The sequence below is a fragment of the Treponema sp. OMZ 805 genome (assembly GCF_050937395.1).
GTDB lineage: Bacteria > Spirochaetota > Spirochaetia > Treponematales > Treponemataceae > Treponema.
The window spans coordinates 1-398181 of sequence record NZ_JACCLP010000001.1; the positions used below are offsets into that span (position 1 = coordinate 1).

General features: G+C 44.7%; 346 protein-coding genes and 7 pseudogenes. 227 read left to right on the plus strand and 126 right to left on the minus strand.

Translation table 11 applies throughout. From position 1 onward, the window contains the following. Window positions 1–364 precede the first annotated feature (364 nt). From HGH47_RS00005 to HGH47_RS00015, 3 genes are all read left to right on the plus strand, one after another. Window positions 365–2068 (plus strand): DUF5312 domain-containing protein, encoded by a 1704-nt coding sequence (locus HGH47_RS00005; RefSeq protein WP_212565297.1) that lies wholly within the window; start codon window positions 365–367, stop codon window positions 2066–2068. Window positions 2069–2197: 129 nt separating this feature from the next. Then, entirely contained in the window at window positions 2198–3016 is an 819-nt protein-coding gene (locus tag HGH47_RS00010) for a CheR family methyltransferase (protein WP_253675520.1), read from the plus strand. Window positions 3017–3093: 77 nt separating this feature from the next. Next, window positions 3094–4257: a protein-glutamate methylesterase/protein-glutamine glutaminase gene (locus HGH47_RS00015; RefSeq protein ID WP_212565296.1), complete on the plus strand. Its 1164-nt coding sequence runs from the start codon at window positions 3094–3096 to the stop codon at window positions 4255–4257. 73 nt (window positions 4258–4330) lie between these two features. Here the strand turns inward: HGH47_RS00015 and HGH47_RS00020 are convergent, their stop codons facing one another. The 4 genes from HGH47_RS00020 to murB form a co-directional block, all read right to left on the minus strand. Beyond that, window positions 4331–4843 (minus strand): DUF192 domain-containing protein, encoded by a 513-nt coding sequence (locus HGH47_RS00020; protein ID WP_212565295.1) that lies wholly within the window; start codon window positions 4841–4843, stop codon window positions 4331–4333. A gap of 60 nt (window positions 4844–4903) precedes the next feature. Continuing rightward, on the minus strand, window positions 4904–5539 hold the full coding sequence (locus HGH47_RS00025; RefSeq protein ID WP_212565294.1) for a hypothetical protein: 636 nt from the start codon (window positions 5537–5539) through the stop codon (window positions 4904–4906). Window positions 5540–5564: 25 nt separating this feature from the next. Further along, a complete protein-coding gene (locus HGH47_RS00030; protein WP_212565293.1) occupies window positions 5565–6827 on the minus strand; it encodes a cyclic nucleotide-binding domain-containing protein in 1263 nt (420 codons plus the stop codon). A 67-nt stretch (window positions 6828–6894) separates the two neighbouring features. Continuing rightward, window positions 6895–7863 carry a UDP-N-acetylmuramate dehydrogenase gene (gene murB, locus HGH47_RS00035; protein ID WP_212565292.1) on the minus strand — a complete coding sequence of 323 codons (969 nt, stop codon included), beginning with the start codon at window positions 7861–7863 and terminating at the stop codon, window positions 6895–6897. 67 nt (window positions 7864–7930) lie between these two features. Here murB and HGH47_RS00040 point away from each other — a divergent pair, with 67 nt between their 5' ends. From HGH47_RS00040 to HGH47_RS00065, 6 genes are all read left to right on the plus strand, one after another. Next, the gene (locus HGH47_RS00040; protein ID WP_212565291.1) at window positions 7931–9394 is read left to right on the plus strand and encodes a cysteine--tRNA ligase; all 1464 of its coding nucleotides are present in this window, start codon (window positions 7931–7933) and stop codon (window positions 9392–9394) included. Between the two features lie 17 nt (window positions 9395–9411). After that, a complete protein-coding gene (locus tag HGH47_RS00045; RefSeq protein WP_040859137.1) occupies window positions 9412–9954 on the plus strand; it encodes an RNA polymerase sigma factor in 543 nt (180 codons plus the stop codon). Beyond that, on the plus strand, window positions 9938–10651 hold the full coding sequence (locus HGH47_RS00050) for an anti-sigma factor family protein (RefSeq protein WP_253675514.1): 714 nt from the start codon (window positions 9938–9940) through the stop codon (window positions 10649–10651). Before HGH47_RS00045 ends, HGH47_RS00050 begins: the two co-directional genes overlap by 17 nt. Continuing rightward, the gene (locus tag HGH47_RS00055; RefSeq protein WP_212565290.1) at window positions 10648–12324 is read left to right on the plus strand and encodes a transglutaminase domain-containing protein; all 1677 of its coding nucleotides are present in this window, start codon (window positions 10648–10650) and stop codon (window positions 12322–12324) included. Before HGH47_RS00050 ends, HGH47_RS00055 begins: the two co-directional genes overlap by 4 nt. Window positions 12325–12459: 135 nt before the next feature. Beyond that, window positions 12460–13146 (plus strand): UMP kinase, encoded by a 687-nt coding sequence (gene pyrH / locus HGH47_RS00060; protein WP_212565289.1) that lies wholly within the window; start codon window positions 12460–12462, stop codon window positions 13144–13146. Window positions 13147–13150: 4 nt separating this feature from the next. Continuing rightward, complete coding sequence (locus tag HGH47_RS00065) at window positions 13151–13690, plus strand: DnaJ domain-containing protein (protein WP_212565288.1); 540 nt, start codon at window positions 13151–13153, stop codon at window positions 13688–13690. Here the strand turns inward: HGH47_RS00065 and infA are convergent. Beyond that, a complete protein-coding gene (infA, locus tag HGH47_RS00070) occupies window positions 13687–13905 on the minus strand; it encodes a translation initiation factor IF-1 (RefSeq protein WP_016523428.1) in 219 nt (72 codons plus the stop codon). The genes HGH47_RS00065 and infA overlap by 4 nt on opposite strands. A 171-nt stretch (window positions 13906–14076) precedes the next feature. Here infA and HGH47_RS00075 point away from each other — a divergent pair, with 171 nt between their 5' ends. The 12 genes from HGH47_RS00075 to HGH47_RS00130 all read left to right on the plus strand — a co-directional run bounded on the left by HGH47_RS00075 (window position 14077) and on the right by HGH47_RS00130 (window position 26970). After that, window positions 14077–14433, plus strand: coding sequence for a TraR/DksA family transcriptional regulator (locus HGH47_RS00075; protein ID WP_212565287.1), 357 nt, complete (start codon window positions 14077–14079; stop codon window positions 14431–14433). Between the two features lie 83 nt (window positions 14434–14516). After that, the gene (locus HGH47_RS00080; RefSeq protein ID WP_432909527.1) at window positions 14517–15104 is read left to right on the plus strand and encodes a DJ-1/PfpI family protein; all 588 of its coding nucleotides are present in this window, start codon (window positions 14517–14519) and stop codon (window positions 15102–15104) included. Window positions 15105–15126: 22 nt separating this feature from the next. Further along, window positions 15127–17154, plus strand: a complete 2028-nt coding sequence (locus HGH47_RS00085) for a hypothetical protein (protein ID WP_432909530.1) — start codon at window positions 15127–15129, stop codon at window positions 17152–17154. 156 nt (window positions 17155–17310) lie between these two features. Further along, complete coding sequence (rpe, locus tag HGH47_RS00090) at window positions 17311–17940, plus strand: ribulose-phosphate 3-epimerase (protein ID WP_212565284.1); 630 nt, start codon at window positions 17311–17313, stop codon at window positions 17938–17940. Beyond that, window positions 17937–18908: a tetratricopeptide repeat protein gene (locus HGH47_RS00095; RefSeq protein ID WP_253675510.1), complete on the plus strand. Its 972-nt coding sequence runs from the start codon at window positions 17937–17939 to the stop codon at window positions 18906–18908. Before rpe ends, HGH47_RS00095 begins: the two co-directional genes overlap by 4 nt. Further along, window positions 18908–20131 (plus strand): hypothetical protein, encoded by a 1224-nt coding sequence (locus HGH47_RS00100; protein ID WP_432909535.1) that lies wholly within the window; start codon window positions 18908–18910, stop codon window positions 20129–20131. The genes HGH47_RS00095 and HGH47_RS00100 overlap by 1 nt, the downstream gene beginning before the upstream one ends. Continuing rightward, window positions 20131–21285, plus strand: a complete 1155-nt coding sequence (locus HGH47_RS00105; RefSeq protein ID WP_432909538.1) for a tetratricopeptide repeat protein — start codon at window positions 20131–20133, stop codon at window positions 21283–21285. The genes HGH47_RS00100 and HGH47_RS00105 overlap by 1 nt, the downstream gene beginning before the upstream one ends. A gap of 11 nt (window positions 21286–21296) precedes the next feature. Continuing rightward, a complete protein-coding gene (gene ispG / locus HGH47_RS00110) occupies window positions 21297–22421 on the plus strand; it encodes a (E)-4-hydroxy-3-methylbut-2-enyl-diphosphate synthase (protein ID WP_212565283.1) in 1125 nt (374 codons plus the stop codon). Further along, window positions 22418–23521 (plus strand): hypothetical protein, encoded by a 1104-nt coding sequence (locus tag HGH47_RS00115; RefSeq protein WP_212565282.1) that lies wholly within the window; start codon window positions 22418–22420, stop codon window positions 23519–23521. Before ispG ends, HGH47_RS00115 begins: the two co-directional genes overlap by 4 nt. A 48-nt stretch (window positions 23522–23569) precedes the next feature. Further along, window positions 23570–25591: an NAD(+) synthase gene (locus tag HGH47_RS00120; RefSeq protein ID WP_212565281.1), complete on the plus strand. Its 2022-nt coding sequence runs from the start codon at window positions 23570–23572 to the stop codon at window positions 25589–25591. 12 nt (window positions 25592–25603) lie between these two features. Further along, complete coding sequence (locus HGH47_RS00125) at window positions 25604–26221, plus strand: DedA family protein (RefSeq protein ID WP_212565280.1); 618 nt, start codon at window positions 25604–25606, stop codon at window positions 26219–26221. A gap of 32 nt (window positions 26222–26253) precedes the next feature. After that, window positions 26254–26970, plus strand: a complete 717-nt coding sequence (locus HGH47_RS00130) for a potassium channel family protein (protein WP_432909545.1) — start codon at window positions 26254–26256, stop codon at window positions 26968–26970. 12 nt (window positions 26971–26982) lie between these two features. On the opposite strand, the gene HGH47_RS00135 is transcribed toward HGH47_RS00130, so the two are convergent. The 12 genes from HGH47_RS00135 to HGH47_RS00190 all read right to left on the minus strand — a co-directional run bounded on the left by HGH47_RS00135 (window position 26983) and on the right by HGH47_RS00190 (window position 40118). Next, window positions 26983–28806 (minus strand): putative ABC transporter permease subunit, encoded by a 1824-nt coding sequence (locus tag HGH47_RS00135; RefSeq protein WP_432909548.1) that lies wholly within the window; start codon window positions 28804–28806, stop codon window positions 26983–26985. Window positions 28807–28883: 77 nt separating this feature from the next. Next, a complete protein-coding gene (locus HGH47_RS00140) occupies window positions 28884–29810 on the minus strand; it encodes an SAM hydrolase/SAM-dependent halogenase family protein (protein ID WP_432909551.1) in 927 nt (308 codons plus the stop codon). Between the two features lie 86 nt (window positions 29811–29896). Further along, window positions 29897–30640 (minus strand): hypothetical protein, encoded by a 744-nt coding sequence (locus HGH47_RS00145; protein ID WP_212565278.1) that lies wholly within the window; start codon window positions 30638–30640, stop codon window positions 29897–29899. A 189-nt stretch (window positions 30641–30829) separates the two neighbouring features. Next, the gene (locus HGH47_RS00150) at window positions 30830–31219 is read right to left on the minus strand and encodes a thioesterase family protein (protein ID WP_212565277.1); all 390 of its coding nucleotides are present in this window, start codon (window positions 31217–31219) and stop codon (window positions 30830–30832) included. A gap of 18 nt (window positions 31220–31237) precedes the next feature. Further along, window positions 31238–32092, minus strand: a complete 855-nt coding sequence (locus HGH47_RS00155; RefSeq protein WP_253675501.1) for a carbohydrate ABC transporter permease — start codon at window positions 32090–32092, stop codon at window positions 31238–31240. Then, complete coding sequence (locus HGH47_RS00160; RefSeq protein WP_253675500.1) at window positions 32089–33003, minus strand: carbohydrate ABC transporter permease; 915 nt, start codon at window positions 33001–33003, stop codon at window positions 32089–32091. Before HGH47_RS00160 ends, HGH47_RS00155 begins: the two co-directional genes overlap by 4 nt. Window positions 33004–33171: 168 nt before the next feature. Further along, entirely contained in the window at window positions 33172–34449 is a 1278-nt protein-coding gene (locus tag HGH47_RS00165) for an ABC transporter substrate-binding protein (protein ID WP_253675499.1), read from the minus strand. Window positions 34450–34509: 60 nt separating this feature from the next. Next, window positions 34510–35304, minus strand: coding sequence for an alpha/beta hydrolase (locus HGH47_RS00170; protein WP_212565274.1), 795 nt, complete (start codon window positions 35302–35304; stop codon window positions 34510–34512). A 93-nt stretch (window positions 35305–35397) separates the two neighbouring features. Continuing rightward, window positions 35398–36573, minus strand: a complete 1176-nt coding sequence (locus HGH47_RS00175) for an iron-containing alcohol dehydrogenase (protein ID WP_212565273.1) — start codon at window positions 36571–36573, stop codon at window positions 35398–35400. A gap of 113 nt (window positions 36574–36686) precedes the next feature. Beyond that, window positions 36687–37049, minus strand: coding sequence for a hypothetical protein (locus tag HGH47_RS00180; protein WP_230974402.1), 363 nt, complete (start codon window positions 37047–37049; stop codon window positions 36687–36689). A gap of 60 nt (window positions 37050–37109) precedes the next feature. Next, a complete protein-coding gene (locus tag HGH47_RS00185; RefSeq protein WP_212565272.1) occupies window positions 37110–38825 on the minus strand; it encodes an ATP-binding protein in 1716 nt (571 codons plus the stop codon). Between the two features lie 405 nt (window positions 38826–39230). Then, window positions 39231–40118 carry a fructose bisphosphate aldolase gene (locus HGH47_RS00190; protein WP_212566599.1) on the minus strand — a complete coding sequence of 296 codons (888 nt, stop codon included), beginning with the start codon at window positions 40116–40118 and terminating at the stop codon, window positions 39231–39233. Window positions 40119–40278: 160 nt separating this feature from the next. On the opposite strand from HGH47_RS00190, the gene HGH47_RS00195 reads away from it, so the two are divergent. The 3 genes from HGH47_RS00195 to HGH47_RS00205 are packed head-to-tail and all read left to right on the plus strand — an operon-like array spanning window position 40279 to window position 45771. Next, window positions 40279–43878 (plus strand): alpha-amylase family glycosyl hydrolase, encoded by a 3600-nt coding sequence (locus tag HGH47_RS00195; protein WP_212565271.1) that lies wholly within the window; start codon window positions 40279–40281, stop codon window positions 43876–43878. Between the two features lie 34 nt (window positions 43879–43912). Continuing rightward, window positions 43913–44947 carry an FAD:protein FMN transferase gene (locus HGH47_RS00200; protein ID WP_432909560.1) on the plus strand — a complete coding sequence of 345 codons (1035 nt, stop codon included), beginning with the start codon at window positions 43913–43915 and terminating at the stop codon, window positions 44945–44947. Next, a complete protein-coding gene (locus HGH47_RS00205; RefSeq protein ID WP_212565270.1) occupies window positions 44944–45771 on the plus strand; it encodes a TIGR03943 family putative permease subunit in 828 nt (275 codons plus the stop codon). The genes HGH47_RS00200 and HGH47_RS00205 overlap by 4 nt, the downstream gene beginning before the upstream one ends. A 10-nt stretch (window positions 45772–45781) precedes the next feature. On the opposite strand, the gene HGH47_RS00210 is transcribed toward HGH47_RS00205, so the two are convergent. Together HGH47_RS00210 and HGH47_RS00215 are read right to left on the minus strand one after the other, a co-directional pair. Beyond that, window positions 45782–46444 (minus strand): tetratricopeptide repeat protein, encoded by a 663-nt coding sequence (locus HGH47_RS00210; RefSeq protein ID WP_371922046.1) that lies wholly within the window; start codon window positions 46442–46444, stop codon window positions 45782–45784. A gap of 92 nt (window positions 46445–46536) precedes the next feature. Continuing rightward, the gene (locus HGH47_RS00215; protein ID WP_253675493.1) at window positions 46537–47340 is read right to left on the minus strand and encodes a MetQ/NlpA family ABC transporter substrate-binding protein; all 804 of its coding nucleotides are present in this window, start codon (window positions 47338–47340) and stop codon (window positions 46537–46539) included. Window positions 47341–47556: 216 nt separating this feature from the next. Here HGH47_RS00215 and HGH47_RS00220 point away from each other — a divergent pair, with 216 nt between their 5' ends. The 7 genes from HGH47_RS00220 (at window position 47557) to HGH47_RS00250 (ending at window position 55590) form a co-directional block, all read left to right on the plus strand. Next, entirely contained in the window at window positions 47557–49377 is a 1821-nt protein-coding gene (locus HGH47_RS00220) for a phosphoenolpyruvate carboxykinase (GTP) (RefSeq protein WP_212566598.1), read from the plus strand. A 43-nt stretch (window positions 49378–49420) separates the two neighbouring features. After that, window positions 49421–50194, plus strand: a complete 774-nt coding sequence (locus tag HGH47_RS00225; RefSeq protein WP_212565268.1) for a TatD family hydrolase — start codon at window positions 49421–49423, stop codon at window positions 50192–50194. Beyond that, entirely contained in the window at window positions 50191–51258 is a 1068-nt protein-coding gene (gene dusB, locus HGH47_RS00230) for a tRNA dihydrouridine synthase DusB (protein WP_432909565.1), read from the plus strand. The genes HGH47_RS00225 and dusB overlap by 4 nt, the downstream gene beginning before the upstream one ends. Before the next feature lie 17 nt (window positions 51259–51275). Continuing rightward, entirely contained in the window at window positions 51276–52955 is a 1680-nt protein-coding gene (locus HGH47_RS00235; protein ID WP_212565267.1) for a DUF5312 family protein, read from the plus strand. A gap of 39 nt (window positions 52956–52994) precedes the next feature. After that, window positions 52995–53705: a hypothetical protein gene (locus HGH47_RS00240; RefSeq protein ID WP_212565266.1), complete on the plus strand. Its 711-nt coding sequence runs from the start codon at window positions 52995–52997 to the stop codon at window positions 53703–53705. A 114-nt stretch (window positions 53706–53819) separates the two neighbouring features. Then, window positions 53820–54467, plus strand: coding sequence for a redox-sensing transcriptional repressor Rex (locus HGH47_RS00245; RefSeq protein WP_212565265.1), 648 nt, complete (start codon window positions 53820–53822; stop codon window positions 54465–54467). A gap of 67 nt (window positions 54468–54534) precedes the next feature. After that, window positions 54535–55590 carry a class I SAM-dependent methyltransferase gene (locus HGH47_RS00250; protein ID WP_212565264.1) on the plus strand — a complete coding sequence of 352 codons (1056 nt, stop codon included), beginning with the start codon at window positions 54535–54537 and terminating at the stop codon, window positions 55588–55590. Between the two features lie 172 nt (window positions 55591–55762). On the opposite strand, the gene HGH47_RS00255 is transcribed toward HGH47_RS00250, so the two are convergent. Next, window positions 55763–57958, minus strand: a complete 2196-nt coding sequence (locus HGH47_RS00255; protein ID WP_212565263.1) for an immunoglobulin-like domain-containing protein — start codon at window positions 57956–57958, stop codon at window positions 55763–55765. 595 nt (window positions 57959–58553) lie between these two features. On the opposite strand from HGH47_RS00255, the gene hisS reads away from it, so the two are divergent. Genes hisS through HGH47_RS00280 form a run of 5 tightly spaced genes read left to right on the plus strand, consistent with a single transcriptional unit; the run spans window position 58554 to window position 65274 of the window. After that, window positions 58554–59954, plus strand: a complete 1401-nt coding sequence (gene hisS, locus HGH47_RS00260) for a histidine--tRNA ligase (RefSeq protein WP_212565262.1) — start codon at window positions 58554–58556, stop codon at window positions 59952–59954. Beyond that, window positions 59951–62356 carry a 30S ribosomal protein S1 gene (gene rpsA, locus HGH47_RS00265; RefSeq protein ID WP_212565261.1) on the plus strand — a complete coding sequence of 802 codons (2406 nt, stop codon included), beginning with the start codon at window positions 59951–59953 and terminating at the stop codon, window positions 62354–62356. The genes hisS and rpsA overlap by 4 nt, the downstream gene beginning before the upstream one ends. 20 nt (window positions 62357–62376) lie before the next feature. Then, complete coding sequence (locus HGH47_RS00270; protein WP_432909572.1) at window positions 62377–63855, plus strand: sigma 54-interacting transcriptional regulator; 1479 nt, start codon at window positions 62377–62379, stop codon at window positions 63853–63855. Between the two features lie 12 nt (window positions 63856–63867). Next, window positions 63868–64539, plus strand: a complete 672-nt coding sequence (locus tag HGH47_RS00275; RefSeq protein ID WP_212565259.1) for a tetratricopeptide repeat protein — start codon at window positions 63868–63870, stop codon at window positions 64537–64539. Window positions 64540–64557: 18 nt separating this feature from the next. Continuing rightward, on the plus strand, window positions 64558–65274 hold the full coding sequence (locus HGH47_RS00280; RefSeq protein ID WP_432909574.1) for a hypothetical protein: 717 nt from the start codon (window positions 64558–64560) through the stop codon (window positions 65272–65274). Window positions 65275–65436: 162 nt separating this feature from the next. Here HGH47_RS00280 and HGH47_RS00285 read toward each other — a convergent pair whose 3' ends face one another. The 5 genes from HGH47_RS00285 to HGH47_RS00305 all read right to left on the minus strand — a co-directional run bounded on the left by HGH47_RS00285 (window position 65437) and on the right by HGH47_RS00305 (window position 74729). Further along, the gene (locus HGH47_RS00285) at window positions 65437–66294 is read right to left on the minus strand and encodes a methyl-accepting chemotaxis protein (protein ID WP_212565258.1); all 858 of its coding nucleotides are present in this window, start codon (window positions 66292–66294) and stop codon (window positions 65437–65439) included. 11 nt (window positions 66295–66305) lie between these two features. Further along, window positions 66306–67085, minus strand: a complete 780-nt coding sequence (locus HGH47_RS00290) for an MBL fold metallo-hydrolase (protein WP_253675485.1) — start codon at window positions 67083–67085, stop codon at window positions 66306–66308. 472 nt (window positions 67086–67557) lie between these two features. Next, window positions 67558–69000 (minus strand): TrkH family potassium uptake protein, encoded by a 1443-nt coding sequence (locus HGH47_RS00295; RefSeq protein ID WP_432909579.1) that lies wholly within the window; start codon window positions 68998–69000, stop codon window positions 67558–67560. After that, the gene (gene trkA / locus HGH47_RS00300; RefSeq protein ID WP_432909911.1) at window positions 68997–70400 is read right to left on the minus strand and encodes a Trk system potassium transporter TrkA; all 1404 of its coding nucleotides are present in this window, start codon (window positions 70398–70400) and stop codon (window positions 68997–68999) included. Before trkA ends, HGH47_RS00295 begins: the two co-directional genes overlap by 4 nt. Before the next feature lie 213 nt (window positions 70401–70613). Next, entirely contained in the window at window positions 70614–74729 is a 4116-nt protein-coding gene (locus tag HGH47_RS00305; protein ID WP_432909582.1) for a hypothetical protein, read from the minus strand. Window positions 74730–75010: 281 nt separating this feature from the next. Between HGH47_RS00305 and HGH47_RS00310 the strand changes: the two genes are divergently transcribed. After that, complete coding sequence (locus HGH47_RS00310) at window positions 75011–75223, plus strand: hypothetical protein (protein ID WP_432909585.1); 213 nt, start codon at window positions 75011–75013, stop codon at window positions 75221–75223. On the opposite strand, the gene pepT is transcribed toward HGH47_RS00310, so the two are convergent. Both pepT and HGH47_RS00320 read right to left on the minus strand, forming a co-directional pair. Then, entirely contained in the window at window positions 75201–76409 is a 1209-nt protein-coding gene (gene pepT / locus HGH47_RS00315) for a peptidase T (RefSeq protein WP_432909588.1), read from the minus strand. The two genes, HGH47_RS00310 and pepT, sit on opposite strands and share 23 nt — an antisense overlap. 14 nt (window positions 76410–76423) lie before the next feature. Continuing rightward, window positions 76424–78211, minus strand: a complete 1788-nt coding sequence (locus tag HGH47_RS00320) for a DEAD/DEAH box helicase (RefSeq protein WP_432909590.1) — start codon at window positions 78209–78211, stop codon at window positions 76424–76426. 223 nt (window positions 78212–78434) lie between these two features. Here HGH47_RS00320 and nifJ point away from each other — a divergent pair. From nifJ to HGH47_RS00345, 5 genes and pseudogenes are all read left to right on the plus strand, one after another. Beyond that, a pseudogene (gene nifJ / locus HGH47_RS00325) lies at window positions 78435–81990 on the plus strand (pyruvate:ferredoxin (flavodoxin) oxidoreductase). A 450-nt stretch (window positions 81991–82440) separates the two neighbouring features. After that, entirely contained in the window at window positions 82441–83556 is a 1116-nt protein-coding gene (locus HGH47_RS00330) for a hypothetical protein (protein WP_432909593.1), read from the plus strand. 23 nt (window positions 83557–83579) lie between these two features. Beyond that, entirely contained in the window at window positions 83580–85409 is a 1830-nt protein-coding gene (locus HGH47_RS00335; RefSeq protein WP_432909596.1) for an ABC transporter permease, read from the plus strand. A gap of 1 nt (window position 85410) precedes the next feature. Then, complete coding sequence (locus tag HGH47_RS00340) at window positions 85411–86520, plus strand: ABC transporter ATP-binding protein (RefSeq protein ID WP_432909599.1); 1110 nt, start codon at window positions 85411–85413, stop codon at window positions 86518–86520. 39 nt (window positions 86521–86559) lie between these two features. Continuing rightward, complete coding sequence (locus HGH47_RS00345) at window positions 86560–87351, plus strand: inositol monophosphatase family protein (protein ID WP_432909602.1); 792 nt, start codon at window positions 86560–86562, stop codon at window positions 87349–87351. A 77-nt stretch (window positions 87352–87428) separates the two neighbouring features. Here HGH47_RS00345 and HGH47_RS00350 read toward each other — a convergent pair whose 3' ends face one another. The 3 genes from HGH47_RS00350 to HGH47_RS00360 are packed head-to-tail and all read right to left on the minus strand — an operon-like array spanning window position 87429 to window position 89807. Next, the gene (locus HGH47_RS00350) at window positions 87429–88037 is read right to left on the minus strand and encodes a hypothetical protein (RefSeq protein ID WP_432909605.1); all 609 of its coding nucleotides are present in this window, start codon (window positions 88035–88037) and stop codon (window positions 87429–87431) included. Next, window positions 88037–88714, minus strand: coding sequence for a response regulator (locus HGH47_RS00355; protein ID WP_432909608.1), 678 nt, complete (start codon window positions 88712–88714; stop codon window positions 88037–88039). The genes HGH47_RS00350 and HGH47_RS00355 overlap by 1 nt, the downstream gene beginning before the upstream one ends. Continuing rightward, complete coding sequence (locus HGH47_RS00360) at window positions 88683–89807, minus strand: sensor histidine kinase (RefSeq protein ID WP_212565247.1); 1125 nt, start codon at window positions 89805–89807, stop codon at window positions 88683–88685. The genes HGH47_RS00355 and HGH47_RS00360 overlap by 32 nt, the downstream gene beginning before the upstream one ends. Window positions 89808–89986: 179 nt before the next feature. On the opposite strand from HGH47_RS00360, the gene HGH47_RS00365 reads away from it, so the two are divergent. The 3 genes from HGH47_RS00365 to HGH47_RS00375 all read left to right on the plus strand — a co-directional run bounded on the left by HGH47_RS00365 (window position 89987) and on the right by HGH47_RS00375 (window position 92724). Continuing rightward, window positions 89987–90616 carry a hypothetical protein gene (locus tag HGH47_RS00365; protein WP_212565246.1) on the plus strand — a complete coding sequence of 210 codons (630 nt, stop codon included), beginning with the start codon at window positions 89987–89989 and terminating at the stop codon, window positions 90614–90616. Between the two features lie 182 nt (window positions 90617–90798). Further along, window positions 90799–91692, plus strand: a complete 894-nt coding sequence (locus HGH47_RS00370) for a leucine-rich repeat domain-containing protein (protein WP_212565245.1) — start codon at window positions 90799–90801, stop codon at window positions 91690–91692. A gap of 741 nt (window positions 91693–92433) precedes the next feature. Further along, window positions 92434–92724, plus strand: a complete 291-nt coding sequence (locus tag HGH47_RS00375) for a hypothetical protein (protein WP_432909613.1) — start codon at window positions 92434–92436, stop codon at window positions 92722–92724. Between the two features lie 270 nt (window positions 92725–92994). Here the strand turns inward: HGH47_RS00375 and HGH47_RS00380 are convergent, their stop codons facing one another. Then, window positions 92995–94161 carry a leucine-rich repeat domain-containing protein gene (locus HGH47_RS00380; RefSeq protein WP_253675458.1) on the minus strand — a complete coding sequence of 389 codons (1167 nt, stop codon included), beginning with the start codon at window positions 94159–94161 and terminating at the stop codon, window positions 92995–92997. Between the two features lie 76 nt (window positions 94162–94237). Here HGH47_RS00380 and HGH47_RS00385 point away from each other — a divergent pair. Then, window positions 94238–94336 (plus strand): annotated as a pseudogene (locus HGH47_RS00385) (NAD(P)H-dependent oxidoreductase); the annotation flags it as partial. A 37-nt stretch (window positions 94337–94373) separates the two neighbouring features. Beyond that, on the plus strand, window positions 94374–95291 hold the full coding sequence (locus tag HGH47_RS00390) for a restriction endonuclease (protein ID WP_212566596.1): 918 nt from the start codon (window positions 94374–94376) through the stop codon (window positions 95289–95291). Between the two features lie 74 nt (window positions 95292–95365). On the opposite strand, the gene HGH47_RS00395 is transcribed toward HGH47_RS00390, so the two are convergent. The 6 genes from HGH47_RS00395 to HGH47_RS00420 form a co-directional block, all read right to left on the minus strand. Beyond that, window positions 95366–95575, minus strand: a complete 210-nt coding sequence (locus tag HGH47_RS00395) for a DUF4261 domain-containing protein (protein WP_230974396.1) — start codon at window positions 95573–95575, stop codon at window positions 95366–95368. Beyond that, a complete protein-coding gene (locus HGH47_RS00400; RefSeq protein ID WP_230974395.1) occupies window positions 95575–95769 on the minus strand; it encodes a hypothetical protein in 195 nt (64 codons plus the stop codon). The genes HGH47_RS00395 and HGH47_RS00400 overlap by 1 nt, the downstream gene beginning before the upstream one ends. A 177-nt stretch (window positions 95770–95946) precedes the next feature. Continuing rightward, window positions 95947–96405 carry a flavodoxin family protein gene (locus tag HGH47_RS00405; protein WP_212565242.1) on the minus strand — a complete coding sequence of 153 codons (459 nt, stop codon included), beginning with the start codon at window positions 96403–96405 and terminating at the stop codon, window positions 95947–95949. After that, entirely contained in the window at window positions 96398–97315 is a 918-nt protein-coding gene (locus HGH47_RS00410) for a 4Fe-4S binding protein (RefSeq protein ID WP_212565241.1), read from the minus strand. The genes HGH47_RS00405 and HGH47_RS00410 overlap by 8 nt, the downstream gene beginning before the upstream one ends. Before the next feature lie 137 nt (window positions 97316–97452). Continuing rightward, window positions 97453–97635 (minus strand): hypothetical protein, encoded by a 183-nt coding sequence (locus HGH47_RS00415; RefSeq protein WP_212565240.1) that lies wholly within the window; start codon window positions 97633–97635, stop codon window positions 97453–97455. Window positions 97636–97638: 3 nt separating this feature from the next. After that, complete coding sequence (locus tag HGH47_RS00420; protein ID WP_212565239.1) at window positions 97639–98103, minus strand: MarR family transcriptional regulator; 465 nt, start codon at window positions 98101–98103, stop codon at window positions 97639–97641. 331 nt (window positions 98104–98434) lie between these two features. On the opposite strand from HGH47_RS00420, the gene HGH47_RS00425 reads away from it, so the two are divergent. Continuing rightward, the gene (locus HGH47_RS00425; protein ID WP_212565238.1) at window positions 98435–99640 is read left to right on the plus strand and encodes a hemin-binding protein B; all 1206 of its coding nucleotides are present in this window, start codon (window positions 98435–98437) and stop codon (window positions 99638–99640) included. A gap of 577 nt (window positions 99641–100217) precedes the next feature. Here HGH47_RS00425 and HGH47_RS00430 read toward each other — a convergent pair. The 10 genes from HGH47_RS00430 to ggt all read right to left on the minus strand — a co-directional run bounded on the left by HGH47_RS00430 (window position 100218) and on the right by ggt (window position 109772). Further along, window positions 100218–101096, minus strand: coding sequence for a DUF4261 domain-containing protein (locus tag HGH47_RS00430; RefSeq protein ID WP_432909622.1), 879 nt, complete (start codon window positions 101094–101096; stop codon window positions 100218–100220). A 123-nt stretch (window positions 101097–101219) separates the two neighbouring features. Further along, window positions 101220–101693 carry a flavodoxin gene (locus HGH47_RS00435; RefSeq protein WP_432909625.1) on the minus strand — a complete coding sequence of 158 codons (474 nt, stop codon included), beginning with the start codon at window positions 101691–101693 and terminating at the stop codon, window positions 101220–101222. Between the two features lie 129 nt (window positions 101694–101822). Next, window positions 101823–102956: a poly-gamma-glutamate system protein gene (gene pgsW / locus HGH47_RS00440; RefSeq protein ID WP_432909628.1), complete on the minus strand. Its 1134-nt coding sequence runs from the start codon at window positions 102954–102956 to the stop codon at window positions 101823–101825. Continuing rightward, a complete protein-coding gene (pgsC, locus tag HGH47_RS00445) occupies window positions 102953–103411 on the minus strand; it encodes a poly-gamma-glutamate biosynthesis protein PgsC (protein ID WP_432909631.1) in 459 nt (152 codons plus the stop codon). The genes pgsW and pgsC overlap by 4 nt, the downstream gene beginning before the upstream one ends. After that, a complete protein-coding gene (gene pgsB, locus HGH47_RS00450) occupies window positions 103401–104543 on the minus strand; it encodes a poly-gamma-glutamate synthase PgsB (RefSeq protein WP_432909634.1) in 1143 nt (380 codons plus the stop codon). The genes pgsC and pgsB overlap by 11 nt, the downstream gene beginning before the upstream one ends. A 34-nt stretch (window positions 104544–104577) precedes the next feature. Beyond that, complete coding sequence (locus HGH47_RS00455; protein ID WP_212565232.1) at window positions 104578–105708, minus strand: succinylglutamate desuccinylase/aspartoacylase family protein; 1131 nt, start codon at window positions 105706–105708, stop codon at window positions 104578–104580. A gap of 12 nt (window positions 105709–105720) precedes the next feature. After that, on the minus strand, window positions 105721–105867 hold the full coding sequence (locus HGH47_RS00460) for a hypothetical protein (RefSeq protein ID WP_253675448.1): 147 nt from the start codon (window positions 105865–105867) through the stop codon (window positions 105721–105723). 12 nt (window positions 105868–105879) lie between these two features. After that, window positions 105880–107151 carry a TRAP transporter large permease subunit gene (locus HGH47_RS00465; protein ID WP_432909638.1) on the minus strand — a complete coding sequence of 424 codons (1272 nt, stop codon included), beginning with the start codon at window positions 107149–107151 and terminating at the stop codon, window positions 105880–105882. A gap of 250 nt (window positions 107152–107401) precedes the next feature. Further along, entirely contained in the window at window positions 107402–107935 is a 534-nt protein-coding gene (locus HGH47_RS00470) for a DUF6305 family protein (RefSeq protein WP_432909641.1), read from the minus strand. An 88-nt stretch (window positions 107936–108023) separates the two neighbouring features. Further along, window positions 108024–109772: a gamma-glutamyltransferase gene (ggt, locus tag HGH47_RS00475; protein WP_432909644.1), complete on the minus strand. Its 1749-nt coding sequence runs from the start codon at window positions 109770–109772 to the stop codon at window positions 108024–108026. 156 nt (window positions 109773–109928) lie between these two features. On the opposite strand from ggt, the gene HGH47_RS00480 reads away from it, so the two are divergent. The 6 genes from HGH47_RS00480 (at window position 109929) to mazF (ending at window position 117801) form a co-directional block, all read left to right on the plus strand. Next, complete coding sequence (locus HGH47_RS00480; RefSeq protein WP_432909647.1) at window positions 109929–111755, plus strand: TerB N-terminal domain-containing protein; 1827 nt, start codon at window positions 109929–109931, stop codon at window positions 111753–111755. A gap of 39 nt (window positions 111756–111794) precedes the next feature. Then, complete coding sequence (locus HGH47_RS00485) at window positions 111795–112877, plus strand: DNA methyltransferase (protein WP_212565226.1); 1083 nt, start codon at window positions 111795–111797, stop codon at window positions 112875–112877. Window position 112878: 1 nt separating this feature from the next. Beyond that, complete coding sequence (locus tag HGH47_RS00490) at window positions 112879–115791, plus strand: N-6 DNA methylase (protein ID WP_432909651.1); 2913 nt, start codon at window positions 112879–112881, stop codon at window positions 115789–115791. Between the two features lie 24 nt (window positions 115792–115815). Continuing rightward, entirely contained in the window at window positions 115816–117147 is a 1332-nt protein-coding gene (locus tag HGH47_RS00495) for an ATP-binding protein (protein WP_432909654.1), read from the plus strand. An 88-nt stretch (window positions 117148–117235) separates the two neighbouring features. Continuing rightward, window positions 117236–117469: an AbrB/MazE/SpoVT family DNA-binding domain-containing protein gene (locus tag HGH47_RS00500; RefSeq protein ID WP_212565223.1), complete on the plus strand. Its 234-nt coding sequence runs from the start codon at window positions 117236–117238 to the stop codon at window positions 117467–117469. After that, window positions 117463–117801, plus strand: a complete 339-nt coding sequence (gene mazF / locus HGH47_RS00505) for an endoribonuclease MazF (protein ID WP_212565222.1) — start codon at window positions 117463–117465, stop codon at window positions 117799–117801. The genes HGH47_RS00500 and mazF overlap by 7 nt, the downstream gene beginning before the upstream one ends. Before the next feature lie 97 nt (window positions 117802–117898). Here the strand turns inward: mazF and HGH47_RS00510 are convergent, their stop codons facing one another. Then, window positions 117899–118177, minus strand: a complete 279-nt coding sequence (locus HGH47_RS00510) for a helix-turn-helix domain-containing protein (RefSeq protein ID WP_212565221.1) — start codon at window positions 118175–118177, stop codon at window positions 117899–117901. Between the two features lie 110 nt (window positions 118178–118287). Between HGH47_RS00510 and HGH47_RS00515 the strand changes: the two genes are divergently transcribed. Further along, window positions 118288–118767, plus strand: a complete 480-nt coding sequence (locus HGH47_RS00515; RefSeq protein WP_212565220.1) for a hypothetical protein — start codon at window positions 118288–118290, stop codon at window positions 118765–118767. A gap of 373 nt (window positions 118768–119140) precedes the next feature. Here HGH47_RS00515 and HGH47_RS00520 read toward each other — a convergent pair whose 3' ends face one another. After that, entirely contained in the window at window positions 119141–119404 is a 264-nt protein-coding gene (locus HGH47_RS00520; RefSeq protein WP_432909660.1) for a hypothetical protein, read from the minus strand. A 90-nt stretch (window positions 119405–119494) separates the two neighbouring features. On the opposite strand from HGH47_RS00520, the gene HGH47_RS00525 reads away from it, so the two are divergent. From HGH47_RS00525 to HGH47_RS00535, 3 genes are read left to right on the plus strand one after another with little or no spacing between them, the layout of a single operon-like run. Further along, complete coding sequence (locus HGH47_RS00525; RefSeq protein WP_432909663.1) at window positions 119495–119755, plus strand: type II toxin-antitoxin system RelB/DinJ family antitoxin; 261 nt, start codon at window positions 119495–119497, stop codon at window positions 119753–119755. Then, complete coding sequence (locus HGH47_RS00530; RefSeq protein ID WP_432909666.1) at window positions 119752–120012, plus strand: Txe/YoeB family addiction module toxin; 261 nt, start codon at window positions 119752–119754, stop codon at window positions 120010–120012. The genes HGH47_RS00525 and HGH47_RS00530 overlap by 4 nt, the downstream gene beginning before the upstream one ends. A gap of 58 nt (window positions 120013–120070) precedes the next feature. After that, window positions 120071–122314 (plus strand): DEAD/DEAH box helicase, encoded by a 2244-nt coding sequence (locus HGH47_RS00535; RefSeq protein WP_432909669.1) that lies wholly within the window; start codon window positions 120071–120073, stop codon window positions 122312–122314. A gap of 9 nt (window positions 122315–122323) precedes the next feature. Here the strand turns inward: HGH47_RS00535 and HGH47_RS00540 are convergent, their stop codons facing one another. Both HGH47_RS00540 and HGH47_RS00545 read right to left on the minus strand, forming a co-directional pair. After that, on the minus strand, window positions 122324–122665 hold the full coding sequence (locus tag HGH47_RS00540) for a type II toxin-antitoxin system HicB family antitoxin (RefSeq protein WP_212565215.1): 342 nt from the start codon (window positions 122663–122665) through the stop codon (window positions 122324–122326). A gap of 1 nt (window position 122666) precedes the next feature. Next, entirely contained in the window at window positions 122667–122867 is a 201-nt protein-coding gene (locus HGH47_RS00545) for a type II toxin-antitoxin system HicA family toxin (protein WP_230974394.1), read from the minus strand. A 182-nt stretch (window positions 122868–123049) separates the two neighbouring features. On the opposite strand from HGH47_RS00545, the gene glgA reads away from it, so the two are divergent. From glgA to HGH47_RS00570, 5 genes are all read left to right on the plus strand, one after another. Beyond that, window positions 123050–124528 carry a glycogen synthase GlgA gene (gene glgA / locus HGH47_RS00550; protein WP_212565213.1) on the plus strand — a complete coding sequence of 493 codons (1479 nt, stop codon included), beginning with the start codon at window positions 123050–123052 and terminating at the stop codon, window positions 124526–124528. Window positions 124529–124642: 114 nt separating this feature from the next. Then, window positions 124643–125113 (plus strand): Cys-tRNA(Pro) deacylase, encoded by a 471-nt coding sequence (ybaK, locus tag HGH47_RS00555; protein WP_212565212.1) that lies wholly within the window; start codon window positions 124643–124645, stop codon window positions 125111–125113. 119 nt (window positions 125114–125232) lie between these two features. Next, entirely contained in the window at window positions 125233–125811 is a 579-nt protein-coding gene (locus tag HGH47_RS00560; RefSeq protein WP_432909675.1) for a hypothetical protein, read from the plus strand. Window positions 125812–126667: 856 nt separating this feature from the next. Further along, window positions 126668–126913 (plus strand): PD-(D/E)XK nuclease domain-containing protein, encoded by a 246-nt coding sequence (locus HGH47_RS00565; protein WP_212565210.1) that lies wholly within the window; start codon window positions 126668–126670, stop codon window positions 126911–126913. A 97-nt stretch (window positions 126914–127010) separates the two neighbouring features. Continuing rightward, a complete protein-coding gene (locus tag HGH47_RS00570) occupies window positions 127011–127163 on the plus strand; it encodes a hypothetical protein (RefSeq protein ID WP_212565209.1) in 153 nt (50 codons plus the stop codon). 45 nt (window positions 127164–127208) lie between these two features. On the opposite strand, the gene msrB is transcribed toward HGH47_RS00570, so the two are convergent. From msrB to HGH47_RS00585, 3 genes are all read right to left on the minus strand, one after another. Further along, window positions 127209–128291 carry a peptide-methionine (R)-S-oxide reductase MsrB gene (gene msrB, locus HGH47_RS00575; RefSeq protein WP_414162772.1) on the minus strand — a complete coding sequence of 361 codons (1083 nt, stop codon included), beginning with the start codon at window positions 128289–128291 and terminating at the stop codon, window positions 127209–127211. A 124-nt stretch (window positions 128292–128415) separates the two neighbouring features. After that, window positions 128416–129282, minus strand: a complete 867-nt coding sequence (locus tag HGH47_RS00580; protein WP_212565207.1) for an SPFH domain-containing protein — start codon at window positions 129280–129282, stop codon at window positions 128416–128418. 21 nt (window positions 129283–129303) lie between these two features. Further along, entirely contained in the window at window positions 129304–131403 is a 2100-nt protein-coding gene (locus HGH47_RS00585) for a methyl-accepting chemotaxis protein (RefSeq protein ID WP_212565206.1), read from the minus strand. 232 nt (window positions 131404–131635) lie between these two features. On the opposite strand from HGH47_RS00585, the gene HGH47_RS00590 reads away from it, so the two are divergent. The 16 genes from HGH47_RS00590 to HGH47_RS00665 all read left to right on the plus strand — a co-directional run bounded on the left by HGH47_RS00590 (window position 131636) and on the right by HGH47_RS00665 (window position 147786). Beyond that, a complete protein-coding gene (locus HGH47_RS00590) occupies window positions 131636–132631 on the plus strand; it encodes a 2-hydroxyacid dehydrogenase (protein ID WP_212565205.1) in 996 nt (331 codons plus the stop codon). Between the two features lie 54 nt (window positions 132632–132685). Further along, window positions 132686–133897 (plus strand): sodium/glutamate symporter, encoded by a 1212-nt coding sequence (gene gltS / locus HGH47_RS00595; protein ID WP_212565204.1) that lies wholly within the window; start codon window positions 132686–132688, stop codon window positions 133895–133897. A 180-nt stretch (window positions 133898–134077) separates the two neighbouring features. Continuing rightward, window positions 134078–134392 carry an OadG family transporter subunit gene (locus HGH47_RS00600; protein WP_432909682.1) on the plus strand — a complete coding sequence of 105 codons (315 nt, stop codon included), beginning with the start codon at window positions 134078–134080 and terminating at the stop codon, window positions 134390–134392. 23 nt (window positions 134393–134415) lie between these two features. Then, window positions 134416–134823 carry a biotin/lipoyl-containing protein gene (locus HGH47_RS00605; RefSeq protein WP_212565202.1) on the plus strand — a complete coding sequence of 136 codons (408 nt, stop codon included), beginning with the start codon at window positions 134416–134418 and terminating at the stop codon, window positions 134821–134823. 10 nt (window positions 134824–134833) lie between these two features. Further along, window positions 134834–135976, plus strand: a complete 1143-nt coding sequence (locus HGH47_RS00610) for a sodium ion-translocating decarboxylase subunit beta (protein ID WP_253675429.1) — start codon at window positions 134834–134836, stop codon at window positions 135974–135976. Between the two features lie 72 nt (window positions 135977–136048). Further along, on the plus strand, window positions 136049–137014 hold the full coding sequence (gene gctA / locus HGH47_RS00615) for a glutaconate CoA-transferase subunit A (protein WP_212565200.1): 966 nt from the start codon (window positions 136049–136051) through the stop codon (window positions 137012–137014). A gap of 1 nt (window position 137015) precedes the next feature. After that, window positions 137016–137813 (plus strand): glutaconate CoA-transferase subunit B, encoded by a 798-nt coding sequence (gene gctB / locus HGH47_RS00620; RefSeq protein WP_206181501.1) that lies wholly within the window; start codon window positions 137016–137018, stop codon window positions 137811–137813. A gap of 339 nt (window positions 137814–138152) precedes the next feature. Further along, window positions 138153–139955, plus strand: a complete 1803-nt coding sequence (locus HGH47_RS00625; RefSeq protein WP_253675427.1) for an acyl-CoA carboxylase subunit beta — start codon at window positions 138153–138155, stop codon at window positions 139953–139955. Between the two features lie 75 nt (window positions 139956–140030). Then, window positions 140031–141281: a sodium/glutamate symporter gene (locus tag HGH47_RS00630; RefSeq protein ID WP_212565198.1), complete on the plus strand. Its 1251-nt coding sequence runs from the start codon at window positions 140031–140033 to the stop codon at window positions 141279–141281. A 91-nt stretch (window positions 141282–141372) separates the two neighbouring features. Next, window positions 141373–142170 (plus strand): acyl-CoA dehydratase activase, encoded by a 798-nt coding sequence (locus HGH47_RS00635; RefSeq protein WP_230974392.1) that lies wholly within the window; start codon window positions 141373–141375, stop codon window positions 142168–142170. Between the two features lie 103 nt (window positions 142171–142273). Next, complete coding sequence (locus HGH47_RS00640) at window positions 142274–143599, plus strand: 2-hydroxyacyl-CoA dehydratase subunit D (RefSeq protein ID WP_212565197.1); 1326 nt, start codon at window positions 142274–142276, stop codon at window positions 143597–143599. A gap of 11 nt (window positions 143600–143610) precedes the next feature. Beyond that, a complete protein-coding gene (locus HGH47_RS00645) occupies window positions 143611–144759 on the plus strand; it encodes a 2-hydroxyacyl-CoA dehydratase subunit D (RefSeq protein WP_212565196.1) in 1149 nt (382 codons plus the stop codon). 12 nt (window positions 144760–144771) lie between these two features. Then, window positions 144772–145365 carry a leucine-rich repeat domain-containing protein gene (locus HGH47_RS00650; RefSeq protein WP_253675424.1) on the plus strand — a complete coding sequence of 198 codons (594 nt, stop codon included), beginning with the start codon at window positions 144772–144774 and terminating at the stop codon, window positions 145363–145365. 215 nt (window positions 145366–145580) lie between these two features. After that, window positions 145581–145985 carry a Fur family transcriptional regulator gene (locus HGH47_RS00655; protein WP_212565195.1) on the plus strand — a complete coding sequence of 135 codons (405 nt, stop codon included), beginning with the start codon at window positions 145581–145583 and terminating at the stop codon, window positions 145983–145985. A 112-nt stretch (window positions 145986–146097) separates the two neighbouring features. Continuing rightward, window positions 146098–147060 (plus strand): hypothetical protein, encoded by a 963-nt coding sequence (locus tag HGH47_RS00660; protein ID WP_212565194.1) that lies wholly within the window; start codon window positions 146098–146100, stop codon window positions 147058–147060. Window positions 147061–147063: 3 nt separating this feature from the next. Continuing rightward, complete coding sequence (locus tag HGH47_RS00665) at window positions 147064–147786, plus strand: DUF4398 domain-containing protein (RefSeq protein WP_212565193.1); 723 nt, start codon at window positions 147064–147066, stop codon at window positions 147784–147786. Between the two features lie 57 nt (window positions 147787–147843). Here HGH47_RS00665 and HGH47_RS00670 read toward each other — a convergent pair whose 3' ends face one another. Beyond that, the gene (locus HGH47_RS00670) at window positions 147844–148410 is read right to left on the minus strand and encodes an NUDIX hydrolase (RefSeq protein WP_212565192.1); all 567 of its coding nucleotides are present in this window, start codon (window positions 148408–148410) and stop codon (window positions 147844–147846) included. Window positions 148411–148473: 63 nt separating this feature from the next. On the opposite strand from HGH47_RS00670, the gene HGH47_RS00675 reads away from it, so the two are divergent. From HGH47_RS00675 to HGH47_RS00700, 6 genes are all read left to right on the plus strand, one after another. Beyond that, window positions 148474–149295, plus strand: coding sequence for an AAA family ATPase (locus tag HGH47_RS00675; protein WP_212565191.1), 822 nt, complete (start codon window positions 148474–148476; stop codon window positions 149293–149295). 142 nt (window positions 149296–149437) lie between these two features. Beyond that, window positions 149438–150376: a PhoH family protein gene (locus tag HGH47_RS00680; RefSeq protein WP_212565190.1), complete on the plus strand. Its 939-nt coding sequence runs from the start codon at window positions 149438–149440 to the stop codon at window positions 150374–150376. 54 nt (window positions 150377–150430) lie between these two features. Continuing rightward, on the plus strand, window positions 150431–152917 hold the full coding sequence (locus tag HGH47_RS00685) for an HD family phosphohydrolase (protein WP_212565189.1): 2487 nt from the start codon (window positions 150431–150433) through the stop codon (window positions 152915–152917). A gap of 1 nt (window position 152918) precedes the next feature. Next, entirely contained in the window at window positions 152919–153380 is a 462-nt protein-coding gene (gene ybeY / locus HGH47_RS00690; RefSeq protein ID WP_212565188.1) for an rRNA maturation RNase YbeY, read from the plus strand. A gap of 2 nt (window positions 153381–153382) precedes the next feature. Further along, window positions 153383–154153: a hemolysin family protein gene (locus HGH47_RS00695; RefSeq protein WP_212565187.1), complete on the plus strand. Its 771-nt coding sequence runs from the start codon at window positions 153383–153385 to the stop codon at window positions 154151–154153. 48 nt (window positions 154154–154201) lie between these two features. Continuing rightward, on the plus strand, window positions 154202–156196 hold the full coding sequence (locus tag HGH47_RS00700) for a tetratricopeptide repeat protein (RefSeq protein WP_253675422.1): 1995 nt from the start codon (window positions 154202–154204) through the stop codon (window positions 156194–156196). A 648-nt stretch (window positions 156197–156844) separates the two neighbouring features. On the opposite strand, the gene HGH47_RS00705 is transcribed toward HGH47_RS00700, so the two are convergent. Then, the gene (locus tag HGH47_RS00705) at window positions 156845–157510 is read right to left on the minus strand and encodes an epoxyqueuosine reductase QueH (RefSeq protein WP_212565186.1); all 666 of its coding nucleotides are present in this window, start codon (window positions 157508–157510) and stop codon (window positions 156845–156847) included. After that, the gene (locus HGH47_RS00710; RefSeq protein WP_212565185.1) at window positions 157507–158712 is read right to left on the minus strand and encodes a DHH family phosphoesterase; all 1206 of its coding nucleotides are present in this window, start codon (window positions 158710–158712) and stop codon (window positions 157507–157509) included. Before HGH47_RS00710 ends, HGH47_RS00705 begins: the two co-directional genes overlap by 4 nt. A 169-nt stretch (window positions 158713–158881) precedes the next feature. On the opposite strand from HGH47_RS00710, the gene nagA reads away from it, so the two are divergent. The 10 genes from nagA to HGH47_RS00760 all read left to right on the plus strand — a co-directional run bounded on the left by nagA (window position 158882) and on the right by HGH47_RS00760 (window position 169871). Continuing rightward, window positions 158882–160054 carry an N-acetylglucosamine-6-phosphate deacetylase gene (gene nagA, locus HGH47_RS00715; protein ID WP_212565184.1) on the plus strand — a complete coding sequence of 391 codons (1173 nt, stop codon included), beginning with the start codon at window positions 158882–158884 and terminating at the stop codon, window positions 160052–160054. A gap of 28 nt (window positions 160055–160082) precedes the next feature. After that, entirely contained in the window at window positions 160083–160889 is an 807-nt protein-coding gene (gene nagB, locus HGH47_RS00720) for a glucosamine-6-phosphate deaminase (protein WP_212565183.1), read from the plus strand. A 2-nt stretch (window positions 160890–160891) separates the two neighbouring features. Further along, window positions 160892–161992, plus strand: a complete 1101-nt coding sequence (locus tag HGH47_RS00725; protein WP_212565182.1) for an AI-2E family transporter — start codon at window positions 160892–160894, stop codon at window positions 161990–161992. A gap of 9 nt (window positions 161993–162001) precedes the next feature. Beyond that, a complete protein-coding gene (locus HGH47_RS00730) occupies window positions 162002–163072 on the plus strand; it encodes a 3-deoxy-7-phosphoheptulonate synthase (protein ID WP_212565181.1) in 1071 nt (356 codons plus the stop codon). A 232-nt stretch (window positions 163073–163304) separates the two neighbouring features. Further along, a complete protein-coding gene (rnhA, locus tag HGH47_RS00735) occupies window positions 163305–163784 on the plus strand; it encodes a ribonuclease HI (protein WP_253675419.1) in 480 nt (159 codons plus the stop codon). 91 nt (window positions 163785–163875) lie between these two features. Next, a complete protein-coding gene (locus HGH47_RS00740) occupies window positions 163876–164625 on the plus strand; it encodes a Sir2 family NAD-dependent protein deacetylase (RefSeq protein ID WP_212565180.1) in 750 nt (249 codons plus the stop codon). Window positions 164626–165047: 422 nt separating this feature from the next. Beyond that, on the plus strand, window positions 165048–166358 hold the full coding sequence (locus HGH47_RS00745) for an ABC transporter substrate-binding protein (RefSeq protein ID WP_212565179.1): 1311 nt from the start codon (window positions 165048–165050) through the stop codon (window positions 166356–166358). Window positions 166359–166608: 250 nt separating this feature from the next. Then, entirely contained in the window at window positions 166609–167487 is an 879-nt protein-coding gene (locus HGH47_RS00750; RefSeq protein WP_212565178.1) for a carbohydrate ABC transporter permease, read from the plus strand. Between the two features lie 9 nt (window positions 167488–167496). After that, on the plus strand, window positions 167497–168348 hold the full coding sequence (locus tag HGH47_RS00755; RefSeq protein WP_212565177.1) for a carbohydrate ABC transporter permease: 852 nt from the start codon (window positions 167497–167499) through the stop codon (window positions 168346–168348). A 47-nt stretch (window positions 168349–168395) separates the two neighbouring features. Further along, window positions 168396–169871, plus strand: coding sequence for a M81 family metallopeptidase (locus tag HGH47_RS00760; RefSeq protein ID WP_212565176.1), 1476 nt, complete (start codon window positions 168396–168398; stop codon window positions 169869–169871). Between the two features lie 323 nt (window positions 169872–170194). Here the strand turns inward: HGH47_RS00760 and HGH47_RS00765 are convergent, their stop codons facing one another. From HGH47_RS00765 to HGH47_RS00775, 3 genes are all read right to left on the minus strand, one after another. Next, window positions 170195–171499: an FprA family A-type flavoprotein gene (locus HGH47_RS00765; RefSeq protein ID WP_212565175.1), complete on the minus strand. Its 1305-nt coding sequence runs from the start codon at window positions 171497–171499 to the stop codon at window positions 170195–170197. 306 nt (window positions 171500–171805) lie between these two features. Then, window positions 171806–172585 carry an FAD-binding protein gene (locus HGH47_RS00770; RefSeq protein WP_212565174.1) on the minus strand — a complete coding sequence of 260 codons (780 nt, stop codon included), beginning with the start codon at window positions 172583–172585 and terminating at the stop codon, window positions 171806–171808. A 149-nt stretch (window positions 172586–172734) separates the two neighbouring features. Continuing rightward, window positions 172735–173904 (minus strand): acyl-CoA dehydrogenase family protein, encoded by a 1170-nt coding sequence (locus HGH47_RS00775; protein WP_212565173.1) that lies wholly within the window; start codon window positions 173902–173904, stop codon window positions 172735–172737. 375 nt (window positions 173905–174279) lie between these two features. Between HGH47_RS00775 and HGH47_RS00780 the strand changes: the two genes are divergently transcribed. The 25 genes from HGH47_RS00780 (at window position 174280) to HGH47_RS00900 (ending at window position 205817) form a co-directional block, all read left to right on the plus strand. Further along, window positions 174280–175614, plus strand: a complete 1335-nt coding sequence (locus HGH47_RS00780; RefSeq protein WP_212565172.1) for a flagellar hook-length control protein FliK — start codon at window positions 174280–174282, stop codon at window positions 175612–175614. Between the two features lie 18 nt (window positions 175615–175632). Beyond that, window positions 175633–176112, plus strand: coding sequence for a flagellar hook assembly protein FlgD (gene flgD, locus HGH47_RS00785; RefSeq protein WP_212565171.1), 480 nt, complete (start codon window positions 175633–175635; stop codon window positions 176110–176112). 30 nt (window positions 176113–176142) lie between these two features. After that, complete coding sequence (gene flgE, locus HGH47_RS00790; protein WP_016523500.1) at window positions 176143–177534, plus strand: flagellar hook protein FlgE; 1392 nt, start codon at window positions 176143–176145, stop codon at window positions 177532–177534. 23 nt (window positions 177535–177557) lie between these two features. Then, complete coding sequence (locus HGH47_RS00795) at window positions 177558–177755, plus strand: flagellar FlbD family protein (RefSeq protein WP_016523501.1); 198 nt, start codon at window positions 177558–177560, stop codon at window positions 177753–177755. Between the two features lie 17 nt (window positions 177756–177772). Next, window positions 177773–178552, plus strand: coding sequence for a motility protein A (locus HGH47_RS00800; protein ID WP_212565170.1), 780 nt, complete (start codon window positions 177773–177775; stop codon window positions 178550–178552). Between the two features lie 3 nt (window positions 178553–178555). Further along, window positions 178556–179272: a flagellar motor protein MotB gene (gene motB / locus HGH47_RS00805; RefSeq protein ID WP_253675412.1), complete on the plus strand. Its 717-nt coding sequence runs from the start codon at window positions 178556–178558 to the stop codon at window positions 179270–179272. 42 nt (window positions 179273–179314) lie between these two features. After that, window positions 179315–179866 (plus strand): flagellar basal body-associated FliL family protein, encoded by a 552-nt coding sequence (locus HGH47_RS00810; protein ID WP_212565169.1) that lies wholly within the window; start codon window positions 179315–179317, stop codon window positions 179864–179866. A 7-nt stretch (window positions 179867–179873) separates the two neighbouring features. Next, window positions 179874–180908, plus strand: coding sequence for a flagellar motor switch protein FliM (gene fliM, locus HGH47_RS00815; RefSeq protein ID WP_016523505.1), 1035 nt, complete (start codon window positions 179874–179876; stop codon window positions 180906–180908). Then, on the plus strand, window positions 180901–182046 hold the full coding sequence (gene fliN / locus HGH47_RS00820; RefSeq protein ID WP_432909716.1) for a flagellar motor switch protein FliN: 1146 nt from the start codon (window positions 180901–180903) through the stop codon (window positions 182044–182046). The genes fliM and fliN overlap by 8 nt, the downstream gene beginning before the upstream one ends. A gap of 110 nt (window positions 182047–182156) precedes the next feature. Next, window positions 182157–182915, plus strand: a complete 759-nt coding sequence (locus tag HGH47_RS00825; protein ID WP_432909719.1) for a FliO/MopB family protein — start codon at window positions 182157–182159, stop codon at window positions 182913–182915. Beyond that, window positions 182912–183721, plus strand: a complete 810-nt coding sequence (gene fliP, locus HGH47_RS00830; RefSeq protein WP_432909722.1) for a flagellar type III secretion system pore protein FliP — start codon at window positions 182912–182914, stop codon at window positions 183719–183721. Before HGH47_RS00825 ends, fliP begins: the two co-directional genes overlap by 4 nt. 229 nt (window positions 183722–183950) lie before the next feature. Further along, entirely contained in the window at window positions 183951–184223 is a 273-nt protein-coding gene (fliQ, locus tag HGH47_RS00835; protein WP_162662842.1) for a flagellar biosynthesis protein FliQ, read from the plus strand. A 23-nt stretch (window positions 184224–184246) separates the two neighbouring features. Then, a complete protein-coding gene (fliR, locus tag HGH47_RS00840) occupies window positions 184247–185047 on the plus strand; it encodes a flagellar biosynthetic protein FliR (protein WP_432909725.1) in 801 nt (266 codons plus the stop codon). Window position 185048: 1 nt separating this feature from the next. Continuing rightward, window positions 185049–186200, plus strand: a complete 1152-nt coding sequence (gene flhB, locus HGH47_RS00845) for a flagellar biosynthesis protein FlhB (RefSeq protein WP_432909728.1) — start codon at window positions 185049–185051, stop codon at window positions 186198–186200. Window positions 186201–186202: 2 nt separating this feature from the next. Then, window positions 186203–188308: a flagellar biosynthesis protein FlhA gene (flhA, locus tag HGH47_RS00850; protein WP_432909731.1), complete on the plus strand. Its 2106-nt coding sequence runs from the start codon at window positions 186203–186205 to the stop codon at window positions 188306–188308. Then, entirely contained in the window at window positions 188308–189672 is a 1365-nt protein-coding gene (flhF, locus tag HGH47_RS00855) for a flagellar biosynthesis protein FlhF (RefSeq protein ID WP_212565163.1), read from the plus strand. The genes flhA and flhF overlap by 1 nt, the downstream gene beginning before the upstream one ends. A gap of 26 nt (window positions 189673–189698) precedes the next feature. Then, the gene (locus HGH47_RS00860) at window positions 189699–190598 is read left to right on the plus strand and encodes a MinD/ParA family protein (protein WP_212565162.1); all 900 of its coding nucleotides are present in this window, start codon (window positions 189699–189701) and stop codon (window positions 190596–190598) included. A 186-nt stretch (window positions 190599–190784) separates the two neighbouring features. Continuing rightward, the gene (locus HGH47_RS00865) at window positions 190785–192155 is read left to right on the plus strand and encodes an MATE family efflux transporter (protein WP_212565161.1); all 1371 of its coding nucleotides are present in this window, start codon (window positions 190785–190787) and stop codon (window positions 192153–192155) included. A 530-nt stretch (window positions 192156–192685) separates the two neighbouring features. Next, window positions 192686–194530 carry a hypothetical protein gene (locus HGH47_RS00870; RefSeq protein ID WP_212565160.1) on the plus strand — a complete coding sequence of 615 codons (1845 nt, stop codon included), beginning with the start codon at window positions 192686–192688 and terminating at the stop codon, window positions 194528–194530. Then, the gene (locus HGH47_RS00875; protein WP_432909738.1) at window positions 194517–196373 is read left to right on the plus strand and encodes a ribonuclease catalytic domain-containing protein; all 1857 of its coding nucleotides are present in this window, start codon (window positions 194517–194519) and stop codon (window positions 196371–196373) included. The genes HGH47_RS00870 and HGH47_RS00875 overlap by 14 nt, the downstream gene beginning before the upstream one ends. Window positions 196374–196524: 151 nt before the next feature. Further along, entirely contained in the window at window positions 196525–197838 is a 1314-nt protein-coding gene (locus HGH47_RS00880) for a M18 family aminopeptidase (RefSeq protein WP_230974388.1), read from the plus strand. Between the two features lie 165 nt (window positions 197839–198003). Further along, window positions 198004–201459: a periplasmic flagellar collar protein FlcA gene (gene flcA, locus HGH47_RS00885; RefSeq protein WP_212565158.1), complete on the plus strand. Its 3456-nt coding sequence runs from the start codon at window positions 198004–198006 to the stop codon at window positions 201457–201459. 3 nt (window positions 201460–201462) lie between these two features. After that, entirely contained in the window at window positions 201463–202296 is an 834-nt protein-coding gene (locus HGH47_RS00890) for an XdhC family protein (RefSeq protein ID WP_212565157.1), read from the plus strand. 210 nt (window positions 202297–202506) lie between these two features. Further along, complete coding sequence (locus HGH47_RS00895; RefSeq protein ID WP_212565156.1) at window positions 202507–205209, plus strand: valine--tRNA ligase; 2703 nt, start codon at window positions 202507–202509, stop codon at window positions 205207–205209. Between the two features lie 23 nt (window positions 205210–205232). Beyond that, the gene (locus HGH47_RS00900; protein WP_212565155.1) at window positions 205233–205817 is read left to right on the plus strand and encodes a hypothetical protein; all 585 of its coding nucleotides are present in this window, start codon (window positions 205233–205235) and stop codon (window positions 205815–205817) included. 106 nt (window positions 205818–205923) lie between these two features. Here the strand turns inward: HGH47_RS00900 and HGH47_RS00905 are convergent, their stop codons facing one another. From HGH47_RS00905 to HGH47_RS00925, 5 genes are all read right to left on the minus strand, one after another. Beyond that, on the minus strand, window positions 205924–206178 hold the full coding sequence (locus HGH47_RS00905) for a hypothetical protein (protein ID WP_253675396.1): 255 nt from the start codon (window positions 206176–206178) through the stop codon (window positions 205924–205926). A 181-nt stretch (window positions 206179–206359) separates the two neighbouring features. After that, entirely contained in the window at window positions 206360–208003 is a 1644-nt protein-coding gene (locus HGH47_RS00910) for a diguanylate cyclase (RefSeq protein WP_212565153.1), read from the minus strand. Continuing rightward, entirely contained in the window at window positions 208000–209505 is a 1506-nt protein-coding gene (locus HGH47_RS00915; protein ID WP_212565152.1) for a motility associated factor glycosyltransferase family protein, read from the minus strand. Before HGH47_RS00915 ends, HGH47_RS00910 begins: the two co-directional genes overlap by 4 nt. Next, window positions 209502–210956 carry a 6-hydroxymethylpterin diphosphokinase MptE-like protein gene (locus HGH47_RS00920; protein ID WP_212565151.1) on the minus strand — a complete coding sequence of 485 codons (1455 nt, stop codon included), beginning with the start codon at window positions 210954–210956 and terminating at the stop codon, window positions 209502–209504. Before HGH47_RS00920 ends, HGH47_RS00915 begins: the two co-directional genes overlap by 4 nt. A gap of 57 nt (window positions 210957–211013) precedes the next feature. Further along, complete coding sequence (locus HGH47_RS00925) at window positions 211014–213260, minus strand: hypothetical protein (RefSeq protein ID WP_212565150.1); 2247 nt, start codon at window positions 213258–213260, stop codon at window positions 211014–211016. Window positions 213261–213473: 213 nt separating this feature from the next. Here HGH47_RS00925 and HGH47_RS00930 point away from each other — a divergent pair, with 213 nt between their 5' ends. Further along, window positions 213474–213923 carry an FtsB family cell division protein gene (locus HGH47_RS00930; protein ID WP_212565149.1) on the plus strand — a complete coding sequence of 150 codons (450 nt, stop codon included), beginning with the start codon at window positions 213474–213476 and terminating at the stop codon, window positions 213921–213923. Continuing rightward, window positions 213898–214446, plus strand: coding sequence for an L-threonylcarbamoyladenylate synthase (locus HGH47_RS00935; RefSeq protein WP_212565148.1), 549 nt, complete (start codon window positions 213898–213900; stop codon window positions 214444–214446). Before HGH47_RS00930 ends, HGH47_RS00935 begins: the two co-directional genes overlap by 26 nt. A 248-nt stretch (window positions 214447–214694) precedes the next feature. Here HGH47_RS00935 and HGH47_RS00940 read toward each other — a convergent pair whose 3' ends face one another. The 4 genes from HGH47_RS00940 to HGH47_RS00955 are packed head-to-tail and all read right to left on the minus strand — an operon-like array spanning window position 214695 to window position 219477. Then, window positions 214695–215609: a tyrosine-type recombinase/integrase gene (locus HGH47_RS00940; protein ID WP_212565147.1), complete on the minus strand. Its 915-nt coding sequence runs from the start codon at window positions 215607–215609 to the stop codon at window positions 214695–214697. A gap of 3 nt (window positions 215610–215612) precedes the next feature. Next, the gene (gene topA / locus HGH47_RS00945) at window positions 215613–217742 is read right to left on the minus strand and encodes a type I DNA topoisomerase (RefSeq protein WP_432909750.1); all 2130 of its coding nucleotides are present in this window, start codon (window positions 217740–217742) and stop codon (window positions 215613–215615) included. Window positions 217743–217758: 16 nt separating this feature from the next. After that, window positions 217759–218697 (minus strand): DNA-processing protein DprA, encoded by a 939-nt coding sequence (gene dprA / locus HGH47_RS00950; RefSeq protein WP_212565146.1) that lies wholly within the window; start codon window positions 218695–218697, stop codon window positions 217759–217761. Between the two features lie 60 nt (window positions 218698–218757). Continuing rightward, entirely contained in the window at window positions 218758–219477 is a 720-nt protein-coding gene (locus HGH47_RS00955) for a tetratricopeptide repeat protein (RefSeq protein ID WP_212565145.1), read from the minus strand. A 316-nt stretch (window positions 219478–219793) separates the two neighbouring features. Here HGH47_RS00955 and HGH47_RS00960 point away from each other — a divergent pair, with 316 nt between their 5' ends. Further along, window positions 219794–221050: a cation:proton antiporter gene (locus tag HGH47_RS00960; RefSeq protein WP_212565144.1), complete on the plus strand. Its 1257-nt coding sequence runs from the start codon at window positions 219794–219796 to the stop codon at window positions 221048–221050. A gap of 117 nt (window positions 221051–221167) precedes the next feature. Then, window positions 221168–222502 (plus strand): aminopeptidase C, encoded by a 1335-nt coding sequence (locus HGH47_RS00965; protein WP_212565143.1) that lies wholly within the window; start codon window positions 221168–221170, stop codon window positions 222500–222502. Between the two features lie 144 nt (window positions 222503–222646). On the opposite strand, the gene HGH47_RS00970 is transcribed toward HGH47_RS00965, so the two are convergent. Further along, window positions 222647–223660, minus strand: a complete 1014-nt coding sequence (locus HGH47_RS00970; protein ID WP_212565142.1) for a polyprenyl synthetase family protein — start codon at window positions 223658–223660, stop codon at window positions 222647–222649. A gap of 219 nt (window positions 223661–223879) precedes the next feature. Here HGH47_RS00970 and HGH47_RS00975 point away from each other — a divergent pair, with 219 nt between their 5' ends. The 5 genes from HGH47_RS00975 to HGH47_RS00995 all read left to right on the plus strand — a co-directional run bounded on the left by HGH47_RS00975 (window position 223880) and on the right by HGH47_RS00995 (window position 229349). Next, window positions 223880–224476 (plus strand): SAM-dependent methyltransferase, encoded by a 597-nt coding sequence (locus tag HGH47_RS00975; RefSeq protein ID WP_212565141.1) that lies wholly within the window; start codon window positions 223880–223882, stop codon window positions 224474–224476. Between the two features lie 99 nt (window positions 224477–224575). Then, a complete protein-coding gene (locus tag HGH47_RS00980; protein WP_212565140.1) occupies window positions 224576–224848 on the plus strand; it encodes a hypothetical protein in 273 nt (90 codons plus the stop codon). Beyond that, complete coding sequence (locus tag HGH47_RS00985) at window positions 224848–225186, plus strand: type II toxin-antitoxin system RelE family toxin (RefSeq protein ID WP_212565139.1); 339 nt, start codon at window positions 224848–224850, stop codon at window positions 225184–225186. The genes HGH47_RS00980 and HGH47_RS00985 overlap by 1 nt, the downstream gene beginning before the upstream one ends. 87 nt (window positions 225187–225273) lie before the next feature. After that, a complete protein-coding gene (fusA, locus tag HGH47_RS00990) occupies window positions 225274–227352 on the plus strand; it encodes an elongation factor G (protein WP_212565138.1) in 2079 nt (692 codons plus the stop codon). 152 nt (window positions 227353–227504) lie between these two features. Then, window positions 227505–229349, plus strand: coding sequence for a methyl-accepting chemotaxis protein (locus HGH47_RS00995; protein ID WP_212565137.1), 1845 nt, complete (start codon window positions 227505–227507; stop codon window positions 229347–229349). A 340-nt stretch (window positions 229350–229689) separates the two neighbouring features. Here the strand turns inward: HGH47_RS00995 and HGH47_RS01000 are convergent, their stop codons facing one another. The 3 genes from HGH47_RS01000 to HGH47_RS01010 form a co-directional block, all read right to left on the minus strand. Next, window positions 229690–230340 (minus strand): DUF4304 domain-containing protein, encoded by a 651-nt coding sequence (locus HGH47_RS01000; protein ID WP_432909914.1) that lies wholly within the window; start codon window positions 230338–230340, stop codon window positions 229690–229692. Window positions 230341–230695: 355 nt separating this feature from the next. Beyond that, on the minus strand, window positions 230696–231271 hold the full coding sequence (locus HGH47_RS01005) for a hypothetical protein (protein WP_212565136.1): 576 nt from the start codon (window positions 231269–231271) through the stop codon (window positions 230696–230698). A gap of 10 nt (window positions 231272–231281) precedes the next feature. After that, the gene (locus tag HGH47_RS01010; protein ID WP_212565135.1) at window positions 231282–231914 is read right to left on the minus strand and encodes a hypothetical protein; all 633 of its coding nucleotides are present in this window, start codon (window positions 231912–231914) and stop codon (window positions 231282–231284) included. A 187-nt stretch (window positions 231915–232101) separates the two neighbouring features. On the opposite strand from HGH47_RS01010, the pseudogene HGH47_RS01015 reads away from it, so the two are divergent. The 8 genes and pseudogenes from HGH47_RS01015 to HGH47_RS01050 all read left to right on the plus strand — a co-directional run bounded on the left by HGH47_RS01015 (window position 232102) and on the right by HGH47_RS01050 (window position 242909). After that, window positions 232102–233069 (plus strand): annotated as a pseudogene (locus HGH47_RS01015) (hypothetical protein). A 601-nt stretch (window positions 233070–233670) separates the two neighbouring features. After that, window positions 233671–236163: a leucine-rich repeat protein gene (locus HGH47_RS01020; RefSeq protein ID WP_230974386.1), complete on the plus strand. Its 2493-nt coding sequence runs from the start codon at window positions 233671–233673 to the stop codon at window positions 236161–236163. Window positions 236164–236435: 272 nt separating this feature from the next. Beyond that, window positions 236436–236987: a hypothetical protein gene (locus HGH47_RS01025; protein ID WP_432909917.1), complete on the plus strand. Its 552-nt coding sequence runs from the start codon at window positions 236436–236438 to the stop codon at window positions 236985–236987. Window positions 236988–237005: 18 nt separating this feature from the next. After that, complete coding sequence (locus HGH47_RS01030; RefSeq protein ID WP_330997225.1) at window positions 237006–237659, plus strand: hypothetical protein; 654 nt, start codon at window positions 237006–237008, stop codon at window positions 237657–237659. A 200-nt stretch (window positions 237660–237859) separates the two neighbouring features. Further along, window positions 237860–239191, plus strand: coding sequence for an RNA-binding domain-containing protein (locus HGH47_RS01035; protein ID WP_432909767.1), 1332 nt, complete (start codon window positions 237860–237862; stop codon window positions 239189–239191). A 193-nt stretch (window positions 239192–239384) separates the two neighbouring features. After that, window positions 239385–240626, plus strand: a complete 1242-nt coding sequence (locus HGH47_RS01040; RefSeq protein WP_230974384.1) for an ATP-binding protein — start codon at window positions 239385–239387, stop codon at window positions 240624–240626. A 111-nt stretch (window positions 240627–240737) separates the two neighbouring features. Next, window positions 240738–241802 carry an ankyrin repeat domain-containing protein gene (locus HGH47_RS01045; protein ID WP_432909770.1) on the plus strand — a complete coding sequence of 355 codons (1065 nt, stop codon included), beginning with the start codon at window positions 240738–240740 and terminating at the stop codon, window positions 241800–241802. A gap of 81 nt (window positions 241803–241883) precedes the next feature. Beyond that, the gene (locus HGH47_RS01050) at window positions 241884–242909 is read left to right on the plus strand and encodes a hypothetical protein (RefSeq protein ID WP_212565132.1); all 1026 of its coding nucleotides are present in this window, start codon (window positions 241884–241886) and stop codon (window positions 242907–242909) included. An 89-nt stretch (window positions 242910–242998) separates the two neighbouring features. On the opposite strand, the gene HGH47_RS01055 is transcribed toward HGH47_RS01050, so the two are convergent. Continuing rightward, window positions 242999–243970: a formylglycine-generating enzyme family protein gene (locus HGH47_RS01055; protein WP_212565131.1), complete on the minus strand. Its 972-nt coding sequence runs from the start codon at window positions 243968–243970 to the stop codon at window positions 242999–243001. Between the two features lie 688 nt (window positions 243971–244658). On the opposite strand from HGH47_RS01055, the gene HGH47_RS01060 reads away from it, so the two are divergent. From HGH47_RS01060 to HGH47_RS01075, 4 genes are read left to right on the plus strand one after another with little or no spacing between them, the layout of a single operon-like run. Further along, the gene (locus tag HGH47_RS01060; protein ID WP_014263033.1) at window positions 244659–245348 is read left to right on the plus strand and encodes a TetR/AcrR family transcriptional regulator; all 690 of its coding nucleotides are present in this window, start codon (window positions 244659–244661) and stop codon (window positions 245346–245348) included. Next, window positions 245317–246060: an ATP-binding cassette domain-containing protein gene (locus HGH47_RS01065; protein WP_162663491.1), complete on the plus strand. Its 744-nt coding sequence runs from the start codon at window positions 245317–245319 to the stop codon at window positions 246058–246060. The genes HGH47_RS01060 and HGH47_RS01065 overlap by 32 nt, the downstream gene beginning before the upstream one ends. Continuing rightward, window positions 246044–246754, plus strand: coding sequence for an ABC transporter permease (locus tag HGH47_RS01070; protein ID WP_162663492.1), 711 nt, complete (start codon window positions 246044–246046; stop codon window positions 246752–246754). Before HGH47_RS01065 ends, HGH47_RS01070 begins: the two co-directional genes overlap by 17 nt. After that, window positions 246754–246966, plus strand: a complete 213-nt coding sequence (locus HGH47_RS01075) for an LPXTG cell wall anchor domain-containing protein (protein WP_162663493.1) — start codon at window positions 246754–246756, stop codon at window positions 246964–246966. The genes HGH47_RS01070 and HGH47_RS01075 overlap by 1 nt, the downstream gene beginning before the upstream one ends. Before the next feature lie 227 nt (window positions 246967–247193). Here the strand turns inward: HGH47_RS01075 and HGH47_RS01080 are convergent, their stop codons facing one another. From HGH47_RS01080 to HGH47_RS01100, 5 genes are all read right to left on the minus strand, one after another. Beyond that, window positions 247194–247676 carry a GNAT family N-acetyltransferase gene (locus HGH47_RS01080; RefSeq protein ID WP_212565130.1) on the minus strand — a complete coding sequence of 161 codons (483 nt, stop codon included), beginning with the start codon at window positions 247674–247676 and terminating at the stop codon, window positions 247194–247196. A gap of 23 nt (window positions 247677–247699) precedes the next feature. Continuing rightward, window positions 247700–248791 (minus strand): DUF6892 domain-containing protein, encoded by a 1092-nt coding sequence (locus HGH47_RS01085; protein WP_212565129.1) that lies wholly within the window; start codon window positions 248789–248791, stop codon window positions 247700–247702. 1 nt (window position 248792) lies between these two features. Next, complete coding sequence (locus HGH47_RS01090) at window positions 248793–249119, minus strand: hypothetical protein (protein WP_230974381.1); 327 nt, start codon at window positions 249117–249119, stop codon at window positions 248793–248795. Between the two features lie 87 nt (window positions 249120–249206). Further along, entirely contained in the window at window positions 249207–250190 is a 984-nt protein-coding gene (locus HGH47_RS01095; protein WP_212565127.1) for a DUF6630 family protein, read from the minus strand. 153 nt (window positions 250191–250343) lie between these two features. Then, window positions 250344–251318, minus strand: a complete 975-nt coding sequence (locus tag HGH47_RS01100; RefSeq protein WP_212565126.1) for a hypothetical protein — start codon at window positions 251316–251318, stop codon at window positions 250344–250346. Window positions 251319–251516: 198 nt separating this feature from the next. On the opposite strand from HGH47_RS01100, the gene HGH47_RS01105 reads away from it, so the two are divergent. The 14 genes and pseudogenes from HGH47_RS01105 to HGH47_RS01170 all read left to right on the plus strand — a co-directional run bounded on the left by HGH47_RS01105 (window position 251517) and on the right by HGH47_RS01170 (window position 260614). Continuing rightward, complete coding sequence (locus HGH47_RS01105; RefSeq protein ID WP_230974379.1) at window positions 251517–252200, plus strand: hypothetical protein; 684 nt, start codon at window positions 251517–251519, stop codon at window positions 252198–252200. Window positions 252201–252374: 174 nt separating this feature from the next. Then, complete coding sequence (locus tag HGH47_RS01110; protein ID WP_212565125.1) at window positions 252375–252836, plus strand: hypothetical protein; 462 nt, start codon at window positions 252375–252377, stop codon at window positions 252834–252836. A gap of 137 nt (window positions 252837–252973) precedes the next feature. Continuing rightward, window positions 252974–253543, plus strand: a complete 570-nt coding sequence (locus HGH47_RS01115) for a hypothetical protein (RefSeq protein ID WP_212565124.1) — start codon at window positions 252974–252976, stop codon at window positions 253541–253543. 44 nt (window positions 253544–253587) lie between these two features. Continuing rightward, on the plus strand, window positions 253588–254304 hold the full coding sequence (locus HGH47_RS01120) for a hypothetical protein (protein ID WP_212565123.1): 717 nt from the start codon (window positions 253588–253590) through the stop codon (window positions 254302–254304). A 28-nt stretch (window positions 254305–254332) separates the two neighbouring features. Next, on the plus strand, window positions 254333–254716 hold the full coding sequence (locus tag HGH47_RS01125) for a hypothetical protein (RefSeq protein WP_212565122.1): 384 nt from the start codon (window positions 254333–254335) through the stop codon (window positions 254714–254716). A 135-nt stretch (window positions 254717–254851) separates the two neighbouring features. Further along, entirely contained in the window at window positions 254852–255046 is a 195-nt protein-coding gene (locus HGH47_RS01130; protein WP_212565121.1) for a hypothetical protein, read from the plus strand. 35 nt (window positions 255047–255081) lie between these two features. Next, entirely contained in the window at window positions 255082–255423 is a 342-nt protein-coding gene (locus HGH47_RS01135) for a hypothetical protein (protein WP_212565120.1), read from the plus strand. Continuing rightward, window positions 255423–256275, plus strand: a pseudogene (locus HGH47_RS01140) (DUF2262 domain-containing protein). Before HGH47_RS01135 ends, HGH47_RS01140 begins: the two are co-directional and overlap by 1 nt. A 19-nt stretch (window positions 256276–256294) precedes the next feature. After that, a complete protein-coding gene (locus HGH47_RS01145) occupies window positions 256295–256702 on the plus strand; it encodes a hypothetical protein (RefSeq protein WP_212565119.1) in 408 nt (135 codons plus the stop codon). 92 nt (window positions 256703–256794) lie between these two features. Beyond that, window positions 256795–257859 carry an ankyrin repeat domain-containing protein gene (locus tag HGH47_RS01150; protein ID WP_212565118.1) on the plus strand — a complete coding sequence of 355 codons (1065 nt, stop codon included), beginning with the start codon at window positions 256795–256797 and terminating at the stop codon, window positions 257857–257859. 422 nt (window positions 257860–258281) lie between these two features. Then, on the plus strand, window positions 258282–258986 hold the full coding sequence (locus HGH47_RS01155; protein WP_200877757.1) for a transglutaminase-like domain-containing protein: 705 nt from the start codon (window positions 258282–258284) through the stop codon (window positions 258984–258986). Window positions 258987–259003: 17 nt separating this feature from the next. Further along, window positions 259004–259252, plus strand: coding sequence for an AzlD domain-containing protein (locus HGH47_RS01160; RefSeq protein ID WP_432909785.1), 249 nt, complete (start codon window positions 259004–259006; stop codon window positions 259250–259252). A gap of 19 nt (window positions 259253–259271) precedes the next feature. Then, window positions 259272–260078: a hypothetical protein gene (locus HGH47_RS01165; RefSeq protein WP_212565116.1), complete on the plus strand. Its 807-nt coding sequence runs from the start codon at window positions 259272–259274 to the stop codon at window positions 260076–260078. 11 nt (window positions 260079–260089) lie between these two features. Next, window positions 260090–260614, plus strand: coding sequence for a hypothetical protein (locus tag HGH47_RS01170; protein WP_212565115.1), 525 nt, complete (start codon window positions 260090–260092; stop codon window positions 260612–260614). A 39-nt stretch (window positions 260615–260653) separates the two neighbouring features. Here the strand turns inward: HGH47_RS01170 and HGH47_RS01175 are convergent, their stop codons facing one another. From HGH47_RS01175 to HGH47_RS01215, 9 genes are all read right to left on the minus strand, one after another. Beyond that, a complete protein-coding gene (locus HGH47_RS01175) occupies window positions 260654–261637 on the minus strand; it encodes a hypothetical protein (protein ID WP_212565114.1) in 984 nt (327 codons plus the stop codon). Then, on the minus strand, window positions 261615–261824 hold the full coding sequence (locus HGH47_RS01180) for a DUF1963 domain-containing protein (RefSeq protein ID WP_230974375.1): 210 nt from the start codon (window positions 261822–261824) through the stop codon (window positions 261615–261617). The genes HGH47_RS01175 and HGH47_RS01180 overlap by 23 nt, the downstream gene beginning before the upstream one ends. Before the next feature lie 17 nt (window positions 261825–261841). Then, complete coding sequence (locus HGH47_RS01185) at window positions 261842–262609, minus strand: HEAT repeat domain-containing protein (protein WP_212565113.1); 768 nt, start codon at window positions 262607–262609, stop codon at window positions 261842–261844. 129 nt (window positions 262610–262738) lie between these two features. Continuing rightward, a complete protein-coding gene (locus tag HGH47_RS01190; RefSeq protein ID WP_044016649.1) occupies window positions 262739–263041 on the minus strand; it encodes a hypothetical protein in 303 nt (100 codons plus the stop codon). 219 nt (window positions 263042–263260) lie between these two features. After that, window positions 263261–263761 carry a hypothetical protein gene (locus HGH47_RS01195; RefSeq protein ID WP_432909791.1) on the minus strand — a complete coding sequence of 167 codons (501 nt, stop codon included), beginning with the start codon at window positions 263759–263761 and terminating at the stop codon, window positions 263261–263263. 74 nt (window positions 263762–263835) lie between these two features. After that, window positions 263836–264072: a hypothetical protein gene (locus tag HGH47_RS01200; protein WP_016523694.1), complete on the minus strand. Its 237-nt coding sequence runs from the start codon at window positions 264070–264072 to the stop codon at window positions 263836–263838. A 9-nt stretch (window positions 264073–264081) separates the two neighbouring features. Continuing rightward, window positions 264082–265575 carry a gliding motility protein gene (locus HGH47_RS01205; protein WP_212565112.1) on the minus strand — a complete coding sequence of 498 codons (1494 nt, stop codon included), beginning with the start codon at window positions 265573–265575 and terminating at the stop codon, window positions 264082–264084. A 24-nt stretch (window positions 265576–265599) separates the two neighbouring features. Further along, complete coding sequence (locus HGH47_RS01210; RefSeq protein ID WP_212565111.1) at window positions 265600–266394, minus strand: hypothetical protein; 795 nt, start codon at window positions 266392–266394, stop codon at window positions 265600–265602. Between the two features lie 140 nt (window positions 266395–266534). After that, a complete protein-coding gene (locus HGH47_RS01215) occupies window positions 266535–266990 on the minus strand; it encodes a DUF2004 domain-containing protein (protein ID WP_212565110.1) in 456 nt (151 codons plus the stop codon). Between the two features lie 252 nt (window positions 266991–267242). On the opposite strand from HGH47_RS01215, the gene HGH47_RS01220 reads away from it, so the two are divergent. Beyond that, the gene (locus HGH47_RS01220) at window positions 267243–267689 is read left to right on the plus strand and encodes a hypothetical protein (RefSeq protein WP_212565109.1); all 447 of its coding nucleotides are present in this window, start codon (window positions 267243–267245) and stop codon (window positions 267687–267689) included. Window positions 267690–267793: 104 nt separating this feature from the next. Here HGH47_RS01220 and HGH47_RS01225 read toward each other — a convergent pair whose 3' ends face one another. Beyond that, entirely contained in the window at window positions 267794–268459 is a 666-nt protein-coding gene (locus tag HGH47_RS01225) for a DUF4272 domain-containing protein (protein ID WP_212565108.1), read from the minus strand. 132 nt (window positions 268460–268591) lie between these two features. On the opposite strand from HGH47_RS01225, the gene HGH47_RS01230 reads away from it, so the two are divergent. Both HGH47_RS01230 and HGH47_RS01235 read left to right on the plus strand, forming a co-directional pair. Next, on the plus strand, window positions 268592–269011 hold the full coding sequence (locus tag HGH47_RS01230) for a hypothetical protein (RefSeq protein WP_212565107.1): 420 nt from the start codon (window positions 268592–268594) through the stop codon (window positions 269009–269011). Window positions 269012–269257: 246 nt separating this feature from the next. Next, window positions 269258–269590, plus strand: a complete 333-nt coding sequence (locus tag HGH47_RS01235; protein ID WP_212565106.1) for a hypothetical protein — start codon at window positions 269258–269260, stop codon at window positions 269588–269590. On the opposite strand, the gene HGH47_RS01240 is transcribed toward HGH47_RS01235, so the two are convergent. The 6 genes from HGH47_RS01240 to HGH47_RS01265 form a co-directional block, all read right to left on the minus strand. After that, complete coding sequence (locus tag HGH47_RS01240) at window positions 269570–271297, minus strand: YifB family Mg chelatase-like AAA ATPase (RefSeq protein WP_212565105.1); 1728 nt, start codon at window positions 271295–271297, stop codon at window positions 269570–269572. The genes HGH47_RS01235 and HGH47_RS01240 overlap by 21 nt on opposite strands. 209 nt (window positions 271298–271506) lie before the next feature. Further along, window positions 271507–272064, minus strand: a complete 558-nt coding sequence (gene lptC, locus HGH47_RS01245; protein WP_212565104.1) for an LPS export ABC transporter periplasmic protein LptC — start codon at window positions 272062–272064, stop codon at window positions 271507–271509. After that, entirely contained in the window at window positions 272065–272664 is a 600-nt protein-coding gene (locus HGH47_RS01250) for a DbpA RNA binding domain-containing protein (protein ID WP_212565103.1), read from the minus strand. Window positions 272665–272860: 196 nt separating this feature from the next. Continuing rightward, window positions 272861–274693 (minus strand): hypothetical protein, encoded by a 1833-nt coding sequence (locus tag HGH47_RS01255; RefSeq protein ID WP_432909799.1) that lies wholly within the window; start codon window positions 274691–274693, stop codon window positions 272861–272863. Continuing rightward, a complete protein-coding gene (locus HGH47_RS01260) occupies window positions 274690–275034 on the minus strand; it encodes a hypothetical protein (RefSeq protein ID WP_162663533.1) in 345 nt (114 codons plus the stop codon). The genes HGH47_RS01255 and HGH47_RS01260 overlap by 4 nt, the downstream gene beginning before the upstream one ends. Then, complete coding sequence (locus HGH47_RS01265) at window positions 275003–277951, minus strand: chromosome segregation SMC family protein (protein ID WP_432909803.1); 2949 nt, start codon at window positions 277949–277951, stop codon at window positions 275003–275005. Before HGH47_RS01265 ends, HGH47_RS01260 begins: the two co-directional genes overlap by 32 nt. A 331-nt stretch (window positions 277952–278282) precedes the next feature. Here HGH47_RS01265 and HGH47_RS01270 point away from each other — a divergent pair, with 331 nt between their 5' ends. The 6 genes from HGH47_RS01270 (at window position 278283) to mnmA (ending at window position 284243) form a co-directional block, all read left to right on the plus strand. Further along, window positions 278283–279881 carry a CTP synthase gene (locus tag HGH47_RS01270; RefSeq protein ID WP_432909921.1) on the plus strand — a complete coding sequence of 533 codons (1599 nt, stop codon included), beginning with the start codon at window positions 278283–278285 and terminating at the stop codon, window positions 279879–279881. Window positions 279882–279893: 12 nt separating this feature from the next. Then, window positions 279894–280373, plus strand: a complete 480-nt coding sequence (locus HGH47_RS01275; protein WP_432909806.1) for an NfeD family protein — start codon at window positions 279894–279896, stop codon at window positions 280371–280373. Window positions 280374–280415: 42 nt separating this feature from the next. Then, a complete protein-coding gene (locus HGH47_RS01280) occupies window positions 280416–281294 on the plus strand; it encodes an SPFH domain-containing protein (protein ID WP_432909809.1) in 879 nt (292 codons plus the stop codon). 26 nt (window positions 281295–281320) lie between these two features. Next, window positions 281321–282553 carry an LIC_12708 family protein gene (locus tag HGH47_RS01285; RefSeq protein ID WP_432909812.1) on the plus strand — a complete coding sequence of 411 codons (1233 nt, stop codon included), beginning with the start codon at window positions 281321–281323 and terminating at the stop codon, window positions 282551–282553. Continuing rightward, a complete protein-coding gene (locus HGH47_RS01290; RefSeq protein WP_432909814.1) occupies window positions 282546–283085 on the plus strand; it encodes a hypothetical protein in 540 nt (179 codons plus the stop codon). The genes HGH47_RS01285 and HGH47_RS01290 overlap by 8 nt, the downstream gene beginning before the upstream one ends. Before the next feature lie 90 nt (window positions 283086–283175). Then, window positions 283176–284243: a tRNA 2-thiouridine(34) synthase MnmA gene (gene mnmA / locus HGH47_RS01295; protein ID WP_432909816.1), complete on the plus strand. Its 1068-nt coding sequence runs from the start codon at window positions 283176–283178 to the stop codon at window positions 284241–284243. A gap of 99 nt (window positions 284244–284342) precedes the next feature. On the opposite strand, the gene HGH47_RS01300 is transcribed toward mnmA, so the two are convergent. Continuing rightward, window positions 284343–285893: an AbgT family transporter gene (locus HGH47_RS01300; RefSeq protein WP_212565096.1), complete on the minus strand. Its 1551-nt coding sequence runs from the start codon at window positions 285891–285893 to the stop codon at window positions 284343–284345. A gap of 266 nt (window positions 285894–286159) precedes the next feature. Between HGH47_RS01300 and HGH47_RS01305 the strand changes: the two genes are divergently transcribed. After that, window positions 286160–287497 carry an MATE family efflux transporter gene (locus tag HGH47_RS01305; protein WP_212565095.1) on the plus strand — a complete coding sequence of 446 codons (1338 nt, stop codon included), beginning with the start codon at window positions 286160–286162 and terminating at the stop codon, window positions 287495–287497. 283 nt (window positions 287498–287780) lie between these two features. On the opposite strand, the gene HGH47_RS01310 is transcribed toward HGH47_RS01305, so the two are convergent. The 4 genes from HGH47_RS01310 to HGH47_RS01325 form a co-directional block, all read right to left on the minus strand. Then, window positions 287781–288824, minus strand: a complete 1044-nt coding sequence (locus HGH47_RS01310; protein ID WP_212565094.1) for a glycosyltransferase family 2 protein — start codon at window positions 288822–288824, stop codon at window positions 287781–287783. Continuing rightward, window positions 288824–291397 carry a hypothetical protein gene (locus HGH47_RS01315; protein ID WP_212565093.1) on the minus strand — a complete coding sequence of 858 codons (2574 nt, stop codon included), beginning with the start codon at window positions 291395–291397 and terminating at the stop codon, window positions 288824–288826. Before HGH47_RS01315 ends, HGH47_RS01310 begins: the two co-directional genes overlap by 1 nt. Before the next feature lie 617 nt (window positions 291398–292014). Next, entirely contained in the window at window positions 292015–292506 is a 492-nt protein-coding gene (locus HGH47_RS01320; protein ID WP_212565092.1) for a deoxycytidylate deaminase, read from the minus strand. Window positions 292507–292530: 24 nt separating this feature from the next. Continuing rightward, on the minus strand, window positions 292531–295380 hold the full coding sequence (locus HGH47_RS01325; RefSeq protein ID WP_212566590.1) for a penicillin-binding protein 1A: 2850 nt from the start codon (window positions 295378–295380) through the stop codon (window positions 292531–292533). Between the two features lie 185 nt (window positions 295381–295565). On the opposite strand from HGH47_RS01325, the gene HGH47_RS01330 reads away from it, so the two are divergent. The 8 genes from HGH47_RS01330 to HGH47_RS01365 all read left to right on the plus strand — a co-directional run bounded on the left by HGH47_RS01330 (window position 295566) and on the right by HGH47_RS01365 (window position 304498). After that, window positions 295566–297332: a phospho-sugar mutase gene (locus HGH47_RS01330; RefSeq protein WP_253675342.1), complete on the plus strand. Its 1767-nt coding sequence runs from the start codon at window positions 295566–295568 to the stop codon at window positions 297330–297332. Further along, window positions 297329–297979 carry a 3'-5' exonuclease gene (locus tag HGH47_RS01335; RefSeq protein ID WP_212565091.1) on the plus strand — a complete coding sequence of 217 codons (651 nt, stop codon included), beginning with the start codon at window positions 297329–297331 and terminating at the stop codon, window positions 297977–297979. Before HGH47_RS01330 ends, HGH47_RS01335 begins: the two co-directional genes overlap by 4 nt. Continuing rightward, the gene (locus tag HGH47_RS01340) at window positions 297976–298725 is read left to right on the plus strand and encodes a biotin--[acetyl-CoA-carboxylase] ligase (protein WP_212565090.1); all 750 of its coding nucleotides are present in this window, start codon (window positions 297976–297978) and stop codon (window positions 298723–298725) included. Before HGH47_RS01335 ends, HGH47_RS01340 begins: the two co-directional genes overlap by 4 nt. Window positions 298726–299007: 282 nt before the next feature. Continuing rightward, window positions 299008–299592: a TetR/AcrR family transcriptional regulator gene (locus HGH47_RS01345; RefSeq protein ID WP_230974374.1), complete on the plus strand. Its 585-nt coding sequence runs from the start codon at window positions 299008–299010 to the stop codon at window positions 299590–299592. Window positions 299593–299689: 97 nt separating this feature from the next. Further along, a complete protein-coding gene (locus HGH47_RS01350; RefSeq protein ID WP_212565089.1) occupies window positions 299690–301447 on the plus strand; it encodes an ABC transporter ATP-binding protein in 1758 nt (585 codons plus the stop codon). A 44-nt stretch (window positions 301448–301491) separates the two neighbouring features. After that, window positions 301492–301923 carry a GNAT family N-acetyltransferase gene (locus HGH47_RS01355; protein WP_212565088.1) on the plus strand — a complete coding sequence of 144 codons (432 nt, stop codon included), beginning with the start codon at window positions 301492–301494 and terminating at the stop codon, window positions 301921–301923. 4 nt (window positions 301924–301927) lie between these two features. After that, window positions 301928–303685: an ABC transporter ATP-binding protein gene (locus HGH47_RS01360; RefSeq protein WP_212565087.1), complete on the plus strand. Its 1758-nt coding sequence runs from the start codon at window positions 301928–301930 to the stop codon at window positions 303683–303685. A gap of 126 nt (window positions 303686–303811) precedes the next feature. Continuing rightward, on the plus strand, window positions 303812–304498 hold the full coding sequence (locus HGH47_RS01365) for a GTP pyrophosphokinase (protein WP_212565086.1): 687 nt from the start codon (window positions 303812–303814) through the stop codon (window positions 304496–304498). A gap of 38 nt (window positions 304499–304536) precedes the next feature. On the opposite strand, the gene HGH47_RS01370 is transcribed toward HGH47_RS01365, so the two are convergent. From HGH47_RS01370 to HGH47_RS01390, 5 genes and pseudogenes are all read right to left on the minus strand, one after another. Further along, window positions 304537–304971: a CC/Se motif family (seleno)protein gene (locus HGH47_RS01370; protein WP_269140260.1), complete on the minus strand. Its 435-nt coding sequence runs from the start codon at window positions 304969–304971 to the stop codon at window positions 304537–304539. A gap of 116 nt (window positions 304972–305087) precedes the next feature. Next, window positions 305088–305525 (minus strand): annotated as a pseudogene (locus HGH47_RS01375) (hypothetical protein); the annotation flags it as partial. A gap of 58 nt (window positions 305526–305583) precedes the next feature. Beyond that, window positions 305584–306954 (minus strand): tRNA uridine-5-carboxymethylaminomethyl(34) synthesis GTPase MnmE, encoded by a 1371-nt coding sequence (mnmE, locus tag HGH47_RS01380; RefSeq protein ID WP_253675337.1) that lies wholly within the window; start codon window positions 306952–306954, stop codon window positions 305584–305586. A gap of 33 nt (window positions 306955–306987) precedes the next feature. Beyond that, complete coding sequence (locus HGH47_RS01385) at window positions 306988–307623, minus strand: adenylate kinase (RefSeq protein WP_212565084.1); 636 nt, start codon at window positions 307621–307623, stop codon at window positions 306988–306990. 22 nt (window positions 307624–307645) lie between these two features. Beyond that, window positions 307646–308335 carry a late competence development ComFB family protein gene (locus HGH47_RS01390; protein ID WP_212565083.1) on the minus strand — a complete coding sequence of 230 codons (690 nt, stop codon included), beginning with the start codon at window positions 308333–308335 and terminating at the stop codon, window positions 307646–307648. A gap of 150 nt (window positions 308336–308485) precedes the next feature. Between HGH47_RS01390 and HGH47_RS01395 the strand changes: the two genes are divergently transcribed. From HGH47_RS01395 to HGH47_RS01410, 4 genes are read left to right on the plus strand one after another with little or no spacing between them, the layout of a single operon-like run. Beyond that, window positions 308486–308740 carry a hypothetical protein gene (locus tag HGH47_RS01395; protein ID WP_212565082.1) on the plus strand — a complete coding sequence of 85 codons (255 nt, stop codon included), beginning with the start codon at window positions 308486–308488 and terminating at the stop codon, window positions 308738–308740. Window positions 308741–308766: 26 nt separating this feature from the next. Further along, window positions 308767–309738 carry a TRAP transporter TatT component family protein gene (locus tag HGH47_RS01400; RefSeq protein ID WP_212565081.1) on the plus strand — a complete coding sequence of 324 codons (972 nt, stop codon included), beginning with the start codon at window positions 308767–308769 and terminating at the stop codon, window positions 309736–309738. A gap of 51 nt (window positions 309739–309789) precedes the next feature. Next, window positions 309790–310821 (plus strand): TRAP transporter substrate-binding protein DctP, encoded by a 1032-nt coding sequence (gene dctP / locus HGH47_RS01405; protein ID WP_253675335.1) that lies wholly within the window; start codon window positions 309790–309792, stop codon window positions 310819–310821. A gap of 15 nt (window positions 310822–310836) precedes the next feature. Continuing rightward, a complete protein-coding gene (locus tag HGH47_RS01410; RefSeq protein ID WP_212565080.1) occupies window positions 310837–312663 on the plus strand; it encodes a TRAP transporter large permease subunit in 1827 nt (608 codons plus the stop codon). 143 nt (window positions 312664–312806) lie between these two features. On the opposite strand, the gene pcnB is transcribed toward HGH47_RS01410, so the two are convergent. Then, the gene (gene pcnB / locus HGH47_RS01415) at window positions 312807–313976 is read right to left on the minus strand and encodes a polynucleotide adenylyltransferase PcnB (RefSeq protein ID WP_432909832.1); all 1170 of its coding nucleotides are present in this window, start codon (window positions 313974–313976) and stop codon (window positions 312807–312809) included. Between the two features lie 140 nt (window positions 313977–314116). On the opposite strand from pcnB, the gene trxB reads away from it, so the two are divergent. The 7 genes from trxB to HGH47_RS01450 all read left to right on the plus strand — a co-directional run bounded on the left by trxB (window position 314117) and on the right by HGH47_RS01450 (window position 321032). Continuing rightward, window positions 314117–315070, plus strand: coding sequence for a thioredoxin-disulfide reductase (trxB, locus tag HGH47_RS01420; RefSeq protein ID WP_253675332.1), 954 nt, complete (start codon window positions 314117–314119; stop codon window positions 315068–315070). A gap of 59 nt (window positions 315071–315129) precedes the next feature. Continuing rightward, the gene (trxA, locus tag HGH47_RS01425) at window positions 315130–315447 is read left to right on the plus strand and encodes a thioredoxin TrxA (RefSeq protein ID WP_016524044.1); all 318 of its coding nucleotides are present in this window, start codon (window positions 315130–315132) and stop codon (window positions 315445–315447) included. A gap of 119 nt (window positions 315448–315566) precedes the next feature. Next, window positions 315567–316040 carry a glycine/sarcosine/betaine reductase complex selenoprotein A gene (gene grdA, locus HGH47_RS01430; protein WP_162663353.1) on the plus strand — a complete coding sequence of 158 codons (474 nt, stop codon included), beginning with the start codon at window positions 315567–315569 and terminating at the stop codon, window positions 316038–316040. A gap of 133 nt (window positions 316041–316173) precedes the next feature. After that, a complete protein-coding gene (locus tag HGH47_RS01435) occupies window positions 316174–318594 on the plus strand; it encodes a chemotaxis protein CheW (RefSeq protein ID WP_253675330.1) in 2421 nt (806 codons plus the stop codon). Window positions 318595–318611: 17 nt separating this feature from the next. Next, entirely contained in the window at window positions 318612–319949 is a 1338-nt protein-coding gene (locus HGH47_RS01440) for a CheR family methyltransferase (RefSeq protein ID WP_253675329.1), read from the plus strand. A 168-nt stretch (window positions 319950–320117) separates the two neighbouring features. Then, window positions 320118–320582, plus strand: a complete 465-nt coding sequence (locus tag HGH47_RS01445) for a chemotaxis protein CheX (RefSeq protein WP_432909839.1) — start codon at window positions 320118–320120, stop codon at window positions 320580–320582. A 12-nt stretch (window positions 320583–320594) separates the two neighbouring features. Then, window positions 320595–321032, plus strand: a complete 438-nt coding sequence (locus tag HGH47_RS01450; protein WP_212565075.1) for a response regulator — start codon at window positions 320595–320597, stop codon at window positions 321030–321032. Window positions 321033–321171: 139 nt separating this feature from the next. Here HGH47_RS01450 and HGH47_RS01455 read toward each other — a convergent pair whose 3' ends face one another. Next, on the minus strand, window positions 321172–321852 hold the full coding sequence (locus HGH47_RS01455) for a helix-turn-helix domain-containing protein (RefSeq protein ID WP_212565074.1): 681 nt from the start codon (window positions 321850–321852) through the stop codon (window positions 321172–321174). A gap of 130 nt (window positions 321853–321982) precedes the next feature. On the opposite strand from HGH47_RS01455, the gene HGH47_RS01460 reads away from it, so the two are divergent. The 17 genes from HGH47_RS01460 (at window position 321983) to trhA (ending at window position 340823) form a co-directional block, all read left to right on the plus strand. Further along, window positions 321983–323002 carry a GerMN domain-containing protein gene (locus HGH47_RS01460; protein WP_212565073.1) on the plus strand — a complete coding sequence of 340 codons (1020 nt, stop codon included), beginning with the start codon at window positions 321983–321985 and terminating at the stop codon, window positions 323000–323002. Between the two features lie 87 nt (window positions 323003–323089). Continuing rightward, the gene (locus HGH47_RS01465; RefSeq protein ID WP_432909844.1) at window positions 323090–324667 is read left to right on the plus strand and encodes a spiro-SPASM protein; all 1578 of its coding nucleotides are present in this window, start codon (window positions 323090–323092) and stop codon (window positions 324665–324667) included. Then, window positions 324639–325604, plus strand: coding sequence for a hypothetical protein (locus tag HGH47_RS01470; RefSeq protein WP_432909847.1), 966 nt, complete (start codon window positions 324639–324641; stop codon window positions 325602–325604). Before HGH47_RS01465 ends, HGH47_RS01470 begins: the two co-directional genes overlap by 29 nt. Continuing rightward, a complete protein-coding gene (locus tag HGH47_RS01475) occupies window positions 325601–328336 on the plus strand; it encodes a cytidylyltransferase domain-containing protein (RefSeq protein ID WP_432909850.1) in 2736 nt (911 codons plus the stop codon). The genes HGH47_RS01470 and HGH47_RS01475 overlap by 4 nt, the downstream gene beginning before the upstream one ends. Next, window positions 328329–330257 carry an ATP-grasp domain-containing protein gene (locus HGH47_RS01480; protein WP_432909853.1) on the plus strand — a complete coding sequence of 643 codons (1929 nt, stop codon included), beginning with the start codon at window positions 328329–328331 and terminating at the stop codon, window positions 330255–330257. Before HGH47_RS01475 ends, HGH47_RS01480 begins: the two co-directional genes overlap by 8 nt. Further along, on the plus strand, window positions 330238–331269 hold the full coding sequence (locus HGH47_RS01485) for an N-acetylmuramoyl-L-alanine amidase (protein WP_432909856.1): 1032 nt from the start codon (window positions 330238–330240) through the stop codon (window positions 331267–331269). The genes HGH47_RS01480 and HGH47_RS01485 overlap by 20 nt, the downstream gene beginning before the upstream one ends. 256 nt (window positions 331270–331525) lie before the next feature. Then, on the plus strand, window positions 331526–332008 hold the full coding sequence (locus tag HGH47_RS01490) for a GerMN domain-containing protein (RefSeq protein ID WP_432909858.1): 483 nt from the start codon (window positions 331526–331528) through the stop codon (window positions 332006–332008). A gap of 67 nt (window positions 332009–332075) precedes the next feature. Continuing rightward, window positions 332076–333143: a flagellar filament outer layer protein FlaA gene (locus HGH47_RS01495; RefSeq protein WP_212565067.1), complete on the plus strand. Its 1068-nt coding sequence runs from the start codon at window positions 332076–332078 to the stop codon at window positions 333141–333143. Window positions 333144–333210: 67 nt separating this feature from the next. Then, window positions 333211–334443: a RelA/SpoT domain-containing protein gene (locus tag HGH47_RS01500; RefSeq protein WP_212566587.1), complete on the plus strand. Its 1233-nt coding sequence runs from the start codon at window positions 333211–333213 to the stop codon at window positions 334441–334443. A 48-nt stretch (window positions 334444–334491) separates the two neighbouring features. Further along, entirely contained in the window at window positions 334492–334764 is a 273-nt protein-coding gene (gene rpsT / locus HGH47_RS01505) for a 30S ribosomal protein S20 (RefSeq protein ID WP_212565066.1), read from the plus strand. A 255-nt stretch (window positions 334765–335019) separates the two neighbouring features. Continuing rightward, window positions 335020–335358 (plus strand): HU family DNA-binding protein, encoded by a 339-nt coding sequence (locus HGH47_RS01510; protein WP_432909862.1) that lies wholly within the window; start codon window positions 335020–335022, stop codon window positions 335356–335358. Further along, entirely contained in the window at window positions 335345–336982 is a 1638-nt protein-coding gene (gene lnt / locus HGH47_RS01515) for an apolipoprotein N-acyltransferase (protein WP_212565064.1), read from the plus strand. Before HGH47_RS01510 ends, lnt begins: the two co-directional genes overlap by 14 nt. After that, window positions 336979–337386 (plus strand): bactofilin family protein, encoded by a 408-nt coding sequence (locus tag HGH47_RS01520; RefSeq protein ID WP_212565063.1) that lies wholly within the window; start codon window positions 336979–336981, stop codon window positions 337384–337386. Before lnt ends, HGH47_RS01520 begins: the two co-directional genes overlap by 4 nt. Further along, on the plus strand, window positions 337386–337898 hold the full coding sequence (locus HGH47_RS01525) for a CinA family protein (RefSeq protein WP_212565062.1): 513 nt from the start codon (window positions 337386–337388) through the stop codon (window positions 337896–337898). Before HGH47_RS01520 ends, HGH47_RS01525 begins: the two co-directional genes overlap by 1 nt. A gap of 293 nt (window positions 337899–338191) precedes the next feature. Further along, a complete protein-coding gene (gene rho, locus HGH47_RS01530) occupies window positions 338192–339823 on the plus strand; it encodes a transcription termination factor Rho (RefSeq protein ID WP_212565061.1) in 1632 nt (543 codons plus the stop codon). A gap of 72 nt (window positions 339824–339895) precedes the next feature. Beyond that, on the plus strand, window positions 339896–340099 hold the full coding sequence (gene rpmE / locus HGH47_RS01535) for a 50S ribosomal protein L31 (protein ID WP_016524023.1): 204 nt from the start codon (window positions 339896–339898) through the stop codon (window positions 340097–340099). A 73-nt stretch (window positions 340100–340172) separates the two neighbouring features. Beyond that, window positions 340173–340823, plus strand: a complete 651-nt coding sequence (trhA, locus tag HGH47_RS01540; protein ID WP_212565060.1) for a PAQR family membrane homeostasis protein TrhA — start codon at window positions 340173–340175, stop codon at window positions 340821–340823. A 253-nt stretch (window positions 340824–341076) separates the two neighbouring features. On the opposite strand, the gene HGH47_RS01545 is transcribed toward trhA, so the two are convergent. The 3 genes from HGH47_RS01545 to HGH47_RS01555 form a co-directional block, all read right to left on the minus strand. Next, window positions 341077–342150, minus strand: coding sequence for an NAD(P)H-dependent glycerol-3-phosphate dehydrogenase (locus tag HGH47_RS01545; RefSeq protein ID WP_212565059.1), 1074 nt, complete (start codon window positions 342148–342150; stop codon window positions 341077–341079). A gap of 92 nt (window positions 342151–342242) precedes the next feature. Then, complete coding sequence (locus HGH47_RS01550) at window positions 342243–342758, minus strand: nitroreductase family protein (RefSeq protein ID WP_212565058.1); 516 nt, start codon at window positions 342756–342758, stop codon at window positions 342243–342245. A gap of 76 nt (window positions 342759–342834) precedes the next feature. Then, a complete protein-coding gene (locus tag HGH47_RS01555) occupies window positions 342835–343773 on the minus strand; it encodes a phosphodiester glycosidase family protein (protein WP_212565057.1) in 939 nt (312 codons plus the stop codon). Between the two features lie 131 nt (window positions 343774–343904). Here HGH47_RS01555 and HGH47_RS01560 point away from each other — a divergent pair, with 131 nt between their 5' ends. The 8 genes from HGH47_RS01560 (at window position 343905) to HGH47_RS01595 (ending at window position 349804) form a co-directional block, all read left to right on the plus strand. Next, window positions 343905–344075: a hypothetical protein gene (locus HGH47_RS01560; RefSeq protein WP_006188141.1), complete on the plus strand. Its 171-nt coding sequence runs from the start codon at window positions 343905–343907 to the stop codon at window positions 344073–344075. Window positions 344076–344365: 290 nt separating this feature from the next. Then, window positions 344366–344968, plus strand: a complete 603-nt coding sequence (locus tag HGH47_RS01565; RefSeq protein WP_212565056.1) for a phosphoribosyltransferase — start codon at window positions 344366–344368, stop codon at window positions 344966–344968. 7 nt (window positions 344969–344975) lie between these two features. Then, window positions 344976–345866, plus strand: coding sequence for a hypothetical protein (locus tag HGH47_RS01570; protein WP_212565055.1), 891 nt, complete (start codon window positions 344976–344978; stop codon window positions 345864–345866). 68 nt (window positions 345867–345934) lie between these two features. Next, a complete protein-coding gene (locus tag HGH47_RS01575; protein ID WP_212566586.1) occupies window positions 345935–346561 on the plus strand; it encodes a ribonuclease HII in 627 nt (208 codons plus the stop codon). A gap of 465 nt (window positions 346562–347026) precedes the next feature. Continuing rightward, window positions 347027–347503 carry a pyridoxamine 5'-phosphate oxidase family protein gene (locus HGH47_RS01580; RefSeq protein ID WP_016524014.1) on the plus strand — a complete coding sequence of 159 codons (477 nt, stop codon included), beginning with the start codon at window positions 347027–347029 and terminating at the stop codon, window positions 347501–347503. 13 nt (window positions 347504–347516) lie between these two features. Continuing rightward, the gene (locus tag HGH47_RS01585; RefSeq protein ID WP_016524013.1) at window positions 347517–347984 is read left to right on the plus strand and encodes a hypothetical protein; all 468 of its coding nucleotides are present in this window, start codon (window positions 347517–347519) and stop codon (window positions 347982–347984) included. A gap of 19 nt (window positions 347985–348003) precedes the next feature. Further along, entirely contained in the window at window positions 348004–348831 is an 828-nt protein-coding gene (locus HGH47_RS01590; protein ID WP_016524012.1) for a CPBP family intramembrane glutamic endopeptidase, read from the plus strand. 382 nt (window positions 348832–349213) lie between these two features. Continuing rightward, on the plus strand, window positions 349214–349804 hold the full coding sequence (locus tag HGH47_RS01595; RefSeq protein WP_212565054.1) for a histidine phosphatase family protein: 591 nt from the start codon (window positions 349214–349216) through the stop codon (window positions 349802–349804). Window positions 349805–350478: 674 nt separating this feature from the next. Here the strand turns inward: HGH47_RS01595 and HGH47_RS01600 are convergent. From HGH47_RS01600 to HGH47_RS01620, 5 genes are all read right to left on the minus strand, one after another. Then, window positions 350479–351258: an outer membrane lipoprotein-sorting protein gene (locus tag HGH47_RS01600; RefSeq protein WP_016524010.1), complete on the minus strand. Its 780-nt coding sequence runs from the start codon at window positions 351256–351258 to the stop codon at window positions 350479–350481. A 72-nt stretch (window positions 351259–351330) separates the two neighbouring features. Continuing rightward, entirely contained in the window at window positions 351331–352665 is a 1335-nt protein-coding gene (locus HGH47_RS01605) for an ABC transporter permease (RefSeq protein ID WP_212565053.1), read from the minus strand. A gap of 20 nt (window positions 352666–352685) precedes the next feature. Then, window positions 352686–354218, minus strand: coding sequence for an ABC transporter permease (locus HGH47_RS01610; protein WP_432909874.1), 1533 nt, complete (start codon window positions 354216–354218; stop codon window positions 352686–352688). Between the two features lie 40 nt (window positions 354219–354258). Beyond that, on the minus strand, window positions 354259–355011 hold the full coding sequence (locus tag HGH47_RS01615) for an ABC transporter ATP-binding protein (RefSeq protein ID WP_016524007.1): 753 nt from the start codon (window positions 355009–355011) through the stop codon (window positions 354259–354261). Window positions 355012–355061: 50 nt separating this feature from the next. Next, entirely contained in the window at window positions 355062–355556 is a 495-nt protein-coding gene (locus HGH47_RS01620) for a hypothetical protein (protein WP_212565052.1), read from the minus strand. 441 nt (window positions 355557–355997) lie between these two features. On the opposite strand from HGH47_RS01620, the gene HGH47_RS01625 reads away from it, so the two are divergent. From HGH47_RS01625 to HGH47_RS01645, 5 genes are all read left to right on the plus strand, one after another. Then, the gene (locus HGH47_RS01625) at window positions 355998–357059 is read left to right on the plus strand and encodes a flagellar motor switch protein FliG (protein WP_432909878.1); all 1062 of its coding nucleotides are present in this window, start codon (window positions 355998–356000) and stop codon (window positions 357057–357059) included. Continuing rightward, window positions 357047–360136, plus strand: coding sequence for an insulinase family protein (locus HGH47_RS01630; protein WP_212565051.1), 3090 nt, complete (start codon window positions 357047–357049; stop codon window positions 360134–360136). The genes HGH47_RS01625 and HGH47_RS01630 overlap by 13 nt, the downstream gene beginning before the upstream one ends. 103 nt (window positions 360137–360239) lie before the next feature. After that, on the plus strand, window positions 360240–362054 hold the full coding sequence (locus tag HGH47_RS01635) for a DNA topoisomerase IV subunit B (protein ID WP_212565050.1): 1815 nt from the start codon (window positions 360240–360242) through the stop codon (window positions 362052–362054). Window positions 362055–362170: 116 nt separating this feature from the next. Continuing rightward, window positions 362171–363406, plus strand: a complete 1236-nt coding sequence (locus HGH47_RS01640) for a M20 family metallo-hydrolase (protein ID WP_212565049.1) — start codon at window positions 362171–362173, stop codon at window positions 363404–363406. Between the two features lie 15 nt (window positions 363407–363421). Beyond that, window positions 363422–364474 (plus strand): KamA family radical SAM protein, encoded by a 1053-nt coding sequence (locus HGH47_RS01645; protein ID WP_212565048.1) that lies wholly within the window; start codon window positions 363422–363424, stop codon window positions 364472–364474. A gap of 174 nt (window positions 364475–364648) precedes the next feature. On the opposite strand, the gene HGH47_RS01650 is transcribed toward HGH47_RS01645, so the two are convergent. Then, window positions 364649–365233 (minus strand): hypothetical protein, encoded by a 585-nt coding sequence (locus HGH47_RS01650; RefSeq protein ID WP_212565047.1) that lies wholly within the window; start codon window positions 365231–365233, stop codon window positions 364649–364651. Window positions 365234–365502: 269 nt separating this feature from the next. Here HGH47_RS01650 and HGH47_RS01655 point away from each other — a divergent pair, with 269 nt between their 5' ends. From HGH47_RS01655 to HGH47_RS01695, 9 genes and pseudogenes are all read left to right on the plus strand, one after another. Further along, on the plus strand, window positions 365503–366522 hold the full coding sequence (locus HGH47_RS01655) for a thiamine ABC transporter substrate-binding protein (RefSeq protein ID WP_212565046.1): 1020 nt from the start codon (window positions 365503–365505) through the stop codon (window positions 366520–366522). Window positions 366523–366553: 31 nt separating this feature from the next. Continuing rightward, window positions 366554–368179, plus strand: a complete 1626-nt coding sequence (locus HGH47_RS01660; RefSeq protein ID WP_432909884.1) for an ABC transporter permease — start codon at window positions 366554–366556, stop codon at window positions 368177–368179. A 424-nt stretch (window positions 368180–368603) separates the two neighbouring features. Further along, complete coding sequence (locus tag HGH47_RS01665; protein WP_432909887.1) at window positions 368604–369281, plus strand: ABC transporter ATP-binding protein; 678 nt, start codon at window positions 368604–368606, stop codon at window positions 369279–369281. Between the two features lie 258 nt (window positions 369282–369539). Beyond that, the gene (locus HGH47_RS01670; protein WP_212565045.1) at window positions 369540–371129 is read left to right on the plus strand and encodes an NFACT RNA binding domain-containing protein; all 1590 of its coding nucleotides are present in this window, start codon (window positions 369540–369542) and stop codon (window positions 371127–371129) included. A gap of 939 nt (window positions 371130–372068) precedes the next feature. After that, window positions 372069–374165 (plus strand): SUMF1/EgtB/PvdO family nonheme iron enzyme, encoded by a 2097-nt coding sequence (locus tag HGH47_RS01675; protein WP_230974358.1) that lies wholly within the window; start codon window positions 372069–372071, stop codon window positions 374163–374165. Next, window positions 374165–374329 (plus strand): hypothetical protein, encoded by a 165-nt coding sequence (locus HGH47_RS01680; protein WP_212565044.1) that lies wholly within the window; start codon window positions 374165–374167, stop codon window positions 374327–374329. The genes HGH47_RS01675 and HGH47_RS01680 overlap by 1 nt, the downstream gene beginning before the upstream one ends. 370 nt (window positions 374330–374699) lie before the next feature. Continuing rightward, window positions 374700–374837 (plus strand): annotated as a pseudogene (locus tag HGH47_RS01685) (SUMF1/EgtB/PvdO family nonheme iron enzyme); the annotation flags it as partial. Window positions 374838–375061: 224 nt separating this feature from the next. Continuing rightward, window positions 375062–375232, plus strand: coding sequence for a hypothetical protein (locus HGH47_RS01690; protein WP_212565043.1), 171 nt, complete (start codon window positions 375062–375064; stop codon window positions 375230–375232). Between the two features lie 506 nt (window positions 375233–375738). Further along, window positions 375739–376576, plus strand: a pseudogene (locus HGH47_RS01695) (hypothetical protein). 50 nt (window positions 376577–376626) lie between these two features. Here HGH47_RS01695 and polA read toward each other — a convergent pair. The 4 genes from polA to HGH47_RS01715 all read right to left on the minus strand — a co-directional run bounded on the left by polA (window position 376627) and on the right by HGH47_RS01715 (window position 385216). Beyond that, the gene (polA, locus tag HGH47_RS01700; protein WP_432909893.1) at window positions 376627–379497 is read right to left on the minus strand and encodes a DNA polymerase I; all 2871 of its coding nucleotides are present in this window, start codon (window positions 379495–379497) and stop codon (window positions 376627–376629) included. Between the two features lie 168 nt (window positions 379498–379665). Continuing rightward, window positions 379666–380979: a sodium-dependent transporter gene (locus HGH47_RS01705; protein ID WP_212565042.1), complete on the minus strand. Its 1314-nt coding sequence runs from the start codon at window positions 380977–380979 to the stop codon at window positions 379666–379668. A 27-nt stretch (window positions 380980–381006) separates the two neighbouring features. Beyond that, entirely contained in the window at window positions 381007–382434 is a 1428-nt protein-coding gene (gene aroA / locus HGH47_RS01710; RefSeq protein ID WP_212565041.1) for a 3-phosphoshikimate 1-carboxyvinyltransferase, read from the minus strand. 19 nt (window positions 382435–382453) lie between these two features. Continuing rightward, a complete protein-coding gene (locus tag HGH47_RS01715; RefSeq protein ID WP_230974356.1) occupies window positions 382454–385216 on the minus strand; it encodes a tetratricopeptide repeat protein in 2763 nt (920 codons plus the stop codon). A 338-nt stretch (window positions 385217–385554) separates the two neighbouring features. Here HGH47_RS01715 and HGH47_RS01720 point away from each other — a divergent pair, with 338 nt between their 5' ends. Then, entirely contained in the window at window positions 385555–386925 is a 1371-nt protein-coding gene (locus tag HGH47_RS01720) for a threonine synthase (RefSeq protein WP_212565039.1), read from the plus strand. 247 nt (window positions 386926–387172) lie between these two features. Here the strand turns inward: HGH47_RS01720 and HGH47_RS01725 are convergent, their stop codons facing one another. Then, window positions 387173–387337 (minus strand): hypothetical protein, encoded by a 165-nt coding sequence (locus tag HGH47_RS01725; protein WP_432909899.1) that lies wholly within the window; start codon window positions 387335–387337, stop codon window positions 387173–387175. A gap of 201 nt (window positions 387338–387538) precedes the next feature. On the opposite strand from HGH47_RS01725, the gene HGH47_RS01730 reads away from it, so the two are divergent. Then, window positions 387539–389434, plus strand: a complete 1896-nt coding sequence (locus HGH47_RS01730; RefSeq protein WP_212565038.1) for an InlB B-repeat-containing protein — start codon at window positions 387539–387541, stop codon at window positions 389432–389434. Window positions 389435–389558: 124 nt separating this feature from the next. Here HGH47_RS01730 and HGH47_RS01735 read toward each other — a convergent pair whose 3' ends face one another. The 3 genes from HGH47_RS01735 to HGH47_RS01745 all read right to left on the minus strand — a co-directional run bounded on the left by HGH47_RS01735 (window position 389559) and on the right by HGH47_RS01745 (window position 393129). Then, window positions 389559–390458 carry a TPM domain-containing protein gene (locus HGH47_RS01735; protein WP_230974355.1) on the minus strand — a complete coding sequence of 300 codons (900 nt, stop codon included), beginning with the start codon at window positions 390456–390458 and terminating at the stop codon, window positions 389559–389561. After that, a complete protein-coding gene (locus tag HGH47_RS01740) occupies window positions 390452–391567 on the minus strand; it encodes a hypothetical protein (RefSeq protein ID WP_212565037.1) in 1116 nt (371 codons plus the stop codon). Before HGH47_RS01740 ends, HGH47_RS01735 begins: the two co-directional genes overlap by 7 nt. Window positions 391568–391905: 338 nt before the next feature. Next, the gene (locus tag HGH47_RS01745; RefSeq protein WP_212565036.1) at window positions 391906–393129 is read right to left on the minus strand and encodes an SPFH domain-containing protein; all 1224 of its coding nucleotides are present in this window, start codon (window positions 393127–393129) and stop codon (window positions 391906–391908) included. Between the two features lie 307 nt (window positions 393130–393436). On the opposite strand from HGH47_RS01745, the gene glsA reads away from it, so the two are divergent. Continuing rightward, entirely contained in the window at window positions 393437–394366 is a 930-nt protein-coding gene (gene glsA / locus HGH47_RS01750; RefSeq protein WP_253675284.1) for a glutaminase A, read from the plus strand. A 49-nt stretch (window positions 394367–394415) separates the two neighbouring features. Further along, entirely contained in the window at window positions 394416–395828 is a 1413-nt protein-coding gene (locus HGH47_RS01755; RefSeq protein ID WP_212565035.1) for an alanine/glycine:cation symporter family protein, read from the plus strand. A 188-nt stretch (window positions 395829–396016) separates the two neighbouring features. On the opposite strand, the gene HGH47_RS01760 is transcribed toward HGH47_RS01755, so the two are convergent. Both HGH47_RS01760 and HGH47_RS01765 read right to left on the minus strand, forming a co-directional pair. Continuing rightward, entirely contained in the window at window positions 396017–396499 is a 483-nt protein-coding gene (locus tag HGH47_RS01760) for a hypothetical protein (protein ID WP_212565034.1), read from the minus strand. 157 nt (window positions 396500–396656) lie between these two features. Continuing rightward, the coding region (locus tag HGH47_RS01765) for a leucine-rich repeat domain-containing protein (RefSeq protein ID WP_432909906.1) at window positions 396657–398181 on the minus strand (1525 nt) is incomplete at its 5' end.

Here is a 398181-nt window from a genome sequence, read left to right on the forward strand (position 1 = left end):
ATATAACCGGCATCTCCGATTATATAAAAAACCGTCCAAAGGTTCCTTAAAATGCAGCATCTGAACAAAGTGTCAACTTTGGAAGGTGGTGCATTCGTGCGCGGAACGCGCACATGTCAATCTCGACGTTTGCCGTAGGGCAAACTCGCGGTTAACGAGGCAGCCTTATTTGGTTGCCGAAGTTATACCTTCGTATCAGTTTGCCGAATGCTTATTTCAAAGCTAGTGCTATTGTTAGGGCAAACTACCGTGTGAAACGCTTTATGCGTTTCACACGGTAGTTTGTCGAGTTCTTTGTCTAGCCACAAAAAATTTTAGAACTAGCCTATAGTTTTTTTTATCTGTTTTGTATATAATTTTCCTTATGAATCCTCAAGTTTCTACATTTGATAAATTGGTTGAGTCTCTTTCCACAGAAGAAGCGCAGATAATGCTCGCACATATTGCTGAGAGTATGAAGATGTCTGAAGATATACAGACGGATTCTAAAAAAGAGCCGTTGCTGAGCGATACTGAACTAAAAAAAAGCATTCAAATAAATGATGAACCTTTTTTTATTCGTTTATGGTTGCGCCTTAAGTCTTTTTTTAAGTCATCATCTATTGAGACAGTGTATGAAGAGGAATTGATTCGACGTCTTGGAAAGGACTTGCAGCATGAGTATAAGCAATACATCAATATAAAAGGAAATCTCTTTACAAAGGATTTTTATGAATTGTTGAGAGAATTACGAAAAACGCAACTATTTTTTACGTCTCTTTTATCCGCTTATGATACTGACAAAGGAAATTTTTACTTATTGGTAAGTTCTTTTGTCGCACCGGATGTGTATTTAAAATTAATGTATAATACTGATCCTTTTAGCTGTGTTCCCAGTTCTCAGGCAAACGCCAATCTCCGGTCTGAACTATTAAAAAAAATTGATGAATCATTTTCTCTGATGACGACGGATAATAAGGCTGGAATGTATCAAGCAGCTAATGCAATTGAATGGATGCGATATTTTTGTGAATTGCCGATTGATAAAGCTGTTTTACGCTTTACCGTAAATCCGGCAGTTGACCCTTCCTGTTCCGTTTATTTGCTTTCCGCAGAGATTAGTATGCTTGCATCGGTACTCAGTACAACAAAACCAATTCCTGATGTTGTACTTCAAGCTTTATTTTTGTTATCAAAGCAAGATAAGTTAAACGATAAAACGGTTAATATGGATGAAGAATCGGTTGAGTTTATCGCACAGGCTTCTCATGCGTTGGAAGCAATTAAGGAATTTTCCGTGAAAATTCCAATTTTGGACTTAGCCCGTTATACATTAAAATCGATACATTGGGAACCGCAACGTCTTGAAGGAGGGGAAGATTGGTTTCAACTCTTTAAAGTAGCATGGAAAAAACGATTTAGTGAACGGTGGCAACTATGGGCATCAGAGCAAAGACGCGCTCAATTAAGCCGTCAGATGCTGGATTTGTTGAAAACTGATCGGCTTGAACCTTTGATGTACCGTCCATGGGAGGATTCATGGCTTGTGCTTCGGTTTAAGCGTGAATTCTCATTTAGCTTTCTTGCTGCTTTTTTTTCAAGATTATATCCCTCTTTTGTGCAACCGGTATTAAAAACTTTATTAATGGAAGGAAATTTTTATCGTCGTGAGAATCTTGCGGAATATACGAATGCCTTTACAGCATTGGAAAAACAGCAAAGCTGTATTAGTACTTTTGAAACACGGTTATCTCCTGAGGGTGAAATTGGAGCGGCCTTTATCCAATTAAAGGAAAAAACTGTAGCAAGTTTGAAGAGTAAGAATAGTCTTGAAGCATTAATGAAAAATATTGAAACCGAAGCGAAGCAAATTATTAGTTCTTCTCAGAGTGCATTTAAAATATTGATTGCTTTGCTCAACGGCTTTATTGAGGGTAATAAAAACAGTGTATATGCACCGCTTTTAAATTGGATGATTATCCAAGGAAATGATAATGCAGATTTTAGAAAGCGAGTAGAGGGTGTAAAAAAATTGTTGCAGGAAGTAACAAGTATTCTGTCGGAAGCGGATAAGATTGAAACAGATTGATAATATGGAATAGAAAACAATAAACCTGTTCGGAAACTTCCGTTTCTGAACAGGTTACCTTGAAATGCGATGTTCTAATTTGCTTGACAAAAAAACAGAGCGACTTATACTCTATAAGGAGGAAAATATATGGCAGAATTTCTAAGTGACCGCAACTTTGAACTCTTTAAAGATTTAATATACAACGAAAGCGGTATCACTTTTTCTGTAACAAACCGATCCATTTTGGAAAGCCGTTTGAAAGATCGTTTACGCGAGAACAAAATGGACGATCTTGATGCGTACTATAAAATTTTGACTTCAAATAAAGAAGAACTGAAAATTATGTTAGATTCGGTTACCACCAATCTGACCCGTTTTTTCAGAAATCAACCTCATTTCGATGCTTTAGTTCATTATGTTATTCCTGAAATTGTCAAGATAAAACAAGCCGCAGGGCAAAACCAAATTCATATTTGGAGTGCGGGGTGTTCTACGGGTGAAGAGCCGTATACGATTGCTATGGTTATGAAGCGGCATTTACCGCAGGGATTTACAGCTGATATTCTTGCTTCCGATCTGTCGTTCAAGTCGTTGGTTGTTGGAAAACAAGGCTTTTATCCGGAAGGCCGTGTGGTTGGAATTCCTGATGATTATCTTGCACAGTACTTAACTAAACAAGGAACTGGCTATCAAATAAATCCTGAGATTATGAAAATGGTTAAGTTTGATTATCATAATTTAAAACATGATGCCAATAGAAATAACATCGATATTCTTTTTTGTCGTAATGTAATTATCTATTTTGACGAACCTGCACAACAGGCGGTTATTAATCGTTTCTGGGATGCGATGGCTCCTCACTCATTTCTTTTTATTGGACATTCGGAATCTTTGTTCGGTATGGATACGAAGTTTGAGTTTCTTAAAACCGAATGGGCATGTTTGTATCAAAAAAATGTTAAGTAGCGTTTTTATAGTTATGTACAAAAAAGGATATATGAATTTTTAATATATTTGCAAAAAATATAGGAGGTCGTTTTAGTATGGAAGATATAAAAGTTTTAATAGTTGATGACTCGGCTTTGATGCGGAGCTTGATTGGAAAAATAGTGGATGGGACACCCGGATTGACTGTCGCTGATAAAGCAATGAACGGACGGTTTGCCTTACAAAAGTTAGAGCGAGTTCAGCCTGATATTATTGTGCTTGATCTCGAAATGCCGGAAATGAATGGAATAGAATTTTTGCGTGAACGAAAAAGGCTTAATATTGATATTCCGGTAATCATTCTGTCCAGTATTGCAAAAGAGGGCGCTCGTATCACAATGGATTGTCTGGAACTTGGCGCTAGTGATTTTGTTACTAAGCCTTCCGGCTCGGAATCGGCAAACTTAGCTACAGTCGCCAGTCAGCTTGTGGAATTTTTACAAGCGTATGGTAGACAGTATCAACTGAAGAAACAAGCTACTAGCGGTATTAAAACATCTCCAGCTACTCTTGCACCGCATTATATTCATACGCCCCATCTGCAGACAGCACCACAAACGCATACAGCTGTAAGCGGTACTTCTGTCTTTGCGGTATCTCCAGAAGAAGCTGAAAAACCGATGCAAGTTCGTCAGCCGGGAAAACTTGAAATTATTGCAATTGGGATTTCAACCGGAGGACCGAATGCCTTGCGCGAAGTGTTTGCGGAATTAGATCCGAATCTTCCGCAGCCGATTGTCGTTGTACAACATATGCCTCCGGGATTTACTTATGAATTTGCGAATAGCCTAAATAAGATATGCCCATTGGAAGTAAAAGAAGCTCAAGAAGGAGATCTTGTAAAACCGGGGCGTATTCTTATTGCACAGGGTGGTAAACACCTTATGGTTGAAAAGAAGCCTCTTGGCGTTATTGCGCATATTTCCGATGCTCCTCCTCAGAGCGGGCATCGTCCGAGTGCGGATGTGTTGTTTGCTTCTGTAGCGGAGCAATTCCAAAATCGTGCACTTGGAATTATCATGACGGGTATGGGCAAAGACGGAGCTGCAAGCCTCACACGGTTGTATCAAGAAGGTTCCCGCACTATCGGACAAGATGAAGCTTCTGCTATTGTATACGGTATGCCCCGTGTTGCTTACGAAATGGGCGGCGTAATGGAACAAGTTTCGTTAAGCAATATGGCCTCCGTTATAAATCGCTATGGAAGAGAATTTGCCTAAATATTAGGAAAGATTTTGACGGATGATGTGTGTGCATCAGTTCGGGGAGTATTTTCGGCCTAAATGGAAAGTGCTATTGCTGTGCTTCTGCTTTCAGGTGTTCGAGGCTTTCCGGACTGAGCATATCCCCTGCACTAATGCCTGCCCGCTCAAAGTAGCCTTGTGCTACTTCAAGGGCGTAGCGCACCGAATACGTGCTGGCAGTAATATCTAAGCTGAACGGCTGCATATCATAGATTTCTCGAACACAGCCCGTAGAATCAATAAAGGCAATGGAAAGCGGGTGGGGAGTATCTTTCATCCAAAAGCGTAATTTTTGATCTCGTTTAAAGACAAAGATCATACCGGTACCGCCCGGTATCTCTTTCCGGTGCATAAAACCACGCTGCTGCTCTTGGGCGGTTACCGCAAGTTCCACATCAATGGAAATACCGGTTCCTGTTTTTTTCGATTCGATGGTGATGGTAATAGGAGACGCTTTCGGTCTTTCCGTACCCGTACAAGATACGGTAGCCGCTGCAAAGATAAGAATGTATACAGCCGCAGACAAGTGTCTAAAATCCTTCTTGATGGAATATAAATACATGATAACTTTTCCTATGAAAGACCTTCTCAAAAATTCAGTTCCAGAGGATTCTCTTAAATTCTAAAATCCGTCGATAAAGTTTTGGCGGTTCGTTTCGGCAGCGGCTTTCTCGGTAGTGCTTTGAGAAAGCAATTCATTGAATACCGTCAAATCGATATATTTTACGATAAGCGGCCGCTCGATAACAACACGGGTGTGTTCGTCTTCCCACACAGCACGCTGCGGGTTGATAGAGGTCGGTTCACCGTATTTTTCACAAAACTTGGAATAAACCGAATAGTAATCGATTGTATCGGTGTTTAGCTTAAAGATCATCGTATAAAGGTTATCCTGATAAAACTGGAACCATGACCTGCTGATAAAGTAAGAGCCTGCCGATTCGATAAGACTTCTGTTTTCCGTCGGCAGCAATGAAACATCCCGTTCGCCGCGGTACCCGAATACAGGATCCTGTTTGAGCGTCTCTTTTACTGCATCGATGTTCATGGCAAGCCGGATGCTGCGGTATTCGGTCGGTAATGCGATTTTTTCTTGTTTTTCGCTTTTTCCCGTAGGCTGCTTTAGTTCATTTCCAGTGGGTGCTTGAGCTGTGTGTACGGATTGTGCAGCTGTCGATGGTGCAGAAGATTCTCCTGCTGCTAAAGGTACTACAGTAACCGTAAAAAACAGAAAAGCCGTATATAAAAGATATTTCATCTTATACCCTCGGTGTCCTTGCATATCACCGGACCGGTTTTCCGCGATAGGTCGGTTCGTTTGCACGGGATTGCTTGCGGGCTTGTTCAATTTCCTGCATCTTTTTAAAGTATGCAGTCTGTTTTGACAGCTCAAGTGTATCGGTGATGATGATGCTGTCATCGGTACTGCGTACAATCGGGGTCATTAGAAACTCTGCAATCGCTTGCGAGACTTGTTCTTTGGGAATACTACACATCTTGGCAAGCTCCGCAGGGCCGAATAAGAAGGTATGCTGCTTGCCTGCACCGGGCTGTATCCGTAGCTTTTCAAGTTGAATACTCAGCATATCGTACATCTTTTCAAGCGGAACAGGGATAAGCGTGTTTGCGAGCTGCTTGTACATCGCCCAAATGCGGTCGGCGAGGGTTGTAGTCAAGCGAGCAATCAGTTGGGGCTGAGTTGTAACCATTTGGTTGAAGTTTTGCCGGTTTACTGCTAAAAGCTGACACTCTTCCGCTGCGGTAATAGCTGTGGCCGAACGCGGCTTATTCTCAAGCAGCGCCATTTCTCCGAACATGTCTCCTTCTCTAAGAACGGCAAGTAATACTTCGCTATTGTCCACAATTTTAGAAATTTTTACTCGACCTTTTTGAATGATATATAGTTCCGTCCCTGATTGGCATTCGCAGAAAATCATTGATTCACGGTTATACACCCGAACCATTTGTTTGGTATCCGGTTCGAGCATCTCAATCGGCGCTTTTACACCGGTTGATTTTATTGCCATAAAGCGTTTCCGCGCCGTTTCGGCATATTGTCCGTCCGGTTTTTCTTTTAGGTAGTGATAATACGCATACAATGCAAGCTCAAACTTTGACATTCTCAGGTAATATTCGCCGATAGTAAAAAGATGGGAAATATCGGTCTCGATATTACGCTTCAGGGTAATTCGGGTAAGGGCTTCGTCCAAATACCGCATCTTTTTACTAAAAGAGTAGATAATCTTCATTGCAATAGGAGTGTTTTTTTCTATTAATTCCGGAAACTGTGTATAGTGTACGGCAATCAGCACTACATCGGAAACTGCAACAGCCGTTTCAATTTGACTATGGTGAGCCATACAGGCAATAACGCCTAAAAAGTCGCCCGGCCCGAGGAGATTTCCTTCTTCTTCCGCTACGACCTCGTTTTGCTTTGCAATTTGTACTTGCCCGCTTTGGATAATATAAAAACGATCGGTATCGGATTTCCCTTCAATGAGGATATAAGACCCACGTTTAAAATTTACAAAAGATAATTGAAGCACTTTATTACCCTCTTATTTTTTTGCTTGTCATCATAATACCAGTCTGTCGCAATGTGCGTAAGCCCCTCTATCCGGCAAAAATAACTTCCGGTTCAAGTTCAAACCCTGTTTTATCCTTCACCCGCTCTTGAATTGTCTCAATTAGTTCCACAATCTCCTGTGCAGTTGCAGAACCGGCATTCACGATAAAATTTCCATGCCACGGTGCCACTTGAGCGTCTCCTATTCGCAGACCACGTAAGCCGGCTTCATCTATCAGCTGACCGGATGGTTTTCCGAATGCATGATTATTTTTAAAGACGCTGCCCGCCGAAGGGAGTTTAAAATGCCCCTTCGCTGTCCTATCCGCAATGCGGCTCTCCATTATTTTACGGATGCGCATTATATCTCCTTGCTCAACTCGGAACGTTGCGGAAAGTATCACCGTCCGGCTTTCATTCAGTTCTGCATACCGTTTATTTTGAGGCTGAAACGGTGAGCGTTTATAACCCCAGTCTTCTTGGCGGTATTTGAACTCTTTTATTGTGCAGCCTTTTTCAGAAAAACACAACACTGATACGGAAACCAATACGTCGGAAATCGATTTTTCGTAACAGCGGGCATTCATAAAGACAGCTCCTCCCACTGTTCCGGGAAGCCCTGCAAAATCTTCCAAGCCTGTAAGACCGTGATCTGCGCAGAATTCCGTTAGATCCTGCATCAGCGCTCCGGCTTCCGCTTGAACAAACCGTTTTCCCGCAGATTCCACCGGCATGATTTTATTTAATCTGCGGGTATGGATAACAGCTCCCCGTATTCCTTCATCCGGAATCAGTAGGTTTGTTCCTCCGCCAAGCAGTATCGCCGGTATCTGCTCTTCTTTAATAAATGCAAGCGCTGTCTCCAACTCCTCCGGCGATGAAGGCGTAATATATATATCGGCATTTCCACCGATTTTGAAACTCGTAAATGGACTTAATTTGACATTTTTTTGTATTATATCACGGATTTTAACCGGGAAGCTGGTTTTTTTCTCTTTTTCTTCTAGATTAAACATACTAAAACACTATATACTATCAGCGGCATTTATAAAAGCGGCAATCGTTTATTATAGGGAGATTTTTATGAGTTTACGCATATATAATACATTAGGACATAGGATGGAAGAGTTTGTACCCGTCGATCCGAAAAAAGTAGGTTTTTACGGCTGCGGGCCGACCGTATATAACTATGCGCATATCGGTAACTTACGAGCATATATATTTCAAGATACGCTGTCTCGCCTGCTGCGGTTTTTAGGCTATGCGGTAACCCATGTGATGAACATAACCGATATTGGACACCTTTCGGGCGACGCCGATGACGGCGAAGATAAGATGGTTAAAACGGCAAAGGAACGCGGACAGAGCGTGTTGGAGATTGCCGATTTCTATACTCAAGCGTTCTTTAAGGATACCGAGCGGCTTAACATCCGCCGCCCCGATGTTGTGTGCAAGGCTACCGACCACGTATCCGATATGATAGAGCTGATCAAACGGATTGAAGCAAACGGGCATACGTATTCGGCAGGCGGAAACCTCTACTATGATATTATGACCTTTCCTAAATACGGGGAACTCGCCTCGATTAATCTCGAAGATCTCAAAGCCGGTGCACGTATCGAAGTTGATGAAAATAAGCGGAATCCTCATGATTTTGTGCTCTGGTTTACCAAGAGTAAGTTCGAAAATCAGGCCTTAGTGTGGGATTCTCCGTGGGGCAGGGGATACCCCGGGTGGCATATTGAGTGTTCCGCTATGAGTATGAAGTATTTAGGCGAGCAGTTCGATATTCATACGGGTGGCATCGATCACATCCGTATACACCATACGAACGAGATAGCTCAGTCGGAGGGAGCAACCGGCAAAAAATGGGTAAAATATTGGCTCCATAACGAGTTTTTGGTGATGAACAAAGGGAAGATGTCCAAGTCTACCGGCGATTTTATCACGTTAGATAAGGTTATTGATGCAGGCTATGCGCCGCTCGATTACCGGTTCCTGCTGTTGGGAGGACATTATCGCAGCCAGCTTACCTTCTCGTGGGAAGCGATGGATACTGCAAAAAATGCACGCAAAAACCTTGAACAGCGGATTGCCAATCTGCTTGCCGAAGCCAAACCGCTTCCCGATTTTCCCTCCGACAATCTGACAGCCGAACAGTCGGTTTCGCTGCTCCGTACTGAAAAAGCACGCTGCTATCTGGCGGACTTTATACAGGCGCTTGAAGAAGATATTTCAACGCCGCGCGCCCTTTCCGTACTGCAACAGGTAGTGAAAGATAAGGGGCTTGAAGCAAGCGAAGCTATCACGTTAATTCGCATTTTCGATACGGTTCTTGCATTACATTTAATAGAAGAAGCAGCGGCGCTTCATACCGGTATGGAATCGGTCGATAATGCAGAAGAAATCGAACGCTTGGTCGCTGAACGGACGGAAGCGAAAAAGAATAAGGACTTTAAACGGGCGGATGAAATCCGTAACGTGCTGAAAGACCGCGGAATTGCTTTGGAAGATACGGCAAACGGAACGCTGTGGCGCAAGATGTAACTTTTGGGGAGACTAAGTTGTTTGATGAATTAGCGCCGTTAGATGCGCTTTCCGATAAGGATTTTAAAACCATTTATGATGCGGCAGTTCCTGCACTGTACAAGGTTGCTTATAATATTGTACGAGAAGAGGATGCTGCCGAGGATCTGTGCCATGATGCATTGATTAAGATGACGGAAAAAGAAATGAAGTTTCCGTCATTAAACGATGCAAAGTATTGGCTCATTAGAGTGGTAAAAAATGCAGCGCTTAACTATGCAAAGCGGAGAGTGTTGGAGCGGAAAGTATATACGCGTGCCTTTAAAGAAGATCAGCGCAAAATGGACTCCGGTGAAACTGCGCTCTTGAAAGATGAAACAATTCAAGATGTACAGCATGCATTGGAGCAGTTGCCTGAAAAGCTGCGGATTGTATTACAGCTTCGCGAATATACCGAGTTGAATTATAAGGAGATTGGACGTATCCTTGGTATTAGCGAAGGAAATGTGAAAGTCCGTATTTTCCGTGCACGGGAATATTTAGCAAAAGTTATAGGAGAAGATAATGTCTACATGCCCTAATAAAGATCTTTTGTCTGCTTATATCGACGGTGAAATTCCTTTTCCTTGGAAGGGAACAATAGAACAGCATTTACAGCAATGCGTTGCTTGTAAAAAGATATACGGTCAATATGAGCTGATACACCATTATATGCAAAAACCTACGACCGGAGCGGAGTTTGATGCGGGTGCTTCTTTTGCTAAATTGCTTGAAAAGCGAAATGCCGTATTACAGAATAAACTGCAAGCCCAAGAGCGACGATGGGGATTAAACTCAGGTGAGCGTTGGTTTTCTTCTTCTATTCGTATTCCTGTTCCTGCAGCAGCTGCGGCTGTTCTGATTTTTGTCTTGCTGCCGCTCGTATTGTTCTTCAGAGTAGAATATACCGTTAATTCGGTTACTGCTGCGCAATCTTCTTTCACGCCGATTATTCCCGTTTCGCTTGAAAAACAAAAGCCTATTACCGAAATAGATTACGGTATTACGCAAACAAACGGCACTCAAAATTATGCCGTATCGACCAAATCGGTGAATACCAATGCTAAGTTCTTTACGGTCGGTGAATTTACTCGCTTATATTCAAAAGATGAAAATTTATTTCAGCCGGTTGAATCTACAGTCGATCTTAAAATTTCTTCTTCGTCGTTTCCGCTTTCATTGGAGCATCAACCGCTCTATATCATTGCCGATCCCAATATAAGAATCAGCAATCGATGAAACTTTTTTATCTCATAAGAAAGTATCCCTTTTTTCGCTTTCTTGTTTTTTCATTTGTTATCGGTGGTATAATAGCCGGTATTATTTTCCTTTCTCGATCTACCATTCGTTCCAATGTTATTATCGCTGTGTCTCCTCAAGTTACCGTACCGGGTGAACGAGTCACCGTAGCTGGTAAGAATTTTGGACAGCCTTCAATCCATTCGTGGCTGATGATCGGCAATAACAAAATTAAATCCGACCGGTGTATTGAATGGACGGATACGAAGATCGTTTTTGAAGCGCCCGATACGCTTTATGAAGATATGCTGTACGTGGTGACTAAGAATAAGCAAGGAAATGCTGTTATGCTGGTAAATCAGACAGTTTTTCCGGTTAGCTCAAAACGTACCGCAGACGAAAATCTTCCGTTTATCGATTCTTTGGAAGCCGATTCCGGCAATGTGGGAGATCTGATTTCCATTCACGGTAAAAACTTTGGTCACGCGCGGAATGATTCGGTTGTCCTATTTACAGGAACGCAGAATGCCGTTTATGCGCAAAATACTGCAAAAGAAGCGGTGTTGACTGGCGCTGAATGCAGCGAATCGGACTTCGATTACGAATTTTGGAGCGATCGTGAATTGCGGATACGGGTACCTGATGCCGCAGATACGGGAAATGTCGTGATTATTACCGAAGCGGGAATAAGTAATCCTGTGCCGTTCCGGTTAAAAAACAAATACGGTACTAAAACCTATACGGATACAAGGACATATCGTCTTGTTTCCGAAGTTGAAATTTCCGATTTTCTTGCTGAGATACCGAATACGTTCTTTTTGCAGATACCGTTGCCGCAAAAAACGGAAACACAGCGCACCGTTACCATTAATTCCGTTCAACCGGAGCCGTTTGTACCGTCATATCAGGGTGCGAGTATTTACCGTTTTCATAATGTTGAATCCGGCAGTAAAATACAGATCCGGCAAGAATACAGCGTATCCCGCAGTAGAGTTGAAACGAATGTCAACGTCGCTTCTCTCAGGAAAACGGGACAAAATAATCCGCTTTTATATGCCGCATATACCGAAGCTGATGAATTTCTCCCTGCCGATCATGCCGTCATTAAAAAGATGTGTCGGCAGATTGTTGGGGCTGAAACGAATCCATATAATAAAGCGCGGCGTATCTACACCTTTTTAACCTCAGAGCTAAAAGCGCGGGGAAGCAGTGCGGCAGATGCAGGTCGGTCTATTCTCACTGCTTTGGAAGAAAAGAACGGCAGCTCGTATGACCTTGCGCTGCTGTTTTGTACGCTTTCCCGCGCAGCCGGTGTACCGGCTGTTCCTGCCGCCGGACTATTGGTTGACGCGGAACAAAAAGCGGTATTGCATTGGTGGGCAGAGTTCTATATAAATGGTTTCGGCTGGGTTCCCGTTGATCCGGCGCTTGCGTCCGGTATTCCCTTTGATACCGGCGTTGCCGATAAGGGGCGATGGTATTTCGGCAATTTGGATGCCTATCATATTGCGTTTTCACGCGGGTATCAAACTCAAGCGCCTATGTTACCGAACGGTAAAACGACGGAAAAAGTGCGAAGCTATGCCTTTCGGTCTATTTGGGAAGAAGCCACGCCGAATATCAGCGGCTACAGTGCACTCTGGCGTATTCCAAAGATCACGGGAGTGTATTAAAAGAATTGCATTTTTTTAAATTAATTATTACATTATAAAGTGTAAAACAGCCTGTAAATGGACGGTAACCGGCATCGTTTTTAATTGTTTCGCTATCTAAAGGGGAAACTATCAATACGGATGAAGAGGAGCTTTATGGTACGTGTTTTATCGGTGGGCGGCTCAATCGTAGTGCCTCAACAGCCCAATGAAGTTTTTTTACGGGATTTTTCCTCCCATATACGCAGATGGCTCAGCGTATCGGCTGATAGAAAGCTGATTTTAGTTGTCGGCGGCGGCGGCCCAGCTCGAATGTATCAACAAGCATATAAAAATATTACCGATAACACGCCCTCAAATGATGAAGCCGATTGGATTGGGATTATGGCGACGCGGCTTAATGCGCAGCTTTTAAAAGCAATTTTTTCGGATATGTGCCCTAATCCTGTTGTGTATGACCCTACGGCAGTGGAGCTTTTTTCAGGACAGGTATTGATAGCCGCCGGTTGGAAGCCGGGTTTTTCCACCGATAACGATGCGGTTTTGCTGGCAGAGCGCTTTTCGGCAAAGCAGGTGATCAACCTGTCAAATATTGAAAAAGTATATACCGACGATCCTAAGAAAAATCCCGATGCAAAACCGATTGATACGATTTCATGGGAGCAATTTATTCGGTTGGTCGGTACGGAATGGATACCCGGAAAAAATGTTCCTTTTGATCCGGTTGCAAGCCTGCGCGCGCAGAAAGCGGGGATACAGGTCATCTGTGCCGGAGGTACCGATTTGGATAATCTCGATAACATCTTAAACGATTGCCCCTTTAAAGGCACGACGATAGGCTAGGCGTATGGATTATTATGAGGTTCTGGGAGTTTCTAAAACTGCTTCCGATGAAGAGATAAAAAAAGCATACCGTGCAAAGGCGCTGCAATATCATCCCGATAAAAATCAGGGAAATGCGTCCGCCGAAGAAATGTTCAAAAAGATAAACGAAGCGTATTCCGTATTGTCGGATTCCAAGAAACGCGCCGATTATGACCTCGGCGGCACCGCATCGCAGCAATATGGAGCCTACACACAACAGTATGCACGGCAGAATCCCTTTACCTATAACCCGTTTGCAGAAGAAGATGATGATACGATGTTCGGCACATCGTATCACTGGACGTTCTACCATTCGCCGGAGCAGGAAAACGAGCCTGTTTCGCATCGCAGAGGATTGGGAGCTTTACTCGCCGGTATCTTATATCTGTGGCTCGGATTGCTCAGTTTCCGTGTTATATATGCTTTTGGTTTTTTAAGTCTTTTTATCGGTGTGCCGTTGCTTGTGAAAGGCATTAAAAACCTGAAAATAGCGTTTGTATCGTTTTTTAAAAGCAGTCGTTAGCGTTCGCGGAAAATAATTCTCCCTCTGTTTAGGTCGTAGGGAGAGAGCGCAACTTTTACGCTGTCGCCGGGAACAATACGAATAAAATGTTTGCGCATCTTTCCCGATAAATGCGCCAAAATGACATGACCGTTTTTTAATTCAACACGAAACATCGTGTTGGGAAGGGATTCTTTGACAATCCCTTCAACTTCAATTGCTTCTTCTTTAGCCACAATTCCTCCAAAATAAAACATCGCAAAAGAATCTAATAGAAATCTCTAAAAACTTCAGTTTTTAGAAGTTTTCAGTTGCTTTTTTACTGAAATAACGCTTATAATTGTAAAATCTATTCATTAGTTTGTCAACTAATGGCAAAAGGTACAAAAAAGGAGTTTCAAAAATAGATGGAGAAACAGTTTTATCAAGAGATGAAGCAATCTCTGCATGAGCGCCGCGCCGAAATTATCAAAACATTTGTAGCAAACCATGAAAGTTTTAAGCAGATTATTGAATCGGTTGATCCTAAGGATTTCGGCGATATTGCTTCGGAAGATACCGACCGGAAGATGCTGGAGAGTATGAATGAAAAAGACGCCAAACGGATGCAGCTCATTGAATCCGCTCTTGCGCGTATCGAGCAGGGAAAGTATGGTAAGTGCATCAAGTGTGCAAAAAAAATACCGGAAGACCGGCTTCGGGCTATTCCTTATGCATTGATGTGCATCGAATGTCAATCCGAAACCGAACGAAAAAAACGTTAGTCTGAGGGGAGAAACAGCAGAGAACCGCACTGGAAATATTTTAAGCGGTTCTTTTCTTTTTGCACGAAATTTCGGAGGTATAAATGGAGAAAATATTTTTATTCATCGCAGACGGATTTGAAGAAGTTGAAGCGATTACGCCGCTCGATTATTTACGTCGCTGCGGAGCCGATTTGACATTAGTCGGAGTCGGTGCAAAAGTTATTCGCTCATCTCGCGGACTTGCTGTTACCTGTGACATTACCTTATCCGAGCTAATCGGCGAGGGGGCAAATGCGAAAAAAAATGTCGAGCAGTTGGCGGCAGGTACTGCACTGGCAATCCTGCCGGGAGGGCTCCCGAACAGCCGTACACTCAGTAAAAATGCCGAACTTCGCTCTTTTATAACCGAGACGGCAAAACACGGCGGATTAGTTGCGGCAATTTGCGCAGCTCCGGCGTTAGCGCTTGGCGGATGGGGTTTGCTTGAAGGGAAACGATTTACCTGCTATCCGGGTATGGGAGAGGATTTGCCGACACAGCCCATAAAAGGAGCGCGTGTCATCCGAGACGGCCAATTTATTACCGCCTGCGGAGCCGGAGCTGCTGAAGAGTTTGCTTTTGCCTTGGTTGATGCCTTGTACGGCGAAAAAAAACTCATCGAGCTAAAAAGCTCAATCGCTGCCCTGTAGTGCGGTACCTATCGTTAGTATAATGAAGATAAACGGCTATCAAGATTGGAAGGAGGCGATGCTGCAGCTTCCTGAACGGACGTTTTTTCTCTTAATGCGTCTGTATCTGGGGGAAATTAAAACGCCTTTTAATAAGCAACGCCTCGTAGAGAGCCTCGGTGGATTTTTGTCGAAGCCCGAAACACAGCGGACGATGATAGAAAGCCTTGATCGCCTCGACCTGCTGATTTTAACAGCCGTTCATACACTGCCGGTGACCAACCGCGGTTCATTATTGATATTTTTATCTTCTGAAACCGCCTTACAGACTCGGCTGACCAATTTGGAAGAGCGGCTTGTTCTCTATCGGGACTGTTATACCGATGATTACGATAGACTAATCAACAACTACCGCATTAATCCGTTTTTGTATAAATCCGTCGAACCTTTATTGGATGCACACTCGCTTTTTTTACCGCAGCGAGAACAGGAACTTCAGAGTGAGGCAACGCTTTGCGATGATATCGTATTGGCCGGACTCTATACCTTCTTCCTCAAAGAAACCGATGTGCTGAAGATGAACGGCGCTTTTAAAGTAAAAGCCGAAAAGCAGCTTAAAGCGGTTTTTCAGGATGCAGCAACTGATATCGGCTGTTTTAAAACGCTCTGTACCGGCTTACAAAATCTCGGTTTGCTGATAGTGGAGTCAGCAAGCCTTACTCCCCAGCAAGGGCGATGGGAGGAGTTTTTTAAGCAAAAGCCGTTTGACCGAAAGATGTATACTATCGCCGCAGTGTACGGTCATGCACGTCGTGAGAGTATGCAAAAACGGGCGCAATTCTTTTCGGATTTTTTAACCTCGCTTGATCCTCATGGGCTGTATGATGATATCGCATTGAAGCGCTTTTTTGATTTTTTATTCCTGCGTTTACATGCCGAAACAAACGGAGATGTCTCGATTTTCCCTGATATGATGATAGAGGATGAACTGCGTATGATCGATACGCTCAAAGCGCTTAAGTTTTTGCTGCCGGTCGGGGAATATTGGCAGTTGAATACGGCCTCCTTTAATCAAGAATCGGTAGAGCAGCCGTTGATTGCCGCTCCTTCATTTGAAATAACTATGTTACCCTTTACCGCTCTTGGGCGGATATTTCCGGTGCTCAGTTGCATGGAACCGGTATCTATTTTGACAACCGGCAGGTTTACCATCACACGAGCCGCTTGTTTGCGCTGTTTTGAGCGGTGCTGTACCGATAAAGCTTTGATCGCCTTACTTGAGGAAGCTTCCGGCGGGATAATCCCTCAAAATATAAAGGTGAGCATTTCCGAATGGTACTTACAGTGTACCGCCGTCGGTCTGTACTACGGGTTTGTTATAACCGTTGCAGAGGAAAAACGGAAGCTTTTTAAACAAAATGCAGGGCTTCAGGATATCATCTATAAGGAATTAGCCGACGGTGTGTATCTGATAAAGCAGATGGATTTGGATTCGGTTCGTATGATGATCAAGTCCGCCGGTCTGGATGTAACTTTTTATACTACGGGCGGTACGGGACAATATACTGCTGCCGGATTTGCCTCTATTGAATACCGACATTCCGCGCTTGACCGCTTTGATAAAAAAGCGAAAAAACGGCGCACAATTCAATGCAAACAGAAAAACGACTATTCCGAACATATTCGGGAACTGCAAGCTGTTGTAGATACGATGCCGATCGATCAGTATAATAAGCAAGGCTTGAAGGAAAAAATTGCAAAAAAGCTTATCATCACTAAAGAACAGCTGAATGGAGCGCCGACAGATAACGGTGTTCGAGAAGTGTCGGGGCTTGATTTTTTAGGGAAAATTCACCTTGCGGAAACTGCAATTGCCGACAACAGCCGTTTGGAAGTGTCGATTGATGGGGTTTCCGGCCGTCGGATAATTGTGGGTGTTCCTATTGCAATTGAAAAAACGGAACATGATGCACTCTTGGTGATTCAAGAAGATAACACGCAATGCAAAGAAAAAATTTCGATTGCCGGTATCATAAAGATGCGATCATTCCGTAGTTCATTTTTTTCTTAATGCTGATGGCCGGTTCAAACTTTTGAAAAAAATTCCGATATTGTAATCGGTATCTTGTATATTATATGTATGTTTGCACTTTGTTGCGAACGTGCGTAAAAAGTCAATTGAAAGTTGGTACTTTCTTCTTGACTTTTATGGGAGGGTTTAAAGACGATGGGGGCATCGTTTATATTAGCGCCGTCTTTATTGAGTGCAGACTTTTCACGGCTTGCTGAAGAACTACACTTTATTGAAGCAAACGGGGGACAATGGGTTCATCTTGATGTGATGGACGGAGCTTTTGTACCGAATTTAACGTTCGGCGCTCCCGTTGTACGCAGCTTGCGAAGTAAAAGCACCCTTCCTTTTGACGTGCATTTAATGGTTGCTCGTCCTCAAGATTTTGTGAAAGATTTTGCGGCGGCGGGCGTCGATTATTTTACGTTTCATATTGAAGCGGCAATACATGCCCATCGGCTTATTACGGAAATCCGTGCCGCAGGTATGAAACCCGGTATCAGCATCGTACCGTCAACCCCTGTACATCTTTTAGATGAGGTGTTACCCTTCGTCGATCTTGTGTTGGTAATGACGGTTAATCCGGGCTTTGGCGGACAAACGATGATTCCCCAATGTCTCGGCAAGGTTGAGAAACTGTGTGAATACCGTGAAAAATACGGTTATCGCTATTTGATTTCGGTTGACGGCGGCGTTAATGCGGAAACACTTCCGGTTGTATGCAATGCCGGCGCCGATGTTGTTGTTTCGGGGTCATCTTTTTTTTCCGGAGAGATAAAGAAATGAAAAAAAAATTAGTATTTGCTTATCTTGTGTGCTTTGGTATCTGCAGTATTTTTGCCGAAAGCGCCGATTTACTGAGCGGTTTGGATGCATACAGCCGCGGCGATTGGACTGTTGCGGAGGGATCATTTGAGCGGGTACTTATTACAGCAGAACCGAATGATCGTACAGAGGCGCTCTACTGGCTGGTAATGTCCGAAGCTTCTGCACAAAATTATGAACGTGCATTGAAGTATGCCGATGCGTTTTTGGAAGCAGCCCCTGAAGATGAACGCGCCGCCGAAGTGAGTTATCAAAAGGGGCGGCTTTTACATTTATCAGGTGAGTATGAAGCATCGTCGGATATCCTCTATCGGTTTATTGAAAAGTATCCCGATCATCCAAAGATTCCATCAGCTTATTATTGGATAGGTGAAAATCTTTACGCAACGGGGAATCACACCGAAGCCCGTCAAATTTTTAGCAAAGTTGTCGTGAATTATCCTCAGTCGGGAAAGGTGAACGAGGCTCGATATAAAATCGTGCTTATCGATCAACAATCGGTCCGGGAGGAACTCTTGCAGATGGCGAATGAAACACAACCTGCATCGGCACAGACTGAAAAAGCATTCGAATCCGCCGAACCGAAATCCGATGACACAGATGCTCCAATTGCGTCAGATAGCACGGGCAGCAGTACCGAAGCTGCACCGGTTGGGGAGACAGCTCCGTTAGCGGACGAAAAACAGACCGAATACTTTGCCGACCGTTTAAGAGCGTTGGAGAAAAAAATCAATGAAATTTCTGCAACGCTGTCTCTGATAAGCGAAGAACAGGAAAATCTGCGTATACGGGAACAGCAGCAACAAAAAGAACAAGAAGAAGCCGAGCGGCAAAAACTTGAAAGGCGCCGTCTGGAACTGGCGGAATTGAAAGCTCGTACCCAAACCTTGGAAAAACTCTATGAACAGCATATCAAAGGAGTAAAATAATGTGGCTACCCAATAAAAAGATGATTCTATTATGCCTCTCGGCATGGGTGCTGAGCGGATTATTTGCAGCGGAAAATACAGTCGAAATGATCAGTGATCCGTTAAAGTTGGTTATTTATCCTAATACGGGTAATTTTTGTTTATATCACTCAAAGGTCGAAGATGCCCGTGTGTATGAGCCGCTGTATGATGATCGCTCTCAATCTTCCGTGAATATTTATTCGGTGCTCTTTAATGGTAAGATATTCCATCTTAATAATAAAAGCGGAAAGAAAATTATCATTAGCCAGTCAAAAAACGAGATAACGGTTATGTTCCAGATCAGCATGGATTTTCTGGCGACTCAGACATTTTCATTTGTACCTTCAAAACAGCGCTCAACGGGAAAGATCTTAAAAGTTGTAACTGAAATTCAAAATATTTCGGGGGATATTGCCGATATCGGTTTAAAGGCTCTATTTGACACTTCGTTAGGTGAAAAAAATCTTGTTCCGCTGTATACGGACTTGCGCAGTGAAATCGGAGCGGAACTGATGCTGCAGCCGGTGTTGGAAAAAGATTCCGTTATCTTTTCTGCAGATAGAGGATATGCTTGCCTCTTCTTCTTACGAAATGAATATGTAACGGTACCGACATCTGTGTATATTGCAAATTGGGAGCGGCTGGTAACAAAGAAGTGGCTACCTTCTTACGTAAGCGGCAGATCATTCCGTAAGTATGCATTTTCCGATCCGGGGCTTTTATACGTGTGGTCTGAGAAGAAGGTACTCTATAAAGAAACGTTCAGTGTTACAAACTGTATCGGCTTTTACGATTACCGAAATGCAGCTGATACGGTAACAGCATATTCAGCATATACTCAACAGACTCAAGCAGCGCCGGAGAAAACCAGCCGATCTGCTACCGGTCCGGTGGGAAACTTGACTGTTACGACGATCTATCGTCCTGTTTCGGCAAATCAACCCGCTGCCACCACTAAAACACAGCCTGACGATAATACTCCCGCATCGGCAGTATCTGCAGAGCAATCCTCGGTCGCTCAATCTGCTCAACAGGATGCCTTGGGAAAACCGGAAGAACCGAAAAAAGATTACCGGTATGTACAGGAGCTGTTGGATAAAATTGCGGTGCTTGAAAAGTCTCCCGACGAATTATCTATGGAAGAGATTGCGAAATTACGCACGGAAGTAGATAATGCTATAGAGGCCATGCAGGAAGAATAATGCCGTCATCGATTCTTGAACAAGCAAAAAAACAATTTGCAAAGGGGAATTATCAACAGGTCATCAATTTATTGGAACCCCATGTTACGCAATACGTTGTGTCGGGTGATGCGAAAGATGTCGTGTATAATGCTTCGTTTAACAAATCGTTTCCTTTTTATCTATATTTAGGACTTGCTTGTTTGCATGCCGGGGATATCGGCGGAGCCGTTGATTATTTGACCTGCGCACGGCGTATTAAAATGACCGACCCTGATTTACTGTGTGCGCAGGCTGTGTTGTTTTTACGGCGTGGTGATACCGCACGTGCGATCGACTATTATCTGGAAGCAATTGAGTATAATCCTAATCATGTATTGGCACGTAGCGGATTGGATTTTATCCGGACACATAATACACCGGAAGCAATAGGGGACGCCGTTCAATCGGGCGAAATAAAAAAGTTTTACCCCCGTCCCGGAGTGCAGTCCTATATTAAAAAAAGAATAGCTTTGTTTAGCTGTCTTGTAGGCGCCGTGTGTGTCGTGGTAATTACACTAACGGTATTGGTGAAAAAACCTCTGCCGACATGGACGCGGAATAATAATAGGGCAGATCTTTCGGCATTCACATTGCTGTCGGACGAAAAAGCGCGCCCGATTGATACGAGCGGAACGTATCGATATACACTTTCGGAAAAAGAGGTACTTGCGGCATATCGGAATGCGCAGAAATATTTTCAGGATTCGAGGGATAATCTTGCGCAGATTGAAGTTAATCGTATTTTATCGTCGAACGCTGCTCATTCGATTAAACAAAAAGCGCGATTGTTGATGGATTATTTTGCAACGCCGGGATTCGATACCGTTCGGGATATTCCCGCCTATAGCGATGTGCGCGCCGATATTCCGCTCTATCTTGATTGCTGGACCATTTGGTCGGGGCGTGCAACAAATGTACAATCCGATGGGGACAATACGAGCTTCGATCTTTTGGTGGGGTATAGTGAGCGTATTCAGCTGGAAGGTGTTGTTCCTATCTTTTGTAATTTTTCGGTCAGAATAGATGCTGAGCGTCCGATAGAAGTATTGGGAAAAATTCAGCAACGGGGCGGCATCCTCTTTTTAAAAGCTGCCGGTATTCATCAAAGTCAAGTGCCGGAAAATAAACGCTGATTGGAGAAGATATGTATACGGCGGAAAAACTACGGATAGGAGGCAAGGGCAGCGTTCGGAGCATTGAACTCGGCGGCGATGCCCCCATCGCTATCCAGACTATGTGGAAGCAGCCGTTGCGTGAGGATACATTACAGGAGACGGTACGACAGATAGCCGCACTGGAGCAGCTCGGTTGCGACATTCTCCGGTTTGCCGTACCGGATGTCGGAAGCGCTGAAGCGTTTGTGAAGCTTACCGGAATGACGCCGATGCCGCTTGTTGCCGATATTCACTTTGACTATCGGCTTGCGTTGCGCTGTATGGATGGTTGCGCCGCAAAGATACGTATCAATCCGGGGAATATCGGAACGGAAGAGCGGGTGAGCGCGGTTATTAAAAAAGCACAGGATACCGGAACGGCGCTCCGCATCGGGGTTAACAGCGGCTCTCTCCCCGTCGATATACGAAACCGTATGGAGCAGGAAATTCGCGAAGGACGCAATGCGGAGGATGCGAGGGCAGCCGCGTTGGTAGCGGGGGCGCAGCGAGAAGCGGCGCTTTTCGATAAACACGGCTTTACGCAGTATCTTGTGTCGATGAAAGCATCGTCGGTGAAAGAGACTATCATTGCCAATGAGCTGTTTGCCGCCCGGTCCACTGCGCCGCTTCATTTAGGTGTTACGGAAGCGGGTCCTTTGGTTTCGGGGATTGTCAAAAGCGCCCTCGCATTTTCAAAACTGCTTGAACGGAATATCGGCGCTACCGTGCGGGTGAGCCTTTCCGATACTATGGAAAATGAGGTTATTGCAGCGCGGGAAATTTTGACTGAATGCGGTAAACGGAAAGGCGGTATCAGACTTGTGTCGTGCCCCCGCTGCGGTCGCAATGGGTTTGATGTTCACGGTTTTGTTGCACGATGGCAGCATCGGCTGTTTGCCGAAAAGAAAGATTTGACGGTTGCAGTGATGGGATGTGTTGTCAACGGGCCAGGCGAGGGAAAATTTGCCGACATCGGGATTACCGGCGCGGAAAGCGTTATCCTATTGTTTAAGAGGGGCGTTATCGTTCGGCGTATCGATATACAAGGCTTGACGGAAACGGAAAAAAATACGGTTATCGATGCGGTCTTTGAGGAGGAGCTGAGGAGTTTATGAAAAAGTTTGTAATAGTATGTTTTACAATCCTTATCAGTGTGTTTCTGTATGCACAAAAAGTATCGACCGACTCGCTTGAATACCCTTGGCATCTGCTTGAGCAAGGAAAGGTTGCGTATGAAGCACGTGAATTCGGTAAAGCGCTCCTTTTGTTCAGGCAAGCGCGTGAAATGCATAAAACGCAGGTAACCGCTCAGTATGACTATCTTTTTGCCGCGCTTAAACCGCATCAGGTAAGGGCTGCCGGTGATCTTATTTCGGACGTATACCGCGTGTTGGAAAAGCGGCAGGATTATGAAGCGTGTGCAATCCTCGATAGGATTTTTCTTATTCATCCTCCTGCTTATTTTGATAAGTCGATTTCTGCAGTACTTGCGTGGTTAAAGAAGAGCGATGTTTATCCCGAATGCGATTATCTAATCGGAAAGGTCTATGAGCTGGAAGGAGAACTGACACAGTCGCGCCGGTTTTATCAGGCAGCATGGGAAGCGAGAGACTTCTTATACATCCCCGATATGCGGTTTGAAATTATTTATTCGCTTGCTCAAATTTCCGGCTTATTAAAGCAGTATGACGATCAAGAAAAATATCTTCTTCTCATTTTAACGGAAGATCCTGTGTATGGAACTACCAATGTTGAAAGTGCAACCTTGAGGGCGATGATCCATACGATTAAAAATGAACAGACGGTTGAAAAGTTTTTTTCATTATACCGGCATCATAATGATATAGCGCTTCGTGCTTATATTGAACTGACCGATATTTATCTCCGTGTCGAAGAATACGACCGCGCATTCAGGACTGCGCTGCTCGGAGCCGATATCGCAGTTACCTATTTGAGCGATACGTTGAAAAAGACGGATTTTATGTATAGGTACAGCGACTTTTCCGATCTATTGCTGAGAATCGGTGCAAATAATGAAATCCTGCACTGGACGGAAACCAAGCAAATTTGGAATGTCTTTTTGCAGTTTGCCGATTTGTTGTACCGACAGGGATTTGTCGTACAAGCAAATGATCTCTATTACAAATTGGCTAAAAGTTGTCCTTCTTTTACGTACGCAAAGGAAGCAACATACAGGCTTTCGCAAACTTTTTAAACGAAAAGAACTGCCGCATCTGAAGCGACAAAAACGGGGAGGTGAAAAATGAATATACACGACTACGGATTTTATCGGGTTGCTGCGGTAGTTTCTCCCTGTGCGGTTGGAGATTGTGCCGGTAATGCCGAGCGAATTATCAGTGCATTGCGAAAAAGCGCCGAAATGGGCGCCGATATTGCCGTATTCCCTGCATTGGCGCTCACGACCTCCAGCTGCGGTACTCTTTTTGGGCAGCGGTCATTATTGAATGCTGCAGAAGATCGACTTGAGTATATCGTCCGGCAAACTTCCATGGAGCCTATTATCGGTGTGCTCGGTTTCCCATTCTTTTTTTCAGGGAACATCTACAGTGCTGTTGCCGTCTTCAGTAGGGGGACTATCTACGGTATTGTACCGCTTGATGGAACCGTACATTCCCGCGTTTTTTCCATATATGACGGAAGAGAACCCTCGGTAATTCTTACCGGCTTGCAAAATACCGCTGTTCCGTTCGGTTCGGATTTGCTGTTTGAAGTGGAAAAAAGCCGGTTTTCGTTTGTAATCGGCAGCGAAAAAAATGCACGGAATCAAAGTCAAGCCGAAAACAAAAACACTTCTCCGGCGGCGGACAATACTCTCACGGTAACAGGATCGGCGCTCTACATTGAGCCGCTCGCACAGGCGTCGTTTGCAGGTTCTTTTACGGAACTCTGCCGCAGCGCTGCTGCTCGGTCAAAGCAGGAAAGAAATACGGTTTTGTTTGTCAACGCCGGTTGGGGGGAATCTACAACCGATACTGCCTGTGCGGGCGAGCGGGGTATTTATGAAAACGGCGAGTTGTTGGCGGCAGCAAACGGCTTTGAGCTATCCACCTTTAATAAAACATCAGGTGATTTCAATTTTTCCGGCTATGAAGATGAAGCTGCTATTACCCTTGCAGATATGGATTGCGAGGCTCCCTCCGGTCTCGGCCGTAGTCCGTCGGCTTGCCGCCGTATTGTTATCCCGACCATTCCTTCCCGAGGGGTACTGCTTGTCCGTCCGCGCAACCCCAATCCGTTCATCCCTCTTGCGGTACAAAATAACGAGCAAGCATGGGAGAGCTTTTTCTCGCAGGTAATAGAACTTCAGGGACGCGGGCTTGCTAAGCGTATGTACCATACGGGGTGTACAAAAACCGTGCTCGGAATTTCGGGCGGCTTGGATTCCACATTGGCGCTTTTTATTTCAGTCCTTGCTTCTCGAATGCTCCGCCAGAAACCCGATTCGGTTACGGCAATTACTATGCCCGGATTCGGAACAACGGATAGAACCAAGTCCAATGCGCTCAAGCTTGCCGAGTTGCTTGGATGTACCGCCCTGACTATTCCCATAGAAAAAGCGATGATGCAGCATTTTGCGGATATCGGACATCCCACAGATCTCTGCAATACCGTTTATGAAAACGCGCAAGCTCGTGAGCGTACCCAAATTCTGATGGATAAAGCAAATCAGCTCGGTGCACTGCTTGTCGGCACGGGGGATCTTTCCGAATCGGCGCTCGGTTGGGAAACGTATAACGGTGATCACATGTCGATGTATAACGTTAATGCCGGTATCCCCAAAACACTGTTGCGCCATTGTATTCGCTATGTTGCAGCCTATCCAACCGCCTTTTTGCCGGATGCCGATAAGCATACCGAATTCTACGCCGTTGTACAGGATATTCTCGATACGCCGATTAGTCCCGAACTGCTGCCTGCACAAAAACAGATCATTACGCAAAAAACCGAGGACATACTCGGTCCCTATGAGCTGCATGATTTCTTTTTATATTATATTCTCCATACGGATTTCAGTCCTGCAAAAATTCTTCTGCTTGCCGAACATTGTTTTTCTACGGAACAACGGTATAATCGTCAACAGATACTCGGCTGTATGCGTATCTTCTACCGGCGGCTTTTTTCTCAGCAGTTTAAACGTTCCTGTGCTCCCGACGGTGTGCAGGTAGGTTTCGGTAGTTTTTCTCCGCGAGGGATATGGCAAATGCCGAGCGATATGAACGCTGCCGTCTGGATCGCCGAACTTGAAAAGTTGTCGGAGGTATGATAGATTGTTTCAATGTTTCATACAATTGCCGCGTGGATAGGGCAGTATATTTCTTATTTTCCGTTGGTTATTTTTATCAGCTTGCTTCTCGGAGGATTTAACCTTCCGATTTCGGAAGATATCATTGTTATTACTGCAGCCTTGCTCTGTAAACAAGAGAAAGCATCTATTCCTGCCTTCTATGCTGCTCTTTATTTTGGAGCAGTGATCAGTGATTGCCTTGTGTACTTTTGGGGATGGCTTTTAGGGAGGGGCAGGATTTCCAGCAGATTCTTTTCAAAATTGATAAGCGAAAATAGTGTCATTCGTATTTCCCGTGCCCTTAACCGGCACGGTTTTTTTACCTTTTTGTGTGGACGTTTTATTCCTTTCGGTGTACGTAATATTATTTCAATGACATCCGGCTTTGTCAATTTTCCGTTTTATAAGTTTGCTTGTTTTGACGCTATTGCAGCGGTCTGCAATATTTCGGCTTTATTCTGGCTGGTCTACTTTCTCGGGCAAAGGGGCAGTCATTTTATGAAGATTATCGGAATTGTGCTTTTACTGCTTTTTATCGGCTTCAGTATTTATGTTATGCGATCGGAAAAAATCTTTAAATCTTCACAAAAGGGGCATAGCGCCGAATGATGCATAATATGTATCGGTAAAGAGGAGACAGTATGAATAGATTCGTAATTATCGGTTTAGGCGCGTTCGGTGTCCGTATGTTGGAAGAACTGCTCCGTTTTACCGATGAAGTTATCATTATTGATAAGGATCCTAATCTTATTAAAAAGTATGAAGGCAAGGCTGTTAAAGGCTCTGTCGTAAATATCACCGATGAAGAGAGTCTCCGTAGAAATATTCCTCAAAGAATCGGTACTGCGATTGTTGATCTGGGCGGTAGAATTGAGCTTTCGCTGATGGTAACCAAATATTTAAAGCAGCTTGGCATTAAAGAGATTGTCGTAAAGGCCGAAACCGACCAACATGAGAATTTGCTGTCCATGGTCGGGGCAACCAAGGTGATTTTTCCCGACCGTGAAGCGGCAAAGCGGGTTATGCCGATGTTGGCATCAACTTTGTTGTTGAATTTTCTGCCGATTTCAGCGGATCTTGCACTGGCGGAAGTAAACATTAATGAAAAATATATCGGCATGACGCTCCTTGAAGCAAATTTACGGAAAGAACTCGGTCTCAATATTGTGGCAGTACGCAAGCAAGATTCTGAAACTTTTGAGTTTATTGAACCTGACTATCGGTTTGCCGCAGATGATATTCTCCTTTTAGCAGGTTCGGAAGAGCATATCTTTGCTTTCTCTCATCATAAAGAAGATTTACATAAAAAAGAGCATATAAGTCTTTTCCGTATGCTCTTTCCGCGTTTTCAGCTTTAGATTTTTCGTAATCTAAATTTCAATCTCATTCATTTTCCGCTCTGCGTAGGGCCAAAAGAAATGTGCCATAATGCCGCTTGCGAGCAGCGGAATACCGCTAAAACACAGCAAATAGCAGTGCTGCGGCATAGACGTCAGCGTTGCTGCCGTTACGGTGATGCTTAAAAGCAACAGGTCGGAACATAGCATGATGATAGTGTTCAGATTATGCTTAACTGCCGCTGCGGGTGTGTCCCAGTGGAGCTTTGGACGCGCGGTATCCAGCATCAGCGCAAGTAGGTTGCAGAACAGGGCGAGCGAGAGTGCAATTATAAATGCAGTGATGGTTGTCAGCGGCGTTAGCGAAAAAAGAAGCGCAATGCCGCCTACACCTATTATAGAACCGATACCTGCAAAGAGCATTGCATGTGCAAGCTTCGCCTGCATATACCGCTTTATTGAAAGGGGGAGACTTTTTATTAATCCAAGGTTTTTTGCATCACGGGAAACGGATGTTGCCGCGATGCCGGGTGCCGAGCCGAGAAAAGCGCCGCATACCCCTGCAATCATAAGCCCCGTACTGCCCTGCATAAGGACTTCCGTTTCCGGCGGTAGGTTGAGCGAGCCGGTAAGGTACATAATGCCGTAGATGAGCGGCAGCAGTATCATCGTGAACGGCCCGTTTAAAAGATACGCCGGCTCGCGGTTCAGTATATGGATTTCCCGTAACAGTAATGCAGTAAAGGCTGAGCGTCGTGTGAATCTGCGGCGGATAAATTTCGCCGTTTCGGAAGCGGCGAGCCGTTTTACAGCCTGTTCATCAAACCCGTCCAGCGTTTTTTCATACACTCCCGAAAGCAAAGCGATAAGCGCTGCCGGAATTGCAATACAACTCGCGATAAACGGTAGAAACGAACCGATCGATGCAGAAAAAGAGTTCGCTGAGAGAGCTGCTGCAAAAAAACGTACGGGTAGCAGACAGCGTGTAACGGCAGCAATACCCTGCCGGGTGTGTGTAAGAACTTCTACTAAGTTAGGACGCTCGTGCAGCATATTGACCGATTGTACAAAATAATTGATTCCAAGCGCCATCACGATACCGAGTAGACCGGTAATCAGCATTACGAATCGGCGCTGTTTAAAAATCTTCGTCATCCTCATAACGATGATGTTGATAAGGTAACACAGTCCGATAACCGGCAGCGGAAAAAAAACGGCGCCGGTTAATGCCGTTATATAGAATGCAGCCGGTGAGCGCTCATAGTATCCGTATACTGATGCGGTAACTCCGAAAAAACTTATCGAAATAATCAGAGCCGGTAAACAATGGGCAAGGAATTTTGCACCGAAAAAAATACGGGATGGAATAGGCATCGCCCGCAACGTTTGTTCGATGCTTCCGATATAATATGTGGAAAGCGTCAGCAGAAAATTGGAAATAAAGAGAAAGGCAAACAACGCTGTGATTTCAATTTCAAACAAGAGACGCTGCATCCCTAACGGCTGTAAACTCTTGTAGAGATTTATTGTGAGCATTCTGAACAACATAATAAAGCAGCCGCCTATGTATATTAAAAATAGGATGAAAATCCCCGTTTTAACGATAGAGGTAGTTTCTCCCGTATTTTCAGCAGCGCTGCCGAAAGTTTCTTTCCTTGAGTTATTTCCTGCGGCTCTTTCTTTAATGGTTATTACCGTTTGCCCTTGCGTGTGTAGGTTGCCGCGGTGAGTACGGCTGCTGCTTTTCCGGATAAAATCTTGCCATCGGCTGATTCCGAATACCGTCATCGCATAGATGCGGAATAGGAACTTAAAAACGGCAGCATACTGTATGCCGGTCTTGTTTTTTTGATGCATATACATGTCCTTTTGCAATACGGGATGTCTCAAAGGTTGGTTACTTTTTCGCTATCCCGTATATTTTCAAAAGGATGTTATTTTGTAACTTTGGTGATCTTCACTGTCCATTCGCCGCCGTATTCGATTTTATGTACTGCTGCGAAATTATCCATGTTTAATGCCATCGATAAGCAATCGAGGCTATTGTAATACAGCAGCGGCTTTCCGTCGGGAACATCACCGAAACTGTTCACATACGGCATAGAACCGGTATACACTTGCTTTCCGTTATTGAATACCGTTACCTGCACGACATCATTGACGGCTAATTTTAATGCATCAGCGGTTTCACGGCTGATATTTGTCCACACATTTCCATACTGCACATCGAGGGCGGGGATAGTGCCTAACAGTGAGCCGTTATCAAAACGAGGTTTCTCGTAAGGAAGTCGGACAATTTCTTTTTTTGCCGGTCCCACTTGCTCAAAGCTGATAATCCCCCCTGCGAGCCGTGCACCGGTAAAGGCGTATACATCACGTCCGTGGAAGGTATAACTCTTTTCGGAATTTTTCCGGCGGTTCACCGCTTCATCGATTAAACGGACTTCCGCAATTCCTAACCGGTCTGCAACAAGCGTAAGTGTTCCATTGTCAGGGGTAACAATATAGTGACCTGTCTTAGTCTTTAAGACAACCGAATCGCGGTCGGTACCGACACCGGGATCAACTACCGATACAAAAACGGTACCTGCCGGCCAGTATTCTACTGTCTGAAAAAGTCGATACGCTGCATCCCAGATACTGTAAGCCGGTATTTCGTGGGTAAGATCGTAGAGCGGAATCGCAGCCGATTGAGTAAAAGCAACCCCCTTCATTGCCGAGACAGCTCCGTCCTTTAATCCGAAGTCCGTTTGAAATACCAACGGTCGAGAATTTCGGGGCGTTCCCGCACAGCCGGAAATACCGATTGCAATTATCAGCATACCCGCTGCAGCCAAACCGAATAACCTTTTACTGCACATAATTCCTCCTATAAAACCAACTTTACTTTTACAAAGTTGATCTCATCAGCTGGTGGACAAGGATGTCCATCAGCTGATGAGAGTTTTTAAAACTCATCAAAAGAAACGTCGTCCTGCTTTACAGGGGTATCGCTTCCTTCGGGGACATTTTCTATGTTTTTAACGGCCGATGTATTTGAATCGAATTCATCGTATTTGTCATAGTCGGCTTTTAATTCTTCTACAAGTTGTAAAAGTGCTTTTTCGTCTAATGCTTTTAAAACATCTTGACATTGTGCGGGTGAAATTGCAATCCGTATTGCAGGGCAGTTAGCGCCGTCGCTCGCTTGCGTTGTCGCATTGGCAAGAATGAAATACGGTCGCTGCGGAGTAATAAACTGATAATCGAACCGCAACGTTGGGAGCGCTTCATGTGCTCCACCGAATAATCCCCACGTCATTACGACATTGGTTTTTCCAAATGCTCCTTTTTTCTTTGCACCTTCAAGAGTCAGTGTTTTATCTGCGAAGGCTGCGAGGTATTGTTCAATAGCATCCCGTAGAAGTACACGCTCTTTCTTTTTTAAGGAAATCCAAATATTATCTCCCATCATTTTATGATGGAATTTAACAGTGTTGGTTGACGGCTCAAAAACAAAGCTGATGTCGCGTGGCAGTAAATCGTTGGAATAACGTTTTACTATATTGAGATGCAGTACACCTAACGACTGAACCGGATAATTGCCGAGGAAGTCGGGATCATGCTTTTTTGACGTAGAGGCACAGGCACCGCTCAAAAGGACAATACCGAGCGTTGCAAGCAATAAACACAGGGGGGTAATACGTTTCATAATAACTCCTATAAAAACTTGAGCTAAAAAGCTATGCAAGGATTAGTTAGACGGCACTTTTTAGCATATCTTTTTATCCCGCATTGTACGGAAAACATTCTCTTAATGCAAGGTCTTTGCATCGATGTCTTTGCATCGATGTCACAGGGTAAACGCATCAGGTGAGTAGGTAAAAACCAGTGAATATCATTATGTGCTGCAAGCTCGGAGTTTTTCCATAAAGCGTTTTTTATTGACAATTGCCCGTACATGGGTGCCGCTGCCGATAATTCCTCTATCGTTTGATACTTCCGCTTTAAAAGTCAAGAATTTTCCATTCTCACTGATGTCTATCAGTTCGGTATGGACATACACTTTCATCCCTTCAAGGGTTGCTGCAGTATGTTGAATGTCAACTTTTACCCCGACCATCGTATATCCTTCTTCCAAGAATGGAAGTACGCTGAGTGCTGCAGTCCGCTCAATTTTTAAAACCATGTTCGGCGTCGAAAACACCTCAAGCGTATCGTCACCGTCTTGACTGGCCAACATTTCTTTTGTAACGGTAAAGCAAGTATCTCCTTTAATTCCGACTTTCATATCAACCTCCTACACCTACTACTTTATTGCACCGGCGGTCATTCCCTTAATAAAATACTTACTCATAAATAAATAGAGAATCATCATCGGTAAGATGGCTACAGTTAATCCGGTAAAGAGGAGCGTCCAGTTGGTACTGTGCTGACCGAAAAAGGTACTGAGGCCGACCGGTAGGGTTTTCAAACTTCTATTATGTAAAAAGACGAGCGGGAAAAAGAAGTCGTTCCAAATAGGAACCGCATTGTAGATGGTTACCAACGCAATCCCGGGTGCGATGACCGGCATCATAATTTTGCTGTAAATTGCAAAGTCGTTACATCCGTCGATTCGCGCAGCATATTCAAGGTCTGCCGGAATAGCCTTAAAGAAACCGGAAAGGATAAATATCGTCGAGGGAATACCCATTGCAGTAAAAATGAAGATAACCGACAAAAAGTTATCCATAAGCCCAAGTTTTCTGATAATCATAAAAAGCGGGATAATAGCGGCTTTGAGCGGCAGCATAATACCGCTTAAAAAGATCATATACAACAGGGTATTCCCTTTGAACACGTAGCGGCTGATAGCATAAGATGCCATCGAACCGAACAGCAGCACTAATACCATAGAGGATACCGTTACGATGATGCTGTTGAGAAAGAAGGTACTGAACCCCATATCAATCCAAACCCGTTTGTACGAAGAAAAATCGGGATTTGCCGGTAAGGCGAACGGGTGTTGGAGAATCTCCCGTGTGGGTTTTAGCGAGGATATGACCATATTAAAAAGCGGATACGCAATCAAAATAACATAGACAATCATCAGTATTAAAATACCGCCGATTACAAGGCTCTTTATCGGAGAGGCAGTTTTAATGCGCCAATTCATGTTCATACCTGTGTCTCCTTTGCTTTTCCGATTGCGACGGATACGAGCGAAATACAAAAGGTCATAATGTAGATTATAACAGCGATGGTACTGCCGATACCGATTTCGGGGTTACCCGTATCGACCGAACCGAAGGCTGTGCGGTAAAAAAGCGTACCGATGGTGTCGGTGCTGTAGTTCGGTCCGCCGCCGAGGTCGGTCATGGTGTATATCTGTTCAAAAACATTTAAGCTGCCGATGACGGTTAGTACCGTGATAACCGTTATGGATGGAATGATGAGTGGAAATATGATTTTCCAAAATAAGCCTACTTCGCTTACGCCGTCTATGTATGCGGCTTCGATACAGCTTTGATCGATTGAGTCGATGGCTGCAAGGAATACGAGTGAAGGAAAGCCTACCCAGCGCCAAATGTTGGTTGCGATAATGGCAAAGGTTGCCGTGCTTTCATCGCCGAGCCATGCCCGCCGGAGAGAGGAGAGGTCGATGAGGTTCAAAAAGCTGTTGACAAGTCCGTCGCTCTTTAAATACATACCCCACAAAAAACCGACCGCTACAATGGAAAAAAGTACCGGTATAAAAAACACGCGCTTAAAAAAGCCATGCCCTGCAATCTTTCTACTTAATGCATACCCGAACAGCAATCCGAGGCTGTTTTGAATGAGCATCGTACAACAGAACCAGATGCCGTTGTGCTTTAACGCATTCCAAAAGCGTTCATTATACGGAAAGGTAAAAAACAACTTTTTAAAATTACCCAATCCGGTGAACGAGCCGCGGAGTAGCTGATTCCAGTCAAAGAAACTGTTGAACAGGCTCATAAAAAGCGGCAGTAAAATAAAAACGCTGACAATGAGCAGCGCAGGCGTTACGAAAAACGCAATCCATAAAAATTTACTTGTTTTTGACGTTATCATACTGTTATATTACCCGGAGCAATCGCATCAGACTCCTTTTTAGTAGCCCCGCAGAATCAATGGGTTGTTCAACCAGAATTTCGCCGCTTCGCGGCTCAAATGGTCTCACAGCCCATTGATTCTGCGATATTCATCTACATACCGGTCTGATTCGATTGCTCCGAACGTTTATTGTTGAAAAGGTTTATAGTAGGTAGCGATACCGGTTTGTACGTTCTTACAGGCTTGTTCTGCAGTTAACGTACCTGCCAAATACCCCTGTCCTGCGGCCTGCCACAGTGCCGAACCGGTCGGCTGCTCATAGCGGAACGGAACGAGGAAGATATAGCTGGTGCTGTTTTTCATCATCGTGATGACTTTTCCGACAAACGGATCCAACGAGGTATCAACACCAGGGGTTGAGCTGATCATTTTAAGATCGGAGATCAACATATTGCCTACCTCGGTAGATCCGAGAAATTGCAGGAAGGTGAGCGCCGCTTCTTTATGCTTGGTTCCGGCATTGACTGCCCAGTTCATATCGGCATAGAAGGTAACATACTGTTTTCCTGCCGTTGTACCCGGTACGGGGAACGCATCGAAATCAAGGGAAGGATTGTTCGCCTTAAAGGTACCGGCTTCATACGAACCGCCGATCATGTGTGCGGCCATTTCGTTCATAAAAGCGCCTTGAATGTCGGTATAGCCGACACCGGTGAACAGTTCCGGCATATAGGGGCGTAAGGCGCCGATTCTTTTAACCGCATCGACAAAGCGGGGATCTTCGAAGGTGGTTTTACCGGCAACGACTGCATTGAAAAAGTCGTTAGCGCCGTAGAAATTGGGGCCGACGCCTCCTAACAGCGTTTCTACCGTCCATCCGTCTTTTGAACCGTTTGCAAGCGGGGTAATTCCGTTCTTCTTGCATACTTCAAGATTGGAAATAAATTCATTCCATGTTGTCGGAACTTTTAATCCGAGTTTTTTATAGATGGCTTTGTTGTAATAGCAGAAGATCGCTTGGCTTAACGCAGGTAGACCGTATATTTTTCCGTCTTTAACGCTCCGTGCTCCCTGCTTTGCCGGTTCGGAATAGTCTTTTAAATTGGGGATAAGGTTGTCGAGCGCAAGGAGATATCCGCTGTCCGCAAGGGTCTGTAAACCGCCGTAGGCTCTGCCCATAAAGACATCCGGTCCGCCGCCGCCTTGCAGCGATGCGCTTACAATCGTGTTGTACTCGGTGTTTTTGATGGCGGTTTGTTTTACGGTGATGTTCGGGTGCTTTTTTTCAAAGGCTTTAATCACCTTTTCATAGAATTCGACATCCTCGGTACGCCATGTCCAAAATTCCAGCGTAACTTTCTCGCCGGAACCGGTGCCTTTTTCATTTGAACCCATGGCTGTTAATGCCAACGGTGTCAAGAGAAAAAACGCTGCCAAAGCTGCAATGATTTTATTTTTCATCATTTGCCTCCTTTTTTTAGGTATCTCTAAAAATTCGGTTGGATTTTTAGAGGTTTTCCTATTTTAACCGATTTTAAAAAAACGGTTAATAACCTTTTTAATTCCGCTGTCCCACAGCGCCCATTCGTGCCCACCTGCGCTTTCTTCATAATAATGCGCGATGCCGTTTTCCAGTAAAAAACGGTGGAAGTCGCGGTTGACACCGATTAAACTGTCCGATGTGCCGCATTCAAGGGAGAGCCGTGGGTATACTTTTCTTTGCATAGATTTTTTCATTTTGAGTACCGCATTTTTATACTCGCTTTCCATATTCTCTATGCTGCCGAATATGCCCTCCGCCCATTCGGGGGTAAAGACGGGATGTTCGGGTGAAAGCTGCTCCCGCGTCAAGAAAGCGGAGGAAATGCCCGCGGCGGCTCCGAAGTTTTGCGGATACAAACACGCTGCTCGTATCGCTCCGGCTCCTCCCATCGAAAGTCCCGCGATAACGGTATCGTCCCGCTCCGCTGAAAGATGAAACAGTCTCCGTGTCAGTCGTATCAGCTCGTCCCCGGCAAAGGCGCCATATTGCTGCCCGGGAAGTTTACCGTCGATATAAAACGCATTTTCCGCCGTCGGCATGATGACGGCAATATGCTTTTCCGTTGCGTAGCGCCGTATGTTTGTGAGCGTGAGCCAGTCCGTATGGCAGCCGTATAACCCATGCAGCAGATAGAGCGTTTTGAGCGGACGGTTTTCCTGCGCCTGCGGCTTGTTACCGGAGGCATCGGGTGCGCTGTCCTCCGCCGGAATAATTGCGCACAGTGAAACCGGACGCATAAATGATTGTGCAAAAACTTCGGTATAAACAAGTGCCATGGTACTTTTCTTATCGCATCTAAAGCTTAAGGAAACTGTCTAAAAACTTCAGTTTTTGGACAGCCCCATTTTCCTATCATTTTCAAATTTTTTTTACAGCGCAGCCTTATAAATTGCAAGAACATCAGCTGCCGTTAAGGTTTGGAAACCGCGGATTTTTCCGCTGCGGCTCCGGTGCATCACAGCAGCTTCGGCCATCTCTTTAAGATGTTCTTCACCGATCCCCACTTCGTGCAGCGTCATCGGAATGCCGAGCGATGCAAAAAATTCCGACGTCTTATCGATAGCGGCGTTTGCTGTTTTGTATACGTCCGCATCTGCGGGCAATCCCCACACATTGATGCCGTATTCGGCAAGCTTATGTACGGTATTGTCGTTCAATACGTGCCGCATCCAGTGGGGGGTCAGGATTGCAAGTCCTACTCCGTGTGTAATGTCGTAAAAGGCGCTCAGTTCATGCTCCATCGGGTGAGCCGACCACATCGTCATCTTTCCGCAACCTAACAAACCGTTGATTGCCCATGTTCCTGCCCACATCAGATTGGCGCGGGCGTCATAATTATCGGGGTCATTCAGCGCAATGGGTCCGTAATGGATACAAGTCTTGAGTACCGCTTCGGCGAACCGGTCTTGTAAGTAAGCCCCATCGTCCAACGAAAAATAACTTTCAAAGGTATGGCTCATAATATCCGCAGTACCGGCAGCCGTATGCGCTTTGGGTACCGAAAAGGTGTAGCACGGATCCATCACGGAGAACTTAGGCATTACAAGCGGAACTTCAAAGCCGAGCTTTTCCTTGGTTTTAAAGTTAGTAATAACGGCTCCGCAATTCATTTCGGAACCCGTCGCTGCAAGGGTTAAGACAGTACCGAGCGGGAGGACGTTCTCCGCTGATGCCTTCCGGGTAACAATGTCCCACGGGTCGCCGTTATAGTGCGCACCGGCAGCGATTGCCTTAGCACAATCGATGGAACTTCCGCCGCCGACAGGAAGGATAAAATCAAGCTTATGTTCCCGTACCAGCGCGATTCCTTTTTCAACTTCTTCTATCCGCGGGTTGGGAGAAATGCCGGATAGTTCCGCATAAAAAATACCTTTTGATTTTAACTGTGCGGTTATCGTATCGTAAAGGCCGATTTTCTTGATACTCCCGCCGCCGTAACAGAGTAACACCCTATTGCCGTATTTTACTATCTCATCGGCAAGCCCTTCGACACTGCCTTTCCCGAACAGTATCTTTACCGGTACATCAAAAACAAAATTAAACATTATAGCCTCCCTCTGGCAATCTTTTAGTTAGTATAGTGAGATAAAGTTTATCATAGATTAGATGATTATGCTATCCTGCGGTATTTTCCGTGGTTTTCTGCTGTTTTTAAAAGTTAATGCTGTTCTAGCAACTCCGTTATCACCTCACCGATATCTCCGTTGATGCAAATTGAACGCTGCTCGATTTCTTGCGGTGAAAACGCCTCTCCGTAATTGATGCACACGTAGACCGACTGCGGATTATGTGCCGCCATGTGTTGGAACGGATATTTGATAATCCCGGGTGTGTTTGCTCCAACGCCGAGTTCTAAAAAGAGGATGCGGCTGTTTTTGTATGCCGTAAGAAAATCGGCATGGCGTTTGGCGGCAATTTGCCAACCGGCATCTTCGACAAACGTATCATCCGCTCGCAGATTCATATTCATCGGCTTGCCGCATACCGGGCAGTACGGAATCAATTCTTTAGGAATCTTCATATTGTGCTGCTGCTTATACATTGCCCGCACCAAATAATTGGAATCAATCGCCTCTGCAATTTATTTTTCAAGCACCTCGGTTTTCCAATCCTTAATCGTCCTCGTTTCTTCACTGAAGCTCGTCCCAATCAGCACAATCTTTTTTCCCTCTGTCTTATACTTTGCGATGTAGTTTTGCTTTTGTATTTGCGCGATTGCATCTTCCGCACTGCCATTTCCGGAGAGTTTAAACTCGAAGATATACACAGCATCCACTGTTTGTACAATACAATCAGTCCGTCCTGTCGAACACTGCACTTCCGTCTGCACAAACTGCCCCATCAGTGCAAAGATAAGGTACACCGCAGTCTGATAGTTTTGCTCCCGCAGCTTGCTCAAAGATGTACATCCGTGTACATCTTTGAGCTGCAAGTTTGCATGGCAAACTTGTTTCTGCATGGAACCATCGCCATCCATGGCGATTCTGATTGTGAGGTTTCCTTCGCTAATATCATACGGTATGCTTGAGATAATCGCTTGCATCCGTTCCATAAAAGAGTCAACTTTCCCCTCACGGATGTCTTGTACAAACTGCCATACCGACTTGCCTGTATCACCGAGCGGTAAACCTGAATACGCTGGTAAAAGATTATGCAAAAAACCGTACCGTACCTCATTATTCGGAAAGCCCAGCCGATACAGCCGTACATCTTTTATATATTCTTTGATAGTCAGGTATCCCGCTTGAAACAGAATAGGAAGCGTATCCTGTGCTACCGCCCGATAGGTTTGCAAGCCTTCTTCATCAAGTTCAATATTTCCATCCAAGTCAGGAATAAAGTAGTGTGTTTCTTTGAGGTAATTGACCAAAAACGTCGGCGTTCCCGTTTCAAACCAGTAGCTTCCGAATCGCTCCTTTGCAAACGCATTTAATAAGCTAAACGGATTATACATGCCTTCCCCTGCAGGTGAAAAACAGTATCCGTCATACCATTGCTGCAAGGCGGTCAATGTTTCCTGATAGGTTAAGCTTTGCTCATCGGCAAGCACTTGTATTTCAGGTTGAAAATTTGCTTCCAATTCTTTTTGGGTGATTCCGCAAATGCCTGCATAGTGTTTTTCCAGTGATATATCCCGGAGATTATTCAAATCGCTAAAAATACTGATTTTGCTGAATTTGGTAACGCCGGTGAGAAAGGCAAAGCGGATATATTCATCGCAGGTTTTAATGACGGAGTAAAATGCTTTGAGTTCGTTTCGGTATTGCTCATTCAATGCTTCATTTACACCCATCGTTTGCAAAAGCGGTTTGTCGTATTCGTCTACCAGAATAACTACTTGCTTGCCGGTCTGCTGATATGCACGTTGTATAATCCCAGCAAAACGGAGCGCAAAGTTTTGTTCAGATGGTTTAGAACCATAAAGCTCTTCCCATTTGCATAGATGATTATTGAGATTGATACTCAAATCATCAGTGGCAGCATAGTTACCGGTATTAAAGTCCAGATACAATACCGGATATTCCTGCCATGCACTTCGGTTTTCTTGAGCAGCCTGTTCTTCCTCAGCTTTTTCGAGGTACAGTCCTTTGAATAGCTCTTTTTGCCCGAGAAAGTACGCAGATAATGTAGAGAGAAAGAGGCTTTTCCCAAACCGCCGCGGACGGCTAAGAAAATAAACACGACTGCTTGTTACTAATTGAGTGATATACTCCGTCTTATCTACATAGAGATACCGGTCATTCCGTAACACCTTAAAACTCTGTACGCCGATCGGCAATTTTCGTGGAAAGCTCATACAGTAACTATAGCAGGATTTGTCTTCTCTGACAATTTCGATGTTTCTCCCAGCTCTTTCTAAAAGTCAAATGGCATAAAAATCGGTACGCGGTCGGAAAGAACAGGCATTAGTATATGATAATCTAGAACTTTCCGCATGAATAGCGGTTCCAAACAAGTATCAACTTATGTACCTACTAACGCAGAACACGTTTCATAGCGTTTTTTCAGATCAAAAGGATGGGGCGGGCAATTCATGGGGATGTCCCAAAAGTTGGTTACTTTCGGGATATCCCCGTCGAGTTTAAAATTAAGTCTTTATACAGTAATGACTTAATTTTAAACGTCGCATCTAAATCTAAGGAAACTGTCCAAAAACTGAAGTTTTTGGACAGCCCCATGAATTGCTTATGCGGCAGGTCGATTATGTAATCGAAGCGTCGTAGATACTCTTAATCGCAGCAGCGAGCGTTTTGTCGAATTCTTCTTGCGACTGTTGTGCGCGGAGATCTTCAGCAAGGGCACGGGAGAAGCTTGCAATCATGCCGTGGTTCTTTGCCAGCAGGGCATTGGCTTCTTCTCTGCTGTAGCCGCCCGAAAGCGCAACGACACGCACAACCTGCGGATGGTCGATAAACTCTTTATACAGGTCTGCCTGCGTCGGGATACTCAGTTTGAGCATAATCAATACATCCTTCGGCAATTTTGCAATGTGGTCGTGAATTTCTTGTTTTAGAATATCTTCGCACTTTGCTTTATCGGGGCTGTGAATGTCTACTTCCGGCTCGATAATCGGTACTAATCCATGCTTTGCAATCTGTAGCCCGATTTCGAACTGCTGGTCGATAACTTTTTTGATACCGGCCGGATTTGCTTCCTTTATCACAGAGCGCATTTTTGTACCGAAGATATGCTTCTGTACAGCGCGCTGCAGCAATGCTTCCAAATCGGGCATCGGCTTCATCATCTGAACACCTTCAGCTAAGTCTGCAAGTCCCTTATCGACCTTTAGGAACGGAAGAACGCCGCGTTTATCCCACAGGTAATCTGCCGTAGGAATGCCTTCGATATCGCGATCCATCGTTTGTTCAAAAAGAATAGCGCCGAGAATGTGTTTTTTATCGAATTCTTTGCTGGTGATAATCCGCGTGCGCATGGCATGCACCATATCAAACATCTCTTTTTCATTGGAGTAGGCATCTTTCCCGACACCGTAGGCAGCTAAGGCCTTAGGTGTGCTACCGCCGCTCTGATCAAGGGCTGCGATAAATCCTTTACCGGTGTGCATCCGTTCTATTTTTTGCTTGTCCATCATAAAACCTCCTGCAAAATAGCATTCTTTAAAATTGAGCATAATTTAGCATTTAAAACTAAACTCTATCTATTAGTATATCTTATGAATGTGAAAAACGCTAGCCTAGCTTCACATATTCGGATTTTCGGCATATAATTAGCACATACGAGGATAATATATGCAAAAAGTTTATGTGGATAGTTTTTTTCAAACTATGGAATTTCATATCCATCGTGATATACGTGAAAAATGCCGTTTTTCAAAAACGCTCTTTTCATCGACGGGGAATGTAATTATACGGAATATCAACGATGTTTATGCCTTTACTTTTCAGTATAACGAGGTTGTCGAGTCGGGCGCATTCGGGATGCCGGTGCATCCAGAACAGTATTTAAAAGCAGGACAACTGAATGCGATGGGGCTCATCGACGAAATATTCCATTATATGTGCCGCCTCTACCGGCGGGATGTACGCGCCGATTTTTTTAGTAGCGGGTATGACTTTGTGCAAGCGGAACTTGCAAAGGAACAGTTGCCCGATCTCGACGATTTATTACTCGAATTTTGTATCGAATTTCCTCCTGCTGAGGTTTACGGCGGGACGATGACGGTTGAAGATTGGTTCTGTAATACCGATCCGGTATCGGGTATCGAAAATAAATACCGTGCGTTTGAAGAACTCATTTTGTGTAAACTGGCAAATGAAAATCCCGCATTTCAGCCCTTTTACCCTCTTTTTACCGATGAACAGCTTGCAGCGAATCCTTCGTATAATTGTTTTTGGGACAGCCTTTGTGAATGGGCGTCTCAAAACGAAGTATTCGGTCCTGAAAAAATCGATCTGATTTCGTTGCTTAAAGCCCCCGTTTCTTATGCACCGTTTAGCTTGAAGGGGCAGCTTGAATATATCAAAATGCACTGGCTTGATTTGCTCGGCGAATTTATCGGTAGGCTCTTAACAAGTCAGGATATCCTTTCAGAAGAGGAGAAAGCTGCTTGGCAGGGCGGTGGCGGCGCTGGCGGACACGATGCTTATCATTTTGAAGATCTGACGCAGGAATATGAACGGTTCAGCGCTGACCGGGAATGGATGCCGAATGTTGTGATGATTGCCAAAAGTACACTGGTATGGTTGGATCAACTCAGCAAAAAGTATCAGCGCTCTATCACTCGCCTCGATCAAATTCCCGATGAGGAGCTTGTATTCCTTGCAGAAGCAGGCTTTAATGCGCTGTGGCTTATCGGAGTGTGGGAACGTTCCCCTGCAAGTGCGCGGATTAAACAGATATGCGGAAATTTGGAAGCGGCAGCGAGTGCGTACAGTTTGACGGATTATGAGATAGCCGGAGATATCGGCGGATGGGAAGCGCTTGAAAATCTGCGCAGACGTGCGGGTGCGTGCGGTATTCGGCTTGCCGCGGATATGGTGCCGAATCATACCGGCATAGATTCAAAATGGGTCATTGAGCGGCCTGATCTTTTTATACAAACCCGCGAAAGTCCTTTCCCGGGCTATAATTTTGACGGAGAAAATCTTTCTCACGATTCCCGTGTCGGGATTTACCTCGAGAACCATTACTATTCAAAAACGGATTGTGCGGTGGTGTTTAAACGGGTCGATCACTATACCGGCGATACACGGTATATTTATCACGGGAACGACGGAACGGGTCTGCCGTGGAACGATACCGCTCAAATTGACTTTCTCAATCCTGAAGCCCGTGAAGAAGTTATCAGGAAGATTTTGCACGTTGCGCGGAATTTTCCGATTATCCGCTTCGATGCGGCAATGGTGCTGGCAAAAAAGCATATCCGGCGGCTGTGGTATCCTGAGCCGGGTCGGGGAGGAGATATCGCAAGCCGTTCTCGCTTTGCGCTTTCCACAGAGGAGTTCCAAAAGCGGCTGCCCGAAGAGTTTTGGCGTGAGGTAGTAGACCGCTGTGCAGTTGAAGCTCCCGATACCTTGCTGTTAGCCGAAGCCTTTTGGATGATGGAGGGGTATTTTGTTCGCACGCTTGGAATGCACCGTGTGTATAATTCCGCATTTATGAATATGCTGAAGAAAGAAGATAACGCAAAATACCGGATGACTATCAAGAATACCCTCGAGTTCGATCCGCAAATATTGAAGCGCTATGTCAATTTTATGAACAATCCCGATGAAGAGACCGCTGTCGCACAGTTTGGGCGGGATGATAAATATTTCGGCGTTTGTACTATGCTGGTTGCGATGCCGGGGTTGCCGATGTTCGGGCACGGACAAATTGAAGGCTTTGAAGAAAAATACGGTATGGAATACCGCCGCGCTTATTACGATGAGCAGGTGAACATCGGTCTTGTGGAGCGGCACCGTCGGGAAATTTTCCCGCTGATGCGGCAGCGCCGTTTGTTCTCCGGTGTAGAGAATTTCCTGCTCTATGATTTTTGGACGGACGGGCAGGTAAACGAAAATGTCTTTGCGTGGTCGAACGTGTACGGCGATTCCCGTTCTCTCATCCTCTATAACAACAAATATGAACGGGCTGCAGGCTGGATCAATATGTCCGCCGCTTATGCCGTTAAAGGCTCCGGTGATGAAAAACAGCTGGTGCAACGGACGCTTGCGCAGGGGTTACAGCTGACGGTTACCTCGAATCGGTTTGTGATTTTTCAGGAGCAGCATTCAAAATTGTGGTTTATCAGAAAAAGCATTGAAATTGCGGAGCGCGGTTTGTTTGTCGCCTTAAACGGTTTTGAAACGCAAGTGTTTTTGAATATTCATGAGGTAACCGACACTCCGGATGAACTATATCGGAAACTGTACGAAAAGCTCAAAGGCAGCGGGGTTGCGGATGTCGCAATGGGTATCAACGAGATCAAATTTAAAAAGCTCTACGATTCGCTTGCTGCATGTGTTTCTGAGGAGATATTGGAGAATTGTATTCAACTGGTAAAGGATTGTAAGCATACCGAAAACCGACACGCGACGGAAGCTCATATCCAATCGTTTATCAACAAGCTTGAACCGTTAGCCGCTGCTTTCCTGACCGCTTTAGATGAAACATATCGTAGTAATCAGGCCGAGCAATTTCTCGCGGCAGGGATTCCGGCAGCTAAAACATCCGTCAAGCGGTTGTTGACGCTGTTCCGTGCACGTATGTACCGGTTGCTCCTCTGCGCCTCAGGTTTACTGATACAAGAAATGCCGTTGACTGCGGCAACCTCTGCCGTAACCGTATTTATTCATAAAATGTGCGGAACGGCCTCTCAGCTTTTCGTATCGTTCGGTTCGGTATTTTTGATGGCTGTTGAAGATATTGCCGTTTATTACAAGATGGAGGAAAATATCGGAAGGCTTTTTGCCTTTTTGCACCTCGAAGAAAAACTTACGACGCTGATTCGTTCGACCGGTTTTGATATCGATCCTATTGAAAATAAAGCCGATACGGTAAAGTACCTCTATTATGTGCACAATGCCCGCGGAAAAAAATCTATCCGGCGAACCGGTATTGTCCATCGGATGGCGCAGGATCCCAATGTTATTATCCGTCTCCATATTCACGAATGGGACGGCATTAAGTGGTTTAACCGTGAAGCGGCGGAATTGATTGCCGACGATATGGCAGCGATGCTCTTTCTTTCTGCCGCACGGCCGGTTACACAGGCAGAGTGCATTCAGAAAACAGCCGCTTCAGTAGAAAAATACTGCCGCTTTGATGCGGAATTTTCTGAGGCAATCCACAAGTCGGGATACCAAGTAGATCGGTACCTCAAGCTCTTTGCCGGTACGCTAAAGTAGTGCGGTTGATTCGTGCAAGGTATGTGAAATCAAAATGAAAAAGTATTGTTTTTTTCTCTTATTGGTGCTGACGCTTGCTTCCTGTGAGCCTGCCGTCAGAAAAGAAAGTCGCACCGTGTTTGCGCTTGGTACGGTGTGCAGTATCCAACTATTTACGGAAAAACCGCAGGCGGAAGCCGACGCCGTATTACAGACCTGTACACACCGGCTTGAAGAGCTGGAACGGCATTTAAGCGCAAATGCCGAAATCTCCACGCTTATCGATATCAATAAGGCGTCCGGCGTCTCTGCGGTTAATGTACCGGCGGATATCTATCCGCTGTTTGAACGGGCTGTTTTTTTTGCCGAAAAAACGGATGGTGCCTTTAATCCCGTGATCGGCGGGGTTGTGAAGCTCTGGAACATCGGCTTTGAGAATGCACGGAAGCCCGAAGATCGGGATATTCAGGCGGCGCTTTCTCGTACCGACTATAGGGATATACAGCTGACAGGCTCAGCGGTTTTTCTTAAAAAGGCAGGGATGAAGCTTGACCTCGGGGCGATTGCGAAAGGGTTTGCCGCCGACGAGCTTACCCGTATTGTACGGCAGGCTGGGATTTTACACGCCGTAATCGATATCGGCGGTACTATTTCCGTTGTGGGAAAGCGGCCGGACGGCAAGCGCTGGAATATCGGTATCCGCGATCCGCGTGTTCAGCAGGGGCAACCGATCATTTCCGCCCCGATTGAAAGTCGCAGTATTTCCACGTCCGGCAGCTACGAGCGGTATTTTGAGCAGGACGGCGTCCGCTATCATCATATTATCGACCCTGCAACCGGATATCCGGTACGGAATAATGTGATAGCGGTATCAGTTTTTTCCGATTCGGCAACCGACGCGGACGCTTTGTCGACGGCATGCTTTGTGCTCGGCTATGAGAAGGCGGTAAAGCTGCTTGCGGAAATCCCCTGTGCGGAAGCGCTCTTTATCTTTGGCGATAACAGCATCCGTACAACCGGCAGCCTTGAAAAAAATATTATGATTTTAAATTCCGCTTTCCGCTTTGTGGACAGGGAGTCGTCTCTATGAAAATTATAAAAAAAAGTACCCGCGTGCAAGATATTTTACAGGTGGTAATCCTTTTCGGTTTTGCGCTGTATTGTACCGGTGTCGTTGTTTCCGGCTCGGCATACCGCTATGTGCATGAGCGGCACGTCCCCATGCTGTTGTTTTCCGCAGCGGTGTTTTTTATTATCGGTGTGCTCAAACTTAAAAGCGTTATGCAGGGGTTGCAACCGCATACCTCATTTTTTAATAGCGGATATGCTGCTGTTTTTGACCGGTTTGAGGGAGGAAGCCGTAGCGGGTACGCAGGTGTTTTCGGTCTTGCTGTTTTCGCCGTTGCCTTGGCCGGTATGGTTTCCGCTGCAAAAACCGGTATTGCATTTTCTCAGTTTTCGTATGCGGATTCTTTGGGCACTCAATATACTGCAGCGCCTCCGGCTCAGACAGCTCTAAGTCGAATTGCCCCGCCGCAACTGCCGCTGCAAGACGGACGCATCATTATGGATGACGACACGTTTTCTCTGTGGCTTACCGAACTCTATACCAAACTTGATAAATGGGTAGGTACGGAAATTACGGCAGTCGGCTCTGTTTGGAAAGACAGCGAATTATTTGAGCAGCATGATTTTGCCTTAGCCCGTATGATGATGACGTGTTGCGCTGCCGATATGCAGCCCGTCGGGTTACTTGCGCAGTGGAGCGGCGCTCAGGAACTAACCGACGGCGAATGGGTGGAAATTACCGGAACGCTTTCAAAAAAACCGTATAAAGCCGGATTTGACCCGTACATTATCGTAGCGTCCGTAAAGAAAGTTGATCCGCCGGGGCGGGAATACATTTATCCGTAATCGGTATTTTTTAAAGCTGTACGCGGGCAAGCCCTTCCGCAGCCTCTTTATAATCCTTCCGTATATTGAGCGCCCGTTGAAAGGCCTCCCGTGCGCTTCGTTTATCCCCTGCTTGTTCCCGGGCAAGACCGAGCCGGTACCACCACAGCGAATTGGATGGTTCCAAATGTACCGCCGCAGAGTAAGCGATGTCGGCTTTTTGGTAGCGCTTTGTTAAGCGGTAAATGTCGCCGGTATAAAAATAGGCAACGCTTGCCCGCTCTCCGGTAGGCGCCATGTCGATATAGCGTTCCATTTGACGGAGCGATTCTTTATAATCATTGAGATAAAAGTGAGCTTCGCCTAATGTTTCGATTATGCGTACATCTGATGCAATTTTGAGCGCTTCGTTGCAGGCAGCTACCGTTTCGCGGTATCTATGAAGGCGGAACAGCGACCACGTATAGACGGTGTAGGAGTCCATATTGCGCGGGTTTTGGCGGAGTTCGGCAAGACAGACACTGACTGCCGCTGTGTATGATGCTTTTGCTTCCTCCGCTCGTCCTGCGCTGTCCAAGCTGCGGCCGGTACGGTATAATTTCAGCGCATCCGCCTTTTCTTGTGCATAGATTACTCCCGATACACACGCTAATACCGTAAGGATTACCAAAGCGCGTTTTATAAAACTATACATTTTCTGTTGTATGTTCATTTTATCAACCTCTCTTTCGTAGGGATTGAAAAGCCTCTAAAAATCAATATTTTTAGAGGCTTGTAATTACATTCCTAGAATGCCGGAACAACCTCACCGTTAGGATATTTTTCCATAATATACTTACGTACTTTATCGCTTTGCAGCGCTTTTATCAATGCTTTGATGCGCGGGTCGTTCTCGTTTCCCTGTTTAACCGAAATGACGTTTGCATAGGGAGAATCTTTTCCTTCAACAAGCAAGCCGTCCTTTGCGGCGGAAAGCCCCGCAGGAATAGCATAGTTTCCGTTGATGACGGCGCCTTCAACATCTGCAAGCACGCGTGGAAGTGTGGCCGCTTCAATTTCCTTAAACTGTAAGCTGTAGGGATTTTTGGTAATATCTTGCGGAGTAGCCGCTAAGCCTGCATCCCCGCGCAAGGTGATAATATGAGCGGATTCAAGCAATAGAAGCGCACGGGCTTCGTTTGTCGGATCATTCGGGATGGCAATGGTATCGCCGCTTTTAAATTCTGAGAGGTTTCCGTATTTTTTTGAATACAGCGCAAGCGGCTCAATATGAACGGTTCCTACACTAACCAGATGGTAGCCGTGTTCTTTGTTGAAGCTGTCCATATAGGGAACATGCTGGAAAAAGTTTGCGAATTGTTCGCCCGTTTCAACCGCATCGTTGGGGGTTACATAGTCGGTAAACTCGGTAACCTTGAGCGTAATATTTTCCTTTGCAAGGTCCTCCGTTACAAGCTCTAAGAGCGCTTTATGAGGTTCCGGACTTGCAGCGACAGTCAAAATATTTTGGCTGTTTTCTTTTTTTGCACAGGAAATCGATAAACTTGCGCAAAAAACTGCACCAAACAGGAATGTAAGTAGTTTTTTCATGGGCAAATCTCCTTTCAATTGGAATGACCGGTAGATTACTATATATCTTTAAGCTCTGTCTAGGGCGATAGAAAGTTAAGCAGTAAAAACTGCTGTTGTTAAAAAGAGCTGTGCAAAGAGAGAAAAATGTTGCAGAAACCCGATATTTCGATTATCATCTATAATATAAATATAAACTCAATTATAACCGAATGTGTTAAGTATTGGAGGAAAACGATGACAATAGATACGCTCAAGCATGTAAAAGCACGTCAATGGGTTGATGAGGTGGCGGCGTTGTGTACGCCGGATAGCGTCTATGTGTGTGACGGTTCGGCAGCCGAGTACGACCGGTTGATGAAAAAATTGGTTGATGTAAAACTGGCAACGCCCGTAAAAAAACGAAAGAACAGTTTTTTATTCCGCTCGGATCCTTCCGATGTTGCGCGTGTGGAAAGCAGAACATTTATCGCTTCAAAAAAAGAAGAGGATGCCGGCCCCACAAATCACTGGACTGACCCCGTTGAACTCAAAAAAACGATGAGCGCTCTGTATAAAGGGTGCATGAAAGGGCGAACCCTCTATGTTATCCCCTTTTCGATGGGACCCGTCGGCTCCGATATTGCAAAAATCGGTATCGAAATTACCGACTCCGAATACGTTGTCTGCAATATGTATATTATGACACGGGTCGGCACAAAGGTACTCGATGCGCTTGGTTCCGACGGCGCATTTGTTCCCTGCCTGCACTCGGTCGGAAAGCCGCTTGAAGCGGGCAAAACCGATAACGGCGTATGGCCCTGCGCTCCGCTGGAACACAAATATATTTCTCACTTTCCGGAAGAGCGGCTGGTCTGGTCGTATGGCTCCGGTTACGGCGGGAATGCCTTGTTGGGTAAAAAATGCTTTGCACTGCGTATCGCTTCCGTGCTGGCGCGGGATGAAGGCTGGCTTGCCGAGCACATGCTCATCTTAAAAATAACCAATCCCGAAGGAAAATCAAAGTATATTACCGGAGCCTTCCCCTCCGCATGCGGTAAAACGAACCTCGCAATGCTTATTCCCACCATCCCCGGATGGAAGGTTGAAACCGTTGGAGACGACATTGCATGGATGAAGTTCGGCAAGGACGGTCGCCTGTATGCCATTAACCCCGAAGCGGGCTTTTTCGGCGTAGCGCCGGGCACTTCCGACCAATCCAACAAGAACGCAATGGAATCGATAAAAGAAAATACCATCTTTACCAACTGCGCCTTGACGGAAGACGGCGATATATGGTGGGAGCAGATCGGATACCCTGCGAAGGGCAAGCTCGTGGACTGGAAGGGTAACACCCGCGATGCGCTCCCGACGGATAAAAGCCCGAAAGGCGAAGAATTTGCGCATCCGAATGCCCGTTTTACCGCGCCTGCCAAGCAATGTCCGGCGATTGCAAACGAATGGGAAGACCCCAAAGGAGTGCCGATTTCCGCATTCTTGTTCGGCGGCCGTCGCCCCAGCACCATTCCGCTGGTACATCAATCCCGCGATTGGAACCACGGCGTATTCCTCGGATCCATTGTCGGTTCCGAAATTACCGCCGCAGCGCTCGATTTAAAAGTCGGCAGTATCCGCCGCGATCCGTTCGCCATGCTCCCCTTCTGCGGGTACAACATGGGCGACTACTTCCAACACTGGATCAACATCGGTAAAAAATCGACGGCGGACAAATTGCCCAAGATTTTCTACGTCAACTGGTTCCGCAAAGATTCTGACGGCAACTTTATCTGGCCCGGCTACGGAGAAAACAGCCGCGTGCTCGCATGGATATTCGACCGCTGCGACGGCAAAGACAATGCCGTAGAAACCGCTATCGGTTGGATGCCTAAAGACGGTGCGATCAATACCGAAGGACTGAACGTGTCGAAGGAACAGATGAAGGAAATCCTTTCGGTAGATGCTGAAGGCTGGAAGAAAGAAATTGCGGATATCCGCGAAAATCACTATCCTAAATTCGGCAATAAACTGCCCAAAGAGCTTACCGAAGCACTGAATACGCTGGAAAAACGGCTCGGCTAATCGTACCTATTTTGTAAAACTGCCGCACAAAGGAGGAACCGCGATGCAAATTTTTGATACTCATGCTCATATCGGATTGCTGTATGACGATCCTCTTGCGCAGTTACGCGCTATTCAAGAAGCAAAACGGGCTTCCGTTGTCAGGATTCTCAGTATTTGCAATAGCCTGCATGATTTCTATTCGGTATATGAAACGCTCAAAACCGATCAGTCGGTGTACCATGCCATCGGCGTGTCTCCGTCGGAGGTAACGGCTCCGGGTAAAGATTGGGCTGTTCAAGTTGAAAAAGGCCTTCAATTGCCCGGCGTTATTGCCGTCGGGGAAACCGGACTCGATTACTACAAAAAGTACGGGGATCAGCGCTCGCAGATTGAGCTGTTTATTACGCAGTTGGAGATAGCGGCAAAAGCGAAAAAGCCGGTCGTTATCCATAACCGGAATGCGGGAAAGGATGTGTTGAATATCCTGTCCGATCGGATACCCGAAGCAGGCGGTATTTTGCATTGCTATTCCGAAGATGCCGAATTTGCGCAGCTCGCGCTTAAACTACCGCTCTATTTCTCGTTTGCGGGTAATCTGACATATCGGAATGCCCGTAACTTGCACGAAACGGTACGTGTGCTGCCGCTTGACCGCATATTGGTTGAGTCCGAAAGTCCGTTTATACCGCCTGCGCCGTACCGGAAGGAGCGTAATATGCCGGCAAATACCGTTGCTACGGTTGAGTTTATGGCGAGGCTTTTAAAGATGGACATGGAAACTTTAGCGGCTCAACTGTGGAAGAACAGCTGTAAAGCATTCAACTTGCCGGAATGAACGAATTGAGTGCAATAGAAACCTGCGGAACCGAAAGCGGGCTGTATCGGCCGGTATCGATAGGGAGTGTAACACTTCCCGGAAATATTTTTTTAGCGCCGGTTGCGGGGTATTCCGACAGGAGTTTTCGGTCTATTTGTGTTGATTGGGGCGCGGATTTTACCTATACTGAAATGGTCTCGTCGGAGGCATACGTCCGCAATTCGGTAAAAACGGAAAAGCTTATCGCCCGTACGCATAACGAGCGGCGGTATGCGGTACAGATATTCGGCGCCAATCCCGACTTCATGGCGGAAACGGCGGTGCGCATCATTGAACGGTATCACCCCGAGTGTATCGATATTAACGCCGGCTGCCCTATGCCGAAAATCACTAAAACGGGGGCCGGCTCTGCATTGATGCGGAAGCCGGAAAAGCTCTACGCGGTGGTTAAAGCGGTTACGGAGGCAGTCGGCAAAACGGAAGCGGTGAAGCGTACCGCCGTCCCCGTAACGGTAAAGATACGCTCCGGATGGTCGCAAGCCGAGCTTACTTGGAAGGAAGCCGCCGCGGCAGCCGTTGATGCAGGCGCCGTTGCGTTGACCATTCATCCCCGTACCTGTGCGCAGTGCTACAGCGGAACAGCAGATTGGGATATTTTGGCGCAGCTGGTTCAGATGATGCGGGGTCGTATTCCCGTATTCGGTTCAGGCGATTTGTTCAGTCCGCAGGCTGCGTACGATATGCTTTCTTCGACTAAATGTGCAGGCGTCATGTTTGCGCGCGGAGCTATGGGCAATCCTTTCATCTTTCGGCAAACACGAGAATTGTTACAAACCGGTACCTATTCCAAAATAACGCCCGCGGATAAAATCGGGACGGCAAAAAAAGAACTCATGCTGCTGTGCGAAGAAGTAGGGGAGCATGTAGCCTGCCGCGAGATGCGTAAGCGGTTTGCCGCTTATACCAAGGGAATTGCAGGAGGCGCAAAACTCCGTGAGCAGCTGGTGCAGGCAAGTTCCATACAAGACTATGAAAGGATTTTAGAGAACTACTTTGTAAGCGGTGCAGCCGCAGACCGATAAATAAGGTAAGGACTGGTATGTTTGATTTTATCAATGCAATCATTACGGCAATCAAAGATTTTTTTGAAGGACTCTTTTTTTCCTCATCGCCGGAGTATCAAAAAAAACGGCAGCTTAAAGGCTATGCAGCAGAACTCAAAAAACTCAATCCGCCGTTATACCATAGCGGTAAAATACTGCTTCCGGCGTTCGGTTCGCTGTTGTATCAGCTGTACCATTTTTTGCAGCCGGTTAAAGCTATTCTGGACAAGACGGTTAATTCCCCTGATATACGTGCGGCCGAAAAATATCAAGCGCTTTTTTTTGAAGCGATCCTGTCGGAAGAGCAGGTAAAACAGCATCGAAGTTTTACCTTTCAAGCGCGGAGCCTCATTTTATCAAAGTGTAAAAACTATCAGGAAACGGAACACACATTGCAAGAACAAATACACAGTTTTAAAAACTTTGTCCGCCTTTTTCATACACCTGCGTTTAAAACACGCGAACAAGAATTGATCAAACTCTTTTTTCTTTCTGATCTGTGCGATTTTGACTACGCATCTTTCCTCAGTCAATTTAACAATAACTTGCAGCTCAATGCAGCAGCACCGTCATCGATTTCTCAGGATAATTTTGAAGAAGTATTTGCCGGTGATGTAATAAAGAATTTGCTGGATTTCCAATTTATCGTACGGCATGTTGCTATTACACAGACGACGATCAACGACGTTATTTTTCTGGCGCGGAGTTTGGGAAATTTTACCGATGAAACAGGCGCAAAACTGGAAAAAACGCTGAATACGGTCGAAAATCTTCTTGCAAATCAGCTGAAGAGAACAACAATACCGATAATGTTGAAATTGATTAAGGAAGATCCCAATTTTAAAGAAAAAATAACCGTTTCCGAATCAAAACCTCTGCAGGAATATATTGATCGGAGCAGCGAAAAGTTTCAAGCGGATTCAAAACGCCTTTTAAAAATCTCCAAAGAAAACAATATTACCGGATTAATAGAAAAATGTTTTGGTAGCGCTCAGTTGAAACCGTTGGATGGATATAATGATGTAGTCAATGATGCGATTCAAAATCTTTCCCCTATTTCTTTTGATTGGGTGAGACCGATGCAATTGTTAAAAGCGTTTACTGAAATGTATTTTGAAACGCACTACAAAACTTTTTTAAAATCGCTGCTGATTGAAGGTTTTTTTGTGAACAAACAGATTGAAGGACAATATGCGGCAATTTATCGTTCCTGCGAAATGCTGTTAGGTAAAATAAATAATTTTGAACAGCTTTTTAAACCGAAAGGTCAATGCAATCTCCTTGAGATTCAAGGCTATATTGCAGAGATTGAAAAAGGTAAAGATATGAAAAAACAGCTGCAGAAAATCGTTGATATTGCAAATATGCAGGCAAAGGCTATCGTTCAAACCGGAAGCAAAGCATATTCCGATCTGTATATTTTTACCGAGCACCTACTGGAGGATATAAAAGCTCCCACTTCCGAACTGATTACAAACATAAAAGCGCTTGCCGTTAGCTCTAAAAATAAAGAATCCTTCACCCGGTTGGAACAGGATCGACACATCTTTGCCATGTTCCTCGAAATAATGAAAAACTATGCAGTATTCGGTTCCATCGAAAAAGGAAAACCCACTGCGCCTATTCCTGCTGCCGTACCGAGCACGGAGCCTACGGTAAAACCTGCGCAGAAGTAGTGTTGCGCCGATAAAAATGAGGAAATTATCAAGCTTGTTATGATATTCAAAACCGCGATATTCCATAAGATATCTTTTTTTTCCTTTTTGCTCTGCGCCGCTTCTTTCTTATATGCTGACAGCTATTCCGGTTCGGGAACAAGCGACGCTCTTATTATCCGTGCACCGGTATGGGTTTTCCTTGAATCTCAGCCGGGCGTCATGGATAACGACACACAGGGCACGCGGCTGCCTCCTCGGCAAGCGCTTATCGAATTATCAAAAACGGTAATGGAAGGGATGACTTACGGCTGGCGGTTTTCTTATACGCCGTTCGATAAACGGAGACGTGTTGCGGAAGAGTTTGAATTAACGTCGCTCCAGACCATCCCTTCGAATGACACCCGCTTATCCGTTACGGAGCTTCGCCCGCAATACCCATATCTATACTGTTGGGCGGAATACCGCGTTACCGATGCAATCGCTTTACACAGAACGGAGTGGATACGCATCAATTATGTTACTGCTAAAGGTTCCGGCAAGGCAGCTCGCAAGATGGAAATAGACGGAGTGCGGCAGGCTTATCGGGACGCGGCGCTTGCCGCCGTTCGGGGGTATCTAAGAAAAAATATTAAAAACAAGCCCAAGTCCGTCAGCGGAGAAATGCTGATAAAAGATAACCCGCGGCTTTATGTTTCGGGCGGAAAGTTCACGGCTGAACTGACCGTCTATTTGTATGTTAAGGAAGTTATTCCCTACGAAGTCTTCTGAAACGCAATTATTATTACTGCTTGACCTTTCATTATTTTACTTATATCATAAAAAAATACGTTAGAGGGTTAGAAGCTTAATAATCCTTGAGTTTTGATAAGTAAGGTGATTCGAATGAAAAAGTTAAAGATACCTGCAGTGCCGTCAATCAGAAGATTGCCGTCCTATTTACATATAGTAAAACAAGCTCAAGCGGATGGATTTCCGTATATTTCCGGTACCGTTATTGCTGAAGAGTTGCACCTTGAGCCCATTCAAGTGCGTAAGGATTTGGCTATTACCGGTATTATCGGTAAGCCGAAAAAGGGCTATCCGGTTGATGAACTCATTGCCGCTATCGAACATTTTCTCCGTTGGGATACGTTGCAAAGGGCCATTCTTATCGGAGCGGGGAACCTTGGAACCGCGCTTACCGGATATCAGGGATTTAGAGACCACGGATTAGAAATTTGCGCGGCTTTCGATAGTGACAAAAAAAAGATCGGCAAAAAAATTCATGGTATTCCGATTTTCGCAATGAATGAATTGGCGGAACAGATTAACGCTTTGCATCCTGCGTTGGCAATTTTGACAGCGCCGTCGCCCAGTGCACAAGATATTGCCGACCAACTGGTAGCAGCGGGAATTGATGCAATCTGGAATTTTACAAATGTAAAAATTAAAGTGCCTGATCACGTGCTCGTTCAGCGGGAAGATCTTACCTCAGGCTATGCGCTTTTAGGCGTTATGATGAATACCCGTATTCAGCAGGCGAGCGAATAACAATCGCCTTATTCTAAATACGGGGCTTTAAGAAATACAAGTGTTAAATCCTCGTAGTAAAACCGCTATGAATCCTTCCGAATATTCTCGACAGGCGGCGCTTTTTTATAACCGCCTTGTAAAACGATATAAACATTTAAAAAAATATGCACGGCGATTGGGCATCTTTGCCTATCGGCTGTATGATAAAGACATCCCCGAAATTCCCGTTGCCGTCGATCTCTATATTGAAGATACAACCGGAGCGTTGTTCGCTGTGCTTACCGAATATGAACGGTCTCCGTATAATAATGATAGCAATAAAGAAGGGAAAACGACCGCTTCTCTTTCGGAGTTGACGGAAGCGGTATGCGATGCTTTGCAAATTCCTGCAGCGCAAGTATACGAAAAATGCCGGAAGCGGCAGCGAGGTGAAGCTCAATATGAAAAGATTGCCGACAGCGGCAAGCGGATCATTATGCGGGAAGGTAAGTGCCGGTTCTTGGTCAATCTATCCGATTACCTCGATACCGGTTTGTTCCTTGATCATCGACCGGCTCGGCTTGCAATTGCCGAAAGCGCCGCCGGTAAGTCGGTGCTGAATCTCTTCTGCTATACTGCTTCTTTTTCCGTTCATGCGCTGGTAAACGGAGCGCGGCGGGTTTGTTCGGTTGACTTGTCGAAAAACTATTTGCAATGGGCGGCAGAAAATGCTCAGCTGAACGGCGTCGCTGATTCTGAGCGCTGTCGGTTTGTGCAAAGCGATGTCCGCCTCTTTCTGGAGCAGTCCGCAAAACGGAAAGAGCGCTGGGATATTATCATCTGCGACCCGCCGACATTTTCCAATTCAAAGCGGGCGCCTCAATTCTTCGATGTGAACCGGCATTGGCAGGATTTAATCCGCAGCTGCTGTAAGGTATTGTCGGCGGACGGCGTTTTATACTTTTCGACCAATTCACGAACACTGCGTTTTAACACAGCGGCGCTTTCGGATAATCAACTCGGCAGTACGGGAGAGAATAAGTTTGTTTATCATAATACGCTCTTTACCGTGCGGGACATCAGCGCACAGTCGATACCGGAAGATTTTCGCAATAAAAGGATTCATCGCCTTTGGAAGATAAACCGTAGTACAACCTTTTGAAAATATCCATACCGTCTACGGCGCATCGTCAAAACTATACATCCGTGTATAGTTTTGACTGCGAGGGGATGTCGAAAAAGTAACCAACTTTTGAGACATCCCCATCGCGTCTCTGACAGGATGTCAGTGGTTCTATATAGTATCGAGTTTTTTTGGACAGCCTTGCGCGGTATTAAAATTTCTCCCATAAGAATGGGATAGGCTTTCCGGAAGACTTCTCAGAAACGGTAAGTTTATCTCTTTCAATGCGATACTGATATGTATGCGCTTCTTTGGCTCTTTTAAGGCAAGCATCTACATCCTTTTTTATGGATGATTTTAGTTCTGCTATAAATTCTGTAAGCGGAGTGTTTTCGGGTAACCCCAGCTCTTTGTATATGCTATTTTGCCCTAATTTTAATGCTTTCTTAATCAATTCACTCTGTTCTTTCGGAGCTTTTTTCAAAAACTCTTCATAAGACATATCTTTATAAGACATATCTGAAGAAAGCGGAAGTTTAACAAAGACCTCAAATATATCTTTATTTGTAATGGACCCTGGGACAAATTGCCGGTGGATAGCTTGGATATCTTTCAACGTAACTAAATCTTTTTGCTGTAATTCAAGGATGGGCAGCCACATATTAGGCATTGTCTCTTTTTCTGTGAAAACAAGTTTCGCAACTTCTTCAGGTGTTATAAGGTTATTATTTTGATAACTCAGACGTTCAAGTGTTGCCGTTATAGTTTTGGCATTGCCATCAATGTTCACGTGGTATACGGCAGCAGGTTCACCGTTACTATGACGCAATGTCAGCTTATCGCCTTCAAATTCATAAGTTCCGCCGTCATTACCTATTGTAAATCTCTTCCGAGCATTTATTGTAACCGTCTTCTTTTGCTCTGCCGTTTTACTGCCACCGTTTTTTTTCAGTGTTGCAGTTAATTCTAGCGTCCGGTAAACCAAATCCCATGTCTCAATATGTCCGCTATTTTCGGAAATCTTTAGTATGCTGTCGTTAGGAGATACCCATGTAAGTTTATACCCGGCAGGAGACTGAGGCAGCGAAATATCGGTATCTATTGCAGTCGGTAGCGTGTTGACAATGTCGTTTAAAACATCCTGAATATTTGGCTCGTTGTTTTTAGGATAGACGGTTACCGTAACGGTTTTTGTGGCTTGGACTCTTCCTTTTTTTGCGGTTGCAGTCAATGTTACTGTCTTTGTTTCCGTTTCATGCGGTTTAACCGTACCAGCCGGAACTGCGATAATGTCTGTCGGTTCTGCTTTCCATTCGATATCAACCTCAACTTCAATAAAAGAATTGGCGCTCTTCTCAATAGAAACCGTTTCTTTAATGGGTAGCGTAATAGAGGACATATCTTTCGTCACCACTGGAGAAATCTGTTTTATCACTCGTTCTGCGGCACGGCTTACCGCTTCTTGATTTGTTCCGCGCACGGTGACGGGGAAAGACTTTGGTGCGCAAACGGCGCCGCTTGTAATGGTTGCCGTCAATGTTACCGGAGTGTCCTCTTCGGGGCGGGTAATGGAACCTTCCTGTACTTTGATTATGGCTTCATTGCTTGACTCCCAGCTGATCTGAGTGCGGTGCAGTCCATGCAGCGGAAGATTTAGCTGATTAGAAGTTATGCTATCTGCAGTATCGCCATTTGGAAAATAGAGTTTTAAACTCTCTGCTGCTTTCTCAACCTTTTCTTGATCCGTTATGGTAGGTTTAAACTTCACTTTTACCGTTATGTCAGCGGTAATTTTTACTCTTGCTGTTCGGCTTCCTGCAGCGCCGGTACCTTTTTCAAAGACGTCGCCGTCGATGCTCCACCTATCAACGGTATAGTCGAAAAAAGGCGATGCGGTAAATTCAACGGTTTTCCCTTGTTCCACTTTGTTGCCGGTAAAGGCTGCCCCGTCAAGCGTTGCGCTCAGCCTGCCGTTCCCGCCGTCTACGTCAAACGTTACGGTGTGCTTGGGCGGCAGTGTTTCTGAATGTTTGAAGGTTACTTTCACCGTTGTATCTGTGGTAATTGTTACTGTTGCGCTTAAACTTCCTGCAGTACCGCCTGTTTTTAGCGCAGTGTTTGGAGAAACTGTCCATGTTTCTACCTCATAGCCGGAGGCTGTCGTTGCGGTAAAGGTAAGCTCAGTGTTCTTATCTACCATGCCGCTGTCAGGCATGGCAGGTGTTACCGTTACATTACCCCCGGCGGTCTTTTCGAGTGTTACTTTGTACTGCACAACCGGCGTTTTGCTTTCGTTGCCGACATTCTGATTACAACCGAAAATCATTACCGCTGCAATGAGCGCAATACAGATAGAGAACATCCTCATAAAAGGACGTACACATTTCTTTGCATCATCATGATTCATAGGATTTTCCTTATTTTGATAATTTTATATACGGACGATGGGGATGCCTCAAAAAGCGGTTAGTTTTTGGACAGCCCCATACTTCATTATGAGGTACTCTTGAAAATCTGCCGACCAAGCTCTTGCTATGAGCAAATAGGGATAGTGCGGAAAAATGACGGCATTGCAGCCGGTCGCCGCTTGAAAAAACGGTAAACGAGCGCTGGTATATGGAATTGTTTTTTGCAGAAGTATGTTTTTTGAGCGCACAGGGAAGCGGCGTAGAATACAGCGGAAGGTCTATCCGCTTTTGAGTGAGAAAGTTATCGGATGCTACATTATGCTGAGTGCTGAGTGCTGAGTGCTGAGTGCTGAGTGCTGAGTGCTGAATTGTGCCGGAAATTTTGCACGTGTCAAGTGCTTTGCGGCTTTTCCGAGAAAAGTGATAACGAGATAATCCTACAATTCGGCTTTGCATGGTGCTATTATAGACGCAAAGAGGAGAGAATACAAGGACACTCTTGCGATTTACCGGAGAAACTAATTTTTGTCTAAATCAATGAAGTTACAATGATAGCGGGTAGTATTAACCGTAAAGTTTCGCTATACTGAAAAAATGAGTGAATTGATACAACCGAAAGTTCTTAAAGGATTTAGAGATTTTTTACCGCGCGACGAAATACAGCGCTCTCTTTTAATTGAAACCGTTACCAATGTATTTAGAAATGCGGGGTTTGTGCCCATCGACACCCCTGCTTTGGAATATTCGGAAGTGCTGTTGCGCAAAAGCAACGGAGAAACCGAAAAGCAAGTATTCCGTTTTAACGATAACGGCGGACGAGACATTGCGCTCCGTTTTGACTTGACCGTTCCCTTTGCCCGCTTTATTGCGGAGCACTATAACGAATTATATTTTCCATTTAAACGATATCATATTGCAAAAGTCTGGCGCGGCGAAAAACCGCAGGCGGGGCGTTACCGCGAGTTTATCCAATGTGATTTTGACAGTGTCGGGTCGGACTGTGCCTATACCGATTTTGAAATTTTGAAAGTCATGTATAACGCCCTTAGAGCGCTCGGCGTAACAAACTTCCGTATTCATATTTCGCACCGCGGCATCTTCAACCGGTTTTTGGACAGACTGGAGTTAAAGGATAAAAGCGAAGACATTCTCCGCATTGTCGACAAGCTAGCAAAAATCGGCAAAGAAGCAGTGATCGAACAACTCGCGGAAATTGCCGGAGCGGAAAAGGCTGAAAAGATCGTACAATACAGCAGCGGCTGTCCGGCAAGCGCCGATTTTGAAACAATCCTTGCGCACATAGAAGCGCTTGCAGGAGGCGCCGCCACCGATACCGTCCGGCTGCGGGACGTATATCAGCTCCTCTGCGATGCGGGCATTGCGGAAAGCTTTGTGCTTGACCCCTCCATTACACGCGGTCTTGATTATTACACCGGCATTGTGTACGAAACCTTTTTAACCGACCTTCCGCAGCTCGGCTCTGTTTGCTCCGGCGGCCGCTACGACAATCTAACGGGGCTTTATATGAAGGATACGGTGAGCGGGGTCGGCGCTTCGATCGGGCTCGACCGTCTCCTCGCAGGATTGGAGCAGCTCGGCATCGGCTCCAAAGCAGCCGGTTTTATCGATGCAATCGTGTTTTACGAGAAAGGCAACTCCATCCGCCGGAATAGCGCCGCGGCGAGGTATCTGGAACAATACGGATGCCGCGTAGAAGTGTTCCCCGAACCTAAGAAAATACAGCAGCAATACGGCTATGCAGAAAAGAAAGGCATCGAATGGGGGCTTTTTATTGAATCTACTTCCGAAAGCACCGGCGAGGTCAAGTTGCCTGACAGCGCCTGTGAGAATTGCCTGTCAAGCGGAGCCACTGTTTCTCCGGTATCGCAGAACTGTGCCGAAATGCCGGTGCGTCTGAAACACCTGCCGAGCAGAACGGAAACCAAGCTATTATTGAAAGATGTTTCGGCATCTTTGAAAGGCGGTAAAAAATGATTATTGCGATAGACGGTCCTGCAGGCTCGGGAAAAAGCACCGTTGCAAAGATGCTTGCAGCTGATTTCGGCTTTACCTTTATGAACACCGGCAGCTTTTACCGTGCGCTCACCCTCGCAGTGCTTCGTTCATTAGGTGGGGATGAAAGCGGCACCGGCGCGGAAAAACCGGATTTGGGAAATGAAACAAAGTGGACGGACTTTGCAAAAACCGTATCACTTGAATATAAGCGGGACGGAATGTATTTAGACGGTCGCTGCGTGGAAGCATATCTCCGCAGCGATGCTGTGGAATCAGTTGTCGCAGCTCTCTCTGCGATTGTTCCCATTCGGCATCTCATCAACGAAAAGATTCGAGCCGCTGCAGCAAAATTGAACATCGTCTGCGAAGGCAGGGATATGACCACCGTGGTATTCCCCGATGCCGAATGCAAGGTGTACCTCGACGCTTCCGCAGAGGCACGCGCACGGCGCCGCTTTGGGCAAGGCACCAGCAATCTCTCGGAAGCCGAAATACGGAAAAGCATTGAAGAGCGGGATGCTATCGACCGGAATAAAAAAGAGGGCAGTTTAAAAATTGCGCAAGATGCTTTCTATTTGGATACATCGGACTTGACGATAATGCAGGTTTGTGAGAAAATAAAAGACAAAATACACGATAAAGGGTTATTTATGGAACAAAAGGAAGTGGCAATGGATGCGGTTATAAATTCCGATCAGAGCATCCAAACACAATTACCAGAGGAGTATTTAAATTTTGAATCTCCTGAAGTCGGAACATTAAAAGAAGGCCGTATTATTGCGATAACCGATGATTCGGTTTTTATTGACGTTGGCGGTAAATCGGAAGGGCGTGTTGCACGCGAAGAATTTACCGAAGAGCCTCAGATCGGTGATACCGTACAGGTATATATCGAAAAAACCGAAGCAACGGACGGTAAGCTGATTATTTCCAAGCAGAAAGCAGACCGAACCGTTTTACGCAAGAAACTACAAAATGCGTACCGGGATAAAACTCCGGTAACGGGCGTCATCAAGAAGCTTGTGAACAAAAGCGGATACGATGTTGAGCTTGGCGCAAATATGATTGCATTCCTGCCGATCAGTCAGGCTGCCGCGCAGAAAGTGGATAAACCTGAATCCCTGTTAGGCGAAAAGGGAACTTTCTATATTGAAAAGATGGTCTTTGACCGCAAGGGAAACAGAGACAATATTGTAGTTAATAGAAGAAAATATCTTGAAGATACGCTGGAAAAAAACCGTGAAGCGTTTTTTGAAAATACCAACATCGGTGACGTTGTAAAAGGAACGGTAAAAAGTTTTACCAGCTTCGGCGCTTTTATCGATCTCGGCGGCTTCGACGGCTTGCTCCATATCAATGATATGAGCTGGGGACATGTTACCCGACCGAAAGATTTTGTGAAAAAAGGTCAAGAAATCGATTTGAAAGTTATCAGACTTGATCCGGCCGAAAAGCGCATCAATCTTTCATTAAAGCATTTTACTCCCGATCCGTGGCTTGAATTTGAAGATAAATTCCAAGTGAACGATATCGTAAAGGGTCATGTTACAAAGATTACCGACTTCGGCGCCTTTGTAGAATTATCCGAAGGTATCGAAGGTCTTGTACACATCAGCGAATTCAGCTGGGTGAAAAAGGTGAGCAAACCGAGCGATATGGTTAAAATCGGCGATGAAGTCGAATGTATGATCCTCGGCTATGATATTCAGGCAGGGCGTGTTTCGCTCGGCTTAAAACAGGTAACGGCAAATCCGTGGGATAATATCGACGAACGCTATCCCGTCGGCACCCGCTTAACCCGTAAAGTAGTTAAACTGACCAATGCCGGTGCATTTATCGAGCTTGAAGAAGGAATCGACGGCTTCTTGCATGTTGACGATCTTTCGTGGACAAAACGGGTACGCCATCCGAACAGCGAACTTGAAGCAGGTCAAACACTTGAAGTCATCGTTATCGAATGCAATCCGGCAGAGCACCGAGTCCGCCTCGGCGTAAAGCAATTAAGCGATGATCCGTGGAAGACCTTCGCGGAAGCATATAAGCCCGGCTCACTCGTTGAAGGTGAAGTTACTTCGGTAACCGACTTTGGAATATTCGTAAAAGTTCCCGGCGGCATCGAAGGTCTTATCCACAAGCAAAACCTCGTAGAAAACCGCGAAGATAATCCCGACGAAGTATTAAAGAAATATGCTGTCGGCGATAAGGTAAAGGCGGCTGTTCTTGATGTCAACGTTAAGGATAAGAAAACGGCTTTTTCAATACGCGACTATAAGAAACGTCTCCAACAGGAAGAGCTTTCCCGCTATATGTCTACAAAACAGGAAGACGGCGAGGGTGCCTTTACGTTGGGTGATCTCATGAAGAATAAAGCATCGGAATAGTTTTGCTGTGAGAGCAGCGTATGTATATTTTAGGTCATATTTTACCCGAAAAAATAGCTGCTCTCATCAATACTCCCTTGTTCACCGATGGCGCTTCGGCTTCGGGGGATGTATTGCTCGAAATTATTCTCCGTTCGAGTATGCAAGCAGTGGGCAGTACCGCTGCTTCTCTTTTTTTAACGGACGAAACGTTACAAAAAGCTCAAACGGTTGCGTATATATGTGATGATACTTTTTATTGCTTTGACGCAAAAAAAGAATTACCGGCAGCAGCGGCATGGGTGTTACGACAAAACGAACCGTTAAGAATGAATACCCCCGATGCAGAAAGTCGCTTTACATCCAACGGTATGGATGGAACTCCCTATGCGGCGTCGGGATTTATCGCAGTACCGCTGTGTATAGAGGATACTCGTATCGGTGTTCTTGAAGCAGTGAATAAAAGAGACGGAGGAAATTTTTTAGAATCCGACCTTTCGTTATTGAGCCTTGTAGCGGGATATGCCGCACCGGTTTACCGTACTTCGTGTGCATACCGTTTCTATGCGGATGCTGTAAAACACAGGGAGCAAATAACAGAATACGCAACGGAAAAAAAGCCTTTTATAGCGTCCAGTCCGGTAATGCGAGAGAAATTTGAGCTCTGTAAGCAGCTTGCATCGTCCGATATACCGATACTTATTATAGGTGAAAATGGAGTAGGAAAAGCGTCAGTTGCAAAGCAGCTGCATATTCACAGCTGCCGTGCAGATCATCCCTTTATTCGTGTGAATTGTACTGAGCCGTCAGACCAGTTGCTTGCCCACCGCTTATTCGGCGCTGCTGCGGATGATACGGCCGTTATCGATGGCTCAGATGAAAGCTGTTTTAAACAAGCCGAAGGCGGTACCTTGTTCCTTGATGAGGCGGCGGTCATTCCGCTTTCACTGCAAAAGAGGCTTTTGGACAAGATTTTACAGCTTGAGCAAAGCGGCGGAAACATACGGTTAATAGCCTCAACATCCCGCGACATCGAACGCTTAACCCGCGAAGGAGACTTCCTATCGGAGCTGTACGGAAAATTAAATGTACTGCCGCTGTATATACCGCCGTTACGGCAGCGCAAAGAAGATATTGGCGCACTCGCGCAGTTTTTTTTGCATCAGGCAGCACAGGAAATGCGGAAACCGTTTACCGGTTTTTCGGCAGATGCTCAAGAGGCATTGCAGCAAGCGGAATGGAAGGAGAATATACGGGAACTAAAAAACAGCGTAGAATACGGATGCTTAAACGGATGCCCGCCGCTCGTTACCGCTGAATATTTATTTCCCCGCTCTGCTACAGCGGTATCGACCGGAGAAATCGACGGTCTTAAATCCGCGACAGACGTATTCAAACGGACATATATCAAAACAGTACTGGAGAAAACCGGCGGTAATCAAACGGCGGCGGCTTCAATACTCAAAATTCAAAGAACATATCTTTCACGATTGATGAAAGAACTAAACATAAAAAATTAACGGGAGACATATATGGCAGAACAAAATGATCAAACGCTTTCTTTTTCAGAACGCTGTGGGCAATTTTTAACTCGGCATCGGAAACCGATCGTCATTATACTGGGAGCAATTTGTGCTGTTGTCGCAATCGCTTTGATTGCATCATCGCTCACTGCACGCGCAGCAAAAAAAGCATCTATAGAAACGGAGACAATAATCTCCGAATGGATGGATTTACGAAATAAAAACGCCGAAGATATGACAGCTAAGGAAGATGCGCTTGCCGAAAAACTTGAAAAGCAAGCTGCAGCAAACGGTCGTAGCTATGCTGCATTTAGAGCCTATACAACGCTCGGCGAAATCTATGTACTCCGCAAGGATTGGGAAAAAGCGCTCACCTTTTACCAAAAGGCAGGAGAGGCGCAGCAAAAATCTTATACTGCCGGTATCGCTTATTTTAATGCGGCAGCCTGTGCCGACGAATTACAGCAACACGATAAAGCGTTGGAACTGTATACCTTGTCAGGCTCTTATGACGACTTTCCGCTTAAACCGCGGGCATTGTTTAACATTGGGCGACTTGAAGAAAGCCTCGCTCATTCGGATAAAGCAATTGAAGCATATACAAAACTTACGGAGTTGTATCCCGATAACGATTGGGCATTGCTCGCAAAATCGCGGATTATTGCTCTTTCCATTCAATAGAGGAAAATACTGTTGGGGATGATGCGGCTGTTGCAACTTTTATACCAGCGATATACTTTTCTTTTTTGTTGCTTCTGCAGCCTGTTTATAACAACCTGTGGTATTCCGAATTTAATCTATCTTGAAAAACCGCAGCGTTCAGAGCATGATCCCAGTAATCTTGAAGATTTAAGTCAGCGGTATTGTGAATTCAATACCGCTGATACTGCAAATGCAACGGGAGCCGCAGGATATATTAAGGGAACCGAAATTTACTATCGTATTTATGAACGGAAGAATGACTGCGAAAATGATAGAAGCCAAATCGACCGGTATAATAGTGACAACCCGTTTACAGCAGTAGAGTATTTGGAAAATACAAAAAAATACTATCGCTTAATGACAAATCAAATCTCTACCCGCCCGTTAATTACAACATATCCTTCCGATGCTTCTGTCCGCTTCCGTTTACAAGACTACGGTACACCTGTTACCGATCCGGCTCAGCTTATCGTAAACTCAGTTTCAAAGGGAATTCCACAGAGGGATGACAGAATATCTCCTACTAAACGTACCTTTAAGAAAGACAATATCGCTGTAGGCGATAACGATGTACAACCGGCGTCCGTATCGGGCGGAACAGAAGAATACTGGTGTGTGAACTTTTATGCCGCCAGCTATGGATATACAACAACGTTTAGTACACTTCACAGTGAATTGGGATATCTAGGATATATTCTCATAAAGAAAACCTGATAACACTCGCAGAAAACCAAGCGATGATATTTGAGCAGACATATATTGAAAAGTTCGGAACACAAATGGAGACATTGTCGCGGGGGGCTGTCGTTTCAAACCCTGTTACTCTTCTATCTGCAAAAATAGAATTTTTGAAAAATGAAGCGGAAATTCTTTCGGCTATTCTTTTTTCTGCAATAATGAACCCAAATGTCGATGACTGGTTTGTACTACTTCCAATATAGTGCTCGTTTCTTTTAAGAACTCATTGATCGCTTTCAGCGAGTTAAAACCTTCGTGGATACTGGTATCTTGTTCTTTAATCGAAGAGGATATTTCCGCCAACGAACAGCCTGCCGCATCCAAGGTTTCCGAATTTTTATCATAATTGGCAAGAATACCGGTAAAAGATTTTTGAAACTTTGAAAACAGCGAAATAAAAAGCGACATATTATTATTGATATCGTTTACCGATGACTGCAATTCAGCCATTTTTGTCTCAATCATTTTCGCAAAGGTGCCGGTTTGGGTTGAAAGATTTCGTACCTCATTGGCGATAATTCTAAAACCGTCGCCAGCCTTACCTGCATGAGCGGCTTCAATTGAAGCATTAATAGCCAGAATACCGGTTTTTATCGAAATATCTTGAATATCGGAAACCATCGCTTTAACTTCGCCGGTATGTTCTTTGAGCGTTTCGAATGAGGCTGCTGTTGTTTGTGCTGTGGTTGCCGCTTCATCAATTTCATCAAGTCGATTATGAATTTCTTTTTGCAGCACTTTTCTTCCGCCGAGCGCCGCATCCAACAAATCGTCGACACGAATTGCATTCGTAGCAGAAGAGCTACTCTCTTTTTGAATTTCTTCAAATATTGAAATAATAGTTTCAAATCGTTCTTCCAGCTGTTCCATTGAACTTTTGATAATTTGAAACGAATGCTGCGTTACATAGTCTAATACGACGCCTTTATTGTATTTAACAACAATTTTATCTACTAAATCGGAGAAATTTTCAATGGCTGCCTGTTCATCTACCATAGAACTGTTCCTTAAAATAATCGATCAAGATAATCAATACCGCATTGCAGATTCGAAAGCCAATTTAAGAAAAGCTCTACCTTATCATCAGTATAAACGGCTCCGTGTTGCGGCGCAATAATAGAAGGGTTCAATAGCCGTACTACTTCAACCCAGCGCTTAACAACCTTATTAGCAGCCATATACCTGACATGAAAGCCTTCAATCAACGGGATATGCTTTTGAAAGTCATCGATAAAAAGTGTTTCATCTTCCTCTTTTTCAAATACGGCAGCGCCGATATCACCGCTGAACAAAATACGAGAACATTCGTCAAAAAGTGAAAAGTGCCCCGGCGAATGCATAAAGTGGGAAGGCACACAGCGTAGCTTATTGCCGGAAGGCAAGGAAATGCTCATACCCTTATCGGGGATACCGGTCATACGCGAAACATCCACAATACCGAAATGAGGCATAAAACGGAGCCAAAGGGACGAAATATAAATCTGTGCCTGCGTAATACCCAGCCACAGGGCGATACCCGAAGAAACGTCAGGGTCTTGATGAGAAAAAAAGATAATGTCGATTTTATCTACCGATATAAATCTACTGACAGCAGTTACTACCTGAGAAAAAAGATGTACCCCGCCCGGATCCAGTAAAATCCCACGGCCGTTATCGATGATTAGATACTGCATGGTCTGTACGGCCCCTTTCCGGTATTTTGTTTCACCGCCCAGCCAGATAAACTTATGATTTTCATCCTCGTAAAGAATCTTGCCTTGCACACGTGCATTTGTATCAGATATCATTATTTTTCTACTACCTCGCATTTAAAGACTGCATTTAACATACACGGGTAGTATATCCATAAATTCGATAATAGACAAGCCGCGGATGATTCCTAATTTCAAAAAGAAAAGGCTGAACAGCCTCTATTATTCTGTGGGGGTATAAAAACGTCTGATGCATTTCCTTCCTTCTGCGTGAAATTTTATCCAAAATTTCACGCACTTTATTCTAAAAGAGGCAAACGCATCAGATGAATAGAAGCAATATCGCAGAATACAAAGGCTGTGAGACCATTTGAATCGCAGAGCGATTCAACTCTGGTTGAACAGCCTCTGTATTCTGCGGGCAATGCACCAAGAAATCTGATGCGTTTGCTCTGAAGCCTTTTAAAAGATGCTGACAAATAGCGAGAATCTTAGTCCCCGTAAGACGATACTATTTCAATCTCTCCGTACTTTTTAAAACCGGAAGCCTGCCGGCTTGTTTAGCTGTTTACCGGCGCCAAAAGGCGGGTACGCATAAGATAACGATGGTATAAAGCTCCAAGCGGCCTGCCAACATAGAAAAAGAAAACAGAACCTTTGCCCAATGCGGAAAGAATGAAAAATCTCCACCGCTGCCGATTCTTCCGAATGCAGCGCCGATATTGCCGACCAACGTAAGCGCAGCTGCTATGCCGGTAAGGATGTCTGCGCCGGTCAAGGCTGCCGCTAAAAATGTTACCAACAGACACACAAAATAGACAAATATAAAACCTGCAACGCTGTATACCACGTCTTTCCGTCCCGGGCGGCGATTCAGTTGGATGCTGAACACGCCGTGCGGATGCAAAAGCCGCTGCATTTCGTTCAAGGCCTGCTTACGTAAAATAACCCAGCGAATAACTTTGATACCGCCTGCCGTTGAACCGGAACACCCGCCGACAAACATCAGTAAAAAGAGGAGCGCTTGGGCAAACGCAGGCCATGCGCAGTAATTCACCGTAGAAAATCCGGTGGTTGTCATAATCGACGCAACATGAAAAAAGCTGTGACGAAAAGCGGCTGCTATGCCGTAAATCGGCACAAGCACTAACGCCACACCGACTCCTGCACAAAAAGCGATACGGATATACGCCCGCAATTCGGAATTTCTAAAAAATTCTTCGGGTTTTCCGGTAAAAAGGTGAAAGTAGAGGCTGAAATTCACGCCTGCCAAAAACATAAACACCGTACAGATAATTTCAATAGCTGCCGAGTTATAATAGCCGATACTGGTGTTTTGGGTTGAAAAGCCTCCGGTTCCGAGCGTAGAAAAACTATGGCACATTGCTTCTAAAAACGGCATTCCTGCAATACATAAGAGGATAATTTGCAAAACCGTCATCCCCAAGTAAATAAACCAGAGCGCTTTTGCCGTATGGGTGATCTTTGCAGTAACCTTTCCCTTGTCCGGGCCGCTTGTCTCACTTTTTATCAGCTGAAAACCGCCGACGCCGAGCAGCGGGAACAACGCTACGGTTAACGCAACAATCCCCATACCGCCAAGCCAGTGCATTTGCGTACGCCATACGCGCAGCGCCATCGGGTAGCTTTCGATATTCTGTAAGGCGCTTGCGCCGGTGGTCGTAAATCCGGAAACCGATTCAAAAAACGCATCGCTAAAGTGCGGCACAAATCCCGAAAGCATGAACGGAACCGCGCCCAATAAACCGGCGCCAAGCCACGCGGAACTCACCAAAAGGATTCCCTCTCGCACGGTAAGCCGGATCGGTTGCCGCTTCGTCTTGATAAATAGAAGAAGTGTTATTGTCCACAAAACTGCCATCGGTATAAAAAATGCCGACAGCATGTTCCATTCATGCATATAAACAGCAACGGAAACCGGAATCAAAAAACTTCCGGCAACAATCGAAAGAATCATAAAGATGATGGTTAAACATTGGAAAAATTTCATTTTTTACCGGCAAAATACTTAATAACTTCGTCGCTTTGTGCAACTTGTACGATAATGGCGAGTTTATCATCCGCTTCAAGGACAGTATTACCATCGGGGATACGGCAGCCTGTTTCGTTCGTAATGAGCAGAATCAGGAACACGCCGGGCATCGCAATATCTTTCAGACTTTTCTCTACCGATTCCGACTGATCGGAAATAATGACTTCGACTATCTCGAGCTCGCCCGCGCCCATCGTATGGATACGGGTAAGGTGTTTACCGCCCAGATGGCTCATAATAACGTCAACCGTAACGTCCTTTAACGGAATTGCAACATCCACACCGATTTTATATGCCACGTTCGACATCACGGAGCTTTGCACAAGCGCAATGGTTTTGGGGATGCCGAGTGTTTTAAGATACGCGGAAGTAATCATGTTCAATTCATAATTTTGCGTTGCATTGATAACGAGATCGAAGGAATTAAGCGCAATCTCTTCTATAAATGCCTCATCGGTAACATCTCCGCTGTAGATGCGCGCTTCGGGATACTCCGCCGCGGCTTGTTTTGCAAGGGCGCTGTCTTTATCGATAATGGCAACTTCCCAGCGAGGCTTTGAACGGAGGCCGAACAGACGTTTGAACATACCAAACGAATGCTTTTCGATAAGGCTCGCTGCAACCCGCTTGCCAACCTTCCCGATACCGACCAGTGCAATCTTTTTGATAGGTTTTACCGTGAATCCCGCAAGCGCATAAAACCGCTCGATATAATTCGGTAATGTCAAAATCGAAATCCGCATGCCGGCATGAAGCACTGTCCCGCCTGAAGGGATAACGGTCTTATTCTCATCCTCTACGGCAACGACGACGAAAGGACTATCGATAGCAACAGTGCGAATATTTTGCAGTGTAACTCCGTCAAGCTTGCTTCCTGCACCGATGGTAAAACAGGTGAGCTGATACGGAGAATTTTCAAAGGCGATAATATCACTGACAGCGCCATGCTCAACCGCATTGATGATGGCAAGCGCCGCTTCTTGGTCGGGATGCACCAAAAAATCGATACCCAGCGTACGGTCTTTTCCGGTGTTCAGCGACGCGACATAGTTTTCGTTTCTTACGCGGGCAATTTTCAGCACCTTGGGGGCAAGAGATTCTGCAACACCGCAGATAATCATATTCAGTTCGTCGCTGTCGGTAAGGGTAACCAGCGCGTCTGCCCGCTGGATTGCGGCTTCGGTTAACACTTTCGGATCGTTGCCGCTCGCTTCCGTTACGATACAGTCTAAACGGTTTGCGGCATGGCGGGCGGTTTCTTGATTTTGTTCGATAAGAACCACATTGTGCTTTTTTGCGATTAATCTTCGGGCAAGCTCAACCCCTGTTACGCCTGCGCCAATAATAATGACAGTCATTGCCAGCCATACTAACACAAAAGCATCGGCATGGACAGGGGCACATTGATGGGGAATGCGCCCATTCATAATTCATAATTCATAATTCATAATTCATAATTCATAATTCATAATTCATAATTATAAATTATAAATGGGTTTTCCTATTCCCTGTGATTTACTCCCTTTTCAACTTTCCCTGCTTGTCTCCTTCCTGCTAGTGCATAGGCACGGTTAGGGGGTCGGCTGAGTTGTCGTCAGCGCGCCATTTGAGCCGACATACCAATTTTTAACAGGTGAGCCCCCCGGCGTTACCGTGAACTTTTTATAGTTGTCGTCAACGGTAATATCACCGTCGAGGACTTTGGTTGAAGGATTGTATTTTCCATCCGGTACCGTAATGCGTCCGACAGGTCTTGCACCGGTCAATTTACCGGAAAGCTTAATATAAACATCGTCATAATCATTTTTCAAAAATATATCATTTTTCCCCTTTATATTATCGTCGGAAGGAACAATGCGAGTACTTCTTTGCATTGTAAATTCTCCCGCTCCATCCGCGCCTTTATATACGTACATACCGCCGCCTGCGACCGATGCCTCACAGCCGTTCACATTACTATCGATAAGCGTACACGCTCCGCGTCGGACATAAATGCCCCCGCCGAGACCTCCAGAGTCGGGCGCTTTACAACCGCTGATATGCACATGGGTAAGTGTTATCGTTCCGTTGTTTGCGATGCCTCCGCCGACACCGATTGATCCGCGAGCCTCATTGTCTTCAATACGAACAGGGTTCCCCAGCGTACCTGTTATGGTAACCGTACCGCTATCAGCTGGGCTACTGGTACCGTAGATATGTAAGCCGCCGCCGCCGTTCACAGTTGATACCCCTTGAGTCACTCTATTATGCCGGATTGTAACACCTTCTTTAATCGTACACTCAGCCTTTTTACCCACGGAGATACCGCCGCCTGAAGTTTTTGCCGTATTGCCTTGAGAAGCGTTATCGCCGCCGATAGTACAGCCTGACTCTATAATAAGCTTTGCACTGTTCACCGCGACACCGCCGCCATTTTCGGCGCTATTCCCTGAAATACGAGCACCGTCTTTTAACGTCAGCGTACCGTTTACATAATTGTCTCGCTCTGTCGTTATGTAAATACCGCCGCCGTTAAAGTTTCTAGCATTATTACCTTCAATACTTCCGCCTATTATGGTAAGAGTTGCCCCATTAGTATGGTTTGTGAAGAATATCCCTCCTCCGCCTTTCCTCCAATCATTTACGTCCGTACTTGTCAGTTCATTGTTTTTTACGGTAACATTCTGCAGCGTTGCATTCACGTATTTTTCGGAATAACCGGGGGCACTAAGGTAGATGCCTCCTCCCGTCTCCTTCGCCTTATTGTGTGAAATATCCGTTCCTGTAACCTTTAGAGTGGCTGTCCTGTCGTTCGACCCAAAGGCTATCCCGCCGCCGGGACCATCCGCGGTGTTATACGTAATCGCTCCGCCGATTATAGTAAGATTACCTTGGTTAGAACTTACACCCCCGCCTGATAATGCCGTATTTCCTTTTGGTTTAGCGGGATCCATTCCGTCGTAGTACTGCTCTCCACCGATAGTACAGTTATCTAAAATCAGCTCACCTTCCGAATAAATTCCTCCGCCCACTCTTGCCGCTTTGCAAGCAGTGATAATGCAGTTTTTAAGTTCAGCCCTACTATTCACACCGACATATATGCCACCTCCGATGTTTGTACCGACCCCCGAAGCTATCGCCATGCCGCCTGTGAGAGTTAAACCTTCCATCGTAAGATTTCCGCCTGTCACATTAAAGATACGGTGTGCCGACTTGCCTCCGGTATCCTTGTTTGCATCGAGAATATCGGTCGCAGGATTACCGTTCTTACCGCGTATTGTAATGCTCTTGGATACGGTAATATCGCCGAAATTACCGGAAGCAGAGGTTGCTTGTATCGTGCCGTTCACAATGATGATATCGCCTTCTCCGGCGCCTTCTACGGCAGTCTTTAGCCGTTCCCATGAGTTCGTACCGACATTGTTAATGACCTCTGCTTGCTTCAATATCAGCGCTTTATCCTGGCTGCCCGGAACTAATTCCCAAATTTCTGTTGTTGGTACGCTTGTTAAATGGAAATACACTTTAGATGCAACGGCAGAAGCATCGTCGGGTACCTTTACCAGCGTTTTATTCTTTTGATGAGAGCCATAGAATTGCGGCTCAATATTGATATAGGAACCTATCGCCAAGTCTTTTGCTGTTACAAAAGCGCTTTGCGACGGCTGGGCTCCAAGACATAGGGTGTTTGTATCCGTGTTACTTCCAATCTGCGTTGTACCTGTTATGGTGAGTGCCGCACCATTAGGTTGATACAGATATATACCCGAACCTTTTCCGCTGCTCCCTATAGTGTTTTTTTGTATTTTGGTACCGTTAAGCGTACAAGCTCCTTGATAGAGGAAGATACCGCCGCCGCTGCTCGCTGCGTGATTGGCATTTCCGCTTGTGTCTTTGCCGATTATTCCGTTGTTTATTATCAATGTTCCTTCATTGTATATTCCACCGCCTGCATTTGCTTCATTAGATTCAATGCGGCCGTTATTTATTGTGAGTATACCTTTATTCAATATGCCACCGCCGTTGGCTGTTGCTGTACATTCCTGTACCACACAGTCGGTCATTGTTAAGGTGCCGCTGCTTTCTATCAGCATCGCGCCGCCTTTTCCGGCTTCTCCTCCCCCCGCGGCTTTTCCGTTTTTAAGGGTAAGATTTTCCAGTGTAAGCGTACCGGAGTTTACCTTAAATATGCGGTGAACGCTTGCACCGAGCCCGCTCTTATTTGCATCGAGCATATCGGTATTCGCATTCCCGTTCTTTCCCTTTATCGTAATGCTTTTGGTAACTTCGATTGCGCCGCTGTTACCGGCATCATTAGTTGCTTGTATACTGCCGTTGACCAAAAAAATGTCTCCATCTTCGGCTGCTGCAACGGCAGTTTTTAGCTGTCCCCAAGCGTTCGGTCCCGCGCTTATTTCCATTTTGTCATTGCGTTCTGTTTTATAGTATACGACTACATCCGAAGTCTTATCATAGCCCTCTTTTTCCGCCCATACCGTAAGCTTATATACGGCATCGGGGACGGCAGGTAATTCTATCGTTTGAGGTGTTTGCCCGGAGCTTTTGCTTACAACCGAACTGTTGCATTCCAATTTATAGTATACCGTAGCTCCGGTTGTAGCCGTTGACACTCGCAGTAATACCTTTCCCGTACCGGGTTGATATACTATTTCATGCGGATTGGCTTCACTTCCGCTCTTCATTGTTGTTGTCCAATTGCCGGTATGAACATCTACATGTACCGGACTAACTTTATTGATACTGGTAGAAGCAACGAGTTCATCTTCGGAAAACAGCCCAGCCTCATCTTGCAGCCGAATCCGGTACTGCTTTACCGCGCCGCGAACTTCGACATCCGTTTTTACGCAGAGAATCCATTTTTCAGTTGAAGCCGGTAATATATCGGGCGTTACTCCTGATTCAACATCTACAAGCTCTAAAGCTGCTGCATTACTGTATTCCAACAACCGCCCGCTTGCGCCGCTGATATCGAATCCGCTTTTGTCTGCCTTTACCGTTAACGGTATCGAGGTGTATGAGCCGGAGCCTTCAGCGATAGAAAGCTGTGTAATATCTTTATGCAGAAGGTCTGATCCGTTTATCTCCGTATCCATACCCGATACTTCAAGGAACAACACATAGTAATGCTTGCCGTTTACATCGGCTGCAGCGGTCTTGCCGATTGCCCGATAGATAAGATTGGGCGGCGGGGTATTTGCTTTTACATTGAGCTTAAATGTTTCTGAAAATTTTCTCCCGTCTTTAGCATACAGCGTAATCGTCGATCCGATATTCTTTTTGCCGTATTCATGTTTTTGTAAAAATTCCTTTTTATATGTGAGCGTTAATTGACTGTATGAATCCTGTGTCAGTTCATAATCATCGGGTTGTTTTGGGCTGCTTGTCGTTGTGCCTGCAACGTCTGTGGGAAAAACGACAATATCGGTAGGGGCGTCTGTATCTCGCGGCAGTTTAAACTTGAAGTTTTTGGGATTACGGACGGTAAATGTTACCGTTACATTACTTGATGAAGGAATACTCTGTATTGTGTCTTTATCGGTTCGTACCGTGATTGCAGGATCAAAGCCAGACTGGACAATTGCAGCCTGTGTTGACCAATAACTTAAATAGGTGTCAATATCGGCCTGATAATTTTCACATCCGGCACATAAAATAATGGCTGCCCAAAAAATAAGAAGTTTACGCATAGCAGAAACCTCCTTCTTTTCATATTAAGCTCAGTAGAGTAGGTACTGTATCCACAGTTCCTGTTTTACAGGTTGCGATGAGATTTACTAACGCGATACTTACACTGCTCCATCCATCTTAGCCGGATACTATCATAATATCGATTAAAGGTAAATTGCACAAAGCCATTCCTTAACCTAGGTATAACTTCGGCAACCAAATAGGGTTGCCTCGTTAACCGTCGAGTTTGCTTACGCAAACATCGCAGATTGTATGTACGCTATCGCGCACAGTATAATACGTGACGTTTGCCGGATGGCAAACTCACCGGTTGGATGATTTTGACCGCGCAATCGAAGCAGGAAAAAAGACCGGAGAAGAGAGCGCCGCCGCTTTTATGCAGGGTGTTGTAATGATCCGGAACGGCTTATCTTCGCTACTTGAGTCGAAGTACGGGCTGCAGTATTACGAAGTACAAGAAAAAGCGTATCCTAACTTACGGCATTTTCGATAATACGGATGAGTAAATCGATCCCTTTATAGATGGAGCTTACGGGGATGCACTCAAAACGGCCGTGGAAGTTAAAGCCGCCGGCAAAGATGTTGGGGCAGGGGAGTCCCATAAACGAAAGCCGTGCGCCGTCCGTCCCGCCGCGGATGGGGTGGATAATCGGCGTGATGCCGATCTCTTCCATAGACTTCTTTGCAAGGTCGATAATTTCGATATGCGGTTCAATTTGTCCGCGCATATTATAGTAGCTGTCTGTAATGGAAAGCGTGATGATAGCGCCGTATTTTGTGTTCAAAAAAGCAACAGCATTCCGCAGCAGCGTTTTCTTTTGCTCGAATTTGTCGATAGAATGGTCGCGGATGATATACGACATGGAGGTGTGATCCACTGTGCCGTTGAGGTGAGTAAGCAAAAAGAATCCTTCATACCCTTCCGTATATTCGGGCTTTTGTTCTATCGGCAGCATAGCGTCCAACTCGCCGGCAACCCGCAGCGAATTGAGCATGATATTTTTTGCCGTGCCCGGATGGACATTTTTCCCTTGAATTTCGATCTTAGCGCTTGCGGCGTTAAAGTTCTCGTACTCCAGCTCGCCGATTTCTCCGCCGTCGATGGTATACGCAAAATCCGCTCTGAATTTTTTTACATCGAAGAGGTCTGCGCCTCTGCCTATTTCCTCATCGGGGGTAAAGCCGATTTTAATCGTACCGTGTTGCACCTGCGGGTTGTCGCGGAGGTATTCAACCATTCCCATGATGATGGTGATGCCCGATTTATCATCCGCGCCCAAAAGCGTGGTGCCGTCAGTGGTGATAATGTCTTCGCCGATAAGTTTGTTGAGGAAGGGAAATTCCTGTACCGTCAGCGAATAGGTTTCATTCAGTTTAATATCGCCGCCTTTATAGTGCACAATCTGCGGGTTGACACATTTTCCGTCCAAGTCGGGCGCGGTATCCATATGTGCAATAAATCCGATAACCGGCGCTTTTTTATCGGTGTTGGCAGGGATTGTTCCGTAGACATATCCGTGCGCATCCTGTTCGGCATCGGCTACGCCCAGCTCGTGCAATTCCTGCACCAACATCTTTCCAAGCTCAAGCTGTCCCTTGGTGCTGGGGCATTCGGGATTATCTTCATTCGATTTGGTATCGACTGCAATGTATTTAAAAAAGCGTTTTACTGCATCCATTTTATCATCCCTCCTTACTTTCCGGTAAACAGTTTTTTCAGCATACCGAATATGCCCGTTTTTTGTTTTACGGACTGAGTGTGTGCCGAAGACTGTACCGGCGCCTTTCCGGTTCGGCTCCGCTGTTCCGGCATTCGGTCTTGGTTCTGCCGTCTTTTTTGCTTTGAACCCTGCCGTGTATCGCCCGTTTGGGACGGAACGTATTTATCACCCTTGCGCCGCTTTTTCTCAGGCTGCCCCTGCCGGTTTTTAGTGCGGTTTGCGGTTGCTCCCGCCTTTCCTTTCTTGTCGGCAGCAGGCTGAGCATTGCGGCTTTCTTTGGCGTTTTCCGTACCCTCGTTGGTATCCCCAAAGGCGGCGCTATCCTGTGAGGCAAGTTTTTTTCCGTACTGTTTTTTGTAGTATGCCATCCGCTCTTCAAAGCTCAAGCCGCCGAGTGAGTCGGCAGATTTTCTATCGGTTTTGTCTTCTCCCTGCGTGCCTTTCTTTTTGCGCTTTGAATCGGCAAGCCGGGAAGCAGGTTTCGCTGTTTTAGCGCCGCGCCGGGAGTCTTTCTCATCCCGCCTCGATTTTTCACCGGGGCGCGGCTTGCGTCCGAATCGTCCGCCGGATCGTTCTTCGTCAAAGGAGTCGCGGTCAAGCCGTATATACTGATCGGCGCTGCGGTCTTTTTCAAAATCCTCTTCGCCGGGGATAACAACCGGTATCTTTGCTTCTATATACTTTTCGATATCGGGAAGGTTGTACACATCCTGTTCCGAGCAAAGGCTGTACGCAGCGCCGGTCTTTCCCGCCCGCGCCGTTCTGCCGATTCGGTGTACGTAGTTCTCCGCCTCATTCGGAAGGTCGTAGTTGATAACCATTGCGAGGTCATTGATATCGATTCCCCGCGCCGCGACATCGGTTGCAACCAAACAGCTGAGTTTACCCGCCTTAAACGAATCGATAATATGCAGCCGCTTCGGTTGGGGCAAATCGCCGATGAGAAATTCCGTCGCATAACCGTTAATGCGCAGCCGCTTTGCAACAATCTCCGTTGTCTTTTTGGTATTGCAGAAGATGATGGCATTCTCCGGTTTTTCGTTACGCAAGATACCGAGCAGCAGGGACATCTTTTGCTCCGCAGCCACGTGGAACAGCTTCTGATTGATTTCATCAACCGTCACATTATCCGCATCGATGGTGATCTCTTTTGCATCGATGGTGTATTCCCATGCGAGGTTCTTTACCCACGTATTTAAGGTCGCGCTGAACAGCATCGTTTGCCGCTCTTCCGCCTTGGACAATACCGAAAGGAGACTGCGCAGATCAGGATAAAAGCCCATATCGAACATGCGGTCTGCTTCATCAACGACTAAAAAGCCGATATGCTTCAGCTTCATGGTTTTTGATTTTTCAAGATCGATAACGCGACCGGGGGTACCGATGATAAGGTCTACTCCGTTTTTAAGCGCTGCTTCCTGCTGTTGATATCCGACGCCGCCGTAAAAGCTCGCGGCACGGATCCCCGTATGTTTACCTAATTTAAGCGCTTCTTCTTCGACCTGTACGGCAAGTTCCCGTGTGGGAACAAGAATCAAAGCGGGGCGGCGGTCTTCGGTTTCTGCAGCAAGCATCCGCTGCATCAGCGTTACCAGATAGGCAGCTGTTTTTCCCGTACCTGTTTGGGATTGTACATAAAGATCGGAACCGTCCATTCCTGCGGAAAACACCTGCTCTTGAACCGGAGTGCATTCAATATAACCGGCTTCTTCAAGCCCCTGTAAAAGAGTGGAATCAAGATTACAATTAGAAAAATTCATTTGCCGATAAGTATAGCACACGGGCGCCGTTATGAATAGCGGATTAAAAGATTTTTACCCCGATAAAACTCTGTTCAAAATGCATTTAAACGGCAAAAAGAAACTATCATTCAAGTCTTGCACTTTTTGCATTAAAAGACTATGCTGTTCACAAATCGGATATATTATATTGAATAATATAGTATACGCACCCATTCACACCATACTTTAGAAGGACGATACTATGCCTGAAAAAAAACTCGTAATGATTGACGGTAATACTGCCGCCGGTCACGTTGCGCATGCGCTCAGCGAAGTTATCGCAATTTATCCTATCACGCCGTCAAGCCCGATGGGGGAAGTTGCCGATGAGTATTCCGCCCATGGAAAAACCAATATCTGGGGAACCGTGCCGCAAGTCGTCGAATTGCAATCCGAAGGAGGAGCCTCCGGAGCCGTTCACGGTGCATTAACCACGGGAGCGCTCTCTTCAACCTTTACCGCATCACAGGGTCTCTTACTGATGATCCCCAATATGTACAAAATTGCCGGTGAGCTTACCAGCACGGTATTCCACGTTGCAGCCCGTGCTCTGGCAACCAGCGCACTCTCCATCTTCGGCGACCATCAGGACGTCATGGCATGCCGCCAAACCGGTTGGGCAATGCTGGCTTCCAACTCCGTACAGGAAGTTATGGATCTCGCGATTATCGCTCATACTGCGACGCTCGAAGCGCGCGTTCCGTTCCTCCACTTCTTCGACGGCTTTAGAACCTCTCACGAAATTCAGAAGATTGAAGAAGTTTCGCAGGATGTGATGCGTCAGATGGTCAATGATGATCTGGTACGCGCACACCGTCTCCGCGGCTTAACACCCGAAAAACCGATGATCCGCGGAACTGCTCAGAACCCTGACGTATACTTCCAAGCGCGCGAAGCGGTTAATAAATACTATCTGGCAACCCCCGAAATCGTTCAGCGGGTTATGGATAAATACGCGACCTTAACCGGACGCGCTTATCACTTATTCGACTATTACGGCGATCCCAATGCGGAATCGGTCATCATTTTGATGGGTTCCGGCGCTGACACGGTAGAAGAAACCGTAGACTATCTGAATAGTCAAGGTAAAAAGTACGGCTTACTGAAAGTACGCTTATACCGCCCCTTCAGCGCGGAAGCCTTTGTAAAAGCATTGCCCGCTTCCGTACAGAATATCACCGTACTCGACCGCTCGAAAGAACCCGGTTCGCTCGGTGAAGCGCTCTATGAAGATGTACGTACTGCAATCGGTGAAATGCAGGCTGCAAAGAAATGCCCCTTTACTCACTATCCCGTTATCCTCGGCGGTCGCTACGGTATGGGTTCAAAAGAATTCACTCCGGCAATGGTTAAAGCCGTATTCGATAATATGGAAGGAGAAAAGAAGAGCAACTTTGCCGTTGGTATCGAAGACGACGTAACGCATGTAAGCCTTGCCTACGATCATCACTTCCATGTTGACGATTCCGGTATGCATCAGGCAATGTTCTACGGACTCGGCTCGGACGGTACGGTCGGTGCTAACAAAAACTCCATCAAAATTATCGGTGAAGCGACCGATAACAACGCGCAAGCCTATTTTGTGTATGACTCCAAGAAGTCCGGATCAATTACCACATCGCACCTGCGCTTCGGAAAGAAAAAGATTCGCAAACCCTACCTTGTCGGACAGGCGGACTTTATTGCGTGCCATAAATTCACCTTCCTCGAAACGTACGATATGCTCAAGAGCCTTAAAAAAGGCGGTACTTTCCTGTTAAACAGTCACTGGAATAAGGATGAAGTATGGGAGCATCTGCCGATAGAAGTGCAGAAAGACCTTATCGCGAAAGAAGCGAAGTTCTACGTTATCGACGGTGTCAAGATTGCGGAAAAAGCGGGTATGGGCAACCGTATCAACGTCGTTATGCAGACCGCATTCTTTAAGATTTTCGGTATTCTGCCGGAGGACGAAGCGGTAGCGCTGATTAAGAAATTTATCGAAAAATCCTACGGCAAGAAAGGACCGGAAATCGTTCAGAAGAACATCAAGACCATCGATATGGCGCTTGAAGGTGTTGAACAGGTTACCTACCCCAAAGAGGCGACGAGTAAACTTTCTCGCCATGCTGCAATGAGCGCCGATGCGCCGGAGTTTGTCCGCAAGGTATTGGGTAAAATCGCTATCAATGAAGGCGATGCGGTAAAGGTAAGTGAAATTCCGGCAGACGGTACCTTCCCGACTGCAACCACTCAGTATGAAAAACGTGCGATTGCAGAGCATATCCCGATTTGGAAGAGCGAACTCTGTATTCAGTGCGGTCAGTGTACCGTTGTATGTCCTCATGCTGCTATCAGAATGAAGGTCTACGATAAATCCAATGCCGACCGTGCGCCTTCGGCATTCCGTTCCGTTCCGTATAAGGGTAAGGAATTCGATAATTCCCTCTTTACCATTCAGGTTTCTCCCGAAGATTGTACGGGATGTGGTATCTGTGTGGAGCAGTGTCCTGCAAAGTCTAAGGAAAATCCGGCGGTTAAAGCGATCAATATGGAAGGCTTTGTCGAACACCGCGCTGTTGAATCGGAAAATTGGAAGTTCTTTATGAGCCTCCCTGACCCCGATACGCGGAAGGTCAACTTGAGCCAGCCGAAAGGTATCGGTATGCGCCGTCCGCTCTTCGAATTCTCCGGCGCTTGCGCGGGTTGCGGTGAAACGCCCTATATCGGTGTTCTGTCGCGACTCTTCGGCGACCGTGCCGTTATTGCGAACGCAACCGGTTGTTCTTCCATTTACGGCGGTAACCTCCCCACAACTCCGTATGCAAAACGCGCGGACGGACGAGGGCCGGTATGGTCGAACTCTCTCTTTGAAGATGCTGCCGAATTCGGTTACGGTATGCGCTTAACCAGCGATAAACTTGCGGAATACCGCTCGCGAAGTTGCCGGCAAGCTCAAGGCAAAAGGTGTTGCCGTTGCCGCTATCGATAAGGTACTGAGCAATACGCAGGCTGATGATGCTGCAATCGATGAGCAGCGCGTCTTTGTCGATGAGCTGAAAAAAGAATTGGAAAAATCTTCCGACCCGCTCGCGAAAGAACTGTTGTCCTTGACCGATCACTTTGTTAAGCGTTCCGTATGGATACTCGGCGGTGACGGCTGGGCGTATGATATCGGATACGGCGGTTTGGATCACGTGCTTGCTTCCGGCAGAAACATCAACGTACTGGTACTCGATACGGAGGTGTATTCCAACACCGGCGGTCAGATGTCAAAGGCTACCCAGATCGGCGCTATTGCAAAATTCGCCGCATCCGGTAAGGAGACCAGCAAAAAAGACCTCGGTATGATGGCGATGAGCTACGGCTATGTGTATGTTGCGCAGGTTTCCATGGGTGCAAATATGTCACAGGTTATCAAGGCGTTCCGTGAAGCGGAAAGCTATGACGGGCCTTCGATTATCATCGCATATAGCCACTGTATCAACCACGGTATCAATATGACGAAGGGTATGTCGAACCAGAAAGAGGCTGTTACCTGCGGTCTGTGGCCGTTGTACCGCTACGACCCGCGCTTAACCGATCAAGGTAAGAACCCCTTCCAGCTTGACAGCAAAGAGCCGGACTTTAATCTTGCAGACTTTATGTACAAAGAAGTACGCTTCAAGTCATTAAAGAATGCAAACCCCGAACGTGCTCAAATGCTGCTTGATAAAGCGGTTGCGAAGGCAAAGCGGCGCTGGCAGGAGTATAAATATCTGGCCGACCGCCCGTTCTAAGCGGATACGGTAGAGGGTGCGGTGCTGTCGAAAAAGTAACCAACTTTTGAGACATCCCCGTGCTCGGTAATGTAACGATAAAAACGAAGCCGCTTGCTTCCGGTTGGAGGTAAGCGGCTTTGTTATGAAAGGGGGCTGTAAAAGTTTTGCAGTGCCTTTTTTTTATGTGTGAGGACTCATCTCCGATATGCCGCGCCGAAAAACACGGCGTTTCCTACCAGCCTCCCGAAGCTCCGCCGCAAATAGTTTAAGGCAGCAAGATAAGCCGCAAGAGTATTGAAAAACCATCTCCTTTCATATCCCACATATTTTTATCTTTTTCGTTGACAAGTTTTTGAAAGCAGCGGTATAATCAACCTCATCCGGGTTCTTGAAAAACCGTTTTGAATCTTTCAAGGTGCCCGCTTATTTTTTCAAAAATTTACAGGAACGGAAAAGGAGTTTTCTAACATGAAAAAATTTGGAATTGTAGCGGTTTGTTTGTTGTTAATCGGGCTTATTGCCGGATGCGGGCAGCAAAAGAAAGCGGACGATGTGCTGAGTGTTATCAATAATGCGAAAGACACAAGCATTGAACAGTTAATCGAGCGTGCAAAGGCGGAAACCGGTGATTTTACCGTGTACTCCACATCCTCGAAAACCGATAAAACGGTCAAGGCGTTCTTTGCTAAATACGGACTGCAAGGAACCGGTTCCGGCGTAAAGCAGAATGAAAAAGATTTCTATTCTGCTATTGAAAAGCTGATTGACGGCGGTTCGGCAGAAATTGATGCAGTCGTTACCCAGAACGGAGCTTCTTTAAGTGTTGAATTAGGCGCTGGAAATCTTATCAATTATAATCCCGTTGTACCCGGTGCAGCGAAGAGCGATATGTACGCGTTTATGTACTATTTTAAAGAATTTGCAATGGATAAAAAGTTCGATGAACAGATTACCAATGTGTGGGATTTAATCGATACCTCATCAGCAGTCTATTACCGGAAAGCGGGAGAACCGATTAATCAGCTGTTTATGGCAGCGTTGACATCCGATGCATGGGCGCAAAAATTGTCTGCTGCCTATGACGAAAAATACGGTGCAGGAACATGTGATTCCGCTGTTGCTGCCGGAAACTTTAAGAATGCTGGCTATTTATTTATAGACGGTTTTTTGAAAAAAGCAACCGATTACGAAAGTGAAGGTAAGATAGCCTCCAAGATTGTTGTCGATGCGGAAAAGCCCGTTATCGGATTTTCTCCGGTAACAAAGTATTCAACCGGTGCAGAGGGAACGTACAACAAAGTAAAATTTTTCAATAAAATGAAAGGCTTTAACGGTTATGCGTATAAATTTTATACGCAGATTGCAAAAACAACCGACCGTCCGTATACGGCGATGCTCTTTATTAACTATCTGTCGACGGCAGAAGGCATTGCAACCTATCAGGAAGGGAATGGGGTATATTCTACAAATAACACGGTACAACAGGACATAGATTCGTTACTCGACGGATTTGTACTGGAAAATTATGCCGATGTAAAATCCGATTGGGCATCGATTGTCAAACTTCTTGAAGGGTATAATTGATCCGGTTTGTATCTTGTATATATATGAAACCTATGACACTTACCGTGAAGAGGGCCGGCAACAAGTTAAAAGCGTTTTTTGCACAGCCCTCAAATATCATTCTTACCGTTGCGCTCATTTTACTCGGTGTAACGACGATCTTCCCGCTCATTTCGATGATTATCGAAAGTTTTACCGTACATTTACGGGAGGCTCTGTTTCATGGAGAGCCGGCGGGAAGCATATCGCTCAGCGGATGGAAATCGCTTCTATTCACGTCGGAGTATAATTACAGTAAAAATTACTTTTACGTTCCGCTATTTAACTCAATCTCTATGGCGTTGATTGCTTCCGCAGTTGCGATTGTTATCGGCGGAGTATTTGCATGGTTTATCAACCGGACGAACATCCCGCTGAAAAAACCGATATCGGCGCTGCTTTTATTTCCGTACATTATGCCGTCGTGGACGATTGCGCTTTTTTGGCACAATATGTTTGCTAACGTAACAGTGCACGGATGCAGTGCAAACGGCATTATCGCTTCGTTGTTCCATGTCTATGCGCCGGAGTGGTTTGTTTACGGACGGTTCCCTATCGGGATGACGCTCGGTATTCACTATGCGCCGTTTGCCTATATTCTGATCGGCGGTATTCTGAAAAACATGGATGCCAATCTTGAAGAAGCGGCAACCATTCTAAAAACGCCGCGCTGGAGAATCCTTACAAAGATTACCTTACCGATTGTAGCTCCCGCGATGATGAATACGTTTCTGCTGGTGTTCGCCAGTTCCGTAAGCGCGTATGCCGTACCCGTTTTTCTCGGTACTCCTATCGGCTTTATGACGTTAACTACCTCGATGACCTATTTTAATCAGGCGTATCCGGCGCAAGGCTATGCCGTCGGTATCGTGCTGGTAGTATTGGGGCTATTCGTACTGGGCATCAACAACCTATTTACCGGAAAACGGAAGTCATACACAACGGTAACCGGCAAGAGTTCGCAAGTATCATTCATCAATTTGAAAGCAGCGCGGCAGCCGCTTGCAGCAGCAGGTCTTCTTATCGTCTTCGCTATCTCCATTCTGCCGATGATCACCTTTGCACTGGAATCGGTACTGAAAAGCGCCGGTAATTATACACTCGGCAATATGTCGTTTAATTTCTGGATCGGTGATCCCAATTCGCAAGCTCTGCAAGCGCAATACTATAACTGGGAAGGCGGTATTTTGGTCAATGCACATGTATGGAGTGCGCTGTGGCATAGCTTACTGCTCTCACTTGCCTGCGCACTGATTGCCGGTACGTGCGGACTGTTGGTCGGCTACGCGGTAGTGAACAAACGGCATTCCAAGCTATCAAAAATCGTGAGCACACTCGCGTTTATTCCATATCTTATTCCTTCGATGGCGTTCGGTATGGCGTACCTTGCGCTGTCGGTTAACTGGTCGTTTTTATACGGGTCGTTTTTTCTGCTCGTGTTGGTCGGCGCTATTAAATATATGCCTTTTGCAACGAAGTCCGCTACAGGCGCGATGCTGCAGCTGTCAGGTGAAATAGAAGAAGCCGCAATTTTAACCAATACGCCGTGGTGGAAACGGATGCTGAAAATTATCTTTCCGATTCAAAAGCCGAGTTTCTTGTCGGGATATCTCTTGCCGTTTATCTCGTGTATGCGCGAACTGTCTTTGTTTGTGCTTTTGATTGTGGATAGTAACTTCATTACAACAACCCTGCTGATGTATTACAACGAAAAAGGATATTCTCAGTACGGCAATGCGTTAAACTTATTGATTGTCATTATCGTACTGCTTATCAACTGGGTGGTGAATAAATTGACAGGCGCAAGCGTTACGAAAGGCGTAGGAGGAAAATAAGATGTCTGAGATTATATTGGAACAGGTGACAAAGCAATGGGGAAAATTTGTCGGCGTTGATAACCTCAATATGACAATAGACGACCGTGCATTTGTAACGCTGCTTGGTCCTTCCGGCTGCGGAAAAACGACAACACTCCGGATGATTGCGGGACTGGAAACGCCTACATCGGGAAAGATTATTATCGACGGTACACCCGTCTTCGATTCGGAGCAAGGAATCAATGTGCCGCCGTCAAAACGGAATGTCGGCTTTTTGTTTCAAAACTATGCGTTGTGGCCGCACATGACGGTATATCAAAATATCGCATTCGGCTTGCAAAACTTAAAGTGGGATAGCCGGCGCATCAGAGAACGGGTGGCGGAGCTGCTTGCCTTGCTGAAAATCGAGCAATTTGAAAAAAGATATCCGAGTGAGCTTTCAGGCGGACAACAGCAGCGGGTTGCCATTGCGCGCACGCTTGCTCCCAATCCAAAAATTTTATTTATGGATGAGCCGCTGTCAAACCTTGATGCAAAGCTGAGGACGGAAATACGGGTTGAACTGAAACGGCTGCACAGCACTACCGATTCCACATTTGTGTATGTTACGCATGACCAGTTGGAAGCAATGACGCTTTCTACCAAGGTCTGCATTATGGAAAAGGGACTGTTAAAGCAATACGCAGCTCCGCTCGAAATGTACAATAAGCCGTCGTGTATATTTGTCGGCGACTTTATCGGTAATCCTACGATGAATTTTATCGAGGCGGAATACCGTAAGGGTAGCATTCAATTTTGCGGATTGCAGGCGGAATTTGTCAGCGATACGCCGCTCCCGTTTGAAGAAAAAAGCGTTATTCTCGGCATTCGTCCTGAATATGTGCAGATAAGCGAACACGGAAGCGCAGAGGGAACCGTCTTTTCAACCTTACCTGCGGGCATGGAAACAACCGTTAAGATCAATTCACACGGCACCATTCTTACTTCCGTTGTGTTCGGCAGTGTCGATTATGACATTGATAAAAAAGTCTCATTCGATTTTTCCGGCAACTCCATCATCCTCTTCGATAAAGAAACCGAAGCAAATATTGCGATGGGTCACTTGGGCATCTCTAAAACTCAAGGTTAGTTTTTAGGGGTTCACACTTACAGTTTAATGGATAGCAGCATGACGTCAGAAACATTACATCACCTCTACGATTATTTGGTTCCGCTGGTAACGGGAGCCTATCGGGAAGCATCACGGTATAGTGTTCAAGGAATTGAAAAAAAAGAATTGAACGATATTGCCACGTTTACCGACCGGTTTATGGAACAAGCAATTGTAGAAGGCATCCGGCAACGCTTTCCCGAGCATACGTTTATCGGCGAAGAATACGGCGAAAACCGCGGGGAAAGTCCGTACGAATGGCTTATCGATCCGATTGACGGTACGGTGAATTTTGCTGCCGGTATTCCAATGTTCGGCACAACGCTCGCCTTGCGGAAAAATAAAGAAACGATTTTCGGTATCATATTCGATTGGCCGAATAACGCTATTTACTACGCAATCAAAGGAGAGGGTGCGTACTGCGGCACTGTGAAACTGCGGGTGTCGCAGCGTTCGCGGCTTGACGAATCGATTGTCAGTATTTGCTTAACCTCGAGCTATAATGCCGAATACAGCGGAAAAGTACTCGACCTTATACAAAAATTACAGCCGCATGTACGCGGCATACGGATAATTGTTTGTACGGTCTATGAGCTTATCTGGCTTGCGACCGGCAAAAGCGAAGCGATGATTAACGTCAAGCCGTCAATGGGCTTAAGCTCCTGCGCCGGTAAGTTGATTGTCAGCGAAGCGGGCGGTAAGGTAACCAATCTATCGAATAAGCAGCGACAAGAAATCGATGATTTGTTAATCACCAACTCGGTTATCCATGATGCAGTGTATAACATTATCGCGCGGGCATCCAAATAATACTATCCCGTGATATGACGTACTCACATCACGGGTATTCCCGGTCTACTATGAATGATAAACACAGCGGAAGTACTCTACGCCGACGCTATTGATTTTTTATAAAATCTATATACGAACAAACTTACCGTCGCACTGAAAACTTTGTCTATCAAATTTGTAACGGTGCCGCCGAAGTATGCCGCAAATGTTAAGCTCTGTGTTACAACATATATTCCTTGAACGGCGTTGTCTACTTGAGGAATGGAGGTATTTGCTGAGTAAAAAAGATAGGAAATGGTGTCGCCCAGAATTGAATTGGTAATGGCTGAGATAAAACCTATCCACATAAAATTTTCGGTTGTGTAAGAAACATCCATATAAGGGGTATTCGGGTTTGAAGGTGTCTTGGCTTTTTCCCGTTCGGAATAAAATACCAGATGTGCAACTACTGCGGTAGAAATATGACATAGCATAAAAAGAATCCCTGTATTTGCGAAAATGCACAAAAGAGCGTTACTTGCGATTGCACACACAATCCCCGGAATAAGTCCGCACAAGGCTGTTACGGCAATGGTAAGCAGTGAATCCAAATACAAAGGAAAAGCAACAAGCCCAGCAAGATATGAACACATACAATTAATCACAATGCTTGCAATGGTGAACGTGATTGTAAATATTCTTCGGTTCATTACATTTTTTCCCATTAAAATAGCAGCCCTAAAAGTTTTGCTTTTTCAATCAAATCATGCCGATCGCGAATAAACATTTTTCCGTAAACGGCAGTCCGCTGATTTAAGATTGTTTTTTCCGATTTTCCGAGCAGTTTTGCAATTTCAACTACATCAAGACCCTCAGCAAGATGAATGAAAACCTCTTTCTCTTTTTTTGAAAGACTTTTGTAATTATCAAAAAGATAACTTTTTTCGTTATGAACGCTGTGCTTGCCTTTGTTCTGCGGTAAAAGAGTGTGCAAAACTTTGCTTGCAACGCTATTGTAATACGTGTTCCCTGAACCTACGGCAAGGATTGCTTTTTCAACTTCATCAATCGAGGCTTCTTTTGTAATAAAACCTTGAACGCCGATCAAAAGTGCATGTTCTACGTGAATATCATCATTGTACATAGTGTAAACCAGAATGAAAATATCAGGCTTTACCCTTCTCATTTTTGAAACCGATTCAAGCGAGTTTTCACCGTCGAGGTTTAAATCGAGAACCACAATTTTGATATCTTTATCTTCATTAAGTTTTTTTAGTGCTTCCGGGATTGTTCCGACACCGATTATTGAAAGTGACGGATTTTTGTTTTGAAGCATAAAAATCATTCCGTCCCGTAAACCCGTGTGATCATCAATGAACAGAATCTTTAACGGTGATTGCAATGGTAAAACCTCCTTCATTTATAAAATCCGCACTGCCGTCTATCAGTTGGGCACGCTTTTTGATATTGGTAAGTCCGTAATGCTTTACGGCAGCTTTTAGCTTCCTGTTTTCAACCTCGGTTTCTTCAAAACCTTTTCCGTTATCGCAGATGATAAAACGGAAATCATCAATCCCGTCCACAATTTTTATTTCAACTTGTGTCGCATCGGAATGCCGTGAAACATTGCTCAACGCCTCCTGCAAAATTCTGATAAGGTGTGTCTTTTGCGTATTTTTGAGTGCACCTATTTTCTGACTTGCAACATATAGATTTGTTTTTATTCCGAAATTCACTTCAAATGCAGTGCAAATCTCGCGTATAATTTTTTCAAAATCTTCCGTAAACTCAATACTTCCGGAACCTATCATATAACGGATTTCGTTTAGGGCTTGTTTTGCGTAAAATTTCGATTTTGAAAAATCTTCTTTTTCAAGATAGATATTGAGCGCGGCAAGATTCTGCGCAACTCCGTCGTGAAGGTCGCGGCTGAAATTACTCTGTTCGGTCTGCATTGTTTTAAGTTGTTCGAGCTGCATTGAATTTTTAAAGAATTTTTCAAGGATTATAAAAGCTGCAATCGCAATCAGAAAAAGGGCGCTATATAAAAGAGAGTCGTAACCGAGGTTCAGCCTTGTCTGTATCTCATGAATGTGATTTTGAAAACTGATAATAGCATCCGTGTTACGATTACCGCTTTGAATGTTTTGAATGATTGCTTCAAGTTCTTTTTTTAGAGGCATATCAAAATAAGTGAAAGCTTGGTAGTCTGATCTCAGTTTAAGGGCAATTGCTTCAAAATCTACAGGATTTCCTGAAAAAATGTCAGCACTATCACTGCCGGCAACTATGCTTTTCGGATCCATTTGAAGCAATAACATTTCCGTGTCGAGTTTTTGAATAAGATTGTTGCTTGCCCGCTTAAAAAAAATTGTGCAAAAAAAGATTGCAAGTGCGGTGTAGATAAATATCGACTCGATTTTAAAAATTTTCTTAATAAGACTTAGCAGCATGATTTTCCAGTAAAATTGTTCGGTAATGAAACTATCGACCATATCTAGTATAACACGAACCGATATCCATGTCTTGGGAAAAATTCCCAAACTTTTTAGGAAAAATGACCAAAAGAATATACGGGCGGTGAGGTATAATAGAAGCGAAAAGTCGGTTTGTGGTGCCGATTGAAGGAAAATAGGAACGTTAAAAAACGACTAAAATCCTTGGAGAGAAAAATATGGAATTATTAGAAAAACTTAAAAAAAATTATGATAAATATTCGGATAATATTATCCAAAAATGCAATGCGACAAAAACTATAGTTTCCGGCATGAATAGTGATCGTAATCTTGTATATGACCCGATTGTTATCAAGTCAGAATATCTCGTTTCTGCATCTTTAAAAAATGATTTTATAGAGCGAATTAAGAACTTCTCAGGTGAAAAAAATTGTATTTACATCTTTGAAATCTGCGACTGTGAACGCCTTGAAGATATAAAAAAGATATTTGACGAAAAGAAAAAAGAGAAAAAAGAAAATAGATTTCCGTTTAATCTTCCCCTGAGTAACAATGCAAATAAATCAAAAGTTCTTTACGTTGGAAGCAAAAAAGGGAATTTGCATGAAAGATTGTTTTTGCATTTAGGTTTAAACCGTACGAATCGTTCTGGAAGTTTTAAAAAAAAGAGTGGAAGTACCTATGCCCTATATCTATCTTCTTGGTGGAAGAACGAATTCCCGAATATAAAAATCACCGTGTTCCGGTTTTCTGAGGACATTTTACCAATTCAGCTTCAATTCATTGAAGATACATTTTCAGAAATGCTGTGTCCTCTATTCGGGAAAAAAGGTTCAAACTCAAAGTAATAAAACATTTGTCGGTGGCAGATTATAAAATAAATCCGTAAAAATAAGATAAAATAAAAAATGGATATTTACAATGAAAACAGTAAGAATAACAAAAAGGCTCGCGCCTTTATATGAAACTGTGGTTTAAAAGCAAACGAAAATAGATGGTGCTGCGAAATAATTTTTTAGAGGAGTGTTTTATGAAAAGGTATTTTACTGTCGTAAGTATGGTGTGTTTGTTTGCATTAGTGAGCATTGCCGGAACAACGGCGCAGGAAGCGCAAAAAGTAAACCCTCCAACTGACTTTAAGTACGATTTAAACGAAACCTGTGACGGTGTTATCATTCAAAGATACAAAGGCACAGAGATGGAGGTGGTAATCCCCGCAGTTATTGAAGATTTTCCGGTAGTTGAGATCGGTTATGAGGCATTTTCAGAAACAAACATAGTTTCTATTGTTTTTCCGGATTCCGTTACGACTATCCATGGATGCTGCCAATACTGCGGATTTTTAACAAAAGTTGTATTGCCGAAAAACTTAACATATATACCCTCCCGTATGTTTGAGGGCTGTACTGCATTGAAAGAATTTACCCTGCCGGAGGAAATAAGCACAATCGGTCCAGGCGCTTTTGCTAGTTCCGGATTGGAAGCTATCGAAATACCCGACAGTGTAAAGAAAATAGGCGACAAGGGTGAATATGAAGTCTTTGCCGGTTGTCAAAATTTGAAAACCGTTACCATCGGAAATGGGATAAAAGTTATAGGCAGTAGAACATTTTCCGGCTGTACAAACCTCATGACCGTTATGATCGGGAATGGAACAGAAAACATAGGGTATCACGCATTTTCCGACTGTACGAACCTCACAACTGTTACGATCGGCAGAGGAATACGGGCTATCGGCGACTTTGCATTCAAGAATTGCAGCAGTTTAACGACCGTAAACATTGGAGTAGAAAAACTTGAAAAGGGTTCTTATGTTGGAGCTTACGAAACAGGCTATGGCGAAAAAGTCTTTTCCGGTTGTTCTGCTTTAAGCTTAAAAGAAAAGCAAAAGCTACGGAAAACCGGATACACCGATGAGTTTTAGCAGGTAATGCTTTTGCACCAGGGGGGCGTACGGAGAAAGTGGCCGGTGGAATGATAAACCGGTATGCCTGTATTGCATTCTGTAATCAATAACCGTTGAACCCATTAGAAATAAAGAATTTAACAAAGAAGATGTAGCCTATTATCTTGATTCGATCCTTTTTGAATACGGAAAAAAAATGAAAAAAGATATCGAAATAAGTAAACACAATGAAAAATGACGACCTGTTTACAATCGAATACTGAGTGCGAAAAACTGCAGCAAAGAAGCGACGGGTAAAATTGTCATACCTTCTCTCATGCGGAATGGAATGCCGTAGAACTGGCGGACAAGTGGATCGATGAAACACCGAAAGTAACAAAAATTCTCTGTACAGATGGAGATGGAGAAGTTTTTCATCAACTTTCTGCCAAAACCGAAAAGCCGGCCGAAAGAGTACAAAAGCGACGGAAAATAACAAGGGCAGAGCGGCAGATGGCGGAATAAGGGGATGGCACAATACATTACCCCCTGAAGAAGCTGCAGAATTTTGGAAAAATCTTTAAAATATGGATCAAGAAGATGATTTGCGTGATGAAAAAATCTATCACCACTTGGCTGCTATGGAAAGGCATGATGATTTTATAAAAGAAAAATTAATGACAAAAGACGACACTGTTTTTTTATGGCGCAACCTCGTACGTTACAAACAGGCAAAGGAACGCGGTCATAAATCAGCGGACTATTTTCTTGATGAAACGTATGAGAATTTCGGTTTTTTCGGAACGCTCTTGCACAAAACGCAGAATCCCTCATGCCTATATCTACACTGCAGACGGTTCTCTCGCTTCGCGTTTCCGTATTGACTCTCAGGATATCCCCGAAAAACTTTCAACACTGTATAAAACCGATATGCCGCTCGGAAAATACGAAGCTCAAATTATTGCATGGGCAAAAAAATCACCGGCACGGATGATTGAAGAAAACTGCCATACAAATTGGGATTCAATGCGAGCGGCGTGGCAGAATTCTTTTGAAGAAATTTATTCATAAAAGGAAATTTAATTATGTCAGAACACAGTAAGGAAAGAAAAATGCAGGAAAAACTCTAAAAAGAAAACAACCAAATAATGATTCGTGCGGAGGGACAATACCCATCGTTCCTCGGCGTTTGTTCTTCAATCAGTTCTAAGCCGTTTAAATATGCAAACTTAATTAATGTTAGACTTATTGGGTTATGATAATACGGTATCAAAATTAAAAGATATTATCAAAGACAATGACCTTAACATTATTGTCACTCATTACAAATTATCAAATAAGCTACAACTTCTGCTTAACGATAATTTGCTCATCGCGTATACCGCTGCCGCAATCTCTTAGCAAGTTTTTTACCGATTCACTTGAAACAATAAAATGTGCATCAAGATTAATATCAGTAAATGCATCCTCACTAATGGCAGTAACGCTATTCGGTATCACAACGCTTGTTAAAGAGGTACAGCCGTAAAATGCCGCCCAGCAAATCTCTCTAACACTGTCAGGTATAGTAATCTTTGTTAAAGAAGCACAGCAGGAAAAAGCCTCTTCGCCAATTTCGGTAATACTGCGAGGTAGTACAATACTTGTGAGCGAACTACAATTATGAAAAATCTCCTCTCGTATTTTTGTCACGCTATCCGGTATCACAATGCCGGTTAAGCCGGTACAGCCCGAAAACGCTCGATTGCCGATTTCAGTAACACTAACCGGTATTGCAACACTTGTTACAAAACTACAGTCGGTAAATGCATCACTACTAATCTCAGCCACACTATCAGGGATGATAATACCGCCTTGTAAACCTGCAGCAGCAGCGATCAGTGTTGTCTTGTCCTTTGTATACAGGATATTATTTTCACTGCAATACACCGTATTTGCATTATCAACGGTAATATCTATTAAACCGGTGCAGCTCCCAAAAGCTCGCCCTCCAATCTCCGTAACACGCGCTGGAATAACAACATGTGTTAAAGCAGTACATAAGATAAACGCCTCCCAGCCAATTTCAATAACAGAGTCAGGTATTACAATGTTTGTGAGGGAAGTGCAGCAGCTAAATGCCGACCAGTCAATCTTAGTAACACTGTCAGGAAGCTCAATACGTGTTAAAGAACTACAGCAGAAAAACATCTTCCAACTAATTTCAGTAATACTGTCGGGTATTGTTACGCTTATTAAAGAACTGCACTCATTAAAAGCTCCACCGCCGATTTTCGTAACGCTGTTCGGTATCACAACATGTGTTAAACCGGTACAGCCGGAAAATACTTCTTCGCCGATTTCAGTAACACTATCGGGAAGAACCAGACTGACTACTAACTTTTTTTTATCAACTACGGAGATTAGTGTCCCATCTCTTATGTTCAGCAGTTTGAGATTTGCTTTTTCTTCTGCCGTCAATAGCAATTCATCTACGCTTGCAATATCGTCTTTATTGATAGTCAGCATATCACACTCCATCGCAAATAAGCTTAAGGGTTTCCTATCGTCAGTATAGAACATTTTTATCTTTGATGGTATGCTCATAGACAGTAACGCGGGCTATAGCGAAGCTGCACGGAAAGAGGTAGAGCAGAGCGCAAGGGACTATTTAGCTTGGTTGGATGCACTGCAACAAGCGTAAAGCGTTTCTTAATATCAATTACATTAGGAGGGATATGATGGCAATTCCAACGTATGAAGAGTGCATGCTACCGCTTATGAAAATTGCAGAAGATGGTAAAGAGCATTTATTTAGAGAAGCTACTGACGCATTGATAAATCAATTTAAGTTAACTGAGAAAGAAAAACAAGAATTGCTCCCAAGCGGCTCAGCATTTGTTGTTAATAATAGAATTGGATGGGCAAGAACATATTTAACAAAAGCCGGTTTATTATTAACCACTAAAAGAGGTTATTTTCGCATATCGGAAGAAGGAAAGAAACTCTTGCAAAAGGAGCCTGCATTTATCAATACTAAAATGCTCAAAGAATATGATGCTTTTAATGAATTCCAGACGACAAAAGAGCCTGATAATTCTGAAAATAATAAAATTGAACATAATATTGAACAAAGCATTACTCCACATGAATTGCTTGAAAGCGGTTATCTCAGTATAAAAAACGAATTAGCAGATGAGTTATTGTCTACAATTAAAAATATCAGCCCTTCAAAATTTGAAAAATTAGTGATTGATTTATTGGTTAAGATGGGATACGGCGGTTCAATCAAAGAAGCTGCCACGGTAGTTGGAAAGTCCGGCGATGAAGGAATTGATGGCATCATTAAAGAAGATAAGTTAGGCCTTGATGTTATTTACATTCAAGCAAAAAAATGGGATAGCGGTACTATCGGACGCCCCGAAATACAAAAGTTTGCAGGGGCATTGTTAGGAAAAAAAGCAAAAAAGGGAATATTTATTACTACTTCAACATTTACAAACGAAGCAAAAAAATATGTTACCGATATTGATGCAAAAATAATACTACTTGATGGAAAGCAATTAACTGAATTAATGATAGAAAATAATCTTGGGGTAAGCACACAAGATGTTTACACAATAAAACGAATCGATTCGGATTATTTTGAAGAAGATTAAAATCAAGGGAACTGTCAAAAACTTGCGCAGTTAGTGTTAGCGGATTGCTTAAAATAATCCCCTCAATTCTTTTCTTATTCATAATGTCTGTTGCCCTCAGCATAGGCACCGGTGTCTATATCAAGGACTTCGCGCACAGGCTTGATAAGCGATTCTTCGTAGCGGCATATCCATCGTTCAGGCTGTGCTGAACCGTCCGGTATGCCGTCGATGGTGTCGCCGGTTTCTATGGGCTCAGCATTTATTAAAAGATAGAACGCGGTGTTATACACATAATTTACCATCAGGTTCGGATCAATCGTGTGGCGGCAAACTGTGCTACAGCGGTGTCCGAATCGTACGAAAAACATTCGGCATTTTCCAAGCGCTTTTGTATCACTGCTTCCATCTGCTCTCGAGCCGGCATTGTTACCGGCGCTTTAAACAAGAGCTTTACAATCAACACCCCCGACGCAAGCGTCGAGGTTGTTGTTCTCATAAGGTGGTTGCAGTCGGCTTTAATACCCTTTGTTACGACGCAGAGCGTCGGGGTATTAAATCCTCCGCACGAATAAAAATGCCGCCGACTTTTTCTTCTTTGATTAAATCCTGTTGAAAAATCTTATCCATATTTTGCCTACCCTTCTCTTCTATTTTTGAAAGCATGAAAAAAATGTTACGCGTTTATAATATTTTTCTCAAAAAAATCGATTGCATTTTTAAAATCGTTTTCATTCGGTCGACCTTTGTTTAAACCGCCGATGAGTTTTAAGGGGCCGAAGGTATCGAAACCTTTACAGCCGAATATCCCCATGCAGATTTTTCCGTTTTGTTCGGTTCTTTTACGCAGCGTTTTTTCAAACCCTGCATTCACAGCTCCAGCGGTGTAAATAAAAAACAGCTTTTGTACGCCGCTCGTAAGCGCTTGGTCAAATAGTGAATCAATCGGTTTTGCAAATTTAAAGTAAAAAATTCCGGAGGCAAAACCGATCGTATCATATCGCTTAAAATCATCGGAATTAAAATCGACAGCTTTGATCAGAACCGTTTCGGGGTACTTCTCTTTTATTTTATACAGCACTTTTTCAGTGTTCCCGTGGTGTGTTGAACTGTATACAATGCATACATTACTCATAGCATAATTCTCCTTCATTATTTATGTAGCCGTATCGTTTAGGGTATACGGCCGAGAGATCTTTTTCCAAAATAATATTTCCATCATTTAATCTTTTTTGCGCAACCGTTCGATATGCAAAATCGATTGCGTTGCTTTTACAATGATAAAAACACTCTCCGCATAAGATACAATTTTTTTGATCTTTTATCGATACCTTATCATCTTCAAAAATAAAATTATTAACAGGACACACTGAAATACATTTTTTACATGCATGGCAGTTTTCTCGTATAATCGATACGGTTTTAAACTTTGCATGTATTTTTTCTTGCGAAAGTATGTTCAGCATAAGACGCATAGGGACTTTGGTATACGCAAAAGAACTGCTATTGTCTTGTATATGTTCCGTATGCAAACATAAATCCAGAATAGTACTTATGGCCTTCTCTATTAAACATTCTTCCGCGTCGCCGGGCTTGTGCTCCAGTATTTTGGTACGAAAAAATCTGCTCAGTGTATGAAAGGAGGCAAGTTTTATTCCCAAAACCGGCACATATTTTTTCTTTTTTAATGCGCGCCCCATCTCTTCCAATGCAATAAATGAATGAGCACCTCCGTACGTGATAAACGGAACGGCAATTTTTGAACGCTTTTGATCCGATTCAGGCAGCGCTTCAAGGATGCGCAATACATGAGTTTCCGCATGTCCTGCATATACCGGAGCGCCCGCAAAAAGCACGTCGAATTCTTTTAGGCGATTTTCCAATATATTTTGCCGTTCCGATTTTGAGGCAGCCAATAGACTGTCGTCTTTTGTGACATTTACGATATCGGTTATGCCGCCTTTCTCTTCGATACTCCTCTGAATCATGCGTGCAGCAGCTAATGTGTGTCCCGAAGGACTAAATACAATGATAGCAGCTTTCATAGTAAATCCTCCTTAAAATAAACCTTCCTTAAAATGCAACAGTCGAACAAAATATCAATTTTGGAGACTGTTGCATTCGTGCGCGGAACGCGCACATATAATCCGCGAGTTTGCGCTTACGCAAACTCGCAGCGTTTTTAGACAATGCCAACTGCATTGTCTAAAATAAGCCGTCCTATAAATTCGACAACCGCAGCCTTTATCAAAAAGCGAGGATTGGCGAATTGCCGCACTTTTGCAACGAAATGAAAAAGTGCAATCAATAGGCGATGTTTTCGCTTGCGCAAACTCGCAGCGTTTTTAGATAATGCCAACTGCATTGTCTAAAATAAGCCTTCATTTGAGCTTAAATCGGGAATATTGTTATCTACCAATTCCGCTAAACGAGCAATTGCGCCAAATTCTTTTTTTGAAAGTGAATTTAAATACGCTGCAAGTTTCTCGTTAAAACCAGCGTGAAATTTTTCGTGATTGTTATACGCAATGATTCCTTCTTTCGTCAGCTTAAAATAAACGGTTTTTTTGTTATCCGCTTTTTTATATTTTTCTATCAATTTTTTCTTGATCAGCTTATCGGCGACTTGCGTTACAGCACCATTTGTAATCCCGAGTTTTTCCGAAAGCTCGGAAGCGCTGTGTCCGCCATCCAAACCTATCGCTTCTATAAAATGAATTTCACTTTGGTACAAAGTATGCTGTGTACCGAAAGTCCTCGGTCTTTTATCATTAGCGTTTATTTTATACTGAATTTTTACCGTCCGTTTTATGAGATTTTCTACATCATTCATTGCATTGTCCTTTTTATTTTAGCCACTAAAATAAAAATATATTAAAATGCAGTCGATGTCAATATGTTTTAGCAACTAAATATTTTAATACACTATGGGATATTGCTGAAAACGAGTAAAAAGTTTTTATAGCGATTTCTTCTTAAACTCCGCCCGATCCATTACATATTTCTAAAAGATGTTTTTTTATCAAAGCCATGATTAACAATCTTTTCAGAATCCGTTAAATTCTTGGATTCGCAATTTTGATCATTTTTAAGTGAAAACAATACCATTGACATTTTTGATTGTTTGCGCCACTATCCCTACCCTTGTATTTTATGGAGGTTTTATGACATCTAAAAAGTGTTTACAGGCAGCTATAGGGGCTGCTCTGTTGTCGGTGTGCCTGCTTGCAGGTTGTGCCAGTGTTCCTGCTACCGCAGTATCGGATACTGCAGCAGCTTCAGAACTTGCTGTTATGAAAGGTTCATGGCAGCCCCTCAGCCGTTTTGAAGATGATGCTGTTTTGCAGGATGTATACGCTAAAAATGCTGCTGCAATGCCGTACTATAGTGAAGGCGGATTAAAAGCAGCAGTACATTATGCGGTGGCGGCGCCCGTGATAAAAGCTGTTTTTGACGGTTCAAATACGGTAGCGTTTACTGTACGTACTGCCGACGGTTCTGAGAAAGAGGTTTTGTGTGAATATACCTTTAAAGGTACACGCCCTATGGTTGAAGATTCGACTCGCAATTGGCTCACATTTGAAGCGGTAAAACCAATTCAAGAATTAAAGAATTTGCGCTATTTTGTTGTTACGGCTCCTCAAGTTGATAAAAAAACCGGAATAAAATCATTTGATGCCCGCTTCGGTAAATGGGGAATTCGATCGCTGGTACATGGGGATCCTTTGAAGCGAGCGCCTTTTGTAGAAGCAAATCTTTCAAAAGAAGAGGTACTTAAACAGTTTACGGCTGTTATCAATACAGTGGCAGCAGAAAAATTACCCAAAGAACCGCTTGCGTTGTATAATGGCAAATGGGTAAATTCAGTTACCGTTTGCGAAGATCCGCGCCCTGCTATTCAAAATGTTTACACGCAATTGATTAAAGAATTTGCCGGACAAAATCCGAAGGGCGGTGATTATACAAAAGAAGATATTATGGCACTGGTGTACAAGGCATTCGGTACCGCCAATGATTTTACTCATATTGAATTTGTTGCAGGAAATGGTAAAAATGAGATTATCGTATGGAAAGGTGATAAAGAAGTCAGCCGCAGTTCATATATACAAGATAGTGCACATGCCGCACATCCGGCATATCGTGCATTTTCCGCTACTGATCCTGCATTTAAAGGTAAGTTGGCTCATTTCGCAATTACCATTCCCCACGCTGTCCCGCCTCACATGCATTTCTGGTACGGGACTTCCGTCGAAGAAGCCGCAAAAATGAAGAACGCACCTACCTGTATACGTGCTGATGTATCTGAAGAAGAGATGGTGCAGCATGTCCTTGATAGCTGCCGGAGCTTTTTAAAAGGGTCTATACATTAATTAGTTAAAACGGAGTTGTCTTACCGATGGCAAAAACAATTAGTTTTTACCATCGGCAGGAGCAGGAGTATTAAAAACGCTCTGCACGAATAAACGACAAAATACCGCCACATAAGGATTCTATACTTTAAACTGATTATCCCAATCATCAGAATTATAAATCTTATCTAAGTGATACTGATTATCTGTCAACTACACCCTATCGGGTATAGATACTTATTTTAAAAACGATTATACACCCGATAGGGTATATTTCAGCACTCTTCTTTTGACAGTATACCCTAAAGGGTGTATATTACATATGCAACAACTTCACGGGAGACTATGTTTATATATTTAAAGTCCCTTTAAGTAACAATTGAAATAATCTTTTTCTCTATAGATTTTTGCACCCGAAAAATTTTTTAATCCGGTCTTTCGGTAATTTTGTATTTTGCCGCTACTATCTATGTAGCTGTGATTTATCACTTCGGTAATATCTGAAAAATTATAATTTTCGGGAAGATCAAAAAAGGAGAATGAAAAGGCAGTACCGAAATTAAAATAATTCCGAATAAATACTTGATATTCGACTTCTTTATTCATACTGTCTGTTACCCGCAGCATAGGCGCCGGTATCTATATCGAGAACTTCGCGCACAGGCTGGATAAGCGATTCTTCGTAGCGGCATATCCATCGTTCGGGCTGCTCTGAACCGTCCGGTATACCGCCGATAGTGTCGCCGGTTTCTATAGGGTTATCATTTATTAAAAGATACAATGCGGTGTTGTATGCATGATTTACCATCAGGTTCGGATCAAGTCCATGAAAATGATATTGTAAGTCGGGTAAGAACAACAAGCTCATACCGAGCGTATCGACAAGCATATCTTCGCCACCCTGAATAGTAAAGAAGCGGACGTTCACGGCAAATTGAATAAAACGGTTGTCACGGGGAAGCGTATGGTTGCGGATGGTTTCTGCGGTAAAAAGTTTTCCCGAATTTTCAAAATAAACGGCAGTACAGTCGGGGAAAAGCTCGACCAGCGCCTCTGTAAAATCCATATCGAGTGCTGCACGCTCCGATGCGGGAAGCGCCGCCGCCAACATATCGGTACCGATGAGTGCATACCGGCATTCGGACAAAATAGCATCTTTATCGTCTCCGCAGTCCCACATCTGGCTTTTGGTAAAATCGTCAATGGTGTTTCCGTCAAAGACGGCGGGAGCAATCATCAGCATAGGCGGATACGCCCCATCCTTAAATTCCGCCCGATATCGAGTGGCGGCAAACTGTGCTACGGCAGTGTCGGAATCGTACGAAAAACATTCGGCATCTCCCAAGCGCTTTTGCATCACCGCTTCCATCTGCTCTCGAGCCGGCATTGTTACCGGCGCTTTAAACAAGAGCTTTACAATAAAAATGCCGCCAACCTTTTCTTCTTTGGTTAAATCCTGTTGAAAAATCTTATCCATATTTTATTTTACCTTATCGTAAACCGACCCGCTATGACCGATGACCAGACAAGCATAACGAGTTTATTGTACTGTATCGCATATATCCGCTATAAGAGTTTCTTATATTGAATAATGTATACGTTAAAACTGTGCAGCCCATTCGGCAAGAGAAGCTTTGTTCAGTCGTCCGTTCAATAATTTGCCTTCCACGATTTTTGCATTCGGTGCACTCGGCTGCAAGTTGGCGACCGCCTTCCCAAAACTACTCCCGCCCGATGTCGCAAATAGCACGATTTTTTTACCGCTAAAATCATATCGTTCAAGAAAGGTATTGATAATCGTCGGCGCAATATACCACCAAATCGGAAAGCCGACAAAAATCACATCATAGTCAGCGATATGTGCATCATCATCCACAATCGCAGGGCGGGAAGATTTATCAGCCATCTCTACACTACTGCGTGATTTTTTATCCATCCAATCCAAATCCGCCTTTGTATACGGAATAGCCGGTTTTATCTCGTGCACATCCGCACCCGCAGCCTCTGCCAATATCCGCGCAGCTTGAGCCGTTACTCCCGAAGCGCTAAAAAATGCCACTAATTTCTTTGCCATCATACCCTCCTCGTAAAGATTAAAAGTATCCTCAAAAGTTGAACAAATTTTCAAAGATACCATCCTCTGAATATATAAGGCAAACTGCCGTTTAAGTCAAGAAAAAATATTTTACACTATTGGGGATCTCTAAAAATCAGTTATATTTTTAATTTCGTAAAAAAACAAATTATGGCAGCCGGTTATAAGATAGAGGGCAACGAGAAACAGACCGAGTATCACATAATTCCATATATGCTGCACAGTACGGTAATAATATATCGGTGCAGTGCCGATCTCCGGCAGTGTGATAGGATCGACTGGGAGCTGATAATAGCGGGCAATGCTTTTTATATTGAGTAGATAAAATACCGGTGTACCGCTCTGCAAAAATTTTCCTACTAAGCCTGTTTTTATTGGGGTTGAAGCCGACAGCCGTACTGTTTCCGTTGTGATGCTGTCGTTATATTCGCCTACTGAAAGCAGATTTCCGCCGATATTGATGAAGGCTTTTATAGGAGTGTATGCATTATTGTATGTGTGTGCAGTATCATTACGGGAACCTTCTGTATAAAACGCATAGCGTTCCGTAAGATTTTTTTCAAAATCAGCTTCATAAAAAAAGGTCAGCCCATAGCCGTTAAGCCGCTCTTTTATATGCTCGATAAGATCGGGCTCAAATTCCTGTCCTACATCTTTTACACCGCCGAGCGAATAGGCGATTGTTTTATGCGCTATAATCTTTTGCTCATAGAGGTACTGCTCCATATCAAGGTAGGTAAACTCTTCTCTATTGCCGCCGTACATTGATGAACCTATCGACGTTACCATAATAGGTTGTAATCCCATGGCATCTGTCGCTGCAATAAAGGCGAGGTTAAGCGCCGGAAAAGAGCTGGAGCAATTAGCAGCTATGGTGTCGCCCTTCTGCAAGCCGGCTTCTTTAAAGAGCTTTACGAGCAGCGCTGCAAAATCGGGATTAACGGTTGTCCGTTTACTTTCCACATTACCGAGCGTTGTCGTAATACCGCTCCACTCCAAGCCGATAAGCCCGCTGTCCAGTCTATCAACCGTTGTATCTATTTCAATTCCTCTTCGGCTCATCTCCTGCCGGATTGCTTGTTGCGCCTGCTGCATCTTTTTTGCTGCGGTTATCATTTCAGAATATGCCGGATGCTTAACAGTGAGGCTGTGCGGTTTTACGTAATAGTAGAGCACTAAAAAAAGTGCTGCCAGAAGCACCAGTGCGCAATTTTTCGCAGTATAGGTCAAATGTAATTTCATAAGCCGATACCTACCGCAGCTACCAGCTCATACAATGCTTTTATCACAATAGCGACAATGATAAGCGCTGCAAGCGTGCGCACCGCACCGTTCCGATCTACTTCCTGCGCTAAAATACCGGGGATAATAGTTCCGATGCTGTGTACATTCAAAAAGTAAAGTTCATGGACATGGAGTAGATGGACATTGCCATACTGCAAAATCATTTTTATTAAAAAGCTCAGCATAATACAAACAGCAAATCGTCGTTGACCGTACAGAATAGTAGAGCGGGAAAGTATTTTTAAAACCGCAACGGTGAGCAAACTGATAAAGACCGTTATGATCAGTTTAAGAGGGGCATCCAAATACAGCGCAAAGTATGCCGGAACGATAAGTCCGCCGGGTGAAATTTCGGTGAGTTCGTAAAAAGCAATGCTGACAATAACCCCGAGTGTCAGTATCTCATGTATCATGGATGACCGTTCCTTTGCTTTCAAAATAGTCCACGAGCCGCTTTCCCGATTTGCAAATATTTCCTGCCGCAAATATCACGGCGTTGCAGTCTAGCGTATCAAAATAGGCTTCGTCTGTCAGCATAATTATTTTTGCACGGTCTACATGCTGCCGTATCAAATGTTTGTAAAACAATTCCTTATTTTCTCCGGAAATAAGAATGATGTCAAAGCGTTGTTGATGCGTTACCGTAAAATGTACGTATTGCTCCAGACGAGTTAGCCGGTCTGCTCTATTATTAATGAGTAAATACTTTTTATGCTGCCAATAGGATTGCGTCATACAATTATCCAATATGATGTTAGTTGAAACCGGGTCATTAGCCGCTAAGGTATTGATAAAAAAAAGCGTGTGGTCTTTTGCGTTGCAATACGATAGCACTTTTAAGCTACCCGGGTCCTTGTAATATGTTTTCATTGCAGTAAATGCTTTTGCGGTATCAACATGAAGGAATCGGCATATTGCAAGCGCCAAGGCAACGTTCTCAGGAAAATCGACTTCGCGGTAGTGCTCCAGCGGGGCATCACTCAAAAAAGCCTGCGTATGCCGTGCCGCACACACCTTCTGAAAAAAAGGAAAGTAGGCAGCATCCGCAGTAAAGAATGCCGCCTCCGTAGGAATTGTGTTGGATAGTGCGTGTGCAATACTGTCGAGACTTTTCCCCATTTCATCCAAATGATCTTCCCGAACATTGGTGATAGCGGTAATGTCGGCAGTAAGGATGCGCTGTTCGCAGATACGTTGCAGCTCCGGTTTTACCGCCATACATTCTACGATTAGGATATCCGCTTTTTGCAGGGCAGCCCAGTGGACGGCTTTTATCTGTTCGCGGATATTGGCTTTCCCTTGCCGGTTAATTTCCTTCTCAATGCGATTCACATCGATAACCCGCGGCGATGTACCGGTCGTTTTTGTAAATACCCTATACCCTCCGGATCGCAAACCAGCATCAAGCAAACGGCAAACAGTTGACTTCCCGCGAGTACCGTTTATATGAATAACATATTGTATTTTTTTTCTATGATATTTGAGATACCGGTATTCAACGCAAAGATAGAGAATATAGAGTAATGATAATATGATGATAATCAAAAGCTATACCTCTATCCTTGCATAAAACAGCCGGTTATTCTTTTACTTCTTTTAAGTAAGCTCCTACGCCATTTTGCATGATATCTGCATACGAGGGAAGCCCTCCCAGAATGATCTCTTTTTCCGGCTCATTTTCTCCCATAACCTCAATGTGCTGAACGACACCGGTTAAGTGCCGCCCGACACGTTCCTCTATAGGGTGTCCGTTTTCATCATACGGAACAAACAGCCGACCGATTTTTTGTGCTTTTACATACATCGGGTCTTTGCCGGTAAGTACGAGATTTTCATCAGTTTTGCCCCGGAGCCGTCCCTGTGAAGCATTCGCTGTTTCCATGAGCGCCGCATACGTGTTGGTATAATCCCCCAACTCTCTATGCGTAAGCCCGTGCAGGGTTGCAGGGGAAGGTTCAAGCCCGATTTGAATATCTTCAAACTCCATATTCATAACAACCTGCGAAGAGATAGCCATTGCCCGCTCATGCGCAACAATTGCGTTAATAACCGGATATTCAGGCGATGCCTCGTGCAAGTCAATCGTCATATTGATGTCGTTTTTCTTTATCATTTCAGTGATGGCGAATGCGACTTTTTCCGTAAAGGTTCCGTCGGGTCTCCCCGGATATGCCCGGTTTAAATTGCGTGTTTCGTTCCCTGAAAGCTTTTGCCCTGATGCTGCATGGATATACACATCCGGATCCGGCCATTGATCCAGCGGGTTTGTCGCACGGGAACCAAACCGGAACCAGCGTTCACCGTAGGGGGTCTTAATGGTATACCGCTGCGGAGAGCCTTCCTGCGGGTCGTTATGAGAAAGCGCACTTGCGTTTGCCCGCGGGAGTATATACACGGTACCCTTATCTACTTTTAAGTTTTCGATAAGCAGTACGGTTGTTAAAAAACTGGATGGTTCGTTCGGGTGCGTATTCCCCAAAACCAGTACGCTGCCTCCGGGTTCCGCGCCCTGCAGCACATAGACATCGCTATCGCCTCGTGTTCCCTTTAACGCCGGAAGATAGTCGCTCAAGCGTTGCATGGAGGTAACGCCTTCACCTTTTACAATCGGTTCCAATTCCCGTGTTTTCAGAAATTCGCGCCCTGCAAAAAAAGCAATAACCAGCGCGAGGACGATCATAATAATACCGGTGGTTTTAGTTCCTTTCATCGTTTCCCCTCATTATTTTATAAATAAAATTCTCAGAATTAACGGAATAATGACAAGCGCAGCATTTAACTGCTTTGTGATACTTTTTTCCGTCAATATATTGGCAACTACCATTATCAAAACATATAACAGCAGGGCTAAATAGATATACATCATCATACTGTTTTTCCTTTAATAAATTAATGAACCCAATTCCTTTGAGAAGATAATCATTACAATAGAATAAATGATAATGACTAACGCGGGAATGAGCGACTTCTTTAATACCGGCGTGTAGTTCTTCATGCCGACAATTTGCGCGGCAAATATACCGGCAAGAGCCGTCGGCGGCATTAAATCACCCAATGCTGCGATAAACGATATTGCAGATCCGGTAATGATTTGATTCTTGGCTAAGAATACCATGAGGAAAGGAACACCCAAGACAGAAGAAGCCCCGAATGAAGAAACGGCACCGAACAAAGGTATCGTGATTGCCATGGCAATATAGACCAGTGACGGCGGCAGACTGAGGCTGTTTACGACAATGAAGCCGCGAACACCGGTAAGGGTGATAGTCTGTATAAACATACCGACGCCCATCAAGATGCCCATAACCGGCAAACTTTCAGTAATAGCCTTCTTTGATACCGTAAAGAAATTGATTTTCTTTCCGCAAAAAGCACCGACAACTGCGCTGATCATAAAGATGAGCGGCATTCCCAGTCCAAAGACATTCGGCAGTACCTTATCCATAGTCATCAGGAACAACGCAAGAAGAATCGGGAGATACAATCTAAAGCCGTACTCATTAATAGCAGAAAAATCTATCTTGCTTTTTATGCCATCGTAGTCGATTTTTTTTACATGTTTTAAACCTAAGAACAAAACGGAAAAAATTGCAACCGGTACGGTTAAAAGCAGGAGGGGAATGGTAAAGCCGACATAGGGCATATCGATTCCGCCGCCGATGATCATTGCAGGAATATTAATCGGAGGAGCAATCATACCGCATAAGCCGCCCAGTGCAATGATTGTAGCGGTTTCTACCATGGGGATGCCGATGTACATCAGGATCGGCGCAACAATGCTCCCGGCGGTTAGTACCGAAGCGGTGGAAGAACCGGTTATCATACCGGGGAACATGGAAATAAACATGAGCAGAATTAAAAGCAGCCATGGTATTTTATGAAAGCGTTTAATAATGGTTGCACTCAATGCATTTAATGTACCGATTTCTTGGATAACCTTCATAAAAATCATAGCGGTTGCAATAACCAAAATCGTATCCAAGTAGCCGAACATCCCTTCAACCAAATGCCGGATAGGGATACCTTTACCGGCAATTAAGGTTCCCGTTATCGACGCAAGCACCATCGCTAAACTGACCGGTAGTTTGAATGTGAAGCAGGAGATTGCAAAAACTGCAATCATTGCTAAAAATAATATCAATTCAATTGACATAGTATACCTCTATAGATCAATCGCATCAGAGTGTTTTTTTAATACCCCGCAGAATAAGGAAACTGTCCACCCAGAGTTTCGCTGCTGCGCAGCTCAAATGGGTGTCCAATCTCCTTATTCTGCGATTTTTATCTATTCGTCTGAAGCGATTGATCTCCTTCGAAACTAAGATGTGCGGAAATTTTGAAAAGAATTCCGTACAAAAAAGGCAACCGTTTGAACAATTTCTGATACGGTTGCCCTTTAGATATTACTGAAACAGCTTTTTTAAAGGTTCAACGGTATTCGTAATTTTAGGAACAGTCTCCAGCGAAATCTTTTTTTCGGCGGCTGTTTTAGTAAAAAGTCCGTCTTTATTTCCATCATTTACAACGATTAAATAATCGCAATAGGGAGCCGCTACTTTTACAAACTTGTCGGAAAGTTCTCCTCTCCGCGCTTCTCCGCCGATGTGTAGCCCAATAATTTTAATGCTTTTTGCTTTTGCTGCTTTAATCAGCTTTTCTGCACGGGCAAGCTCATCTTCCGCCTTTATTCCGGCTGCTCCCAATCCCTTAGAGCTGCCGCCGATTGCAAGGATCAGTGTTTTTTCGTCCTTTAAGCCGACATCGGTGATCAATGCATCAAACTTTGCTTCAATCCCTGCCTTTTTTAACAAGGCTTTTACCATCTGTACATCGGCGCTTTGTCCAATCGATGTCAGCGTTGCCGGTTTTTCAAATTGAGCCGCAAATAGCGCTAATGCCGATAACAAAAATACTATGGTAATAAATAGCTTTTTCATGTATCTTATCTCCTAAAAAGTCTAACAATTGAGACCCTCTAAAAGCTGCCAGAGCCTTTAGAGGGCAGCGATTTTAAAATACGAAGTCTTAGAAGCCTAACGCCTTTCCGTCTCTTCTGGGGTCGGCACCGCCTTCAAGCGTTCCATTCGATTTATACAGTACGCCCTGCACGGAACCCATACCTCTATCCCATTCGGAAGTCTTGTTTACTTTGTGTTCCATTGCTTCAAGTTGCTTGATCGTTTCGTCGGAAATACGGGTTTCTACATTGATCTTGTTGGATGTATTGTCCCATAAGCGCGGGGTGTCGATTGCTTCCTGCATACCCATCTTGTGGTCGATTACTCTACTGATAACCTGCGATACCGTGCTGATAATCTTTGTTGCTCCCGGTGAGCCCAATACCATAAAGGGCTTGCCGTCTTTTAACACGATAGTCGGAGACATGGAGCTCAGCGGTGTTTTGTTGGGCGCTACCGAATTGGGATGTCCTGCACCGAGTACAAAGTCATCCATTTCGTTATTCATCACAAAGCCATAGCCGTCTACTACCACACTGTTTCCGAACAGACCGTTGACGGTTTTGGTGATTGCAACCATGTTGCCCTCTTTATCAGCGATGGAATAGTGAGTAGTATCTTCGGATTCATAGAGCCACGGATCATGCGCTTTACTTTCGTGCGATACTTTGAGATCTATTTCCTTTGCAATTTCTTTTGCATATTTTTTAGATACAAAGCCCTTCATCGGAACCGGCGTATAGTCGCTGTCGCCCATGTACTTCGCTCTATCCGCATACGCAAGTTTATATGCTTCGGAGAATAAGTGCAGATATTCGGGTGAGTTCACTTTTAACGAGCCGACATCGAAGTTTTCCAAAATATTGAGAATTTCGATAACGATGGCGCCGCCTGAGCTGGGAGACGGTGAAGAAATAATTTCATAACCGCGGTAGGTTCCCTTTACCGGCTGTCGTATCAAGGGTTTGTAATTCGCCAAATCTTCCATTGTATACAGCCCGTCATACTTATTGAGCGTCTTTACAATAGCCTCAGCAACTTCGCCTTTGTAGAATCCGTCTTTTCCGTTCTTGATGATAATATCCAAGGTTTTTGCCATATCGGGGTTAGTAAAAAGATCGTCTACTTCGTAGGGCAGTCCTTCTTTGTTCAAAAAGACCTTTGCCGATTCAGGATATTTTTCCAATTTATCAAACTGAGACTTCATATCGTTTGATAAAGTTGGGGTTACATAGAATCCGTTTTTTGCAAGATTAGCAGCAGGACGAATAACCTGTTCCCGCGACATAGTTCCGTAGTTTTCCAGTGCATACAAAAGACCGGCAACTTCGCCCGGAACCGCAGCGGCTTTTCCGCCTTCCAATTTCTGATTACCTACAACCTTTCCGTCTTTACCCACCTTCCACATCTCGGGTGACGACTTTTGCGGAGCACGCTCTCTAAAGTCGATAAAAACAGTTTCTCCGGTTTTTGCGATTCTGATTAACATGAATCCGCCGCCGCCTAAACCTGAAGAGTTCGGTTCAACAACTCCCAGTGCAAAACCTGCTGCAACAGCAGCATCGATCGCGTTGCCGCCTTTTCTTAAAATTTCCGCCCCTATCCTGCTTGCTTCAACTTTACTGGTAGACACAACACCGATTTTACCGGTCGCATTTCTATCGGTTCTAATCATCTCACCGTTTTTATCATACGGCTTCCAATTCTCTGCAGACTGAGCAGATTCTCCTTGCGGTGTACTGGTACATGACACCAGCATCATCGCAGCCAAAGTCGATACGCATGTAAATAATCGTAAAAATTTCAGTTGTTTCATTGCGGATCCTCCTAAAACGTTATTTTTCGGCAAAAGCCAATTTACATTATGATAAAGACTCCTATTTTGTCAAGGTAAAGTATAAATTGTATACGGAAATGTAAATTGCAAGAGGTATTGCCCAAAAAGGATTTTTATATAACATTGCAGGAAATAATGGATACACTAGATAGCTACGATGAACAGAGCATCCCCACTGAAAAAAGCGGCTTCACGGTGATTCTCGATAACAGCAATACGGAGCAAGCACAGTACCAAGATGCACCGCTTTTTGCCGGTCAAACGCTTGCAATAAGAACACCGAATGATGATACAACGGTACGGCAAAACATAACGACGGAGAATAGCGCTGTCTCTCGGCAAAAAACAGCACCGGATAGAGCTTCAAACAGCGCAAGACCAAAAGCGAAAAAGTATGTTCCGGAGCAAATTCGTAGAATGAAGAATCTCTATCAATATGGGGACGGTTCTTTTAGACAGCAGTGCAAAAACTTCTATGTGCAAGGAAAATTCATGGAGAACTATGAAGATAATGCTCCTTGGATTGGAGAAATATACGAGTATTGGCCATCCTACCATAATTTATCATTAGCTCAGCTACGCGGGTATTTTACATGGCGAACTGAATTGCGGAAGGGAAACTATCAGAAAAATTGCGACGCCTTTGTTTTGATGTACCTATCTGAGCTGTTTAATGGAATAGGAGCGGTATCCGCGGAAGAAAGCTTCCACAAAATACAAGAGTTTAAAGAAAGCTATATCGATTCAGGATTAAGCACCGGATATATACGGTATAATATTCAGCAGTGGATGTTTGACTTTGCTGTGGTAAACGGACTGGATACTGAAATAGCATACCGATATGCTGCCCGTCAAATGTTGGAACGAGATTCCAATATTGAAATTCTACGTAATCCGGAAAAATACAGCGATAAGGAGATATTTAACGCACTCTGCCTGTTCAGCGGGAGAACCCCCGATTCATCGATTGTAATACAAAAGGATAAAGAAACAGGAATCTACCTTTTTGCAGCAGTGTGGAGGCTCGCATCGGCACAATATCGTCAGGGTGAAAAGGAGCTTTTTGAACTCTGCTTTGGGATACAGTATTCACGGTACTGGAATCCGCTCAACAATACGCTCTATTACAGCAGAGGAAAACAGAAGACTGTAATTTATGAATTGAACTCATGCCGGAAGTACAGCTTTCAAAACAATATATGGCATGAATATGGCTATCACAAATGGTATGACGGACAACAGCACATAACGGAACTTTTGCATGAAGCTGATCGGCGCTTCCGTTTGTATTTAAAAACAGGACGCCCGCTTAAAGAGAGGAAAGAGGAAGCGTGGGCGATACCTTATATAGAAGCGGTTATTGGGGCGGATCGGAAAGCAAAGCTCGAGGCGGCGCGTCCTAAGATCTCGATTGACTTTTCAGGCCTGGATAAAATCAGAAAGGATGCGCTTGAAACTCAAGACAGCCTGTTAACCGAGGAAGAGACGATGGGCTCGCCGGAGGCTGCGTCCAAACAGACGGAAAACTCAAAGCACACCGGTACTCCCGAATATGACGGAGATGCTATACCGGACGCTGCATCTATACCGATTCCCGCGGCCGTTCCATCGACCGCATCTATGCCGTCCGCAGCAGTGCCGTCGGATTCAGCATTCGTACAATCCGTTCCGTCCGGAGTGTCCGTTCCGTTAGATGGTTTGTTAGACGGTATGCAGATACAGCTGTTGCAGATGCTGCTCCGCGGAGAGCCGGTACAGGAATTGATTACCGCACAGCATGGAATGCCGAGCGTTATCGCCGATGCTATCAACGAGGCCTTGTTTGATCTTATCGGCGATACGGTCGTGGAATGCGACGGAGAAACGATTACCCTTGTGGAAGATTATCGGGGAGATGTAGCTAGTGCGATAGGGGAGGACTACCCTAATTACTGTATTGACAATAGTCTCTATAAAGTGTAGCCTTTGATAAGGTTTTATAATGTTTTGAGAGGTGAGACCATGTCTGATAATGATAATGTGAAGTATTCGGAATTCTTAACAACAAAAGAAGCTGCAAAATATTTAAATATGTCTCCCACAACATTAAGAAATTGGGACAAAACAGGAAAATTAAAAGCTGTCAGAAATCCATATAATAATTATCGCCGGTACAAGGTCGAAGATCTTAATAATGTTCTTTTGGAATTAAATGAACCAAGAGCAGAATATAAAACGAGAAATCTTTTTACAAGGGACATATCTGAATTAAAAGACAAAGTATTACAAGGTGACTGTCTTGACTTAATGCGATATATTCCGGATAAATCAATTGACATGATATTATGTGATTTACCGTATGGAACAACACAAAATAAATGGGACTCTGTTATTGATTTAAAAAAATTGTGGGCTGAATATACGCGCATTATAAAAGACAATGGGGCTATAGTATTAACAGCACAAGGATTGTTCACCGCAAAATTAATTTTAAGTAATGAGAGTTGGTTCAAATATACTATTGTTTGGATTAAATCAAAATCAACAAACTTTTTAAATGCAAAAAAACAACCGCTTAGAAAACATGAAGATATTTGTGTGTTTTATAAAAAACAACCGACATATAATCCTCAAATGATAAAAGGTGAAAGTTACGATAAAGGTATTCGTAAAAACCAATGTACAGGTAGTTACGGTGATTTTAAACCGAGACATGTTCAAAGTAACGGTATGCGCTATCCGAACGATGTTGTCTTTTATGATGATACATCAGACCGTGAAGATTTTGTTTACTTTAAAACAGCTGAAGCCGAAGGTGCTGTATATCATCCGACTCAAAAACCCATTTCTTTAGGCCGTTATTTAATTCGTACCTACAGTAATCCCGGCGATATTATTTTAGATAATGCATGCGGTAGCGGCAGCTTCCTTGTTGCTGCAGCAATGGAAAATCGGCATTTTATAGGAATTGAGAAAAACGAAAATGCCCTTTTGCACAAAGTACAAGCTATTGATTACATAGAAGTATGCAATAAAAGATTAGCAAAAGTTTTCAAAAATAAAGATTTCGATGAAGAATCCAATTTAATGGTAGCATTACAATAAAATGGCCGATACATCAGTAAAAAGAAATGAACGAGACTGGGCAGGACAATTAATTAGTTGGTTAAAATCTGCAATAGAAAAGAAAGTTACTATCTTCCAAGATGCAACCAATGATACCGGCATTAAAATGGAATCGGGAAAGACCAAATTTCCGGATATATTGCTATTTACCGACAAAATTTCCGGTGTCATTTTTAATGGGTGGGAGTTAAAATTTCCTGACACTCCTGTTGATGATTATGAAATGCTTAATAATGCATTAGAAAAAGCAAAAAAAATAAGAGCAGAATCTTTTGTTACATGGAATGGAATGCAAGCTGTAATATGGGGAATAAATACAGCTGAATACACAATTGATACTCTTGTAAGAATAAAAGAATATCCCAAGGAAGCAACGATTTCAAGTCGCGAAGATTTATCAGACCCTATTAATTTTGTTAAAAATGAGCCGTTATTGAAACAACGAGCTTATAATATTTTGCATGATTTAGAACATCTTTATACAGAAGGAAAATTAAAACCGGCAATAAACATCACAAGAAATATCGTTAAAGCAATCCATGATACGGCTAGCATCATAATTCCGCAATTTCAGTCGAGTATTGAAAATGAAAAAAATATAAATACCTTATTTCGATCAAATTTTAATAAATGGAAAATATATGAAAGTTCTACATTAAAAATACTATCATCTTCATCAAAAAGGGCTGAACATATTGTTCCTGAACAAGTACTCGCAAAGTTTACTTTTTATAACTTGGTAGGAAAAATTCTATTTTATCTTACATTATGTGAAAATTTAAGCGGAGAGCTTCAAAGGGTAAAAATTGAAAAAACACATAATTTAAAATTAATCCTTAATAGTTATTTTGAAAGAGCACAAAAAATAGATTACCAAGCAATATTTCAACCTTATTTTACTGATTTTATAGAATATTCTGATATAACTGAAAAAGCCTTATTTGGCTTAATTTCGGTATTAACAGAATTTGATTTTAAAATCTTACCGACAGAAGTAATTGGAAATATCCTTGAAAACTTAGTGCCTAAAAATGAAAAACAAAAGTTTGGACAATATTTTACACCGGAAATTTTAGCACATTTAGTTTCGTTCCCTACTGTAAAAACAAATTCAGCTTTTTTGTTTGATCCTACTTGTGGGACAGGCAGTCTTTTAAATTCTTTTTATAAAATTTTAAATTTTTACGGCATTGATAATCATTCGATTTTATTAAGTCATATTTGGGGGAATGATATATCTCATTTTCCGGCGATTCTATCAGTTATAAATCTATATAAACAAGATGTAACAAAAACTGATAATTTCCCAAGAATAATAAGAAATGATTATTTTAATTTAGAAGTCGGAAAAGAAATTATTTTTCCTGATTCACAGAATTATAGCGAACATATTTCCGTTAAAATACCTCTCTTTGATGGAATAGCAAGCAATTTTCCCTTTATTCAACAAGAAGACATCCCTAATGAAATTTTAACGAAGCACTTTAGAAAACTTTTTCAAGAAAAGCAACAAGCTTTCTTTAAAAATGGAGCATTTAAAATAAATGAGCGATCAGACTATTTTACTTATTGTATATATAATTCGATCACTTTCTTAAAAGATGGCGGTATCCTTTCGGCAATTACCTCAAACGCATGGCTAGGAAAAGAATATGGATTTCAATTTAAAAAGTTTTTATTAGATAATTTTCATATAAAATATATTATACAGAGTAAAGCTGAACATTGGTTTACTGATTCACAGGTAGCCACAATATATTTTGTTTTGGAAAAAGTTGTAAATGATGAGTCTACAAAATTTGTAACAATAAACTTTAAACTCTCTGAATTCTTTAATAAAAAAAGTACACGAGAGCAAATTCAAAAAATTGAAGATTTCTATGCAGATATTGATACTTGTAATGACAGTAAAAATATCAAGTGGAAACAAAACGAATTCTTTTCAGATTTATATGTTAACAAAACTGATAATTTTTCTGTCAGTATTATTTCAAAAAAGACTCTTGTCGATTCTATTGACAAACAAACAAACTGGTCCGAATTTTTTATTTCATCCAATCTTTTCCATCCCTTTGATAAATATTTGGTTAAATACTTTCCAAGTATCTTTGAAGTTATTAGAGGAGAACGAACCGGTTGGAATAAAATGTTTATAATAGAAGAAAAAAAGAAAATAGAAATAAAAATTGAATCCCGATTTTTAATCCCAATGATAAAGTCTCCGACAGAATTGTCTTCTATGCTTTTCCAAAATATTTTTTCGAATTATCTCTTTGTCTGCAATGAAGATTATAAGAATTTAAAAGAAGGCACAAAAAAATGGATTGATAAATTTAAAGATAGGCCTAACAAAAATGAAAGCAAAACTATTTCTGAAGCAAATGCAGGTCATAAGCCTTATTGGTATTCCTTACAGCCAAAAACTGCTAATGTTATAACAGCTATTAATCCGTATCAACGATTTTTCTTCACCTATTCTAAAGTACCGTTTGTTATCGACCAACGATTGATAGCAATGAGAACGAATGATATATTTGCTACCGAATTAATTACAGCTTTACTGAATTCTGCAATAACTTATTTAACTCTAGAAATGAGAGGAACCTCCCGTAATTTAGGTGCTTTGGATTTAAATGCAACATATCTAAAAAATCTTCGTGCATTAAATCCTGAATTATTAGATGAAAAACAAAAAACAGAAATTATAAATGCTTTTAAAGCTATAGAAAAAAGAGAGGTTGGAACAATCTTTGAAGAAATAAAAAAAGAAGATAGGATTCATTTTGATAAAATTATATTACAATCCTTTGGAATTAATACAAATATACTTGAAATGGTTTATTCATTGTTAATAGAATCTGTTCGCAATAGAATCAATATGAAAGATAGATAAAAGATACTTGAAAAAGGAAACAACATGAACGAAGCAGAAAGAAAAGTTCCTAAGCGGATTGCGCAGACAGTATTACATTCTTTAAAAGGCGGTGTTGTGCCCCGTATCGGGCTGCCCTATATTACCGTCGGAAGGAAAAATGAAATTCAAGCCTTGCTGCATGATGTTGATATTATCTCCGAAGGCGGCGCTTCGTTCCGGTTTATTGTCGGACGGTATGGAGCGGGAAAGAGTTTTTTACTGCAAGCTATCCGAAATTATGTGATGGATCGCGGGTTCATTGTTGCGGATGCAGACCTGTCCCCGGAGCGGAGACTGCAAGGAACGCGGGGGCAGGGGCTGGCAACTTATCGCGAGCTGATCGGGAATCTTTCCACAAAGACAAAACCGGAGGGCGGTGCACTCACGCTGATATTGGAGCGGTGGATTAGCACCGTGCAAAGTGAAGCCTTGCAAGAAAGCGGGCTTCAACCCGGAGACCCGGCACTGACTGCGCTTGTCGATCAAAAGATTTACGCGGTAACCGCTTCGGTGAGCGAGCTGGTACACGGTTTTGAGTTTGCTCAATTACTTTCAGCCTATTATCATGCGTACCTCAAGAGCGATGATGAAACGAAAGCAAAAGTAGTGCGGTGGTTCCGGGGCGAATATGCCCTCAAGCGTGAAGCAAAGGAAGAACTCGGTGTCAATATCATTATTACGGATGATGACTGGTACGAGTATCTCAAGCTCTTTGCAACATTTTTCCGGCTGGCGGGTTATTCCGGCATGATGATTATGATCGACGAACTCGTCAATATTTATAAAGTTCCCAACTCCATCACGCGCCAGTACAATTACGAAAAACTCCTCACCATGTACAACGACACCTTACAGGGGAAGGCAAAATACCTCGGTATTATCATGGGGGCAACACCGCAGGCGATCGAGGATAAGCGGCGCGGTGTGTACAGTTACGAGGCGCTCCGTTCCCGTCTTGCAGAGGGGAAGTTTTCCAAGCCCGGTGCACGGGACTTACTTGCGCCGGTAATCCGGCTTGACCCGATTACTGCGGAAGAAATGCTGATCCTCTGTGAAAAGCTCGCTGCGATGCACGCCGGACTCTATGGCTATGAACAGAAAATCACCACGAACGATTTGGCTGGGTTTATCAAAATTGAATATGAGCGGATCGGTGCCGATGTACATATCACCCCGCGCGAAGTAATCCGGGATTTTATCGAGCTGCTGGATATTTTGTACCAAAATCCGGGAATGAGCATTATCGAGTTACTAAACTCCGATACATTTTCGTATGCAAAGTCTGATGCGGTATCGGACACCACCGATGAAAACTATGCCGAGTTTACGATTTAAGGTGAACTACATAATTCCTTTTTCATGTATACTCTTGCTTGACAACCGGTCTATACATTGTATACACTGACTATGCGGAGGTACTGGTATGCAGGCTGTAGTTCAGAAATGGGGTAATAGTTTAGGTTTGAGAATCCCTTCGTTTTGGGCAAAAGATAATGATATAAAAAACGGCAGTACCGTTGAAGTGATTATGGAAAAGGAAAAGATCATTATTCTTCCTCAAAAAAAATCTCTTGATGCTATGCTTGCGCTAGTAAATGAAGAGAATATACATTCGGAAATTTCTACAGGATATGCAGCTGGAAAAGAAGCATGGTAAATTCAAATTATGTCCCTGAAAAAGGCGATCTAGTCTGGCTCGATTTTGATCCGCAGATAGGGCATGAGCAAAAAGGCCGACGCCCTGCAATTTGTATTTCTCATAAACAATATAATCAAAAAATCGGACTTGCTTTGATCTGTCCGATTACAAGCCATATAAAAGGGTACCCTTTTGAAATTGTGCTGAATGGGCATTCAATCAGCGGATGTATATTGAGTGATCAAATAAAAAGTCTTGACTGGAAACAACGAAACTGTCATTTCATAGAAAAAGCAGCCGCTGAAGAAATTGATTCTGTCGTTCAAAACATACAGTTGATGATCGAATAAAATAATGCTCGTATGTTCTTTTAGTGAGTAAAAGAATAGTGCCTGCTCTTTTTGCACACGGCACTCATATCAATTTTGGGCATCAAACTTTTAAGTTTTACAGATACAATTCAATTAAGTTGATAATCGTCTTTTTAGCTTCATCCTTCGACAGAATAGCGTTCTGTGGAAATAAAATAGACGGATCGATTTTCATTGCGGTACATAATTTTAGCAGTGTATTTAAAGTCGGAGTCCGTTTTCCCGTTTCGATGTAGGTAATCATATTCTGCGAGACTCCCGATTCATACGCAAGCGTCATCTGCGAATAGCCGAGACGCTCTCGTTCCTGTCTGAGGCGCCGACAGACATATAATTCCAATTCTTGTACATCCATTATTTAATTCTTTATGAAATATTGTATGCAGTCAAATAAATCAAGTATTGACAATACCTAATATAGTATGTAAAATTATTACAACATATACTTAATGAAAAGGAGTTTTTATGAAAAATTTATTGCGTATTCGTATTGCGTCAAGCATTACTATGCTGTGCTGTATTTTAGCTTTTACAGCGTGTTACCAACCTGTAAAGCAAAATAGCCCGCAAAGTACTCAACAGCAAAACGGCGGTAACAACGGTGGACAGCAAAACGGCGGCGGCAACGGCGGTAACAACGGTGGACAGCAAAACGGTGGTGAAGATAGTAGTTCTCCTACATATACGGTTTACTTAAGAAATGCCAGTACTAATTCTGCTATAACTTTTTGGTATGTAAAAGAGATTGATAATGAGGATGTTACATCATATTATTCTTATGTACGTATCAATCCAGGAGAAAGAGGATATATAGCAAATATACCAGGTAATAAGAAATACAAGGTTAATTCAAAAGTTGAGAGCTTGTCTGATCCATCTGAATGGACAGCTAAAGCGTTTGATGAATTGTATTTAGATGAAGATAAATACCTTGTAGTATATTAATACATGCCCATGGATAAGTTGATCGAAAATCAATTGATAGGAGATTTTAAATGAGAAGAAAAATCTTAGTTATAATGTTAGTATGTATGGCATTGTTAGTTGGATTTGCAAGTTGCGGAGTAAGAGAAGTAACTTGTACGCAATGTCAGGGAACCGGAAAATGTAACTTCTATCCGGCACTACGCATTCTATGATTTTGGCATAACAGATTCCATTGTACTTCTTATGGCAAAAGAATGCGATCTCCTTATTTCCGGGACAGTAAACTTTGCGATTATGCCCGTTCCTTAGAACTACCCCTTAAAGATTTTAAAGGAATGGTCAATGATCTTAGTTATAGATAGGATATGAAAGTCCCCGAATAGAGATATACCTATTTCTTCAGCTTTTCAATCTCTTCAAAAAGTTTATGCACATTACAAAATGACGCGAAGGAATCTTCATCCTGCTTATTTCTTTCTTCCAATTTCAAAACCGTTGTATTACTTTGTCCCTGCCGCTTTAGTTCCGGCGCAATACAAATCGGACCCATCGTCATAATCGGAAGATCGCGTCCGTCATCAGTTTTAATCAACAACCCCGACGCGAGCATCGGGGTATTAAACCCTCGCACGAATAACCGGTAGTACAAACTCAACAAAACTTCCGGTATGATATCTCTAAATTTAAAAAAATATTGACATCATCAATAAATATACCTACAATAAATATAAAGGGAGTTATTATTATGGCACAGACAAACATAAATATCCGTATAGACGAGGACTTAAAAAAGCAGTTTGAAGCTTTCTGTTCCGATATTGGAATGACCATGACAACAGCATTTTGCGTATTTGCAAAAACGGCGGTCAGGAAACAAAAAATACCGTTTGAAATAGCAACGGATCCGTTCTACAGTGAAAGCAACATGGCTCATTTACGCCGCGGCATTGAGGCTCTGAATGCTGGGAAAGGCGTAGAGCATGAGCTTATCGAGGCATATGAATGAAAAAAATATGGTTTGATGAAGCTTGGGAAGATTATGAATATTGGCAACTACAAAATAAAAAAACAATAAAGCGTATCAATATGCTGCTTAAAGATATTGAACGGGGAAGTTTTGACGGTATAGGTAAACCGGAGCCTCTAAAGGGTGAATTGAGCGGTTTTTGGAGTCGCCGTATTGATGACGTGAACAGGCTTGTGTACCGAGTGAGTAAAAATACTTTAGAAATTCTTTCCTGTCGCGGACATTACGAAGATTAATTGAAATACAGGTCTCTCACACTCAGGCAGTAGACGCTCCGGTACTAAGGATTTTGCGATGGACATTTTTAATCAATACGCCGCTTTTATACAGGATTATATTTACCGCTCCGGTTGGCAGGCGCTTCGTGCGGTGCAGAATGCGGCGGGCGATGCTCTTTTCAATACCGATAACAATGTGCTGCTGACGGCGTCCACCGCCTCCGGCAAAACCGAAGCGGCGTTTTTTCCAATCTTGAGCCTCTTATACGAAGAGCCTGCTGCCTCGGTGGGAGTGTTGTATATCGCTCCGCTCAAGGCGCTCATCAATGATCAGTTCGGGCGGCTGAACGAGCTTTGCGAGGAAGCGGGAATCGCCGTAACGCGATGGCATGGTGATGCGCCGCAGGGTCAAAAGCGGAAGCTGCTCCGTAAACCGGCGGGGATTTTGCAGATCACCCCGGAATCCCTTGAAGCGCTGATGATCACCAAGCAGAGCGAAATTCCCTCTTTGTTCCACGACCTCCGTTTTATCGTCATTGATGAAGTCCACTCCCTGCTGCGTGCCGACCGCGGCGGGCAAACCTTTTGCCTGATCGAGCGGGTCTGCCGGACTGCGGGCTGCAATCCCCGGCGGGTCGGTCTTTCCGCCACACTCGGTAACCCTGAAGAAGCGGGAACCTTTCTTGCTGCAGGCAGCGGGAGAGAAACGGTTATCCCCAAATGCGACGGCGGCAAAGAAGTGTGGCGGCTTTCGATGGAACACTTCTTCAACACGGGACCTCAAGCTGACGAAGGCAAGCCCATCACAGTAGAGGCGCTTACCGTAGAAGCCGCGACGGATACTGCCCCCAAGGCCGCAGACCCGGGGATGGGCTATATCTTTGAGCATACCCGCGGCAGAAAATGTCTCGTGTTTACCAATTCCCGCGAGGAGTGCGAATCCGTATGCCAGCACCTCCGGCAATACTGTGAAGTTAACCACGAACCCGACCGCTTTTTAATTCACCACGGCAACCTTTCCGCTTCGTACCGTGAAAGTGCGGAAGAAGAAATGAAGGATGACGATTCGCTCATCAGTGTGTGCGCTACGGCTACGCTGGAGCTGGGGATTGATATCGGCAAGCTTGAGCGGGCATTCCAGATTGACGCGCCGTTTACCGTCTCCGGTTTTTTACAGCGTATGGGACGTACCGGACGGCGCGGCACTCCTTCGGAAATGTGGTTTGTTATGCGGGAAGATCATCCCGAATCGCGGGCAATGCTGCCGGAGATGATTCCGTGGTATCTTATTCAAGGGATTGCACTTGTTCAGCTTTATATCGAAGAGCGCTTTGTGGAACCGCCGCGCACGGAAAAGCTGCCCTTCTCCCTGCTTTATCACCAGACCATGAGCACGCTTGCATCCTCAGGCGAGATGACACCGGCTGAGCTTGCATCCAGAGTACTGACCCTGTCGGTATTCCGCCGCATCAGTCAGGAGGACTTCCGTACCTTGCTCCGGCACCTTATCACTATTGATCATATCAACCGCACGGAAAACGGCGGGCTGATTGTCGGGATTACCGGGGAGCGGGTTGTCAATAATTATAAGTTTTACGCAGTGTTCCAAGAAAATATCGAATACACGGTGCGTTCCGGTTCCGAAGAGCTGGGAACAATCGTCAAGCCGCCGCCTGCGGGCGAGAAGATAGCCATTGCAGGCAGGGTGTGGGCAGTGGACGAGGTGGATCACCAGCGGCGCGAGGTATACTGTACGCTGGTAAAGGGAAATATCCCTGCGTATTTCGGTGATGTGGCAGGCGATATACATACCCGTATCTTGGAACGGATGCATACTGTCCTTGCCGAACGGAAAAGCTATCCGTACCTGATGCGCCATGCCGTGTGCCGGTTGCAGGAAGCGCGGAATACGTTCAGCAAGGCAGGGATGGACAGTCACCCGCTCATTTCCCTTGGCGGCACTATGTGGGCGCTCTTTCCCCAGCTGGGCAGCTATGCCTTTCTTGCGTTGGAACGTTTTCTCAAGCTCCGCTGCGGTGCACGGCTTGGACTCAAAGGCTTGAGTCCGTCCCGACCGTACTACCTACAGTTCACCATGCAGGTAAGCGCACAAGAATTCTATCGCATTATTGCCGAAGAAGCCGCACAAAACTTTGATCCGCTGGAGCTTGTGTACGAAAGGGAAGTTCCCATCTTTGACAAATACGACGAATATGTCCCGGCTGAGCTGGTGCGCAAAGGATTTGCCTTAGGGGTACTGGATATCACCGGAATGAAGCAGCGGGTGCTGGGATGGAAGGAGAATGCGGGAGAGCTGTAATGTCAGTGTCTACGAAAGTTTATACACTGCATATTGATTGAGCGATACACCTTCTTGTGCTGCCTGTAATGCCAGTTTTTTATGTAAAGACTTTGGAATACGAAGTACAAACTTACCGCTATAATTCATTTCATCAACCGGTTTTGGAACTTCAAAGCCGTTTTCGAGTTTCGTTTCAATCCATCCTTCCATCGCTTCGTAAATATTTCGATACGCCTCTTCAAAAGAATCGCCGGTACTCCGACAACCGTCCAGTTCCTGAACGGAAGCATAATAATATTCGCCGCTTTCGTCGGATAGCTTTTTTATAACAATCGAATACGGTAAATTTAAGTAGTCTTTTATATCCATTTTATGCCTCTTGTACACGCTTTAAAATATCTTTTATATAGCACGCTTTCAATACATTATCAGCTTTTATTGTAATCACATTTCCAACAGTATTGATATATTGCCGGTGAGAAACTTTTTGTCTGTCAAGTCGATAGCCTATAGCCATAAGCACCTTATCAGCTTCTTGCAGACGTATGCCGTTTGGTTGGTTTTTTATCATAGCCATATCCCGTACAAAAAACAAGTTATATTTTACTTTAACGGCTTAAAGTAAAATATAAGATTTTATAATTTTCTTTCAGGGCTGTTTGCGGTTTATTCGGTTTGGTGAAAAAAGAAGGTTGAGTTGACTCTTTTATAATTCGATTACCCGTGTTATAATTTACCAAGGAGGGTATTACCATGCGGATATTAATGATAACCAGTGAAGCGGTTCCTTTTGCAAAAACAGGCGGCTTAGCCGATGTCGTATCTGCCTTATCCTACGCATTAAAAAAACTTGGGCATGATGTTAGAATTGTTATGCCGCGTTATTATAGAATTGATAAAAAAACTTTAACGCCTATTCCCGGCGCAATGGGAGTGTCTATCGGCAATAGAGAATATTGGACGGAAGTATTTGAATCGACACTCCCCAATTCCGATATACCGATATATTTTATTGATCATGAAGAAAGTTTCGGCCGCGACGGGTTGTACGGTTCTCTTTTTGAACCTGACTTTAATGATAACCCCAAGCGGTTTTCGATATTGAGCCATGCAGCCTTTCAACTTTGCAGAAAGCAGCATTGGATTCCCGATCTGATGCACGCGCACGATTGGCAGACAGCGCTGGTGCCCGTGCTGTTAAAATTTAACACGCAGTATCTCGATTTTCAAGGGACTGCAAGTGTTTTTACCGTGCATAATATCGGCTATCAGGGAATTTACAATAAAGCGAGTTATGTGGATACGGGACTCGATTGGGGATATTTTTATTCTGCCGGTTTTGAGGACTGGGATAGAATGAATTTCTTAAAAGCCGGCTTGTTATCTGCCGACCGGCTGACAACCGTTTCTCCGACTTACGCACAGGAAATACAAAGCGCTGAATACGGTTTCCGAATGGACGGTATTCTTCGTTTCCGCAAGGATGCTTTAACCGGTATCTTAAACGGCGTTGACACTTCTGTATGGAATCCTAAAACGGATAAACAGATCCCCTTCAATTATACTGCCCGTTCTCTTGCGAAAAAAGCGAAGAATAAAGAAGCCTTGCAAAAATATATGGGACTCCCACAGGATGAAAAAGTTCCGGTGTTCGGTATGATAACACGGTTGACCGATCAAAAAGGAATTGCGGAATTATTCGGACCATCGTACGGTGCGGCATTCAAAATATGTACCGATATCAATTTACAACTGATTGTGCTGGGCGCCGGTGATCGATGGTGCGAAGATGAATTATTGGCGCTTTCAAAACGGCTGCCGAATTTGCGGGTTTATATCGGCTATGATGACAAATTGAGCCATTTAATAGAAGCGGGCAGCGATTTCTTTTTGATGCCGTCGCGATATGAACCGTGCGGGCTTAATCAGATGTATTCGCTGCTATACGGAACATTACCGGTTGTACGCAATACCGGCGGACTTGCCGATACGGTAGAAAACTATGATGAGCAAACAGGAGACGGCACCGGTTTTGTGCTGAATCTACTTACGCCCGAAAGTATTTATAATACCGTTAATTGGGCGGTAAATGCGTGGTTTAAAAACCCCGAGCACATCGTTAAAATGCGAAAGCGCGGTATGGCGAAAGATTTTACGTGGGATACCTCTGCAAAGCAGTATCTCGCGGTATATCAAGAAGCTGTCGGAAATAAGGTTTTCAATAAGCATTAAGCTTGGGTAACCGCACCGGATACTTTATTGAATATCCCCGCAAAATAAAGGGGCTGTTCAACCGGAGTTGCCAATGTGATTGCCTTGAATATTAATACGGACAGGCTTTAAGTAATGAAAAAGACGAATGCAATGCGCCTTTTGGAGGCGGCAGGTGTTTCTTATAGCAGCGTCGAATATGCGTGGGATGAGGAACATTTGGATGCGGTGTCTGCTGCACAGAAGTTACACATCGAACCCGATATGCTCTTTAAAACGATTGTGATGATAAGCGAAGACAATGATATTTTTGTTTTTTGCGTACCGGCGCCTTCGGAAGTCAGTTTGAAAAAGGTACGGAATATAACCGGTAAAAAGATAACACCGCTTAAACTCGAGGCGCTGCAAAAAACAACGGGCTACATCCGCGGCGGCTGTTCCCCGCTCGGCATGAAAAAGCATTTTCCTACATTTATCGATGAAACCGCACAGCTGTATGACCGTATCTATGTGAGTGCCGGGGAACGGGGGCACATGCTCTGTATTGCCCCTGCAGATTTGCAAGAAATCTGCGCCGCCGCTTTTTGCGATATCGCCGAAGGATAGGACATCCTATTGCGTTATAAAACAGGTAATGCTATAGTAGTGAAATACTAAGGAACTCCTTAGATTAGACATTCAGGCTGCTATAGAGAGCTTTTAAAGAATATATGGAGGTTACCCTGATGGAAAAAATAGTAAAATTATTGCACCGCAAAAGCTGTGTAGTACTTACGGCGCTGTGCGTGCTGACCTTTAGTGCTTGCCGTTGGCCATATACGGTAAAAAATGCCCGTTTTAAAAACGAGTTTTCATGGGTGTATGCTGAAAAAGATTTTAACTTTAAAAACGCCGACAAGGTGCAAGGAACTTTTACATTGCCTAAAAATATTAAACATAAGGGATTGTGTTTTGTTGCAATGTTTCCGGCAACTTTCCGTAATAATAAATGGAGTGCTGTTATAAAAATGCCTTACAAGCTTACTCTTACATGGGACGGCGGCAGCTTAAAAAGAGAAGAGGCAGAAGCAAAAAGTGATTGGTTCGGACTTAATGTGTATTTCCCCGAGGAGGAGATAAGAAAACTGCCGGTACAACAAGCAATTACCTATACATTGGAATATGAAGCCGGTGTATATACTAAACTACAGGATACAGCTGAGCTTGATAAGCTCGCCGATCTGCAGGATCATCCTGAAAGCTATCAAGGCTTTTATGATGCAGTATTTGTCGTAGCCGAGCGCTCAACAAAAAAGATGCCGTAAGCTTAAAGTTAAAAATTATTGCAGGTTAGCTTGACGGTTTCAGCATGATCGGTGCCGTGTATGTGCTGATAATCGGTTGTATCGGTGGCGCCGTTCGCATATCCGGTATCGGTTTCAATGTCTTATAATGTATACGGACGTACATTTACTGGAAAAGTATCTGCACCGCCTATTTGCAATGCGATCTGCATTTTCACGCTTTCCACCCTATAATTGTAGATATGCCGAGCTGTAGAATTGCACTTCCGCAGTACCAACCGCCTCACCCCAAAGCACAGTCTCCTGCAAAGAAAAACCTGCGCAAAAGGCTTGATATACCTGCATTTGACGGCATAATTTCACAGCTCACAGCTCGAATACTCTTTAGATAGTTTTTTATCTACTTTTTACACACAGCATTATCTTTTCTCATTATGTCCTGTCCTCTACCGTAATGCGCAGCAGGCAGCGGCGCTGCCTCAACAGCAACCTTTACCGGAGACACGGGCAACAGCGATAACTGGGAGTATATTAAAAAACAAGATCCTAAAGGAACTGCGGATGCAGCAACGAATTATCCGGCGTTCCACTGGGTAAATACCTATAACAAAACGTATGCTGAGTGGCTTGGCAGAAAGACTTTTAACTGGTACATGCCGAGCATCGCCGAGCTATGCGAGGCGTGCAAGAACAAAGGTGCAATCAATGAAAGCTTTACAAAGATACGCAGTCTTAACGTTTCCTATGCCGGTTTGGAACTCGGTCTTGTAGACTATTGGTCGTCGTCGCAGAGTTCCGGCAGCAATGTTGACGTATGGAGAATGAATTTCCCGAATGACCACGTGGGAGGCAGTGCCAAGTTTAACAGTGGTCGGGTTTGTTGTCTGGCAAGCTTTTAATAAAAACGGTACATCCGTGTACCGTTTTTATCTTCGAGTTTAAGCGCTTCAGCAACAGCAGTGCAGAAGATGCCCTCAACCAGATAAAAGAGAAAAACTACGCCGCGAAGTACAAGACTGACGAGAAGAAAATTGTGCTGATTGGAAGTTCGTTTGATGAAAAGACGAGAACATCGCATTTCAAGGTAACCTGTTCAGAAACGGAAGTTTCCGAACAGGTTTAATAAACCGCAGCGGGTAACCGTAGGCGCCGTAACAGAGGTAACGAGCGGTAGCCCTGCGGCGGTGAAAATACACGACAACGTTCAAAGGAGAAGTAGTATGTCGAATAAAGAGCAAAGGAAATTTTTTGAAAGTAGGTTTTTTAGCGCATCTTGGGGCGCTGCTGCCGGACACAATAGCGTTTGGCGTGATGAGTACAAAGAAGAAACAATAATTAAGATAGTAGCCAAAGTAATCGCATCAGAGGAGTAAATCAATTCCGTAGAAGAAAAAACTCTGATGCGATTACCTTCATCCTTAGTCGGTTACGTATTGCTTATAGTCTCCGTAGCCGGCGGCATCCATTTCTTCGTAGGGAATAAACCGCAGCGAAGCCCCATTGATGCAATAGCGCAAGCCTGTTTTATCCTGCGGACCGTCGTCAAAGACATGGCCTAAATGCGCGCCGCCGGTTTTTGAGGTAACTTCAACTCTATTCATACCGTGGCTGCCATCGGGCGTAAAATCGACTGCCTGCGAGGTAATCGGCTTGGTAAAGCTCGGCCATCCGCAGCCTGCATCATATTTATCGCTCGAAGAAAAAAGCGGTTTTCCCGTAACAACATCAACGTAAATACCCTTTCCTTCAAACTTGTCATATTCACTGGTAAAGGGACGTTCGGTTGCTTTTTCCTGTGTTACACTGTATTGCAGCGGAGTCAGCCGTTCCTTAATCTGCTTTGCATCCGGTATTTTGAACTGTGCTTCATCATGCAGGGGGACGGATGCAAGGTTTAAATTGATATGGCAGTATCCGTTCGGATTTTTTTCAAGGTAGTCTTGATGATAGTCTTCCGCCAATACAAAGTTCCGCAGCGGTTCCGTTTCTACCGCAATCGGGCGGGAATACTTTGCCTGCATCCGCTTTAAAAAAGCCTGAATAACCGGCAGGTCTTTCTTATCTGTGTAGTAGATGCCGGTGCGGTATTGCCTGCCGACGTCATTCCCCTGCTTATTTACGGAAAGCGGGTCGATAATGCGGAAATAGTGTTCCAATAGTTCTTCGAGCGCGATAACACCGGTATTGTAGGTTATTTTGACAGTTTCAGCATGATCGGTGCCGTGTATGTGCTGATAATCGGTTGTATCGGTGGCGCCGTTCGCATATCCCGTATCGGTCTCAACAACGCCTGCAATCCGGCGGAAGTATCCTTCCACACCCCAAAAGCAGCCCCCTGCCAAATAAATCTCTTTTACATTTCCTGCCGTTACCATAGCTGCTTCTCCGTTCTTGTTTCCGTTCTGCGGTTTATGTCTTTCTCCTGCCTGCACTTTTACACAGCTGGAGAGAGCCAAGGCAATGCAGAGCGGCGCCGCTAAATGAATATGTTTATGAATGATCATCGTGCTTTTCAGCTCCTTGTTAATCCCAAGCGGAAGTATCCGCCCAGAAGATTGATATGACGTGCCGAATGGCAGTCTGATAGTAAACAAGGAGCTATAATGCGGAGTTACAAATTAGTAATCATTCCTGTTTCTTTTCCAATGATTTTAAAACGTTGAGCGCCGCTTTGGAATCCTGCTGGGCAACGGCAATCAATTCGATGATGTGCGGGTATTTTGCTAAAAAGTCTCCCCACTTTGTCAGCCGGTCTATCTGGAATTGCTCCGAAGCTGCGTATTGCGCTTCTTTTGCTGCGGTTTCCGCTAACAGCATTTCGCGCTGTTGTTCATACGTGTTATATGCCTGTTCCGCAATCTTATAGGTGTGGATGTCGGGGATAGCGAGTTTTGTTAACGTAACGGCTTCTACGGAGAAGTCTTGCCCGGTTGCCTTAGTAAGTTCATCTTTGAGCTTTTCCGAAAGCGCATGATAATCGGTTTTTACTTGCTGATATTCATAAGGATTATCAATCAATTCCGAAACATACCGGTACATAATTGTCTGCAACGCCGCGCGTATATGCGAGTCGATATACGATTCAAGCGCTTCTTGCGTTTGAATCGTATTTTTTTCTACAATTGGTACCAGCTTTTCAGGCTTCAGTGTAACGAGGGCATCCATGCCGAAGCCCCAAGAAAAATCATCTTTTGTATTCAATACTTTGGCGTATCGGTCTGCCGACGGGAGCGAACCGTCTGCGGTATAATTGACATGCCGCGGCGTAAGGTCGAATACCAGTATCTGTGCATTTGTGGGAACAATCCGCTCCCATCGCCATGTAAAGTTTCCGGGCATAATCGCTTGAGGATAGTATCCGCCGGACTTTGACAGCATAACGCCGTATTTTCCTGCCGGAACGGAGAATTGCGTCCATCCGAAAAAGAACACCGCTGCCGCACACGCAAGTAGAATCAGTGTAACGATAATCAATTTACGAAATGCTTTCATAATTTTATCCTCTACAGTCGGCTAGACTTTAAACTTGCCGACTTCATCCGTTAAATTTTCGATGCTTCGCTTATTTTGCTGCGTTATGTTATTGACTTCTTGAACGGCGTTATTGATCTGCGCCGCCCCTATCGCCATTTCATTCATGCCATCGGTAATGATGCGGGTAAGCTCATCCAGCTTTTGCATCTCTTCTCCAACGCTTTCCCCGCCTTTCAGCATCTCTTCGGAGCCTGCCTGTACTTCTATCGTTACCGTATTGATGTTCTTAATAGCCGTTAATACTTCCTTACTGCCGTTTTCTTGTTCGCGCATTGCATGGGTTAGGCTATTGCTCATATCTTTCACTTGTTCCGCTAAGTTAAATATCGTATTGAATTTTTCTTCTACGGTTTGGGAAGATGTGGAAAGCGTTTCGATTTCTCCGCTGAGTGTTTTAAGCGTTGTCGTTATGGCCTTTCCTTGCATGGCGGAATCTTCCGCTAACTTACGGATTTCGTCTGCGACAACAGCGAACCCTTTTCCTGCCTCGCCTGCATGAGCCGCTTCGATGGCAGCGTTCATTGCAAGCAAGTTTGTTTGGGATGCAATATGCTGAATAACACTCGAGGCTTCCATCAGAGAGCCGGATTCTTCAGCTATTTTTTGCGTTACGGTATTTGAGGTTACGAGCGTTGCCTTACCGTCATCTGTTGCGGTTGCAAGGCTTTTTACCGCTCCGTTTGTTTTTTCGAGTATACCGGTAATAGAGGCTATATTCGCGACCATTTGTTCAATCGACGATGAGGACTGTGCGACACTTGCCGCTTGTGTTTGGATACTGGTGTTAAGCTGCTTAATAGTGCGGACAATTTCTTCGACGGTTGCTGCCGTTTCGGTAACACTTGCGGCTTGGCTTAATGCCTGCCGTTTTACGCCTTCGATATTGGCGCTGATTTTATTCACTGCGTCGGCTGTTTGTACCATATCATTTGCAAGTTTATTACCGATGGCTTCCATTTCGGCGCTGCTTGTTCCGATGGATTTTATCGTATGTCCGATCTTCTCAATGGTTTGGTTAAAATACTCGGACAAATCGGTTACTTCATCGTTTCCCGTAACCGGTAATCTGACCGCTAAATTGCCTTCACCCTGCGAAATATCTTTTAATGCGTATACCGTTGCCTGAATAGGTTTTACCAGTTTAAGGGCGATAAAATAAACGATGAGAAGAGCCGAGATAAATATACAAATGCCGATAATCATCATTGTGATACTCATCGAATTGACCGTTCCCATAAATTCATGATAGGGAGCATTAATAACAATCGTCCAACCTGATAGGTTGCTTTTTGCATACGAGGCTATCTTTGAAATGCCTTTATATTCATAATGTCCGATAGCAGGTGTTTGCGCTTTTAACGCAATCTGCTCGAATGCTCCGAGGCTTGTCAAAGTCGAATCGGTTGCTCCTGACTCGGAAGCATTAAAAAGCTTTTCAACCAGAGATTCATCCCTATCTGCAATAGTAGTTCCCGTTAAACCGATAATGTAACAGAAGCCGCTTTTACCGACGGCAATATCTTCGATATTTTTTGAAAGCAGTAATCCGCTGACATCGGCTGAAAGGACACTGTGCACATGATGGTTTTCGTCGAAGATTGGAACTGCAAGTGTGATGACAAGCGTTCCTCTCGCCCGCTCTCTATACGGTTCCGAAATAAAGGGAGTTCCCGACAGGGCTGTTTGAAACCAGACTCTGTCGCTTACCTGAACGGTATTGCCGACATAATAGAATGTACCGTCGGGATCGGTTACATCCAGTTCAATGATTTTACTGTTTGCTTCAGCTTCTTTTTGTAAAAGCGCTACTCGTTCCTGATACGAATATGCAGGATCGGTTAAAAAAGGCATACGCGCAATGCCGCTCAGGAATTGATAGAGCGCCTTAATTCTTCCATCGATGATATTCGCAACATCGACGGCTTTGTCCGTTAAATGCCTTTCGACCTTTTCCGTTACGGCTTTGCGCGCAATGTGAATGGCAAGCGTTGCTTCAGTAATGCCGGCGACTACTACCAAAAGACCGAAAATAAGAATGAGTTTATAGCGGATTGGAAACCGTTTCGGAACTTTTTTCATAAAGGTAATGCTCCTTTTCAAACATGGGTGTAATTTAGCTTCTATGTAATTCAACCGCAATAAGTGCATTTTAGTCTTTTCGCTTATTACTGTCTATGCTTCCCTGCTACGGCGATAATCATGATAAGCGCTAAAAATATGCGTGATGCGGTTCTCCGTAAAAAAATAATTTTTTTCTTGACAATGCACTAGAGGCGTTGTAAGATTAAACGGTATAAGGAGGCACTGTAACATGAAAATTATTTTTTACGGAGTGCGTGATGTCGAAATCCCTATCTTTAAAGCGGTAAATAAGAAATTCGGGTACGAAATGACCTTAATTCCCGAATATCTCACCGATGAGGCAACCGCAAGAAAAGCAGCGGGACATGACGTTGTCGTATTGCGCGGAAACTGCTTTGCAACGAAAGAGCGGCTGGATATTTATAAAGAACTCGGCGTTAAATATGTACTGACCCGAACGGTAGGCGTTAATCATATCGATATACCGTATGCAAAAGAATTAGGTTTTAAAATGGCTTATGTGCCGTTCTATTCTCCGAATGCGATTGCCGAGTTGGCATTGACGTTAGCGATGACGCTGTTGCGCAACGTTACCTATACCGGAAATAAAACAAAAGATAAGAACTTTATCGTCGATAAGCAGATGTTCTCGCGCGAAGTGCGGAATTGTACGGTCGGTGTGCTCGGATTGGGACGAATCGGTATGACGGCTGCCAGACTGTTTAAGGGTTTAGGCGCAAAAGTTATCGGATTTGATATTTTCCCGAAGACCGGTGTGGAAGACATCGTAACGCAAATGTCGATGGATGAGGTACTGGCAAAATCCGATATTGTCACGCTTCATGCACCGTATATCAAAGAAAACGGTAAGATTATCACCAAAGAATCAATTGCAAAGATGAAGGATAATGCCATCCTCATCAATACGGGACGCGGAGAGCTTGTCGATACCGATGCGTTGGTTGAAGCATTGGAAAGCGGAAAACTTTACGGTGCGGGTATCGATACCTTGGAAAACGAGGTTGAAATTTTCTTTAAGGATTTTAAGGGTAAGACCTTGCCCGTTCCTGCGTTTGAAAAGCTGGTCAATATGTATCCGAAAGTCATTATTACCCCGCACGTCGGTTCCTATACCGATGAGGCTGCATTGAATATGATTGAAACAACCTTCGATAATATAAAGGAATATATTGAAACCGGAGATTGTAAGAATAAAATCCAATAATAATTTAAATAGTGTGCAACAGTAAATGCATCTTGTATGAGGAGGTAATAAAAGATGGCTACATTTACGTTTGATATGTATCTAACGTTGGGACTGGCGATTGTACTGTACTTATTGGGAAGCGGTATCAAAGCTAAAGTCGGGGTTTTGCAGAAGTACTACATTCCTGCGCCGGTTATCGGAGGAACACTGTTTTCAATTGTAATGTTGATAGGTCATAATATGGGACTGTTCTCATTTACATTTGACGGGAACTTAAAGAATTTCTTCATGGTTGTGTTCTTTACTACAATCGGATTCTTAGCAAGTGTTTCAGCATTGAAAAAGGGCGGTATCGGCGTTATCCTGTTTTTAATTGCTGCGGTTATTCTTGTTATTATTCAAGACGGTGTCGGTGTTGCTTTGGCAAAGGTATTCGGACTTAATCCCGGTATCGGTTTGGCGGCAGGTTCCATCCCGCTGACCGGCGGACACGGAACTTCCGGCGCTTTTGGCCCCTATCTGGAAGAGCGTGGGGTTTCGGGCGCTACGGTTGTTGCAATTGCTTCGGCAACGTACGGTTTGGTTGCAGGGTGTGTTATCGGCGGCCCGATTGCGAAGCGCTTAAAGGATAAACATAACTTAGTGTGTAAAGAAGGCGATGCTCAGAAAGCTACTCAAGAACAGGCTGAAAAAGATGAAACACTTGCTCAGAAAGGTACTATGTCTGAAAAAAGCTTTTTTAAAGCAGCTGCGATGATCGGTATTGCGATGGGTGTCGGCGGTCTTATCACGCCGCTTATTAAAAAAGCGGGATTATCTTTGCCGGCATACCTTATTCCGATGCTTATTGCCGCAATTATGCGTAATGTTGTCGATAAGACTGAAAGCAAGACGCCTATCGATGAAATCGGTATTATCGGAAGTGTATGTCTTTCTTTCTTCTTGGCTATTGCATTGATGTCGATGAAGTTGTGGGAATTGGCGGATTTGGCAATTCCGCTTGTTGTAATTCTTTTGGTGCAGACGGTTGTTATGGGCTTGTTTGCATACTTTGTTACCTTCAACATCATGGGGCGGGATTACGATGCGGCAGTTATCGCAACCGGTCACTGCGGTTTCGGTATGGGCGCTACCCCGAACGCTATCGCTAACATGGAAGCTTTTACCTCGGTAAACGGTTTCTCCACAAAGGCATTCTTAGCGGTTCCGCTCGTCGGTTCGCTGTTTATCGACTTTATCAATGCGATTGTTATTCAGACATTTACCAGTATTTTTGTCGGATAATTTTGAATCAAACGCATTTCGGGCATCTCTAAAAGTCTAACCGAGTTTTTAGAGATGTTCACTATCTAAAAACGGCTAAAAAGTGCTTTGCTGTCTCGACAGTAAAGCACTTTTCGTATTATGATAGAGCTATTATTCAGGATGCTTTTTCAAGCTATTTATTCCTTATAGGAGGTATGAATGATTACAACAGAGTACATAAGCTTTGTTACAAGCTTGTTGTCATCTTTGCTTGGGCTTGGCATTGTGTTTTTATCTCTGATATTCTTGGCGATTTATGTTACAATCGTTTCGAAGATTATATCAGGCTTAGAGAAAAACTTACCGGCCAAAGCTCAAGCTGCCCCTGCACCGGCGGCTGCATCTGCTGCCGTAAATGCAAAACCTGCAGTGGGTGCCGAAGCGGTAAAAGTTGCCGTTATTGCGGCCGCTATCAGCGAAGAAAGGCACGAGCCTTTAAATTCATTCGTAATTACGAATATTAAGAAATTATAGATCATAGAAAAGGAGTGTGTAGTATGAACTATGTAGTTACCGTAAATGGTGAAAAATATGAAGTTGAAGTGGAAAGAGTAGGCGGAGGAACTTCCTCATTGTCAAGAAGACCGCCGGAACGGGTATCGCGCCCTGTTCAAGCTGCTCCTGCTGCACAGCCTGTTGCAGCTCCCCAGCCCGCGGCTCCGGCGCCTGCCGCTCCCGCTGCTTCGGGTGGAGCAGGAACCATAGTTAGCCCGATGCCCGGTACCGTTCTTGATGTAAAGGTTAAGGAAGGCGATGCTGTTTCCGTCGGTCAGGTTGTCATTATTTTGGAAGCTATGAAGATGGAAACCGAAATCGTGTCCGAAGTTGCCGGTTCCGTAGCTGCCGTCCGGGTAAAGAAAGGAGATGCCGTGGATACGGATACCGTACTGGTAGAGGTTAAATAAGGGGCATCGCATGGAATTTATTAAGGTCGTAGGGACGATGATGCAACAATCGGGCTTTGCCGCGTTGACATGGCAGCAGCTCGTGATGTTTGTCATCTCGTTCGTTTTAATTTATTTAGCCATCGTCAAACAGTTCGAACCGTTGCTGCTGTTGCCGATTGCTTTCGGTATGTTTTTGACGAATTTACCGTTAGCGGATTTGATGAAGGAAGCGGATCCTTGGTATACATCCGGTGTACTGCGGATTATCTATAGCGGTATCAAAAGCAATCTCTTCCCGTGCTTAATCTTCATGGGAATAGGCGCAATGACCGATTTCGGGCCGCTTATTGCAAACCCGATTAGTTTATTGCTCGGAGCGGCGGCGCAGTTCGGTATCTATATCACCTTTATGACTGCCAGCGCTTTACCGATTTTTACGGCGAAGCAGGCTGCTGCAATTGCCATCATCGGCGGAGCCGACGGGCCTACTTCTATTTATATCGCGAATAACTTGGCTCCTGAACTGTTGGCGCCGATTGCCGTTGCAGCGTATTCGTATATGGCGCTGATTCCGATGATTCAGCCGCCGATTATGAAGCTGTTAACCACTAAAAAAGAACGGGCGGTTAAGATGAAGCAGCTCCGGAAGGTGAGCAAGACCGAAAAAATCGTATTCCCCATCGGAACGGTTCTGTTTACTGCGCTGTTGCTACCGTCGGTTGCACCGTTGCTTGGTATGCTGATGTTAGGCAATATCTTTAGAGAATCCGGCGTTGTGCAGCGCTTATCCGATACGGCGCAAAACGCTTTGATCAACATCGTTACGATTATGCTCGGTGTTACGGTCGGCGCTACTGCCAACGGAGAACTGTTCCTGCGAGTGCAAACCATCTCCATTATCTTTATGGGATTGTTTGCGTTCTGTATGTCTACCGTCGGCGGTATTTTGCTCGGAAAGCTCTTGTATGTTATTACCGGCGGTAAAATCAACCCGTTAATCGGTTCCGCCGGCGTTTCGGCAGTACCGATGGCTGCGCGTGTTTCGCAAACGGTCGGTGCGTCCGAAAATCCGACGAACTTTCTGTTAATGCACGCAATGGGACCGAATGTGGCCGGTGTTATCGGCTCAGCGGTTGCAGCCGGTTATTTTATGCTGATTTTCGGCAAGTAATATGCAGAGGGAATACCGATGTTATCGGCGTTCCCTCTTTCTACAATAATTATAGTTGGAAGGAGATGTATTATGAGTAAGGTTATGTCATTGCATGATGCAATCAAAACGTACGTAAAATCGGGCGATGTGCTTTGTTTCGGCGGTTTTACGACAAACCGCAAGCCTTATGCAGCGGTGAACGAGATTTTGCGTCAAGGTTTGGGTGATTTTATCGGGTATTCCGGTCCTGCAGGCGGCGACTGGGATATGCTGATCGGTGAAGGAAGGGTAAAGGCCTTTATTAACTGCTATATTGCAAACTCCGGCTATACGAATGTAGCGCGCCGCTTCCGCAACGAAATCGAAAAAAACAAGAAAATGCTGTTGGAAGACTATTCGCAGGATGTGCTGATGCTGATGCTCCATGCCTCTTCTCTCGGCCTTCCGTATCTTCCGGTACGGCTGATGCAGGGTACCGACTTGGTAAACAAATGGGGTATCAGTAAAGAAGAGCGTGCAAAAGACCCGCGTCTCCCCAATGATAAGTTGGTAGAGGTAGAGAACCCCTTCAATCCCGGTGAGAAAGTTGTCGCCGTACCGGTGCCGCGCTTGGATACCGCAATCATCCACGTGCAGAAGGCTTCTGTTAATGGGACCTGTTCAATAGAAGGTGACGAATTCCACGATGTCGATATTGCAATCGCTGCAAAGAAATGTATCGTAACCTGCGAGGAGCTCGTAACCGAAGAAGAAATGAGAATAGAGCCAAGCAAGAACTCAATTCCCGAATTCTGTGTCGATGCCGTTGTTCATACTCCCTACGGCGCTCATCCTGCTCAGTGCTATAACTATTATGATTACGATGCAAACTTCTTTAAAATGTACGACAGCATTACCAAAACCGAGGAAGATTTTAAGGCTTTCTTACAGGAATGGGTATACGGCGTAAAAGATCACGACGAGTATATCGATAAATTGGGTGCAAGCAGATTGGCAAAACTGAAAGTTGTACCGGGCTTCGGCTATGCGGCAAAGCTGGTAAAGGAGGATAAGTAAGATGGCAAATTATAAAAATTATACCAATAAAGAAATGCAGGCGATTACAATCGCGAAGACCATTAAAGACGGTCAAATCGTTATTGTAGGTACCGGTCTTCCTTTAATCGGGGCGTCGTTGGCAAAGCGGATCTTTGCTCCGAATTGCAAGCTGATTGTGGAAAGCGGTTTGATGGACTGCGCGCCGATTGAAGTACCGCGCAGCGTCGGTGATAACCGGCTGATGGCTCACTGCGGCGTGCAATGGCCGAACGTCCGCTTTATCGGGTTTGAAGCAAACGAGTGGCTCAACGATAACGACCGCATGATTGCCTTTATCGGCGGCGCTCAGATTGACCCTTTCGGGAACGTAAACTCAACCTGTATCGGCGACTACCATAACCCCAAAACCCGTTTTACCGGATCCGGCGGGGCAAACGGTATTGCAACCTATTCAAACACCGTCATTATGATGCAGCATGAAAAACGCCGCTTTATCGACAAAATCGACTACATCACCAGCGCCGGATGGGGAGATGGCGCAGGTGGCCGTGAAAAGCTCGGTCTTCCGGGAAACAGAGGCCCGATTGCCGTTGTTACCGACCGCGGTATCCTCAAGTTTGACGACAAGACCAAGCGGATGTACCTTGCCGGATATTACCCGACTTCTTCCCCCGAAGACGTACTGGAAAATACCGGTTTTGACCTCGATGTTTCCAAGGCTGTTCTGCTGGAAGCGCCGAGCGAAGACGTCATTAAGATGATCCGTGAGGAAATCGATCCCGGACAGGCATTTATCAAAGTTCCCGTAGAGGAGTAAGTAGCAGGGTAGAGTAAACGCATCAGGCTATTTTTTAGCAGCCCCGCAGAATATAAGGAGGCCGTTCAACCTTTCCTTTTGAAAATATGCATACCGTTTACGGCGTTGCTGCACAAAAATAAATGCTCAACGTACAATAAGTACGTCTCCGCTTTATTTTTGTTCGCGCCTTGTAGCCGGTACCGTTATTTTCAAAAGGCTGACGGAAAGGATTGTTTTAGACGGCACCGCCACAAGTATTCTGCGGTTTTAATCTACTCTGCCTGATGCGTTTACCCATCTGCTAGAAGAGATATGCGAAATTTTTGATAAAATTTCGCATAGAAAAGAGTTTTTCCCGTGAGTTTTGTGCTTGCGGGAGGAGCCGTAACCGGAGGAATAAATATGGGTGATTATTCGATGCCATGCTATTTCCAAAATATGGAACAAGTTGGAAAAGAGTTGGCACATATTGATGAAGAAAATGAGAAGCTGATTAAAGACGTTGAAGAGGAAATCGGTAAGCTGATAGATGAAATCCACGAAGCGGGAACGCCGACGGAGGCTATCAACGAAAAAGGTCAGATGACCGCGCTGCAGCGGGTTGCCGATCTGATTGACGAAGGTACGTGGTGCCCTTTAAACAGCCTCTATAATCCGCAGGACTTTGAAACCGCGACCGGTATTGTCAAAGGCTTGGGGCGAATTAACGGAAAATGGGCAGTCATCGTTGCGTCCGATAACAAGAAGATTGTCGGTGCGTGGGTTCCCGGGCAAGCGGAAAACTTACTGCGGGCTTCCGACACGGCGAAGTGTCTGCGCATTCCGTTGGTCTATGTATTAAACTGTAGCGGTGTTAAGCTTGACGAGCAGGAAAAAGTCTATGCCAACCGGCGCGGTGGAGGTACTCCGTTCTATCGGAACGTAGAGCTGCAGCAGCTCGGTGTTCCCGTCATCGTCGGTATCTATGGAACGAATCCGGCGGGCGGCGGCTACCACAGTATCAGCCCGACCATCCTGATTGCGCATGAAAAAGCGAATATGGCAGTGGGCGGCGCCGGTATCGTCGGCGGTATGAACCCGAAAGGCTATATCGACGAAGAGGGCGCCGAGCAGATTATCGAAGCAAGCAAAAAATCCAAGGGCGTCGATGTACCGGGAACGGTTTCCATTCACTATAACGAAACAGGCTTTTTCCGCGAGGTGTACAGCGACGAAATCGGCGTATTGGACGGTATCAGAAAGTACATGGACTACCTGCCCGCATATAACTTGGAGTTTTTCCGCGTAGACGAACCGCGGGAACCGGCGCTCGACCCGAACGATCTGTATTCTATTTTGCCGATGAACCAGAAAAAGATATACAATATCTACGATATTATCGGCCGGTTGGTAGATAACAGCGAATTTAGCGAGTATAAAAAAGGCTACGGTCCCGAAATGGTAACCGGACTTGCGAAGGTGGACGGACTGTTAGTCGGTGTTGTGGCGAACTTCCAAGGATTGCTGCTGAAATATCCCGAATACAAGCAAGGCGCGGTCGGTATCGGCGGTAAGCTCTACCGGCAGGGACTTATGAAGATGAATGAGTTCGTAACGCTCTGCGCACGCGATAAAATCCCGATTATCTGGCTGCAGGATACTACCGGTATCGATGTCGGCAACGATGCGGAACGTGCGGAACTGTTGGGCTTAGGTCAGTCGCTTATCTACTCCATCCAGAATTCCAATATTCCGCAGATGGAAGTTACGTTGCGCAAGGGTACCGCTGCGGCTCACTATGTATTGGGCGGGCCTCAGGGTAACGATACCAATGCGTTCTCGCTGGGGACTGCGGCAACCGAAATCAACGTAATGAACGGAGAAACCGCTGCAACTGCGATGTATTGCCGTCGTTTGGTAAAAGATAAAGATGCAGGAAAGGATTTAACGCCTACCATTGAAAAGATGAATAAACTGATCAATGAGTATAAGGAAAAGTCCGTTCCGCAGTATTGCGCCAAAACCGGTATGGTTGACGAAATCGTGAGCTTGTATGATATACGGGCGTATATGATCGCCTTTGTGAACTCGGTATATCAGAACCCGAAAGCGATATGCGCATTCCATCAAATGCTGTTACCGCGGGCAATTAGAGAATACAATACCTTTGTAAAGAAATAAGGGAAAACGGGGATGACGAAAAAGCAATAGGCTTTTGCGACATCCCCAAAATGTATTATTCGGAGTTATCAGTTTATGGAAAGAATTGTTCTAAAGTTAGGTATGTTTGAAACGCTTATGGTTGCAGTTATTGCAATCTATGTGGGAGAGTTTTTGCGCAATAAAATTCCGGTTCTCAAAAAATATTGTTTACCCGCTTCTGTTGTGGGCGGTACCTTATTTGCGCTCCTTTCGTTATTGCTCTATTCGGTCAATGTTTTTGAATTGAATTTTGATTATAAAACGGTCAATCAGCTGTTCTATTGTTTATTCTTTGCCGCAAGCGGCGCCGCGGCGAGTTTGGCGCTGCTGAAAAAAGGCGGTAAACTCGTAATTATCTTTACCGTATTGGCAGCCTTGCTTGCAACTTTGCAAAATGCTGCTGCTATTTCGGTGGGAAGCCTCTTTCATATCAGTCCGCTCATTTCGATGATGACGGGTAGTATCCCGATGACCGGCGGACACGGAAATGCCGCTTCGTTTGCGCCGATTGCCGTAGAAGCAGGTGCAACTGCGGCTATGGAAGTTGCAATTGCCGCAGCTACGTTCGGCTTGATTTCAGGCTGTATTATTGGCGGGCCGTTCGGTAACTTTATGGTTAAACGCTTCCATCTTGAAAATCCCGAGTTGGATGGAAAAATGGAAGCTGCAGAATTGCAGGCTGAAAACTCAGGCGGTACTGCGGGCGCTTTGGTAGATAAATCCAATGTGCTGCAGGCAGTGTTTATGCTCTGTATTGCGTGCGGTATCGGACAAGTTTTATTCTTAATCTTGAAGTATTTTAAGATCAACTTCCCCATTCACGTATGCTGTATGTTCGGCGGCATTGCCATGCGTCTTTTGTTGGATTTAACTTCAAAAAGCAATCCTTCAAAGCACAACGTATTGTATGATGCATTCGATATCGTCGGTGAATTCTCGTTAGCCTTGTTTGTTTCGATGTCCATTATTTCTATGAAACTTTGGCAGCTTGCCGGCTTAGGCACCGCACTGGTGGTATTGCTGCTCGTACAAGTTGTGCTGATTGTACTTTTCTGCTATTTCCTGACATTCAATTTATTAGGCAGAAACTACGATGCAGCGGTGATGGCGGTTGGTCATATCGGATTCGGTTTAGGCGCTGTGCCCGTTTCGATGACGACGATGCAGACAGTATGCCGCAAGTACCGCTATTCCAAGTTAGCATTCTTTGTCGTGCCGGTTATCGGCGGCTTTATCAGCAATATTACCAATGCCATTATTATCACAAAGTTCTTGGATTTGGCAAAGCACATGCTTGGACTTTGAGAAGCAAGCAGTTTTTGCTGCATATAACGGTAACTGCTGACTGAAAAGCGGTTACCTGAAAATTTTATCGGCAAGGGAGCAGTACATCGTTATGAGTATATTTACTATGGGCGTAGACGTCGGTTCTACAGCTTCCAAGTGTGTTATTATCAAGGACGGAAAGGAAATCGTCGCAACGGCTGTTGTTCCGGTGGGAACGGGAACCAGCGGACCGGCACGGGTGATGAAGCAGACGCTGGATCAACTCGGGTTTACCTCGATGGAGCAGCTTGACGGAGCTATTGCAACCGGCTATGGACGTAATTCGTTAAAGGAAGTACCGGCGCAGATGTCGGAGCTGTCCTGCCATGCCAAAGGCGCCTATTTCTTGTTCCCGCATGTACGCACTATTATCGATATCGGCGGGCAGGATTCTAAGGCCTTAAAACTTAGCGATAACGGTATGCTCGAAAACTTTGTTATGAACGATAAGTGCGCTGCCGGTACGGGACGCTTCCTCGATGTTATCGCGAAGGTTCTGGAAATCAACTTGGAAGACCTCGAGAAACTTGACGAGCAGTCCACCAAAGAGTTGACAATCAGCTCAACCTGTACCGTGTTTGCCGAATCGGAGGTTATCTCTCAATTGGCGAGCGGTGCGAAAATTCCCGATATCGTAAAAGGAATCCACACGGCAATAGCGAGCCGCGTCGGCAGTTTGGCTAAGCGTGTCGGTATTCAAGATGATGTTGTAATGACCGGAGGAGTTGCCCTGAATAAAGGAATGGTTCGGGCAATGGAAAAAAATATAGGGTTTAAAATTCACACGAGTGAATATTGCCAGTTAAATGGCGCAATTGGAGCCGCTCTGTTTGCATATCAAAAGTGTCAACAAGCGGGAAATAAGTAAGGTTCTACGCCGGTAAATGCAAGGCCGGTGCAGACCTGAATGGCATCTTTTAAAGAACAAGCCTGTTTTTTAAAGATGACCTTGAGGACATAGGAGGAAACAAATGGCCCAAAAGATGGAAAAGTTACCCAACAAAACGCCGCGGCCGATTGAAGGGCATAAGCCTGCTGCCGCTCTTTTACGCGATGTCGTAGATAAGGTCTATGCAAATGCATGGGAGGCAAAACGGCGCGGTGAATTAGTCGGATGGAGTTCTTCTAAATTTCCAATTGAATTAGCGAAAGCTTTTGATCTTAATGTTGTGTATCCCGAAAACCATGCGGCGTCGACAGCTGCAAAGAAAGACGGATTGCGCCTCTGCCAAGCTGCGGAGGATATGGGATACGATAACGATATCTGCGGTTATGCACGCATCAGTCTTGCCTATGCCGCAGGAGAGCCGACCGATTCGCGCAGAATGCCGCAGCCCGATTTTTTGCTGTGCTGCAATAATATCTGCAATATGATGACAAAATGGTACGAGAATATTGCGCGTATGCATAATATCCCGCTCATCATGGTAGACATTCCGTTCTCCAATACGGTGGATGTACCCGAAGAAAAAGTGGATTATCTACTTGGCCAGTTTGACTATGCCATCAAGCAGCTGGAACAATTGACCGGAAAGAAATTCGACGAAAAGAAATTCGAGGATGCTTGTGCGCGTGCAAATAGAACCGCAGCGGCATGGCTGAAATCCTGTTCATTTATGTCATACAAGCCGTCTCCGTTAAGCGGGTTTGACCTGTTTAACCACATGGCAGACATTGTTGCCGCCCGCTGCGAAGAAGACGCTGCTGTCGGATTTGAACTGCTGGCACAGGAATTTGAACAATCCGTAAAAGAAAACACCTCTACGTGGGAATATCCCGAAGAGCACCGTATCTTGTTTGAAGGTATTCCGTGCTGGCCGGCGCTCCGCCCCTTGTTTGACCCCTTAAAGGACAGCGGTGTCAACGTAACCGCTGTCGTATACGCTCCGGCATTCGGCTTCCGTTATGAGAATATCCGTGAAATGGCCGCTGCGTACTGCAAGGCGCCGTGCTCCGTCTGTATCGAAACCGGTGTTGAATGGCGCGAGACCATGGCAAAAGAAAACGGTATCAGCGGCGCCTTGGTCAACTACAACCGCAGCTGCAAGCCGTGGAGCGGTGCGATGCCCGAAATTGAGCGGCGTTGGAAGGAAGACCTCGGTATCCCTGTTGTTCACTTTGACGGTGATCAGGCTGACGAGCGAAACTTCTCTACGGAACAGTATAAAACACGTGTACAGGGCTTGGTAGAAATTATGGACGAGCGCAAGCAGGAAAAGAAAGCAAAGGGCGAGGACGTCTATACCAACTTTAAGAACACCAAAGAGACCGACTGGTCGAAGCCGACGCTGGAGTAGGGGAGGACAGTATGGAAACAATCAAAGATTTATTGGAACAATTTAAATATTTGGCGAACAATCCGCGGAAGCAGCTGGATAAATACCTTGCGGCAGGGAAAAAAGCCGTCGGTATTTTCCCGTACTATGCACCCGAAGAGATTGTCTATGCGGCAGGTATTGCGCCGTTCGGTGTATGGGGCGGTCAAGGTCCCATCGAGCGGGCAAAGGAATACTTCCCGACATTCTATTACTCGTTGGCATTGCGCTGTTTGGAAATGGCCTTGGACGGTACTCTCGACGGACTTTCCGCCTCAATGCTGACAACGCTGGATGATACCCTTCGTCCGCTTTCTCAGAACTACAAGGTGAGCGCCGGACGGAAAATCCCGATGATCTTCCTCAATCATGGTCAGCATCGCAAAGAGGACTTCGGCAAGAAGTACAATGCGCGTATCTTTACCAAGGCGAAGGAAGAGCTGGAAAAAATCTGCGGTGTTAAAGTAACCGATGAGAACTTAAAGAAAGCGTTCAAAGTGTATAACGAAAACAGGGCTGAAAAGCGCCGGTTTATCAAGCTCGCCGCGGCTCATCCGCAGAGTATAAAGGCTTCCGACCGCTGTTATGTGCTGAAAAGCTCATACTTTATGCTGAAAGATGAACATACCGAGCTGCTCAAAAAGCTGAACTCTTTACTCGAAGCCTTGCCGGAAGAAAAATGGGACGGCGTTCGGGTGGTTACCAGCGGTGTTATTACCGATAACCCCGGCTTGCTGCAAGTCTTTGACGACTACAAAGTCTGTATTGTCGCCGATGACGTTGCGCATGAATCCCGCGCGTTGAAGGTTGATATCGATCTCTCCATCGACGATCCGATGATGGCGCTTGCCGATCAATTTGCCCGCATGGATGAAGACCCGCTCCTCTACGACCCCGACCTTACGAAGCGTCCTGCCTACGTTGTAAAACTGGCAAAGGATAACAAGGCGGACGGATGCTTGCTCTTTATGATGAACTTCGACGACACGGAAGAGATGGAATATCCTTCGCTAAAACAGGCGTTCAGCGCGGCAAAGATTCCATTGGTAAAAGTCGGATATGATCAGCAGATGTCGGACTTTGGGCAGGTAAAAACGCAGCTCGAAACATTCAACGAGATTGTACAGCTTAATCGGATGTAAGGGGGTAGCAGTATGAGTGAAAACGTATGGGAAAATGATGATTTTATTTTTAAAGGCGCAGAATTAAAGGGCATGACGCAGAAGGGAAAAGATAAGGTAAAGACGCAAGGACTTACCGATATGATTATTCCCGCAACAGCGCCCGACGGAACTCCTATTACGCGGATTGGAGACAATGCGTTTTACCGCAGGGGTTTAACCTCCGTTGTTATTCCCGACACGGTAGAGAGCATCGGCTATGATGCATTCGGCGTGTGCAAATTAACTTCGGTTAAACTGCCGAGCGCGTTGAAGGACATCGAGGGCTTTGCGTTTTACCGGAATGGGCTTAAAGAAGTTACCTTCGGCGGTAAGGAAACAAAGATTGAGCCGAGCGCCTTTGCATTAAATGCATTGACGGAACTCCATTTGCCTGAAACACTGGAGCTGATTGATACTTCATCCTTCTACAAGAATGAGCTGACGGCGGTAAAAATTCCTGCATCGGTGAAGAAAATCAATATGTATGCTTTTTTGAAGAACAACATCAAAGAAGTAGAAATCCCTAAATCGGTAGAATTTTTGCATGCACATGCATTTGAACCGAACACGGAAGTAAAAAAATAAAACCATCTGTGTTTTCAATAAACCTGTAATGTCTTTTTCCCGATATGCATCCGTGTATGTCGGGAATGAGCGCTGTAAGCATATCATGGGAATCGCTAAAAACCTTACATAGCGCCTTCTTTTCTAACAGACGGCTTAATATTGACAGCGTTGCTTTTAAAATTGTAGTATTCATTATGAATTTAGATATTGTGCTTTGATACGAGGAGGTATATATGAAAAAAGCTGTGTCATACAAGCATTCAAAACAGCGGGAGGCACTGTTCAATCTTTTATGTTCTACTCGCACGCATCCTACGGCAGCATGGCTGTATGAACAGCTTCGGAAGGATTTTCCGCATCTGAGTCAGGGAACTGTTTATCGCAATTTAAATATTCTTGCCGAGCAAAAACGAATCAAGGTTATCAATGTTGACGGTACCTTTGCTCATTTTGATGCGGATATGAGCGCTCACAATCACGTCATCTGTACCCGATGCGGCAAGGTAGAAGATGCTTTTATGCCGTCCGATGAACATTGCAATCAAAAGGCTGCGGAACTCAGCGGCTACCGCATTGATTCACATCGGTTTGATTTTTTTGGAATTTGCCCTGATTGTCAGCGTCTTGAACATGATTAAGTTCTATAGTAACCTATTTAATATGCGGAAAACTTTCGCACGAGACAAACTTCTTTAAGAACTCTATGAGTTTTTGGGATGTCTGAATATCCGTTTAGAAATGGAGGTCATAATGAATAAAACACTGAAAACATTGTTTTATATTCTCTGTGTTTCTGTTCTGTTGTTCGGTTTTGGAGCCTGTAAATCCCAGCCCGAACCAAAACCGGAGCCGAAGCCTGAGCCGGTAAAACCTGTTGAGCCGGAGAAAAATGAAGAACAGGAGAAAATTGCTCGTTTACTGAATGAGATGGCAAAGGTTCGTGCCGAAGCGGTTAAGGCAAAAGCGGATACGGCTTATCCTGCGCAATTTAAATCGGCCGACGATACGGCTGCCGAAGCGAGAAGCGGCTATGAAGCAAATAATTTTGCAGCAGCGCAGGAAAAGGCTCAAAGGGCTATTACGCAATATCGAACGCTGATCAATCAAATGAAGATTGCCGAGTTAAAGGCGAAGATCGACAAAAATGATTTGTCGTCCTATGATGCGGAAAGCTATAAAAAAGCCGAAGACCTGTCCGCACAGATATCCGGATTATATGAATCGGATCCTGCAAAAGCCTTTGAACTCTCCGAGCAGGCGCTGAATTACTATGAAACGGTAAAAGAGGCAGGGTTTGCTTCGATGATGAACGATGCAAAAAAGAAAGCTGATGAAGCGCGTGAACGTGCCGATTCTGTGAAAGCTGCTGCAGCTATGAAAGACGCCTATGAAAAGACAGTAAACCGTTACCGCCATGCAGGTATTGCAGCAGGCAATAAGAAGTACGAACAAGCATATATGGGGTATATGACTGCTGCCGATGAGTTTGACGATATATACGAAAAGGTAAAAGTTAAACGGGCACAGGCAAGTGATGCAATGGAACGGGCAAAAGCTCGTCAGGAAGCCAGCAGCAAGCTTGCAAAAGAAGCTGACCGCGAAGCGCCGTTGCCGGAAAATGCGGAAGGTTTTTCCGAAGAGCCGGTTAACCTTGACGAATTACAGCGTTCTACAAATACCGGCAATGCAACGCCATCCGGTAACGGGAGGTAACCCATGAAAAAAACAGCTATTCTCTGTACCGTATTCTTTTTAGTAGGGACGGTCTTTTTGTTTGCCGTATCGTACGATAATAACGAATATCAGCGAAAAAGCCGCGCTTATTCCGAATTGGCACAGCGGGCATATAGCGAAGGCGATTATGACGCTTCTATAGAGTATTCACGGCTTGCCGAAGAGAACGCTCAAAAATCGGCCGATTATATTCAATATATGCTTGCCCGCGTTGAAGCTGAACAAGCAATGAATAGAGCACGTACTCGCTATACATGGGCAAAAAACAACAAGGCCGAAGAGAAATACCCCGAGGCATTTAAGACGGCAACCGAAGCGCTGCAGGCAGGAAATACCGCATTTGAAAATAAAGACTTTGACGTCGCGGTTGTCTGTGCGAAAAAAGTTTTAGATGCGCTTGCCGTTGTTACCGGCGATGAATCTTCATTTGCAACCCTGCCGGCTCAATACCGTATCCGCACATGGCGCGGCGAACGGGATTGCCTGTGGAATATCGCAAAGGATAAGGCGATTTATGATAATCCGTATCTGTGGCGGAAGCTGTATGAAGCGAATAAAGAGAAATTGCCCGATCCCAATAATCCCGACTGGGTTGAACCCGGAATTATTTTAACAATTCCGAGTCTCCGCGGCGAAAAACGCAGCGGTATGTACGATCCTGCGGTAACCTACGAAAAATTACCACCGGCAAAAAGTAAAAAATAATCTGATGAAAACCTCTAAAAACCACCGTTTTTAGAGGTTTTTTTATATCCCTGCTCATCATCGGCAAGGATGCATTCGTAAATAAAAAAAGAGCGCGGTACACATAAGCGCATGGTCGTAAGGGGCCGTTCCCATCTTATTCAATACCTCATCGACAGGAACCGCCTCGGCTTCTAAAAACTCATCTTCATCAAGATGCTGCGCCTGCGTATTCGATTCACAATCTGCAAAATAGATATGGCTTTTATTTCCCATAATCGCAGGGTTGGGGTATACCTCGCCGAGCAATGTTAAGTTGTGTTCCGTTTTTCCCGTTTCTTCAAGCAGCTCTCGCCGCGCCGCTTGTTCCGGCGTTTCTCCTTCGTCGACCACGCCGCCGGGAAATTCGATCGATAGCTGTGCCGAACCGTGCCGCCACTGCTCTACCATTAAAAAATAATGCCGACCGTTCGCATCGGTAATGCGAGGAATAACGATAACCCATTCCGGCGCGGACAATGTAGAAAACGTCTTTGTTTCGTTGTCGGGCGAAATACTGGTAATTTCGTTGACGGAAAATACCCGTGTGGTACATATTTCTTTTGTAGAAACGGGTTTCCATGAAAGACGAGGATTTTTTTGCATAAAAGTACAACCTTCCTTTGACATAATGAGTATTTAGCCTTATTCTATAGAAGAGGAGGCTTTATGGCAATTATCACAATTTCACGGCAAATAGCTTCTTACGGCGATGAAACGGCGTTAGAACTGGCGAAATCGCTCGGCTACGAGTTTATCGATAAAAAAGACCTCGAGAAAGATCTGATTGGCAAGGGAATTTCTAAAGAGAGCCTTGCGCATTATGACGAGCGAAAACCAGGGTTTTGGGCATCGCTTTCTCGCAACCGCGACTCCTATTTTGATTATTTACGGGAGATCGTGTACGGATATGCACTGAAAGGAAATAGCATTTTTATCGGGCGCGGCGGCTTTGCGCTATTGCGCGGCATCCCCGGCTGTTATGCGGTACGGCTGGTCGCTTCCGATGATATCCGAATTGCGCGGTTGATGAAAGAGTTCGATTGGTCGGAAAAAAGAGCGCGCGCTTTGATGGCGGAAAGCGATGCCAATCGCGAAGGCTTTCACAAATGCTTTTTTGATATGAAACCGGAGGATCCTACTCACTATCGACTCGTTATTAATACCGATTTCGCTACGGCGCCGCTTGCCGCAAGTATTATTACGCACGCATGTAAGGAAGCTATTTCACCGGCGGAAGAACAGGAAGGGCTCAAACGTATTTCGGAACTGTTATTAGGGCAGCGGATTGTTAATGTGATTGCGTTTAAAGAAGAGCTTCCGATTTATTTTTTGGATGCGGAAGTTTCCGATACGCAGATTGTGCTGCACGGAGTTGCGGATTCCGTTGCATGTATCGACAGAGCGCTTAAAATAGCCGAAAATTTGGCGCAGGGGCGTTCGGTGTCTACACAGATCAGCATAGTTAACGAATATAAGCCCTATCCGTAACCGAATGCGGTTGTATAGGATATCAGGGCAACCGTATCGGAAATATTTTAAGCAGTTGCCTTCCTCTGAAACTTCTTGACTATCCCCTATCTTCATTGTAGACTTATTTTGTTCTATTTTGGTTATCGCTAAAGGAGTGTTTTTGGATACCTCATATACAATCGTATTGGAAGATCAAACGGTGCTGTCTTCTTTATGCGGCGCAAATGATGAGAATTTACAGGTTTTTGAAACCTATTTGGGCGTTCCCGTTATCTGCCGGGGAAACGAGGTAACGGTTGTAACGTCCGATCAAGCGGTTTGCAATAGGTTCCAAAAACTCATCGACACTCTTTTGAAAAGTCCCGAAATTACGTCGGAAGGTTCTGCCGATTTTATTGCTTCCTGTGTTGCCAATAGCGTGCCGCAAGGAGGGGCCTTCTGCCCGCAGTGTATTCATATTCCGCGCGGCATAAAATCAGTCTATCCCAAGAATAGAAAGCAGGCCTCGCTGATAGACTCCATCTATGCAAACGATATAACGTTCGGACTCGGTCCTGCCGGTACGGGGAAAACCTATATTGCGGTGGCGCTTGCGTTAAAAATGTTGCTGTCCCATAAGGTACGTAAGCTGATTTTAACCCGCCCGGTGGTGGAAGCGGGTGAAAGCCTCGGATTTTTGCCCGGTGATCTTGTCCAGAAAATTAATCCCTATCTGCGTCCGCTGTTCGATATTATGGAAACGCTGCTGCCTGCCGATGTGCTGCGCAGTATGGAAGAGTCTAATACCATCGAAGTAGCGCCGCTTGCCTATATGCGCGGGCGGACACTGCACAATGCCGTTGTGATTTTGGATGAAGCGCAGAATACGACAAAAGAACAGATGAAGATGTTTTTAACGCGGATGGGCGAAGGTTCAAAGCTAATTATTACCGGAGACCCGTCCCAGTCGGATATCCGCGGAAGATCCGAATCGGGGCTTGTCCATGCCGTCTCTTTAATCCGTACCATCGATGGAATTGGAATCGTTGAATTTTCTGCAGATGAAGTAGTCCGTCATTCGTTGGTACAAAAGATTATTAATGCGTATGAAAAACAATAACACCGTAAATGTAAAAGATAACTCAACTCTTGCAGATTATAGCGGAGTCACCGAATGAGAGACGAAAACAATTCCGGATATATGAAAGCTGTAGTATTGCCGTCCGTAGCGGGCTTTTTCCGCAAGATTATAGACGGTTTTCGAACTGAAAAAGTTTTTTCCATCCTCTTTATTGTAAGTTTTTTTGTTGTTATCGCAGCGATGCTGTTTACCACGCTTGACCGCGGAGGGCTTGCCTACTTAAATCTTGACGAATTTGCCGTAGGAAGAGTTGCCGAGCGCGATGTCGTTGCAGGCAGGAACATTTCCTATACGGATCAGTCTGCGACGGAGATCAGAAAAGCTGCCCGATTGCAGACGATTACACCTATTTTTAGGCAGGACGCGGAACTGGTATCTGAAACACTCAAAAAATACGATGAGTTTGTTTCGTTTATGCTTGCGTTGCATAATGATGCGGAAGCAATTTTTGACGCACGTGTGCAGGAACAATATCCGGGGCTATTTGATGCCCAAGTTTTGAAAAAATTGCAAAAGTCAGGACAATTTGACACTATTTTAGCCGCCGCTCAAGCAATCGTCAAACAAATTATGGCGGTCGGTATTGCAGAATTTCCCGAGAAAGGACTCGAAGGGTTTAATCAAACGGAGATGACGCTATTAGTGCAACGCGGAAATAACCGTGAGTACATCAATATTCAGACGAGTGCGGTTATTAAAAAAGGCAATCTCGATACATATATCAAAAATGCAATACGCTCGCTGAATGCAAGTCTTGACTCCGCCATAACGGCAGCCCTCATTCGGCCGTTTTTGCAGCCGACCATTATTTACGATGAAAAAGAAACGGAAATGCGGGCGCAGGAAGCGCTTAAACAGGTTCAGCCGGTAATCGTTACCATTCAAAAAAATCAAAAGATTATTAAACGCGGCTTTATTATTACCGCAGAAAACTACCGGCAGCTGCAAGCCTATTCCGATGCGGGAAATTATCTTGACATCAGTAAATTTTTGGGGCTTTCCGCTTTTATTCTCTGCCTCTATATAATCGGCGTCTTTATGTGTTCGGCGCAGACAGTAGGGGAGCGATTAAAAGAAAGCCGAAAAGTCTTTTTATTGCTGATTTCGCTTGCCGTGTATCTTATCGTTCTATTTACGGCAAAAGCGCTATCCCTTGTGCAGGCGCTCGATATTATCCCGTTCATCCCGGCGGCGCTGACGGCTATGCTGGTAGTGACGCTTATTTCCACACGGATTGCGATACGGATGGTATTCCTTATTATGCTGATTGTACTGACGGCAACCGGTTTTAAACTTGAACCGGCGCTTTTTGCGCTGTTCTCCGGCTTGTTGTCCGTATCGCTGATGAATTTGACTGGGCGGCGAATGGATTTAATTAAGACTGCCTGTCAGCTTGCGCTCATCCATCCGATTATTACCTTTGTGCTTTGTTCAGTGTTTCCCGATTCATACAGCGACTTCGTTTTTGTGCTGCTCGGCTCGGTGATAAACGGCTTTATCAGCGGTATCTTTGTGCTCGGCTTTTTACCCATTTTGGAAGACCGGATGAATACGCCGACCTGCTTCCGCCTGATGGAGCTTTCCGACCTTAACTCCCCGACGATGAAGCAGATGCTGTTGGCGGCATCCGGCACCTATAACCACACGATGATGGTTGCGACATTGGCGGAAGCAGCCTGCCGCGAAATCGGGGCAGACGCGCTGTTGGCGCGGGTCGGCGCGTATTATCACGACATCGGTAAAATGGCGAACCCTGAGTATTTTGTCGAAAATCAAACTTCGTATAATAAGCACTTGGATTTAAACCCGCGGCTTTCGGCGGCTATCATCCGTAGTCATGTAAAAATCGGGGTGGAGAAGGCGGAAAGTATGCGGCTGCCCCGCGAAGTTATCGATATTATCGGGCAGCATCACGGTAATTCACTGGTGCAATACTTTTATGCAAAGGCGAAAGAACTCGATCCCAATGTTAGCCCCAAGGACTTTTCGTATCCAGGGCAGCCGCCGCGCACCAAAGAGGCCGCCGTGGTCATGCTTGCCGACGTGAGCGAAGCCGCCTGCCGGACGTTAGATCATCCGTCGGTTCCGCGGCTGGAAAAATTTATTGCAAAGCTCGTTAAGGCGAAAATGGAATCGGGACAGCTTGATAACTGCGACTTAACGCTGCGGGAATTGCGCATTATCCAAGAATCATTTGTAACGACGCTTGCAGGGTATTATCATTCCCGTATCAAGTATCCGAATCAAAAAGACCCCGACGAAAAAGAAGGCGCAGACAGCAAAACTGCCGACGAAAAAGCCGCACCGCAGGATACCTCGCCGGAAAAAACAGCCGACAAGACTGCCGACGAAAAATCGGTACAGCAGGGAACTCCAGCGCAGGGGGAAATGCCGCTTGAGAAAAGCATTTCTCCCGATGTAAAAAATTACCTACAAATAGACCTCGGATTAGCGGCGCCGGAGCAAACCGCGGCAGGAATGCAGGGACAGTCGGACGGGAAGGGCAACAAGGAAGAATAGCATGAATACTATTGCAATTACATGGCAGGACATCCCCGAACCGAAGTGGGGTATGCAGGTTCTGCCTTTTTTAGATGCGGTACTTACACAGCTTGAACACACGAATTGGGATTTATCCGTTGTATTTTGCCGCGATGCGTTTATTCACGAGCTGAATAAAACCTACCGGCAGATCGACTCGCCGACCGATGTGCTGTCTTTTGAGCAGGGCGATGAATACGATGATGAAGACGAAAACGTGCGTTTTAATGCGGGAGATATTGTAATTAGCCTCGATAGTTTGCGCTCAAATGCCGAAACTTTTAATGTAACGATGAATGAAGAATTAAAACGGCTGCTGATACACGGGATTTTGCATCTGAGCGGGATGGATCACAGCGACAACGACCCTCAGCAAGAGATGCTGCAATTACAGGAAAAAATACTCAAGCAATATAATAATACGGTTATCTATCAGGAATAAGTATGGGGATATTTGATAAACTGAAAAAAAAGCGGGCAGTTTCCGAGATTCTACAGGAAGCGCTCAATGAAGAAAAAGAAGATATGATACGCGGGGTGGTAGACCTTTCCGACACCGCAGTAAAAGAAGTGATGATTCCGCGGATTGACGTCGATTTTATTCCGCTGGATATGGAAACGGAAGAGTTGCTGACGCGGGTGGCGGAAAGCGGTCATTCGCGATTTCCGGTTTATGACGAATCGATCGATAATGTAGTAGGAATTCTGTATGTGAAGGATTTAATCAATTCATTCGCAAAAAAAGAACCGATTGATTTGGAAAAGATTATCAGAAAACCGTTTTTTGTACCCGAATCCAAGCGTATCGACGGTCTATTGCGGGAATTTAAACGCCGTCATGTGCATATTGCCATTGCGGTCGACGAGTACGGCGGTATTTCGGGGATTGTTTGCATGGAAGATATTATCGAAGAGATTGTCGGCGACATTCAGGATGAATTCGATAATGAAGGGGAAGATATCGCTTCCATCGGCGATGGTCTCTGGCTCTGCGATGCCCGTGTCGATATGGATGATCTGGCGGAATGTTTGCATACGGAGCTGCCCTCCGATGAGTTTGAAACGCTCGGCGGGTTTGTATTTGATTTATTCGGAAAAATCCCCGTGCGTTACGAAAAAGTGCGATGGAAGAACTTTGATTTTATCGTTCAGGATATGGACGGGCATAAAATAAACACGGTAAAAATCGCAGCGGTTAAGGATGATGATCACTAAGCCGTTCCGGTCGCTGCGGATGTCGGTATACAATTAAGGATAACAATTATGCGTAAAAATAGTCTGTTTAGTGTGTTTCTGCTCTGCGTCGCGCTGCCTCTTTTGGCTTCTCCCATTCAGCTTTTTGAGAAAGGGAAGGAGCTGCAATACCATGAAAACTGGTACGGCGCTATAGAGCTTTATCAACAAGCCTTAAAAGAAAATCCCGCCTATAATGCTGTGTATCGGGGGTTAGCCGAATGTTTTTACGCACTGGGCGAATATGATCAGGCTATTGTCTACGCGGAAAAGGCGCGCCGTTACTCTCCGCAGGATGTCGATATCGAAAACCTCTATGCGTTTATTTTGATCGGTATCGGGCGTATCGAAGACGCGCAAAAGATTTTTTCCGGCATTCTGAACCGTTACCCGAACAACCTTGACGCCCGCTTCGGAATGGCGGAAATCGAGGTAACGGGCGGCCGCTTAACCAGCGCTTCGGAACTGTACACCGCCGCGCTCCGCCGCCAGAGCGAGAACCGCAAAGCGCTTTTGTCGCTTGCCCTGCTCAGCCACGAAACGGGTAATCTTAAAGCGGCGCAGAGTTACATCAGCCGCGCTCTGCAATACCACGGGGATAACGCGCAGGTGCATTACTTTGCCGGTTACCTTTCGGCCCTTGCAGGAAACCTAAAGGAAGCGGAAGGCCGCATCCGTGCAGCGCTTACCATCGACGAAAACTACGACAAGGCACGGGCGCTCTTATGTTCGCTTTTATACAGCTCCGGCCGGTACCGCGAGGCGATGTCCGTAGCCGATTTGCGCATTGCGGGCGACCGTAAGCGTGCCGATGCGTGGTATGTAAAAGCGCTCTGTTTAATGAAGCTTTCGCAAAAAAAACAAGCGTTTGAAGCCGCGCAAATCGGACTTTCCGTCGATACCGAAAACGAACTGATGCGCACCCTGCTTGAGGATATTGCTGTTCAGACCTTTGAGTTTGAAGATACGCAGCGAAAAGAACTCGCCGGTGCGCATCGCATAAAAGGTGATGCTTTTTTAAACCGCAACATGACCGACCAAGCCTTATATGAATACCGGCGCGCCCTCAAAGTGTATCCGTATGACACGGAAAGCCGGCAAGCATACTCCAATATCCTGATGCGGCAGGGCTTTTACGAGCGCGCCGTGCAGCAGCTTGAATTTATTCAGTCCATCGAAAAAAGCACCGCCCGAATCAACGACACGGTAGAGGCCTACAGTAAGATGCTTGACCACTCGGTGCGGAACCGATGGAAGATCGATCCGCTGTATTTAAATAAGGCACACCTTTCCGTCGGGCTTTTTTATCAGGTAAATGCAGCCAATGTGTTTCATCCCGAAGCGGAAAAACTCACCGCTGCATTGATAAACGATATTCTTTCTTATAACCGCCGTTTTGCGGTTTCCGCTCATCTGGATGGTCCCAGTTCGTATATGGAAGCGTTCAGACAGGCGCGCACTGCCGGAAATGATTATTTCGGTATCGTCAATTTGCAAGAAAACGAGCGGGATATACAGATTACACTTGACCTCTATGTCGGACGTACCGGTTCAAAAGCGGAAACCTTAACGGTGTACCGGTCGGGTAATGACCGGTTCGGCAATGCTGTACGACGCATCATCGGTTTGTTTAATCAGGCAATGCCGGTTATCGGCAGCATCGTCGGGCGTTCCCAAGCGGAAGCGGTTATCGATATCGGTTCGGGCGACTGCGACTTTACCGATTATACTATCGAAATCGTCAAAAAGGGAACGCTCACCATTGCGAATGAAGGCATCGGGCTTTTGTACAACGAAAAAGACGTACTCGGGACGTTCACAATAGGGCGTGTTTCGGAAGACCTTACCGAAGGAACGCTTACGCGCAAGGGGTACTACGATAGGATGACGAAGGGCGATATGGCGGTGCTCATTTACACCGATCCGGCAAAGACCGGCAACAAGGCTGAAAAAACCGTCGACGGTACCGACCCGCGCGGGCAGCAGATGTCTCAGTTACTGTCCTTGTTGCGAAGTATCCGATAGCACCTGTCCTTTTGAAAATATACGTCGCATCTGCGTTGTCGCTTAACAAAAAACACCCGCAGGCATGTTGAAAAGTGTACTTCCGTGTACGTTTTTTAACGACAAGTTTTTCTAGCGAAAAACTTGCAGCTATTTGGAACCACGGACATCCTGTCCGGAAGTGTACATCCGTGTACACTTCCGGACGCGAGTTTTTGCGCCGCAAAAACATCGCTGCTGATTAGAACCACCGCCGTCCGTGGCGGTTCTGAAACTACAAGGCGCGAGCACAAATTAACCGCAGGCGTATCTTTGATACGTTGAGGATTTTCAGTAGCGGCATATCGTAAAACATACTTTCCGTAAGCCTTTTGAAATAGCCTGTTAAAAAACGTACATCCGTGTACGTTTTTTAACGACAAGTTTTTCTTAGCGAAAAACTTGCTACTGCTTGCAACCACCACCATCCGTGGCGCTGTTGGCAAGTGTACATCCGTGTACGCTTGCCAACGATAAGTTTTTCTAACGAAAAACTTACTACTGCGTGGAACCACCGCCATCCGTGGCGGTTCTGAAATACCATTTGCTGTTAGCCTTTGAAAATAGCGGTACTGGATACAAGGCGCGAACAAAAATAAAGCGGAGGCGTACTTGTTGTACGTCGAGCATTTACTTTTGTGCAGCAACGCCGTAGACGGTGTCGCTATTTTCAAAGGTGCGGGAAAATTCGCAGCCACAGTAGTCTTGTCTATACAACCCCAATTCCTTGCTGAGCCTAATGGACTCCAGATACCCGTCTTTTTTCTTAAAGTCGCTCGGCAGCCATCGGCACTTGTCCGTGGCAAGCTCCATGCCGATTTCGTTGATTTTTGCTGCGCTTTTAAGCGGACTGAGCGAAAGTGTCGTGCAGAAAAAATCAAACCCTTGAGCTGTTGCCTCGCGTACCGTTGCTGCAAGCCGAAGCCGATAGCAGCGGAAGCACCGTTCGCCACCTTCCGGGCAATCCGTATAGCCCTCCGCTATTTCGAGGAATTGTTCATGGCTATAGTCCCGTATCATATAATCGATTCGGTACGGAAATTCTTTTGACGTATTATACTGTTCGATTAAACGGATTTGTTCATCCGCCCGGGTACGGTATTCGAGCTGGGTATCAATGTTGGGATTATAATAGAAGACAGTTAGCTTAAAATATCCGGCAAGCCGTTTTATTACCGAAGAACTGCACGGCGCACAGCACGAATGGAGCAGCAGCCGCGGTGGAGCTTCGGTAGTAAAGGAATCGCCAAGCTCCGCAATGGTTTGTTCCATTAATAATTGAAAATTTTGCTTCATACCAAGATGTTTTGTTTAATAAAAGATTGGATGTCTTCAAGCAGCGTATAAAGCGAGCTTCCGGATTCTCGGGGCAGCCGAAAAGCAATGGCGCCGGGATGGCCGCCTCCGTCCGTAATCTTAAAATGAGTAAGCACCGGGTGTAAATTAATGCCTCGTGCCGTTTCGCTTGCACGGATACGGCACTGTATTTTATTGGACTTGCCGGGAGAATCATAGTAGGCGGAAATCCCTACTCCTTCGACTTTCTCTGCAATGGCATTGGTTGCTTCCTTAATCATACCGGTAAATTGTGCATATTCGATGCTTTCAAAGAAAGCGTTCGACTCATCTTCCGACAAGATAATCGTTCCAATGTGTCCGGTATATTTAGCGCGGTCAATAATGGTATGGTAGATTTTCTCGGTTTCGGCATCGGTCGTCTCCATCACATCAAGCAGCCGTTCCATCGATTCGATTTTTTTCGTTCGCCCCGATGAATGGGTGCTGATCCGCAACATTAAATTGAGATGTTTGGAAAAATAGTCAAAAACTTCTTTATCGTGCGGGTTGGAAATATAATTTCCCATTTTTGCATCCCCAAGCATACCGGTTAGGAGCGTCAGCACCAGATTCCGCGAATAGAGCTCTTCGATGCTGTAGCGCTGTCGTATTTCGGGATGATTGGCCAATTTATAGCATATTCTGCATAAAATCTCGCAAGTGCTTGACGCATGAAGAACGAGAGAATAGGCGGGATCTCCGATATATGCTGCATCGGAATCAAAGTGATGGTCTATTTCAAGTTTTGGAATAGATGAGGTATTCAGGAAATCATAGATACAGCCGTTTGCGGCTATCATATCCGGCTTTGGTGTATCTAAAATACAGAGCACTTCGACGGAACGGATCGCCGACATTGTTCCATAGTACACATTAATCTTATTATATTTGCAGATGGAATTGAGAAATTTAAGGTTTTCAGGCGGCACGGATTCTAAAAAAATGCTGACATGTTTATTAAATTTGCGCAGCAACAACGCTCCCGCAACTGTCGAGGCATAGCAATCTTCATCAGGGCTTTCGTGACCGAGAATCAAGAATGAACGGTGCGCTTTCATGAGATGATAAATATTTTTTATTACCCGATTTCGTGCTCCGATAGTCATATTCTGTCGTTTAAAGCGTAAACCGGGTGTAAATTTGCTCCCTTGAGAATCCATATTAAATCATTATAACATACTTTCTAATAAAGTGTTATCCCAAAATACATTTTTTTAGGAAAATGTCTGATGCGGTCAGTACGGAAGTTGCAGCCACTTGATGCAGTCGCCCGAGCTCTAGGCTTTTTAACATTTTTTTGATAAAATCGATCAAATCACGGAGAAAGTCATGGAAAATGCACTTTGTTTTCATAACGCGACAGTAGTAACCGGTTACTCATTAATGGAAAACGGATGTGTCTATGTTAAAGACGGCAAGATTGAAGATGTCTTTAGCGAGCGCCGCTTTTTAAAAAAACGTTTTTCTCCGGAAGTACGTATCATCGATGTCGATAAAGCGTATATTGCTCCGGGGTTAATCGATACCCACATTCACGGCTTTGCGGGCTTTGGAACGGAGGATAGTTCTGCGGATTCCATCCTCGAAATGTCAAAGGCACTTGCCGAATATGGCGTAACAGCCTTTAATCCTACGCTGTATCCGACAGAGCCGGAGAATATGACCGAATGTATCCGCGCTATTGTCGATGCAATGGGGCATGAAGAAGGTGCGACCATCATGGGGCTGCACCTTGAGGGTCCGTTCATTTCGCCGGAAAAACCCGGAGCGTTAAGCCCTTCCGCAATCAGCCCCGTCAATTTGGATTTGATGGATAAGTTTTGGGCTGCCTCAAACGGAAATATCGTCAATATGACGGTTGCGCCCGAGCTTAAAAATATGCGCGAGTTAGCGCTTTACTGCATTAAGAAAAATATTGTGTTGCAGGCGGGGCATACGAATGCGCTCTACGAGAATATGCTTGAAGGAATGCAGGCGGGGATTTTACATTCAACACATCTTTTTAATGCGATGAGCCAAATGCACCACCGTAACCCGGGAGCTGTCGGCGCGATTTTAATCCATCCTGAAATGTCCTGCGAGATTATTGCAGACGGTATCCATGTTCATCCCGACTTAATCCGACTTTTGGCGCGGGATAAGCCGATCGACAAGATTGTTTTAATAACCGATAGTCTCAAGCCGACGGAGCAGCATAAGGGTACGCTGGTTGCGAATGGAGAAGAAGTTGTACTCCAAGACGGATGTTTTCACCGTAAAAGGGATGGAGTTATTGCCGGTTCAAGCCTTTCGATGATTCGCGGGGTTAAAAATCTTGTGTCTTTCGGCTTTCCGGTAGAGACCGCCGTCCGATTCGGCTCTGCAAATCCGGCGGAAATTATGCGGTATTCCAAACGCGGTTCCATTATGCCGGGATACAAAGGTGATCTTATCGTATTCGATAAGCAGTTCAATGTGCTTGCAACCGTCATAAAAGGAAATTTGAAAAAGAATTTATTTTAAAAGAACTAAAAAGGTTACAGGAGAAGCTATGCGGTTAATTATAAAACCCGATTATGATGCCTGTTCCGTATGGGCGGCAGATTATATTTGTAAAAAAATTACGGACTTTGCTCCGGCGGCGTCAAAGCCGTTCGTTCTCGGCCTGCCGACCGGTTCTACTCCGCTCGGTGTCTACAAAGAATTGATTAAACGGCATCGGGAAGGGAGCATTTCGTTTCAGAATGTCGTTACTTTTAATATGGATGAATATGTCGGTTTATCCCCCGACCATCCGCAAAGCTATCACTACTTTATGCATGAAAATTTTTTTAAGCATATCGACATTTCCCCTGTAAACATTCACATTTTAGACGGTATGGCAAAAGATCCTAAAGCGGAATGCAAACAATACGAAGCGGCGATTGCACAATACGGAAAAATTCATCTCTTTATGGGCGGGGTCGGAGCAGACGGGCATATTGCCTTTAATGAACCAGGGTCTTCCCTTTCGTCCCGTACACGGCAGAAAACACTGACTCAGGATACGATTGCGATGAATGCCCGTTTTTTTAACGGTGATACGGCGGCTGTCCCCAAGACAGCGCTGACCGTCGGAATCGGCACCATTACCGCTGCGGAAGAAGTGATGATCCTTGCAACCGGTTATAACAAAGCGCGGGCGGTGCGGCATGCGGTGGAAGGCAGCGTTAATCATATTTGGACGATTTCCGCACTGCAACTGCATCCGCACGCAATCATCGTGTGCGACGAACCGGCAACCGATGAACTCCGCGTTGGAACCGTCCGGTATTTTAAAGATATCGAATCTTCAATTTCAGCAGGTGGAACAAAATAAGCATGCAAAAATCGCTTAAGTTTCAAACCGTTTCTTTTTTTATCATTCTGGCGATTACCGTTGTGCTGGTAGCGCGGGTTTTCCTGCCTTATGCGAGTGTACTGTTATGGTCGGCAATCCTCTATATTATGTTTGGACCGCTGTATCATAAATTGCTGAAAAAGCTGAACGCGGAGTCCCGATGGTTTAAAATGCAGCAGAGAATTATCGCCGCTTCATTTTCGGTTGGTATTATCATAGTGGTTGCCGGAGCTCTCTTCTTTTTCGCCATAAAGTTGATTGGACAGGGGCAGATGTTCGTAAAGAAAATGATGAACTTTTTTGTTACACATCCGCAGTTATTGAGAATGGAAAAAGACGCACCGCTGAACGAATTGGTTATGCAGATTTCGATGGGAACAATCGACCTTTCGGTATTCGATGTAAAAAAAGAGCTGATGAATTTTTTTATTCAATATGCAAATACGATTGTCCGCTATGCGACGAGTATTGCAAAAAATATCGGTAATTTTGTGCTTTCGCTCTTGTTTATGTGCTTTGCGCTCTATTTTCTGTTTATTGACGGGCAATACCTCGCTTCGGTTTTTGTAACGGCTATTCCGATTCAGGTGTCGGAAGGTCAAAAACTAGCGGCAAAGATAAAAGACACTATCACCAATCTTTTTATGGGATACTTTCTCGTTTCGATATGCCAATTTGCAGCAGCGTTTATCGTGTACACAATTTTTCAGGTGGAAGGTGCGTTGCTTTTATCCTTTTTAACCTTTTTCAGCTCATTTTTGCCCTTTTTCGGCTGCGCGTTGGTATGGGTACCGCTTGGGATAGAAATAGTGCTAACGGTCGGTGTACTCAAAGGGATTCTCTTTCTCTGTATCGCAGGTTTTTTTATCAGTTCAGTCGATAACTTTTTACGGCCGATGTTTTTAAAAGACCGCATCCAGATACACCCGCTGCTGATTTTCTTTTCGATACTTGGCGGTATCCGTTTTTTTAAACTGAATGGAATTGTGCTCGGTCCGCTTTTCGTCATTCTCTTGTTTACGCTGATCGACATTGCACGAACTTCGGACAGTACGGATGACACTATGGATATTGAAGAGTAACTTCGAGCTATGAACAATCATCCGCTTTTGAATAATCGGCGTATTGAGCGAGTGCATCCGTTGCTTTCGCCGCAGCAGATGCTTGAAAAAATTCCGGTATCGAATGCCTCATGCCGGACGGTATTAACCGGAAGAAAAGAGGTGGAGGCGATTTTGTCCGGCGCCGATAAGCGGTTTTTATTGATTGCCGGTCCGTGTTCCATCCACGACCCTGTTTCTGCGCTCGATTATGCGAATCGGTTAATGCGTCTACGGATAAAATACCGTGATACCTTTTGCATTATTATGCGGGTGTATTTTGAAAAGCCGCGTACCGGTTTAGGCTGGCGCGGCTTAATTGTAGAACCCGCGCTTGATGGAGTGATTAATATTACCGGCGGGTTGGAAACAGCGCGCAAAACGCTGAGCGCTATTACAGAACTGGGACTGCCGGCCGCTTCGGAGCTGCTCGATCCTATTGTGCCGCAATACACTGCGGATTTTATCAGTTGGGCGTCTATCGGTGCGCGCTCCGCCGAAAGCCAGATACATCGGGAACTTGCTTCGGGGCTGTCGATGCCGGTCGGTTTTAAAAACCCTACCGACGGCGATATCGGTACGGCGATAAACGCGATTGTTTCTGCGCGGGAACCGCATGCCTTTCTCGGTCTCATGCAAAACGGCAGCCCCGCCGTAATGCATACAAGCGGCAACGAATATGCGCACCTCGTATTGAGGGGCAGCGTGCATGGGGCAAACTGCGATAGACGTTCAATAGGAGAAAGCTGCCGTCTGTTGGCAGAACAGGGTATACGGCCGGCGATTTTGATTGACTGTTCGCATGGTAACTCGCAGCGGCAGCCCGAAAAGCAGCGGGACATCCTGCTCGAAAGTCTCCGGCTGAGGCTGGAGGCTCCGCAGATTGAGGCAATCCGCGGCTGTATGCTCGAAAGCTTTATTCAGGCAGGTAGTGTCTCGCCGGAGCAGTGCTCCGAAAAGAGCCAATACGGTAAATCCATTACCGACCCCTGCATGAGCTGGGAAATGACCGAATCGCTTCTCACCGAAGCCGCGGATATATGGACAGGGCAACTGCATTAGAAATATTCCAAGCAGTTGCCTTCCTCTTGTATGAAATTTTGTTAAAAATTTCATACATTTTTTTAAGGAAGGACAAGCGCATCAGACAGATAGATAAAAATCGCAGAAGAATTGAGATCAGACAACCATTTGAGACGCAAAGCGGCGAAACTCTGGTTGGATGGTCTCCATTCTTCTGCGGGGTAGTTAGAAAACGGTCTGATGCGCTTGTCCTGTACTCGGAGATAGTTTTATGAAAAAAATTAAATTGTACACCGACGGAGCATGCTCTCAAAATCCCGGTCCGGGCGGATGGGCATTCGTGATGATTCTCAAAGATACGCAAGGAGAGCAGCCTGAGCAGGAATTGCTGCGGGGTTCAGGCGGAGAAAAATTGACTACGAATAACAGGATGGAATTATCCGCCGTTATTCAAGCGCTTACCACCTATCAGGAAAAGATACAGCCCCGCTATGCAGATTGTCAGGTAACCCTGCATACGGATTCTCAATATGTACAGCAGGGGATTTCGTCTTGGATAAAAAAGTGGAAGCTGAACGGATGGAGAACGGCCGACAGAGGAGCGGTGAAGAATCAAGATTTGTGGCAGCAGCTCGATGCGCTTGCTTCTCAACTCAGCATTGAGTGGATGTGGGTAAAGGGGCATGCCGGTAACCGCTACAATGAACTGTGCGACACCCTCGCCGTAGAAGCAGCAAAAAAAGCGAAGTAACCTATCGGGACTTCTAAAAACTGAGACGTTTAGAAAAGCTCTATCATACTTCGCTCATTTTCCGTATCGATTACACAAAAGGGAGGCTTGTATGAAAAACGAAACAACATATCAAGAATTAGCGGATCGTATTGCGGCGGCGAAGCACTGCGTTGCGTTTACAGGCGCCGGAGTCAGCACCTTGTCCGGCATTCGGGATTTTAGGGGGAAGAACGGACTCTATACGCTGCCTGAAACCGATAAGATGTTCGATATAGAAGTATTTAGGGAAACGCCGTCCGTGTACTATCGGCTTGCGAAGGAATTTATCTACGGATTGCCGGAAAAAGAACCGTCAATTGTGCATCAGGTGCTTGCAGGGTTGGAGGCTCGCGGCATATTAAAGGCGCTTATTACGCAAAATATCGACTTATTACATCAGAAAGCCGGAAGCAAGCACGTTATCGAGGTACACGGTTCTCCTTCCCGGCATAGCTGCACGCATTGCTCCTATAGTACAACCTTTGAAGATGTCATCGAGGTTGCCCGCACAGGAGAGGTTCCGCTTTGCCCAAAATGCGGTCATGCATTAAAGCCGGATATTACGTTTTTCGGCGAAGCGCTCCCGTTTGACGCGATAACGGAGGCTCAACAGGAATGCGGCAGGGCGGATCTGTTGCTGGTATTGGGCAGCAGCCTTACCGTCTATCCTGCCGCAGCATTGCCGCAACTGACCCTGCGAGCGGGCGGTGCGGTGGCTATCGTTAACGAACAGCCGACCTATTTTGACGATTACGCAGTTCTCCGCTGCACTGATTTACAGGAATGCTTTGAATATCTTGAACATGCACTGCTTGAATAGTGTGCAGCTTCAATAGGGCTTCTTCTAAAAATCTCAGCATACTTTGGGGTGGATTTTAGTAAACCTGTTCGGAAACTTCCGTTTCTGAACAGGTTACCTTGAAGTGCGATGTTCTAAATCGTAAGTCAATTTATACCACGGATGATGTAAATTGACGATGTCGCTTATTAACGTATGCGCGTTCCGCGCATCAATGCAGCAGTTTCCAAAGTTCACACTTTGTTCAACTGTTGCATTTTAAGGTGCTATTTGTGCGATGCGAGAACTCGTCGACCTATTCGAAAACGAAAGCTTCAGAATAGGTCTAGTATATTGAAAATTTTTTGCTGGTAAAAAACACAAATCGGTGTTATACTATTTTTAAGCTATTATATTTAAAGCTGACAGTGACGAATTTATTGCTGTTAGCTAAGGAGGATGAGATGAAAAAGAGCATTGCGTTATTGCTCGTGTGTCTATGCAGCGTTGCATTTGTTTTTGCAATGGGACAAGGTGACAATTCAAAAGCCGATCCGAATGCGCCGGTAACCCTTTCGGTGTATATGCAGATGGATTTGGCAAACCCCCAATCGGCCTATTGGCCCGAAACCGTCGCTGCATTTGAAAAAAAGTATCCGAATATTAAACTTGAATTCGAGTATGTAAGCGGCGAAGCCTTCCATGATAAGTTCCAGATCATGGCTGCGTCAGGGGATATTCCCGATGTATTCACCACGTACGCGGGTGCCCGCTCAGGCTATGTGCTTGATCGCGGTATGGTAAAAGACCTACGCCCCTATCTGACGGACGATTTAAAGAAACAATACAATTCCACCGTTTGGGCGCCCCAGGGACCGAATGGAGAAATCTACATTATTTCGCAAAATCTTGCGGTATGTACGGTTGTCTATATTAATCCGAAGCTGCAGAAAAAGCTCGGTTTGACCACTCCGAAAACCCTCGACGAAATGATCGCTCAAGTTCCTACTATCAGAGCTGCCGGTTTAACCCCGCTTGCCTTTGCCAATAAAGGTCAGTGGCAGGCTCAGTCGCTCTTGTTATCCATGTTGACAGACCGTATGGCTGGTACCGCATGGTTTGATAAGGCAATGGTTGGAAAGGCAAAATTCTCCGACAAACAGTTTGTCGATGCAATCAACGTGATTAAAACAATGACCGATTCAAAGCTGTTCCCTCCCGGGGTAAACCAGATGGAAGGTACCGCTTCTTGGGGTGAATTTATTGCTGATAAGGCTGTGTATCTTTTGGATGCAGGCTGGCGTATTTCTGCATTAAAGAATGCTGCAAAACCCGAAGACTATGCGCAATATCAGCTGATGGCGTTCCCCGCCATTGCCGGTGAGGTTACACACGGTTCAAGCGCTGCGACAATCGGTGAAGCGTTCGGTATGAATGCAAAATTGACCGGTGCAAAAGCCGATGCTGCATGGAAGTTTATTTCCTTTATGTCCGGTAAAGAAGCGTGCGAAATTTTGACAAAGTACGGTACGACCACTACCTATAAACTTGATCTTTCAAAATTCGATATCGACCAGCTTACAAAGCAATACATCGACCTGATTAATAACCAAAGTATGGGCTATGTTATCGATGCGAAGATGGACAGCGAAGGTGTAAATAGCTTGCTTAACCCCGGTATTCAGGCTGTTATGATCGGGCAAAAGACTCCTGCTCAGCTTGCAAACGAATACGAAGCATGGGTTGCTGCTAACGATTCTCACCGCAAGAAGTAAAATCAAAACCGGAACCCACTGAAATCGTAGGGAATAATGGGTAATTGGTAATGTTTAATGTACAATTAGGCTTACTACCAATTACCCGTTACTATAATTACACATTATCTATTGAAAACATCGCCGCAGCGACCGGTCTCAGCAAGGCAGAGGTAGAAGCGCTTAACTAATGTATAATTAAATTATCAATTACCAATTAAGAATTCATAATTAAGAATTAAGAATTAAATACTAAGGCGGTTTACGGTATATGACCTATTTGCGGCAAAAGCGGACAAGTTATATTTCTTTTATTTTGCCTGCTTTTATTATTTACATCGGTATCATTATCTTTCCCGTGCTGTTCAGCTTTTATTTAAGTTTGACAAAGTGGAAAGGCTACGGAAAAATGGAATTTATCGGGCTTGGGAACTATATCAGAATGTTTACCGATCCCGTGTTCTACATCGGGTTGCGGAATAATATCCTTATTGTATTGATTTCGGTATTGGGACAGATTCCGCTCGGCCTGTTGCTTGCGTATATGCTGTACCGGAAAATGGTAAAACATGCAAACTTTTTTGAAGTGCTGATTTTCTTACCGATAACGATTTCGTCCGTTATCGTTGCGCAGCTGTGGAACCGAATATTTTCTCCTGTTGGCGTCGTTCCTGCAATTATACGCGACCTCACCGGTAATCCCGACTACATTATGACAATATTTGAAGATAAGTATCTTGCGATTGTGCCGATCCTCTTTGTACTGTTGTGGCAGCATACCAGTCTGTATATGGTTATCTTTTTAGCCAACTTGCAGCGGATACCGTACAGCGTTATAGAGGCTGCCCAGCTGGAAGGTGCGCGGGAAGGAACGATTTTTACCCGCCTTATTGCTCCGATGCTCGCAAATGTTATCTTTATCAATACGATCCTTGCAGTTTCGGGCAGTTTTAAGAGTTTTGACCTGATTTATTCGATGACCGGCGGAGGGCCTGCGCACTTTACGGAAGTTATTGCCGTTTATATGTACAATACAACCTTTGTGTTCCAGAATTACGGATACGGCAGTGCGCTAGCCGTTATCATTATTATTTTTACCGTTATAGCCCTGATGATAAGCCGCGCTGTAACAAAACGTTTTGATTACTAGGAGGCTGATATGACGACAAAACAAAATATGCTGCAACAAGCCTCTCATGGGTGGCGAACAAGCGCTTATATTTTGATGCTGACCTTTGCGGTGCTCACACTCTTTCCGCTCATTTGGCTTTTTTATTCATCCTTTAAGCTGAACGCAGAAATTATGGTTCACCCGTTGGCGCTGCCGAAAGCTCCTACCTTTTTTAACTATACCGAATCGTGGGCAAAGGGCGGGTTGGGTATCGCGCTTGTCAACAGTTTTATCTATACCATTACGGCGACCGTTTCGACTATGCTGCTCGCAATGGCAGCCGCTTTCGGATTGACGAAATTCCCTTTTAAATCGGCAAAGATATTTACCTCGATTTTTGCTTTTGGTTTGATGATCAGCGTCCATGCGGTTATTATTCCGCTATTCCAACTGGAAGCAAAACTCGGTATGGTGAATACTCGCTTGGGCGTCATCATTCCATACGTTGCTTTCAACTTGCCGATTTCCATTATGATTGCGATGTCGTATGTGCGGGGTATACCCAATGCGCTCATTGAATCGGCGGAAATAGACGGCGCAAAGTATCGCTACATATTCTGGACGATGATTATGCCGCTCTCCGTTCCCGTCATTGCGACGATGGTTATTCTATCCTTCTTACAGCATTGGAATGAGTTTTTATTCGTGTTCGTCTTTACCACGAAGGCAGCGCTGAAGAGTTTGCCGGTTGCGATTACACAGTTTGCGGGGCGGCTCAACATCGACTATGGTTTACAATATGCATCCCTTATTATCGGTGTGCTTCCGATGATTGTATTTTATATTGTATTCCACGCACAGTTGATTAAAGGCTTTGGGGAAGGGGCGTTAAAGGAATAGCGGCGTTTGTTCTTATTTTTTTTCTTACTTATTGAAGGAGTTTTTAAATGAATAGAAAAAAGCGGGTACTCGTGGGCGGAATGCACCATGAGTCCGATACCTTTAACCCGATTACCACCGGACCCGATGATATTTGGGTCTTACGGGGAAAAGATCTTTTAGAGGGAAAGGGACAAAGTTCCGTGTTCGGTTCGATTGCTACGCTAAAAGAAGCGGGATACGAGGTTATTCCGACGCTTATTGCACGGGCGGTTCCGAACGGTGAATGGGACAAAGATTACTACCTTTCGTTAAAAAAGGAATTCTTGCAGGCGATTAAAGATGCGTTGCCGCTGGATGCGCTGTGTCTTTCCCTGCACGGCTCGATGCGGGTGCGCGAAATCGGAGAGGCGGAAGGCGATTTACTGGAAGATATCCGTAAAATCTGCCCCGACATTCCTATTTTGTCATCGCTTGATATGCACGCAACGATTTCGCAGCGGATGCTCGACTATGTAGACGGCTATGTCGGTTACAAATGCGCCCCGCACACGGACACGTATGAAATCGGCATTCATGCAGCGCGTATGACCATCGACACGTTGGAAAAAGGCATCAGACCGGTTATGTCGGCGGTTAAGATTCCGTTCCTTATCGCAGGCGAGCAGTCGGAAACCAGCGTTGAACCGATGAAAAAGCTGACGACAACATTACGCGAATACGAGAAACAGCCGCACATTATGGCTGCCTCCTACCTACTCGGCTTTCCGTGGGCTGATACCGCCGACAACGGTGTTACGGCGATGGTGGTAACCGACGGAGATAAACAGCTCGCAACAGAAAAGGCACGGGAGCTTGCGCAGTTGTTCTGGGATACCCGAAAAGAATTCTGCTTTTACAACGAAACCCGCGAACCTGCCGACGCTCTTGTCCATGCACGTTCCAGTGTTGAAGCAGGCGTTTATCCGGTAGTGCTTTCCGACTCGGGTGACAACCCGACCGCCGGTTCTTCGCAGGACGTAACTAACTTTTTAAAGGCGATCCTTGCCGATTCCTTCTTAACCTCGTTAAACCCGCCGCTGTGCTATCAGGCTTTTTACGACCCTGCCTTAGTTGCAGCCGCCTTTAAAGCCGGAGAAGGAAACGTTGTAGCGGGGACGCTCGGCGCCGCCTTCGACAAGGAAAAAAGCTCCCCCATTCAGGTAAAAGCGACGGTAAAAAAACTGTGCAAGGCATGGGCTGAGGCACAGAACAGCGATATGGCGCTCTTGGATGTCTGCGGCGTGGATGTGGTCGTAACGTCAAAGCATGTCGGCTGCTATGACCCCGAAATGATGCGGGCGCTCGGCGTCGAACCTACGGAGCGTAAGGTTATCGTTGTCAAGCTCGGCTACCTTGAACCGGAGATCCGCGCCATTGCAAAACGCTCGATGCTCGTGCTCACCGACGGCAGTACCAACGAAGTGTTCTCTCGGCTGCACTACAAATATTTACCGAGTCCGATGTATCCGATGGATAAGGATATGGATTGGCATCCCTTTTGAAATATACGACGCATCTACTGCGTCATACGGTAAAAAAGTGTCCTCAACGTATCAAAGATACGCCTCCGGGTGTTTTTTGTAGTTTCAGAACGGACAGGGATGTCCGTGGTTTCACGCAACAGCGATGTTTTTGCGTGAGTAAAAACTCGCCGTCAGCAAATGTACACGGATATACACTTCTGGACAGTCTATTTTAAAAGGCTTACGGAAAGGCGTATCAGTACCGCCACGGACGGCGGGGGTTCTACGCAAAAGCGATGTTTTTGCGCAGCAAAAACATCGCCGCCAGCGAATGTACACGGCGGTACATTTACCGGCAAGATTTACCTTCTTTCCCGTGCGAAGTGGATGCCGGAAACATCAAGCTGCGGCACTCCTTCCGGTAAGGAGATATCCGTTGCATTCATAGAATCGGCGATTGCTTGAGCCATAGAATCAAGCTCATAGCCCTTATCGGGACTCATCGTTGAAGCAATGGTGATACGTTCGTTGATAATTTCCATATCATCCATGTTCTTTTCGATAAATTCCTGAATAAGGTCACCCGACCGTACTGCCCATGAGCCATTTTCCACAATAGCGATTTTTCTATTCTGTAAGTTCAAAAGCCTCATGTGATCCAAGAACTCATGGATCGGCGGGAAAATGTTCAAGTTATATGTCGGAGAACAAATAACGATATGGCTGAACTTGAATGCTTCGGAAATAAGATACGACACATGGGTGCTCGACGCATCGTATACCGACACATTCGTAATGCCTTTTTCAACAATCTTTGAAGCAAGCGCAAAGGCCGCGGATTCCGTATTTCCGTAAATGGAACCGTACACCAGCAACACGCCTTTTTCTTCCGGCGTGTAGGTTGCCCAGTGCAGGTATTTGTCGAGGATGTAGGGAAAGTTGTCCGCCTCCCATACCAAACCGTGCAGAGAACAGATGTATTTAATCTTAGGTAATAGGTCGAGCTTGAGCACCTTTCCAACAAGGTGCATAACCTCAGGGCCATACTTACCGACGATGTTTGTCAGATAGCGGCGTGCTTCATCCATCCAGTCGCGCGGGTAGTTTACTTCTTTTGCAAAAAGCTTACCGTCAAGTGCGATAAACGAGCCGAACGCATCCGCAGAAAAGAGCACTCCGTTGGTTACATCAAGGGTAACCATAACTTCCGGCCAGTGCACCATCGGCGCTTCAACAAAGGCAATGGTGTGGTCTTCAAAGGTGCGGGTGTCTCCTTCTTTAACGGTATCGGTTTTGTAGTTGTCGGGATCATAGGCGAACTGACGCATCAGCATAAAGCCTTTTTCCGTGGAGATAATTGTCGGCGCCCATTTGTCCAACACGGTGGTTACGGAGGAGGAGTGGTCGCATTCCATGTGGTTTACAACAAGATAGTCAACCTTATCGCGTCCATATTTTTCCAGCAAATAGGCAATATTTTCCATCAGCTGCGGGCAGGATGTCCATTCCGCCGTATCAAATAGGATGGTGCTCTTTTTGTCAAAAAGAAGATATGCGTTGTAGCTCACTCCGAGGGGTATCGGGTGCATATTTTCGAATAATGTTAAGCGGTGATCGTGTCCGCCGACCCACCATACATCTTTTGTAACTTCACGTACATTGTACATAGTAAACTCCTATAAAAACTTTTGTAGGATGTTTGAACATCCGAAAAAGTTTTTAGCCGTGCGCGTTACGCGCACTCGTAAATAATCAAGTTTGCAACGTAAACTTGAGATAAAAAGCGGCGGCGACATTTTAGACGGCGCTTTTTATCAAACTCCTATAAAAACTTTTGTAGGATGTTTGAACATCCGAAAAAGTTTTTAGCCGTGCGCGTTACGCGCACACGTAAATAATCAAGTTTGCAACGCAAACTTGAGATAAAAAGCGGCGGCGACATTTCAGACGGCGCTTTTTATCAAACTCCTTTTTTAGTTGTTGCGGAACGTCAACTTGATAAAGCGGTCTTTCGCTTCGCCGCAGTCGGGACAAGTGAATTCGGGATCCAGATGCTCGAACAAGGTTTCAGGCGGAATATCCGCGTCCTTATTCCCTTCTTCCGGTACATACTTATAGCCGCAGCCCAAACAAACATACTGCGGTCCAATTCGAGACGGACGCGGCACTGGCGCTTTCTTAATCTTCGGATAGGGGAAGGTCAGCTCTTCTTTTGAAAGCGCATTGAGTTCTTCAATTAAGATCGGAATAACTTCTTCCAAATCGCCGACAATACCGTAATCGCAGTGTGAGAAAATCGGCGCTTTCTTACTTTTGTTGATGGCGATAATACGGGAGGCATCTTTAATACCTTTCAAGTGCTGAATAGCGCCGGAAATACCGATCGCAAAATAGAGGTTCCCCTTAAACTTTTGTCCGGACATACCGACATACCGCTGCACCGGAACATACTTTAAGGTTTCCGCTGCGGGGCGGGAAGAACCGATGGAAGCGCCTGCTGCTTTTGCCAAGTCTTCTATTAAGTGCCACGTCTCTTTGTCTTTTACACCGCGACCGCCTGAAACACCAATCGGCGCCATCGCCATCAGTGAATTGATATCCACATCTTTGTAGAACTTAAAACGTTCAACTTCAACCAACTGCTGAACCAGTTTGTGAACCTTCTCTTTCATCGTATCGCCGTCGGGGAAGATACGTTTGCGCATGCCGGTAATACCGATTTTCGGATCACCTTTTAGTCGAGCTACTGCCATTTCATACTCCTATAAAAACTTTATCATTTCGTGCGCGGAACGCGCACATATATCATCTGCAAGTTTACATGAGCAAACTTGACGTGTTTTTCAGCGGTGCAAACGGCGCCGCTGAAAATAAACCTTCTTTAAAAATGTGTGTTGTTGATTTACCGGTTTGCCTTACCGAGTTTTCCCAATATCTTCGATGCAATAACGAGCCGTTGGATTTCGTTGGTGCCTTCGTAGATGGTGGTAATCTTGGCATCGCGATACATCTTTTCTACCGGAATGCCTTTGATAAAGCCTGAGCCGCCATGGATTTGGAGCGCTGCATTCACCACTTCAAGCGCGATATCCGATGCATACATTTTTGCCATCGCGGAATCAAGGCCGTAATCCTCGTGGTTTTCTTTCTTTTCCGCAGCTTTGTAGATCAGAAGGCGGGCTGCTTCGATTTTTGTCAGCATATCAGCAAGCTTAAATGCGAGGTTCTGCTGAGCGCCGATCGGTTTACCGAACTGTTCGCGGGTGCGTGCATATTTTACCGCTTCTTCATACGCGCCTTGTGCAATACCGAGCGCTTGCGCTGCGATACCGATACGGCCGCCGTCGAGGGTTTTCATAGCGATTTTGAAGCCTTCACCCTCTTTACCGAGCAAGCGGTCATGAGGAATCGTTACTTCATTGAAGATCAGCTCTGCAGTTGCGGAAGTACGGATACCGAGTTTGTCATAGTGTTCACCGAATTCAAAACCCTCATCGCCTTTTTCCACGATGAATGCACTGATCCCCCTTGTTCCGGGAACATCGGGATTTGCAGCAAATACAACATAGGTGTCAGCCTTGGGCGCATTGGTAATGAAAATCTTTGAACCGTTCAGAATGTAATTGCTGCCGTCATCGATATACTCGGTTTCGGTACCGCCGGCATCGCTGCCCGCATTGGGTTCCGTTAGGCCGAATGCACCGATTTTCTCGCCCTTTGCAAGCGGTATTAAATATTTCTGCTTTTGAGCTTCCGTTCCGAATTCTGCAATCGGATATGCGCCTAAAGACGTATGTGCTGAGCAGATAACACCGATACCGCCGTCCACGCGGGAAAGCTCTTCAACAACGATTGCGTAGCTGATAACATCAAGCCCCGCTCCGCCGTAATCCTTGGAATAGGGAATGCCGAGCCACCCGTGAGCGGCCATCTGCTTTACCTGATCTTCCATCCACGCATCTTCAACAGGGCCGCGATCTTTTTCGAGTACGATCGGTTTTACTTCTTTTTCAGCCCATTCGCGAACCTGCTTGCGCAACGCTTCGTGTGCTTCTGTCGTTTTGAATAACATGATTTACCTCCTGTCAAGTATTCACTTTTTGCTATTCGGAGAGTCCCTAAAAACCGGTAATGATTTTAGAGAGTTTCTTCATTGTGTATATGCCGCTTCATTTCATGTAAATAATAAAGCTGCACTTCATTCCTAATTTCTATTTTAAAGCAGGTATAAAAGATTTGTCAATGAGAAAATTAAGAATTGTTCTTATTTTTTAAAGCTGAGAGATTAGAGCATCTGCAAAAAACTCAAGTTTTTTAGAGATCTCTATAAAATCTTTCCCATTTTGTTTCTTTTCTTTCTCAATAAGGCAAAAAAAACGCCGAAAATCATAAAGACGAGAGTTTATCTATTATTTATCTATATAGAGGCAAATTGGAGGTTCAATATATGCAAACACTTGATGTCCAGAACGATATGCAGCCGGTCAATTACACGGATGCGGTACAGTCAAGTAATCAGGATAAAAAAAATGCAAAAGAACCTGATGTGAAGGGCTCATCCTTTATCGATATAATACAAAAACTGATGGCGGAGGAGACTGACAGCCGTACTGCGGGAGACGAAAAAATATCCGGCAATGCAGCGTCGGCTCAAGAAGCGTCGGAACAGACCGAGCGTAAAAAAAATGCTGCGGCACAAACCGAATTATCCCGGTTAAAGAACAAAGCCGGAAAGCAAAGTGATCCGCGTGCACAACACCTTGCCGAAGCAGATGCACGGGAAGGGGAGGCCGCCGAAGCGCTTGCAGACGCGGACGTTTTGCGTGCCTTTGAAGACGGATTCGATGTAAAGAATGCGCTTGAAAACGGCGCGGATAAGCAGCTTCAAACTTCGATGTTTGCTCAAGCGGAGCCGGATGCCGTGCCTGAGGGAGCCGCTTTACTCTCTGCCGAAGAAGCTCAGCAGTTGAAAAAACAGAAAAACGGCAAAGCGGAATCCGGCTTGGCTGTAGGTATATCGGCTTCCGGCACGGCAGAGCTGTCCGGAAAGCAGAAGAAAAATGCTGATGAGCCCGCCGCGGATAGCGCTCTCGAAAAAAGCACAAAGGCGCAGCAGGTAAAACAGCACAAACCGGTGTTTACTATTATAGATGAGCGCACGGTGAATGCCGCTCCGGTTACTGCGGACGGTTCCGTACACGAAGCGGGCGCCGCCGTGCGGGTTACCAATGCGCCGTCGGTTGATATGGCGGCAGACTTTCGCAGTATGACGGCTGGTTTGGGCACCGCTGCAAACGGTACACAGACAGCGCAGGAGAGCGGCGCACCGAGTTTTGCCTCGTTGGTTGCGCAGCAGGTGCAGGATATGGCGCCCGACTTTGTGCAGGCAGGGCGGATTGTATTGCAGGATAACAACGCAGGTGTCATCCGCTTGCAAATGCAACCCGCGCATCTCGGTAATGTCAGGATCAATTTGGAATTGGCTGGCGGTAAAAAAATCGTTGGGAAGATTATCACGGGATCAAAAGAAGCGTACGAAGCGTTTAAAGAAAGCATCGAACAGCTTGCAAAAGCCTTTGAACAGGGCGGATTCGCGAGTGCGCAATTCGATGTCAGCTGGTCGGGCGAAGGCGGCGGCCGGCAATTCGATGGCAAGAACGGTCAATTTAATGAATTATTTGCACAAAATGACCGGCTTGAGGTAATGCAGGGCAATCGTTATGCCGATACTGAAACTGTCTACGCATTCGGGCAAGATCAAGCAGTGAATGTATTTGCGTAAAATGGGAGATAAAGAGATATGAACATCAGTACGGTAGCGCAAGGAAACGGAGTTCCGATGCCTTCTTTTGAAATGAGTCCGGAAGAAAAAGCCCTGCTCAACATGGAAGTTGACACAATCAATAAACAGAATTTTCCGGAAGGGCGAAAGCCGAAGCAGGAGCTGGGAAAAGACGATTTTCTGCAACTACTCGTAGCGCAGCTGACTCATCAGGATCCCACCAGCCCGCTGGAAGACACTCAGTTTGTCGCTCAGATGGCGCAGTTCACGTCGCTTGAGCAGTTGACAAACATGAACCAGAGCTTCGGAACTTTGAATAGACTGATCGGAGATTCTTCGGCGGTCAATGTGGTCGGCAAACAAGTTGATATCGAACAGAGCAGCGGTACCGTTTCGGGAACTATTACGGCTGCAACCCGCGGCGAGAATCCGCAGGTACAGGTTAACGGCAAATGGTATGCATGGTCGGACGTACAAACCGTCTATGCAAATAACTAAACTATATAATAGAAGAGAGGAGATACAGATATGATGCGGTCATTATTTTCCGGCGTTTCCGGAATGCAGAATCACCAAACAAGAATGGATGTTATCGGTAACAATATTGCAAACGTAAACACGACCGGTTTTAAGCGCGGACGGGTTAATTTTCAGGATTTGATTTCTCAGCAGTTGAGCGGCGCTTCCCGTCCGAACGAAGAAGTCGGCGGTGTGAACCCGAAAGAAGTCGGCCTCGGTGTTATGGTTGCGAGTATCGACACCGTGCATACGCAGGGCGCTTTGCAGTCAACCGGTATCAATACCGATATCGCGGTGCAGGGAAACGGTTTCTTCGTACTCAAGTCGGGTGAAAAGAGCTTTTATACCCGCGCCGGAGCCTTCGGTGTCGATAAAGACGGTACGATGGTGAACCCCGCAAACGGTATGCGTGTTCAGGGCTGGATGGCGCAGGAAGTAGACGGTACCCGCCTTATCAACACCTCCGCACAGACGGAAGACCTCATTATCCCAATCGGGCAGAAGATCGACGCCCGTGCGACTACCTCGGTGAACTACGCCTGTAATCTCGACAAGCGGCTTCCGGAATTACCCGAAAACGCGAACCGCGCACAAGTGTTGGAATCGACATGGACAACCGAGTTCAAAGTATACGACACTTTCGGCGAAACCCACGAACTGAATTTAAGTTTTTCGCGCGTTCCGGGCACTCAAAACCAGTGGCTCGCGACGGTCAATGTTGACCCTGAAAATGCGGAAGCAACGGCAACGCGCACGGGTGTCGGCACCACCGAAGGAACCGGCAACACGTTTACCGTTACCTTCGACAACTACGGACACCTTGCTTCGGTTACCGATACGGCAGGAAATGCCTCCGCTGAAGCAGGGCAAGTACTCGTGCAGGTTTCCTATAACGTTCCCGGTGCAACAGCCGGTGAAGACGGCGCTCCTGTCCGCCATACCTTCGATATTAACCTAGGAGAGATCGGTACTTCACGCAATACAATTACCCAATTCGCAGAACGCAGCACCACTAAAGCTTACGAACAGGACGGATACGCGATGGGCTATCTTGAAAACTTCAAGATTGATCAGAGCGGTATTATCACCGGTGTGTACTCCAACGGAGTAAGCAATGAGATCGGTCAGCTTGCAATGGCGGGCTTTGCAAACCAAGGCGGTTTGGAAAAGGCCGGTGAAAATACCTATATTCAGTCGAATAACTCCGGTATTGCGAACATTACCACTTCGGGCGTTATGGGAAAGGGCAAGCTGATTGCCGGTACCCTCGAAATGAGTAATGTCGATTTAACCGATCAGTTTACCGATATGATTATTACGCAGCGCGGGTTCCAAGCAGGGGCAAAAACTATTCAAACTTCGGATACAATGCTTGAAACCGTATTGAATTTGAAGCGGTAATAAGGTAATATGAAGGATACATTATGGTAAAGGTTACGCGGCTTAACGGTACACAGTATTGGATAAATCCTCATCAGATTGAAACGATAGACTGTAATCCCGATGTAACGTTGCACATGCTATCGGGCAAAAGTTTTGTGATAAAAGAAACGCCCGACGCGCTGATCGACGCTATTGTCGCGTACCGCAGATGTATCGGTATCTTTAAAAACGAAATGTAAGGGAGCTGTCTTAAGTTATGGATATAGCATCATTTATAGGTATATTCGGCGGTATCGCTGTCGTTATGTTCGGCGCTTTTATGGGAAGCTCGCTCGGCGGACTTATCGACGTTCCTTCGATGTTCATCACGATCGGCGGTTCGTATATGTGTTTGTTCTTAACCTATCCGCTTTCTTACGTTATCGGTATTTTCAAGGTTATGGGCAGGGTGTTCAAAGTTGCCGACTATAAAGAGAAAGAAATGGTACAAAAACTCGTCGCCTTGTCCGAAAAAAGCCGCCGTACCGGTCTTTTGGCTCTGGAAGAAGAAATTCAGGATTTTGAAGATGATTTTCTTCGCACCGGACTGCGCAATGTTATCGACGGTATCGACGGAGCTGCCATTCGTGTGTCGATGGAAAATGAATTGACACAGATGGAAGAGCGGCACAATAAATGGATTTCATTAGTAAACGCATGGGCGACACTGGCGCCCGGCTTCGGAATGTTGGGAACGGTTATCGGTCTTATCGGTATGTTGTTGAACATCGAAGATAAGAGTTCGTTAGGTCCGAACATGGCAGTTGCGTTGGTTACGACGTTTTACGGTTCTATGATGGCAAACTGGCTGCTCATTCCTATCGCTTCCAAACTTTCATACCAGAATAATCTGGAAGTACGCTCAAAGGAAATGATTATCGAAGGAATCCTTGGTATTCAATCGGGCGATCACCCGCGTATCCTTGCACAGCGATTGCTGACGTATCTTGATCCTAAAGACCGAAAGGTTTTGGAAGCTGAACTGATAAGGGATTAGTTCATGGCACGGAAAAAGAAAGGCGCAAATGCGCCCGGTAGCGGATGGCTGACAACGTATGGCGATATGGTTACGCTGATGCTCTGTTTCTTCGTTATGTTGTACGAGCCGAGCGAAGTAGATATAACCCGCTTACAGGCGTTATCGGCATCTATCAGCGGCGATCCTACCGGCGGTTCCATCTCGTTGTCGGCTGGTAAACTTGCCGACCTCGGCAATACTATCAGTTCAATGCCGTCTATGGAAAAAGGAAAATTGCTCGGAACCGCCTTAAAAAAGGCTGTGTCGATTTTTGCACCTGAAATAAAGACCACTAAGCTTGCTGTTACCAGCGATGAACGCGGTGTTGTTATTTCGCTTGCAGCTGATGCCTTTTTTGCACGAAACAGTGCGGAATTGAATATCGAAGAAAGCCGCGAAACATTATTGAAAATTGCGCAGTTTTTATCCGATAAAGAATTAGCGGCTCGACGTTTCCGTATCGAAGGACATACGGATTCAAGCGATGCGCTTGCGGGAAAGTGGACAAGCAACTGGGAACTGTCAGCTGCCCGCGCAATCAACGTATTGCATAATTTGACTGACTTCGGTGTACAGGAAGATAAGTTTTCCATTGCCGGCTATGCAGATACTCGTCCTGTCTATTCCAACGAGACTGCAGAAGGGCGCGCATATAATAGACGGGTTGATATTATCATTTTGGATGATGCACATTTTTAGTGCTTCCCTAAAGATTTACTTGAAGAGAGAGGAGTAACCACAATGGCTGACGAGCATACAAATTTGACTGATGAACACGGAATGGATGAAAACATCGGTGTCGATAATCCGGTAAAAGCTAAAAAAGCGGGGCTTATTCCGACGCTTCTGAAATACATTGCCATCGTACTCGCTGCTTTGATTTTTATCGTGACGGTTGTCGTTATTACGGTTAATCTGATGTCAAAGCGGGGACAGTCCCAGTCCGAATATCCTATTGCGGAGGAATACCGCGACTCGCGTGAAATGCTGCAATATTATTCTGCGATCGGTGCGGTAAAGACATTTACTAAAGATGTTACGCCGGGTACCGTTGTGGTTAACGTCGAGCTTGGATACCCGCAGAACGATAAGACAACTTCGCAGGAACTGACAGCACGGTTGGTTGAGTTGAAGGATTTTCTTCGCGGTTATTTCCAAAGTAAGACGATTGCGGAACTGAAACAGGAAGAGAAGATTAAAATCGAAATCCGTAATCAAATCAATGACAATATACTATCAAAGTCGAAGATAAAAGCGGTTGCTTTTACTCAATATGATATTATAGAACAATAGGGATTGTATGACTGAAGTATTATCGCAGGACGAAATAGACCAGCTTCTCACTGCAATCAGCTCGGGGGATACCGAAGCGGAAGAGTTTAGACCGGTTAATGATACGCGTAAAATCAAAATTTACGATTTTAAACGGCCGGATAAATTCTCTAAGGAGCAGATGCGTACCGTTTCAATTATGCACGAAACCTTTGCGCGTTTGACTACCACCGCTCTTTCTGCTCAGCTGCGGAGTATGGCGCACGTACACGTTGCCTCTGTCGATCAGCTGACGTATGAAGAGTTTATCCGTTCAATCCCTACGCCGACCACGCTGGCCGTAATTAACATGGATCCGCTGAAAGGGAATGCCGTTTTGGAAATAGACCCTTCCGTTACCTTCTCTATCATCGACCGTCTTTTCGGCGGTACGGGACAAGGTACGATGGTGCAGCGGGAATTAACCGACATCGAAGCCTCCGTTATGGAAGGGGTTATCGTTCGTATCTTGGCGAATATGCGCGAGGCATGGACGCAGGTTATCGATTTACGTCCCCGCTTGGGACAGATTGAAACAAACCCGCAGTTTGCGCAGATTGTACCTCCTTCCGAAATGGTTGTTTTGGTTACGCTTGAAACAAAAGTCGGCGAAGAAGAAGGAATGATGAACTTCTGTATTCCCTATATCACGATAGAACCGATTATTTCAAAACTTTCCAGCCAGTTCTGGTTCTCGTCGGTGCGCAGAAGTTCAACAACTCAGTACATGGGCGTACTGAAAGAAAAGCTGTCTACGGTAGATATGGATGTCGTCGCCGAAGTAGGTTCGCTAAAACTGCCGGTACGGGATGTACTCAATCTTCGTGCGGGTGATGTGGTACGGCTTACCGATACAAGGGTAGGGCATCCGTTTACGCTGAGCGTCGGCAGCAGAAAGAAATTCTGGTGTCAGCCCGGCGTTGTGGGAAATAAAGTTGCCGTACAGATATTGGAAAAGATTGAGGATATCAATCAGGATGAATTTGAAGAGCTAAGTGCTGATCAGGAGGAATTATATGAGTGATGGGTCCATTTCTCAGAATGAAATAGATGCGTTGTTGTCGGGTATGGGCGGTTCTACCGGCGCGCCTACAGACGGAGCGCTTACACCGGCACGTCAAGAAGCATTACAGAAGTTTTTTGACGGGAATGTTCCCGCACTCTCCGCAAATCTGGATTCGATGACAGGTAAAACCGTATCGATATCTAATCCTGTTGTCGAGCTGAGTAACCGTGAAGCCTTTTTGCAGAAAGTGCCGGATATGGCAGTTGCCGTTACCATTGATTTTGACGGTGCGCTGACGGGTGATCACTTGTTTGTGTTGGCTCCCGAATTTGCGGAAAAGCTGGTAAGCCTCGTAAATAATGAAGAAAGTGTTACGATTGACGACATGGCTCTTTCCGTTATCAGTGAGACTATTGCACAATATGTTGGAAAGGAAATCAGTGCATTTGACGGTGAAGATATTAAAGGCGTTACCAATATGCCGGCCGAAGCTCATCATGTGCCTAAGGCAATGGTACGGCTTTCGCAGGACTTTGCACTTTTAACATATTCGGTTACAATTGACGATACAGCCTTCAATTTATGGGAGATTATCGCAAAAAAGACGGCAGAGCAAATTGCCGATAAATTGAATAAAACGGAGAGCGCTTCGCAGGTAACACCTGTGCAGCCTATTTCGCCGCAACCTGCTCCTGAGCAAGGAAGTACAATGGGGGCAATGAATATGCCGATGAACGGAATGAATGGAATGCCGCAGATGGGGCAGCAACCGATGGGTATGGGAATGCAAATGCAGGGCGGAGCGCCGGTTCAAGGCGGAATGGTGATGCCTGGTATGAACCCGAATGTACAATCTGTGCAATTCTCTCCTCTTCTAAACGGAGTAACTGAATCGGAACAGGGAAATATCGGGTTGATTATGGACGTGTTCATGGAAATGACCGTCGAACTCGGACGTACCCGCAAGATGATTAAAGAAATTTTAAGCATGGGTGAAGGGCATATTATCGAATTGGATAAGCTTGCCGGTGAACCGGTGGATATATTAGTTAATCATAAACCGATTGCAAAAGGGGAAGTTGTCGTTATCGATGAAAATTTCGGCGTCCGTGTTACTGAAATTTTGTCACCGGCTGAACGTATTACCGATACATAGCTATACAAAGAGCCGGAGCTTTTAGAAGTATCCTTTTGCGGTACGGAGAGCGTAACCGGCTTACCGGTTGCTTCTAAGAGACGGCTTAAGCGGATATTGGGTGGGGGAATATGTCTAAAGACACATGTAGAATAATAGTATTCTCTTTTCTTTTGATATGCGGTGCGCTGTGTGCGTTTGCAGATAACGGAACAGCAGCAGAAGCCGGTAATCCGGCTGTCTCTCAGATATCACCTGCAGAGACTAATATTGTGTTACAGACGGATGAATCGGCATTGCCGGTACAAGATGTACCTGCACCTCGATCTTCAAGAAGTTCAACTTTTTTTCTGTTGTTTCAACTGATCATATCATTAGCGGTTGTGTGTGTGCTTATTTACGGAGTGCTGTATTTTATCCGGCGTTCAAAGCAATTTACCGCCGCAGATGATCCTTTCTTAAAGAATGTTGCCAATTTACCGCTTGCACCTAATAAAACCCTCTATATTGTAACTCTTATTGATAAAGCATACTTAATCGGCGCATCGGATGCTTCGTTGTCGCTGATTGCAGAAATCACCGATAAAGAGCTCATCGATGCGATGAACCTGCACGCGGCGCAAACGCCCGGTCCGAAGCAGAACTTCAGCTCATTGCTGCATACCTTTTTCCCTGCGGCAAAACCAAAAGAAACCGATGCGAATCCCTTCGACTCGTTTTTAGCCAAGCAGCGGGGGCGTCTGCAAAACTCAGGCGCGGCGCAGGAAAGCAGGACTCCGCAAGAGACGGAAACCGGCGGCGCAGAACAGCGTTGGCAGGAAACGAATAGCGGTAATGCAGAGTATATCCGTGAAAGACCTGATAACGGCGCGGGGAGGGGAGGCCGATGAAAAAGCTTGCACTGTGTATTGTGTGCATTTGCCTGTTTTGTATCCCTGCAGCGCTGTCCGCGCAGAGCAATACCGCGGCATCGCAGACCGGACGCACCGAAATAGACGCCACTCGTCAGGCAACCCGTATTCCTTTTGTCAATCTGAATATCCGTGAACCTCAAAATAATCGGGAAGTAGCGTTTTCCATTCAGCTGCTTCTGTTAATAACGCTGATTACCCTTGCACCAAGTATTTTCCTTTTGATGACGTCGTTCTTGCGGCTCAGTATTGCGCTCGACTTTATTAAGCGCGCGCTTTCGCTGCAGCAGGTGCCGCCGACGCAGGTGCTCAACGGTATTGCGCTTTTTTTGACGATTTTTATCATGTGGCCGACCTTTACGGAAATATACAATAAATCGTTTAAACCGATGGCGGACGGACAAATCAATATCGAAACCGCCTATACCGAGGCGGAAAAACCGTTGCGTCTTTTTATGTATAAGCAGATGGCGCATGATCCCTCTCATATCAGGCTCTGTATGTCGCTTGCCCGTATGGATAAGCCCAATACACTCGCCGACGTTCCTACGCATGTGTTAATCCCTGCATTTATCCTGCACGAACTGACTGTCGCTTTCCAGATAGGTATCTTCCTCTATCTGCCCTTTATCATTATCGACATGGTTGTCGCGAGTATCCTGATGTCGATGGGTATGATTATGTTGCCGCCGGTACAGATTTCGATGCCGTTTAAGCTGATCTTATTCGTACTGGTTGATGGCTGGAATTTATTGGTCGGTCAGCTCTTTCAGTCGTTCTTGTAGAAGAGCCGGTACCTCTAAAAATATGATCCATGTTTTTGGAGGTGCCCATTTATAAAACAAAGGAGGAGTGTAAATAAAAGCCGTACAAATAGCACGGCTTTTATTTACCCAAGTTTGCTCAAGTGCAAACTTGTATATTATATGCACGTTCTCACTTCGTTGCGAATGTGCGTAAAAAGTCAATCGAAAGTTGATACTTTCTTCTTGACTTTTTATGGGAGGAAAAACGATGAGTATCGGGATGATTGTCAATCTCTTGCGCGAGGGCATTTTTCAGGTATTTATATTAGCCGCTCCCGTTTTGCTGGCTGCATTGGTTGTCGGTTTAATTGTGGCGATTTTTCAGGCGACTACCTCCATTCAGGAACAGACGCTCACCTTTGTGCCGAAGATTTTGACGATTTTGGGTATGCTTGCGCTTTTAGGCGGCTGGATGTTCAGTGTATTGCGGGATTATACCGTTCGCCTTTTCGACATTATTCCTCAGCTGGTGCAAGGTTAGGTAACTTATAGGCGGCGCGAGTAATGGATCCTAACCCCTTCTCCTTTTTACTGGTTAAAGCTCCTCTCTTTTTTTTGGTATGCGTGCGGATATTCGCGATGATTTCCACGACGCCGCTCCTTTCGACGAGGGCGGTGCCGCGTATTGCAAAAATTTCGCTGGCGGGCTTAATCGGCTTTTTGGTGATGCCTGTCGCCTACGGTTCTCCATTGGATGTGCAGGGATTTAATTTTGACTATGCGCTGCTGGTTGTCGGCGAAGCGCTGCTCGGAGTGCTGACGGGCTTTTTTATCAGCATCATCTTTGCCTCGTTCAGCACGGCAGGGCAGTTTTTTTCGTATCAGATGGGGTTCGGCGTGTCGGAAGTGTATGATGCGCTTGCTCAAATTGAGAACCCGTTGATGGGACAATTCTTAAATTTTATCGCCGTGCTGATCTTTTTGCAGATTAAGGGATTCCAAACGCTGTTTTTAAGCGGTGTACTCCGCAGCTTTCAGTCGATCAACTGTTTTATGTTTCTGGAGAAACGGGAACTGTTAGCCTCATTCTTTATAACAAACCTCAGCGGTCTTTTCTTAAACGCAATGATGATTGCGATGCCGGTTATGGGTACACTCTTTTTAGTGCATATTTCAATGGGGCTGCTGTCAAAGGCTGCTCCTCAGATGAACCTTTTATCGGAAGGCTTCCCGATAACTATTTTGCTCACCTTCTTCCTCTTGACCGTTTTGCTGCCGTTTATGGCGAATTTCTTTGTGCGGATTATGGAAAACGGATTTGCGGCCTTTGAAAGCCTGCTTATCCGCGTCGGCGGGGGTATCTAGCATGCGGAAGTTTGTGATAGAAGCTGCAAGCGAATATAATGAGCGGCATTTTTTCATCGATTTGCAGTGGTTTGCTGCAGAGGATGAAGGACGTACCGAAGACCCAACCGACTATAAAATACGCAAAGCTCGCGAAGAAGGCCGTGTGGCAAAAAGTCAGGATATCAACGCTGCATTGGTACTGCTGTTCCCCGCCGGCGCCCTGATCTTCCTTTCTTCCTTTTTTTTGGAAGAGTGTATGGAAATTCTGCGCTTCTTTTTTTTGCGGAGCACACAGGCTGATATTCGAAGCGGTATGTGGTTCGGAATCTTTGTGCAATATTTTTTAAAGCTCGCCCTTCCGCTTGCGCTTATTGCAATGCTTGCAGGTGTGATTGCCAATATCATTCAAAATAACGGATTTTTATTTTCTACCAAGCCTATTCAGCCTCAATTCAATAAGATTGTCCCCGACTTTATACGTTTTTTTAAACGTGCACTTTTTTCTACTGAAGGTTTATTCAATTTTGCAAAGTCGTTGACGAAAGTTGTCATGTTGGTATTTGTTGCCTTTTTGGTGATACGGGCAAATCTTCCTCATTTTGTTGAGCTGCTGACGGTGAGTTTTCCGCAGGCGATCTTTTTTATTGCAGGACTTGCGGCAAAATTACTTGCAACCGCTGCCTTGCTGCTTTTGATTCTTGCAATTCCCGATTACTTTTTCCAGCGTAAGCAATTTATCGATTCGCTAAAGATGACGAAGCAGGAAATAAAAGAAGAATATAAAGAGTTGGAAGGCGATCCGCAGGTTAAGGGGCGAATTAGGCAGCAAATGCAGGCGATTCTTTCCCAAAATGCCATCCGCAATGTGCCTAAGGCCGATGTGGTTATTACGAACCCGACGCACTTTGCCATTGCAATGCAGTGGGATTCAAAAACGATGGCGGCGCCGATGGTGCTTGCAAAAGGTGCCGATGCAATGGCACAGCGGATAAAGGCGATCGCTCGTGAGCATAATATTCCATTAATAGAAAACAAACCGCTTGCCCGTGCACTCTATGCGAAAGTTCAAATCGGTGATATAATTCCTGAGGAATATTATCGGGCGCTTTCGTTAGTATTTGCAGAAGTATATACCCTCAACAACAAAAAACAGGAATTCTATAGAAGATAATTATGGCCGCAAAAAAGTACAATATCGATATCGCAGTTGCATTTACCGTCATTCTCATGGTGCTGATGTTTATTATACCGCTCCCCACCGTGCTCCTTGATTTTTTTATGGCGCTGAACCTCACGTTCAGTTTGGTCGTATTATTGATTGTATTGTTCACTGCACGCGCTACCGACTTTTCGGTTTTTCCTTCATTGCTGTTGCTCAGTACCATCTTCGGATTGGTATTGAACGTGTCGTCTACTCGTCTTATCCTTTCCAAAGGGGAAGCATTTGACGGTGCGATGATACGGGCGTTCAGCTCGTTTGTTATCGGCGCATCGGGTAGTCAAGGTCTCGTTATAGGGTTTGTCATCTTTATCATCCTTATTGCGGTGCAGGCCTTTGTTATTACGAAAGGCGCCAAGCGGGTCGCCGAGGTTTCAGCCCGTTTTAAACTCGACTCTCATCCGACAAAGAGTATGTCCATCGATGCCGAATACAATGCCGGTATTATTACCGATGAAGAAGCCCGGCAGAAAAAAGAACAGCTGCAACGGGAAGATGACTTTTACGGCGCGATGGACGGCGCAAACCAGTTTGTGTCCGGTAACGTAAAAGTCGGTATTTTTATTACGGTTATCAATATTATTGCCGGTTTGATTATCGGGATGGTGTTCCGAACCGAATCTTTCTCTAATGCGCTGCGCACCTACACGACGTTGAGTATTGGGGACGGGTTGCTTGCGCAGCTGCCTTCGCTCTTTTTGTCGGTAGCGACCGGTTTACTGGTTACCCGTATGATCGACGAAGGCTCATTCGGGCAGGATATTAAAAAGCAGTTTTCCCAAATCGGGTGGATTTACTTTGTTGCTGCCGGTACGCTTGCTATTATGGGAGTGCTTCCCGGCTTTCCCCATGTTGTGTTATTTATTATCGCGTTTGTGTTGGCCTTTGTCGGGTGGAGAATCATCAAGGAAGAACAGACATTTAAGGCCGGTAAAGAAAAGCAGGCTGCACAAAAACAGGCTGGGCAGCAACAGCGCGCTGGAAGCGGAGGAGAGCCTGGGGCACCGGGAGAAATTGCTCCCATTGTGCCGCTTGATCCTTTGTCGCTGGAGCTCGGCTACGCGCTGATTCCGCTTGTCGATAAGGACAAGGGTGCGGAACTGCTTGAGCGTATTACACGCATTCGGCGGGAAGCTGCGCTCGACCTCGGTTTGGTTGCCCCGCGTATCCGTATTATCGACAATATGCGGCTTGAACCGAGCGAATATTGTTTTAAGATTAGGGGCGTAGAAGTGGCGCGGGGAAAAATCCGTATGGGTTGGTACCTCGGTATAAATCCCGGCGGCGTTTCCGAAGAAATTCCCGGCGAGCGCACTGTCGATCCTACCTTTGGCTTACCTGCCGTATGGATATCCGAAGAGAATCGCGATCGTGCCGAGCGCGCCGGTTATACCGTGGTAGATCCTCCTGCGATTATCGCGACGCACCTCACTGAGGTGATTAAAAAGCATGCCGCCGAAATTCTCGGACGGCAGGAAGTGCAGGGGATTATGGATGCGCTGCGCAAGGATTATCCGGCGGTTATCGACGAAGCGGCAAAGGTATGCAGCCTCGGTGAGGTACAGAAAGTGCTGCAAGGGCTTTTGCGGGAACAGGTATCCATCCGCAATACAATCGTTATTTTGGAAACGCTTGCGGATTTCCGTCCGATTACCTCCGATGTTTCTCTACTTGTAGAAAAGGTTCGGCAGGCGCTCGGACGGCAGATATGTTTACAATATGCCGATGAAAATAAAACACTCCATGTGCTGACGGTCGAACCTGCACTTGCTCAAAAAATTGTTGAAAGCAGAATAGATACGGTAAACGGACCGATGGCGGCGCTGGAACCGTCCGAGCAGCGGATGTGGATACGATCGCTTATCCAAGCGGTTACAACGATGCAGAAAAACGGCTTCCTTCCTATTGTACTGGCGCCCGAAGCTTCCGCCCGTATTTTGATTAAAAATTCAACCGATAGGGAGATTCCTGATCTTGTGGTACTCTCCATCCCCGAAATTGCGAAGGACATACAGGTTGAAGTGATCGGTGAGATTAAGTTGGAACAGGATAAAAACTAATGGAACTTTTTGTTGAGCAAGATTCGACGTATGAAAAATGTCTGAGAAAAATTACAAAAAAGCATGGCGATGCCGTTACCATCTGGAGAAGAAAAGACGCGAAGATCAGTCGGCTGTTTGGGCTTTTGGAAAAAGATGTGGTGGAGATAACATTTACGATAAACGATACCTTACCTCAAAGACCGTCCTTACTTTCCGAACAGCAGACCCCGGTAAAACCGGCGCCCAGAGTTGCTCATATAAATAATCTCAACGATGAAGAAGAGCGGCGGAAAATTGTAACGCGATATGCAAATAAGAATCCTGCGGCGGCGGATGAACTGCGCCAATATGTTGATATGACTTCGAAAAAGAGTCCTGAAAAAAAGCCTGTGCCTACACCGGTGCAAGCACAATCTTTGGATAAACTGGCGGAAACGGTTGAACGACTTGTGACGGAAATGAAAAAACAGAACGCACCGCGGGTAGATGCCGAACATGAGCATATTGTTAAAATTCAAAAAATACTCGAAGAAAATGATTTTTCTCCTTCATATATCAAAAAGCTTTCTGCCCGTTTGAAGGATGAGCTAAGCTATACCGAAATTGAAAATTTTTTGACGGTGCAGAAAAAACTGTTTGAATTGCTTGCCGAATCGATCAAAATTAAACCTGCTGAGAGTCAACCTAAAACTCGAGTTGTGTTATTGGTTGGTCCTACAGGAGTTGGGAAAACAACAACGCTTGCGAAAATTGCCGTGCAGTATATCCGTAAAAATTCCGAACATCCCTTGCGCGTTAAAGTGATTACAATTGATAACTGGCGTATCGGGGCAGCGTATCAGATGAAGCGCTATTGTGAATTGATGGGAATTCCGTTGATGGTTGCGTCAAGTCCCGCAGAAGTACGCAAATATATGGCATTGTATCGCGAAGAAGCCGATGTTATTTGTATCGATACTATCGGTCGGAGTCCGAAAGACCGCGAAAAGATTTCGACCATGCAAAATTATTTTACCGAATTGGGGGATGATGCCGAAGTATATTTGACAGTATGCGCCGGAACGCGGATAAACGATATTCGCGAGATTATGAAAGAGTATGCGGTTTTTAAATACAAATCGCTAATCATCACAAAGTTTGATGAAACCTCATATATCGGTAATTTATTGAGTGTTATTTCGGAAACGAATATACCGATAACGTATATAACGGCGGGGCAGGAAGTTCCACAGGATTTTATGCTTGCCGATGTCGAAGTCTTTTTAAGGAAACTAAAAGGATTTTCAATCGATGACGAATATATCAATCAACTATGCAATAAAGATAGAGAGCAACTGCTTAAAGTTTCTGCTTTAAAGAAGCCCGAAACGCAATCAATTTGATAAAAGTTTAAAGTGTGGAGAAACGAATGGGTGATCAAGCTGACGGATTACGTCTTTTAATGAAAGAAATACATAAAACGGCTGACGCTATCGGCAGTAGTCAGGATACGGCGCAAAAGACTCGCATTATTGCCGTTACCAGCGGTAAGGGGGGCGTAGGCAAAACCAACGTCGCCACCAATATGGGAATTGCGTATGCTCAGATGGGAAAGAAAGTTATTGTGCTTGATGCCGATCTCGGACTCGCCAATGTCAACGTTATTATGAATGTTATTCCGCAGTACAATTTGTATCATGTTATTAAAAAGCAGAAGAAATTGTCGGAAATTATTATTGACACCGAATACGGTATTAAGCTGATTGTGGGCGCTTCCGGTTTTGCAAAGATTGCGAATATGGCGGAAGCGGAGCGCAATGAATTTATTAACGAAATGTATACGCTTTCCGATGTCGATATTATTATCATCGATACGAGCGCAGGGGTGTCTAAGAACGTACTGAGCTTTGTCGCTGCTGCCGATGAGGTAGTTATTATCACAACCTCCGAGCCGACTGCGATTACCGATGCCTACGGTATCATAAAGGTGATTGCAACGGAAGTCGATAACATGAACCTCAATCTTAAAATGATTATCAATAGGGTTGATTCGGCGGCAGAAGGCAAGCGAATTGCAGATCGGATGATCAACATTGCCGCACAGTTTTTAAATCTTAAAATTGAATATCTGGGCTTCATCTATAATGATCCTTTGGTAACAAAAGCTGTCCTCAAACAAAAACCTTTTATTATTGCAGAGCCCAACGGCAAAGCGGCAAGCTGTCTAAAGCACATTGTATCACGTATGGAAAAAACCGAAATTCCCGAAACCGGCGGCTTTGCAGGCTTTGTAAAAAAATTATTCGGACGCCGCTGGGAAACGGAATAGAAAAACCTCTAAAACATCAAGTCTATTGGTTTATTCGTGCGGAGGGTTTAATACCCCGACGCTTGCGTCGTAACAAAGGGTATTAAAGCCGACTGCAACCACCTTATAGAACACACAGTGCGAAACGTTGAGCAGTGTGCCCCGACGCTTGCGTCGGGGTTGTTGATTGATGGAGAGAATGCGTATATGACGATGACAGCGCGATTCAGGGCGGTATTTTTTGATAAAAATTTTCTAAGAACATTATTCACAATCGCTCTCCCGATTATGCTACAGAATTTTCTGAGCGCCTTTGTCAATATCCTCGATACGGTGATGATCGGTAAGCTCGGTACTATCGAGCTTGCGGCTGTCGGCTTGGGGAACCAACTCTTTTTTTTGCTCAACCTGATTCTATACGGTATCGGTTCCGGTAGCATGGTATTTACGGCACAGTTCTGGGGAAAAAAAGATTTTAAGGGCTTACAGAAAACGCTCGGTATTTCTATGCTGGTGTCCGTATTCTTCGCTGTTTTCTTTACGGTTTGCTGTGTGAGTATGCCGAAAGAAATACTATCGCTGTATACAAAGGATAGCGCCGTTATTGAAACCGGTGTGCAATATCTGAGGCTATCGGCATTGTGCTTTATTCCTTTTGCGATAAATTTTATGCTGATGATTACGCTGCGTTCCATCGAAAAGGTGAAAATTGCAGTCGGTGCGACACTGGTGTCTTTGGTTGTCAATACGACGCTGAACGCTGTTTTAATTTTCGGGTTATTCGGAGCTCCTGCACTAGGGGTTCGCGGGGCGGCTATCGCAACTGTTATTGCCCGCTTTGTTGAACTCTTTATTACTTTTACCGTAACAAAGTATCGGAAATATCCCGTTTTAGGAACGTTTAAAAGCCACTTTACTTTTGATGCTAAATTCTTAAAAGTGTACCTTGTAATCGTACTACCGGTATTGCTAAACGAAACCTTGTGGTCTTTCGGGATTACATTCCATCATAAAATTTTTGCAAGTATCAATACGTTTTCGTATGCCGCCTTTAATATTACCAATACTATTTCGCAGTTGACATGGGTTATCTTTATCGGCTTCGGTAATGGAGTGAGTGTTTTAATCGGAAAGAAAATAGGCGAAAAGCATGACAGTGATGCACGGCAATATGCTGCTAAAGTGCTGCTATTTATTCCGATTGTTGCGATATTTATCGGCGCGGCGCTTATCCCCATTTCGTATCTTGTTCCGTTTATCTTTAATGTGGAACCGATTGTATTGTCAACGGTTAAAAAGCTCTTTATCGTATTGGCCTGCTGTTATCCCCTCAAAGCCTGCAACATGTGTATTCTGATAGGGCTGGTGCGTGCGGGCGGCGATACCCGTTTCGGCATGATTTGCGATACCTTCATTATGTGGCTGATTGCAATTCCGCTTGCCTATTCCGTATCGATTCATACCGCGCTTCCGCCGTGGGTCGTCTATATGTGCCTCTTTAGTGAGGAGCCGCTCAAACTGCTGTTAGGGCTGTGGCGGATTAGATCCGGTAAATGGCTTCACTCTGTGACCGACTAACCATTCCTTTTGAAAATAACAAGGCATCTACTGCGTCGTACGGCAAAAAAGTGTCCTCAACGTATCAAAGATACGCCTGCGGTACTTTTTTGCCTATCTCCTTGTATCTACCTCGTTATTTTCAAAAGGCTTACGGAAGGGCAAACGCATCAGACGAGTAAATATAGATCGCAAAATCAGGAGATTGTTAAAAATATACTTTCCGTTAGCCTTTTGAAATAGCCTGTTAAAAAACGTACATCCGTGTACGTTTTTTAACGACAAGTTTTTCTTAGCGAAAAACTTGCTACTGCTTGCAACCACCGCCGTCCGTGGCGGTACTGATACGTTGAGGATATTCAGAAGCGGCACGGATGCCGCTGGTTCCATCAGAAGCGATGTTTCAGCGATGCTGAAACTCGCTGCCAAAAGTGTACAAGGATGTACACTTTTGGCAAGGTAACGCAGTAGATGTGCCGTATATTTCAAAAGGAGTCTGATGCGTTTACCGTGGATTGCTATATTTGCGTCGCTATGATATGCTTTAGCGTATGAAAGATATGCGCCGAACGGTTCTTGTTTTACTTTCCTTTTTTTTTATTGCAATTTCCGGTTTTACGGATCCGTTGACGGAGGGAATGTATACCCGTGAGCGGCTGATGCAGGTGTATCGCGACGAAATAGCGGAGGCTTCTTCACATGAAATAGCGGCGAACGAAGTTGGCGAATGGTATAACATTATCGAAACATCTCTTTTTATGCTGATACGCAGAACCGAACTCTTTCGCGGCACGATGCGCTTAATTATAACTGACCGGAAAAATGCCCGTTGTATGATGTATCCCGACGGGACATTTCTTGTAAGTACCGGTCTTTTGGATTATATCGATTCCGTTCTTTTCATGGATACCGCCGGTTCTGCGCGTAGGATACGGAATTTGAATAACGAGCGAGAGAATTTTTTTGCCCCTATCGCTGCAGTGTGTACGGCGCAGTTTGCGCTCAACTATTACAGTACCGCTAAGATCATCTCGCTTTCTCCTGAAAAATTATATACCGCCGACATCATGGCAAGCGTATTACTTAATGTTGCCGGTTATCCTCAGGGGTTATTGGAAGCATGGCTTAATCGGTTGGCTTCACTTTACGCTGATACGGAAACGGCAAAAGTCTTCGCATCATTTGCAACCGGCTCCATAAAACCTGCTGTACGGTTTGAGCAGTTAAACAGTAACGGAGATGATATTACGCATCTGTACGAAGAAATTTCAGGGGTACTATTTGCACTTCAGAATCGCAGAGGAACCGCCGATGCGCGTACTGTGTTGGGTAATTTACTGCAACTCTTTCCGCAGAGCCTTTATATCAATCGTCTGAATGCTCTCGTTTCTCATCAAGCATGGCTAAGCAGTCTTGATAAGCGGGATACGGAGATGGCTACTATTCTTCCTGCTGCAGTGTATGATAATGCATCGGTGTTTGCGTTTTTTCAGTCGGCGGATTTCATGTTTGAAAATGATGACGATGAACAGTCCGATTACGTTTCAAAGACAATGCCGACACGGAGTAACAGCGCTGTATACGAGCAGGCAAAAAAAGCATATAGCGATTATCTTACTATGATATACGAGGCGGGAATCGCATCGGGGTATGCGTATCTACTCGCTTCGTCTCCGCTGACTCATGAACGGAATGCAGTACTCAGCATTGCAGAACAGGCTGATCTCTTTCATACGAGTGCTGATGATAAAACAGCGCGGGCAAACTATGCTGCGCTGTTGTCTCTACTAAGAAAAGACTATACAAAGGCGCAACAGCTGCTGGCTGATTGTCTCTCTTCATCTGTTCGAAAAACAACCGGTAAAGTGTTGTTTGTAACGACGGGATTTCCTGCCGATGAACGGCTAATCCGCTGCAATTATTTCCGTATCCTAAAAAAATTAAACAATAAAACAGGCGCTGCAAAAGAAAGGCAATGGCTTGCCGATATCTTAAAAGAACCTGAAGCGGTTACTCCGATTGTGCTCCGCAATGTGTCTGTCGGCGATACGGTTGATAAACTGTTGAGTGCGTGGAATAGACCGTCTGCAATTATCTACAATTATTACAACGAACGCTGGCTGTATCGACTGCTTAATACCGAAGTTATCATACGCTCTAAAGACGGGGACGGAGCGGTACTGCAGATGAGTGTCGGTTTTCCGTCATCGTTAACGCTCTTTAATGATATACGCACCGGCGACTCTCGTGATGGTTTTGAAAAAGTGTGCGGAAAAGCGGTGTACCGCAGCTGCGATGCACTGATGTATCACCGGCAAGGAAATCTTCTACAGGTGGTATACGGTAATAACAAAATACGGAACATCACTATTCGGAATATAAATGAAAAAAGGTAATCTCGTTCTCTATAAAAATCAGCCTGCGCTCATTACCGATGTACAGGCTGATAAATTTGAAATTGCGTTGGAATCCGGTTCAAAGAAAGTACGCGAAAAAGACATTGTGCTGCTCCATAGCGGAGAATGCCGGAGCATTAAGGCGGCGCTTGATGCCGAAGTTCCCGCTGCGGATTTTGGCGAAGCTGCGGATTTCTTTGAAGGAGAAACGCCGTCTTTCACCGAGCTTGCGGAGCTGCTATGGGGAACGTACACGGCGGAGCAAAGCTGGCAGTTGTGGCAAGCTCTGTGTCGTTCGCCCTATTTTATTTGTACTTCGCCTACGGATCCGATCGGTATTCGCACGCAAGCGGAAATAGAGCGGCTTAATCAAAAGCAGACGGAGAAAGCGCAGGCCGAAAAACTGCGGCAGGATTTTATCGCAGCCCTTCGCGCCTGTATGCAGGGAAAGCCGTTTACAGAAAGTAAAGAATTATATACGCCGTTTTTTCAAGAGCTTGAGGCGCTCGCCTTGGGGAGTTCTTCCGCTTCCAAAATATTAAAAGATGCAAAGATGGAGCAAACTCCCGAACAGGCGCACGAGATTCTGTTAAAAACGGGTTTTTGGCCTATCGAAAAAAATCCCTATCCTGCACGCTTCGGCCATTCGCTTCATTCATCTAAGGCGGATATCCCCGCGCCTGTGTTTCCGTCCGATCCGTTCGATTTAACGGCAATCCCTGCGTATGCAATCGATAATCCCGGCAGTACCGATCCCGACGATGCGGTTTCTTTTGACGGAACATACTTGTGGATTCACATTGCAAACCCTGCCGACACCATTCAGGCGGATACGCAAAGCGATGCCGATGCCTGTGCTCGCGGCGCAACACTATATACACCTGAGGGGGCAGCTCGAATGCTCGGCGAAAAAGCGGTTGACTATTTTGCCCTCGGGCTAAAACCCGTATCTTATGCGCTTTCTTTTAAGCTGCTCCTCGGTAGTGACGGTGCAATCGAAGAGGTTTCAATCCACCGTACCAAACTTTCGGTTATTAGGATGACGTACGAAGAAGCTGATGCGCAAAAGGATTCACCCGCGTTAGCTCCGTTTTTTGCCATTGCAGAGAAAAACCGCATCAGACGGGAAAATGCAGGCGCCGTATCCATCGATTTTCCCGAAGTGTCTATTACGCTGGCGGAGCAGGACGGCATAAAACGGGTGCGGGTGCAGCCCATTGGTCAGACTGAAGCGTCTGCAATGATTAAAGAGATGATGCTGCTTGCAGGGGAAGCTGCCGCCCGTTTTGCCTTTCAGCACAGCATTCCGTTTCAGTACATCAGTCAGGAGGCGCCCGAACTGCCGAATAAGCTGCCGTCCGGCCTTGCAGGGGAATACCGGAAGCGGCGCGCCATGCGCCCGCGCAGCGTGGGTACCATTCCTTCGATGCACGCTGCGCTCGGGCTTGCTATGTACGGACAGGTAACAAGCCCGCTCCGCCGCTACGGGGACTTGGTCAGTCATCGCCAGCTGTTAAACTATATTGACGGTAAACCGCTGACGCCTGCGGCAGAGTTCATCCTTAAAATAGCGGCGGGGGACGTCGCAGGGCGCGCCTGTGTTTCTGCGGAACGGGCATCCCGTCAGCATTGGACGCTCGTGTATCTGCTGCAAAATCCGGATTGGCGGGGGACGGCGGTTGTGCTTGAGGCAATGGGCAAAAAGGCTCATATCTTTATTCCGTCGCTTGGATATGAAGGCGACATAACGCTTGATGCCGAACCGGAACTCAATCAGGAACTGACCGTAAAGGTGCGCCGCATCCGTCTTGCCTATCTGCAAGCCTCGTTTGAACAGGTGTAAGCTTTATTACACGTTCAACAATACTTTCTCAGGTTTCTCTGAAACTGCTCCTTGAGGATACCCGATAATTCCATCCCGCAACCTTCCCAAAATTATAAAAGGCAGGTATACTAAAGAAGATAATCAGGGTAACCCCCTAAGGAGTATAGGTATGGCGATGCAAAAACAGTATGCCCGTGAACTGATGCGGTTTATCGATCAAAGCCCGTCGGTGTATCATGTGATTGAAAATGCCGGTAAAAAGCTCGAAGCGGTCGGCTTTACCCGTCTTGACCTTTCGGATGCTTTCGATTTAAAGCCCGCAGGAAAATACTTTGTAACCGCAAATGGCAGCGCTCTTATCGCATGGCAGATGAGCCGCGGGAAGAAAGCGCGCGGATTTAAGCTTGTCGGCAGCCATAGCGACTCCCCCTGTTTGCGGATAAAGCCGCATCCCGAAGTAACGGTGCAAGATCATTACCTCAAGCTGAATACCGAAGTATACGGCGGGGCAATTCTTTCAACATGGTTTGATCGCCCGCTTTCCGCAGCGGGACGTGTAGTTGTGCGGACGGATGATCCGCTTGCGCCTCAAGAGATGCTGTTCTCGTTTAAAGGTTCGCCGCTTATCATACCGAACCTCGCTATCCACATGAATCGCGAAGTAAACGACGGGTATAAAATTGAACGTCAAAAAGATGTGCTGCCCTTGCTCGGTATCATCAATAAAAAGTTTGAAAAGGACGGATATCTTATTTCACTGATATCTAAACAGCTGCATGTTCCGGTGAGCACAATCCTCGACTTTGACCTCTATTTGTATGATACGCAGCCCGGAAGTTTTTGCGGTCTTTCCGATGAATTTTTTTCGACGGGAAAAATCGACAACCTCGGTATGGCCTATGCATCCCTCGATGCGCTGATTGCGCAAGATGCTCCGTTAGACTATGTAAAAGCCGCCTGTATCTTTGATAACGAAGAAGTCGGCTCGGAAACGATGCAGGGCGCCGGTAGCCCGTTCTTTGCGGATACGCTCAAGCGAATTACGATTGCCCAGTGTGAAGCAGGTGAGCAGTGGTTTGAACTGTTCCAGCAGCAGTTGAGCAGGTCTTTCCTTATTTCCGCCGATCAGGCGCACGCTTTCCATCCCAATTATCCCGAAAAAAACGATATTACCAACTTCCCGCTTGTAAACGGCGGACCGGTGGTAAAACTTGCCGCTTCGATGAGCTATGCGAGCGACGGTATTTCGGCGGGGATATTTAAAGATCTCTGTGCAAGGGCCGGCGTTCCATGCCAAAACTTTGTCAACCGTTCCGATATAAAAGGCGGTTCAACCATTGGACCGATTACGACGACAAACTTGCGGATTAAGACGGTCGATATCGGGAACCCCATCTTGTCGATGCATTCCATTCGCGAGCTGGGCGGCGTTGCGGATCAAGCGTATATCACGCAGGTGTTTAATCAGTATTATAAAGAGTAATAAGGCATCTCTAAAACTCGGTTGGATTTGCTTCGCATCCTTCGGGAACGTCTAAGGGGATGTTCGAAAAAGTAACGGCTTTTGAAGCACCCCTTATACGGTGCTCCTTAAGATATATGCTAAAAATGCCGAAATTACAAGAGAAAGGGGCTTTTGTGCGCGTTTATGCCGAATTTAAATGAAATTACTAAGTTTAGAGAAGATCTGAAAAAGATTGCTCATGAAGATGGAGTAACTGCTCGGTGGGGCGAGCGAGTCTATGATGAACTCCCTCTGCCGAATCAGGAAGAGGTTCCCGATATTGATCTCGATGCCTTACTGCCTGCAACGGAGCCGGAGCAAACCGCTGCTGCTGATGATGCCGTTGACAAATCTTCCGAGTCTATGCCCGCATCGCAACAGGCTGCCGAATCGGTTCCCGATATGTTCGATACGGTGCCGGTTACGGATGCTCCCGACATATCGATGGATACCCCTTTTCCCACCGATTTCGGCGATAATGGCATCGACGATACAGGCTCTCTTGCGCCTTCCGGTGCAGATGATTCGGTCGATACCGAATCTCCTCAAGCCGAGGAACCGAGCGCCAAGCCCGACGAACCCGAAGTGGTAACCGGAGATGCGTATCCCGTTGACGAAGAAGGAATGCCGGATACCTCAGACATGGATACGTTCCTTTCTTCATTTGATTTTGACAATCTTTCCGGAGATGATTCAGATGCTTCCGATATCGCCGAATCTACGGCTACCGATGAACCATCAACGGAGCGTGATGATCCGTTTAATTTTGACGATATGCTTTCTTCCTTTGATTTTGCGCCCGAACCGATAAAAGCAAATGAATCTACGCCGGCTGATGATACGATTGATGATGATACGATTCCGGAAGATGTGGAAACGTTAGATGAAAGTGATGAAGTTCCGGCTGATGAAGATATGCTTCAAGAAGAGCGTACCATCCCTGATATTACTATTCCCGACATTGATTTATCGGCTTTTGATTCCTCTTCTGATGATGCTTCAAGCAATCCTGATGTTTCCGGCGATTTGGATGAAGTGGATGATCATTCTCATTTTGATGTTCCTGATATGGATGATGATGAAGAAACCGCTCAATTTCCGGTATCCGATGAAACCACCCAGTCCAATACCTCAGCAGCTTCCACTGTCAATGAGGATGAAAGCGGCAGTACTACGGAAGAATCCGATAGTTTGGACAATATGGATGAACTTTCACTCTTTTCCGAAAATAGGGATGATCCTCCAGCCGAATCGGCGGATGACGGAGCGGATGCGTCGTCATTTGAGTTTAGCATGGATACTCCGAGTACCGAACCTATCAGTATTCCGCCGATTGCCATTCCACCGATTGCCGGTACTGATGTCGGTTTTGACGGAATCGGTATGCCGGAGCACATAACCGATACCTTTTTTAACCAGCCGGAGGGCGATAGCGGGGATCAAAGCGGTTTTTCTTTGGAAGAAAATCCGCTTGACAGCGATATAACGGAAGTAGCTGACGATCAATTCAATCTTCCTGATAACTTTAAAGATTTTTCGGCTGATGCTCACTCGCAGATGTTCGATTCCGTTATTGCCAAGAGTACCGGTTCTTCGGATGGCGGCGAAGCGTTAACAATATCGGATGATGATTATTTTAATTTTTTAAACAAGCTTGAAACCTTCCCGTTTAATGTGCAGCTTGCTATTCAGGACTATATCGCCAATGGCGACGACCGACCTGAAAATAAGATGAATTTTATCCGCTTTGTACTGGAAAAAGATTCTCTTAAAAAAGTTGTCAATAAGCTCGAAAAGATAATCAATAGATCGATTCCTATTCCACGCGGATTTCAACGGAAGACGGTTGAAGAGTATGAACGGGAAAAACAGACCTTTAAATATTGGTTTATGCATCGGTTCTTGCCTGTTGCCGTTATGTCTGCCATTGCGCTTATTCTGGTATTTTGTATTTCAGTCTTATCATGGCAGTTTATTTATAAACCGATACGCTCGGAAGCCTTTTATAAGACCGGCTATTCCTATCTGGAAAACGGGCAGTATGAAACTGCAATAGAAAAATTTAATCGGGCAGGTGATTATAAGCGAAAGAAAAAATGGTATTTTTCGTATGCTCGTGCGTTTAGAGCGAAAAAACAATTTACCGCTGCGGAAAAAATGTATCTCCGCCTCATTTACGACTTTGCGAACGATAAGCAGGGCGGCTTGGAATACGCCGATATGTTGAGTACCGATCTGCGTAATTACGAAAAAGCTGAAGCGGTTTTGCGTCGTCGCGTACTCGATCATTATGTCAATGATAAGGATGGAATGCTCGCTCTCGGCGATGTGTTTATGAATTGGGCCGATGAAGATCCTGAAAAGTACGACGAGGCGGTAAAGGTTTACAGCCGACTAATCGAGCTATACGGTGAAAGCGATACCTTCCTTGTACGGATGATGCGCTATTTTATCCGCACGGATAATCTGGCGGAAGTGCTGAATCTCAAAGATCATTTCTCTTCCCGCATAACGAAAATCGGCGCGGAAAATCTCACTGAATTGAGCGGTTACTTGCTCGAAAAACGGTATAATCCTAAACCGCTCGATTCGGAAAAACTCCGCTCAAAAATCGACGATGTGCGTATGCTGTTGGAAAAAGCCGTGCAGACAGATAAAACGATGCCGGAAGCGTATTATAATTTAGGCCGCTTTTTTATCTACAATAATAAGCAGGACGGTGCAATAGAAAATTTGACCGAATCGATTAAGCTGTTTAAAACCGCCGCCCCGATGACCGCACGGCGTACCGGTAATTATGTCGATGCAATGCGCCTATTGGGAGAGCAGTTGGTAGATCAGAAAAAATACCTTGAAGCCCAAACCCTTTATGCTGACGCGCTAAATATATACCGCGAATATACAGCCTTTAAACCGCTGCCGCCGAACAAAGCTATCGGAAAGCTCTATGCGGATTACGGCGACATCGACTACTTTATCTCATATAATTTTGATTCGGCGCTTGACAGCTATCAAAATGCGGTAAAAGAACTGTATAACACGCCATCGGTGAATTACCGAATCGGCTATATACACTATCAACAGGAAAATTACCGGCAGGCAATAGAAGCAATGAGTCATGCGTATGCAGAAAAAGCACACGATAAGAATTTGCTGTACGGATTTGGAAATGCGTTCTTTAAGCGTGGCGATTATTTTGCTGCTTTGGCTGCGTATGAAGAGCTTTTAGGCTTGCTGAATGCACAGCGTGCGCGGAAAGAACAAGCATTGTCCAATACTCGCCCTGACGATGTTGCGTTTATTGAGCGTTATATGCATACGGCTAATAATTTGGGCGCAACGCTGAGCAGATTGTCCGAGCGAACGGGCGACTCTCAGAAGAACGGACGTGCGCTTGCACTGTATGCGGAATCTACCCGTGCGTGGGATGCTTTAACCAGAAATCCTCAGACGATGATCCGTGCAAAATCGGTCGGCTTGGCCTATTTGAATACCCAAAATATGCTGAATACAAAGAGTTCGTATCAATCAGAGATTTATACCGATATACCGATGATACTCGAAAACGAGAGAGCGCTGGAACAAAAAGAGGATAAATAGTCTATGGATACCGAGATTTTAAAGTATGTTACAGCCGATACGGCAAACGGTATTACGGGCGTATTATGCACAATTATCGAAGCGCATGGATCTTCTCCGCGAGAAGCCGGAACGTCGATGTGGGTAACTGCGGAAGCTGTCCGCGGCACGGTAGGCGGTGGTATTTCCGAACATGAAGTGATCAAAAAAGCACGTGAAATGCTGAAAACAGGCGATGCTACCTGTATCATAAAGAAAAATCTTACAGCAGAGGAAGGGCTTGCCTGCGGAGGTTCAATCCAAGTGTATCTTGAAAAGATAGGGAATGACCCTGAACTATTTATCTTCGGCGGCGGACACGTCGGCCGCGCGCTTGCAAAAGTTGCTGCCTTTATCGGATTTCGCGTTACCGTCTGGGATGACCGTGCCGATTGTATTACGGAAGATTTGTTTCCGACGGCGCGGCGGCTTTGTTGTCCCTTGGAGCAGCTGTTTTCCAAAGAAGACGTATTGCCATCTCACACCGTTCTACAGTTTCACGAGAACGTATATTGCGTTGCGGTAACTCGCGGGCACCGCTGCGATGCGGATGTACTGCGGTACCTGTATGGTAAAAAACTTGCCTATATCGGTATGATCGGCTCATTTGAAAAAAATGCTGCGGTGGTAAAGCTGCTTGCCGATGAAGGCATCAGCAAAGAGTACCTCGATTCCATCTATAAACCGATCGGGCTGCCCATCAGGGCAGAAACCCCTGAAGAAATTGCGGTTTCCATCGCCGCCGAGCTTATTGCTGTGGAGCACCACGGAAATCCTGCACTACTCCGCAGCGGCTACGCCGATTCCCGCCACGGATAAGCTTTTGGGAGGATATTTTGCCGGATACAACCGTATCGCAAGCATTATGAATACATGTGATATGCGTAGATAAAAGGATTCAGTTATCCCCTCACTATTTCCCATGACCAATTAATTACTTATCCGCTTACACGCGCACCCTTGAACGATAACCGAAAAATAACTAAAATATTTACTTATTGCAGAAAAGCGAAGCAGGAGATTGGCGTCATGGAAGACATATTGCACACGATTGAATTGGAAAAAGCATATAATCCTAAAGATTTTGAAGATAGAATCTATGCGGATTGGGAAAAGCAGGGCTGTTTTAAGCCGGTTAAAAAGACTGACAGTACCGATAGATATGTCGTAGCCATTCCTCCGCCCAATGTAACCGGTGTGCTTCACATGGGACACGGTTTAAACAACGTGTTGCAGGATGTCGTTGTCCGCTACCACCGCATGAAGGGTGATGAAACGCTTTGGATACCCGGTACCGACCATGCCGGTATCGCAACGCAAAATGTGGTTGAACGTCAGCTAAAGGCGGAAGGCAAAACACGGCATGACCTCGGGCGGGAAGCTTTCCTCAAACGCACATGGGAAGTAAAAGAAAAGCACCACTCGATTATCACCAATCAGCTGCGTAAAATCGGCGCTTCTGTCGATTGGTCCCGGGAACGGTTTACGATGGACGAAGGGCTTTCCCATGCCGTCCGCACCGTATTTGTTACCCTCTATGAACGCGGGCTTATCTACCGCGGCAACTATCTGGTTAACTGGTGTCCTTCCTGCGGCACTGCGCTTGCAGACGATGAGGTTGACCATGAGGAGACCAAAGGGGGAATGTACCATATTTTATACCCCCTCGCCGATGAAAACGGTGCCCCTTCCGCGTCGGAATATATCGAAATAGCGACAACCCGTCCCGAAACGCTTTTGGGCGATACCGCGGTTGCCGTACATCCTGACGATCCCCGCTATACTCATTTGGTAGGGAAGAAACTCGTGCTGCCGCTGACGGGCAGCTGTATCCCGATTGTTGCAGACAGCTATGTCGATAAGGAATTCGGGACGGGCGCTGTAAAAATAACCCCCGCTCACGACCCTAACGACTGGGAAGTCGGCAAGCGGCACAATCTCGAAGTTATCAATATATTAAACCCTGACGGTACGCTGAATGCGGCGGTACCCGAAAAATACCGCGGCATGACGGTGAAAGCCGCCCGTGAAGCGGTTATTGCCGATTTGGAGGCGATGGGCTTATTTAAAGAGAAAGAAAACATTAAACATGCCGTAGGACACTGCTACCGCTGTCACAGCGTCGTAGAGCCGTATCTTTCGGAGCAATGGTTTGTCAAAATGAAGCCGCTTGCAGACAAGGCGCTTGCCGCGTGGAAAAAAGGCGAACTCGTGTTCTATCCGCAAAAATGGGAAAATACCTACAGCCATTGGATGGAAAATATCCGCGATTGGTGTATTTCGCGGCAGCTGTGGTGGGGGCACCGAATTCCGGTGTGGTATTGTAAAGACTGCGGTAAGATGACCGTTTCGGTAGAAGATGTAACCGAATGTCCCCACTGTAAGAGTGCCGCCCTCAAGCAGGATAGCGATGTGCTCGACACGTGGTTTTCAAGCTGGCTGTGGCCGTTCTCGACGCTCGGCTGGCCTGAAAAAACCGAAGATTTACAGCGCTATTACCCGACCTCCGCCGTCATCACCGCTCATGATATTATCTTTTTCTGGGTTGCCCGTATGATTATGGCGGCGCTTGAGTTTACCGGTACCGTTCCATTCCGAGATGTTTATCTGCATGACTTAGTGCGCGATAAACAAGGACGCAAGATGTCCAAATCGCTTGGTAACGGTATCGATCCGTTGAATATTATCGATGAGTACGGCGCCGATGCCCTTAAATTTACGCTCACCTTTATGTGTACGCAGGGGCAGGATATTCTTATCGATAACGAATCCTTTAAACTCGGCTCCCGCTTTGCCAATAAAATCTGGAATGCTTCACGCTATATTTTAGGAAACCTCGAAGGGCGGCGCATTGTTCCCGTTCCCGCCTCTGAATTAACCGAGCTTGACCGATGGATTTACCATACCCTCAACGAAACGGTCAAAAATGTGCGGGCAGCCTTTGAAGGGTACCGCTATAACGAGGTAGGGCACGGCATTTATGAGTTCTTCTGGAATAACTTTTGCGACTGGTATGTCGAGGGGACAAAACTTTCTTATAAGAGCGGAGATGATGCGGAAAAAGACCGGATAACCTCGGTTCTGCTTGCCGTTTTGGAAGAATCGCTCCGGCTGCTGCATCCTGTGCTTCCCTTCGTTACTGAAGAAATTTACCGCAAACTTCCCGAACACTGCGCTGCCGGAGCTTCACACCGTGCAAAGGCACTGATAACCGCTGATTATCCCGTCTATTGTGAAGAGCGTATCGATACGGCAGCAGCCGCGCGTTTTTCAGCGCTGCAAAATATCGTGCGGCTTATCCGTGCGCTCAGAGCAGAATGCGGTATCGATCCTCAGCTTAAACTGCATATTGCGCTCTATATAGAAGCAGGCTCTCCCGCAGCGGCGGCGTTTGAGAATATCGATTTAATTAAGTTATTGGCGGGACTCGCGGATATTGCCTTTATCGAAACGCCTGCTGATAAACCTGCAAATTCTATCGGGACGGTAGGAGCCGGTTTTGAAGCCTTTATCATTACCGGAACCGAGGTAGATCGCAGTCAATTGGCTGCACGCTTTACAAAAGAACTCGAAAAAGAAAAACAGGCGCGGTCCCGTTTAACGGCAAAACTTTCTAATGCAAATTTTACAGATCATGCTCCGGCTGAGGTTGTCGAAGGGGAAAGAGAAAAACTGCGCCAAACGGAACGGCTGATTGAGAAGTTCACGCTGTATTTGCACGACCTTGTATAGAGTAGGGGAAAAAGGAGAAGAAGATGGAACAACATGAAGTAGCATTGTTAAAAGGAATGTATCTTGCCCCTTATATTCATTTGGCAACCAGCCTTCGCGGAAAAGCTCGGCATGCAGGCGGCAATATGTTCCGGCATCAGCTTGATACTATGGCAACGCTCATTGACTACGGCTATATCGATAGTATTTTGCTTAAAGCCTCAATCGTCCATGATGTATTGGAAGACGTGCCTGATTTTAATGTGAATGAACTGCTCTCTATTGACTCGGAATCTCCTGCTGTCTATGAATTGGTTATGGAAGTTACCCGTCGGCCGGGGCAGACAAAGCCCGAATATCTACAGCATATTATTAGGCATGGTTCACAGCGTGCAAAGGTATTAAAGTGCGCCGACCGAATCAGCAATATGATCAGTTTAGGGTTTGTCAACGACCCAGAGTTTATTAAACGGTATTGTAATGAAACGGAGATATATGTCTTTCCGATTGCATTGGAAGTAAATTTTGATATGTATAATGAATTGCTGTATCTGGTACAGTCCCGTTTACAATATCTTGCAGATTTTGAGTTTCTGCATCAACATCGCAAAGATACTGCTTCTGTTTAACAGGCACCTCTAAAACTTGAGTTTTTGCAGCTGCCCAATAGGATAACGTTTACTCGTGTGTGTGGAGCTGCCGTTTTTCAGCAGCTCCTTTTTTCATTTCCGTAATTTATTCGTCGAAGTCGTCGTCAAAACTGTCGTCATCGTCATAGGTATCATCAAAATCGCCGTCGTCAAAATCATCATCGAAGTCATCGTCAAAATCATCGTCGAAATCATCATCAAAGTCGTCGTCGCTAAAATCATCGTCAAAATCATCATTGCCGAAATCATCGTCAAAATCGTCATTGAAATCATCATCATCATCGAAAGGCGCGGTCGATAAGAAATGATTTCCGAAAAAGAAAGAAACTTTGTTACTCATAGTGAACCATCCATTGTGTTTTGGAATATCTTATAAAAACGCTTTACAGGTAAAACGCCGCCGTTCGGTAAACAGCAACTGCATAATAATAAGAGAATACTACTCTGTCAACCGGCTTTCGGCATGATTTGTGTTAGGGAAACACTGATTAAATGCGCTCCTCGCTTTAATCAGCACTCCCTTAGTTTAACCGTGCGAGACAGCGCCGGTATTTATCCGGGTTAACTCGAAAGGCGACAATGGGATCGCCACCTTCTTCGGTTGCCTTGCCGATTGCCGCCGAGGCTTCTTCGATCATGCGGGGAGCAGGAATAAGCCGTCCTGCTCTTGTAGTAAGGCCGATACCGAGTGATTTTTTAGCGGAAGCATCTAAAAGCGCATGGATTTCATCATAGAGACTGCTCGCAATTTGCATCGCCTGATCTAAGGGGGCATAAAAAATGATGATACCGAGGGTATCTTTATTAAAAATAAATATCTTATGAATACGATCGAGTGTTGAACGCAGTAAATGGATAATTTGCTGATTATGTGGAAGATCGGGTGCATGGATCAGCATGAGCGTTAAATCTTCTTCGGCAACGGCGGTTTCCGTGATAGCGGTGGTCAATTCTTCGATGAGCGTTGCCTGTTCAAGTGAACGGCTATCGCTGTGCGCTGTATCCGAAAGCGGGGTGTTTTCAAACGTCGTAATCGGCGGTTGTTTGGCTGCTTCTTGGCTTTCATCCACCGCTTTTAGGGGGTGGGTATGATTTTCAAAGAAGCCGTAGTTTTCTGCGCCGAAGCTCTGGTTGACATCCGATTTCGAGGTATCTGCTGTTTTCTGAATATTCGGTTCAGTGTTTGAGGAGACCGGCTGCTCTGTATCGGCGCCGTCCAGTTCCTCTATCGTACTGTGGTCAAGCTGTATATGTTCTGCGTGTTCCTGAGACTCGGGCGTGGTTTGTTGGGGCTGTTCATCATCGTAAATATGAAGACGGTTTAATGATTCCAGTTGTTCATCTAATGGCAACGAAGGTTCAAATTCATGCGTCTTTACTGTTTGTTCTCCCGTCGTCGGCTCTTCATTAAAGGGAGCATGGTTTTTATAGGTACTCGTATCCTCCTGCTGCAGGGTAGCCGGATTGTCCGTTTCGGTAAAATTTTTCGCTGAAGATGCGGTTTCTTCTTTATCGCAAGCAGCTGTAGCGAGGGGAAGATCGGGTTGAACGGCATCAAAAGCGGTTATATCCGCTTCCGGAGCACGAATTGTATCTTTTAATGCTGATTTTTTTTCTACAGATTTTGGGTTAATGTACGAAAAGATCAGAACTATAACGGTCATCAGCACAATCAGCAGTAATAAAAAGAATACTATTTGACCGCGGTTAAAAACCGTTTCAAGCGGAAGCATTTGGAGCGCTGCATGGACGGTAACGGTAGTACCCATTTCTTTAACCGGAATATGTGTTTGGGCAGCAGTAAAAAAGAGCGGTAGGTTTTTTACTTCGACTATATACTGTTCATTATATGAAAAAATATCGGTGTTTTTCGGCCAGATAAATACGATACCGGCATTATCTCTAATTAAAACTGCTTGAACATATTTGCTGTAGTTACGGCATAGTTGCTCAAGTTGTACTTGCAGCCGGGCAGAATCAGCCTCGTGAATGGATTCCGACAAAATTCCGCCGGTATGCTGAGCAAATATCTTAAAGTTCTTCAACGCTTCCGTTTTTCCCACAGCGGAATCGCTGTAAAGGGTGAAAACAAACCATAGCAAACTTCCAATAATAACAAGCAATGCACATGCGGCATAGACCGACATCAATATTTTTTTCATCATAAATCAGTATACTCCGAAATGAGTTCCGATACAAGTTCCATATCGGTCAAATTTCCTTTTCTATGGGCTTTACACCATGCAAGTGCGGGAAGAAGCGGCATAACGGTATTCAGACTGTTTTGTTTTAAGTTTTCGGTAAAGGATGCAAGGAATGCCGTATACGGGAATTGCTGAAAGTCTGCCCGTTGCCAGCGGATGATACTGTGTTTTTCCGCTTCAAAAGCCGCCCTGTAAGAATCCAAGAGCGGCGTTCGATAGGTGATGCCTTTTGATGTCCGTTCGCTGTAGGTTTCGGTACGGAACATAAGGCGGACAAACGAGTGCTCTTGCGAGATGACGCGCATCGCAGCGTCGGCATATTGGGCTGAAAGATAGGTGCCTCGGCTATACGCCGTGCCGCCGGTATAGGCAAAGTCCATTCCGATGCATTCGATATGCCGGTAACCGAGCGCTTGTGCCGCATGGTAGGCAGCGACGGCAACGGTGCCGGATCCCGTGGTAAGCGGCGGAATGGGAGAAAAAAGTGCGGCTGTTTGGACGAGCGGGTGCCCGCCTGCCGTAAAGAACAGGGCATTGCCGTTTTCGTAAAATCGGCGCGCTCCGGCTGTGTTAGCTGAAAGGTCGAAAATGCCGATCGTCTCTTTGGGGATAACGCCGATGGTATGCTGATATGAGATATGCTGCGGGTCAATCGCGATGAAGAATTCCGGTGTAATACCGTTTGCGCATACGGCGGGAAAGGCTGTATCGGTACAAAAAACCGTGTACCGCTTCCGATGCTGCTTAAGCAGAACCAATCCTTCTTCCAAGCTTGGGCCTGCCCCCAATATGAGCGCTGTTCGCTTGGTATCCGTGTACGGGTATGCAGGTTTGACGAAACCTGCAAGGCGCAAATTTAAAAAAATATTGCGCAGCCAGATTTTCCCGAAATGAACTTGAACTGAAAAATCCGCTTTGATTTTTTCGAGTGCGTGCTCGATCTTCTCCGGTAAACCTTTTGTTTGCGCTGTATACTGTTCACTCCATGTCCTTAGGATGTGATAGCTGAAGGTGCCGTGAAGAGCCGGTAAATAAGCCGCTACGAGTGCGGTTTCAAAAGCGGCATCGGTACAGGGCGGCAAAAGGAATACCCTGCTGTCGGCTAATAGCTCCGTATAGTCGATGAGCGAAAGCAGCTGTTTGAAGGATTCGTAATCGGATTCCGTAATTGCACAAAATGATTGGGAGGATTTATCTAAAAAAAGTTTGATATGGATGCCGTTCCCCAGTCCGCAAAAAAGCATAAAGCCGACGGAGAACGCGGCAGCGGTGCGTTCTGCTTCCCGTACGGGATTATAGAGGGACTGCAACGCTTGTCCCGATGCAAAGAGCGGCACCGGTTCCCCTGTCTTTGCGGGTGCAGTACCCTTATAAGCAGCCCCTATTTGAGCACGCCGGAGATGTTCTGCGAGTTCCGGCTGTTTGATGTTTATCGCAGCAAGGTTCTTCTCTAGGATCGTCATGCTTTTATCCTTTTAATGAGCGAGCCGAGTACACGGCTGACCTGTTCCGCTAAGTTTGTTTGCGCTTTTGTATCCGTAGGATTTTTTATCACATTACAATAAGCGGTATAGCTGCATAAGACGCATATCTGTTTTTCAAGTGCCGCAGCATCGGTCGCGAGCCGCGCCGGTTCCGTTGCGATTAGTGCAGGGATTTCGGTATTCAGTGTCTTTAACAGGGAGCGGGCAATCCGTGTGCGCTCATTGCGGGAAGGCGCAGGGTGGGGGGCTGCCGAAAGCCGTGTTGCTGTTTGTGCGTTATTGGAACTGCGGGCTGTTAGGTCTATCGGTTTGATATTTGGCAGCGGGGCTCCTCCCGTACCGGCGCGGGCAAGTCTCCGTGCGGATTCCGGCGGCAGCTGCAAAAACCATTGCCGGTAGGTTTCAAGGGATTGCGCGGCAAAGTTTTGGACAGCAAGCGAATCTGCAAGCGGATGGAGTCTATTCGCCGCAGCAAATAAGCGTACGATACTTGCATGGGGGCGTGCATGGGTAAAACCTTTTGCAGCTGCCAAATCGACGCCGGCGAGTATGATGTTTCGGTCTGTATGCCGTAACAGCAGTTCGCAGGCCGTTCCCGTTACCGTGCCGTTTTCTCGGGCTGCAAGCGGTTGCAGGTTTGCCGCCGTAAAGAGCATTGTTTCCAGCGGAGAATTGTAGGAAAGCGGCACGCATGGATGAGTCTCTAATATCGATGCGGGAACGGCCGCTTCGAGTGGAAAGGCGACAGGGACTATTGCAGGCAGCCTATCAAAATGAGGCAATGCCCAGTAGCCGGCGTCGGTACCGATGCAGAGGTCTATCGAGATATCCCGCGCCGTAAGGGCTGTGCACGCTGATGATACTGCAAGGATAGAGTAGGGCGCTACCTGAGCTGCGGTAAGCTGTTCTAAGCTCGGGCCTGCTCCGGCTAAGATAAAATCCCGTTCGCCGAAATGCAGCGTCGCAGGGTGTTCAAGGCCGATAAAATTATTGATGGTGTTTTTAAGCCACTTATTTCCGAAGAAAGATCGGGTGTGCATGATACTAGTAAGTATATCGATTGCATACCGGATGTTTTTCCAAACCGTATCTGCCTCATTTGGAAAAGCTTTATCGGCAGCCCTCCAGCTTAAAAAACGGGTTCCTGCCAATTGTTCATCGGGTATGTGAGACAGCAGAAAAAAAGGCAAACTACCGTTTCCCGGCCGCCAGACAGCATCCCAAAGATAATCGGAATCCGAAAAAAGTGTTTCGCTGTAGCGCACCGCAATACGCTTTGTACAAGGAAATTGTGCTTTCAGTACGGGCGCGAGGTAGGATTCTCCCGGCTCCGTTATGATAATAATGGTAGGATTGCCTTCAATGGCAGCGGCAAACTGTTCCGCTTCTTTATTTGGGTTGTATTTTGAATGGAGACGAAAAGGAAGCATGAGGAAGGCAGTTGGCCGCTATGCGGAATTGCATAGCGGCGAAGTGAAATATACGGATTAGGAAATGCCTAATTCTTCAAAGAGGTGCTTGTAGGTTTCAAAATATTCGGACTTAGCAAACTCTTCAATCTTCTTTTCGGGCAATGCCTCTAACAGTTGATCCATATAGGAAAGAACCGATTTAATCTCATTTTTCAGTTCCAATGGAATAGAAATGGTTTCCTGCTTTTTACTCGCAGCTTGTAACAATGTTTCCTGCTTCGGTTCTTCGGGAACTTTTTCGCTTTCTTTTTCCGCCTCAAGATCGGAACTTGTATCTTCAGCGATTGCGTCCAATTCTTCAATTGTATCTTCCGTATCTTCAGATTTGGCTTCTTCGATTTCTTCCGACTCACTTGCAGGAACTTCGGCTATAAAAGGTTCTTCAATAATTTCTTCTTTTATTTCCGCTTCGGCGGTAGTTGAACCGTCTGCAAACGGGTTTCGGAAATCTTCGTCATTTTGAAGTTCGTGGATCGTACGGTCATCTGTTATTTCTCCAGCAGCCATTTTGGTGTCAACCGGTTTCATGTCTTCAGCGGGAACTTCAATCTCTTGCTCCGAGGGAATATCGAAGGATTCTATATTTATATCTTCAAAGTCGGTTTCGTCATCCACAGGCTCAGCTTCTTCGATATCCTCAAGCTCGGCGGCTTCTTGCTGATCTGCCGTATCTCCATCAATAAGCCCCATATCTTCATCCGTAACTTCCGATTGATCATCAAGGTAACTGAGATCTTCCGGCAACGATGTAATGGGGGAAGGCTCTACATTAAAGACCGGATCGGATGCAAGGAGTTTTTCCCCTTCCGTCTCCGGTTCATGATCGCTATTTCTCTCTTCTGAAGAAAGCTCCGCTATACTCTCCTCAAAGGAGTGGTCGGCAGGGGGCTTTTCTTGCATTTCGGGATCAATATCTTTCGTAAGTACAGGCGGTACTTCATAGGTTTCGGTTGTTTCCGCGGAAGATTCCTCATCGGTCGACGCCCGCTCCTCATCTTCACTGTTCCGCTCTTCAGTGAAATCCGCCGTAATAAGGATATTATTTAACTCATCACCGGTGAGTGCAATCGTTTCGTCCGTATCATCATCGCTGAAAAAGCCCGAACTTTCCGCATCGGCGGCTTTGTCTTCTTGGTGGTCACCGGAATCTTTTACCGCTGTTTCGGAAATTGCTTTTGAGTGAGCCGCCATACCCACTTTTAAGCTATTCAGCTCTGCTTTCAGATCGCTGATTTCATGAGCAATTTGCATCAGCAATTCGGTTGCTTTATCTTGTTCAGCGGCAGTGCGTTGAGTAGTTACGACTGTTGTGTCCATAGTTTCTTTTGAATCCTTTTCCGGATTGAGTTTTGCTGTCGCATTTTCCTGTTCGGCGACATGTTGTGTTGAAAGTAAATCTTGTTTAACAGCTTCAATATCATCAAAGAAAGCAGGTTTTTCAGCATCGGGTGATTGTTTGTCGTCTGCACCGAAAATCGGAATATCGACGTTATCTTCTACAACCTGTGAGGACAGCTCCGCAAGCGGCTGCTCTTTAGTCGCTTCATCATCGGCTGTAACGTCAATGTCGAAAACGGCATCTTCTTTTTGCTTGCTGTGTTCGGCTTCTTGTCTTTCGGATGTATCGTCTTTGAGAATATCGTCAAAATCATCGACCACCTCAAAGTCGTCGTCCGATTCGGAGCTTTCAGACGGAGCTGCATCTTCAAAATCTTCAAGAGAAATTTCACTGAAGTTTTCGAGACCTGCCGGCGGTTCATTGTCGCCCGAATGTTTTTCGGTATCATCCGTGATTTCGGTAAAGTCAAGATCTATCGGCTCTTCTTCAACAAAAGTATCAGCTGTTTCTTTAGGCGCTGCTTCGGTAGGGCTGTCATCCGACAAAAAGTCATCCAAATCCAATGACTCAAAACTGTTTTCGTCAAGTGCAATATCGGAAGTATCACTGTCGGTATATGAAGGATCAGGCGTTTCCAGCGGTATTTCGGTTGAAGTATTTGTATCGTTCAACTCCTCAAGTTCGGGCATTTCAGTATCTGCAGCCATATCCGAAAATGAGAAATCATCATCAAAATTTATAGTATCTTGGTCGTTTTCCATGCCGGAAGCGCTCGCCGATTGAAAATCGTCCGAATCGAGCGGTTCGATAGTATCTTTCTTTTTTTTAAGCCATACACCATACATGTCTAATTTTTCAGTGCTCTTACTGTCTATAGAAAAATTGGGATCATATAAATCGTCGGTTTTGTTAAAATTATCCATAAATATTTCTCCACGAAAGCGGTGTTATTATAACATGTATCGGCATTCCCTGTATATAACATGAGCGGAACTCTTATAGGGCGCCTCGAAAAGCCGTGCACATTTTTAGAAAATGTCGACCATCGGTTGGAAAACATATCATCACTTTTCTATTATAGCGTATTTTAAATAAAATTCAAGAAAATATTTATTTTGCCGTTATTAGAAGCGATTATGAAATTTTATTTGAAAGTTATTACGCCGATCTTCGTATTTGCGTTTGTTTATAGTTTTTTGAGTATGTGCTTTGGGGCACGAGGTTTTTTTGCATGCCGTCAGTTAAGACGGCAGCGTGAAGCTCTCGTACAACATGTGCAGCTTTTGTCCGATATTGGGGAAGATCTGAATATCCGTATCGCGAATTTATCCTCAGATCCTCAGACCATTGCTGTGTATGCGCATGAATTAGGCTATGTCCAAAAAAACGAACGGCTTATCAAACTGATGAATTTTTCCGGCGCTGCGGAGCGTACCGAGGATGCCGGTGTCGTATACTTGATTGAAGCTCCCCGCTATTTGCCGGATGCAGTTTGTAAAACGATTGCCGTTTCCATGAGTATTATCGTTATTATGTGCGAGATGATTGTGAGCAAAAAAAATGCGTATTCAAAAAAAAGCTCCTAATTCGGCCGCTGCCGTTGCTGTAGAACTCAAGCGCGGAAATATCGTCATTATTCCAACGGATACGATTTACGGATTTTCCGGTTTGATTGGAAAGACTGCCGAAGCAATTGCCCGCATTAAGGGGAGAGAAGAAAACAAACCGTTTATCGCTCTCATCGCCGAACCGGCGGATATTTACCGCTATACCGATATAAAAATTCCCGAACATATTTTGAACTTGTGGCCTGCGCCGCTCACGCTTATCGTACCGTTAAAAGGGCAGGGGACTCAAGCCTTTCGCTGTCCCGCAGATGAGTGGCTGCGTAGTGTTGTCGCTGCAGCAGGGGATGCAGTGTATTCGACGAGCGTTAACCGTTCGGGAACCCCGCCCCTTACCGATATAGAAGCTATTTGCCGCGAATTTGAGGATTCCGTTTCGTTAATTGTCGATGACGGTAATCTTGAGGGGCTTCCTTCTACTCTTGTGGATTTAAGTTCCGGCACTCCCCGCGTACTCCGCCAAGGCGCTGTTGTGATTGATTAATAAGGATAATCGCATCAAACTGTTTTGCTGTATTTCCCGCAGAATAATGAGGCCGTTCGACCAGAGTTTCACCGCTTTGCGGTTCAAATGGTTTCACAGCCTCATTATTCTGCGATTCTTATGTATAAGTGTCTGATGCGATTACCCTGCTGCAGGGAAAGAAACGTGAAATTTTGGGAAAAATTTTACGCAAAAGGAAGGGAATCGCATCAGATTTTTAATCACCCCGCAAAATAAATAGGCTATACCTACCCGTGCGGGTGGGCTTTGTGATACAGGTCTTGGAGCTGGGCTGCCGTGATATGCGTGTACCGTTGGGTGGTTGTGATATTGCTGTGCCCCAACAGTTCCTGCACTACCCGGATGTCCGCTCCCCGCGTGATGAACATGGAGGCAAAGCTGTGCCGGAAGGCGTGCGGCGTCAGTTTTTTATAGTTTGGGAGAAGCGCGGTGTACCGGTTGATGATATACCGGATGCCCTGCGTCGTAAGCGCGCCGCCGCGGCAGTTTAAAAAAAGCGCATCTTCCGCAATGGAAGTTTTTAAACCGTCTTGTTCTTTTAAATAGGCAATCAATTCCGCCCGTTCCGTTAAATACCGCTGCACCGCTTCTTGAGCGAAATCCGCAAAAAACACCTTGCGCTCTTTGCTGCCCTTTCCCCGCACGATTGCCCAACTGCAATCTCCCTTTAAATCCGTTATTTTGAGTCCTTGCAGCTCTGCCGCACGACATCCGGTTGAATAGAGCGACGAAAAGATCGCCGCATCGCGGGCGTACCATAAAATGCCCGCTTCTTTGGGAAATTCGCAAAAGCGCTCCGCTTCGTCGGGAAAGAGGAATCGGGGCAGCTTGTCCGGCTGTTTGAGGTTGCGGATAAGCGCGGCGGGGTTTGTTGTGCAGAGTCCTTTCTGCAGGGCATAGCGGTACAGTCCCCGTATGCAGGAGAGGGTACGGTTGACGCTTGCTGGAGCAAAATGCCGGTTGCCGAGGTCTGCAACAAAGATGCGTACTTGTGTTTTGGTAACCTCGGTAAAGGGAATTTCATTTTCCGCAAGCCAATCGGAAAAAAGCTTGAGATCGTTCCGGTACGCTTCAATTGTTTTTTCGGAAAAATGCCGCACGCCCGCGCTATAGGCGAGGTAGTCTTCAAAGACCTGATCCATCGGCTATTCGATATCCCTGTCTTCCACACCTTCGACAACGCTGTGCAGGTAATCGCAGTCGGGATTGACGCAAGCCTTATAGCTGCCGTTCTTTTTGTCGTATTTTTCTACCATGAACCAGCCGCATTTGGGGCACGCCGAGTTGATAGGCTTAAAATGAGAGATAAAATTGCATTTCGGAAAGTTTGTGCAGCCGAAGAACTCTTTGCCCCGTCCTTTTGCCCGTCGGGATACGATGTCCCCGCCGCAGCCGGGACGCGGACACTTTGCCAACGGAATGGATTTGGTATTGCGGCATTCGGGGAAGCCCTCGCACGCCAAGAAAAAACCGAAGCGGCCGAGTTTTTTCATCATCCTTTTGCCGCATTTTTCGCAGGTAAAGTTTGTCGGCTCATCGAGGCTCCCTTTCAAACTGCCTAAATGCGCCGTCACCGAATCCACCTGCGTGATGAACGGGGTATAAAATGAGCCGATAATCTTTGACCAGTCGGCATTGTGTTCTTCTATTTCGTCCAGTTTTTGTTCCATACCGGCGGTAAAGTTGACGTCGATAACATCGTTGAAGTTTTCCACCAAAAGATCATTGATTATTCTACCGAGCTGGGTGGGAACAAGCTGCTTATTGGAGCGGTTGACGTAGTAGCGGTCGAGCAGTACCGAAATAATCGGTGCATAAGTCGACGGGCGCCCGATGCCTTTTTGTTCCAGCATTTTAACGATACTTGCATCGGTATAACGGGCTGGCCCCTGCGTAAAGTGCTGTTCGGGCGTAAGGCTGTCCACCGTCAGGGTGTCGCCGGTTTTTAACGCCGGCAATGCCTTGCCTTTTTCTTCTTTTGAAAGGAGAAGATTGAGCACGGCGTAGAAGCCTTTGTCCGTTACCTTGGTAGAAACCGTTCTAAAGACCGCATCTCCGGCGGAAATTTCATAGCTGAGCGTTTCCGTCTTTGCGCCGGTCATCTGGCTTGCGGTAAAGCGTTCCCAGATAAGGGTATAGAGGCGCAGCTGGTCGCGGTTGAGGTAGTCTTTCAGATAGTCGGGCGTATAACTACAGTATGTGGGGCGGATACCTTCGTGGGCATCCTGCGCTTTTGCGCCGACGCTGTAAAAATTGGTTTTTTCCGGTAGATAGGCGGGATACTGCTCGCCGATCCACTTGCGGACTTCCGCAAGGGCAACGTCGGAGATACGCACAGAGTCGGTACGCATATAGGTGATTAACCCGACGCGGCTTGAACCGACGGCAATACCTTCGTACAGCTGCTGCGCAATCTGCATTGTTTTACGGGAGGTAAAGCCGAGCCGATTCGCTGCCGTTTGCTGCATCGTAGAGGTTGTGAATGGAGGTTTAGGATGGATGGTCTTTTGGGTGCTTTTGACATCGGTAACCGTTGCTTCTTTTCCATTCAATACATCAATGATAGCCTGTACTTCACGCTCATTTTTTAACGCAGGTTTTTCTCCTTTATATAACGCGAGCTGGGCATCAAAGGTGGTTTTTCCTTTTTTAAAGGCGCCTTCCAGCGTCCAAAATTCTTCGGGGATAAAATTTTCCACCTCCGCTTCCCGTTCACAGATGAGGCGCAGCGCAACCGACTGTACCCGCCCTGCGGAAAGTCCGTTCTTTACTTTTTGCCAGAGCAGGGGCGAAAGGTTATAGCCGACAAGCCGGTCGAGTACGCGGCGGGCTTTTTGCGCGTTGACCTTTGCCTCGTCGATATCCATAGGATTTTGCACGGCGGTTTTAATTGCCTGCGGGGTGATCTCGTTAAAGACGATACGGTTTATCGGCACATTTTCGCATTTTTCCCGTATCGCATGGCAGAGGTGATAGGCGATAGCTTCCCCTTCGCGGTCATTATCACTGGCGAGAAAGACGTGTTTGGCGTTCTTTGCATCTTGCTGCAGTTCTTTGAGTAACTTGGCTCTACCTCGTACGGTGATATATTCGGGCTGGAAGCCGTGCTCGATATCGATTGCGATACGAGACTTCGGTAAATCGATCAAGTGCCCCATCGAAGCCTTAACCGTATAGCCGTTGCCCAAATATTTTTCGATTGTTTTTGCTTTTGCCGGCGATTCTACGATAATCAAGTTTGTTTTTTTCGTTTTTGCCGCGGTTTTTTTCGCCATTTATCGTGCTCCTTTCTTAAAACAAAGGTAGTTGTGTCTGTTGCTCTCTCTGCAAATATTGCAAAGTTGGGTTTGCCCATTCGCGTAAAAGGTCGCCGGCATGTTCAACCGGAATTGCCCCGTCCTCAGCAAGTTTTTTACAGCCGGTATTCTGCACGGAATCCTGCAGTCCGCCGTATATGCACACGTCGCGTCCTTGCTCAAGGGCAAAGTCAGCCGTAATGAGCGCTCCCGATTTTGTCGGCGCTTCGACGACAACGGTTGCGCGGGCTAACCCCGAAATGATTCGGTTACGCTGCGGAAAGCGATAGGCAAGCGGCAGTTCCCCGGGCGCATATTCGCTGAGGATGCATCCGCCCGTTTCGAGTATCCGGCCTGCGAGCCGTGCATTGCTCTGCGGATAGAGCCGGTCAAGCCCGCAGGCGAGTACAGCTGTCGTTAGGCCGCCACCTTCCAAGGCTCCCCGATGAGCAAAAGTGTCGATGCCGCGTGCCAGCCCCGAAATAACGGGAATACCGGCGTGCCCGCATTCGGTGCCTAGCTGCAGTGCCGCTTTAATGCCGTTCCCTGTCGGGCGGCGCGTACCGACAATTGCTACTGCGGGCGTATCGGCTTGCGGTAAGACGCCGCGGTAGTATAGCAAGAAAGGCGCATCGGGGATTTCCCGCAGCAGGGGAGGGAAGTCGGGATCATCGTAAAACGTCATGTTGATTCGGCAATACTTCATCAGCGACTCGGCTCTTTCCACTGCCTGCGGCAGCTGTTCGGGTTTATAACTGCGCGTGCGGAGTGGTCGCTGTATCATCCGGCTGAGCGTATCTATTGAACTTACTGTAAGTGCTTGCGAAGTGTCAAGCGTGCGGGCAAGTAAAAGCCTCTCGCTGCCTTTGAGAAAAGAGCAATAAGAGAGGGCTATGTAGAGTTTCCGCTTTTCGGAATCGGTTGTTGTGTTCATCAAAGTATGTGAGAATCCTGTTGTTTACTGCTTATTACCGCATAGCCGACCGTCAAAGCCTTAGCGCCGCGCATTTTCTACAAAAGCTTTATTCCGTTCGGCGTCGGCGCGCTGTTCGGCGCTCCCGCTCGTTTTGATAATGCGGTCGTAGGCGGCAATCGCTTTTTCATATTGACCGGTCATGTAATAAGCGCGCCCGAGGATGAACAGGGAGTCCAGCGGCTTTTTTTCGCGGGCGGCAACCGGTTCCATAATTGTGATGGCATCTTCCGGCCGGTTCAATTCAAAGACATAGAGAACGGACAGCGCGTACACCGCCCGCGTATAGGTGGGGTCAAGCTCCACCGCGCGCTTATAGGCGGAAACCGACAGGTCAAAATATGAGCGCCGCTCGTCGAGGCTCATATTCGGGTAATCGAGGGTGCTTTTTGCGATAATAGCGGCACATACGCCGATTTGATAAAATACATGTTGATTTTCCGGGAAGTATTCCAATGCGCTGCGGAAGGCTTCAATCGCTTTTTTGTACATCTTTTTATCCATGTATCGGCGGCCGAGAATTTTGTACCAAATGCCGACTCGCTGCTCCATAGTCAGTATCTCATTGACCTTTCCCTGATATTTTTTTATGGCCGATTCCAATTCTTCTATAGAAGAGGGGTTTTTGACACCCATTTCCATATCCTGCATCCGCCGTATAAAGGCATTATCCTTACAGGCAACGCAGAGGAAAAGAATGGAACACAGTAGACCAATATACGGAATTTTTTTTGATTTCATATATATCTTCATATTGACATATTTATATATCTTTGTCCGATTGTCAATATTACGGCGGCGGCAAAGGGCATCAGACAGTTTTGGAAATCTTGCGGTTCCTTTGCTTTTTAACTATAATATGCCCTCAGAATCGGGAAACGCCGGTTAATTCGAGGAGTGTAAATAAAAGCCGTACAGATAGCACGACTTTTATTTACACAAGTTTGCTCAAACGCAAACTTGTATATCATCTGCACGTTCTCGCTTCGTTGCGAACGTGCGTAAAAAGTCAATCGAAAGTTGATACTTTCTTCTTGACTTTTTATGGGAGTTGTTTATGTCTGCTAAGGAAATACCGATTGAAGAAATCGCGCTGCAAATTGTTCTTTCCATTGGAATTATCGTTATCGCTGCAAAGTATCTGGGACTTCTTGCTAAAAAAATCAATATTCCGCAGGTTGCAGGGGAAATTGTTGCAGGACTTTTCTTACGCTATCTACCTTTTTTCCGTAACTTCGGCGGGGTCGAACCGAATATTATCTACGCTGAAACCAACCAGTTTATCGAATATATGTCCGAAATCGGCGTTATCCTGATTATGTTCTCCGCCGGCTTGGGAACTAATTTAAAATCGCTTGTTAAATCCGGTGTAAAATCCACCGTGATTGCTGCATGCGGTGTTATCGTACCATTGGTTTTAGGTACGGTTATGGCGTTAGGTTTTTGGGGGTTTGACGGCTTCGGGACACCGGTATTTTATCAGGCGCTGTTCATCGGTACTATTTTAACGGCAACTTCGGTCAGTATTACCGTCGTTGCATTGAAAGAGTTAGGGAAAATAAATTCGGAAGTCGGTCAAACAATTATCAGCGCTGCAATCATCGATGATGTATTCGGTATCATTGTATTAACGGTTGTCCTCGGTGCAAGTTCCGGTAAGGGCGACTACCTCGGGCTTATGATAAAAACGGCAGCATTCTTTGCCGCTTCGTTGGTTGTGGGATATCTGATTTACCGAATTTTTAAATGGTATGATGGCCGGCACCCGCATTCCCAGCGTATTCCGATTTACGGGTTGGGAGTCGCGTTGATTTTTGCCTACTGTACCGAACGTTTCTTCGGTATCGCCGATATTACCGGGGCTTATGTTGCAGGGGTTGTATTTTGCAATTTGCATGATGCCTCCTATATGGAGAGAAAAATAGACATCAATTCGTATATGTTTTTTAGCCCACTCTTTTTTACTGCTATAGGACTTAAAACGGACTTAAGCGGACTGAATATGAGCTTGATATGGTTTTCGATCGCCTTTGTGCTTGTCGGTTGTATCACCAAAATAATCGGCTGCGGCGGTTCGGCACTGGCTTTGGGCTTTAAGCGGCAGGAATCGCTCCAGATAGGGCTGGGAATGATGGTGCGCGGTGAGGTGGCTCTCATCGTAGCTCAAAAGGGACTCGCTGTCGGTATGGTTCAGGCTGAATATTTTGCACCGGTTATTTTGCTGATTATTGTTTCTTCTATGATTGTGCCTATTTTGCTGGGAAAAGCTTTTTCGGAAAAGAACCTGCCTCCGGCTGGGACAACCGCCGTATAGAAAGAATTATCGATGGCACCGTAAAAACATATCCTATTTTTTTTAATTATCGGGAAGCGGAAAGCTAACCGCAATATGGTATACTAAGGAAGTGCTGATTAAAGCGAGGAGGTATATATGAATATTTCACCGGAACTTTTAAAAAAGTTTGAGCGCGACTATCGCGCAGAGCCGTCGAATACGGTTATTGCAGGGGCTGTCGCTAAGAGCGGCATCGAGGATGCATCGTTTAACTATGATGTCCGCCGCCGCCACAATTTTTGTTTTTCGCACGAAACGGAGCGTGGAGAAATTACCAATCAAAAGAAGAGCGGCCGCTGCTGGATGTTTGCTTCGTTGAATGCAGCCCGTGTAGAAATAATGAAAAAGCTCAACTTGGAAACCTTCGAGCTTTCCCAGAACTACACGCTATTTTGGGATAAACTCGAAAAATCCAATTACTTTTTTGAAAGCATTTTGGAGACCCTTGACGAACCGCTCGAAGGACGGCTGCTCGCGCATTTGCTGGCCAATCCTATTCAGGACGGCGGACAGTGGGATATGTTCTCCGGTATTCTGCAAAAATACGGCGCCGTGCCTAAGGATGTGATGCCCGAAACCTTCCATTCTTCCGACACGCGCTTCTTTGTTGCCGAATTAACCCATCGTCTCCGTAAATACGCACAGCTGCTGCGGGATGGGCACAAGGCGGGAAAGTCCGTCAAAGAGCTCCGCGCAGACAAGGAAACCTATCTTTCACATGTATACAGCTTTTTGGTTAAGGCGCTCGGCGAGCCTCCCCGCGTATTCGACTTTGAATGCCGCGATAAGGATAAGAAGTTTCATAAAGCGGAGCAGATTACCCCGCAGCAGTTCTTTAAAGAGTATGTCGGTTGGGATTTAAACAATAAAATCAGCTTAATCAATGCGCCCACGGCGGATAAGCCTTACGGCAGAGCCTACACGGTAAAATTCCTCGGCACCGTAAAAGAAGCGGAGCCGATTCACTACATCAACGTGCCGATTGACGTGCTTAAAACGGCAGCTATCGAATCGATTAAAGCCGGTAAGCCGGTCTGGTTCGGTTGCGATATGGGTCCGTATATCTGCCGCCCCGAAGGTATTATGGACACGGAAGTATACCTCTACGCTAAAACGCTCGGCGAATTACCTGAATTCACCAAAGCGGAACGGCTCGATTACGGCGACAGCCTTCTTACCCACGCAATGGTATTGACCGGCGTTGATCTGGATAAATTAGGAAAGCCGATTAAATGGCAGGTAGAAAATTCGTGGGGCGACGAATCAGGCAAAAAGGGAATGTTCTCGATGTCCGATGCATGGTTCGATGAGTATACCTATCAGATTATGGTAGAAAAGACCTTTGTCGATCAAAAATGGCTCGACGCCTTAAAACAGCCGCTTGTTCAGCTTGAACCATGGGATCCGATGGGAGCGCTGGCGCGGGGGTAGGAAAACGGGTTATCACTCGGATTTTTATTCGTGTGGAGAGTTTAATACCCCGATGCTTGCGCCGGGGCTGTTGATTACAGGGCATCTCTAAAAAGCTAAACCGAGTCTTTAGAGATGCTATGGGCTTTAAACAGTTATCGATTTTTAAAAAGTTTTCCGTCCCTGCATAAGGTTAAAAAGCGCTTCAAACATCTCTTTTACCGTGCTGCCGTACCGTGTGTCAAGCTGCTCCAGTACGGAATCGATCTTTTTCTTTCCCTGCATTTCCGCATCGGCAATCGAACCGCTTGAACTCAACAACGCAATCGCTTTTTCTACCGCAGGGGAATCAATACCTTCTCGCCGCGCCTGCTCAAAATAAGCGGTAAGAGCTGCCGCATCTTCGGGATGTTTTTCGATATGCAGTATTGCGGGCATACTCTTTTTTCCTTCTACAATATCGTCGCCGCGTTTTTTTCCGGCATTTCCCGTGCTGATATTTTTTACATCGTCGAGTATCTGAAAGCCGACTCCAACCCTTGTAAAAAGCGCTGCAAAAGATTGGCTTTCTTCATCTTCTTTTCCGGCAGCGCGCATACCGGTATAGGCGGCAAGTGCGGCAAGCGCCCCTGTCTTTAAACTGATCATTCGTTCATAATCCTGCCGCGAAGGAAAAAAACCGGCAGTCCGATGCCAGTGGATATCGAGCGCCTGTCCTTCATGCAGGGCTCGGATATGCGTAAGCGCTGCGCCATATAAATCGAGCTTTATGCTTGCAGGAGCCTGATAGCTTTCAAGCGATTGCAATGCTCGAAAGTAAAGCCAGCTGCCCGAATTAAGTGCCGAATCGAGTCCGTAGGCTACGTAAGCGGCAGGCTTTCCCCGGCGCAGTTCTGAATTGTCTTCTATATCATCATGAATAAGACTTGCCGTATGGATTCCTTCGACCAGCGGCGTAAGTGTGTAGATATCCTCGTTTTTGCCCTCTGCAAGCTGATAGGCAAGAACAGTGAGCAGCGGTCTCCAGCGTTTTCCGCCGCCGGATACCAACGAGGCGCATGGAGCGGATAGAAGTGCAATAGGATTTTGTTCCGTAGCGGACTCCGGTACATCGGGCAAAAATGCAGTGCGCAGGGCGCCTTCAATTTTTTCAAGCCGTTGCTTAAATTCATCATTCATACTACTATTATACTTCATATTTTATTGATAGAGAACTACTCTAGCAAAGTGCAAAGGCATCGAATAGTTTCTAAATATAGCCCGCAGAATAAATAGGGGTTGTTCAACCAAAATTTCGCCGCTTTGCGGCTCAAATGGTCGCCCAACCTCTATTATTCTGCGATATTGATTCACTCTTTCGATACCTTTGCACTTTTTTGAGTAAACAAAAAGGAACACATGGGAAATCAGTATCGGGAACCGGACTATTGGTCGCGTAAGGCTTTTGCGGAAGGCTATCCTGCGCGGTCGGTTTATAAATTGGAAGAAATGCAAAAAAAGTTTAATCTATTTGGAAAAAACGACAGCGTGCTTGACCTCGGCGCCGCGCCGGGAAGCTGGACAACGTTTTTGCTTAGGTTTCTTTCTCCGGAAGGGCGCGTGTGCGCAGTTGATTTACAGCCGCTTTCGGAGTCGATACAGGATATGCGGCTTTCGTTTTTCCAAGGGGATCTGACAGCGGCGGCCATGGCTGCTGCGGTAAAAAGCTGCGGCCCCTACCGTTCCGTTATCTGCGATGCGGCGCCCGCAACCACCGGCAATAAAACCGTCGACACTGCCCGCTCTGCCGCCCTTGTCGATATGGCGCTTTACTATGCCGAAACACAACTTGAAGCTCACGGCAGCTTTGTCGTTAAAATATTTCAAGGCGGCAGCGAGCAGCAATACCTACAGCAGATGCGGAAGTTGTTTAAAACCGCCCGCGCCTTTAAACCGGAAGCATGCCGCCGCAGCAGCTTCGAAACCTACCTACTCGGCTTGGATTTTAAAGGGTAAACGCATCAAATCATTTTGACTATAGTGCAACATAATTTTATAGGTAATACTTGACTATATAGAAAAATATGTATTATTATATATTTAGGAGATGCTGAAATGTTAGTGGAAACTGCTCAAATTATGCCGATAACCTTGTTGCAGAAAACTCTTACGCAGACTGTCAGAAAGATTTCTGAAGACAAACAGCCGATTTTTATTATGAAAAACAATGTTATGGAAGCTGTTATGATTCCATTCGACCGTTACGAAAAACTTTCAGAATTAGAAGAACTTGCAGAACATAAAGAAATTTTTTCGATGGTTCAAGACAGACTGAAGCATTATGATTCTTCAAAGACAGTCAGCTTGTCATCGTTGAGAAATAAATAATGACAAAAAAATGGGAAGAAAAACGAGAGCAATTCGAAAAAATCCAATTAATTCCGGAAGCTGCTGAAGAATATAATAATTTGGATGGCAGTATCAAAATTGAGGTTGATAAAAAATTCGTAAAACTTGATAAAAATCCTTTTCTTGGTTTTCCATTAGGCAATAAAGCTGATATGGATTTAACAGGTTTTTATAAACTTTATGCCTGTGGAAAAAGTGTTCGTATTGTTTATCGACTTCTGACTCCGGAAAAAGTAGAAATCATAGAAATTTGGGGAATCGGAAAACGTGAGAATATGAAAGTTTATAAAGATGTAGATCACAGAAAAAACGAATGACAGTTCTCTATTATTTCCTTGACAACTCCTATCACTAGCCCTTACAATATATATAAATATTTTTAACATCATAAGAGGAGCTTCGTGATGGGAATTGGAACAGAAAATATAAGAACAATTGCGATTGCAGGGCATGGACAGTCCGGCAAAACAACGCTTATTGAAAATCTTGCGGCAGTAACGGGTACAATTGCACGGGCGGAAACGGTTGCAGGCGGTAAAACGCTCAGCGACTACACGCCCGAAGAAATAGAGCGAAAAATTTCGATATATTCGGCGCTGGTGTCGATGAACTGGAACGATATGGTGATCAATTTTTGGGATACACCCGGTTCTTCTGACTTTATGGGTGAAGTTATTGCAGCTTTCCGCTCGGCGGAAACGGGATTGATGGTACTCGATGCAAAATCGGGAGTACAGATTGAAACCATTAAATACTGGCGCGACCTTGACCGCCGGAATAAACCCCGTTTGGTGTTTGTCAATAAGATGGATGAAGACCGCGCCGATTTCGATCATGCAATGCAGGATGTCAAAACTCAGTTTAAGGCTGATGTATTTGCGGTTACCTTTCCTATCGGCAAAGGCGCCGATCTTACAGGGATCGTCGATGTCCTGCACGGTGTTGCTTATCAAACAGATTCAAACGGTAAAGAAAAGGAAATACCTATTCCCGATTCGGCAAAAAAACAATATGAAGAAATGCGCGAGGTACTCGCAGGGGCAGCCGCGGAAGGCGATGAAGATTTATTAGTAAAGTTCATCGACGAAGGAGAACTCAGCAGCGATGAAATTGCGAAAGGACTCACACTTGCGATGAAAAACAATAGAATCGTGCCGATCTTTGCCGGAGCCGCGCAAATGGGACTCGGTTTAACGGCGATTTTACGTTTTATCACAGAGATTTTACCCTCTCCGGCCGGTTGTTTGGAACGCGCAGTAAAGGGTGAAGAAGAGTGTACCATCAAAATCGATCCGGAACCTGCATTCTCCGGCTTTATCGTTAAAACCGCAAACGACCAGTTTTCGGGGAGGCTTTCATACATCAAAGTTATTACCGGTACGCTCGTATCGGACGCGGAAGTATATAACATCAATGAACAAAAGAAAGAACGCGTCGGTAAGTTATACCGTGCTGCGGGAAAGAAACTGACCGAAGTAAAGGAACTTGTAGCCGGAGATGTCGGCGTTGCGGTTAAACTCGCGGCAGCAAAAACCAACGATACCCTTGCCGCCTCTCAAGATTGCCCGCCGTTTGTGAAACTGCGTAATCCCGATCCTATCTATTCGCTTGCGGTAGCCGCCGTCGATAAGAAAAACGACGACAAGCTCGGGGAACAGCTGCTTCGCGCCTGCGAAGAAGACATGACGCTTTCTTTTGTCTACAACCCCGAAACAAAGCAGAATGTATTCTCCGGCATGGGAGACTTGCATACCTCTATCGTGCTTGACCGCATTAAAAAGCAGACAAAGATTGAAGTACAAACTTCTATTCCCCGCATCGCCTACCGCGAAACTATCCGCCAAAAAGCGCAGGCAGAATATACGCATAAGAAACAGTCGGGTGGACACGGTCAGTTCGGGCGGGTCGTACTGGCGATTGAACCGCTGGAGCGTGGTGCAAAATACAGCTTTACCAACGCGGTATTCGGCGGGGCGATTTCCAAGGGTTACATTCCCGGTGTCGAAAAGGGTGTAAAAGAAGCGATGGAAAACGGCGTTATGGCGGGTTATCCCGTTGTCGATGTCGGTACGACGGTATTGGACGGTAAAGAGCATCCGGTAGACTCTTCGGAAATGGCCTTTAAGATCGCCGCCCGAAACGCATTTAAAAATGCAATGCGCAATGCGGGGCCGATTCTGTTGGAACCGATTATGAATTTAACGGTCTACGTGGAAACTGCCTACCTCGGCGATATTATGAGTGATCTTTCTTCACGCCGCGGACGCATTCTCGGTCAATCCCAGCTTGCAAATGGTATTGAAGAAATTCGCGCACAAGTACCGCACAAAGAACTGCTCCGCTACGCTATCGATTTACGGTCGATGACCAGCGGCACCGGCTCATTCGAGATGTCGTTTGATCACTACGATCCGATATCCGGTAAAATTGCCGACGAGGTAGTTGCCGCGGCCAAGGCATTTATCGAAGAACAAGAGGAGTAATATCTTTAGCTGCAATACTTAAAATTAAATCATTGATATATAAAAATTTAATTTTGAATTTGTTGAGGATGTCCCGAAAGACAGAAACTTTTGGGACATTCCCGTTTCACCATATAAAAAAGTTGGCACATATACACAGAGAGGAGAGTATTATGGCAGAAACAACAGCAATGCAGGAATATCAAAATCCCCCTAAACAAATTCTTATTTTTGATTTATGTACCAACCTCGGATGGATAGCAGCTAATTTTGTTACATCACCCTTTGTCGGAAGTACCGGTAGTTTAAGCGAAGTTGTCAGAACAAAAGCCTTTATTATCGGCATCCTGTTGGCAGCGATCAATCCTATCATACGTTACAAAATTATGATTCCTGCAATCATAGACTGGAAACGGAATCCGGACAAAGCAAAAAAGTATATCGTACTATATGAAAGACTTGTTATGATTATCCCGCTTGTAATAGCCTTTACCATTCCTTTTTTTATTTCTATAGAAATGGGGTTAATAGGAAATGTCGGCATCTTCTTATCCGCAGTCTTTAGTACGATTGGAAATATCTTTTTAATCGGAAGTTTGTTTGCTTCAAGTGCGATTAGAAGTTTTGAAAAATGGGCATCATTCGTTCCGATCGAAGAAGGTACGCTCTCTCTTTCTATGTTAAAGCGCGTAGCGTTTATGTCCGTTACCTGTATTTTCGCAGTGGTTCTTTTAGTGCTTGCACCGATTGTACGGTACCAGCAACATGATACCCACACCAAGCTTATTACAGCAGTTTTACCGCTTTTTATATATGGTTTAATTTTTTCAGTATTTAATTTATTGGCCATCATACGTTCATTTGAAAGAAGAATAGTGTTGATACAGCAAATTGTCAGGAGATTAGCAAACGGAGATTATCGGCAAGAAATTCTTAGTGCATGGACACGGGATGATATAGCTCTGTTATTATTAGACTTTAATAAATTGCTTACATTTAATAAAAACTTCTTAACAGAACTGAATGAAAGTGTTACCGTTTCAACTCATACGGCAGAGGCGTTGTCTTCCAATATGAAGATAACTTCTACGGCTGCCGAGAAGATTGGCGAGAGTGTATCTTTTGTGCGAGACCATATTCAAGAGCAGTTGAGCGGTGTTTTAGAAATGCAGGAAAACATCCATCAAGCTATAGAGAATATCGAAGACCTTGATAATAGTATTGAAACACAATCGACTTCTATCGGCCAAGCTGTTTTCGTTATTGAACGGATGGTTTCCGATATTCAATCGGTTACCCATACGATAGAAAATACCGTTGATTCGATTAAGCATCTAAATAGTGCTGCCGATGCCGGTAATACCGCAGTATCGAATGCTCATGCAATTGTAAAAAACATCAGTGAACAATCTGAGGGCTTGCTGGAAGCAAGTAATGTCATTCAACATATTGCAAGTCAAACCAACTTGCTTGCAATGAATGCCGCAATCGAGGCAGCTCATGCAGGGGATATCGGCAAGGGGTTCGCGGTTGTCGCTGATGAAATTAGGAAACTTGCAGAAGAATCAAGCACGCAAGGTAAGACCATTACGACAGTGTTGAAAACACTGAAAGAAAAGATTGAAGCATTGAATTCGGTTGCGGAAGAAACTGCTATTCAGTTTGCAGAAATTATGCAGCAGCTCTCGACGGTTAATAGCGGCAGTAATACTATTATGGACTCGGTGACGAAACAAAATGACGGTAATGCACAAGTGCTCGAAGCTGTCAAAGAAATCAATGTCATAACGGCAAAGGTTAAGCAAAGTTCTTTACAAATACGCTCAGGTAATACGGAAGTGGGTAAAGAAATGACAAGGCTTGTTGAAATTTCTCAAAATATCGACAGTACGATAAGCAGTGTAAGCGGCGACACGGAACAGATTAGAAAAGTTATCGATGAGGTAAGCGACAGCAGCGCACGGAATCGAAAAGCTGCACAGAGCGTCATGAAGTATCTAAACCAGCTTTCGCTGTAATGAAGACGATACACAGGGAGCTTCTGTTATACGGATAATGGAAAATATGCTTGAGAAGTTCCCTGCTTCATTAGTATAAAAGCAATCAAATTAACGGAAGAAACCGTTTGCCGATACATTTATCGCAAAAAGACAAACAATACGGTTACGAAAATACCGAAATAGTGTGCGTCCGGCGCATACAGCTAATCCCAATCTCTGACGGCGCCTACAATGAGGCAAACGCCGAAAACAAAAACCACAACCGCTATTATTTTCAAAAAATAGTAGGATTATTTTTTATCCATTGCTCAATACGCTCGTCCATAGTTTACCTCCTCCTGTCCCATTTTTCTAAAGATTATTGAATAATTTCTAAACCATGTAAATACGCAAATTTGATTAAACTTGCACCGTAAAAGTCCTCAAAATGTAAATCGATATTTTCTTTTGGAATTTCTTTTAATGAGCTATAAAACGAAATATATTTTTTCTTTAACTTATCTTTTTTGATGACTTTATTAAAATATCTTTCAGCCGGCTCTTTGCCGCCAAAATAGTAGATATAGTAGGGCAAAGCATACCCTTTTAATGAGCCGTTTAAAATTCTTTCGATATTTTTATTTGTATCTTCAAAGTCTGCAAATAAAGGCATAATGTGTTTATGTAATAATCCCGTAATTTGCGTTACGGTATCTCTATAGCTTGCTCCGGCCAACTGCCACCAAGCGCCCGCTTCTCGTCCGGCTAAAGAACTAAGTTCTCCGCCGTAAATAATTCCTTCACTGGTTATGCCTGCTTTTTTCATAGCCTTTGAATAAATGTTGATATGCGGGATAAACTCAACATTAGATTCACAGTTGTATCTATTGGCTTGAAAATATATTTCAAAAATAATGTCTTTGTTATTTGCAATTTTTCGTAAAGTCTTTCCTTTACCTAACACTTTAAAGTCGGGGAAATTGCGTGCTATTTCTTGCCATGCTTTTTCGCAAAGTTCTCTTGGTTTTATAACTTCCTCCTAAAAACTCATTTCAAAAATTCTAATATTTCAAAATCTTCACAGTCAAATGCGGTAATTTTATCCCAATCTCTTTTTAAGATAGGCCGTTAACAGTTTTTGAAATTTAAACATTTCATTATGGGTAATAATGGCGCCTTCTTTCCATTCGGTATGATCTTCATTCCATGTACGGATATCGTATACCGGTTAAGGCCGTTTATTCGTGCGGAGGGTTTAATACCCCGACACGAGCGTCGTAATAAAGGGTATTAAAGCCGACTGCAACCACCTTATAGAACATACAGTGCGAAACATTGAGCACTGTACCCCGATGCTCTGCGTCGGGATATGTTGATTGGAATAATCACCAAACGCTTGTAAAATCTGAAAATTGAGATACATTTTCAAGAAACATATCCTCATAGTGAACTTTCGTATTTTTGATGCGTATAAATCCAAAACCTGTATCATCATGAGGATAAGCAATAAGTCCTAATTCATCAAAAACAAAAAAACAATGTCCGTCAATTCCTTCATTCATCATCATTAACAAAGAGAACATAGCTATAACATCATAATCCGTAGTGAGAAATTTTTTGAATCCCAAAGATAAACAATTATCATTATCGTAAATAGAAGCGCTAATTGTTTCTATATATCCAAAATCAATCAGATACTTTTCTATGTATTTTATGTAATTGTTTATGTTGCTCTTATTTAGATTATATTCTTTTACTTTGAAAATATTAGAAACTATAATTATATTATTTGTATGTTTTCTAAAAAAATGCATAAAATAACCGACTATTTTATTTGCGCGAAAAATAGTGAAAGGTTTATTTCTTCTGCAATATCCTTTCCAACCTTTACTGTCGGTATAAGAATTTAAATTTACCCATTCTTGAATATTAAAATTTGAGTTATCCATTCTCGTGTCCATCTATCTATTTTTATACCATCAGTTTTTCATAATACTTTTCCAATTGTTTTATATTCCGTGCTCTTTTTAAAGAATCGGCATCATTTTTATCCGTATAGGTCAGCCATTTATTATATAAGTCATATAAAATTTTCTGTCCGGTTTCGGTTAAATCGAGATTCGTATATAAAAGTTTTACAATTCTGCCTTCTCTGTCTACAGGATTTTCCTTTATCAGCTTCTTTTCATAGGCAAAATTAAGGAATGTAATATTTTCTTCATATAGAGTATAAATAGTTTCGGGATAACCTCTATAACTTTGAAATAAAAATCCTATATCAAGGACAACTTCTTTTAGAAAATATAATTCATGATAGACATAATGTATGATTTTTTCAAGATTCTCCTTATCTTCAAGATTTGTAACTTCAATCAATTGATAATACTTCCAATTAAATAAATTTACCGGTTTAAAACAAGGCACTATATTTTCCGTTTTTTCAAAAGTTGGTGCATAAAGGACATAAAACTTTTCCTGATACAGTACTCCGATTCGTTTCCCTGACACAAGTACAATATAATCTTCAAAAATGGCTTCCAGTGAAAAATTATTTATTCCTTTGCATTGTTTTTCCATATACTGAGCAAATTTTTTAGTGGTCATTTATTTTCTCTCTCCTAATCCGAACATAATTCATATCCGTTTTTATCTTTCAAATTATACATGATTTTACGGTGTTTTTCCATCCATCAAAGAGTCTTTGCGTTCTTAGCATCTTTGCGGTTAAAAAAAATACTCCCTTACAAAATTGAGGTAATTGTGGTATAATACAATCAATGAGGGGATGGCTATGAGTACGGCAAATAGAAAATATAAAGACTCGGTTTTTGTAGATCTTTTCAGTGAAGATGAAAAGGCAAAAGAGAATTTTTTATCGCTCTATAATGCCTTGCATGGAACGAATTTGCAAATGTCTTGTCCTGTAGAAAACATAAGGCTCGATAATGTTATGTATATGAACATAATCAACGATGTTTCCTGCCTTGTAGACAATAAGATTATCGTCCTTGCAGAGCACCAATCAACCATAAACGAAAATATGCCCAGTCAAGGAATGTACTTCCGTGTACATTCCTTGACTTCGAGTTTTGAGCTATGCTCAAAACATCGTAAAGCTAAAACCACCGCCATCCGTGGCGGTACTGAAATGACTTTTGCAAATAGACGAAGTAGATACAAGGCACAAACAAAAAACACCCGCAGGCGTGCTTTTTGCACGTCGAGGACTGTTTTTTGTGAAGTAACGCAGTAGATACTCGTATATTTGTAAAAGAGCCTGAAACTACAGTTTTAAAACTTTCCGATGCCTTTATTACAAAACCTGAACAAGTGCCGCTGGAGTTAACGGTACGGGTTCTCAATATCAACACGAACAAAGCAAATAAAGTTTTAACAGCCTGCAAACCACTTGAAGAATACAGCCTCTTTGTAGAAGAGGTAAGAAAGCAAACCCAACTCGACAGCGAAAACGGTTTTACCAATGCGGTAAAGATATGCATAGAAAAAGGAATATTAAAAGAATACTTACAGAGAAAATCACGGGAGGTAATAAACATGTTAGTAGCAGAATACGACTACGATACTGATATTGCGGTACAGCGTGCCGAAGAACGGGAAATCGCCTTTGCTGAAGGCATCGCAGATGGCTCATACCAAACAAAGCTTGAAACGGCAAAGCTGATGAGATATGAAAATCTTGGCATTGACTTAATTTCAAAGGTTACAGGGCTTTCCGTTGAAGAAATAAAAGCTCTATAAAAATCAGCCTTTTTAAAAATAGGCGGTGCAGATGTAAAATGAAACCGCAAGGAACGCCAAGGGTAAATAAAAGAATATGTCATCAAAACATCATTAAAAATTCCTTTGCGCTCTTTGTATCTTTGCGGTTAAATTAAAAAAAATCCTCAAAAGATTGAAATATCTAAAAAACCGTGCTATACTGTACACTAATGACAGAAAAACACACTGATAGCAGCAGCTACAACCATTCTCACCAAAAAAATGCGAAAAGAGAAGTAAAGTACTTGACACGCAGCAGTGTGCCTGACACAATTTTTAGCAACAAGCAACAAGCAACAAGCAACAAGCAACAAGCAACAAGCAACAAGCGGACAAAGCGGTATAAGCGCGTAATCTGCACAATGCACCCAGAACACACACAAATTTCCTCAACTAATAACACGCACAGGACAGGAGCACTGTCTTTGTGCGTTTTTTACATTACACCGTTTAAGGAAACCGCAACGCCCGCAGAGAACGCAAAGGATTATAAAAGAATGTCTTACAAAGCCTCTCTTAAAACACCTTGCGTCCTTGGCGTGCTTAGCGGTTAAATTAAAAATATAAGGAGGGTTATTCTATGAAACACAAGAAAAGAGGGGCGGCGCTCATCACAGCCGCAGTTTTAGCGCTCATTGCGCTCTTTGGAATGACCGCCTGCCCGAATGCAGCGGGCGGAGGCGGAAATGGTGGAGGAGGCGGAACGCCTACGCCAAAGCCTAAGCACGCCATAACATTCAGCGTGGACGGCGGAAACGGCACGCTCAAAGCGACAGTTGGCGGCACCGAAATCAATTCGGGTGCTGAGGTGGAACAGGGTAAAACGATTGTCTTTACGGCAACAGCTAACTCAGGCTACCGGGTAAAGGGCTGGACGCTTGACGGCAAGGCCGTAAACGGCACCAACAATTCCTATTCATTTCCTGTTACCAAGGCGGTAACCGTGAAGGTGAACTTTGAAAGCGGCGGAACTCCGCCCACACCGCCCGTGCCCGTATCGTGCAGCATAACATTCAGCGTGGACAGCACTACGCCAAACGGTACGATCAAAGCGACAGTCGGGGGCACCGAAATCAATTCGGGTGGTGCAGTCGAAAAGGGCAAAACCGTAACCTTTACGGCAAATCCCAACCCCGGTTACAAAGTAAAGGAGTGGCAGATAATCGGCACGGGAATGGTGTTTGAAGCGGGTACGGGAACTGCGGGAAACAACACGGCGCAGGTAAATCTTCAAGCCGATCTTACCGTAAAGGTGAGCTTTGAAGCGCTTCCGCCCGGCGAAGCTTCGTATACGGTAAAGCACTATCAGGAAGGAACGGACGGCACCTATCCTGCAGAGCCGACGGAAAGCGAAAATAAAAGCGGCACATCGGGAGACCCCGTCGTATACACGCCGAAAACCGGCGGAGTCTACGAGGGCTTTACCTACAATTCCGCTCTTACCAAAGTAAACGGAACCGTACAGACAGCCGGCACGATAGCCGCCGACGGCAGTACCGTTGTAGAACTCTATTACGAGCGCAATACTGTGAACGTAACCTTTAAACTTGCAGGCGGTAACATTGCAGGCAATGCGACCGATGTCGTAAAATCCGGCAAATACGGCACAGCTTTGGAAGTTCCCGCCGATCCCGTAAAAGCGGATTCCGTTTTTAAAGGATGGAATCCCGCACTGCCTTCAACTCCGGTCTTCCCCGCTGCAAATGCGGAATATACCGCAAACTGGGCGCTGCTTTATACTATCAATTTCGGCGTGGACGGCGGACACGGCACGCTCACTGCAAAAGTTGACGGTGCCGAAATCAGTTCGGGCAATAAAGTGGAACAGGGCAAAACCGTCGTCTTTACCGCGACGCCCGCCGATACCAATTTTGCCGTAGACAAGTGGACAAACGGCGGCAGCGACATACCCGAAGCGGGAGCGAACGAAACGTACAACCACACGGTAACGGCGAATGCGAACATCAAAGTAAAGTTCAAATATGCGGGAGCAGACCTCACGCTGGACAAGCGGGACGTTACCAAAAATAAGGGGGAAACTTTTCTTTACAGACTGGTAACGGCAGGATCGGGCAGTTACACGGCTGTTCCCGAACCGGCGGGCATCATCACGCTCGATACGTCGAATTTGAACGGCCACGGCAACATCAAGATAACTTTCAGCAAAGCCGGCGCAACGCGCATAAAGGTAACCGACACGCTAAGCGGACAGACCGACTTTTCGGGTACCATTACCGTAAAGCCTTCCGCCTTTATCCCCGACTACTTTGCAGAAGCCGGCGTGCGCTACCACGTAACGGATAAAACCGCTCTAAAGGTGAGCGTAACCGCCAATACTGATTCAGGGAATTACACGGCCTACACGGGAACAACGCTTGCCATACCCAAAGAAGTTATCCACGACGGCGAAACCTACACGGTAACGGATATAGAAGCTCCCTTCAGATGGGGAGATACGCTGCAAAGCGTAACGGTCGCAGCCGATAACACCTACCTTTCTTCAGTAGACGGCGTTATCTTTAACGGCGATAAAAGCATACTGCGCTGGTATCCGAAGGGTAAACCGGGCACTGATTACGAGGTTCCTTTAAGCGTAAAGACATTGGCAAAAGATTCTTTTGGAGGTGTTTCCGCACTGCAAACCATAAGGCTGCCTGACGGCTTAAAGCGTATTGAACAAGAAGCGATTTCCTACTGCACAAACGTGCAAAATCTTACGCTGCCTGATTCGCTTGAATATCTGGGATTTCGTGCACTGGAAGGTATAGCAATCACTTCACTTACCGTACCGCAAAGGATAACGGAGATTTCAGGGATTAAGGACTGTTCTCAGCTGCAGACGGTAGATTTGCCGTCACAGCTTACTAAGTTGGGCTGGGCATGTTTTTACAACTGTGGTGCCCTGACAACGGTAACGTGCAGAGCGACAACCCCGCCGGCTATTACGGCAAGCGGCCACGTGTTTGAAGATACGCCCATCAGTTCCGCAACGCTTAAAGTGCCCGCCGGCTCCAAAGCTCTCTACCAAGCCGCAGAAGGCTGGAAAGACTTCGGCACGATTGTGGGGTTTTAGAAATTGGTAATGGATAATTTAATTACAAATTACACATTACAAATTAACAATTAAATCGACCGCTCTCAAGTTGGAGAAAACTTCGGCTTCGGGGGCGGTTTTTTTGTGTGCGGGAGTTTCTTACAAACTTTTGTTACAGCCGGCTCGTAAAAATAACCGCCTCTATACGGATAGAAAATTCCGATTAAAAATGATATAATATAAACAATATTTAATTGGTGAAGGGCTTTTTACATGGCAAAAGAAATAAATACTTTAAAAGAAGACATAAAATGGCACGATACGAACTTGGCGCAATTTACGAAATAGATGCAGGCGAAAAATCCTATTATGCCCGCCTTTTAAATTGTGATTTATACGGAGTATTCGAACCTGTTTCCGGTGAAATATCAGAAGAAGCATTTGAGGATACACCGTACCGCCTGTATATTTCTATCGGCAGCTATGCAGTAAAACGAGGATTTTGGAAAAAGCTTTTTCCTTCGCCCGATAAAACGGATATTGAGCGCTGGAGCCGACCTCTGCATTTAGTTGTATTTACACCTTGGGACATTGAAGGTGCCCTCAACCGCCGAACTTCATTTGACAAATACGGCCATACTGAAATACTTGATGAAAAAACTTATATTCAATGCCTTAAACAGGGCTTTATTTCAATCATTCAACCTATGTACGAAAAAGTCCCGCAGTTCCTCAATAATTATTACGATGATTGGCCCGCAAGTGAAATTTACAGCGACGTTCTAACCGGAGCCGGCACGGCAGAACATCAACAAAAACAAATGAACAATTTAAAGAGACTGGGATTTGATGTTTCGAAGTAGCAAAACATGAGAAATAAAATGCTTACATTGAAAGAATTAATTAAAAATCAAAAAAATTTTAATGAAAGTTTCTTTGCGGAAGTGTCGGATAAACTATGGGAAATCGGAGAAATAGAAGAAATTAAAAATCAAACCGATGAAGACTTATTTCTTTTTCATATTGCCGTTAACATCATAGGAAATTGGAAGGGTGACGGTTGGTGGGAATTTATCTGTAACTACCCGCAGCTTATCCGTTATGTTCCCGACACATTGGCAGCATTAAAATTATCCGATATGAAAACAGCCTTTGAAAACGTGATAAAATGTTTCCCTGAAAATACGGTTTTTGAAGATTCGAGCACCTATGTAGATACGGTCAATTTTCTTCAAAATGTCAGATTCAAAATCAACACCCCCGACGCAAGCGTCGGGGTATGTTGTTCTCATAAGGTGGTTGCAGTCGGCTTTAATACCCTTTGTTACGACGCAGAGCGTCGGGGTATTAAATCCTCCGCACGAATAAGCGATACATATTTAAATTCGATTCCTGCAGATAAAAGAAAAGAAATGTCTGAGGCTTTACATAAAAGCATTGATGCTCTTGAAGCCTTGACGGATAAACGCTGGGCTTATGATGCAAAAGATGAAGGTTGGTCAGATGTAATTGATTTTATCGGAGAAAAGAAATAACGGAGAAAATGATAATGCACTATATCGGAGAATTAACAACATAAATAATAATTTGATAAAATGTGATAATGAAGACGATATTTATAAATTTAATGTACATTCAAATGTTTAATATAATTTAAAATTAAGGTGTTAAACGCGTTTGTATTTTATAAATATTACTGATATGCTATAATTACCATATCAGAAGGATAACAAAAATGAATAAATACATTGAATCGGAAAAAATAGAGTTAAAAGAAAAATATAGGGAGACGATTGTAAAAGAAATAGTATCTTTTCTTAATGGAGACGGCGGGACAATTTTTGTTGGAGTGAAAGATAATGGTATTGTAGTTGGTGTAAATAAAAGTGATGAAGTGCTTAGGAAAATATCCGATATTATTACATCACAAATAGAGCCGAATCCGCAAGACGAAATAAAATCAGAGATAAAATTTGATGATGAAAAACCAATCATTGTAATTCACATTAATAAAGGCAAAAACCATATTTATTGCCAAAAGAAGTATGGGTTTTCTTCTACCGGATGTTCGATAAGGATAGGAACAACTTGCAAAGAAATGACTCCGGAACAGATAAAAATAAGATATGAACAGAAATTTATTGATAGAGAATACATGATTAAGAAAAAATCAAATTCAAAAGAATTATCTTTTAGGGAGCTCAAAATATACTATTCTGAGAAAGGTTATCATCTGGAAGATAAGACCTTTGAAAGTAATTTGAACTTACGGAATGAAATCGGAGAATACAATTTATTAGCTGAACTATTATCGGATAAAAATAATATCCCTTTTATATTTGTAAAATTTCAAGGGAAAAACAAAGCTTCAATTTCTGAAAGAAGCGACTATGGCTATGGCTGCCTTTTAACAACTTATAGCAAAATAAAAAATAGATTACAAGCTGAAAATATCTGTATTTCAAATACAACAGTTAGACCTAGAAAAGATACCTATTTATTTGATTATGACTGTGTAAATGAGGCCATATTAAATGCTCTAGTTCATAATGATTGGCTGGTTACCGAACCGCAAATATCTATGTATAACGACAGACTTGAAATATTGTCACACGGAGGTCTTCCAAACGGCTTAACTAAGAAACAATTTTTCGAGGGTATCAGTAAACCGAGAAATGCAACATTGATGAGAATTTTTCTAACTATGGGTCTGACAGAACATACGGGGCATGGAATCCCGACAATTGTCGAGAAGTATGGAAAAAAAGTTTTTGAAATTGAAAGTAACTATATCCGCTGCATAATTCCATTTGAAAAAGAAGTTACGGCTGTGTTGACAAATAAAAATGTCGGTTTGAATGTCGGTTTGAATGTCGGTTTGAATAAAACAGAGAAAAGAGTAATTGAACTGTTAAGAGAAAAACCAAGCTATACTTCCGCTGATCTTGCAGAAAAAATAGAAGTTTCCAAAAGAACAATTGAAAGGACTTTTAAAACTTTACAAGAAAAAAACATAATAGAAAGGATTGGTTCAAAACGTGACGGAAAATGGATTGTAATAAAATAAAACAACCGAATCACTCAAATTACTTAAAACAACCACCTCCGTTACTTGAATGGAATGTAAAATAACTGCCAAAACGCCGAAAGATTTTCAACCAAAACGACGAAAGAAATATTGCCAAAACGCCGAAAAAACGACATAATATATGCAGAGGTAAAGTTTAATGAAAGAATATAGAGCCCGCATAGTAGACGATATGTTAAAAGACAAACTTGAGTCAAAAGGAGCTGTTGTTATTGAAGGCCCTAAATGGTGCGGAAAAACGACAACGGCAATGCAAGTTGCAGGCAGTATATTGAGAATGGATGAGCCAAGCAAAAGAGAAACAAATATCCAAATGTCTGAAATAGATCCCGGAAGATTGCTAAAAGGTAATGCCCCAAGGCTTATTGACGAATGGCAGATAGCACCAAAGCTATGGGATGCAGCAAGATATGAGGTTGATACAAGAGGTGAAGAAGGTCAATTTATACTTACAGGTTCGGCAGTACCGATAGAATCAAAAGAAATAACTCATTCGGGAACAGGACGTTTTACATGGTTAATGATGAGGCCAATGTCTTTATTTGAATCAGGAGATTCAACAGGAGAAGTAAGTTTAAATCAGCTTTTTGAAAATCCTAGTGTGATAGACGGTATGAATAATTTAAGCATAGAAAAATTGGCTTTTTTAATTTGCAGAGGCGGGTGGCCGCATGCCGTTGGAATGAAGGAAAAACCGGCATTACTCCAAGCTGAAGATTACTATGAAGCAGTCATAAAATCCGATATTAATAGAGCTGATGGTGTGAGTAAAAATCCGGAAAGAGTAAAAAGATTGATGAGGTCTTTTGCAAGAAATCAAGGAACGCAAATTTCCAACACTATGCTGAGGGATGATATAATTTCAAATGATACGGAGTCTTTGAATGAAGATACCATCGCATCCTATATTAATGCACTAAAAAATATTTTTGTGGTCGAAGATATGCCTGCGTGGAATCCTAATTTAAGATCAAAAACATCAATCAGAACTTCCGATACAAGATACTATGTAGATCCTTCAATAGCAGTAGCCGCTCTTGGAATTGGACCGAAAGATTTGATTAATGATTTAAACACAATGGGGCTGCTATTTGAAACACTATGTGTCAGAGATCTTCGAGTATATGCAGAAAGTATTGGAGGTAATGTTTTACATTATAGGGATAAATCAGGTTTGGAATGTGATACGGTAATTCATCTGAAAAATGGCAGATATGGTTTAGTAGAAATTAAACTGGGAGGACAAACATTTATTGAAGATGCAGCAGAAAACTTAAAATCGCTGTCGAATAAAATTGATACATCAAAAATGCCTGCTCCTTCTTTTTTGCTGATAGTTATTGGAATAGGTGAGTTTGCATATAAACGAGAGGATGGTATTTTTATAGTGCCTATAGGATGTTTGAAAAATTAATTTTTAACACACGATGCCAATACTGTATATGAGAGAGAAATATATGAATTATTTAAAGATTAAAAGAGAGGTGCTTAACACTTCGAGAAATAGGTAAACAAGGATTTAAGTATGATAACAATCGGAAACATCGGAAAATTTGAATCTATACCGCAAATTTTAAATGATGTACTAAATGAAAATATTTCTACATTGGAAGAACATCTATTAAAGGGATGGAAGCTTAATAAAGAAATCAGAGTAGGCAAATACACCGCTCTCTCACCTTTGGATTTTGCATTGATAATGGAAAAATTTCAATCTATAAAATGGCTGACGGAAAAAGGAGCAAACCTTAATGCAAAGGAGCATCCAAGTTTTCTTCTCGCAGTGAGATATTGTAATGAAGAGGTAATAAGGTATCTTGTTTCCCATGGAGCAAAGATAGATGTAACGAACAACGTAGGTTCGGAAGCTTTTTTAGAAGCGTACTATGGTAAACGCTTTGATAATTTTTCGATTATACAAGAACTTGGGCATAGCGCAGCTCAATACGGCGGACAGCTCTTACGCCACGCGGTTTCTGACCGTAATTATAAAACTCTGGAATTTCTAATTGAACATGGAGCAGATATTAATTACAATAAGTCCGACATGGTATATTCCGATCAATCGACTCCGTTGTGTGTAGCTGCAAGATATGTTGATTTGGAAATGTGTACATTTTTAGTAAAGCATGGAGCGGATGTTACGATTGCCGAAAAAGACGGAATGCGTCCATATAGCATAGCTTTGGAAAAAGGCGATGAGGAAATGGCAAAATATTTTAAATCATTAGAGCCTCCCGAGTTTCATCAAACGCAAAATAAATTGGATGAATTAAAACTGTATAAATTGCCAAAGAAAATAATTGAATTTTTAACCGGTGAAAACCTACACTTTGATTTAGAGGATTCCGACTTTGGATATCTTGAGTTCTTCAAACTGATTGATACTATTCCGTTTAAATTCGGCAGACAAAAATTATTAAGACTTTCCCGCTCTCTCGGAGATTACAGTCATATTTATATTGTATGGAACCCGAAAACAAAAAAGATTGCAAGCTATGATATGGAACATGAAGAGCTCATCGATTTGGCAGTCTTTGATGATTTTATAGAGGATATGAAAAAATATATGAACCTGATTTTGGAATAATGACCGATAATGAGAAAAAAGCTTAATGAATATAAAACGCATAGACAGATATTTCTATAATATAGATGAGGAGACGATAGATTGGGAAGATTAATTTTTATTTTACTGCTTTCCGTTTCAGGACTTATTTTTTTAGCGGTTATCTTCGGAATGTATATTTATATGAAACGAACTGTTTCCGGTGGAAAATCATTGATGGAAGAAGCAGTAAATGAACAGACAGATACTACAAAAATGGCGCTCAGTGAGTTTTTAGTATATGCATCTTCGATACTTGGGGCGGTATTATTTGCCTTACAGGTGATAAAAAAGGGAGGCTCAGGATTTTCTAATTTGGCAACATATATTATTTTGCCTCCGGTTATGGCTCTCTTTAATGCACGAAAGCGTACCGGAAGAAGTATTTTTGTGTTTGTGGCTGTCGCAATATTTTCACTTTATATGTTTTTGGTATATATCATAATCAGCGTTCCGGTGAGGGCTCCGGTTTTTACGATTAACAACACAAAGATTAAGATTGCTCATACAACTGTTGCCGATATAGCCGCAGACGGATTCGATATTTATGTAAAACAGGCTAATCCTTCCGGCAGAGATTATAAAAAACTGCTTTCTTGTGGTGCTTTTAAAAAATATCCCGTTGATCGGAGTATTCTCGTTGAAAAAGGATTCCGAAGAAATAATACTGCTATACCTTATGCTCATTATCTTCTTGTAAAAGATGGCCTTGTGATCGGGAGCATCGGTCTTTACGGTCATAAAAAGAAGGATACGGTATTAGAGGATTGTAAAATCATTCATTTAAAAATTGACGAATACTGCATTTCCGATGCAAGAGAAAATTCAATTCGTTATTGTCTTGATGATGTTGAGCTGCTCGTTCCATTGCAACAAGAAACATTGCAAAAAACATTCGATAAAAAACTATGGTTAGTACCGCCGAAAAATACGAAAGACATAACCCAGCTGCACTACGGCATTAAATGGTCAACCGGAAGCGATCATCTTTTTTGGAATGAATACTTTGCTTATATTCATTTTAATGAAAGCAATGACATGACCGGTTTTGAGATTTCAACCGAAATAGCACGTGATTGGAATGAATGAGAGAGCTCAGTCGTTATAATCCCCCCTACACAAAGCCGCGCCGTATTTTTTTTCTTGCGGTATGATAAGCGATTCGAAAGATGCAAAAATTACAACCTGCATGCCAAGCGTAATCCGAGACTACCTGCATGAAAATCGGGAGTATAAAAGAGCCTGATCGGCAGCGCTGCGTTATATATATCGATATCTATACCGCCGCCCCGAAAGACACGGCAGGAATCGTGGATATCGTCAATGTCAACGATATCTGCTTCTACAAGCGAGTCGGGCAAAAAATCTTTAAAGCGGTTCCAACACCATTCCCACACGTTGCCGCTCATATCGTAGAGCCCGTATCCGTTCGGTTTCAGTTTTTTTACTTCATGGGTTCGGTTTTCACTATTCCCATCATGCCACATATATCGATCGACTTCTTCTTCATTATCCGTGCCCGCCCATCGGCTTTCTGCACCGCCTTTTGCTGCCCATTCCCATTCGGCCTCCGACGGCAACCGGAATCCATTTTTGCTTATATCTACGGTTACGGCATCCCATGCCTTTACTGCCGTCTCCTTTTCGGACATATATTCATCCTCAGAAGGAATTTTATCGAATGGAAGTGAGGCAAAGTCTATCGGTTTTCCTTTCACTGTTACCGTATAACAGGGTTCAAGGCCGAGCTTCAAACTGAGCTTGTTGCAAAAGGCAATAGCCTGATACCAGTTTATCATTTCTACCGGCCGCCTTTTTTGCTCTTCGTCGCCGACAGGTTTCGTTTCTTCGTCATTACCGTTAAAACCACTCGGGTTATTGCCCATCACCGCCTGCCACAACTCCTGCGTTACCTCCGTTTCGCCGATCCGGTAGGACGGCAAGCTGACCGTATGTGCAGGGTTTACGTCGTATTCTCCGTATCCGAGGGTACCGTCCGTTACGGCAGGAATGGTGATCATCGTAAACGATACGCCTCTTACCGTATACGTCTTACCGGCAAGCGGTATGTCTGCTTTTTCGGCATTTACACCGGTACTGCCGACCGTCATTGCAATAAGCACCGCTCCTAAAAATAATGTTTTATTCAATTTTCTTTCCTCCAAATATATTTATATTTCGGTTTTATAATACTGCTTTACCACAGTCTCCTTTCCCAAAATTACCTTCAACATTTTGTAGAATATTCTACATTTTTATTGTATCACTCCAAACTTCATAGAGCAATTAAAATAGAGTGATTAAAATAGAGCAATTTTGATAACGCACATTGTCTTAAGATGATAACATGTTAAGATAATGTGCGTTTTTATATCCGTTAGAGCAGTTAGCAAGGGCGTTTTTACCAAAGATACATGGTCTTTTTTATTTTTCATGAAAAGTAACTTTATGCAAGGAAGGGAATCTGTTTGTAAAATTGAAAACTGATGGCATAGTTGAATCGCTTCAATCTCTACAAGGGTTGTTTTTGATGATTTGATGATTCTCTGTTGTTAGACTGTTATAGAGTCGGTTTGGAACTTTTTAAGTTTCTGAAATGCTCTATTTTTTTGAACAAAATATTGAGTTTCAGCATTACAAATTAAAAATAGGATACATCATATCATCCTACTAAGTTATCTATCATTGTAGTTACAACAATGATAGATAACATCTATGAGCCAAGTATGATGCAAGAGACTGTGAGAGAATAATTTATAAAAGCTCTTGACAAAATAACAGATAAAAGATATTATAAAAAACCGAACGGTCGGAATTTAATAAGAAGGTGTATCAGCTATGGCGAAAGAATATAATGCAAAGGCTACCATTGAGGCTATTTTATCCGTATCAGCGAAGCTGTTTTTACAAAAGGGATTCGATAAGACCAGCATGATGGATATTGCAACAGCTGCCGGAATATCCAAGGGGGCTATTTATCATCATTTTAAATCGAAGGATGAAATTATCAAATCTGTTATGGAGAAGCAGGAGCAAAGTGTAAAGGGTACAATAGAAAACTTTATGGAAGAGACCCGGTTTTTGAGTGGAAAAGAACAGTTGCAACTTATTTTGGAGAAAAATATCGAGAATCAGGAAGCACATTATTTAGATGATGCAATGAGTGTACGCATGAAAAGTGCAGAGTTTGTCCTATCCTACATGCAATCTTGTGTCAATAAGGATTCTAACTTTGTTTCAAAAATTATTAAGAAAGGAATACAAGATGGCTCTATCGTTACAGATTTTCCGGATGAATGTGCGGAAGTTTTTATGCTATTGCTCAATGTGTGGTGTGATCCGGCTGTTTTTGATTGTGATGGTGAGAAGTTATCCTCGAGACTCGGATTTTTACAATATATGATGAAGTCGATAGGCATCGATGTATTCAGTGATGAACTTATTGAAAAATCGTTGGAGCTATTGCAAAAATTATATCCAAAGGAGGATAAGACCGATGAATCATCATTTCATTATAGAAACAAATAACCTTACAAAAACTTTTGGCGGTAAGGAAGTAATTAAAGGTTGTAATATGCATGTAGAAAAAGGTACGATTTATGGTTTTTTAGGTGCGAACGGAGCGGGGAAAACAACGGTATTCAAACTTCTCTCAGGACTTCTTACACCGACTATGGGAAAATTACAAATGTTTGGAATAGATAATCTTTCAACACCGAGTGATATGTTATCACAGATTGGTACTTTGATAGAAACTCCCATTTTTTATGAACATTTGTCGGCAGCAGAAAATTTGCGTATGCATCTTGCCTACATGGGCAAGGAAGGTGGGAATGTAGAGGATGTCTTGTCAAAAGTCGGATTAAAGGATATTGGTGTTCAGCCGGTATCTACTTTTTCCTTGGGAATGCGTCAGCGTTTAGCGATTGCAAGAGCAATTATCCATAAACCACAACTATTGATTCTGGATGAGCCGATTAACGGACTGGATCCTATGGGAATTAAGGAAATGAGGGACTTATTTTTGTACCTTGCAAAAACAGAGGGTATGACATTACTGATTTCCAGTCATATTTTGACAGAAATAGAGCATATTGCGGATACAATAGGGGTCATTGTCAACGGAACGATAGTGAGAGAGGTCTCGATGGATAAGGTGAAGGTAGAGTATCCATCAGGTCTGGAAGAGTATTTTATGGATATTATGATAGGGAGAAAAGAAAATGAAAACGCTGATTAGATTGGAATTAAAAAAGAATAACATCAACACTTATATCTTAGCGGATATTATCATAGCGATTACGATGATTGGTTTCCTTTTTCTTTTTGCATATGCCCCTTTGATAGAGCCGAATGATAAAGACATGGCAATTTTTGCAGGATATGATAATCTTATTTCTCTATTTTGTGTTTTTAACATGGCAGTATTTTGTGTGATGTCTGCAGTGATGTATTGCAGGTTTGTTATTGAAGATTATTCGGGTAAGCGACCTATTTTACTTTTTTCCTATCCGGTCAGTCGAAAAAAGGTTGTGTTATCCAAACTTTTGATTGTGTGTGGATTTACGATTATATCAATGGTTATCTGTAACTTTATTGTTTTTTTGATATTCGGTATCACTGAAAATTTCATTCATCTTGTAGGAAACAACTTTACAGTTTCTATTATCTTGAACATTGTTGAAAATACCATATTGATGTCAGCGATAGCTGCAACTATCGGAGTGATAGCAGTAGGAATCGGATTTATCAAAAAATCAGTGCCGACAACTATTATTTCTGCAGTTCTCCTTGCTTCGTTAATGTGTAATATTGTGGTAAATGCAAACCCTAATCGAGCAGCGATGTATGTGTTAGCAGCGGCAATGGTAATGATTGGTATCTTGTGTTCGATATTTTTGATGAAAAAAATAAATAAGATGGAGATTTTATAATGGAACAAAAAATAGAAGGAACAGTGGACAATTTTCTTGATAGAATGGCATCAGAATTATATTTGGGAAGTGTATGGTTTGGATTGTTGCTAATCCTTGTTGGAGCAGTGTTGTTATTCAAAAAAAGAAATTCAAACAATAACAAATTTGTTTGTTATGCTTGTATGGTAATAGGATTTCTCGCTATTGTAAGTGGACTGATGCAGATGTAATCCACTGAAAAAGGGGTTCTTGAATGCGTATCGGCTCTACATGAGACCAGACTATTTACGCTACAAGACAGGATAAAAGTATGTATATCAAAAATCGAAATTCCTATGCTTACAGTACGAGAAAATACTGAGAGAAGACGAATAGGGTAGTATAAGATGTTGAGAATACGAACAACAGGTTCTTCCAAAATCAACCATGCGGTTTATAATCTATCTTCTATTTTATATTATAGCTTTAACACTGCGATAAGTTCTTCCCCATCCGTATCTCCTGTTTCAACAAAACCGAATGAGCTATATAGTTTACGCGCAACTTGATTTTCAGGTTCATAAGACAACCAACAACATTCAGCTTTTCCGCAAGGAAAAGTCTTAACAAAATCTAGAGCCAATTTAACTACTTCTTTTCCAAATCCATTGTTTTGATACGCTTTATCAATCATCAGCCGCCAAAGATTATAATTCCCTTTTGCTATTTTAGGTGCATCAATCCAATAGTCATGAACATCAAAACCGATCATCAAAAATCCGACCGGTGTTTCATTGTCATATATCCCGAATGGAAATGCATAACCATTTGCGGTGATTGTAATATAGGCTTCAATGATACTTATATCGTTGGCAGCAACAAAGCTTTTCTGTGTTTCCGATACCTGCAGTTTCAGAATATCCCAAATGTTTTTCCCGTTTACTTTTTCAAAATGAAGCATGCTATATCCTTTATGACTTAAATTTATTCTGCAATATTAATTCCTTTCTTGATAAGTTTTTTCTTTGCTTTTTCGGAAATATAAATAACGGTTCCGTCAATAAGTTTTAAGTTTGGAAACTGTGCCAACTCCTCATCAGAAATAGACTTAATATCAAATAAGTTATCCTCGCCATCCCATTGCGGAATAAGCTGCATATTAATTTCATTTCCGCCATCAAGAAACAGCTGTGTTACCTTTGGGGCCAATTCAGCAGGAATCTCCAATTGCTGAAACCAGCTTTTTACTTCAGGTATCATTTTATCGTAGTAATCATCGGGATCTATTTCTTTTTTTGCATAATCATTGCAAAAATCATATACATCAAATTTCGGTTTAAGCAGTTCTTGTTTGTACATCAGCTCTTGGATAACAGCAAGTTTAAAATTGAAGTTTGTAAATGTTAACACTTCACCTTCCGCCTTTGGCAGCGCCCATTTACCGCTTGACACCCTCGGCGGTTTATACCAAAAACTTATATCCCGTATAGGTTCAGGTTCGGCACATACCAAATCGGCTATCTCATCGGTTTTTGATTTTCTTAAACGCTCCTGAAAAGATATTGCGCCCAGAACCGAGTTTAATTTGCTCGACAATGAGCAATTTATTTTCCAATTTTCCACTTTCATTTCTAAAAATATATAAGCATCTCTCAATGTTTTTTGAGGTATAGCTTCCAAAATAGTTTTACCGTTTATCGTAAAAATGCCGGGAAACACCTGCTTGGGATTTACATCGAAAAACGAAAATTTTACTTTTTTCTCCCATTCCTTATCTTCACATATTCTTATGTCTAGTTCGCTGATACATCCTTTGGAAACAAAACTCTTTATTCCTATATTATCCCAGATATATATTTCCTCTAAATCATCTTTACTTACTGTTCCATCAGGAGTCTTATGCAATACTTTTCTATATTCACCGAATTTCTCCGCAAGAGTATCCATTGACAGGTTTTCAATAAACTCATCATTAATATACAAACCGTTTTTAGTTAAATTGATATGAAGCTTCTGTTGCGGCATAGCCGACTGTTTATCTTGTTTGTTCGATTCCCAATTTTTTATAATACTCATTTTATAACTCCTTACCATATAATATTTCTTTAATAGCTCTTATGTCAATTTTATACCATATTTTATTGACATGCATAAGCGCATCCCATAATTGGATTTTTACTTCACTGTCATCACTATATCGTATTTCTATTCTTAAATGCGGTGCAGTCATTTTAAACATCCTTCCATCATTACGCTCATCATCATATTTTGCAGTATTTAAAATATCCGTTATTGCTTGTATATCATCATGCTTAATTGTTCGTAAGGCTGTATCCGTATTATCGGAAAACTGCATTGATACAATTTCATCAAGGCTTATAATACATTGTTTTGAAATAGTCATAAAGCCATCCTTTCCATCAGTGGATAGTGCAAAAGTAATGAATATAAATATACAAAATGCAATTACTTGTTTCATTTTTTCCCTTTATTACAGCATGTTCACAATTTCAATCGTATTCTCAGATTGAAGCAGGCTGAACAGTCGTTTATAAGCACTTATGATTTTTTCTCTATTTTCTTTATCTGACAAACCTAAAATATAGCAATCGCTATTTGTGTCGATAAGATATAATACCTTGTCACTCATCGAAGCAAGTCTACGGAAAACTTCCGGCGGTTCAAATTCCGTATCTTTATCCAAGTGAAGCATATTCGCTTTTATCTTTTTTACTAATAGATTGTAACCGTATACAATATCTCCCACATTCGCCTTCCAATCGAACATTGCCAAATAGTTCAAATCTATAAAATCGTTTATCAAAGAGACACAAATATCTTCTTGCTCCAATGCTGTATGGTATATTTTCTTGGCTTTTTGCGGAGATATGCCGAGTAATTTGCAAAGCGATAAAAAAGTTTGTTCCGTATCGGCAGGTAAGCTTTTGTTCCGGCAAGCAAGTTTTTCTTTTTCCTCAAAAATACGTCTGTCTTCTTCTTCAAGTATTTTTATTTGCAGTTGTCCGTATTGTGTTAAAGCTGTTTTTATATTCTCAATGATTTTTTTATCAAAAACAGGGTTATTCTTTCCTATAAAATTGAACCACTCTTGTCCCTTCTTGCCTGTGATGTCATAATCATAAGAAACAATTTCACAACGCTCTCCGATTCTCACAACGGCAAAGATTTCATCTTTACAATAATCAACCATACAGATACTTTCGGGTATAAATGCCCTATGGCCGCCATTTTCGTAAAAGCGATTGGTGTATTTTGAGCTTTTAAGTGAAATACAATCAAAAATATTTTGTTCTTTAATTTGTGTCTCCATCATTTCTTGAGCCTGACTCGAAAACTTTGCGTTGTTTTCCAATATCTGCCGAAAGAGTTGTATATCAAATGCCGACCCGCCTATGAGTTTTTCGTCTTTGTAGTACACCCACGATACAGTTCGACCGATATTTTTTCCATTCATATTCCATTCCTTTTTTTATTCGTGCGGAGGGTTTAATACCCCGACGCTTGCGTCGTAACAAAGGGTATTAAAGCCGACTGCAACCACCTTATAGAACACACAGTGCGAAACGTTGAGCACTGTGCCCCGACGCTTGCGTCGGGGTATGTTGATTTATGAATTCACATTGCATAATGCTATTTCTTTTAGTCCTCTATCGTAAAACGAGGTAAGGCATATTTCGCCTGAGATGTTTTCGAGTTTGTGTTTTGACATTCCTCTTGGAAAGGTAATATCGGAATATTCACGTGTGCTGAGTGAAAAAACTTTTTGCTTGCCTTTCCAATCATCGGTTTTAAAAAGAGGAGTCATTATCACATATTGAGAATCAGTAAAGCATCCGTTGATGCCGCCTTTTTTACCGTCTTTTTTTAAGTCATCTGATTCGATAAGTTTTTCGATTACTTTCCCATCTTCGGAAATACTTGCAAGGGAATAATAATTCATTCCCCACTTATTAACCGATGTTTGGCTGTCGCCCGGAGTAAAGGCATAGATTTCTTTATCCGATATTTTAATGCTGTCTATTTTAGGTGCCTCGCCGAATCTGTCTTCTTGATGTGTAAATACCTTTTTATCTATTGTAGAAAAACATTTCCATTCGGCAGATTTTGCAGCAGCATCAAATTCCAAAAGAGCAAAATATCTTGCATCCCCGCAATAAAATTCATTTTCAAAGCAAACGGGAATTGTCTTGCTGTCGGATATATTTTGAAAATACCTCTGTTGAGCTTTTTCCGGCACAATGCTTCTTCTTAGCTGTGAATTATTTTTTATCGGAATTATTTCCGGAGAAGAATGAATGCCGGAGTAATACCGCACTTCTTTTGCCGAAATGATGAGTCCGAAACTTGTACCATATCGAAAAAGCACAGGATAATCTCTGCCTAATGTTTTCTCATATTCAATCGGAATCTTTTTTATACCATCGACAGAAAGCACAAGGAGGTAAAATTTATCCCAATCGCTCTTCACGCCTGTAGTCAGAATTATAGCAGTTCCATCCGGCAACAAAACAGAGCTATGCACAAACGAAAGCTCACTATCCAATTCCCATTTTTTCAATAAACTTAATTTTAGGTTATTCATATTTTATCTTCCTTATTTGTTTCAATATACTTAATCCTTTCAACCGAGCTTCTTCATCAACTAATCCTCTTCCTTTCATATTCTATTGTATCATTTTTCCTTATCGTTTTTAAGAGGGACGATGAAAATCTGACAGTAGAAAAAACACCTTAAAAAGGGTAGAATAGTGTCAAATATGTAATGAAATGAGAATTGTGCGTGGAATGTAGTTATAGAAATGTTGATTATCGATATTTAAAGAATGGCTTATCAATCGATAAGCCGGAACGTTCTGCCAGTGCATTATTTTCACAAAAGAGATACGACAAAGAAATACGGAAGAGAAACGATATGAAGTATATGGATTGGGATAATATGCATACAAGATTGGAGGCGCTATATATTTTGGATAATGCTTTGACTGACCCGTCGGAAGATGACTTGCGATTGGTAAGAAAGAAGAAACTCGACTCGAATCTCAAATATGTTATTGATAACGGAGCAGGAGATTCGTTATCTGTAATCTTTACGGAAACAGTGGTGTTGGTAAAAGGCTTTGCGCATGAAAACAGTCTGAACCAATTTGCTGCCGACGAATGGAATCAAAGTATTATAGACAAGATGTACGAAGGGCTTGACGAGAAATTGATGAATCTTTTTTCAGTAGACGAAAGGGCGGAAACGACATTTTTCATTTGGTATGATGGGGAAGTTCACCAAAATCAGACGGATGAACATGATAGAGGTTATTGGCTATTGGGATATGCTTTCGATTCGTATGAAAGATTTCGAGAATTTGTTACAGAATATTACTCTATGAAATTCGATGATAATTTGTTGAGAAAACTATATACGGATTCCGTTTTATCAGATTTTGAATTATCGGAATTGATTGCAGGATGAATAGATGTATTTTACAAATCGTTCAGAGAAATGAGAGGAGGAGCTGAAAATGTCTGTAATCAATTGGTATTATCGTGTGATAAAACGACGGATGATATTGTGAAATGGTTACAAGGAATTTTCAAATAAATCAGCATTGAATGACATATACTATCAGTGAAAGGGAGATAACAAATGCTAAAGATCGGAGAAAATCATACGTTTGAAGATGACTGGAACGGAAGACAGAGCTGTCTGATGTATTTAAAAGAAGATGGATCTGCATCATGGTCAGTGGATGTCGGATTTGCTAAAGGTAATTTTAGGGGCGAAACAATAGCACCTTCTATTTGCATAAATTGGATAGGTACAAACAAAAACTCAGCAGCAGAATTAATTGGAGAATTCTTTTCTGTAATGACAATAGAAGAAAGCAATGACAGAGAAGATTCATTTTACATTTATGAACACGAACCGATGGTTTCATACAAATTAAAAATTCTTGAAATAAGGAATAGCAAGGCTCATATCCAATGCAGCGGAATATTAATAGTGGATGGATATACTGAACCCTATGAACAGGAAAAATTTGAAATCGATAGTTGGATACCTGTTATTCGTGCGGAGGGTTTAATACCCCGACGCTCTGCGTCGTAACAAAGGGTATTAAAGCCGACTGCAACCACCTTATGAGAACAACATACCCCGACATTTGTGTCGGGGTATGTTGATTGAATCGGTTAAGGACTGGGAAAAATTCGGATTATAGAAAAAGTTAGGCGAGCGGAGGAACTATGAACGAGATTGAGAAATATAGAATATTGAGTGCAGGAAAAGCATTTGGTCACCGTGCCCAAATTGCTTTGTTGTTGCTTGATAGCAGCACAGCCTATGAAGAACTTAAAGAGGAAGCGGCACAAACTTCAGTTGCCGGAAGTTATGGTTGTGCCGGAGGTTTTCCATCCGAAATACTTGAAAGAATAATAACAGAATTGATATGCCGCGACACCCGTAATAGTTGGTATCTGCCTGACAATGTAAAATTTTGGGACAGGCGTTTCGGCAGTCTGTTTGAGACCAAGTTTTTTTGCTATGATGATGATGTAGAAACATGGAGTAAGATACTTTACAAATTCTTTGTAAAACTCAAGTGGATGCCGAAAAGAGAAGATTATACTTCAACAAAAAGCTATAATAATGTTTGGGGATATTTTGCAGAACTTTTAGCAGTTGTAAAACAAAATAATCATCCCGAATTTGATAAGTATTATGAAATTGCAATCAAAAACGGAATGAATGCAGTGATTTTGGAAAGAAAGTTAAAAGAGCTGTCTGAAATAAAACAGTCCTTTGTCGGAGTTTAAATCAAGTGGTGAACTGACTGTTATGTGAATATGGGAGAATAATTATGAATTACTATAATTGGAATGCAAAATGGGCAGGAAACTCTATTACAGAGTTAAAAGATTATACAGGAGAAGAAATTTTAAAGTTATATTGCTACGGATTATCTGAAGAAAAATATCCTTTAAAAAAAGATAGAGATAACATTTTAAAAAGCTGGATAGATTATTTTAACAATACAAAAACAAACATTAAAAAGCTTTTAGTAACAGGTATTGTAAATCAGAAGTTATTGGAATCGATATGTAATCAAACATCACTTGAAGAACTCGTTATATTTCAGGGCAATTTCTCGGACATACAGTGTATTGCAAAATTAAAAAATTTAAAGGCACTTTCAGTATATGCTTCATCAAGAGTAAAAAGTTTGCAGCCCATAGGCGAAATAAAAAATTTAGAAGTACTTATATTATCTAACTTTACCGGCGTAACGGATTATTCTCCGTTGGGAAAATTAAAAAATCTTAAACAACTGGGAATTCATAGTTCTATGGAAAATATAATTAAAGTAGATTCTTTTGATTTTTTAAAAAGTTTGAAGAATATTAAAAATCTTCATACAACGGGATTTAGGCTATTGAATGGAGATTATTCGCCTGTTTTAGAACTTGAAAAATTAGAATTCCTATCTGTTAATATGCCTGCTTATGACTACAAAATATGGAATGATAGATTTGCAGAAAAGTTTAAAGATATTCCACAAAATGACCATGTTCGTTAGTTTGTATTTATATAATTTTAAAACCGAGATGATGATGATTACTGAATGGATAGAAAGAATAAAGCGAAAACACAATTGTAAAGCACATTTTGGAAATGATAGTTTTCAAATGAAAGACTGTATCGTAGCTCCAGTCCACCTGATCCCGGAGGAGATTTATGATAATCAAGAGTTTGATTTCTATGTTAAAACAAAATATGATGTTTACCTGCTCCGTATTATAAATAATGAATCTAACTGCGGTATTATTTATCCGGCAAAACTGAGTGGTATTATATATATCGTAAGCAATTTACCTATTAGCAAAAAGAATATAACCGAATCTATTCAAAAAACATTAAATCGATTAGAGGAATATGGCTTTCCAAATTTAAAGAACTCAAAATGCAAAATCGCATTTCAAATGGAGTAATCAACAACCCCGACGCAGAGCATCGGGGTATGTTGTTCTCATAAGGTGGTTGCAGTCGGGCTTTAATACCCTTTGTTACGACGCAGAGCGTTGGGGTATTAAACCCTCCGCACGAATAAATTGAGCACTTACACAATGAAAGAAAAAACTTTGGTTACTCTTAAAGATGAAATATCTTTTGAATATCCGTTTTCTGATGATATGCCTATGATTTACTTAGGCGAAATAGCTAATATGCTGGAACATGGAATTTTTATAGGTCAATCCGGAAAATGTTATTTTGGGTATCATATTTCAAATTTTAGAGAATTAAGCGAAGATGAGATATAAAATATTAAGACAGAAAATATTTGGAGAAGTTTACAATGAATAATCAGATGGATTTTGTACTGCCTACTTTATATGATAAATTTTTATTAGAAATAGGAGAGGATGGAGAATTTACAATAGAGGATACCGGTATCATTTTATATTCAAAGGCGGATTTGGTAGAAAGAAATACTACTTATCAGATAGAAGAATGGGAGCCGGATTTTTTTATGATTGGACAGGACGGTGACTTGGCTTTCTTTATAAAAAAAGATTCTGATGATACTATTTATATGAATGACTTGGGAGCTTTTGGTTCGATTGAAATGAAACGTGTAGCCTCAGATGTATATGAGTTTGTCAAACATTCAGGTGAGGGGATTGATTGGAGGACTTAATGGAATTAATTGAATACATGCGGCTAAGAAATAAAATGACACAAAAAGAATGGGAAGACTCTTTTGAGAAAAAGAAACGAGAGATTATTGTTCTAAGGCACGAAGGCGGCGGCGGAAGTTTGAGAAACGGTTTTTGGGACTGGGCTGCTTATTTCTTAGCTTATGTGGACTGTGAAACAGGTGAACTGCATAAAGAAGAAGGGCGTATAGTATATCCTGTCACAGACAAAGAAAATTTACCATATCAATTTGAAGACGAAACCATTTACAAATTAAAGGTGCGTGCAAAGCTTCCTGAGGAAGTTCCAAACGGTGTACTACCGACAAAAAAACATTTTTTAGTTGTGGAAGTTCTTGAAAAAAATGCGGCTTGTAAGGAATTGGAAGAAATACTTGCAGAGTATAGAAAACCTATAATTTTACAAGATGATATATTAGGTGAACTGATTTATGATAAACAAATTAAGAGTTTTAAGGGAAATATTCTTTGGCAGGATGGAAAAAATAAATATTATATTAGATGTAGATAAGGATAATAAGGGTGAAATAACAAAGGCGAAAAAAGCCTTGAAAACAATGCTTTCAGAGCAGGAAAAATGGGATGCAGACCTGCGTAGTTTTGCTGCAAAAAAGCTTACTAAACTCGCCTGCGAATGGGCAGAATCTGATGATGAAACTTCTGAAATTACAGAAAAAAGTTTTGCAAAAAGGATTAGCCTCAGTTCAATTTGTATGACATCAGGCGGTTCATTTTCTGCCTATTTTGATGATGACGACCTTTTCTTCGGGCATTGTATAACAGTATGCGGAAGCTTAAAGAAGGGAATTGTGTCAGCCGATATGGAAGGGTAAGAAAATATCAGGAGAAGTGATGGAATTTATCATAGCTGAGGAGGGTGTTCCTCAAAGCATCGATTGTGAGGGGGCGGTGGTTGCATATTATGGGAGTGAGATAGAATTTCATTACGAAACAGTGCCGCCGCATGGAGATGATATTTTTTCTGTAAAATTGCCGCTGTTAGATATTAAACTTCCATTTTGGATATATGGGAGAAATCTTATATTTTTAGATGCGTATTATTTACTGGCGGAAACGGTAAAAAAAGGCACTTGGGATCCCATAACAAGCATGCTTATCAATATCCATACAGGAAAGTATGCAAGCTTGGAACACTGGTACAACAACATATCGGTTAAGGAAAAAGAAGTTGAATTAAAAAATGATTATGATGGAAAATCTATGGTTTTAAAAGATGTTAATGGGCTTAAGTGGGTTTAGAAATATAAAATATACAAGTGTCAAATACTTTTGATACCCACATAGTATAATGGAAACTTAATAATTTGGAATTATAACTAAGGAGAAGAATAATGGCAAAGAAAAGAATTACCTTACCACAAAATTTTGATGAACTGATTACAGCAGGAGATGTTGAAGCTCTTAAAGCCGTCTATGATAAATGTGAGCTTACTGCTCATAACGGTAGATACAGCTTAAATACGGCACTTCATTATGGCGGTGTTCCTGATGAACTTGTTATCTGGCTGGTAGAACAGGGCTTAGATGTAAATACACTCGATTATTATGGGCGTACGCCATTATATAAACATGCCACACTGGGAAGAGATACTGTAAAACTGCTGTATGAATTAGGCGGAGATATACAAAAACCTGATACATATGGAAGTACACCTCTGCATACGGCAGCAGGATTTTTCCGACCTAAGATAGTAAGTTTTTTGATTGAAAAAGGTGCAGATGTTAATGCAAAAAATGATATGGGGCGAACTCCGTTAGTCGAAGCCCTTGCTACTTGCAGAAATATTAATATTGTACAGGCGGCAGAAATTGCAGAAATGCTGATAAAGGCGGGTGCTGAGGTAGTGCCTGAAATGGCTGAAAGAGTCGAAATAATCGGTAAGGATTTTGAATTTCACAGAGAAAACTTTAATAAAGATTACTTGGCTGAAACAGAAGCGGGACTTGAGAAACTCTATACACTGTTTGATGTAAAGCCTGCTCCAAAACGTAAGATACATGACGGCGTTTCTCCTATTATTGTAAAGACAGGTTCTTGGAGAGAACAATACGATGAACTTTGGGAGATGCTGATTCCTTCAAGCGGAGCTGCAAAAACAGTACAAGGCGAAGTTATCCGTATAACAGGCAGGGTGCAGGATGAGCTATATAGAAACGGCGGAGTAAACTGGGATAAAGATTATAGAAATATGCTTAATTCTCTGCCAAATCATTTTGCTTCAGGTACGCCGCTTTCTGAGGAAGAACTGAAAGAGACCAAAGAGCTTATTTCCAGCATACGTGCAAACGGTAGTGATGAAGATGCTATAACAGAGCGTTTGCGTGAACTTTCGGTTCTCTGGGTATTGTTAAATCCTACTCCTATTCCTTTAGGAAAAACAAATTATAACAGATGATTGAGAATATAAACTTATAAAAATAGTTCTTTGAGGCGGCAAAAATAATGAAGCACAGTGCGAGATTATTTATCCGGCAAAAATGAATGGTATTATATCCGTTTTCTGATGACATGCCTATGATTTACTTGGGCGAGATAGCTAATATGCCGGAACATGGAATTTTTATAGGCAAATCGGGGAAATGCTATTTTGGATATCATATTTCAAATTTTAGAGAATTAAGCGAAGATGAGATATAAATAAGTAATGACGACATATTGACGTTGCACAAAATAATGAACATACTATTTAAGAATAGAGGGATATTCCCAATATAATCACAGCATCAGCAATAGAAGAAGGTAAGAAAATGGTTTGTGATGATACCGCAAAAGGATATTTGGCTATAGACGATTTGCTGAAAGCATTGGAGAAATAAAATGGATATGAATCAATACTTGCAAGAGACTACAATGCTGGATTTTTCAAATCCGAGCATTCAAAAATTAATAGAAGAAAAACATTGGAAAGAACAAAATAAATTTGACAGCCTTAAAGCTATTTATAACTTTGTAAGAGATGATATCGCATTCGGGTATAATACAGATGATGATATCAGCGCATCTAAAGTTCTTAAGGACGGATACGGTCAATGCAATACAAAAGGAACACTCTTCATGGCTTTGTTACGTGCCTGCGAAATTCCTTGTCGAGTTCATGGTTTTACCATAGACAAACAATTACAGAAAGGAGTAATGAGCGGATTTGTTTATAAAAATGCACCGCAGAATATATTTCACAGTTGGGTTGAAGTGTATTTTGAAGATAAGTGGTATGAACTTGAAGCCTTTATACTGGATCAAAAGTATTTATCAAAACTGCAAAAACAATTTGCAAACTGCACCGGTTTTTTCTGCGGTTATGGTGTTGCGGTAAAAGATTTTCGGCATCCAATAATTGATTTTGACAGGAACAACACGTACATACAAAGCGAAGGAATTACTCAAGATTTTGGAGTATGGAATTCTCCTGATGAATTATTGAAACATCATCATCAGGAAGTGTCAGGAATAAAAGCCTTTGCTTACAAACATTTAGGAAGGCATTTGATGAATTGCAAGGTAAAGAAAATAAGGAATACCTGAATTACGGGTTATTAAAGATGGGAAAGAAACCTATGACAGATAACTATATTACATTCAGACTCTATGTGCCGCTCGGTATAATGACTCTCTTAATCGTTATGTTGTTTTTTCACAGACATCATACACTTAGATACTTATACATCATCAACTTCTTCTGCTTACTTGCGGCTGTATTCGTCTATTTTATTTTCAGAAAAAATCCTGTAGGATATGAGTATCCTAATTTATACAGGGAATTTTATCACTCAAAAGCGGATAATGTATAATTAAAGGAGATTATGTGAAATGGCAATAGACGGTGTAAAAATTATAGACAGTGACGATGGGTATGATATTTACAATTCTATAGTAGAACGATATAAAGACGGTGAAAATATCGACGCAATAATTGAAGATATTTTAAATGACGAGAATAATTTTTGTATAGATTCATTTTACACAGAGATTTACTGGACTGCATTCGCTTATTCTTTGTGGAAGGTCGGACATTTGCCTGAGAAGATAAAGAATAAGGCATTAACAATAATTTCAAAAGGCGCTGATGATTTCTGGCTTGAAATTGACAGCAAAGCTTTAACGCAAAGGCAGAAGGCACTGGATAAACTGGCAGTACAGCTGCAAAGTGAAAATCAAAAACCGATTAAGATACCGAAGGCAAAAATTAAACGAAATCCGTATTTTAACGTGGGAGAAGTAATTGCCGTTAAATTTGAGAATGAGTATGGCGTCCTTTTTGTTTCAGATGTTGATCAGACTCCAGGAAAGATAGAATATCATTTAGCCTGCACGCGTTTGTTACAAAAAGATAAGCCGACTATGGATGATTTTTTGAACAGCGAAATTGCCTGTAAGAAACAAAATACGAAATATGCTCTGGATACGGATTGCTGGTTTAATCACAAAGATTTAGGACTTCTATTAGATAAACTTGAAAAGATAGGTGAAGTCGTTTTTGAAGATTATTCTTTAGGACTATTAGCGCCTGCGCATACATTGGAGAATATATACGAAGAAATTACCGCCGACAAGAAGATTTGGCAACTTCGCTTTATAGAAACCTATCATTTGATAAAAGAAATTAACATAATATAGTAGATACATACATGATGAAAAAATTTGAATTTGTGGCAGGAACACCAAAAAGCGACATGATTATGGGACTATGCTTTCCGATAGGCTTTATGTTTCCTATATTACTAACATACCTGCTGTTATTTTATTCTGGAATGATTACTTACAAAGTTCATCCGCTATTTAAATTTTTAGTGTTTTTACCTGCATTTGTTATATCATATCTTATTATAAAAAAAATTCGTAAAAGTGTAGCAAAAAAATTTATTGTTTATATCGATAAGCTTAATATAAGAATTTTAGAAAATGAAAAAGAAATTATAGCCGGTAAAATCTTATTTTGTAAAATAAAATCGAATCATGACAAATTGGTAAAGGTTGATATAGGAATTGATAATCGAAAAATATCATTTATATCAAGACCGAAAGAATACAAAACAATTACAGGCGCTACATCCTTTAATCATTTCGGGATAAGCGATATATCAGACATGGCTCAATTATTGACTTTGGAAAAGGTGGTACAAGATCTTATTGAAAAACAAGAGGAAAATTAGATTGACTGACAGAAATGAATAGCGCATGTTTACATCTCCCTAATTCATCCATTTTTTCATTATTTCAGTAAAATCGGAAATCATTAAATTGAAATCATAATTCGGTATTTTCTTTTTTTGTCTTTCTGCAATGGTTTTAAGTGCAATTAAAAAATACTCTGCCAGTTTTTCTTTTTGCTGACGATGTGTTAATAGGCTGAATTCTTTTTCAAAATGTATGACGGCTTCTATCTTGCCCGTATCTGCTTTAAATGACCCGTATTGAAATCGGGGGCGCAAGTAATATCCGTTTTCGGAAATTTCTTCTTTTGTGTATAATTTCTGTAATTCTTTTGCAGCTTCTTGACTTGATAATTTGCGTCCCGATTCATCGATGACATAGTTTGTTTTACAATGATTATTATCATAATAGCTGAAAGCACATTTCAATAAAATACAATTTATGGCTTTGCCGTATTTTTCGGGACGCATCTTTTTATTTAATTCGTCCTGAAGTTTTTCTTTAATGCTTTCTATAACCGGTTTTGAATTTTCATAACAGTTTGATATTGTATGCACAATCCAAACAGGATTTTTAGGAATCCAATTACGTTGACTTTCAATTTTTATGTCTTCTATATTTTCAGTTACGGGGTAATCCCAACACATCGGTTGTTTTTTGTCTTTGCAGTCGGGAGCGGGGTAATAGGAAGTTCTACCCTGTTCCATGGTAAATCCTGTTTTTCTTTTTGACCATATTGCCTCGACAAACCGGAGCTCTCCGAATCTGTTACAAAAAAAGGTACGGGGATTACCGTTAAAAAACACACCTCTTGACGCTTCCAAAGGTTCATAATTTCCCCAGCCGATTACAGCAAGACATTCACAAAGCCGTACTGCCTTGTTCCACTCCGAGACGCTTTTATAATCCGCATATTTTAAAAACTCTACAAAAACTTTTTCACGTATGTTTTCAATGGAGTTTTGAGAATGTAAAAAATCTTCCAGTTCCGATAAATCGTTAATTGCATAAATTTCGTTCATATTTTCCATCCTTGTCTTTCGGATAGTCCGTACCGACAGGCAAATAGGGGGTTCCCAAAAACTTGGAGCTTTTTATATCCGTTGTTTCACCGTCGTTTAGGGCTGTCGCAAGAATTTCGACAGAACGCTGCCTGTATTTTTGTAAAGCGGTTTCGTATTCTTTCAGAAAATCGGGAATTTGTTTCATGATTATACTCCTTATATTTAATCCTTACTTAAAAATCTGACAGCCGATTTGCGAGCCTTTTCTATTTTTACAACATCTGCATTTTCAACAGCGATAGACGATATCCATTTTTTACCGAATAAACTCTGTGCCGACTCTATTATTACGCCGCATGCAAAAAGGTCTTTTTCCACAGCGATTGCCTGTCTCAAAACATCTTTTACTTCCGGGAGTATTGTTTGACTATGCAGTCTGTTACATGATAATTGCCATAGCCCCGAAGCTGACCATGCACGGCAAAGACTATCCTCGTCGTGAAGCATTCTGTCATTAAAAATACCAATCTCTTGCGCTGTCCCAACCCACCCGATAGCTATCAACGCTTTCCGCCTCAGAACACAGTCCTTCGTATTTGTAAGCGAAACAAGTATCGGCACAAGACGATTGCATGCAGCCGTATGAAAATCGCGATGTTTCGACCTCACAAGAATTTCGGCAATGAGATAGGCGGTGAACACCCGTATTTTTTCGGTTGCTGTTTTGTTTATAGTCGCAAAAAGAAAATTAATTCCTGCTAAATCGTGTTTGTCGAAACTGTTACTCAAATGCAACGGATCATCTCGCCCCCAGTCTTCGCAAATCAATTCGTAATGATAAGCGAGCTGATTACTGCCGCCTAAATCGGCTATAAAACCGATACATTCGCTAAGAGGAAAATCGGCTCTTTGTAATTCGCCATACTTTTTTTGCAAATCTTCTTTTGTAAGATTTTGACGGCGTAACCGCTCCGCTTCAAGTTCTTGCAAAACTTTTTCCTTCCTTTAACATATCTTCAAAAAGAGGGAGAGGCTCTGCATGCTCCATTTTTAAATTATGAATATAAGAATTGTTTTGCATACAATATCACTCCTTGCATATTTTTAGCAAATTGTGTTTTACAGCTTATATCTTTCCATCATATCAATCAGTACCGAGGCTGTATCAATTTCTTGTGAAAGTAAATCGTCAAACTCTTCTTCAAGCTCATCTTGTCTGTCACAAATCCATGATAAAAATTCTTTTGATTTTTCATAGTTTTGATGAATAAAATAATATTCACCTAAAATACATTTTGCAGATGTAACACTGGCAAGATCATCATCGAGTTTGATTACTTTATTCAAAGTTTCCAAGGCTTCATCATACAATTTTTTATTTAGTTGAAGCATACCCTTTTTTAGATATAATTCTCCGTTCATATTTTTACCCCTATAAAAACTTTTTACAAGGATTATTAAATCCTGAAAAAAGTTTTTTCAAATGTGTGCCGGAAAGCACACATATATAATAATACGATGTTTGCCTGAAAGGCAAACTCGAAGATAAACAGTGAGGCTGAATTTCTGCCGAACTGTTTATCGTGCCTCCATATATTTATTCTATCATCTTTCAACCGTTTTTGTAAGTGTACTATTCTTTTATATTGTTCCATTCCTTGCAAGATTATCAAAAACACTGTCAAAAAAATAAAGAGAAAAAATAACAATAATGGGAATGATGATAAGTTCAATGTAGTATAGTTTAGCCGAAATTGTATTTTGTTGAAAAATTTTTATTTTTCTTGTAAGCTGACTAATAGCTAAAAATAAATTCGTTATTATAAACGATACTAAAAATCTATAGCTCTCGATAACAATATCAAAAGAAAAGATAAGAGTTCCGGTAAAAACCCCTGTCTTTGGGAGATAGTACCCGATGATATACACCGCAATATTTAGCATGATGTAGTTCAAAAAAGTTTTAAGATATTTATTTTCAATTTTCGGAAATAAATCGGGAAGTCCGCCCCAAAGAGGAGCCGAATCATTATATCTTCTTTGCTTTATCAGTATGAAAAATCTTGTGATTAACACTATATCGGCTGTAAAAAATAAAAGAGTAAAAATTACTATTACTGTTGTAGTTACAATTTTATTCATATTAATTTCTAAAGATATGCGGAAAATTTACTGTGAACACTTCCTGTTCTTTTGGAGAAAGATTCTCGAAGTCTTTATTCGTGCGGAGAGTTTAATACCCCGATACTTGCGTCGTAATAAAGGGTATTAAAGCCGACTGCAACCACCTTATAGAACACACAGTGCGAAACGTTGAGCACTGTGCCCCGACGCAAGCGTCGGGGTTGTTGATTTATCATTGCGAATATCTTTTTTACAAATTCATTTTCAGAATCATCGGCTAAGTGAGCAATCGTTAAAATAGTTGCGCCGTCAAAATAATTCGGAAACATCTTTTAATCCTAAAAATCCCGTGTCAGGTCAAAAATTTCCAAGAGTTTTTCTTTATTGATAGATAGAGAAGGCGGTATTAAATCTAAAAGTTCTGTAAGAGCACAATAGATATCCTCTCTTTCTACTGTTTCAATAAAATATTTGCGTTTGTCCATCTTATTAAAGGCTTCAGTGTATGCCCTCACCAAAGCTTCGGCTGACTGTGCGGCTTCGCTTGGGGACATTTGTTCCAATTTGAGGATTTCGGCTCTTGTTTTTTTATATAAATCGGCCGCTTTCTTGGCATTCGCTGCAGAAATATTTTCCTGTCCGTCCCATGAGCGGAACGGATTGTCAAGGTTCTGCGCCAGCCATTCGGGTTTTCTCGGCTTTTGTATCCAGAGGTTAAGACCTCGTTCTGTTTTCTTTTTATACAGTTGTTTTGCTTTTTTTGCCGCATCCTCTGGCAAGCTGCTCATCCAAAACCAATGTAAGTTAGGTAAACGATCCGGCTCCGGAATGTCTTCGGCAGAAAAACCGAATAAATCAACCGTAGTAAAGCCCTCCAGTTTTGTAAACCGGGATAGCATAGAAAGGTTAGAAAGAATACCGGGTTTACCCCATAGCCGCAATTCCTTCAGCATCGGATATGCTTTTAAAATATCGGCTACATCAAGTTCTGTAATCTCTGAGCAATGCAGTTTGCCCAAGTCTTTTAGCCCCTGTATTTTAGGCACTATTTCAGTTGCTGTTAAAAGTAATAAAGCTCCGTTTTCAACAGCATGTATTTTACAGTTATTTGTTACTTCACCTAACAGAATAAGTTCTTCCAATTCGTTATTCAGATAAAGGTCTTCCACGCCGTTCATATCAATAGAAAGTTTGTGCAAATGCGCATTGGAAAAATCCAATCTTTTTTGCTGATGATTTTCAAGTACCAGCTCATCTAAAAACGGACATGATTGTAAATAGTCATATAAACCGATATGCCATTTTTTACATGCCAAATAGGATAAGCATGGAAAGGCTTTTAATTCCAGCACATTTTCAAAAGGAACATCATCATGTATGCGATGTCTGGAAACCGATATTTCTTTTCCGGCAAATATAATTTTTTCCTTACTGCTCTCCGCTTTTTTAAACGCATCTCTTTGCTCTTTAGGAATCTCCTGCCATTTAAGTTGACGATATACTTCATATCCGTTTCCCCAAAACATTGCATAGGTATTTGTGCTTTCATCGGTTAATGGCTGCATGTTACCGATTAACATATGGTTCGCAGGCACCATGATATCAACATTACAAAGATGCAGACCACGTTTCCAGTACATAAAGTCCTGATAAAGCGGCTTTAGTAAAGGTAATTCTTCCTCTTTGAGAGGCTGTTCACCCGACCAATCTAACCAGAGCAGCACTGCTTTCGGTTTTTTCTCACCTTCCTCTATCTTGGTTATTTGGCACGCAGTATATTTTTTTAAATGTGAATTATACACACAGTACACATCGCCGGTTTTAGCTTTCATAATTTATCCTTTTTTTTAATTATATTACAGTTTCCGTTCTTTGATAAGTTTATCAAAATATAATTTATCTACGCTTATCCATTCAATGCTTTCTTTCCCATTTTTATAATTGCGATATTGGAATATCATCTCATCCCTTGTTTGAAATAATGCATTCACAGTCCAATTTTTTTCTAAATCATCTATTTTACAATCAATAATAAGCTCATCAATTAATTCAAGTGCGGATAAGCCAAATACATAGCATTTCCCCTCAGTGGTACAAAATATTCCGAAACTATCATTGATTTTCTGTACATTGGATAATGAATCTTCTTTAAACAAAGAATATGTATTTTCAGCAATCGGCGTAAAATCCGAGGAAGAAATTTTAAAAAAAGCCGAACTGTAAAAATCAGCAAGAAAAGCATATTTATCGAAGCTAAACATATAAGATAAATTTTTAGGAAACTTATATATTATTTTCAGCTCATTATTGTTTAATTCTATGCAATAATCTTGGGATCCGTCCTGTCCTGCTGTAAAAGATACTACTATGCGATTATCTTCACTTAAACTTGTAAAAGCTATATCTGAATCGCTCAATTCATCTTCCAATTTTATAGAAGCAATTTTTTTTGCAGTTTCATCAAATGCGATTATGCTTACGCAATTTTCGTCCAGCCGTTTTGATGCCCAAATAATCTTATTTGTATGAGGAGATTGATAGATAATGTCAGCTTCGCAGCTTATTATTTTTTTAATCTCGGCACTTGGTTTCCTGTTGATGCCCTCTAAAAAACAATCTTTAGTTTTGCTATAGAATTTAACATAAATCATAGTTTGTTGCTTTCTCTCTAATCCTCATCTGTTTTGTAAGTGCCGATGAAGACAAATTTCTCGGGATTATTCTTAATGTAATCTATCAGTTTATCGTCAATGTCCTCGTTTTCATAGAAGAATTGTAACATTTCTAACCGCTAACTTTCCCAATCAATGGCTATGATCTTTGCATCTTCACCGAATTTTACGCAGAGTATTTCATCGCTTTCATCAGGCGCAATCGTAAAATCCATTGTGATATGCGGCCCTTCACTTTCAATCCATAAGCCGATATTGGTTATCTTCATTTTCGTTACAAACTCGGTAATATCAGTCGGTAAATCTTCCAGTCCGCATTCTTCAATATGAAAGTCGATATAGTAACTGTCATCTTTTAAATATGTTATCAGTGCTTTTCTTGCTTCTTTTATTTTATCGTCTATGTTCTCAAGAAACTGTGCATAAAGGTCGAGTATGCCGGTAGACAGTTCTACATTTTTGTCGAGCCAAAGCCATGTGTCTATCCCCTGAATCTCTTTTTCCCAAATTACTTCTACATCATCTGTTGTCGCAAGATTCAACTGACCGAAATATCGATGTTCCATTTTTTTCATAGTTTCACCTCCAATAAAAACTTTTTGTAGGTATATCAAAAAATGAAGCTTTTGTCTGTGGACACATGTACTGATAAATACTATATTATTTAATCTTTATGTGGAGGTTTATATGATGCCGACAAAAGAATGGATTGAAAAATATGAAAAAGTGAAGGAACTGCTTGTCATCGAATATATTTTCGTCGGATAAAAATAGCGATGTATTGGAAAGTTTTAGTGTAACAAAGATATTTTTATGGAGAATATGTGATGATTTATGCACTCAAAAACAAAGAAATGCCATGGACATCTTATGGGGAGGTGCTGTGGCAAGGAATTTATTATTTTGATAAGAAGAAAAAAGAACATTGTTTGTTGAGGACTGCGCCTTTTTGTCCCGAAATATACTTTTTAAATGAGATTTATTTAGAGCCGGCAATATTGGGAGAACCTGAAAATCCGGAAGAAGTGAGAGAAAAAATTTTATGGAGAGAGATATTAAAAGAAAAATCGGAGAGAATGTCTATTAAAGACTGGCAGAAATGGCACGGATTAAAGAATAAGGCACAAAAACTGATTGAAGGAATGGAAGATTTAAAGAGTGAAAATGCAAAAATGAGACGGAAAGAAAAAATATTGCTCTTGCTAAACCAAGCGAATGAAATTTATCCTTTGAATACAGAGAAATGGATGTATGGATTTTGGGGAGAAATATAAGGATTCCAATAATATCAGTAAGACGATTGATAAAAAAGGAAGATATAAATTACCTCATGGCAATAGATATGGAAAGGAAAAACTAAAGGACGAGCGGTACCCGCCTACGTATCCATCGAAATATCGAACCAATCGCTTTCTTCGGAAATAAGCCACTCAAGTCCGCGCCGCCGTTCCATTAAAACATCGGGATTTAAGTCTTTGATTTCCGTTTCCGGGCGGAGCCGCTTTTCCTCCGTTGCCCAATGGTAACGATAGTGAAGATCGAGCATATCCAGTATTTCTTCTATTCCGCGTAACTTACATTGTGCTTTAAACGCAGCTTTCCCATCGCTATCGCCAACCAGTTTTATCGCTCGTTCCACATCACAGATGTCATTCGGATAGGAAATATCTTCGACCAAGCCCAACGCCCACACAAGCGACCAATACGCTTCATAAGTCCAGCAGACATCGATGACATCCTGTTCGCTGTATGTTCCGTCAAAAAGTCGTTTTTCCTTTTCCAAAAGGCAGTCCGATACTTCGTAGTTTTTAAGCAAACGTAAAAACAGTTCCTTCGATTCTTCATATCCTTGCTCATTATGAATGTCTTCGGCCAATTGAATTGACAAAAGACATGCGATGGCTCTGTCGCATATTTCTTCAAGGCTTTTAAGCTTCGCCTCTTTTGATGATTCCACCAAGGGCAGCGCTTCCATACAGGCAATGCCCATTCCCTTTATTTTTGCATTCGATTTTTCACGCCGATCTTCAGGTCTTATGTACATAATAACGCTCCCATTTAACACACTATTATATCAAGAAATATGATTATTTACATCCGATAGAACAAGCACCTTAAAAACAGTATAATTGCGCAGATTGATGGAAGATATAAATAGAAATGTATGAGGATGGCGATGGATTTAATACATGATAGAGAAAGTAATATCCTTTTCAGCTTACATGATAGTAGGATAGAGAGTATCAAATTCAAAAACAAAATTTTAACATTAAAGCTTAATAAATTATTTCAATATACTGAAGGTGAAGAAAAAATATATTCCGGATCTGTTCTATTTTATGACTGCGATTTAGATGAATGTAATATTCTGATATTTGATAAGACAGTTTATGAAGGTGATTTTTCCGGAAAAGCCATTGGATTGAAAAAATATATTGAAGAATTTTCCAATGTAGAGTTTGAAATTTTGACAGAAGGCTACTATGGATTTAACACAACATATACGGGGTTGATTTGGGCAGATGGAAAAGAACCTGTATCCGCAATTATGTATATTTGGAATTCCGGAGATATGGTTTACCGGATTGAAAAATAATAAACATTTTATTAGTCGGGGAATGTGTTATACCTGGCATGGATAATGAGTCTAAAATTTATAATAGCTAGTGTTCCATAATATTATTTATTGCAATCGCCGTAGCGGTTTTTAAGATATTCTTATCTATGCTAAGTTCTTGTTCAGAATACTTTTGCCGCTTTTATTCTGCTTGCATACAAAATTAGAAATTTCTTTCATCAATATAACTTTTGTATATTATGGAACCCTAGACATGCTGTTTATTTGATATTCGGTTTAATTCCTATTGCTATGTCGCTGCCGGCATGGATTGCTGCAAAATGTTGGAGCCGCAAGGAGAAAGAAGCACAGCTTGAACTATATGCAGATCATGCCGTTTTGTATTGGAAAAATATAGAACATATAGTGCGAAACATTGAGCAATACTCACAAGCCGCATCGAGGTTGTTGATTATGGAAGGGCAGGGGAGGCAAGACCTTCAAAGTGTCCGCACGGCAGTGCCGGTGTTGTTTGAGATATTTGCTGCCTTGCTTTTTACTACATGGAAGGAATGCCGAGCCTGCTTATTCTCCCTTTCAGTGCATAAAAAACGGTAAGAAAGAACTCCATTCGCGGAGGCGGATCGCTTCTTCGATGTGAGCCGCGGCGATTACATCTTCCTGCGCAAGATCGGCAATGGTACGCGCAATCTTCAAAATTGCGTGACTCCCTCTTCCCGAAAGCTCTTTTTTTTCGGCATTATGGGTAAAAATACGCTCCGCCTCGCCGGTAAGCGGGCACAATGCCGATAGGGCTGACGGAGTCAAGTGTACGTTTTTGTAAGACAGCTGCGCTGCCGATTGCGCAGTACCGGCGAGGTTGAAGTCTACCGTCTTGTTGTGTACAGGTGTTTCCGCCGCTCCGCCGTTTAATCCTTTACGCAGATATGCGGCATACCGTTCTCTTTGTATGTTATCCGAAGCCGCGATTTTTTTACGCATATCGGCGGTATTGTAACACGGCTTTTCCGGCAGCCCGTATGCTTGAGGCGGAAACACCGGAATCCGCAAGTCGATGCGGTCAATCAGCGGAGCCGTCAGTTTTTTCCAGTATTGTTCAACCACGGCGGGCATACACGTGCATACCTTACCGTCTGCGCCGAGATTTCCGCATGGGCATGAGTTAAGCGCCATAAGCAGCTGGAAGCGGGCAGGGAAGGTAGATGTCCTTCCTGCACGGCTCAAAGTGACGGTACCCGTCTCCAGCGGCGCACGGAGCGTTTGCAGCACGGTTTGTTTAAACTGCACGGCTTCATCCAAAAAAAGCGTTCCGCCATGCGCAAGGGAAATTTCGCCGGGCATACACTTTCCCGCGCCGCCGATCATTCCTTCAAGGCTGGCATTCGGATGCGGCATTCTAAACGGCGGGCGTTTAATCCGCACATCATGACCGCGCATACTCGGTAAAAGACCTGCGATGCTATAGATATGGGTAACTTCTTCCGCCGTTTTCGGGTCTAGGTCGGGAAGGAGACTGGCAAACCGCTGCATCGAAAGCGTTTTACCGCAGCCCGGCGGTCCGTAGGCAAGCACGCTGTGTCCGCCTGCTGCCGCAATGTGCAAAGCTCGCACCAGTTCGCCTTGCCCGTACACCTCCTCAAAAAAGCCGCCCGTACCCGTATTTGCGGCGGCATCCGCTTGACTCGGTTCCGACCATGAAGCGGCTGTGGAAATCGAGTTGCCTGTGTGTCCGATAGCTTCCCGTGCCGGTGCGCCGCTGTTTTTGTCGCCGCCGTTTGATTCGCTATTGTTTTCCACACGCAGTTCCGCTTCAATCGCATAGAGGCATTCCAAAGCTTCCCGCAGCGTTTCAACACCGTATATGCGCACCCCCTGCTGGATACGGGCTTCCGCTTCATTTTCTTTTGGTACGATAAAGAACTCGATCCCAGCGGCAGATCCCGAAATCAAAGCTCCCAAGACACCCCGAACCGGACGCACCCGCCCTGATAGTTCCAGTTCTCCGATTACCATCACCGGTGTATCGAGCGCACAGTCTGCCTGTAATACCGCGAGTGCAATCGGCAGGTCAAACCCGCTGCCTTCTTTTTTCTGGTCGGCAGGGCTTAAATTGATCAGTATCCGTTCTTGCGGAAAAGGCAACTCGGAATTACTAATGGCAGCGCGCATCCGTTCCCGTGCCTCCTTCACCGCCGAACCCGGTAGCCCGACAATATCGACAATCGGTAGCCCGCGCCGCAAATCCGCTTCAACCTTGATAATCTCTCCCTCATAGCCGAAGGATGCAAAACTCATAATAGTCATGCTCAGCTCCTCATCCTGCGACCGTCTCATAAAAAACAAAACACGATGGTTGCAGTTTCTTAAAGGATATAGAGCACGAGCGGCAATTCGGCTAAAGATTTGAGGAAAAACTACCGTTTTTATGAAAATTTTTTGAGAAAATTTGCCGTTTCAGTATTGAGGGGGATTAAAAACGATGGGCTCCCATCTTCAAGACAGAATAATTCGTGTCAATCGGATACCTGTGTATGTTCTTTTTCTTTTATCAAGATAGTTCCGGTTGTGCCTTCGTTAAAGGCAAATGCTTTTGCGGCGGTATTTGCAGCAAAGCTTTTGCCTTCGATGGTAATTTCATCTTTTTGAGTAATCGTTACCGTTTCATTGGCAGGCGCCGATAAGAAGTTTTCTTTTTTTTTCCATATAAGGGCGGGGCTTCGGATCGAAAAATCATCTTTAATCAGTTGAAAGGATACCGTGCCGCCAAGCGAGTATTCTTCTGATTTCTCATCAATGTACAAGATACCCGTTTCGCCCTTCATAGACTCTTTTTGCGTTTTGTTATCGTACTGTACAAAGTTGATATGCTTGCCTGCCCAAATTTTTTCTTCATCATACATTTCGAGTTCTTGTGCATACACACTTAAATCGACGAGTGTATTTTCATATCGCTTTAACGTGACGTTTGTAAATATCATATCAGGTTGAGGCACCGTTTGCTCCGGCAGTTCCTGATAATTAAACGAGCACGCCGTGTAGATAAAGACAATAAGGACAGGCCACAGCTTCATTTATTCCGCATCGCTTCCGGTTGTTTCGATGACGGTTTCAGTCACGAGATCTTCTGCTTCCGGTTTACGGGAATAGCTGACGGAAAGATTCCTGCCGCGATATGGAAAATCATTGAGCTTTTCGATTATCTTATCCGCGTCTTCGTTCATGACTTGCACGAACGAGTAGTTGTCGAGGATACGGATATCGCCGATTCGCTCGCGGCTTATGTCTGCATTTTGGATAAGCAGGGTGATAATATCACGGGGAAAGACACGGCGGCTTCTACCGATGCTCATAAAAATACTGACCGATTCGGACGGATCAAGCATCGGGCGTTCTACCGGCGGACGGTCGGAAACATATCCTCGTGAACGATCTCCGAAGCGAGGGTTCGGACGTCGGCTATACGGTTTTGAGCGGGGAAAGGATGAGCCTTCATACTCTTTGATTAGATATGCAGCGATATAAGAACGCAGCGTAAATGGTACGTTCTTTCTAAAAATCTTACGATAAGCGTTAAGGACGTCAGGATCTTCTTCCGTCTTAACGGTTTCTACTACTTCTTTAAGAAATGCGGTGATTTGTTCTTCATTTAATGCGGGTGTATGTTTTACCACAATATTCTCCTCTTCAACTCAGCTCCGCCTCATCGGAGCATACATGTACTAAAAATAATTGATTATGACCGGATTGTCCGGCTCTATGGTGCGACAATACTGCCATAGATAGATAATTTACTCAAGGGTAGGTTTAATAAAATTAACCAAAATGTATATGTCCCTCTACCAATGAAATCGGTAGTTTCAAAGCTCCTTATCGGATATTGATATAAAAGCCGGTGATATATCGTATCCGCGCATCAGCCTCCGCCCAATACTTACTCTGAGGAAAGCTGTCTGTGAGCGTTTTATATGCGGCGAGAGCCAGTCTGATATTGCGTACGGAACTATTTAGTTCATACGCGCGCCCTTTTAAAAATAAACCTTCATCCAGTTTCTCTTCCGCGGTACCAAAGAAATTGTTCAGATATGCTAAGGCCGTGCCTGCGTCCGCAGCGGCGATTGCCGTGCGTGCCTTTTCGAGCAATTGGTCGGAGCTGAGTATTTCTTCATTTGCTGCTGTGGAGGCTTGTCCGGTTGAATCGCCGGTATTCTCCGCAGCTGCGGTTTCCACCATTTCGGCGGTCATAGCCTGCTCCGAAATTTTGCTTTGCGAATCGGCGCCCGCTGTTTGCGGTACTTCGGAGGCTGCTTGTGCCGTGTGTGGTGTCGTACCGCTTCCGGTGTTTGAGGTCGAATTGCTTGCCGACTGGGAAGCGGCTGATTGCGTATTCTTTTTAGCTTGTGCTTCTGCCGCATCCGAATCCGCTTCGGTTTGATAGTCAGGCGCTTTTACCATTGCTTTTGCCGCGGGTGAGCGGGCAGCGCTCACCGATACGGCTACCGCGTCGGTGATAAACTCATTGGTAAATACGTCAAAATAGGAGAAATGGAGTACATAATCGCCTTTTTTCTCCGCGGTAAACATAAAAATTGAATTTTCGTCCTGTAGTTTCCGCTGTTCATACTTTAACCCCGGTTGGGAGGTTTGCTCGCCGACATAGACCCAGCCATGTCCCGGATAGGTGAGTTCCAGCCGCTGCTTTTCTTCGACTGCAACCATGCGCGAAACCTTGGGCTTTTGTTCGGTTTCCGGTTCTTTTGAAAGCGCAACGGTGAATATTTGCGGAGAAAAAAGGTCGAGCATCTCTTCGTGGAAGGTCGGCGGCGGTTCGTAACCGTGGCTGCCGCCCTGTTTTTCAAAATCGCTGATAAGATCCGCAAGCGTTGTTTCATACGCCGGTACATTCTGCTTTGCAGAAGTAGCCGACGTGTCTGCGGCCGCAGGCGGTACCGGTACGTTCTGCTCTGCAGAAGGGACGGGCGTGTCTGCGGCTACAAGCGGTACCGGTTCGCCGGAGGACGGAGTTGTCGGAATCTGCTCGGCGGCTGTATCTGCCGCTGCGGGCGGTGTTGTGTTCTCGGCTGCTGCAGTAGGCTCTGCCTCACCGGCGGTTTTTGTAGGGACAGACGTATCGGCGGCAGCAAGGGCAGGGGAGGCGGCCGCAGTCGAATCCTGCACGGTTGTCTTGCCACTATTTTCTTCGTTCTGTACAACTGCCTCGCTGCTGTTCTGTTTGGAATGCTGTGCAGCTGCTGTTACCGTTGGTTCGCTCTGTGCTTTCGCGGCGGTTTTATCTGCGGCAGTGTTCTTTTGACCGGCCGTTTTACCTGCGGTAGCTGCCGGAGTATGTTGCTTTTGAGATACGGCTGCGCCGCTGGTTGCCATATCTTTGTCGGCTCCTACTGCTTCCGATGCAGGCGTTCTTTTCTGCCGCTGGGATATGGTTGCGCCGGATACGGTATCGATTGTCGCACCCGATACCGCATCGGGCTGCATTGCCGGTTTTGACGGCTGTGTTTCTGCAGGTGCCGGCTGCGGAGACATTGTATTGCCGGTGTGAGAAGCCGATTCTGTAGCGGGTTGTTCTTGCCGAGAAGGAGTATCCTGCGGCTTTTCCGCAGCGGTCTTTGTCGTACAGGCAGTAACCGGTACGATGAGTAATATAAGAAGGATAAGGCAGGGCGGATAGATCGATTTTTTCACGGAACACTCTCCCATAATTTGTTCATTTGCCGCTCATTTATATCGTGCAGTTTTTGCATCTGCTCTGCATCAGGAATCGTATACCAATACTGCAAATCCGAATCAGTCCAGATTTTCTTTTGTTTGCGCGAATATTGTACCGGCGGAAGTTCAAGCGGCTCGTCGGGAAGCATAAAAATCACCGGATCGATTGAAATCATTACCTCATCGGGATCGACACTCGGCTTTTTTGTTCCGCTTAGTAAAATAATCACGGAAATAATCAACATGATAATCAGCAAACCGAGCGCAGAAGCTAGAACAATGAGCTTATGCGTCCGAATCGTTTCTATGATGTTCATCCGGCTGTTCCTCCTGAGTTGTATGTCGTCGTTTCGGCGGCCGCGACGGAATATAGATACCTTCTTCCGGCTCTACATCCTCTTCTATAAAAGTATCGGCATCTTCTTCCGCTTTCTCCTGCTTTAATAACTCAATATCATTATCCAATTTGATTGCAATGAGTTTGGAGACGCCTGATTCCTCCATTGTAACACCGAGCATGGTGTTTGCGCCGAGTACCGTTTTTTTGTTATGGGTGATGACGATATATTGGCTGACATTCGCAAAGCCGGACAGGGCGGTAACGAAGCGGCTGACGTTCTGCTCGTCAAGCGCAGCGTCTATCTCGTCCAAGAGACAGAACGGGGATGGTTTAACCATGTATGTTGCAAAAAGGAGCGCCACCGCCGTCATGGATTTTTCTCCGCCCGATAATAGACCGATATTCTCCAGCTTTTTCCCCGGAGGCTGCGCGAAAATCTCGATGCCCGATTCCAATACCTGCTTGGGATCGGTCAGCTTAATTTCCGCCCTGCCGCCGCCGAAGAGCCGCCTAAACATATTGTGAAAGTTCTTTTTGATCTTATTATAGGTTACAAGAAACAGCTCCGTAGACTCCGCCTTTATTTCATCCGTAATCCGCTGCAAATCAGAGCGGGCTTTATCAAGGTCGTTGATCTGTCCGGTCAAAAAATCAAATCGGGTCTTTACTTCTTGGAACTCCTCCGGAGCCATCAGGTTGACGCTGCCGAGGTCTTTCAGCTGTTTGCGCAGCTCGGCAAGTTCCGTCCGTAAATCCATCGGAGAAGCGGTGATTTTATACATCCGCTCTTCAAATTCCATCAATTCACGCGAATGGGTTTCTCTAAAGTTGTCTTTGACGTTTTTGATTTCGATTTCAAGGGTTGCCGTATCGACATAATACTTTTCGATGAGTGAATTATGCTTGGCAAGTTCCGCATTGAGCGTTTTGAGCGTCCCTTCGTTGCTCGAAAGCTCGTTGTTGCGGGATGTAATTTCTTTTTCCAACTGCTCAAGCGCTTCGGTCAACTGCCGCCCCTTGCGGTCAATCGATGCGATTTCTCCTTCGATTTCGAGGAGCTGTTCTTTTACCTCGTCAAAGCGTTTTTGCTCCGTATACAGCTCGTTTTCAAGATCGCGGAGCGCGTTTTGCTGCACCGTCAATTCTTTCCGCAAAAACGCCGCTTGCTGCTCGGCAGCATCGGATTCCGCCTTCATCTTGGTTTTATGGATACGGAGGTCTTCCAGCGTTTTCCGGTACTCGTTTATTTTTACTGCGAGCTGCTCGTTTTCGGTATGCAGATTGGCTATCTTTTTTCGTTTTTCTTCTATTGTATTCCGATTTGCTTCGATTGCCGCGTCGATACTGCGCTTTTGAGTGATAATACCTTCCGGAGCTAAAAAATCATCGATAAAACTTGCAGAAGATTTTTTGTACTCCTGTAAATATGTTTCCAGCGACTCGGTTAAGCCGAGCAGTTCGGTAAACGACTGTACGGCATTGTCGGCAAACTGCGCTGTCTCTTTTTCAGTATGATCGCTGAGCGCGGCAAAGTCCGAAAAGATATTCTTGCGGCCGTTTAACAGCACCTTGATTTGGCTGATGCAGTCAAAAACCTGTTGTTCCAGTTTGCCGCGTCCCTGCGCCGAATAACCTGCTGCGGAAAGGTTCTTATCCAGTTCCGTAACGATGTCTTCGGTGATGGCGCGGAGTTCGGTTTCCATACCGGCGCGTTTTTTATCGAGTTCTTCAATCTGCTCCTGCAGCGTCATACGGGTAGTGTCGTTATCGGTAATTTTTTGCGACGCAAGCCGGAGACTTTCTTCAAAGTCGTCGATGTTTTTTTGAATATCCTGCACCTTCTTTTTAAAGTCGTGCACCTTCGCATCCTGCTCTCCGGCGTCCTCTTCAAGGTTTTCGATACGCTCTTCGAGCCCCGTCTTGCGCAGCTCCAGCTGACCGAGTTTGGTTTTCAGCTCGGTTTGCCGCTCCGCCTGTAAACGCGCCTGATTTTCCTTTCCGCGCTTTTCGATGGCAAGTCCGTAAATCTCTTTTTGATGTTCGTCGAGCTTTTTTTCCAAGCTGTTGACTTCGTCCATGTTCTCGGAAAGCATCGTATGGATGGAATCGATTTTGGTCTGTACATCATCGCGCTTAGCTTTGGCTTCTTTTATGCTTTCCTCGCGCTGTGCGTAGTCATCGGTGAATTTTTTAAGGCGCAACAGTTGGATATCGAGGTCGTGTTCAAAGATGGCATCCCGCAGCGACCGGTGCTTGACGGTTTTTTCCGCCTGTACTTTCAGAACATCGTAGGAGCGGCGTACCTCTCCCAATACGCCTTCCACTTGACGCATATTTTCTTCGGTCTTTTGCAGTTTTCGCTCCGCTTCGGCGCGGCGTACTTTAAACCGTGTAATACCGGCGGCCTCTTCAAACAAATAGCGGCGGTCTTCCGGCTTGCTGGAAAGAATTTGGTCGATCTTTCCCTGCTCCATGACTGAATACGCCGCCTTTCCGACACCCGTATCCCAAAAAAGCTCCCGCAGCTCTTTGAGCCGCACCGGCGTATTATTGATAAAATATTCGCTTTCTCCCGACCGGTAGAGCCTGCGCTTTATGGCAATTTCACTTACTTCAAGATTTAACAATCCGTTTTCGTTGCTGATAGTCAGCGTAACTTCCGCCACATTGAGCGCCTTCCGCGACTCGGTGCCGTTAAAGATAACGTCTTCCATCTTCTCCGCACGGAGCGTTTTTGACGCCTGCTCACCCAGTACCCACTTCATCGCATCGACGACATTGCTTTTACCGCAGCCGTTCGGGCCGAGCAAGGCGGTAATACCTTCCGCAAACTCTATCCGCGTCCTATCCGCAAACGATTTAAATCCGAATATTTCAAGACTTTTAAGAAACACCCTGTCTATTAACTCCTCAAGAACGTGCCGTTTCCCATTAAACCTGCTCGGAAACTTCCGTTTCTGAACAGGTTACCTTGAAATGCGATGTTCTAAATCGTGCTATTTGTGCGATTTAGAACTCGTCGACCTGTTCGACAACGAAGTTATTGAACAGGCTTATTCATTCAAGGTAATCGACAACCTTTTGCATTTTATACTTTTTTAGGGAGATTGTGAACATCCGTTCGAAGGAAATTTTAGGCGCTAAGGATGGTTTTATCTTATGATGCTCTGCGGCGAGGTATATTGATTGCGGAAGCCCTCATAATATGCTATAGTAGCGTACATGATGAAAGCTCGTTTTATTTTTATTACCGGCGGGGTTGTTTCTTCCCTTGGGAAAGGCATTACCGCCGCATCTATCGGACTTTTGCTTAAAAGCAGAGGTTTTTCGGTTATCAATCAAAAGTTTGATCCTTATCTGAATATCGATCCGGGGACGATGAACCCCTACCAGCATGGAGAAGTTTTTGTAACGGAGGACGGCGGCGAAACCGACCTCGATCTCGGCCATTATGAACGGTTCACCGATGTTGCTTTACATAAATTTAATAGTCACACGGCAGGAAAAGTGTATCTTTCCATTTTGGATCATGAACGGGCTGGAGACTATTGCGGAGCGACCGTACAGGTTATCCCGCATGTTACCGACGAAATTAAACACCGCATTATGCAAACGGCGGAGCAAACCGGCAGCGATATCGTTATTACGGAAATAGGCGGTACTGTCGGCGATATCGAATCGCTCCCTTTTATAGAAGCAATTCGGCAAATCCGGAACACGGTCGGCAGGGAACATTGCCTTTTTATCCACCTCGGCCTTTTACCGTACCTAAAAGAATGCGGCGAGCTTAAAACCAAGCCCATGCAGCATAGCGTTAAAGAGCTGCTCGGCTTCGGGATTCAGCCCGATATCATTATGTGCCGCAGCGAAAAAAAACTCAGCAAATCCATTCGTGAAAAGCTCAGCCTTTTTTGCAATGTCAGTCAAGACGCCATTATCGAAAATCTTACTGCAAAGTCTATCTACGAAGTTCCGCTGATGCTGGAAGAAGGGAACCTCGGTAAAAAAATCTGCGAGCTTTTCAATATTCCCAATCGAGAGCCCGATTTGCAGTCATGGAAGGAAATGGTTGAATCCTACTATCATCCCGAAAGAGAAGTAACGGTTGCGCTTGTCGGTAAATACACCGAGCTGCCCGATGCGTATTTAAGTGTAAGCGAAGCGCTGACCGCTGCCGGGGTCTATCACCGCGCACGTGTAAAGCAGCTGTGGATTGACGCAGCGAAGATTACGGATGCTGCAAAGGCTGAAGAGCTGTTAAAGGATGCACAGGCGATTATCGTTCCGGGCGGCTTCGGTGAACGCGGTATTGAAGGGATGGTGCTTACTGCGGAATATGCGCGCACCAAGGGCGTTCCCTATTTCGGTATTTGCCTTGGAATGCAGATTGCCGTTATCGAATTTGCCCGCCATGTACTCGGGTTGGAACGCGCGCATTCCTCCGAGTTTATCAAGAATTGTGAACCCGTCATCGACTTGATGCCCGACCAAAAAGACGTGCAGCTCGGCGGTACGCTCAGGCTCGGTTCTTTCCGCTGTATGGTTGCGGAAAACAGCAAGGCGGAACAGGCATATAAAATGCACGAAATCAGTGAGCGCCACCGGCACCGCTATGAATTTAACAATTTGTACCGCAGCCGGTTTGAAAACACCGACATGCTGCTTTCGGGAATCAACCCCGAGCGTAATTTGGTGGAAATCGTCGAGCTGAAAAAGCATCCGTGGTTTGTAGCGGTGCAGTTTCATCCCGAATTTGCCTCCCGTCCGAATAAGCCGCATCCGCTATTCCGTGACTTTATCGGAGCGGCGCTGGCGCGAATGTAAGGCAATTGCCGTATGCTCTTCCAACTGTCGATGTTTTTAGCGTTTTATACGCCGTGGTTTTGGTTCGGTATCGCCGTTATTTGTGCAGTTATCGAGGGGATGACGCTCGGTTTAACGACCGTGTGGTTTGCGCTCAGCGCCGTGCTGATGATTTTCATTTCTATGTTGCATCCGCCGTTTTATGTGCAGTGCGTTCTGTTTGCGCTTGTTGCATTGCTGCTGCTCTTTTTTACCCGTCCCATTGCGCTGAAATTTTTGCATACCAAACGGGAAAAAACCAATGCAGACAGCCTTATCGGTAAAAAAGCCGTCGTGCTACAAACCATTACCGAATGGGAAAAGGGGCAAGTTAAAATCAACGGCGTTGTGTGGACGGCTGCTTCGGTTAACGGCACGGCGCTACCTGCCGGAGAGGAGTGTATCATCGAAAGGATAGAGGGTGTTACCCTGATTGTAAAAGAAACGGATGCCTCTGAAAACCGAAACGTTTAGAGACGCCTAACGAGAACCTAAATATAATAGAGAGGTTTTATTATGTGGATTGTTTTTGCATTAATCGTATTCGTACTCATTCTGCTTATTTTAAATATCAGAATTGTACCGCAGTCTCAGTCGTTTATTATCGAACGGCTTGGCGGCTATTTCCAGTCATGGGAGGTCGGCCTGCACGTTAAGATGCCGTTTGTCGATCGAATCGCTAATAAGGTGTCGCTTAAGGAACGGGTGCTCGATTTTAAGCCGCAGCCGGTTATTACGAAAGACAACGTTACCATGATGATTGACACGGTTATTTATTTTCAGATTACCGACCCGAAACTCTATACCTACGGCGTTGAAAACCCGATGAATGCGATAGAAAATCTGTCGGCGACCACGCTGCGGAATATTATCGGTGAATTGGAACTTGACGGTACGCTGACAAGCCGCGATGTTATCAATACTCGTATGCGCAGCATTTTGGACGAGGCAACCGATCCCTGGGGGATTAAGGTAAACCGCGTAGAAGTAAAGAATATCATTCCCCCTGAATCCATTCAGGAAGCGATGGAAAAACAGATGCGTGCAGAACGTGAACGGCGCGAGGCCATCCTCATCGCAGAAGGACAAAAGCAGTCCTCCATTCTGGTGGCGGAAGGAAAAAAGGCGTCGATGATTTTACAGGCAGAAGCGGAAAAAGAATCCGCTATATGCAGAGCGCAGGGTGAGGCTGAGGCGATTTTAGCTATCCAAAAAGCAACTGCCGAAGGTTTGAATCTTATTAAGAATGTCGGCGCCGACCCTGCACTGATTAAACTGCGCAGCTTGGAAGCCTTTGAAAAAGTAGCCGACGGAAAATCGACGAAAATTATTATTCCTGCTGATATTCAGAATATGGCAGGGCTTGTGTCAAGTATTGCGGAAGTTATCAAATAAGCATCGAAAGAAGCCGAATTATTGTAATGTATCGCTGCAGTCATTTTGTTAAAGGGCTTTGTATTTTCTTGTGTGCCGTTGTTTCTCTTTGTGCCGTTTCGTGTGGGAAAGAAAAAACGGGGAACTTGGAGCGCAAACAACTTTTTTCAATTAAATACGGAAATTTTGAAGATCAGCTCGATTTATTTCAGCTGGCAAGTCCGTATGTCCGTCCCGACAGTCAGTTGGTCATGGATGATGGTATTTTTTACTTAAGCAATTCAGGCGCGGGAAAAATTATGAAATTGACGTCTTTCGGTGATTTGCTTGCGCTGTATTATAATCCCGAAAAGAATCCCCGCCCGACATTTATCGACGCCGATCAAGCGGATAAAATTATGACTCGCCGTGCCGTGCCGTATCCGCTGAATCATCCGACCTATCTTGCCGTAACGCCGAACAAGCACTTGTTTGCCGTCGATACGGTCAACGAAGAACGTATTGAATACGATCAAACGGAGAATCTTGCGTTACGCGATACGGTCATTCATTTTAATGAGACCTGTGAATTTGTTGATACCGTCGGACAAGAAGGAGTCGGCGGTACGCCGTTTCCACCTATCGAAGGACTGTATGCGGATTCAAACAATGGTCTTATTGTAGTATGTCGAACGGAAACCGGTATCAGGGTGTACTGGTATGACAATACGGGCGGTTTGCTGTACAAAATTCCTATTGCATTTAGCGGATTGCCGTCGCCTTACACCAACGATGTAAAAGTATTTTCGAGCCTTGATAAGGCTGTTCCCGATTTTACGGCAAAGAAGCTGCATATTAAAGTCGATTATTACCGTGAAGATATCGATACGGATATCAATGTGAGCGCCGGAATCAGTTATGATAAAAGCTGCCTGTATACTTTTAATATTGAAGATAGGCAGTATGAACGAACCGTCGATATCGCACCGTATGAGGATACGGAGGATACCAATAGCGGTACTCGCCCTGTTAAAAAAGTGTATGGGTTGCTCGGTGTAACGGAAAATGATTGGTGTTTGTTAACGACACCGCGTTCCGACGGATATATCCTCGAATTAATCAACTTACATTCAAATAAAATATATACGCGAACATTGACCGTCTCCCCTGACGAATTAGTGTATAACGCTTTCCATCTTTCTTCCGATGGTATCTTATCGGCGCTCCTTGCAGGGGACAAGCTGGCGGACATCGTTTGGTGGAAGACATCCGAAATTACCGGAGCGTCAAAAAATGAATAACCAACCGGATTCACGGGATGAGGGAAGTTCGTATCTCCGCTATGACCGAAGTGAGCGTTTAAAGCGTGCGCCGGAATCGGTGCAGCAGATGTATGAGCCCGACTACATCAAAAAAATGAGTCTTCTTAAAAACCTTACCGCAACTCGTTCAACCCGATCTATGCTGTTTGCTATTGTTGCCGTTTTTGCCCTCACCTTTGCATCATTTTTATTTAAAACCGATCGGCAGTCAGGAAAAATTGAGGGAGTTCCGGTTAAATTGGAATACTTAACGCAGCAGGAACATCTCTATGTGAATATTTCGTTCGAGGCAACGGAACAAAGCGATGACTATGCGCTGCCGCTTACCGTCCGTATCACCGCAGCAAACCGCGATACGGAACAGAAGGAAACAAAAACCGTCGAAGTGATTTACATCGGCAGCGCTTTAAGCGTGCCGGTTCAGTTTCCTGCTCATACCTATAAACGATTGGAAGCGGTTGTGCTGACGAACGGTAAAGCTGTATCGTTGCGGACTTCTGTAAAAAAGTAACAGCGGAACAATGCGGGGAATTGCTAAAAGCTATACCTGAGTTTTTAGAGATGCCCAACATACCGTATGAAGGATATTTGAACTGTGAGTATGAAGATTGCAGTAGGTTTAAGCGGAGGGGTAGATTCCGGCGTTGCCGCAAAGCTTTTGATAGAAGAGGGGCATGACGTGTGCGGCGTTACGCTCCGCCTGCTGAATGAACAAACCTCTGCCGCGAAGGAACAAACCGAGCGGATTATTGAAGAAGCGGCGCAGGCAGCGCGGCTGCTCGGTATTCCGCACCGTGTCTACGACTTCCGTGCCGAATTTCAAAAGCAGATCATCGATTATTTTATAAAAAGCTACCGCAGCGGAGAAACGCCGAACCCGTGTTACATCTGTAATAAGCAGATTAAATTCGGCCTGCTTTTGGAACAGGCTTTACGGGAAGGTTGCGATGCTATTGCGACCGGTCATTATGCCAAGGTGTTTCAGGAGCCGTCCGGCCGGTATGCGTTGGAGCAGGGTGCCGATGCGCAGAAAGATCAAAGCTATTTTTTGGCCTTGTTGAGTCAAGAGCAGTTAAGCAGGACGTTTTTCCCGCTTGCAGAATTGACGAAGCCGGAGGTTCGCCTTATTGCGGAAAAGGCCGGATTGGTCAATGCACATAAGAGTGACAGCCAAGATATTTGCTTTGTACCGGACGGCGACTATACGGCAGTAATCGAAGCATTGGCGCCCGATGCGTTTCCCGAAGGAGATTTTATCGATATCAATGGCGCCAAGGTCGGCACGCACCGCGGCTTGCACCGTTATACCATTGGGCAGCGGCGGGGGCTTGCTTTGCCGTTCGGTTATCCGATTTACGTGGTTGAAAAATCGGCAGAGCATAATACGGTTACCGTCGGTGCGGGGGATGCCCTTCTTGCCGCCGCCTGTTCGGTGCGGGAAGTAAACTGGATTGCCGAAATGCCGCAGGAGCCTTTTTACGCAGAGGTTAAAACACGGTACCGGCAGCAGCTGAAAAAAGCCTGTATTGAACCGATCGGCACAAGCCGAGGCCGCATCGTTTTTACCGAACCCGAACGGGCGGTTGCGCGCGGGCAAGCCGCTGTATTTTATTGCGGGAGTAGGGTAGTCGGCGGCGGTATTATCGACGGCGTGGAAGCCTGCGACTGATAGTTACTCCCGAAGAATCAAAGGATAAACGAGTGGAAACCTCTAAAAACTGCGCCGATAGGCTTGATATTTTTAGAGGTTCCCTAAGTTTTTTTAATCTTATAATGTTAAGAATGCTCCCGGGCCGAGCGGTAAGCCGGTTACATACCAGATAATCATCAAGCCGAGCCATGAAAGCAGGAACGCGATTGAATACGGCAACATTATCGATATCAATGTTCCAAGACCGGAATCCTCATCATATTTTTTCATAAAGACGACGATCATCGCAAAGTAGCTCATCAGCGGAGTGATGATATTGGTGCTGGAATCTCCGATACGATATGCAACCTGCGTTAAAGCCGGTGAAAGGCCGAGGTTTACCATCATCGGTACGAAGATCGGCGCCATAATTCCCCATTTTGCAGAGGCGGAACCGATAAAGAGGTTCAAGAACGCGGAAATAATTACGAATGCGATGATAAGCGGTAAGCCGGTAAACCCGATGCTCTTTAAAAAGTTAGCGCCGTTTACGGAAAGAATGGTTCCAAGGTTTGTTTTACCGAAGTAGCTGACGAACTGCGCTGCAAAGAATGCCAGTACAAGGTAGCCGGCCATTGAGCTCATACCGTGTGTCATCCCTTTTACGAGGTCTCCGGAGTTTTTAATTTTTCCCAAGGTTTTACCGTATACTAAGCCGGGTACCAAGAAAAGAATTAAAATAACGGGGAGCAAGCCGCCGTGCATAAAGTTGCTGAGAGAACTAACGCCTGTTTTGGGATTCACTTCGCTTAAGATAGCGAGGGACGGAAGACCGGGTAAGCCGAACATCCCGATAACGAGTATGACCACCATAATCAGAATGGCAATACCGGCACGCTTTAATCCCTTGGTTTCTTCTGCGGAAACGGGCATATTATCCGGCTGATAGGTGCCGTGGTATTCGCCTAAGTTCTTTTCTACGATCTTTTCGGTTACCAAGGTTCCGATAATTGTCAACAAGAATGTCGATACGATCATAAAATACCAGTTACAGGTAGGATCAAGCGGGATGTCCATACCGGCATTATGGAGCGCTTCGATCGTGATACCGGTTAAAAGCGGGTCGGTAGTTCCCAGCAAGAGGTTTGCAGAGAAACCGCCTGAAACACCGGCAAAGGCTGCGGCAAGACCTGCGAGCGGGTGCCGTCCTGCATTTGCAAATACGATAGCGCCAAGCGGAATAACTACAACGTAACCGGCATCGGACGCAATGTTACTCATAATACCGGCAAAAACGACAACAGCAGTTAACAGCCGGGGATTAATATTGGTAAGGAGCTTTTTCAGTGAGGTGTTGATAAGCCCTGTCCACTCGGCAACGCCGATACCGAGCATTGCGACCAATACCGTACCGAGCGGCGCAAAACCGGTAAAGTTTTTTGTTGCGCTGTTTAAAATATAGCGAAATCCGTCGACATTCAAAAGCGAAAGAGCCTTTATCGTTACTTCCTGCCCTTTTTTTGCGTCAAAGTAAGTAACCGGCGCACCGACAGCCGCTACAATAGCGGAAATAAAGACAACGATAATGCTGAGGATAAAGAATAACATCGCCGGATGGGGCAGCTTATTTCCAATCCTTTCAACGCCTTTGAGAAATCCTGAGACTTCCTTGTTCTTTTTTGTACTCATAAGAACTCCTAGAAAATGGTTTTCGCATACTAGAATGCGATAATACCTTCAATTATATATGATGATTTCCATATTGGCAAATATAAATTTTAAAAATATCAATATCTTTTTATCATATATTTCGGCACAACCTACGAAGTGTGTTTGATGCACTTGCGTTAAGAGCGCTGCTGACAATACTGTTATGCGAGGTTGACAATCCGTTTCTATTCGTATATATTTCCGTTATAAATAACTGACGTTATCGTCGGTTTCTAGGAGTTCTTATGACGGATAAACGAGAAGAGCTTGTATCGGGAAATATATTCAAGCTCATGCTAAAATTAGGTGTGCCGGGCATTATCGGTATGCTGGTAATCAGTTTATACAGTTTTGTCGACGCAATGTTTGTCGGGCGGTATGTGGGTGAAAAAGCGCTCGGAGCAATCAGCGTCGCCTATGCTTTTACGTTGGTAAATAATGGTATTGCGGTATTGGTCGGGATTGGTTCCGCATCGATTTTATCGCGGGCAGTCGGCAGAAAAGACCAAAAGACCGTCGATGCGGTGATGGGAAACGTATTGGTGTTGTCGGTACTGATGTCCTCAGTAGTGATGATAGTCGGATACATTTTTGCGCCGCAGCTTCTCACCCTTATCGGGGCGGAAGGAGAAATGCACGCAATGGGGGTGCAATATTTACGGATTGTGTACCTTGGCTCCATATTTGTAAACTTCGGACAGGCTTCAAATATGGTACTGCGCGGAGAAGGAAGAATTGCGCTTGCGATGATTATCATGGGATCCGGCGCCGTGCTGAATATTGTGCTTGACGCACTGTTTATTATTGTATTCAACCAAGGAATCGCCGGCGCTGCCGTTGCCACGGTTATTTCGCAGGCGGTTTTCGCATTGGTCAGCTTTTTTTACTTTTTATGTTTCAGCAAAAATGTTCGCTTTAAAACCATTAAACCGGATAGATCGATTGTCGGAGAAACAATTGCAATCGGTATGTCTGCGATGATTATGCAGGTACTTTCGTTGGTGCAGCAAACGGTAATGTATTCGACATTGAAAAAATACGGCGGAGAAGATCAGGTTGTTCTAATGGGCGCATTCTTCCGCTATTTGATGTTGAGCTTTATTCCGCTGTGGGGATTAAGCCAAGGATACCAGCCCTTTGTCGGTACGAATTTCGGTGCAGGACTTTTTGATCGGGTAAAAAAAGGCACCGGCTTGTTCTATGGCTTCGGCCTTTTGCTTGCAATAACGGCATGGGCTATATTTTTACTCAGTCCTGAAAAGGTATTGGGCTTGTTCATTGATAACCCTGTACTCGTTGCGCAGGGAAAAACCAATGCCGTTATTGCCATGATAATCTTCCCTGCGCTTGCGATTATGATATTGAATATGACGCTCTTTCAGGCTATCGGCAAGCCGAAACCCGCCGGTATTTTAGCGATTTCTCGCCAGCTCGTGCTTTTTGTACCCGCAGTACTGATACTGCCCCATTTTTTCGGAGCACGGGGCGTATGGCTCGCAATGCCGCTCGTTGACGGAATCGTCGTAGTGCTTTCCGTTATTATTATGATAAAGATATTCGCAACCGACTTGGTAAAAAAATAACACTTACAGTCAGGCAACCGCTTAAAGTATTTTCGATGCGGTTGCCGTGTACGAAACGGTGTTCAGGAGTTGGGCGACGATATTGTGGAAGGGAAAAAAAGTATGCCCGCAATATTGCATATCGAAGAACATCCCGAAGATGCTGCGGCTCTTGCCGCTTATTCGTGCTGAGGGTTTAATACCTGCCATTTTTCGGCAACGCTCTGCGTCAGGGGTGTTGATTTTGAACAGGCGCAGCGGGAAGGCATTGATTCCTCTGCAATAGAAAAAGCGGTTGCATTGCTCAACTCAAAAGACTCGCTTTTTCCGCAGCGTTTACATACTCCTCGCCCCAGTAATCGCAGAGGATTGTGTAAGCGTCACCGCGAAGGGAGGGAATAACACGCTTTAAGTGGCGGAGGTTTTGCAGTAAGGCTATTTTACAGCGGTTTTGCAGGGCTGCGGTCAGCTTTTCGGCATTGGGGGCGCTCAAGGGGTGTTCTTCAAGATACGAAAAGATTACGGCAAAGACCGAGGCTGCCGTGCAAGCCCTTTCCCAGCGGGCGAGGTCTTTTATTTCTCGGTTGGAGCTTATGCCCGTGCCTATATGATAGTTATACACGATGTCTTCTATTCCGAAATAGGAGCGGGCATGGAGCAGGATAAAAAAGTAAATAAGAAAGTCTTCGCCCATCGTGCAAAATGTGTGAGGAATATCTGCAAAAGCAGCCTTAACCGCCTCGGTACGGAAGAGCTTTGCCCATAAAAAACTTGATAGCTCTCCTTTTAGTAAAAAAGAATTTAGAAGTTCATCTCCTTCCAAAAGACCTATATGAACCTTTTTTATATTTTCTTCCATTTCGGCAAGGGAGGCTTCTTTGTAAAGCGGAGCTTCCTCATCGGAAAAGTCGGTCTTATACTCCGCCGTACCGTGGATGATATCGGCGGCATCCGCAAGGGAACCGGTACCTGAAGCAAGCAGTCCATTGTACAAATGCAAAAGAGCATCCGGCGGAAGGGTATCGTCGGAATCCGCAAAGCAGAGGTAGGTTCCGGAGGCGGCTTGTACGGCAGTGCGGCGGGCTTCAACCAGTCCAAGATTTTTAGAGTGTTCCAAAAGAATAAGAGGAATACCGGCGGCTTTGAATTTCTTCTTATAAGGTTTAAGGATTGTAGGCAAGGAGCCGCCGGCGGGGCTGCCGTCGTTTACGATGATAACTTCAACCGGCAAGCCCCCCGCCTTTGTATCCGCCGGCAAGGACTCCTGCGCTAACACGCTATCCAGCAGCGCAGGAAGAGATCTTTCCGTTCCGTAGACCGGAACGGAAAGACTGATAAGAGCCGTCATTATTTCCACTCATAACCGCAACCGGAAGGTCTCGCAAGTGTTTTTGAAAACTCAATAGCGGAATCGGTTTTTGTCGATTGAGGCGTGCCTTCAAGTGAACCGTCATCCTTTATACCAAAATCCCATATAAAATGGAATTGTTCAACATCATCAGTATTTGGAGCACTTAGACTGGTAATGTACCCCCAAAAACCGTCAGAGGCAATGATGAGTTTTTTCGGCATGACGGCAATAAACCGGTAAGGTGCAAATTTGCCGCCTTCTTTTCTTTTCTCATCGGCCTCAGGGGTAAGAATGTGAATTTTATCCCTCGGCAATTCCGTAGTGTGAAGAACCTCTGCATTTCCGGAAAAATCGGCTGTAGAACTGCCTATTTTCATGAGTTTCCCTGAAATAGAGTCTTTTTTGTAATATGTATTAGATGGATCAGTCTCGTCATATTCATAGCGGTACTGTACTGCCGTTAGACCGTATAAAATACCTTCTTGTATATGCAGAGCGGTTAAATCTCCCGGTCTTGACCAAGTTGAAGCGTTGGTTACCTCACCGAGAACATTAATTGCACCACCGACTGCGCTGCCGTCGACATGCGTATATTTTTGCACTCTAACAGTATACCCCGAATACCCGGTCTCTTTTTTTAGAGCAACAAAGAAGCCGTTTTTATCTGCTGCAAGCGCGGTAAAGCGTGTTTTGTTATTGCCAACATCTTGAGGCCCTCCAAAAGTGCCGCTGCCGGCGAAACTATTATCCTCCGCAGCGGAAGAAAATGGATCGTTCTTCGCCCATGTAAGCCGTTTGATGTATGATTTATCACTGCCATTATAGCTGTAATACAAGGCGTTTACCGATTGACCATCCTTTTTTACACTGCCCGATATGTCAATGGCAATGGCGGTCGGTTGATCGGATAATGATGATGTACTTACAGTTACGCTGCTATCATAGCTGCCGTCATCTTTCAGCTCAAAGCGGCATATACGGTAGCCTCCGGTTTTATATCGTACTATGTAGAAGTTTCCGGCTTCGTCAAAGCAAAACACATCGGTAAAACGACTGCTGGATGATGTTGAATTAGCAAGTTCAGTTTCTGCCGTGAGTGCATCAGCGGCTGAATTGAGCTGATAATAGTCGAAACCGGCAGCATTCTTTTTCCAGACGATGGTCTTTGTACTTACACCTGTCCATACAGGATTTTCGCCCAGCCAAGTAATCCCGCTTGGGGCATCATTAAAGGTAAGCGCATTGCTTCCTTTATTAAGCGTTGCAATACGGTTTTTGTTTGCGATAATACGGGGCTTTCCTTTTTGATACTCGAACGTTACGCCGTCATCGGCTATGTAGAGGTTTTCTTCATCAAAACCGACTACCTTTACGGGGCCGTAGAAGTTGCTTTCTTCGGTAGGGTAAATATCGTTTCCGTCAGAAGTATGGTCATTTGCAATACCGATGCGGACAGGATTGCTTATCGAAGCGGTTGTGCCGTCAGCCGAATATGAGTATTTGACAATACCTCCTAAGGAAAAGGAGTCCGGAATGGTTTGACATTTAGAAAAAAGAACATAGAGGGTATCGGCAGTCATGTAAAGGCCGTTTATCGTCCCATGTAACCACCCCGCCGACACCTCTAATGTAATCTTTGTATCTTCGCGTAAATCGGGCTGAGCGGAAAGCGTAATTTCGGAAACGGTATCTTCGGTTATGCGGTACATTTTTAATTCCGGACCTACCATTCCATATCCTGAGGCGATGAGTACATTATTATATACGGCATAGCCGGTTAGATACCCGAGAGACGCTCCCATCAATTCTATAGGCGAGCCGCCGGCTTCGTTTATTCTATACAGCTTCATATTCAAGCCGTCTTTTGCAACAAGGTAGACTGCACCTGTTGCATGATCGCTTGCAAGCGCCGGTCTATGACAGTTTTCCGGCAGGGTAAAGGTTTTAGTTTCTTTATCACTCTCGCTCGTGTAACGTTCTAGTATACTATTGCTGCTTTCTTGATATGCAAGATAGGTTCTACCTTTATTGTCGCGGCAAAGGTTATGATATTTAATGTGCTCTTTCTTTACTTCCTTTGAACCTATTTTCAACGTGAATGTGTAATCATTTACACCGCCTGAATGGGATCCATGGGGCTTATTAGTACCGAACAGGAGTCTGTTTAAAGCAGCGGCAGCTTTTTTAAGCTTAACGCTGACGGTATTGGTGCCGGAAGTAACCTCGTGCTGTTTTTCGCCCGACCATCGAGCCGAAACGTTTTCAACACTAATCTTTACGACGATTTTTTCGCCGACCGGCAACGTTAAGGACATGGTTTTAGGAGCACTTTCGGCAAAGTGTTTTTCCGTAATAGACGTTCCATCATCCTTCGTAACCTTTATGGTCATTTGGGAATTATTGAGAAGCGGTAAGCCGTTTGAGCCAACCGCACGGCTTACGCCATTCCCGGCAATTCCGATAATCACCGTCCCGTAGCCCTGCGGAGCCTCCGGTTTACCAAAGGCTGCCTGCCCACAGGAAATAAACAAGAAACTTACTGCGATAAAAAATATTGTAATCTTTTTCATTTTCTTCCTCCGTTTCTAAAATAAAGGCAGTATTACCTACATAATGCGGTGTTATTTCGCATACTCTAAAATCACTATAAGTATAATCCAAAGGGGAAAAAGTCAATGCAAGTGATTGACATATAAACAATTACCGTCCTTATCCTTGCCGGAGGACGAGGTATAAAAACTGTCGGGCTGACTTTTTATCAATACGGTGTACGATAACGATATAGAAAAAACAAGTGTAGAAAAAGCTGTAACGATTTTTTAATCAATGATGCTTTCTTGTGTGCTATTAACTACTGTTTAAGGGGTAAATCTTCCCAAAAAACTTCTCTTTTTAGTATCAAGTTTCGCGCTCACTCGAAGCTCGCTGTTAAAAGTGTACACGGATGTACACTTTTAACGATGCAGACGCTAGTAACGTACAAAAAACACCCGCAGGCACATTACTGACTAGAACCACCACCATCCGTGGTGGAGATGATACGTTGAGGATATTCAGAAGCGGCAAGGATGTCGCTGGTTTAAACAGAAGCGATGTTTTAGCGTCAGCTGAAACTCGCTGCCAAAAGTGTACAAGGATGTACACTTTTGGCAAGACAACGCAGATGTGCCGTATATTTTCAAAAGTATTATTGGCCTTGATATTCTTCGATAGTATCACTCAAATGCTCAAGGGTAACGCCCGCCTGTTTGAACATCTCGATTGAGTCGGCGCTGTCGTGATATCGTTTTTCAGCAATAACTCGTTTGATACCGCAGTTGATAATGAGCATTGCGCATGTCCGGCACGGGGTCATTTTGCAGTAGAGTGTTGCACCGTCGATGCTGATTCCCCGTTTTGCTGCTTGGCAAATTGCATTCTGCTCCGCATGGACGGTGCGGACGCAGTGTTGGCTTATGGTGCCGTCTTCGTGCTGCACTTTTTTAAATTGATGTCCGACATCATCGCAATGGGGTAATCCGCGGGGTGCGCCCACATAGCCGGTAACTAAGAGTTGGTTATCTCGAGCAATAACGCATCCCGATCTGCCTCTATCGCAGGTTGCACGTTTTGCAATTGCGCGGCAGACTTCCATAAAATATTCATCCCATGTCGGGCGGACGTACGGCTGTTCACTCATGTTTTATCCTTTTAGAAAATTCCCTTATAGCCACGGGTTAATACCTTCCTCCTGTATCGCTCCGTTGTTTTGTTCCTGTGTTTCGGAGCCGGTCGGGTTGGATTCTGCAGGCGGGAAAGACGGTAGCGGAGTTCCCTCGTCGATAGTTTCCAAATGAGTTTGAGGAATCGGCGGCTGCAACGTATTGCCCACTCCTGATGTTCCCGAAGTCTGCCCCTGTTGAGTTGCTGCATTTTGTTCTTGTTGCGGAGTGAGCGTCGGCGTCTGATCTATGGATGACTCATCTTCACCTGAGCGTAAGTATGGATTAGATTCAAAAGTGTTGTCTGTGCCGGAGGGCGTTATAAGCTCATCGGTTATAAACGAATCTGTCGTATAGGAAGTATTTCCTCTCCGTCTTTGTTTACTCGGTTCAGGATCTTCAAAAATACGCGGGTCAATGAGTACATCCGTTTTAATAATGTCAACCGGCGTTTGTCCGGTACTGTAATTACTTTTGCGTAGGCGGTCTTTGGCAATTTCCAGCAGTACATTGTTTGCTTCATGATAGGTACACGCCTCCGTCGGTTCCGTACCCGATAAAAAGTAGAGCGATACCGTGCCTTCGTTGCAGTAGGGCGTTTGCAGCATTCCGGATTTTGAACAAACCGATACGGCGGTTAATCCTGTTTCGGGTCGAATAAAATCCCGATACGGCATATCTTCATGGATTGCCTTCATAAAGTTTGCCCACGGAGGGCCTGCGAGCGTCGCCCCCGTGTTATCAAGACCGAGCGACTGTCCACCCTTATCATAGCCGAACCAAACCGCGGCGGTATAATACGGAGAAAAGCCGATTGTCCATGCGTCAGACCAGTTCTGGGTTGTGCCGGTTTTACCCGCAACAGGCATAGAAAAGTATTTTCCCGTTGTTTTATCTTTATACCGGAACTTTGAACCGCTGCTTGAAGCATACGCGAGCGTCCCTTCGGTAACCGTTCTCTTCAGTACCGAAGTCATAAGATAGGCATTTTGGGGGCTGATAACTTGCATCGCATTTCCTCGCCGCCGCTGTTCTAACCGTAAATCCCGTTCGGGATCCATCACAATTGTACCATTGCGGTTTTCGACGGTGCGGATGGCAATGGGGTCAACCCGCCGCCCCTGATTTGCAAAAACGGCAAACGCCTTTGCCATCTGAACGGGCGCAACGCTGATAACGCCGAGTGCAAGCGGGTATAGCCGCGGGAACGTGCGGTCTATTTCATCTTGATCGGTGATGCCGAGCAGTGCGGCGGAGCGGGTAATTGCTGCGTCGAAGCCGATAGTATCAAGCACCTTAATCGCGGGGATATTCAGCGACTTTGCAAGCGCTCTCCATGCCAGAACGGTACCCTGCCAATGCCCTGCATAGTTATTGGGGATATATGGAACGCCGCTCTGGTTTTGAAATACCTGCGGTGTATCTTCCAGCACGGTTGCCGGTGTAATCAATTTGGTGTCGAAAGCTGCGGAATACAGAAGCGGCTTAAATGAACTACCCGGCTGGACGCGCCCCTGTGTCGCCCGAATCATCTGATTCGATTCGTCGAATTTACTTCCACCGACGAGTGCCGTAATGTATCCGGTATTATTTTCCAAACAGATGAGCGTTCCCTCAACCGTCTTTCTTGCAAGCTCGTCTTGTACTTTTGCCGTACTTTTTGCGCCGGTGATTTTGAGGTTGTTTAAACCGAAGAGCATCGCTGCCATATCGACAATAGGATTTAAATCACTGCGGTAGTAGGAAAGGGTTTTTGTCTGCACCCGTTCGGAATCGATATGGAGCGCCGGAATATTAAAGGCGAGCGAAACGAGCGCAGTGATGTTGCTGTACAGTTCGCTCTGCGCAAAGCGGTGCGACCGCGTATTTTTTACACGTGTATTCGCGATGCGGATATAATCGCTCATCTCTTTTTCGGCAGCGGCCTGATGGCGCAGGTCGCAGGTGGTATGCACGATATAGCCGTCGGAATAAAAATCCATCGTGCCGTACATCATCGTTTCAAGCTGGCGGCGTACATATTCCGAAAACCAACGGGCTTTATCTTCGCGGTTAAACCATGCGGACGAAGCGGTACGGGTATAATCAAAGTGCGCCCAATACTCATCGTAGGATTCGTCGCGTTCTTCTTTGGTGAGATAGCCGAGGCGCACCATCTCATCGAGGATGTAGCCCTGCCGTTCCTGTACGCGGTTCGGGTATTCAAAAGGATTGTAATAGGCGGGATTCGATAGTTGAATAACCAGTACGGCCGCTTCTGCAGGGGTAATTTCCGCTACGGGATGTCCGAAGTAAAAACGGCAGGCAGCGCTGACGCCGTAGGTACCTCCGCCGAAATAGACTTTGTTCAAATAGAGTTCAAGGATTTCATCTTTTGAGTACCGGCGTTCCATCTGGACTGCCCACCACAGTTCTTTTATCTTCCGCGAAATGCTCATATCGGTACGGTCGCAATATAAAAGTCCCGCGATTTGCTGCGTAATGGTACTTCCGCCGCCGAGTGTTCTGTGGGTAAGTTTTCCGATAATGGCACGGAAAATCGCCTTCATGGTAAAACCGCGATGCCGATAAAAACTACGGTCTTCACGAACGAGGAGCGCATTGATCAAGGCGGGCGGTATTTGCTCAAACTTGATAATTTCCCGCTTTTCGTTGGAAGAAAATTCGGTAATCAAGTCTCCGCGTATATCTAGTATCCGTGTCGGTAAGTCGGGATTAAAAGCGGTAAATTGTTCGCTTTGCTTTACGGCAGCCGTTTCGGCCAGTAAGTAGCCCAGCATCGCCGAGCCTGCAGCAAGCACGGTAAAAACAATAATAAGGTAAATATATAAAAAGACAGTACGTCCGCGCATGCGCCTATAAAAGCACAAAAGCGCTTTTTTTTCAAGCATTATGCTCTAACACCCCTAAGATTTTCCCTTGCGTAATCTATAAAAAAAGGTTACACTGAATCAGTAGCGGTATCCGCAATCAATTCAAGTTTTTAAAGATGCCTTAGAGATATTCTGATATTGATTATTGAGAGGAGACTCGATTTATGGATAGTAACACCATTCTGACCTATGCAAAGCAGTATATGGCGGAAGAAACCGATCCGGCATTCGTAAAAGAAGTGGAAGAACTTATTGCAAAAAACGATGAGAAAGAGCTGTTTGACCGTTTTTACCGTCAATTGGAATTCGGTACCGGCGGTTTGCGTGGAATTATCGGCGGCGGAACAAACCGGATGAATCCTACGGTGATTAAAAAGGCAACACAGGGACTTGCTGACTATATCATAGAAACATTCCCGGAAAAAGCAAAAAGCGGAAAATTAAAGGCCGTCATTGCGTATGATTCGCGCCGCTATTCCGATGTATTTGCAGAGTCAACCGCCCTCATCTTTGCGGCGAACGGTTTTACCGTGTACCTGTTTTCGGCATTGCGCCCGACACCGGAGCTTTCCTATGCAATCCGGCAGCTCGGCTGCGACACCGGCGTTGTTGTTACCGCTTCTCACAATCCGCCGCAGTATAACGGATACAAAGCCTATTGGAACGATGGTGCACAGGTCATTCCGCCCCACGATAAAGGGATTATCGACAAAGTAAACGCGGTTAAAAAAATTAACATGATGAACCGCGACGAAGCGATTAAAAGCGGTAAGCTCATCATTATCGATAAAGAGATAGACGAAAAATATTGGGCAAGCGTTAAAGCCAAGCTGCACCGCGGCGATTTAATCAAAGAGATGTCTAAGTCCGTAAAGATTGTCTACACCCCGCTACATGGCACCGGTGCGATGCATGTTGAAAAAGTGCTCGGCGATATGGGCTTTAACATTATCACCGTGCCGGAACAGCGTGAACCGGACGGAAATTTCCCGACAGTGAGCTATCCTAACCCCGAGGATCCTGCAGCATTAAAAATGGCGATTGAATTGGCGGAAAAAGAAGGAGCTGACATTCTGATGGCTACCGACCCCGATGCAGACCGTTTCGCTTCGGCGGTAAAAGACGAAAACGGAAAAATGCGCCTTATTACCGGTAACCAGATGGGAGCGCTCTTTACTGACTATCTTTGTCTTACTGCAAAAGAGTTTGGTGTAATGCCTGAAAAGCCTGCTATTGTGCGTTCTATTGTAACATCAAGCCTCTGTGACCGCATTGCAGAAAAATATGGGGTTGAAACCTTTGAATGCTTGACGGGATTTAAATGGATTTGCAATAAGGCTGACGAGATTTCCAAAAAAGGCTACCACTATATTTTCGGTTTTGAGGAAAGCTACGGCTATAATTTCGGGATGGAAATCCGCGATAAAGACGGTATTGCGGCATCCGCCATCTGTGCCGAAATGGCGCTTTACTGGCGTAAACAAGGAAAGAGTTTGTTAGATCGTTTAGACGAACTTTTTAAACAGTACGGCTTCTACTGCGAAAAGACCATCAATAAGGTATTCCCGGGTGCGGAAGGCGTTGAAATTATGAATAAGATGATGGCAAAACTCCGCAAGTCTCCGTTAAGAGAGATTGGCGGTGTAGAAGTATGGACTATTTGGGATGTAAAGAACTCAGTTCACTACAATCCTCGTACTCCCGAAAAGACAACGCATATATATATCCCTGTAAGTGATGTACTGCGGCATTTTATGGAAGACGGAACAATCGTCAGTATTCGTCCAAGCGGTACCGAACCCAAGATCAAAATTTATATTATTCATCCTGAGTTTATGAGGGAGAACAACAACGATCTCGAAGCTGCGCGGAAGCAGGCAGAGAAAAAAGTTGAAATATTTGAACGAAGTCTGGACTACGATCTTAGATGACAAGTTATGATTGGCTGGCTGCCGTATACGACACGGCAGCCTTTATCGCTTTTGATACCGAAACAACCGGACTTGATCCCTCATCAGGGAGAATCGTCGAAATCGGCGCGGTAAAGTTTGACCGGCGCGGTATCATCGCCCGATACAATGTGCTGATCAATCCCGAAATACCGATGCCGGAAGAAGCGGGCAAGGTAAACGGAATCACCGATGCGATGCTGAAGGATAAACCGCTCATTGCTGCCGTTTTTCCCGACTTTTCCGATTTTATCGGTACCGGTGTTCTAGTTGCGCACAATGCTCCGTTTGACATAAACTATGTTAATGCGGAGTTAAAGCGCGCCGGAAAACCGCCTTTGACCAATAAAGCCGTCGATACGCGGATATTTGCAAAGGAAGTATTTCCCGGACTTTCCAGCTATGCATTGCAGGATCTTGCCGTGCAGTTCGGCATTACGGCGCTGGAAGCTCACCGTGCCGAAGACGACGCCCGCGTATGTATGGAGCTTTTTGAAAAAATTTTAAGCAGATTTTTAAAAAACAATCCCGAACTGGTAGAAAAAATCCGTGCGGAAACGGATGCTGCCAGCCTATTAGCCCCTGAAACGGAGCAAATAGAGAAAGATTATTCACGGAGTTTATTTTGATACCTCAACAAAAGCGAGAAACGACCTCGATTCCAAACCCTTTTAAGGCGCCTGTGTATTATTACGCACGCACCGATTCTACCTTACAAGCCGCCCGCGAGTGCCTTGCAGACGGTTGTCCTGACGGCACATTCATCTACGCCGGCTACCAAACGGAGGGGCGCGGCCGCATGGCCGATCGGCAGTGGCTTTCTCCTGCAGGGGAAAACCTACTCGGCACCCTTATTTTAAGGCAGCCTGCATCCACCGATTTTACGCTGCGGATAGGGCTGGCAGCCAGTTTAACGATCGATTCGTTTTTGCCGTCATCTGTACGGACTGCTGTTAAATGGCCGAATGATATCTTTATCAACGGTAAAAAAGCTGCCGGTATCCTATGCGAAAGCGCGGGCGGCTGTGTGCTTGCCGGTATCGGCATCAACCTGCTTCAAACGGCCTTTTTGCGGAGTATTGAACACACGGCAACTTCGCTCGCGATGATTATCGGAGCCGATAGGTGCCCTACGTTTGAAGTGTTTATCCCTGCACTACTTACTCAAATACAGGAATGCCTCAACCGCAACGATTGGAATGAAGAAATCAGCCGTCGGCTGTGGAAGCGAGGCTCTGTAGTGCGTTTTATGCGCGGGCAACAGGAGAGCGACATCGTCGAAGGTATACTAACCGGTATCGCTCCGGACGGGGCGCTGTGCATTACGGAAGAGGATAAAGAGCGCCGATATTATTCAGGCGAGCTGATCTATTAATCAGTTTGCAGAAACCGTTAAAAATAAAACCTGTTCGGAAACTTCCGTTTCTGAACAGGTTACCTTGAAATGCGATGTTCTCGCATCATGCTATTTGTGCGATGCGCGAACTCGTCGACCTATTCGAAAACGAAAGTTTCAGAATAGGTCGAGCATTTATATCTTGCATCTTTTTTTTAATTGCGTTATAGTCTCCATTACAGTGTAATATTACGTTGTAATATTATTTGTGAGGAGGATGATTTTATAGCAAGGAATTTTCAGCAAACGCACGAAAACCTTTTGCAATGTGCAAAAGCGCAGTTTTTAGCATTCGGCTTTGAACGGGCAAGCATCAGGGATATTTGCAAGGAAGCGCATGTAACCAACGGCGCATTTTATAATCACTTTAAGGATAAAGAAGCGCTCTTCGGCGCCGTGGTAGAACCGGTGTTTCAAACTATTTCACAGATGTATCACGATGCCGCAGCTGAGCAGTTTGCCTTGGTAAAAACCGACGATCTTTTACAGCTGTGGAAGCATGAAGAAGAAACGCTGTGCAGTATGATCGAGTATATCTACGCACATTTTGAAATATTTCAGCTTTTGCTGATGTGCTCTGCCGGTACAAAATACGCAGATTTTCAGGATATGGTGGTGCGTGCCGAAATGCGGGAAACCAAAAAGTTCCTTGCCGAACTAAAGCGGCGGGGTGTTCCCGTTCGGGATTTAGAAGATGATGAATGGCATATCCTTGTGCATGCGCATTATGCTTCCCTTGCCGAACTGGTGCTGCACAATTATCCAAAAGAGACCGCATTAAAATATGCCCATACGCTGGGGACTTTTTTCGGTGCAGGCTGGAAAGCCGTGTTGGGGATTCCGTAATGGGGAGCAAGCAAACTACGGCAGCAATCTTGATCTATCAGGAGATAGTAGGCATCTTTTAAAAACTCGGTTAGATTTTTTATGGAGAGGAGTATCTATGGATATTATAAAAAAACATATAGGACAGATTATCTTTCCGGTGTTTGTTGCAATTCTCGGTGTTGCGTGCGGCATTGTTCCATACTTTGCAGTCGCTTCTATTGTTACGCAGCTGATAAACGGTGTAACCGATTACCGCGTTTTCTTACCGTACGCAGGGCTTATCCTTGCAGGATTCGCTGGCTCGATTATCGGGCATTCGATATCAACCATCGGTTCGCATAATTTAGCATTCAGTATTATTGAAGATACACGGAAGCGGGTGATAGAAAAGCTTAGCCGCCTTTCGATGGGGACGATAGAAGAAAAAAGCAGCGGCAAGTGGTCTCAGTTTGTGGTAGAAACAGTGGATAAAATGGAACAACCGATTGCGCACGTCATTCCCGAAGTACTTGCCAACGTCATCATTCCGATTGTGATTGTCGTGATTGTTTTTATACTGAACTGGAAGATCGCTCTTGCAAACCTCGTAACCTTGCCGCTTGGTATGCTCTTTTCGATGCTGATGATGAAAGACTATGAAGCAAAATCAAAACGCTACATCGAAGCCTCAAAAAAAATGAATGCCGCCGCTGTCGAATATATTCAAGGGATAAAAGTGATCAAGGCGTTTAACAAGTCGGCATCATCCTATGATAAATTCCAAAAAGCGGTGGAGGATAACCGGGACTCTATGCTCGACTGGTATTTGAGCGTGTGCTTTGCAATGGTTGCCGCGATGGAAGTGCTGCCGTCTACTCTCCTTGTCGTACTGCCGGTGGGCTTGTACCTCTTTATGACCGGCGGCATTGCGATTCCTACGTTGATTATGTGCATACTGCTTTCGTATGCTTCATATAAGCCGCTTCTCAAAGCGATGGCGTATACGGATGCGATGGCGAATGTGCGGGTCGTGTTCGGCGAAATACAATCAGTACTCGATTTACCGGAGCTGGTACGGCAAGACACCGCCCCCGCCCCGCACGGCTATGATGTGCGCTTTGAAAATGTGGTATTCGGCTACGGCGGCGTACTGAGCGAAACAACCGGCACTGCTGATAAAAACGGCGCCGCTGCCAAGGACAGCGCAAAGGTGTTCGACGGATTGAACTTTACCGCAAAGGAAGGAGAGCTGACTGCGATTGTGGGTTCTTCCGGCAGCGGCAAGTCTACCATCGCAAAACTGCTGGCAGGCTTTTGGAATATCGAAAGCGGACACATCACCATCGGCGGCGCTGACATCGGCAGCATGAGTTTGGAGCGGAATATGCAGCTGGTTACCTACGTTTCGCAGGAAAACTTTTTGTTCAACAAGACCATTCGCGAAAACCTCAAAATGGCAAAAGAAGATGCAACCGATGCAGAAATCGAAGCCGCCTGTACAAAGGCGAGCATCCATGACTTTATCAAAAGCCTGCCTGCAGGGTATGACACCAATGCGGGAAACGCAGGCAGTAAGTTTTCAGGCGGCGAGCGGCAGCGGCTCACCATTGCCCGTGCACTGCTGAAAGACAGCCCCATTGTCGTACTTGACGAAGCGACCGCCTACTCAGACCCGGAAAACGAAGCCATTATCCAAAAGTCCATCGACAATCTTGTAAAGAACAAAACCGTTATTATGATTGCACACCGCCTTTCCACGATTGTCAATGCCGATAAAATCATCGTGCTGGAAAAAGGAAAAATTGCCGCCGAGGGAACCCATCAGGAGCTTTTGCAAACTTCACCACTCTATCAAAAAATGTGGCAGTCCCATATCCGCAGCAGGGATGATTAGGAATTGATAATTGATAATGGGTAATTATAGGAGACTGAACTTTGATGATACGGAATATACGGCTTGAGGACGCAAAAGCTATCCGGGATATTAGCGAAGTTTCGCTTGGGTATAAAACAACGGAAGCGGTAACCGAACGGCAAATTGCAAAACTCATCTCCGATAACCGGCATTTTATCAGGGTGTACGAAGATGATGAAACGCACACTGTGGCTGGCTTTATTCATGCCGAATCCTATGAGCTTTTGTACAAAGAACCCGGTTTTAACATTTTGGGATTGGCTCTTTTATCTGAATATCAGCATAAAGGCATCGGCAAACAATTAGTGCACGCCGTAGAAGCAGAAGCCGCTGCACGGAATTACCGTTTTATCCGACTTAACTCCGGCGAGCACCGCACGGAAGCCCATGCATTTTACGAACACTGCGGATACTCATGTACAAAACTACAAAAGCGATTCATAAAGGAATGGTAAAACGATGTTTGATTTATTGAAGAAGATTTACGCGATTGCGGGGAAGCAATCAAAGCGTATAACAACGATGTTTATTTGCGATATGCTCAAAAGCATATTCGAAGGCTTTACCCTCGGCGGGCTTGGGTATTTTTTGCTAACACTGAGCCGTGCGGTGTTTCAATCACAGCCGGTTACACAGCGCAATATTATCACGGTGTTCTGCATTATGCTTGTCAGCCTTACGGGAAAAATTGTTTTCGGCTATATTTCCGACCGCAATAAAAATATCGCCTCGTATACGATGGGGGCGGAGAACCGGCTCGTTATTGGGGATAGGCTGAAAAACGTACACATGGGGTATTTTTCCGAAAGCAGGCTCGGCGATATTTCGGGAGCGTTGACAACGGTGATTACCGATGTTGAAACAATCGATATGATGATTCTCGAAATGATGTTTGCAGGCAGCATCCAAACGGTTATCATGGCTCTGTTTGTTTTCCCGTATGATATGACAACCGGCTGTATCATCTTTATCACGCTGGTTATTGCAACGCTATTCAATAATGTATTCCAGAAAAAGACTGATGCGGTAACGACAAAACTGACGGAGCTGAAACTGCAACTGCGCACCGATATTTTGGAGTATGTACAAGGGATCGGTGTAGTAAAGGCATTCGGCAGAACAAGCGAAGCGGTAAAAAATGTAACGGAAAGTATTAAAAAAAGCAAAACCGGATTCTTTGCCGTAGAGAAGACGCTTACGCCTTCATTACTGGTTTTTTCGCTGTTGCTTAAACTGGGAACAACTGCCATTATCGTGAGCGCCTTATACCGCTATTCCATAGGTGCAATCGATGTTGAAAAAACACTGATGCTAACCGTAGCAAGTTTTGTAGTCTTCGGCGGTTTTGAAATAGCAGGGACCATGCAGCGGATGCGCGGTGTTGCGGTACAGAATTTGGATACGCTCTTTAAGGTTAAAAATATTCAAGCATTGCCGGAAGGTGCGCTCCTTCCGCAGGGGCATGACGATATTACCGTCAAAAATATTACCTTCGGCTACGGCGGCAAAGAGCACGCTGAAGAAAAGCTCTTCCACAATGTGGATATGTCTATTCCCAAAAACAGCGTAACCGCCTTGGTCGGTTATTCCGGTTCGGGGAAGACAAGCCTGTGCCAGCTGATTGCCCGCTTCTGGGATGTCGATTCAGGTGAAATCACACTTGGCAATACGAATATTAAAGACTTTGCGTACGATGCATTTTTATCAAACTTTACGTTTGTGTTTCAGGATGTGTATTTGTTTGAAGACACCATAAAGAACAACATCAAATTCGGAAAACCGGATGCAACGGATGCGGAAGTGATTGCAGCGGCAAAAGCTGCTCAGTGTCATGACTTTATTATGGAGCTGCCGAACGGTTACGATACCGTACTGCAGGAAGGCGGCAGCAATCTTTCAGGCGGGGAGCGCCAGCGTATTTCCATTGCACGAGCAATGCTCAAGCCCAGTTCCATTGTCATTCTCGACGAAGCGACTTCCAGTGTTGATCCTGAAAACGAAGAAAAGCTGATGAGCGCCCTCGACGAACTGTTGAAAAATAAAACCGCAATCATCATCGCGCATCGGCTTTCAACTATCAAAAATGCCGATCAGATATTCGTCATGGACAAGGGGCGTATCGTCCAGCACGGCACCCATGCCGAGCTGATGCAGCAAGACGGCATCTATGCACACTTTGTCGGTATGCGGGAAACCGCGGCTTCGTGGAGGGTGTAAAATAATTGATAATGTTCTAATGTATAATTGGTAATTAGTGCAATCCTTAAGTATACAACATTACCAATTATACATTGACTGAATTATCCGGCTGCACGAAATTTTAGCGGAAGTGTGAGGTATGTATTGACAAGTGTTACAGTTAAAGAATTGTTGAATAGCGACAAACCCGAAGAGCTATTGGAAGCGGCGTATCCGTTCGCGCATCTGATGATGCAGTATCGTTGCGCATTGCGGGAAGTTCAAACAAAACTGGAAGTTCTTAATACTGAGCTATCGATGGATCAAGACCGTAATCCGTTTGAATCAATCACCTGTAGAATCAAAAAACCGATCAGTATTCTCGGCAAATTAAAAAAGATGGGACTTGATATATCGCTTGAAAATATCGAACACCATTTACACGATGTCGCTGGTATCCGTGTCATTTGTACGTTTCAAAAAGATATTTATGTTCTTGCCGATAAACTATGTGCACAAGATGATATAAAAATTCTCGCCCGAAAAGATTATATTAAAAATCCCAAGCCGAACGGTTACCGCAGTCTGCATCTGATTGTCGAAATTCCTGTTTTCTTTGCCGAAGGGAAAAAATATATGCAGGTGGAAGTACAATTCCGTACTATTGCTATGGATTTTTGGGCAAGCGTCGAGCATAAGATATATTATAAAAAAGAGATTGATCACAACACCGCTCAAATTACGGAAAAATTACGGCTCTGTGCGGAAAATATCAATATGATTGCAACGGAATTGGAAAATATCAGCAGAGAAATAGAAATACAAGAAGAACAGCATTGTCCGCTAGCCTAACAGCTTTACTTTTCTACGCATAATTCTTTCGTATCTTTCTATTGGGCAATTCCTTTTGCAATAAACATTTCTTGCCAAAATGCATTTTCTGCGGTTATGGTTATGGTGCCATTGAGTGTATTGGTTCCTTTTTTTATATACACATCGATTCTGTTTGCTTCAAATTTATCATAGTTGTTAATATCTTTCGGCATTCCGACAATCACGGTCGGATCTACAATAGTACCTCCTCACGATGCTCCCATCGCTACACAATACACAGCCGTCGCTTTTTGCTTACTCAGCGCTGCCAGTGCTTTATCGTCAATCACTACACAGGCAACCGGCTTTTCAGCCCCCGCAGCGGTTTTCGCCTGTTCGTTCGTCGCACAGGTCTGAGCGGCATTTTGCCGTGCTTCACCTTTACAAGCAATAGAACCTAGTATCAGCAAACCCAAACATACATACAAGAATCTTTTTTTATATGTTATCATCATTACTCCTCTCGTCAAATATAATAATGATTCTCAATATGTAGTGTCAAGTCTGAAAGAGAGATACCGTGGGGATGTCTCAAAAGGTGGGTACTTTTTCGGCATTCCCGTTTTCTTTATACCTCAACCTTTCGTTTTAAGAGCCATGCCGAAGTAAAAAAGCATGCAATACCGACTCCAAGGGAAATAAGCGTCGAAACAATAGGAATATTTACAACCATACTTGGGTATGACGCAATCTGCGCTGAATACTCTATACCATATACGGTAACGGGACAATAGACGCTAAACGCCCTTCCGGCCATTGCCTCAATTCTTCCGGTAAAAAAGACCGCACCGGTAAAGATAAGGATAAAGCCTGCGATCCACAGCCCTCGCATCCGTTTAATATTAAAGGAACGCATTATTGTTTGAACGGCAAGCGCAACGTTTCCGACAAATATGAATGACACTAAAGAGCCGAACAGCTTTGCCGCCCGCGAGAAAGTGATCGTTAAATTCATCTTTTCGATCATTCCTTTGGACATCGTTTTAATCGTCTGTTTTTGTTCAAGCTCTATTGCCAAAGAAATACCATTTAAGACGGATTTTGTAAAATTGTAAACTTCCTTCTCACTTGCCGACACAAAAGCCTGAAAATATTTTATCCAGAATATCGTCGGAGCGCACTTCACCGGTAACGCTTCCGAGCGCATGTACCGCTTCTTCCACATCCTGAATGACAGCATCAAGCGGGTACCCGCTGCGTCCTGCTTCAAGCGCGTACTCTACGGCTTCAAGCGCGGCGGTTACCGCTTCCTTTTGCCGCTCCGTCCCGAGCGAAACACCCGCGTCCTGCATCGGCAGTGCGGTATCCGCCGTAACCAGAGCGACAACCGTATCAATCAGTATATCGAGACCGGCGCCCGTTTTTGAGCTCAAGCTCACGGCGGGATACCGCTGCAAAACCGCCGGTAGAGCTTCCGTTCGCCCCTTATCCGCCTTGGTTTGCACGATAATCAGCGGTACGGTACTCCGTTCAATAAACGCACTATCCTCTTCTACCGGCGGCTTTGTCCCATCAATCAAATACAGCACAATGTCGGCTGCCGATGCCAGTTCAACGCTGCGCTGCACCCCTATCGCTTCGATTGTGTCTTCCGTAGCGCGGAGACCGGCAGTATCGAAAATATGTGCGGGAATACCTTTAAAATCGAGTTCCGCTTCAAGCCAATCCCGCGTTGTGCCGTGAATATCAGACACAATCGCGCGGTCTTCTTTTAACAGCGCATTAAAAAGTGAAGACTTGCCTGCATTTGTTTTGCCTGCAAGCACGAGGCGCACCCCTGCCTGATATATTTTTTCCGTCTGCCACGAAGCGGCGAGCTGCTGCAATGCCGAAAGCGGCTTTTTCAGAAGCGCTTCGTCAAAACTATCCGCAATGGTTTCCTCATCTTCGGGATATTCGATACCCACTTCAAGCGCGGCAAGCGCCGTCATTAAATCCGTTGTGATTGTTTCTATTTCTCGAAATACGCTACCGGAAAGCCGTCCGGCAGCCTTTTGCTGCGCCGTACTTGTTTTTGAATCGATAATTTCCCGCACCGCTTCCGCGCGGGTTAAATCCGTTTTGCCGTGTATAAACGAGCGAAAAGTAAACTCCCCGCGCTCCGCAGGACGAAATCCGTTTTTGATACAAAGCCGATAAATTGCTTTTACGATACCCGGCCCGCCGTGGCAGAGAATTTCAACGGCATTTTCACCGGTATTGCTTTTCGGAGCACGGTACACACAGAGAACAACCTCATCGACTTTTATACCTGCATCGTGTATCCAGCCGTACACAAGCGTATGCCCCTGCGCCTGCAGCAAGGCATGAGGACGGGAAAAAAAACGGGAGATAAGCTCAAGACTTCGTGCCCCCGAAGTCCGCACAATACCGAGCGCTGCAGGAGCCAATGCCGTTGCAATAGCGGCAATTTCATCATCGAGTGTGTAATTCAAGCAGTCGTATCCTTATGGGCAGGGTAACAGTCTTTAGTGTTTGCCGGAAAAGAGATTAATAAAGTTCTCCAAAATAACCGCCGGAGCAGGCTGCGCATCCAAGGTTATGAGCAGTTTTTTATTTTGATAAAACTCTATTAAAGGAAAGGTTTGCTCACGGTAAGTTTCAAGTCGCTTGACAATTGCCTCTATTTTATCATCCTCGCGGATAACCAATACACCACGGCAGTTATCGCAAATTCCTTCAACCTGCGGTTTCATAAACTCAATGTGGAAATTCTTACCGCACGAGGGACACAAGCGCCTGCCCGACAGCCGCTTTATCACTGCTTTATCTGAAATATCAAAATTGATAACGGCATCAAGGCTGCAAAAAACTTCCAATATTTCCGCTTGTGCGATTGTCCGCGGAAATCCGTCTAAGATAAAACCGTTTTGCGCATCAGGTTGAGCCAATCGCTCTTTTACCAGAGCAGCAGTTGTTTCATCATCAACAAGCGAACCGGAATCGATAATCTTTTGAATTTTTTGTCCGAGTGAAGTATGTTCTTTTATGGCAGTACGAAACATCGAACCCGTCGAAATATGAGGTATTCCGTAATATTTTGCAGCCTCCGACGCCAACGTACCCTTTCCCGCTCCCGGAGGGCCTAAAAACACCAATTTCATATATAACCTCTAGCTGAAGTTTTTATCCCCTACTGAAAAGATATAAGTCGGGTAAATTATGGCAGCTTTCCGCATCAAGTTCCCGTTTTACACTTAAATCGCTCACCAAACCGAGTTTAAAATGGTAGTGAATAGGGTCGTATCCTTCCCTATCAGCGTGAATATAGAAATTAAAAATCCGTTTTTCGCCTAACGACGATGCAAGTACGGGAAACGGCCAAAACGTATAGGTGCCGGGCGTTTTATGAGAAATGGTATATGGATTATCCCAGAGATGATTCATCTGAGCGACCAAGGAGTCTTCCAAATATAAAGCAACGGGTAGATCGGAAACGGGAGAAAAGGTTTGACCGTCCAAAACACGCCCCGTGATGGTAGGGAAATTAAATACATAACCGGAAGGTAATACTTGTTCAGAAGACGTATGGGAACGTTTTGTGCTAAGAACGGTTTTCATACCTTTAAACGCCAATGTTGAAATATCGGCAAGAAGCTGATCTTTTTCCGACTGATCAATTTGCAAAAAATGAGCCATACCTCTACCGGAAGCCGTATACCGCGGTTTAATTCGGTTTAAAACAAAACAAACCGTATCCAAACGGCACTGCATACAATTACACGTGAACCATGGTTCATTCTTATCTTTTGCAGCATCAAAAACTTTATTCACTTCGTTGTATACGAAATCTTCCATAAGGTTATGTATTGTCATTACAAAAACTCCTACCGGACCAGTATAACGCATCGGCTCGGATTTTGCAATATCACGCCGCCCCCTTTATCAATTATATAAATTGCAAGAGGTTTTGCTCTTGTTATCATATTGCATTCAACGATAAAAAATTCTATAATCAATTTTATTATGTCCGAGAGTGTTGACTGGGAAGATAAAAAATATCAAGAGGTTTTCGATGATGAGACCCGTCTTCTTGTCAGGCGGAGAGCTGCCGATGCAAGTTGCACCGTCGATGATATACAAGGTATCCTCGATTCGCTCTATGTTTTGGATGGGAACAACGCCGAAGGGCGGAGTTCCGTGCAGCAAATCGTACTGTCCGCAACAATCGCCGCTTATGAAGCCTTTATTCATCAATGGCAAAAAGAATTCACCGTTTAGTACCAATAACAAAGAGGACTCCATTTATGACTGTAACTCTAAAAAAAATATATATTTATGTAGCGGCAATGTTTCTGCTCGTGAGTGGTTGCTCCATTAAACATATAGCATTTAATGGCATCGCGAATACGCTCGCCCCTTTCCCCGCACCGAAAACTGAGGCTTCGGGCGGGATTGATGCGGCCGCCGCGCTTACCGGCGAAGATGATATAAAGTTGGTCTCAGAAGTGTTTCCGACGGTATTAAAAACGTATGAAATATTGCACCTCAGCAATCCTAAACACCGCGGCTTGGCTATTATGTCCGGTTCCCTCTATGTTATGTATGCGAACGCTTTCGTCCAAACGCCTGCCGATTACATCCCCGAGACGCAGTTTCAAAAGAAAAATCTTGAATATTTACGAGCAAAAAAATTTTATCTCCGTGGGGCTGATTACGTGATGCAATCGCTCGACAGCGCTTATAAAGGCTTTGCCGAAGCAATGGCTCATTATACGGAAGATACAGGCGCCGCTTTTCTTGCTCGCTGTAGAGTCGCTGATGCTGAATCGCTTTATTGGGCAGGTTGTGGTATCCTCGGAGCATTTTCGCTTGATCCGATGGATACTGATGTACTTGCTGCCGTTCCGGGAGCCGTAGCAATGCTTGAGCGGGCGGCAGACCTGTATTCTGCATTTAACGACGGCGCTGTTTGGGAAGCGCTTGCAGCCTTCTATGCTGCGGCTCCGGAGTCTTTGGGTGGCGGTGCGGATAGGGCGGAAGACGCATATCGAAAAGTGTTGGAGTTGAGCGGCGGGCAGCGACCGTCGGTGTATGTTCTCTATGCGCAGTCTTTTTGTATTCCGGCACAAGACAGTGTCGGCTTCGACGAAGCCTTACGCAAAGCATTGGAAATTGATCCGGCAACCCAGCCGAATAATAAACTCACCATTGCCATCAGCCAAGAAAAAGCTCGATGGCTGCAAAAGATAAAAGGTGATTATTTCCTAGGCGATTAATTTACCTGTGTATCAGTTATTGTGTATCAGTTATATTAAGGAGAAGATACTGTGAGAAAATTTTTGACACTATGTGCTGCCCTATTTATTGCTTCAACGGCTCTTGCTGGCGCTGAATCAATCGTGTTAAAGATAGCAACCGTTGCTCCGTCGCGTTCTCCGTGGGACATTGAGCTTAAAAAAGTTGCAGAGGAATGGAATCGTATTACCGACGGGCAGGTAACGGTAAAAATCTATAATATGACAACCCTCGGTGGGGAAAAAGCGGGTATTCAAAAACTCAAAGCTGCGCGTCCGGGACAGCAAGCTCCGCTCGATGGGGCAATATTTACGATGATCGGTTTACATGAATTGGTACCCGACGCTTATATCTATACGCTTGCATTGCCTTTTTTGCTTCAAAATCAGCAAGAACTCGACAAAGCGCTCAGCGTATATGGCAATAAAATCGAATCAAAAATTAATGCGGCCGGTTATGAGTTGATTGCATGGTCGAATGTCGGGTGGCTCTCTTTTTATACGAAGGAACCCTATAAAACGCTCGGAGAATTAAAGAAAATAAAATTAGCAGTTGCCGGTTTGGATAGCCCTATTTTGAGTGACAGTTTTAAACTGAGCGGTTTTAATGTAACTGATGTTCCTGCTCAAAAATTCTCTCAAATGCTAAAAAGTAAAAATGGCATCAGCGGCTTTTTTGCCGTACATCTTTTGACGTATGCAACAGGGTATTACAAGGATATCAGCTATGCGCTTGATACAAAACTGTGCCCCATTATGGCCGGTTTCGTTATTTCAAAAGCTTCATGGGAAAAAATTCCTAAAAAGTATCATGCCGCTATGAAGGAAGCAATGGATAAAGCCCGTAAGCGACTCAATGAGGCACTTGATGATTCGGATGCCGATTGCGTACGTAAAATGGAAACTGCTGGTGTTACGATGATTCGCCTTTCTAAAGAAGAGCTTAAAAAATGGGAAGAAGAATTTGGTATGAATATTAATGATATTCATCGGGCTTTTCCGAATGCTTTTGATATGGATATGTATCAAAATATTCAAAAACTCGTTGCTCCGATGCGTAAATAACCGTACGATAACGATATGAGAAAGCTTGTCAACGTATTTGTACTTTTTTTGATCGGTATATTAGTTATACTGCCGATGGTGTTTTTTTTCATCAGCGACATCGGCGGTGTTCCGATATTGGACGGGGAACGGCTGATCATTCATGCTGTTTTTATTTTTGCGTGTTTTGCAGGAATGATTACCAGCGCAGATCACAAACAGTTGAATATCGAGGTTTTTAACCTTAAATTATCCGATCGGCTGAAAACCGTCGTCAGTCAAGTCAATAACGGTATAACGACAGCTGTCCTTACAGCAATTTTTTTTGCCTGTTTCCCGAATATCTTAGTCGTAATAGACCCTTCCGATCTTTTATGGGGAGTGCCGGTACGGTTTATCTTTGGCGCACTGCCGTTGATGTTTTTTGCCCAGCTCTTTTTATGTTTTAAAAAGCGTGATTCACTTGTATCCTCTTTGGTAGGACTTTTCGGCGGTTTGTTTATCAGCTGCGGTTCGATTGCCGTTATTCTTTATACGTTCTTAGGGAAGGATATTCCCTTTTTTACAGCGTGCGCCTCATTTTGGCAGTCTTTGAGCGCTCCGTTGATGTTGCCGCTCATCTTGATACTGATTGCCGCAGCTCTTTTCGGATTACCGCTTTTTATCGTATTGCTTGGAATTACGCATACGGCATTCAGCCAAGGCGGCGGATATGTCGATGTGATTCCGCTGGAAATGTATCACATTTTAACGGATACGAGCATTGCGGCAATTCCGCTTTTTACCATTGCAGGCTGTTTGCTTGCGGAAGGAAGCGCCGGTAAGCGGTTAATGGAACTTGTCCGCAGCAGTGTCGGTTGGATTAGAGGCGGAGTAGTTATTGCCTCCGTACTCGTGCTTACCTTTTTTACAACCTTTACCGGCGCCTCGGGTGTAACCATTTTAGCGCTCGGACCGCTTATCAGTGTTATTTTAACGGGAAGCAGCTATTCGAAAGATGATTCCGAATCGCTGATTACCGCATCCGGCTCGCTTGGTATCCTTTTCCCGCCCAGTATGGCGATCATTATCTTCGGCGTAACCAATATTATGACCATTGATATCTTTGACGTATTTAAAGGGGCGATCTTTCCGGGGTTCTTGCTTACGCTGTCGATGATTGTTATCGGCGTAATACGGGATCGTTCAAAAACTCGTGTGCCGTTTTCTTGGGCTATACTGAAAACGGCATTCTTCGGCAGTTTTTTTGAGCTGTTACTGCCGATTTTTATTATTGTCCTCTATTTTTCGGGGCTTTTCTCACTCCTTCAAACTGCCGCTTTTACCGTGCTTTATACCTGCGTATTGGAAGTTGTTATCCGCCGTGATTTTTCATGGAAAACGGCTGCTGCGTTTATATTGAAGAGTATTCCGGTTGCAGGCGGAGTTCTTATTATCATCGGTGCGGCAAAGGGATTGGCTTATTATTTAATTGATGCGAATGTACCGGCAATTCTCACGGACATCGTGCAAACGTATATACAGTCAAAATATGTATTTTTGCTGCTGTTGAATGTACTGCTCATTTTTGTCGGCTGTATTATGGATCTCTACTCCGCAATTTTGGTAGTATCGCCGCTTATTATGCCGATTGCCGAATCATTCGGTATTCATCCCATACATACCAGCGTTATTTTCCTTATGAATCTGGCGCTTGGCTTTCTAACGCCGCCGATTGGGATGGATTTGTTTATTGCGAGTTATACATTCAATAAACCGGTTATCAAGATAGTAAAGAATATTCTCCCCTTTCTCGGCATTCAAAGTATTATTTTGTTGCTGGTTACCTATATCCCGTGGCTGACTACCGCTTTGCTTCAATAAACCTGTTCGGAAACTTCTGTTTCTGAACAGATACCTTGAAATGCGATGTTCTAAATCGTGCTATTTGTGCGATTTAGAACTCGTCGACCTATTCGAAAACGCAGTTATCGATAGGTCTAGTAGGAGAAGATATGGGGTTGGAACTATGCTGAGGATGACGAAAAAGTAACCGACTTTTGAGGTATGACCTTTTGCTTTGCGGCGGTATTTTGCCGTGCAGCTCCGCGCGGGCGGCGTTTTGAGGCTTCTTTTGCTTTTGTTGTACCGGTAAGCCGTATGTCCAAGCCCCCTTTTCTGAGGCAGTATTTTACTGCATATTCAAGCTCTGTCCGTTGCGGGTTCATCGGTAGTACAAAATGGCGGCATTCGGCATATACCGTCTTATAAACTGCTCGCGGTTCTTCTTTCCAATCGGTAATCAGCTGTAAAAAATCACGGATGAGGTATACCAATGCCTGTCCTTGCCGCTGAATCTTATGTTCTGCAATTAATCCGTCAAGCTCTTTCATGCTCGCGAAATAGTGCTCGGAAAAATGAGGCGAATCCTCGATAAACGAAAACGCTGAAGGCTGTAAATAGAGAAAAAGTTGGTAATGCAGCAGCAGCTTAAAAATTTCCGCCGCATGACCGCTTATCAAGATTTTGCTTATCTCCTCGGTTAAACGGGATGGTGACGTATATTCAATGAGCGGTGCATCGCGATGAATACGGCAGCGGAGCAGCAGCGGGATTTCAGCGCCGGTGATGGTCGCGTATTTGACAGCGCGGATCATTCGCACCGGATCTTCTGCAAAAATGCGCGAAAGATTGATAATCGGACGCAATCGCTTTTTGCGGATATCCTCCACGCCGCCGACATAATCGACAATAATGTTTTTTATCGGATCATAATAGAGTGCATTTAAAGTGAAGTCGCGGCGCCGCACATCTTCGTCGATGGTGCCGAAAGTGTTGCCGACGGAACCTTCTTCCAACGAACGAAAGGTAGAAACTTCATATATTTTAGGACCGTAAAAGACATGCACCAATCGGAATCGTTTCCCGATGAGTCGAGAATTTTTAAAAATCTTACGGATACGGACCGGTTTCGCCGATGTCGCAATATCGAAGTCTTTCGGTATTTTTCCGATCAGCAAATCCCTGACAGCGCCGCCTACAATGTAAGCCTCATAGCCTGCATTGTGCAACCCGTTGATGATGCGGATTGCCTCGCCGTCCACCTTACGGGGATCGATAGAGTGTTCCGTTGCCGTATATATAAGCGCTTTTGATAGCTTTTTATCCGTACTATTTCGAGTATACCTTACTAACATTACGAACAAATATTTTGCCGTGAATTTTCAATTCTGTCAATCTGACACATTGCACTGATTATTCCGCATTCGAATTAATCAGTGTTTCTCTAGCCAAAAGATATTTTTTGTGGTAAATTACAAAAATTATGGGGGAACCAATGAGCGAAACTTATGATTTGATAATTGTCGGCGGCGGTCCTGCGGGGATGGCTGCCGGAATTTATGCTGCGCGTTCAAAATTAAAAACTGTTATTCTGGAACAAAAACGGAATACGGGTGGGCAGTGCTATATTACCGAAGAAATTGAAAACTATCCCGGCTTTCCGGAGGCAACAGGGCCGTCTCTTAGCGAGGCTTTCCATAAGCATGCCGAAAAGTTCGGTGCCGTGTTTGTGAATACGGGGGCTGAAAAGCTTGAAAAAAGCAGCGATGGCTTTCATTATATCGTGCATGGAACCAACGGTACCGATTATGAAGGTCTCGCTGTTTTAATTGCAACCGGCGCCGGCGCTCGTACCCTTGGGTGTAAAGGCGAAAAAGAATTCAGCGGAAAAGGCGTTTCATACTGTGCTACTTGTGACGGAGCTTTCTTTGAAGAATGCGAAATTGCCGTTGTCGGCGGCGGTGATTCAGCCGTTGAGGAAGCCATGTATTTGACAAAGTTTGCCGATAAAGTAACCATTATTCACCGCCGTGATGAGCTGCGGGCTGCGAAGTCTATTCAGGAAAAAGCCTTTGCCAATCCTAAAATGGCCTTTAAATGGAATGCCGTTGTAGATGAAGTATGCGGCGACGGTCTTGTGTCTCACTTGAAACTTCGGGATACGAAAACCGGAGAAATTTCCGATTTTACAACCGAGGGGCTCTTCATATTTATAGGGCATGACCCCGAGACGGAACTGGTAAAAGATCTGGTAAAACTTGACGAGGCGGGGTATATTATTACAAACGGTCGAATGGAAACCAATGTACCGGGGATTTATGCCGCCGGCGATGTTATCCGAAAAGAGTCCCGTCAAGTTGTTACTGCAGCGGCTGACGGCGCGTTGGCAGGCATTTGGGCAGGTAACTACATCGACGATATAAAAGCGCGTCAGAAGCTTTCAAAGTAGTATAAGGAACCCCCGCTTGTTGCCATGGAGCTTGAGCGGCGGCGTATAGGAGGACTAAAATGGTTGAATTAACAAAAGATTCATTTGAACAAGAAGTACACGGATCGAAAGGTGTTACGTTGGTTGATTTCTGGTCTCAATCTTGTGTACCGTGCAAACAGCTGATGCCTGACGTTCACGCAATGGCAGAGCGCTATACGGGAAAGGTAAAGTTCTGCTCATTCGATATCGGTCTCGGACGCAGAGTTGCAATGAAAGAACAGGTGCTCGGTCTGCCCTCAATTCTTATCTATGTTGACGGCGAAAAAAAGGAGCATCTGACCGGTGAAGGTCTTAACGCCAAACAGATTGAAGATACGCTTCAAAAGTATCTGTAAAGGGTTTAGACCGATTAAATAGTGAAATATCGGGGAGAATATCTCCCTTGATAGAGGGATGTCTCTAAAGATCCGGTGCGGTTTTTAGAGATTTCTATAATTTCCTTGGAGGGTATGCTATGGAATTAAAAGGCAAAAAGGTCATCATTATCGGTGATCGCGACGGCATTCCCGGGGAAGCCATAAAGCTTTGTGCTGAGTCGGCGGGCGCTGAAGTTGTTTATGCGGCAACCGAATGCTTCGTCTGAACAAGCGCAGGCGCAATGGACTTGGAAAACCAAAAGCGGGTTAAAGATTTAGCTGAAAAGTACGGCTGCGAGAACACAGTAGTGCTTCTCGGCGGTGCCGAAGCCGAATCGTCAGGTCTTGCCTGTGAAACCGTTACAAACGGTGATCCTACTTTTGCAGGTCCGTTGGCAGGAGTCTCGTTGGGACTTTTGTGTTATCATGTGGTTGAACCGGAAATCAAAAATCAAATAGATCCTAAGATCTATGAAGAACAAATCAGTATGATGGAGATGGTTCTTGATGTTCCTGCAATTATTGCAGAAGTCAAAGAATATCGTGAGAAATACTGTAAGTTTTTAAAGTAAAAAATAACATGATAAAAGCGTATCGGTTGCGATTCGGTAATCGGTACGCTTTTGCAACCTTTCCTCAATCTTAAATTGAATAAAATTCGTGTGAGATCTTGACTAATCTTGAAAAGCAATTAGAATTATTGATATGAGTGATTATCTGGATATCAATAATGAAGAGTTATTGAAAGACTTTTTTAGTGAAGCAGAGCAGCAAGTAGAGCAGTTGGAGAGTAATATCCTTGTTATCGAACAGGATCCTACCAATAAAGAAGCTATTGATGAAATTTTCCGCGCGGCTCATACTTTGAAAGGTGGTTCTGCGACCGTTGAAATGAGTGAATTATCCGGTTTCACTCATGCCGTAGAAGATTTGCTTGATGCTATCCGGTCGAATCAAGTTACAGTTACAGAAGAAACCATTGATCTATTGTTGCATTCTTTGGATATAATCAAGGATATGCTTGCGGCAAGATCTAATGGTGAGGTATATAGCCAAGATGTGTCTGAAACGGTAACGAAGTTGCGGTCGTATATCCCTGATAAGAAAGATACTAAAAAAGCTGCTGCAAAAGCTTCGCCGTCAAAGCCTGCCGCCTCTAAACCGGCAGCACAGCCGCAAGCAAAAACTGTAGCTTCCGGCGACGAAAATGCCGTCGATCCGGCGTCTTTACTTTCCGAATATGAAATCCTTGAATTACGTGAAGCGGTGCCCGCTGATAGTAAAGTGTACGCTATCCGTGTTCAATTTGATGAAGCAAGTTTAATGAACACCGTCGGCGGTATTCAAGTATTCGCAGCCTTAAAACAATCTGCGATGGTGCTTAAAACCATCCCCGATTTTGATGCGCTCTATGAAGATGAATTCCATCCTGAAGTTCTATACTATGTCGCATCGACGGCAAGTGAAAGCAGTTTGTTATCGATCGCAAATATTCCCGATGTAACGCTTAATGCAGCAATCGATGAGCTCACCTTCAGTGCCGAAGGGAGCGCCTCGAAAACAAAAGCGGCAAAACCGGAAGAACCTGCTCCGGTTGCAGAAGCACAGCCCGCTGCTGATACAGGAGCGAAAGCTGAAACATCTCAGCCGGAAGCATCCGCTCCGGCCACGCAAGGAGATGCAGGACATCCGAAAAAAGCTCCTGCTGCAGCCGCAAATGCCGCTCACTCATCGGGATCGGTACTGCGTGTTGATGCAAAACGTATTGACTACTTGCTGAACTTAGTCAGCGAGACGGTTATTACCAAAGCCTCGCTTAACCAAAGTGCGATGGAATTTAATGAGCTTTATGCGCTTTTCCAAAATGCGAACAGTGAATATAAAGACCGGATTCGTAAACTTTTGGATAAATTTCCGTCTTATCTTGAGAAACTTCAGCAAGGGGCAGATTTAAATACGATTAAGAAAGAACTTGCGGCGGATTATGCCGGAATGTTTGATCTTTTTAGCCAGTTCGAAACATCCATGAAATATTCGGTGACCAAGTTCCGTTCTTCCGCACAAAACTTGGGACGTATTTCAGGTGAGTTGCAGGAAGGGGTTATGAAAATCCGTATGGTTCCCATCAGTCAGATTTTCAGCCGTTTCCCCCGCGTTGTTCGTGATCTTTCCAAAACGTTAAATAAGAATATCCAGCTTGTAATCGAAGGTGAAGATACCGAATTGGATAAATCGGTAGTCGAAGATCTTCTTGACCCCATTATGCACTGTGTGCGTAATTCGATGGATCATGGGATTGAAACCCCTGAAGAGCGGAAAGCACTCGGAAAATCCGAACAAGGGACACTTTTACTTAAAGCGAGCAATGAAGGTAACATGATCGTTATTGAAGTTGTCGATGACGGTAAGGGTATTGATGTTGACGCTGTCAAGGCAAAGGCTGTAGAACGGGGGCTTTTGCATCCGGGTAAAAATCTCACCGATGTTGAAGCGTATCAGCTGATCTTTGCACCGGGCTTTTCAACTTCAAAAACGATTTCCAGTGTATCGGGGCGAGGCGTTGGTTTGGATGTCGTTAAGACACATATTGAAAAACTCAACGGAACCGTTACGGTTGTTTCGGAGAAAAACAGGGGGACCCGTTTTACCATCAAATTGCCGTTGACGCTTGCAATTATCCAAGGGTTGCTGATACGTGTCGGGGAAGAAGTGTACTCTATTCCGATTACTTCCGTTATCGAAAGTCATCGTGTGCGCAGTGAAGAGATTAACCGTATTGACAGCTATGAAGTATTTAATGTGCGTAATGAAGTTATCAGTTTGCTGCGCCTGAATAGGCTGTTCGGTGTTCCTTCAGCGGAAAAAGGCGATGATGGTCATCATTATATCGTTATTGTCGGAACAGCTGAAAAGAAAGTCGGATTGATGGTCGATAGCCTTATCGGTGAAGAAGACGTCGTTATTAAGCCTTTGAAAGATCAGTTTACCAATTCTCCGGGAATTGCCGGCGCTTCAATTTTAGGAGACGGTTCCGTTTCATTGATTATCGATGTTGGGCAATTACTTGATTTGGGCTTAAAACAGGAAATGCATGCCCGTGAACGGCGTGAGGCTTCCATCTGGTAAAAGGGGACTGAATAACTATGGAAAAAACCGAGTTGAATACAGTAGTGAATGAAGAACTGCAAGAAGATTATGCCGGTGAGCACGTTTCTGTTATCGATTTTAAGATGATAACCTTTTCTCTTGCAGAGAAAGATTATGCAATCGATATTATGAAAGTAAAAGAGATCGCAAAAGCGAATAATTTTACTTATGTACCGAATACGGCGCCTTTTGTACTTGGAGTATATAACCTGCGCGGTGATATTATTCCGATTATTGACTTACGTATTTTTTTCAATATTCCGATTAAACAGCGCGCAAAAGATACCATTGAAAGTATGGTTATCATTAATGTAGATGATCAGATTTTCGGTATTGTCGTTGACCGAATCGATAAAGTGGTCGGCGTTTCAAAAAATACTATTCAACCGCCGCATCCTATTTTTGGCGATATCAATATTAAATATATTTACGGTGTTGTAGAGAATTCCGGACAGCTCTACATTTTATTGGATGTCGATCGTATTTTTGCTTCCCGTACCATAACGGAAACAAAAGCGACAGTTGTTGAAGGTGAAGCGCTGACGGTTGACAATTCTGCAAAGACCGGTGTAGCTGATGTTACGCAGTCAAATGATGCGCTTGATATCCGTTTTATCGGTGATACACTTGCTGCTCTCGGTCAGTTCTATCCTTCCGCTGTCAATGCTGCATGGCTGGAAAAGCGATACTATGAATGGCGGGATATGCGCGTCGCTTCGAGCATTCAAATACAATCCGAAGATCAAGCGCGGGAGTTTTTGAGCAATTTCCTTTCACCCGATACGCACCGGTTTTGGTCCGACTCATATATGAATACGGTGTTGGCTGCCTTGCCCGATAATGATGCGAGAATTATTACCGTTTGGAATGTCGGCTGCGATGCGGGATATGAAACATACAGTCTCGCAGTGCTGTTGAAGCAAAAATATCCTCGTGCCGCAATCAGGATTTACGCCAATGATGCCGATTTATTAGCTATTTCCAATGCGCCGATGCTGACCGTTCCTGAAGATCAGGTGATCAATAGATTTAAACCGTATTTGGTCAAAGGAGTGAATGATTCATATAGCTTCAATCAAGAAATAAAAGATATGATTTTGTTTGAATACCATGATTGTGTGCATCAAAATACGGTTCCGGATGTTGATATTATCCTTGCTCGTGATGTATTATCATTTATGAAAGCAGAAAAGCAAAGTATCTTATTGGAAGAATTTAGGGATAAACTAAAAACAACCGGTATCGTTATCTTAGGTGCGAATGAAATGATGCCTAAACAGAGCGGATGGATGCGGCAAGTAATGGGGGATATAACTACTTTCTCACGAGAGTAGCTTGTAGCGGATAACTGAAAATCGACAAAGGTTTTTAGTTATTGATAAACAGAGGGCTGGCAGCCGTTTTATAACGGCTGTCATGCACAGTTTGTATAAAACTGAAAACGGACCTCGTACCGTAACGGATGTTATTGTTCGTTTAATTTTTTTCGGAAGGAGATTTTGATGCGTGTAGAGTATATCAATCCGTTTAGCGAAGCTGCCTATAATATCTTAGTGCAAGTGCTCGGCGGTGAAGTTAAACGCGGTGACTTGTATTTGAAATCTACTTGTATGCCTGTAATGGGTGTTGCGGCAATTGTAGGTTTGGCCGGTGATGTTGAAGGTCGTGTTATTTTTGATATGACGCTGGAAACAGCATTAAAGATTGCATCGACGATGAATCAGGAAGAGTTCACCGAATTTGATGAATTGGGGCGTGCAACGATTACGGAACTTGCAAACCTCATTACCGCACAGGCAGTAACGAAGCTGCATGATCTTGGGTTTAAATTCGATTTAACCCCGCCAGCTCTTTTCACCGGCGATAATATGTCAATATCCAGCAGTGATATTGAAGCATTGATCGTACCGATGGAAACGGCGCAGGGTAAAGTTGAAATAAACGTTGCTATTCGCGACAGAGCATAAGAGGAGTAGGCTATGATTTCTAAACAAGATTTTCCGTCTATTAACGAACGTGCCCCGGGCGGTGTAAGAGCTGATGGTTCAGCTTATAAAGTTCTGGTGGTGGATGATTCTATTTTCGTTTCTAAACAAATCGGTCAGATTTTAACTAGCGAAGGCTATGAGGTTGTTGCAACTGCTGTTGACGGATTTGAAGGAGTCGAAAAATACAAAGAGTTGTGTCCGAATGTCGACCTTGTTACAATGGATATCACGATGCCCAAAATGGACGGTATTACGGCTCTTGAGCAGATAATGGCGTTTGATAAAAATGCAAAAGTCGTTATGATTAGCGCTCTTGGAAAAGAAGAGTTGGTAAAGAAATCCCTACTGCTTGGAGCAAAGAACTATATCGTAAAACCGCTCGATCGCAAAAAGGTTCTTGAGCGTATTGCTGCTGTTTTAGCAAAATAATAGAAGACATGTACCTTACCACAGAAGATATGTTTTCTGTGGTAAGATATTGTTTTTATAGCTGCTTACGATAGCGGATCGAAAATTACATCGAAGGTAAGCCTCTAAAACTTCAGTTTTTAGAGGTTCTCAACTGTTGTTATTTATGAATGCGGAGCAGTTGATATGTGTGATCTTTGTATGAGATGATATATTCATCTCCGAGTAAGCGGTTTAATTTATTTCTAAGCCGATAAATATGTGCCTGCGCATAGTTGTGGGTATTTTTAGCTGTTTGTGCGTTTAATACTTGAATAATTTCTTCTACACTCATTCCATCTTTCTTTTCTAATAGTCTTGTAATCAGTTGTTTTTGTTTTCCCGAGAAATGTTCCATGATTCGATTGACACTACTTGCATTGGCAGAATAGGCATTGATGGCTTGAGGTTCTGTCTGCGATACAAATTTTTCTTTTTGTTTTTTATACTTGCGAAGTTTCTTTTTAACTTTTTTAATCAATTCTTTATCTTTTTCGGTTGTAAATGGAAAGTAGTAATATTCCGATAGGTAATGAACGGTAAAATCAAAGGTTGTTTCCGTTTCAGTATAGTCAATAACGGTAAAAGTTAAGCCGAGTCGGTCGAGCAATTCTTCAATGTCGATATTGTAGTGCTGTATTCTGCTATGTTCGATGAGCAAAACTTTGAGTGACGGACTTTTGAACTTGGAAAGCAAATCCTTTAAGCAATAAGCAGCCGTAACTTGTATGTTGGCATCTTCGAGATACCGGTGGAGACTTTTATTTCTTTGCAGGTTTTGATCATATAAAAGCACTCTCATATTTTTATTTTCGGTTGAATACCCGTTATGCTCAATCGTTTATCGGAAAATTGTCAAAACTTTATCTCTTGCTTTTACCTTGCTTTTACCTACTTGCATACGGTCTATAAAGTATCGTATGATATACCGTATGGCAAAACGTAAAAAAAGAAAAATATCGTTCGGCTGTCTTTTTTGGATTGTATTTATTTTATTGATTGCCGTGCTTTTTTTCTTGAATAAAGACACGATTTCTTTTGTTTTAGAGAAAACGAATGCAAAGAGTATATTCTTAAAAGACAAAACTGAACAACTGCAAGAAGCTCCACAGGCACTGCCCGAAATTCAATCTAAAGAAGATAGTGTGGATGGCGTGTCGGTAACGGGTGACGGCAGTAAAGAGCCTGAGCCGAATGTAAAGACCGAACCGGCTAAACCGCAGCAAAGTGCCGAGCAGCAATCTGTTGATAAGCGGCCTGCTGTACCGGCAAAGTCCGCAGCTTCCAATACGCGCACTAATGAGCAAATAAAGAAACCTCAGTCTGAAAATAATAGCAGGGTTAATCCGCAACAAAGAGACGGGCAAACAGCTGCACCGAGTCCGACAACGTCAAAACCGGCTGATGAACGGACTTCGCAGCGCAATACTGCTGCAACTGCGCAACAGCCGCAACCCGCTCCTTCATCAGCACAGAAACCTCAGGCAGCTACGTCGGCAAAACCGGATACCGCTAAAAGTCAACCGGCAGCGGTACGAAAAGCGGTTATCTATTGGGTACGGGTAGATGCGGACGGGAAACTCATTCCCAAAAGTGCGACCCGTTTACTGCCTAAATCAGATGCACCGATGAGTGATGCGCTCGAAGCTCTTTTTGCCGCTCCTACCGTGGCTGAGTTAAAACAAGGAGTACGGACGCTTATTCCGCCCGACACCAAGCTCCGTTCCGCATGGGTAAAGGACGGTGTCGCCTTTATCAATGTGAGCGAGGAATTTCAGTTTAACCAATATGGTATTGATGGCGCCTTAGCGCAGCTTTTGCAGGTAGTATTCACGGCAACGGAGTTTTCGACTGTGAAATCGGTGCAGTTCCTTATCGAAGGGCAAAAAAAGGAATATCTTGGCGCAGAGGGCGTGTGGATCGGCTCGCCGCTTTCGCGTGCTTCTTTCTAACTTGAATCCCGTGCATCTTTTAAAAACCGGAGCTTTGAGGATGCCCTGCGGTTTACCGAAGATGCTTTTATGCCGATATTGGAGAGTATGAAATCTTTTGTTGTGCTGGCTGCAAACGGTATTTCCGATTATGCTTTGCGGCCGCTTACCCAAGGCGGAGGTGCCGCCCTTGCTTCCGCACTGGAGCGTACAAGCCGTTTCCCCGATTACGCGGGTACTATTATAACCGCAGCAGCAGCGCAATGCGCTGCAATTCAAAAGTACTGCGATGATGTTCAGCCTTCCGCCCTACCGCCGGTGCAGGTTGTTCCGGTTGCAGAGAATACCGCTGCCGCCTTTTTTAAGGCGCTTACGCCTTTTGCAGCGGAAGCAGATCATATCTTTATTGCGTGGGCGGACGCTCCGTTTTTAGACAATGCGGGGGCGGCACAGCTTTATGGTCAGCATTGTACCTATAAGGCGGAATACAGCTTTGCCGATGGGTATCCTGAGGGGCTGCTTCCGCAAATCGTTGCAGCGGGGCTTGTCCCCATATTAGCGGCGCTTCCTTTTGCAGCGGAGGTACCGCTCAGCCGTTCTTTTCTGTTTGATACTATTAAAAAAGACATAAACTCTTACGACTTGGAAACGATGATTGCGCCTGATGATGTGCGGTACCTCAGGCTCGCTTTTTATACCGATACCAAGGCTTCATGGCTCTTGTGTCGGCAGTTTACCGGCATCACAGCGGAAAATTATGCCGCATATATCGCCGAGCGGCAAGAGTTCCTGCGGCCGCTGCCTGCCTATTACGGTATGGAGATAGTCGCTTATCATCCTTTACATTCTATTTATCGTCCGAATCTGTTCCCTAAAAACTTTGATGATTCTTGCTATATGGATTTTGAAGCCGCCGCTCAGCTCATCGATGCGGTTGCCTCATTTTCCGAAAGCGCAGTAATTTCGCTGTCGCTCTACGGGGAGCCGCTCCTGTATCCTCGTTTTGCAACACTTGTAGCGCTGATACTGAATCATCAAAACCTTTCGATATTGATAGAAACGAGCGGCATTGCGGACAAAACGGCATATAATTTTGAATATTTTGAGCAACTCGCTCAACTTTGCAGGGATGTGCCGCCGAGGGATGGCGGGCGCTTGCCGATTTACTGGATTATCGATATCGATGCGGCGGGGTCAAAAACATACGGTGCAGTTCATCAGCTTTCCGATGAGGATGCCGAACGTTATTTGAAGCAGGCCGTAACTTTTGCGGATCAATTAGCAAAAGTTTTTCCCAAAGCGGTGTGGGTGCAGATGACGCGTATGAATGAAAATGAAGCGGAATTGGAGTCCTTTTACCGGTTATGGGAAAAACGGGAAGCAAAGCCGCTTATCCAAAAATACGATCACCTCTGCGGGACTCTTCCCGACCGCCGCCCTGCCGACATTTCTCCGTTAAAGCGGCATCCCTGTTGGCACCTCAAGCGGGATATGTCTATTTGCACGGATGGAACCGTTCCGCTCTGTAAAGAAGATGTCAATCGGTCGGTTGTCCTCGGCAATGCCTTTACGATGCCGCTCGAAACGATTTGGGAAAACGGACAGGTGTTTTACCGTGAGCAGATACAATCCTGCTATAAGGGGGTGTGTGAACATTGTGACGAATATTATACCTACAACTTTTAACGAGCGGAAAGTTTCACATACTATTATCGGCGGTATACAGTATCGGGGGCAGAACAAGTCGGAAGATTTCTGCGTTATTGTGCTTAACCGTGGTAGAAAATATTATCGGCAGCTCTTTTTTGAGCAACTGTTAGCTGAAGGATTTACATCCGTTATTTCGATAGAGTCAAGCCCCGATGCCGGCGATATGGAAACCTTAACCGCGAAATTTCCGCACGTACGATTTTTATTCCCGCAAGAAAAACTCACTGTCGGGGAGATGATCAATATCGGTTTTGCAGAAACAGTTGCCCCGTATATTATGGTGATATGGAATGATACGCACATTCCGCCGGGGAGTTTTACCGAACGGGTACTTGAAAAGATTAAACAAGAACATTTGTTTTGCGCGGCGCCCGTGCTGGCGAATGTGCGGGGAGAAGCGGTTCCCAATCAGATGGTTCCCAGTCTGAGCGGGAACCGATTTTCGACCGAACAATTCCCCTGCATCAAAAATAAGACAGCCACTATCTATCCCTATGATTTTATGGGAATTTATAGTAGAAATAAGTGTATGCAGCTCGGCGGTTTTGATTATACCATTCAGAATCCTTATTGGCAAAATCTTGATCTCGGCTTTCGCGCTCACCTCTGGGGGGAGTCGATCCGGATATTTACTTCGTTCAGGATTCACTATGAAGGAGAACCGGCGCCTGAAAATATTTCTACCGATGCCTCGTACCGGCAGTTTTATCTCAAGAATCTTGCGCCGGAGCTGACGGGCGGCACGGCGGCTATTCCTTTTAAGTTATTCTGGAGCTATCTGCATAACTCCGGTTTAAACCCGCTGCATGCATGGCAGCATTTTTCTGCCGTACGGCGGTGGACTGAACTGAATAAAAACCGGTTTACAACCACCGCCCGTGCATTAATAGAGCATTGGGAGCCTTTTATATGAGCGTTTATTCAGGCGTTGCCGTTGTCGTACAAGCACGCCTTAATTCTTCACGGCTGCCGCGCAAGGCGCTTTTGAACCTTTGCGGTAAGCCGCTGCTTGGCTATACGCTTGCAGCAATGCGAGAGATTCCTGCGGAGCGGTACATCCTTGCCTGCGATCACGCTTCGGCTGCCGAGTTTACCTCGCTTGCAGAGCAATTTCATTATACCCTCATCAGCGGTTCGGAATCCGATGTACTCGGCCGTTTTTGTTCGGTCGTAAAGCAGTTTGAAACTTCGCTTCGTCCCATTACGACGGTTATCCGTGCAACGGGTGATAATCCTTTTTTATTTACCGAAGCCGCCGAAGCCTCCGTTAAGCGTTTTGTGGAACTGGGAGAGCCTGATTACTTTACCTATACCGGTCTTCCGCACGGCAGCGGTGTCGAAATTTTAAAGGCAAAGAGCTTGCTTACTGCAGAGCGGCTCACCGATGATGCGTATGATCATGAACACGTCGGTCCCGCCCTCTATCGGCATACCGATACTTTTATCTGTGTAAAGGAAACCGCCCCGCTGCAATGGTATGCACCGCATCTGCGGACAACGGTAGATACGCAAGAGGATTTTGACCGCGCGGAATTGATGATGCAGTATCTGCAGCGAGAAAAGACCGCAATGCCTCCGTCTTCTTCCGCAGTGATGAAGGCGTGCCGTTACGCCGGCCGAATTGCCGTTTTCGTTCCGTCGGTACGGGAAGGGCAGGGGACGGGGCATCTCCGCCGTGCCTGCACGTTGATGCAAGAACTCTCCCCTCAGCTGCGCTCCGTGTTGTATCTCAGCGATTCATTTCAGCCTCCGTTTGTGCAGGATATCATTAAGAAGGCGGGGTGTATTGAAACCGTCAATGAAATTCCCGAACAAGCGTGTGTGTTTATCCTCGATAATTTTAGAACGCAGGCGGAAGAAGTGCGCCAGCTTAAAAAAATTGCGCCGGTCGTTGCCTTGGATGAAGGCGGGGAGGGGAGAGCATATGCCGACTATCTGATCGATATTCTTCCTACATTGCCGTATTCCATTGACTTGACTGACGTATCGGCGCCGAAGTCTTTGCCGGATGCGCCGAAGACTTCAAATTCCTCGCATACTGTATCGAACCGTACTGTCGATCGCTCCGAACATACGATAGATCATGCTGCACGTGCTCCTGATCACTCCGCAGCGGGCGAAGCGCTTCGCTCAAATATTACCGAAGTGAGCTTTATTGCACTGCCGCAAAAGCGGAAGCGGGACGGCGCTTTAAAAAAATACGAAAAGAACGGGAAATATTTTTTCCCCATTGAAAATGCAAAGCTCTTGATTGTCTGCGGCGGAGAAGATGCTGCTCACATGGGGCTTCCGCTTGCTTATATGTTCGCCGAACTCGGCGCTGAAGTTTCCGTCGTTGAGCCTAATGAAAAAAAATATTCCCAGAAGAAGGTGAATCTCTATGTGTATCCCTATTTGGAAAACTTGAGGAACAGGCTCTGCGAATGGGACATCATTGTAACGCACTATGGCTTTACCGCCTTTGAAGCGCTCGCTGCAGGCTGTGCCGTTATCCTTGTTTCTCCGACTGACTATCATTATCGACTGGGACTCAATGCGGGATTCTCAACGATGCCCGCCGGCATACCGGTCGTTCAGGATATTAAAGCGTTGTTCAAGGCAGGTATCGGTATTCCATCGATTGTTACACCTCAGTCAAAAGAGAAAAGTCTCGCCGATTTTATCTTGAAGCTTTCTATGGCAACCGCGCACCGCTGCCCGCTTTGCGATGAGCAGGCTTTGCTTCCTCCAGAAGGCAGGGCAGAGAATAAAACGGTTTCGCACTGTCCTGTTTGCGGGATGTACTATCCGTCGTTTATTGCTGCAGAAAAAAAAGAGTACGGCGAACAGTATTTTTTTGAAGAATATCAAGCTCAGTACGGTAAGACCTATCTGGAAGACTTTGAATCGATTAAACGGCAGGGCTTACGGCGGATGTCGATCATTAATGCAATCTATGCGAAGGTCTTTAATGGCGGCAAGGAAGAATCGCTTTTTGAAGGCCTACATCACGGGACGAAACGGATTCTCGATGTGGGCTGCGCTTATGGCCCTTTCCTTGCGGCTGCAAAGGAGTCCGGTTGGAATCCCGTCGGTACCGATATTTCGGCGGAGGCTGTGCACTATGTTTGTAAGACGCTCCAGCTTCCTGCTTGTCAGGCGCCTTTTCCGGTACTTCCGGCACGGTTTCCTTTTACGGTTGAAAAAACATTTACCGAACAGCATAACCAGTCGCTCAGTATTCCGCTTGAATCAGGCGGTTTTTCTGCCGTTACAATGTGGTTTGTTATCGAACATTTTCAAGATTTGAATTCGGTGCTGCAAAAGGTTGCCGATCTTTTGGTCGGAGGCGGCATTTTTGCTTTTTCCACGCCTGCGCTGTCGGGTGTTACCGGCCGGTGGAATCGCCGCCTCTTTTTTGCGCAAAGTCCGACCGACCACTATACCATCTGGGATAGGCGGCAGGCAAAAAAACAGCTGGAGCGATACGGTTTTACCGTAAAAAAGATTGTGTCTATCGGGCACCATCCGGAGCGGTTCCCCCATGCGGCCAAGATAAAAAAAGGCGGATTCCGCTGGAATATATTGATGCTGGTGAGTAAGCTCTTTAAACTTGGCGACAGCATGGAGATTTATGCGGTAAAGCAGGGAGCGATAGATGACTAAGAAACGGGTGTTTATGCTCGGTGCGGGCTTTATGCAGGGCGTTGCGATACGCGCTGCCCGCGCGGCCGGCTGCACTGTCGTTGCAGCCGACGGAAATCCGTCCGCGGTGTGCGCAACGGAAGCTGATGAGTTCGTATGTATCGACTTAAAAGATACCGCGCGCCTTATCGACTATGCGCGGTATTTACAGCAGAACGGCGGACTTGATGCGGTGTTTACCGCCGCGACGGATTTCTCAGCCGCAGTTGCCGCTATCGCGGCTGCCTGCGGCTTGCGCGGGCACACGCTCGAAGCAGCGCTCAATGCGACGGACAAGGTACGAATGCGCGAATGCTTCCGTAAAGCCGGCGTACTGTCTCCCGCTTTTATTGAGCTGACCGCCGCCGATCTCGCGGCTGGGAAAACTGCTTCAAGTGTTGCAGCTCCGGCTGCCGCAGCGGAAAACTCCCGATACAGTGTTGCGGGTTCAGCTCCGGCAAATACGCTTGAGCAGCGGCTCGGCGAACTTGCCGGACGTTTCCCGCTGGTGGTAAAGCCCGTCGATAATATGGGCGCCCGCGGATGCTCGCTCGTCAAAGATATGTCCGGCTTACAGAAAGCTGCGGAGACTGCATTGCGGTATTCACGGAGCGGGCGCGTCATCGTTGAAGAATACATAGAGGGAAGCGAATTTTCGATTGAAGGGCTGGTCTTCGACGGGCGGCTGTACGTAACGGCGCTTGCCGACCGGCATATCTTTTTTCCTCCGTATTTTATCGAAATGGGGCATACGATTCCGTCGGATTGCCCGCAAGACATTGCCGATGAGGTTATGGCGGTGTTTGAACGCGGCGTTCATGCGCTCGGCTTAACCGACGGAGCAGTGAAGGGCGACATTCTGGTGCGTGGCGGTAAGGCCTTTGTCGGAGAGATCGCCGCCCGCCTTTCCGGCGGTTACATGTCCGGCTGGACGGTTCCTTACAGCTGCGGTTTGGATATTACGGCGGCAGCGTTGACCCTTGCACTCGGCGGCTCGCCTCGACTGCACACCTGCGGGAAGGATTCTTTCATTATCCCGCTCAAGCAAAACTGTCCGTTTGTGTCTGCGGAGCGGGCATGGATTTCCATTCCCGGGCAGGTTGCAGCCGTCGACGGCTTGGAAGCCGCACGCGCAGCGCCCTTCATCAAAGATGTGTTTCCCCGAGCGGGTGCGGGCGATACGGTGGTGTTCCCGCAGAACAATGTGGAAAAATGCGGCAATGTACTGAGCGCTGCGCCGAGCCGTCGCGAAGCAGTGCTGGCAAGCGAGACAGCCTGCCGTAAAATTGTACTGCGGCTTACTCCTCATGTTGCGGAAACCGATGCTTTCTTGGCGGAGCTGCATTCCCCTGCAGAACAGCAAATATTTCCGCCGAATTTTCTGCAATTTACGGAGCCGCTTGCTAGTGCCGCGGCAGAGGTAGCTGCGGATGCGCTTACTGCGGCTTCTGCTGTGGCAAGAATAAGCGTAGATGTGCTTACCGCGGATCCCGCTGCGGATAGAAAACTTCAACGTGTCGCAGATTGTTCTGTAGATTCGAGTGTTTTTTTCGACCGGTTACTCGCGGATTCCGTTTACCAAGAAAAAGAAGGCTTTGTACTGCCGGACTTTTTAGTTGCAGCGTTAGGTACTGCTCGCGATCTGCAAGGCAGGTCGCTCCGTGAACTGCTGTGTCAAGCGCTTGCAGAAGAGCCGGGGCTTGCTTCAATATTGTGCGCTTCCGAATCGGCGGAAAATTCTGCGGTGAGTGTTGTGTCTCCGGCGGAAGCCGATGGCTCCGCTCCGGCGTCTGGTTGTATTTCGATTTCATCGGCTATGCAGCGGAAGAACGGATATTGGAAAGCGCTTATCCGTGGCGGACTACAAGGATTACTCTATTGGTATGACTGCGAAAAGGCATAACAGCGCACTTTTTATTGCCGGTGTTTTCCTCTTATTGAGTATTGCTCCTGCTTTCGCTGCGGAGAAAACCGTATCGGCTCTTGATGTGGCAAAAACGCTCGGCGCCGACCTCACATGGGATCCGCTTTCGCAGGAAATCACGTTCACGGTCGGTGATCATACGGCGCAGTGCCGGATTGGTACGCCGCTGATGTTTTTAGATTACCGTGAAACGGTAATCGTTCAAGCTCCTCAAATGGAATCAAATGCTCAACCGCAGCTCCCCGCAGCGCTCTTTACGCAGTTGGAGACTTTTTTTAAGCAGTTTGATACCGGCTCGTTTTTCCGTGTCGGCGCCATCCTCATCGATCCCGGTCACGGCGGAAAAGATCCCGGTACGACCGGTTCTTATGTCGAAAACGGTAAAACTATCCCCGTCTACGAGAAGAAGATCGCGTTAACGGTTTCGCTTTCGTTATATGAAATGCTGCGTAAAACCTATCCCGATAAAAAAATCCTTCTTACCCGTTCGGGCGATACCTATCCTACATTGCCGGAGCGGATTGAGATGGCCAATAATGTTCCACTGAAAAAAAATGAAGCTATCCTATATATTTCAATTCATGCAAATGCGTCTCCGTTTAATAATAAACCGTACGGTTTTGAGGTTTGGTATCTGCCTCCCGACTATCGGCGTGATTTAATCGATAAAAATACTACGTCAAAAGAAATCGCCCATATTTTAAACTCCATGCTTGAAGAAGAATTTTCTACGGAAAGTATTTTAATTGCAAAGAATATTTCGGACGGACTGGAAGCTCAGATCGGGAAGGAGAGTAAAAACCGCGGTTTAAAAGAAAAGGAATGGTTTGTCGTGCGGAATGCGAAGATGCCGAGCGTACTCATCGAGCTGGGCTTCGTAACCAACCCCGAAGAAGCAAAACGCCTGAATACCCCGTCCTACTTGCAAAAATGCGCGCAAGGAATATATAATGGTCTCACTGCATTTATCTCTCGATTTGAGGGACAATAGGTAAAACTAGGCAAACGCATTCAAATATTTGAAGCGGTTGCCTTCCTTTTGCACGAAATTTTTTCGAAAATTTCGTGCGGTTTATTGTTAAAAGCAGGGTAATCGCATCAGACAACATAGATAAGAATCGCAGAAAAATGAGGTTGGGCAACCATTTGAACCGCGAAGAGGTTCAACTCTGGTTGAACAGCCTCATTTTTCTGTGGGGATTTTCAAAAAATATCTGATGCGATTACCCTGATAGGTAAGGTATGAGATGAATTTTTTTACAAAGCCGAGGCTGATATGCCGGCTGCTGCTTAGCGTAATTGCCGGAGTGTTGTTTTTATCGTATATGACGAGTTCTAAACAGGAGCGTACGCTTTTGTATTTTCAACAAAGTGATGGCGGCATCGGTATTGAAGAACGATATTTGCCGCCGTTGTCTGAGTCTGAGTTTGCCGTATCGTTAGTGAATGAATTGCTGCTCGGTCCTGCCGATCACCGTTTTTTACGTTTTGCCGATCCCGAATTACGCCTTCGCAGTTGTTTTGTGCGTGATAATGCATTATATATCGATTTTCCTGCACAGGTTTTAACGCCGGATATTAAGGCTCCGGACTTTCATACCGTCTATACATTGCTGCGGAAGAATATTGCGGTAAACTGTAAAAATATCGGCGCCGTTTATTTTTATATTGACGGTGTGCCGGCCTATGTAAAAAATTATCATAGTTCAACCGATAATAAAAAGAGTTGACAAGAATAAGTATCTTTCGTATACTTATCAACAACAGGGCATTCTTAACAGGAAAAGGAGCTTTTGAATGAAAAGAACAAGCATACTTGTAGCGATTGCACTTCTCTTTATTGGTGCATTTGCGGTTGCTGAAGAAGCAATTTTGGTTGACTTTGCGTTATTGAACGCAGATATCCTTGCGGATAAGAACGGTGCTATGACTCAGAACCGCAGAACGGTTATGGATTATGCGACCGTCGCAGGTTCTACCTACACCGATGAGCAGAAGGCTCTGATGAGAACATCTCTGGCTATCGGTCAGTGGGAAGTCGTTTTGAACTCATCTTCTCGCAATCCGACTGCTGTTGCGGTTTCTCATGCTACTGAAGCAAAGGTAAGCGATGAAGCGAAGAACTTTGCCGGTCAAACCATGATGGGTGTCCGCATTGAGTTCCCTCTGTGGGCGCATAACGCGAGCGCAACAATCGAGCCTACTTTCAATATTCCCAGCTATGAACCACTTGCGCAGGTTGATGATCAGGGAAATATTCAGGAAGCAACCGATGAGGAAAAAGCTTCCGGAAAAGGCCGCTTTGAAGACGGATACGGTGTTGTACGCAATACCGGCGTTATCAAGTCTATTGCGGTTAATACTTACGGTATGAATTTCCCCCATGGTCTTTACGTACTTATTCGCAACGAAAAGAATGAAGTAAAGCGCTATTTCATGGGTTATCTGCTGTTTGACGGATGGAAAGAGCTTGTATGGAATAACCCTGCATATTTAACGGACGTGCGTGCCCGTGAGACTCGGCTCTATCCGGTATATCCGAAGTCACTTCCTTTCAGCGCTTTTGAAGGGTTCTTGGTTACTCGTGATGCAGCGCATGACGGTGGTCCTTTTGTCGGTTACTTCAAAGACGTTAAGCTTATCTATGATAAAGCTGTGTTGAACACCGTCCGCGATTTTGCTGATGAAGATATCTGGGGTATCCAGACAAAGATGAACAACGAGCGTATGCAACTTGAAATGTCTCGCTTTGGTCAAACACAAGTTCTCCGCTTCTTAGAGCAGGAGAAGATGGCGACCGAAGCAGGTTTTACTCCTTCTGAAGGTTCTGCAGCAGCAGGAAATTCAACAGAGGCTGCAAACTAATAATGCATTAGTTGCTTAATACAAATAGGCGGTATTGAATACCGCCTATTTTTTTGCTCTGAGTTTGATTATGTCATTTAATACTGTGTGGATACCTGATAAAAATCAATTAAAAAAGCAATATAACGATTATCATGCACATTTTGTTGTTCTGTTAAAACGTCTTGAAGATTATCTACGTTCAATCGTTAAGGTGTCTGCACTGCCTGCGTATAAAACGCGGGTAAAAAGTTTTGACAGCTATTATGAAAAGTTATTAAAATTTCCGCCTGCCGATCCGTCAATTAAATTTCCTGTTGTAACCGATTTGATTGGAATTCGGATTGTATGTCCCTTTTTGCAGAATCTCGGGGAAGTAGAAAATATCTTAGTAAAAAATTTTACCGTTAAAGAAGTTGAGCGAAAAGGTGCCGACCGTACTTTTCGGGAATTCGGTTATGAGTCTACTCATGTTTTAGCTGATATTCCTGAAAGTTTTACGGTAGGACTACTATTGCCTGAGAATCTGATCTTTGAAGTCCAAATTAGAACGATTTTACAGGATGCGTGGGCGGAAGTTGAACATGAGCTGATTTATAAATTTGAATTTTCTCCCTTTGATTTTCCGCTTAAACGAAAGTTTGCTTCAATTAACGCGAGCCTCAGCCTCGCGGATATACTCTTCCAAGAAATTAGAGATGCTCAAAATAGTTTGAATACGGAACTTGATAAGCGGCGTGAACAGTTTTATTCGCGTGCCGACGAATTCACAAAGGATCTACTCGGTGATTCTTCAGAGATTGAGGAAAAATCCAATGAGGGAGTGATGAATATTTCCGCTTTAGAAACAATCGATAGTATGATTTTCCATGCTATTAGAGCGCATAATCGTGGAGATTTTCCAACAGCGGAAACGTTGTACACTAAGATATTAAATCAAAAACCGAATGCATTGGTTGCATCCATTGTCTATAAACATCGCGGTATGGCTTTTTTTGCTCAAGGTGCATATAAAAATGCATATAAGGATTTTTCTGCCAGTCTTGACGAAAACCCTAAGAATTTCCGCTCGTATTATTATGCAGGTATCGTATTGATGATGATGGATAAAAATTTAGAGGCAATTACGATGTTTACAAAGTCGCTTGAAATAAACGGATATCAAGCCCACGTATATTTTAGGCGCGCACTAGCTTATTTTCAAGAGAATCAACTTATTCCAGCTTTGCATGATCTTGATAATGCTTCCGCACTCGGACTCCCGTCAGAAGAAGAAAAGAAATTAAGGGAAGCTATTGCAAAAAAGATCGATATGGTTTAATATCACTAGTCTGTATTATATGCTAGCAATTTTATTGGAGGTTTTTAAATGGCTAATAATGCATCTGCTATAAAACGACATAAACAGAGTGAAGTACGTCGTATCCATAATAAATCAGTGAAGTCGGCAGCACGGACATGTGCTAAAAAGTATACGCTGGCTGTTGTTGAAAAAAATGCAGAATCTGCTATGACGTTATTAAAAGAACTTGCGCATCAGCTCGATAGTGCTGCTCGGAAGGGAATTATTACAAAAAATGCCGCTGCACGAAAAAAGTCCCGTATGCAAAAGTTGTATAATGTAACTTTTGCACAAAAATAGCGTATTTATCTTTTTACATTTTCATTGTCCCTTATCCTTTTTTGACTTTATCAATAGAAGTACGGAAGATGTTATTGTTTGTGTTTCTATTTGCCGGTGTAGGCGATGGTAATTAGGATAATGGGAATATGATATATAAATGACATCTCCTTACGCTTCTGCCTTTTTAAAACAACAACCGGTTTGGCTGTTTGCACTGTTATTTGAAAGGTTGCTTTTAAGAGAAAATTTTGTATTCCATCTGGAAGGTTAAAGATGAGTAAACATAAACAAGTAAGTAAACAAACAAAGACAAGCATTGTTGATGCAATTTATAAAAAAACAGATCACATGTTGAAGGATATTCATTCGATAAGCGATTTGTTTTTTTCGGAAATGTTTGAAGCTTTGCAACGAGGTGAAACAATAGAAATTCGCGGTTTTGGTACGTTTTCAGTACAATTCCGTAAGGGGCGAAAGGGAATGCGAAATCCCAAAACGGGTGAATTAGTGAATACTACGGATCATTCGGTGGTCGTATTTCGGCCGGGAAAGATATTGAGCGCTGCTGTTCATCCGATTGTAGGGGAGAAAGTACCGAATGCAAAGAAGTAGAAAACTTGCCTATTGGGGTGTTAATGTCGCTCTACTTGTAAGTTCTTCTGCTCTTTTTGCTTTTTCGCAGCCCGGTTTTTTAGTTTCGACAGGGTTGCCATTCCTTGCCTATATTATTTTTATCCCACTTCTCATTTTAGTCCGTAGAATTTCGCTCCCTTCTTCTTTTTTGTGGGGCGGAGTTTACGGCGTACTTAATTATTGTATATTCAGTTATTGGTTATGGGGCTTTCATCCGCTTGCAATGTATATTGTTGCGCTGGAATATTTTTTTTATTACATGCTCACGATTCCACTGCTTAAATTGGCTGATATCTATTTTCCCCGATACGGTTTTATCGTACAATGGCTCATTTGGATTGGATATGAGTACATTAAAACACTTGGGTTCCTTGGCTTTTCTTACGGCTTGGTCGGTTATTCACAGTGGCAGTTTATACCCCTCATTCAGATTGCATCGATTTTCGGGGTATGGGGTGTCTCTGCGTTAGTCTGCTTTCCATCTGCCTGGATAGCTGCCGGAATAAAACCGCATTGCAAGGAGCCGGTGCAAAACTGGTTCCGTGAGTTTCGTACATTTGCATATCGGGAGCGTGCCTCTGCGTTGATTTGGTGTCTCTGTGTCATTGTAGCATTGATTTACGGCGTGTCCGTCCAGCGGGATTACAAAGATGCCCCGACGGCAAGTATCGCACTTATTCAGCCGAACTCCGATCCATGGGTAGGAGGAATTGAGGCGTATAAAAGAGATTTTAAAACGCTGAAAACACTGTCGGATCAGGCCATCGCCGATAATCCGAAACTTGCACTTGTCGTATGGCCGGAAACCGCTTTTATCCCCCGTATCGATTGGCATTATCGGTATCGTGAAGATCGAAATACCTTTGAGCTTGTACATGAGCTTTTAACCTATCTTGATACGAAACCGGTACCGTTTTTAATCGGAAATGACGATGCCGTAAAAGCGCCAACCGGTGCGAGTATAGAAGATCGGCTCGATTATAATGCTGCTTTACTATTCCGCCCTAAGGAGAACGTATTTCCACCGCAGCCCGAGCAATACAGAAAGATGCATTTGGTACCCTTTACGGAGCATTTTCCGTACAAAAAAACATTTCCTGCTATTTATGACGCATTGCTTGCGAATGATACTCATTTTTGGGAAAAAGGAACCGAGCCAACAGTTTTTTCGGTGAACGGATTGAACTTTTCCGTTCCAATTTGCTTTGAAGATACGTTCGGTTATATTACGAGACGTTTTGCGCGTCATGGAGCAAGGTTATTTGTCAATATGTCAAATGATGCATGGGCGAAAAGCGTTGCCTGTCAATATCAGCATTTAAGTATGAGTGTATTTCGAGCTGTAGAAACCCGCTTACCGATGGTGAGGGCAACTGCATCGGGTCAAACCGCGGCAATTAGTCCGCATGGGCATATTACTGCGATGCTTTCGCCGTTTATCGAAGGATATATATGCGTTGATATTCCTGTGTTTACAACAAACTCGAATACATGGTATGTGCTTTGGGGCGATGTTTTAGGGTTTATAGCAGCAATAGCGGCTGTCTGCCTCTTGATTATCGGCTCGGTACGGGCTATACTCAATCATAGGAAAGCTGCATGAAAAAAATCGATAAAGAAAAAAAACTAACCGTTTTAGGGAAAGAGACGGTATTTGACGGTTTTTTGAAATTTACTGAAGACCTGCATATCCAAGGTACTTTTTCGGGTGCTATAGATGCGCAAGGCTTTTTATTAATAGAAAAAGGTGCAGTTTGTAAAACTCAGTATATTAGAGCCGCTTCGATCGTTATTGAAGGTACTGTTTACGGTTCTTTAACTGCTGCCGATAAGATAGAGATGAAAGCCGGTAGCATTGTGCATGGGGATGTCCATGCAGCCCGTATTAAGATTGCAGACAATGTATCATTTGAAGGTGCCGTACAGATGATACGAGACAATGCCGGAATTGATGCGAATCTCTTTTCCATGTCTCCCGAACAACTCAAGCAAAAGCTGCGTAGCTAATGTTTCCACAAATTCATTATATATTTGACGAGCTAAAACGTAAGAATCTTTTTCTTGTAACGGCTGAATCGTTAACAGGCGGCTTAATTGCAAAATACATTACGGATGTGCCCGGCGCTTCCGAAGTTTTTTGGGGCGGATGGGTAACCTATTCGGAGCAGGCAAAGCATCATCTGTTAAATGTTCCTGCCAAAATTTTGGAAGACTTTGGCGTGGTAAGTATTGAAACCGCAGTTGCAATGGCAAAAGGAGCCTTAGCCATTGCTTCGGATTCTTCGGGCAAGAAGGGTTATGCTCTTGCAGTAACCGGACTTGCGGGACCTGACGGGGGAACTCCAAAACTGCCGGTGGGGACGGTGTGTATTGCCTGTGCGAGTAATGAAAATGCTGCTTTTGTATATTCTGAAAAGTATCTGTTTAGCGGTGTGCGCGATGCGATTCGTGAACAGACCTATACTGCTGCAATGCAAATGCTATTGCAGCAATTAAAAAGAGGTTGCCAAAACCGATAAGGTTATAGCATCCCCTTGACAAGAGAAAAAATAACAAGATAAAATAAAGGAGTTGCCGACTAACTCTGATATGAGGATAATCGGCGGTAACTTTGGCATTTCTTATTTCGCAATAGCTGATAGTATTTAAAAAAGTTTATTGCGGAATAGACGGAAACACTCATGCTTTCTAATAAAGGCTTTTTTATTTGAAACAGTGTTTTCTAAACCAACTTATCAAAGCTAATCTTTCTTAAAGAATACTCCGTATCTTCTTGATATTTTTTAATTAAAATTTACTATGGAGAAATTTTATGACAATCTTAAAAGTACGCCGTTCGCCTTTTACTGCTGACGGAGCCGCTCCGGATTTTTCAGAACAGCCTGAGTTGAATCTTGAGCAACAAGAGGCCGCGGGTACCGTGTCCTCTGAAACCGAAAGGTTTATACATGAAACAGACAATGGTGTAGAACATCCTGCTGCACCCGATGAATCGTCTGAAAAAAAATTAGTAGTACGATCTCGTATGCGTAGAAAATCAACCGGTGAGGGAAGTGTTCCTGAGGGAGAGAAAAGACCGCGCCGCCAATCTTCTATGCGGAGAACCTACAACCGAACGCCGGATTCCGCCGCTATAGATGGAAATAACGGTTCCGAAGACAATGAAAACAAACTGAAACTGGTTATCAATGACTTAACACGTATGGGTATGCATGCCTTGCGTGATTTGGCGGCACAGTACGGTATACCGCATGAAGATATGGTTGCGATGAAGAAGCAGGAAATTATCTTTTTTATCCTGAAACATCATACCGAAAACGGCGGCATTATTTTTGCCTCAGGCGCTTTGGAAATTCTACCCGATGGTTACGGCTTTTTGCGTTCGCCGCAGAATAGCTATTTATCAGGTTCCGACGATATTTATATTTCGCCGAGCCAGATTCGCTTGTTCAACCTTAAAACGGGCGATACCGTATACGGGCAAATCCGCTCACCTAAAGAAGGAGAACGCTTTTTTGCCCTGCTACGGGTTGAGTCGGTAAACTTTGAAGATGTATCCATTGCTCAAAGCCGCATTCCTTTCGATAACCTTACCCCGCTGTATCCCCGCCAAAAACTCAATCTGGAAACAACAAGTGAACTTTACTCAACCCGCATTATGGATTTGTTTTGTCCGATCGGAAAAGGGCAGCGTTCTTTGATTGTCGCTCCTCCTCGCACCGGTAAGACAATTCTAATGCAGCAAATCGCGAATGCCATAACGCAAAATCATCCTGAAGTATATCTCATCGTTTTGCTGATTGATGAGCGTCCGGAAGAAGTTACCGATATGGAGCGGACAGTCCACGGTGAAGTTATCTCGTCAACCTTTGATGAGCAGGCGACAAGGCACGTTCAGGTTGCAGAAATGGTACTGGAAAAGGCGAAGCGGCTGGTTGAGCATAAAAAGGATGTGGTTATTTTGCTCGATTCCATCACACGCCTTGCCCGTGCGTATAACCAAACGGTGCCGACTTCCGGTAAGGTGCTGTCCGGCGGTGTCGATTCAAATGCACTGCATAAACCCAAGCGCTTTTTCGGGGCTGCCCGTAATATCGAAGAAGGCGGCAGTTTGACTATTATTGCTACCGCTCTGATAGAAACCGGCAGCCGTATGGATGAGGTTATCTTTGAGGAATTCAAAGGAACGGGTAATATGGAAATCAACTTGGATCGCCGGTTATCCGATCGCCGTATATTCCCAGCAATCAATATTAAGAAGTCAGGCACCCGTAAAGAAGAGCTTTTGATTAACGAGGCTGATTTGCAGCGAATTTGGTTGTTACGAAAGGTCATTAACCCGATGGATGATATCGAAATTATGGACTTACTTCTTGACAAAATGAAGAAAAGTAAGAATAATGAGGTGTTCTTGAAATTGATGAATTCCGGAACCATGCAATAATACGGCTCTGGCTGATTGATGCTGAAATGGTAAGTAGTGCTCCTTTTGGAGGAGTGTGTAAGAGGTGTTATAATGAAAAAAGATATTCATCCCAATTATGTAGAAACAACGATTACGTGTGCATGTGGAAATGTTATTCAGACCCGTTCTACAGAGAAAGATATTAAAGTTGAAATTTGTTCTGCTTGTCATCCTTTCTTTACGGGTAAACAGAAGTTGGTAGATACCGCCGGACGTATTGATCGCTTTAAGAAACGCTACAATATTAAAGACTAAAAATCCGTTATTCCATAGAATTAAAACACTAAAACGGATAGGTTTTAGTGTTTTGTTTTTTATAGGGGCGATGATGGCGTATATGATTACAAAACGATATACAACCGGTGAAGAAATTGTCAATGCAATAACACATGGCATTGGAACCTTGCTTTCGATTGCCGGTTTGGTGCTCCTTATTATCCGTGCCGTTCATTATGCGCCTGAGGAATATAGAGCGCGGTGCATTGTCGGGTTTACAATATTCGGATCTTCGTTAATTATTCTCTATTTGTTTTCTACACTCTATCATGCTTTACCGCTCGGTACAAAAAAGATATTCGGCATATTCGATCACTGTTCAATTTATATCCTTATCGCCGGTACTTACACAGCTTACTGTCTTACTGCGCTGCGGGGAGCGGTCGGATGGTCTATCTTTGGCGTTATTTGGGGATTAGCCGTAGTCGGTATTGTGCTCTATGCGATATTCGGGAGCAGAGTGCGCGTGTTATCGGTTGTTACCTATATTCCGATGGGGTGGCTTATTATATTTGCTGCAAAGCCGCTTAAAGAACAGCTCCCTCTATTAAGCTTCCGTTTTTTGATTTTAGGCGGTGTACTCTATACCGTCGGCTGCATTTTTTATGCAATGAAAAAAATAAAATGGATGCATGGTGTGTGGCATCTCTTTGTACTCGCCGGAAGCATCATGCACTTTTTTTCTATTTATTACAGCATATAGTGTCTGGTGTGGTGCAAGAGTAACCGCACCAGATATTTCAAGCGGCTGCTTTCCTTTTGCGCAAAATTTTGGATAAAATTTTGCGCAGTTTATTTTTAGAAGAAAGGCAATTGCATCAGACAAATAGATAAAATCGCGGAATAAATAGGTTAGGCAACCATTTGAGCTGCATAGCAGCGAAACTCTGGTTGAACAGCCTATTTATTCCGTGGAATATTCAAGATAGTGTCTGATGCAATTGCCTTGTATGCGTTTAATTCTTTGTTCCATTTAAAAGATTTTCGATAAACTCCGTCGGGCATAATTCTTTGTTCAAAATTTTGTAGAGTCCGGTGCAGAGCGGCAGCTTTAAATCGTATCTTACGGCGATCTGACTAAGGTATGCGCATGCGACGATGCCTTCCGGTAAATAGCCGATAGTTCCGATTCGTGCAATAAGGTCATCGATGCCATTAAACGTGTCTAAGGCAGCTGCGTTGATGATTCCTCGACCGAATTTGCGGTTTCTGCCGTATTTACTTCGGCAGGTAACATCAAGGTCCCCGATCCCCGAAATCGATGTGAATGTTTCCGGATGTGTTGCGCCCATTGCTCTCCCGATAATCTGAATTTCATTTAAGCCGGCTGCCAATAAAAGAGATTCTGTATTGTCCCCGAAAAAGTCGGAGTGTTCGGTTAGTGCATCAAGCATACCGAATGCAATGGCAATTACATTCTTTGTCGCTGCGCATACCTGTACGCCTACGATATCAAGACTGGAATATACCAGAAGGCTGCGCGATTTAAGGATTTCGCGGCACCGGATGGAGCTTAAGGGATTCTTTGAAGCGGCAATGAGGCCGGTGAGTTTTCCTGCAGCGACCTCTTCTCCGTGGCTCGGACCCGCGACATAGACGAGGTGATCCCGATAAAAATCGGGCAGTTTGTTTTCAAGGGATTCGATGATTAAGTGTGGCTCTCCGTGTTCATCAGGAATAAATCCTTTGGTAAGCACTGCGATGAGCGGATATGACTGTGTACCGGTATCGATATTGAAAGGAGAAATCGTTAAGAGCTGATTTACGGCATCCATTAAATAGAGGGAAGGACTTGCTAAAAAAAGTACCGCTGCATCTTTGCATACTTCCTGCATATCGGTATCGGCAGAGATTGTTGGCGGTAAGACGTAATTCGGTAAATGCTTTTTATTAATATGCTCGGTATTGATGCTTGAGCATACATCCTCACTCCGATTCCAGAGCATAACGCGATGTCCGTTTCGACCGAGTGCGCAGGCTATTGCCGTTCCCCATGACCCCGCACCGAGAATAGCGATTTTTTCATTCATAATACATTTTCCTGTCGAGAACTCTAAAAAATTGGACAAGGTTTTAGCAGCTCGTTGTGGGAACTCCTAAAACCTCAGTTTTTAGAGTTGATCTATTGTATAAACTCTACCGGTTCCGTTCGTTCTTTCGGCGCCGGTTTTTCTGCAGGATATCCCAACGCAACAAAGCCGCATATTACATGATTTCGCGGGATATGGAAGGAATCGAGTATCTTTCTGATTCCCGGTTCATTGCATTTATCGCGTAATTGATTTATCCAGACCGCACCTAATCCAAGAGATTCCGCTGCTAAATACGTATTTTCGATTGCGCAAGACGAATCGCATTGGCCGTATATATCATCCTCAGTAAAGCTGATCAAGAGAATGGCATCGCAGTCGTATATATGGTAATCGCTGCGGTTATGCACTTTTGCGATCGCCTGTGCAAGTTGTTGAATTTTTTCCCGATTATGTACAACCGTAAATTTTCGCGCTTGTCTGTTTTTTCCCGTTGGAGCCGCTTTTGCACAGTCGGCAATAAGTTTTAGTTTTTCATCTTCAATTCTTTGATCGGTAAATGTGCGTATGCTTACTCGCGTTAAAATTGCATTGATCACTTCATTCATACGAGCTACCTCCGTATTCTCTCTATTTTACACCGTTTATAAGATAATGGCAAACCTTAAAATTGAACCGACCTCATTATTCAATAACAATACCGATGTTACTTGCAGTACGGATATGGATATTCAAGTTACGAGTGGGAGATACAATGCGCTGTTCTCCGTTTTCCTGTAGAATCAACGAACTTGAACTGCCGCCGTCAAGTTGAAGCGCATCGTCGGATCCTAATTCCCGCATCAGGTTTGCAGTTTCTTCAAAAGAAAGCCCCTTGCTTTTCCGTTTGTTTTCCCCTTCTACCGCTACGACGAAGAGTGTTTTCCCGTTATCGGCAAGGCCGACGGCAGTTCGTGAATCGCGGCGGTGAAGTTTTTGAGGTAATACGCTGCCGTTCCGAAGGATTGTCCAAAATCCCCCCACTGCATGGCGGACACTTGCCGATAGGACATCTTCCGTTTGAGAATCGATAATACGGGCAGTTTTATCCGCATAAAAAAGCAGTGCGCCGTAGCGTTCGTTTGGCATACTCATCCGCCGGAAATCCGTAACATGAATGCCGACGATAGTGCGGTATAGGCTGAAAAGCAGCGATCGCGTTTTGAATGGAGCGGCATTAAAAGCAACGATTGTATTGTGCCTTGATGCAAAATCCCGGGTCGTTTCTCCGCGGATACGCCCTCGGTTGTTTGTAAAGAGAGCCGGTTCCGAAGTTATAACGGAGATGGACGGATTGAGTAAATCTATTTTTACAATATGGACTATGAGCGGGAGCTGAGAATCATGTATATCGGCTGCTTCAATACCCGGTGATAGAGGATGCCAGCGTATTTCTTCCCGAGTGATAGGCTGATACGGCGTATCCGTGTAGGTGGTAGGAACAGTTGTGCATCCTGAAAAACACCAAAGACAGCACGCCAATATCAGCAGCGGGAATACCGGAAGTGTGCCTTCGGAAAGTTTTTGCTTATAGTGCACTCGTGCCTGTACAGATTGGAGAAACGCCGGATAGTTTTGTAACATAAAGCGAGTATATCATAAAAGAGAATAGATTACAAAACCTGAGTTTTCAGGGACTGTTTTTCAGGGACTTGACAGCCCGTCATAAATTTTCTATATTAGGGGACGAAATTTTTCATGAGGAGGCTTGAGGTATGGCTGGTGCAAGTAAAAACTCCCGTACTGCTGTCGCTACGCAGAAGTTTAGCTGTCCGTGCGGCGGTGAAGTTGTGTTAAAAACAATGGTTGAAAACGGAAAAATAAAAAATATCGCTGAATGTGCAAAATGTCATCGTATTGAACGTCGACCTAAAGATTTTAAATAGTCTTGCAAATACACTGAGATTTAGAAAGCTGCTACCGAATATAACGGAGGCAGCTTTTTTTATGTGCTTTACCATGCAATAATTCGGTGGATGATTTATCATACGTATTTAAATCTGATAGTTGAAACGTCTCTTGAATAAGCAGTTTGAAATCGTTATACTAAGAAAATGAGAGCTTTATTTCCTATCACTATTAATTTTCCTCAAAATTGAACAACCATGTTGACATGGCTGCGATTGATGTATTCGGATTTGGAATAAAGTCTACATTGTAAAGCAAGGAAGAGATTATGAGCAAAGAATTTTTACCCTATGATACGGTTCGTAATAACGGGTTCCGTTTGGCACGCCAAATTTGGGAGGATGGTTTTATTCCTGATGTGATATATGTTTCACTACGAGGCGGTTCATCTTTGGGGAATGCCATTCATGAATGGTTTAAGTTAGTGAATAAAGATGTGAAGCCTATTTTGTATGCCGCTGTCGTTGCTCATTCTTATTCCGATGCCAATCAACAGTCAAAGATGATGATTGACGGATGGACATATTCACCGGAACATTTGCGGAGCGGTGATAAGATATTGTTGGTCGATGATATTTTTGATAGCGGTGCTACAATCAATTATCTTGTGTCGGCTTTTTTGGAAAAAGGTATTCCACGGCGTGATATAAAGATAGCCGTACATGATTATAAGGTTTTCCATAATAGGAAGAGCAGCGAACCTATTCAGCCGGATTATTGGTGCAGAAAACATGATATCCATTCCGATAAAGACAGCCGGTGGATTCACTATATGAGCCATGAACTGACCGGTTTAACTCCAGAGGAACTTGAAAAGCACTACTATGCGCAATATCCCGAATTGCGTGAAATTTTTAAGGGTGTTTTATAAAAAAACAATGCATAGGAATAGTAAGCCGCTATTTTGCTTTTTTATTTATTTTCTCTGTTCTCTTTCCCTTTTTGCTGCGAAAAATGGTTTAGCCATTTATGTAGATGCTACCGCCAAAACAACTGCTGAAAGAGGTACGTCTGATAGTCCGTTCGGCTCTCTTGAACAAGCAGTTGCAGCAGCCTATGACCGGATAAATCGGCAAGAAGCTCCTGTAAAAAACGGTAAACCTGCACCGGTTTCTGTTTTTCTTCGTTCCAATGTGTATGTTGAAGAAGCTCTATTTCTTACCGTTCCGATTAAGATAATCAGCGAGAATGCTCCTGTAATTACGTTTGGAGAAAATGCCGGTTTTGTTGTTGAACATACTTCGTTGGAGATACAAGGGTGTTCGATAAAGCGGTCGGAACGGTTTACCGAACCTCGTACTGTTCCTGTTTTATACGGTTCAAACGCTTCCGTTACGCTGAATAAGGTTGCAATTGATGTACGAGAGGGTGGCGATGCAGTGATTCTGCGGGATAGTCGTATGTCCTGTACCGACACGTCTTTTACTTCCGAACAAAGTGCGCAGGCTGTATTGGTGCGTGCTAAAAAAAGTACCGTGTCCGCGCTGCGTAGTACTTTTTCGGCATCGGGATTAATGGTGTTATGTTTTGATTTTGTAAAAACACAGTGTACGCTGACTGATACAGTTTGTAGTCTTGCTGCGCATTATACCGGAAGACTGGCTGAGCTTACCGGTTCAACCGTAAAAGTGCGAAAATTGCAATGCTCGTATACCTCGCCTTTATTTGAAATGATGGATGCGGCCGTCATTGCCGATAATGCTTCTAAAGTCGAATTGCCGGAATCTGTTGAATTAACCGGATTTGAGGAAGCACTTGTTCGTAGATAACGCATCATAGAGATAAATGCGCATCGTGGCGGGGACGGTTAAAATAAACAGAACAGGAAAAATACGTGATGTTGTTTTGCGGTATTGATGAAGCGGGGAGGGGAGCGTTGGCAGGTCCTGTATACGCTGCCGCTGTTATTTTGCCCGCTTCCTTTGATGTTTCTATATTGGATGATTCAAAAAAGCTATCCCCGAAGCGACGGGAAATCGCGCGGACAGCTATTCTTGATGGTGCATTGTATTGGCAGATTGCATCGGTTCCTTCAGAACAAATAGATAAAATCAATATTTTACAAGCAACGCTTGCTGCAATGAAGGAAGCGTTTGAGGCTCTATTTGCACAGTATGGGCGAAAGACTTCAAATGCGCTTGCCGATAACGAAAAGGATTTAACGGTTATTGTTGACGGTAATCAACTGCCTGATATTGGCGGTAATTTCAAACTTATTGCGGAGCCTAAGGCTGACGGGCGGTATCCGTGTGTGATGGCTGCTTCTATTCTGGCTAAAACCGAGCGGGATCATCGTATGATGGAATATCATAAACAATATCCGCTCTATCGCTACGATCTGCATAAAGGCTATGGGACAAAACTGCACCGATCTCTTATCGGGTTATACGGCGCTTCACCTATCCAGCGGCAGAGTTTTAAGTTCAAAAATGTTCCGTCTAATCTTACAGCTGATCATATATAAGGTGATAGCTTTGCATTTTAAAAAAAACCTCGTATGTTAAGGTATTTCTAAACTTTCCGATTCTTATTTTGTTTTCTCGGTTGTTGTCGTATCCTTTTTAGCTTCTGTCGGCGACTTCTGTAAATTTTTCTGGAGTCTGCTTTGTAGTGAGGGAAGTCTCGGTTTTTGATACTGCACAATATAGAATACAAGATTTAAGTATAATATAAGTAGTACAGTAATGATAATCACTTCGGGAGAAATAACCACATTCTTTATCAAGGTAAAAAGTTGTGAGAAGCTCATATTAAAGGCATCGGCAAAAGTACGGATAACTTAAGATATTGATACTTGTGCAGAGAGTTTAATGCCCTGATGTGCTGCGCTGGGGTATTGATTTCTATATATAACGGATCGTAATGAGTTGGTAGATAGGTAGCGGATATGTGTGTTTACGGTTATAATATGTAACAGAGAGGTTTGTTTATGAGAAGAGCTGACAGAGAAGTAACAGATTATCAACAAATAAAGTCGATTATTGAACAGGCAAAGGTGGTGCATATCGGAATGATCGATAATGACCGTCCGTATGTAGTACCGATGCAGTATGGTTTTGTATTTGCCGACGGTACGTTGACTCTCTATGTGCACTGCGCAAAAGAAGGTCGGAAACTCGATATTCTCAAAAAGAATCCGTGTGTTTTTATTGAACTTGAAACGAATGTTGCAATTGTTTCAGGCGGCGGTATTCCGTGTAAATACGGTTCTGAGTATGCAAGCGTTATGGGAGACGGAACAGCGGTCATTGTTGAAGATGTTGCGGAAAAGATTGTGGGATTGCAGCTTATGATGAAAACTCAAAGCGGCAGAGACTTTGAAATAACCGAACAGATGGCAGCATCGGTTACGGTGCTGCGTATCGATGTTCCGTGTGTGACGGCAAAGAGCAGGGCTAAAGCTTAAAAGGAGAATCTCTATGTGTGAAGAGTGTTATGTAAACGAAAATAGAATTACCCCATTGCTTAATCCTGTAGACTGTTTGGAACATCATACACAATATATTTGCGGGACATGCGGACGGTGTATTTGTATTGATCGTGATCCAAAACGTGGATTACAAAGATGGAATTTCCCGTTCAAGTCATTGGAAATTGCAAAGCTCTATTTACGGACAGCGGATTATACGAAAAAACAATCCTGCGGTATTTACGAAATAGAAAACAGTAATGGGAAAAAATCCTATAAAATTTTTCCTTCATATAATGATGTGTTGTTATTTTTAAAGAAACACAAAGACAAGCAATGCAAGCACACTGTACCTCTTTTTACCATCGGAGAATATAAAGAGTATCCGCATACACAGGTACGCAAGTTAACTGCTGCAGAAGTACGGCAATACATGAGTGAGCGTGAACACTCAGAAAATTGGAATGTAGAAGCATAAAATGTGGAGAAAATAAGAGATGACGAAAATCAATAAATCCTTGTTTGCCGTACTCGTGATTTATATATTGTGCTTTATATTCCGATTTATAGAGTATTTTATTATTCGTACGGATCAAACATTTTGGGGAGAGGCATTTTTACACAAACTTTTAGGGATAGTTGTTTTATTCATAGCAGCTAAATTATATAACTTTAAAGCGCAAGATATCGGATTTAATAAAAATAGAGCTGTAAAATATACATTGATGGGATTGCTGTTTGGAATTTGTATATATGTATTAGCTTATAGTATAGAGATTGTTATAGCTGTTTCAAATAAAAATTTTCAGTCATTACAATTATATGTCAGTTCTTATTCTGTAGATAAAAATATAGGAAATCAAACTTCACTACTCTTTTTTGTAATTTGTATTATCGGGAATATCATTAATGTGATTATGGAAGAAGGGATATTCAGAGGCCTGTTTACAAAAATGCTTGAGAAAAATCATACATTTTTTGTATCTGTGCTTATTACTTCTGTTTTGTTTGGGTTATGGCATTTTATCGGACCTGTAAGAAACTATTTTGACGGCAGCAGCAGTATTGAAGGTATGTATGTAAATATTATTCTGTTGGTTACTGCTTCCGGATTTATCGGATTTAAATTTGCTTTATTAACAAAATTGACCGGCTCTATTTATATGGCAATGGGTGATCACTTTGTAAATAATACAATCATCAATATTTTTCATATTGTTTCTTCTACAGGATGTGATGAATTGATGTTTTTAAGAATTGCAATTGCCCAATCCGTGTCATTTATAATTGTTCTATTTGTCTATCTGCATAAAAAAAGATTGTAGTTAAGAACTGTGTATCCCATCATTCATTGTACAACATTGGCGGTACAGTAGCGATTCTGTTGATTAAGCAGTTGCTATTTTTTACAAAAGGCAGTGTTTCAAATGTTTGATTTTTCAGCATATTGATTAAACAACATGCCGTATCAGTTGGACGACCTGTTCCTTTTCCTCATATAAAATACTGCAAATCATTTTTTAGATATGTCCTGTTATCTATCATTGACTTTTTACACTCTTTTTCATACCATTATTATCTCGTTCTAATAGATTCTAACAGAGCTTATTCTGTTACACTGACTATCTCCGGTAGTGCTGCACAAAGATTAATCCTCAACACACACAAAGCACACTGTAGCGGGAACATATGAGGTTATGCGCCATAATGCTTATTTTGATACGACATGCACACGTGCTTTTTAATTGGGAAAAGAAATATACGGCTGAGGGCTTTGCTAAGGCGCAGGCTGAGTATGATAAAGCACCAATAGAACAGATACGAGATTCTCAGCTTCGGTCTATCAGAGATGGATTACCGGAGCATTTTGAACTTTATACGAGTACGTTAAAAAGAAGCATTGACACGGCGGCACAGCTCTTTCCTGATAAAACACCGATACAATTGCCGGAGCTTTCGGAAATACCGATTTATTCGTATCGAGATTCTGATAAGCCGCTTTCTCTATGGCGATGGCTATTCTGGGGACGAGTGCAGTGGTTTTGTAACAATCCGCGGCAGGAAAGAACAAAGCAGAAAGTCGAGCATGAAATCGAAGCATTGATGTCTATATTTATAGAAAATAAAAATATGGTGATTGTAGGACACGGATTTCAGATGCGGACAATGTTGAGCATACTTGCACGACGCTATCCCGTTCAAAAACCGATGCATATAAAAAATTTGGATAGAGTGAAATGTTTTGTTTATGAGAAAGATCAACAGTATTTGAGTTTTCTGAGAACAAGTGGTATCTAGCGAAAAACTTGCGACTGTTTAATACCACCGCTGTACTTGGCAAGTTCAAAAATTGACCTCCTTGTCAATTTTTGAACGCGAATTTTGGCAAAGCCAAAATATCGCTATTGCTGGGAACCACCGCCGTCCGTGGCGCTGTTGACCAGTGTACGTCCGTGTACACTGGTCAACGATAAGTTTTTCTAACGAAAAACTTACTACTGAGTAGAACCACTGCCCTCCTTGGCAGTTTTGATACGTTGAGGATTAATTTGTGCGCAGTAACGAAGTAGATGTACCTCTCCAGCGCTTTTGCAAATAGCCTGTTGAGAATCGTACATCCTTGTACGCTTCTCAACGACGAGATTTGTGCATAACACAAATCTCGCTACTGTTTATAACCACGGACATCCTTGTCCGTTCTGAAATTGCTAGGAGCCTAGCCGAAATAAAGCGGAGGCACGCCACAGAATGTACGTCCTGTACATTCTGTGGCTACGAGTTTAGCCTTACGTCTAAACTCGTTACTGATTTACTCCCCCGCCATCCGTGGCGGTTCTGCCCCTCCAGCGCGTTTGGAAATAGTGGTACCGGATACAAGGCGCGAGCAAAAATAAAGCGGAGACGTACTTGCTGTACGTTGAGCATTTATTTTTGCGCAGCAACGCAGTAGATGCGTCGTATATTTGCAAAAGTTAATTGATCTTTTCAAGATAGGCCTTCGTAAACACCACATCCGGAATTGCAGAGGTGTCAAAATCGGAGAGTATCTGCGTGGTTTTTTCGCCCTTGTTGATTTCGTTAATATAGATGGATTGAGCAGCCCAGTTATAATTACCGATTTTGACATATTTCGGGATCAGCGTCGTGCGCATGAGGCGTCCGCTTGAGCCGTAGCTTTCGATTTTTAAGATAAGAGGATCGGTTTTGCGCACGTAGTATTTTTCTTGTGCATACCGCGCATCGGAGAGCAACGCTTTCAGCATTACTGTATAGACCTCAAATTTACCGAGCTTCGCTTCTCCTATATCCATAATTTCATACGTCCGTCTAAACTCCGACCGCTTCTTTACATCAGAAACGCTTGCGTCGGAATCTCCAATTGCACGCTTAAGCGACGAGTGTGTAAATTGATGTGAGGTAGGATCATACACCCAGAGATTATTCTTTTCCTGCATGTAGCCTGTTCCCTTATCCGCTTCAGGCGCAAGCTGTACAAGCGTCGTTTGATCTTTTGTATCGCGCCGGAACAGTTTAAACTGATGAGCGGATTTTGGCTCATTCGGTTTTTCGATAATGAGCGAAAGCGTACAGGTTATGTCTTTATCAAAGTTACCCGCTGAGTACTGCTTTTCCAAAATACCGTACATCTCTTCCGTGCTTGGTATTTGCGCTGAAAGCGAGAGCGGCAGTACACATAAGACCGCAGCAAAAAACACTGCGGCATGTTTTTTTATCATCATTTTGTAGTTCATCATATTCTCCTCTTAATAAATTCGAGATGCGTTTTTCTGTTTAAATCATAGGGAACCTTCATTATATCCTGATTACTTGCTCGACCGCAGCGCTTCCGCAGGGATCATGTTGGCTGCACGGATTGCAGGGCCAAGTGCTGCAAGAATTGCCAGACACGCGGTCAGTAAGAATTTCAGACAGATAACAGTCGGCGACAATATCCACAAGAAATGCCCGTTTGTGGTGAGCATACTGAATACTGAGTCAATCGATATGGGGATAAAGCTGATAATCTGCATAACGAGCAGTGCAAGCACAAAGCCCGCTGCGGCGCCGATAACCGAAAGAAAGCCTGCCTCCGCAAGAAATAAAAGGCTCACCTTCCCTCTGCTGACACCGCAAGAACGCATGGTGCCGATTTCCCCCTTCCGCTCATGTACCACCATCCTGAACGTATTGGAAATACCGATCATCGTAACGAGCAGCAATACCAACAGCACACCGAGACTGACCCACTGTATCGTCTGTGAAAGCGTTACCATCTGCGGCGCAAAATCGTAGAAGGTCATAACGGCGTATTTTGTTCCGTCCCACTTTCCTTCATTCAACTGCCGCAGCAGTTCCTGCCCGGGAGAGGTTGGGTTAAACTGCGCCGCCAGTTCACGGCTGGTAATGGGACCGTATTCGGCAAGGCGCTTTTCAAAAATGGACGCAACAGCATCTTGCTGGTTTTCATCTTTCAAGAAAATACCGAACAGAGCAACACACCCTTCGGGAATTTCGGCAATTTTATTGAGATAATCGAAGTTCGCATAAAACTGTATTTGATCAAACTGACTTTGATCTTGATAAATGCCCGCTATTTGAAATTCCGCAACCGTTGCCTGCCCGCTCAATGTTGTCGTTTCGTAGAGGATCACATCATTCAAAGCGACATTCAGCGCTTCGGCGGTTTTTTGAGGGATAAAAAGAGCGTTTTCTATGGTTACATTCTCCCATCCACCTTCTTTAAACGCAAAACTGTTGCGTAAGGCTTCTTCCTCATCGAATTTGCAGCCTGCAATTTTAGCCGTCAACTGATTTCCGGCAAAAATCAGCGTGCCGTAACGCTGTGCACGCACGGTTGTATACAATGCATCAATTTTTTCTTCTTTGATGATTCTATGCACAAGCTCAACGCTTTCGGGAGGAAGGTATTCATTCGCCTTATCATCTTCTGTCTTATCCGCTGCCTTCTCTGCCCCGGTTACATAGACATGCCCGCCGATGATCTTTGCAATCTGATATTCCAAGCTTTTACGGGCGCCTGCCGACAGTCCGTCGATCAGTGTTACAATCAAAAACGCAAATACAATTGCGATTACTAGCAGCGCACTGCGCCGTTTTTGTCTATTTAAATTCCGAAATGCAATCTTTAATATATTCATAATCTTTCCTTAACAATGCTTTACTTGTTGAGAGCTTCCAACGGGCTGATCTTGAGTGCCATACGCACCGGATACCAGTTTGCGATAAGACCGGCTGCAAGCATTGCGTTGAGCGTGCTCACTATTGCAGTAAAGGATACGGCTGTTTGCAGCTTATAGCCGCCGAACAGCGTTGCAACGGTATCATTTGAAAAACGGATTCCTAAGGCGTTAAAGATAAGACCGGCGATAACCGCCAAGACAATACCGCAGGCTGCCCCGATAAACGACAGCAAAAACGATTCCGTATAAAAAAGTCGCCTGACAAATGACTTCTTTGCACCGATTGCCCGCATCATACCGATTTCTGCTGTTCGCTCCATAATGGAAACAACGAGTGTATTCATAATGACGACAAGTACGACAACCGCCAATAATACCAACACCACTATCATTAATACTTGGGTTATCTTAATCGCGGCCGCAAATTGCGACATCGCTTTATCCCACGGGAGTGCCTGCGCTAAAAGTCCCTCTTCTTCAAACCATTTATTCAAATCCGCAATCGTCTGCGCTGTTTTGCGGGAATCCTTCAGCTTTACCGCCGTAAAGTGCCACGCATCGGTATCCGCCATATTGAGCTGATTGCGCAGCTCGGTACTGCCTAAAATACCTTCCACGTCGGCAGCGGTTTGTCTTTTTTCGGTAACCCGTTCCGCCTGTTCGGTGATTCCAACGGTATCCTCCGAAAACAGTTCGTCTTCCGATTTTTCCGACAAACTTAAATCGATATTTTTCGGAATTTCCGTAACGGTACGCGCACCCATCGTTACGCCGGCAAGCATACGTGCACTGTTGATGTCCGCATAGAGGATGGACTGTACCGCAGTGTCAGGATGCGCGAACGTAAAAAAGCCACTTACCCGTACTTTTCGCAGCTTTGCTTTTTCACCGAAGCTCATCACCACCACTTCGTCGCCGACATGTAGTTCCCGTTCATAGTATTTTTCGTACTTTTCTTTTATTTTCTCAGGCAGCATAATAAACTCCGCGCTGTCCGAATCGGGAAATGCGCCTTCATACACCTTAATCGTCTCAAATGTTTTTTTATACGAAGAAGGTTCGATACCGAGCGTAACCGCATACGGCATATACGAAAAGTTCTCACCCTTAGGTTCCCACGTGTCGGAAAGATCGGCAGGTTTAAGCATACCGTAACCGGTAACAATCCCCCGCGTATACACAGCTGTTTCCGGCATATCATGTAATTTTGCCTCTATTTTTTCGAGCTTCGATAAATACGGCATCGTCGGCAGCTTTCCCGTATTCACCTTCTTAAAGGCTCCGGCAAGTGTAACGTACACGTCTTTATCCGTCGGCTTACCGGTGATAAAAATATCTCCGCAGAAATCGCTTTCGCATACGTTCTTTGTCTGCTGCTCCGCGAAGTTCAGTACACCGAGTCCCAGCACCACCAAAAAGCTGCCGAGTCCGATCAAAATCATAATAATCAGCGTCTTTGTCTTATGCGAAAAAAGATTTTTTAACGCCAACTTAAAAATCGTTTTATTCATTGCATCCTCTTCAATTTAATTCATAATTAAAAATTCGTAATTATGCATTAACCTTCGTGTCCTCGACAACGTTTCCGTCTAAGATTTTGATACGGTGGTCGGTCATATTGACGATTTTTGCATCATGGGTGGAGAAGATAAAGGTCGTGTTAAATTCACGGCTCATGTCTTTCATCAGACTGAGGATTTGATCGCCGGTTTTTGAATCGAGGTTTGCAGTGGGTTCGTCCGCAAGCACCAATGCAGGTTTTGTAACCAAGGCACGGGCAATAGCAACACGCTGCCGCTGACCACCTGAAAGTTCGTTCGATTTATGGTGCGTCCATTCGCTTAATCCGACTTTTTCGATGAGGTGTTCAATCCATTCCTTGCTCTTTTCTTTGCTTTCCTTGGCCTTACCGAACAAGAGCGGAAACTCGATGTTTTCGTATACGTCCAAAACAGGAATCAAGTTAAAGGACTGAAAGATAAATCCCAGATATTCATGGCGCAGCTGAGTGATCCGCTTATCGAGCTTCGGTGGAATTTTTAATCCCTTGTTTTTCCGTTTGGAAAGAGATGCAAAGTCTTTTTCTTCATAAATTGTTTCTCCGTTTATAATAAGCTCACCGGAGGTCGGGGTGTCGATCAGTCCAATCATATTTAGCGTAGTGGATTTCCCCGAGCCTGATGGTCCCGAAATGGAAACAAACTCTCCGCTGTCGATAGAAAAGTTAATTCCTTTTACCGCTTCTACCAAAACCTTCCCTAAGGGATAGGTTTTGCGCAAATTCTTAACTTGTACAATGGTCATATATAATCTCCTAAATAAATAGACAATGTTGTGAGTGATATTATGATGAGCTATTTACTATTGTTTTCCGTTTCAATAGGTATCGGTTTGAGTAATTCAGATACTTCTGCCCGGTATTTTTGCACGAGTTTCAAGTCGTCCGGATGTATGTTAAAAGGAATATCAGAATCTCCGTATTCGATGCTTAATGCGGTATATACAATTACCATAATTTGCAATAGTCCTGTTTTTCCATCAAGGCCGTACTTCCGAAAAAGCGCTTGCAATTTTTTCGGTGCCGGATTCTTTTTAAGAAAAGCTGCCGCTTGATGAGTATCTTCTTCAAGCGCATCCCTGAAGGCTTCGAACCATTGAGCCTCCGTAGAATTCTCATCATATTGAAAGGTATTGAGCTCTTCAAGCAGCTTATTATGATTTTTGATAAATCCTTTCACAGCTTTTTCAGTTAAAATCGGTTTTACCTGAGGCGTTTGCGCCTGTGCGTACAATCCGGTCATCGTGAAAATAACGAGCAGTAGTCCTGCTGCGATACTGTTTTTTGTCATATTATCTCCTCCGTGGTTAACTATTGTAGGGAACCTCTAAAAACTGCAAGCCTATCGGCTTGTTCTGTAAGGAAATTCATTAACTTGTCCGCCTTGCGGACTGCGAATCAGTTTTTAGAGGTTTTCCTTAGACTTAATTTGCGATGTTTCAGTTTAAATCATTACAATATAAAGACTTAAACTGAAACTCGTCGGGCATCTCTAAAAAGCTAACCGAGTTTTTAGAGATGCCCAGTAAACATAAGAAGGTTGAATACCGTTACGAAAAATATGGTGTATTCCGTTTTTTTATGTGCGGCATCTTATAGAATCACTGTCTTACGGTTGCCATATTTTTCGAGGTATTTAGGATAATAAGTTCGTAATATGAGGTCAAGTATAACGTCAGCAAAATGCAGTGTGTTGATACTCGGCTGTTTTTCCATTATATTGGGAGACAGTATGAGTGATCTGGAAAGTGAGATACAGCGGCGCGGATTAATAAAGGTATCGCGTGAGGGTGATCAAAAAGAGAGTCCATACCGCCGCGTTGCAAAGTTTTTATATTTAATCGGAGAGGCGCAGGCGGCAAAGGTACTGCAAAAGCTCACCCGCGAGCAAATCGAAAAAGTAGTAGCGGAAATGTTGACCATCCGCTATGTCGATAAGGACGAAGCCGCCTATATTTTAAGCGAATTTACGGCGCTTTATAACGAAGCGAAGAATTCCGTCGGCGGCGTGGAAACCGCTCAAGGGATTCTGACGGCGGCTTTCGGCGGGGAAAAAGCGCGGGAGATTATCGAGCGGGCAATACCGCCTGCTGCCGAACGGCCGTTCGATTTTTTGGATGGTATCGACGGAGAAAAGCTCAAGCGGCTCTTAGCAGACGAAATGCCTGCAACACAGGCGCTCGTGCTTTCTCAGCTGGAACCGAAAATAGCGGCCGCCTATATTACCGGCTTAAACGATGCGGAAAAGAAAGACATCGTGCTCCGTCTCGCGCGGCTTAAAACCATCAGTCCTGAAATTTTGCAGACGGTAAGCACTTCGATGCGCGAAAAGTTTACCCGCATACGGGCAGGCTCGGCTACCGAAGCAATCGACGGACGCGCGGTACTTGCCGCGATTTTACGGCGCAGCGATTCCGAAACGGAACAGTTTATTTTACAGAACATCGCAGAAGCCAATCCCGAACTTGAACAAAATATCCGCGAACGGCTTTTTACTTTTGAAGATGTGCTCATTGCGGACGACCGCTTTTTACAGAAAAAATTATCCGGTATGGAAAGCTCAGTAATTGCCGCATTGATTTCTTATAAACCGGAAGTCTTTGTCAAAAAAATCCTCGATAACATTTCTAAAAACAGACAGCAGTTCATCCTTGACGATCAGGCGTCGAACCCCGTTTCCGTGCGGGAATGCCGCGAAGTTACTAATCGTTTTTTACAGGAATTGCGGAAAAGCTGGGAAGACGGCGAGCTACTCTTATTCGGAAAGGACGGAGATGACGTATGGATAACCTAATCCACGGGTTTAACATTATTTCAAAAACAGCGCTTGACGAAATGCAGGCGGAGGGTATTCTTGCGCAGCATTGCGAAACCGGACTTGAAGTGTATCACATTCATAACGATGACAGCGAAAATTTATTTGCGTTTGCGTTTATGACCCCGCCTGAAAACAGTTCGGGCGTTGCGCATATTCTGGAACATTCGGTACTCTGCGGTTCTAAAAATTATCCGCTGAAAGATCCTTTTTTAATCCTTTCAAAGCAGAGTGTTAAAACGTTTTTGAATGCGATGACATTCCCCGATAAGACTGTGTACCCTGCGTCGAGCATCCTCGAAAAAGATTATTTTAATTTGATGTCGGTGTACGGCGATGCGGTGTTTTTTCCGCTGCTCAAACGGGAAACCTTTGAACAAGAAGGTCATCGGCTCGAACGAGATGAAAAAGGAAACCCGTATTTTTCCGGCGTGGTGTTAAATGAGATGCGCGGCGCATATGCGGATTTCGATTCCGGTGTAGACCGTGAATTGCGGCATTCTCTCTTGCAGGGGACGGTGTATGCGCACGATTCAGGCGGCTTTCCGCCCGATATCGTCAAGCTCAGCTATGAGGACTTTTGCGCCTTCCATAAAAAATACTATCATCCGGTAAACTGCAAGGTCTTTTTATACGGTAACATCGAAACCGAAAAACAGCTTGCCTTTTTACAGGAACGCTTCTTACGGTTTTTTGAACCGGCGGAAAAGCCGCCGCTTATTCCGGCTATTACGCCCTATCCAACGCCCCGCGTGTTTTCGGCAACGGCGCCCGCAGGAGAAGGAAAAAATCCCGACAAGCTCACGGTAACGATGAATTGGCTGCTGCCCGAAAGCGCCGACATCGACCGGTTGATGGACTGTATGTTTTTGGAGGAGTTGTTGCTGGGACACGACGGAGCGCCCTTACAAAAAAAACTGCTCGACTGCCCCTTTGCCGAGGATGTGTATCCGTACAACGGCGGACAGGCAGATCTGAAAAACATCTGCTTTACGCTCGGCCTTGCAGACATCGATAAAAGCGCGGAGGGACGGTTTGAAGCCTTTATCCTTTCCGGCCTTGAAGACATTGTTCGGAACGGTTTTGAACCTCAGCTGATTGAAACCGCGCTCAATTCCCTCGATTTTTATAACAGAGAAATTACCCGTTCCGGCGGCCCTTTTTCGCTGGTTTTGATGCGGCGGGCGCTCCGCGGCTGGATACACGGCTTTGCGCCGGAGGCTTCGCTCCGTTCCATACCTGCTTTTCAGCGGCTGAAACAACGGCTTTCCCAAAACCCGCATTACGCTCAAGACCTCATCCGTACGCTGCTGCTTGATAATCCCCATCGGACAACCGTTTCCGTACGGCCGGACATTCACTTTTGCGAGAACATCGATGCGAGACTTGCTCAAGAAGCGCACCAAGCGGCGCAAAGCCTCGGCAGCGTAGAACACCATTCGGGTTCCGCCGAACAGACGGCCGTACCCCTTAGCGGACAGGAAACGGCTGCAGGCATTAATCCTGAGGCGGATGCTCAAGCGCAAAATCTTATTCCGCATATTTCAAAAGAGGAGCTGCCACCGGTTGAACCGCCGATACCCGAATGCCTCGAATATTTCGGCAAGGTTCCCGTTATCATCCATGAACAGCCGACAAACGGTATCACCTATATGGACATCGCCGTTCCCGTCGATTCGCTTTCGGCGGAGGACTATACATACCTGACGCTTTATACGTCCGCGCTTTCCTCGATGGGAACAAAAACGCAGAGCTGGGATGCCGTTGCGGCGGAATTCGCTTACCTGACGGGAGGCTTTTCTGCGGTTACCTTTTCCGCAGGCAGGCACCGGACGTCCGAAGCCGCGGTATTTTTCGATAATGCGCTCCGCACGGAAGATGTGGCGGATCGGGACTGGATTTTTATCCGCTCCAAAATGCTGCCCGAATATATCGAACCCGCGGTAAATCGAATTTTTTCGTATCTTAGCGATATTTCTTTTGCCGACGAAAAGCGGTTGAAGGATGTTTTTATTCAGCTGAAAAACGATCTTGATCCGCTGCCGTCGTATTCGGGGCATACGTTGACCGCGCTGTACGCGGCATCCGCATATTCCGGTTCAAAACGGGCGGAAAATCTCTGGATGGGGATTCCTCAGTTGCGTTTTCTGCGCGGGCAGTATGCAGCGCTGGAGCAAAAACCGGCAGCAATCGGTGAACTTGCCCGTAAACTTGAAGAAATACACCGGAAGCTGATGCGCTCCGGCCTTATCGTGAAGGTGTGCGGAACGAGCGCCGATGTGGGCGCTATCAAAAAAGCGCTCACTTCCCATTTACCGCAGTTTGATTTTCCGCACCGCAGTACCGGCGGCTTTAGAACCGAAGCATTTGAAAAACCGGCGGCGCTTTCGGCCTTTCCCAGCGCCGTGCAGGTAGGCTTTGCGGCGCAGCTTCTGCCGGTTACGTTCGATGAAACGGAATACGGCGCTGCTATCGTCTATGCCCAGTGGCTTGAGACGGGGGCATTGTGGGAGGCAATCCGCGTGAAAGGTGGCGCGTACGGCGTTTCGGCATATCCCGATTCCGCAACGGCGTTGTTTACGATGACGACCTACCGCGATCCTACGCCGCTCAAATCCTTGCGCAGTATACGGGATTGTATCGAAAAGAGCATCGCGGCTCCGCTTACCGACTCCGAACTGGAGGCCTTGATTACCGGCACGTACAGCACAGCGCTCCAGCCGAGAACTCCGGCGCAGAGAAGCGCAGCGGCGTTCTCGCGCCTCTTAAACGGGATAACCCATCAGGCGCGGATGCAAACAATCGAAGGTATTATCTCTTGTACACGGGAACGCATGAACCGGCTTGCCGAGCAGCTCGCCGCAGGCGTATCGGGCAATAATGCCGTGCTTTCGGCAAATACAGCAGACGGCATATCAGGAAACATCACATTTCCGGCAACGACGGCGGGAGCTATATCCGGCGGTACCGCTGCGGTAATCTGCTCCGACGCTGCGCTCCGGCAAACGGCAGACAGCGCAGGGCTTCCGCCGCTCAGCATTATGCCCTCAATTTAAGGATAAAATGTATATGTGCGCAGCATGCGCACGGCTAAAAACTTTTTCGGATTTTCACCATCTTATCCTACAAAAATTTTATGGGAGGAAAATTTAAAACAACATGGCTGCAAAGAATACGTATGATGAATCGAAAATAAAGACGCTGAGCTCATTGGAGCATATCAGGCTCCGCACCGGTATGTATATCGGCCGGCTCGGAAACGGCTCGAACCCCGATGACGGTATTTACATCCTGTTAAAAGAAGTGCTCGATAACTCCATCGATGAGTTCATCATGGGAAACGGCGACCGCATCGACGCACTTTTAAAGGACAACAAAGTTACCGTGAGGGATTACGGGCGCGGCATTCCGCTTGGGAAGGTCGTGGAATGCGTGTCGGTCATCAACACCGGTGCAAAGTACAATGATGAAGTTTTTCAGTTTTCGGTGGGCTTGAACGGTGTCGGTACCAAGGCGGTGAACGCACTCTCCGAATATTTCCGAGTGGTTTCCGTCCGCGACGGGAAATACGCCGAAGCGGTGTTTGAGCGGGGGGTGTTAAAGCACGAAAAACAAGGAGATGCCAAAAAAGGCATTAAAAACGGTACGCTCGTGGAGTTTATTCCCGACAGGGAAATATTCGGCGACTATACATTCAACCTCGACTTTATCGAAAAGCGGATGTGGAACTACGCCTATCTGAACGCCGGTCTTACGCTCACCTTTAACGGCGCTTCATACGTATCGGAAAACGGCTTACTCGATCTGCTCAATGCGGAAATCGGCGAAGAAACGCTCTACACGATTGCTCATTTTAAGGAAGCAAAGCTCGAATTTGCCTTTACCCACACCAACAACTACGGCGAGACCTATTTTTCGTTTGTCAACGGACAGTATACCTCGGACGGGGGTACGCATCTTTCCGCTTTTAAAGAAGGCTTGCTGAAAGGCATTAACGAATACTACCGAAAAAACTACAAGAGCGAGGATGTCCGCGAAGGCACCTGCGCGGCGGTGGCGGTCAAGGTGCAAGCGCCCGTGTTCGAAAGTCAAACGAAAAATAAGCTCGGCAATACCGAGGTGCGGCCGTGGATTGTCAACGGTACCAAGGCCGCCGTGGTGGAATGGCTGCAAAAAAATGCCGAAGCCGCGCGGAAGCTGGAAGAAAAAATCCTCGCAAACGAGCGGCTGCGGACAGAGCTGAACAGTGTTAAAAAAGAAGCGAAAGCTGCCGCAAAAAAAATTACAATGAAAATCCCGAAACTGAAAGACTGCAAGTTTCACCTTGGGGATAAGCAGTACGGCAATGAGTCGATGATTTTTATCACTGAGGGAGACTCGGCTTCGGGTTCAATGGTTTCGAGCCGCGACGTTCTTACGCAAGCGCTTTTTTCGCTGCGCGGTAAGCCCGAAAATATGCACGGTAAAAAACGCGCGGCCATCTACAAAAATGCGGAGCTTTATAACATGATGATGGCACTCGGTATCGAAAACAGTCTTGAAAGTCTCCGCTATAATAAGATCATCATCGCAACCGATGCCGATAACGACGGCTTTCATATCAGAAATCTTTTGCTCACCTTTTTTCTCACCTACTTTGAAGAGCTGGTGCTGAGCGGGCGGATTTTTATTTTGGAAACGCCGCTTTTCCGGGTGCGCACCAAAAAAGAGACCTGCTATTGTTATTCGGAAAAAGAGCGGGATGTCGAAATGAAGCGGCTCGGTGCAGCGGCGGAGGTTACCCGTTTTAAGGGATTGGGAGAAATAAGCCCGAGCGAATTCGGTCAATTTATCGGAAAGGATATCCGCCTGTTGCCGGTCAGCATTCAGACCGTGAAAAAGATCCCGGGCGTTCTTGAGTTTTATATGGGAAAAAACACCCCCGAACGCAAAGCCTTTATTATGAAAAATCTTCTTGCGGAAGTCGACGCGTAGAACGATCGTTCCTTTTATTTGCAGAATCGCCGCCAATATGGTATAGTAGAAGTCTCTTTTGAGAGTGCTTTGCTCTTTTGAAAAGAGTTTAATTTCATTACGTATGTGGAGGTTGTATGTCAAATTTTTTAACCGTAAAAGATTTTATTGCTCAACAAAAAGATAAGATGATTGAGCTTGAACGGCTTTTGTGCTCCATTCCTGCTATGGCTCCGGAGTCGGATGGCGACGGGGAGTTGAAAAAATGCGAAGCGCTGGAAGCGTATTTAAAAAAGCTCGGCTTTACTCAATTTGAACGGTTCGATGCACCCGATACGCGGGTATCCTCCGGTATCAGACCGAACCTTGTCGTTACTATTCCGGGTAAAGACGATTCAAAACGGGTTTGGATTATGGCGCATACCGATGTGGTGCCGCCCGGAGAACTCGCAAAATGGGAAAGCGATCCGTGGGTATTGAAGCAGGACGGTGATAAAATTATCGGGCGCGGTGTAGAGGATAACCAGCAAGGACTGACCGGAGCGGTATTCGCCGCTTACGCATTTCTTGCATTAAAGATTCAGCCTGCTCACACCGTAAAATTGTTGTTTGTTGCCGATGAAGAAGTGGGTTCGAGATACGGCGTTATTTATCTTTTAAATAATCATCAGCTGTTTAAGCCGCAGGATATTATCGTTGTCCCTGACGGGGGAGATCCTTCGGGCGAGACGATTGAGGTTGCGGAAAAGAACCTGTTGTGGTTAAAGGTTGTGGTGCATGGAGTGCAAACGCACGCCTCACGTCCTGATTTAGGAAAGAATGCGCACATTGCAGCGGCGGATTTAGCGCTCCGGTTGAATGCTTTGGAAAAGGTATTTTCAAAGCAAGACAATTTGTTCGAGCCGCCGTATTCGACCTTGCAGCCGACAAAAAAAGAAGCGAATATTCCGAACATCAACACCATTCCGGGCGATGATGTGTTTTATATGGATTGCCGTGTACTTCCCTGTTACACTGTTGCGGAAGTGATGGAGAAGATAAAAGTCGAGGCGAGTGCGATAGAAGCAAAATACGGCGTACAGGTTGAGCTTATTATTGATGATTCGGCGGAATCGCCTGCAACGCCTGTCGATGCCGAGGTCGTTACGATGCTGTCAAAGGCTATCGAAAAAGTACACGGCAAAAAAACGCAAACCATCGGTATCGGCGGCGGAACCGTTGCCGCTCCGCTCCGTCAGGCAGGCTTTAACGCTGTCGTATGGAGTACGCTCGACGATATGGCGCATCAGCCGAATGAATACTGTATTATGAAGAACTTAATCGACGATGCACAGGTACTGGCAGCATTGATGTACGGAGTTGATGCGCTGTAAATGTGTGACGGAGGTATGAACGCCGCACCGGATGATGATAGCCGGGGTGATAATCGTTGGAATGATGATTGGCGAAATGAGCGTGCTTGGGATAAGGTTATCCGCTTGCCGGAACATGTTTCGCCGGCGTTTAAAGCCTTGATTACCTCCGCAGAACCTGCCGCCGCTGCTGCGCTGCGCCGGCAGGTTCTTTTCTCCGACGACGAACAGGTCGTGTCGGAGGAAGAGCGGGGCGACCCGCTCGGCGAGGCGCGCTATTGCGTTACCCCGTATCTGGTACACCAATATCCGAACCGCGTGCTGCTATTGAGTACCGGCCGCTGCATCTCGTATTGCCGGTACTGTTTCCGGCGGGAATTTACCGCCCGCTCAAGCGGTTTTATTTCCGATGAGCAAATCGGAGCGGTAACATCATACCTTAAAACACATCTCGAAGTACAAGAAATTCTGGTTTCGGGCGGTGACCCGATGAGCGGCAGTTTTGAGCAGATAAAACATCTGTTGGAAAGTCTCCGTTCCGTCCGTCCCGATTTGCTGATCCGCCTTTGCACCCGTGCGCCGGTTTTTGCACCGGAGCTTTTTACCGAAGATTTTATGACACTTCTCCGTTCCGTCCGTCCGCTTTGGGTGATTGCACATATAAACCATCCGGCGGAACTCGGTACGGCGCAGCGGCAAGCTTTAACCCGCTGTATCGATTCGGGGATTCCGGTGCAAACCCAGACCGTATTGCTGCGCGGCGTTAATGATGAGCCCGCCGTTCTTGCGGAGCTTTTCCACGCGCTGGTATGTATGGGGATAAAACCCGGGTATCTGTTTCAAACGGATTTGGCGCGGGGGACGGCGCATTTTCGCGTACCGCTCGAAAAAGCCGCGCTTATATGGAAAACATTACGTAAACGCCTTTCCGGCTTATCATTACCGCAATTTGCAGTCGATTTACCGAACGGCGGAGGAAAATTCCCGCTTTCCGCCCTGCTGCTCTATGAGGATATTGTCTCCTCGTTAAAAGACGGCCGCTTTTCGGCGCGCGGTATAGACGGAAAGACCTATACCTATCCGAGGTAGATGTATTGCCTAATGACGAGGGAGAAGCGTCATTGCCTTTTATCATCCCCGTAGCCGCTGCACTTTCAATTAATTCACAATTATGAATTAATGAAGCGACCTCTTTCTTTATCGTTCTAATTGTATGAACTGCTATAGCTGAAAAGCAAAGAACAGCGACAATATGACAACCTTTTAAAAATTAGCGAGAAAATAAATGCCGAGAAAGATAGCCAGCCGAGCTTTCTCTGCCGAAAGCTTAGGCTGTGCCGTGAGGCATTCAAGATAATACCAAAAAAGTCCGAAATCGGGATCGATACGGATGGCGTATTCTAAAAAACCTTCGCCGTCGATTTGTCGACCGAAAAGCAATAATACTACATCATGCAAGACGCCGAGACATTCGGGTAATAATTCCTCATAATCGACCGGCTTTTCTGCCTGCTGCATAGATTCACAAAAACTGCGGAGCCGATAGAGGACATCCTCTTTTACATCTTCATCTGCTTTTTCAACCCACATCTTATCGACAAGCAGGCGTACGTTTTTTTCAAAGCTGCGGATGAGGTTGATTTGATAGTGCTGCGTAATCGGCTCGGTACCGGTAAATACCTGTTCAAATGTCCCCCCCGTATGAAAAGCTCTTGCAATAAGTAGAGCCTGTACGGCAAATACTTCAGCATCCTCCGCAGAGAGAAACGCCGGAAGATATTCAACTGCGGCCTTATGTATTTGTTCCGGTAGTTGTATATCGACATCGTTAAAAATAGATTGGAGCATGCCTAAAAATGGTCTTTAATTTATTTTTTGTCAAGTAGTTAGTGATTTATGTCATGCTCTAATGACATTAAGATACTGCTTGCACTTTTTTTGCGAATATACTAGGATACGCATACTTGGGGTGCCGGAACAGTGGATTGGAGCCTTTAAGAACCTCATCGGCTTTTTAGAGACAACTAAATCTATTCGTTCCGTGCTGAGAGCATACCCGAAAAGGCGTCTGTACGGATGCCTTACACCTGATCCGGATAATGCCGGCGGAGGGAATAATGAAGTTACGTCTTTATTTTTTTTTGTTTATCGTATGTTCAATCATACTGCCTTCAACCGCTTTTGCAGGCGGAAAACAAGATACTGCGGAAAAAATCGTTGTTGTCTATACCTATGACTCTTTTGCTTCTGAATGGGGGCCGGGCGCCGAAATAGCCAAACGCTTCAAAGAGCAAACGGGCTACACCGTCAATTATGTGATCTGCGAGGATTCAGGTTCCGTCCTATCGAAAGCGATGGCCGAAAAAAAGAATCCGCGTGCCGATGTGCTGCTCGGTATCAATGCGTTTCTTGTCGATAAGACGCGCAGTGCAGGCGTTCTGGAACCGTATACCTCTCCGAATTTGGATAAAGTTGTTCCGCAAGATGTTATAATGACTGATGATCAACTACTCACCCCGTATGATTGGGGCTATTTTGCGATTATGTATGACACTCAGTCAAAGGTGCCTGCTCCTCAGTCGCTGGAAGATTTAACAAAACCAGAATATGCAAAATCCTTGGTTATCATGGATCCCCGCACGAGCGCTCCCGGCTTAGGTTTTGCCGCATGGACAAAGGCTGTTTACGGGAACGATTATCTTTCGTACTGGAAAAGACTGATGCCTTCTATCCTGACGATGAGCCATTCGTGGAGCGCGGGATACGGGCTGTTTACGGCAGGGGAGGCTCCGCTTGCGGTCAGCTATACCACCAGTATGGCCTATCACATCCGGTATGATAAAACCGATCGGTATCAGGCATTGACGTTTGCCGAGGGGAATATGATCGCACTTGAGGGAATGGGCGTCGTTAAAAATGCCCCGCATAGAGCAGCGGCTCACGCTTTTATCGATTTTATGCTGACCGAAAAAGCACAGGAAGTGTTGCCCGAAACGCAGTGGATGTATCCGGCAAATACCGCGGTGCAGCTTCCCGAATCATTTAAAACAATCCCGATGCCGAAAAAATCGCTGACGATTTCCGGTACCGAGGCGGAAACGGCGGTAGACGCTATTATTTCAGTATTGGAAAAATAACCGTATTTTTGCATTTTTATCGCAGAATTGTATGGATTCAGTGAATTGGAACGCTGCGAAGCGGACACTACTGCAAAACGCTTTTGTAGTAGGCGGCGGGTTGTTATTCTGTGCGGTGCTGATTGCTTTTTTCGTACCGCTCGGAGCTGCCGTTTTTCCGGCCTTTGGCGGAGGCGCTTCTGCAGTGTCGTTCCGGCCTTTATGGAAAGCTGCCCGTTTTACCGTGATGCAAGCATTTCTCTCTGCGGCAGGGGCAAGCGGTATCGGCCTCTGTGCGGCGTTTTTTTGCGCCCGCCGGAGGTTCTTCGGACGAAAGTTGTTGCTCTCTCTTTCGGCGATACCCTTGAGCGTGCCGCCGGTGGTTATCGCGCTTGCGTTTATCCTCTTTTTCGGAAAAAACGGTTTACTGAATAAACTGCTTGCGGCGCTTTCGGCAGGGCAGCTTTCAATCGGCACCTTCCTTTATTCGACGGGCGGCATTGTGCTTGTACACACCTTTTATAATTTTCCCATCACGATGCGTACCGTATCCGCCGCATGGGAACAACTCCCTGAGGAAACCGAACAAGCCGCTCTTTTGCTCGGAGCCTCACCGCTGCGCATTTTTAGTACGGTGATCTTTCCGGCATTGAAGGCGCCGCTGTGTGCTTCGTTCGTCATTATCTTTTTATATTGTTTTTTCAGCTTTGTGATTATTCTGTTGCTGGGCGGTCTCGGCGTAACAACGCTGGAGGTTGAGTTGTATCAAACCATCCGCAGAGATATACACGCGAGTACCGCGGCGTATATTGCGCTGGTGGAAACCGGTATCGCAGCGGCTGCGGTAGGGCTGTACGCTTATTTAAGGAATAGAACACCCGATCATGCTGAAAACACCCAATACGCCCGCATTCGGTTGAACATCGGCGGCGCAGCAGAATATGTCTTTTTTGCCGCGCTTATCTGTGTTATCTGTTTTTGTTTGCTGTTTCCGCTCGCTTCTCTGGTGTGGTACTCTCTGTCGAGTCCTAAGGCGCCGCTCACGATAACCGCTGATGCGTGGCGACAGCTTTTACAGCGGCCTCACTTTTGGGGCGCGGTGCGGCAGACCATACAGACAGGGATCGGCACCGCTGTGCTTTCCGTAACGGCTGCGCTTTTTTTTGCGTATGCAGCGTTTCAATCAAATCGGAAGTGGTATAAAAGCCTGCCGCTCATTCCTTTTGCAGTTTCTTCTATTGTACTGGGATCGGGGTGGTTGAAGCTTGATACTGTGCCGTCGCTGCTGTTGCTGGTTATTGTGCAAAGTTCGCTTGCGTGGCCCTTTGCGTGGATGCAAATAGAGACCTGCCTCGCAAAAATTCCCCGTTCGGTACTCGACGCCGCCCATCTTTTGTCCTCTACCCGCACGGATGCATTTTTTCGGGTATTTCTACCGTTATGCAAAACCGGTATTATATCTGCGCTGTGCTGCGTGTTTGCAATCAGCGCGGGGGACGCATCGCTGCCGCTTCTGCTCCACATTCCGAACTTTGAAAATCTCGCGCTGATGCTGTTCCGCTTTGCCGGTTCGTATCGGTTCACCGAAAGCGCCGGTATCGCGGTGATTCTTGCTGTGCTGACTGGCTCGCTCTTTTATATTCAAGACACGGCGAGGGAGCGCGGACAAACGCATTAGACGTTTTGTCATGTCCGCCACGGATGGCGGTGATACTAATCAGCAGCAAGTTTTTCGTTAGAAAAACTTGTTATGAACACTGTACAAGGAAGTACAGTGTTCATATTGTCCCGCAAAATAAAGAGGCCGTTCAACCAGAACTGCCATGGATGGCAGTAGTTCCATACAGTAGCGATGTTTTGTGTGCACACAAAACTCGCCTTCAACTGCTGTACACGGATGTACAGCAGTTGAAGATGGTTCAAATGGTCTCACGGCCTCTTTATTTTGCGATTTATATCAACCTGTCTGATGCGTTTGTCCTTCTGTGGAAAAAAGCGTTCAAAATTTTATTTAAAATTTTGAACGTAAGGAAGACAACCGCTTGGAAAGATTAAAGTGCGGTTGCCCTGTGTATCAAAAGTGCGTATGGTAGGGAACGTATATGAAAGGTGATTCGATGGTTTTTCCGATAAATAGAGAGAATGGAGGAAGTGAGGCATTTCTCCGGCTTGTTTGTTTGACGAAGCGGTTGCCGTCAAAGACTATCAGTCTTTCCTGTTCGGTGGAAAAGGCTGGGACGCTTGCGCTGCTCGGTTCGTCGGGCTGCGGTAAGTCAACCGTGCTTAAAATGATCGCAGGTTTATTGCCCGCCGATTCGGGAAACGTCTTTTTGAACGGACGTGATATTACCGATGAGCCTGTCAAAAACCGCAGCGTCGGTATGGTCTTTCAGGACTATGCGCTATTCCCTCATTTAAGTGTCGAAGACAATATCGGGTACGGCCTCGTTTCGCAAGGGATATCAAAAAGGGAAAGCAGGCGGGCTGCTGCGGAATGGCTCGAACGTTTCGGTTTGACCGGTATGGAAAAAAGACGGATTGAAGGACTCTCCGGCGGGGAGCGGCAGCGTGTCGCCCTTGCGCGGGCGCTTGCGGTAAACCCGCTCGTGGTCTTGTTCGACGAACCGCTTTCCGCTCTCGATGCTCCGTTACGGCTTAAACTCCGCGAAGAGCTCAAAAAACATCAAGCTGAAATGCGGTACACGGCAATATACGTTACCCATGACCGCGACGAAGCCGAGTACCTCGCCGACAACATCATCGAGATGCCTTCCTCCTGATCGAAATTTTAGGTATCATTTCTTTAAGCTCAGGGCAAACGCATCAGACCGATAGATGCCATTTCACAAGATAACGGATACTACTGCCTAGAACCAGTGCTTTTGAAAATAGATGGTGTAGCTACAAGGAGTTAGCTGAAAATAAAGCGCAGGCGTATCTATGATACGTTGAGCATTTATTTTCAGCGTGCGACGCAGTAGATGCGCCGTATATTTTCAAAAGTATCTGATGCGTTTGCCCTGTGACTGGAGGTATGGATGTCGCTTAATTGCGCTGAAATTGATAAAATTCTGGAAGAGCTCGATTTGGAAGGCTCATACATACAAAAGGTGGTACAGTCATCCTATTCCGTGATGGTGCTGCACCTCTATAAGACCCGCCCGATGAGTTTGGTCATCTGTCTTGAACCGGGGGCGTGCCGCCTGCATGAAACTACGCGGAAGATTCCTAAGTTCGACAAGCCGCTCCGTTTTATGGAGCTGCTCCGTTCCCGTCTCCGCGGCGCCAAGATTACCGAGGCCGTTCAGCTGAACAACGACCGCATTGTCAGGCTTTCGTTGGAGACCGCTTCAGGTATGCTCTACCTCTATATCCGGCTGTGGAGCGGGGCGGCGAATATGCTGCTTGTCGATAACGGCATTATCGTCGATGCCTTTTACCGCCGACCTTCCCGCCATGAAGTGAGCGGAGAGCCATGGCAGCCCCTGCCGCGGGAACATCAGACTGCCGGTAGGTTAGAAATCGAAGCGGCTGCGATGCAGACTTTTGGAAACAAGCCAAGTGTTGCGACGGACGTTGAAGCAAAGACCACAGAAAGCGCATCCGCTGCTGTATCTTCCGCATCGAATGCAAAAAACACGTCTGCTGTCGTATCTTCTCCTGCCGCTGACAAACCGGTAAAAACCTACACCATCCGCAGCTATGATGCGTCCAAGACCTTTAACGAAGCGATTGATGAATGGTATGTGCGGCAGGCGCCTGTGCTTTCGCTCGAAGCGCTGCGTGCGGAAGCGGAGCGTTTTTACGGTCTTAAAATAGAGAAGATTTCCCGTGCGCTGGAAAAGCTCGAAGCAAAAAAGCATTCGTTTTTGCAGGCGGATACGCTGAAACATCAAGGTGATTTACTCTTGGCAAATCTCTACCGGATTCCACAGGGTACCTCTTCCGTAAAACTGGAAGATTATGCGGCGGACAACCGGATTATCCGCATTGCCCTCGACCCGAGAAAAACCGCGCAGGAAAATGCCGCCGGATACTATGAGCGGTATAAAAAAGCTGTTTCGGGGCTTGAGGCGCTCACCGATGACATCGAAGCCTCTAAGCGGACGCTCGCCGCGCTTAACGAAGAGCTTGCAAAGCTGCGGGTTGAAGAAAATCCTTACCTTATCGAAAAGGTGCTGCATAAAAGAAAGATACCCGTGCAGCGGAAACAGGCGGCTCAAGAAAAAGAGCGGCCGGGACTTACGTTCTACCATGACGGATGGATTCTGTATGTCGGTAGGACAGCCGCCGAAAACGATGAGCTGCTACGGCACCACGTGCGGGGCAAGGATATGTGGCTTCATGTGCGGGACTATTCCGGCGGCTATGTCTTTATCAAAAACAAAAACGGAAAGACCGTTCCACTGCCGGTGCTGATTGCAGCGGGGAACCTCGCCGTGTTTTATTCAAAGGCGCGCCGGAACGGACAAGCCGATCTCTACTACACCGCCGTGAAGGATTTGCGGAGGGCGAAGAACGCGCCGAAAGGAACCGTACTCCCGTCAAACGAAAAAAATCTTTCCATTAAACTTGATCCGGCGGTTCTGAAACAGCTTGAACAGTCGCGGGAGGAAGTGCTTAGCTGATGGGTACGTTGTAATATTTAATGGGTAACTATATTTTGGGCGTTTCGGCCGGTCAAACATCGACATAGATGTTTGACCGACCGTCGGGCTTTGCGGGGTTCCGCTAGCGCTTCATTCCTGCGGAACAGCTGCGCTGCCCCTCCAATCCCTAACGCTTATTATCTATGCCTCTTACCAATTAAGTTGTTTGCAGCAATGCCGTATGTATCCCGTAATTCCAGCACTTTTGAAAATAGTGATACCGGATACAAGGCGCGTGTAAAAAACAACCGGAGACGTGCTTTTTGCACGTTGAGGATTGTTTTTTACTAAGCAACGCCGTAGACGGTATGCATATTTTCAAAAGACCTTGCATTTCTCAATATTTGCCCCTATACTTATGATTATGCTGAATAAGTGTATACTATTACCGCAGTATCGATTATCTCCCCCAAAAGCGCAAACCCTGTGCAATGTACTTGACATACCTGTAGCCGTCTGGAACACTTACTCAGCAACTCAGCAACTCAGCAACTCAGCAACTCAGCAACTCAGCAACTCAGCAACTCAGCAACTCAGCAACTCAGCAACTCAGGCGTAGAGTCTGTCTGCGCTCTGAAAAACGGGCAGCTTTTACATTCAGACAACAACATCATTATTTCTCATCAATTTTTGCAGACGGCAAACGTACTGTTAATCTTTTCCCTATTAAACCGCAAAGAGTACCACGTATGCGGAGTCAGATAGAGGAGAACATTCCTTTCAAAACTTTAGCGTACTCTGCGTCTCTGCGGTTAATTAAAATAAAACCACTCAGCATACAAAAATCACAAAGAATCACCGGTAAATACCAAACCATATTCCAACCCCCTTAGCGTCTTCTGCGTACTTTGCGGTTAAAAAATTTAAGGAATAAACCGTTTAGCGGTTGAAAATATATAAGTGCTAGGAGGAACAAGTATGAATAAAAATAGAAGAATAAATCGGCTGTTGAGCCGGTTAGCAGTAGGATTGATGCTTGCTGCAATGGCCTTGTTTACCGGTTGTCCGAATAAGATAACGGTTAAACCGGAAACATTTGCAGTAACGTTTAGTGCCGGGGAACACGGTACGCTTAAAGCAAAGGCGGACGGCGTAACGGAAACGAATAAAAGCCCGATAAGCGTCGAAAAAGACAAAACAGTTGTGTTTACTGCGGTGCCTGAAAAGGGTTATGAAGTAGAAAAGTGGACGGTCAACGGTACTGCTGTGGCAAATAATGTAAGTACAACGTATAGCCATAAAGTAACGGCTGCCGTAACGGTAAAGGTAAGCTTTAAGGCTTTGCCGCCTTCTGCCGTCGCTGTAACGGGTGTAACGTTGGATAAGCCTACGGTAAGTCTTGTAGCAGGAACTAGTACAACACTGACCGCAACGGTTGCTCCTACAAATGCTACGAACAAAACAGTAACGTGGAGTTCTAACAATCCTGATGTTGCAGCGGTAGACAAAGACGGCAAAGTAACAGCGAAAAAAACCGGAGAGGCAACGATTACCGTAACAACTACAGACGGCGGTAAAACAGCGAGCTGTACGGTAAAGGTGCTCACCCGATATACCATTACGTATCACCTAAACGATGGAACGAATGATAGCGGTAATCCTGCAAACTACACGGTAGAAACGGAAACGATTGACTTAAAGGATGCAGAAAGAACAGGCTATACCTTTATGGGTTGGTATGAGAAAGCGGACTTCAGCGGTGGAATAGTAACGGAGATTACAAAGGGAAGCACGGGCAATAAAACGCTTTGGGCCAAGTTTCTTGAAAACTACGCCATCACCTACAACCTCAACGGGGGAAGTAACCATGCCGACAACCCTGCAAAGTATACGATAGAAACAGAAACAATCACGTTAAAACCTGCGGAGAAAGCAGATCATATCTTTTTCGGCTGGTATGCCAGTGCAGACTTCAGCGGTGAAAAAGTAACGGAGATTACAAAGGGAAGCACGGGCAATAAAACGCTTTGGGCCAAGTTTCTTGAAAACTACGCCATCACCTACAACCTCAACGGGGGAAGTAACCATGCCGACAACCCTGCAAAGTATACGATAGAAACAGAAACAATCACGTTAAAACCTGCGGAGAAAGCAGATCATATCTTTTTCGGCTGGTATGCCAGTGCAGACTTCAGCGGTGAAAAAGTAACGGAGATTAGAAAGGGAAGCAGCGGAAACAAAGAGCTGTATGCAAAGTTTATCGAAATGAAAATGATCGATATTGCTGCGGTAACAAACGGAAGCGTAGGAGATAACTCTCAAAGCGATAACAACGTGCACACGGTAAGCCTTACTGCCTACCGGATAGGGGAGACGGAAGTAACGCAGGAGTTGTGGACTGCGGTGATGGGGGAGAATCCGAGTAGGTTTAAAGGAACAGGAAATCCGCCTGACGGCAGTGAAGTGCAGGAAAAACGGCCGGTGGAGAGCGTGAACTGGTATCATGCAATCGCATTTTGCAATAAGCTGAGTAAGGCGTGCGGGCTTGAGCCCTGTTATACAGTTCAAGGCGTAGACTTCGATGCACTGACCTTTAGTGCCATACCAACATCTAATAACAATGATTGGAATAATGCCGTATGCGACTGGAGTAAAAACGGGTTCCGGTTACCGACGGAGGCAGAATGGGAATGGGCAGCTATGGGCGGAACTGAGCATAAATGGGCAGGAACGAATGTGAAAGGGCAACTGATAAACTATGCGTGGTATAGCGATAGTGATGGGGGAAATGCAAATAATAAGACGCATGAAGTGAAAAAGAAGCAGGCGAATGGGTACGGGCTATACGACATGAGCGGTAACGTATGGGAGTGGTGCTGGGATCGGTATAGCGTCTTACCCAATCCGATGCCACCGGATTATGCAGGCCCAGCTGATTCCGGTTCTCGCCGCGTCAGACGCGGCGGCTGCTGGAGCAGCTATGCAGGCGGCGCCGCTCGTGCGTTTCGGGGCAGCAACTTCTATCCCGTCAACCGCTACTACGATCTGGGTTTGCGTGTGGTCTCGCGTCCCTGATGAAAAATGTACATCCTTGTACATTTTTCATCGACGAGTTTGAGGCGAAGCCTCAAACGTCGCTGTTGCGTGGAACCAGCGGCATCCATGCCGCTTTTGCCTGTGAGGTTGAGCGGCAACGGGCTGTTGAGCAGTGTACGTCCGTGTACACTGCTCAACGATAAGTTTTTCTATCGAAAAACTTACTACTGTTTGGAACCACCACCGTCCGTGGCGGTATGCGGCGAAACCGAACCGGCAAAATGTGTAGAGGTGGTGCAGTATAGTTTTGAAAAAAAGATGAAACTGCACCGATTAGCCGCTTTAGCGGCTCGAAAAATTTTTATGGGAATTTTCTATGTTTTAGGAAGCGCTCCATTGTACATTGTATTTGTTTAAGCGGTGCAATCTTTGCATGGATTTTGATTGCTGTAGTGGTACCCTGCCGTACAAAAGGAAACAAAAAAGAAAAACAACAGGTAAACAAATGGCGAAATGTATAATTAGGTCATTGATAGTGTAATGTATTAAACGGTAGGGACAAAAAAAGGTGCTGATTCCGGTTCTAACCGCGTCAAACGCGGTGGCAGCTGGAAGAATGATGCGAATAACGCCGCTCGTGCCTATCGGGACAACAACAACCCGGACAACAGCAACGACAATCTTGGCTTTCGTGTGGCTTGTCGCCCCTAGAGCTCACACAAATAGTGTGAACCGTCCCTGATGAAAAATGTACATCCGTGTACATTTTTCATCGACGAGTTTGAGGCTTCGCCTCAAACATCGCTACTGCATGGAACCAGCGGCATCCGTGCCGCTACTGAAAAACCAATTTTGCCGTGCACAAAATCAAACAGGTCAATATTACTTATTCAGAACGCCCATGGATGGGCGTAGTTTTAAGCAGAAACGAGTTTGTGAAAACAAACTCGCAGTTAACAAATGTACACGGAGGTACATTTGTTAACGATACCGATATCCAATTGCGAACAAGCGGTCGCGGAAATGTTGATTTAACCGAAGCTGCTAATATAGCGCAGCTCCGGTTAAATGCCGAGTTTGCCGTGCGGCAAACATCGCCTGTTTAAAAACGCTTTCGTTAAGCAATGCTTTACGAAAGCGTAACAATTCGGCAGCCTCGAAATTTGAAAATTTCTACGTTGCCGAATTTATAAGAATGCGTTTTTACGCGGGCATAAAATTATCGCCGTTACCAAAGAATTTGTCGCAACGGGAGAAAATAGTTTTTATTCAGAACTATGCTTTGTAACCAAGGCGGGTTCTTAGGGCAGAGCCCTAAGTCGCTCACTAAGGGGAGTACTTCCATGTACTCCCCTTAGTACGAGATTTGCGTCAAACGCAAATCTCGTTTCTGCATAAAATCACCGCCATCCGTGGCGGTTCTGAAACAGCTTGAACAGTCGCGGGGGGGAAGTGGTTAGCTGATGGGTAATGTGTAATTCAACAGGTGTTCATCTTAATTACACATTATTTTCCCCTGATAAAATAAGCATTTAATAAAAACTTGTAATTTTTTCTTCATTTCTTTAGCCATTTTACTCCGAAAGTCGCATAAGGACTGTAGGAGATGCGAATGACGAGAAAACCTTTTGAAGACCTAACTATCTCCGATGATTTTATGTTCTGTAAAGTGATGGAGTCCGAACCGATCTGTAAAGAATTTCTCGAAATGCTCTTTGCTACTAAGATCGATAAAATTACCTACCTGTCAACCCAAGATAGCGTTACCACTAAATCGAGTGCAAAAACCGTCCGGCTGGATGTACTGGTAAAAGACGGTGTCGGTACATCCTACGATGTTGAAATGTGTTTTCCGATAGACGTCCGTGTCTATCGGAAAACACGAGTTTTGCCATTCGGCAAAACATCGCTGCTGCTTGAAACCAGCGGCATCCCTGCCGCTGCTGAAACAGACTTTTCTAAAAAAGCCTTCCGTTAGCCTTTTGTAAATAGGCGGAGTAGATGCTAGGAGCGTACAAAAAACACCCGCAGGCGTACTTGCTGTACGTCGAGGACTGTTTTTTGTTAAGCGACAACGCAGATACCCGTATATTTTCAAAAGATACAAAAAAGATTATATTGAGAACGCCAAGGCGTTTAAAGAGACAGACAATCAAGAGTTACGAGGCTTTTTGCAGTATGTAATAACAGGCAAGGCAACTACGGCATACACAGGGAGGATAGAGCAGATGATACAGACGGTAAAACAGAACGAATTAGCGCGGAGAGAATACCACATATTACCGGCAGCTCTCATGGATGCGATGGATGAAGGCGAGGCACGAGGTCTTGCCAAAGGTTCCCGTCAAAAAGCGCTTGAAACCGCAAAGACAATGCTAACTATGGGGTATCCACTCAATGATATTTGTAAAATTTCGGGTCTCTCTCAAGCAGAAGTAGAAGCTCTATAAGAATCAAGCTCTGGAACCAAGGCGGATTCTTAGGGCAGAACCCTGAAACCTTAATGGAAATCTCCCCAGCAGCTGCCTGCTTCGATGCTGACACGGAGCGGGACGGCGAGTTCGACGACGTGTTCCATCTCTTGTTTTAACAGCGCTTTAACGGAATCGACTTCCGCATCGGGGGATTCGAGGATTAGCTCATCGTGTACCTGTAACAGGAGGCGCGCCTTTAACTGCTGCTGCTTCAATGCGCGATCTACACGCAGCATTGCCGTTTTGACGATATCGGCGGCGGAGCCTTGAATGGGCGTGTTGATGGCGATCCGTTCCGCTGCGGCGCGCTGCGTTTGGTTTCGGCTGTTGATAGCGCGGATGTACCGCCGTCTGCCCATCAGCGTTTCCACAAAGCCCTTTTCTGCGGCCGACTCTTTGAGCGTTTCCATAAAGGCGGATACTCCCGAATAGGTGGTAAAATAGCGGGTAATAAACTCCGCCGCCTCGGTGCGGGAGATGCGCAGTTGATTGGCGAGCCTAAATGCGCTCATACCGTACATCACCCCGAAGTTAATCACCTTTGCAATGCGGCGCATATCGGGGACAACGTTTTCAACCGGTACATTAAAGATGAGCGCCGCCGTTGCCGCGTGGACATCGGTTCCGTGCCGGAATGCCTTTACTAAATTTTCATCCTGCGAAAAATGAGCGAGGATAACCAGCTCGATCTGTGCATAGTCGGCGGAAATCAGTTTACAGCCGTCCGCTGCGTAGAACGCCTTGCGGATTTTGCGACCTTCTTCTCCTCTGATCGGAATATTCTGCAAGTTCGGATCGCGGCTCGAAAGTCTCCCCGTCGCAGTCCCCGTCTGAATAAAACTGGTGTGTATCCGCCCGTGTGTATCGGCAAGCAGGGGTAGCGCATCGGCATAACCTGATTTCAGTTTTGCGGAGGCGCGGTAATCGAGAATTTTTGCCGGAAGTTCATCGATGGCGGCAAGCTCCTCAAGCACGGAAATATCCGTAGAGTAGCCGGTCTTTGTTTTTTTACCGGTCGGCAGCTTCCGTTCGGTGAACAACACTTCCTGCAGCTGCTTAGGGGAGGCGATATTAAAGGGATGGCCGACCAGCTTGTAAATTTCCGCTTCGTCCCGTGCAAGCGTATCCGCCAATTCTTCCGAAAACGCAGCTAGCTCTTCTTTTTTAAGGAAAATCCCCTGTGCTTCCATATCCGCAAGGAGCGGCATCAGCGGCATTTCAAGCGTTTCAAAAAGTGTGGTCAAGTTTGCCTGCTCCAAGGCGGGCTTATATATGTGATATAATTGCAGGGTGAAGTCGGCATCCTCCGCTGCATATTCGGTCGCTTGCGGAAGGGGCACCGCCGCAAAGGTACAGCCCTTGGGGACGACGTCTTTATAGTTAATGCCCTGCAAGCCGAGCTGCGCTTCGGCAAGGTTCTCCAGGCCGAAGCTGAGGGTATCCGGTTCGAGCAGCCATGCCGCTATCATCGTATCGAAGAGACGGCAGCCGGCGCGGGTAAATATCTTTGCCGTCCGCAGCACCTGATAGTCGAATTTGCCGTTGTGCAACACAAGGGTGAGCGCTTCATTGCTCCAGAGCCGCGCGAGCAGTTTCTGTGCGGCGGCAAGGGGCATCACGGTGAAGGGCTGTTCACCCAGTTCGGGCGCCGGCGCTTTGAGCGGTACGTAGATACCGGTTCCGGCTTTTAAGCTGAGCGAAAATCCGACAAGGGCGTCGTATAGCGGGTTGAGACCGGTGGTTTCGCAGTCAAAGGCGGCAAAGCCCTGCGCTTCGGCTGCTGCGATAACGGCTTCGAGTTCTTCCGCGTCCGTCACAGTGCGGTACTCGCCGGTATTTTTACGGAGTTCCGCCGGTGCTGCACCGGTACCGGCTTCCGGTATGCCGTCAGCGCCGCCTATCGGTTTTGCACCCGCATTGCCTGTACCGGAACCGTTCTTTGCCGAACCGTTATCCGCTGAACTGCCGGTTGCTGCGATATTCGGCGCGGCAGCTGCATCGGCTGTGCCTGCTTCTTCGGCGGCCTTTGTGTACAGTTCCCCGAGGCGCGGCAGCTCATATTCTTTCAGCAGCGCGGCCGCCTCCGGATAGTGCAGCGCATCGCAGCGGTAATCCTCAATCGAGCCTTCGATGGGAATATCGGCGGCAAGCGTTATCAGTTTTTTTGAAAAATAGGCGCTCTCCTTTCCGGCAGCCAATTTCTTTTGTACGGCTCCCGCAATGGAATCGATATGTTCATACACAGCGTCGAGCGTACCGTAATCCTGCAAAAGCTTTACAGCCGTTTTGGGGCCGATGCCCTTTACGCCGGGGATATTATCCGAAGTATCGCCGATGAGCGAAAGATAGTCGAGCATCTGTGCAGGCGCAACCCCCCAATGCTCCTTAACTTCTTCGATACCCCATTGTGCCAAGGCTTCACTCTTATCGGGTTTAAGCACCGAAACAAAATCTCCTACCAGCTGCGCCAAGTCTTTATCTCCGGAGATAATGACACAGCGGCGGCCTTCTTGTGCAGCGCGGCACGCAAGGGTTGCGATAATATCATCAGCCTCAAAACCGTCTTTGCGGAGGCAGGTGATACCGAGTGTTGTCAGTATTTTTTCGATATGCGGAATCTGCGCGTGCAAATCTTCCGGCGTCTTGTCGCGGGTTGCTTTGTATTCGGGGTACCATTCGTGCCGAAAGGTCGGCGTGCGGGAATCGAAGGCTGCAAGAAAATACTGCGGCCGATATGTTTTTAAAATCATCGCAAGACTTCTAAAAAAGCCGTAAAGCGCGGAAACATTTTCACCCGCCTTATTGGTCAACGGATGGCTGACAAAAGCGAAGTAAGAGCGGTAAATTAAGCCGTAGGAATCAAGCAGGTAGAGCGTGTCGTGTGTGTGCTGTGTCATGGGAATGAGTGTATCATAAAACGTCCCGCAGTCATAGCGGAGAGTATATATACAATTCAAGTGTTTCTTGAGAATCTTTTCCAAGCTTATATTGGCTTTAATGGCTTTTAAGGAACCTCTAAAAAACTAACCAATTCTTTAGAGATGTTCTATAGAAACTATAATACGCTATAGCCCCCCGAGGAAGATACCGGCAATCACTAAAATCAGGCATACGGGTACAAAGACATACTGCATATAGGGGGCGTACCAATTACCGACCTTATGCTTGGCATGAAGGTTGATATCCTCAAGTGTCCGCTGTGCTCCATATACCCAAAAGATGACAAAGGCCGCTGTAACTGCTGCGAGCGGAAAAATGATGATGGCGACAGTGTCGGTGAAGGTGCCGAATACCCTCATGTCAAAGTTGAGCGGTACGGCGATACATGCTGCTAACACGGTGATAATAATCGCCGCTTTTTTTCTGCCGATTCTGAATTTGGACATCAGCGACTCAACCGGTACTTCCAACATAACAATTGAAGAGGTGAGGGCCGCGAACATTGCGCAGAGAAAAAAGAGGATGCCGAAGATATAGCCCGCCGGCATGTGTGCGATAATTTTAGGCACGGCAATAAAGAGGAGCGCCGCGCCCGCTTGCGGATTGATTCCGAGCGAATATGCGACCGGAACAGTGAACAGAGCACACATGATCGAAGCAAGAAAGTCCAAACCTGCCGTTTGGCGGGCGGTACGGGGAACATCGGATCCCTCCGGCATATAGCTTCCGTATACAAGCATTGCAGCTCCGCCGAGACTGAGGGTAAAGAATGCCATACCCAGCGCATATATCCAGATTCTGAAATGACCGAATACTTCCCATTTAGGCCTCAGCATTATGGCAACTCCGCGTAACGCGCCCGGCAGGGTGAGTGCACGAATAACCATCACGGTAACGACGATGTAAAAAGTTGCCATCATCACGGTGGTAAAGCGTTCAATGCCTTTTTGGATGCCAAGACTGACGATCAGTGCCGTTGCAACAAGGGCGGCGAGTGTCCACGGAATATTGGCGGGAGTACCTGCAAAGGATTCGAAAAAAGCGGGAGGCATCGCTGGAAATGTATTGGTAATCGCCAGTACAAGGTAGCGCAGTATCCATCCGATGATAACGGTGTAAAATGATAAAATTCCGATAAGGGCTATGACCGGAAACCAACCGACGGCACGGAGTAGGGGATTCGTTGTTTTTTGCGCGAGAATCGATTCAAAGGCAAGTACCGGTCCTTTGCGCATCTTTCGTCCGAATGCATATTCTCCCATCAATCCGAATGCGGAAAAGCCGAATAAAAAAATGAGGTACGGAATAAGAAACGTGATGCCGCCGAACTCCGCTAAGCGGGCGGGAAACATCCAAATATTCGCCAATCCCATTGCCGAGCCTACGCAGGCAAGGAGCATACCGATGTTTGTTTTAAAAAGTTCTCGTTTTTGTTTCATTTTTTACCTCAATAATTTTGCGGCTGTTTACCTTACCTCTTTAAAAGCGGCGCCTGCTGCATTCATATCCTCGATAAACCGAGGGTAGGATATTTTTACACAATCAAAATCTTCTATACAAGAGATTTCGGAAAATTTTTCGGTATTTTCCCTCGTTGTATCCGATTGTTGCCCAGTATGATAACGTGCGGCAATTCCGCATGCTGCGACGGCGAGCATCATCGCGATGCGGTGGTCGTCGCGGCTTCGTACCCGTGCGGGATGGAGTTTCTGTCCGCCGCTGCCGTTTGCAGCGCTGCTGTTCCCGCCGCTGCCACCGATGCGGAGAAAATCGTTGCCTTGGGTGATATCCGCTCCGAATTTTGCGAGTTCTTCCGCCGAGGCAGCAAGCCGGTCGCATTCTTTAAAACGGCACACACCGGCGTTGAGCAGTAGTGTTTCTCCCGTACAAAACACGGCGGCACAGGCGAGGATGGGAACCGCATCGGGGATATCCGCACAGTCGAAGCGTCCGCCTTTTAATTCGCCGGATATGGGAAATACCGAAACTGTGCGGCGCTCCGTGTCGCAGCGGATGTCCGCTCCCATCGCTTTAAGGATCGAAAGCGCCTGCGAATCTCCCTGCGTGTCTGCGGGGTCGAGGTTAGTCAGCGTAAGCGCCGCATTGCAGATGACGGCTGCGGTCAGGGGAAAGAGGGCGGACGACCAATCGCCCGGTATCGTTTGCGTAAAGGCACGATAGCGCTGTCCGCCTTTGATTTCAAAATGGTAGTCGTCACAGTTCACTACCTCGATACCGGCAATGCGGAGCCAAGCGCAGGTCATCCTTAGATACGGACGTTCCCCGGCATTGTTAAAGGTAATGCGGCTCATCCCGTTTAAAAGCGGCGCTGCAAGGAGGAGTCCCGTTACGGGCTGGGAAAAGGGACCGTCGAGTTGATATGATCCGGCTGGCAGCGGGCCGCAAAAACGGAGCGGCGGGACTTCCATGCTGCCTGTACCGTTCTTAATACTTGCCGTCGAGTACGGGATGCCTGCTTGCCGGTATACTGAAAGGAGCGGTTCCACGGGGCGGCTCCTAAGGGATTCATCTCCGGTGAGACACACCGGTGCATCGGCTGCGGCAAGGATCATACCTAAAAAGTAGAGGAGAGAACCCGAGTTGCCGAGGTCGAGAATGCGTTCCGCGGCACCGCGCTCTGCGGAGGCGAGGAGACCGCCGACTGGCGGCGTAACTTTGAGCACGAGCGGATTATTCGATACTTCCGTAATGGTAACGCCGAGCTGCCGCAGTACCTGTACGGCGCTTTCCATGTCTCCGCTGATAAGGGGCGCGGTAATAAACGAAGTACCGTTCGCTAAAGAAGCGCAGATGAGGGCGCGGAGCGTATGGCTTTTGGAAGAAGGCGCCGTCATCGTTCCGCAAAAAGACGGCGTACTTACTTTGAGATTCATTATGATACAGTTCGTTCCGTTATCCAGTTGTTTTTTTTGTTCGAGGCTTTTTTATCGCCGCTTTTTCGGTTTTTGTATCGGCCTTTTCTTCTGCGGTAGACTCAGTCGCTGCCGTTCTTTTTTTGCTTACAGCGGACTTGGTTCTTGCAGGAGCCTTTGTGTCCGCAGCAGACTTAGCAGATGCAGCTTTTTTTGCCTTGGTACCGGTAGCGGGTTCTGTTGCGTCCGCTCCTTCTTTGCCTGCAGCAGACTTGGCGCTTGCCCCTTTTTTTGTCTTGGCGCTGATAACGGGTTCCTCTACATCCGCCGCAGATTTGGAAGCTCTGCTTGTTTTTTTTGCCAAAGCTGTCTTCTTGGGCTTTTGTTCGGCTTTTGGCTCTGCGGTAGGCTGAGCGGTTGTACCGGTATCCTGCAAGAGGGCTTGTTCAAGCGCATCGACACGTTCCGACGTTTCGTACCGTTTAAGCTGTACAATCTGCGCTTGCGCCTGCTCGAACCGTTTTGTGTTGCGGTACACACAGGCAAGATCATAGTGTAGGTCGGGACTTTCAGCAAAGGATTCAAGCCCTGCCCGTAACGTTACCTCCGCACGGGCATAGTCGCCTTTTTGAACGGATATGGATGCAATCAGTTGATATATCCGGACGGACGGCTGGATATCGAGCGCCTTAACCAAACCGTCATCGGCCTCGTTGAGGAGGAAGAGCGCATAGTCGTTTTCGGCCTTATCGGTGAGAAGCTCAGGATTTTTCGGATCGAGTTTTAATGCCTTATAATACCACTGCTGCGCTTCTTCGCGAGCATCGTCGTCGGCAAATGCATTCGCTAAGGCGTGGAACGCAGCTGCCCGATTCCGTTCTACCGCGAGGTCGGCGGTTCCGTTTTCAATATCGAAGAGGGGGAGGCACTTTGCAAGCTGCCCCTTCCTGCGTTGTACTTCGAGGTAATTTACCAATAGGGATACTTCATCGGGCAGCAGCCTGCGCGCTTCCGCGACTGCCGCTTCCGCTTGTTCAATATCGTTTTCGCTCAATGCTGCTAATGCGCGTAAATTATGCACCCAACCGTTTTGCGGATCGGCGGCAAGCGCTTGTTCCAATACCGGTTGATATTTTCCGTTACTTAAAAAAAGCGCTTCCGCTAACCGGAACTGATATAATCCGTATTCGGGTTCAAGGTCACACGCTTTTTTAAATGCTTTGACCGCCTCTTTCGGTTCATCTGTTTTGAGCAGCAGTCCGTACAGGTACCAGTCGGCAGAATCTTTTGAACCTTTTTTGCACGCCGTTTTGAATTTGAGCAAGGCATCATCGTATCTGCCCACTGCGTAAGCATATTTTCCGGCAATCGAAAGCGTTCGGGGATCATTCGGCGCTATACGTTCCAATATCGTAATAACTTCCGCAAGGTCATCGTAGGCCTCCTGCTGTAAAAACGCGCGCGCAGCCTGCATATATGCATCTACCGCTTCCGGCTTTTTCCCGCAATCGTAGAGTTCATTCGCCTGATGGAAGGCAAAAAGCCCCTGATCGGGACTGATTGTGAAAGCTCGCCGGTATGCTTCGGCCGCTTCTTGGTGCTTTCCCAGCGCATGGTATAAATGTCCTTCAAGGTTTGAGAGGAATGAGGATTGCGCCATCATCGGCTTTGGAACTTTTTGCAGTAAACGCTGTAAATCTTCATACCGTTCAGCCCGATAGTAAATGCCGCCGAGCTCCGCAAAAGCTTCCTCGTTGGAGGGATTCGCTTCCAAGACCGATTGAAATTCCCGCTCGGCTTCGTCAAGCATCCGCTGCGCAAAATAAATGCGGCCTGCCAGTATCCGATCCGCTTCTTCCGGCTCCTTTAACCGCGCTGCAGCCCGGAGCTGGAGCAGGGCAGGGACATACCGCCCCATCGCATAGAGCGTTTTTGCAAGGCTGATGCGGGCATCCGGCGGCACAGCAGAAAATTCGTTTGCGTCCGTGTATGCCGTTTCTACCGTCATCGGGATGGAGTTTAATGAAAAGCGGGAAAGCTGCGCGGTAACCTGCGGGTAAGTTTCCCAGTTTTGAATTGCAAAGGCAATTTTTCCCGCTGCCTGAATGGTATCATCCTCACAGCAGGCAACCCAATGGCCGTTTATCAAAATGGTGATGGTCGTATTATTCGCGATCAGTTTGATTGAGTACGCACGTTTTGTATCCGCTTCTCCTTTATGATTTGAATAGTCTGAATCAGGGTGATCTGAACTATGATGATCTGAATCATGATGATCGATATCGGAATGAGCGGAACCGGGGATTTTTACCCAGCCTAGGAGGGGCATCGGGGTGCTGTTGACGACCGCATCGAGCCGTACCCATCCCGCATCGGAGATCATCAGTGCGTAAAAGGTACTTTGGCTGATATAACGGAACAGGATTCCGGCAGCGAATCCTCCCGCCTTATCGGTTGGTGTGTCCTGTCCGTCCGGCTTTTTTGCAGGTTCCGGCAAACGGATATCCGCTTCGATAATCACATCCTTATAGCGGAAGACCGGATTCACCGTCCACGCATAGAGATGCTTTCGCTGCGCTTCAAGCCTCAGTCCTCCCGTATTGTTTCCGTCAGGCTCAGGTGGCGTAAAGGTAGCCGTATATCCGTCACCCGTTTCCGCAGCAAACCGGCAGTTTTCAGGCTTGGAAAAATCGGCCTGCCATTGTTCTTCGACAATCTCTTCATAATCAATCGGAATTTCTTCTTTAGGCTTCCGCAGATTTTTGAGTTTACTTTTAAAATAATCGATGTAAAGTTTGAACATCCCCATACATTAAAAATAGCGAAAAAGAGAAAAAAAGTCTATCGAGCGGAGGAACGGGGTAAACGCATCAGACATTTGGTGCATGTCCCGCAGAATAAATAGGCTGTTCAACCAGAGTTGAACCTCTTCGCGGTTCAAATGGTCTCACAGCCTGTTTATTCTGCAATATATGTTTACCTGTCGGATGCATTTATCTATCACCTGAAAAAAACTGCACAAAATTTTTGACAAAATTTTGCGCGGAAGAAAAGCAATCGCTTTAAATATTTCCAGTGCGATTGCTTTTAAAACATACGGTATATGATTGAAATCACGGTATATCTATGCTATAAAGAAATATGCAACCGTCCATATCTTTTTATAATGTGAGAGAGCCTTCCATATATCTTCCTTTAGAAACGGTACTTAAGATAAACAGTGCGGAAGGGGGAAATTATATTCCTCGTCAGATACCGATTTTACCCGATTCGCTGATATATAAAAATCCTCCGCCGTCTTTTCGTGATGTTGCATTTGAAGTGTTTCGAGCATTTTTTCGGGATGTTATTCCCGAATCCGATTTATACACCCTTATTGCACGCGCGTTTCCTTTCAGGGTTCCGGTGTTTCCGATCGATCCCCGTACTTATATCATTGAACTTACCCATGGAGATGGCGGGTCTTATACCGATTTCGGCGCTCGGTTTACTGCGCAGCTGGTTGATTATTTCTATCAGTGCAGCGGGCAGCCGGTGCATATTCTTTTTGCGGGAACAGAGCTTGAAACGCTTTCGCTTGCAAAAGCATTTTCCGAGTTTGAAGATATTCATGCAACTTTTTTATATCCTCAAGATTCGAAAGATACTTTTCAGACTATGACAAAACAGCAAATTCTGTTGCTTCCCAAAAATATTCACACCTTTTGCGTCAACGGCTCTCTGGCAGACTGTAAAACGATGGTTCAAGAAACGGCAGTAGATGCTGATATTATCGGTTCGATGGAGTTGTTTATTCCTCATGCAGCACATATCGGCTATCTATTATCGCAGGTGTGTTGCTGTATGTATGCTGCATTGGCGGTACTTTCACGAACCGGTTATGATAACAGTATTGAGCAACCTCAGCTGATTATCGGTACTTCGTTAAACCAGCCGAACACCCTCAATGCTGCCGTACTTGCAAAAAAAATGGGAGCGCCTATAAACGGTTTTATTACAACAGTCAATGCTTCTTGCCGTATTCCTGAAAGAGACTATGAAGGAGAATGTCGACGCTTTAGGATGCTTTATACGCAGAGTTCTCCTGAAAGACGTACCCCGGAAGTCGCCTTATTTCGATTTGATCAGGATTCTGTGTTAGAGGCAATGCGCGACTGTAAAGATCGGACAGGGTATATTATCAGTTCCGACGTCGCAGAAGTATGGCAGGCGTGGGGTTCGATAAAAAACGGTCAAGCGATAGCGGATGGGCATAATCCTGTCGAAAACTTTTGTATGAATACCGGTTCGCTGCCCCGTTGGGTATCCGATGAACACACTGCGCATTCATGCATCACGATTATCCCGGAAATAACGCATCCTGCATTTCATTCTGAAGCGGTGAGAACGGCAACGGGAATATACCCATCGGTACCCACTCGCTTGGAATATAATCCGCAAATAACAGATGTGCCGGTACTTGAATGTTCATCCGCAAAAAATTTAAAAGATTGGCTTTTGTCTCTTGTCTAAGGAAACGCTGATTAATTCGAATGCAAAATAATCAGCATTTCCCTAATAGCCACTTAACTTTTCTCTTGCGTTTTCGGATTTTGGACTCTATAATAATACATATGTTGAGTCGCAGAATTGGATTATCACAGTATAAAAATCTTATTTCCAAAGCGGACACCATATCGGAGCAAAATCGGTATACAGGGCTTGACACGCTCATAGTCGGTAATACAATTCTCACAGCTCACAGCTCACAGCTCACAGCTCACAGCTCACAGCGAATCTTATTTAGATAGTTTTTTATCTTCTCCTTACAAACAGCATCATCACCTTTCCGCAGTTTTAAGTCTATCGGATACGAATCAAGATACGCATATTCCTTTTTCTCATGGTGTACATAAACAGCTTTTTGCGTCCCGGAAAATGCCATGCGTTGCTGCGAAAGGCTGTAGAGTAGGATATTACAAACACTTGTGCAATACCGCTTTATATCGCTGGGGTCGGCAGTCGGTCATATCAGGGTAAGAGAATTATGAAAACCGTTTTTTGCGGTTGCAGCATACTAATTAAGGGAGATTTTATGATGAAAATGAATCTAAATAAAACGAATATACTTAGAGGATGGGCAACAATGACAGTACTGGCTATTGCCTCGTTGTTCATGTTTACGGCATGCCCGCGTTCGACAGACAGTGTGGTGCCCAATGAAGTGCCGACCGTGGATAAATTTACGGTAAATTTTAGTGTAGACGGCGAACACGGTACGCTTACTGCAAAGGTAAACGATGTAGCGATCGGAACCGGTACGAAGGTGGAGAAAGATAAAAAAGTAAGCTTTACGGCAACGCCTGATAAAAACTATAAAGTAAAGGAATGGAGGGTAGGTGGCTCTGCTGTTACAGGTAATACGTCAAGTTCTTATACGCACACCGTCACAAAGGCTGTAGAGGTCAAAGTCTCTTTTGAATCGCTTCCGGTAGGTCAAGCTTCTTATATAGTACAACACTATAAAGAAAAATCGGAAGGAGGCTATTCTGTAGTGCCATCGGATACTGAAAGTTTACACGACACTGCAGGAGCAACTGCTGTATACACTCCTAAAACTTTCGAAGGTTTTAACTACAATTCGTCGCTTACGAAAATAAACGATTCCGTACAGACAAGCGGGACAATAAACGCTGATGGCAGTACTGTTGTAAAACTCTATTACGAGCGCAAAACGGTAAACGTAACCTTTAAGCTTAACGGCGGAAACGTAAGCGGTAATACAGCCGATATACCCCTAACAGGTAAATTCGGAACAGCATTTACTGCTCCGGAACCCGTCAAGGCGGATGCCGAGCTTAAAGGATGGAATCCCGCGTTGCCTTCACCTACAACATTTTCTGCGGCCGATACGACATATACGGCACAATGGCAGATTACGTCAGGCGGAGGTGGAAAAATCTTCATCAAGTATAATGTTGAGAACCTCACTGTCAGATACGAAAAAAACGATCGGTATGAATTATTGCCACCGAATTCCGAAGTCTCTGAAGGTACGTTGTTACGCTTTCGAGATAAGAATATCCCTGCGGGACAGCAAGTTGATAAGTGGAAGGTAAACACAAAAGAACTCGACTACGATGACTACACGGTTAACGTTGCCGATGCAGTTAGCGACGGTTCGAATAAAGTTATTACGGTAACGTATACCACTAAGCCCGCTGCCGCGGTTGTTGTAAAGTTTGACGAGAGCAAGGTCGAAGTGTATAAAAACGGCAGCGGTACACTCAATAACGGGGCTACTGTTTACGAGGGCGTCTCACTTTGGTTCGGGGTTAAAAGTCTTCCTACCGGTCAGGTTTTCGACAAGTGGCTTATCAACGGTACTAAAGAGGTCAAAGAACATTATCTCTATACGGTAAACATCGCCGATGCGGTTCCCGACGGTTTGGATAAGGTTATTACGGTAACCTATACAACCAAACTGTCAGCCGGTTCTGTTGTTATTAAATTCGATCCTACGCTTGTGAAGGTAGTGGCTCCTCTTTCCGGTATGCATGGCATAACGACCGGACAAACGATCGATGCAGGTACCCAATTGCGTGTTTATCCGCAGGTACCGGGCGGCATAGACATAGATAAGATATTTTTTAACACAAAAGAGTATACGTATAAACCCGATAACAGCTATTCGCTTGATATAAACGATGCAGTCCAAGAGGGCGGCAACAAGGTTGTCCGCATCGGTTTTACCGTTAAACATCCGCAAGTACTGACTGCGCAATTTACCCCTGCTGCATCAATCGAGTGTAGAACCGTTACCGGTGCACCAATCACTTCGGGCTATGAAGGCCCTGCCTATCTGTATGCAATACTGAAGGCAAAATTATTACCCGGGCAACAGGTAAAGCATTGGGAAGTCAACGGTACAAAAATTCCCGGCTCAGAAGGACAGACAATACTTGAAGGGCAGGCAAACCCCGATTTTGCTGTGGAAGAAGGCGGTAAAAAAGTCGTTAAAGTCAATCTTGTTTTGGAATAGCACTGTTTGAACAGACGATCTAATCCCCCGATGCGCTGTGTCGGGGGATGTTAATTGAATGATATTCATGAACCTCAAAAAACCTTGAGTTTTTTAAGATGCCCGAAAGGCACCCGCTTAAAACTTAAAACGATCTTCCGCCGCCGCCGTGAGAGCGTCCGCTTGACGACGTATGTGTGGAGCTTCCGGAGCTGCCGCTTGAATTGTTTTTAGGCCGTACCGTGCTTATCGTATTGGTACTGATGAGCGGATCGTTTACGGAATCAAAATGTACTTTTGTTTGCTCCGTCCGATTGTAGTACGGTTTTGCGCCGGCGATTTTATAGCGTTTTAATAAAACCAAGAAACTGATTAAAAACACGAAAACACCGGTTCCGAGGGCAAATAAGAGACTGCTTTTCAGTTTTGCAGCAGCTGCTTGTTCCGGTGATTGGATTATGGTGTTCAGCTTATCGATATATGCATTGATACCGGCGGCATAATTTCCATCCGCCGCTCCTCCGTCGATGAGCGCATCGAGCAGATCATCAATACGGGAATCGGTAACGGTATTGATAGTACGCTTACCTGAGGTTGAAATATGCGCTTTTCTTCCGCTGCCGTCGCCGTATCCTGTTACGATTAAAAGCAAGATTCCATCGCGGTCTTCTCCGTAGCCGTAGCCGCCGTAATCAAAGAAATCATCTGCATAAGCTTCCGCCGTCAAATCACCGGTGTCGGGAACCAGTACCACTGACGCATCCGTTTTTTCGTTTTCGGAAAATTCCGTAAAGCGTGCCGCTATTTCCTGTTGTTCGCTGAGCGTCAGGATGCCTGCCATATCGACGACTGCTTTTCCGCTATATTGTTGAATCGCGGCGAAAAGTTCGTCTGCATTCCAGTCAGTTGCTTTCTCATCCCATTCGTCTGCATCACTCGGGTCTGCACAGAGCATAAAGGGGAGCAAGCAGCAGAACAAAATCGTCATAAACCGTTTTTTATAGGTATGTTTTTTTGAACATACCGGTGTCATCATCGTTACCATATAAACATCCCTCCCAAGAACATGAGCACGCCGAATACGACGCCGAGAAGCCCCGATGTCAGCGCTACCTTTGCCTTATCCAGCGGCAGCTCCCCGCAGGTTTTACCGGTTTGACCGTTTACGGCAAATACATACGGCTTACCGTGATAGATGTAGGTAAGAATCCACGAGGGGAGTAACACATACCGTTGATCGCGGACGGAATACGCGGTTGAATCTTTTTCCGATTCAAAATGAGTACAAGTCGTTGACTCTTTGATAAGTGCCGCTGCGGTTTGTTTTGCTTGTGTCATTAATGCAGGTTTTATTGCTTCTTTATCTTCGGTGTATTGTTCGGCAAAAAAGCCCGCTAAATACCCTGCGGAAAAAGGCTTCATCTCCGCTTCATCATAGGGAGTAATGGTATTGAGTAACGATTCGTCGATTTTTGAAAACGCAAGCTTTTGCAGGTTGTTTACGGCGATATCACCGGTGCGGTCGATTTTGTATTTATCGGTTTTTACATAGTCACGGTCTCCGCTTGACCAGCGGGTAACGTTCACACCGACCGCATGGTAGTCCACCTTTGCATCGATATCCGCCTGCCAGTAGGGGAGGTAGACGCCGGTAATTTTTTCCTGCTGCATTTCACTCGTAAAGCCTTTCGGGGTAAATTTCTTTTTGCCCGCCCATTGCAAGAATTTCTGTATGGCGATCTTTTTATCGACCTTAAACGGGATAATGCGGTCGGGTTTAAAATCGCCCTTGAGCCGGTCGGTTATAACCACCGGGCTGTGGCAGTAGTAGCAAAACACGGCCGTCGAGGTATCTCCCGCAACAACTTCTGCGCCGCAGTTGGCGCATTGGTATGCCTTAACGGTCTGTCCGCCTTTTTCAGTGATGCCGGTTCCGAAAGCTGCAACCCTATCAGCATTTCCGCTGTTTATCGTGCCGGATTCTGCTGCATTGCTGTCCGCTCCGGCGGTTTTAGCTTGCAGTTTTTCGAGATAGGCAGTCAGTTCTTCTTCCGTATGCTCGGTAAAACAGTATCCGCATTTAAATTTGCCCAATCGCGGGTTAAACTCAATCGGCGCCCCGCACGCAGGGCATTTGTAGTTTATTATACTCATCTCATTCCTCTTACAAGGTAACCACATCAGACTTTTGAAAATATGCACACCGTCTACAGCGTTACTGCACAAAAATAACTGCTCGACGTACAACAAGTACGCCTCCGCTTTATTTTTGCTCGTGCCTTGTATCCGGTGCCACTATTTTCAAAAGTATTGGTTATACACAGTCGTCTCTTATTCTGCGGAATTTGATTTATCCATCTAATGTGTTTACCCTTCTTCTGAAACATAAAGCGAAATTTTTTCAAAATTTCGCGGAACAAAGAAGCCAACTGCTTGGAATATTTTCACTGCAGTTGCCTTAAATCCGCTTAATTCTAAGATTTGCGGTCGTGCTACAGTTTAGCGCCGCACTCGGAGCAGAATTTTGTGCCCGGTTTGACTTCTGCGCCGCATGAGGGGCAATTATTTCCTGCCGGTTTCGGCGTGCCGCATTCCGCGCAGAACTTACCGGTATTCTTATGTCCGCATTCGGTGCAGAACCATTCGCCTGCCGCTTTTCCTTGAGCGGCTTGTCCCGCCGCGGCGGTTTGCTGTGCAGTATGTTGAGTTGCTTGCTGCATTTGCATCTGCTGCATATTGGTTTGGCTTGCCTGTCCCATAAAGTTTCCGCCTGCGTTCATGCCCATTCCCATGCCCATGAATGCCATACCGGCGCCTGCCTGATTGGAACCTGCTGCTTCCATACCCCGCGCAATAGCCCCCTGCACATACCCTTCACGGATAGAAGGATCGCCGAGCATTGCGCCTTTGTTTCTCATATTGATGAGTTCTTTGGAGCTGTCGTCATACGTGATGCTTGCGATACCGACCGCCAGTACCTCCATACCGCGCAGGTCTTTCCACGAATCATCGAGAATTTGCGACATGTGCTTACTGAGGATCGTTCCCTTTGACGGAATAAACGAAATCCGCTCACCTTCCATCGACATCTGGCTGATTGCTGCCTGCAATGCCTCTAAAAATTCGGTTAAATACTGCTCGTTGATTTCATCGATATGTACGTGCGTTGCATTTCGGGGGCAGGCTTCTTTAAAGAATTTGATAGGATCGGTTATTTTGATAGAGTAGTTTCCGAATGCCCGCAAAAAAAGCTCCGCATTATAAAAATTATCAAAATACTGGAGCGGATTAGGCGTACCAAACTTAATGCCTTTGATTTCCTGTAAATTGATATAGAATACTTCCTGCTTCATCGGTGTTGTTCCGCCGAATTTAAAGCGGCCGAATGTTTCTTTTAAGGCATCGCCAAAACTACCGCTGAAAAGGGAGGGCGCGGAACTGTTATCAACCTTAAAATATCCCGGCTCCGCCGTGTAGTCGATAATTTTTCCGCCGTCTACCAGCATCATAAACTGATTTTGATTAACGTGAATAATCGACCCGTTGGAAATGACATCGCTTGAGCCTTTGGTATTCCTGTTGCGCTTATCCGTGCGTACCGGTACACCCTTTGCGAGTACAATGCCCTCACCCATATCATCCGCTTCGACAACTTCAAGCCACTGATCCGCTAAACCGCCGCCTACTGCGCTGACTGCCGCTGTTATCAATCCCATCGTATTTCTCCTCTTTTGTTTGTATGATCTCTATTTTATAAGCTCTATATTAGTATAGAAATGAATAATCGGTAAAGGGGGGGCTGGGCATCTTCTAAAAAATATATCGAATTAAACTAATACTCCCGATGCGGAGCATAGAGGCAAAACATCATGCATTAAATCTTTTACACGAATAAATAAAAATTTATTGTTGCATTATAGATTATTCCATTGTACAATAATCATCATAACGAATACCCCCGCAGCGATTTTAGGATAACTATGGGGCAAAAGATAGACTGCGTATAACGATGTAAGGAGTGTTATGGTGGAGATACGAGATATTTTACAACGCGCGTATGAATATGGGGTGCAGTATGTTGATAATGGGGTGGTTGCGGACTATATCCCCGAACTCGCGAAAGAAGATAAAACTAAGGTCGGCGCTGCGCTCATTGACACGGATGGCTCCTTATATGAGACGGGTTCTTCGCGACACAAGTTCAGTATTCAAAGTATTGTTAAAATTATCATTTATCTCTGCGTGCTTGAACACTATGACTTTGATTATATTCAAAAGTTTATCGGCGTAAAACCCTCCGCCAAACCGTTTAACAGTATCATTGCGCTGGAGCTGAGTAATAAGAATATTCCGGTTAATCCGTTTATCAATGCCGGCGCTATTGTCGCAACGTCGCTGTTATATGAAAAATACGGCAATAATACATTCGAGATGATTCTTAACCGGACACGCGAAATTGTCGGAAATGATAAAATCGATTATAGCAGGAGCATTTTCAATTCGGAAAGCTCTTCCGCTTTTGCAAATAGGGCGCTGACCTACATGCTGTTGAATGGCAAAATCATCCCTGCAGACGTTAATGTAGAAGACTTGTTAAACGTGTATTTTAAAAGCTGTTCGATTTTAGTCGATGTGCGGGATTTGGCGCAATTGGGATTTGTGCTGTCGAGGGATGGTAAAGACGGAGAAAATAAGCAGCATTTGAGCGAGGCTCATGCGCGGATATTACGAACGATTATGGCGACCTGCGGCACCTACGATTATTCCGGAGAATTTGCAATCAGAATAGGTTTACCGGCAAAAAGCGGGGTAGGCGGGGGTATTGTTACCGCATCACGGGCGGGCTATGGCATTGGTGTCTATTGTCCCGGGTTGGATTCACACGGGAATTCTTATGTAGGGACGCGGATTCTTGAATTTATTGCGCGGGAATTAAACTTAAATATTTATTAAAGGCATACCGATAAAACATACGATAAATCGTTATTAGGAGGAAAAAAGTATGTTGGAAATGTTAGGCGCCATTATTGCGCCAATTAACAGTTTACTCTATTACCCCATCTTGATCATTTTGCTGCTGGGGGTAGGGATTTATTTTACCGTCCGTTCGGGATTCTTGCAGGTGCGGTTACTCGGTGAGGCGTTTAGGGTTACCGCCGAAAAACCGATGAGGGAAGGTGATGTATCGTCGTTCCAGACATTGATGGTAACAACCGCATCAAGAGTCGGTACCGGCAATATCGTCGGTGTTGCAAGCGCTATTTGCTTAGGCGGTTACGGCGCGGTTTTTTGGATGTGGATTGTTGCGATTATCGGCGGTTCTTCTGCCTTTATCGAATCGACACTAGCACAAATTTACAAGCGCCGTGATGAAAACGGCGGCTGCTACGGAGGCCCTGCGTATTATATCGAAACGGCCTTAAAGAGCAGAGCGCTCGGTATCATTTTTGCCGTCAGTCTTATTCTTACGTATGCAATCGGCTTTAATATGCTTGCGGCGTTCAATTTACAAACCAGCTTTACCGTCTATAGTTTTTATGACCCGAAAGTAACGCCGTGGATTATCGGCGCCGTATTGGCAGTTATGACCGGCTATTGCTTACTTGGCGGCGGAAAGCGTATCTTGAAAGTAACTTCTGTCTTAGTACCGATTATGGGTGCAATTTACGTTGTTGTTTCTCTCGTGATGGTTATTATGCATATTTCAGCAATGCCCGCGATTTTCTCGCGAATCTTTGCCGATGCATTTGATTTTAAAGCGATCTTCGGCGGTGTTGCCGGTTCTTGTATGATGTACGGTATTAAGCGTGGACTTTATTCCAACGAAGCCGGTATCGGTTCGGCGCCGAATGCTGCAGCGACGGCGCTTGTCAGCCATCCTGTTAAACAGGGACTGGTACAGATGCTTTCGGTATTCCTCGACACACTTATTATCTGTAGCGCAACCGCCTTTATGTGTTTTAGCGCCGGTATCGAGCCGTCGGAGTCCTTAAGCGGTGCGCCGTATGTGCAGGCCGCCCTGTCCTCGCTGATGGGGAATTTCGGAAACCACTTTATCACGTTCTCTTTGATATTGTTTGCTTTTACAACCCTGCTCGGAAACTTATACTATGTTGATGATAACCTTTCCTATATTTACGGCAAGGTTCCCAGCAAAACCTTTATGCTGGTGTATAGAATTTTTGCGTCCCTTGTCGTGCTTTTCGGTGCAGCTCATAAACAAGCCTTGGCATGGGATATCGGCGATTTGTTGATGGGTATTATGGCCTTGATTAACTTACCGGCAATCTTCCTTTTAGGTAAGACCGCAATGAAGGCTTTGAAAGATTACGAAAAGCAACGGAAGGAAGGAAAAGACCCTGTATTCCATGCAGCCGACATCGGTATGCAGGAAAAACTGGATTTCTGGAATTAACGTTTTTAATTTAAAAAACGGATACGGACGCCTAAAGATAAGAAATTTTTAGGCGCCCGTTATATAAAAACCGTATCCCCTGATGTTCTGCCTCGGGGGATGTTGATCAGAAAAACATGCCGCACCTTTCAACAATACGCTCGTAAAAGATGTGGCGGGAAAATTATGCATCGCAAAAACAGCTTCTATCAAGGTGTGGAAGAATGTATAATCACGTCGTAGTCAATAGAAATATGAGCGTTCACTTCTTTGATAGACTTTATAGCATCTTTTAATGTTTGATTCTTAGTCCTATTCATAATCTCGTCAAAAAATACCTTATATGCACTATAAAAAGAAGCTATACCTTGAGCGGATTGATCTTCCCATAGAAATCTGTTGCTAGCATAAGGATTATTTGGGTATCCCTGTGTGACAGAACGTAGCGGGCGTAGATTATACCGGTCATGATGCTGTCGCATTTTCTGAATTAAGTCCGCTTCCAAAATATTTTGACCGGTAGGATCTTTGATGTATTCTTTGCATATAAAAATATCTTTTTGCGAATCTTCTTTGCAAAAAAATACTTCTCCATGTATGGCTGTATCATCTTTCCATATTGCAATAATCCCTAATACATCGCCGATAGGATAGGCTTCACTCTTTAAAAAAATTTTTATGGAATCATTCATTTTTTGTCTCCTGTTTTAGTTGTGGTTCAATTCTCATTGTTGTATTCCTTTTGAAATGCCGCACCTTTCAACAATACGCTCGTAAAAGGTGCGGCGGGAAAACTCTTGTCTAACAGGCAATTACCGTAAGCTATCTACAATAGCTGCCCCTTATGTATTATTGTTTCTGCCAAGTGTATTCCCAGTAAGTATCTCTCAAATACGTTGCAGCTTTTGAAGTATCTTCCAAGTCAGCTTGGTTGATGTTCTCGGTAGTGTTGCCATCTTTACTCAGAACTTTCCATCCTGATGGAGCCTTAAAAACCGCTCTGGTAAGTGTTTCGCAACCTATGAATGCCGCGAGTTCGATTTCAGTAACGCTATCGGGTATGGTAATACCGGTAAGGTTTGTGCAACGAGCGAATGCCTCGCCTCCGATTTTAGTAACACCAGCACCGATAGTAACAGCACTCAGCGCAGAGCAGTTCGAGAAGGCACCGTCACCGATTTCAGTAACGCTATCGGGTATGGTAATACCGGTAAGGTTTGTGCAATGAGCGAATGCCCCGTCTCCGATTTTAGTAACGTTATTACCAATAGTAACAGCACTCAGCGCAGAGCAGTCCAAGAAAGCAATGTTACCGATTTCAGTAACGCTATTCGGTATGGTAATACCGGTAAGGTTTGTGCAATGATCGAATGCCGCGTGTCCGATTTTAGTAACGTTATTACCGATAGTAACAGTACTCAGCGCAGAGCAGTCCGAGAAGGCACTGTTACCGATTTCAGTAACGCTATCGGGTATGGTAATACCGGTAAGGTTTGTGCAATGAGCGAATGCCAATTGTCCGATTTTAGTAACGCCTGTACCGATAGTAACAGCACTTAGCGCAGAGCAGTTCGAGAAGGCAAGGTTACCGATTTCAGTAACGCTATTCGGTATGGTAATACCGGTAAGGTTTGTGCAATGAATGAATACCAATTGTCCGATTTTAGTAACACCAGTACCGATGGTAACAGCACTCAGCGCAGAGCAGTCCGAGAAGGCACTGTCACCGATTTCAGTAACGCTATCCGGTATGGCGATACCGGTAAGGTTTGTGCAATACTTGAATGCCCATCGTCCGATTTTAGTAACGCCTGTACCGATGGTAACAGCACTCAGCGCAGAGCAGTCCGAGAAGGCACTGTTACCGATTTCAGTAACGCTATCGGGTATGGTAATACCGGTAAGGTTTGTGCAATGATCGAATGCCGCGTGTCCGATTTTAGTAACGTTATTACCGATAGTAACAGCACTTAGCGCAGAGCAGTTCGAGAAGGCATTGTTACCGATTTCAGTAACGCTATCGGGTATGGTAATACCGGTAAGGTTTGTGCAATGAGCGAATGCCGCGACTCCGATTTTAGTAACAGTATTCGGTATTGCAAGGCTTCCGACCAGTGCATTTCTATCCGTTACACCAGTGAGCCTACCGGTTGAATCGATTTGCAGTAGCGAAACATCTGCGGTCTTTTCTTTAAACGTAACGCTGACGGTGGTATGTGCAGTTACCGTCAATCTTGCCTTATTTTTATCAGCGCTGTCTTGTGTCGCACCCGTCCATGCAGCTACTTCGTATCCGGTATCCGGTATTGCGGTAAAGGTAAGTACGGTGTCCTTTGCAATGATGCCGTCGGCAGGCAGCGGAGGATCAACGTTT

What these genes read in the sequence shown, in the direction of transcription:
- HGH47_RS00005 (WP_212565297.1), top strand. Translation starts at nt 365, where the DNA reads ATGAATCCTCAAGTTTCTACATTTGATAAATTGGTTGAGTCTCTTTCC.
- HGH47_RS00010 (WP_253675520.1), top strand. Translation starts at nt 2,198, where the DNA reads ATGGCAGAATTTCTAAGTGACCGCAACTTTGAACTCTTTAAAGATTTA.
- HGH47_RS00015 (WP_212565296.1), top strand. Translation starts at nt 3,094, where the DNA reads ATGGAAGATATAAAAGTTTTAATAGTTGATGACTCGGCTTTGATGCGG.
- HGH47_RS00020 (WP_212565295.1), bottom strand. Translation starts at nt 4,843, where the DNA reads ATGTATTTATATTCCATCAAGAAGGATTTTAGACACTTGTCTGCGGCT.
- HGH47_RS00025 (WP_212565294.1), bottom strand. Translation starts at nt 5,539, where the DNA reads ATGAAATATCTTTTATATACGGCTTTTCTGTTTTTTACGGTTACTGTA.
- murB (WP_212565292.1), bottom strand. Translation starts at nt 7,863, where the DNA reads ATGTTTAATCTAGAAGAAAAAGAGAAAAAAACCAGCTTCCCGGTTAAA.
- HGH47_RS00040 (WP_212565291.1), top strand. Translation starts at nt 7,931, where the DNA reads ATGAGTTTACGCATATATAATACATTAGGACATAGGATGGAAGAGTTT.
- HGH47_RS00050 (WP_253675514.1), top strand. Translation starts at nt 9,938, where the DNA reads ATGTCTACATGCCCTAATAAAGATCTTTTGTCTGCTTATATCGACGGT.
- HGH47_RS00055 (WP_212565290.1), top strand. Translation starts at nt 10,648, where the DNA reads ATGAAACTTTTTTATCTCATAAGAAAGTATCCCTTTTTTCGCTTTCTT.
- pyrH (WP_212565289.1), top strand. Translation starts at nt 12,460, where the DNA reads ATGGTACGTGTTTTATCGGTGGGCGGCTCAATCGTAGTGCCTCAACAG.
- HGH47_RS00065 (WP_212565288.1), top strand. Translation starts at nt 13,151, where the DNA reads ATGGATTATTATGAGGTTCTGGGAGTTTCTAAAACTGCTTCCGATGAA.
- HGH47_RS00075 (WP_212565287.1), top strand. Translation starts at nt 14,077, where the DNA reads ATGGAGAAACAGTTTTATCAAGAGATGAAGCAATCTCTGCATGAGCGC.
- HGH47_RS00080 (WP_432909527.1), top strand. Translation starts at nt 14,517, where the DNA reads ATGGAGAAAATATTTTTATTCATCGCAGACGGATTTGAAGAAGTTGAA.
- HGH47_RS00085 (WP_432909530.1), top strand. Translation starts at nt 15,127, where the DNA reads ATGAAGATAAACGGCTATCAAGATTGGAAGGAGGCGATGCTGCAGCTT.
- rpe (WP_212565284.1), top strand. Translation starts at nt 17,311, where the DNA reads ATGGGGGCATCGTTTATATTAGCGCCGTCTTTATTGAGTGCAGACTTT.
- HGH47_RS00095 (WP_253675510.1), top strand. Translation starts at nt 17,937, where the DNA reads ATGAAAAAAAAATTAGTATTTGCTTATCTTGTGTGCTTTGGTATCTGC.
- HGH47_RS00100 (WP_432909535.1), top strand. Translation starts at nt 18,908, where the DNA reads ATGTGGCTACCCAATAAAAAGATGATTCTATTATGCCTCTCGGCATGG.
- HGH47_RS00105 (WP_432909538.1), top strand. Translation starts at nt 20,131, where the DNA reads ATGCCGTCATCGATTCTTGAACAAGCAAAAAAACAATTTGCAAAGGGG.
- ispG (WP_212565283.1), top strand. Translation starts at nt 21,297, where the DNA reads ATGTATACGGCGGAAAAACTACGGATAGGAGGCAAGGGCAGCGTTCGG.
- HGH47_RS00115 (WP_212565282.1), top strand. Translation starts at nt 22,418, where the DNA reads ATGAAAAAGTTTGTAATAGTATGTTTTACAATCCTTATCAGTGTGTTT.
- HGH47_RS00120 (WP_212565281.1), top strand. Translation starts at nt 23,570, where the DNA reads ATGAATATACACGACTACGGATTTTATCGGGTTGCTGCGGTAGTTTCT.
- HGH47_RS00125 (WP_212565280.1), top strand. Translation starts at nt 25,604, where the DNA reads ATGTTTCATACAATTGCCGCGTGGATAGGGCAGTATATTTCTTATTTT.
- HGH47_RS00130 (WP_432909545.1), top strand. Translation starts at nt 26,254, where the DNA reads ATGAATAGATTCGTAATTATCGGTTTAGGCGCGTTCGGTGTCCGTATG.
- HGH47_RS00135 (WP_432909548.1), bottom strand. Translation starts at nt 28,806, where the DNA reads ATGCATCAAAAAAACAAGACCGGCATACAGTATGCTGCCGTTTTTAAG.
- HGH47_RS00140 (WP_432909551.1), bottom strand. Translation starts at nt 29,810, where the DNA reads ATGTGCAGTAAAAGGTTATTCGGTTTGGCTGCAGCGGGTATGCTGATA.
- HGH47_RS00145 (WP_212565278.1), bottom strand. Translation starts at nt 30,640, where the DNA reads ATGAAACGTATTACCCCCCTGTGTTTATTGCTTGCAACGCTCGGTATT.
- HGH47_RS00150 (WP_212565277.1), bottom strand. Translation starts at nt 31,219, where the DNA reads ATGAAAGTCGGAATTAAAGGAGATACTTGCTTTACCGTTACAAAAGAA.
- HGH47_RS00155 (WP_253675501.1), bottom strand. Translation starts at nt 32,092, where the DNA reads ATGAACATGAATTGGCGCATTAAAACTGCCTCTCCGATAAAGAGCCTT.
- HGH47_RS00160 (WP_253675500.1), bottom strand. Translation starts at nt 33,003, where the DNA reads ATGATAACGTCAAAAACAAGTAAATTTTTATGGATTGCGTTTTTCGTA.
- HGH47_RS00165 (WP_253675499.1), bottom strand. Translation starts at nt 34,449, where the DNA reads ATGATGAAAAATAAAATCATTGCAGCTTTGGCAGCGTTTTTTCTCTTG.
- HGH47_RS00170 (WP_212565274.1), bottom strand. Translation starts at nt 35,304, where the DNA reads ATGGCACTTGTTTATACCGAAGTTTTTGCACAATCATTTATGCGTCCG.
- HGH47_RS00175 (WP_212565273.1), bottom strand. Translation starts at nt 36,573, where the DNA reads ATGTTTAATTTTGTTTTTGATGTACCGGTAAAGATACTGTTCGGGAAA.
- HGH47_RS00180 (WP_230974402.1), bottom strand. Translation starts at nt 37,049, where the DNA reads ATGAAGATTCCTAAAGAATTGATTCCGTACTGCCCGGTATGCGGCAAG.
- HGH47_RS00185 (WP_212565272.1), bottom strand. Translation starts at nt 38,825, where the DNA reads ATGAGCTTTCCACGAAAATTGCCGATCGGCGTACAGAGTTTTAAGGTG.
- HGH47_RS00190 (WP_212566599.1), bottom strand. Translation starts at nt 40,118, where the DNA reads ATGGACAAGCAAAAAATAGAACGGATGCACACCGGTAAAGGATTTATC.
- HGH47_RS00195 (WP_212565271.1), top strand. Translation starts at nt 40,279, where the DNA reads ATGCAAAAAGTTTATGTGGATAGTTTTTTTCAAACTATGGAATTTCAT.
- HGH47_RS00200 (WP_432909560.1), top strand. Translation starts at nt 43,913, where the DNA reads ATGAAAAAGTATTGTTTTTTTCTCTTATTGGTGCTGACGCTTGCTTCC.
- HGH47_RS00205 (WP_212565270.1), top strand. Translation starts at nt 44,944, where the DNA reads ATGAAAATTATAAAAAAAAGTACCCGCGTGCAAGATATTTTACAGGTG.
- HGH47_RS00210 (WP_371922046.1), bottom strand. Translation starts at nt 46,444, where the DNA reads ATGTATAGTTTTATAAAACGCGCTTTGGTAATCCTTACGGTATTAGCG.
- HGH47_RS00215 (WP_253675493.1), bottom strand. Translation starts at nt 47,340, where the DNA reads ATGAAAAAACTACTTACATTCCTGTTTGGTGCAGTTTTTTGCGCAAGT.
- HGH47_RS00220 (WP_212566598.1), top strand. Translation starts at nt 47,557, where the DNA reads ATGACAATAGATACGCTCAAGCATGTAAAAGCACGTCAATGGGTTGAT.
- HGH47_RS00225 (WP_212565268.1), top strand. Translation starts at nt 49,421, where the DNA reads ATGCAAATTTTTGATACTCATGCTCATATCGGATTGCTGTATGACGAT.
- dusB (WP_432909565.1), top strand. Translation starts at nt 50,191, where the DNA reads ATGAACGAATTGAGTGCAATAGAAACCTGCGGAACCGAAAGCGGGCTG.
- HGH47_RS00235 (WP_212565267.1), top strand. Translation starts at nt 51,276, where the DNA reads ATGTTTGATTTTATCAATGCAATCATTACGGCAATCAAAGATTTTTTT.
- HGH47_RS00240 (WP_212565266.1), top strand. Translation starts at nt 52,995, where the DNA reads ATGATATTCAAAACCGCGATATTCCATAAGATATCTTTTTTTTCCTTT.
- HGH47_RS00245 (WP_212565265.1), top strand. Translation starts at nt 53,820, where the DNA reads ATGAAAAAGTTAAAGATACCTGCAGTGCCGTCAATCAGAAGATTGCCG.
- HGH47_RS00250 (WP_212565264.1), top strand. Translation starts at nt 54,535, where the DNA reads ATGAATCCTTCCGAATATTCTCGACAGGCGGCGCTTTTTTATAACCGC.
- HGH47_RS00255 (WP_212565263.1), bottom strand. Translation starts at nt 57,958, where the DNA reads ATGAATCATGATGATGCAAAGAAATGTGTACGTCCTTTTATGAGGATG.
- hisS (WP_212565262.1), top strand. Translation starts at nt 58,554, where the DNA reads ATGAGTGAATTGATACAACCGAAAGTTCTTAAAGGATTTAGAGATTTT.
- rpsA (WP_212565261.1), top strand. Translation starts at nt 59,951, where the DNA reads ATGATTATTGCGATAGACGGTCCTGCAGGCTCGGGAAAAAGCACCGTT.
- HGH47_RS00270 (WP_432909572.1), top strand. Translation starts at nt 62,377, where the DNA reads ATGTATATTTTAGGTCATATTTTACCCGAAAAAATAGCTGCTCTCATC.
- HGH47_RS00275 (WP_212565259.1), top strand. Translation starts at nt 63,868, where the DNA reads ATGGCAGAACAAAATGATCAAACGCTTTCTTTTTCAGAACGCTGTGGG.
- HGH47_RS00280 (WP_432909574.1), top strand. Translation starts at nt 64,558, where the DNA reads ATGATGCGGCTGTTGCAACTTTTATACCAGCGATATACTTTTCTTTTT.
- HGH47_RS00285 (WP_212565258.1), bottom strand. Translation starts at nt 66,294, where the DNA reads ATGGTAGATGAACAGGCAGCCATTGAAAATTTCTCCGATTTAGTAGAT.
- HGH47_RS00290 (WP_253675485.1), bottom strand. Translation starts at nt 67,085, where the DNA reads ATGATATCTGATACAAATGCACGTGTGCAAGGCAAGATTCTTTACGAG.
- HGH47_RS00295 (WP_432909579.1), bottom strand. Translation starts at nt 69,000, where the DNA reads ATGAAATTTTTCCAATGTTTAACCATCATCTTTATGATTCTTTCGATT.
- trkA (WP_432909911.1), bottom strand. Translation starts at nt 70,400, where the DNA reads ATGACTGTCATTATTATTGGCGCAGGCGTAACAGGGGTTGAGCTTGCC.
- HGH47_RS00305 (WP_432909582.1), bottom strand. Translation starts at nt 74,729, where the DNA reads ATGCGTAAACTTCTTATTTTTTGGGCAGCCATTATTTTATGTGCCGGA.
- pepT (WP_432909588.1), bottom strand. Translation starts at nt 76,409, where the DNA reads ATGGATGCAGTAAAACGCTTTTTTAAATACATTGCAGTCGATACCAAA.
- HGH47_RS00320 (WP_432909590.1), bottom strand. Translation starts at nt 78,211, where the DNA reads ATGAATTTTTCTAATTGTAATCTTGATTCCACTCTTTTACAGGGGCTT.
- HGH47_RS00330 (WP_432909593.1), top strand. Translation starts at nt 82,441, where the DNA reads ATGAAAAAATTTGGAATTGTAGCGGTTTGTTTGTTGTTAATCGGGCTT.
- HGH47_RS00335 (WP_432909596.1), top strand. Translation starts at nt 83,580, where the DNA reads ATGAAACCTATGACACTTACCGTGAAGAGGGCCGGCAACAAGTTAAAA.
- HGH47_RS00340 (WP_432909599.1), top strand. Translation starts at nt 85,411, where the DNA reads ATGTCTGAGATTATATTGGAACAGGTGACAAAGCAATGGGGAAAATTT.
- HGH47_RS00345 (WP_432909602.1), top strand. Translation starts at nt 86,560, where the DNA reads ATGACGTCAGAAACATTACATCACCTCTACGATTATTTGGTTCCGCTG.
- HGH47_RS00350 (WP_432909605.1), bottom strand. Translation starts at nt 88,037, where the DNA reads ATGGGAAAAAATGTAATGAACCGAAGAATATTTACAATCACGTTCACC.
- HGH47_RS00360 (WP_212565247.1), bottom strand. Translation starts at nt 89,807, where the DNA reads ATGGTCGATAGTTTCATTACCGAACAATTTTACTGGAAAATCATGCTG.
- HGH47_RS00365 (WP_212565246.1), top strand. Translation starts at nt 89,987, where the DNA reads ATGGAATTATTAGAAAAACTTAAAAAAAATTATGATAAATATTCGGAT.
- HGH47_RS00370 (WP_212565245.1), top strand. Translation starts at nt 90,799, where the DNA reads ATGAAAAGGTATTTTACTGTCGTAAGTATGGTGTGTTTGTTTGCATTA.
- HGH47_RS00375 (WP_432909613.1), top strand. Translation starts at nt 92,434, where the DNA reads ATGAGAATTTCGGTTTTTTCGGAACGCTCTTGCACAAAACGCAGAATC.
- HGH47_RS00380 (WP_253675458.1), bottom strand. Translation starts at nt 94,161, where the DNA reads ATGCTGACTATCAATAAAGACGATATTGCAAGCGTAGATGAATTGCTA.
- HGH47_RS00390 (WP_212566596.1), top strand. Translation starts at nt 94,374, where the DNA reads ATGGCAATTCCAACGTATGAAGAGTGCATGCTACCGCTTATGAAAATT.
- HGH47_RS00395 (WP_230974396.1), bottom strand. Translation starts at nt 95,575, where the DNA reads ATGGTAAATTATGTGTATAACACCGCGTTCTATCTTTTAATAAATGCT.
- HGH47_RS00400 (WP_230974395.1), bottom strand. Translation starts at nt 95,769, where the DNA reads ATGAGAACAACAACCTCGACGCTTGCGTCGGGGGTGTTGATTGTAAAG.
- HGH47_RS00405 (WP_212565242.1), bottom strand. Translation starts at nt 96,405, where the DNA reads ATGAGTAATGTATGCATTGTATACAGTTCAACACACCACGGGAACACT.
- HGH47_RS00410 (WP_212565241.1), bottom strand. Translation starts at nt 97,315, where the DNA reads ATGAAAGCTGCTATCATTGTATTTAGTCCTTCGGGACACACATTAGCT.
- HGH47_RS00415 (WP_212565240.1), bottom strand. Translation starts at nt 97,635, where the DNA reads ATGCAGTTGGCATTATCTAAAAACGCTGCGAGTTTGCGCAAGCGAAAA.
- HGH47_RS00420 (WP_212565239.1), bottom strand. Translation starts at nt 98,103, where the DNA reads ATGAATGATGTAGAAAATCTCATAAAACGGACGGTAAAAATTCAGTAT.
- HGH47_RS00425 (WP_212565238.1), top strand. Translation starts at nt 98,435, where the DNA reads ATGACATCTAAAAAGTGTTTACAGGCAGCTATAGGGGCTGCTCTGTTG.
- HGH47_RS00430 (WP_432909622.1), bottom strand. Translation starts at nt 101,096, where the DNA reads ATGGATAAGATTTTTCAACAGGATTTAACCAAAGAAGAAAAGGTTGGC.
- HGH47_RS00435 (WP_432909625.1), bottom strand. Translation starts at nt 101,693, where the DNA reads ATGGCAAAGAAATTAGTGGCATTTTTTAGCGCTTCGGGAGTAACGGCT.
- pgsW (WP_432909628.1), bottom strand. Translation starts at nt 102,956, where the DNA reads ATGAAATTACATTTGACCTATACTGCGAAAAATTGCGCACTGGTGCTT.
- pgsC (WP_432909631.1), bottom strand. Translation starts at nt 103,411, where the DNA reads ATGATACATGAGATACTGACACTCGGGGTTATTGTCAGCATTGCTTTT.
- HGH47_RS00455 (WP_212565232.1), bottom strand. Translation starts at nt 105,708, where the DNA reads ATGAAAGGAACTAAAACCACCGGTATTATTATGATCGTCCTCGCGCTG.
- HGH47_RS00460 (WP_253675448.1), bottom strand. Translation starts at nt 105,867, where the DNA reads ATGATGATGTATATCTATTTAGCCCTGCTGTTATATGTTTTGATAATG.
- HGH47_RS00465 (WP_432909638.1), bottom strand. Translation starts at nt 107,151, where the DNA reads ATGTCAATTGAATTGATATTATTTTTAGCAATGATTGCAGTTTTTGCA.
- HGH47_RS00470 (WP_432909641.1), bottom strand. Translation starts at nt 107,935, where the DNA reads ATGAAAAAGCTATTTATTACCATAGTATTTTTGTTATCGGCATTAGCG.
- ggt (WP_432909644.1), bottom strand. Translation starts at nt 109,772, where the DNA reads ATGAAACAACTGAAATTTTTACGATTATTTACATGCGTATCGACTTTG.
- HGH47_RS00480 (WP_432909647.1), top strand. Translation starts at nt 109,929, where the DNA reads ATGGATACACTAGATAGCTACGATGAACAGAGCATCCCCACTGAAAAA.
- HGH47_RS00485 (WP_212565226.1), top strand. Translation starts at nt 111,795, where the DNA reads ATGTCTGATAATGATAATGTGAAGTATTCGGAATTCTTAACAACAAAA.
- HGH47_RS00490 (WP_432909651.1), top strand. Translation starts at nt 112,879, where the DNA reads ATGGCCGATACATCAGTAAAAAGAAATGAACGAGACTGGGCAGGACAA.
- HGH47_RS00495 (WP_432909654.1), top strand. Translation starts at nt 115,816, where the DNA reads ATGAACGAAGCAGAAAGAAAAGTTCCTAAGCGGATTGCGCAGACAGTA.
- HGH47_RS00500 (WP_212565223.1), top strand. Translation starts at nt 117,236, where the DNA reads ATGCAGGCTGTAGTTCAGAAATGGGGTAATAGTTTAGGTTTGAGAATC.
- mazF (WP_212565222.1), top strand. Translation starts at nt 117,463, where the DNA reads ATGGTAAATTCAAATTATGTCCCTGAAAAAGGCGATCTAGTCTGGCTC.
- HGH47_RS00510 (WP_212565221.1), bottom strand. Translation starts at nt 118,177, where the DNA reads ATGGATGTACAAGAATTGGAATTATATGTCTGTCGGCGCCTCAGACAG.
- HGH47_RS00515 (WP_212565220.1), top strand. Translation starts at nt 118,288, where the DNA reads ATGAAAAATTTATTGCGTATTCGTATTGCGTCAAGCATTACTATGCTG.
- HGH47_RS00525 (WP_432909663.1), top strand. Translation starts at nt 119,495, where the DNA reads ATGGCACAGACAAACATAAATATCCGTATAGACGAGGACTTAAAAAAG.
- HGH47_RS00530 (WP_432909666.1), top strand. Translation starts at nt 119,752, where the DNA reads ATGAAAAAAATATGGTTTGATGAAGCTTGGGAAGATTATGAATATTGG.
- HGH47_RS00535 (WP_432909669.1), top strand. Translation starts at nt 120,071, where the DNA reads ATGGACATTTTTAATCAATACGCCGCTTTTATACAGGATTATATTTAC.
- HGH47_RS00540 (WP_212565215.1), bottom strand. Translation starts at nt 122,665, where the DNA reads ATGGATATAAAAGACTACTTAAATTTACCGTATTCGATTGTTATAAAA.
- HGH47_RS00545 (WP_230974394.1), bottom strand. Translation starts at nt 122,867, where the DNA reads ATGATAAAAAACCAACCAAACGGCATACGTCTGCAAGAAGCTGATAAG.
- glgA (WP_212565213.1), top strand. Translation starts at nt 123,050, where the DNA reads ATGCGGATATTAATGATAACCAGTGAAGCGGTTCCTTTTGCAAAAACA.
- ybaK (WP_212565212.1), top strand. Translation starts at nt 124,643, where the DNA reads ATGAAAAAGACGAATGCAATGCGCCTTTTGGAGGCGGCAGGTGTTTCT.
- HGH47_RS00560 (WP_432909675.1), top strand. Translation starts at nt 125,233, where the DNA reads ATGGAAAAAATAGTAAAATTATTGCACCGCAAAAGCTGTGTAGTACTT.
- HGH47_RS00570 (WP_212565209.1), top strand. Translation starts at nt 127,011, where the DNA reads ATGTCGAATAAAGAGCAAAGGAAATTTTTTGAAAGTAGGTTTTTTAGC.
- HGH47_RS00580 (WP_212565207.1), bottom strand. Translation starts at nt 129,282, where the DNA reads ATGAAAGCATTTCGTAAATTGATTATCGTTACACTGATTCTACTTGCG.
- HGH47_RS00585 (WP_212565206.1), bottom strand. Translation starts at nt 131,403, where the DNA reads ATGAAAAAAGTTCCGAAACGGTTTCCAATCCGCTATAAACTCATTCTT.
- HGH47_RS00590 (WP_212565205.1), top strand. Translation starts at nt 131,636, where the DNA reads ATGAAAATTATTTTTTACGGAGTGCGTGATGTCGAAATCCCTATCTTT.
- gltS (WP_212565204.1), top strand. Translation starts at nt 132,686, where the DNA reads ATGGCTACATTTACGTTTGATATGTATCTAACGTTGGGACTGGCGATT.
- HGH47_RS00600 (WP_432909682.1), top strand. Translation starts at nt 134,078, where the DNA reads ATGATTACAACAGAGTACATAAGCTTTGTTACAAGCTTGTTGTCATCT.
- HGH47_RS00605 (WP_212565202.1), top strand. Translation starts at nt 134,416, where the DNA reads ATGAACTATGTAGTTACCGTAAATGGTGAAAAATATGAAGTTGAAGTG.
- HGH47_RS00610 (WP_253675429.1), top strand. Translation starts at nt 134,834, where the DNA reads ATGGAATTTATTAAGGTCGTAGGGACGATGATGCAACAATCGGGCTTT.
- gctA (WP_212565200.1), top strand. Translation starts at nt 136,049, where the DNA reads ATGAGTAAGGTTATGTCATTGCATGATGCAATCAAAACGTACGTAAAA.
- gctB (WP_206181501.1), top strand. Translation starts at nt 137,016, where the DNA reads ATGGCAAATTATAAAAATTATACCAATAAAGAAATGCAGGCGATTACA.
- HGH47_RS00630 (WP_212565198.1), top strand. Translation starts at nt 140,031, where the DNA reads ATGGAAAGAATTGTTCTAAAGTTAGGTATGTTTGAAACGCTTATGGTT.
- HGH47_RS00635 (WP_230974392.1), top strand. Translation starts at nt 141,373, where the DNA reads ATGAGTATATTTACTATGGGCGTAGACGTCGGTTCTACAGCTTCCAAG.
- HGH47_RS00640 (WP_212565197.1), top strand. Translation starts at nt 142,274, where the DNA reads ATGGCCCAAAAGATGGAAAAGTTACCCAACAAAACGCCGCGGCCGATT.
- HGH47_RS00645 (WP_212565196.1), top strand. Translation starts at nt 143,611, where the DNA reads ATGGAAACAATCAAAGATTTATTGGAACAATTTAAATATTTGGCGAAC.
- HGH47_RS00650 (WP_253675424.1), top strand. Translation starts at nt 144,772, where the DNA reads ATGAGTGAAAACGTATGGGAAAATGATGATTTTATTTTTAAAGGCGCA.
- HGH47_RS00655 (WP_212565195.1), top strand. Translation starts at nt 145,581, where the DNA reads ATGAAAAAAGCTGTGTCATACAAGCATTCAAAACAGCGGGAGGCACTG.
- HGH47_RS00660 (WP_212565194.1), top strand. Translation starts at nt 146,098, where the DNA reads ATGAATAAAACACTGAAAACATTGTTTTATATTCTCTGTGTTTCTGTT.
- HGH47_RS00665 (WP_212565193.1), top strand. Translation starts at nt 147,064, where the DNA reads ATGAAAAAAACAGCTATTCTCTGTACCGTATTCTTTTTAGTAGGGACG.
- HGH47_RS00670 (WP_212565192.1), bottom strand. Translation starts at nt 148,410, where the DNA reads ATGCAAAAAAATCCTCGTCTTTCATGGAAACCCGTTTCTACAAAAGAA.
- HGH47_RS00675 (WP_212565191.1), top strand. Translation starts at nt 148,474, where the DNA reads ATGGCAATTATCACAATTTCACGGCAAATAGCTTCTTACGGCGATGAA.
- HGH47_RS00685 (WP_212565189.1), top strand. Translation starts at nt 150,431, where the DNA reads ATGAGAGACGAAAACAATTCCGGATATATGAAAGCTGTAGTATTGCCG.
- ybeY (WP_212565188.1), top strand. Translation starts at nt 152,919, where the DNA reads ATGAATACTATTGCAATTACATGGCAGGACATCCCCGAACCGAAGTGG.
- HGH47_RS00695 (WP_212565187.1), top strand. Translation starts at nt 153,383, where the DNA reads ATGGGGATATTTGATAAACTGAAAAAAAAGCGGGCAGTTTCCGAGATT.
- HGH47_RS00700 (WP_253675422.1), top strand. Translation starts at nt 154,202, where the DNA reads ATGCGTAAAAATAGTCTGTTTAGTGTGTTTCTGCTCTGCGTCGCGCTG.
- HGH47_RS00705 (WP_212565186.1), bottom strand. Translation starts at nt 157,510, where the DNA reads ATGAAGCAAAATTTTCAATTATTAATGGAACAAACCATTGCGGAGCTT.
- HGH47_RS00710 (WP_212565185.1), bottom strand. Translation starts at nt 158,712, where the DNA reads ATGGATTCTCAAGGGAGCAAATTTACACCCGGTTTACGCTTTAAACGA.
- nagA (WP_212565184.1), top strand. Translation starts at nt 158,882, where the DNA reads ATGGAAAATGCACTTTGTTTTCATAACGCGACAGTAGTAACCGGTTAC.
- nagB (WP_212565183.1), top strand. Translation starts at nt 160,083, where the DNA reads ATGCGGTTAATTATAAAACCCGATTATGATGCCTGTTCCGTATGGGCG.
- HGH47_RS00725 (WP_212565182.1), top strand. Translation starts at nt 160,892, where the DNA reads ATGCAAAAATCGCTTAAGTTTCAAACCGTTTCTTTTTTTATCATTCTG.
- HGH47_RS00730 (WP_212565181.1), top strand. Translation starts at nt 162,002, where the DNA reads ATGAACAATCATCCGCTTTTGAATAATCGGCGTATTGAGCGAGTGCAT.
- rnhA (WP_253675419.1), top strand. Translation starts at nt 163,305, where the DNA reads ATGAAAAAAATTAAATTGTACACCGACGGAGCATGCTCTCAAAATCCC.
- HGH47_RS00740 (WP_212565180.1), top strand. Translation starts at nt 163,876, where the DNA reads ATGAAAAACGAAACAACATATCAAGAATTAGCGGATCGTATTGCGGCG.
- HGH47_RS00745 (WP_212565179.1), top strand. Translation starts at nt 165,048, where the DNA reads ATGAAAAAGAGCATTGCGTTATTGCTCGTGTGTCTATGCAGCGTTGCA.
- HGH47_RS00750 (WP_212565178.1), top strand. Translation starts at nt 166,609, where the DNA reads ATGACCTATTTGCGGCAAAAGCGGACAAGTTATATTTCTTTTATTTTG.
- HGH47_RS00755 (WP_212565177.1), top strand. Translation starts at nt 167,497, where the DNA reads ATGACGACAAAACAAAATATGCTGCAACAAGCCTCTCATGGGTGGCGA.
- HGH47_RS00760 (WP_212565176.1), top strand. Translation starts at nt 168,396, where the DNA reads ATGAATAGAAAAAAGCGGGTACTCGTGGGCGGAATGCACCATGAGTCC.
- HGH47_RS00765 (WP_212565175.1), bottom strand. Translation starts at nt 171,499, where the DNA reads ATGTACAATGTACGTGAAGTTACAAAAGATGTATGGTGGGTCGGCGGA.
- HGH47_RS00770 (WP_212565174.1), bottom strand. Translation starts at nt 172,585, where the DNA reads ATGGCAGTAGCTCGACTAAAAGGTGATCCGAAAATCGGTATTACCGGC.
- HGH47_RS00775 (WP_212565173.1), bottom strand. Translation starts at nt 173,904, where the DNA reads ATGTTATTCAAAACGACAGAAGCACACGAAGCGTTGCGCAAGCAGGTT.
- HGH47_RS00780 (WP_212565172.1), top strand. Translation starts at nt 174,280, where the DNA reads ATGCAAACACTTGATGTCCAGAACGATATGCAGCCGGTCAATTACACG.
- flgD (WP_212565171.1), top strand. Translation starts at nt 175,633, where the DNA reads ATGAACATCAGTACGGTAGCGCAAGGAAACGGAGTTCCGATGCCTTCT.
- flgE (WP_016523500.1), top strand. Translation starts at nt 176,143, where the DNA reads ATGATGCGGTCATTATTTTCCGGCGTTTCCGGAATGCAGAATCACCAA.
- HGH47_RS00795 (WP_016523501.1), top strand. Translation starts at nt 177,558, where the DNA reads ATGGTAAAGGTTACGCGGCTTAACGGTACACAGTATTGGATAAATCCT.
- HGH47_RS00800 (WP_212565170.1), top strand. Translation starts at nt 177,773, where the DNA reads ATGGATATAGCATCATTTATAGGTATATTCGGCGGTATCGCTGTCGTT.
- motB (WP_253675412.1), top strand. Translation starts at nt 178,556, where the DNA reads ATGGCACGGAAAAAGAAAGGCGCAAATGCGCCCGGTAGCGGATGGCTG.
- HGH47_RS00810 (WP_212565169.1), top strand. Translation starts at nt 179,315, where the DNA reads ATGGCTGACGAGCATACAAATTTGACTGATGAACACGGAATGGATGAA.
- fliM (WP_016523505.1), top strand. Translation starts at nt 179,874, where the DNA reads ATGACTGAAGTATTATCGCAGGACGAAATAGACCAGCTTCTCACTGCA.
- fliN (WP_432909716.1), top strand. Translation starts at nt 180,901, where the DNA reads ATGAGTGATGGGTCCATTTCTCAGAATGAAATAGATGCGTTGTTGTCG.
- HGH47_RS00825 (WP_432909719.1), top strand. Translation starts at nt 182,157, where the DNA reads ATGTCTAAAGACACATGTAGAATAATAGTATTCTCTTTTCTTTTGATA.
- fliP (WP_432909722.1), top strand. Translation starts at nt 182,912, where the DNA reads ATGAAAAAGCTTGCACTGTGTATTGTGTGCATTTGCCTGTTTTGTATC.
- fliQ (WP_162662842.1), top strand. Translation starts at nt 183,951, where the DNA reads ATGAGTATCGGGATGATTGTCAATCTCTTGCGCGAGGGCATTTTTCAG.
- fliR (WP_432909725.1), top strand. Translation starts at nt 184,247, where the DNA reads ATGGATCCTAACCCCTTCTCCTTTTTACTGGTTAAAGCTCCTCTCTTT.
- flhB (WP_432909728.1), top strand. Translation starts at nt 185,049, where the DNA reads ATGCGGAAGTTTGTGATAGAAGCTGCAAGCGAATATAATGAGCGGCAT.
- flhA (WP_432909731.1), top strand. Translation starts at nt 186,203, where the DNA reads ATGGCCGCAAAAAAGTACAATATCGATATCGCAGTTGCATTTACCGTC.
- flhF (WP_212565163.1), top strand. Translation starts at nt 188,308, where the DNA reads ATGGAACTTTTTGTTGAGCAAGATTCGACGTATGAAAAATGTCTGAGA.
- HGH47_RS00860 (WP_212565162.1), top strand. Translation starts at nt 189,699, where the DNA reads ATGGGTGATCAAGCTGACGGATTACGTCTTTTAATGAAAGAAATACAT.
- HGH47_RS00865 (WP_212565161.1), top strand. Translation starts at nt 190,785, where the DNA reads ATGACGATGACAGCGCGATTCAGGGCGGTATTTTTTGATAAAAATTTT.
- HGH47_RS00870 (WP_212565160.1), top strand. Translation starts at nt 192,686, where the DNA reads ATGAAAGATATGCGCCGAACGGTTCTTGTTTTACTTTCCTTTTTTTTT.
- HGH47_RS00875 (WP_432909738.1), top strand. Translation starts at nt 194,517, where the DNA reads ATGAAAAAAGGTAATCTCGTTCTCTATAAAAATCAGCCTGCGCTCATT.
- HGH47_RS00880 (WP_230974388.1), top strand. Translation starts at nt 196,525, where the DNA reads ATGGCGATGCAAAAACAGTATGCCCGTGAACTGATGCGGTTTATCGAT.
- flcA (WP_212565158.1), top strand. Translation starts at nt 198,004, where the DNA reads ATGCCGAATTTAAATGAAATTACTAAGTTTAGAGAAGATCTGAAAAAG.
- HGH47_RS00890 (WP_212565157.1), top strand. Translation starts at nt 201,463, where the DNA reads ATGGATACCGAGATTTTAAAGTATGTTACAGCCGATACGGCAAACGGT.
- HGH47_RS00895 (WP_212565156.1), top strand. Translation starts at nt 202,507, where the DNA reads ATGGAAGACATATTGCACACGATTGAATTGGAAAAAGCATATAATCCT.
- HGH47_RS00900 (WP_212565155.1), top strand. Translation starts at nt 205,233, where the DNA reads ATGGAACAACATGAAGTAGCATTGTTAAAAGGAATGTATCTTGCCCCT.
- HGH47_RS00905 (WP_253675396.1), bottom strand. Translation starts at nt 206,178, where the DNA reads ATGAGTAACAAAGTTTCTTTCTTTTTCGGAAATCATTTCTTATCGACC.
- HGH47_RS00910 (WP_212565153.1), bottom strand. Translation starts at nt 208,003, where the DNA reads ATGATGAAAAAAATATTGATGTCGGTCTATGCCGCATGTGCATTGCTT.
- HGH47_RS00915 (WP_212565152.1), bottom strand. Translation starts at nt 209,505, where the DNA reads ATGACGATCCTAGAGAAGAACCTTGCTGCGATAAACATCAAACAGCCG.
- HGH47_RS00920 (WP_212565151.1), bottom strand. Translation starts at nt 210,956, where the DNA reads ATGCTTCCTTTTCGTCTCCATTCAAAATACAACCCAAATAAAGAAGCG.
- HGH47_RS00925 (WP_212565150.1), bottom strand. Translation starts at nt 213,260, where the DNA reads ATGGATAATTTTAACAAAACCGACGATTTATATGATCCCAATTTTTCT.
- HGH47_RS00930 (WP_212565149.1), top strand. Translation starts at nt 213,474, where the DNA reads ATGAAATTTTATTTGAAAGTTATTACGCCGATCTTCGTATTTGCGTTT.
- HGH47_RS00935 (WP_212565148.1), top strand. Translation starts at nt 213,898, where the DNA reads ATGCGTATTCAAAAAAAAGCTCCTAATTCGGCCGCTGCCGTTGCTGTA.
- HGH47_RS00940 (WP_212565147.1), bottom strand. Translation starts at nt 215,609, where the DNA reads ATGGATCAGGTCTTTGAAGACTACCTCGCCTATAGCGCGGGCGTGCGG.
- topA (WP_432909750.1), bottom strand. Translation starts at nt 217,742, where the DNA reads ATGGCGAAAAAAACCGCGGCAAAAACGAAAAAAACAAACTTGATTATC.
- dprA (WP_212565146.1), bottom strand. Translation starts at nt 218,697, where the DNA reads ATGAACACAACAACCGATTCCGAAAAGCGGAAACTCTACATAGCCCTC.
- HGH47_RS00955 (WP_212565145.1), bottom strand. Translation starts at nt 219,477, where the DNA reads ATGAAATCAAAAAAAATTCCGTATATTGGTCTACTGTGTTCCATTCTT.
- HGH47_RS00960 (WP_212565144.1), top strand. Translation starts at nt 219,794, where the DNA reads ATGTCTGCTAAGGAAATACCGATTGAAGAAATCGCGCTGCAAATTGTT.
- HGH47_RS00965 (WP_212565143.1), top strand. Translation starts at nt 221,168, where the DNA reads ATGAATATTTCACCGGAACTTTTAAAAAAGTTTGAGCGCGACTATCGC.
- HGH47_RS00970 (WP_212565142.1), bottom strand. Translation starts at nt 223,660, where the DNA reads ATGAATGATGAATTTAAGCAACGGCTTGAAAAAATTGAAGGCGCCCTG.
- HGH47_RS00975 (WP_212565141.1), top strand. Translation starts at nt 223,880, where the DNA reads ATGGGAAATCAGTATCGGGAACCGGACTATTGGTCGCGTAAGGCTTTT.
- HGH47_RS00980 (WP_212565140.1), top strand. Translation starts at nt 224,576, where the DNA reads ATGTTAGTGGAAACTGCTCAAATTATGCCGATAACCTTGTTGCAGAAA.
- HGH47_RS00985 (WP_212565139.1), top strand. Translation starts at nt 224,848, where the DNA reads ATGACAAAAAAATGGGAAGAAAAACGAGAGCAATTCGAAAAAATCCAA.
- fusA (WP_212565138.1), top strand. Translation starts at nt 225,274, where the DNA reads ATGGGAATTGGAACAGAAAATATAAGAACAATTGCGATTGCAGGGCAT.
- HGH47_RS00995 (WP_212565137.1), top strand. Translation starts at nt 227,505, where the DNA reads ATGGCAGAAACAACAGCAATGCAGGAATATCAAAATCCCCCTAAACAA.
- HGH47_RS01005 (WP_212565136.1), bottom strand. Translation starts at nt 231,271, where the DNA reads ATGGACACGAGAATGGATAACTCAAATTTTAATATTCAAGAATGGGTA.
- HGH47_RS01010 (WP_212565135.1), bottom strand. Translation starts at nt 231,914, where the DNA reads ATGACCACTAAAAAATTTGCTCAGTATATGGAAAAACAATGCAAAGGA.
- HGH47_RS01020 (WP_230974386.1), top strand. Translation starts at nt 233,671, where the DNA reads ATGAAACACAAGAAAAGAGGGGCGGCGCTCATCACAGCCGCAGTTTTA.
- HGH47_RS01025 (WP_432909917.1), top strand. Translation starts at nt 236,436, where the DNA reads ATGGCACGATACGAACTTGGCGCAATTTACGAAATAGATGCAGGCGAA.
- HGH47_RS01030 (WP_330997225.1), top strand. Translation starts at nt 237,006, where the DNA reads ATGCTTACATTGAAAGAATTAATTAAAAATCAAAAAAATTTTAATGAA.
- HGH47_RS01035 (WP_432909767.1), top strand. Translation starts at nt 237,860, where the DNA reads ATGAATAAATACATTGAATCGGAAAAAATAGAGTTAAAAGAAAAATAT.
- HGH47_RS01040 (WP_230974384.1), top strand. Translation starts at nt 239,385, where the DNA reads ATGTTAAAAGACAAACTTGAGTCAAAAGGAGCTGTTGTTATTGAAGGC.
- HGH47_RS01045 (WP_432909770.1), top strand. Translation starts at nt 240,738, where the DNA reads ATGATAACAATCGGAAACATCGGAAAATTTGAATCTATACCGCAAATT.
- HGH47_RS01060 (WP_014263033.1), top strand. Translation starts at nt 244,659, where the DNA reads ATGGCGAAAGAATATAATGCAAAGGCTACCATTGAGGCTATTTTATCC.
- HGH47_RS01065 (WP_162663491.1), top strand. Translation starts at nt 245,317, where the DNA reads ATGAATCATCATTTCATTATAGAAACAAATAACCTTACAAAAACTTTT.
- HGH47_RS01070 (WP_162663492.1), top strand. Translation starts at nt 246,044, where the DNA reads ATGAAAACGCTGATTAGATTGGAATTAAAAAAGAATAACATCAACACT.
- HGH47_RS01075 (WP_162663493.1), top strand. Translation starts at nt 246,754, where the DNA reads ATGGAACAAAAAATAGAAGGAACAGTGGACAATTTTCTTGATAGAATG.
- HGH47_RS01080 (WP_212565130.1), bottom strand. Translation starts at nt 247,676, where the DNA reads ATGCTTCATTTTGAAAAAGTAAACGGGAAAAACATTTGGGATATTCTG.
- HGH47_RS01085 (WP_212565129.1), bottom strand. Translation starts at nt 248,791, where the DNA reads ATGAGTATTATAAAAAATTGGGAATCGAACAAACAAGATAAACAGTCG.
- HGH47_RS01090 (WP_230974381.1), bottom strand. Translation starts at nt 249,119, where the DNA reads ATGACTATTTCAAAACAATGTATTATAAGCCTTGATGAAATTGTATCA.
- HGH47_RS01095 (WP_212565127.1), bottom strand. Translation starts at nt 250,190, where the DNA reads ATGAATGGAAAAAATATCGGTCGAACTGTATCGTGGGTGTACTACAAA.
- HGH47_RS01100 (WP_212565126.1), bottom strand. Translation starts at nt 251,318, where the DNA reads ATGAATAACCTAAAATTAAGTTTATTGAAAAAATGGGAATTGGATAGT.
- HGH47_RS01110 (WP_212565125.1), top strand. Translation starts at nt 252,375, where the DNA reads ATGCTAAAGATCGGAGAAAATCATACGTTTGAAGATGACTGGAACGGA.
- HGH47_RS01115 (WP_212565124.1), top strand. Translation starts at nt 252,974, where the DNA reads ATGAACGAGATTGAGAAATATAGAATATTGAGTGCAGGAAAAGCATTT.
- HGH47_RS01120 (WP_212565123.1), top strand. Translation starts at nt 253,588, where the DNA reads ATGAATTACTATAATTGGAATGCAAAATGGGCAGGAAACTCTATTACA.
- HGH47_RS01125 (WP_212565122.1), top strand. Translation starts at nt 254,333, where the DNA reads ATGATGATGATTACTGAATGGATAGAAAGAATAAAGCGAAAACACAAT.
- HGH47_RS01130 (WP_212565121.1), top strand. Translation starts at nt 254,852, where the DNA reads ATGAAAGAAAAAACTTTGGTTACTCTTAAAGATGAAATATCTTTTGAA.
- HGH47_RS01135 (WP_212565120.1), top strand. Translation starts at nt 255,082, where the DNA reads ATGAATAATCAGATGGATTTTGTACTGCCTACTTTATATGATAAATTT.
- HGH47_RS01145 (WP_212565119.1), top strand. Translation starts at nt 256,295, where the DNA reads ATGGAATTTATCATAGCTGAGGAGGGTGTTCCTCAAAGCATCGATTGT.
- HGH47_RS01150 (WP_212565118.1), top strand. Translation starts at nt 256,795, where the DNA reads ATGGCAAAGAAAAGAATTACCTTACCACAAAATTTTGATGAACTGATT.
- HGH47_RS01155 (WP_200877757.1), top strand. Translation starts at nt 258,282, where the DNA reads ATGGATATGAATCAATACTTGCAAGAGACTACAATGCTGGATTTTTCA.
- HGH47_RS01160 (WP_432909785.1), top strand. Translation starts at nt 259,004, where the DNA reads ATGGGAAAGAAACCTATGACAGATAACTATATTACATTCAGACTCTAT.
- HGH47_RS01165 (WP_212565116.1), top strand. Translation starts at nt 259,272, where the DNA reads ATGGCAATAGACGGTGTAAAAATTATAGACAGTGACGATGGGTATGAT.
- HGH47_RS01170 (WP_212565115.1), top strand. Translation starts at nt 260,090, where the DNA reads ATGATGAAAAAATTTGAATTTGTGGCAGGAACACCAAAAAGCGACATG.
- HGH47_RS01175 (WP_212565114.1), bottom strand. Translation starts at nt 261,637, where the DNA reads ATGAACGAAATTTATGCAATTAACGATTTATCGGAACTGGAAGATTTT.
- HGH47_RS01180 (WP_230974375.1), bottom strand. Translation starts at nt 261,824, where the DNA reads ATGAAACAAATTCCCGATTTTCTGAAAGAATACGAAACCGCTTTACAA.
- HGH47_RS01190 (WP_044016649.1), bottom strand. Translation starts at nt 263,041, where the DNA reads ATGAACGGAGAATTATATCTAAAAAAGGGTATGCTTCAACTAAATAAA.
- HGH47_RS01195 (WP_432909791.1), bottom strand. Translation starts at nt 263,761, where the DNA reads ATGAATAAAATTGTAACTACAACAGTAATAGTAATTTTTACTCTTTTA.
- HGH47_RS01200 (WP_016523694.1), bottom strand. Translation starts at nt 264,072, where the DNA reads ATGTTTCCGAATTATTTTGACGGCGCAACTATTTTAACGATTGCTCAC.
- HGH47_RS01205 (WP_212565112.1), bottom strand. Translation starts at nt 265,575, where the DNA reads ATGAAAGCTAAAACCGGCGATGTGTACTGTGTGTATAATTCACATTTA.
- HGH47_RS01210 (WP_212565111.1), bottom strand. Translation starts at nt 266,394, where the DNA reads ATGATTTATGTTAAATTCTATAGCAAAACTAAAGATTGTTTTTTAGAG.
- HGH47_RS01215 (WP_212565110.1), bottom strand. Translation starts at nt 266,990, where the DNA reads ATGAAAAAAATGGAACATCGATATTTCGGTCAGTTGAATCTTGCGACA.
- HGH47_RS01220 (WP_212565109.1), top strand. Translation starts at nt 267,243, where the DNA reads ATGATTTATGCACTCAAAAACAAAGAAATGCCATGGACATCTTATGGG.
- HGH47_RS01225 (WP_212565108.1), bottom strand. Translation starts at nt 268,459, where the DNA reads ATGTACATAAGACCTGAAGATCGGCGTGAAAAATCGAATGCAAAAATA.
- HGH47_RS01230 (WP_212565107.1), top strand. Translation starts at nt 268,592, where the DNA reads ATGGATTTAATACATGATAGAGAAAGTAATATCCTTTTCAGCTTACAT.
- HGH47_RS01240 (WP_212565105.1), bottom strand. Translation starts at nt 271,297, where the DNA reads ATGACTATTATGAGTTTTGCATCCTTCGGCTATGAGGGAGAGATTATC.
- lptC (WP_212565104.1), bottom strand. Translation starts at nt 272,064, where the DNA reads ATGAAGCTGTGGCCTGTCCTTATTGTCTTTATCTACACGGCGTGCTCG.
- HGH47_RS01260 (WP_162663533.1), bottom strand. Translation starts at nt 275,034, where the DNA reads ATGAACATCATAGAAACGATTCGGACGCATAAGCTCATTGTTCTAGCT.
- HGH47_RS01270 (WP_432909921.1), top strand. Translation starts at nt 278,283, where the DNA reads ATGAAAGCTCGTTTTATTTTTATTACCGGCGGGGTTGTTTCTTCCCTT.
- HGH47_RS01275 (WP_432909806.1), top strand. Translation starts at nt 279,894, where the DNA reads ATGCTCTTCCAACTGTCGATGTTTTTAGCGTTTTATACGCCGTGGTTT.
- HGH47_RS01280 (WP_432909809.1), top strand. Translation starts at nt 280,416, where the DNA reads ATGTGGATTGTTTTTGCATTAATCGTATTCGTACTCATTCTGCTTATT.
- HGH47_RS01285 (WP_432909812.1), top strand. Translation starts at nt 281,321, where the DNA reads ATGTATCGCTGCAGTCATTTTGTTAAAGGGCTTTGTATTTTCTTGTGT.
- HGH47_RS01290 (WP_432909814.1), top strand. Translation starts at nt 282,546, where the DNA reads ATGAATAACCAACCGGATTCACGGGATGAGGGAAGTTCGTATCTCCGC.
- mnmA (WP_432909816.1), top strand. Translation starts at nt 283,176, where the DNA reads ATGAAGATTGCAGTAGGTTTAAGCGGAGGGGTAGATTCCGGCGTTGCC.
- HGH47_RS01300 (WP_212565096.1), bottom strand. Translation starts at nt 285,893, where the DNA reads ATGAGTACAAAAAAGAACAAGGAAGTCTCAGGATTTCTCAAAGGCGTT.
- HGH47_RS01305 (WP_212565095.1), top strand. Translation starts at nt 286,160, where the DNA reads ATGACGGATAAACGAGAAGAGCTTGTATCGGGAAATATATTCAAGCTC.
- HGH47_RS01310 (WP_212565094.1), bottom strand. Translation starts at nt 288,824, where the DNA reads ATGACGGCTCTTATCAGTCTTTCCGTTCCGGTCTACGGAACGGAAAGA.
- HGH47_RS01315 (WP_212565093.1), bottom strand. Translation starts at nt 291,397, where the DNA reads ATGAAAAAGATTACAATATTTTTTATCGCAGTAAGTTTCTTGTTTATT.
- HGH47_RS01320 (WP_212565092.1), bottom strand. Translation starts at nt 292,506, where the DNA reads ATGAGTGAACAGCCGTACGTCCGCCCGACATGGGATGAATATTTTATG.
- HGH47_RS01325 (WP_212566590.1), bottom strand. Translation starts at nt 295,380, where the DNA reads ATGCGCGGACGTACTGTCTTTTTATATATTTACCTTATTATTGTTTTT.
- HGH47_RS01330 (WP_253675342.1), top strand. Translation starts at nt 295,566, where the DNA reads ATGGATAGTAACACCATTCTGACCTATGCAAAGCAGTATATGGCGGAA.
- HGH47_RS01335 (WP_212565091.1), top strand. Translation starts at nt 297,329, where the DNA reads ATGACAAGTTATGATTGGCTGGCTGCCGTATACGACACGGCAGCCTTT.
- HGH47_RS01350 (WP_212565089.1), top strand. Translation starts at nt 299,690, where the DNA reads ATGGATATTATAAAAAAACATATAGGACAGATTATCTTTCCGGTGTTT.
- HGH47_RS01355 (WP_212565088.1), top strand. Translation starts at nt 301,492, where the DNA reads ATGATACGGAATATACGGCTTGAGGACGCAAAAGCTATCCGGGATATT.
- HGH47_RS01360 (WP_212565087.1), top strand. Translation starts at nt 301,928, where the DNA reads ATGTTTGATTTATTGAAGAAGATTTACGCGATTGCGGGGAAGCAATCA.
- HGH47_RS01385 (WP_212565084.1), bottom strand. Translation starts at nt 307,623, where the DNA reads ATGAAATTGGTGTTTTTAGGCCCTCCGGGAGCGGGAAAGGGTACGTTG.
- HGH47_RS01390 (WP_212565083.1), bottom strand. Translation starts at nt 308,335, where the DNA reads ATGACAATACATAACCTTATGGAAGATTTCGTATACAACGAAGTGAAT.
- HGH47_RS01395 (WP_212565082.1), top strand. Translation starts at nt 308,486, where the DNA reads ATGTCCGAGAGTGTTGACTGGGAAGATAAAAAATATCAAGAGGTTTTC.
- HGH47_RS01400 (WP_212565081.1), top strand. Translation starts at nt 308,767, where the DNA reads ATGACTGTAACTCTAAAAAAAATATATATTTATGTAGCGGCAATGTTT.
- HGH47_RS01410 (WP_212565080.1), top strand. Translation starts at nt 310,837, where the DNA reads ATGAGAAAGCTTGTCAACGTATTTGTACTTTTTTTGATCGGTATATTA.
- pcnB (WP_432909832.1), bottom strand. Translation starts at nt 313,976, where the DNA reads ATGTTAGTAAGGTATACTCGAAATAGTACGGATAAAAAGCTATCAAAA.
- trxB (WP_253675332.1), top strand. Translation starts at nt 314,117, where the DNA reads ATGAGCGAAACTTATGATTTGATAATTGTCGGCGGCGGTCCTGCGGGG.
- trxA (WP_016524044.1), top strand. Translation starts at nt 315,130, where the DNA reads ATGGTTGAATTAACAAAAGATTCATTTGAACAAGAAGTACACGGATCG.
- HGH47_RS01435 (WP_253675330.1), top strand. Translation starts at nt 316,174, where the DNA reads ATGAGTGATTATCTGGATATCAATAATGAAGAGTTATTGAAAGACTTT.
- HGH47_RS01440 (WP_253675329.1), top strand. Translation starts at nt 318,612, where the DNA reads ATGGAAAAAACCGAGTTGAATACAGTAGTGAATGAAGAACTGCAAGAA.
- HGH47_RS01445 (WP_432909839.1), top strand. Translation starts at nt 320,118, where the DNA reads ATGCGTGTAGAGTATATCAATCCGTTTAGCGAAGCTGCCTATAATATC.
- HGH47_RS01450 (WP_212565075.1), top strand. Translation starts at nt 320,595, where the DNA reads ATGATTTCTAAACAAGATTTTCCGTCTATTAACGAACGTGCCCCGGGC.
- HGH47_RS01455 (WP_212565074.1), bottom strand. Translation starts at nt 321,852, where the DNA reads ATGAGAGTGCTTTTATATGATCAAAACCTGCAAAGAAATAAAAGTCTC.
- HGH47_RS01460 (WP_212565073.1), top strand. Translation starts at nt 321,983, where the DNA reads ATGGCAAAACGTAAAAAAAGAAAAATATCGTTCGGCTGTCTTTTTTGG.
- HGH47_RS01465 (WP_432909844.1), top strand. Translation starts at nt 323,090, where the DNA reads ATGAAATCTTTTGTTGTGCTGGCTGCAAACGGTATTTCCGATTATGCT.
- HGH47_RS01475 (WP_432909850.1), top strand. Translation starts at nt 325,601, where the DNA reads ATGAGCGTTTATTCAGGCGTTGCCGTTGTCGTACAAGCACGCCTTAAT.
- HGH47_RS01480 (WP_432909853.1), top strand. Translation starts at nt 328,329, where the DNA reads ATGACTAAGAAACGGGTGTTTATGCTCGGTGCGGGCTTTATGCAGGGC.
- HGH47_RS01485 (WP_432909856.1), top strand. Translation starts at nt 330,238, where the DNA reads ATGACTGCGAAAAGGCATAACAGCGCACTTTTTATTGCCGGTGTTTTC.
- HGH47_RS01490 (WP_432909858.1), top strand. Translation starts at nt 331,526, where the DNA reads ATGAATTTTTTTACAAAGCCGAGGCTGATATGCCGGCTGCTGCTTAGC.
- HGH47_RS01495 (WP_212565067.1), top strand. Translation starts at nt 332,076, where the DNA reads ATGAAAAGAACAAGCATACTTGTAGCGATTGCACTTCTCTTTATTGGT.
- rpsT (WP_212565066.1), top strand. Translation starts at nt 334,492, where the DNA reads ATGGCTAATAATGCATCTGCTATAAAACGACATAAACAGAGTGAAGTA.
- HGH47_RS01510 (WP_432909862.1), top strand. Translation starts at nt 335,020, where the DNA reads ATGAGTAAACATAAACAAGTAAGTAAACAAACAAAGACAAGCATTGTT.
- lnt (WP_212565064.1), top strand. Translation starts at nt 335,345, where the DNA reads ATGCAAAGAAGTAGAAAACTTGCCTATTGGGGTGTTAATGTCGCTCTA.
- HGH47_RS01520 (WP_212565063.1), top strand. Translation starts at nt 336,979, where the DNA reads ATGAAAAAAATCGATAAAGAAAAAAAACTAACCGTTTTAGGGAAAGAG.
- HGH47_RS01525 (WP_212565062.1), top strand. Translation starts at nt 337,386, where the DNA reads ATGTTTCCACAAATTCATTATATATTTGACGAGCTAAAACGTAAGAAT.
- rho (WP_212565061.1), top strand. Translation starts at nt 338,192, where the DNA reads ATGACAATCTTAAAAGTACGCCGTTCGCCTTTTACTGCTGACGGAGCC.
- rpmE (WP_016524023.1), top strand. Translation starts at nt 339,896, where the DNA reads ATGAAAAAAGATATTCATCCCAATTATGTAGAAACAACGATTACGTGT.
- trhA (WP_212565060.1), top strand. Translation starts at nt 340,173, where the DNA reads ATGGCGTATATGATTACAAAACGATATACAACCGGTGAAGAAATTGTC.
- HGH47_RS01545 (WP_212565059.1), bottom strand. Translation starts at nt 342,150, where the DNA reads ATGAATGAAAAAATCGCTATTCTCGGTGCGGGGTCATGGGGAACGGCA.
- HGH47_RS01550 (WP_212565058.1), bottom strand. Translation starts at nt 342,758, where the DNA reads ATGAATGAAGTGATCAATGCAATTTTAACGCGAGTAAGCATACGCACA.
- HGH47_RS01555 (WP_212565057.1), bottom strand. Translation starts at nt 343,773, where the DNA reads ATGTTACAAAACTATCCGGCGTTTCTCCAATCTGTACAGGCACGAGTG.
- HGH47_RS01560 (WP_006188141.1), top strand. Translation starts at nt 343,905, where the DNA reads ATGGCTGGTGCAAGTAAAAACTCCCGTACTGCTGTCGCTACGCAGAAG.
- HGH47_RS01565 (WP_212565056.1), top strand. Translation starts at nt 344,366, where the DNA reads ATGAGCAAAGAATTTTTACCCTATGATACGGTTCGTAATAACGGGTTC.
- HGH47_RS01570 (WP_212565055.1), top strand. Translation starts at nt 344,976, where the DNA reads ATGCATAGGAATAGTAAGCCGCTATTTTGCTTTTTTATTTATTTTCTC.
- HGH47_RS01575 (WP_212566586.1), top strand. Translation starts at nt 345,935, where the DNA reads ATGTTGTTTTGCGGTATTGATGAAGCGGGGAGGGGAGCGTTGGCAGGT.
- HGH47_RS01580 (WP_016524014.1), top strand. Translation starts at nt 347,027, where the DNA reads ATGAGAAGAGCTGACAGAGAAGTAACAGATTATCAACAAATAAAGTCG.
- HGH47_RS01585 (WP_016524013.1), top strand. Translation starts at nt 347,517, where the DNA reads ATGTGTGAAGAGTGTTATGTAAACGAAAATAGAATTACCCCATTGCTT.
- HGH47_RS01590 (WP_016524012.1), top strand. Translation starts at nt 348,004, where the DNA reads ATGACGAAAATCAATAAATCCTTGTTTGCCGTACTCGTGATTTATATA.
- HGH47_RS01595 (WP_212565054.1), top strand. Translation starts at nt 349,214, where the DNA reads ATGCTTATTTTGATACGACATGCACACGTGCTTTTTAATTGGGAAAAG.
- HGH47_RS01600 (WP_016524010.1), bottom strand. Translation starts at nt 351,258, where the DNA reads ATGAACTACAAAATGATGATAAAAAAACATGCCGCAGTGTTTTTTGCT.
- HGH47_RS01605 (WP_212565053.1), bottom strand. Translation starts at nt 352,665, where the DNA reads ATGAATATATTAAAGATTGCATTTCGGAATTTAAATAGACAAAAACGG.
- HGH47_RS01610 (WP_432909874.1), bottom strand. Translation starts at nt 354,218, where the DNA reads ATGAATAAAACGATTTTTAAGTTGGCGTTAAAAAATCTTTTTTCGCAT.
- HGH47_RS01615 (WP_016524007.1), bottom strand. Translation starts at nt 355,011, where the DNA reads ATGACCATTGTACAAGTTAAGAATTTGCGCAAAACCTATCCCTTAGGG.
- HGH47_RS01620 (WP_212565052.1), bottom strand. Translation starts at nt 355,556, where the DNA reads ATGACAAAAAACAGTATCGCAGCAGGACTACTGCTCGTTATTTTCACG.
- HGH47_RS01625 (WP_432909878.1), top strand. Translation starts at nt 355,998, where the DNA reads ATGAGTGATCTGGAAAGTGAGATACAGCGGCGCGGATTAATAAAGGTA.
- HGH47_RS01630 (WP_212565051.1), top strand. Translation starts at nt 357,047, where the DNA reads ATGGATAACCTAATCCACGGGTTTAACATTATTTCAAAAACAGCGCTT.
- HGH47_RS01635 (WP_212565050.1), top strand. Translation starts at nt 360,240, where the DNA reads ATGGCTGCAAAGAATACGTATGATGAATCGAAAATAAAGACGCTGAGC.
- HGH47_RS01640 (WP_212565049.1), top strand. Translation starts at nt 362,171, where the DNA reads ATGTCAAATTTTTTAACCGTAAAAGATTTTATTGCTCAACAAAAAGAT.
- HGH47_RS01645 (WP_212565048.1), top strand. Translation starts at nt 363,422, where the DNA reads ATGAACGCCGCACCGGATGATGATAGCCGGGGTGATAATCGTTGGAAT.
- HGH47_RS01650 (WP_212565047.1), bottom strand. Translation starts at nt 365,233, where the DNA reads ATGCTCCAATCTATTTTTAACGATGTCGATATACAACTACCGGAACAA.
- HGH47_RS01655 (WP_212565046.1), top strand. Translation starts at nt 365,503, where the DNA reads ATGAAGTTACGTCTTTATTTTTTTTTGTTTATCGTATGTTCAATCATA.
- HGH47_RS01660 (WP_432909884.1), top strand. Translation starts at nt 366,554, where the DNA reads ATGGATTCAGTGAATTGGAACGCTGCGAAGCGGACACTACTGCAAAAC.
- HGH47_RS01665 (WP_432909887.1), top strand. Translation starts at nt 368,604, where the DNA reads ATGAAAGGTGATTCGATGGTTTTTCCGATAAATAGAGAGAATGGAGGA.
- HGH47_RS01670 (WP_212565045.1), top strand. Translation starts at nt 369,540, where the DNA reads ATGTCGCTTAATTGCGCTGAAATTGATAAAATTCTGGAAGAGCTCGAT.
- HGH47_RS01675 (WP_230974358.1), top strand. Translation starts at nt 372,069, where the DNA reads ATGAATAAAAATAGAAGAATAAATCGGCTGTTGAGCCGGTTAGCAGTA.
- HGH47_RS01680 (WP_212565044.1), top strand. Translation starts at nt 374,165, where the DNA reads ATGAAAAATGTACATCCTTGTACATTTTTCATCGACGAGTTTGAGGCG.
- polA (WP_432909893.1), bottom strand. Translation starts at nt 379,497, where the DNA reads ATGACACAGCACACACACGACACGCTCTACCTGCTTGATTCCTACGGC.
- HGH47_RS01705 (WP_212565042.1), bottom strand. Translation starts at nt 380,979, where the DNA reads ATGAAACAAAAACGAGAACTTTTTAAAACAAACATCGGTATGCTCCTT.
- aroA (WP_212565041.1), bottom strand. Translation starts at nt 382,434, where the DNA reads ATGAATCTCAAAGTAAGTACGCCGTCTTTTTGCGGAACGATGACGGCG.
- HGH47_RS01715 (WP_230974356.1), bottom strand. Translation starts at nt 385,216, where the DNA reads ATGTTCAAACTTTACATCGATTATTTTAAAAGTAAACTCAAAAATCTG.
- HGH47_RS01720 (WP_212565039.1), top strand. Translation starts at nt 385,555, where the DNA reads ATGCAACCGTCCATATCTTTTTATAATGTGAGAGAGCCTTCCATATAT.
- HGH47_RS01725 (WP_432909899.1), bottom strand. Translation starts at nt 387,337, where the DNA reads ATGGCATTTTCCGGGACGCAAAAAGCTGTTTATGTACACCATGAGAAA.
- HGH47_RS01730 (WP_212565038.1), top strand. Translation starts at nt 387,539, where the DNA reads ATGACAGTACTGGCTATTGCCTCGTTGTTCATGTTTACGGCATGCCCG.
- HGH47_RS01735 (WP_230974355.1), bottom strand. Translation starts at nt 390,458, where the DNA reads ATGGTAACGATGATGACACCGGTATGTTCAAAAAAACATACCTATAAA.
- HGH47_RS01740 (WP_212565037.1), bottom strand. Translation starts at nt 391,567, where the DNA reads ATGAGTATAATAAACTACAAATGCCCTGCGTGCGGGGCGCCGATTGAG.
- HGH47_RS01745 (WP_212565036.1), bottom strand. Translation starts at nt 393,129, where the DNA reads ATGGGATTGATAACAGCGGCAGTCAGCGCAGTAGGCGGCGGTTTAGCG.
- glsA (WP_253675284.1), top strand. Translation starts at nt 393,437, where the DNA reads ATGGTGGAGATACGAGATATTTTACAACGCGCGTATGAATATGGGGTG.
- HGH47_RS01755 (WP_212565035.1), top strand. Translation starts at nt 394,416, where the DNA reads ATGTTGGAAATGTTAGGCGCCATTATTGCGCCAATTAACAGTTTACTC.
- HGH47_RS01760 (WP_212565034.1), bottom strand. Translation starts at nt 396,499, where the DNA reads ATGAATGATTCCATAAAAATTTTTTTAAAGAGTGAAGCCTATCCTATC.